Raw genomic sequence first — 449,738 nt, forward strand, 5'->3', positions numbered from 1 at the left:
GCCTTCGCCGAACCACGACCCGCCCAGCGCCAGCTTGCGGCCTTCGGCCAGGCTGCCCGAGCGCTCGCCCAGGCCGACCGTGGCGCCATAGGTGAAGCCGCCGCTCTTGCCGGTGTACTTGACCAGGTTGTCGAACTGGGTCGTCATGCCATATTTCGACGGCCCGGTGGCGCTGGCGCCGGTGGCCCAGGAATAATTGGGGGCGAAGCCCAGCGGATCGAACTTGATCACCAGTTCATAGGTGGTGGTGAACGAGCGGCCGATGACGAGGCGGCCGAGCGAGCCGTCCAGGCCGACCCAGGCCTGGCGCTTGAACACGGCGCCATCGCTTTCACCGGTATCCATCAGGAGGCCGCCTTCGAGCTGCCAGATCGCTTTCAGGCCGCCGCCGAGGTCTTCGCTGCCGCGAAAGCCCCAGCGCGAGGTGTTCTTGCCTCCCGAGATCACGCGCACCATGTTTCCGCCATCCTCGGCGGCATGGTTGACGTATTCGACGCCGGCGTCGATCAGGCCGTAGACCTGGACGTTGCTCTGGGCGTGGACGGAATGGTTCAGGGAAAGCGCTGCCAGGACGGCGAGCGCGAGGGCCGACTGCTTCATGATGTCTCCGAATCTTATATGTTTGTATTGCTTTATTCGACCGACTATATGCGCGGCTACCTTTCAGTTCGCTTTCAGTCCCGGCTCCGCTTTCGTACCGGATGAACCAGCTGCCAACCATCACCGCGTGGACGGCGGAGCCGACTCGGCGTCCCCGTCCCCCCTACCGCCGCCGGGCCTTTGCGCTTACACTGGCGCGATGAGAATCCTGCTAGTTGAAGACCACGTCGAGCTGTCGCACTGGGTGTCGAAGGCGCTGCGCGACGCCCACCTCACCGTCGAATGCGCCAGCACCGGCGCCGATGCCGACGCCCTGCTGCACACCCAGGACTATGCGCTGGTGATCCTGGACCTGACCCTGCCACGCATGGACGGCCTGGACGTGCTGCGCCGCCTGCGCGCCCGCGGCGGCGCGCGCGCAAACACGCCGGTGCTGATCCTGACCGCGCGCGGCGGCCTGGAAGACAAGGTGCAGGGGCTGAACCTGGGCGCCGACGACTACCTGGCCAAACCGTTCGAGCTGGCCGAACTCGAAGCGCGCGTGAAGGCGCTGCTGCGCCGGCGCAGCGGCAACGAGGCGCTGGTGCACCGCTGCGGCCAGCTCGCCTTCGACACCGTGTCGCGCATGTTTTCCTACTGCGGCGAGCCGCTGGCGCTGACGCCGCGCGAGCACGCGGTGCTCGAAGCGCTGATCGCCAGGCCGGGCCGCGCGCTATCGAAGGAAAAACTGTTCCAGGAAGTGTTCGCCCTGAGCGACGACGCCAATCTCGACGCCATCGAGCTGTACATCCACCGCATCCGCAAGAAGCTCGAGCGGCCCGGGGGCGACGCCGCCATCGTCACCCTGCGCGGCATCGGCTACCTGATGCAAGAAAAACCCGCCTGAGGCCATGGGCCAGCGCATCTCCCTGCTGCAACGCGCCGCGGCCCGGCCGCTCGGCAGCCTGCGCCAGCAGCTGCTGCGCTGGCTGATCCTGCCGCTGGTGGCGCTGGTCGCGCTCAATGCGGTGTCGCTGTACCGCGACGCGCTGGAAGCGGCCGACGTGGCCTACGACCGCTCGCTGCTGTCGTCCACCCGCGCGCTGGCCGAGCGCGTGACGGTCAAGGACGGCAAGGTGGTGGCCAACGTTCCCTATGTGGCGCTGGACAGCTTCGAGACCGACACCCTGGGCCGCATCTACTACAAGGTCACCGGCCTGGATGGCGAGACCGTCAGCGGCTACGACGACCTGCCGCCGGTGCCGGCGGGCGTGCCGCGCAGCGACCTGTATCCGGCCCTGGTGCGCTTCTACCACGCCAGCTACAACGGCGAACCGGTGCGCATCGCGGCCCTGCTGCAGCCGGTCTACGACGATTCGATGCGCGGCATCGCTTTGATCCAGGTCGGCGAGACCCTCGACGCGCGCAACGCCCTGTCGCGCGACATCCTCCTGAATACCCTGCTGCGCCAGGCCGTGCTGGTGCTGGCGGTGGCGGCGCTGGTGTGGTTCGCGGTGCGGCTGGTGCTGCGGCCCCTGATGCGGCTCAAGAACGAGGTCGAGACGCGCCCGCTGTCCGACCTGTCGACCATCGACCAGGCCCTGGTGCACAAGGAGGTGCGGCCGCTGGTGGCGGCCATGAACGGCACCATGGCGCGCATGCAGGACCTGATCGCCAGCCAGCGCCGCTTCATCGCCGACGCCTCGCACCAGCTGCGCACCCCGCTCGCGGTGCTCAAGACCCAGGCCGCGCTGGCCCTGCGCGAAAACGATCCGGCCGCGATGCGCGCCATCGTCGCTTCGATCGCCGGCACCACCGACTCGGCGATCCACCTGGCCAACCGCCTCCTGGTGCTGGCGCGCATCGAGCATGGCGGCGGCGGAGAACAGGCGCAGCCGGTGACGCTGGCGCTCGTGGCGCGCCAGGTGGGACTGGAGCTGGCCCTGCCGGCGGTGCAGAAGGACATCGACCTGGCGCTCGACGTCGAGGCCAACGCCGACACCACGGTCGTCGGACGGGAATTGCTGCTGCACGAACTGGTGGCGAACCTGGTCGACAACGCGATCCGCTACACGCCCGCCGGCGGCAGCGTGCTGCTGTGGATGGGACGGCGCGACGAACGTGTCGTGCTGGCGGTGAGCGACAGCGGTCCCGGCATTCCTGACGCCGAATACGACAAGGTCCTGATGCCGTTCTACCGCGCCCAGTCCACGCTGGAAGCCAATCCCGGCGGCACCGGGCTGGGCCTGGCGATCGTGCGCGACGTCGCCAGCCTGCACGGCGCCGCCCTGAAGCTCGGGCGCGCGGATGCCGGCGGCTTGAAAGTCGAGGTGATCTTCGATGCGCCGCGCGCTGAAAGCTGATTGAAAGCTTGCGCGGCCTATAGTTGGCGAAAACGGGGCACTACCCCATTCACGACAACGATCGGAGACATCATGAAGCAGCCGGCTTTCGCGCGCGCCGCGCATCCACGCCATCCCGTGGCGCTATCCCCTACCCTCCGCGGAGCATGACATGCTGACCATCCTCGCCTATTCGATGGTCGTCGTCTTCATGTTCCTGATCATGACCAAGCGCCTGCCGGCGTTGGTCGCGCTGATCGTCGTGCCGATCGCCTTCGGCCTGATCGGCGGCTTCGGCGCCGGCCTCGGCCCGATGATGCTGGAAGGGATCCGCTCGCTGGCCCCCACCGGCGTCATGCTGATGTTCGCCATCCTGTATTTCGGCATCATGATCGACGCCGGCCTGTTCGACCCGATCGTACGCATCATCCTCAAGCTGGTGCAGGGCGACCCGATGAAGATCGTGGTCGGCACCGCGGCGCTGGCGATGTTCATCTCGCTCGACGGCGACGGCGCCACCACCTACATGATCACGGTGTCGGCCATGCTGCCGCTGTACATGCGCCTGGGGATGAGCCGCCTGACGATGGCCTGCGTGATCATGCTGGCCGGCGGCGTGATGAACATCCTGCCCTGGGGCGGCCCGACGGCGCGCGCCGCCACCGCGCTGGGCGTGGACGTGAGCGACATCTTCGTGCCGATGATCCTGCCGATGGCGGTCACCGCCGTGTGGGTGATGTTCGTGGCCTGGGTGCTGGGCATGCGCGAACGCAAGCGCCTGGGCACCGTGAGCCTGCCGGGCCAGGCCAGCGTCAAGAAGCCGGCGACCGTCCTGCAACCGGCCTTCCCCGAACTCGCGGTGGCCGGCGCCATGAACGGCACCACCGGCCAGTGGAGCGCCGCACCGGGCGCCGCTGCGCACGGAGGCAATGTGCACGCCTTCTCCACCGGCCGCATCGAAGCGCAGCCCGGCGCGGCCGTCGGCCCGGACGGCTCGGGCGGCTCGGGCGGTGGCGACGAACCGCCGGTCGGCGTGTCCTCGCCCGACACCGCGCGCCCCAGGCTGATCTGGTGAACTTCCTGCTGACCGTGGCGCTGCTGGTGCTGCTGGTGCTGGGCGCCCTGCCGCTGCCGGTGCTGTTCATGATCTTCTTCGCGATCGCCATCACCGTGAACTATCCGAGCCTGGAAGCGCAAAAGGCGCGCATCGAGGCGCATGCGGCGAACGTGCTGCCGGTGGTGTCGCTGATCTTCGCGGCCGGCATCTTCGTCGGCATCCTGCAGGGCACCAAGATGGTCGACGCCATCGCCCTGAGCGTGATCGCGGCGGTGCCGGAGTGGATGGGGCCGTATCTCGCCATCGTCACCGGCATCCTGAGCATTCCGTTCACCTTCTTCATCTCGAACGACGCCTTCTATTTCGGCGTGGTGCCGGTGCTGGCCAAGGCCGCCGAGGTGTATGGCATCACGGCGGCGGAAATCGGCCGCGCCTCGGTCATCGGCCAGCCGGTGCACCTGCTCAGCCCCCTGGTCGCCTCCACCTACCTGCTGGTCGGCATGTGCAAGGTCGAATTCGGCGACCACCAGCGCTATACCCTGATCTGGTCGATCTCGGCCTCGCTGGTGATGCTGGTCGCCGCCGTCATCTTCGGCGTCGTGCCGCTGATGGGGTCGAGCGCCTGATGTCATTTTCCGAAATGGATGCGATGGCGACTGCGCCCGGCCTGGCGACGGCTTGTGCATCCTCGAAATAGGGGCGACGCTTTTGCCTGTTGTTAGTTGCGCTCAGCAACGAGCCGATCAAGGCAAGGCCGCCCCCGAAAGACCGCCTCGTTAGTCCGCCGACGGCAGACACGTCCAACTTCTTCTCGAGCACCTTCAATCCGGTCGATGTTTGATCGTTCGCGTCCCTCGCCTCGGCGTTCGCTGCTGCAATCGCTTGGAATGCTCAATACTGAGCATATCAGCGTCGAGGACGACCATGACAGAAGGAATCCGGATTGATGCCCGTGACGCGGCGCCAACGATTCGCGGCGAACAAGGCCATCTCCTTGCTGCACTGTTAGCCTACTTTGCCGCACACCTGTTGATCCAGATGACGGTCACTGGCTCGCTGGAGCGGGACGAGGCCGAGATCGTGTACCTTGCGCAGCAACTGCAGCTTGGTTACGGAACCCAGCCGCCGTTGTACGCATGGTTGCAGTGGCTGGCATTCTCGATGTTCGGTCTGAACCTCTTTGCGCTGGCACTGCCCAAGGTGCTGATCCTCCTTGCCCTGTACCTCGGCATGTACCGGGCGGCGCGGCCGCTGATCGGCGTCCATGGCGCGCTGGCCGCCGCCGCCTCGCTCGTGCTTTTCCCGCAGATAGGCTGGGAATCGCTGCGCGACCTGACCCACTCCGTGCTCCTGACCAGCGTCGCCTGCGCCACGCTGTGGTGTTATTTCGCCGTGCTGCGTAAACCTGATGCAAGGGGCTACGCCTTGTTCGGCCTGCTCGTCGGACTCGGCCTGCAGACGAAATACAACTTCGGCATTTTCTTGGCCGGACTTGTCTGTGCCAGCCTCCTCGTGCGCGAGCATCGGCACGTCCTCTGGAACCGCAAAGTCGTGATCGCGGCGGGAACGGCGTTCCTGGTGTTCCTGCCGCATGGCGCGTGGCTGATGCAGAACCTGGACGCCGCGGCCGCCGGCACGGTGCGCAAGCTGGCGGAAGGCGCTGGAGAAGCCGGCTACCTGGACAACGTTGGCGCCGGGCTGGCAAGCCTGTTGTCGGCAACCCTGGCATTTGCAGTGCTGCCGGTGCTCGTCTACCTATTCGCCTTGCGCCGCCTGCGCAAGCAGATCGCATTCGATCTCCGCGCGCCGGAAAGTCGCTTTTTCCTCTGCCTGTACGCCAGCTTTCTCGCGCTGCTGGTCGCGATTGTCCTCACAGGCGAGGTCGGGAAGATCAAGGATCGATGGATGATGCCGCTGCTGTTCTCGCTGCCGCTGGCGCTGTTTGCCGTCGCGCCCAGGTTGCCGCGACGGGCCGCGTTCGAACGCCTGCGCCCGGTCGTCGTCGCGGTCGGCTTGCTCGTTCTGATACTGCTGCCGATGCGCACCTGGTTCGGACCGGCGCTTGGCAAGATCGCCCCGCCGCACCATCCCTATCCGGAACTGGCCTCGGAACTCGTGCGCCGTTTCCCGGCGACGACCACGGTGGTGACCGAAGGAACGCTCATCGCCGGGAATCTTCATTTTGAACAGCCCCGCCTGCGGACCCTGCTGCTGGAGCACGCCATCCGTAGCGAAGAGCGACTTGCCGGGCAGGTGCTGCTGGTCATGGACGAGGACGCCACACCTGGCTGGCTTGACCGTTTCCGCCAGGCCTGCCCGCAAGCCCAGGTCACGGAGCAGGGCCGGATCCGTCTCGGCTACCGTTTCGGGGGCAAGGGAAGCATGACCTTCGACTATGTCCATCTCAACGTGGAGGACACAACATGCTGCTGTCAGTCGTGATTCCGGTAATGAACGAACAGGGTAACATCGCGCCGCTCGTGGATTGCATTGCCGCCGCCCTGTCCGGCATCGAGCATGAGGTGATTTTCGTCGACGACGGCTCGCACGACGACACGATCGGTGAAATCGAGCGTGTCGCGCGGCCCAACACCCGGATCCTGGTGTTCAACCGCAATTACGGGCAGACGACAGCGATGGCTGCCGGCATCGATGCAGCGCGCGGCGAATTGATTGTCATGCTCGACGGCGATCTGCAGAATGATCCCTGCGACATACCGCTGATGATGGAAAAATTGGCGCTGGAAAACTGGGACGTGGTGGCCGGTATCCGCGCCAGGCGCAAGGATGGCCTGTTGCTTCGCAAGGTCCCGAGCAAGATTGCGAATTGGCTCATCCGCCACTCGACAGGTGTGTTCATCCGCGACTATGGCTGCACGCTGAAACTGTTGAAGGCGGACGTCGCCAGGGGCCTGAGCCTGTACGGTGAGCTGCACCGCTACATGCCGGTGTTGGCGAGCATGTACGGCGCCCGCATGACCGAGATGGAGGTGCGCCATCACGCGCGGCACGCGGGTGTGTCGAAATATGGCATCGGTCGCACCCTCAAGGTCGCCAGCGATCTGCTGCTGATGCTGTTCCTCAAGAAGTATGGCCAGCGCCCGATGCATTTTTTTGGCGGCGCCGGCCTGTTCCTGTTGTTGGCGGGCTGCCTGGTCAACCTCTGGCTGCTGCTGCAGAAGCTGATGGGGGAATCCATCGGCGGCCGGCCACTGCTGATATTGGGCGTGCTGCTCACGGTGGCCGGCATCCAGCTGATCACGACCGGCTTTGTTGCCGACCTGGTGATGCGGACTTATTACGAATCGCAGAAGAAAAAGCCCTATACGATCAAGAAAGAGATTTGTGTTTAGCGGCCGCAAAAAGCTCGCGCTGCAGCTCATGATCACTGCGTTCCTGGGAGGATTGGTATTGCGGCAGCTTGACATGAGCCAGTACCGGGATCTATCGCTGACAGGGCCGGTCCTGGCCGGACTGCTGCTTGGCGTCCTGTTGTTCAACCTGTCAAAGATCGCCGGCGCTGTGCGGCTCAACATCTACCAGCGCCACGTGGGACTGAGCATCGGCGAGATCGATAACCTGAAGCTGTATTACGCCGGCATGTACCTGAACCTTGCGCTGCCTGGCGGCATCGGCGGCGACGGGTACAAGATACTGGTATTGCGCCGTCAGGGCGCGGCGTCAGGAAAAGTGCTGGTCGGGATCACCTTGTTCGACCGTTTCAGCGGCCTGCTGGCCCTTCTGCTCCTTGGCTGTGCTTTGGTGCCATTCCTTGGCCTCACCTGGCTGAGTCACACGGTTCACGCCTGGGTGGCGGGCTGCCTGACGATCGTCGTGGCCCTGGTCCTGGCGCACCGTTGCTGGTTGAAGATGCGGTGGCCCGCGATTTTCTGCGCCTGCTGCTGCGCTCTCGTCGTCCAGGCCCTCCAACTTGCCTGCATGGCTGCCATTATTGCCGGATTAGGCGTGCCGCTCGGCCAGTATCCGCAGTATCTGGCTGTGTTCCTCGCATCTTCGATCGCCGCAGTCCTGCCCGTCACCATTGGCGGCCTTGGCATGCGCGAGCTGACGTTTGTTTATGGGCTGCGCCTGCTCGGCCTGGGATCGGAGGTCGGGGTGCTGGCCGCAATCGTGTTCTTTCTGATTACCGCAGGATCGTCGCTGATCGGGGCTGCGTTGCTTCCAGGGAGTTGGGAAACCTACGCGCGCAGCTGACACCTCACACTGCGCCGGCGAGTCGCACCGCTCGCATATACTGCTTCCATGCCCGAACCGCTCCCCCACCCCGCCGCTGACGCCACCCGCCCGCCCCTGGTGCGCACCGAGGGCGACCGTCGCACCCTCGAGTTCACCCCCGGCGACGTCCAGAGCGAGATGCTGGTCTCGCGGCCCGACGCGCTGGTGCTGGAATACACGCGCGCCATGATGTGCTTCGCGCTGTTCGTGCCCGACCCGCGCCACATCGTGATGGTCGGCCTGGGCGGCGGCTCGCTGGCCAAGTTTTGCCACCGCCATTTTCCGCGCGCCCGCATCACTGTGCTCGAGATCCGGGATGACGTGATCGCCCTGCGCGACCAGTTCTGCCTGCCGCCCGACGACGCGCGCCTGCATGTCTTGCATTGCGACGCGGCCGACTACCTGGCGCGCATGCCGCTCTGCTGCGACGTGCTGCTGGTCGACGGCTTCGACAGCCAGGGCCTGCCGTCCGACCTGGCAAGCAGCGCCTTCTATGGCGCCTGCCGGCGCGCCCTGCATCCGGGCGGCGTGCTGGTGGCGAACATCTTTACCTACGATCCCCAGTACGCGGGCGCGCTGCAGCGGCTGCGCGCCGCCTTCGACGGCCGCCTGGCCTGGTTCGCGCGCATCGCCGGCAACAACCGGATCCTGTTCGCGCTCCGCCCCGCCCATCCGGGCGCGGCGCCTGGCCGCGGCGAACGCCTGCTCACCCGGATGGCATGCAAGGAAGGCCGTGGCCTGGGCTGGAGCAACCGCTTGCTGGCGCGCCTGCTGGTGGGCTGGCTGGCGCGGCGCCGGGCGTGAACGTGTGGACGAATTGTCTCGCACGATAGGATTTGTTTGCGAGCCCATCGCGTTTATGACACACTTGCGCGGATTAATGCCTACCAGCAAGCAGTTTTCCTTCAACCTACCTACATCGTCAGACCATAGTCCAGGAACACGACCCGATGCCGCGCCGACCGATCCGTTCACTGACACTCGCGGCGGCCCTCACCCTGGGGGGCGGCCTGGCGGCTTCCTTCGGCCTGTTCATGGGCGTCAGCCACCTCGAATACGACAATATGGCGCTCGCCTTCGCCCAGCGCGCCGATGAGCGGGTGGCGGCGGTGCGCCAGGGGATGAATGGGGCGATCGAAGTGCTGGCGGTGACCAACCAGCTGTTTTCGAACGGCGAGCCGGTCAGCCGCGAACGCTTCGCCGACTTCACCGCGCGCCTGCTGGAGCGACACCAGTTCATTCAGGCCTTCCATTACCACCGGGTGGTGCGGGCCGACGAGCGCGCGGCGGTCGAGGCCGAGCTGCAGCACGTGCGGCCGGGCGCCGTCCTGACCGAAAAGACACCGGGCGGCCTGGCGCCGGCGGCGCCGCGCGGCCGCTACCACGTGATCGAGTACGTCGAGCCGATGCAGGGCAACGAAGGCGCCTTCGGCCTGGACCTGGGCCGCGACGCATCCCTCATGACCGCGCTCGACGGGGCGAAGAGCAGCGGCCAGCCCACCGCGACCAGCCTGTTCACGCTGGTGCGGACCGGGACCGTCGCCTTCGATCTGGTCATGCCGGTGTTCGGCAAGCGCGGCGAGCTGCTCGGCAATACCGCGGCCGTTGTCCGGGGCAAGCAGCTGGTGCACGAGTCGCTGCTCGGGGCCGGCCTGCTGGACCGCGACGACATCTTCGTGTCGGTGTATGCCGGCGAACAGGCCGATCCAGCGGCGCTGCTGCTGTCGACCGGACCCACCGCGCCCCGCGCGCGCCCGGCGCTGGCCGGCTGGCTGCGGCCGGACCATGGCATCCGCGCCACCGTGCTGCAGGCCGGCGGGCGCCCATGGCGGGTCGAGGTCGCCGCCGCGCCGCGCCCCTTCCTGGCCGACCACATGGCCTCGGTGGCGCTGCTGGTGGGCGGCATCCTGGTGACCCTGCTCGGCACCGCCTTCGTCCAGTCGGCGGGGATGCGCGCGCGCAAGGTCCAGCAACTGGTGCGCCAGCGCACCTCGGACCTGCGCCGCAGCAATCGCCGCCTGATCGAGGACATGGCCGCGCGCGAGCGCGCCGAAAAGGCGCTGCTGCAAAGCGAGCAGCGCTTCCGCCAGCTGGTCGCGATGTCGTCCGACTGGTACTGGGAGCAGGACAAGGATTTCCGCTTCACGATGATCACCGGCGGCTTCACCGAGAAATCGGGCGTTGCGGTCGAGGGCCTGCTCGGCAAGACGCGCTGGGAATACGTGCCGGGCCTGCTCGACAGCGAGGGCGGGCGCGAGCACCTGGTCAGGATGCAGGCCCACGAGGCATTCACGAATCTCGAATACCAGATCGTCGACGACCGTGGCGACACGCGCTGGTTCCTGGTCAACGGCCAGCCGATTTTCGACGACCAGGGCGCGCTGCAGGGCTACCGCGGCACCGGCAGCGACATCACCGAACGCAAGCTCACCGAGCAGCGCGTGCACCACGTGGCCCAGCACGACGTGCTGACCGGCCTGCCCAACCGCTCGCTGCTGCAGGACCGCCTGGGCCAGGCGCTCGCCTACGCCAACCGCAGCGGGCGTCCGGTATGGGTGATGCTGATCGACCTGGACCGCTTCAAGTTCGTCAACGACAGCATGGGCCACAAGGCCGGCGACGTGCTGCTGGTGACGGTGGCGGCGCGCCTGCGCTCGTCGCTGCGCGATGCCGACACCGTGGCGCGCCTGTCGGGCGACGAGTTCGTGGCGATCCTGGGCGAACATGCCGACGAGCCGCTCAATCCGGCCATCGTGCAGCGGGTGATGGATGCGGTGGCGCAGCCGGTCATGCTCGGCAACAAGGAATTCTTCGTCACCTGCTCGATCGGCGTGGCGGTGTATCCGAGCGAAGGCACGTCGAGCGAGAGCCTGATCGAACATGCCGACATCGCCATGTACCGCGCCAAGAAGCTGGGCCGCAACAACTTCCAGTTCTATACCCCGGCCATGAACGAGGAATCGCAGGAGCGGGTGCGCATCGAAAGCGCGCTGAGGAATGCCCTCGAGCGCAACGAGTTCGTGCTGCACTACCAGCCGCAGGTCGACCTCAAGAGCGGCCAGATCGTGGGCATGGAGGCGCTGATCCGCTGGAACCATCCGGAGCTGGGCATGGTGCCGCCGGGCCGCTTCGTCGGCGTGGCCGAGGAGACCGGCCTGATCGTCCAGATCGGGGCCTGGGTGATGCGCACCGCCTGCGCCCAGAACAAGGCCTGGCAGGATGCGGGCTTGCCGCGCCTGCGGGTGGCGGTGAACCTGTCGGCGCGCCAGTTCGGCGCCCCCGACCTGCTGGAAAGCCTGGAGTCGGCCCTGTACGACACCGGGCTGGACCCGGCCTGCCTCGAGATCGAGCTGACCGAAAGCCTGTTCATGAGCGACGTCACGCCGGCGGTGGAGCTGCTGCACCGGATGAAGGCGCTCGGGGTGAACCTGTCGATCGACGACTTCGGCACCGGCTACTCGAGCTTCTCCTACCTGTCGCGCTTCCCGATCGACGTGCTCAAGATCGACCGCTCGTTCGTGGCGGACATCACGCATGACGCCAACGACGCCGCGATCGTCACCTCGATCATCGCCCTGGCCCACAACCTGAAGCTGGCGGTGATCGCCGAGGGCGTGGAAACGGCGGAACAGCTCGACTACCTGCGCAGCCACGGCTGCGACGAGATGCAGGGCTATTACTTCAGCAAGCCGCTGCCAGCCGATGACTTCGAGCAGTTGCTGCGCCAGCGCCGTGCGCTGCCGGCGCCGCAGCTCGAGCAGGAAGCATCATTGCCCGTTTAAATCGACGCTGAGGCGGCGCCGCAACGCCCCTATCCGGCAAGCATGAGAATTGTCTTCTCGAAAACATTTCCATAGCCATTTGATGATCGGTAGACGTACAATCACCGTGCTTATATCGCATTGACGGAGTACGACCATGATGATCAACGAAACGCCTGACGCGGCAAGCGCGTCCGGCGTGCAGGCGGGCCGCAGACAGCGCGTGGACGATCGCACGCGCGACCTGGTGAACCAGGCGGTGGCGTCGATCCCGACGCTCGGCCTGGCGCGCGCGGCGGAATTCCTGGCCACGATGAACGTGCCGGCCGAGGTGGCGGTGCGGGCGCTGGTCTATCCGAAGCTGCGCCGCGCCAGCTAGCCGCCGGCGCCACCGCTGGGTATCAGCGGCGTTCTTCCTGCTGGTCGATGTCGGCCAGCGATTCGCGGCCGCGCTCGCTGAGCGCATGGCCGCCCGCCTCGAGCGGCAGGATGTGCGATTTGCGGCCCAGGAAGCGCAGCACGTCTTCGTCGACCGCCGCCATCGGGTCGGCGGCGAGCGCGCGCAGGCCCAGCACGCAGCGGCGCAGGAACAGCACTTCTTCGCCTTTTTCGGTGAGCGCCAGCCGCTTGTCGCGGCCGAAGGACATCAGCTTGATGCCGCACAGGCGCTTGGTGTTGCGCCCGACGCAGGCCGTCGCCAGGTTCTGCTTGCCACCACGGCGCACCAGTTCCAGCGCATCGTATTCGTCCGTCGTCAGCTTTTCGTTTTTCATTACCGCATTCAATTAAGCAAAGGGCGCATGGTACGCGCCTCGGCCCATGGCGGCAACCTTCAGCGCAGCGAACGCAGCGCGTACCAGCCGATCCCGGCGCCGGCAATCACCCCGAGCAGCAGCGCCAGCCGGGCGTGGGTGGAATCCAGCAGCGGGCGGCGGCCCAGGTAAATCTTGTTGTACAAGGTCGAACCCATCATCTCCTCCTGCTTTTTATTGTTACAAGCTCATTATAGAAACCGCATTGTTGCCGCTATGTGACAGCGAGCACACCCGCGTCATGGACGACGAAAAAGCAACACCGCATGCGCCGTCCTGCCGCGCGCCGGGACTGCTGGCGGCCTGTTAGGATCGTACGACATTGACAACTTTAGCGGAGCACAGCATGAACGACCCGACGCCCAGTATCGATCCCAAGAACAAGGGCCGCGCGATGTACGACGAAGCGGACATCGGTAGCGGCGAACGTTCTCCGGGACAGCACGAAACCGATGAAATGATTCGCGGAATTCCTCCATTGCCATCGAACCGGCAGGCCGACGAAGGCGCGCAGCACGGCGGCAAGGAAGACAAAGAAGGCGGCGGTGCGCCGGAAGGCAACCGCCAGGGAACGCCCGGAGTCTGAGCTCCAGGCCGACTAGTGTGCCCGGATCGGCGGTTCGGGCAGGCGCGGTTCCTCGACCGGGGCATTGACCGGGTCGGGAACGTCGTCCGGCACCGGCGGCGGCGCGGGCGGCGCCGGCGGTTCGCCGGGAAATTCCGGGTCGGGCGTGGAATGGAAGTGCTGGCTGACGCGCTCGCGCCAGGATTCAAACGATTGCAGTTCGCTCATATGGGCCTCTCAGGTTGGACGCGCGCCGGACTTGCCTGGATGCTGGCGCGCGAGGACATGGAAGGCAACGTTGTTGCCTGCTGTTGCCTGTTACCGCGGCGGGCAGGCACCCGCCGCGCCGGTGGCGCACCACCGGCAAAACCACTCATCACTTCTCTCAGCGCCTGGCCTTCTGCTTGGCGCCGCCGCCGGCGCCTTCGCCGGTGCCGGCCTTGATGCGCGACTTGGCATTGTGGCTGCTCTTGTCCGACTTGCCGGCGCGCTGTTTGGCCTGGTCTTCCTCGGACAGGTTGCCCGGTGCGCCCGACTGCTTGTTCTGGGCGCCGCTCGACTTGGAGTTGCTCATGTTTCCCCTCCCGATCAGTGGATGAAGTCGACACCAGCCTAGCACGTATCCCGGCGCCGGGATTTTCGATTGGGCGGCCCATGCCGCCATGTTCCACGCGCTGCAACTCGGCTATAGTGGCGGCTGTCCTGTCATTGTCATCCTGCCCATGCGCCTGTCCAGCCTGCTTCCTGCCCTCCTGTTCGGCGCGCTTCTGAACGCCCACGCCGCCCCGACGCATCCCAGTCCCATGAAACTCGATGAATACCTGGCCCTGACCGGCCCCGCCCCCACCGCCAGGCTCGCCTATGGCCCCGCCCCCTCGCAATATGCCGAACTGTTCGTGCCGCAGGGCGCGGGGCCGTTCCCGGTGGCGGTGCTGGTGCATGGCGGCTGCTGGACCAGCAAGTTCGGCGGCATCCGCCAGTTCCGCAATATGGCCGGCGCCCTGGCCGCGCGCGGCATCGCCGTCTGGAACGTCGAATACCGGCGCGTGGACGAGGAAGGCGGCGGCTATCCCGGCATGTACCTCGACATGCATGCGGCGCTCGACCTGCTCGCGGCCAATGCGGCGGCGCGCAAGCTCGACCTGGAACGCATCGTCGCGGTCGGCCATTCGGCCGGCGGCCAGCTGGTGCAGTGGATCGCGGGCCGGGCGCGCATCCCGGCCGGCAGCCCCCTCTACCACCCGGATGGCCTGAAGGTCGACCGCATCGTCAGCCTGGGCGGCCTGGCCGACCTGCGCCATGAAGCGGCGCTGATCAAGTCCAGCTGCGATCGCGACATCGCGCAACTGGCCGGCACGCCGAGTCCCGAACGGCCGGACGTGCTGGTCGACACCAACGCCGCCGACCTGATGCCCAACGGCAGCCGCACCTGGCTCGTGACCGGGGCGCTCGACACGATCTCGCCGCCACGGGTGGCCCACGACTACTCGGCGCGCGCAAAGGCCGCCGGCGACGCGGCCGAGGTCGTGATCCTGCCGGACGCCAGCCACTACGACGAAGTGGCCGCGACCTCGCCCGCCTGGCCGCAAGTGCTGCGGGTGATCGAACAGGCGCTGGACATTCAATGAAACACGAAGGAGTCTCCATCTTGAAACCGATCGCGCCGGCGCTGCTGGCGATGAGCTTGCTCGCCACTTCTGCTGCTGCGCTGGCGCAGTCCTGGTCGCGCGTGGCCGACGCCTCGCTGGCGCGCCAGGAAATCTATCCGACCGTGCTGGACGACAAGGTCTACGTGGCCGGCGGCATCCTGAGCGCGGCGCCGGGCTTCACCGATCTGTTCGAAGCCTATGACGCGGGAGCGGACCGCTGGACCAGGCTGGCGCCGCTGCCCGAAGGCCGCCACCACATCGCCCTGGCCGCGGCCGGCGGCAAGATCTACGGCATCGGCGGCTTCTCCGGCGCGATTCCCGACTGGCGCGCCCACGCCTCGGTCTTCATCTACGACCCGAAGTCCGACCGCTGGTCGAACGGCCCCGCCCTACCGCAGCCCCGGGCCGAAGGCGTGGTGGCAACGAGCGGCGGCAAGATCTACTTCATCGGCGGACGCATGCCGACCAACGCCGATGCGAAGCACATCAGCGAACACGCCGACACCAACCGCGCCGAGGTCCTGGACCCACGCTCGGGCCGCTGGTCGCGCATCGCGGACGCCCCCAGCGCGCGCAACAGCGCGGCCGGCGCCGCGATCGGCGACAAGATCTACGTCGTGGGCGGACGGCAGATGGTCAAGCAGGCCGACGGCAGGTCGCGTCCGGTCAATGTGGCGACCCTGGAAGTGTATGACCCGGCCCGCGATCGCTGGGAGACCCGCGCGCCGATGCCGCTGGCCCAGGGCGGCCTGGCGGCGGCCGCCCATGATGGAAAGCTGTATGTGTTCGGCGGCGAGCAGTTCGTCCCGCAAGCCAAGGTGTTCGCCGAATCCTGGGTGTACGACCCGGCACTGGACCGCTGGTCGGCGCTGCCGGCCATGCCGACGCCGCGCCATGGACATGGCGCCGCGGTGGTCGGCAACCGCGTCTACCTGATGGGCGGCGGCGAGAAGGTCGGGGTCGCGGCCAGCGCCGCGCACGAAGCGCTCGCGCTGCCGGCCCGGTAAGCCGGGGCGCTATTCGGCCATTCGTCAGTAGAGCACCACCGAGCGGATCGATTCGCCGCTCTTCATCAGGTCGAAGCCTTCGTTGATGCGTTCGAGCGGCAGGCGGTGCGTGATCAGGTCGTCGATATTGAGCTTGCCCTCCATGTACCAGTCGACGATCTTCGGCACGTCGGTGCGTCCGCGCGCGCCGCCGAAGGCCGAGCCCTTCCACTCGCGTCCGGTCACCAGCTGGAACGGCCGGGTCGCGATTTCCTGGCCGGCGGCGGCCACGCCGATGATGAAGGACTGGCCCCAGCCCTTATGGGTGCATTCGAGCGCCTGGCGCATCAGCGTGGTGTTGCCGACGCACTCGAAGCTATAGTCGGCGCCGCCGTCGGTCAGTTGCACGATGTGGTCGACCACGTTCGCGACCTCGTTCGGATTGATGAAATCGGTCATGCCGAACTTGCGGGCCATGGCTTCGCGCGCCGGGTTGATGTCGACGCCGATGATCTTGTCGGCGCCAACCATCTTCGCGGCCTGGATCACGTTCAGGCCGATGCCGCCGAGCCCGAACACGACCACGTTGGCCCCGGCCTCCACCTTGGCCGAGAACAGCACCGCGCCGACGCCGGTGGTGACGCCGCAGCCGATGTAGCAGACCTTGTCGAACGGCGCGTCGCTGCGGATCTTCGCCAGCGCGATCTCGGGCACCACGATGTAGTTCGAGAAGGTCGACGTGCCCATGTAGTGGAACAGCGGCTTGCCGTCCAGCGAAAAGCGCGAGGTGGCATCGGGCATCAGGCCGCGCCCCTGGGTCGAGCGGATCGCCTGGCACAGATTGGTCTTGCGCGACAGGCAGAATTTGCACTGGCGGCACTCCGGCGTGTACAGCGGGATGACGTGGTCGTCCTTCCTGAGGGTGGTCACGCCCGGGCCGACGTCGACCACGACGCCGGCGCCCTCGTGGCCCAGGATCGCCGGGAACAGGCCTTCCGGATCGGCGCCCGACAGCGTGTAGTAATCGGTGTGGCAGATGCCGGTAGCCTTCAGCTCGACCAGCACTTCGCCTGCGCGCGGGCCTTGCAGGTCCACTTCCTCGATCGTCAGCGGCTGGCCCGCCTGCCATGCGACGGCTGCTTTGGTTTTCATGGTGATCCCTCGTTTGATATGATTGGCCGGCAGTATGCGCGCCCGGCCCCGCGCCCTGGACCGCAGGACGCGAGAATGGCAGGATTTTGCCGCATGAAGACTGGATTTTGCCGCTGGCTGCGGCGACAATGGCGCATGACCAGCACGCCCCCACCCGCCACCGACGCCATCGCGGAGCGCACCCGGACCGTCGACATCGTGGTCTACCCCGGCTTCAAGGCCGTCGAGGCGATCGGGCCGATGTCGGTGTTCGAGTACGCCAACCTGCATCTCGCGCGCCGTCAGCGGCCGCCCGGCTACGACGTGCGCATCGCCTCATACCGTCTCGGCCCGGTGCCGTCGGACACCCTGATGTCGCTCGAGGCGACCAAGGTATTGAACACGCTGTCCCTGCCCCACAGCGCGATCGTGGTCGGCGCCCGCCACATCGAGGCGGCCCTGGCGGACGGCGCCGCGATCGTCGACTGGGTGGCGGCGGCCTGCCCCCGCATCGAACGCCTGGCGTCGCTCTGTTCGGGCGCTTTCTTTCTCGCCGCCGCCGGAGTACTCGACGGCAAGCGCGCCACCACCCACTGGAGCGTGGCCGAGCGCCTGCAGGCGTTTCACCCCGCCATCGCGGTCGAGGCCGACGCGATCTTCATCCGCGACGGCAAGCTGTGGACCTCGGCCGGCGTCACCGCCGGCATGGACCTGGCGCTGGCCCTGGTCGAGGAAGATTTCGGGCGCGACCTGGCGCTCGAGGTGGCCACCGAAATGGTGGTCTACCTGAAGCGTCCCGGCGGCCAGTCGCAATTCAGCTCCTACCTCAAGAGCGAACGCACCGCGCGCCCGAACATCCGCGAATTGCAGAACTGGATCCTGCACAATCTGCACGAACGCTTCACGACGGCGCAGCTGGCCGCCAAGGCGATGATGAGCGAGCGCCACTTCGCCCGCGTGTTCCAGCAAGAGGTGGGCCTGAGCGCCCAGGAATTCATCGAGGCCAGCCGCTTCGAACGGGCCACGCACCTGCTGGCCGACATTGCGCTGCCCTTGAAGACGGTGGCGGCGCGCGCCTGTTTCAGCGACGAGGCGCATATGCGGCGGGTGTTCATGAAGAAGCTGGGCATTACCCCGAAGCTGTACCGCGAACGCTTCGCCACGACCGGGCTCGACAGCGCCGCCTGATCACGTCAGTCGAACCGCACCCGCCGCGCCAGCGGCAGATCGACCACCAAATCGCTGCGCGCCAGCGCCACACAAGGCAAAATATAGCCTTCCCGCTTCTCGTCGAACGACAGGCCGGGCCACGCGATGGTGTAGGCCACCGTGCCTTGCCGCAGGCGGCAGATGCAGGTGCGGCAGGTGCCGTTGCGGCAAGAACTGGGCGCATCGAAGCCGGCCGCCTCGAGCGCCTGCAGCAGGGTCGTGTCTTCCTGCGCGGAAAAGCCGGCGCCGAAGGGTTCGAGGATGACGGTATGACGGATCGGCATGGTGCATGGATTGTAGCGCCTGGTGGAACAAACCGGACAAGATTGAAGAGTTCGTTCACGCACAGACCCGGTTGATTCATGTCATTACGCTAAGGTTTCCAGAAGCATATTGCAGGAGACCGTATGAAGAAAGCCACCGCACTGACCCTGATCGCCGCCCTTGGAGGCGTCTTCCCTCATGCCTTCGCGCAGCAGCCGGTTGGCCAGCCAGCTCCTGTCCAGCAGCCGCTGCAGCAGCAAGCCGCACCGGGCACGCCCATGCAGGCCGCGCCTGCGCCGGCCGGCGCGGTCCAGGATCCCGCCATCGCCGAACAGGCCGAGTTCGAACGCCTGCTGCGGGCCCAGGTGCTGCTCGAGCGCCAGTACCTGTCGCCGGGCGAGATCGACGGCGCCTATGGCTCGAACATGCGCCAGGCTCTGAACACCTTCCAGGCCCAGCGCAATCTCCCGGTCACCGGCAAGCTCGACGAAGCCACCTGGAATGCGCTGAACGCCGACACCAGCCCGACCCTGGCCGAATACACGATCGCCGCGGAAGACGTCGCCGGCCCCTTCCAGCCGATCCCGGACACCATGATGGGCAAGGCCAAGCTGCCGGCGCTCGGCTACGCCACGGCGCTCGAAGGCCTGGGCGAAAAATTCCATGCCAGCCCGGCCCTGCTGCAACGCCTGAATCCAGGCAAGTCCCTGTCGCAGGCCGGCGAACGCATCATGGTGCCGCATGTGAGCGGCAAGCAGCCGCTGCCGCCGGCAGCCAGGGTCGTGGTGCGCGATTCGACCAAGACCCTGCAGTTGTATGACGCCGGCGGCCAGTTGCTGGCCCAGTATCCGGTGTCGACCGGCAGCAAGCGCGATCCACTGCCGATCGGCAATTGGAAGATCAATGGCGTGCATGCCAATCCGGTCTACAACTACAACCCGAAACTGTTCTGGGACGCCAAGCCCGGCGACAGCAAGACCCAGATCAAGCCTGGCCCGAACAACCCGGTCGGCGTGATGTGGATCGACCTGTCGAAGCCGCACTACGGCATCCACGGCACCCCGGTGCCCGGCCACGTGGGCAAGACCGAGTCGCATGGCTGCATCCGCCTGACCAACTGGAGCGCCGCCGAAGTGGGCGCCGTGGTCAGCGAAGACACCGACGTCGAACTCGTCAAATAATCTTCATATCAACAAACCAGCGGCGCGGGAGGCGCCGGACGGAGAACGCGATGAAATGGCTGATGACCTTGATCGTTGGTGCGCTGTTGGGCGCCGGGGTGTTGTTCGTGCTGCTGAGCGACGATTCGGGCTCGCCGGCGCCGGAGGTCGTCGCCACCGCGCCCCCAAGCTCGAACCCGGGCGGCGTACCCGCGGCGCAGATCGAGGGCCAGCTGCCGCCCGCGCCGGTGGTCGAACCGAACCTGCTTGACGCCGACCTGCCGCTGCGTCCGGAACACGCCGGCGGCGCCGCGCCCATGGCCCCGGCCACCGTTCCCGGCAAGCTGCTGGTGCCGGTCCAGGGCATCGCGTCGAACCAGCTGACCGACACGTATTACCAGCCGCGTGGCGAGCAGCGCCAGCACGAAGCGCTCGACATCATGGCGCCGACCGGCACGCCGGTGCGCGCGGCGGCCGACGGCAAGGTGGTCAAGCTGTTCCAGAGCAAACCGGGCGGCCTGACGGTCTACCAGTTCGATCCGAGCGAGCAGTATGCCTATTACTATGCCCACCTCGACCGCTACGCCGACAATATCAAGGAAGGCATGGACGTCAAGCGCGGCGACATCGTGGGCTATGTCGGCGCGACCGGCAATGCCGATCCAGCCGCGCCGCACCTGCACTTCGCCGTCGTCGCGCTGACGCCCGAGAAGCAGTGGTGGAAAGGCACGCCGCTCAATCCGTTTCCACTAATGTCCGACCAGTAGCCGGGGCTCTCGACGGCTCGGGCACCGGCTCGTCGACGTCCGCCCCCACATTGATCGCGGCATAGGCGCGCTGCACCGCGATCGCCTCGCGTCCGCCTGCGCCATACAGCTCGCCGGCCGCCTCGATCATCTTGGCGCGCGCGTCGGCGTAGTTGGTGCTGGACGTGAACTTGGTCGTGTTGGCGCGGAACCAGATACGGAAGGCCTTGTCGATGCCGATGCCCGTCATCGCCAGCGGCTGCCTGACCAGGAAGCGGCTCCAGGCATCGTTAGCGTTGTCCGCGCTCGAACCCTTCGCCAGGAAATAGAACATGCGGTTGTTCGGGCCGCTGCTGTAATGGACGTCCAGCCGGCGCAGGCCCGTGCTCCAGGCGTCGTGACTATTGCCGTCCTTGCTCGGCTTGATCATCCAGCGCAGTGGCGTGCCGGTGCGGCTGATCTCGCTGCCCAGCATCCAGTCATTGCCGGTGTCGGGGATCACGTCGCCGGCGCCGCCGCCGCGCGCATAGGCTTCGACCACCTCGCCCGCGATGTCCGAACTCGATTCGTTCAGGCCACCCGGCTCGCCCGAGTACACCAGGTTCGAGGTGGCGGCCGTGATGCCGTGGCCCATCTCGTGGCCGACCACGTCGATCGACCCCAGGTTCGTGAAGAACGTGCCGTCGCCGATGAACATGCAGCGGCAGGTATCGCTGTAATAGGCGTTGTCGTAGCCGCGGTTGACGTGCACCGCGATGTGGGTGGCCGTGTCCTGGCCGTCCAGCGCCAGCCAGCCCAGCACGTTCTTGTGCATGTCATAGGTGTTCTTCAGGCCCCACATGGCGTTGACGGCGGCGGTCTGGCCGTTTGGTCCCGTGGTGCTGCCGCCCTCGACGAACTGCTTGCCGTCGCCCCAGGTGTTGACGGTGTTGGTATACACCCGGCCGCTCGAGGTGCCGTGGTTGGCGTTGGTGATCGCCATCGCGCCGAACGACCCGCCCTTGCCGCGTTCGGGGTCGAGCATCTGGTAGACGTTGTTGGCGAAGGTGGTGCTGAGCGGGACCTGGCCGTTGTACTGGCTGTTGCCGATGCCCTCGACGGTCTGCAGCATGTTCCAGCGGTCGATGATCTCGCCGTCGCGCGCGTTCACGACCACGTCGTAGTACAAGGGTTGTTCACCGCTGCGCATGCGCAGCCGCACCAGCCAGGCCAGCTCGTAGCGATCGACCGTCTCGACCAGGTCGACCGCGTTCAGCTCGGACTCGAGCTTGCCCTCGGCGCCGGGCGCGCGTTCGTCGCGCATCATCGGATAGATCAGCAGTTCGGCGGTCGGCGCCACCACGTTGACGACGCCGTCCGGCATGTCGCGCAGCGCGACGGCGATCGCGGCCTTGCGGTTGATGGTGGGCTTGATATTGAAGCCGCCGGTGGCGCCCTGCATGCGGTTGGCGGCGCCGCGGCCCAGGTGCAGGCGCCGCGGCGAGGCGCTCTCGGACACGATCTGGCGGCGCGCGTCGAGCACCACCACGGATTCCGAGCCGAAAATCCTGAGACCCTTGTACAGGTGGGCGGCGCGCACCACATGGGTGCCCTGCACGCCCGGGTGCTGGGCCATCACCTTGTAGCCGTGGTCGGCGTCGAGGCCGACCGCAGGCCGGCGCGCCACCAGCTGGTTGACGACCTGGGCCTGGGCCTTGCTGTCCAGCTTGAGCGGCGGCCCCATCATCGGCGCGGCCAGCGCTGCGGGCACAAGCGCGGGCACGAACGCGGGCGCGAACAGGACGGCAGCCGCCAGCAGGGCTGCCTTGAGAAGCGGTTGCGGGATCATCTCGTCTCCATCCGGTAAGCCGGGCCGGGGGGCGCCGGTCATCGACCATGATGGACGAGCTCGTAAAGGTTGGTTTGCTCAAAAACAATGACCGCGTTGTCAATTTTGACAACGCGGTCATGGCGTGCGGCCAGACAGGCCGGGTCAGCGATAGCGGCCGTCGCGCCGTTTCATCAGGTAGCAGGCGGCGCCGATCACGGCCGCGCCGATCGCCACTTTCTTCACCAGCCCGGCCGGATTGTGCTTGAGCTCGGACTTGATGCCCATCTCGGCCAGGATGTTCGGCACCTTGCCCTTGGCCAGGTCGTCGCCGATGCCCTCGACCACGTTGACGCGGTCGGCCAGCAGCAGCAACAGCCAGTGGCGCAGGTCGTTCTCGGTGCTCTTGAAGGCCAGGCGCCGGATCGCGCCCGACAGTCCGGATGGCGGTTGCGCCGAACCGAACAGCGGCGTACGGCCGGGACGCTCGGTCGAGACCAGCACCTCCACATGCTGCTCCTGCGGCACCGGGTCGCCGTCGGGGATGTTGATGAAGCGCGGCGGGGTGCGCTCCATCGGCACGGCGGGACGGTTCTTGCGGTCGAGGTCGGCGCCCCAGCCCTGGATGTGCTGCAGTTGCTCGCGGGTGGGACGGCGCGGCGCGATGGCGCCGTGCACATGGCCCACATGGGCTTCGCCGTCATGCTCGCCCGGGGCGTGGTGGCCGTCATGCTGGTCGTTGGCGGCAACGATGTCGTGTCGTGTTTCCATGGTTTCTCCTATGATCGGTGGCCGCGCTCAATGGCCGGCGCTGGCCTTGACGGCGCGCACTTCGTTGGCGCGCGGCGGGATCAGGACAGTCTTGATGCACTCGTCCAGCTTGCTCGAGAAGATGTGATAGGCATCCGATACTTCTTCCAGCGGAATGCGGTGGGTGATGATCTGTTTCGGATCGATGCGGCCGGCGCGGATGTGCTCGATCAGGCGCGGCAGGTGGCGCCGCACGCTGGCCTGGTTCATGCGCAGGGTCAAGCCCTTGTTCAGCGCATTGCCGATCGGGACCGCGTTGAAGGTGGGGCCATACACGCCGACGATCGAGACGTTGCCGCCCTTGCGCACCGAATTGATGCACCAGTGCAGCACGGTGGCGGCGCCCGCCTGCATCATCGTGTAGACGCCGGTGATGGTCTGCAGGGCGTCGCCCGCCGCTTCGCAGCCGACGGCGTCGATGCAGACGTCGGCGCCCATCCAGTCGGTCATCTTCTTGATGTGCAGCGCCATGTCCTTCACTTCCCTGAAGTTCACGACCTCGCACTGGGCGTAGCGCTTGACGAATTCGAGGCGGTACTCCACGTGGTCGACCACGATCACCCGTCCGGCCCCCATCAGCCAGGCCGACTTGGCGGCGAAGATGCCGACCGGCCCGGCGCCGAACACGACCACGGTGTCGCCCTCCTTGATGTCGCCCATCTCGGCCGCCTGGTAGCCGGTGGGCAGCGCGTCGGTCATGAGGACGGCGTCGTCGTCATGGATATCGTCGGGAATCACCATCGGGCCGACGTCGGCCATCGGCACCCGCACGTATTCGGCCTGGCCGCCGTCGTAGCCGCCCGCCGTGTGCGAGTAGCCGTAGATGCCGCCCACCGCCGTGGCTTGCGCATTCGTGTTGTGGCAATTGCCGAACAATTCGTGCTGGCAAAAGAAGCAGGAACCGCAGAACAGGTTGAACGGCACCAGCACCTTGTCGCCGACCTTCAGGTGCTGCACGCTCGACCCGACCTCTTCGACCACGCCGATGAACTCATGGCCGAAGGTGTGGCCGACGCGGGTGTCGGGCACCAGGCCGTGGTACAGGTGCAGGTCCGAGCCGCAGATGCAGGCCCGGGTGACGCGTACGATGGCGTCGCCGGGATGCTCGATGACGGGATCGGGCTTGTGATCGGCGCGGACCCGGTATGGCCCGCGGTAGTTCATTGCCAGCATGAGTACTCCTTCACAATTTGGTTGGTCACGGCTCGTATACGGTACGAGTTGATGTGACACAAACTTATGGCAAAACTTTACAAATTGCGATAGGCGCACGGAAACGAACGCGACTTTTCAGCGCTTTTATCGAATAATATGAGGTAGTTATGTATCGCAGGCAATGACTTGTTGCCGTTTATAGCTTTTTGGCATCAAATGTATTGCAAGCCTCGACCTGCCCGCTGTCCAGTCCGCGCTGGAACCAGCGGACCCGCTGGGCCGAGCTGCCGTGCGTGAACGAATCGGGCACCGCGACGCCGCGCGCCTGTTTCTGCAAGGCGTCGTCGCCGATGGCGCTGGCCGCGTTCAGGGCCGTCTCGACGTCGCCCTGCTCCAGGATTTTCTCGCGCTGGTTGGTGCGGTTGGCCCACACGCCTGCGAAGCAGTCGGCCTGCAGTTCCAGGCGCACCGACAGGGCATTGCCCTGGGTTTCGCTGGCGCGCTGCTGGGCCGCGTGCACCTTATTGGAAATGCCCAGCAGGTTCTGCACGTGGTGGCCGACTTCGTGCGCGATCACATAAGCCTGGGCGAATTCGCCCTCGACATTGAAGCGCTGCTGCATGGTGCGGAAGAAGCCCAGGTCGATATACACCTTGCCGTCGGCCGGGCAATAGAAGGGGCCGGTCGCGCTCTCGCCGGTGCCGCAGGCGGTGGCGGTGCGACCCTCGAACAGCACCAGCCGCGCCGGCGTGTACTGCGCGCCCTGCTCGCTGAACAGCTGGGCCCAGGCATCCTCGGTATAGGCCAGCGTGGTGCGCACGAAGCGCGTCTCGCGATCGTCGGCGCGCTCGGCGCGCGGCTGCTCGACTTGCGCCTGCTGCTGCGGCGGCGCGCCGCCCGACAGCAGGCCGAGGATGGTGGCCGGCGAGACGCCCAGGAAATACGAGGCGACCAGGGCGACGACGATGGTGCCGATGCCGATCGAGCGGCCGCCGAAGCCGAAACCGCCGCCCCCGCCGCCGCCATCGCCACGCCGGTCTTCTACATTGTCGCTTTCACGGTCGCCTTCCCAACGCATCTGTTCTCCTTGTGTTCAGTTTTCGTTTTCAGTTGCCGCCGCGCTTGAGGTTGCAGGTATCGGCGCGCTCGCGCGCGTCCTTGCCGCGCAGGTCGTCCAGCGCGCCCAGGCCGGCGCGCAATTCGTCGTGCAGCGCGCGCTCGCGGCGCTCGCGTGCGATCTCGCGCGCCATGCGGCTGCGCGGCACTTCGTCCAGTTCCATGCTCGTCATGATTTCTCTCTCGCTCTCGATTTTCCGGTCGATTTTTTTGGCTGTCCCGGTTGATCACATAATGCACCAAATCGAGCCCGCGCACGAACACATGCTGCGTGCGTGCGCGCACGGAGCGACCGTGGCGCACGTGCCACGCTGGCGCAATGAACCCATCCAACGCCAACGCCCTCCTCGCCCTCGGCACGGCCCTGCGCCAGGCCGGTTACCGCTTCATGACGGTCACGCCCTCGACCCATCGCCGCATCAACAACCGGCCCGGCAACGAACGCGCGCACGACCTGCGCGGCGTGTTCGGCTGGAGCCGGCCGTTCGGCCGTGAGCTGCTGCCGGCCAGCGTGCTGCAGTTGATGGTGGATGCCGGCGTGCTGGAAGAAACAGAGGATGGGTTGCGTTCGCTGGTCCGGGCGTCGACCCTGGACGACATGCTGCTGTTCCACTCGGCGTGGCCGACGCGCGACGACGACGCCGTGTTCTTCGGCCCCGACACCTACCGCTTCGTGAACGCCATGCGGCGCGGCTTCGCCTTCGTCGGCGCCGGGCCGGAGCGCGCAGTGGACATCGGCTGCGGCGGCGGCGCCGGCGCGCTCACCATCGCGCGCACATTTCCGCACGCCGAAGTGATCGGCGCCGACATCAACCCGAAGGCGCTCGAGCTGGCGATGGTCAACGCCCGCCTGAACGGAGCGTCCAACCTGGCGCTGGCCCAGAGCGACCTGTTCGACGGCCTGCAGGGCGACTTCGACCTGGTGGTGTCGAACCCGCCCTTCGTGGTCGATCCGGATGCGCGCCGCTACCGCCATGGCGGCGGCGAACTCGGCGCCGAACTGTCGCGCCGCATCGTCGAACAGGGCCTGGGACGCCTGCGCCGCGGCGGCAGCCTGATGCTCTACACCGGCGTGGCCCTGTGCGGCCAGCGCGACCACTTCCTGGAAAGCCTGCGCCCGACCCTGGAAACGCAATGCGACACCTGGACCTATCAGGAGCTCGATCCCGACATCTTCGGCGGCCAGCTGGGCGAACCGGGCTACGAGGACGTGGAACGGATCGCGGCGGTGTGGCTGCACGCGGTCAAGCGCTGAGCGGCGCGGGATGCTGGACCGATGATTCAGGTATCGGGAGGAATCTGGTTCAGAATTTCTGCTCATACTGCACACGCCAGCCGAGATAGCCTTCGACGAAGATCCGGCTTTCGAGCGCGCGTCCAGGGTCGGCATAGGCGTCGGCGCGCTCGCTATCGTTCCTGAGAACATTGAAGAGCGAGAATCGCACCTGGCGTCCAGCGTCGAGCTGGTACAAGGCATACGCTTGCAGATCGCGTCGTTGCGAGACGAAGCTGGATTCTTCGTGCGACAGCCGGGTCCAGCCGCCCGCCACCATCGACAAGCTTGCGCCGACGGTGATGGCGTCGCGTTTGTAGTCGGCGCCGAGATTGGCGGACCATCTCGGTTGGCGGTCGAGGCGGTTGTCCGGCCCTGGCACGGCATCGACCCGTGACCAGTTGCGTGCGATATTGGCGCGCAGGTCGATTCGCGGCGCCGCGGCGAACAGCGCGGTGAGCGGCACTTTGGCTTCGAGCTCCAGCGTGCGCACCGTGGCCTCGCCGGAATTCTCCGGATATGCGAGCCAGCGCTCGCCGTCATACCTGATCGCATTTCTGATCAAGCCTGTTACCTTGCGCAGGCCGGCGCTCACCGATGCCATCGCCTTGTTCGTCCAGTAATGCTCGAAGGCCGCATCGACGCCGGTGGCGAGTTCCGGTTCCAGCTGCGGATTGCCGGTCTGGTCCGGCGACACGGCGGAATTGTACGAGGTATAAAAATGGCGTGGGATCAGCTGCCGCAGTTCCGGGGCCTTATAGGTCCGCGTCAGCGCAAGCCGGATCTGATCGTTGTGACTGCCCGGGATCTTCCATACGGTCTGGACCAATGGACTGAACACGCTGGAACGGCGCTCGACGCCTTCGGCGTCGCCACCGGTCCGGGTTTCCAGCGCTTCCCAGCGCATGCCCAGGTAAATCGACCAACCGGGAGCGACATCCCACTCGTCCTGCACGTACAAGGCCAGCCGGGAAATCCTGGCGTGATAGGTATTGTCAAAATTGACCGGGGCAGACGCGGTCGACGCGAGGGCTTCGCGCTGGACTTCGTGTTCCTGGAACTGGCTGTACCCCGCGTCCCAGCCGAAGGCGATCGCGTGCTTGTCGGCCCAGGCGGCCGACACCGTTCCCGTCCATGTGCCGCCCTGGTCCGCGACGTCGGTATCGTAACGCCGGTCCAGCGCGCTCAGCGCGCTGTCGGTCAGCCCCAGCCGGAACATCCCGCGCTCCGTACGGGAGCGATACAGCCCCAGCTTGCTGTCGAGCTTGCCCCGCTCGCCCAGATCCCTGGCCCAGTTCAGGTCGGACCGGATACTGGCATTCTTTCCATCATAGTCCAGCAGCAATAAAGGATAGGGATAAAGCGGACCCGATTCGACGACCGTCGTCTGGTCGCTCGTGCCGGCGGAGCGCGAAGCGTTGACGAACGTTTGCCATGCCAACTTGTCGCCGCGCTCGGAGTCCCACTGGATGCGTGCATTCGCGTTCAGGCCGGTAAAGCGGTTATCGTTGCGGCTAGCGGTGGCGCGCACCTGGTCGGCGCCCGCGCCGTGGTGACGCTCGCGGACCCGTTCATGCATGCCCTGGCCCACGTCGCTGTGGTTGATGCCGGCCCCGTCGCTGTACGCATACTCTTCCAGCTTGTCGGACGCATTCAGGGTCAAGCCGGGATACCGGGCACTGGCCGCGCCGCCGAAACCGGCGATGAGCTCGCGACTGGCTTTCGAGGCATCCCTCCTGAGGATCACGTTGATCGTCCCCGCGATGGCCTGCGTGCTGAATTCCGCCGTTGCCGCGCGCAGGATTTCGATCCTGGCAATCGATCCCGGCGCCAGGCTGTCCAACGAAAATCCGGCGGGAGGCCGATCGCCGTTGACCAGCACCTGGGTATAGCCGCTGCCCAGGCCACGCATCCGTATCTCGTTGTTCACGACCGTCACGCCAGGCTGGCGCCTCAACACATCGAGCACGGTGCGATCCCCATATTTGAGCAGGTCGTCGCGGTCCACGACGATGCGCGTTGTCGTTTCATTGCGACGCTCCGAATCGGCATTGCCACGAACCGCAACCGTTGCCACCTGATTGGTCGGCGAATCGCCTTGTCCCGCATGTGCTTCAAATGCCGACAGAATAACCAGGGAAAAAACGGCGCTCCGACATCTCATTACAGATACCTCGCTTATCTTTCCAACGTAGACTAAATGATCTAGATCAGATTGTCTACAACTTCCCGTGGCTCGACACCATCGATGCGCGACGCATGCGCGGGCCAGAAACGGAAAAGCCACCTTGCGGTGGCTGTTTTCATGCTACTTGGCGGAGAGGGTGGGATTCGCCTACATCCCGCAGGCCGCGGCATCGCGAGTACGCGATGCCCTTCGAATCTCCCCCCTTGGGGACACACGTAGGGCGCGCAGGCGCCCTACTCCTCTGTGACGCCCCGGAATGAAAAAAGCCACCTTGCGGTGGCTGTTTTCATGCTACTTGGCGGAGAGGGTGGGATTCGAACCCACGGTACGGTCACCCGTACGCCTGATTTCGAGTCAGGTACATTCGACCACTCTGCCACCTCTCCTGAATCGGTGCTGCGTGGTCGCGTAAGCGAGGCCGCATTATAGCGGACGCCTGGCGAAAGTTGCAAGGCATGCGCGCCAGGTAAATTTTCATGCCAGCGGACCGTTCAGCCGCAGGCATCAGTTCTCGATCTGCCCGCTCGCCAGGCGTCGCTCGGAGGTCGTGCGCCGGCGCCTCGACCGGGCGCGCCTGGAATGGCTCCATATGGGCGCCGTTCAGGCGAAGATGGCCCAGTTGCGCTGCTGCGTGACAGGGTCGGTCGGCTCATGCTCCGCGCAATCGATGCGCAGGAAGGAGATCGGCAGCGGCGCACCGACCAGCTCGCAATGGTGCGGCACCTCGGCGCGCGGATATTTGTTGGCCTCGAAGTGGCGGCACGACAGGCAGGCGCGCAGCTGGAGAACTAGCGGATGTCGACCCGCTGGTGCGGCTCGAACTCGTGGTAGATGTCGGGTTGGTGCAGCGGAATGTACATGTGCAGGCGTTTGCCGCGGTGGAAGACGCCGCGCAGCGTATTGCACGCCTCCCAGGCGCGCTCGTAGGAATCGGCGATGTGCAGCACGGCCCATGGGCTGTCGGGCGAGCCTTCGCGGATCATCTCGACGCGGCGGATGTGGAAGAACGGCGCGAAGCTCTCGACGATGGCGCTCTCGCAGGCGTCGCCATGCAGGCCGGACAGGATGACTTTCATGGTTGCTCCAGGGTTCAGGCGATGATGTTCAGGCCGCCGTCGACGTAAACGGTGCTGCCCGTCAGGCGGTGCGCGAAGTCCGAGGCGAGATAGGCGCACACCTGGCCGACGTCGTCGATGTCGACCAGCTCTCCCAGCGGCGAGCGCGCCACCGCATCGCTCAGCAGCAGGTCGAAATCCTTCAGCCCCGAGGCGGCGCGCGTCTTGAGCGGCCCGGGCGAGATGGCGTGCACGCGGATGTCGCGCGGCCCGAGTTCGTAGGCCAGGTAGCGGCAGCACGATTCCAGCGCCGCCTTCACCGGCCCCATCACGTTATAGTTGGGCACCACCTTGCCGGCGCCGTGGTAGCTCATCGCGAACATGCTGCCGCCCTGCGTCATGAGCGGCGCGGCCAGCTTCGCCATGCGCACGAAGGAGTGGCACGACACGTCCATCGCCTGCAGGAAGCCGTCCAGCGAGCAGTCGAGCAGGCCGCCCTGCAGGTCGGCCTTCGGCGCGAAGGCGATCGAATGCACCAGGATGTCGAGGCGGCCGGATTGCTGCAGTTCGGCGAACAGCGCCTCCAGCTGCCCCGGTTCGCGCACGTCGAGCGGCAGCAATCGCGCCCCGAGTTGCGCGGCCAGCGGTTCGACGTGCGGGCGCGCCTTGTCGTTCAGGTAGGTCAGCACCAGCTCGGCGCCGAGCGCATGAAAGGCCTTGGCGCAGCCCCAGGCGATCGAGTGCTCGTTGGCGACGCCGACCACCAGCGCGCGCTTGCCTTCCAGGATGGGATGATGGTTCATGCTTCCTCCAGCAGATCGCGGGTATGGCGCGCGATCATGAGTTCTTCGTTGGCCGGCACCAGCCATATCGACATCCGGCTGGCGGGCGCGCTGATGCGGGCGACGCCGGGCGGCGGCGCGGCGTTCAGCCCTGGATCGAGTTCGGCGCCGAGCCAGGCGGCATCGCGGCAGACGGCGGCGCGCAGGCGCGCGCTGTTCTCGCCGATCCCGCCCGAGAACACCAGCGCATCCAGGCCGCCCAGCGAGGCCGCCAGCGAACCGAGCTCGCGGCCGATCCGGTAGACCAGCAAGTCGATCGCCAGCTGCGCGCGCGGATCGCTGCTGGCCTCCAGCGTGCGCATGTCGGACGACAGGCCTGAGACGCCCAGCAACCCCGACTCCTGGTACATCAGGCGCTGCACGGCGGGCACCTCCATGCCCAGTTCCTCGATCAGGTAGATCACCACGCCCGGATCGAGCGCGCCGCAGCGCGTGCCCATCGGCAGGCCGTCGACGGCGGTGAAGCCCATGGTGCTGGCCACGCTGCGCCCGCCGCGCATGGCGCACATGCTGGCGCCGTTGCCCAGGTGGGCCGCGACCACCCGCGCGCCGGCCAGCGCCGGCTCATGCTGCGGCAAGGTGGCCGCGATGTATTCGTAGGACAGGCCATGGAAACCGTAGCGGCGGATGCCGAGGTCGGTGATCGCCGGCGGCAGTGCGAAAGCCTGGGCCAGCGCCGGCTGCGCCGTATGGAAGGCAGTGTCGAAGCAGCCGACCTGCGGCAGCCCGGGCGCCAGGGCCATCAGGGCGCGCACCGGCGCCAGGTTGTGCGGCAGGTGCAGCGGCGCGAGCGGCACCAGCCGCTCCAGGCGTTCGAGCACGGGCTCGATCAGGCGTTGCGGACCGCTGTAATCGACGCCGCCGTGCACGATGCGGTGGCCCACCGCGCGCACCCGGTAGCCAGCGAGTTCACGCTCGGCGAAGTCGATCAGGAAGGCCATGCCGGCGTGGTGGTCGAGCGCGTCGGGCCAGCTTCGTTCGCCGACCGTGGCCCCGTCGGCGTCCTGCGCGATAAAGCGCGTCGCGCCGCGGTACAGGTTCTCGATCCGGCCCTTGAAGGCCAGCGCCAGGTCGGGCAGGCGGTGCACCGAGAACTTGATGCTGGACGAGCCGGCGTTGATGACGGCGACGCAGTCCGTGGCGTGCGGCTGCATCTCAGCGCCCCGCCAGCTGGGCGCTGGCCAACTGGTGGCGCGCCAGCAGCACCGCCACCGCGCACGAGGCCAGGCGCGCCGCGACCGTGTCGGCGCGGCTGGTCAGGATCAGCGGCACGCGCGCGCCGAGCACGATGCCGGCCGCCGCCGCGCCGGCCATGAAGCTCAGGCTCTTGGCCAGCATATTGCCGGCTTCCAGGTCCGGCGCCACCAGCACGTTGGCGCGGCCCGCGACCGGCGACACCAGGCCCTTGACGGCGGCGGCCTGCAGGTCGATCGCATTGTCCATCGCCAGCGGGCCGTCCAGGATGCCGCCCGTGATCTGGCCGCGGTCGGCCATCTTGCACAGGGCCGCGGCGTCGATCGTCGACGGCATCTTGTCGCTCACGGTTTCCACCGCCGCCAGGATCGCCACCCGCACGCCCTCGAAGCCGAGCACCCGGGCCAGGTCGATGGCGTTCTGCACGATGTCGCGCTTGGCCGCCAGGTCGGGAATGATGTTGATGGCGGCGTCGGTGATGATCAGGGGTTCGCTGCGGCCCGGCACGTCCATCACGAAGCAGTGGGAGAGGCGCCGCGCCGTGCGCAGGCCGGTGGCGCCGGACACCACCGCGCCCATCAACTCGTCGGTGTGCAGGCTTCCTTTCATCAGGGCCGCTGCCCTGCCCTCGCGCACCAGCTCCACCGCGCGCGCGGCCGACGCGTGGCTGTGCTCCGTGTCGACCAGGGTCAGCGCGCCGATATCGAGGCCGGCCGCGTCGGCCGCGCCGTGGATGCGCGCCACGGGTCCGACCAGCAGCGGCGCGATCAGGCCGATGCGGGCAGCGTCGAGCGCCGCCTCGATCGCGTAGCGGTCGCAGGCATGGGCCACCGCCACCGTGACCGGCCCCTGCTCGCGCGCGGCGGCGATCAGGTGATCATAATAGGGATGCGTGGTGTTCATCGGCTCCATGGCCTCCTCCTCATAGCACGACCGGTAGATGGTAGCATCACTTGACTGCAAAGCAATCATTTTATGCTGCAACGCAACATAACTTAATCTGGTTTAAGAGAATCGACGAGGACGAGATGAATGCAATCGATGCGCGGGCGAGCAGTGTGGTGCTGGTCGACTACCAGGCGCGGATGATGCCGGCGATCCACGGCGCGGACGATGTCGTCGCCATGGCGCTGCTGTTGGCGCGCGCCGCCGCGCTGCTGGAGGTGCCGGTGCTGGGGACCGAGCAGAACCCCGAACGTCTCGGCCCGAACGCCGAGGCGCTGGCGCGCTGGTGCGTGCAGACGGTGCCGAAGACGCATTTCGATGCCTGCGAGGATGGCCTGCTGGCGGCGCTCGACGCGCACGGCCCTGGGCGCCGGCAAGTGGTGCTCGCCGGTTGCGAAGCCCACGTCTGCCTGCTGCAGACGGCGCTCGGCCTGCTGCGCGCCGGCCGCGAAGTAGTTGTGGTGGAGAACGCGAGCGGCTCGCGCCGGCCGTCCGACCACGCCGCCGCCATGCGCCGCCTGCGGCAGGCCGGCGCGACGATCGTGACGCACGAGATGGTGCTGTTCGAGTGGCTGCGCGATTGCCGCCATCCGCGCTTTCGCGAGGTGCTGGCGCTGGTCAAGCAAGACGCCCCAAAGCCTGTTTAGGACAAGGGCTCTTGAACGTCACTGACGCGGCGAAAAATGGATCTCGACCTGCACCACATGCTTCGGTCGTAGTCCTGAATTGCCGTCAATAAACGTCATGATCGCATCGGATGCATTGCCGGTCCACTGCCCTATCAACAGATCGACCAGGTATTGATCAAGCGGGATGGCTGCCGACCGAATTTCGTTGTACCCCACCGTGCGCGATTTGGCTCCTTTCTTCGAACTTCCGGCTACGTAACCCAGTAGATGGCGTGCCGGCACGACAAGTACTTCACCGTGTCCGCAGATGAGAAAATACACCGCGCTAGCGCACTTTCCAATCAATGTCTTCAACTGGGCGATTTCGATTTTCCAGCTATCTGCGATCGCGGCGTTCTCATTGCCTGCCAATGTCTTTTTCACCTGTACGAGCCCGGCCCAGTCAAGCGCGTAGATTCCCTGCGCTCTAGCCCTTACCACGAAGGCGAGATCACAACCATACGTCGGCTCTTCCGCGGATTTGGATATCTCACGCTGCGACAATCTCAAGGTAGGAATGCCAAAAGCCTCAGAACGAGCATAGGTTGACAGCTTCCGGCTCTCGCCGAATTGTTCGACAAGCAAAGTCATCAGAGTAGCGGTGAGCGCCTCTTCCTGGCTCTTCCACTGATTGGGAACATCGACAGCAAACTTGTGACAAGCCCGCGCTACCCCGTCGCGCAAATATTTTTCCAGCCGATCAGAGCCTACCCAGGTCGAAGACCGTAGTGCCAAAGGCGAAGGAAACTTCGGCGTCCCGTCGAAGTAATGCGCCAGTGAATCGGCCAATGCCAATGAATGCTTGTCCGCCGGATCCACGATGCCTTCGGCCAGTGCACGGATTCCCATGGCAAGCGTTGACACGGCAGGATCTGCCTGCAACACCCGTAACCCGTTCCTGACTTCTTCGTTGGTCTGGGCGAGTTCGCAGCTAATGAGGGTCACGTCCTGTTTGATCGCTTCTGCGTGCAGCAATATCCACCGTAATGCTTTTACCCACAACTCCGGATCACGCTTTACCAGCGCTAAAAGCCCTGCACGCACACCGCTGCGCTCAGTATCGTTGTCGCTCCCGCGCAGTACACTCAGTTGTTTCAGGAAATACCACAGTGTCCCCATTGGTGCGAATTCGGGATGCCGGCTTCCACCATGCAAACGGTCCAATACATCCTGAACATCTCCAATCGTGGAAGCGCGGATACCTGCTGAATAGCCTGCCCCGAGCATGGTCATGCCTGGACAATGCGAACCGACCAGCTTGATGGCTGGCGGGAGCACACGCAGATAGCCCCAATCGATATTATCAGTCCACAGACCAGAGGTTTTCGTTCCTGTCCTGTTAAAGCTGTCCTCCCAGAAATATGCAATCGCATGCGCGAGCCGGGGATCACCATCGCGTGCAAAAGCGACGATCGGGTTGGTACGGCCATCGGCCAGCGTTATTCCTGCGATCAGGTTCAGAAACTTGAACTTGGTGTCGATACATTTGAGGTCCAGCACAGCGTTCACCAACTTGCACGCTTCATCGTGAACTGCGGTGGCGACCAGCAATGGAAGCACCTCGTCCAGCAACTCTATCACTGCGTCATTTCCGGTGTGGCTAATATCGATGGATTCGATACGGGCCAGGCACCATTCGATGTAGCGTGCAGAAGACAGCTGAATTAACGCCGAATGAAATTTTTTCCAGGCGCCCGGGTGCCGTGACGCTGTCAGTTGGGCCAACCGATGGATCAGGCAGTCTGGCCCGGAATAAAACTGAATACCAAAATCGTTTGCGGCTGCCCAAATCGAATCAGCTTCGGACTGATCCAGCTTGGCGGCGAAGTCGATAAGCATGTCGTCGGTGAGTTGCAGCAAGAGTTCATCTGCATCATCCTGCCCAACGATTTCGGAGAATTTCGCTAACTGAATAGCCGGTGAATCACCTGTCTCGCTCATGATGTTTACCCTGAAATCCGATTAGTGTATAGAACGCAAGAAAGACCGCACCTAGCAGGGTTATCAGGATTTTTCACATGACAATATGTGGCGCCTTCGCTGCCACACTCGCGCTCCGACATCGTTCCGTAACTGGCTGATGCTGGCGCTCCCGAATTCCCGAGGTGCCAGTGCTGATCCAGGCCAGATATGTTCTCCGGTATGTTCTCTTCACCAGTAACCGAGGACCTTCCACCACGCGCCACCCACCACGGCGAACACCGCCAGCTCGAACACGCACATGATGAAGCCGATGCGCCACCACACCCCCATCGTCACGTAACCGCTGCCGAAGATGATCGGCGAGGTGCCGGTGGCGTAGTGGGTCAGGGTCATCATGATGGCCGAGGCGGCGGTCATCATGAGCAGGAACAGGATCAGGTATTCCCCCGGCACCAGCGCGGCCCCGACCGAAAGAAAAGCGAACATCATGGCGCTGATGTGGGCCGTGGTGCTGGCGAACAGGTAGTGCGAGAACACGAAGGCCAGCACCAGCACGGTCGCCGCCGCCTCCCACCCCATGCCGCTGGCGACGATCGCGTCGCGCATGCCGTCCGAGGCCCAGGCGATGACGCCCAGTTTATTGAGCTGCTCGGCCAGCATCACCAGCGCGCCGAACCAGATCAGGGTATCCCAGGCGCTTTTCTCGGACAGCACATCATCCCAGTCGAGGGTGCCGGTGATGATCAGGGTGAACAGGCCGAGGAAGGCGACCACGGTGGGGTCGAGCGTAAACGCCGGCCCGAACAGCATGGCCGGCACGTTCGCCCACAACACCAGCAGCAGCCCAAAGGTGCCGAGCATGACTTTTTCGCTGGCCGACAACGGCCCCATGCGCGCCAGCTCGCTGCGCGCGAACTGCACCGCATCCGGCGTCTGCTTGAGCTCGGGCGGCGCCAGCAGGTAGACGACGAGCGGCATCAGGAACAGGCAGACCAGGCCCGGCAGCACCATGCACAGGGCCCAGGTGGTCCAGCTCAAGTGAAAGCCCTGGCCGCTGGCGCGGGCGACGAAGTCGACCACCAGCGGATTGGGCGCGGTGGCCGTCAGGAACATCGCCGAGGTAATCGGATTGGCGTGGTAGTTGACCAGCGCCAGGTAGGTGCCCACCTTGCCCTGCGTGCCCTTGGCCGGATCGGAATCGAAGGCGCTGGCGATCGACTTCATGATCGGGTGCACGATGCCGCCGCCGCGCGCGGTATTACTGGGCGTAAACGGCGCCAGCACCAGTTCGCACACGGCCAGCCCGTAGCCGATGCCGACCGTGCGCTTGCCCAGCAGTGCGATGAACTGCAGGCCGATGCGGGCGCCTAGCCCCGTCTTCTTGAGGCCGCGCGAGATCAGCACGGCGACCACGATCAGCCAGATGAGCGGGCTCGAAAAGCTGCCCAGGGCGTCGGCCATCGCGCCCTTGGACGAACCGGAAGTCACTTGCGACAGCGAGACGATGACGATGGCCATCAGGGCCATGACGCCGATCGGCATCACCTTCAGGATGATGGCGACGATGGTGGTGAGGAAGATGGCGACCAGGCCCCAGGAATCGGGGTTCAGCCCCTCGGGATGGGGCAGCGCCAGTAGCGTGAAGAGGACGGAGGTGGTGACGAGGGCGGGAACCAGGCGGAACGGCACGGCCTGGCTAAAGTAACGAAACATGGCCTGCAATTGCGACAGCATGACGATTCCTTCCTGACGGTGTAACCAGATAACAACTACTGGTTAACATGTTAGCAGAGGAATGTTGCAATGCATCAATTGTTGACCATGGCGGTCGGGAACCGCGAAGGTATTCAGCGATTGCCTGCCGCGGGCAGGCACGCCCCGCCCGGCGCATCGATCCCGCAGGGAACGCCGGCGCAGCAATTCTCGGTGAGGAAGCCGACCAGCTCGCTCATGGTGTCGAACTGCGCTGTGTAGATGACGAATCTCCCTTCCTGGCGCGCCGTCACCAGACCGGCATGGCTCAGCTCCTTCAGGTGGAAGGACAGCGCCGACGAGGCAATGCCCAGTTCCTCGCCGATCTTCCCGGCCGGCAGTCCCGATGGGCCAGCCTGGATCAGCAGGCGGAAGATCGCCAGCCGCGACTCTTGGGCCAGGGCGGCGAGCGCCGCCAGTACCTGTTTCGTTTCCATCCTCGATATTCCAGTTGAAGAATTTCAGTGCCTCGATTATAGTCGGCCCATCGTCTCAATATCTATTGAAATGTTGAGATTAACCCGACACCTTCTTACCCATGAACTTCCTGTTCCTCTGCACCGGTAACTCCTGCCGTTCGATCCTGAGCGAAGCCGTGTTCAACCATCTCGCGCCGGCGGGCTTCAAGGCCATCAGCGCCGGCAGCCATCCGACCGGCCGGATCAATCCGGACGCGATCGCGCTGCTGCGTCGCCATGGCATTGCAGTGGACGGCCATGCCAGCAAGTCGTGGCACCACCTGCCGCTCACGCCGGACGTGGTGGTGACCGTGTGCGGAAATGCCGCCGGCGAGACCTGCCCGGCCTACCTGGGCGACGTCGTGCGCACGCACTGGGGACTGGCCGACCCGAGCGAGGTGCAGGGAACGCCCGCGGACATCGCGGCCGCCTTCGAAGCGACCTACGCGATCGTGCTGGCCCGCATCCAGGCGCTGTTCGCCTTGCCGCTGGCCGAGCTGGCCGGCGAGCGCGCAGCGCTCGAGGAAGCGCTGGACCGCATCGGCGCATGCTGACCGCCGCGCTCATCTTCGTCGCCACGCTGGCGCTGGTGATCTGGCAGCCGCGCGGCCTGGGCATCGGCTGGAGCGCGGCTGCAGGCGCCCTCGCCGCCCTGCTCACCGGCGTCATCGGGCTGTCCGACGTCCCCGTGGTGTGGAACATCGTCTGGAACGCCACCGGCGCCTTCATCGCCGTGATCGTCATCAGCCTGCTGCTCGACCGCGCCGGTTCGTTCGAGTGGGCCGCGCTGCACGTGGCGCGCTGGGGCAAGGGCGACGGCCGGCGCCTGTTCGTGCTGCTGGTGCTGCTCGGCGCCGCGGTGGCGGCGCTGTTCGCCAACGACGGCGCGGCGCTGATCCTGACGCCGATCGTGATCGCCATGCTGGCCGCGCTGCGCTTCCCGCCGCGCGCGACGCTGGCCTTCGTGATGGCGGCCGGCTTCGTCGCCGACACCGCCAGCCTGCCGCTGGTGGTGTCGAACCTGGTCAACATCGTCTCGGCCGACTACTTCGGCATCGGTTTCGCGCGCTTCGCCGCGGTCATGGTCCCGGTCAACCTGGTCTCGGTGGCGGCGACGCTGGCGGTCCTGTACCTGTTCTTTCGCAAGGACATCCCGCGCGACTACGACCTCGCCCAGCTGCGCGCGCCGGGCGAGGCGATCGTCGATCGCGCCACCTTCCATGCCGGCTGGTGGGTGCTGGCGCTGCTGCTGGCCGGCTTCTTCTGGCTGGACGACGCCGGCGTGCCGATCAGCGCCGTCGCCGCCGGCGGCGCCGCCATCCTGCTCGCCGTCGCCGCGCGCGGCCACCGCATCCCGACGCGCGAAGTGCTGCGCGGCGCGCCGTGGCAGGTCGTGGTGTTCTCGCTCGGGATGTACCTGGTGGTGTACGGCCTGCGCAACGCCGGCCTGACCGACGGCCTGGCCGCCCTGCTCGATCGCTGCGCCGCCTACGGCGTCTGGGGCGCGGCGCTGGGCGCCGGCTTCATCGCCGCGGGCCTGTCGTCCATCATGAACAATATGCCGACGGTGCTGGTCGGCGCGCTGGCGATCGACGCCAGCGCCACGGGCGGCGCCGTGCGCGAGGCGATGATCTATGCGAACGCGATCGGCAGCGACCTCGGTCCAAAGATCACCCCGATCGGCAGCCTCGCCACCCTGCTCTGGCTGCACGTCCTGTCAAGCAAGGGCATCCGCATCTCGTGGGGCTACTACCTGCGCGTCGGCGTGGTGCTGACCTTGCCGATCCTCCTGCTTACGCTGTGCGCGCTCGCGCTGCGCCTGGGCTGAACACTGAAAGCGAACATGGACAAGATTTCCGACCTTCCCAATATCGATCCGGCGCGCCTCGACCTGCCGGCCGCCAAGCGGCTCGCTCCCGCGGACGGCGTCGACCATCCGCCGCGCATCCTGATGCTGTACGGCTCGCTGCGCGAGCGCTCGTTCAGCCGCCTGCTGACGGAAGAAGCGGCGCGCATCCTGCGCCACTTCGGCGCCGAAGTGAAGATCTTCGATCCGGCCGGGCTACCGATGGTGGGCAGCGCGCCCGATACCCACCCGAAGGTGGCCGAGCTGCGTGAACTATGCATCTGGTCCGAGGGCCAGGTGTGGTGCAGCCCCGAACGCCACGGCGCGGTGACGGCGGTCTTCAAGAACCAGATCGACTGGATCCCGCTCGAACAGGGCTCGGTGCGCCCCAGCCAGGGCAAGACGCTGGCCGTGATGCAGGTCTGCGGCGGCTCGCAGTCATTCAACGTGGTCAACACCCTGCGCCTGCTGGGCCGCTGGATGCGCATGTTCACGATCCCGAACCAGTCGTCGGTGCCGATGGCCTACAAGGAATTCGGCGACGACGACCGCATGCGCCCGTCCGCCTACTACGAGCGCGTGGTCGACGTCATGGAGGAGCTCTACAAGATCACGCTGCTGATGCGCGGCAGCAGCGATTACCTGACGGACCGCTACAGCGAACGCAGCGAGCGGGCGAACCGGGCGATCGACCGCCAGATCGCGCGCTTGTAATCTGCTGCTCCTTGAGCTGCTACCATGAAGCCATGACCGACATCCGCACCGCCTCCAGCCTGGACGCCGCGCGCATCTGCGCCATCTACAACCACTACGTCGCCACCACCACGATCTCGTTCGAGGAGGCGCCGGTGCTTGAAGCCGAGATGGTCGGGCGCATCGCGGACGTCACGAACGGCGCCTTGCCGTGGCTGGTGCTGGAGGTCGACGGCGTGGTGGCCGGCTATGCATACGCCACCAAATGGCGCGCCCGGCCGGCCTATCGCCATGCGGTGGAAAGCAGCGTCTACCTGGATCCCGCGCTGGCGGGCCGCGGACACGGGCGGCGCCTCTACGAACGGCTGCTCGCCGAGCTGCGCACCCGCGGACTGCATACGGTCATCGCAGGCATCGCCCAGCCCAACGAGCGCAGCGTCGTGCTGCACGAACGCCTGGGATTTCGCAAGGTCGCCCATTTCGCCGAGGTAGGCCTGAAGTTCGGGCGCCGGCTGGACGTCGGCTATTGGCAGCTGCTGCTCCACTGCGACGTTCCAGAATGAAAAAAGCCACCTTGCGGTGGCTTTTCTCATGATACTTGGCGGAGAGGGTGGGATTCGAACCCACGGTACGGTCACCCGTACGCCTGATTTCGAGTCAGGTACATTCGACCACTCTGCCACCTCTCCGGCTTTGGTCGATCCTTGCAGTGGGCTGCAAGAGACCGCCATTATAGACACATTCGAGAAAAATGGAAGGGGAAAATGTGCATGCAAGCACGATTCCCCTACGCCACCACTCAGGCAGCCGGCGCCAGACGCTCCAGCCCGCCCATGTACGGACGCAGCACTTCAGGAATGACGACGCTGCCGTCGGCCTGCTGGTAGTTCTCCAGCACCGCCACCAGGGTGCGGCCCACGGCCAGGCCCGAGCCGTTCAGGGTATGCACCAGTTCCGGCTTGCCGGCGGCATTGCGGAAGCGGGCCTGCATGCGGCGCGCCTGGAAGGCTTCGCAGTTCGACAGCGACGAGATCTCGCGGTAGGTGTTCTGCGCCGGCAGCCATACCTCGAGGTCGTAGGTCTTGGCGGCCGAGAAGCCCATGTCGCCGGTGCACAGCTGCATCACGCGGTATGGCAGGCCGAGCGAGGTCAGGATGAACTCGGCCTGGCCGACCATCTCTTCCAGCGCCGCGTACGACTGCTCCGGATGCACCACCTGGACCAACTCGACCTTGTCGAACTGGTGCTGGCGGATCATGCCGCGGGTGTCGCGGCCATAGCTGCCGGCTTCGGAGCGGAAGCACGGGGTGTGCGCGGTCATCTTGATCGGCAGCTCGTCCAGCGCCACGATCTCGTCGCGCACGACGTTGGTCAGCGAGACTTCCGAGGTCGGGATCAGGTAGAAGTTCTCGCCCTCGCCTTCCGCGCCGCCCTTCTTCACCGAGAACAGGTCGGCCTCGAACTTCGGCAGCTGGCCGGTGCCGCGCAGCGAATCGGCGTTGACCATGTACGGGGTGTAGCACTCGATATAGCCGTGCTGGCCGGTATGGGTGTCGAGCATGAACTGCGCCAGCGCGCGGTGCAGGCGCGCCATGCCGCCCTTCATCATCGAGAAGCGCGAGCCGGTGACCTTGGTCGCGGTTTCGAAGTCCAGGCCCAGGCGCTCGCCGATGTCGACGTGGTCGCGCACCTCGAAGTCGAACGCCGTTGGCGTGCCGACCTTGCGCACTTCGAGGTTAGCGCTTTCATCCTTGCCTTCCGGCGTGCTCTCGTGCGGCAGGTTGGGCAATGCGGCGATGAAGCTCGCCAGCTTGGCCTGGACCTCGCCCAGCGCCACTTCGTTGGCCTTGAGTTCGTCGCCCAGTCCGGCGACCTCGGCCATCACGGCCGTCGTGTCTTCGCCTTTGCCCTTCAGCATGCCGATCTGCTTCGACAGCGAATTGCGCTTGCCCTGCAGTTCTTCGGTGCGCGTCTGGATCGCCTTGCGTTCGGCCTCCAGTGCATTGAAACTGGCCACATCGAGCTGGTACTTGCGGGTCGCCAGGCGGGCGGCGACGTTGTCGATGTCTTTGCGGAGAAGTTGGATGTCAATCATGTCTGGTTGGACTGGGCTGTGTATCGAAAACACAATTGTACCAAGCCGACCAACATTATTTGCGAGATTCGGCAACCATGCTGCCGGGGCCTCGTCAAGCCGCCCCTGAAACCGGCTTGCGCCGGTTTCAGCGGACTGCCAGGCGCGGCGCGCTGACGATCACGGTCTGGATGCTGGCCATGTCGATGGCAGGCACGGTGCTTTCGGCGATCTCGACCGGACGCTCGTTGGCGGTGGCGAAGCTGACGACCAGGCCCAGGGCGGCGACGGCGAGGAACAGGGCTTCGAAGTTTTTACGGATGTTCATGATGGCTCCTTCAGGGGTTGGGTGATTCGCGAATTGCTTTGCGATGGTGGTACTTTAGCCACCAGCCCCTGGAATCGCCATCGACTTGCGACGAAGCGCATGAAACGCGGCGCAGAATGCAGCAATGCGGGACCAGGCGCGCAATGCCGGCGCGTTGCGCGCCGTTGAAGGAAGAAGGACAGGCGCCGTACCCAGCGGCGCCATGAACAAGGCTACGAACCGTCCCCGTTCGCGCGCGCCTCGTCGTCGAGGCTGCGCAGCCATGCCAGCTTTTCGGCGATCTTCGATTCGATCCCGCGCGGCACCGGCTGGTACCAGCCGGGCTCCGGCATCCCGTCCGGCAGATAGGTTTCGCCGGCCGCATACGCGTTCGGCTCGTCATGCGCATAGCGGTACTCGTGGCCGTAGCCCAGCTCTTTCATGAGCTTGGTCGGCGCATTGCGCAGGTGGACCGGCACCTCGCGCGACTTGTCCTTGCGCACGAAGGCCATCGCCGCATTGAAGGCGTTGTAGCCGGCATTGCTCTTGGATGCGACCGCCAGGTAGACCACGGCCTGGCCCAGCGCCAGCTCGCCTTCGGGCGAACCGAGCCGCTCATAGGTGGCGGCGGCGTCGTTGGCCAGCTGGATCGCGCGCGGATCGGCGATGCCGATATCTTCCCAGGCCATGCGCACGATGCGGCGCGACAGGTACTTGGCGTCGGCCCCGCCGTCGAGCATCCGGCACAGCCAGTACAGGGCGGCATCAGGGTGCGAGCCGCGCACCGATTTGTGCAGGGCCGAGATCTGGTCGTAGAAATTGTCGCCGCCCTTGTCGAAGCGGCGCGCGTTGAGCGTCAGCGCGTTCTCGACGAACTCGGCGGTGATGCGGTTGGTGCCGGCGGTATTGGCCGAGGTGCTGGTCTGCTCGAGCAGGTTCAGGAAGCGGCGCGCATCGCCGTCGGCATAGCCGACCAGCGTGTCGATCGCCAGTTCGTCGAATTCCAGGTGCTGCAGGGCCTGTTCGCGGGCGCGCGCCAGCAGCTGGCGCATCTCGGCGTCGGTCAATGCCTTCAGCACATAGACCTGCGAGCGCGACAGCAGCGCCGAATTGACTTCGAACGACGGGTTCTCGGTGGTGGCGCCGATCAGGGTCACCAGGCCGCTTTCGACGAACGGCAGCAAGGCGTCCTGCTGCGATTTATTGAAGCGGTGGATCTCGTCGATGAACAGGATCGTGTGCTTGCCGCGGGCCAGGTACTGCTCGGCCTGCTCGATCGCCGCGCGGATGTCCTTGACGCCCGACAAGACCGCCGACAGCGCGATGAACTCGCAGTCGAAGGCGTAGGCGGTCAGGCGCGCCAGCGTGGTCTTGCCCACGCCCGGTGGGCCCCACAGGATCATCGAATGCGGCTTGCCGGACTTGAAGACCAGGTTCAGCGGCTTGCCCGGGCCCAGCAGGTGGCTCTGGCCGACCACCTCGTCGATGGTGCGCGGACGCAGGGCTTCGGCCAGCGGCGCGGCCGGCTCGGTCTTGAACAGGTCATCCGTGGCCATGGATGCGGATAGGCGAATGGTTGTGCATGGGGCGTAGTGTATCCGATGCACGACGGGGCCGCGCGGCGCGCACGCCCCGTTGATGGCTTACTGGTTCACGACGTCGGCGCCCTGCGGCGTCGTGAATTTGAACTGCTGCGCACCCAGTTGCGGGTTGCGCTGGAAGTTGGTGAAGGTCAGGCGCGAGGTCTGGCCGAAGGTGTCCTTCAATTCCATCGCCATCGGCACGCCGCCCTTGAGGCCGATGCTGATCTGCTCGAACGAAGTGTCCTTGGCCTTCGGCGTGGCGTTCAGCCATTCCATGCCGTCGCGCGCGCCGGCTTCGCTCAGCGTGAAGTTCTCTTCCAGCTTATTGCTGCCGAACAGGATCGCGGCCGGCGAGCTGCCCAGCGCATTGCCGAGCTTGCGGGTGGTGACCTGGTTCAGGTCCTTGTCGTAGATGTACAGGGTTTCGCCGTCGGCCTGCAGCACTTGCTCGTAGGGCTTCTGGTAGGTCCAGATGAACTTGCCGGGGCGGGCGAACACGAAGCTGCCGCTCGAGGCGGGCGTGGCCTTGCCACTCTTCGATTTGCCCAGTTGCTGCTGGGTGAATTCGCCCTTGGCCGACTGGGTCGAGGCGACGAAGGATTTGAACTGGTCGAGGGCGGCGGCGCTCGCCAGGCCCGGGAAAGCGAAGGCGCTCGCAGCCACCAGCGCGGCAAAGGTGAATTTGGTCATTGATTGCATTCAGCGTTCCTTTATTGTTATTCGGCGCTTGCCGTCGGCACCAGGATGTCGCGATTGCCGTTCGACTGCATCGGCGACACCATGCCGTTCTGCTCCATTTGCTCGATCAGGCGGGCGGCCCGGTTGTAGCCGATGCGCAGGTGACGCTGCACCAGCGAGATCGAGGCCTTGCGGTTCTTGAGCACGACCTGCACCGCCTGGTCGTACATGGCGTCGGATTCGCCGCCGCCCTCGCCCGCCACCGCGCCGTCAGCGCCCCCTTCTTCCAGGGTGCCGCCTTCGAGGATGCCTTCAATATAATTGGGTTCGCCCTGCTCCTGCAGATGTTTTACAACTCGATGCACTTCGTCGTCCGACACGAAGGCGCCGTGCACGCGGATCGGCAGGCCGGTGCCGGGCGGCATGTAGAGCATGTCGCCCATGCCCAGCAAGGTCTCGGCGCCCATCTGGTCGAGAATCGTGCGCGAGTCGATCTTGGACGAGACCTGGAACGCGATGCGGGTCGGGATGTTGGCCTTGATCAGGCCGGTGATCACGTCGACCGACGGGCGCTGGGTCGCGAGAATCAGGTGGATGCCGGCCGCGCGCGCCTTCTGGGCGATACGGGCGATCAGCTCTTCCACCTTCTTGCCCACGACCATCATCAGGTCGGCCAGCTCGTCGATGATGATGACGATGGTCGGCAGTTTTTCCAGCGGCTCGGGCGCGTCCGGCGTGATCGAGAACGGGTTCGGGATGTGTTCCTCGCGCTTGGCCGCGTCGAGGATCTTGCCGTTGTAGCCGGCCAGATTACGCACGCCGAGTTTACTCATGAGCTTGTAGCGGCGCTCCATCTCGTTGACCGCCCAGTTCAGCGCGTGCCCAGCCTGGCGCATATCGGTCACCACCGGCGCCAGCAGGTGCGGAATGCCTTCGTAGACCGACATCTCCAGCATCTTCGGGTCGATCAGGATCAGGCGCACATCGGCCGGATCGGCTTTATACAGCAGCGACAGGATGGTGGCATTGATGCCGACCGATTTACCCGAACCGGTGGTGCCCGCCACCAGCAGGTGCGGCATCTTGGCCAGGTCGGCCACCACCGGCTTGCCGGCGATGTCCTTGCCCAGGGCCACGGTCAGGCTCGAGGCGCTGTCGCCATACACCTTGGAACCGAGGATCTCGGTCAGGCGCACGATCTGCCGCTTCGGATTCGGCAATTCGAGGGCCATGTAGTTCTTGCCGGGGATGGTCTCGACCACGCGGATCGAAGTCAGCGACAGCGAACGCGCCAGGTCGCGCGCCAGGTTGACAATCTGGCTGCCCTTGACGCCGGTGGCCGGCTCGATTTCGTAGCGGGTGACGACCGGGCCCGGATAGGCGGCCACGACCTTGGCTTCGACGCCGAAGTCGGACAGCTTCTTCTCGATCAGGCGGCTGGTGAACTCCAGCGTCTCGACCGCCACCGTCTCTTGCGCAGCCGGCGCATCGTCCAGCAGGGCCAGCGGCGGCAGGCCGGTGTCGCCGTTGATGTCCTGGAACAGCGGCGACTGGCGCTCCTTCTCGGCGCGCTCGGATTTCGGCACGCTGACCATCTGCGGCTCGATCTTGATGGTGGGCGCCACCGCCTGGGCCGATGCCAGCGGCGCTGGCACAGCGGCCGGCTTCGGCGCCGGCGGCGCGATCTCCAGCGACGGTTCGGTCTTCACGACCGGGATCGGCTTGTCCGCATGCTTTTCGGTGAACTTGGCGCGCTCGTTGACCACCACTTCGTCGCGCTTGACGGCGGCGGCTTCGCCATGGCGGCGGTCCTCGATGTCTTCCATGCGCAGGCGGAACCAGTCGATGGTGCCATCGAACACGGCGCCGATGCGCTCGGCCACGTTCAGCCACGACACCTGGAAGAACAGCGAAAAGCCCAGGAAGAACAGCAGCAGCAGGAGCAGGGTCGCGCCGGTCGAGCCGAAGGCGACGTGGCTGGCGTGGCCGATCAGCTGGCCCAGCACTCCGCCCGGCGCGCGCGGCAGCTCGACGTCCCACGACCACATGCGCAGGTATTCCAGGCCGACGCTGCCGGCGAACATCAGGGCGAAGCCGATCCAGCGCACGTACATCTCGCCGTGGTGCGGTTCCTCCACCTTGGTGCCGAGCTTGTCGGTGAGCCGGCGCCAGCCGCGCCAGACCTGGCGCAGGAAGATCACACCCCACCACCAGGCCGAGAAGCCGAATATGAACAGCAACAGGTCGGACAGCCAGGCGCCCGCGCGCCCGCCCAGGTTGGCGATGCGCGGCACGACGTTGGCGTGCGACCAGCCGGGATCGAGCTTGCTATAGCTGAGCAGGATCAGGACGAAATACAGGAAGGCGACGGCGCCGGCGATCCAGCGCGCCTCGGACAGCAGGCGCGCGAGGCGGCCCGGCAGCGGGCGGCGGGCGGTGGCGCTGGCCTGGGTGCGGGTGTATCCGGAGGTGCTGGCTTGGCTATTCTTGCTCATTACAGGTACTGCGGAAGTAAGTACTATCGACGATCCGCCCATTCTAAGCGATATACGGCCGCGTTGCCCCTACGATTCATGCACATCTGCATCATCGACTATAATCGGCGCTCTTCGGACACCCTCTGGCAGACCCTGGTGGCCCTTGATTCCTGTCAGGCCGCCCCCAATTGCCGTGTGTCCATATAACAACCACGTGAAGCAAAGAGCGCCGCCATGACTACTACCAAACACGCCAAAGTCCTCATCCTCGGTTCCGGGCCAGCCGGCTACAGCGCCGCGGTGTACGCCGCCCGCGCCAACCTGAAGCCGATGCTGGTGACCGGCGTCGAACAGGGCGGCCAGCTGATGACCACCACCGACGTCGAGAACTGGCCGGGCGATCCGCTGGGCGTGCAAGGTCCGGAACTGATGCAGCGCCTGCTGCAGCATGCCGAGCGCTTCAACACCGAGATCGTGTTCGACCATATCCACACGACGTATTTGAACGAAAAGCCGATTCGCCTGGTCGGCGACAGCCATACCTTCACCTGCGACGCCCTGATCATCGCCACCGGCGCCTCGGCCCAGTACCTGGGCCTGCCGTCGGAACAGGCCTTCATGGGCCGCGGCGTGTCGGCCTGCGCCACCTGCGACGGCTTCTTCTACCGCAACCAGGAAGTCGCGGTCATCGGCGGCGGCAATACCGCGGTCGAGGAAGCCCTGTACCTGGCCGGCATCGCCTCGAAAGTCACCCTGATCCACCGCCGCGACAAGTTCCGCGCCGAGCCGATCCTGGTCGACCGCCTGATGCACAAAGTCAGCGAAGGCAAGATCGTGCTGGAGCTGAACCAGACCCTGGACGAAGTCCTGGGCGACCAGAGCGGCGTGACCTCGCTGCGCCTGAAGTCGGCGGTCGACGGCGCCACCAAGGAACTGAACGTGCACGGCCTGTTCGTGGCGATCGGCCACAAGCCGAACACCGGCATCTTCGAAGGCCAGCTCGAGATGCACAGCGGCGGCTACCTGGTGACCAAGTCGGGCCTGGAAGGCATGGCGACGGCGACCAGCGTGCCGGGCGTGTTCGCCGCGGGCGACGTGCAGGATCACATCTATCGCCAGGCGATCACCAGCTCGGGCACCGGCTGCATGGCCGCGCTCGATGCCCAGCGCTACCTGGAAGCGCTGGAGGACGATCCCAAATAAGCGACTTCAAGTAATCAACGCAACAAGAAGGTAGCAAAGCGATGGCGGGCATGAAGGATTTCGGCGAGCTGAAAGGCTTGCGCGACCGGCTCAAGGAAGAAGAGCGCGTGCGCGCCATCGAGCAGGCCGAGCGCGAGAAGCGCGAGCGCATCGCGCGCGAGCGGGCGGTCGAATTCCGCACCTCGATGGAAGGCGTGCACAAGCTGCCCGAATCCGACCGCTACGTGCACCGCCCGGTGTACGTGGCGCCCAGCGCCGCTCGGGCGCGTGCGCAACTCTCCCCCGAGGAAGAAACGGCGGACGTGCTGCGCGCCTCGATGTCGGATGAACTGTCGGACCTGTTCGACGTCGAGGGCATGCTCGACGAAGACCCGTCCATGAGCTATGCGCGCGACGGCGTCGGCCCCGACGTCGTGAAAAAGCTGCGCAAGCGCCACTGGCCGATCCAGGACGAGCTCGACCTGCACGGCCTGACCCGCGACGGCGCGCGCGACGCCCTCACCGATTTCCTGCACCGCGCCAACCGGCGCGGGGTGCGCTGCGTGCGCATCATCCACGGCATCGGCTACGGTTCGCCCAAGGGCGAGCCGGTGCTGCGCAGCATCGTGCACAGCTGGCTGGTGCAAAAAAACGAAGTCATCGCCTTCTGCGCCGCCGGCCGCACCGACGGCGGCCATGGCGCCCTGATCGCCCTGCTGCGCCCTGCCCTGCACGATTGATGTTGCGCCAGATAGACGCTGGCGACCGGGTCGTGTGACAATCAGCCGTTTCACAGTTGCAATTTGTCCAGAACTCGTCCGTTAATTGTAGAATGCCTCGACGCCGGACATGCCGGCCGATCGACAAAGGGGATGTGTATTGAAGGCAACGCAAGCAGTTCCAATGGAACATGGACGGCAGGTCGACCTGTCATCCTGTGCTGACGAGCCTATCCATATTCCCGGCTCGATCCAGCCGCACGGCGCGCTGCTGTTCTTCCAGGATGATGGTCAGCTCGAAGGCTGGAGCGGGAACGTTCCGGCCTTGCTCGGTGTCGTCCCCCAGTTGGGCTCGTCGTATGCCGCGCTGGCGCTGCCGCAGGCGGCGGTGGAAGCGATCGCCGACTGCATCGCCGCGCGCGACGACGAAGACGCCGCGCCGCTGGCCGCCGGCCTCACCATCGGCGACGCCGAATACGACTGCGTGGTGCATGCGCAGCATGGGCGCATCCTCGCCGAATTCGAGCTGCGCGAGACGTCGAGCGAGGAAGTGTCGCGCTTCGCCATCAAGGCGCACGGCCTGATCGACCGCCTGCGCCGCCAGAAGACCATCGACGCCCTGCTCGCATCCGCCGTCCAGCAGGTGCGCGAATTCACCGGTTTCGACCGCGTGATGGCCTACCGTTTCCGTGCCGACGACAGCGGCGACGTGGTGGCCGAGAGCCGGCGCGACGACCTGGTGCCGTATCTCGGCCAACGATACCCTGCCGGGGATATTCCCGCCCAGGCGCGCCGCCTGTACACGCTCAACACCCTGCGCGTGATCGCCGACATGGACTACAACGCGGTGCCGCTGCACGGCGCGCCGGGCGCCGCGCCGCTCGACATGAGTTTCGCGGTGCTGCGCAGCGTGTCGCCGGTGCACGTCGAGTACCTCAAGAACATGCATGTGCGCGCGTCGATGAGCGTGTCGATCGTGATCAACGGCCGCCTGTGGGGCCTGATCGCCTGCCATCACATGTCGCCCAAGCTGGTGCCCTATGCGGTGCGCATGGCGGCCGACGTGCTGGCCCAGGTGATGGCCTCGACCATCCACAGCATCGAAGCGCGCGAGGATGCGACGCTGGCCGAGCAGTCGGCCCGGGTGCGCACCGCCCTGGTCGAATCGCTGCTGCTCGACGACGATCCGCTCGACGCTCTGGGCCAGCACGCCGGCGCGCTGATGGCGGCGTCCGGATCGCAGGCGATGATCGCCACCCAGCACGGCAAGGTCGCCGCCTACGGCGAGCTGCCGGAGGAGCTGGCGCGGGCCATCGTCGATTCGCTGCCCGAGAACGAGCACGACCTGGTGGTGCGCGAAATGGTGGCCGATTGGGCGCCGGCGCTGCGGGAGCGGCTCGGCAAATGGGCCGGCATGCTGGCCCTGCCCTTCGATCCGCTGGGCCAGGGTTGGTGCATCATGCTGCGCGTCGAACAGATCGACACCGTGGCCTGGGGCGGCCGCCCCGACAAGATCGTGGCGCTCGGCCCGCTGGGCGAGCGCCTGACGCCGCGCGGCTCGTTCGACGCCTGGCACGAGACCGTGCGCGGCTGCGCCCATCCATGGGAGACGAACGTGCTGGCCAATGCGCGCCTGACACTGGCCGAACTGGTGCGCGCGGTGAACGCGCACCGCTCGCAGACCGAGGCCACGCGCGCGCAGCTGCTGGCCATGCTCGGCCACGACCTGCGCGACCCGCTCCATTCGATCAATATGGCCGGCATGGTGCTCGAACGCACCGGCTCGGCCGGCAGCGGCAACCAGCCCACGCTGGCCAAGCGCATCCAGTCGTCGACCAACCGCATGCAGCGCATGATCAGCCAGGTGCTGGACATGAGCCGCATCGACCGCGGCATGGGCCTGGGCGTGACGCTCGAACCGGTCGACCTCAAGGCCTTGCTGGTCGACCTGATGGACGAGGCGCGTCTGGCCTATCCATCGATCCCGCTCGACCTGATCTGCGACGACGCCGCGACGGTGAACGCCGACAGCAGCCGTCTGGCGCAGGTGCTGTCCAACCTGCTGAGCAATGCACGCCACCATGGCGAGCCGGGCAAACCGGTGACCGTCTGCCTGAAGGCGCACGACGGCGAAGCCTCGGTCGCGGTAAGCAACGCGGGTGCGCCGATCGCGCCGGAGACGGTGGCGACGCTGTTCAATCCCTTCAAGCGCGCCTCGCTGAACAATCCGCGCAACCGCACCGGCATGGGCCTGGGACTGTACATCGCGCAGCAGATCGTGCGCGAGCACAGCGGCGAGATCGCCTACCGCCACGAGGACGGGCGGGTGGTGTTCACCCTGCGCCTGCCGCTGGCCGGCGCCTGATCAGCGCCGGACCTCCTTGACCAGCGTCGGCAAGGTCCAGCCGCCACCAGCGGCGATGCCGCGGCACATGCCGGTCGTGCTTGACGCCGTGTGCACGAAGCGCCGCCCATCCCACACCCATTCGTCGTGGCCCCAGCAGTCGCCGATGCCGCGCCCCTTGTGCGCCGCGCCGATGACGCCCTTGTCGTAGTCGGTGCCCGATTGCGTCACCAGTTGCGGGGAGAACGGTGGCTTGCGATTGGCGACCCAGTAGCCGTGCCCTTCGTTGTAGGCGCCGCGCCAGCAGCGCGCCGAGACCAGCATCGTCGTCGACGTGAGCGGCGCGTAAGCGAACTTGCTCACGCCGGTGGCGATTGCCTCGAGGTCGCCACAGTCCTCATTGCCGGCGGTCTTGCGCAACGTCGCCAGCAGGATCCGTTCGTCTTCCTTGCCTGGCGGCGCCAGTTCGCCAGCCGGGACCGGCGCCGCCGTGACGACCGGCGCCGGCAGCGGCGGCAATACATCGCGTTCCGGCCTGCCGCCCTTGCGCATGGCCGCGCCCGGCGTGCCCAGACGCCCCTGGAATTCATCCATCTTGAGCAGGACCGCCGACGCGCCCTTGCCCGACAAGCTCCAGGTGCGTCCGCCCGCGCGCCAGGCGACCTTGCCGCTGCCAGCCACCGCGCGCAGCAGCGCCTCGGTCTGGGAGGCGCTCAGGCTGCCGATCGACTCGTCGCCTTTGAGCTCGACCGTGCCGAGCGCGCGGCCGTCGACCTGCATCGCCAGCGTCGCGGGCAGGTCGATGCCGTCATCGGCCTCGCCGAGCCGCAACCTGCCGACGAATGGCGCGCCCGGGCCGGACCTGCGTTCGAGCAGGACGGACAGCGGAGGATGGCGGCCGTCCTCCGCGTGGTAACCGGCGGCGCGGCAGGTGCGGGTATTGTCGCAGACGAGTTCCCAGTCGTGGTGCTGGAAGGACAGTTGCGGCAGGCCGGCCGCATGCAGCGGCATGGCGCAGTTGGCGGCGGCCAGGGCCGCCATCGGGATCAAGGCGAGGCGCATGCGCGAAGCGTCTTTCTGTCGTCGTTGGCAGGGGCGCAGATTTACCTTACGTAACTCTGCGGGCGCATGGTAGTCTAACAACACTTCCCGCTTCCTGCTGCTGCATGACCCTCATCAAGTTCATCGAAATCATGGCGATCCTGGTCGGCGCGTTTTCCGGCTTCATCGAGGCGCGACGCAAGCGCATGGACCTGGTCGGGGTATTCACGGTCGCCTTCATCACCGCTTTCGGCGGCGGCACCTTGCGCGACATCCTGCTCGACAAGCGTCCCCTGTTCTGGGTCACCCACCAGGAGTATGCGATCGCGATCTTCGTGCTGGCGCTGGTGGCCTCGCCGCTGATCCGCACGCTGCGCCAGATCGTGTCCGAACGCCTGATCGTGGTGGCCGACGCGGTGGGACTGGGACTGTTCTCGATCGCCGGGACCTCGGCGGCGCTGGCGGCCGAGATGCCGATCTTCATCGCCTCGATGATGGGCGTGATCACCGGGATCTTCGGCGGCGTGCTGCGCGACATCGTCTGCAACGAAGTGCCGATGGTGTTCCGCGACGGCAAACCGTATGCGATCTGCGCCTTCCTCGGCAACTGGCTGTTCCTGCTGATGGGTAAATACGGCGTGTCGCACGACTTCGCGCTGTGGTCGAGCTGCCTGTTCATCAGCGGGCTCAGGCTGCTGACGTGGAAGTTCGATATGCGGATGGGGCGTTGACGACACTGCCGCCCGGGTAGTTACGTGAGTTAATTCAGCTCAATCACTACCAATACCACAGTGCTATATTCGCGCTCTGCCAATGAGGAGGAGCGCGCGCCCCGTTCCGCACGGAAGAAACTCGTGCGACGAGCAAACAAAGGCTCGACACCGATCATGAGTCGCTCTTTCACCCTACGGCACCTCCATCGGATCTTGCTCGTCTTCATCAATCTGCTGTCCACGATTCCGGCTGTGGCAAGCGACATTCGCGAACCAGGAAGAGACACCAGCATCATCGGAGAGTGGGAAATAAAATCCGTGCTGGATTATGCGACTATCTCCGTCGGCGAAGATCAGGCAAGGTCCTTGATCGGCAAGGACCTGATTATCAGTAGGGAAAAGATCGAACTCGGCAGTCGGGTTTGCTCCGAATCGAGCTTCCTTGCCGAGAGCGTGGAAACGAATATCGAGCTCCGGGAAAATGCGCGTACAAACAACGATAGACTGCGCTTGCCCAATCCCGTTACCGTCGTGGAGCTGAGTTGCGCCTACGCCTACATCAGGAACAAGAACAGGATCGTCCTGGCCTGGAACGGTGTCTTCTTCGACGCCATTCGTAAAAAGTGGCCGGGACCAACTACCCTCCCCCGCCAACCCTCGACCGGCACCAGATAGACAAGCGACACCCTGCACCGCTTGTCCGTCCGCGGCCGACCAGCCAGCTTACACCGCGTCCGCGCCCGTCTCGCCGGTACGAATACGAATCACCTGCTCCACGTTCTGCACGAAAATCTTGCCGTCGCCGATCTTGCCGGTGCGCGCGGCCTTGATGATGGCGTCGACCACCTGCTCTGCCATCGGATCGTCCACCACCACCTCGATCTTCACCTTCGGCAGGAAGTCGACCACGTATTCGGCGCCGCGATACAGCTCGGTATGGCCCTTCTGGCGGCCGAAACCCTTCACTTCGGTCACGGTCAGGCCGGTCACGTTCACCTCGGCCAGCGCTTCGCGCACTTCGTCGAGCTTGAACGGCTTGATCACGCAGGTAATCTGTTTCATGGTGTTGGTCCTTTCAAATACCAGGGTTAATCGGGGATGTTCGCCAGGTCGTCCAGCCACACGGTGGCCTCGGAATCGGATGGCGCACGCCAGTCGCCGCGCGGCGACAGCGAGCCGCCGTTGCCGACCTTCGGTCCGTTCGGCACGCAGGAACGCTTGAACTGGCTGGTCTTGAAGAAGCGGAACAGGAATATCCCCAGGTTCCGCTTGATGGCGCCCAGGTCATACTGGTTGCGCGTGCCAAGTTCCTCGGGCCAGCGGCCGGTTTCCCTGTCCTGCCAAGCCGAATACGCCAGGAAGGCCGTCTTGCTCGGCTTGTACCCGTAGCGCAGCGTGTAGAACAGGTTGAAGTCCTGCAGCTCGTAGGGGCCGATCCGGTCCTGCGTGCTTTGCGCGGGCTTGTCGTCGTTGTCACCGCCCGGCACCAGCTCGGGGCTGATCTCGGTGTCGAGGATGTCGAGCAGCACCTGCGCCCGGTCGCCGACCACACTGCCGGTGTCGGCCACCCAGCGCACCAGGTAAGAGATCAGGGTCTTGGGCACGCTGGCGTTGACGTTGTAGTGCGACATATGGTCGCCCACGCCATAGGTGCACCAGCCCAGCGCCAACTCGGACAGGTCGCCGGTGCCGATCACGATTCCGTTGTGGAAGTTCGCCAGGCGGAACAGGTGATTGGTGCGCTCGCCCGCCTGCACGTTCTCGAAGGTGATGTCGTACTCCGCCTTGCCCTCCACATAAGGGTGGCCGAGGTCCTTCAGCATCTGGATGCAGCTCGGGCGGATGTCGATCTCTTGCGCGCTGCAGCCCACCGCCGCCATCAGGTCGCGCGCCTGCCTGAGCGTGCGGCCGCTTGTCGCGAAGCCCGGCATCGTATAGGCCAGGATGTTGGTGCGCGGCAGGCCGAGGCGGTCCATGGCTTTCGCGCACACCAGCAGCGCATGGGTCGAGTCCAGCCCGCCCGAGACGCCGATCACCACTTTCTGGATGCCGCTCGAGGACAGGCGCTGGATCAGGGCCTGCACCTGGATGTTGTAGACCTCCGTGCAGCGCTCGTCGCGCCGCGCGCGGTCGGCCGGCACGTAAGGGAAGCGCTCGATCGTGCGCGCCAACGGCAGGGTGCTCGCCAACGGAAGGTCGAGCTCGAAGCCAATGACGCGGAAGTTCGCGACCTCGGCGGCATGGCGCCGCACCGACTGGGCGAAGGTGGTCGCCTTCATGCGCTCGGTCGACAGGCGGTCCAGGTCCACGTCGGCATAGATGATGTGCGAATCGTCGGCGAAGCGCTCGGACTCGGCCAGCAGCTCGCCTTTCTCGTAGATCAGCGACTGGCCGTCCCAGGCCATGTCGGTGGTCGATTCGCCGCGCCCGGCCGAGGTGTACAGATAGGCCGCCATGCAGCGCGCCGACTGCTGGCCGACCAGCTGGTGACGGTAGCCGCTCTTGCCCACCACGACGTTCGAGGCCGACAGGTTGACCAGCACCGTGGCGCCGGCCATCGCCGCGAACGAGGATGGCGGCACCGGCACCCAGACGTCCTCGCAGATCTCGACGTGGAAGCGCAGCAGTGGCAGGTTGGCCACTTCGAACAGCAGGTTCGGGCCGAACGGCACCAGCGCGCCGAACAGGTCGATCTGGTCCACCGCCGCGCAATCCGCGGGGGTGAACTGCCGGGATTCGTAAAACTCGCCATAATTAGGCAAGAAACTCTTTGGCACCACGCCTTGCACCTTGCCATTGGCGACCACCACGCCGCAGTTGAACAGCATGTGGTTGACCCGCAGCGGCATGCCGATGACCATGGCCAGCGGCAGCGTCCTTGACTCCTCGACGATGGCCGCCAGGCCCTCGAGGCAGGCGCCCTGCAGCGCTTGCTGGTGGAACAGGTCGTCGCAGGTATAGGCGGACAGGCCGAGCTCGGGGAAGGCGACCAGCGCCGCCCCCTGGCTTGCTGCCTGGCGCGCGAGCAGGATGGTCTGCTCGGCGTTGTACGCCGGGTCGGCGATTTGCACGCGCGGGATGGCCACCGCGACGCGGGCGAAATGGTGCGAATAGAGATTGAAGAATGGGCTGTTCATAAAATGATCTTCGCAGTGAGACAGGTCGAGGCTGCATCAGTGCCTGTCGTCACTCACCTCGTCAATGGAAGCAATTTTGAATTATCGCACGCATATCGTTTCCGATCTGTCCGAAGTAGGCCAGGCCTCCTGGGACGCACTGGTCCAGGCCCAGGCCGCGCCGACGCCGTTTCTCTCCTACGCCTTCCTGCATGCGCTGCACGCCTCCGGCAGCGCCTCGCCCGAGACCGGCTGGCAGCCGCAATTCCTGCTGCTGTTCGACGAGCAGGATGCGCTGGCCGCCGCCCTGCCCCTGTACGTCAAGGGCCACTCGTATGGCGAATACGTGTTCGACTGGGCCTGGGCCGACGCTTATCAGCGCCATGGGCTCGACTATTACCCCAAGCTCCTGAGCGCGATCCCGTTCACGCCGGTGGCGGGCGCACGCCTGATGGCGCGCGATGCCGATGCGCGCGCGGCCCTGGTCGACGTGTTGTGCGCCACCCAGCAGGCGACCGAAGTCTCGTCGACCCATGTGCTGTTCCCTCCCGAGGATGAGGCGCAACAGTTGCGCGACGCCGGCTTCCTGCTGCGCAGCGGCGTGCAGTTCCATTGGCTCAACAGGGGCTACCGCAGCTTCGACGATTTTCTCGCCACCCTCGAGCAGAAGAAGCGCAAGAACATCCGCGCCGAGCGGCGCAAGGTGGCCGAAGCCGGCGTGACGCTGCGCCGGGTGCGCGGCGTCGACGCCACGCGCGAGGATTGGGTGCTGTTCAACCGCTGCTACCGCAACACCTACCGCGAACACCATTCGACGCCCTACCTCAACCTGGATTTCTTCCTGCGCATCGGGGAAACGATGCCCGACAATATCCTGCTCGTGATCGCGCAGAAGGAAGGCCGGGCGATCGCGGCCTCGCTGGTGATCCACGACGCGGACACGCTGTATGGACGCTACTGGGGCGCGCTCGAGCACGTGCCCTGCCTGCACTTCGAGACGGCCTACTATCAACCGCTGGAATTCTGCATCGAGCAGGGCATCGCCACCTTCGAGGGCGGCGCCCAGGGCGAGCACAAGATGGCGCGCGGCTTCCTGCCCACCCGCACCTGGTCGGCGCACTGGCTGGCGCATCCGTCGTTCGCGGATGCGGTCGAGCGCTTCCTGGAGCGCGAGGCGGGCGGGATCGACGACTACATGGATGAGCTGAACGAGCGTAATCCGTTCCGGGCGCGCTGACGAGCGAGCGCGCTGGCCGCGTGCGGCAAAGGTCCAATGGCGGCGCGCGCGCTGCCCGCCTAGAATCCAAAAGAACGCCTGGACCTGTCGAGGAGCTTCCAATGAACCTGCACGCCGCCGTCGCACCGCAAGCACCCGACCATGCCGCCGGCTACCAGCTGCGAGGCGGCTTCCCGACACCGGACACGATAGCGCGCGCCTACCTGGATGCCGACCTGAATCGCGCGGTCCAGGCCTACCGCTTCTTCTACCCGACGGTATCGGGCGCCGCGATCGTTCATGGGAACCGGGAGGTCGGCGTAGTCGACAATTGCGTCTTCGGCATCCTCGACGGCAAGCCCCGTCACGTCGGTTTCACCTATAACTCGGACACGCCCTATGCCCCCATCCTGCTCGACCTGCGCGAGGGGCCATTCGTGATCGAACTGGAGCCCGGGCCGCTGATCGTGGTGGCGATCGACGTCAATCAGCGCTGGGTCGCCGACATGGGGGTTCCCGGACCCGACGCCGGGAAAGGCGGACGACACCTGCTGCTGCCGCCGGAGTACCAGGGCGACATCCCTGAGGGCTACCACGTCTGGCGTTCGACCACGAACCGCCTGATCGTGGGGGTGCGGTCGCTGCCGGTCGGCGGCGACCTGGAAGCCGCGTTCGCGCGCATCCGCGCAATCAAGGTCCATCCCCTGCATCCACCAGCCGACTGGCGCGAGCCAAGCTGGCCGGACCAGACCGTACACCCCGAGGACACCACACCATTGAAGTGGGAAGACAATCTCGGCTTCTGGGAAGTGCTGCACCAGGTAATCGACGAGGAGCCTGCCTATCCAGGCTATTACGGCCACTACGGCGAACTGGCGGCGCTCGGGATCGCCAAGGGCCGGCCCTTCGCGCCGGACGCGCGCATGCGCGCGATCCTGGAACAGGCGGCCCGCATCGGCCACGTCCAGATGTGCGTGCAATCGTTCGCCGACCGCCGGCCCGATCGGATCGTCTGGCCCGATCGCCGCTGGGAATGGGTAGGATTGCGACCCGAGAGCGGCGACTTCGCCACCCCGTCCTATCCCGACCTCGACGCGCGCGAGGTGTGGTTCTACCAGGCGATCGGCGCCTCGCCCGCGATGTTCCGGCGCGCTGCGGGGAGCGGTTCGGTGTACTGGCTCGGCCTGCGCGACGGCGACGACGCCTACCTCGACGGCGCTCGCCGGTATCGGCTGCGAATCCCCCTGCCGGTGCCTGGCTCGCTGTTCTGGTCGGTGACGGTCTACGACGCGATCACCCGCAGCCAGGTCAGCACCGATCAGGGCAAGGCGGCATTGCGTTCCCTGTTCGAGCTCAAGGACCAGGACGGCGCAGCAATGGAATTGTTCTTCGGGCCAGCCGCCCCGGCCGGATCCGAGGACCGCTGGATCAAGACCATTCCTGAGCGTGGGTGGTTCGCCTATTTCCGGGTCTACGGCCCCGAGCCGGCGGCCTTTGACGGCAGTTGGAAGCCGGGTGACTTCGAGCGACTGGATTGAACGGGCGGCCTGGCTGCGGCGCGGAATCGAAAGGAACGGACATGAACCCCGATTTCAAAGGCGTGATCGAACTCGACGTGCGCGACTCCACGCCGGACTGGGAACCGTTCCTGGCCCGGCGCGCGCCGCAGGACGCGCCCAACGTGCTGGTCATCCTGTACGACGACACCGGCCTGGCGGCATGGGAGCCCTTCGGCGGGCGCATCGAGATGCCGACGCTCAAGCGCCTTGCCGACGCCGGGTTGACGTACTCGCAATGGCATACCACGGCGCTGTGTTCGCCGACGCGCTCGTGCTTCCTGACCGGACGCAACCACCACCAGAACGGCTTCGCCACGATTTCCGAGGCCGCCAGCGGCTTCCCCGGCTATAACTCGCACGTGCCGCCGGAGTGCGCCACCATGGCCACGGTGCTACGCGAAGCCGGCTGGAGCACCTTCTGGGTCGGCAAGAACCACAACGTGCCGGTCGACGAATGGACCATGGGCGCGTCCAAGAAGCGCTGGCCGCTGGCGATGGGCTATGACCGCTACTACGGCTTCATCGGCGGCGAAACCAACCAGTGGTATCCCGACCTGGCCGAGGACAACCACTACGTCGAGCCGCCGTACTCGCCGGAAGAAGGCTACCACCTGTCGAAGGACCTGGCCGACAAGGCGCTCGAATTCATCCGCGACTCGCGCCAGACCGAGCCGGACAAGCCCTGGTACCTGTGGTTCTGCCCGGGCGCCAACCACGCGCCGCACCACGCGCCCAGGGAATACATCGACAAGTACAAGGGCCGGTTCGACGACGGCTACGAAGCCTATCGCGAATGGGCGCTCGCGCGCATGATCGACAAGGGCATCCTGCCGCAGGGCACCGCACTCACGCCCCTCAACCCGATGCGCGAAGACACCTTCAGCCCGCTCGACGCGGTGCGCCCGTGGGATACGCTGAATACCGAGGAGAAGGCCTTGTTCAGCCGCATGGCCGAAGTGTACGCCGCCATGTCCGAGTACACCGACGTGCAGATCGGCCGCATCGTCGACTACCTCGAGGAATCGGGACAGCTCGACAATACCCTGGTCATGTATTGCGCGGACAACGGGGCCTCCGGCGAGGGATCGCCGAACGGCTCGATCAACGAGGGCAAGTTCGCCAACGGCTTCCCCGACGACATCGGCCAGAACCTGGCGATGCTGGACCAGCTGGGCACCCCGGCGACCTACAACCATTACCCGACCGGCTGGGCGGCGGCATTCTCGACCCCGTTCCGGATGTTCAAGCGCTACTCGTACCAGGGCGGCGTCGCCGATCCGCTCGTCATCTGCTGGCACAAGGGCATCAAGGCGCGCGGCGAGGTGCGTCACCAGTACCACCACTGTACCGACATCGTGCCGACCATCCTCGAATGCTGCGGCGTGGCGATGCCGGACACGGTCGACGGCGTGCCGCAGACGCCGCTGCCGGGCGTCTCGATGCGCTACTCCTTCGATGACGTCGATGCGCCCACGCACAAGGAAACCCAGTATTACGAGATGCTCGGCACCCGCGGCATCTGGCACCAGGGCTGGAAAGCGGTCACCGAACACGGTCCGTTCACCGACATCGGCAAGTTTGACCAGGATCGCTGGCAGCTGTTCCACACGGACGAAGACCGCTCCGAAGCGCACGACCTGGCCGACCAGCACCCGGAAAAAGTCGGGGAGATGGCCGCGCTCTGGATGAGCGAGGCGAAGAAATACCATGTGCTGCCGCTGTCCGACCTGGGCGTCATGGGCATCCTCAAGATGGAATTCAAGCCGCCCGTGCCGCCCAGCCGGCAGTATGCCTATTACCCGGGCACCAGCACCGTGCCGGAACATTCCGCCGCCAATACCCACGGCGTCTCGTTCAAGGTGCTGGCGGATGTCGAGTTCACCGCCGACAGCCAGGGCATCCTGTTCGCCCACGGCTCGCGCTTCGGCGGCCATGCGCTGTACGTCAAGAACGGTAAGCTCATCTATGTCTACAACTTCCTCGGCATCCCTCCCGAGCAGCGCCTGGTCGGCGATGCGCCCCGCTCCGGCAAGCACGTGGTCGGCGTCGAGTTCATCAAGGAGAGGATGGGCGAATACAAGGAATCGCATGGCCCGGCGCGCCTGTACGTCGACGAACGGATCGTGGCCGAAGCGCAGATCCGCACGATGACGGGCCACTTTGCCATCACCGGCGAGGGCCTGTGCATCGGCTACGATTCGGGCGACGGCGTGTCGAACGATTACCGGCCCAAGTTCGCATTCTCGGGCGGCAAGATCAACAAGGTCGTGTTCGACGTCGGCGCCGACCTGTACGTCGACGTCGAGACGCACCTGGCCGCCGCCATGGCGCGCGATTGATCCCGTTCGCCGGACCGGGAAGCCCGGCTTAGCGCTGCTTGCTGGTGACGTTGATGAAGTCCGACTTGCGGATCATTCCGTGCACGCCCTTGGTGCCGTCGACGACCTGGCTCACCTGGAAGTCCGAGGCGGCGCTCAGGTAGGCGAAGGCGGTGGCGCGGTCCATGCCCAGCACCTCGGTCAGGAAGCGGATCGATTCGCGCACCGCGTCCTTCATCGCTTCGTCGAGGTCGGGATTCAGGCCGATGGTCACCCAGTGGTCCGGCGTCTCGCCCATCGGACGGGTCAGGCTGCCCGAGCTCGACGGAATGTCGGCGTCGCCCTTCTTGAGCAGGGTGATGCGGAAGGTCGGACGCAGCGAGTGCTCGAGCGCGGTCAGCGCGACTTCGCCGTCGCCCTGCACCATGTGCGGGTCGCCCGTATAGAAATTGGCGCCCTTGACCAGCACCGGGAAGTACACGGTGGTGCCGACGCCCAGGTCATTGATGTCCATATTGCCGCCGTGCAGACCCGGCGGAACCGAATGCACCTTGGCGGTGGTCGCCGCGGCCACGCCCATCGTGCCCATGAACGGCGCGGTCGGGAACGTTACCTCGGTGCCGTCCTTCGTCTTCATCACGCCCTCCCATTTGCCGTCCTTGTCGCGGCGGATCGGGGTGAACACCGACACGTTGTGGTACGCGGACGGGTTGGCCGCCGAGGCGTTCGCCAGCGGCTTCGGGGTTTCGGGGAACTCGCCCGGCAGCGCGCCCTTGCCGTGGCGGTTCGACACGACGCCATATGGCACGCGCGGCACCGCCGACAGCAGTTCCACCTTCAGCACGTCGCCCGGTTCGGCGCCCTGGATCTCGACCGGTCCGGTCACGATGTGCGGGCCGTCCTTGTAGAAATCATGGGCCATGTTCGAGCCGGTGATGGCGACCGCGTCCTTGAGCACCAGATTCGCCGGGATGCCCTTGCTGCCGAAATACTTGACCGGATCGCGGCCCTGGTCTTCCACCAGGCCTTCGTGCGACAGCGTGTCGAACACGATCGTGGCGCCCGATGGAATCGACAGCACCGGCTTGGTCGCCGCATTCGGCAGATAGCCCCACTGGATCGTTTCCACGGTCGACGGCACGTAATAGACCTCATGCTGCGTGCCGGGCAGGACGATGCGGCCGGGCTTGTCGGCCAGCGGTTGCAAGGGGAAGCCCGCATCGGCCGCTTGTGCGGATGCGGCAAGCGGGGCCATGCCTGCGATGGCGAGTGCGGTCAGGAGGAAGGTGGCGCGAAACTTCATGGTGGCTCCAATGTAGAACTGTTTAGCAAGAACCTGCTAAACAGCAACAATCATGCCAAACCATTACAGAGCTTTCTTGCGAAAAAACGCACTATGGCAGTGCACTACCTGTGTCATCAAACGGCGAAGTATTCCAATACGATGCACATTCGTCTATACAAATACGTCGGGGTTGCGATAAATGATACCGATGAAAAAAAGCTGGTCCGCGGTACGGATCCAGCTTTTCATTCATGCCGCCGACGATCTGGCGGCAGTCGAGCTTAGTTCCAGCCTCCAGCATTGCTGCGGAAATTTTCCTGGAACGGCTTGCCGGCCTCAGCCTGCTTGCGAATGATGCTCCTGGCGCGGCTGCCGGCGGCAGCGACGAGGGCATGGACGATCTTCTTCACGTGCGACTCCTTGATTGCACCACCGACAACGGCGGCGCCTACGATAACGATTGCTATGCAAGGGTTATATAGGCGACCCGGACGAACTTCCAATTCCGAGTAGCAATATCAGACATCAGCTCCGTGAATGTTAATCGAGCTGCCTCTGTAGCCAGCTATGGATCCCATCGAGGGAACGGAATTCGGACACCGAGCGGCAGGCGATGTGCGGGTGGCGCGCTTGCAACATGCGCGCCAGCGCGGCGCCCGGCCCCAGTTCGAGCGCGACCGTCACGCCCGCCTCCTGGCAGGCATCCATGCAGTCCTTCCAACGGATCGGCTCGGCGATCTGGCGAGGCAGCTCACGCTTGGCCTTCTGCGCATCGGTGACCGGCTCGGCCGAGATGCCGGACAGGACCGGGAAGGCCGGCGCCGCCCAGCGCTGCCTCTCCAGCAGCGCCGCGAACGGCGCCACGGCGCCCTGCAGCAACGGCGTGTGCGAGGCCACGGCCACCGGCAGCACGGTGGCGCGCCCGCCGGCCGCCAGTGCAGCCCCCGCCAGCGCCTCGCCCAGGGCGGCGGGGCCGCCGGCCACCAGCGCATCGTCACCGGTCACGATCGCGGGATAAAAGCCGAAACGGGCCAGCAGGTCCTCGACGCTCCCATCCGGCATGCCGGACAGCGCAACCATCGCCTGCGCCGCCCCGCCTTCCAGGCAGGCGTCCATCACGCGCGCGCGTTCGATCGCCAGCGTCACCGCCTCAATCGGATCGAGCGCGCCGGCGACGCCATAGGCCGACAATTCGCCGATGCTGTAGCCGGCCACCAGCACCGGTTCCGGCAGCCGGGCGCGCAAGGCGGTCCACATCGCCAGGGTCGCCGCGACGATGGACGGCTGCGCGACGCGGTTGGTAAACCGTTCTTCGCTCTCCACCGAAGCGCGCAGCAGCGGCGCCAGCCGCGGGTCGCCGAACCATGCGTCCAGCAGGCGGCTGGCGCCAGGGTCCAGGCGCGCCAGCTCGAACATGCCGGCATGCTGGGCGCCCTGCCCCGGGCACAGGATGGCGAGCCGTCCCGCCATGCTAGTTCACCGTCACGGCCTGCAGCAGGCAGGCGGCGCCCAGCAGGTCGGCCGCGCCGCCCGGCGACAGGCGACTGGCGACGAAGGCGCGGTGACAGGCCAGCGCCCGCGCTTCCCAGTCGCGGCTCGCCGTGCCGCCGCATGCGACGAAGGCGCGCGCCCGGCGCCGCACGCTCAGGGCGCCTTCGATCCCGCCGCGGTGATAGACATTGGTGTCGCTGATATGGGCCATCAGGGCGAACAGCGCATCGATGCGCGCCGCGCGCATGCCGCGGCCCTCGGCCAGGGTGCGGCGCAGCGCCGGCAGGCCGACGGCGAACACCGAGGGAAAGCCGCGCGCGCCCTCCTCGCGCGCGCCGCTGGCGGCGTAGGCCAGCCGCGCCTGGGCGCCGTTCGAGGCGGCGCCGGCGTCGATGCTGTGGGCGCCGAGCTCACGGCCCCAGCATTGCAGCAGCATGGCCTGCACCGCGCCCGCCGTCAGCGGGACGCCGCGCGCGCGGCAGCGCCCGATCGCGGCGCACAGCATGCCGAGGCAGAAGATGGCGCCGCGGTGGGTGTTGATGCCGGCGGTGGCGCGCAGCATGCGCGCTTCGGCGTCGATGCCGAGCCGCTTGAGCGCGTGGAACGGCGCGTCATCCACGCCGGCCTGGGTGATGTCCAGAAAATACCGCCGCAGCGCGAACATGCTGCGCATGAAGGTCGCGGCCGTCATGTCGGCGTGGCTGCCGTTGTCGACGAGAGAGACCAGGCCTGGTTTCGGATACAGGACCAGTTCGGCGTACAGGCTGCGCACGGCCAGGCGCGCCAGGCCTTGGGCAAAGGTGCGCGCGCCGGCGGCAACCGGCAGGCGCGGCGTCGGCGTGGGGTGCAGGGCGATCAGTTCGGGCACGTCTCTTCCTCCAGCGTCACGATCAGTTCTTCGGGCAGCACCAGCGCGATCCGGTGCAGTCCCTTGGTCAGCACGCGCGTGCCCGGGGCGCCGGCAAACGCCGCGCGCAGCTCCTTCCAGGCCACCGCGCGGCCGTCGGGAAACACCACTTCGCCGTCGAGCGGCAGGATGCCCGCGTGCCAGGCCAGCAGGTCCAGCCCCTTCATCAGCTGGCGCCGGCTGGTGGGCTGCAGCAGCACGTCGATGTCGGAATGCGGCGTCAGGTAGTACTGGCCAGTCAGCGCCGCCAGCGCCACCGAGCCATACACCGCCAGGCCCACGCCGGCGTCCGCGGCCTGGCTTTCGAGCAGGGCCAGGCTGTCGCGCCACTGCTCCGGCACCGCATCCAGGGCCGCGACCAGCGGCAAGGCGCGCGTGCGGCGCTTGACGTCGGACAGCTCGACCCGGCAGCCGAACTTCAGCTTGCCGCCCTCCTCGAGCCGCGGCGGCAGCGGAAAGCCGATCGCCACCTCGTTCGCCGCCATCCCGGCCTCGGCGCGCCGCACCACGGCCGGCCAGCCGCCGTCGCGCCAGCGGTCGAGCGCGGCCAGCGCCGCCTCCGGCGCGCCGGCGCGCACGCGCTGCCAGCCGCGGGGCGTCAGCCACACCAGGTCATGCCGCGCGAACATGGCCGCCACTCCTGACCGCCTCGGCCACCGGCTGCGCCATCAGGCGTCCGCCGCGCTCGCGTCCCAGCGCCATGCGCCGGTCTTCGTCCGTGGCGTCGCGCAGCGCGCGCACCAGCTGCGCGGCGAGATCGTCTTCCCAGATGCCGTGCAGGCCGCCCATGCGCAGGTAGTTTTCGGGGCCCGGCGCGAACACCGGATTGTCCCTGGCCAGCTCGGTCAGGCGTTCTTCTGGCACCTTGGTGATACGCGCCATCGCCGGCAGGCCCATCACGCGGATGGTCGACTGCGGCAGCGCATAGCAGGCGCTCGCGATCAGGCCGCTGGTGATGAAACCGCCCGACAGCGCCTGGTCGTACACCAGGCCGATCACGGTATGGCCCTGGCGGCGCGCCAGGTCGACGCACTTGCCCAGGTGGGCCATGTAGCTGTTAATGCCCAACATCTCGTCGCGATGGCGCAGGCGCTGGCCCTGCGTGTCGACCAGGATCAGGATCGGCCGTCCCGGATGCTCCTTCACGGTCTGGAGGATGGCCTGCGCCTGGGCCAGCGCGATCTCGATGCCGATCGGCGTGTGGCCAGTGGTGCCGATCACGGCGACCGGCTGGCCGTCGACCTGCGCCGTGCCCGATAAAAAGTTGTCGCGTTCGACGATCTCATGACCGCCCGGGAAAAGCTGGGTTGTAAGTAGTTGCCAATCCATCGTCAGTCTCCGCTTGTGGCGCGATATTGCGCCGCCATGTCGAGGAAGGCCTCGGCTTCCAGCATCGGCACCTTGGCGGGTTCCGGCACGCCGAGCCGCCGCCACACTTCCATCGGTTCTTTCAGCCCGTCGGCATCGCGCAGGCGCCGCGCCAGCATGGCCTGCTCGGCCAGCAGGCCTTCGAGGGTCAGGCGCACTTCGCCGCCACGCAGCTCGTCGATCGCCGCGATGGCGGCCTTGCGGAAGGCGCTTGAATCGTCCGCAACCAGCACCTGGCAATCGCCCAGCAGGTAGCGGTGCTTGCCGCCCGTGGTGCGCCAGACCAGCGCGCGGTCGCGCGAATCGAATTCCTCAACGCCGTTGGCGGTCTCGATCACCTCGGGGCCGGACATCGCCAGCCGCCCTTCCTCGGACATGATGACGGTGTTGGCGCAGCGCGCCGCGATGCCCATGCCGCCGAAGCAGCCGTTGGCGCCGCCCACCACCGCCACCACCGGGATGCCGGCCGCGCGCACATCCAGCATGGCGCGCATCACTTCCGACACCGCGATCAGGCCGGCATTGGCCTCGTGCAGGCGCACCCCGCCCGATTCCAGCAGCAGCAGCACGGCGTGCGCATGCTCGTCGATCGCGCGGCGCAGCATGCCCACCAGCTTGGCGCCGTGGACCTCGCCCACCGCGCCGCCCATGAAGCCGCCCTCTTGCGCGGCCCCGAACACCAGCTTGCCATCGAGCTTGCCGCGGCCGACGACGACGCCGTCGTCGAACGACACCGGCGCATCGAGCTGGGCCAGGTGCGGACTCGCCACCCGTTCGCCCGGCGGCAGGAATTCCTCGAAGCTGCCGGCGTCGAAGACCGCCGGAATGCGCTGGCGCGCCGTCAATTCCTGGTAGCTGCTCATGCTGCGCCTCCGGTCAGGGATTCCACCGCCTGGTCGAGCCGCAGGCTGACCACGGCCGGCGTGGCGCCCATGTCATTGATGCTGATGCGCGCGTCGGCGAGACTCCAGCGATCGTGAAAATCGGCCATCACGGCCTGCCAGGTGGCGCCGAAGCCGACGGCCGCGGTGCGCACCTCGATCTCGCACGCGCCCTGCAAGGGCGACGGCTCGATCAGTACCTCGAGATTGCCCGAGCCGACCACGCCCACCAGCTGCGGCATGCCGGCCAGGGAACGCCGGCCCTGCTCGAAACGGTATTTCAACGTTTCCATGCTTGTTTCCTCACCAGTTCCTGAAGCGCTTCGGCGGGTCGTACAGGCCGCCGGATGCGCGCACCAGGCCCTTCATGTTCTTGGCGGCCAGCAGGTCGCGGGTCGCCATCCGTTTGTCGATGCCAAGGTCTTCAGGGCGGCGAATAATGCCGCGGTCGCGCAGGTTCTCGACCATGCGCTTGTCGCGGCCCATGCCCACCGGCGTATAGCCGGCCACGCCGCGGATCGCCTGCTCGCGTTCTTCCTCGGTGCGGCACAGCAGCAGGTTGGCGATGCCCTCTTCGGTCAGTATGTGGGTCACGTCGTCGCCATAGATCATCACCGGCGGGATCGCCATGTTCGCCTGCTCGGCCAGCTGCCAGGCGTCGAGTTTTTCGACGAACGCCGGCGCCATGTGCTCGCGGAAGGTCTCGACCATCTGCACCACCAGCTTCTGCCCGCGCGGGATCACGTTGCGCCCCTGCCGCGCCTGTTCGCCGGCCTTGAGCCAGGCCTTGCTCGGGTGGCGCCGGCCGCGCGCATCGGCGCCCATGTTCGGGGCGCCGCCGAAGCCGGCGATACGGCCCAGGGTCGCGGTCGACGAATTGCCCTGCAAGTCGATCTGCAGGGTCGAGCCGATGAACATGTCGCAGGCGTAGTGGCCGGCCGCCTGGGAGAACGCGCGGTTGCTGCGCATCGAGCCGTCCGGCCCGACGAAGAACACGTCCGGCCGCGCGCCGATGTATTTTTCCATGCCCAGTTCGGAACCGAAGGAATGCACCGACTCCACGAAGCCGGCCTCGATCGCGGGGATCAGCGCCGGGTGCGGGTTCAGGGCCCAGTGGCGCGCGATCTTCCCCTTCAAGCCAAGATCGGCGGCATACGTCGGCAGCAGCAGCTCGATGGCGGCGGTGTCGAAGCCGATGCCGTGGTTCAGGCGCTCGATCTCGTACTCGGCATAGATGCCCTTGATCGCCATCATCGCCATCAAGACCTGGATCTCGGAGATCAGGGCCGGATCGCGCGTGAACAGCGGCTCGATATAGTACGGGGTCGGCGACTGCACCACGTAGCCGACCCAGTCGCCCGGGATGTCGACGCGCGGCAGCTTGTCGACGACCTGGTTGACCTGGGCAATCACGATGCCGCTCTTGAAGGCGGTCGCTTCGACGATGGCCGGCGTGTCCTCGGTGTTCGGGCCGGTGTACAGATTGCCCTCGCGGTCGGCCATCTCGGCCGCCACCAGCGCCACGCGCGGCGTAAGGTCGATGAAGTAGCGCGCGAACAGCTCCAGGTAGGTGTGGATCGCGCCGATATTCAGCTTACCGGTCTGCGCCAGCTTGGCCAGGCGGCCGGCCTGCGGGCCGGAGAACGAAAAGTCCAGCTTCGAGGCGATCCCCTTGTCGAACACGTCGAGGTGCTCCGGCAGCGACAGCACCGACAGCAGCATGTGCAGGTCATGCACGCGGCCGGTGTCGACTTTCGTCAATGCCTTGCCCAGGAAATCGGCCTGCTTCTGGTTGTTCCCCTCCAGGCAGACCCGGTCGCCCGGCTCCAGCACGGCATTGAGCAGGTCGACGATGTGCGCGGCCTGGACGATCTTGCCGTCCAGCGCCCCGCCGAGCGCCGCCTGGACCCGAGCCAGGCGATCGCCGCGGTTGCGTTGCTGGGTAGTCCAGCGAAGGTCAGCCTGTGATTCACTCTGATTCATGTGATTTCCCGTTGTTGCAAAAATATGTGTGCCTTTTTAGAACACCACGAACAGCACCCACAGCACGAGCGGCGCCACCAGGGTGACGATGCCGCCATAGATCATCAGCTGCCGTAGAAAGACGTCGCGGTCGATGTGCTGGGCGCTGGCCAGGACCAGCGCGCCGTTGGTCGAGAACGGGCTGACGTCGACGATGGTCGAGGCGACCGCCATGGCGGCGATGAAGCCGATCGGATCGACGCCGGTGCCCGAGGCCAGGAACGGCACGGCCAGCGGAATCAGGGAGCCCAGCACCGCGGTCGAGGAAGCGAAGGCCGAGACGATCGCGCCGACGAACAGCAGCAGCAGAGCCACGGTCAGCGGCGAAGCCAGGCTGGCGGCGCTGTCGCCGACCCAGGTGATGGTGCCCATCTTCTGCATCACGCCGACATAGGTGGAAACGCCGACGATCAGCATGATCTCGGGCCACGACACCTGGCCGATGGCGCGCTTCTGCACCTGCGGCGACAGGATCGAGATGAGCAGGCCGATGGTGATGGCCACGAAACCGATGTCGAGCTTGTACAGCAGGGTCAGCACGGCCAGCGCGATCAGGCCGACCACGGTGAACATCTGGTGGAAGGTCGGGCCTTCGTTCAGGTCGACACCGGCATGGCCGGCGGCGCTGCCCGAGCCGGTGGCGCCCACGGCGCCGACGGCCGCGCTCGAACGTTCCTTGGTCAGGCGTTCCTCGCTGGCCGATTCATTCTCGGCGTCGCCATAGATCTGCGGGCCCTGGGCCGCCACCGCCACCGGCGGACCGAACGGCGAGACCGGCAGGCCCTTGCCCGAGCGTTCGGCCTTCGGCACCTGCTGGCGCATGAGCTTGGCGCCGCCGAAGGCGAAGAACAGCAGCACCGACACCGCCAGGTTGACGCCCAGGCTGGTGAAGGCGGTGGTCAGCGGCGAGATCGGCAGCCCGGCTTCCATCACGACCTTGTTGGTGATACCCCCGTAGATGCTGATCGGCGAGAAGCCGCCGCCCTGGGCGCCGTGGATCACCAGCAGGCCCATCATGAGGGGATTGATCTTGTACTTGGCCGCGAAGCCGAGCGCGATCGGCGCGATGATCGCCACCGCCGCCGGGCTGACCGCGCCCACCGAAGTGAGCAAGGCGGTGATCGCGAACATGACCCAGGGGATGGCCGCGATGCGCCCGCCGACGGCGCGCACCGCGAGCCGCACCAGCCAGTCGATGGTGCCGTTGTTCTGGGCCTGGGCGAACAGGAAGGTGATGCCGACCAGGGTCAGGAACAGTTCGGCCGGGTAGCCGGACATGATGGCCTTGGTTTCCATGCCGGCGATCAGGGTGCCGACCAGGAAGGCGCCGACGAAGGCGATGACGCCCATATTGATGGGCATGGCGGTGGCGACGATGAACATCAGCGCCAGGACGCAGATTGCAATGACATGAGAGGACACGGCGAGGCTCCTTCGAGGTGCGGCGCCGGCTCCAACCGGTGTGGCCGCGGGTGGTACGTCTCCAATACATGATCCCGTGCGGGCCATGCTCTTAGTTATGCTCTTGAGTCGGGCTCTTGGTAAGCTATTTGTGCTGCCAAGTTAACCGCGATTGGACTGGAGATCAATTACGCCCGGTCGGAAACGTTTACTGTCAGCGAAACTGTCGACCTAAAAGTTGGCCCGGATGCTGCGCTGCGGTATCAGGCGCTCCTGTGCTTGAGCATGCGGCACACGGCCGCCAGCGCCAGCAGATTGGGGTCGCGTTCCCGCACCCGCAAAAAGCTCAGGCCGATGGTCTGCTGCATGTGGTAATCGGCTTTCAGGGGGATCAGCTGCACCTTGTCGCCGAAGGCATTGCGCACCCGGCCTGGCAGCAGGGTGTAGCCGATGCCGGCCGCCACCAGGTTCATCAGCGAGAAGATGTCGCCCACGCGGGTGACGATGGTCGGCGCATAGCCGGCGATGCGGAAGGCTTCCTGGAAGCCGGTGAGGGTCACGAAGCCATCCTTCAGGCACACGAATTTCTCGGTCGCGCAGGCGCGCAGGTCGACTTCCTTCATCTTCGCGTAGGGCGAACCGGCCGGCGCGGCGAAGAACACGTCGTCCTCGAACAGCGGGATCGATTCGATCTCGGGGTCGGGGTCGGGCATCCCCATCAGCGCCGCGTCGATCGCGTTCTGCTTCAGCTTGTGCAGCAGCTCGGCGTTCGAGCCCAGCACCAGTTCGGTCTCGATTTCCTGCTTGCGCAGCTTGATGCCGATGATGACCTCGGGGATGGCGCCCGTCGTCAACGAATACAGCGAGCCGATCCTGAGATGGTCGGCCGAATAGCCGGCCGCCGAGCGCGTGGCGGCGATCCCGTCCGCCATCAGCTTGACCACTTCGCGGCTGACATCGGCCAGCACCTGCGCCGCCTCGTTCGGGATCAGGTTGCGGCCCTGCAGGCTGAACAGCTGGCAGCTCATGCCTTCCTCGAGCGAATGCAGCGCGCGGTGCACGCTCACCGCGCTGATGTCGAGCATGCGCGCGGCGGCGTTCAGGTTGCCGCCTTCCATATAGGCCAGCAGGATCTCGAGTTTGCGGAAGGTGATGTCGTCGCTGATCTGGCTGCGCATGGGGGCCCTTATGAAGATGAACCTTGAATGTGAATCCTGCGAGGATACCGCGCTCTTCAATCCGGCGCCAATGCAGGCTGCATGCCGCCCTGGACGAACAGGCTCGGCGAGCTGTCGGCATATTCGCGCAGCACGTCCCACACCACCTTCACGCGGCGCAGGCGATACAGGTCGGTCGGCGCCGCCAGCCAGAACGAGCGCTCGGCCGAAAAGCCCGGCAGCACCGGCACCAGCCGGCCATCGTCCGGCACCGCATAGGGCGGCGCCATCATGAGGCCCATGCCCAGCGAGGCCGCCTCGATCTGCGCCGTCATGCCCGAGCAGCACATGCGCCGGCGCGGCGTGAAACCCAGCTCGTTCAGGTACGACAGTTCGCGGCTGGCCAGGCGGTCCTGCACGTAGTCGACGAAGTCGTGGCGCGCCAGGTCGGCCTGGGTGCGGATGGCCGGATGGCGCGCCAGGTAGCCCGGGGCCGCATACAGGTAGAAGTGGAACGAGGCCAGGCGCGTGACCACGTAGCGGCCGGTGGTGGGCGGATCGAGCATCACGCCGAGATCGGCCTCGCGGTTGGCCAGGTTGGCGAAGCGCGGCAACGCCAGCAAATCGATCTGCAGGTCCGGGTGCTGGTCCAGCAGGCCGACCAATAGCGGCGCCACGACCTTCACCCCGAATACTTCCGGCACCCCGAGCCGCACCACGCCGTGGGCCGCCACCTCGGCCCCGCCGATCTGCTCGGCCGCCGCCAGCGCCGCCCCTTCCATCGCCTCGGCGTGCGGCAGCAGGGCCAGGCCGACCTCGGTCAGCTCATAACCCTCGCGCGAGCGGTCGAACAGGGTCGCGCCGAGCTGGGTCTCGAGCCGGTCGATGCGGCGCGCGACGGTCGTGTGCTCGACGTCGAGGCGGCGCGAGGCGCCCGACAGGGTGCCGGCACGGGCCAGCTCGAGGAAAAAGCGTAGGTCGGTCCACTCCGGCAGCGTATTCATGAGATCGCTTGTCAGATATCAAGATGACACATTGTGCGCTCGTGCACATTCCCTCTGCAAGCAATTTACCGACGATGTCTGCAGTGGCACAGAAATGGTGCGCTGCGGCATCTGTCCCTAGGAAAGCTCACAACGCGGGCCGGCAAGCGGGCTGTGCATTCATGCACAACGGGGTGGGCGATTGTTGACTATTCAACCAAACCCGACCTTGGCACACTGCCTGGCATGCGCTCGATCGCACGCATGCTCGATTGCATGCCATACCAAAAATGAGGAGACTAGAATGCGTCTGACCAGGAACAAGATGAAGCTGCTGAATCAGTCCGCCGCCGCCCTGCTGGTGCTGTCCGGCGGATCGATGGGCGTGGCCCAGGCCCAGGACGCGGCCGGCACGCCGGCCGCTTCGCCAACCGAGGAAAACGTCTCGAAAGTGGTGGTCACCGCGCGCCGGCGCGAGGAGACCCTGCAGGACGTCCCGGTCTCGGTCACCGCATTCAGCGCCGACCAGCTGTCCAAGCAGGCCGTGCCCGACGTGACCGCCCTGGCCCTGGCGCTGCCGAACACCACCCTCAAGGCGTCGCGCGCCACCAACACCACGCTCACCGCCTTCATCCGCGGCGTCGGCCAGGCCGATCCGCTGGCCGGCTTCGAATCCGGCGTCGGCATCTATATCGACGACATCTACCTGGCCCGCCCGCAGGCCGCGGTGGCCGACATCTACGACGTCGAGCGCATCGAGGTGCTGCGCGGCCCGCAGGGCACGCTATACGGCCGCAACACCATCGGCGGCGCCGTCAAGTACGTGACCCGCAAGCTCGGGCCGCAGCGCGACGTGCGCGTGCGCGCCACCGTCGGCGAGTACGGCCAGAAAGAAGCCGTGGTCACCGCCAGCACCCCGCTCACCGACACCGCCCGCCTGGGCGCCACCGTCGCCCGCTTCAAGCGCGACGGCTTCGGCGACAACCTGTTTACCGGCAAGGGCAACTACGACAAGGACGTCACCGCCGGCCGCGTCTCGGCCGAGTTCACGCCCAGCCAGGACCTGTTCATCCGCCTGGCCGGCGACTTCACGCAGGACGACTCCAATCCCAAGAACGGCCATCGCCTGATCGTGGGCCGCACCAGCGGGGCGCCGATCCTGCCGGACGTGTTCGACACGCGCGCCAACCTCACCAAGGCGCTGGGCCGCGACCAGGAAGTGCGCGCCTACGGCGGCTCGGCCACCATCGAATACCACGTCAACGACGAATGGAGCGTGAAGTCGATCACCGCCGCGCGCGAAGACAAGTCGTGGGCGCCGATCGACTTCGACGCCCTGCCCGTGGTCGACATGGAAGTGCCGGCGCTGTACACCAACCGCCAGTTCAGCCAGGAGCTGCAGGTGACCTACAACGGCCCGCGCCTGCAGGGCGTGGCCGGCGTCTACTACATGGACGCCAATGCCTTCAACGAGTTCGACACCATCCTGGCCGGCGCCGTGCCGACGTCCACCTATACCATGGGCGACATCGACACCAAGGCCTGGGCCGCCTACTTCGACGGCAGCTACAACCTCACCGACACCCTGAGCCTGTCGCTGGGCGGGCGCTACACGGTCGACAAGCGTGAAGCCGACGTGCTGCGCCAGATCTACTTCGGCCTGGCCGGCTCGCCCCAGATGGGCAACCCGGGCGCGCTCCTGTTCCGCACCGACACCGACCTGCGCAATGGCCTGCTGGAGCGCGAAGACAAGAAGTTCACCCCGCGCGTGGCCGTCAACTGGAAGATGAACCCCGACCACAACGTCTACGCCTCGTATTCCGAAGGCTTCAAGGGCGGCGGCTTCGATCCGCGCCTGAACGTGGTCGGCACCCGCATTCCGCTCGACGTCGCCCGCGCCGGCTATGCGCCCGAAACCATCGAGACCTATGAGCTGGGTCTCAAGTCGGCCTTCAACGGCGGACGCATCACCACCAACGCCGCGCTGTTCTACAGCGACTACCAGGACGTGCAGATTCCCGGCTCGATCGCGGTCGACACCAACGGCGACGGCCGCGACGACAGCTTCGCCGGCGTGACGACCAATGCTGGCAAGGCCGAGATCAAGGGCGCCGAGCTGGAAGCGATCGCCAACATCACGCCCAACTTCATGATCGCCGGCATGTACAGCTACATCGACGCCAAGTACAAGGAATACATCGTGGCGGGCGTGAACGTGGCCGGCCAGCGCATCTTCCAGAACACGCCGAAGAACTCGGCCAACCTGCGCGCCAACTACGACATTCCGCTGCCGCTCATGGGCCACAACGGCCGCATCTCGCTGATCGGCAGCTATTCGTACAAGGGCGCCACCGCCCAGTTCGAGACGCCGTCGATCCTCGACCAGGAATCGTACAAGATCTGGGACGCGTCGATCGTGTGGACCCGTCTAGATGGCAGGGTGCGCGCCGGCCTGCATGGCAAGAACCTGGGCGACGAGCACTACAAGACCGCCGGCTACCTGTTCCCGACCCTGGGCAACGAAGGCACGGTCACCGCCTTCTACGGCAACCCGCGCACGGTGTCGGCGACGCTGGAGCTGCGCTTCTGACGAAGGAAAAGGCACGGGCGGGAACGCCCGTGCCACGAACCACCTGAAGGATCCATCGAGCGTGTCAATCTTTTCTCCCATCCGCTACACCAGCAGCGACGGCCTCGCCCTCTACGCACGCGATTACCACGGCGCAGGCGGCCCGGCCCGCCTGCCCGTGATCTGCATCCACGGCCTCACCCGCAACTCGCTCGACTTCGACGAACTGGCCCCGCAGGTGGCCGGACTCGGACGCCGCGTGCTGGCGGTCGACGTGCGCGGCCGCGGCCACTCGGCGCGCGACCCGAACCCGGCCAACTACACGCCGCTGGTGTACGCCGCCGACGTGGTGGCCCTGATGCATGCGCTGGGCATCGCGCGCGCCGTCTTCATCGGCACCTCGATGGGCGGCCTGATCACGATGACCCTGGCCGCGCAGCGCCTCGACCTGGTGGCCGGCGCGGTGCTGAACGACATCGGCCCGGTGCTGTCCCCGCGCGGCCTGGAGCGCATCGCCGGCTACGTCGGCAAGCCGGCCACGTTCGCCAACTGGGACGAGGCCACCTGCTACGTCCGCGACATCAATGCCTGCGCCTTCCCCGCCAATCCGGACACCGAATGGAGCAAGTGGGCACAGCGCGCCTTCGAGCAGCGCGACGATGGCCTGTTGTGCGCCCGCTACGATCCCGGTATCGCCCACAGCCTGCAAAACGGTAGACTTCCTCCAACCTCGCTGGCCTTGCGCATGGCCTTCCGGCGCCTGACGCGGCATCGCCCCACCCTGATGATCCGGGGCGAATTGTCCGACCTGGTCGAGCTCGAGCAGGCGGCCTGGATGCGCAAGGCGGCCCCCAGCCTGGCCTATACCGAAGTGCCGAACGTCGGCCATGCGCCGATGCTCACCGAACCGGAAGCCTTCGAGGCGATCGGCGCTTTCCTGGCGCGGGTCCCTTAATTAAAACAAGGAGACACACGATGCAGCACCTGATCAAACCCCTCGCACTATCCCTCGCCCTCGCCTTCGCGGCCGGCGCCGCCCCTGGCGCGCTGGCCCAGGACAAGGAATTCAAGGTCGCCCTCATCGCCGGCAAGACCGGCATCATGGAATCCTATGCGCGCGAGACCGAGGCCGGCTTCATGCTCGGTCTCGAATACCTGACCGGCGGCACCATGACGATCAATGGCCGCAAGATCAAGGTGATCGTCAAGGACGATCAAAGCAAGCCCGATCTGGGACGCACCCTGCTGGCCGAGGCCTATGGCGACGACCGGGTCGACATCGCCGTCGGCACCACTTCGTCCGGCTCGGCGCTGGCGATGCTGCCGGTGGCCAGGGAATACAAGAAAGTCCTGATCATCGAACCGGCGGTGGCCGACGCCATCACCGGCGACAAGTGGAACAAGTACATCTTCCGCACCGCGCGCAGCTCGATGCAGGATGCATTGGCGGCCGCCAGCACCCTCAAGGCCGGCAGCGTCGGCTTCCTGACCCAGGATTACGCCTTCGGGCGCGATGCGATCAAGGCCGGCAAGGAAGCGCTGGCCGCCACCGGCAGCAAGGCCAGGGTGATCCACGAAGAATATGCGCCGCTGGCGACGACCGACTTCACCGCAGCCTCTACGCGTCTGTTCGACGCCTTGAAGGACAAGCCGCAGCCACGCATCCTGCAGATCGTCTGGGCCGGCCCCAATCCGATGAACAAGATCGCCGACCTCAAGCCGGAACGCCATGGCATCGTGCTTTCCCCCGGCGGCAACATCCTGCCGGTGATGAAGACCTGGAAGAACTTCGCCGGCACCGAAGGCACGATCTATTACTACTACGGCTTCCCGAAGAACAAGATGAACGACTGGTTCGTCGCTGAGCACCTGAAGCGCTTCAAGGCGCCGCCCGACATGTTCACCGCCGGCGGCATGGCGGCGGCGGGCGCGGTGGTGGCGGCGCTGACCAAGGTCCCGGACGGCAATGGCGACAAGATGGTAGCGGCGATGGAGGGCATGAGCTTCGAGACCCCGAAAGGCACGATGACCTTCCGCAAGGAAGACCACCAGGCGATCCAGCCGATGTACCACTTCCGCATCAAGAAGGACCAGAAGAACGAATGGGACTTGCTGGAACTGGTGCGCGAAATCCCGGCCAGCGAGCTGCCGCTGCCGGTGAAGAACAAGCGCTGACATGACGGCGCCCCCTGTTCCTGACCCGCGCCGGCCGGCGCTGTCGACGCGCGACCTGACCGTCCGCTTCGGCGGCCACGTCGCGGTGAACGCGGTGACGGCGGACTTCTACCCCGGCACCCTGACCGTGATCGTCGGCCCCAACGGCGCCGGCAAGACCACGTATTTCAACCTGGTCTCGGGCCAGCTGGCGGCCACCGGCGGCACGGTCGCGCTGCACGGCCGCGACGTCACGCGCGATGGCGCGGCGCGCCGCACCCGGCTGGGCATCGGCCGCGCCTTCCAGCTGACCAACCTGTTCCCGCACCTGACCGTGGTCGAGAACGTGCGCCTGGCGGTGCAGAGCCGCGCCGGCATGGGCCTGAACTTCTTCTCGATCTGGTCGAGCCACAAGGAGCTGATCGCGCGCGCCGAACACTACCTGGAGCGCGTCGCCCTCATGCCCCGGCGCGACATGTTCGTCGGCGCCCTGTCGCATGGCGACCAGCGCAAGCTCGAAGTGGCGATCCTGCTGGCGCTCGAACCCTCGGTGATGATGTTCGACGAACCCACGGCCGGCATGAGCGTGGACGAGGTGCCCGTCGTGCTCGACCTGATCCGGCAGGTGAAGCAGGAACGCGACAAGACCGTGCTGCTGGTCGAGCACAAGATGGACGTGGTGCGCCAGCTGGCCGACCGCATCGTCGTGCTGCACAACGGCGCGCTGGTGGCGGACGGCGATCCGCGCGAAGTGATGGAATCGAAGATCGTACAGGAAGCCTATCTTGGAACACCCGAACCCGAACATGCTCACGCCTGATCCGGCGCCTGATTTGACACGTAATGCTCCGCTGCTGCGGCTGTCCGGCGTGCACACCCACATCGGCCAGTACCACATCCTGCAGGGCGTCGACCTGGCGGTGCCGCGCGGCGAACTGGCCGTCCTGCTGGGCCGCAATGGCGCCGGCAAGACCACCACCCTGCGCACCATCATGGGCCTGTGGAAGGCCAGCGCCGGCAGCATCCACTTCGACGGCCGCGACATCACGAAGATGGCCACGCCCGACATCGCCCGCGCCGGCATCGCCTACGTGCCCGAGAACATGGCCGTGTTCTCGGAACTGACGGTGCGCGAAAACATGGTGCTGGCCGCCCGCAACGGCCCGCTGGACGCGGCCCGCGTGGACTGGATCTGCGGCTTCTTCCCGGCCCTGCGCAAGTTCTGGAACCAGCCGGCCGGCAACCTGTCGGGCGGCCAGAAGCAGATGGTGGCGATCGCGCGCGCGATCGCCGAACCACGCAAGCTGCTGCTGGTCGACGAACCGACCAAGGGCCTGGCGCCGAGCATCGTGCAAAGCCTGATCGCCGCCTTTCGTGAGCTCAAGGAGCGCGAGACCACGATCCTGCTGGTCGAGCAGAACTTCAACTTCGTGCGCTCGCTGGGCGACAGCGTCAGCGTGATGGACGACGGGCGCGTGGCCCATGCCGGCAAGATGGCGGCGCTGGCCGGCGACACCGCGCTGCAGCAGCGCCTGCTCGGGCTGTCGCTCGACTCCCACCAATAGGACCCGACATGAGTGCAATCCTCCCTGTTTCCAACACCGAGACGCAAGCCGATGCGCCGCTGCCGGCGGCCAGGCGCGACATCGCGCCGCTGCTGCTGGTGCCGGCCCTGATGCTGGCCATGCTGCCGCTGGTCGGCAGCTTCCCCACCTGGCTCACCCTCACCGTCGCCGGCCTGGCGATGGGCATGATGATCTTCATCATGGCCAGCGGCCTGACCCTCGTGTTCGGCCTGATGAGCGTGCTGAACTTCGGCCACGGCGCCTTCGTCGCCGTCGGGGCGTTCTCCGCCACGCTGGTCCTGCTGCCCATGCGCGGCTGGCTCGAGATGGACTCGCTGTTGATCAACCTGGGCGTGCTGGCCCTGGCCGTGACCCTCGCGATGGTCGTCACGGGCCTGTTGGGCTGGGCCTTCGAGCGCATCATCGTCAAGCCGGTCTATGGCCAGCACCTCAAGCAGATCCTGATCACGATGGGCGGCATGATCGTGGCCGAACAGCTGATCCACGTGATCTGGGGCGCCGAGACGATCGCGCTGCCGCTGCCGACCGCGCTGCGCGGCGCCATCCTGCTGGGCGACGCGGCAGTGGAAAAATACCGCCTGGTGGCGGTGGTGGTCGGGCTGGTGGTGTTCATCGCCATGTTCCTGGTGCTCAATCGGACCAAGGTCGGCCTGCTGGTGCGCGCCGGGGTCGAGAACGGCGAGATGGTCGAGGCCCTCGGCTACCGCATCCGGCGCCTGTTCGTGACCGTGTTCGCGGCTGGCTCGGCGCTGGCCGGCCTGGGCGGCGTGATGTGGGGCCTGTACAAGGAAACGCTCACCGCCGCGATGGGCAGCGAGATCATGGTGATGATCTTCATCGTCATCATCATCGGCGGCCTGGGTTCGGTGGGCGGCTGCTTCATCGGCGCCCTCCTGATGGCGCTGGTGGCCAACTACGCCGGCTTCCTGGCGCCGAAGATCGCCCTGGTGTCGAGCATCATCCTGATGATCTCGGTCCTGCTGTGGCGCCCGGCCGGCCTGTATTCGACGTCGCGGAGCTGACCTTATGCTGCACAAACTTCTCTCCGGCGACCTGCCGCGCAGCCGCATCCTGACCGCGCTGCTGCTCGTGATCCTGCTGGGACTGCTGCTCGCGCCTTTCCTGTTTTCCGGCGCGCGTCCGCTCAACACGGCGGCCACGATCTGCGTCTACATCGTGCTGGTGGCGTCCTACGACCTGCTGCTGGGGTATACCGGCATCGTCTCGTTTGCCCACACCATGTTCTACGGCATCGGCGCCTATGGCATCGGCCTGGCCCTGGCCCGCGTCGACGAACCCACCTGGGGCGTCATGGTCACGGGCTTGATCCTGGCGCTGCTGCTGGCCCTGGCCCTGGCCCTGGTGGTCGGCCTGTTCGCGCTGCGCGTGCGCGCCATCTTCTATGCCATGATCACGCTGGCCGTTGCATCTTCGTTTGCGGTGCTGGCCTCGCAGCTGTCCGACCTGACGGGCGGCGAGGATGGCGTGACCTTCAGCGTGCCGGAGCTGCTGTCGCCCAGCTACCTGCTGTTCGAGAACGAAGTCTTCGGCCGCTACGTCGACGGCAAGGTGATCACCTATTACCTGGTGTTCGTGGGCTGCCTGCTGCTGTTCCTGTTCCTGCTGCGGCTGGTGAACTCGCCGTTCGGCCGCGTGCTGCAGGCGATCCGCGAGAACGAGTTCCGCGCCGAGGCGCTCGGCTACCGCACCATGGTCTACCGCATCTGGGCCAACTGTCTGGCGGCGCTGGTGGCGGCGCTGGCCGGCGCGCTGATGGCGCTGTGGCTGCGCTACGTGGGCCCCAAGACTTCGCTCGGCTTCGAAGTGATGACCGACATCCTGCTGATCGTCGTCATCGGCGGCATGGGCACCATGTATGGCGCGGTGATCGGCGCCACCCTGTTCATCCTGGCCCAGAACTACCTGAAGGAACTGATGGCGCACGGCGCGACCGCGCTCGAAGGCGTGCCCATTCTGGCGGCCGCACTGCATCCGGACCGCTGGCTGCTCTGGCTGGGCGTGCTGTTCATCCTGTCGATCTACTTCTTCCCGATCGGGATCGTCGGCAAGCTGCGCGTGCGGGCGTGGCTGGCGCGGCGCCGCGCGCCTGCCGCCTGAAGCGGCCAGTCACCTGCTGTCGAGGACGTGAGCACAGGTGCTCAGCGTCCTCTTCCTGTCCCGAGCCGTCCTGTTGACCGTGTTCGTCTCTGACAGGCGTGATTTTCCTGCCACATTCGCCATGGGTAGCGCCGCTCTCGCCGCAAGGGCGACGGCGGCGGGCGGTGTTTCATATGCCGACGCGTTACTGGCCGCATGCCACACACATGCAACGTCTTCGATCCCTGGCGCCTGGTTGTCGCGGCAAAGATGAGTCAGGCGATAGCGTGCTTCCTTGCCGCTATTCACGGCATCAGCCACCGGGGGTGGGGCTAGCCTTTTCCTCCTGCTTTCCCTGCCGCGCTTGCCTCCCAGCATAGACTTGCGCGAGTGCAAGCGATTGCGTCAAGTTCCCGTGCTGCGTTTGAGGGACACGGCACGTCCCGCTCGTCACCCTGAATGCATATCAACAACGCCGAGGTTGCCATTTTTATCATGAATAGGCAAATGGCCTCGTCGTCAGCCAGCGCGAGGAATCCCATCCTTCTGGCACAAGCACACATACCACATGAAACGACTCAACATCCTGATTGCGACAGCGGCGGTCACCGCCGCCGCATCCTCGTCCCTGGCCGCTCAGGCCGAGGTCGAAGTGCTCAATGAGGGCTTCGGCAACCTGGCCGGCCTGTCCGGCTGGGACCGCCTCAACCGCAGCTTCCCGCCCGGCGCCGGCTGGTTCCAGGGCGATCCCGACGTCTTCCGCGCCCACTCCGGCGCCCCCGATTCCTATGCCGCCGCCAGCGCCCTCGGCGCCGCCAACGGCATGGGCAGTGTCGACGACTGGCTGATCACGCCCACGCTCACGCTCAGCGGCCTGACCACGCTGTCGTTCTTCACCAGCCGCGAGCTGGTCGACGACTTCGCCGACCGGATCGAAGTGCGCTTCGGCGCCGGCCGCGGCACCGCCGCATCCGGCTTCGACACCTTGCTCGCCACCATCGGCGGCGACGCCTTTCCCGCCGAATGGCGGCAATGGGACGCCGGCCTGACGGTCGAAGGAGAAGGACGCTTCGCCTTCCGCTACCTGGGCGACCCCGCCACGCCCGGCTATGTCGGCCTGGACACCGTGCGCGTCGTCACCGCCGTGCCCGAGCCGGCCAGCCTGCTGGTACTGGCCAGCGGGCTGGGCGTGATTGGCCTGATGCAGCGCCGCGAGCGCTATTGAAACCCGGAGAATTCCATGCGAACCACACTTTCCTTCCTCGCTCCCACTGCGCTCATTGCGCTGTGCGGCGCCGCCGGCGCTGCTCCCCAGGCGCCGGCTGCCCAGGGCCTGAGCGTCGTACGCGACGCCGAGACCGGTGAACTGCGGGCGCCGACCGCGGCCGAACTGCGCGCCCTGCGCGCCTCTTCCGCCACCACCACGCGCGCGGCGCCGGCGCAGCCGCAGGCGGTGACCGGCACCCGCGGCGAAAGCAGCGCCGTACTGGGCGAGCGCGGCCTCGTCTACGCCGTCGTCAAGCGCGGCGCCGATGGCAAGCTCGACCACCACTGCGTCGACGGCGCCCACGCCGCCGCCCGCGTCCTCGACCAGTCCGCGCCGGCCGCGCAGGGAGCATCCCGTCATGACCATCGCTGAACGCCAGGCCGGCCTCGCTGCCGGCACCCATCCACGCCGCCTTGCCCATCTCGCCCGATTCGCCGCCATCGCCCTGCTGGCCGTGGCCGGCCTTGCCGCCGTCGGCGGCGCGCGCGCGGCCACCATCGAGATCATCAATCAGAACGCACCCGGCGTCGGTTTCAACGATCCGACCCCGGTCGCGCCGGTCGGCGACAACCCCGGCACCACCCTGGGCCAGCAGCGCCTGAACGCCTTTCGCTACGCCGCCGACATCTGGGCCGCGCACCTGGTCAGCAACGTGCCGATCCGCATCGGCGCCGCCTTCCTGCCGCTCGACTGCAACGCCACCGGCGCCGTGCTCGGCGCGGCCGGCGCCTACCAGGTAGTCGCCAACTTCCCGTCCGCCCCGATCAACGGCACCTGGTATCCGACCGCCCTGGCCGGCAAGCTGGCCGGCATGGATTTCGCCGCGCCCGGCGACCCGCACATCATCGCGCGCTTCAATTCGCGGCTCGGCCTGTTCCCCGATTGCGTTCCCGGCCTCACCTTCTACCTCGGGCTCGACCGCAAGGCCGGCAGCCAGATCGACCTGGTGGCCACCCTGCTGCACGAGATCGCCCACGGTCTCGGTTTCCAGACCTTTACCGACAACGAGACCGGCGCCTTCATGCTCGGCCGGCCCTCGGCCTGGGATTTCCACCTGATCGACAACCGCCGGGAGCGCCTGTGGGTGCAGATGACGAACGCCGAGCGGGTCGCCAGCGCCACCACCTGGCGTGGCCTGTCCTGGAACGGCTGGCATGTCACCGGGTCCACGCCGGCCGTGCTGAGCCCGGCGTCGGTGCTGACGATCAGCGGCGAGAATGCCGCTGCCGCCGCGGGTCAATATGCGGTGGGCGACGCCAGCTTCGGCCCGCGGATCCGCAACGCGCCGGTCAGGGGGCAACTGATGCCGGTGGTCGACCAGTCGAACGGCAACGGCCTGGCCTGCTCTGCGTTGAGCGCCACCAATGCGCTGGCGGTGCGCGGCAATATCGCCCTGGTCGACCGCGGCGGCTGCGACTACGTGGTCAAGGCGCGCAATGTGCAGGTCGCGGGTGCGATCGGCATGATCGTGGCCGACAACGCGGCGGGCGAAGTGGCCGGCATGCCGGGGGTCGATGCGAACATCGCGATTCCGTCGGCCCGCATCACGCGCGCCGATGGACGGGCGCTCAAGCTGGCCCTCCAGAAGCGCTCGGCCACCCGCTCCGGCGTGGTGGCGCGGCTGCAATCCGATCCGGTGCGCCTGGCCGGCACCGACACCCGCCGGCGCATGCTCATGTATACGCCGGGCGTGAACGCGCCCGGCTCCTCGGTCTCGCACTTCACGACCGAGGCCACGCGCAACCTGCTGATGGAGCCGTCGATCAACAGTGACCTGCGCTACGTGCTCATGCCGCCGCTCGACCTGACGCTGCCGCTGCTGCGCGACCTCGGCTGGTAAGCGGAGCCTACAGAGCGGCGGCATGCCGCCGCCGCAGCCGGCAAAAAGAAAGCCGGCGCCCTCGCGGGCGCCGGCTCGTTCAGCGACAAAGTCGAGCCTGGCGATTACGCCTGGGCGCCCTTCTTGTACGCTTCCACGCCATTGACCAGCTCGGCCTTGGCTTCCTCGATGCCGGCCCAGCCTTCGATCTTGACCCACTTGCCCGGTTCCAGATCCTTGTAGTGCTCGAAGAAGTGCTGGATCTGCTTCAGGCGCAGCTCTTCCAGGTCTTCCAGCGACTGGATTTTCTTGTACATCGGCAGCACTTTCTCGACCGGCACCGCGATCACCTTGGCGTCGCCGCCGCCGTCATCGGTCATCTTCAGCACGCCCAGCGCGCGGCAGCGCACCACGACGCCCGGCGGCAGCGGGAACGGGGTAATGACCAGCACGTCGCATGGGTCGCCGTCGTCGGCGATGGTCTGCGGCACGTAGCCGTAGTTGCACGGATAGTGCATGGCCGTCCCCATGAAACGGTCGACGAAGATCGCGCCGCTGTCCTTGTCTACCTCGTACTTGACCGGATCGGCGTTCATCGGGATTTCGATGATGACGTTGAAGTCGTTCGGCACGTCTTTGCCGGCTGGGACGTTATTCAGGCTCATGGATGGTCCTTGGTTGCTGGAGAGTCAATAATAGACCGTCATTATAGCGAATCGGATCTGGCCTGTGCGGCCCGGCGGTGGTCAACCGTGTCGTCATCGCTCGGAGCGCGCACCTGCACGCCGGCCCTCCCGATCTTGTCCCACCAACCCTCTTTCACTTCGGATTGTTGCACCAGGGAAACGAACTCATGCTTTCCGTTTTTTCTGGTATGGAAATATCCCAATTAACCACACTCCTTCGCAAAAAAAGCTTACTTTTGAGCATTTTTCTTTGCATCATCTAACGGTCCGTGAGAGAGTTTCTTGCTATTGAAATCCGGCAAATTTCCCGAGCTACTTTTGGTAAATGCGGGCTTGCCGATTTCGCATCTTTCTCAATAATATCGGAGCGTCTTATGACTACAACAACAAACGTCCAGCCTGGCACCGGCAGTGGTGAAATCGCCTTCATCGATACGTCCATCGCCGGCTACCAGACGCTCCTGGATGGCTTGCGAGAGGGTGTGGAGGCGGTGCTGATCGACGGCGCCCGCGACGGCGTGGCGCAGATCGCCGCGGCACTGGCCGGCCGCAGCGGAATCGAGGCGGTCCATGTGTTTACGCACGGCGCTCCCGGCATGCTGCAACTTGGCGCGACGCGCCTGACCGAGTCCAGCCTGGCCGATCATGCAGCCGACCTGGGCGTGCTGCGCAGCGCACTGGCGGAAGGCGCCGACCTGCTGCTCTATGGCTGCGACGTGGCGGCAGGCGATGTGGGCGAAAGCTTCCTGCAAGCCCTGTCGGCGGCGACCGGCGCGGACGTGGCCGCGTCCGTCGATCCGAGTGGCAGCGCGCTGCTGGGCGGCGATTGGGAGCTGGAAGCGGCTACCGGCAATATCGAGGCAAGCTCGGCACTAACACCTGCAATCCAAGCAAGTTTCAGCGGCCTGCTTGCGGTCGGCGATCACGGTTTCGACAACGTCTCAACCATACCATTCGACTTTACTAATGTAGCCATTCATGGTGGCTGGAGGTTCACCTCCACGGAAAAAGTCGAAATGGCTGTCGCTGACGCGGACGCAGGGCTCTACTCATCGATGATGTTAGATGATGGCTCCGGTGACGGCATCATGTGGCTTAACTACAATGGTATCAACGAGAATGGGGAAACAGGCGATTCGCGCAACTACACGATGGGATCGGCCGATGGTAGCGAATTCAAGCTGGAGTCTTTCGCAATCGGTCAGCGTTTGGGATCTAGCGAGGTACCAACTGCACCGACGCTGACCATTACCGCATACCGGAACAACATAGCCGTTGCGCCAGGCGAGGTTGTGGACCTGCGTGCGGACAAGACGACAGGAAATATCAGATATACGTTCGCTGGCGGAACGCCTGGAGAAGATCGATACGGAGTCTTGAGCTTCAACGCAACTTCCAACTTCGACAATCTCGATGAGATTCGTTTCGCGTTCAGTGGAGTATCCGACCTTCAGATCGACAATATCGATGTAAGCACCGCCGTGGCAGATACGCGCGAGCCACTCATCCTTTCTGTCACACCGCCACTAAACGATACCTATGCCATCGGCGAAACGCTTCGTTTCACGGTAACCTTTGATGAAGACATCATCGTCACCGGCACCGACAGCAGACTGGAGCTGAACATCGGGGGCTCAACGCAATACGCTACCTTCGTATCAGCGCCAACCTCCAAGACCATCATCTACAGCTATACGGTCAAGAGCGGCGACCTCGACGCGGACGGCATCACGGTCGGCGCATTGTCAGCCGGCACCGGCACCATCCGCGATGCCGCCGGCAACCCCGCCGACCTCACGCTCAACAACGTGGGAGCCACCGCCGGCGTGCGCGTCGACGGCGTGGCTCCCGCGATCACCGGCACGATCACGCCGCCGGCCAACGGCACCTACGTGGCAGGCAGCAACCTGGACTTTACGGTCACGTTCGACGAGAACGTGACCATCACCGGGACCAGCAGCACACTCGGGCTGACGATCGGCAACACAGCGGTCTTTGCCACCCATCTCTCCCAGACAGCGAACAGCATCACCTATCGCTACGTCGTCCAGTCGGGCAACCTCGACGCCGATGGCATCACCATCGGAGGCTTGACGCTACCTGACGGCAACACCATCAGGGATGCCGCCGGCAACAATGCCGATGTGAGCCTGGACGGTCACCTGCCGCCACTGGCCGGCGTGCGGGTCGATGCTGTCGCGCCGGCCGTGCTCGGCTACATCAGCGCGCCGATCGCCGACAGCTACCGCGCCGGCGACGTCCTGACGTTCAACGTGACGTTCAACGAGAACATCGCCGTCACCCTCGGCGGCGCCCCCAGCACGCTCGGTCTGACCATCGGCAGCACCGCGCGCAGCGCCAGCTACGTCACGAGCGACACCAACTCGGTCACCTACAGCTACACCGTGCAGGCCGGCGACAACGATGCCGACGGCATCGGCATCGGCAGCATCGCCCTGGGCGGCATGACGATCCGCGACGCGGCCGGCAACAACGCCGTGCTGTCGCTGACCGGGCACCTGCCATCGACCACCGGGATCCTGGTCGACACCACGGCGCCTGCCGTCTCCGGCAATATATCTGTACCGGGCAACGGTTCCTACAGGGTCGGCCAGCACCTCGACTTCACGGTGAGCTTCGACGAGAACGTCACCGTCGATGGCACCGACAGCACGCTCGGCCTGACCATCGGTGGAGAACTGCGCAGCGCAATCTGGCTGTCCGACGGCGGCAATACGGTGACCTACCGTTATACGGTGCAGGCAGGCGACCTGGATGCCGACGGCATCCAGGTCCATGCCATCGTCCCGGGCTCGAGCACCTTCCGCGATGCCGCCGGCAATGATGCCAACCTGTCGCTGGTCGACCACCTGCCCTCCACCAGCGCTGTGCTGGTAGATGGCGTCGCGCCCACGATTTCCGGCACGATCTCCGCGCCGACCGACCGCTGGTACAGCGTGGGCGACGAGCTGCTGTTCACGGTGACCTTCGACGAAGACATCGCGATCACGGGCACCGCCAGCACGCTCACTCTGGACGTCGGCGGCGTCGCCCGCCAGGCGGTTCATGACACCTCGAACGGCAACAGCATCATCTACCGCTACGTCGTGCAGAGCGGCGACAACGATGGCAACGGCATCGACATCACCAGCCTGGCACTGAACGGCTCCTCCATCCGCGATCAAGCCGGCAACAACGCCAATCTGACGCTGACCGGCCACCTGCCGGTGCTGACCGGCGTGCTGGTCGACGGCAGCGCTCCCTCCATCAGCGCCGTCGACGTGCCGCAAGATGGCTACTACCGCGCGGGCGACGTCCTGAGCTTCACCGTGACGTTCGACGAGGACGTGATCGTCGACGGCGACGACAGCATGCTGAACCTGACCATCGGCGCGACCGCGCGCAACGCCACCTTCGACTCGAGCACCGCCAATTCGATCACCTATACCTACACGGTGCAGACCGGCGACAACGACGCCAACGGCATCGCAATCGACGGCATTACGCCAGGCTCGACGACGATCCGCGACGCGGCCGGCAACCATGCTTCGCTGTCGATGGCCGGCGGCCTGCCGCCGACTACGGGCGTCATCGTCGACACGATGCCGCCGTCGGTGTCGGGCAATATGTCGGTGCCGGCCAACGCCACCTATGTGGCCGGCCAGATCCTCGAGTTCAAGATCACCTTCAATGAAGACATCACCGTCAGCGGCAACGACAGCACGCTCGGCCTGACCATCGGCGGCGCCGCGCGCAGCGCCAGTTTCCACTCCGCCGACGGCGGCACGGTGACCTACCGCTATACGGTGCAGGCAGGCGACGTGGACGCCGACGGCATCGACGTCGGCGCCATCGATCCGGGCCTCGGCAGCTTCCGCGATGCGGCAGGCAATGACGCCGACCTGTCGCTGAGCGGCCACGTTCCGCCTACCAGCCAGGTGCTGGTGGACGGCACCGTCCCCTCGGTCACCGGCATCGACGTGCCGGGAGACCGCTGGTACTCGCTCGGCCAGGTGCTGGAGTTCACGGTCAACTTCGACGAAAACGTCACCGTCTTCGGCAGCGCCAGCACGCTCGAGCTCGACATCGGCGGCACGTCCCGCAGCGCGACCTATTCCTCGTCGATCGGACACAGCGTCACCTATCGCTACACGGTGCAGGCCAGCGACAATGACGCCGATGGCATCAACGTCGCCGGCCTGGCCCTGAACGGCAGCACCATTCGCGACGCCGCCGGCAACGATGCCAACCTGATGCTGACCGGACACGTGCCGCCCTTGACGGACGTGCTGGTCGACGGCGGCCCACCCGCCGTGTCCGGCAATATCGAGGTGCCCGAGGCCGGCAGCTACCGCGCGGGCCAGGTCCTGAACTTCACGCTGAAGTTCAGCGAGAACGTGACCGTCGTCGGCCAGGGCAGCGAGCTCGCACTGGACATCGGCGGCGCCGTGCGCCACGCCGGGTTCGTCTCGAGCGCCGGCGATTCGGTCACTTATTCCTATACCGTCCAGGCGGGCGACACCGACGCGAATGGCATCGAGGTCGGCGCCATCGTCCTGAACGGAGCGACGATCCGCGACGCCGCCGGCAATGACGCGAACCTGGCGCTGGACGGCCACCTGCCTTCCACCGCCGACGTGCTGATCGACACCACCGCGCCGGCCGTCGCGGGCGCGGTGACGGTGCCGCTTCCCGGCACCTATGTGGCCGGCCAGACTCTCGACTTCGTGGTCAGTTTCGACGAGAACGTTACCGTCGACGGCGACAGCAGCACGCTCGGCCTGACCATCGGCGCCGCCGCCCGCAGCGCCGCCTTCCTGTCCGCCGCCGGCAACACGGTGACCTACCGCTACATCGTGCAGGCGGGCGATCTGGACGCCAACGGCATCGACGTCGGCGCCATTGTCCTGGGCAGCAGCACGATCCGCGATGCCGCCGGCAACGACGCGGTCATCGCCCTCGCCGGCCACCTGCCACCGACCACCGGCATCCTGGTGGACGGCACCGTGCCTGTCGTGAGCGGCACGATCGGGGCGCCTGGCGACAAGACGTATACGGTCGGGGAAACGCTGACGTTCACGGTGACGTTCAGCGAGAACGTGACCGTCACCGGCGCCAACAGCACGCTCGGCCTCGACATCGGCGGCGCAGCGCGCAGCGCCGTCTACGAGTCGAAGAGCGCCAACAGCGTCACGTACAGCTACACCGTGCAGGCCGGCGACAACGATGCCGACGGCATCGAGATCACCGGACTGGCGCTGAACGGCGGCGCCATTCGCGATGCCGCAGGCAACAATGCCGACCTGGCGCTGGCCGGACACCTGCCGTCGCTGACGGACGTGCTGGTCGACGGCGACCCTCCGGCCGTATCCGGCAATATCGAGGTGCCCGAGGCCGGCAGCTACCGCGTGGGCCAGGTCCTGAACTTCACGCTGAAGTTCAGCGAGAACGTGACCGTCGTCGGCCAGGGCAGCGAACTCGCACTGGACATCGGCGGCGCCGTGCGCCACGCCGGGTTCGTCGCGAGCGCCGGCGATTCGGTCACTTATTCCTATACCGTCCAGGCGGGCGACACCGACGCCAATGGCATCGAGGTCGGCGGCATCGTCCTGAACGGAGCGACGATCCGCGACGCCGCCGGCAATGACGCCAACCTGGCGCTGGACGGCCACCTGCCTTCCACCGCCAACGTGCTGATCGACACCACCGCGCCGGCCGTCGCGGGCGCGGTGACAGCGCCGCTTCCCGGCACCTATGTGGCCGGCCAGAGCCTCGACTTCGTGGTCAGTTTCGACGAGAACGTTACCGTCGACGGCGACAGCAGCACGCTCGGCCTGACCATCGGCGCCGCCGCCCGCAGCGCCGCCTTCCTGTCCGCCGCCGGCAACACGGTGACCTACCGCTACATCGTGCAGGCGGGCGACCTGGACGCCGACGGCATCGACGTCGGCGCCATTACCCTGGGCAGCAGCACGATCCGCGATGCCGCCGGCAACGACGCGGTCATCGAGCTCGCCGGCCACCTGCCATCGACCACCGGCATCCTGGTGGACGGCACCGTGCCTGTCGTGAGCGGCACGATCGCGGCGCCTGGCGACAAGACGTACACGGTCGGCGAAACGCTGACGTTCACGGTGACGTTCAGCGAGAACGTGACCGTCACCGGCGCCAGCAGCACGCTCGGCCTCGACATCGGCGGCGCAGCGCGCAGCGCCGTCTACGAATCGAAGACCGCCAACAGCATCACCTACAGCTACACCGTGCAGGCCGGCGACAACGATGCCGACGGCATCGAGATCACCGGACTGGCGCTGAACGGCGGCGCCATTCGCGATGCCGCCGGCAACAATGCCGACCTGGCGCTGGCCGGGCACCTGCCCCCGCTGGACGCCGTGCGTGTCGATACCGCGGGTCCGATCCTGACCACCGCCACGGTCGACGGCAACAGCATGGTGCTGAGTTTCGCCGACGCCGGCGCACTGGACGCGACGCATCCTCCCGCCCTGGGGGACTTCACGGTAACGGTCGCGGGTGAAACCGTCACGGTGACTGGCGTGACGGTCGACGCAAGCGCCAAGACCGTCACCCTGACCCTGTCGACCGCCGTGCGCAATGGGCAGGCGGTGACGGTGGCCTACGATGACCTGACCCCGAACGACGCCAATGCCATCCAGGATGCGGTCGGCAACGATGCCGCCAGCTTCGGCGTCACGCCGGTCGTCAACAACACGCCCGCGCCGCCAACCAATCCACCAACCAATCCGCCAGCGACGGGCAACACGGTCGATGGCGTGACCCTGCAGATCGGCACCGTCGTGCGCAGCGACGGCACCGTGGCCCAGGTCGTCACGGTGCCGATCGTGACCCCGTCGCGCCAGGAACAGGTGGGCAACAACAACGTGGCCGACATCCCGCTCGTGAAAGCGGCGGACGGCAGCAGCCTGCTGGCCGTCCAAGTGCCGACCGGCGCCGGCCTGCAGTCGATCGGCAACGGCGCCCCCAAGCGGGCCGGCGATTCGCTCACCGACCTGATCCGCGAAATCCAGGCGCATACCGCCAGCGGCTCGCATGACCAGAACCAGCTGACCGGCGGCGGCGGCGGCTTCCTCGACATCCTCGACGCCGATACGCAGCTGCTGGTGCAGACCATCGTCCTGGGCGGCACTGGCGGCACCGCCGACGTCCCGCTGGGCATCATCGGCCAGCCGCAGCAAGCCGGCGCCGTGCAGTCGGCGCTGGTGATCGACGCGCGTTCGCTGTCGTCCGCCGCGACCATCGAACTGCAGCACGTGAATTTCGCTGCGATCATCGGCGCGGCGACCGTGACCGGCGGCGCCGGCAACCAGCACGTCTGGGGCGACGGCTCCAGCCAGACCATCATCCTCGGCGAAGGCGACGACGTGCTGCATGGCGGTGCAGGCGACGACATCATCGGCAGCGGCGCCGGCGACGACATGATCTATGGCGACGAAGGCGACGATCTCGTCTTCGGCGGAGAAGGCAACGACTACCTGGACGGCGGCACCGGGCACGACACAGCGCGCTTCTCCGGCGCCGTCGACGGCTACTCGCTGCGCCTCAAGGATGGCCTCCTGGTGATGACGGACCGCGCGGGCAACGATGGCGTCGACACGGTGGCGGCAGTGGAAGTCCTGCGCTTCACCGGCGGCCAGAGCATGGCGGACGATGCCGTGCTGGCGCGCCTGTATGAAGGCGTGCTGGGCCGCCAGGCCTCGGCCGCCGAAGTCGCCTGGTGGCAGGACGTGCACGTGCGCGGCGCGTCGCTGCAGCAGATCGCCGCCGCCATCATCGATTCGCCCGAAGCCGCCCAGGCGATGGGCCGTGCCGATGACGACGCCTTCGTCGCCGGCCTGTACCAGTCCGTGCTGGGCCGCACGGCGCCGTCGGCGGAAAGCGCTTTCTGGACCGACCTCCTGGCGGACGGTGTCGACCGGGCCACGGTCGCGCTGGGCTTCGTGAACTCGGCCGAGAAGCTGGCTTCCTCGCTCGACGTCGACTTCAACCACAGCGACGTCGCGGTGCTGACGCGAATGTACCATGCCATGTTCGGCCGCGCGCCGGATGAGGGCGGCCTGAACTTCTGGCTCGAGCGCCACGAGGACGGCGTGTCCCTGGGCGCCATCGCCGACGAGTTCATCGTGTCGGCCGAAGCCCAGGGACTGGCCGGCCACGGCAGCGACGCCGCCTTTATCGACCAGCTGTTTGCGACGGCGCTCAACCGCGCGCCTTCGTCGGAAGAGAAGACGCTGTTGCTGGAACATCTGCAGAACGGCGTCTACGACCGTGGCCAGGTGCTGCTGGACGTATCGGAATCGGAAGAGAGCATCGTCATCGTCGGCGCCATCAACACGAGCATCGACCTGTTGTGATGTACCTTGGCCCGCGCCTCGGACAGCGCGGGCCGATCGATGAACTGTCCAATCAATGAGGAGAAACCATGGCGGAAGCCTATGTTGGTGAAGTGCGTCTGTTTGCTGCAACCTTTGTGCCCGCTGGCTGGCTGGCGTGCGTAGGGCAGCAACTGCCGATCAACCAGTACAACGCCCTGTTTGCGCTGATCGGCACCTATTACGGCGGCGACGGCCGCACCACGTTCAACCTGCCCGACCTGCGCGGCCGGGTGCCGATGCAGGTCGGCGAGTCGCAGTTCGGCACCTTCAATCTGGGGACCAAGGGCGGCGACATGCCAACCCCGATCACCGCCGCCGGCTCGGTGCAGATCACCAAAGTGACTCAGCTGCCTGCCCACAACCATACTGCGACCCTGACGGTGAGCAAGGATGGGGGCTCCAGCGCGGCGCCGCTGGATGGCGGTTATCTCGGCACGGTAAAAGTATCCGGCCTGGGCGCGGCGCCGAGCGTGTATGCTTCCACGACCACGACGGGCACGACCACGCTGAACGCCACTGCGGTCACAACGGCAAACACCGGTTCGGACAACCCCGAGGCCATTCCGGTGACGGTCACTACCCAGATCCCGGCATCGGTGCCCCCGGCCCTGGGAATGTATTACGCGATCTGCTGGTCGGGCATCTTCCCACCGCGTCCGTAACCGGCCGCACGAGTCGCTGCAGCAGCCCGGGATCGCCCTCGGCCTGCTGCAAGACGGCCTTTTCAAGGCTGTCTCGATATCGAAGGGCATGAGCGCTTCTGCGACCTTCACCGGCAGCGGCGGCGGTCAGCCGGCTCAGCCGGCGGTTCGCTCGAGGAACTACCCGCCGAAACCCAGGTAATCCTTACAGCAGGACCAGGCCGGGCTGCTGCCCGATACGATAGGCGAACTGCAGGGTTTCCCCGCCCTGCAATGCCAGGCGGCCGGGCAAATGCTGCGGCTGGTTCAAGCTGGACTCCCAATCCAGCAGCACATGGCTCCCGAAGCTGACGATCTTCGTCAGCAACCGGGGTTCCATACCGGTGGGCACCGTTGCGGGCACCCGCACTACACCTGCTGGCAACTCGCCATCCATCCCGCTCCAGGCGCGAATGGCATCCGCATCGAGACGGAACACCGGCCCCAGTTCGACACGCTCGCGCTGCGGCGGTTGCGGCGCGACGCCATCGTCCAGGGGCGGTGACAGCTCCTTGCTCAAGCGCAGCAGGCAGGCTTCCACCGTCACCGATTCAGGCACCAGCAGCGCTTGCGGGGCCTGCATGGCCAGGTGGCGCATGATGGCCACTTGCGGCTCGCTGCGCAGCGCCGCATTCATCGTCTCCGACACGATCACGTCGGGCAGCGCGGCCGGATCGAGCCGCAGGCTGCAGGCATCGGCCAGCACGTAGCCGGCGACATGGGTCTCCAAGCCGAGGCGGCGCACCAGTGCGCGTGCGCTATCGAGCGAGGCGGCGTGGATGTCGACCAGGGTGAACGATGCCTGTCCGGGATCGAGCAGCGTCATCAGAGGCAGTGCCAGCGTGGCAAGCGGGCCGCAGCCGGCATACAGGACGCGTACCGGCCGCTCCGGCCGCCGCGCCTGTTCGATGGCTGCGGCGAGCCCGCGGATGAAGACGATGGTGCGCAGCGGTTCGCGCGCGCACAGCGCCGCCTTGACCGGGGAAATCGCCAGGCCGGCGGCGGTGACGGTCTCGTTGGCGCCGAGGGAAACGTGCACGTCCGGCGTCACGCCGGACAGCCGTTCCAGCAACCGGCTCAGGTCGACCACTTCGCGGAACAGGCTGTCGCGCTCCCTTGCGGGGCTGACGATGTCGCGCGCCAGCGCCTGCAAGCCGGCGCGATCGTCGCTACCGGCGCTACCGGCGCTCATGCGATTGGATGTAGGATTCATCATTGCATTATGCTCAATGATGCCGTCAACCTCAATCATTCTTGCCGATCCATGCTGAACCTCGAATTCGCCCACCTGCGCTTGCGCCCCGCACTGCCCGACGACGAAGACTTCCTGAAGATGCTGTACGCATCGACCCGTGACGACCTGCGCCTGGCGGCCGAACCGCCCTTGCTGGACATGCTGCTCGACATGCAATGGCGCGCCCAGCGCGCCGGCTACCGCCAGGGCTTCCCTGGCGCCGACGACACGATCATCGAGACTGGCGGCGCGCCGCTGGGCCGCTTGCTGGTCGACCGCGGCACGCGGCCGTGGCGCATCGTCGATATCGCGCTGTTGCCGGCTGCGCGCGGCCTGGGTCATGGTGCCGCCGTGCTCGGGGCGCTGCAAGAACACGCGGCGGCGCAAGGCGCCGCATTGGCGCTCACGGTGCGACTCGACAATCCCGGCGCGCGCCGGCTCTATCGCGCATGCGGCTTCGTCCCGGCGGGGGCGGACGCGCTGTCCGAGCAGATGATCTGGCCCGGCTGAGCCACGCCGAAGCGCGGCTGGCCGGACGCTACAGAATGCTGGCCAGTGCGCACTGCCGGTAGTGGCTCGCCGCCTCCTGCTCCTGCCCCAGCGCCTCGTGCATTTGCGCCAGCTTGAGGTGCGCCTCGCGCACCATCGACGCATCAAGGGCGTCCGACAGCGCCTGCTCCAGGTAGCGCTGGGCCTTGCCCCACAATTTCTGCTTCAGGCACAGCGAGCCGAGGGTCAGGGCCAGCTCGGCGTCCGTCGGGCGCTCGCGGCGCCAGGATTCGCAGGCCTCGATCTGGGCCAGCAGTGAAGGCGATCCGAACGGGCTAGCGGCGTCGCGGTAGGCGCGCACCACGCGCTCGTCCCAGCCGGCCTTGAGCGACTCTTCGGCGATCGCGCGCGCCTCGTCGTGCAGGCCGCGCGCATTGAAGGCGCTGGCTGCGCGCGCCGCGATATAAGGCACGGTGCGGTCTGGCGCCGGCACCGTGGCCCAGATGCGGCGCAACGATTCGGCGTCGTGCCCGTCGCCGCCCAGCAGCGCCTCGTAGGACAGCTCGCGCAGGCGGCTCGACAGGGCCGGATGCAGCGCGCGGCGCTTATCGAGGATGCGCACCAGGCGCAGCACCTCGGGCCAGTTGCGCGCCTGCTGGTTGGCCTTCATCGCCCACTGCAGCGCGTGGATGTGGCGCTGGCCGCTGGCGTTGAGTTCGGCCACCGCTTCGAGCGCGGCTTCGGGCTGGTGGTCGTCGACCAGCAGTTCGGTGACCGTCATCAGGCGCGCGGTCTTGAGGGTGTTGTCGTGGGCGATCCCGGCCAGCCAGGCGTCGCGCCGCGCCGGCTCGCGCATGCGGTGCGCGGCGCGCGCGCCGATCAGGGCCGCCAGGCCCGCGTTCTCGGGCAGCTCGGCGGCGCGCATCGCGGCTTTTTCGGCGTGGCCGAAGCGGCCTTCGAACAGGGCCTTGAGCGCGTCGCGCATGCCCTTGTTGCCTTCGCGTTCGGCGCGGCGCTGACGATAGGCGGCCACGCGCTGCGGCATCCTGAGGGTGGCGTTGATGGCGCGCACCAGGCCGTACAGCGCCAGGAAGGACGCCACCAGCAGCACCACGAACAGGTTGAGCGACATGTCGATCCGGTGCGGCGGGTAGAACAGCACCACATTGCCCGGATTGAAGCGCGCCGTCACGGCGATGCCGATGGCGGCGGCCATCAGCGCGACTAACCAGAGAAGTAAACGCATAGCTTATTGTTTCGCCTTGTAGTTGCGCACGGCGTTCAGGCTGTCTGCCAGCGTCGGCATCTCGATCGTCAGGTTGTTGGCCTGGACCTGGCGCAGCGCGGCCTGGCTCGATTGCGTCACGCGCGCGCGCGTGTCGAAATACTTGAGCAGCATGGCCTGGGCCGTGGCCAGGTCGTCGCGGAAGGTCGCCTCGTTGCGCGACAACAGCGCCAGGCGCGCGTTCAGCAGGCGCAGCTTGAGGTTCTCGCGCACGAAGAACGATTCGCTCGGCGACAGCATCAGCGCCTCGGGCGACTCGACGCTGCGCACCCGGATCAGCTGGCGCACGTCGTCCCACATCTCCTGGCTCCACAAGGTCCAGGTCTGGAGCATGCGCTGGCCCACGCCCAGCGGCTGCGCCGCATCGGCGCCCGCCGCATTCGCTCCAGCGCCGGCCGCGGAGGCAGCGGCCTCGCCCTTGCGCGCGGCGCGCACCGGCGCCACCGGCAGCAGCGGCTTTTCGTTCGACAGCATCGGCAGCGAATCGACCTGCCCGATCACGTGGTCGAGGCGCACGGCGACGCCGGCCAGGTCCACCGCCGGCAAGGCCTTGAGCTTCTCGATGTCGCCCGCGATGGCGCGCCGGATGGTGAGGAACTGCGGGGTGTCGGAGCGCGACACCGCGCGGTCGGCGTTCTGCAGCGCGATCAGGGCGCCCTGCACGTTGCCGGCCAGTTGCAGCTGCTGGCTGGCGGTCGACAGCACCTGCTCGATCTCGGTCAGCGCCCACTCGTCGCGGTTCTGCGACAGGTCTTTATACAGCTGCTCGAGCGCCACCTGCTGGCTCTGGGCCTCGCTCTGGCGGCTTTCGAGCACGCCGACCTTGATCTGGAGCTCCTTCGACTGGTCCGCCACGTCGCGCGCCAGCGCCGCCGTCTCGGCATTGACCGCATTGCCCTTCTGGAGGCTGCGCGCCATGTCCTGGCGCAGCGCGTTGATGCGGTTGTGCGACGAATACGTCTGCAGCGCCAGCAGCACGGCCAGCGCGATCACGGCCAGCGGCAGCGGGCGCGCCAGGCGGTCGAACAAAGCGGGGCCGCCCGGCTCGCCCATGCGCGGCAGGACGGGACCCCCTCCGGCCGGGGGCACGCCACCCGCCGGTGGCGTGCCGCCCGGAGGGGGCATGCCGCCTGGAGGAACGCCCCCGGCGGCCGCGCCGCCCTGGACGCCCTCGGGCTTGTGGAGACTCGGTGCGGGCACATTGGCCTGCGGCTGATCTGGATTGTTCGGCAATTCGTTCATTATTGTGATTGTAACGCTGCTAGTATGCGGGCATCTCCGGATCCCGTCAGGGTCACCTGGCGCAGGCCCAGCGCATGCGCCGTCTCGGCAATCCGCGCATGGGGCACCACCAGGCGCTGCCGCTCGAACCGTTCCTGGTACTGTGCCTGCCCCAGCGCCGCCACCAGGCCGGCCAGGCCGCGCAAGGCTTCCGAGCTCGTGATTATCCAGTCGTTTGGCTGCGCCAGCAAGGCGCGCAATCGTGCGCCCAGCTCGTCCGTCAATACAGGGGTCGCGCGGCGGTAGGCCGCCACCGCCTCGACCGTGGCGCCGGCCGCGCGCAGGGCGTCGGCCAGCAGCTCGCGCCCGCCGTCGCCGCGCACGATCAGCACGCGCCGGCCGGCAAACAGGGCCAGGTCCAGGCTCTGGAGCAGGTGTTCCGAATCGGCGTGGGCGGGGTCGAGCGGACTGTGGATCGTATGGGCGGGCGCGGCCACGCCATGACGCGCCAGCGCGGCGCGGCTGCCCTCGCCCACCACTGCCAGTGGCACGGCCGGCGGCCAGGCGTCGAGGTGGGCGAACGCCGCATCGACCGCATTCGGCGAGACGAACACCGCCAGCGCATACTCATGCAGGCCGGCCAGCGCCGCGCGCAGCGGCGCCGGATCGTCGACCGGGGCGATCTCGAGCAGCGGCAAGACCTCGGCCGTGCGGCCGAGCGCCCGCACCGCCTGCGCCAGGCCATCGGCCTGGGCGCGCGGCCGGGTGACCACGACCACGCGGTCGCTCGGCGCCGGGTCCAGTTCAGGCATCCTCGGCCGCATCGACGCGGCAGGCGGCCAGGATCGCGCTGGCGTCCTGCTGCGCCAGCAGCTCGGACACCTGCTCTCCCAGGTATTCCGGCTGCCCGGCGGCGCCCGCCACCTCGGCGTGCGCGCTGCGCTTGCCGTCCGGGGTCGCGACCATGGCGCGAAGGCGCATCTGGCCGTCCTGCACGGTGGCATAGGCCGCCAGCGGGATCTGGCAGCTGCCGCCGAAGATGCGCGACACCTTGCGCTCGGCCAGCACCGCCTGGGCGGTCTCGACGTGGTTGAGCGGGGCCAGCACGGCGCGCAGGTCGACGCCGTCGCTGCGCGCGCCGCTCAGGATCTCGATCGCCATCGCGCCCTGGCCGGCCGCCGGCAGGCTCAGCTCGGGCTCGAGCAAGGCCTTGATGCGCTGCGGCAGCCCCAGGCGTTTGAGGCCCGCGGCGGCCAGGATGATCGCTGCATAATCGCCGCGATCGAGTTTACCCAGGCGCGTGTCGAGATTGCCGCGCAGCGGCTGGATCACCAGGTGCGGGTAGCGCGCCGCGATCAGCGACTGGCGGCGCAGGCTGCTGGTGCCGACCACGGCGCCGGGCGGCAGCTCATCCAGGCTGGCGTAGTCGTTCGAGACGAAGGCGTCGCGCGGGTCTTCGCGCTCGAGCACGGCAGCCAGCTCGAAGCCTTCGGGCAGCTCCATCGGCACGTCCTTGAGCGAGTGCACGGCCAGGTCGGCGCGGCCTTCGGCCATCGCGACCTCGAGTTCCTTGACGAACAAGCCCTTGCCGCCGACCTTGGACAGGGTACGGTCGAGGATCTGGTCGCCGCGTGTTGTCATTCCGAGAATTTCGACGCTACATTCTGGATATAATGCGGCGAGCCGGTCGCGCACGTGCTCCGCCTGCCACATGGCGAGGCGGCTCTCGCGGGATGCGATAATCAATTTGGCTGGCGCCTGGGGCGTCACGTTGGATTCCTGCTGTATAGCGTTTAACACTCGAGTTCTTTCACTGTCATTGGGCCGACCCGGACGATGCCAGTAGCCGCTCCCTGCATAAGATCATAAATTTTATCATGGGGGCATCTTGCAGATCGTGGCCCACCGCCATCGCACAATCTATTACTTGTGGTCGACATGGACAATCCTGCTGCACCCGTAGTACAAGCCGGCGCCGACAAGGACGCGCCGCTCAAAGAAGACATCCGCCTGCTCGGACGCCTGCTGGGCGACGTGCTGCGCGACCAGGAAGGCGACGCGGTGTTCGACATCGTGGAAACCATCCGCCAAACCGCGGTGCGCTTCCGCCGCGACGACGATCCGGACGCTGGCGAAGAGCTGGCCACCCTGCTGCACAAGCTCACCCGCGACCAGACGATTTCGGTGGTGCGCGCCTTCTCGTACTTCTCGCACCTGGCCAATATCGCCGAAGACCAGCACCACAACCGGCGCCGCCGCGCGCACCTGCTAGGCGGTTCGGCGCCGCGTTCGGGCAGCATCGGCTACGCGCTGGGCAAGCTGGCCGAGGCCGGCATCGGGCGCGACACCGTCGACGCGTTCTTCCGCGACGCCCTGATCTCGCCGGTGCTGACCGCGCACCCGACCGAAGTCCAGCGCAAGAGCATCCTCGACGCCGAGCACGACATCGCGCGCCTGCTGGCCGAGCGCGACGCGCCGCAGACGCCGAAGGAACGCCGCCGCAACGAGCAACTGCTGCACGCCCGCATCGCCACCCTGTGGCAGACGCGCATGCTGCGCTACTCCAAGCTGACCGTGGCCGACGAGATCGAGAACGCTCTGTCCTACTACCGCATCACCTTCCTGCGCGAAGTCCCGGCCCTGTACGACGACATCGAACTCGAGCTCGCCGAACAGTATGGCAGCGACGGGTCGGCCGCCGCCGCCCACGCCTCGTTCCTGCAGATGGGCAGCTGGATCGGCGGCGACCGCGACGGCAACCCGAACGTCAACGCCGACACCATGCGCCACGCGCTGACGCGCCAGTCGACCACCATCCTCGACTTCTACCTCGACGAGGTGCATGCGCTGGGCGCCGAGCTGTCGGCCTCCACCCTGCTGGTCAAGGTGTCGCCGGCGCTGGAACAGCTGGCCGACGCCTCGCCCGACGCCTCGCCGCACCGCAGCGACGAACCCTACCGCCGCGCCCTGATCGGCATCTATGCGCGCCTGGCCGCCACCGCGCGCGAGCTGGGCGTGGGCCACATCCTGCGCAAGGAAGTCGGCCATGCCGCGCCCTATCTCGACCCGGAACTGTTCGCGGCCGACCTCGAGGTGCTGGCCGACTCGCTGCGCCAGAACCACGGCGCCATGCTGATCCAGCCGCGCCTGGCCGGCCTGCTGCGCGCCGCGCGCATCTTCGGCTTCCATCTGGCCTCGCTCGACATGCGCCAGAGCTCGGACATCCACGAGCGCGTGCTGGCCGAGCTGTTCGCGCGCGCCGGCGTTGAAGCCGACTATGCGGCGCTGAGCGAAGAGGACAAGCGCGCGCTGATCCTGCGCGAGCTGGCGCAATCGCGCCCGCTGTTCTCGCCCTACGAAAGCTATGGCGACGAGACCAATTCCGAGCTGGCGATTTTGCGCTGCGCGCGCGAGATCCGCCTGCGCTACGGCCCGCGCGCGATCCGCAACTACATCATCTCGCACACCGAGACTGTGTCCGACCTGCTCGAAGTGCTGCTGCTGCAGAAGGAGACGGGGCTGATGCGCGTGAGCGCGGGGCTCAGTGACGTGATGGTGATCCCGCTGTTCGAAACCATCCCCGACCTGCAGCGCGCCGCCGGCATCATGGACGAGTGGATGGCGATTCCGCTGGTGGCCGGCATCATCGAGAAACAGGGCCGCCTGCAGGAAGTCATGCTCGGCTACTCCGACTCGAACAAGGACGGCGGCTTCCTGACCTCGAACTGGGAGCTGTACCAGGCCGAGCTCAAGCTGGTCGAAGTGTTCGAACAGCGCCAGGTCAAGCTGCGCCTGTTCCACGGCCGCGGCGGCACCGTCGGCCGCGGCGGCGGCCCGAGCTACGACGCGATCCGCGCCCAGCCGCCCGGCACCGTCAACGGCCAGATCCGCCTGACCGAACAGGGCGAGATCATCGCCTCGAAATTCTCGAACCCCGAGATCGGCCGCCGCAACCTGGAGCTGCTGGTGGCGGCGACGCTGGAAGCGAGCCTGACGCCGCACGGTGTGAAAGACGGCGCCAGCGGCGTCGACGCCGGGCGCCTGCAGCGTTTCGAGTCGGTCATGGCCGAACTGTCGAACCGCGCCTACAAGGCCTACCGCAACCTCGTGTACGAAACGCCGGGCTTCACCGACTACTTCTTCGAAGGCACGCCGATCGCCGAGATCGCCGAACTGAACCTCGGTTCGCGTCCCGCCTCGCGCAAGTCGACCCGCCGCATCGAAGACCTGCGCGCGATTCCCTGGGGCTTCTCGTGGGGCCAGTGCCGCCTGCTGCTGCCGGGCTGGTTCGGGTTCGCGTCGAGCGTGACGAGCTGGCTCGACGATGCCAACGTCGGCGGCGACCGCGACGCGAAACTGGAAGAGCTGCGCGCGATGTACCGCGACTGGCCGTTCTTCGCCACCCTGCTGTCGAACATGGACATGGTGCTGGCCAAGACCGACCTGGCGATCGCCTCGCGCTACGCCGGCCTGGTGAGCGACGCCGGCCTGCGCGAGCGCATCTTCCGCCGCATCGCGGCCGAGCATGGCGAGACGATCCGCACCCTGGAAGCGATCACCGGCGCCAGCGAACGGCTGGCCGGCAACCCGCTCCTTGCCCGCTCGATCCAGAACCGCTTCGCCTATCTCGATCCGCTGAACCACTTGCAGGTGGAGCTGATCCATCGCCGCCGCAAGCTGGCCGACAATGCCGATCCGCGCGTGCATCGCGGGATTCACCTGTCGATCAATGGGGTGGCGGCGGGGTTGCGCAACACTGGTTGAGCGCGTAACGCTCTAAAAAACAAAAGCCGCCCGGCGCAAACCGGGCGGCTTTTTTACATCCACACCACCGATGAATTACTGGTTGTGCAGGAAGGTCTTGAGCTTGTCCGAACGCGACGGCTGGCGCAGCTTGCTCATCGCCTTGGCTTCGATCTGGCGGATACGCTCGCGGGTCACGTCGAACTGCTTGCCCACTTCTTCCAGCGTGTGGTCGTTCGACATCTCGACGCCGTAGCGCATGCGCAGCACCTTCGCTTCGCGCGGGGTCAGCGAGTCCAGCACTTCCTTGATCACGTTGCGCATCGAGGCGTGCAGCGCGGCGTCCAGCGGGGCCAGGGTCGCGTTGTCCTCGATGAAGTCGCCCAGCTGCGAATCGCCGTCCTCGCCCATCGGGGTTTCCATCGAAATCGGTTCCTTCGCGATCTTCATGATCTCGCGAACCTTATTCTCCGGCATTTCCATCTTGGCGGCCAGGGTCGGCAGGTCCGGCTCGCTGCCGGTTTCCTGCATGATCTGGCGCGAGATGCGGTTCATCTTGTTGATCGTCTCGATCATGTGCACCGGCACGCGGATCGTGCGCGCCATGTCGGCGATCGAGCGCGTGATCGCCTGGCGGATCCACCAGGTCGCATAGGTCGAGAATTTGTAACCGCGGCGGTATTCGAACTTGTCGACCGCCTTCAGCAGGCCGATATTGCCTTCCTGGATCAGGTCCAGGAATTGCAGGCCGCGGTTGATGTATTTCTTCGCGATCGAGATCACCAGGCGCAGGTTGGCCACCGTCATTTCGCGCTTGGCCTGGCGGGCGCGCTTCTCGCCGGCCGCCATCTGCTTGTTGATCTTGCGCAGGTCGGCCAGCGGCAGCGCCACGCGCGCCTGCAGGTCGATCATGCGCTGCTGCAGCTCTTTAATGGCCGGCAGATTCCGGCTCAGCACCGCGCTGTACGGATAGGCGCAGTCGACTTCGCGGTCGCCCCATTGCAGGTCGGTCTCGTTGCCCGGGAAGACCTTGATGAAGTGGGCGCGCGGCATGCCGCAGCGGTTCACGCAGATGTCCAGCACGGCGCGCTCGATCGAACGCACTTCGTCCATCTGGCCGCGCAGCGTGTCGCACAGCTTCTCGACCACCTTGGCGGTGAAGCGGATGCCCAGCAGCTCGTACGAGATCACGGCCTGCGCTTCTTCGTAGGCCGGCGAACCATAGCCCTCGTTCTTGAAGGCGTGGCCCATCAGGTCGAACTGCTGCTCGATCAGCGCGAACTTCTCCAGCGCGCCCTTGCGCAGCTGGGCCAGTTGCTCGGCCGAGTAGCCGGCCGCGGCGCCGCCGGCGCTGCCGCCTTCGCCCTCTTCTTCTTCGTCCTCGACCTCGTCTTCTTCCTCTTCGTCCTCTTCCGCGGCAGCGGCGGCGTGGGCCACCGAGGCGGCCGGCGCCGGGGTGTCTTCGAGGTCGACGAAGCCATCGACCACGTCGTCGATCTTCAGCTCGTCGCTGGCGATCTTGTGCGACAGCGCGATGATTTCCGAGATCGTGGTCGGGCACGCCGAGATGGCCTGCACCATGTCCTTCAAGCCCTGCTCGATGCGCTTGGCGATCTCGATCTCGCCTTCGCGCGTCAGCAGCGACACCGCGCCCATTTCACGCATGTACATGCGGACCGGGTCGGTGGTGCGGCCGAAGTCGGAGTCGACGGTCGACAGCGCGGTCGCGGCGGCGGCCTCGACTTCGTCTTCGCTGGTCGGGGTCACGGCCTGGTCCGACAGCAGCATCATTTCGGCTTCAGGGGCGCGCTCGTAGACGGCGATGCCCATGTCGTTGAAGGTCGCGATGATGCCTTCGATCGCTTCCGGATCGATGATGTTTTCCGGCAGGTGGTCGTTGATCTCGGCATGGGTCAGGTAGCCGCGCTCCTTGCCCATATTGATCAGGTTCTTCAGCTGCTGGCGGCGCTTTTCGAGTTCGGCTTCCGAGAAACCGGCTTCATTCAGCATGCCGAGGCCCTTGGCCTTGCGCTCGCGCGCCTTCGAGGCCGCCTTCAGTTCGGCGCGCTCGACGGCGTTCAGCGCCGCGACTTCATCGTTCTCCGGCACGAACTCGCTCGGCTTGCGGCCGCGGCGGCCCGGGACCTTCACCTGCGGCAGCAGGTAGCCCGAGGTGTCGATCGCGGCCAGCGCGGCGGCGTCGGTGGTCTTGCTGACGGCGCCGACGGCGCTCACGGGGGCTGCCGGGCTGGTCTCGACGCGGCGCACGGCGCGGGTGCGCACGACTTTGGGCGCTTCCTCGGCGGCCTGGGCCACCGGCGCCACGGTCGGAGCAGCGGTCGGAGCAGAAGCTGCGGCCGGGACTTCCGGCTCGGCTGCCTTCAGCGCGGCCAGCTTGCCGCGCTTGCGCACGATGACCGGCGCCACGGCCGGCTTGGCCTGCGCCTGCATGTATTCGGCGGCCAGGTCGATGCCGGCGTCCACGTCGGCTTCGGCAGCGGCAGGAGCGGATTCGGCCAGCACCGGTGCGGCGGCTTCGGCCACCACCTCTTCGACCGCGGCGGCGATCGGGGCCGCGGCAGGCGTCTCTTCCACGACTGGCGCAGCGACCGGCTCGGCCGCCACCGGGCCGCCGGCGGCCAGGATGGCGTCGGCCTGCGCCTTGAGCGTGGCCAGGCGCGAACGGGTCTTGACCACCGTCACCTTGGCCGCCGCTTCCGTTTCGAGGAAGTAGGAGGTCGCGGTTTTCGGCACTGCCAGCGGCGCCGAAGCCTTGGCCGGCGCTTTTTTCGCTGTCAGTGTCAATGTCTTGGCGGTGTTTTTCATACTTAAAACTCTCCAGTCGAGGCGAGGTGCGCGCCTGCGAAGTCAATAATCCAGCGGGACCCGCGTACGGATCCTGGGAAAGGGGGAACGGAAGTGGCCCTACCTAGGGGCGGACATGCCAGGTTTCAAGCACGACTTACCGGGTTTTGCGCGCGCCAACTCGATTCTGGGCTGCGGACAGATAGGCGATGGTCGATGTTCAAAATCGTGCTGTGCATGTCGGAACGAAAAAAAGCCCGCTAACACGGGCTTGCATCTATTTTTCTAGAAGAATAGGGGAAGGGGTTATTATGCCCCAATGCAAGTTTTGGTGATAATTGATAGATCCGATAAGGGATATACACAATTCACATAGCGCCACCCTGACATGCCGTCCGTGCAAGCTGCTGGGCGTGTCTGCGCCGGCGCAAGCCGGACTCAAGGCAAGAGGCGGATGATACACGATTTCATGCGCCGGCGCTTCCCCCTGCTATAAGTTTCCCAACATTTATAATGAGAACTAGTACAATGCGCGCCCGAGCGCCGTGCTATCCTTCGCAATCCTGTTCTTACCATGAAGTCAATGAATACCAATACCCCTGCAGAGTCCGTCGACACGAACGCCAATCCGGCCACCACTTCGGAGGCGCAGCAGCCGCAAGCGCCAGCTACCGCAGCGCCGGCCGCCGCGCCGGCGCAGGGCCTGTCGGCGCGCGCGCTGCTCAAGCAACTCCAGCAGGAGTATCCAGCCTTCCGCGACTGCCTGCCGCTGTCGATCGGCATCGACAAGCAGCTGCTGGCCCGCATGCCCGGCCTGGACAAGAAGGTGATGCGCGCCGCCCTGGGCATCCATACCGGTTCGATGCGCTACCTGCGTGCGATGGAAAAGGCGAAAGTGCGCCACGACCTGGACGGCACCGCGGGCGCCGAAGTGCCCGAAGCGCACCGCCTGCACGCCAAGGAACAGCTGCAGCAGCGCTTCAAGAAGGAAGCCGAGCGCAAGAAGGCCGAACGCGAAGCCGCACAAGAAGAAGAAAACAACCGCAAGCGCCAGGAAAAACTGCAGGCGCTGGCGTCCAAATTCTCGAAGAATTGAGCGCGGAGCCCGGGATCCTCGACGACGACCTGCCGCCCGATCTGCCGCCCTACGTCGGCATCGATCTGGCCCGGGTGCGCCTGGTGCGCAGCGAGCAGGACGCGCGCGAGGCGCTGGCCGACCTGCTGGCCAGCGAAGCGATCGGCTTCGACACCGAATCCAAGCCGACCTTCGCCAAGGGAGAAGTCTCGACCGGGCCGCACCTGGTGCAGCTCGCGACCCTGGACACGGCCTGGCTGTTCCAGACCGCGACCCCGGCCGGCATGGCGCTGGCGGTCACCGTGCTCAAGCCCGTGCTCGAGGACGAGCGCGTGCTGAAGGTGGGTTTCGGCCTGGGCGACGACGTCAAGCGCCTGAAGTCCAAGTTCGGCATCGGGCTGCGCAATGTGCTCGACCTGTCGACGGCCCTGCGCCGGCGCGGTGAAAAGAATCCGCTCGGCGCGCGGAGCGCCGTCGAGCGCTTCTTCGGCCAGCGCCTGCAAAAATCCAAGCGCATCACCACCACCAACTGGGCCCTGCCCCGGCTGTCGGACAAGCAGTTGCAGTATGCGGCCGACGATGCGCATGCGGCGCTGAAGATCTACCGCCAATGGAAGGCGAATCCGCCGGCCTGAGGCGCATCGAAGGCCGCGCACCAAAAGAGGGAGTCAGGCTCGGCAATTCGCGATATCATTCTCACCATCTTCGATGCCGGTGGGAGCCCATGAGATCACGAAGCCTGCGCCTCTTCTTCGCCTCCCTGTTCGGCGCGCTGGCCTGCACGGCCAGGGCGGCGCCGCACACCGTCCCCGACACCCTCGACCAGCGCCTGCTGGCCTGCGCGACCTGTCATGCGCGGGTCGATGGGCGCGGCAACCCGGTCAACGACAGCTTCTATCCGCGCCTGCAGGGCAAGCCGGCCGGCTACCTGTATCACCAGCTGCTCAACTTTCGCGACGGTCGGCGCCAGTATCCCCTGATGACCTACCTGGTCGACCACCTGCCCGACGCCTATCTGCGCGAGATCGCCCAGCACTTCGCGGCCCTGCCGCCGACCGTGCTGCCCCCACAACCATCCGGTTTGTCGGCCGCTGCGCTCGAACGCGGACGCCGGCTCGTGGTCGACGGTGACGCCGCGCGCAAGATCCCGGCCTGCGTCGCCTGCCATGGCGCGCGCCTGACCGGCGTGCAGCCGAACATCCCGGGCCTGCTCGGCCTGCCGCGCGACTACGTGAACGCGCAGTTCGGCGCCTGGCGCAACAAGGTGCGGCGCGCGCATGCGCCCGATTGCATGGCCGACATCACGGCCCGCCTGTCGCTGGAGGATGTCTCTGCCATTTCGGGCTGGCTGGCGGCGCAACCGATGCCGCGCGACGCGCGCCCGGCCGACGCCATCGCGCGTCCCTTGCCGCTGGCCTGCGGCAGCGATCCGGAGGCGCGATGAAGACCGTGCGGATCGCCCTCGTCCTTATCGTCGTTCTCGTCGTGGCCGCGGTGGCGCTGGCCTGGCCGCGCGCCGAGCATATTCCATCGAGTTCTCCGGCCGCCTATGCTTTGAACACGGCCAATGTCGAACGTGGCGCCTACCTGGCGCGGGCCGGCGACTGCATCGCCTGCCACACGGCGCGCGGCGGCGTGGCCTACGCCGGCGGCCGCGCGCTCGATACCCCGTTCGGCCGCTTCTATGGGCCGAACCTCACGCCGGACAAGGAAACCGGCATCGGCGACTGGAGCGCGGACGACTTCTGGAACGCGCTGCACAACGGCATCGCCAGGGATGGCCGCCTGCTCTACCCGGCCTTCCCCTACACGAACTACACGAAGGTCACGCGCGCCGATTCGGATGCCCTGTTCGCCTACTTCCGCAGCCTGGCGCCGCAGCGCCAGCCGAACCGGCCGCACGAACTCGGCTTCCCCTACGACAGCCAGGGGCTGCTGGCCGGCTGGCGCCTGCTGTACTTCCGGCCCGGCGTGCATGAGGCGCAGCCGGCGCGCGGCGTGGAGTGGAATCGCGGCGCCTACCTGGTCGAGGGCCTGGGACATTGCAGCGCCTGCCACAGCACGCGCAACCGGTTTGGCGCGAACACGGAAGGGCTCGATGGCGGCCTGATTCCGACGCTGGGGTGGTATGCGCCGTCGCTCACGTCCGGCAGCGAGGCTGGGCTGGGCGATTGGGACAGGGAACACATCGTGGCGCTGCTCGGCGCCGGCATCTCGCCGCGCGGTTCGGCCACCGGGCCGATGGCCGAAGTGGTGGCGCGCAGCTTGCAGCACCTGACGCCGGACGATCTGGGGGCGATGGCGAGCTATCTGCAATCCTTGCCGGCGACGCCTGCGCAGCGGCCGGATCGCGCGCCGCCGGCGGACGAACAGGTGCTGCTCGAGGGCCGCCGCATCTACGAAGCCAGTTGCGCGCAATGCCATGGCGACGATGGGCGGGGCAAGCTGCCGGCTTATCCGCCGCTGGCGGGAAACCGCGCCGTGACCTTGAGCCCGGCAGTGAACGCGATCCGCATGACGGTCAATGGCGGGTTCCCGCCCGGGACGAAGGGCAATCCGCGCCCTTACGGCATGCCGCCGTTCGGCCACGAGCTGGACGATGCCCAGGTGGCGGCGGTGCTCAGTTGGATCCGGGCCAGCTGGGGCAATGCGGCGCCGCCCGTGACTGCGGTCGAAGTCAACCGGTATCGGGCGATCACCGGCGACTGAAGCGTGTAGCGACGTCCTCCACCGTTGCCTGCCAGAACCGAACGGCTGTGCACGTATGGGCGTGCTATCGTCCTGACCACATTTCCGTGAACTGATCAGGCTCACTTCGGCGGCCTGCGCGCAATCGCGCCCCCGTGAGCCGGCCCGAAAGGACAAGGATGAACCGTTTCAACGAAAAAACCGTGCTGGTCACCGGTGCGGCCTCCGGCATCGGCCTGGCGGCTGCCCGCCGCTTCCTCGACGAAGGCGCCCGCGTCGTGATGCTCGACATCGATGGCGACACGCTGAAGAAGGCCGTTTCCAGCCTGCCCCAGGACCGCGTGCTCGTGCAGGTCGGCGATACCGCCGACAAGGACACCGCGAGCGCCGCCGTCAAGGCGGCGGTCGACCGCTTCGGCGGGCTGCATATCCTCATCAACAACGCCGGCATGGCGACCGAAGGCGACATCACGCAGACCAGCGAGGAAGACTTCGAGCGCGTCATGGCGGTCAATGTCGGCGGCTACTATCACATGGCCAAGGCGGCGATGCCCGAGCTGGTGAAGGTGCACGGGTCGATCGTCATGACCTCGTCGGTGTCCGGCCTTGGCGGCGACTGGAATCTGTTTGCCTACAACACCTCGAAGGGCGCCGTCAGCAATATGGTGCGCGCGATGGCGATGGATGCGGCGAAGGATGGCGTGCGGGTGAACGCGGTCAATCCGAGCTTCACGGTGAGCAGGATGACCGAGGACATGCTGGCCGATCCGGAGCTGGTCGCCAAGTTCAAGGAACGCATGCCGCTCGGCGCGCCGGAAGATCCGGAGGGTGTGGCGGCGGCGATGGCGTTCCTGGCGAGCGAGGACGCGCGCCTGATTACCGGGGTGAATCTGCCGGTGGATGCGGGGTTGATGGCGTCGAACGGGCAGCCGCCGCAGTAAGCATCGGTCCAGAAATCCCGCTCTCGCCGGACGATATGCGGTGGGCGCCAGCCATCCGATGGCGCACGCCACTCAAGGCCTTACCTGGCCTGATCAAGGCAGGCGTCGTCGTCGACACGATAGCGCAAGGCCACCGCATAACCCTCTGCCGAATAACGCGTGACCAACAGCGCTGACGATGCGTGATAGGTTCCGCCATTCATGGCGCGATCGATAAAACACACTTCCAGATCCTCGATCCCGTCCTTGTTGACATCCCGTCGAGACAGGATTTTCAGTTCGTAATACCAATCCCCCGCAGTATCGAACACAAGCGTGTCGTCCGTCGCCTTGCTCGGCCTCATGCCAAAATCGGCGAACGTACGTAATCCGGGAGTGCGGCGCGGTCCGAATGAGCTTCGAATGGTGGCAAGGTCAAATTTCTCGGCCAGGAACTGCCCCAGGTTCTCACGCGGGAAAAAGCTGACCAACGGCGAAGCTTGCACGGTCCCCGCCAGCGCGAGGCTGGCCAGGGTACTGGACACGAAGCGGGAGTATCTCACCGGGCGCCCGTGGTCGCGAATGACATTTCCGCTCGTCGATCAGACCATGTCGGCGAACGCCACGCGGTCGGTGGTCGCATTGCGCGCATCCTCGACCCGCACCTTGTGCGCAGCCAACAGCCCCTCGAGCGACGCATTCATCGTGTGGCACCCGGCATCGATCCCCTTGTTCATCTGCGCCCGAATGCCGCCCAGGTCCCCCGCCTCCAGCATGCGCACGACCGCCGGGCTCGGCGTCAGGCATTCGGTCGCCAGATAGTAGCGATTGCCCTCGACCGACGGCAGCAAGGCCTGGCACAAGATGCCGCGCAAGGCATGCGCCAATGCCTGCGCCTGCGCCTCCGAATTACCCAGCAGGCGCAACATCTTTTGCAGCCCGAGCTCGGTCGAGCGCGCATGCAGGGTCGCCAGCACCAGCGGCCCCGACTCGGCCAGCGCCAGCGCCTCCTGCGCCGTCTGCGCATCGCGGATTTCTCCGATCACGATGACGTCCGGCCGCTCGCGCAGCGCATCGAGCGCCCCCAGGTAATAGCTCTCGACGTCGCCATCCTCCCCCACCTCGCGCTGCGTGATGATGCACTTGCGCTGAGGGATCAGGGTCTCGACCGGATCTTCGATGGTGATGATGTGTCCGGAGCGCTGGCGATTGATCTCGTCCAGGAGCGAAGCAATGGTGGTCGACTTGCCCTGGCAGGTGTCGCCGATGATCAGCACCAGCCCGCTGGTCAGCCGCGCAAACTCGCGCTCGTCGTCCCACAGGCCCAGCTCGCTCAATGCGATCGGCTCCTTCGGAAAGCGCCGGATCACGCAGCCGATGCGCTTGCCGCCCTGGAACCGGAAGCAGTTGGCGCGTATGCGCGCCGTATGCAGGTCGATCGAGCGGTCGAAGGCGCGCGAGGCGATGCGCTGCGGCCAGTTCGGCTCGATCACGTCGAAGAATTCTTCCAGCTCTTCCTTCGTGATCGGCGAATCGGTCACCGCCACCAGGCCTTTCGGCTGGCGCAGCATCAACGGGCTGTTTTGGTGGATGATGATGTCGGAAAACACCAGCTTCGAGTTCAGCAGGTGCAGGATCTGCTGCACCAGGGTCTCGAACACCGGGTGGTCTTCGTTTTCGATGTACGAAAGGGTCGGGATCTGCGAGGACTGGTGGTATTCCATCTGGTGTTAGAGAGAAAACGATTTCCAGTCATTATAGAACTGGAATGTTGCACCAAAGTAAAAATATCGTCAGCGTGACAAACTCGCAACAATGCGGTCGCCAAACACCGTGATCGTCACCCCCAGGGCCACGACCAGCGCACCGGTCAAGCGCACCGGCGACACCTCGCGCCTGGCCATATTGATCAGGCCAAAATGGTCGATCGCCATCGAACTGAGCAGCTGACCGGCGATCACCAGCACCACCAGGGTCAAGAGGCCGATGCGCGGCGCCAGGAACACAGTGCCGAGCACGAAGGCCGCGCCCATGAAGCCGCCCAGGAATTTCCAGGCCGGCTGGGACGGCAAGGCCGTCAAGGTCGTCCCCAGGCCTGCCACGCCGCCCTTGGCCAGCGCCATCACCAGCAGCGCCACCGTGCCGCAGCTGAATGAGATCAACGCCGCCATGATCGAATTGGTCCCGATCGAGTGGGCCAACTGGCTGTTCACCGCGGCCTGCGCCGACATCGCGACGCCGATGCAGAATGCCGCCGCCAATAAAATCAGGTTCATCTCCGTACGTCCTGGCAAAAAAACGCACGATTTTAGTGCATTCCGGGCCGGCGCGTCGGCACGCCCCGTCGCGTGTTCATGCATTTCATCCCCGGCAAGCTGCAATTCGTCGCAAACGGCTCTTCCGGATGCGCCCGGCTGGCTAGGATGGCTGCCATACCAACGAATCACGGAGTCCACCCATGCCAGCCTTCACACCCTCCTTTGCCGCGCGCGCCCTGCTGCTGGCCGCCACCCTCGCCTGCGTCGCCGCGCCGACGCCCGTCATGGCCTGGCCCTTCGGCGGCGAAAAAGTCGAAGGCAGCGGCAGCGTGACGCGCCAGGCGCGCCAGGTCGAGCGCTTCACCGGCATCGCGCTCGAACTGCCGGCCCAGCTCGAACTGCGCATGGGCAATACCGAAGGCATCACGATCGAGACCGACGACAACCTGCAGCGCCTGATCGAGACCGAGGTCGACGACGGCGTGCTGCGCATCCGCCCGACCAAGCGCAATATGAACCTGCGCGCGCGCACGATGAAGATCGTCGTCAACGCGCGCCAGATCGAGCGCCTGTCTCTGGGCGGCTCGGGCACCATCGATGCCGAGGCGCTGCGCGCCCAGACCCTGCGCGTGAACCTGGGCGGCTCGGGCAAGATCCGGGTCGCGAGCATCGACGCCGAAAAAGTGTCGGTCAGCGTCGGCGGCAGCGGCGACTTCCGCGCCAATGGCGGCAAGGCGCGCGACGTGTCGGTGTCGATCGGGGGTTCCGGCAATGTCGACCTGGGCAAGGTTGCCGCCGACAGCGCCAGCATCAGCGTCGCCGGTTCGGGCGACGTGACGGTCTGGGCCCGGCGCGAACTGAGCATGTCGATCGCCGGCTCGGGCGACGTCAAGTACTATGGCGACCCGCAGCTGCGCAGCTCGGTCGCCGGCTCGGGCAAGTCGCGCCGACTGGGCGACGCCCCGAACTGATCCGGCAGCGGCGCTTACAGGGCGCCGCGCAGCACTTCGCGCTCGACCTGCACCGTGTCCGTGCCGTCGGTCAGCCACACCTGGCCGTCCTGGATCGTGCACTGCAGCTGCATCGAGCGCTGCGCCATCTTTTCCAGTTGCGCGCTCGTCGAAGAGGGGATGTTGATCACGCTGACATTCCTGGCGCGCTCGATCTTGTTGGCCAGGCCCTTGAACCAGATGCTGCTGGTCGCGCTATAGCTGTACACCACCACCTTCTCGGCGCGGCCGGCCGCCTTCAGCAGGCGCTTCTCGTCCGGCTGGCCGACCTCGATCCACGTCTGGATGGCGCCGGTCAGGTCCTTCAGCCACAGCGCCGGCTCCTCGACGTCGAACAAATCCTTGCCATAGGCGAGCGCCGGATCGGCGTGCAGGGCGAAGGCCAGCAGGCGGATCATCACGCGTTCATCGGTTTCGGACGGATGCCGGGCGATGGTCAGGCTGTGTTCCTGATAGTAGTTCCGGTCCATGTCGGCGATCGACAGGTCGGCCTTGTAGATGGTCGCTTTGAGAGCCATTGTTGCGTGCGCTTGTGTGTGCTGGAGGATGAAAACCCGCTATTGTCGCATGCGCGGCGACTGCCGGGTTCCCTGCCGGGCTAGACTGGCCGTCTTGTTGAACATGGAGCGGAACTCTAGTCACAATTCCGGTGTCTGAATCTACGTAAGCGTACATGAGAGAACACCATGGAAATGATGCTAAAGACCGGAGCGGCGGCGCGCCGGCTTGGCGTGACACCCAAGACGTTGCAACGCTGGGATCGCTGTGGCACGTTCTCTCCATTGACGCGTAGCCCAACTGGCCTGCGCCTCTATAGCGAAACGCAGATCGCTGAGCGGATCGGATTGCAGTCACGCCCGCTTCCACACCGGATCATCGCTTACTGCAGGGTGTCGAGCGCCACGCAAAAGCCTGACTTACGCAATCAGCGCCGGGTTCTGGAAGAATTCTGCACAGCCCGTGGGTTGGCGAACGTCGAGTTCATCGAAGAGATCGGCGGCGGGCTCAATTTCAAGCGTCCCCGCTTGCTGGACCTGACCGACGCGCTCGGGCGAGGCGAGGTGCGCACCCTGGTGCTCGCGCACCGGGATCGCCTGACGCGCTTCGGGTACGAATGGTTTGAGCACATAGCGCACGAACATGGCTGCGAGCTGCTTGTACTGAATCAGGAGCGCTTGTCCCCTGAACAGGAGATAGTGCAAGACATGATGACCATCGTGCATTGCTTCTCAAGTCGATTGTACGGACTACGCAACTATCGCCGCCAGTTGGATGTTGCATTGAACAAGGACGCGCGCAATGCTGCTGTCACATCGCATCCGGCTTGAAGCCACATCCGAGCAGCGCGACTATTTCGCACGTGCGGCAGGGACCGCGCGCAAGGTCTGGAACTGGGCGCTGGCCGAGTGGCAGCGGCAAACCGCGCTGGGCCAGCGGCCAGATGCCATGAAACTCAAGAAGCAGTTCAATGGCATCAAGTATACCCACCCGGACTGGCTCGATGCCGAAAGCAAACCGTGGTTGCGAACAATCCACCGCGATGCGCATGCACAGCCTTTCGCGCATCTTCAGCGAGCTTGGCGTCGCTACGTCGAGCAACAGCAAGCCGGCAAGAAAGCCTATCCACCGACGTTTAAACGAAAAGGCCGCTGCCGGGATTCGTTTTATATTGCCAACGACAAGATTCGTTTTGAGGGCAAGTGCGCCGTGCTGCCAAAAATCGGCGAGGTTTTGCTGGCCGAGGTTCTGCGGCTCCCCGGCAAGATCATGGGCGCCTGCGTATCACGCGAAGCCGACCATTGGTATCTGGCCGTGCAGGTCAAACTACCGGAACAACTGGTCCGCTTGCAGCGCCAGGGCGATGGCGTGGTTGGGGTCGATCTTGGCGTGAGCGCCGCGGCCGTTCTGTCCAACGGCGAGAAGATAGCGGCCCCACGGCCGCTACGCGCAAGCCAGCGGCGCCTGCGCATCCGCTCGCGCCGCCACGCGCGCAAGCTGAAGGCTGAGAAGGCCAGTGCCGGGATCACGGGCACGATCCCGAAAGGTGTGCGCCTGCCGGTGTCGCGCAACCGAAAAAAAGATGCCCATGCACTGGCGCGCCTGCATGCGCACATCACCCACGTACGCACCGATTTCATCCATAAGCTCACGACTCGACTGTGCCGCGAAAACCAAGCGATAGCGATCGAGGACTTGAACGTGAGCGGCATGCTGGCCAACCATCGGCTGGCGCGTGCGATCGCCGACGTTGGGTTTTACGAGATCCGGCGTCAGCTCCAGTACAAGGCACAACGCTACAACACGTTATTGGTGCTGGCGGATCGCTGGTATCCGTCCAGCAAATTGTGCTCGATATGCGGCGCGCACTACACCGGGTTGAAACTCGGTGAGCGTCACTGGACTTGCATCTGCGGCGCCCGTCACGACCGTGACGTGAACGCCGCAATCAATCTGCAACGGCTCGCCACCGGCGCCCTTGTGGCGAGAACGGCGCTACCCGAGGCGAGTCATGCGGCAACGTATGGCACTGCCGCTGGATTGGTTCCGGCGGCAGGCGGGAAAGTCACGCCTGTCAGGTACGAGTACGGTCAACAGGACGGCTCGGGGCAGGAAGAGAACGGTGTACACTTGTGTGCACCTTTTCGATAGCAGACCGCGATGACCAATGCTTTCCCTCCGAACCAGCAGTTCCTGCTCGCCGCCCGCCCGGTCGGGCTGCCCAGGCGCGAAGACTGGCAGTTCCACGAACAGGCCGTGCTTGACCCGGGCGAAGGCGAGGTCGTGGTCAAGGTCCTGTACCTGTCGCTCGACCCCGCCATGCGCGGCTGGATGAACGAAGGCAAATCGTATATCCGTCCGGTGGCGATCGGCGAAGTCATGCGCGCCGGCGGCGTCGGCGTGGTGGTAGCATCGCGCTCGGCCCGCTTCAAGGTGGGCGATTACGTGATGGGCGGTACCGGCGTGCAGCGCTACTGGTCCGGCCCGGCCGACGACAAGACCGCCAACCTGGCCAGGATCGATCCGCACGTGGGACCCCTGACGGCCTGGCTGAACCTGCTGGGCATGCCCGGCATGACGGCGTACTTCGGCCTGCGCGAAGTCGGCCAGGCCAAGGCCGGCGAGACGGTGGTGGTGTCGGGCGCGGCCGGCGCGGTCGGCATGACCGTGGGCCAGGTTGCGAAGCAGATGGGCTGCCGCGTGGTCGGCATCGCCGGCGGGTTTGATAAATGCGCCTTCGTCGTCGACCGCCTCGGCTTCGACGCCTGCATCGACTACAAGGCCGGCCAGGTCGGCGCCGCGCTCAAGCAGCATTGCCCGCAGGGCGTCGACGTCTATTTCGACAATGTCGGCGGCGACATCCTCGACACCGTCCTCACCCGCATCAACATGAAGGCGCGCATCGTGATCTGCGGCGCGATCTCGCAGTACAACGTGACGGAGCCGGTCAAGGGTCCGGCCAACTACCTGGCGCTGCTGGTCAACCGCGCGCGCATGGAAGGCATGATCGTGTTCGACTACGCGGCGCGCTATCCCGAGGCCGTGGCCCAGCTCGGCGAATGGCTCAAGACGGGCGCGATCCAGAGCCATGAACACGTGGTCGATGGCTTCGAGCAGTTCCCGCAAGCGCTCCTGATGCTGTTCGAAGGCCGCAACCTCGGCAAGCTGGTGCTGAAAGTGGCGGACGCCTAGCTTCGAACTTTGTTGCCGGTTTCATGGTCGTACAGGTCCGGGCGCTCAGCCCTTCCTCCATGGAGCCGGCCATGCTGTCACCTTTCGAAAGTTTCTTCGCCAACCCGGCGCTGCAGGACCAGTTCGGCACGCAGGCGGGCACGCCGCTGAATACGCAACTGGCCGCGCAGCTGGGCGCGCAGGCAAGCCTGCTGGCCACGCTGTCGCAGCGCAGCCATGAAATGCTGGCGCGCCTGACCGACCTGAACCTGCAGATGGCGCGCCACTTCGTCGAGACCGCGCTCGACACCGGCCGCCAGCTCGCCGCCTGCACCGATCCCCTGCAACTCGCCCCCACCGCGATGCGCGGCTGGCAGCCGCTGGGCGAACACGTGCGCGCGTGGCAGCAGGGCCTGATGGGCGTGATGGCCGAGGCCCAGACCGGCCTCGGCCACGCGGCCGCGCTGGCCCCGGCGCCCGCGAAACGCGCCGCCTGAGCGGGCCGGCACGCCGTATGGCGACGGGGCGGAACTAACGCTCACCACGTTTCTCTAAACGCACGAGCGCAGCCTGAGATGGCTCCAAGTGCGTTCATGCATAACGTACGGCCTCTACAACTGACAGCCCCACGGGCACAAGGAGATCGACATGGCGACCAGCAAGGAGAACGGAGGAAAGAGCAGCAGCAGTCAGGGCAGTGCCCAGAAGAGCGGGCCGCCCGCCAAGCGCGGCTTCGCGGCGATGGACCAGAACCAGCAGCGCGAGATCGCCAGCAAGGGGGGCCAGGCGGCCCACCAGAAAGGCACGGCGCACGAATTCGATTCCGAAGAAGCGCGCCGCGCCGGCCAGAAGGGCGGCGAGGCCGTGAGCCGCAACCGGGCCCATATGGCCGACATCGGCCGCAAGGGCGGCGAAAGCCGGCAATCGGCCCAGCGCGCGGCGGCCGCCGCGGCGGCCGCGGCTGCCGCGTCGCAAAAGGGCAATCGCCAGGGAGAAGAAAGCTAGCGCGGCTGGCAGTCGACTACGGGGCGGTCCCGGCGCGGCCCAAGCGACGGGCCTGCCCCTGTGGTACATTGCCGGGCTTATGCCTACCCTGAAATACCTGACCGCCTACCCGGACACCCTGCAAGCCCAGGTCAGCGGGCTGATCGAACAGAACCGCCTTGGCGACACCTTGCGCAGGCGCTATCCCGAGCCGCACGGCATCCGCACCGACCGCGCCCTGTACGACTATGTGCAAGATCTCAAGGACGATTACCTGCGCCAGGCCGCGCCGGTCTCGAAAGTCGCTTTCGACAGCAAGATCCAGGTGATCCAGCACGCGCTGGGCCTGCACACCGCCATTTCGCGGGTCCAGGGTTCGCGCCTGAAGGCCAAGCACGAGATCCGCATCGCCAGCCTGTTCCGCGACGCGCCGCTGCCTTTCCTGCGCATGATCGCCGTGCACGAACTGGCGCACCTGAAAGAAAAAGAACACGACAAGGCGTTCTACAAATTGTGCTGCTGGATGGAGCCGGACTACCACCAGCTCGAGTTCGACGTGCGCCTGTACCTGACCTGGCTCGACCTGTCCGGCGAGCGCTTGTGGAGCGGCGACTAGCTCGACTGCGCTGGCGACACCGGCGGCTGCCGCAGCGGCGACCTCTGCGCGCCATCCGGCTGCGCGGCGCAACTGCGCGTGCAGCGCTGGAGCGCCGTGTCGCAGGCGCCAAGGCGCGCCATCCGGCGCCCGTTGTCGCCGGCGGCATCGAGCGCGCGGGTCGCCTGGCCCGGCACCGCGCCCTGAGCGGTGCGCGCCAACGGGTTGCGGTAGTCCGCAGTCGACCCGGTCAGCCGCTGCTCCAGCGGCAACGCCTGGGCGCTGGCGCGGCATTCGCGCTGCTCGGAGGCGCACATCGAGGTGCAGAACGCCTCGTCCGCGGCCAGCGCCGGTGTCGCCGCGGATGCGGTCACGACCAGGGTTGCGAGGATGATCGATAGACGTTTCATACCAACCTTCAGGAAAGCGTGGCGACATGCCATCCTGTCATCGTAGCTCGTTTTTAGACAGCATGCATTCCTGATGACCCCAGCGAACGCAGCCGATCGCCATCGTTGCCTTGCAACAACGAACGTTTCGTCCAAGCACATTTCTAACCGCCGGTCACTCGACTTCGCGAACCGGCTCCGATACAGTCATCACACTCGGAAATGCCGCATCCCGAGGCCTTCCCCCGCCTCCGGTCACTCATATCACATGGTTCAGCAACATACCAAGCGCCTGTCCGCCGCGTTCGCTACGTGCGCGCTCGCTTTCCTGTCCTCCCCTGCCTGCGGCGCCGACGCGCCGGGCGAGCCGGCCGCGCCCGTATGGAGGCTGTCCGGCTTCGGCACGCTGGGCGCGGTGTATTCAAACTCGCGCAGCGCCGACTTCACCGCCTCGGTGCTGCGCGCCCATGGCGCCGGTCATACGCGGGCCTGGAGTCCGGACGTCGACAGCCGCCTCGGCGCCCAGCTCGACGTCAATCGTGGCGCCTGGTCGGGCGTGCTGCAGGTGATCAGCGAGCAGCGGCTGGACGGCAGCTATACGCCCCAGCTCGAATGGGCGAATGTGAAATACCAGCTCACGCCCGACCTGGCCGTGCGCGCCGGCCGCATCGCCCTGCCCGTCTTCCTCGGCGCCGAGTCGCGCAAGGTCGGCTACACGATCCCCTGGGTGCGCACCCCGGTCGAAGTCTACGGCTCCCTGCCGATCTCCAGCAGCGACGGCCTCGACGCCACCTGGCGCTGGAGCACCGGCCCGGTGCTGCACGCCACCCAGGTATTCGCCGGCCGCACCGGCCATGACCTGCGCAATGGGCTGCGCATCAAGGCCGAGGACATCGTCGGCCTGTCGCACAGCATCGAACGCGGCGCCCTCAGCGCGCGCCTGTCGGCCGCCAGCGGGCGCCTGAACACCGCCATCGGAGAAGACCTGTTCGCGGTGCTGCGCGGCTTCGGGCCGGCCGGCGACGCGCTGGCCGACCGCTACGAGATCAGGAACAAGCGCGTCTCCATGGTCAGCATCGGCATGAGCGTCGATCCGGGCGCCTGGTTCGTGACGGCCGAGTGCGGGCGCACCCGCACCGATTCGCTGCTGGGCGGCGGCACCTCGATGTATGTCGGCGCGGGCCTGCGCCGCGGGACGCTGACGCCCTACGCCGGTTACGCCCAGGTGCGCGCCGACGTCCCGACCCGCGACCCCGGCCTGCCGCTGGATGGCCTGCCGCCTTCACTGGCCGCCGCAGCCGACCAGATCAACGCCGGCCTGAACGGCTTCCTGGCGACGATCCCGGTGCAGTCCACCTGGAGCGCCGGCCTGCGCTGGGATGCGGCGACCAATATCGCGCTCAAGCTGCAGCTCGACCGGGTGCGTCCGCGCGAAGGCTCGCGCGGCACCCTGATCAACAACCAGCCCGACCTGCGTCCCGACCGCGCGCTGCACGTCGGCAGCGTGGCCATGGACTTCGTGTTCTGATGCGCGCGCTTTCCCGCTCCCTGCCGTCCTGGCGGCGCCTGCCCGCCACCCTCGGCCTCGTCCTCGGCCTGGCCTGCGCCAACGCGTCGGCCGAACTGGTCGTGGTGGTCTCCAGCCGCAGCCAGGTGGCGGCCATCAATGCCGACCAGGTGGCCGCGATCTTCCTCGGCCATGCCAGCCGCTTCCCGGACGGCACCCAGGCGGTCGCCGTCGACCAGCAGCTGGGCGCGTCGCAGCGCGACAGCTTCTACCGCGAACTCACCGGCAAGACGCCGGCCCTGCTCAAGGCGCACTGGTCGAAGATGGTGTTCACCGGCCGCGGCCAGCCCCCGCGCGAAGCCACCGGCGACGCCGGCGTGCGCCGCCTGGTGGCCGAGAATCCGGCGATGATCGGCTATATCGGGCGCGATGCGCTCGACGCCTCGGTGCGCGCCGTGCTGGTGCTGCCGTGAGGTTGCGATGAACACGCTCGCCTCCACCACGCCGGCCGCGCCGGCTGCATCTGCCGCTCCGCGCGCGCAGGCGCGGCGCGGCGCGCCCGCGCGCTGGCTCGCCCTCGCGCTCGAGACCCACATCTCGCTGCCGCTGTTCGCCCTGTGCCTGCTCGGCGCCATGTGGTTCGGCACCCTGCACGTGATCGAGGCCGAGCGCCGCGCCGCCGCCGCCGCCGCGCGCGACGCCACCCACGAGCTGCTCGACACCTACGAGGCGCAGATGGCGCGCAGCCTGAGCAATATCGACCAGACCCTGCGCGTGCTGAAATACGCGGTCGAGCAGAACGGCCCGGCCGGCGCGCTGCCGGCGCTGGCGGCCAAGGGCCTGCTGCCGCCCGGCCTGGTGTTCCAGGTCGAGATCACCGACAGCCACGGGCGCGTGGTGGCCAGCAATCCGGTCGTCGGACCGCACGACCTGGCCGGCGCCAGCTACTTCGAATTCCACCGCCACAACCGGCACGACCAGCCCTATGTGAGCCAGGCCATCACCCATCCCGGCGCCGCCGAGCCGCACCTGCATTTCACGCGCCGCATCGACGACGCCGCCGGCCGCTTCGCCGGCGTGGCCGTGGTCGCGGTCGACCCGGCCTATTTCACCAGCTCGTACGAACGCTCGCGCCAGGGCGAACGCGGCCTGCTCGGCCTGGTCGGCAACGATGGCGTGGTGCGCGCGCTGCGCGTCGGCGAACAGGTCTCCTGGGGCCAGTCCTATTCTCACGGCCCCACCGACATGGTCGGCCTGCGCGCCAGCCGCATCGATGGCGAGACGCGCTACACCAGCAGCCGGCCGCTGGGCGGCTTTCCGCTGCTGGCGGTGGCCGGCCTGTCGGAAAGCGAACAGATGGCGCGCTTTCGCCAGCAGCGGCGCGCCTGGCTGCTGGGCGCCGGCGCCGGCAGCGCCCTGCTGGTGGCCGTGGTGATCCTGGTCAGCGCCTGGTCCTGGCAGCTGGCCAAGGCGCGCCGGCGCGAGCGCCAGGCCCACGAAACCTATGCCGCCGCGTCCGAGGCCAGCCCGGACGCCTTCTTCGTCCTGCGCAGCATCATGGATCCGCGCGGACGCGTGGCCGACTTCACCATCGTCACCACCAACAGCCGCGCCGAGCAGCTCACCGGCCTCGGCAAGGAGCAACTCGCCGGCCAGCGCATGTCGGTGATGCTGCCCGGGGCCTTCAGCGCCGGCATCTTCGTCGACCTGGCCGCGGTGGCGCTGAGCGGCGTCACGCACGAAACCGAATGGCTGGCGCGCGCGCTGCCGCAAGGAGAGCGCTGGCTGTACCGCCAGGCGGTCGCGGTCGAGGGCGGCGTGGTGGTGATCGTGCGCGACATCACCGAACGCAAGCTGGCCGAGGGACGCATCCGCCACCTGGCCCACCATGACGACCTGACCGGCCTGCCCAACCGCAGCCTGCTGCGCGAGCGCCTGGACCAGGCGATCGGCGCCGCCGCCAGCGACGGCGGCGCGGTGGGCCTGGCCTTCATCGACCTCGACGGCTTCAAGCTGGTCAACGACGCCCTCGGCCACAACGCCGGCGACGCCCTGCTGAAGGTGGTCGGCGCGCGCATGGCGCGCTGCCTGGGCGCGGGCGACACGCTGGCGCGCTTCGGCGGCGACGAGTTCGTGATCCTGCTGCCGGCCCTGGCGGGCGAGCCGGCGTCCATCGCGCCGCTGCTGGAACGGGTGCGCCAGGCGGTCACCGAGCCGGTGCTGGTCGAGGGCCAGGAAGTGCAGGTCAGCTGCAGCATCGGCGTGACCTTCTATCCGCGCGACGGCGCCGACGCCAACGCCCTCATGATGCACGCCGACGTCGCCATGTACCGCGCCAAGGAGCTGGGCAACGACAACGTCCAGTTCTACGCCAGCGAGATGAACGCCAGCATCGACGAGAAGCTGGTGCTGCTGGAAGGCTTGCGCGACGCGCTCGACACCTGCGCCGACGATCACGCCGGCCCCTGCCAGTTCGAGCTGCTGTACCAGCCCAAGGTCGACCTGCGCACGGGACGCCTGTTCGGCGTCGAGGCGCTGATCCGCTGGCGCCATCCGGAACAGGGCCAGGTCTCGCCCGAGCGCTTCATCGGCCTGGCCGAAGAGAGCGGCCTGATCGTCCCGATCGGCGAATGGGTGCTGCGCACCGCCTGCGCCCAGAGCGTCGCCTGGCGCGCCGCCGGCCTGCCGCCGGTCAGCATGTCGGTCAACGTCTCGGCGCGCCAGTTCGAGGACAAGCGCCTGGTCGAGCGCATCGCCGACGCCCTGCGCGCGAGCGGCCTGCCGCCCGAAGGCCTCGAGGTCGAGGTGACCGAAAGCCTGATCATGCGCGACCTGGGCCGCTCGGTGGACAAGATGCGCGAGCTGAAGGCCATGGGCGTGTCGCTCTCGATCGACGATTTCGGCACCGGTTACTCGAGCCTGTCGGCGCTGAAATCGTTCCCGATCAGCCGCCTCAAGATCGACAAGTCGTTCGTGGCCGACCTGGCCGAGCGCGCCGACGACCAGGCGATCGCGCTGGCCGTGATCTCGCTCGGCCACAAACTGAACCTGCGCGTGATCGCCGAGGGCGTCGAGACCGAGCAGCAGCGCGACTTCCTGCGCGCCAACGACTGCGACGAGATGCAGGGCTATCTGTTCAGCCGCCCGCTGCCCGCGCCAGCGCTGGCGCGCCTGCTGGCCGACGGCCACGGGAGCGCGCCATGAAGCCGGTGCGCGACACCACCAGCGTCCTGCTCGGGGCCGAGCCCACGCTGCGGCGCATGCTCAACTACTGGATCGCCACCAGCTTGCTGTACCTGGCCGGGATCCTGCTGCTGGCCTGCCAGGTGGCGGCCGGCCACACGCCGCAGGCGCCGGCCCTGGCGCTGGCCAGCGCCGCCGCCGGCGGCACGCTGGTCTTCTATGCGCTGATCCGCTTCAGCGCGGCGCTGCGCCTGGCGCCCGGGATGCTGGCGATGCTGCAGTCGCTGTTCGCGATCGGCTGCGGCATGGGCTCGTATGCGATCGCGGGCCCGATGCGCGCCGCGCTGCTGTGCATGACGGTGGTGATCATCGCCTTCTGCGCCATCGCCCTGCGCCCGCGCCAGACCATGTTCCTGTCCGCCGTCGCGCTGGCCGGCATGGGCGCCGTCATGTGGTGGCTGCAGGCCGCCGACCCGCTGCGCCATCCGCCCGCGGTGGAAGCGATGAGCTTCGGCTACCTGGCGGCGGCGCTGCTGTCCACCGCCCTGCTGTCGAGCGAGATGACCAAGCTGCGCCGGCGCATGAAGCGCAAGAAGCAGGAACTCGAAAAAGCCCTGGAAACCATCCGCACCCTGGCCACGATCGACGAGCTGACCGCCCTGGCCAACCGCCGCCACATGAACGAACTCCTGAGCGCCGAGGAACGGCGCCAGCCGCCCGGCGCGCGCAGCTGCGTGGCCCTGCTCGACATCGATTTCTTCAAGCAGGTCAACGACCGCCACGGCCACGCGCTGGGCGACGCCGTGCTGCGCGAGTTCGCCAGCGCCGCGCGCAGCGCGCTGCGCGCGAACGACACGCTGGCGCGCTGGGGCGGTGAGGAATTCCTGCTGTTGCTGCCGGACGCCGCGCCGCACGACGCGCGCCAGGTGCTCGAGCGCATGGCCGACCACGTGCACGCGCTGCAGGTCGATGGGCTCGATCCGGCGCGCCGCATCAGTTTTTCGGCGGGCCTGGCCGAGCGGCGCGCCGGCGAGCCGTTCACCGACGCGATCAGCCGCGCCGACAAGGCGCTGTACCGGGCCAAGGCCGCGGGACGCGACCGGATCGAGGCGGCCTGAATTGCGCGCAAAGGACGGGCTGAAGTCGGGGTAGAATCGGGGCATGCACCCCGACCTGTCCGCCATCGCCGCCTACGTCATGCCCGAGCTGCCGCTGCGCGCCTGCGACGTCGGCTTCCTGTTCGGCACCCGCCATGGCGTGGAAGAATTCTGCCTCGCCGCCCACGACCTGTGGCAGCGCGGCATGTTCCGCGTGCTGCTGGTGTCGGGCGGCGTCACGCGCGGCGACGCCCGGCCAGAGGCCGAGGTGATCGGCGCGCGCCTGGTCGAACTGGGGATGCCACGGGCGGCCCTGGTGCTGGAAACGGCCGCCACCAATACGGGACAGAACGTGCTCCTCGGCCGCGCCGCGCTGGCCGCGCAGCTGGACCTGGCGAGCGTGCGCAGCGTGCTGGCGATCGGCAAGGCTTGCGCCATGCGGCGCTACCTGATGACGCTGGAGCGCCATTGGCCTGGCCTGGCGCTGTCGGGCTGCCCGGTCAATCATTTCGGCGTCGAGGCAGAGCGCTGGCATGAACACCCCGAGTTCCGCGCCCGCGTGCTGGCCGAGTACGACAAGATTCCCGGCTATCTCGAGCGCGGCTTCCTGAGCGAACTGGCCGGCTACGGCGCCTACCCGCGCAATCCCCTGGCCTCGGCGTCGGCCTCGACCGCCGCCTGAACGGCGGGCGCCGGCGCCGCCGCGCGCAGGCGCCGGATCAGCTCATCGGGATCGCTCTCGGCCACCATCAGGCCCTCGTGCTCGGGCCGCACGAAGCCTTCTTGCACCTGGTGGCGCACGAAGGCGCGCAGGCCGTCGTAGAAGCCGTTCACGTTCAGCAGGCCGATCGGCTTGGCATGGATGCCCAGCTGGGCCCAGGTCACCATCTCGAACAGCTCTTCCAGGGTGCCCATCCCGCCCGGCATGGCGATGAAGCCTTCCGACAGGTCCGACATCATCGCCTTGCGCTCGTGCATGTCCTTGACCACGAACAGGCGGGTCAGGCCGGCGTGGCCGACCTCGCGCTCGACCAGCGCGCGCGGGATCACGCCGGTGGCTTCGCCGCCCAGGCGCAGCACCTCGTCGGCGATCACGCCCATCAGGCCGACCTTGCCGCCGCCGTAGACCAGGGCGATATTGTGCTCGACCATGGCGCGCGCGAGGGCGCGCGCGGCGTCGGCGTAAATTGGGTTGGCGCCATGCGCGGCGCCGCAATACACGGCCAGGGTTTTCATCGTGTCAGTCTCAGAAGAAGTCGGCGCCCGGCTTGGCGTCGGCCGACAGTTTTTGGAGATAGTCGTCGGACAGCTTTTCGAACAGCACCCGGGTCTCGCCGCGCAGGTAGGGGCCGACCATCGACAGCACCTGGTAGCAGCCGCGCGCCAGCGCGTCGGCGATCGCCTGCTGCTCGCTGTACTTGCGCGGATTGCGCACGTACTCGAACGACAGCCAGTAGGTCGCCACCACCACCATATTGGTCGCCATCGCGCCGATCTGCTGGTCGGACGCCTCGAGCGAGCCTTCGCTGCGCAGGTCTTCGCACAGCTGGCGCGCGACCTTGATCTTGTGGGCGTGGATGGCCTTGAAGTGCAGTTCGAGCTTGCGGTTGCGCGACAGCAGGTCGTTCAGGTCGCGGTAGAAGAAGCGGTAGCGCCAGATCAGCTTGAACATATGGTGCAGGTACAGCCACACGTCTTCCATGTTCGAGCGACGCCCGGCCGGCACCGCGAGCACGCGCTCGATCTCCGCTTCGAACTGGACGAAGATCGAATTGACGATGTCGTCCTTGTTGCGGAAATGGTAATACAGATTGCCGGGCGAGATATTCATCTCCTCGGCAATGACGGTCGTCGTGATATTGGGCTCGCCGAACTCGTTGAACAGCTTGAGCGAGAGCTCGAGGATGCGTTCACGGGTGCGGCGCGGGGCTTTTTGTTGCATGTAGGCCGGAGTTAATAGTGCATTCCCGCAAGGATAACATCGAACGGTCGTTCGATGAATCTTTCGATCGGCCCGATCGCCTCGCCCCGTTCAGGCGGCGCCGCGCTGGCTCTGCAGGCGGAAGGCCTCGTCGATCCGTTCGCGCAGGGTGCGCGCGCCCAGCGGCTTGACGTAGTGGTCGTCGGCCACGCCGCTGGCGATCGCCGCCTCGATCTCGGTGAGGTCGGGCTGGCCGGACAGCATCAGGCGCACGGTCTTGGGATAACGCTCGGCGGCGCGCGCCAGCACTTCGGTGCCGCGCATGCCGGGCATGGCCTGGTCGCACAGGATCACCTCGACCGCTTCGTGGTCGAGCACCTCGAGCGCTTCTTCGCCCGAACAGGCGCTCAGCACGCGGTAGGGCTGGCCGGCCAGCATGTCGTTCAGCACGCCCAGCATGAAGCGGTCGTCGTCGACCAGCAGCAGCGTGCGCTCCGCCGGCGCGGCGCCGGGCTTGGGCGCGGGCGCGGACTGGGCCGCCGCCGCGGGCTGCGATGTGGGCTGCGATGTGGGCTGCGATGCGGGCTGCAATGCGGGCGCGCTCGCGGCGGCCGGCGCGGCAGCCAGGAAGGCTTCGAGCTCGGCGACGAAGCTCTCCGGTTCGATCGGCTTGCTGATGTAGCCGTCGAAGCCGGCGGCCAGCACCTTTTCGCGGTCGCCCGCCATCGCCAGCGCGGTCACGGCCAGGATCGGCACGCCGGACAGCGAAGGCTCGGTCTTGAGCGCGGCGAGCACGGCGAAGCCATCCATGCCGGGCAGGTTGACATCGCAGGCGATCAGGTCGGGGCGCTCGCTGCGCGCGGCGGCCACGCCACGCGGGCCGTCGGCGGCGGAAAGCGGCGTGTGTCCATAGGCGCCGAGCAGGAACGACATCAGCTCGATATTCGCTGGGTTGTCTTCGATGATGAGGATACGGGCCACGATGGCGCTCCGGGAATGCGATGTTGCGATCACTTTACCACGCGGCGACGACGCCGTGAGCCAGTCGTGAGCCAGCTAAGGGATGCCATGCCGATGGTGCGTCGCGGCAGGCGCCACGCGGTCGCTGCGCAAGGCCTCGATTTCGCGCATGACCATGGCCAGCACGCGCGGGTTGCGGCCGAGCGCCACGTGGCCCACGCCACCCAGCGCCAGGTTGCGCGCGCCCGGCAGTTCGCTCGAGGCCTGCGGCGCGATGATGTTGTCGTGGTGGCTGTAGATCGAGACGATCCGCGCGCGCACCTCGGGCGCTTCGCCAGCCGCGAGCGCGGCGAGCCACGCGCATTCGGGCCCGGCCACGCCCATGCGCCGCATCTGGCCCGCATTGATGCCCAGGCCAAAGGCGGCCAGGCAGGTGCCGTGGTGCGGCGTGCCGATCGTGACCAGGCGCGCCACCCGCTGCGCGCCATGGGTGCGCATCCAGGCGCGCGCCGCCAGCCCGCCCATGCTGTGCGCGACCACGACCAGTTGCGCCGCGCCGGCCTGCGCGCACAGCCGCTGCGCCGCCTCTTCGATGCGCGCGGCATAGCCGTCGATGTCGCCGGTCAGCGGCTCCAGGTCGAGCGTGGTGTGGCTGATGCGCGCCGCATCCAGCAGCGGCGCCAGATGGTCCCAGTAGCCGCTGTTGCAGCCGTAGCCGTGCACCAGCAGCACCGGCGGCGCCGCACCGCCGGGATGGATGCGGGTGTACGCCCGCGCGCGCGGCATGTGCCAGGAGGTCATCAGCATGCTGGTGCTGAACTCTTCCCAAAACATGCGCAAGGCGGCGCCCGGCGCGACCCTGAACGCGGGCGGCGTCGGGCTGGCGGCGCGCGCCGCCAGCAGGAAGTTGTTGGCATTGATCAGCAGGCGCACCAGCGCCACGCTGCCCAGCCCCAGCGCGGCGGCCTGCCAGCCGCCAAGCCCGAGCCAACGCATGCCGGCCGCGCCGATGGCGAGCGCCGCCAGCGCCTGCGCCAGCAGGATCAGCCGCAGCAGGGTGCGCGAGCTCATGCCAGCGCCGCCGCCGGGCGGCCCGTCAGGCTGGCCGCCAGGCCGCTCGCCAGGCGCGCCGTGATGGCGTAGATGGTCAGTTGCGGATTGGCGCCGAGCGAGGTCGGGAACAGCGAGCCGTCGTGCACCGACACGTTCGTCAATCCACGGTAACGGCCGGCGGGATCGACCGCGCCGCGGCGCTCGTCGCCGCTCATGGCGCAGCCGCCCATCGCATGGGCCGAGACCACGCGCGTGACGTGGGCGCGCTGCGGCAGGGCCGCGATCTCGCGCCGCGCCTCGGCCCAGGAACGGTAGCGCTGGGCCTTCTCGTGCGCCGGCTGCACGGCGCGGGCGCCGGCCGCGAACTGGATCTCGGCCATCGACAACAGCGCGCGGCGCGCGCCATCCCACAGGTAGTCGTTCAAGCCGTAATCGAGCTCGCCGCTGCCGTCCGCGCGCAGGCGCACCACGCCGCCCGGCGACTCGTCATGGAAGCCGTCGCGCAGCAGCGCCAGCATGCCTCCCAGGTGGGCGAAGTCGCGCATCGTCGCCGCGTGCTGCTCGCCGAAACCGCTCATCATGGTGGCCACCAGCAGCGGGTGCAACGGCGGCGTCTCGAGCTTGTAGCCGATCGGGCCGTCGATCGGGCCCTGCGACAGGAAGTGGTCGGAGTACACGCTCTGCGGCGCCCCGGCCCAGCCCTCGACCCGCTTCTCGTGGAAGGCGGCCGAGATCAAGGTCGGGTGCAGGAAGGTGCGCTTGCCCAGCTGGCCGCTGGGATCGGGCGCCTGCGAGCGCAGCAGCAGCGCCGGGGTGTTGATGGCGCCGCCCGCGACCACGAAGTGGCGCGCGCGCAGGCGCAGCTGGCGCCCGTTCGGCAGCACGCCGTCCGCGCCGAGCGCGGCGCAGACCAGTTCCTCGGCCTGCTCGCCGCGCAGGCGCAGGCGCTCGGCGCGGGCGCGCGTGACCAGGGTGGCGCCGTGGTCGAGCGCCGCCGGGATGCTGGTGACCAGCATCGACTGCTTGGCATTGGTCGGACAGCCCATGCCGCAGTAGCCCAGGTTCCAGCAGCCCTGCACGTTGCGGCGGATGGCGGCGCTCGCAATCCCGAGCTTTGCCGCGCCGCGGCGCAGGATGTCGTTGTTCTCGTTCGGACCGACCAGCCAGTCGACCACGCCGGTGCGGCGCTCGGCCATGGCGAACCATGGCGCCAGCTCGTCCGGCGTGGCGTGGTCCAGGGCGTAGTGGCGGCGCCACCAGGCCAGGGTCGGTTCGGGCGTGCGAAAGCTCGAGGTCCAGTTGACCGTGGTCGAGCCGCCGACGGCGCGGCCCTGCAGGATGTTGATGGCCTTGTCGGCCGTCTTGCGCGCAGCCGATTCCTGGTACAGGTCGGGATAGGCGTCGGCTTCGCGCATCCGGAAATCGCGCGAGGATTTGAGGGGCCCCTCTTCCACCACGATCACCGACAGGCCCGATCTGGCCAGGATCTCGGCGCTGATGGCGCCGCCGGCGCCGCTGCCGACGATGACCACGTCGGCTTCCAGCGTGCGGTCGTGCTCGAGCGTCGAGGCGTCGAGCGTGCGCCAGCCGCGCTTGACGCCAGCCTCGATCGGGTCGGGAATGCGCGCCGTCATGCCGGCACCCCTGGCGGACCGGGATAGCCGATGGCGTCCCAGCTGGCCGGCTGGGCGTACCAGGCGCCCAGCACCAGGTCGTGCAGCGCGCCGTAGGCGCTGCGCATCATGCCAAGGCGGTGCACGCGCCAGTCTTGCAGGAAGGCGCTGACATGGGCAATGTCGGCGCTCTCCCAGCCGGTCGGCACGCCGGTGAGCAGGCGCCGCGCCGGGCGCAGGGCCAGCAAGCCGAACAAATCCTGCACTTCTTCTTGCGTGGCTTGCGGCAGGCCGCGGATGGCGGCTTCGACGGCGTCGATGGCGCGCGTCAGCTGCTGCGCGCGGCGGCCGGGATCGTGGGCCAGCGCGCCGTCGAGGATGGCCGGCGCGATCGCGTGCAGCGCGGCGCGCGCCTCGCCGTCGAGGGCGAAGCGGTGCGCTGCCGGTGTGTGCGTGGCGCGGTACCAGGCGCCGCCGGCGCCCAGCGCCAGCGCGGCCAGGCCACCCACGGCCAGGAAGGTCCTGCGAGAGGTGCGGGGGAGATTCGCCATGGCCCTAGTGTACGACATGCGCCGGACGGGGACCGGGACGATACGGCTCAGCGAGGCGGCCTAGCCTTCAGGATCGCGCTGGCGATACCGCGCAGGATGTTGACTTCTTCGGTCTCGAGGCCGGTGCGCGCGAACAGGCGCTTCAGGCGCGGCATCAGTTTCTTCGGGTTGTCGGCGTCGAGGAAGTCGATCGCCACCAGGGCCTGTTCCAGGTGCGCGTACATGCCGTCCACCTGCGTGACGCTGGCGCTCTCGCCATGAAAGCCCACGCCGCGCGCCTCGACGCCGTCGCCCACCGCGGCCAGCCGCGCTTCATAGGCCAGCACCTGGGCGGCCTGCGACAGGTTGAGCGACGAGTAATCGGGATTGGCCGGGATGTTGATCAGGACGTTGCAGCCTTCGACGATCCCGTTCGGCAGACCGACCCGCTCGTTGCCGAACACGATGGCCGGGCGCAGGTCCGGCTGGCTGCCCGCGTGGGCGGCGAAGGCGCGCGGGGCCCAGACCGGCGGCGAGAATTCACGCAGGCGGGCCGAGACGGCGGCGGCGAAGTTGCAGCCGTCCAGCGCCTGCTGGACGTCGGCGACGATGCGCGCCCGGCCCAGGACGTCGATGGCGCCGCTGGCGAAGGCCACCGCTTCCGGGTCGGTCAGCGGGTTCTCGCACTTGGGGGCGACCAGCACCAGGTCGCTGAACCCCATCGTCTTCATGGCGCGCGCCACCGAGCCGACGTTGCCGGCGCGGCTGGTCTCGACCAGGACGAAGCGAAGGCGATTGAAAAGAGAAGTGTCGGTTTGGGTCGGGTTCATTTACAATAGCGACCATCGCGCAGTGCGGACGGTTTTTTGTGATAACGGGAACAAGCCCGCGATTGTAGCCGTTTCGGCACTGCCCTGCTCTTTAATCACTCTTCAATAGCTGATCGTTCACGACGCCCCAAGGTGCGTGAGTGGGCGTTCGCGTTTTTCACGGAAAAGCCTCCATGCACCCAATGCTCAACACGGCCATCAAGGCCGCCCGCCGCGCCGCCACCGTCATCAACCGCGCGTCCTTCGATATCGATCGCATCGTCGTCTCCGAGAAGCAACACAACGATTTCGTCACCGACGTCGACCAGGCGGCGGAACAAGCGATCGTTGAGACCCTGCTCAAGGCTTATCCGACCCACGCCATCCTGGCGGAAGAAAGCGGCGCATCCGGCAACCTGAACGACGAGAGTGAATTCGTGTGGATCATCGACCCGATCGATGGCACCACCAACTTCCTGCACGGCTATCCCAACTACTGCATCTCGATCGCGCTCAAGCAGCGCGGCGTGATCACCAACGGCCTGGTCTACGACCCGGTCCGCAACGACCTGTTCACCGCGACCAAGGGCGCCGGCGCCTACCTGAACGACAAGCGCATCCGCGTGCGCGGCACCGAGCGCATCGGCCGCGCCCTGCTGTCGGCCGGCCACGGTCCCGACCCACGCGCGCTGGCCGAATACCTGCGCATGTACGAAGTGGTCGCCTCGCGCAGCCACGGCGTGCGCAGCGGCGGTTCGGCGGCGCTGGAACTGGCGAACGTCGCGGCCGGCCGCATCGACGGTTATTTCGAGAAAGGCCTCAAGGTCTGGGATATCGCGGCCGGCGCCCTGCTGGTGACCGAGGCCGGCGGCATCGTCGGCGAATTCAATGGCGAGTCCGAATACCTGAACAAGGGCGACGTGATCGCCGCCGGTCCGAAGGTTTTCGGCGCGCTGGTCCCGCTGCTTTCGCCTTTCGCGTAAAATAACGGCCGTACTAGTCGGGCCACTGGCAGGCTGCGCTTGCCAGTGGCCCGTTTGCTTTTCCAGGCGTCTTACAAAACATTACATAGTAATGGCGTAAAAACTTTCTATGGTGAAACTAATTTCACTATAATCCTTGCTGACCGCTTGCGCGGCAGCGTCCGGGCGAGCGCTTGATTGCGCGCCCGCATCAACCCGATTTCCAGGACTTGCCGCCACTGTGGCGACGGGCCGTTTTTTACTGAAAAAATCTATGTCATTCTCTTCACTTGGTCTCTCTGACGCGATCGTGCGCGCGGTGACCGAACAAGGTTATACCGCCCCGACGCCGATCCAGAGCCAGGCCATTCCCGCCGTCCTGAACGGCGGCGACCTGCTGGCCGGCGCACAGACCGGCACCGGCAAGACCGCCGGCTTCACCCTGCCGATCCTGCACCGCCTGTCGAACGACGCGGTGGGCGCCGCCCAGCGCAACAAGACCGCGCCGCGCGCCATCCGCGCCCTGGTGCTGACCCCGACCCGCGAACTCGCGGCCCAGGTCGAGGAAAGCGTGCGCCTGTACGGCAAGTACACGAACCTGAATTCGGCCGTGATCTTCGGCGGCGTCGGCATCAATCCGCAGATCAAGCTGCTCAAGCACGGCGTCGACATCCTGGTCGCCACCCCGGGCCGCCTGCTGGACCATGCGGGCCAGGGCACGGTCGACCTGTCGAAGATCGAAATCCTGATCCTGGACGAAGCCGACCGCATGCTGGACATGGGCTTCATCCACGACATTCGCAAGGTGCTGGCCCTGCTGCCGCCGAAGCGCCAGAACCTGCTGTTCTCGGCCACCTTCTCGGACGACATCAAGGCGCTTGCCGACCGCCTGCTGAACAATCCGCAATCGATCGAGGTCGCACGCCGCAACTCGACCGTGGAAGTGATCGCGCAGAAAATCCACCCGGTGGACCGCGACAAGAAGCACCCGATGCTGGCGCACCTGATCAAGTCGAACAACTGGCACCAGGTGCTGGTGTTTACGCGCACCAAGCATGGCGCCAACAAGCTGGTGGAACAGTTGGGCAAGGACGGCATCGGCGCGATGGCGATCCACGGCAACAAGAGCCAGTCGGCGCGCACCAAGGCGCTGTCGGAATTCAAGGATGGCAGCCTGCAAGTGCTGGTGGCCACCGACATCGCGGCGCGCGGCATCGACATCGACCAGCTGCCGCACGTGGTGAACTATGACCTGCCGAACGTGCCGGAAGACTATGTGCACCGTATCGGCCGTACCGGCCGTGCGGGCGCGACGGGCGAGGCGGTGTCGCTGGTCTGCGTGGACGAGCACCAGATGCTGAAGGACATCGAGAAGCTGATCAAGCAGACCCTGCCGCGCGCAGTGATCCCTGGCTTCGAGCCCGACCTGAACGCCAAGCCGCAACCGATCCAGCTGCGCAGCGGCGCCCCGGGCCACGCGAACCGCGGCGGCCGTCCTGGCGGCGGCCGTGGCCACGGTGGTGGTGGCGGCGGCAGTGGTGGCGGCAAACCGCGCACTCCCGGCACCGGCGCCCCCGCCGCCGCCGCAAAGCGCCACAGCGGTCCCCGCCCCGCCTCCGCCGTCCGCCGCGACCGCTAATCCCACCGAGGGTCAGAGTCGAATTATTGGGAAAGATTGTCACACCACCCAATTCGCCGACTTAACCCTCAACTTGTTTCATCCAAGTTATTACCCAATAATTAGGGTCAGAGTCGAATTAAGTGACAACTTTCGAATGTTGTCATTTAATTCGACTCTGACCCTCTTTAATTTATTCTCCAGAATCTATTGAATTGCCCGCTTTTCCGAAATATCGCTTCACCCCGCCAATTTTTCTCTCAGTTTTCATTAAAAGCTTATCCCCACATCATTTTCATCCTTCGCATTAATGAGGGTCAGAGTCGAATTATTGACCAATAGCCCTGATCAAATTTACTAGTGGAGAAGTGTCGGGGCAGGCATTCCATCGGTAACTTACTCAACAATGAGGGTCAGAGTTGAATTGTTTGATAACTTTAGAAGTTGTCATTTAATTCGACTCTGACCCTCATTGTGCGCGGTGATGGTGGGATTACGAGGGGGAATTGATAATTGGCAATGTGAGAAGGTGCGGGTTTGGAAGAATGGGGTTTTCGGGCTGGCGGGCGGGGAGGATGCGCGATGCTGCGTCGACTTGCGGTAGGGCTGGTGTTGGGGCTTGGCGTGCTGCTCGGCGGCTGCGCTTCGCATGGGTCGGTCAGCTTGCAGGAGGTGCGCGAATTCGCGGACGCCTCGGCCAAGCTGGGTGGATATGCGGAATTGTCGCGGCGGTATCGCGATACCTACGAGCGTGAGCAGCCCTATCTGTCGCCGCAGGCCGAACGCATCGCGCGCGAGAACGATGTGCGGCGGCGCGCCGTCTATGACGACTTCGTCGCCATCCAGAAGACGCTGGTCCTGTACATGCAAACGCTCAGCCTGCTCGCGGGCGAAGGGCGCTACGACTTGTCGGAGCGGATCGATGACCTGGGCAATGGACTGAAGGCGAATGCCGAATCCGGCTTGCAGCAACGGCATGTGGCGGCGTATACGGGGATGACCCGGTTGCTCACGCGCGTGATCGCCTCGGGTTACCAGAACCGCAGCGTCGAGACCATGGTGCGCGACGGCGATGCGGATGTGCAGGTGCTGCTCGATGCCATGATCTCGCTCACCCGCCTCTATTACAAGACCAACGAGAATGAAAAGAAGACCGTGCTCGGCATCTTCGATGTGGAGCTGCCGTTTTCGAACCGCAATACCGATCGCATGCTCGTCACCCTGGCCAAGGTGCATTACCTGAACAAGTCCACCGAGTACAAGCTGATCGACCGCCGCTATGAACTGGCGCTGCAGGGACTCACCAAGGTGGCGCTCGGCCACCAGAAGATGCGCGAGAACATGAACAGGCTGACAGGCGACGAGACGCGGCGCATGCTCGCCAACTATGCGCGCGACCTGCGCGCGATCCGCGACGGGCTGAACGGGGATTGAGGAGGACGTCATGCAGGATCCATCACACGACAAGACCGGCCCGTCGGATGCGGGCGCCGCGCACGACGGCGCGACGCCGCCCCAGGCCTCCAACGCCGCCAGCGCCCAGGCCGCCCCGCCCGCCAAGGCCAGGAACGACGCCGTCAAGACTGCCCCCGGTGCTGGCGGCGGCGGCCTGTCCAGCATGCAGCAGGTGGTCGAACTGGCCGATGGCCTGTCGACCATCGCCGACCGCCTGCACGAACGCATCCTGCGCGAAATCCGCAGCTATGACGACCGCGGCGTCCCCGCCCCGGTGCAGGACGCCATGCGCCGCTTATTGGACGATGAAATGGTGCTGCGCCAACGCGCCAACACCTTGTATGCCGACGCCGCCGCCTTCGTCATCCAGGGCCTGGACCAGCCGCAAAGCCGGCTCAATGCCCTCACCGCCGCGGCCGCCGAAAAGATCCGGCGCATCGGCGTGATCGGCGAAGTCACCGGCCTCGTCGGCGGCCTGCTGTCCCTGGCCGGCGCCGTCACCACCGGGCACCCGACGCCGATCGTGCTGGCCCTCGAGAAAATCCAGTTGCACAGCACCACCCTCGATGCGCTCACGCCGCCGACGGCCGCGGCCTGATCCGCAGCAGCCGGCCAAGGTGGCCGCCACGAGCGGCCACCCTGACTTCAATACATATGCTGCCCACCATTGATGGCAATATTGGCGCCGGTCAGATACCCCGCCAGGTCCGACGCCAGATAAGCCACCAGCCCCGCCACTTCCGCCGGCTTGCCGAGCCTGCCGACGGGAATCTGCGGCAGGATGCGCTCGCGCAGCACATCCTGCGGCACTTTCTCGACCATGGCGGTGTCCAGGTAGCCGGGTGAGACCGTGTTGACCGTGATGCCGTGGCGCGCCATTTCCAGCGCCAGTGACTTGGTGAAGCCATGCATGCCAGCCTTGGCCGCAGCGTAATTGGCCTGGCCGAAAGCACCTTGCTGGCCATTGACCGAAGAGATATTGATGATGCGTCCCCAGCGCTGCGCGATCATCGCCTCGAGCACCGGCCGGGTCATATTGAACACGCTGTCGAGATTGGTGCCCATCACCGTATGCCAGTCTTCCTGGCTCATCTTGCGCATGCTGCGGTCGCGCGTGATGCCGGCGTTGTTCACCAGGACGTCGATGCGGCCGAGGTCGCCCAGCACCCGGTGCACGACGTTCTCGCAGGCATTGCCGTTGGAGACATCGAGCTCATAGGCCCGCACCTTGACGCCGTCCGCTTCCTGGCCGGCCAGCCAGGCGTCGCGGCGCACGTTCTGCGGCGAATGGGTCGCCGCCACCAGGAAGCCATCTGCATGCAGGCGCCGACACAGCGCCGTGCCCAGCCCGCCCATCGCCCCCGTCACCAGGGCTACCCGCTTGTCATGTACTACCGTGTCTCCTGCCATGTCGTCCTCCTCTTCTCGTTGGCGCCGATGGCGCGACTGCGAGCATCCGAGTGTAGGGATATGACAACAGTAGGTTGTTGATTAGGATCAAGTGTGAATGGGGCAAAGCCCCTGTGCAACGAGCAGCACGGCAAACGCCGTGCGCCGCTCCGCAAGGTTCAGGCGATGACGTCGGGCCTGCTGCTGGGATCGAAATCGGCCCAATCGCCGCCGACGATATTGCCCTGGGCGCGCTCGATGTGGTGGGCGCCCAGCTGGCGCAGCAGGTCGACGGCGCGCGCCTGCAGCGCGGCATCGTCGAAGGCGACCGCCACCAGCATGCCCGCCGGGCGCGGCGGCACGGCGTTCTCGCCGCCCTCTTCGGGTTCGCCCCGTTCTTTCATCTTGCTGAAGCTAAACAGCGAGCCGACGTGGCCGCCCACCAGCCCGCCGACGACCGGACCCAGCGGCCCGGTGACGGGCGAGGTGGCGGCGCCCACGGCCATACCGACGGCGCCCCCGGTGGCCACGCCCTTCACTACGCCCTCGGGCGCTTCCTTGGCGCCGGGCGACTGGATGTGGTCGCCGCCGATCGGCGTCATATCGTGCTGGCCAGGCTGGGTCAGGTAGAACCCGCTGATGCGGTCGGCATCGAATCCGGCGTCGACCAGGGCGTCGCGCGCACGGTCGACCTCGTCCTGAAGCTGGAAACGTCCTGCGATGATGGTGGACATCGGCGATTCCTCCCCATTAACGTGGCAAGTAAGTGGCAAGTAAGTGGCGACCAAGCGGCAAATACAGTAGCTCAAGCGTACGCGGGCCGCGCCCGCCGATCTGTACGCGATCGCACGCTGCTCATTGCCACCGACACAGCACTCCCGCAGCCACGGCTAGCGCCACTGCCCATAGACCACCCCATAGCTCGGCGGTTCCGGCGCCGGCGGCGGCGGAGCGCTCTGCCATTGACGTGGATCGATCCGGTAATACTTGAGGAATTCCTGGTACAGGGCCGGATGCTGCGCCGCCAGCTGGTGCGGCTGCTCGAAGAAGCTCTCGGTGGCCACGGCGAAGAACTCGGCCGGATTGGTCGCGCCATAATGGTCGAGCACGCCCTGCGTGCCCCACATCGCCTCCTGGCGCAGGTTGGCATAGTCGCGCGACAGCACTTCGGACCAGCTGCGGTAGCGCTCGCTGCTACCCAGGTAGGGGGCGCCATTCGTATTGCCCGACTCGCTGTCGAGCTGGTGGGCGAATTCGTGCAGCACGACGTTGTGGCCGGCCGATTCGGCATGGCCGGCGCGCCGCACATGGTCCCAGGACAGGATCACGCGGCCATCGCCCCAGGATTCGCCCAGCAAGTCCTGGCGCTCCTCGGTCACCACGCCGGACACGTCGACCTGCTTGCGCGGCACCAGGAAGGCGCCGGGATAGACCAGGATCAGGTCCAGCGTGGGATAGATGGCGGGCTTGCCCGTATCCCCGACCCGCCCCAGCAACAGCAGGCAGGCCTGGCCCGCGATCGTCACCCGCATATCGTCGGTGACGTCCAGGCCGGCGCAGCCGACGAATTTCTTCTCGTAGAGAAATTGCTGGACCATGCGCTGCAGGCGCCGGCGCTGCCCCTCGTCCATCGCCCCATACTGGGCGAGGTTGCGCGCCAGGATGGCCGCATGCGAGGCCGGCAAGGGCCGCGCCAGCGCCTGCCGCAGGCGCCACTTCGGCCACAGCCAGGCGGCCAGCACGGCCAGGCCCAGCGCGCCGGCTGCGATGGCTTCCATGGTCAAGCCTTGCCGGCCAGCCAGGCCTGCACCTCGTCGGCGCCGCCGATCAGCTCGCCGCCGACGAAGACTTGCGGCCAGGTCATGCGGCCGGTGACGCCGCGCAGGACGATGGTGTTGATCTTCTGGTCTTCGGAGATATCGGTGTAGTGGATGTCGTTGTCGCGCAGCGCCTGCTTGGCGCGGGCGCAATGGGGGCAGCCGGGACGCGAGAACATGACGACCGGTTCCGGCACTTCGGCATCCGGCGCCAGATAGGCCAGCATCGTATCGGCGTCCGATACCTCGAACGGGTCGCCGTCACGCTCCGGCTCGATGAAGATTTTGTCGATCACGCCGTCGCGCACCAGCATCGAATAACGCCACGAACGGCGGCCGAAGCCCAGTTCGCGCTTGTCGACCAGCATGCCCATGCCTTCGGTGAAGTCGCCGTTGCCATCCGGGATGACGGTGATGTTGGCCGCGTCCTGGCCAGCCTTCCACTGGTTCATCACGAAGGCATCGTTGACCGAGACGCACAGGATGTCGTCCACGCCATGCGAACGCAGCACCGGCGCCAGTTCGTTATAGCGCGGCAAATGGGTCGAGGAACAGGTTGGCGTGAAGGCGCCCGGCAGGGAAAACACGACGACCGTGCGCCCCTTGAACAGCTCGTCGGAACTGAGGTCACGCCATTGGTCGTCGGGCCTGGCCTTGAAGACCACGTTCGGGACTGCTTTGCCTTCCAGCGATTCGGCACTCGGTAACATCGTCACTCCTATCTGGTTGATCCTGCCGGCTGAGCGGCGGCATGGCAGACAAGTGAGGATTATTGACCGGTTTTCAACACGGGAGTTGCAATAAGTTGGTCACCCGGATCGCCCTGCGCGGCAGCCCGTGTGAAAAGCGGGCGCAGAAAAAACAAAGCCGCGCATGAAGCGCGGCAAAAATGACGACAGCGATCGTCGAACCGAAGCCGTTGCGGGTCTCTACCGCAGCGGCCCCGGGCGCGCACTCAGGCGCGTTCCTTGGCGGCGGGGGCGTTCTGGCCTGGCGCCGGGCCGAACAGGGCCGCCACCAGCGGGTCGCGGGCGACCGGGCTGCGGTTTACGCGGATCGCGTAGTGGGTGTCATCGGCCAGGATGTGGAAATGGCGGCCGCTGCCGGCCATATTCTGTTCGCGCAGGCCTGGACGCTCCTTGCGTGGGGCGGCGCCTTCGCGCTTCGGCTGGCAGATGGCGGCCAGGAAGGCCTTGACGCGCTCCGGATCTGGCGAGATCTGGTACACGGCCTTGCCCAGGTAGGTGGCGGTGCCTTCGATATAGCGCGCCAGTTCGATCACGCCGGCTTCGCGCAGGTCGCGGATGTACTTGCGGGCGCCCGATGGCGAGAATTTGAGGAACCATGCGATCTCGTCGGCCAGCATTTCGTGGTTCGACAACTCGTTGATCAGCTTTTGCATGTTTTCGATGCGACGCTGGGTGGCCGAGGTCGAACGCACACGCTCGATCGGGGCCAGCGAAATCGGGGCGCGCTCGGTCGGTTGTGGTGGGACGCGCTCGATCAGCGCCGAATTGCTGGAAGTGTGCACTGCGCCGGTTTCGCCTGGGACCGCGTTGTGCTGAGTCGTTGCATGCATATCGATGAGCTCCAATATAGAGAGTGAGACTGTGTGGTCCGGGTCGCTGTGTGTCGTATGACACCCTGACAACATCTCGGTTCCGCTTAACTGGACTCAAGATTGCCTGCATCAGACACCATGGTCTGTGCGCCATCCAACATTCGACAACATTCCTGAAAGCATTTTTTGTCGCCCCCTTCCAGCGCGGACCACCACGGAAACCGCAAGCGCTCTTTTGGCATTACATGCGCGCACGTCGCGGCATGTCAGGACGTCATGTCACACCCCTAATATAAATATGTCGGCATGACAGCCGGATGACAGTGCGCGCGCGCCGCACGTACGCTCTGTACATGACAGTGTCGTTACAGTTCGTTTCATCTTGGAAATGTGGAGTTTTTACTACTGTTGTAAAATCGCACAGCCTTTCCACGTTGGGTGCGCTACCGCACCGAGCTGACGGAACTTGCACTGTTATGCTTTATCCAACATCGCTGCTGACGTATGCGTTGTCATCAACTTTAACCTACGGGAGTTACCTGTGAACAATACCAAGAAGATCGCCCTGGCTGCCGCACTGCTGTGCGCATCCGGCGCCACCCTCGCCCAAGAGATCAACCCGTCGTGGTACATCCAGCCAAGCGTCAACCACGTGAAGCCGGATGCAGACTTCGGCGTGGACGATCGCGACACCGGTGGCGGCCTGAAGTTCGGTAAGGCGGTGCACCAGAACTGGGACATCCAGATCGGCGCCAGCCAGACCCGCTTCGAGCAAGGCCAAAGCGAGTATCGTCAGACCCTGCTGGGCGTCGACGCCCTGCTGATGCTGAGCCGCGATCGCTTCCGTCCGTTCGTCCTGTTCGGCCTGGGCGCCGAGCGTGACAAGGTGAACAACCCACTGCGCAACGTCGAGAAAAACTCGCCGTACGCTACCGTCGGTATCGGTTTCCAGGCCAGCCTGACCCCGCAATGGTCGCTGCAAGCCGACCTGCGCACCGTGCGCGGCTTCCTGCGTGATGACGAAGAATTCGGCTTCAAGCGCAGCAACAACAAGATGCTGACCGTCGGCCTGAACTACGCGTTCAACCCGCCACCAGCGCCACCGGCGCCGGCTCCAGCTCCAGTGGTCGAGGCTCCGCCTCCAGCACCGGCGCCAGTCGAACCGCCACCACCACCAGCACCGCGCTTCCAGAAAGTGACCCTGGAAGCCACCAAGCTGTTCGCCTTCGACAAGGCTGAAGTGATCACCCCGGCGCCGAAGCTGGACGAGATCGCCGCTGCCCTGCAAGCCGACACCTCGGTCACCAACGTCGAAATCACCGGCTACACCGACCGCCTGGGTTCGGAATCGTACAACCAGAAGCTGTCGGAGCGCCGCGCCAACGCCGTGCGTGAATACCTGGTCGGCAAGGGCATCGACGGCAACCGCCTGCGCGCCATCGGCAAGGGCGAAGCCAACCCGCTGGTCGAGTGCAACCAGAAGAACCGCGCTCAGCTGATCGCTTGCCTGGAGCCAAACCGCCGCGTTGAAGTCGACCAGATCACGGTCGAAGTGCCAGTGCAGCAGTAATACCGTAGGCGACACCGCCCCGACGCACTCGCCTTCCCGCCCGCCGTCCCGTACGGCGGCAGGGAAAAGCGGCTGGTCGCGGCGACGCTGAATCAGGGGGCTTCGGCCCCCTTTTCATTTGGAGGATGGGATATGGCAGTTAAGAAATGGTTCCCTTACACGCACCAGATTCTGAAAGTCCTGCGCTGCGCGGTAACGGAATGGCTGGACCACCGTGCCTCCAGCAAGGGCGCAGCCTTGGCCTTCTACACCCTGTTTTCGCTGGCGCCGATCCTGGTGCTGGTGATCGCCGTCGCCGGCTTCTTCTATGGCGAGGAAGCCGCGCAAGGCCAGTTGCTGGCCGAGCTGCGCGGGCTGCTGGGGGCGCAGGGGGCGGACACGATCCAGGCCATCCTGGCCGGCGCCCAGAACAAGGAGACGGGCCGCTTCGCCACGATCGTCGCCACCGTGCTGCTGATCGTCGGCGCCACCACCGTGTTTTCCGAGCTGAAGGACAGCCTGGACGAGATCTGGGGCCTCCCGGCGCCGGCCGACGCCGGCATCTGGAACACGATCCGCACCCGCCTGCTGTCGTTCGGCATGGTCCTGGTGCTGGGTTTCCTGCTGATGGTGTCCCTGGTCGTCAGCGCCGCCACCACGGTGGCCGAGAAGTTCATCACCGGTGTGTGGCAGGAAGCCGCCATCATCATGGGCTGGATCGCCTCGGGCATCGGCTTCCTGGTCATCGCCACCCTGTTCGGCGTGATCTACAAGCTGCTGCCGCGCGTGCGGCTGTCGTGGAAGGACGTCACCATCGGTGCGCTCGGCACGGCGGCGATGTTCACGCTGGGTAAGTTCGGGATCGGGCTGTACATCGGCAACAGCGGCACCACCGACAGCTTCGGCGCCGCCGGTTCGCTGATCGCGCTGCTGCTGTGGGTGTATTACTCGGCGCAGATCTTCTTCCTGGGCGCCGAGTTCGCGCGCCAGTACGCCCTGCAGATGGGTAGCTTGCACAACAAGCCGAAGGAAGTGACGGGCGTGGAACCGAAAGCCAATACCGCGTAAAAAACCATGCCGGGCCGGCCGGCCCGGCATGCCCGCGCGGCGACTGCGGCGCTTATTCGCCCAGCAGCTCCGACACCACTTCCATCCCCTCGACCCGCTCGGCCACCACCTTCAGCACCATCACCACCGGCACACCGAGCAGCAAACCCCAGACGCCCCACAACCAGCCCCAGAACAGCAGGCTGACGAAGACCGCCGCCGGGTTCATGCGCGCGATCTTGCCGGTCATCCAGGTGGCGACGACCATGCCGACCAGGGTCGCGATCGCCATCGAGGCGCCGCCCACCAGCATCACCATGCTCAGGGTCTCGAACTGCAGGAAAGCCGCCAGCCCGGTCGCGACCGTGATGACGAGCGGGCCGAAATACGGCATCAGGTGGGCCACGCCGGCGAAGGCGGCCCAGGCGCCGGCGTTCTCGAGGCCGATCAGGCGCAGCGCGCCCCACATCAAGAGGGCGAGCAGGATATTGGTCACCAGGAGCATGAACATATAGCTCTGGATCGAGGTATTGATGTCGTCCAGGATATGGACCGTGACTTTCTTGCGTGTGAGCGAGGGGCCGGTGAGCTTGACCAGCTTGCGCTTGAAGGTGTCGCCCGCCAGCAGCAGGAAGAACACCAGGAATACCACCATGGTCGCCTGCGACATGAAGGCGGCCAGGCTCATCGAGCCGGCCAGCACCCAGTCCATCACGCGGATCGGCGAACTGGCCGCGGCGGCCGGCGGCGGATACTGGCGCCGCTGCTGCGCCAGGCGCTTGGCGTCGGCGCCGACGTTGCTCGCGGCGCGCTCGATCTCGGCCGCCGCCGCCTGCATCTGCTGCAGGGTCGAGCGCTGGCCGCTGGTATTGGTGAGGATGCGCGTGACCTTGTGGGTCAGCGTCGGCAATTCATCGAGGATGTTGAAGAATTCGCCCTGCAGCCGGTACAGGGTGCCCGCCATCGCGCCCACGATCACGGCCGTGACCAGGGTGGCGCCGATGATGCGCTTGACGTGCCAGCGCTCGAGCCAGCGCACGACGGGATTGAGGGTGTAGGCGATCAGGATGCCGAGCAGCAGCGGCACGAAGAATTTCTGCGCCCACTGGAGCGCGAACACGAAGGCGATGGTGGCAAGGATGCCGAGCGACAGCCCGCGCGCATTGACGTGCAGCGGCACGCGCATGCCGCCGATGTGCAAGGCGATGTCGTCGCCGGCCGCGCGCGTGTCCGCGCGCGCGGCGTCGGGGGCGGCTGGTTCAGGCGAAGGGTTGGATGCTGCCGGCGTGGCCGGATCGGTTGGTGCTAGCTGCATGGTATGCCTGAACGAGATGCCGGGCCGCCCCGGTTATCCGCATATTATTTCACACGGATGTCGTTCTTGACCGAAGTCACGCCTTTGACGCCACGGGCGATCTCGACCGCGCGCTGCGCGTCGCGTGGATCGGCCACGAAGCCCGACAGCTGGACGTCGCCCTTGAAGGTTTCGACGTTGACTTCGCGTGCCTTCACGTTCGGGTCATTGACCAGGGCGGCCTTGACCTTGGTGGTGATCACGGCGTCGTCGATGTACTCGCCGGTGCTGGCTTGCTGGTTGGTCGACGAGCAGCCGACGGCGGTGATGGCGACGGTGGCGACGAATGCGGCGGAGATGAGGTTCTTGGCGATTTTCATGATGGCTCCTTATTGATAGTCATGGTGGTGCAATACCCTTGCGGGCGGGTTGGGCGGCGCCGGCAATCCGGCCCGCAGGTTCTTTCATTTGCCGTAGGCCGTCCGGGTGGTGCTGATGCACCCTTCCTTGACGTCACCGGCGAAGGCATCGCACTTCTGCAGTGCGACGCGGTATTCGGCGTCGATCTTGGCGCCCTGCGCTTCGAGGCGCGCCTCGATCGCCTTGCGGTCGGCCCGGGCGTCGGCCTGGCTGGCCACCAGGGTCGCCTTGGCCTGGCGCTGGCACACGTCGCGGTCGTTGCCGACCGCGGCGCCGCAGCGCGTCTTGTCGCGCTCGTAATAGGCCGAGGCGATGCGCATGCGCGCCTGGGTATAGGCCGCCAGCGTGTTCTTGTAGGCGGCGCCCGCTTCTTCCTCGACGCGCACACGGGCGGCGCGGGCGTCGGCGACGCAGATCTCGTGCGGGATGCCGGCCATCACGTCGCAGCGCGCCTTGGCGGCGTCGTAAGCGGCTTCGGCGGCGTCCATCGCCTGTTGGTAGACGGTCTTCGCTTCCGGCTGCTGGGCGGCAGCCTGGCCAGCCCAGCCGAGAGCTGCACCGATCAGAAGGAGCGCATGCGACGTCTTCATTGTTTTTGTTCTCCATTTGTCAACATTGGAGACATCTTTACATGCCGTGCAGCGGGTTTCTGTTCGATGCCGAACACAACTAACAGACTCTTGGCGCACGCCTATAGATGGGTAGACATAGAACAAGCCAAACGCTGGAAGCGGGATTGCGCGAGCCGATCGGCCACCTCCAGCATAGTGATAGCGGCAGGCTCTACCCTCGGAACAAGGTGGGTGCGGCAACGCACAGACCCTCTCTGGTCACCTGACTATTCTGGATTCATACTTTTGTCAGGAGAACAACATGAATGCTAACCGCAAATTTATCGTCGCCCTGCTCGCGACCGGCGCGCTTCTCACTGGCTGCGCCAGCAACAGCTCCCAGCCTTACGGCTACAACAATGGATACGGCTCGGGCAGCAGCACCGCCTCTGCCGGCTATGGCGTGATCGAATCGATCCAGGTGGTCCAGGGCGAGAACCGCACCAGCGGCGCCGGCGGCGTGCTGGGCGGCGTGGTCGGCGCACTGGCCGGCAGCCAGATCGGCAGCGGCAGCGGCCGTACGGCGGCAACGGTGGCCGGCGGCCTGGCTGGCGCCGTCGTCGGCAACAACGTCGAGAAGAACCGCAATGCCGCGGGTCCGGAGATGTACCAGATCAATATGCGCATGGATAACGGCGAATACCGCGCCGTGACCCAGGACAGCGCCTACGATCTGCGCGTGGGCAACCGCGTGCGCATCGTCGACGGCCGCGTCTACCGCTACTGATCCACCGGCACGAGGCGGACGGGAGCATGCCTCCCGCCCTCCTCACGCACATCCGGCCGGCGCACCGGCCATCGAACAGCTGGAGGCAACCATGACCATTCTCACCCGCATCGCGCGTGGCGCCTGCGCCTGCGCCCTGGGCGGCGTCGCCTTCGCGGCGTCGGCCCAGGATACCTTGCAGGCCGGCACCGACGCGACCGTCAACCCGACCGTCGCCCGCCAGCAGGCGCGGGAGATCGCGCAAGGCGACCCGCAGCGCTGGTATCGCAACGATCCCCAGCAGCAGACGCTGCGCAAGGAACTCGGCGCGGCGCTGCAGGAGGCGCAGAACGCCTGCCGCAAGGCGCCGGCGGCCGAACGCAAGTCGTGCATGGACGAAGCGCGCGCCACCTGGCAGCGCGAAACCGCCCAGCTCGGCAAGCCGATGCCACGGCAATAGGGGCAATCGGCGCCTCGATGAAGCGGCCACCCCGGTGGCCGCTTTTTTTTCGCCTACTTCTTCTTGCGCCGCGGCGGCAGCGGATACACGTCCGCCACCAGGGTGCTGTCGCCGATCTGGCGGCTGGGCGACGCCGAGTCGTGCACCACCAGCAGTCCCTCTTCGCGCCCGTCCTGGCTCGAAAACAGCGAGATGCCTTCGGGGTGGTCGACGCCCTGCCCGAACGGCAGCGCCAGCACGTGTTCCAGCGTGTCCTGACCCACCACCGAGGCCTTGTCCGGCCGCGCCCCGCCCGGCCAGCGCAGCAGCGCCACGGGCCCGTCGAGATCCATCGTCGGCCCGGCCAGGATCAGGAGATCCTTGCCTTGCACACACAGGTCGCGGATGCCCAGGCCGTTCAGGTCGAGGAAATGCTTGCGGTACAGGGCGCCCTCGTCGTCGAGCGGCGCCAGCCGCAGCCAGCCCTCCTCGCCATCGTCGACCGGCGCCACCTCGACGATCGCGGCCCAGCCGCGCAGCACCGGGCCACGCAAGCCCAGCAGCACGCGCTCGCCGGCCAGGGCGATGCCCTCGATATCGAAACCGTTGTCCTTGCCCGGAATGGCCAGAAAGGGACCGAAGTGCTCGTCCTGGCGCAGCAGCCCCGTCAATTCGTTGCCGTGCTCGTCGCCGCGCAGCAGCGCCGCGGTGCGCCGCTTGCCCTTGTGCGCGGCTTCCTTCTGCAGCGTGAAGCCGCCGTCCTGCCTGACGAGGGGAATGCGCGCCAGCAGGTAGCGGTTGCCATCGGCGCTGACGCTGGCCAGGCGCTTGTGCGTGCGCCGCACGCCATCGCCCGCGTCCGGCTGCTTGCGACGCAGGCTGTGCGAGCCGGTCAGCCACAGATAGTCACCGTCGCTGGCCAGGCCCTCGATATCGGCTTCGTTGATGCGCTTGCCTTCCTCGTCATGCGGTGGCAAGGGCAGCTGCAGGAAGTCGTGCAGCGCGAACTGGTGGTGCGCGCGCGCAAAACTGGTCTTGCCGCGGCTGTCCTCGGCCGCCAGGGTCAGGCGCTCGATGGTGAGCGACTCGTCGTTGGCCACCCATAAGGTGTCACCCATGCGCAGGGCCACCGACAGGCCGTTGCGCAGCTCCTTGCCGGGGCTGAGGTCATCGCGTTCAGGATGGAATTCGAGCAGGACGATATTGGACGGATGCATGCTGCGCCTCGGGGATCGCTGTTGACCCCAGCATACCGTATGAGCCTGCTTCTGAGCGTCCACCGAGCGCAAGTCGTGCAGCCCTGGAACAGGTCCCTGCGCAGGGAAAGATGTCGAAGAAGAGGCACGCCACACGTCAACCGCCGGCCGTGGCGTGCGTTATATGCCCAGTGCGATGCCCAGTGCGACAAGCGGGAAATGATCTGCAAAGGACAAAAAAAGACGGCGTCCAATCCCCGATTGCGACGCCGCTCAAGCCCCACCATATTCTGTAGAACACGATCCGCCCTGTCGTTCTTGATGGCGGCGCGATCGCTCATGTTTCAACTGCACGTTTCAACCACACGTTTCAACCGCACGTTCCAACCGGCGTTCCGGCTGGCGGTTGCCGCAAAACTCCTCGCGGCAACGTTTCGAAGACAGCTTACCCTTATTCTGGTATTTGCTGCGCCCGTTTGCGATTGACGTACCAGCCCAGTGCGCCCAGCACCAGGGCGGCGCCCGCTGCTTGCTTGCCCAGCCGGCGCTGGCGCACGAAATTGACCACGCCCAGCGCATAGGGCAACAGCACCGACACATTGGTTCCGGTTGGCTTCAGCAAGGCATCGGCCCGGGCACGCAAGGCCCAGGTCGCGTGATCCATCGCCGAGTGCAGCATGACTTCGGGCTTGATGCCGTACTGGATGCTGGCCTTGGCGTGCGCCACGCCTGCACGGAAGAACTCGCCTTCACGCAATAGCTCCGCCTTGCGCACCGCCGGATCGAGGCTGTGCTGGTGACCGGCCAATCCTGTCGTTCCGTTTTGATTCTGCATACTTTCTCCCTTGGTGACACCGCTTGTATTCGCCGCTTGCGATCGCCCGTCGAGGCAGGCGCTCGTCAAAGCCGTTTACAACAGCATTTCGCGGTCGTTCTTGAGTTCTTTCATCGTCGCCGGGAAGGCCAGCTTGTTCTGCTTGAGCAGCGCCAGTCCCTTCGTCACCAGCACCGCCGTGATCAGGGCGAAGACCGCAAACATGATCAGCAGGATGGTCCAGCCCATCGAGTCCCACGCCAGCGCCACCACCGTCATGGCGCCGAAGGCGATGGCGAACCAGACCGCCAGCACCGCCGCTGCGAAGATGGCCAGCAGCTCGATCACGTGGTTGCGGATCTCGGACAGCTCGAGCGCCGCCAGTTCGACGCGCGAGACCGCCAGCCCGAACAGGCTCTTGAACAGGCTGGAAATGCCGCTGATGACACCAGGGTTATGTACGATCGCGTCTTGTTTATCCACGTCAGTCCCCCGGCCTTATTGCTTGCGGCTCAGCAGGACGCCGAGCAGCACACCGACGCCGGCCGCGATCGCCATCGTGCGCCACGGATTGTCCTTAACGTAGACATCGGCCGTGTGGGCCAGTTCCTTGCCTTTCTCTACGGCCTGGGTCGGCAGCAGGCTGGCGCCACCCAGGGCGCGGTCGAGCAGCTCCATGCCGCGTGCGCGCAGCTCCTCGGCCTTTTCGCCGGTCAGCGAAGCGGCCGCGGTCAGCATCGACTGGGCATCGCGCACCAGCGCCTTCATGTCGGACTGGGTGGCGTAGGTGCTGCCGCTGATCGGGTGCATGCTGCCGTTGGTATTGCGGGAAGTTTCTAGCATGTTCTACTCCTGTCACTGAAAATCATTGAAAAAACCGGACGCGAACAACCCGGCACGGGCCCGGGCCATGGCCAGGGCCTGGCCGGGGTCCGCACCAGCCTGACGACTCAGGCCAGCAAGTCGCGCAGATCGTCGGCATGCTCTTCTTCGACCGCCATGATGTCGATGAGCATATTGCGCGTGGTCGGATCCTTGTCGCCGATCGCCACGATCATCTGGCGATAGGACTCGATCGCCACCCGCTCGGCGATCAGGTCGGCCCGCACCATCGCCTGCACGTCGTCGGACTCGTCGTACTCGGCGTGGCTGCGCGCGGTGAACGTGGCCGGGTTGAAGTTCGGCGAGCCGTTGAGCTGCACGATGCGTTCGGCGATGCGGTCGGCGTGGTCCTGCTCTTGCTGGGCGTGCTCGAGGAACTCGGCCTTGATGTGACCCGTGTTGGGGCCGGCCACCGTGTAGTAATGGCGCTTGTAGCGCATCACGCACAGCAGTTCGGTGGCCAGGGCGTCGTTGAGCATTGCGATGACCGCTTCGCGGTCGGCCTGGTAACCCTCGGTGACGGCGCCGTCATCGAGGTTGGCCGCCGCGCGGCGGATCGCCGCGATGTCGAAGCCGTGTGCCAGGTTGTTCGTCTGTTCCATGGTGTTTCCTCAATCAGTGTTCGGCGTGGATTCAACGCATTGCGGCGCGTGGCGGAATCTGCGCGCCATCGTTGGACAGCACGATCTCGACGCGGCGGTTCTGCTGGCGGCCGGATGCGTTGTCGTTCGACGCCACCGGGAATGCCTGGCCGTAAGCCTTCATCGAAATGCGGTCGCGCGGCACGCCCATCTCGCCCAGGGCGCTGGCGACCGCGTTGGCGCGGCGCTGCGACAGGTCCTGGTTGTAGCTCGCGCTGCCGGTACTATCCGTAAACCCTTCGACCAGCACCGTACGGTCCGGGTTCTCGCGCATCACGTCGGCCAGCTTGCGCAGGGTCGACATTCCGTTCGGATTCAGGGTCGCCTGATTGGTGGCGAACAGCACGTCGCCGATCGTCACCACATAGCCGCGTTCGGTCTTGACGGCCTGGATGTCGTTCAGCAAGGCTTCCAGGTGGGCGGCGCGCTCGGACAGCGCGGCGTTCTGCTGCTGGGCGGCCTGGGCCTGGGCCTGCGCCTGCTGGGCCGCGGCGGTGGCGGCTTCGGCCTCGCGCTTGGCGCGTTCGGCTTCGGCGGTGCGCGCTTCGAGGCGGACCTGGTCGCGCTGGCGTGCGGCGTCGGCGATGTCGGCTTCGGCGGCCTTGGCCTTGGCGACTTCCTGCGCGGTGGCGATGCGCTGCTTGGCGACGTAGGCCAGGCGGTCGATGTCTTCCAGGCTTTCGCGGCGATGCGCGGCCTGGTTGGCCTGGTCGAGCGCTTCGCTGGCCTGCTTGAACTCCATCGGCGCATAGGTCGACACCTGCGGATTGTTGTTGGCGCTGACGAAGTCGGCGCGTGCCTGGTCCAGGGTCGCGGTGGTCATCGGGGCGCTGGCGCAGGCGGCGGCCAGCACGGCGGCGGCCAGGATCGAAACGGCGGATTTACGGTTTTTCATGTTCTTGTTCCTCTTCTTGTTGAAGCGCCGTTCGACGGCGCGGACTCATGCGTTCAATGCGGACGTCAAGGGTTCATCTCACTGGCTGTTGGCGCGATCGACTTCCTCGCGCAGCACGCGCAGGTCTTCGTTCAGCTGGGTCGAGGCGGCGGTCGCCTTGGCCGACACGGCCTTGCTCTGGGCCAGCTTGGCGTCGGCCTGGGCCTGGATCGCCAGCTCGCGCGCCAGCTTGTAGTCGCGCGCGGCCAGGGCCTGGTTGGCGCGGCCCATCTTGTCGCGCGCGGCGCTGATCTCGGCCGGCGCCAGTTCGGCGGCGCCCGCCGACACGGCGTTCTCGACCGCGTGGCGCGAGACCGCCACGTCGGCCGTCGCCGGGGCCTGGTCGGGGCTCGCGCACGCGGTCAGTGTCAGCACAACAGCGGCGCAGCTGAGGCGAAGCCCGGTCATCGTTTGATGTTTATTCATCGCATATTCTCCTGGGGAAGTGTTGTAGAGAACGTTATAAAACTTTTATGCCCGGCACTCAGTTCGTTGACGCACATTGATGCCGGCGCTGTCATCGTTTCGCGTGGAATTGCCCGAACTGCCGAGTGTGCCGATGGTCTGAGCAGTATCGTGACTGGCACGGCGCGGGCGCTGAGAGCGGCAGCGTCCACGTAGAAAACATCGATGGATACCACCGACGCCTTGCGCAATAACCGGGGAGATTCAACCGAGCGCGGCGCGCGGGATCTTCGACAGCGCCCCCATTTCACGGCGGCCGAACAGCGCATCTATAGAGGCGGCGACACGCGCCGCTGAAACACCCTGTAACAACACGGCATGCCGATTGTGTGTTGCCGAACAGATCAAATTTGCAACGGACTCTAGTCTTGGACCAAGTCACCGAGAAACGATATACCCGAATGAACGGATCAAGCATCAAGCGTTACGCAAGCATTCCAGTCCTGCTGGCCTTCCTGGCTTGCGGACCGCTGGCAGGTTGTGCCTCAGTCATTCCCGGTTTCGGCAGCGTCGAAACCGTCGATGACGATGCCATCACTGCCGGCGTGCGCAGCGCCATCAAGCTCGATCCCGAACTGACGGTTTCCGATCTCGATGTCGACACGTACCAAGGCATTGTCCGGCTTAGCGGCTTCGTGAGCTCGGCCGACAGCGTAGCCGCGGCGGCCTCGGTCGCGCGAACCGTCAAGGGCGTCAAATCGGTCAGGAATGACTTGCGCCTGAAGTAACCCCATCAAAGGAGATCATCATGAAAAACATCAAATCGCTGGTAGTGACCGCAACCCTGGCAACCGCCGCCTTCGGCATGGTCGGCTGCTCGAACATGTCGAAGCAAGACCGTAACACCGCCATCGGCGCCGGCGCCGGCGCCGTGCTGGGTGGCGCCGTGACCGGCGGTAGCGCGCTCGGCACCGTAGGCGGCGCGGCCGTCGGCGGCGTGATCGGCAACCAGGTCAAGACCACCAACTGATCGACGTCCTCGTCCGACAGCAAACGCCCGGCTTGCCGGGCGTTTGTGTTTTTAACGTGTCCTCGAGGAAGAACCGCGCAGGGTTGATTACAGGAACGCAGCATCGCCGCCGGCTCAACCGGCGTGACCGTCCGGTACCGGCATGTCCGCGACCGGCATGTCCGCGACCGGCATGGCGCCGGCTTCCCTGACGATCGCATAACAGCTGCAGGCCGCCGCGGCCAGGCCTTCGGGATCGAGGATCTCGATATTGCCGCGGCTGTAGTCGATCAGGCCTTGCTGCTGCAGCGCGCTGGCGGCTTTGGTGACGCCGACGCGGCGCACGCCGAGCGAGTGCGCAAGGAATTCATGGGTCAGGTGGAATTTGTTGGATTGCAGGCGGTCACGTGTGACCAGCAGCGAACGCGCCAGGCGCGCCTCGAGCACGTGGAAGCGGCTGCAGACGGCGATCTGGATCGCCTGCGCCAGCAGCGCGTCGGTATACCGGTACAGCACCTTCTGCAGCGCCGGATTGCGCTCGACCTCGCTGCGAAAGCGCGCGCCCTCCATGCGGCTGGCGTTGCCGGCGCGCTGGACCACGGCGCGCACCTGGGTCGTGTCGTGGCCCAGCGCGCTGGTCACGCCCAGCATGCCTTCGCGTCCCACCTGGCCGACCTCGAGCGTCATGCGTCCCTCGGCCACGCCCAGCAGGGATACCAGGCAATCGTGCGGAAAATAAATGTGCTCGATCGGATCGCCGGCTTCGCACAGCACCTGCCCCGCCTCCACCCTGACCTGGTCCAGCATCGGCAACATGCGCGCGATTTCGTGCGACGGCAACGCCGCCAGCAGCAGGTTGCTGTGGCACTCGGCGACGGGCGGGTGGACGGCAGAGTTCATTCTTTCCTCAGGATAAATTGTAAGGATCAGTACGCAGCGCAAGCCGGATACGCCCCGTTCCAGATACATTTGCAAACAATTTCAGTCAGCGTAACCGCCGCCCCATGAGCGAGTATGTACGGTGACGCACGGAACCTTGGGTTGTTCCTGAAGACAATCATCGTACCGAGGCGTCAACGCCATACGAAAGGAATAAAGATGAATACGCCCCCACACAATCCCGTCAAGAACCGTACCCATCCCTTGCTGCTGCTGGCAGCGGCCGCGGTCGTGCTGTTTTGCCTGGTCGGCACCGCCGCCATCATGGGCTGGCTGCCCTCGTCGGTCGGCGGCACCGCCAACCGCCAGCTGACCGAAGCCGACCGCCAGGCGCTGGCGTCCACCCTGCCGCAGGATGTCCCCGAGCAGCCGGGCTATGCCGCCTATCCGGGCGCGCCGCTCGCGCCGGCACAGCAGGCGCAGCAGCAGGCCTATGCGCCGGCGCCGGCGCAGGCCGTACCCGCGGCCCCGGTGCAGCAGCTCGCGCCGGCCGTCGCCCCGGTCGCGGCAACGCCGGTCAAGGAAAGCAAGCCGACCCAGGTCGCCGCCAATGAGCGCGACTGGTGCTCGAACTGCGGCAACGTGGAATCGGTCCGCACCATCACCCAGCGCGCCGAAGGCAGCGGCCTGGGCGCGGCCGGCGGCGCCGTCATCGGCGGCCTGCTGGGCAACCAGGTCGGCGGCGGCACTGGCCGCACCCTGGCCACCGCGGCCGGCGCGATCGGCGGCGCCGTGGTCGGCAACCAGGTCGAAGGCAATATGAAGGCCACCACCAGCTACGAGATCCGGGTGCGCCTGGACGACGGCACCCTGCGCACCTTCCGCCAGAACAGCCAGCCGCAATGGCGCAGCGGCGACCGCGTGCGCATCGTCAAGGGACGGCTGCGCTCGGTGGCATAAACAGGATGGCCTGATCTCAGGCAGGCTGCATGGCTAGCACATGGCCGGGATTGCGCAAGCATCCCGGCCAAACTTTTTCCTGAATGCAATGTGCGCCAACGCACGGAATTATGGATGAGCTGACCCGACAATCGAATCACGCTGCAATGAAAAGCGGGACACCATCAATCGTGGGAGAAGCGCATGAACAGCATGGCATGGATCGGCATCATCGTCTGGGGAGTCGTACTCACTCTGTTCGGCCTGTTGTCGGCCGGGCCGGCGCCCGATGGCAACGGGCACCTGCAGCCGCAGGACATCGTGTTCCTGATCGCGGGCGGCCTGCTCACCTGCCTGATCGGCTGCACCGGCCTGGTGGGCATGATGGGCTGGATTCCCGGCTTGCGAAAGCGAAAAAGTTGCGCATAATGTACGCCATCGAACGGTACGCAACAGTGGGCAAGTACATACTGGAATCACAGCGCAACCAGCGCAAACAGTAGAGGAGAATCCACCATGTTATATACCATCGCTGTCGTTCTCGTTATCCTGTGGCTGCTCGGCCTGGTGACCTCGTACACCATCGGCGGCTTCATCCACATCCTGCTCGTCGTCGCCGTCATCATGATCCTGGTTCGCCTGATCAGCGGACGCGGCATATAGCAGTAAAATGACAAGTGACGCTTGTCGCAAGACCCAATCCGTTTCGCGGTCGCGCCTGATTCGGGCGTGACGACGAAACGGATTTTTTACTTAAGGAGTTCCATGATGCAGAAAAACTTCATTAAAACCACCGCCGCCATCGCCATGGTGGCCCTGACCGCCACCGGTTGCGCCGACATGAGCGCCACCCAGCGCGGCACCGCGACCGGCGCCGGCATCGGCGCCGGCCTGGGCGGCCTGATCGGCGGCACCACCAGCGGCGGCGGCGGCGGCCGCGTTGCCGGCGGCGCCGCCATCGGCGCGGCCGCGGGCGCCGTGATCGGCAACATCTGGTCCAAGCGCATGGAAGCGCAGAAGCAGCAGATGGAACAAGCCACGCAAGGCACCGGCGTGCAAGTGACCCAGACCCAGGACAACCGCCTGAAACTGGAAATCCCGAGCGACATCTCGTTCGACACGGGCCGCTCCGACATCAAGGGCAACTTCCAGCCGATCCTGCAGCGCTTCGCGCAAACCCTGCAGGAGAACCCGAACACCAACGTCGTCATCATCGGCCACACCGACAGCACCGGCAGCGATGCGATCAACCAGCCGCTGTCGGTCGACCGCGCCTCGCGCACCCGCGACTACCTGGCCGGCCGCGGCGTGAACCCGAACCGCATCACCATCGAAGGCCGCGGCTCGCGCGAACCGATCGCCTCGAACAACGACAACGCGGGCAAGGCGCGCAACCGCCGCGTCGAGATCTACGTCGCCGAACCTGCGCGCGGCTGATCGCCCCCATCAACGACAAAGGCCGGCAATGCCGGCCTTTGTCATTTCCGATGCGGCGATATCACGCCGCTTCGGTGAACGCCAGGTACAGCTCGCGCGCCTGGCGCGCGACCGGGCCGGCTTCGAGCGTGCGCTCCTCATAACGGGTGCACGGCGTGACCTTGCCGTAGTTACCGGTGCTGAAGATCTCGCGCGCGGTATTCAGTTCGGTGGCCTTGACGCTGCGCTCTTCGACCTGCACGCCGGCCTCGGCCAGCAGCGCCATCACGCGCGCACGGGTGATCCCCGCCAGGAAGGTGCCGTTCAACGCCGGCGTCACCACCTTGCCCTCCTCCGTCACCAGGAACAGGTTCGACGCCGCGAATTCGGCCACGTGGCCTTCGGCGTCGAGCATGATGGCCTGGTCGAAGCCGCGCTCTTTCGCTTCGCGCATGGCGCGGGTCGAATTGGCGTACAGGGCCGAGGCCTTGGCGTCGGTCGGCGCCATGTTCGGCTGCGGACGGCGCAGGGTCGACAGGCAGGCCGAGAAACCGGTGAACGGCGGCAGCGGCGCATCGAACAGGGTCAGCGCGAACTGGCTTTTTTCAGCGACCGGGATCAGGAAGCCCTCCGAGCCGAACACCAGCGGACGAATATAGAGTTCGGCATCATGCGGGAATTTGGCCACGCCTTCGCGCACCAGGGCTTCCATTTCTTCGACCGTCAGCGGGCAGCGCAGGCCCAGTTTTTCGGCGGACGCGATGACGCGCTCGAGGTGCGGACGCAGGTCGGGCAGCTTGCCGCGGATCGCGCGCGCGCCGTCGAACACGGACGAACCGAGCCACAGGCTATGGTCCATCGCGCCATACAGGGGGGTGTTACCTTCAGCCCATTGGCCGTTGTAATAAGTGAGGTACATGGTTTCCTTCCATTGCAGAGCACTCCAGTGTATCGGCACTGGCGTGCCTGCGTCCAGTAGACCACATGGAGCGGCCGAGCGAAAAGACCGGGGTTGATTACAGTTAGTTCGAAAGCTACTTGAAACTTCTCAAACTTGCCCACTTTGAGAAAGTTTGGCTCGACAATAGTCGGACGGACATGAATGCGGGAGTGCGCTGGTCGTTATGGGAGGAATACATGCCCGCAGCGCGAGTGCGATGGTTCGCATCTGCTAAAGATGGGCTGGAAATCTGGAATGCGGCTGTAGGGTGCGCTTTTGGGAACTATCAGGTGCCTCACCAGCTCTGACAAGACCGGCTGATTTGCTCTTGCCGGTTTCATAGCCAACGCAGGCCACGCCTCTGGGGAACCATTATGTTCCGCGGTCATCGCATTCGTCTCGACCCCAACAACGTCCAGGCGACCTACCTTGCCCGCGCGGCAGGCACTGCCCGGTTCGCCTACAACTGGGCACTGGCCGAGTGGCAGCGACAGTATGAGGCGTGCAAGGCCGCTCCATGCTTGCAAAAACCGAACGAGACAGCGCTGAGGCGCCAGCTCAATGCGATCAAGCGCGAGCAGTACCCCTGGATGCTGGAGGTGACGAAGAATGCGCCGCAGATGGCAATCATGCAGTTAGGGCGCGCCTTCACAAACTTCTTTAAAGGACGAGCACGCTACCCGACCTTTCGGCGTAAAGGTCGTGACGACCGCTTTACGTTAACGAACGACCAGTTTCGCGTCGAGGAAAAACGCATCTGGATCCCGCACCTTGGATGGGTCAGGATGTGGGAATCGCTGCGGTTTGCCGGCAGGCGCGTTTCCGCATCGATCTCACGCGTTGCCGATCGTTGGTATGCCAGCATCACTGTCGATATCACAGAGCCTCTCTTGCCTCCCGTTGAAAACCAAGACGTGGTCGGAGTCGATCTGGGTGTCACGGCGCTTGCGAAATTGTCAACCGGCGAGACCTTTGTTGGACCAAAAGCGCTGGCCATGCTCCTGGATCGGTTGCGGCGGCTATCGCGCGGCTTGTCCCGGAAGGTGAAGGGTTCACGCAACCGTGGCAAAGCGAAAATAAAACTGGCCAAGTTGCATGCCCGGATTGCCAGCCTGCGACGTGACAGCCTCCACAAGCTCAGCACGAATATCACGCGCCGATTCCACACCATCGGGATCGAGGATTTGCATGTCAGGGGCATGCTTGCCAACCGGTGCTTGTCACGTGCCATTGCCGACATGGGCTTTGGTGAGTTGCGCCGGCAACTGGAGTACAAGGCGGCGCAACGTGGTGGGCGGGTGGTGGTGGTCGACCGTTGGTATCCGAGCAGTAAAACGTGTTCATGCTGCGGTTACTTGCTTGCTGAACTCGACTTGGGCACTCGTCGCTGGGTATGTCCGGATTGTGGAACAAGCCACGACCGCGACCTGAACGCGGCGATTAACCTGAAAAATCTAGCGGCGAGTTCCGCCGTAGCTGCCTGTGGAGGGGAAGGCGCTGGCCTCGCACATCAAGTGTGAGGCGAAACCGGCCCTTATGAAGCAGGAATTCAACAGCGAAGTTAACTATGAATAGCTTTGCGTAAGTTTGAAGGAACGGTCACTCACCCAATGCCGAGCGCGAGACGGGTGCGCCGCCAATAGGCCCTGCGCTCATCCAAGCCACTGCTTCCGCCATTAACGCGCCGACTTATCTCGTCGAACGGCCTGAACCCATCGGGCCCGGCAGTGTTATCGGCAAGCTGGTTGAGCCCATGCTCACGCCAGAACCATGCCGCCGCCCGGGCGGCGCCTTCAGGCGCCAACAACAGGTCTGGCTGCGCCAGCGCATCCAGACCCGCCGTCCGCGAAAATGCGGAATAGTTGGCGCGTCCGGTTATCTCGATCAGGCCACGGCCTCGGTAGCGCCAACCGTCTCCACTGGCTTCGTCGCCATTGCCCAGGCGATCGGCGTAGACCCTGTTGGCGAGCGCCTGGGGGTTGTGACCATAGGCGGCGGCCGTCTGCTCGTCGGGAAAATACCGTGGCCAGACTTGACGAAGGCGATCGGGGCGATAGTTCAGTGATTCTTCGACGTGTCGCAATTCGTTCGACTCGGCCAGGACCTGGGCAAGAAAAGCCGACCGGCGCACAGGGCTGTTGACGTCGCCGGCCTGCATCGCCGCATTCAACGGTTCCAGCCACTGCCTGGCGCGTGCATCGCTGTCATCGCCCGTCAAGATCGTCTTTAACTGCTCGAGCGTGATGCCGTTGACGGTTATCTCTGTGTGTGTGTCATGCACCCGCTGCATCGTGGCTTCGTTCGCCGTCGTGGGTTGTCTGACCGGCTCAGTAGGCTTGGCCGGCTGGGCAGTCGGTTGGGACACAGCTGGAGGCTGAGCGACGGACGCATGCGCCGTCGGCGCCACGCCGGCGCGAGCCGGGTGAGCCAGCTCGTCCATGAACCACGGCTTACGTACAAAACCAATGTGATACACGCAATACTGCAACACCACCTGCTGCTCGCCGATCGTATGCGAGACGCCGCCCCTTTCCATGCCAATGATATGGCCGCGCGGCGTTTCGCTCAGACACCGATTGACCTGCTCCATCTGCTGCCGAATTTCTTCTTCGGTAAGCATATTCCGCGGATCGTCATTGCCCACCACGATGCGGGCGATGAAACCGACATCGCTCATCTCAAACTGTCCAGTCATACCGATCTGTCTCCATGTCAGCGTTACGGCCCATGTCATTACGCCGGCAAGCACTACGCTATGCGCGGCACGCCGATACATGCTCCAAGGAAATCCCCGAAAGAGCAAGACTTTTATTGCAAGGGCGCCTCGGTGGCGGCTTCATCGACTATCTCACTGTTCGCTGCCACACCATATTTGCCGGCCTCGTCGCGTACACTATGGCTTTCCGGTAAAAATTGTTTTCATGCTTGCTACTCTCGAACGGATCGATCCTTACAGTGACGACATCGACCTGCTGGTCGAGTTGGTCTGCCACCTGCGCCCGCGCCAGCGCTGGGTGTGGCAGGACGGCGACGATCCGGCCCAGGCGGTGCGCACGCTGACCCAGCTCCTGAAGGGCAATCCGGCCCAGGCCTGGGCGCTGCGCCGCTACCTCACGACCCTGCTCGAGAAGCGGCGGCACACCAGTCTTTACAGCGATATCGGCATCCTGTCGAACGACGGCTTCGTCACCGAACTCAAGAGCCGCATCACCTACCGCTTCCTGCCGCCCGCGCTCGACAACCTGTATTTATCGGACGCGCTCGACCAGGTGCTGTACCGCGAGGACGACTTCGAATGGATCCGCGCGGTGCCCGACGGCGACTGGATGCAGCTGTTCGACGTGATCGCCAATGCCCCGCCGCCGGACGACAGCGCGCCCGGCCGCGCGCGCGTGGTCACGCTCAAGGGCCTGCTGGACGCGATCCGCACCCTGTCCTGCCGCATCTGCGCGCTCGGCCTCGAGCCGCGCCTGGTGCACAGCTACAGCCAGATCGAGAATTTCGATTCGCCCTTCCTGATGCAGAACATCGAGGCCAACCGCTACCTCGACGAATACGCGCGCTATCTGGCCGGCGAGCGCGAGCATCCCGACGACGCGCGCCATCTCCTGGTGATGCTCGACCAGTGCGAGGACGTGGTGCTCAAGATCCGGCGCCTGGCGCTGTCGAACGGCACCAGCATCGCCCTCACCTACTTGCTGGTGGCGGTGCAGCAGAGCATCGACCGCCTGCAAAAGCTGCTGTTCCTGGTCGACGTCGACGAGAAGGGTTCGACACCGGCGCCGGTGCTGGAAGTGATGGACGAACTGGTGGTCGACGGCGAGGTGCTGCTGCCGGTGGCGCCGCAACCTGACAAGCCGGGCCAGCTGGCGGTCCCCGACGCGGCGCTGCTCAGCCCGCGCCAGCGCGCCGCGATCTCGCTGGCCGAGGAGTTGATCGAGGCCCACAACACCAAGTACCAGGTCAGCGGCCTGGTGCGCGACAACGTGCACCTGCTGGCGCGCAACGTCACCGAGAACGCCAGCCGCACCGGCGAGCACTACATCGCCGAAGACCGCAAGGACTTGCGCAAGATGCTGTGGTCCTCGTCCGGCGCCGGCTTCATCGTCGGCTTCATGGCGCTGTTCAAGATTTTGCTGGGCTACCTGAGGACGCCGCCGCTGGTCGAGGCTTTCCTGTTCAGCATGAACTACTCGCTCGGCTTCGTGCTGATCCACATGCTGCACTTCACGGTGGCCACCAAGCAGCCGGCCATGACGGCGCAGCGCATCGCGGCCTCGCTGCACCGCTCCGCCAGCGGACGCGGCATCGACGTCGACAAGCTGGCCGAACTGGTCAACAAGGTGTTCCGCACCCAGATGGTGGCCGTGCTCGGCAACGTGCTGGTGGCCTTTCCGGTGGCCCTGGGCATCGCCGAGCTCGTGCGCTGGCACACCGGCCACCACCTGGTCGACCCGATCAAGGCGCTGCACCTGCTGAACGACATCGACCCGCTGCACAGCCCGGCCCTGGCCTACGCCGCCGTCGCCGGCGTCTGGCTGTTCGTGGCCGGCCTGATCTCGGGCTACTACGACAACAAGGCGCTGTACACGCGCATGGGCCAGCGCGTGCAGCAGATCCGCGGCCTGCGCCGCCTGCTGGGCGCCGAGCGCGTGGCGCGCCTGGGCCGCTATGTCGAGGACAATCTCGGCGGCCTGATGGGTAACTTCTTCTTCGGCATCCTGCTCGGCACCACCGGCACGGTCGGCTTCCTGCTCGGCCTGCCGATCGACATCCGCCACATCACCTTCTCGGCCGCCAATTTCGCGACCGCCCTGGTGGCCCTGGACTACGGCATGAGCTGGGCCCAGATCGCCAACGCCACCGCCGGCGTGCTGCTGATCGGCACCGTCAACCTGCTGGTGAGCTTCGGGCTGGCGCTGTGGGTGGCGCTGCGCGCACGCAAGATCGTCTTCAAGCGCTGGATCCTGCTGGTGCAGGCGCTGGGCCGGCGCTTCGCCTATTCGCCGGTCGAATTCTTCCTGGGCCCGCGGCACCGCCAGTTGCCGCCGCCCGATACCGAGTCCTCGAGGGGAACAAAATGAACAAGAAGCGCTTCGCCGCCTGGTTCGGCTTCATTGCTTTCGTCTGCGTGGTGGCCTCATGCAAGGCCCTGCCCGACCGCAGCACCATCGCCGGAGCGCCCGACAAGGCCGTGCCCACCGTCGCCACGCAACGCGGCGAACTGAAGGACGGGCAGGCAGCGGCGCTGCTCAAGCGGCGCTGGGCGCGCGCCTCGCCCGACCTCAAGCAGCTGGCGGTGCTCGAAGAGCAGGCCACCGGGGTGCCGCTCATCGCCGGCAACCAGGTCTCGCTGCTGTTCGACGGCCCGGCCACCATGCGCGCCATGATGGAGGCGGCCAGGAACGCGAAGAGTTCGATCAACCTCGAGACCTATATCTTCGACCATGACGAGATCGGCGCCCAGTTCGCCGAAATCCTCATGCAGAAGCGCGCCGAGGGCGTGACCGTCAACATCATCGTCGACGGCGTCGGCACGCTGGCCACGCCGAAGGAATTCTTCGAGCGCCTGCAACAGGCCGGCATCAACGTGCTGGTGTTCAATCCGGTGAACCCGACCAAGCGGCCCGGCAAATGGGCGTTGAACAACCGCGACCACCGCAAGATCATGATCGTCGACGGCAAGGTCGCCTTCACCGGCGGCATCAATATCAGCAGCACCTATGCCAACAGCTCGCTGTTCCGCTCGAACAAGCGCGCCAGCAAGGTCAACGAGGAAGACGTCGGCTGGCGCGACACCCACATCAAGATCGAGGGACCGGCGGTCGGCGCCCTGCAATGGGCCTTCATCGACAACTGGGTGCACCAGGACGCGGGCGAACTGCCCCAGGTCGAGTACTTCCCCAAGCTCGCCCCGGTGGGCGAGAAAGTGGTGCGGGTGCTGGCGACCTCGCCCGACCGCGATTCGGAAATCTACAAGTCGCTGGTGCTGGCGATCGGCGAAGCGAAGAAATCGATCCACCTGACGGCCGCCTATTTCGTGCCGGACCGGCAGATCGTCGACGGCCTGATCGCGGCGGCCAAGCGCGGGGTCGACGTGCAGCTGGTGCTGCCGGGCGTGTCGGACCACGACTTCATCAAGTATGCGGGCGAATCGTTCTACCACGAGCTGCTGGAGGGCGGCGTGCGCATCTTCCAGCTGCAGGTGGCGGTATTGCACGCCAAGACCACGGTCATCGACGGCATGTGGTCGTCGATCGGCTCGGCCAATATCGACCGCCGCAGCTTCATCCACAACTACGAGGTCAATGTGGTGGTGCTCGATCCGCACTTCGGACGCGACATGGAAGCGGCGTTTAGGGAAGACTTGCGCCACTCGAAGGAGATCAAGCTCGAAGACTGGAAGCGGCGGCCCTGGGGTGACCGGCTGCGCGAGATGATGTCGCGCCTGACCGAATACTGGATCTAGCTGCGGAATCCGACATACCGCGGCCGGTTCAGAGACCGGCCGCCAGCATCCCGTCGCTGTGCGGCGACCAGATGCTCCCGGCGCGCACGAACTTCTCGGTCGTGACCAGTGCGAAACGTCCCCCCACCACGTCCCAGCCATAGCGGTCGATCTCGACCCGCTGCGGCTCGACCCGCACCACGTTGAACGAATTGACCTCGCCGCGCCCGCGGGTGGAGGTGGCTGTGCCGGCCTGCACCACGAGCGCCGCGTATTCGTCGATCTGGTAGCGCGCCGCCGTGCTGCCGGCGTGGCTGGCGTGCATGTGGCCGGCCATCAGGATGTCGACGCTGGTCTCGGCGAACACCTCCATCGCCATCGGCGCGCGCACCACGAGGTCGCGCTTCTCGAAGTGTTCCGGCAAGTCGAAGGGGTGATGGGTGACGACGATGCGCGTGACCTGCGGCGGCAAGCCCGCCAGGCGCGCGCGCAGCCCGGCCACCTGCTCGTGGCTGATGCGGCCGTCCTTGATGGTCAGCGAGCGCGCGGTGTTGACGCCCACCACGGCGATCTCGTCGTCGATGAACACCGGCTCGAGCTCGTCGGTGATGTAGCGCTTGTAGCGCGCCAGCGGCCGCATGAAACGGCGGAACACGTTGTACAGCGAGATGTCGTGGTTGCCGGGCACGATGATCTGCGGGCCGGGCAGCGAATCGAGGAAGGCGCGCGCCTCTTCGAATTCCTCGACCTTGGCGCGCTGGGTCAGGTCGCCCGAGATCACGACCACGTCGGCCGCGATGCGCTCGACCAGTTCGCGCAAGGGGCCGAGCAGCGCCTGGTCGACGCGGCCGAAATGCAGGTCGGACAGGTGAACGAGGGTGCGCATGCGGGAATCTCCTTTTTTTTTATGACGCTTATATCTCTTGGCGCGGCGCCCCGCCGGACGCGCGCCGCTCGCGCGCGGCCCGGCGCCGGTTGAGGGTGGCGGCGCCGCCGATGCAGATCGCCAGCCAGCCGCAGCCCTCGGCCAGCGCGGCCAGGATGTCGGTCAGGTAGTGCGCGCCGAGGTACATGCGCGAGAACGCGACCAGGCCGATCATCAGCCCTGCCAGCACGAAGGGCAGCACCCGCCCGATCCATGACCCGGCATGGCGCGCGAAGTAGCAGGCCAGCAGGCCGTACAGCACGGTGGCGGCCATCGTGTGCCCGCTCGGAAAACTGTAGGTGGTGAGGGTGAGGATGGGTTCCGCGAAATGGGGACGCGCGCGTTCGAAGGTATGCTTGAGCGCCACATTGAGCAGCATCCCGCCCGGCACGCTCGAGACCAGCGCCACGATCCAGTAGCGATGCCCGCGCCGGTAGAACCAGACGCCGACGCCGAAGGCGATCGCGAGCACGCCGGGCGTGCTGTGGAGGTGGGTCAGCACCAGCAGCGCATCGCGCAGCAGGCCGCCCTGGCTCGCATGGGCGTGCAGCCAGTCGGCCACCACCAGGTCGAGGCGGGTGATCGGGGCGCTGGCGACGACGGCGCCCGCGAGGTGGGCGAAGCCCGCCATCGCCAGCAGCAGGAACACGATGCCGACGGTGAGATGAAGGCCATATTCACCTTCCGGCGAGAAGCGGGCGGCGGCGAAACGGTGAAGACGGGGCAGGACATTGCTCATGACATTGATTATGACTGACTTGGCGAAAAAACCACACACGCGAAAAATTACTGTATATCTGAACAGTAGCTGTGGATTTGTACAGTAGTTGTGTTATTCTTTCCTTACTGCACAACCACTTCGATTAAAGGAAACGAACATGACCACTCTGAACAGCTCCTTCGGCCTGGAACACGCACCCGTCCCTTTCCTGGCGCGCATCGGCCGCCGCGAAATCCTCGTCACCCGTGATTTCCGCAAGCGCTTCTATGCGGTCAATCCGGTCATCGAGTGCGATACCGGCGTCGAGGCCGGCCACGTCGAGATCCTGTTGTTCCGCCGCTGGCTGCTCATTCTTTCCAAGGCACACTGATCCACTCTGGATCTACGTCCGAAAAATGCATATGGTTGCGTGAATTTATTCGTTTTCTTTCTGTGGGTCGAGACCGTACGCTACGGTTTCCCACCCTCCAGAAAGATAATAAATGCTTCGCAAAACCTTCATCCGTTCGCTGGCAGCACTGACCCTGCTGGTGCAGACCTCGGCCTTTGCCGCCGACGTCAACCTGCTCAACGTGTCGTACGACCCAACCCGCGAGCTGTACCATGAGTTCGACGCGGCCTTCGCCAAGCACTGGAAGGCCAGGACGGGCGACAACGTCAACGTGAAGCAATCGCACGGCGGTTCTGGCAAGCAGGCGCGTTCGGTGATCGACGGCCTGCAGGCCGACGTCGTCACCCTGGCGCTGGCCTACGACATCGACGCCATCCGCGACAAGGGCCTGATCAATCCGGGCTGGGAACAGAAGCTGCAATACCGCAGTTCGCCCTACACTTCGACCATCGTGTTCCTGGTGCGCAAGGGCAATCCGAAGAAGATCAAGGACTGGAACGATCTGGTCAAGCCGGGCGTCTCGGTGATCACGCCGAATCCGAAGACCTCGGGCGGCGCGCGCTGGAACCACCTGGCTGCCTATGGCTACGCGCTGCGCCAGCCGGGCGGCAATCCGCAAAAGGCGGCCGAGTTCCTGGGCGCCCTGTACAAGAACGTGCCGGTGCTCGATTCGGGCGCGCGCGGTTCGACCACCACCTTCGTCGAGCGCGGCATCGGCGACGTGCTGCTGGCCTGGGAAAACGAGGCGCTGCTGGCGCTGCGCGAACTCGGTCCCGATAAATTCGAGATCGTCGCGCCGTCGCTGAGCATCCTGGCCGAACCGCCGGTCGCCGTGGTCGACAAGAACGTCGACAAGAAAGGCACCCGCAAGGTGGCCCAGGCCTACCTGGAATACCTGTACAGCGACGAAGGCCAGGACATTATCGCCAAGAACTACTATCGCCCGGCGGTCGACAAGTTCGCCAAGAAGTACGCCTCGCAGTTCCCGCAGATCAAGCTGTTCCAGATCAGCGAGCTGGGCGGTTGGACCGTGGCCCAGAAGGCCCACTTCGCCGACGGCGGCATCTTCGACCAGATCTACACCAGGAAGTAAGCCTTACCGCGCACTGTCCCCTGCGCCGTTCCCGCCGCTGGTGGGGCGGCGTTTTTTTGTCCGGCGCCTCGCCGGCGCGCGCGGATCTCACCCGCGCGCCAAAAAATCCCTTGAAATAGCAAACTCGGTCACGAAGTGAACAATTCCCTAACTCGTGGCTGCCGCGCATCGCGATCGCGAACGCGGCGGTCCTTCCCCGCACAACACGAACACGGAAAGGATCACGCAATGTCAGTCAAACTCCGCAAGATCAACGAGCAAGTCATGGTCATCACCGGCGCCACCAGCGGCATCGGCCTGTCGACCGCGCGCATGGCCGCCGAGCGCGGCGCCCGCCTGGTGCTGGCGGCGCGCGCCGACGACGCGCTGGACGAACTCGTCCACGAACTGCGCGCGCGCGGCACCGACGTCATCGCCGTTACCGCCGACGTCGGCAAGATCGAGGACGTCGAGCGCATCGGCGAGGCCGCCATCCACGCATTCGGCCGCATCGACACCTGGGTCAACAATGCCGGCATCTCGATCTTCGGCCGCATCGAGGACATCTCGCCCGAAGACCATCACCGCCTGTTCCAGACCAATTTCTGGGGCGTCGTGAACGGCTCGCTGGAAGCGGTCAAGCGCATGAAGCAGCGCGGCGGCGGCGCCCTGATCAACCTGGGCAGCGAACTGTCCGACCACGGCATCCCGCTGCAGGGCATGTACGCGGCGTCCAAGCATGCGGTGAAAGGCTTCACCGACTCGCTGCGCATGGAACTCGAGAAGGAAGGCGCGCCGATGTCGATCACCCTGGTCAAGCCGTCGGGCATCGACACCATGTTCGCGGTGCACGCCAAGAACTATATGGAAAAGGAACCGAAGCTGCCGTCGCCGGTGTATGCGCCGGAACTCGTGGCCGACGCCATCCTGTATGCGGCCCAGCATCCGAAGCGCGATGTGTTCGTCGGCGGCGCGGCCAAGATGAATTCGTCGGGCGCCCGCTTCCTGCCGCGCGCCTTCGACAAGTACGTGACGGCGACCATGTTCCGGAACCAGAAATCGGACGCGCCGACCGATCCGGGCCGCCGCGACGCCCTGCACAAGCCCGATCACACGCGCGAGCTGCGCGAACGCCAGGGCATCTATCAAACCCATGAGCGCAGCCCGTACACTGCGGCCCAGCTGCGCTCGAAGCAGATCACCACCGCCCTGCTGGGCGGCGGCGCCCTGTTAGCGGCCTTCGCCCTGAGTCGGCGGACGGCTCGTTAAGAACTCGGTGTCCTCCTCGGTCAGCGGCAGGTCGGGGATGGACTCGATGCGGTCGGTATCGATGTCGGCGCCGTCCTTGGCCACCGCATCGCGGCCGGCCGCGGCGCGTTCGCCGGTGCCGCCCATGTCGCTGTCGCCCGAGAAATCGGCGTCGCCGACGTCGGGTCCGGCGGTGTCGCCGGCGTGGCTGGCTTCGAGGTCGGAAGTCGTGCCTTCGTCGAAATCGAGCACCTGGTCGGGATCGAGATTGCTGGCGAAGCCGGGGCCGCCGACGACGTCGCTGCCGGTGTCCGAGATGTCGCTCGGGCCGAGCGCGTCGATGCCGTGGCCCTTGCCCAGGTTGCGGTCAGGGCGCTCCGGGAAGTTGTCCGGGTCGAGTGTGCTGGTGCCAGTCATATTGCCTCCATATGTGTTGATGAACCATGGAGACAGGGTACTGAATTTCGCCGTACGGTGTCGCAGCGCAGGCCCGCACGCGCGCGCTCAGAACGCGCGCCGCATGCCCACGTTGAGCGAGGAACCGTTGCCGGGCTTGACGCCCAGGTGCACGCCGGCCAGGTGCTGGATGTGCGAGTAGGCGGCATAGAAGTCCATGCGGCGCGACATCGCATAGGTGGCGCCGACGGCGAGCTGGCGCGCATCGTTGTTGGCCGGATCGCGGTCGTTGCGGCGCACGAAGGACGCCAGCAGCGTGGTCTGGCGCGATACCGGCACCGCCACGCCCATCAGCACGTCGCGGCTGTCGGTCGAGCGCGTGGCGGCGACGCTGGCGCCATAGGGATTGTCGGGGTTGAACAGCGGCGAATTGCCCCAGCCGCGGTTGGCGCTGTAGGCAGTATAGGCCGTGCCCCAGTCGAAGCGCATATTGGCGGCGACGATGGAATTGCGGGCCGCCATCGTGATGTCGACCTCGTTGTAGCGGGTGACCTTGGCCACGTTGCGGTTCTGGTGGGCGGCGCGGATGTTCAGCGGACCCAGGTTGACGCCGACCGTCATGCCCCAGGCGCGTCCCGACGGCGAGCCGTCGACGTCGCCCTTGCGCCACTTGGCGCCGGCGCTGACGCCGGCGAAGCGGCCCTCGAAGCCCTCGCTGTCGTCGGCGCGCATCCCGCGCGGGGCCGACTGCGCGGCCAGGCCGCCCTGGAAGGGATCGCCGACTTCGTTCAGGGCGGTGTAGTCGACGTTGTACTGGCGCCCGGCGATCACATTGCTGCGCCACTCGCGTTCGGACGAACGCGCAATGGCGGATTCGGTCTCCAGCATGAAGATGGATGACTCGGCCGGCACCGTCTCGGCGCGCGCGGCCAGTTGCAGCTCGCTCAGGCAGTCTGGCCCGCAGACGGCTTCCTGGATCGCCCCGGCGCCGGCGCCCTCCGCGTACGGACGGGCCGGTTCGTTCTGCGCCGAAGCGCACGCCGCGCTCCCTCCGAGCACGGCCAATGCGACGATGGACATTCTCATGGCGTCAATCTCTCCCTGACACCTACTATCCGCCTATTATGGCAACCTGATCTGTCTAATACCTCACATAACCGAGAGTTTCGGCCCGCGTTTCAGCTCGTCCATGAGCCAGCGCATGGCCTGATGGCCGTCATTGATCCGGCGCACGGTTCATGTATTGCCGTCTACCGTACACCGAACCGTAAACCGGAGCAACCTTTACGACGATTCCGGAAGTATCGCCGTCAGCGGCGCAGGGCGGCGAAGGCCGCCGGTTCCCATTCGCGCAGCGCCAGCAGCAGGCCGCTGCCGCGCCGCTGCGCCAACGGCGCGGCCAGGCTTTCCTCGTGCAGCTGGGCGAAGCGGGCGCGCAGCAGGCGCAGCTCGTGCTGCAGCTTGGCGCGCGCGCTGTCGGTGAGCATGCCGTGCGCGAAGTCGAGCGTCTCCCCGCTGCCGTCGAAGCCGCCAGCCACGAACTCGGGCATGCCCTGGTCATTGAAATAGCGCCGGATCGGGCCGTCGGCCAGCCAGTCGAAGTCGCGCGCCACGTTGACCCGGATGCGGTTGCCGGGCAGCAGCGTGATCAGTTGCAGGCGGTCCAGGCGCAGCAGGTATTGCAGGCATTCGGCCTCGCTCAGCCGGTAGACATTGAGCATGTCGAGCATGCGCCAGTGGTTCAGCGCGCACACCGCCACCAGCAACAGCTTGTCGTCCTGGACCAGCTCGCCCTCCTGCTCGGCGCTCAGGGTGCGCAGGCGGCGCTGGCCGTTCTGGGCTTCCTGCGCGATCTCGGCCAGGGTGAAGCCGAGCAGGCTGCAGATTTCCACGATGCGCTCGAGCGTAAACTGCTCGCTGGCGAACAGGCGCTTGATGCTCGGCTCGGACAGGTCGAGCGCGACGGCGACGTCGCGGTAGGTCAAGCCTTGCAGCTTCAGCTGGCGCTTGATGGTGGCGATGATCTGGCTGATTTGGGTCATGATGGGAACTCGGGGAACGATCAGGAAACGGCGCCGCTCGCCGCGGCATGCCAGACCGGCACCGCGGCCAGCCTGACGGCGTTCTTGCCGCCGCGCTTGGCGGCGTACATGGCATGGTCGGCGCGCGCCAGCCAGGCGTCCAGGTCGGGCTTGTCGTCGGGCGCGAACAGCGCCACGCCGATGCTGGCGCCCACCGTGACGGTTGTGGTGCGCAAGGTGTAGGGCTCGCGAATGCAGGCAAGCAACTTGTGCGCGGTATCCTCGGCGTCGCCAGGGCTGGCCAGCATCTCGAGCACTACCACGAATTCGTCGCCCGCCAGACGCGCCACCAGGTCGGTCATGCGCACGCCGGCAGCCAGGCGCGCGCCGAACTGGCGCAGCAGCTCGTCGCCCTCCTCGTGGCCGTGGGTGTCGTTGACCGCCTTGAATCCATCCATGTCGATGAACAGCAGCGCCGCCGGCATCGCGCTGCGCGAGGCCCGCGCCATGGCCTCGGGCAGGCTTTCCATCAGGGCGCGCCGGTTCGGCAAGCCGGTCAGCACGTCGCGAAGCAGCAGCGCATTGAGCTCGGCGGTGCGCTCGGCCACCTTCGATTCGAGATGCTCGTTCATCTGCTGCAGCGCGCGCCGCACCTGCGCTTCGCTGCTGACCAGGTCGCGCATCGTGCCCGACAACATATTTGCTTCATGAAAACCGCTGATCTGCGGGATCGCCGGCAAGTCTTTTCCGCTGGCAGTGGCCTCGGTCACCCGTTCGATCGCCTGGCCCAGCTGGGCCATCGGCTGCGCCAGGCGGCGCGCGAGCAACGCGGCCACGAGCGCCAGCAACAGGCCCAACAAGGTGCTCCAGGCCAGCATGCGGCGCTTCAGCTCGCCGGCGCCCTGAAGGGCTTTTTCTTCATCCTGCCGCACCAGCACCGACCATTGCAGCGTCGCCGGGTTGGCGGCGTGGCCGGTCTGGCTGAAACCGGTGAGATAGGTGCGCCCGTCCGGCCACGCTTCGCGCAGCGCGCCGGTGTCGCCCAGCCTGGCGCGACGCAGGCTGGCGGTGTCGATCTTTTGCTCGAGCAACTCCTGTGGCCCGAGCATGACGGCGCCGTCGGCGCGCACGACCAGGATCTCGGCGCCATACGCGCGCAGCGCCGGCGTCAGCAGCATGCGCGCCTGGCTGCGCGCCCATTCCCAGCTCAGGTGCAGGCCCAGCACGGCGAACAGCTCGCCCTCCTGGCTGAACACGGGCGTCGACACGTCGACGAAACGCCAGGGGTCGGGGCGTTGCGGCATCAGTTTTTCCAGCAGCAGCGCCGGATGGTAGTCGGTGGCGCGCACGCCGTCGCGACCGACCTGGAACCAGGGACGCATGCTGACGTCGTTCCCCTCCAGCAGCCCCATGGTCGAGGCGACCACCCTGCCGCTGGTGTCGGCCATGCCGATCCAGGCGTAGTCGGGGAAGGTCTGCTGCAGGCTCTCGAGCGTGACGCGCGCCGCCGCCGGATTGCGCGCCTGGCGCACCGACGGCAACGCCGCCAGCAGGCGGGCATCGCCGACGGCCTGCTCCACGACGCGATTGAGCGCATCGCGCATCTGCCACGATAGCTGCTGCAGGCGCAACTCGGCTTCGGCATTCGCCTGGCGTACGGCGAAATGGTTCACCACCGTCAGTTGCAACGCCACGGTCAATGCCACGGTGACGCACACTGCCAGCGTCATCAGGGTGGACAGGCGGAATTTGCAGAGCAGGCCTTGCATAGAGGATTTGCGGAAACGTAATAACCCGTCATGATAGCGCTGAAACCACCAGTGAGTTCACCACTGGAAAGAATGCAGAAGGGAAATTTATTAATCGCCGAAGATTTTGAACAGAACGCAACACTTTAACGCAAGCTGCAGGCGCTGTAGCATTTCTTTCAGCAAAAAATTGTATTCATTTTTCGCCATTCTAGTACAAGCATTTTCGGAAAAATCGAATATGAGAATAAGACATTCTCCCATGTCACTTATTCGGTTTTATCGACTGGCACAAGGACGATATCGATGACCACGCATATGGACCGCTTCCAGGAGATGCAGATTTTCACCCGCATCGTCGAGCGGCGCAGCTTTACGCTGGCGGCCGAGGAGCTGTCGCTGCCGCGCGCGACCGTGACGAATGCGATCAAGCGCCTCGAGGCGCGGCTTGCCACCCGCCTGCTGGAGCGCACCACACGCGTGGTCGCGCCGACGCTCGACGGCGCAGCGTACTACGAGCGCTGCGTGCGCCTGCTGGCCGACCTCGGCGAGATGGAAAGCGTCTTCACCCGCTCCACCCCGACCGGCTTGCTGCGCGTAAACCTGCAAGCGACGCTGGCGCGCCGGGTCGTGGCGCCGCGCCTGCCCGCCTTCCTGGCGCGTTATCCCGGTATCGAACTGCAGATCGGCGAAGGCGACCGGCTGGTCGACCTGGTGCGCGAAGGCATCGATTGCGTGCTGCGCGTCGGCAATCTGCAGGATTCATCGATGGTGGCCCAGCAAATCACGCAGATCGCGCAGGTCACCTGCGCCAGCCCGGCCTACCTGGCGCGCCATGGCCGGCCCGCCACGCTCGATGAACTGGACCGGCATCAGGCCGTCAACTTCATCTCGTCCGCCACCGGTCGGCCGTATCCGCTCGAATTCCTGGTCGACGGCGCGCTGCGGCAACTGACCCTGCCCGGCCCGGTCTCGGTCAGCGGCGCCGATATGTACACCGCGGGCGCGCTCGCCGGCCTTGGCATCGTGCAGGTGCCGCGCTACCGCGTCGAGCACGAATTGACCCGGGGCGAACTCGAGGTCCTGCTGCCCGAGCTCGCGCCGCCGCCCCTGCCCGTGTATGTACTGTATCCGCAGAGCCGCCAGCTGTCGCCGCGGGTGCGGGTCTTCGTCGATTTTCTGAAAGAAGCGTTCGCCGGCTTCGGCTGAGCGATTCGGTTACCATGGAGACAAGATAATATATTCGCTACTTCACAGGAGACCCCGATGCCGCGTTCCGCCTTCTATCCCCTGCTCGCCGCCGCACTGGCCATGACCGCACCATTGTCGCTCGCAGGTCCGGTGGCGACGACCGACAGCGGCAAGGTGGAAGGCAAGGTCGACGCCGGCATCGCCAGCTGGAAAGGCATCCCCTTCGCCGCCCCGCCGGTGGGCAAGCTGCGCTGGCGCGCGCCGCAACCGGTGCAGCCCTGGGCCGGAGTGCGCCAGGCAAGCAGCTACGCAGCCGACTGCATGCAACTGCCCTTCCCCAGCGACGCCGCGCCGCTCGGCACCAAACCCGACGAAGATTGCCTGTACCTGAACGTCTGGAAGCCGGCCGAGGACAAGGGTAACAGCGAGAACAAACTGCCGGTGCTGGTCTGGATCTATGGCGGCGGCTTCGTCAACGGCGGCTCGTCGCCGCCGACCTATTCCGGCGCGGAGCTGGCGAAACAGGACGTGGTGGTGGTCAGCTTCAATTACCGCATCGGCCGCTTCGGCTTCTTCGCCCATCCGCAACTGACGCAGGAAGCCGGTCAAGAGGCCGCGCTCGGCAACTATGGCTTCATGGACCAGATCGCGGCGCTGCAGTGGGTCAAGCGCAACGTGGCGGCCTTCGGCGGCGATCCCGACAACGTCACCATCAGCGGCGAATCGGCCGGCGGCATGTCGGTCAATTTCCTGCTCACGTCGCCACAGAGCCGGGGGCTGTTTGCCAAGGCGGTGGTGATGTCGGGCGGCGACGGCGGCACCGCGCCGACGCCGCTGGCGGGCGCCGAAAAGACGGGCGTGAACTTCGCTACCGGCAAGGGCATCGCCGCCGACGATCCGAAGGCGCTCGAGAAACTGCGCGCGCTGCCGGCCGAACAGGTGGTGGATGGGATGAACCTGGCCAACTTCAGGATGCAGGGCATGCCGACCTATGCCGGGCCGTTCGCCGACGGCAGGCTGGCGATCGACTCCGGCGCCGCCTTCGGCGCCGGCCGCATGCACGAGGTGCCGGTGATGATCGGCGCCACCAGCGCCGACATCGGCGGCAAGACCGGTTATATGGTCGCCGGCGCGCGCAGCCTGGCGGCGACCCTGGCCGACCACGGCGTGCCGGTGTACGCCTACCGCTTCTCGTACGTGGCCGACGCGATCGCCAAGCCCGGCGCCGGCGCCGGCCATGCGACCGACATCCCCTTCTTCTTCGATACCGTGGCGATCAAGTACGGCGCGCAGGCGACCGGCAAGGACATCGCCGTCGGCAAGGCGATGAGCACATATATGGTGAACTTCGCCAGGCGCGGCGATCCGAATGGCGCGGGCTTGCCGGCATGGCCGCGCTACGCGCGTTCGAGCGATCGGATCATGGACTTCTCGGCATCGGGCAAGCCGGTGGCGCTCAAGGATCCATGGGGCGCCGAAATCGACGCGGCGGCCGCGACCCGTCGTTGAACCTGCGCCCGGCGGAGACAGGAGTCTCCAGGGCGCCGCAGCGGCGGCGCCATCGTCTATAATATTGCCTGGGTGATCATACCGCTCAGGTATGACAGGATTTGCGCTGGTCGGGCCGCCACGCGGCTCGGTTACGCACGTCATCATGTCACCTGTCACGCATCCTCTCACCATTTCGGCCATATCGTGGCCGCATCGCTTTCCACCTTCACTCACCGCAGGCCATGCCGGCCCGTGGGCCGCCAATTCATGAGACATACCGGACGGCATGCACGCCGTCGCGGCTGGAAAACATTTATGCGCATAGAACGACGACTCTCCAATACATTCCAAGAATTCATTGCATCGGGCAAGGCCGGCGGCGCCATCCTGATCCTGTGCACCCTCGTGTCCCTGGCCATCGCCAATTCAACCTGGGGCGCTTCCTACCTGGGCTTCTGGCACATTCCGCTCGGCGGCCTGACGGTCGAACTGTGGATCAACGACGCCCTGATGGCGATCTTCTTCCTGCTGGTCGGCCTGGAACTCAAGCGCGAGCTGTATAACGGCGAACTGTCCGACCTGCGCAACGCCATGCTGCCGATCCTGGCGGCGGCCGGCGGCATCGCGGTGCCGGCCGGGATCCACTTCGCCCTCAACGGCGGCACGCCGACGCAAGCCGGCGTGGGCATCCCGATGGCCACCGACATCGCCTTCGCGCTCGGCGTGCTGGCCCTGCTGGGCAAGCGCGTGCCGGCCTCGCTCAAGGTGTTCCTGACCGCGCTGGCCGTGATGGACGACCTGGGCGCGATCATCGTCATCGCCGTGTTCTACACCGCCCAGCTGTCGGTCGCCTACCTGGTGGGCGCGCTCGCGGTGTTCGTGGCGCTGCGCCTGATGAACAAGCGCCTGCGCGTCCTGGCGCTGTGGCCCTATCTGCTGGGCGGCGCGCTGATGTGGTTCCTGATGCTCAAGTCGGGCGTGCACGCCACCATCGCCGGGGTGCTGCTGGCCTTCACCATCCCCTATTCCGCCCAGGAGGACGACGCCGCTTCGCCGTCGCACCAACTGGAACACGTGCTGCACAAACCGGTGGCCTTTCTGATCCTGCCGATCTTTGCACTGGCCAATACCGGCATCGTCATCGGCGCCGACTGGGCCGGCGAACTGAGTTCCCTGAACAGCCTCGGCATCCTGGTCGGCCTGGTGCTGGGCAAGCCGGTCGGCATCCTGCTGTTCAGCTTCGCGGCGGTCGCGATCGGCGTGTGCCGCCTGCCGCTCGACCTGGCCTGGCGCCACGTACTGGGCGCCGGCATGCTGGGCGGCATCGGCTTCACGATGTCGATCTTCATCACGAACCTCGCCTTCGTGGGACATGCGGATATCATCAACGCCTCGAAGATGTCGATCCTGGCCGCGTCGGTGATCGCCGGCACGATCGGCTTCATCTGGCTCAAGTTCATGGGCGCGCCGCTGGCGTCCGACCCCGACCTCGACACCATGGACTTCGACCAGGATCCGCCCGCGCAAACGCAATAAACGACACTGCCGATGAACAAGGTCATCCATCCCGCGCGCGCCGTCGCGCTGGGCTTCCTGCTGGCGATCCTCGCGGGCACCGCCATGCTGATGCTGCCGCTGGCGCGCCCCGACGGCAGCGCCGCGCCGCTGATGGTCGCCTTCTTCACGGCGGTGTCGGCGGTGTGCGTGACCGGGCTGGTGCTGGTCGACACCGGCACCTACTGGTCCGGCTTCGGCCAGGCGACCATCATGGTGCTGTTCCTGCTGGGCGGCCTGGGCATGATGACCGCCGCCACGCTGCTCGGCCTGATGGTGAACCGCTCGCCCAAGCTGCGCACGCGCCTGATGACCCAGACCGAAACGCGCTCGATCGGCATGGGCGACATCTCGAGCGTTGCGCGGGTGGTGCTGGTGGTGTCGGTGCTGTTCCAGCTGGCGATCGCGGCGATCCTGACGCTCAGGCTGCGCGCCGACTACGGCCTGGCCTGGAACGACGCCGGCTGGGTAGGCCTGTTCCACGCGGTGTCGGCCTTCAACAACGCCGGCTTCTCGATCCACCCCGACAGCATGGTGCGCTACGCGGGCGACGCCGGCATCCTGCTGCCGGTGATGCTGGCCGCCATCATCGGCGGCGTGGGCTTTCCGGTGCTGCACGACCTGCGCCACCGCTTCCGCGATCCGCGCCACTGGTCGCTGCACACCAAGCTGACCCTGTCCGGCACCCTGATCCTGCTGTTGCTGGGCTACGTCGCCATCCTGCTGTTCGAATGGAAGAATCCCCAGACCCTGGGCGCCTTCGGCCTGTTCGACAAGCTCATGAACGGCATGTTCATGTCGGCGGCGGCGCGCACCTCGGGCTTCAACACCGTCGACGTGGCGGCGCTGACCCGCGAAACCTGGGCCCTGCATTATTTTTTGATGTTCATCGGCGGCGGCAGCGCGGGCACCGCGGGCGGGGTCAAGGTGGGCACCGTGGCGGTGCTGGTGCTGCTGGTGATCGCCGAGGCGAAGGGCCACACCGACACCGAGGCGTTCGGGCGCCGCGTCGGCACGTCCGCCCAGCGCCAGGCGATCACGGTGCTGGTGCTGGGCAGCGTCATCGTTGCCTTCGGCACGGTGGCCCTGCTGCGCATCTCGCACTTCCCGACCGACCAGGTCATTTTCGAGGTCATCGCGGCCTTCGGCAGCGCCGGCCTGTCGACCGGCATCACCGCCGACCTGCCCGTCACCGGCCAGCTGGTGCTGGCCCTGCTGATGTTCGTGGGCCGGGTGGGCACGATCACCTTCGCGACCTCGCTGGTGCTGGGCGAGCGGCGCATGCCTTACCGTTATCCTGAGGAGCATCCAATTGTTGGGTAGAATTTTCACAGAGCAGTTCGCGTTTTCCGCCGGCGACAGCGTAGTCGTCATCGGCTTGGGGCGCTTCGGGGGCGCGGTGGCGCAGTCGCTGATGCGCCTGGGCCACGACGTGATGGGCATCGACACGCGCGAAGACCTGGTGCAGATCTGGGGCGACCGCCTGACCCACGCCGTGCAGGCCGACTCGACCAACGAGAACGTGATGCTGCAGCTGGGCGTGGCCGATTTTTCGCACGCGATCGTCGGCATCGGCTCGGACCTGGCGGCCAGCCTGATGACCCTGATGGTCTTGACCGAACTGGGGATCAAGGACATCTGGGTCAAGGCGATGACGCCGGAGCACGGCCAGATCGCCCAGCGCATCGGCGCCCACCACGTGATCTACCCCGAGGCCGACATGGGCGCGCGCGTGGCGCACCTGATCACGGGGCGCATGATGGACTTCATCGAGTTCGAGGACGGCTTTGCGATCGCGAAGATCCATGCGCCAGCGGAGACGCATAACCGGACGCTGGCCGAAGCCCATGTGCGCAGCCGCTTCGGCGTGACCGTGGTGGGCGTCAAGCGCGCCAACGAGGATTTCCAGCATGCGCTGGCGGATACGACGATCCGCTCGGCCGACCTGTTGATCGTGTCGGGGCCGACCAAGAAGATCGAGATGTTCGCGGCGGGAGGCAAGAAGCGCAAGTCGGCCTAGGGCCCGACCGCGATCGCCGGAGCACGGTCTAGCCGCGAGGCAGGCAGATCAAGGTCGATGCGGGTGCGATCAGCCGCATGGCCGACAGCAGCATCGCATAGTCGGCTTCCTCTATCTTGTCATCAGGAATGACGACCGTGTCGACCATCACCGCCTGCAGGATGGCGACCGCGCGCGCCGGGGTGGCGCTATGAAGAACGATGCGGGCGTGACCGAATTGCTTCGACAACGCTTGAGTACTGAACAGCTGTGGCTCGACGACCAGAACGACCGACATCTGCCTTCCTTGAAAAGCCCGGTTGCCGCGGCCCGGCAACGCAAAAGCGACGGCGCATTCTAGGCGCCATCGGCCTTGCCTGCACATTATTTCCGTTGAAAATCGGAAATTACCGGGTCACCGCATATACGCTGAACCGTTTGAGGTAGGAGCACGCCCATGTCTTGCCGTCCGGGCGGGGAAGGCGGGTTCGCGTGCGACCCCGTATGGATGCCCATGTAACAATACGTTCAAGGAAATCCGACAGCCTGGGCCAGTCGCGGCGCACTGGACCGGCCTGTCGCCATGTCCTCGGTAATACGGTGAAACTCCAACGCATCGCCCTGCAGTTCGGCGGCGCCTTCCAGCAGCAGACCACACGATACAGCGGATATGACGACTAGCGACCCAGGCAACGCGGATATCCCGATGTCCGAACTGGCATCCACTTTCCTCGAACTGCGCGACGTCGTCCTGGAACAATGGAGCGCGCGGGTCACGGCGGAAATCCCCTCGGCGACCCGTCTGGGCGAACCGATCCTGGTCAACACCCTGCCCTCGCTCTACGACAACATCGCACAATCCCTGGTGGCGGGCGCGCCGCGCCCGTTCGCCACGGCAGGCACGAATCTCGCCATCGCCCATGGACGGGAACGGGCCAACATGACCGATTACGGCCCGCACGAGCTCATCCACGAACTGCAGATCTTTCGCGAGGTGTTGTTCGGCGTCGCGGCGGCACGGCGGCTGCCGCTGAGCAAGCACGATGCGGAGGTGATCGGACACTCGATCGAGGAAGCGGCGCGCGAGTCGATCAGCGGGTACAACGCATTCAACCGCGAGGTCAGTGAAACGTTCATCGCGACGCTGTCCCACGACCTGCGCAATCCGCTGCACGTCGCGAACGCTTCCGCCCAGCTGATCCAGCTCAAGACCAGCGACCCCGGCATCACGGGCCTGGCGCAACGCATCTGCGCCAAGATCGCGGAGACCGACGCGATGATCCAGACGCTGCTCGACGCGGCCGTGTTGAAGGGCAAGGCGAAACTGAAGCTCGACATCGCGCGCTTCGACATCATGAGCATGGTCGAGGAGGTCTGCGCAGATCTTCCCCTGTCCGGCCAGCAGGTGAAAGTCGAGGGCGAGCGGATCGAGGGCTACTGGTGCCGCGTGTCGCTCAGGCGCGTCCTCGAGAACCTGGTGTCGAACGCAAGGAAATACGGCGACGCGTCGCGCCCGATCACGGTGCGTGTCGCCCGCAGCGAGTCCCAGGTATTACTGGCGGTGCATAACGAGGGCACGCCCATTCCCGGACCAGAGCTGGAACGGCTGTTCCAGGCCTTTCACCGTATCGAAGACGTGAACGTCACGGGATGGGGCCTGGGCTTGCCCTATGTCCGGCACGTCGCCGAAAGCCATGGCGGCTCGGTCGTCGTCGACAGCGCCGAGCGACGCGGGACGACGTTCACCGTGAGCCTGCCGATCGATGCCCGTCCTTATGTCGGACAATAGGATGGCGGCCATGCCGACGGCCCCGGCCGCGCGTCACCGGACCCTGAGCTCGTAGCGCGCCTCCGCTCCCTTGCGGGCGGCACTACGCATCTGATATACCTTGACGCGGTATGTCCCCTGCTCCGGAAGCGTCGCATCGAACACGCTGCCGCCGAGCGAACCGACGAACAGCGCTTCGTCCTTGCCGTCCTGGACGATGTTGAAATACGTCGACCTGCTCGCGGTCTCGAGCTCGACGCGCAGCATGCGCCCCGCGGGCGCCTTGAACACGTAGTCGGCGCCGCCGTATCCGCGAATCGTCCCCTTGAACGACGCGGTCTTGCCATCGCCCGGCAGCGCGATCGGCGTTTCCTTCGCCTGGTCCCGCGCCAGCGCCGGCTGGGCGACCGCAGCGGCCGTGACAAGCACGACACCGCTCATGATTGCTGCGTTCATCACTCCCCCTCTTTTCGATCTAGCACCCTTCAGCCACCGTCGGCGGGACACGATGCCCTCCCTCCTGGTGACGATTCATCATACACTTGAGATAACGAACAAGGAGGCGCTCTCAATGCCCTACATCTGGTCAATCTCTGGACAGCAGCTTCGATCGGCAGGGCTGCTGCTCGTCGCCTGCCTGTGGTCGCCGGCTATCCTGGCGCAGGGAGCCAGCGCTTCGTCGCCGGTCGAACTGGCGCGCGAGGCGGCCCGGCTCAAGGCCGGACAATGGGTGTGGGCGCCGCAGATCGCGCCGCGCGGTCCGATGCTGGTCTTCGTCGACCTGTCGCGCCAGACCGCCACGGTCTACCGCAACGGCGTGCGGATTGGCGTCAGTACGGTATCGACCGGCAAACCCGGCCACGAGACGCCCACCGGCGTCTTCACCATCCTGCAAAAGGATGCCCGGCACCGTTCCAGCACCTACAACAACGCGCCCATGCCCTTCCAGCAGCGCCTGACCTGGGACGGCGTCGCCCTGCACGCCGGCGGCCTGCCCGGCTATCCGGAAAGCCATGGTTGCGTGCATCTTCCTTATGCCTTCGCCAAGGCGTTGTTCACGGCGACCGACTTCTCGACCACCGTCGTCATCGCCGGCAACGCCAGCCATCCGATACAGACCGGGAGCGGCCAGGTGCTGGCCCCGACGACGATCGCGGCGCCGACGGGCGAATTCTGGGCGCCCGAGCGCGCGCCCGCCGGCCCGATCACCATCGTGATGTCGCGCAGCGACCAGGCGGTGTCGGTCTTGCGCAATGGGATCGAGATCGGGCGCTCGGCGGCGGTCAATACCTCGTCCGACGAGGCGACCCACGTCCTGACGCTGGGCACGGGCGCGGACGGCAAGCCGGTGTGGATCTATGCGGGAGTGGCCGGCCACGCCGACGAGGACGGCCGCACGGTCGACGAAGCCACACGCAACCGCGTGCAGCTGCCGCAAGCCTTCCACGACAAGCTGGCGGCCCTGCTGGCCCCGGGCGCGACGCTGCTGGTCACGCAATCGCCGCTGAGCGAGGGCGCGACCGGCACGCCGCTGACCGTGCTCAGCGGCGCCGAGTAATGCGCCGGCGCGGCGCTCAGAACCGTCGATGTCCGCTGTCGGGATCGCACCGGCCATTGAACTTGATCATGCCATCGACGGTGATGGTGCCGTTGCGGCGGTCGATCGACACCGTCGGCCGGTTCAGCGCATTCAGGCGGAAACGTCCGCGGATGTCGTTGTGACCGACGATCAGGTCTTCGAGATCCCACCAGCCATCGCGGCCGCCGGAATGCATGGGCGGGATCAGCTGCTTGGGGATCCGGATCCGGCCCTGGTCGTCATGGATGGAGACGTTGAGTGCGCTGTCGAAGTCCTGCTTGCCGGTCGTTACTTCGGACTTCGGCTCGTATTTGTGCGTCTCCTGATTCCATTGGTAGCCGGAGTGGGTTTCGGCCACCGTCCGTTCCGCCTGGCCGAAGCAGACCAACTGGATGTCTTCATCCCAGTTGCGCTCGTCGGGACCGCCACGCGGTGCATTGCGATCGTACTGTTGGGCATATGCCGCGGTGGAGAACAAGGCGGCGATCAGGATGGCAAATTTCATGGTGACTTCCTCGGCTCCAGGGAACGCGTTCCAGCATCTGGTCGACGCGTCCAACATTCATGTGTTGATCGGATGACTCAACTGTGCACCTGTGATCGACTCTAGCATGGGATGATGATAAGAATACACATCCCGAAAATAAACCGGGACGCTCCCCGGACACGCATGAGGAAACCAGCCATGTTAAAACCATCGCGCATCGCCATCGCGCTCGCGACCGTCTTGTGCGCCGCCTGCAGCACCGGCACGACGCCGACGACCGCTCCCGCCGCACGGGACACCCAGGCCATCGGCTTGACCGCCACGACCTGGCGCCTGCATGAAATCCAGTCAATGGACGATGCCCAGGGCACGACCCGCCCGCAGCCGGACCGGGTCTATACCATGCGGCTGACGCCGGACGGCCGCGCCGCGTTCCAGCTGGACTGCAACCGGGGCTCGACCTCGTACACCGTTGGGGCAGGCGAGCCGGGCCGCGGCGCAATTACTTTTGGCAACGTGGCAATGACCCGGGCGATGTGCCCGCCAGGATCGCTCGACAGCCGCATCGCCAGGGACATGGGGTATGTCCGCTCATACACGATGCAGGGCGACACGCTGTCCTTGAGCTTGATGGCCGATGGCGGCATCTATGTCTGGAAACCGGACACCGCCATGCAGTCCGCGCAGTAAGCGCACCAGCTTCCTCGCATCGAATCGGACGGCGCCGGTCTACCGGGTCGGCCCCCTGCCGGACAGCACGGCGCCAACGAGCGCGGTGAAGTCACCGCAGGCGGCATCCGCGCCCACCTGGCGCGCCGCGTCCCTCATGGCGCCTTGCAGGATCATATTCTGGTCGTGCAGCAGTCCGATCTGCATCGCCATCAGTCGCTCGGCATTGCCCGGCGCATGGATTCCCGCCGCCTTGCAAATGGCGTCGATGCGCCGGCCGAGCAGTTCCGCCGCATCCGGCGGCGAAGTCTCGCCTGTCGACGCGTCGCTCGTCCGGGCAGCATCGCCGGGCATTGCTTCCTTCTGCAGGATCTTGCCCGCGACCGCGCCGGGCTGCGCCTGCGCCGCATCCTGAGAGACGGCGCCGGGTTCTCCAATGGCACCCAGTTGCAGCAATACGCGCTCGACCGCGCGCAGCGTCTCGCGCAGCCTCGACATGTCCGGCGCATCCTCACCCAGGCGCGCTTCGGTCACGCTGGCGATCGACAGCACGGCGCCGACGCAATGGCGAACCTGCTGAAGGCTGCGCTCGGCGTCCGCGCCCCGACGGGCCTTGACATGGTCGATGACGTCGGCACGCGCCTGCAGCGGCTGGCCGCTTTCGTCCGCTGCCCTGCGCGCCCTCTCTTGCACGGCCGGCGACGAAGCGTCGCCCGACATACGTTCCCAGTCCGTCAGGGTGAATCGGCCGGGCTGCTCGCCGGATTGGCCCAGCACTGGAGCGTGAATCCTGACCGTCGTCGCCAACGCGCTGTTCAGCCACTCCAGCGGCGCCACGCGCAACCCGGGGTCGCCATCCTCGTCCACCTGCGGATGCACGGTCTCCCAGAAGCGCACGAGCAGGCCCTCTACCAGCAGCAGACCGCGCAAGAGCCCTTCGAAGCCATGCTGGCGCGTCCAGGCTTCGGTGAGCCAGGCGGCGATCTGCAGATCTTTGGCGTATCCGCTCAATGTCACCTTGCAGCGCACCTCGATTCGGGCCCAATCGGCGCGCTTCAGGGGCTGCTCCCATACGCCCATCGGCAGACTCGGATCGTCTTCCCGGCGCGCCTCGCGTAATTGGTCAAAGATGGGATCGAAGCGAATTGGCGGGCCGGTAGGCAGGTCCTCCCTGATCGGCTGGAGAAGCGACTCCAGTTCGCTGCGGTGCTCGGCGCTGAGCGGCGGGCCTGGCTGGGTAACGTCGATGTCGGTCATGTAGCAGAGAAAAGATGGATGGTCCGACACGATTATTGCGCTCGTGACGGGATTGGTCCATGTGTTTTCTTGTCGTTCGGAGTCATTGCTACTTGCGCGGAGTGTGGAGCTTCCTCGCTGTTCGGGCAGGAATGCACGATGCATGATGAAAAAAGCCCCAACGTGTGGGGCTCTTGTTCAGTATGCTTGGCGGAAGCGGTGAGATTCGAACTCACGAACGGTTTCACCCGTCGGCAGTTTTCAAGACTGCTGCCTTCAACCACTCGGCCACGCTTCCCTAGGGAACCGGCATTATACATAAATCATCAGAGGCGGTGAGGCTGTTCACCAAGGTTCACGCGATCAACAACCAGTTATCCCGCAAACACCTCTCAAAGTCGTAAGCCGGCAACGGCGCCGCATACAAATACCCCTGCACCTCATCGCACCCCGCCTCGCGCAGGAATTCCAGCTGATCCAGCGTCTCCACCCCTTCCGCGATCACGCGCAGGCAGAGCTGCCGCGCCATGCTGACAATCGTCCCCGCGATCGCGCAATCGCTCGCATCCCGCGGAATCCCGGTCGTGAACGAGCGGTCGATCTTGAGGGTCTGGATCGGGAAGCGCTTCAGATACGACAAGCTCGAATACCCGGTCCCGAAATCATCCAGCGACAACGACACCCCCAGCGCCGTGATCCGGTCCATGATGGCCGTCACGCGCTCGAAGTCGTGCATCAGCGTGCTCTCGGTGATCTCCAGCTCCAGCCACGACGGATCGAGCTGGTAGCGCCGCAAGGTATCGGCCACCCGCGATGGCAGCGACGGCGTGAACTCCCGCGCCGACACGTTCACCGCCAGCCTGAACGGCGCGATCCCCGAGCGCTGCCAGATCGCCGCCTGCGCGCAGGCCTGCTCCAGCACCCACTCGCCCACCTGCACGATCAGGCCCGTGGTCTCGGCCAGCGGGATGAATTCCGACGGCGGCACGATGCCGCGCTGCGGATGCACCCAGCGCACCAGGGCCTCCGCGCCGACGATGCGCCCGCTGGCGATCTCGAATTTGGGCTGGTAATACAGGATCAGTTCACCGTTGCCCAGCGCATGGCGCAGGCCCGATTCGATGCGCATGCGCTCCTGCATGCCCTTGTTCATGTCCTGGCTGTAGAACGCCACGCTGCGGTCCGGATTGGCCTCGGCGCGCTTGGCGCGTTCCATCGCGATATCGGCCAGCCCGAGCAGGGTCTCGGCATCGTTGCCGTCCTGCGGATACACGCTGATGCCGATGCTGGCGCCCACGCGCAGGTCGTGCCCGCCGATGAAGAACGGCGCATCGAGCGAAGCCTGCAGCTTTTGCGCCACCGTGGTGGCCTCGAAGTGCTGGCGGATGTCCGACAGCCCCACGGCGAATTCGTCGCCCGAGAGGCGCGCCACCACGTCTTCGTCGCGCAGAGCGTCCTTGAAGCGCTGCGCCACCTGGCGCAGCAGCTCGTCGCCGATGCGGCGCCCGAGCGTGTCGTTGATGCGCTTGAAGCGGTTCAGGTCCACGAACAGCACGCCGCCCGCCGTCTCGTTGCGCTGCGACACCGCCAGCGCCTGGTCGACCAGGCGCGCGAACAGCGTGCGGTTGGGCAGGCCGGTCAGCTCGTCGTAATAGGCCAGGTGGTGCAGCTGTTCCTCGGCCTGCTTGCGCTCGGTGATGTCGGTGAGATAGGCGATCAGGCCCGTCGGCCGGTCGGCCAGGTCGCGCAGCGGCGACAGCGACAGGCTGGCCCAGAACACCTCGCCCGATTTTTTCCGGCGCCGCACTTCCATCATGCGTCCGCCCTGCTCCGCGAACAAGTCGGGTTGCATGTCGTTGCCGTCGCCGCCGTCGTCCTCGTCGGCATACAAGAACAGGATGTTGCGCCCGATCGCTTCCAGCGCGGTGTAGCCGAACAGCTGCTCGGCGCCGCGGTTCCAGCTGGTGATGTAGCCCATCTGGTCCATCGTCAGCACCGATTCGTGGATCTGGTCCAGGATCTGCGACTGGTGCGCCAGCTGCGCTTCCATCTGCGCATAGGCGTGGGTGGAGCGCTGCGCCAGCGTGTGCATCTGCATCAGGCTCGCCGTCAGGTGCGACAGCGCCACCAGCTTGCGCTCGGTCTCGGGACAATAACCTTCGCCGCCGCTCACTTCGTACCAGCCGAACTGCTCTATGCCCGCCGCCACCGCGTGGCGCAGGATGCGCGCGCCCGCCTCGTTCGGGTCGATCAGGCCGGCGCCCGGCACGAAACGCCCTTCCGGACTGCCCGTCAGCCGGGCCGCCAGGCGTCCCAGCTCCAGGTGCAGGGCCTCGCCGCGCAGGCGGAGGATGGCGTCGCAGACGGCGGTCGTGCCGCCGACGAAGTCGAAGTCCAATTCGCGCAGGTCAGACATTCCGGCCCACCTGGATCGCCCAGTGATAGGCGTGCAGCTGGCTGTTCCACCAGGCCCCGGGGCTCACCCCCGCCGCCTCCAGCGCCGCTTCGGTCGGATGCGCCTCGGTCAGCCGCAGCCAGGCGCCCAGCCGGCCGCGCCGTTCGACCAGGGCGGCGGCGACGTGCTCCGGCAGGTACAGCTCGTCCGCGATCGCCGCCATCGGCATGTGCAGCAGACGGTCGAGCAGCGAGAACACGCCGGTCATGAAGGCCAGGTCTTGCGCGTCGCGCTCGCCCCCCGCCTGGCGGCTCAAGGATTCCAGTTGCGCGCCGCGGCGCGCCGCCAGCGGCAGCAGCAGGTTCGGCAAGCCGTCCGGCTGCTGGCGCGCGTACAGCAGCAGTTGCAGCCAGCGCTGCAGCTGGCGCCGGCCGAGCACCGTGATCGCCTGGGCGAAGCTCGTGACCTGGGTGCTCACCGCGAAGGCGGCCGAGTTCACCAGCTTGAGCAGGTGGTAGGCGAGCGCCGGGTCTTGCCGGATCTGGTCTTCGAGCTCGCGCGAGTCGGCGTCGCGCGCCAACAGGCCCAGCAAGGTCAATATGCGGCGGCGCGAGCTGCCGTCGTCGTCCGGCGCCGGCGCGGCATCCGGGTCCAGGGAATAATCGCCGCTGAACCAGTCGAAGCCCGCGTTCTCGCAGTCGGAAAAGCGGCGCGCGTCATCGACGCCGTGCGCCAGGTGCGGTCCGAACAACGAGACCAGGCGGCCCGGCGGCTGCGCGGCATCGTGATGCGCGCGGCAATCGCGCGCCGCGGAGCGCAGCGCCGCCGGCGCCTTGGCGCCTTCCGGGACGTCGCCGTCGAGCCAGATGCGGTAACCGGCGGCGTGCAACTCGGCCAGCTGGCGCGCGGCGCCGCCGGACGCCAGCGCTTCGGACTTGATCACCAGGCCGATGCGATTGGGCGGCAGCAGCGTCAGCACCGGCACCGTCAGGGCCTCCGGGCCATCCAGGTGCAGCAGGCAGTCGAGCGGCGCGATCGCCGTGAGCAGGTCGGCGCCGGCGAATACCGCTTGCAGCCGTTGCGGCAGGTCGGCCCCAGGCGCCAGCCGCAAGCTCAGCGCCACCCATTCGTTCTGGGCATTGGCGACCGGATCGATTGCTACCAGCGGAAAATGTCCCTGCTCGGCCATATGATATTTCTCAATATTATTCAGGCAATCTTATTGCACCGAATACTATAAAGCAACCGTAATGTTTCCCGGTGGATATCGAGAAAATACTCTCGGCTACCCGATCAGTTGCTGCCGGCGCGCTGGACCGCAAAACGGATCAGTTCCGCCTGCCCTTCGATGCCGAGTTTGCGCTTGATGTTCAGGCGGTGGGTCTCCACCGTGCGCACGGACAGATCGAGGTCGCGCGCGATCTGCTTGTTCGACTGGCCGGCCGCGATATGCTTGAGCACTTCCTGTTCGCGCGCCGTCAGCTGGTCGCCCGGCGTGGCCGGATTGGCCAGCTGGCGCGCCAGCGCGGCGCTGTAGTAGATGCCGCCGCCCATCACGGTTTCGATGGCCAGCACGATGTCCTTGCCCGGCGCGTCCTTCAGCACGTAGCCGCGCGCGCCGGCCGCCATGGCCTGGCTCACGTATTCGGGTTTGTCGTGCATCGACAACATGAGCACCGCGATGCCGGGGTAGCGCGCGGTGAGCTGGTAGGTCGCCTCGATGCCGCTCCCGCCGCGCATGTTCACGTCCATCAGCACCAGGTCGGGGTGGAATTCGCCGGCGCGCGCCAGGGCTTCCTCGCCCGAGCCGGCTTCGGCCACCACCACCAGGCGCGGCGCCGACTCGAGCCGCGCGCGCAGGCCGTCGCGCACCAGCGGGTGATCGTCGACCAACAGGATTTTCACCTCATTTACTTCATCGTTTACTTCACCAGTCACTGCCTTGCTCCTTCAAATCGATGCTGGCCACCACCCGGGTGCCGGTGGAGGACGACACGATCTCGAACCGGCCGCCGATCGCCTCCATGCGCTCCATCATATTCCTTAGCCCGATGCCGCGCTTGGGATGCACGGCCACGCCGTCGGTATCGAAGCCCACGCCGTCGTCGGCGATGCTCAGGCTCACCAGGTCGCCCACGCGTTCGAGCACCATGTCGATATGCCGCGCCTGGGCGTGGCGCTCGACGTTGGTCAGCGCTTCCTGGGCGATCCTGAACAACACCGTGCCCACGATCTCGGGCAGCGCGTCCACCGCGCCGGCCGCGCGAAAGCGCACCGGCGCGCCCGCGTGCTCGCCGAATTCGCTCGCCAGGTGGTCCAGCGCCGGCGCCAGGCCCATATCGTCCAGCAATGTCGGCCGCAGGTCGTGCGAGATGCGGCGCACCTCGCCCAGCAGCGTTTTTACCTGCTCGACGGTGCGCTCGAGACCCGCGCGCCCCTGCTCGCGGCGCGCCTCGTCGCCGTCGATGCGGATGATGCCGGCTTCCAGCTGCAGCTTGACCGAGACCAGGGCCTGGCTGATCCCGTCGTGCAGGTCGCGCGACAGGCGCGCCCGTTCTTCTTCCTGCGATTCCACCACGCGCTGGGCCAGCGCCTTCAGTTTGGCGTCGGCCACGCGCCCCTCGCTGATGTTCAGGGCCAGGCCGCCGCCGGCCACGCCCACCGCCGCCACCGTGGCCAGCACCGCCATCCACAACAGCGTCTCTTCGATATTGCGCGACTGCTGGGCGTCGACCAGCGCCAGCGCCGATTCGACGTCGTCGAGATAGATCCCGGTGCCCATCACCCAGTTCCAGTGCGCGACCGGCACCACGTAGCCCAGCTTGGGCGCCGGCCGGTTGCTCGAGGGCTTGGCCCAGGTATAGCGCAGGAAGCCGCCGCCCTCGCCGGCCAGCGCGATCAGGCGCTGGATGGTCGGCGCGCCGGTCGAGTCGCGCCAGTCCCACATATCGGTGCCGACCAGCTCCGGCTGGCGCGGGTGCATCAGGTTGTTGCCCCGGGTGTCGTAGACGAAGAAGTAGCCGTCCTCGCCGTAGCTCAGGCTCGACAGGATGCGGATCGCTTCGCGCTGGGTGGCCGGGCCGCTGTCCCCGGTGCGTGTGAGGTGGGCGATCGAGCGCGTCGCCAGCTCGACGTAGTGGCGCAGCTCGGCCTCCTTGCTCGCCAGGTAGGCGTGCTGGATGGTGGCGCGCTGCTCGGCCGCCAGGGTCACGCCCTGCTGGCGCACGTAGAGCGCGATCGCGCACAGCGCCACCACCAGTGGCACGACTGCCAGCACGATCACTTTTTGCCTTAGCCGCATAGGCTTGTTCCGCATGGTTTCATTCGAAGGCCTGCATTCTACGTCCGCCGGCTGGGGTCGATCTACGTAGCATTACGTAGATACTGCGTAATCTTGCGCTTGCGGTACTGACAATAGTGCAAGATACTCATTAGCATGCTGCAAATAATTGGCGTCGGCACGTACTGACGCACAAGCATCAATCCACATCGGAGGAGTCACCCAATGAAACGTATCACGAGCATGCTCGGATGGATCGTCCTGTCCATCGTGGGCGCGTTTGCGCTCGGCTACATCGCGCTCAAGCGCGGTGAAACCATCAACGCCATCTGGATCGTCGCGGCCGCCGGCTGCGTCTACCTGATCGCCTACCGCTTCTATTCGCTGTACATCGCCACCAAGGTGATGGGCCTCGACCCCACGCGCCAGACCCCGGCCTGGAAATACAACGACGGCCTCGACTACGTCCCCACCAACAAGAACGTCCTGTTCGGCCACCACTTCGCCGCGATCGCCGGCGCCGGCCCGCTAGTCGGCCCCGTGCTGGCGGCGCAGATGGGCTACCTGCCCGGCATGATGTGGATCCTGGCCGGCGTCGTGTTCGCCGGCGCGGTGCAGGATTTCATGGTGCTGTTCATGTCCACCCGCCGCGACGGCCGCTCGCTCGGCGACCTGATCAAGTCCGAGATGGGCGAGATCCCCGGCATGATCGCGCTGCTGGGCACCTTCATGATCATGGTGATCATCCTGGCGGTGCTGGCGCTGATCGTCGTGAAGGCCCTCACCGGTTCGCCGTGGGGCACCTTCACCGTGATGGCGACGATCCCGATCGCGCTGTTCATGGGGATCTACTCGCGCTACGTGCGCGTGGGCCGCATCGGCGAGATCTCGGCCATCGGCTTCGTGCTGCTGATGCTGGCCATCATCGGCGGCCAGTGGGTGCACGATTCGCCGACCTGGGGCCCGATGTTCACCTTCACCGGCACCGAACTGACCTGGATGCTGATCGGGTATGGCTTTGTAGCGGCAGTGATCCCCGTGTGGCTGCTGCTGGCGCCGCGCGACTACCTGTCCACCTTCCTCAAGATCGGCACCATCCTGGCGCTGGCCATCGGCATCATCGTGGTCGCTCCCGACCTGCAGATGCCGGCCGTGACCAAGTTCATCGACGGCACCGGCCCGGTGTGGTCGGGCAATGTGTTCCCCTTCCTGTTCATCACCATCGCCTGCGGCGCCGTCTCGGGCTTCCACGCGCTGATCTCGTCGGGCACCACGCCCAAGATGCTCGAGAACGAAACCCAGGCCCGTTTCATCGGTTACGGCGGCATGCTGATGGAGTCCTTCGTCGCCATCATGGCGCTGATCGCCGCGTCGACCATCGACCCGGGCATCTACTTCGCCATGAACAGCCCGGCCGCGCTGCTCGGCACCACCGCGCAATCGGCGGCGCACGCCGTGTCGCAGATGGGCTTCGTGATCACGCCGGCCGAACTCGAACAGATGGCCCGGGACGTCGGCGAGCACACCATCATCTCGCGCGCCGGCGGCGCCCCGACCCTGGCGGTCGGCATGGCGCACATCCTGTCCAACGTCGTGGGCGGCCCGGCCATGATGGCCTTCTGGTACCACTTCGCGATCCTGTTCGAGGCGCTGTTCATCCTGACCGCGGTGGACGCGGGCACCCGCGCCGGCCGCTTCATGCTGCAAGACCTGCTGGGCGCCTTCGCCCCGTCGCTCAAGCGCACCGATTCCCTCCCGGCCAACCTGCTGGCCACCGGCCTGTGCGTCGCCGCCTGGGGCTACTTCCTGTACCAGGGCGTGGTCGATCCGCTGGGCGGGATCAACACCCTGTGGCCGCTGTTCGGCATCGCCAACCAGATGCTGGCCGGCATCGCGCTGATGCTGGGCACCTGCGTGCTGTTCAAGATGAAGCGCGCCAAATACGCCTGGGTCACCGCGCTGCCCACCTTGTGGCTGCTGGCCTGCACCCTCACCGCCGGCTGGCAGAAGATCTTCCACGACGATCCGCGCATCGGCTTCGTCGCGCACGCCAACAAGTACCAGGCGGCGCACGACGCGGGCGAGATCCTGGCGCCGGCCAAGTCGATCCTCGACATGGAGCGCATCATCTTCAACGACTACGTCAACGCCAGCCTGGCCGGCTTCTTCATCTTCGTGGTGCTGGCGGTGCTGTTCTACGGCGTGCGCACCGTGATGGCGGCGCGCGCATCGAACGCGCCGACCGCGAAGGAGTCCGCGTACGTCGCCATGCCGGCCGCGCAGGTGCAGTGATGTTCGGCGCCCTGAAACAGGCCGGCAACTACCTCGGGCAGAGCCTGCGGTTGATGGTCGGCCTGCCCGAATACGACACCTACCTGGCGCATATGGAGCGTACCCATCCGGACCAGCCGCCGATGACGTACGAGGAATTCTTCCGCGAGCGCCAGGATGCGCGGTATGGGGGAAGCCGGGCGTCGTGCTGCTGACGGGCGGCGCGTGCGCTTGAACGAAGGGACGCCGCGGCGTCCCTTTTTTTTGTCGCCGACGATTTTGCGCATTTGAATTGCGACACGGAATTGTTCCGTTTGCCACATTTGCGGATTCGCAAAACTACCCCCTCACCTAACCCGTATATTTTTTTCCTGCGGGCTCTTGCTCGCTAGGAGGATCTGCACCGTTGCCGGATCCGCTGCGCTGTGCCGTTTGCGGGAACCACGATGCAGAATTTCGAGCGCTCGAGCCTGAACCGGAAGTTGAACATCCTCTCGCTGCTCTCGACGGCGACCGCGCTGCTGTTCGTGTTCTGCGCCTTCGCCGTCACTTCCATCATCAATCACCGCCAGGCCGAGAGCCTGCAACTGGCCGCCTTCGCGCGCGTGATCGGCGCCGCCACCTCCGGCGACCTGATGCTGGTCGACCGGCGCCAGGCCGGCGCCACCCTGGCGGCGCTGGAAGCGCAGCAGGACATCTCGGCGGCGGTGCTGTACGACCGTGTCGGCCGCCCGCTGGCCGAGTACCGCGCGCCGTCGCGCCTGGGCGCCGAACTGCCCTCGCTCGACGACCTCGAGCTCGACACGCTGAACGACGCCAACCGCGCCGGCCGCTTCCTGCTGTCGCGCCACATGCGCGTGGTGCAGGAGGTGCGCCATGGCGAGCTGGCGGTCGGCGCGATCATGATCGAGGCCGACCTGCTGCCGATGTGGCTCGACATCCTGGCCAGCCTGGTCGTGATCGGGCTGGCGATGGGCGCCGCGCTGCTGGTCTCGCTGGGACTGGCGCGACCGCTCAAGCGCAGCATCGCCGAGCCGATCGCCAAGCTGATCCAGGCCGCGCAAAAGGTCTCGGCCAGCCAGAACTACGGACTGCGCGTGCAGCACAAGCGCAACGACGAACTGGGCGTGCTGATCGACAGCTTCAACACCATGCTGGCCCAGATCGAGGACCGCGGCGCCGCCCTGCTGCACCACCGCGACGAACTGGAACGCCAGGTCGGCGTGCGCACCGAGCAGCTGGAAAAGGCCAAGAACGCGGCCGAAGCGGCCAGCCGCGCCAAGAGCGGTTTCCTGGCCACCATGAGCCACGAGATCCGCACCCCGATGAACGGGGTGCTGGGCATGACCGAGATGCTGCTGGCCACCGAGCTGACCGAGGCGCAGCGCAGCTACACGCAGCTGGTCAAGCGCTCGGGCGAGCACCTCCTGGTGATCATCAACGACATCCTCGATTTCTCGAAGATCGAGGCCGGCAAGCTGACCATCGAATACATCAACTTCAACCTGTGGGATCTGCTGGACGACATCCACAACGTCTACACCCCGCAGGCGGCGGCCAAGGGCCTGGGCTGCGACTTCGACATCGCCAACGACATCCCGGTGGCGATCTGCGGCGACCCGAACCGGCTGCGCCAGATCATGGCCAACCTGATCGGCAATGCGATCAAGTTCACCACCGAGGGCCGCATCATGGCGCGGGTGCGGGTGGCCGGCGAGGACGCGCAGCGGGTGGCGCTGCGCTTCGAGGTGCACGACACCGGCATCGGCATCTCGCGCGAGGCGCGCGCACGCATCTTCAACGCCTTCTCGCAGGCCGACGATTCCACCACCCGCAAGTACGGCGGCACCGGCCTGGGGCTGGCCATCTCGAAGCAGCTGGTCGAACTCATGAAGGGCACGATCGGCGTCGAGAACGCGCCGCGGCAGGGCTCGATCTTCTGGTTCACGCTCGGCTTCGACAAGCGCCGCGTCGATCCCGACGCGCCCGGCCACCGCCAGCACACGCTGGACAGCCTGCGGGTGCTGGTGGTGGACGAACAGGAGGCCAGCCGCAATGAACTGGTGCAGCAGCTGGAAGCCTGGCGCGCGACCTGCGAGGGCGTGGGCAGCGCCGCAGCCGCCTTCGAGCACCTGGTGAGCGCGGCGCGCGCCGGCCGGCCCTATGACGCGGCGGTGCTCGACATGGAGCTGACCCAGACCAGCGGCCTGGCGCTGGCGGCCTCGGTGCGCGCCGAGCCGGTGGCCCGCTCGACCCACATCGTTTTGCTCAGCCCCGAAAAGCTGGCCGCCGATCCGGTCCAGCGGCGCGAGGCCGGCGTGGCCTACCAGCTGGTCAAGCCGGCGCGCGCGGCCGACCTGTATGCCTGCCTGACGGCGCGCGCGGCGCGGCTGCATCATCCGGCCGCCGCCGCTGCAGCAGCGGCAGCGGCGCCGTTCGACGCTCCCCGTCAGGCGCCGATGGCGCGCACGCAGCCGGCGCGGCGCGCGCGGCGCGTGCTGCTGGCCGAGGACAATCCGGTCAACGTCGAAGTGGCCAGGGCCATGCTGGAGAGCCTGGGCCTGGAAACCCACTGCGCCACCAATGGCCAGGAAGCGCTGCATGCGGTGCACGAAGGCGGCTGGGACGCGGTGCTGATGGATTGCCAGATGCCGGTGATGGACGGCTTCGCGGCGACCGGCGAAATCCGGCGCCACGAGCGCGAGATGGGCCGCGCGCGCGCCTTGCCCGTGATCGCGATCACCGCCAACGCGCTGCAGGGCGACCGCGAAGCCTGCCTCGCGGCCGGCATGGACGACTACCTGTCCAAGCCCTTCACCCAGCAGCAGCTGGCGGCCGTGATCGGGCGCTGGGTGGCGCTGCCGGTGCTGGCCGAGCGCCACCACGACGACGAAGCCGAGCTGGCGCTGGACTTTGCGCCCGCGCCACCTCCACCTCCTCCCCTTCCGCCGCCGCAGAATGACCCGGTCGACCGCGCCGCCCTCGAGAATATCCGCGCGCTGAGCCGCGACGCCGGCGACGTCCTGGTGCAGAAGGTGATCAACGCCTACGTGGGCGACACCCCGCGCCACCTGCAGGCGCTCCGCCAGGCATTGACCACGCGCGACGCCGAAAGCCTGCGCCGCATCGCCCACGGCCTCAAGTCGGCCAGCGCCAACATCGGGGCGGCGCGCCTGGCCGCGGCCTGCCGCGACCTCGAACAGCTCGGCCGCGGCGGCAGCGTCGACGGCGCCGCGCCCCTGCTGGCCGAGATGGAGCGCGAATTCCACTCGGTGCGCCAGTCGCTCCACGCCATGCTTGAAAAGGAATCCTGACATGCCAGCCTTTGCCTCCACCCAGCGCGGGACGGTGCTCGTCGCCGACGACGATCCCGTCATGCGCCTCCTGATGCTCGAGATGCTGGCCCAGGTCGGAATGGAAGGCATCGAGGCCGGCGACGGCCAGGAAGCGGTCGAACTGGCGCGCGAACGCCTGCCCGACCTGATCCTGATGGACGTCGACATGCCGCGCATGGACGGCTTCACGGCCTGCCGCGCGATCCGCGCCGCCGAGAAGGACGGCGCCTGCGTCCCGATCGTCATGGTCACCGGCAGCGACGACGTCGAGGCCGTGACCCAGGCCTACGAGGTCGGCGCCACCGACTTCGTGTCCAAGCCGATCAACTGGCCGATCCTCGGCCACCGCGTGCTGTACGTGCTGCGCGCCAGCGACGCCATCGCCCGCCTGCGCATCGCCGACGCCCAGAACCGCGCCGTGCTCGAAGCCATTCCCGACACCTTCTTTCGCCTGAACGCGGACGGCTTCTATCTCGACTATGAGCCCGGCCAGGAGCGGCCAGGCCAGGCGTGTCCGGGACGGCCGACCGGCGCGCCCCCGACCAGCGCGCGCTTCATCGGCAAGCACCTGTCCGACACGCTGCCGCCCGAGATCGCGGCGCGCATGCTGGAGCAGATGAGGACCGTGCTCGCCTCCCAGCAGGTGCGCTCGGTCGAATACGAACTAATCGAATGCGGCGAGGTGCTGCACTTCGAGGCGCGCCTGGTGGCGACCAGCCCGTCCGAGGTGCTGGGCCTGGTGCGCGACATCAGCGAACGCAAGCGCGCCGAGGAACAGATCCGGCGCCTGGCCTATTGCGACGGCCTGACCGGCATCCCCAACCGGCAAGCCTTCCTCGAGACGCTGGAGCGCGAGCTGCAGCGCGCCAAGATCGGCAACAAGAAGTTCGCGGTGCTGTTCATGGACCTCGACGCCTTCAAGCGCATCAACGACACGCTGGGCCACAACGCCGGCGACCAGCTGCTCAAGATGGTCTCGGAACGGCTGCGCGAGACCACCCGGCCCAGCGACCTGGTGTCGCGCGGGGAAGGCGTCGAGCGCGATGCTGCCAGCCTGGCGCGCCTGGGCGGCGACGAATTCACCATCCTGTTGCCCGACCTGGAGCGGGTCGAGCATGCGCTGAACGTCGCCACCCGCGTCAAGGAAGCGATGCGGCGCCCCTTCCTCATCGAGGGCAACGAGATCTTCGTCACCGCCAGCATCGGCATCTCTTTGTTCCCCGAGGATGGCGATGATTGTGGATCACTGCTCAAGTTCGCCGACACCGCGATGTATCATGCCAAGAACTGCGGCAAGAACAACGCCAAGCTGTACAGCTCTTCGCTGACGATGCAGATCATGAGCCACGTGAAGCTCGAGGTGGGCCTGCGGCGCGCGCTGCAGAACGACGAGCTGTACCTGGTCTACCAGCCGCAGCGCGACGTGCGCACGTCCGAGATCGTCGGGGTCGAGGCCCTGGTGCGCTGGCGCCATCCCGAACGCGGACTGGTGCCGCCGACCGAATTCATCCCGCTGGCCGAAGAGACCGGCCTGATCGTCCCGATCGGCGAATGGGTGCTGCGCACCGCCTGCCGCCAGGCGCGCGCCTGGCAGCGCCTGACGCGGCGCCTGCTGCGCATCGCGGTCAACCTGTCGGCCAAGCAGTTCAAGGACGAGAACCTGTCGCAGATCGTGCTGTCGGCCCTGAACGAGACCGGGTTAGAGCCGCGCCTGCTGGAACTGGAGCTGACCGAAGGCACCCTGATGGACGATGCCCGCGCCACGCTGGTCACGCTCGAGCAGCTGCGCGGCATCGGCGTGCACCTGTCGATCGACGACTTCGGCACCGGCTATTCATCGATGAACTACCTGAAGCGCTTCGACGTGCGGGCCCTCAAGATCGACCGCAGCTTCATCGCCGGCCTGCCCCAGGATTCGGAAAACGCGGCCATCACGCGCGCCATCATCGCCATGGCCCACGGCCTCAAGATGGTGGTGGTGGCCGAGGGCGTCGAGACCGGCGAGCAGCTGCTGCTGCTCGAGGAGCTGGGCTGCGACATGGTGCAGGGCTACTACCTCGGCCACCCTTCCAGCGCCGAGAAGATCACCGAGATGCTGCAGCATGCGCAGCAGGCCCTGGCCAAGTAGGACGCGGCCTCAGGGCACGAAGCGCAGGGTGTGCTTCACCGCCCCCGGCAGCAACGGCGCCGGCTTGCCCTCGATCCAGGCCGCGTGGTCCAGCAGGAAGAATGGCGACAGCGGATGGCCGCTCTGCCCGCCCGGCATATTGTACAGGCCCTCCTCTTCGCGCCCCGGCGACACGGTCAGCCGCTCCGACTGGCCGAACTTCGGGCCGGCCACGCGCGGCATGTGGGCGTCGCCCGCCAGCGGCTGGCCCGGCGCGGCGAGCCAGGGGCGCAGCGCGGGCACGGCCATGCTGATCGGATGGGCGATGTCGGCGGTGTTGCGCCGGCCCCAGGTGGCCTCGGCCAGCGGCGTGCCGGCATCGACCAGGGCCGCGATGGCGCGGTCCACCGCCGCCAATTGCAGGTCGCGCCACGAAGCATGGCCGGCCGGCAGCCAGCCCTGCGGCCGTTCGTCCAGCAGGCGCGCCGCCACCGCCGGCCAGCGCGCGCTGGCCGCGGCCGCGCTGGCCTTCGGATCGATCTCCTTCAGCGCCGCATTGACGCCGCCGTACAGCAGGTCGTGCACGGACCACATGAAGTCGCGCGCCAGGCGATAACCGATCGACTCCACGCTGGCGCGCCCGCTCCAGCTGGTCTCGAGCAGGCGCCGGAACTCGGCGCGCTGCGGGTGACCGGCGAGCGCCTGCGCGTCGAGCGCGGCCAGCGCGCGCTGGCGCCACTGGCCGACCAGGATCGCGCGGTCGTCCAGCGCCCCGTCGAAGGCGCGGCGCACGTCGACCTGGTCGCCCATGGCCTGCAGGCCTTCGTGCAGCTGGCGGTTGCGCTGGCCCAGGTCGTAGCCGCCGTCGCCCAGCAGCGCGTAGCCGGCGCCGGATAGCTGGCGGCTGTTGGCGGTCGTGATCTGGCCAGCGGCGGGGTTCACGATGCGCGGGTAGTCCGCGTACGGCAGCGCCTCGCTCCAGGTCTGCGCCGCGCTGCCGGCGGCGAGCGGAAAGCCGGCCGCAATGCCTGCTGCAATGCCGGCCGCCTGGCCTTCGGCGGCGCGCCGCGGCAGCAGGCCGGCGACCGTCCAGCCGATGTTTCCGTGCACGTCGCCGGCGACGAAGTTCTGGGCCGGGATGCCGTTGCTGGCGGCGGCGGCCAGCGCTTCCCCGACGTTGGCCACGCTCTCGAGCTTCAGGTGGTTCATATTGAGCGCGGCCGGATCGTGGGCGATCCAGTGCAGCGCATAGCTGCGCCCCGCCACCTCGCGGATCGGGCCGAGCGACGTCTCGCGCACGACCATGCGATCCACCTCGGCGCCTTTCACGGCAATCTCCTCGACGTGCTCGCGCGGCGTCTCCCAGCCGCCCGGCAGGCCGACCTGGTTCGGACGCGCCGGGTCGACCCGCAGCTCGACCAGGTCGAGCGAATCGGCATAGCTGTTGGTGAAGGCCCAGGCCACCTGGCCGTTGCTGCCGACGATGACGGACGGCGGCGCCCCGGGCAGGCTGACCCCGGCCAGGCGGCGCTGGCCGCCGGGGGCGCCCGGATCGGGAAAGCGCAGCGCGAGGCGATACCAGATGTTCGGCAGCCGCAGGCCCAGGTGCATGTCGTCGGCCACGATCGCCGCGCCGGTGCTGCTGCGGCTGCCGGCCAGCGCATAGTTGTTGCTGCCGACCGAATCGGTGACCTCCAGGCCGGCCAGCCTGACCGGCGCGCCCGGTTCCTTTGGCGCCGCGCCCCACCAGGCCGGCGCCCGCGGCGGCAAGGGGCCGGCCGCCTTTGGCGCGCCCTGGTCCGGCGTGGCGTCGAGGGTCGCGTCGTAAGGCGTGTCTTCGGGCAACAGGAAGGCCAGCTGCGCCGCGTCGCTGTGCGCGCGCAGCCAGCCGCGCGCCAGTTCGCGCGCCTGCTGGGCGCCTTGCAGGTCGATGTACATGGCCCACACCACCAGCAGCGAATCGGGCGCCGTCCACGGCCGCGGCGCCGCGCCGGTCAGCGCGTATTCGAAGGGCCGCGTGCGGAGCGCGCCGAGTCCCTCGTTGACGCCTTGCGCATAGCGCTCCAGCAGCGCACGTTCCGGCGCCGGCAGGCGCGCCAGCGTGTCCAGCGCGCGGGCGCGAAAGCGGTGCAGGCGGTGCGTGCGGTCAGTGGGCAACGCCGCCGCGCCGAACAGCTCGGCCAGCTCGCCGGCCGCCGTGCGGCGCAGCAAGTCCATCTGGAAGAAGCGCTCCTGGCCATGCACGAAGCCGGTCGCATAGGCGACGTCGAGCCGGCTGGCGCCGCTGATCAGGGGCACCCCGGCGGCGTCGCGCTCGACCTTGACCTGGCCCACCAGGCCGGCCACCCTATGCTCGCCGTCGAGCTGGGCCAGGCTGGCGCGCAGGAACAGCCAGGCCGCGAGCAAGGCCAGCAGCACGAGCGCCAGCAGCGCCCCGACTGTGCGCAGGGTCCAGGTCTTCCATCGGGACTTGCCCAGGGAACCGCTCATACGTCTCCTCCTTGTTGGGGGCGTATCTTGCCAGAAAACTCACGGTCGATGCGGCTTGACGCGAGAAAATACCCGGGCGCACGCGGCAGGACGAACACCTCCGCCATGCCTGCGACGCGTACCTGCTGCTGTCGTTGAAGGCGGACACATCCGTCCCCATATCCGAACCTGGGGCAGCTGAAGAAATCTCACACTTCGTTGGCCATCGCACACGCTGCGCGTGCCGGCGATGCTATTCTGGAATCATGCCGCGCGACGCGGCGGGAGGAACTGTCATGCAAAACGTCATCAAAGGCACAAGGATGCCTGCCATCGTGCGCACATCCGCCGCCATCGGCCTGGCCCTGCTGGCCGCGGCCTGTTCGACGCCGCAAGAAAAAGCGGCGCGCGCGCAGGCCGACATGGCGCAACTCATGAGTATCTACGGTCCGGCGTGCAGCCAGCTCGGCTATAGCGCGAACACCGATCCCTGGCGCGAATGCGTGCTGCACCTGGGCACGCGCGAAGAACTGCAGCGCGTGGGCACGGGCGTCGGCGCATATGGCGCCTGGGGTCCGCGCTATCGCGGCGGTTACTGGGGTCCCTACTGGTAGTATCCAGCCCGCGCATAGGACTGCACGCCCTGCGCCTGGCTCCAGGGCGCGCAGTCCGGTGCGTCTTGCGGTAGTAAATTGCAGTAATGCATCTGCAGCTGGGAGAACACCGCTTCCCAGTCGAATGACGATTCGACCTTGCGCCGCGCGTTGGCGCCGAGCGCCGCCAGGTCACGGGTCGCCACCTGCCTGATCGCCTCGGCCAGGCTGTCGGGGCAATTGGGCCGCGCCAGCACGCCGGTGTCGTCGTCGACCAGTTCGGCAAGCCCGCCGGCGCCGGCCGCCACCACCGGCAGTCCGCACCCCATGGCCTCGAGCACGATCAATCCAAAGGTTTCGCAATCGCCCGGATGCACGAGCAGGTCGCAGCCGGCCAGGATGCGCGCCAGCGCGCGCTGGTCGCGCTGGAACGGCAGGCGGCTGATACGCGCGCCCGGCGCGGCGTCCAGCGCGGCCTCGCCGGGCCCCACCATCAGCAAGTGGAACCCGGGGCCGAGCCGCTGCATCGCCGCCAGCAGCACATCCAGTTTCTTGTCCGCCGTGAAGCGCCCGGCATAGACCAGCAGGCGCACCCCGGGCGCCAGCCCCAGTTGCTCGCGCAAGGCGCCATCGCGCAGGCCCGGATGGAAGACGCCGCAATCGATGCCGAGCGGCTGGTGCAGCGCTCCCGCCACCCCCATCGCCCGCAGTTGCCCGACCATCAGCCGGCTCGGCGCCAGCACCAGGTCGAACTGGCTGTAGAGGCGGGCAAGATAGCGCCGCACGAGCTGGGCCGCCTGCGGGCCGAAGCGGTTCTCGACCAGGCGCGGCAGGTCGGAGTGATAGAAGGCGATGGCCGGGATGCCCAGCCGGTCGCGCGCGCGCAGCGCGGCCCAGGCGCAGTGCCCGGCATCGCCGACCTCGACCAGGTCGGGCCGCAGCCGGCACAGGCGGCGTTCGATCGCGGCCACCGACACCGGCATGCGGTAGCCGTGAAAGCCGGGCAAGGCCAGGCCGGGCACGCGCAAGCGCGTGGGCGAGGCCTCGGCGGCGATATTGGGACTGAGGATGGTATGCCGCGCCCGCGCACGGCGCCGCAGCCAGCGCGACTTGGCGTTCAGGTAGGTGCTGACGCCGCCGCCTTCCGCGGCATAGAACATCGTGAGGTCGACGAGGTGCATGGCCGGCTCGCAGAAAAATCCACGATAGCAGCGGCCCACCTAGCAGGCTTGCGCGCACGCAGCACGCGCGCCCAGCGACCGCGCTACCGGATCGGGATTGCGAACATTATGCGCTGCGGCGGTCGAGCATGGCGCGCGCGATCGTGCCGGCGTCGACGTACTCGAGTTCACCACCTACCGGCACGCCGCGCGCCAGGCGGCTGACCTTCAGGCCGCGCGCCTTGAGCATCTCGCTGATGTAGTGGGCGGTGGCTTCGCCTTCGTTGGTGAAATTAGTCGCGAGCACCACTTCGCCGACGACGCCATCGGTGGCGCGGTTGACGAGCTTGTCCAGGGCGAGGTCGCGCGGGCCGATGCCGTCCAGCGGCGACAGCCGGCCCATCAGCACGAAGTACAGGCCGCGCCAGGTGAGCGTCTGCTCGATCATGATCTGGTCGGCCGGGGTCTCGACCACGCACAGCAGGGTGTGGTCGCGCTCCGGGTCGGCGCACAGCTCGCAAATGTCGATGTCGGAGAAGGTATTGCACTTGGCGCAGTGGTGCACCGTGTCGACCGCCTGGTAGAGCGCGCGCGACAGTTGCGCGGCGCCCTCGCGGTCGTGCTGCAGCAGGTGGAATGCCATGCGCTGGGCCGACTTGGGGCCCACGCCCGGCAGGCGGCGCAGCGATTCGATGAGAAATTCGAGCGAGGTCGACATGTGGGGCGTCCCGCCGGCAGGCGCCGGCCAGGACTGGCGTCAGTGAGTGATTGCGTGGATCAGAAAGGCATCTTGAAGCCAGGCGGCAGGCCCGGCATGCCGGCGGTCAGGCCGCTCATCTTCTCGGCGGCGGTCGCCTCGGCCTTGCGCACGGCGTCGTTGAACGCGGCCGCGACCAGGTCTTCCAGCATGTCGCGGTCATCGCCCAGCAGCGACGGGTCGATGGTGACGCGCTTGACGTCGTTCTTGCAGGTCATGACGACCTTCACCAGGCCGGCGCCCGACTGGCCTTCGACTTCGATCTGAGCCAGCTGCTCCTGCGCCTTCTTCATATTGTCCTGCATGGCTTGCGCCTGTTTCATCAAGCCTGCGAGCTGGTTTTTCATCATGGTGGGTTTCTCCAAAAGTCGGATGGGTGATTGATCGGCAGCGAAACGCTCAGGCGACCTTGACCGAGCCGGGCACGACGAACGCGTCGAAGCGTCGCTCGAGCTCCTGCACGAAAGGATCGGCGGCGACGATGGATTCGGCCAGGCGCTGGCGCTCTTCGCGCGCCGCTTTCTGTTCGGCCCCGGCTGTATACCACACCGGGCCGATCTCGGACTCCACGTTCACGCGGAAGTCGGGGAAATGTTCTTGCAGCGCAGCCGCCAGCTTCTCGCTATTGCCGCTGGCGCGCAGCGTATCGACCGGCACGCGCAGCTTGAAGGTAACCGAGCGGTCGTGCACGACGCAGGCGACCAGTTCGGTCTGCAGCGCCAGCTGCTGGGCCACGCCGCGCAGCGGCAGGCTGCCGGCCAGCGCCGGCCAGTTGCCGTCCCAATCGATCTCTGGCACGGGCGTGACGACGTAGGCGTGCGGCGGCGCGGCCGGGGCCCGCACCTGGGGCGCGGGCGCGACCACGGCCGGCGCCTCGGCGGCGACGGCGGTGTCATCGGAAAAATCGGTGACCCAGGACGGCACGTCGTCGTCCAGTTGCGCCGCTGGCTGGCGCGCCTGCATGGCCGGCTGCTGCTGGGCCATGGCTTGCGGCTGAGCGCCATCCCATGGCGGCGGTGCGGAAGCGGCCCGTGCCTGCATGGCGGCGCCATGGGAGGGCAACGCGGCCGACGGTCCGGGCGCCGATGGTGGCGCCGCCGGCGCCGGCGCCGGAGCCGGCGTCACCGGTTCGGCCGCCGGACGCTTGGGCGGGGTACGGATGCCCGACGCGGCGCGCGCCGCCTCCAGCGCCGCATTGATCGCGGCGCGCGCCGACGTCATGGCCGGCGCGCCGGGGCCGCCGCCGGGGCACTGGGCTGCGCAGGCGCAGGCGCCGCGGGTGCGGAAGGCGGTGCGGCCGAACGCGGCGTCACTGCCGCATGGCTGGCCGCAGCCGCCGCGGCGGCGCGCGCTGGCGACGCGCCTACCGGCGCGGCGGCGGGCGGCGCGGCCGATGCTTCGGCTCCGCCCTGTCCGGGGCGAAAGGCCAGCATGCGCAGCAGGGTCATGGTGAAGCCCGCATATTCGTCCGGCGCCAGGCCGATCTCGTTGCGGCCATGCACGGCGATCTGGTAATACAGCTGCACTTCCTGCGGCTCGAAGACTCCGGCCAGGCGCATGATGTCGGCCAGCTCGGGCAAGTCTTGCGGCACGGCGCCGGGCACCGACTGCGCCAGTGCGACGCGGTGCAGCAAGGTGCCCAGGTCTTGCAGCGCGCCGTTGTACGACAGGCTGCGGCTGGCCATCTCGTCGGCCACCGCCATCAGGTCGGCGCCATCTTGCGCCGCCAGGGCGTCGAGCAGGCGCACCAGATAGGATTGGTCGAGCGCGCCGAGCATGCCCTGCACCGCATCGAGCGTGACCTGGCCGGCCGCATAGGCGATCGCCTGGTCGGTGAGCGACAGCGCGTCGCGCATCGAGCCGTGCGCGCCTTGCGCCAGCAGGCGCAGCGCGGGCTGCTCGAAGCTCACGCCTTCCTGGCCCAGGATGTTTTCGAGGTGGCCGACGATATGGCCCGGCGGCATTTGCTTGAGATTGAACTGGAGGCAGCGCGACAGCACCGTCACCGGAATCTTTTGCGGATCGGTGGTCGCCAGGATGAACTTGACGTGCGGCGGCGGTTCCTCGAGCGTCTTGAGCATCGCGTTGAACGCGTGGTTGGTGAGCATGTGCACCTCGTCGATCATATAGACCTTGAAGCGCGCATTGCTCGGCGCATAGACCGCCTGTTCCAGCAGCTGGGCCATCTCGTCCACGCCGCGGTTGGACGCCGCGTCCATCTCGATGTAGTCGACGAAGCGGCCGGCGTCGATCGCGCGGCAAGCCTCGCACTGCCCGCACGGCTCGGCGGTGATCCCGCCCTGCCCGTCCGGCCCGGTGCAATTGAGCGACTTGGCCAGGATGCGCGACAGGGTGGTCTTGCCGACCCCGCGCGTGCCCGTGAACAGATAGGCGTGGTGCAGCCGCTCCGTGCGCAAGGCATGGGTCAGCGCACGGACGACGTGCTCCTGGCCAACCAGCGTTTCGAAGTTCTTGGGACGGTATTTGCGGGCGAGGACTTGATAGGACATGCCACGATTTTACCGCAGATGGCGGTCGTCGCGAACAATCCGCGGGCAGGCTCTTGTGTAACTGGAATGAAAAACGGCGGCGATGGGCAAGCGAACGCCAATGCGGCACGCAAACAGAAAGAGAACTGCAGAAAGAGAATTACAGAAAGGGAATTACAGACAGGGAACTGCTGCGGAAGAGAGAAGATAAGAGGCGAGCCTGATCTGCGGCACTTGCGGTGAACGGCTTTGGCTGCTTCGTTCCCGACCTGACCAGGTAAACCATGCCACAATGCGCAGGGGCCCGCCAGCACCCATTATACCTGACCGCGAACGATTGGGGAAATATGGCCGGCGCCGCAGCGCCGGCCTTCTCGTGTCAGAGCCCCAACTGCCCCCACATCTCATCCACCTTCTGCTTGACCGCAGGCGCCATCACGATCGGCGTGCCCCACTCGCGATTGGTCTCGCCCGGCCATTTATTAGTGGCATCGATACCCATCTTGCTGCCCAGGCCGCTGATCGGCGAAGCGAAGTCGAGGTAATCGATCGGGGTGTTGTCGACCATGACCGTGTCGCGGGCCGGATCGACGCGGGTCGTGATGGCCCAGATCACCTCTTTCCAGTCGCGCACATTGACGTCCTCGTCGACCACGACGATGAACTTGGTATACATGAACTGGCGCAGGAAACTCCAGACGCCGAACATCACCCGCTTGGCGTGGCCCGCGTACTGCTTCTTCATCTGCACCACCGCCATGCGGTAGCTGCAGCCTTCCGGCGGCAGGTAGAAGTCGGTGATTTCGGTGAACTGCTTCTGCAGCAGCGGGATGAAGACTTCGTTCAGCGCCACGCCCAGCACGGCCGGCTCGTCCGGCGGCTTGCCGGTATAGGTCGAGTGATAGATCGGATCGCGCCGCATCGTGATGCGGTCGATGGTAAACACCGGGAAACTGTCCTGTTCATTATAGTAGCCGGTGTGGTCGCCATACGGCCCCTCGAGCGCATGCTCGAAGCCGGACGGGTGGTTCGCATCCGGGTAGACATGCCCTTCGAGCACGATCTCGGCTGACGCCGGCACCATCAGTTCGCTGCCGATCGCCTTGGTGAGCGAGGTGCGGCTGCCGCGCAGCAGGCCGGCGAACTGGTATTCGGACAGCGTGTCCGGCACCGGCGTCACGGCGCCCAGGATGGTGGCCGGGTCGGCGCCCAGCGCCACCGCGATCGGATACGGCTTGCCCGGATTGGCCAGCGCGTGCTCGCGGAAATCGAGCGCGCCGCCGCGGTGCGCCAGCCAGCGCATGATCACCTTGTTGGGCCCCAGCACCTGCTGGCGATAGATGCCCAGGTTCTGGCGCTTCTTGTTCGGGCCCTTGGTGATCACCAGACCCCAGGTGATCAGGGGCGCGACGTCGCCCGGCCAGCAGTGCTGGATCGGCAGGCGGCCGAGGTCGACGTCCTTGCCCTCCCACACGATTTCCTGGCAGGGAGCGCCTTTTACTTCTTTCGGCGCCATGTCCCATACGGCCTTGACGAGCGAGCCCATGCCCATGATGTCCTTGAAACCCTTGGGCGGCTCGGGTTCTTTCAGGCGCGCCAGCACGTGGCCAATCTGGCGCAGCTCGCTTAAGTCTTCCGCCCCCATGCCCAGCGCCACCCGCTTCGGGGTGCCGAACAGGTTGCCGAGGACGGGGATCGTGTGCCCGGTCGGTTGCCGGAACAGCAGCGCCGGACCTTCGGCGCGCAGCGTGCGATCGCAGATCTCGGTCATTTCGAGGTTGGGCGATACCGGAATGTCAATATGTTTGAGCTCGCCCATGCGGTCGAGCTGGGCCAAAAAATCTCGCAAGTCTGTATATTTCATCAAGTTTTGTGCATTTCTTCGATTGCAGAACGTAAGTGAGAGGGTGGTGCCAAGTGATTGATTCGTCAAGTCTTTCCATTTGGAAGGCCACCTCATCAGAACCAAAAGTTATAAGGGGCGAACGTGCTAGGGTTGACTTGATATAAGCTCCGCCCCTACAATCCGTCCTACTTGATGAGACGGCCTTACTTTTTTTGCCACAATTTTAGCCGTTCTCATGCATTCACGGGGTCGGGGCCCCATATGACATTTTAAGGAGTGTTTTCTCTTGGGCGTCTGCCCAAACCCCCGAGACAGTTGTTGAGCCACTGGTCCCTGCCCTACGGGTTAGCAGCCAGCTGAAGCAAAGCAATGACGGCGTTAGTCGGCCGCGTCGCGGCGACAAACGATTTTCTGATGCACGGCAAAACACATTCTGCGTTTCGCTTAGAGCGACACGACGGGATCTCTTTTGCCGCGACAAGGGGAAAATTCGATGTTTCATCGTTTTATCACGAGCGCAAGGCTCGTGCAATCCATGGCCAGCCAGCCAATCACGTGGTCTTCCGTGAGCAAAACGGCAAGCGGACTATTGAAAACCGCACGCACTACCCTGACCGTATTCGGTCTGACCGCAGTCGCCATGCTGGCGCTGCTGTACACCAATGACAGTTTCGCCAAACGCGTCTCTGAGATGCTGCATCCGCAGCCAGTCGTCGTTGCCGTGGCCGCACCGGTTGCGCCAGTCGCGCCGACGCCCAAGGCGGTGGTCGAGGCAGTGGCCGTCGAAACGACGCACCTGCGCGATTCGCACACGATGCTGGGCAACAGCAAGCAGCAGCAATACGTCACCAACTGGCTGTCCAAGCGTTATCGCGTGGCCGGCGACGCCGCCAATATGCTGGTCTCGACCGCCTACCTGACGGCGCACGAGCTGAAACTCGATCCGCTCCTGATCCTGGCGGTGATGGCGATCGAATCGGGCCTGAACCCGTTCGCCGAAAGCCCGATGGGCGCCAAGGGCCTGATGCAGGTCATGGCCAAGGTCCACCACGACAAGTTCGAGGATGTGGGCGGCCCGCAGGCGGCCCTGAACCCGGTGGCCAACATCCGTGTCGGCGCCCTGATCCTGAAGGATTACGTCAAGCGCACCGGCTCGATCGAAGGCGGCCTGAAGACCTATGTCGGCGCGGCCGACCTGGAAACCGATTCGGGCTATGGCAACAAGGTGCTGGCCGAGTACAAGCTGCTGAAGAAGGTCTCGAAAGGCCAGAACGTCCCGGTGCGCACCCCGCGCATCTCGCCGGCGCCGGTGACCATCGTCGCCGCCAAGCAGCCTGAATCGGATACGGCCAAGCCGGAAGCCAAGCCGCTGCAGGAAACCACCACCGCCTCCACCACCGGCGCGCAGGTGCCGCACGTCGAGCCGCTGGCCGGCCTGTAAGATCACGAGGGAAGTCCCTCGATGCCACCGCTGCGGCGGTGGCTTTTTTGCGTCTGTTCTATATATATGTTGTTTCGGCTGCTCGGACGAATTGGGTTCCCGCCTGCGCGGGAACGACGTGTAATCTCTCCGCCCGAACACCACCAACGCGGCTTTGCACACGTACCCAAGCACGTCATTCCCGCGCAGGCGGGAATCCAATTCGCTGGCGGACCACCTACCAACGAAAAAGCCACCGGCTCGCGCACGGTGGCTTTTTCTCGTCAGGAAGCGGAACGATCAACGACGCTCGTTCGCCGCCACTTCGTCCGGCCGCATGCGCGACGCCAGTTTGTCCAGCACGCCGTTGACGTACTTGTGCCCATCGATGCCGCCGAACGACTTGGTCAGCTCGACCGCTTCGTTGATCACGACGCGGTAGGGAATCTCGGGATGGTTCTTCAGCTCGTAGGCGCCCAGCAGCAGCACCGCGTGCTCGATCGGCGACAGCTCGGTGATCGCGCGGTCGATCAGCGGAGCGATCGACTCGCGCAGCTCGACCGAGGTGCTGATCGCGCCATTGAGCAGCGCCGAGAAGAACTCGCTGTCGGCCTTGTCGAAGCCGTGGGCGCCGCGGATATTGGTCGAGACCACTCGCGCCGATTCATTATTCAGCAGCCATTGGTACAGACCCTGGAGCGCGAACTCGCGCGCGCGGTGGCGCGGCGTGCGGTTCTTGCTCGGGTTGGCGTGCGTACTCTTGTCAGTCATTGTTTTCTTGCCTTTACTGTTATTCGTCCTCTGGCACCAGCTCGTCCAGCGCCATCAGGAGATTGGCCATCTCGACCGCGACGCGTGCGGCGTCGCCGCCCTTCTCGGCCATGCGGACCTCGGCCTGCTCGTCGGTCTCGGTGGTCAGGATCGCGTTGGCGATCGGGATGCCGTAGTCGAGGCCGATGCGGGTGATGCCGGCGCCCGATTCGTTCGACACCAGCTCGAAGTGGTAGGTTTCGCCGCGGATCACCGCGCCCAGGGCGATCAGCGCGTCGAACTGTTCGGTCACGGCCATGCGCTGCAGCGCCAGCGGCACTTCGAGCGCGCCCGGCACGGTCACGTGCAGGATGTCTTCGTCGGCCACGCCCAGGCGCTTGAGTTCGGCCAGGCAGGACGACAGCAGGCCGTGGCCGACGTCGGCGTTGAAACGGGCCTGCACGATACCGATACGCAGGTCTTCGCCCTGCAGATTGCTTTCAAAAGTTCCTACCGTCATGGCTGACCTCTTCTTGTTGATTGGTTGATTGTTCAGGCGTCAAGGCGCGGCACGTAGCCGGTGACTTCCAGGTCGAAACCGGTCATCGACGGCATCTTGCGCGGATTGGCCAGCAGCTGCATCTTGCCCACGCCCAGGGCGCGCAGGATCTGGGCGCCGATGCCGTAGGTGCGCAAGTCCATCGACGCGGCGCGGGCGCCGGCGCGGCTGGCCTTGCCGTCCTGCGGCGCCAGCTGGGCGAACAATTGCTCTGCGCTTTCGCCGCAATTGAGCAGCACGATCACGCCGGCGTCGCTGGCCTTGATCGTCTTCATGGCCGAGGCCATGTCCCAGGAGTGGGTGGTGGCGCGGTTCTCGAGCAGGTCGAGGATCGACACCGGCTGGTGCACGCGCACCAGCGCCTCTTTCTCGGGCGACAGCTCGCCGTGGACCAGGGCCAGGTGGGCCGAGCCGCTCGGGGCATCGCGGAAGGCGACCAGCTGGAATTCACCGGCCTCGGTCGACAGCGTGCGCTCGGCCACGCGCTCGACCAGGCATTCGTTCTGGCTGCGGTAGTGGATCAGGTCGGCGATGGTGCCGATCTTGAGATTGTGCTCTTTGGCGAACTCGATCAGGTCGGGCAGGCGCGCCATGGTGCCGTCTTCCTTGATGATCTCGCAGATCACCGAGGCCGGGGTCAGGCCCGCCATCTGCGTCAGGTCGCACCCCGCTTCGGTATGCCCGGCGCGCATCAGGACGCCGCCCTTCTGGGCGCGCAGCGGGAAGATGTGGCCCGGCTGCACCAGGTCGTCCGGCGTCGTGCCCTTGTTCACCGCCACCTGGATGGTGCGCGCGCGGTCGGCCGCCGAGATGCCGGTGGTGACGCCTTCGGCCGCTTCGATCGACACGGTGAAATTGGTGCCGAACGAGGTGCCGTTACGCGAGGTCATCATTGGCAGGGCCAGGCGGTCGCAGATTTCCTCGGACAGGGTCAGGCAGACCAGGCCGCGTGCATGACGGATCATGAAGTTGATCGCCTCGGGCGTGACGAAGTCGGCTGCAAGCACGAGGTCGCCTTCGTTCTCGCGATCTTCCTCGTCGACCAGGATGACCATGCGGCCGGCGCGCAGTTCGGCAACGATGTCCTCGGTGCTGGAAATAGACATACGGGATTCCTTGAAACGGGGGTGTTATGCGTAATCCGCTATTTTAATGGATTTACAGGCTTTCAACCGCATTGTCGGTCCCTGCCTATCCCCAAATCGCCAGCGCGACATCCCAACCACGCCGGCTGATGTTACTTTTAAGCAACAGCTAGTGATTTTGCGGATTTAAATTGTTAAGCTCGATGTTTTTACGTGCAACATCGTACTGTGCCCACGCCCAACTGGATTATTATTAAGACATCTTTGCCGTACCCATCCAGAGGGTGCGTCCCATTTTTCGGAGTTGCCATGCCGGTAGTCCTCCCCGTCAGCCATCCCGGCGCCGCTCCATGCGGAGGGCGGCGCTGATGGCCACGATCCTGATCGTCGACGACCGGCCGAGCAACCGCAGCTATCTCGCGGCCCTCCTCGGGTACACCGAACACCGGATCCTCGAAGCCGAGGACGGCGCCCGGGCGCTCGCCATCACGCGCGCCGAGCGCCCCGACCTGATCATCACCGACATCCTGATGCCGACCATGGACGGCTACGAATTCGTCCAGCAGCTGCGCGCCGATACCGCCTTGCGCGCGACCCGCGTCATCTTCTTCTCGGCCGTCTATTCGGAGCGCGAGACGATGGCCATGGCGGCGCGCTGCGGCGTGACCACGGTGTTGGGCAAGCCTTCCGAGCCGCAGCGCATCCTCGCGGCGGTGGCGGCCGAGCTGGGCGTGGCGCTCGGCGCGCCGGCGCCGGCGCTGCCGTCAAAGCACGATCGCGACCTGCCGTTCGACCTGTGCGCGCGCCTGTCGGAACTGGAGCGCATGTGCATGATGCTGGTGGGCGAGCGCCGCGTCGAGGCCCTGGCCGATGCCTTCGTCGACGCCGCGCGGCGCGTGCTGGACGCCGATTGCGTCGCCCTGTGCCTGCTGGCCAGCACCGAACGCACCGTGCGCCACCTGGCCACCCATGGCGTCGAAGGCGGCCTGCTCGAGGCCTACGCGCTGAACGAGCAAGACCTGCCCGGCGTGCTGCTGCGCGCGCGCGCCCCGCTGCGGCTTGACGGCGACGACGCCCTGCTGACCACCCTGCCCCAGCACCACCCCGAAGTCGGCCACCTGCTCGGCCTGCAAGTGCACGACCTGCAGCATCCGCTCGGCTGGCTGTATTGCACCCGCCGGGTCGGCGCGGCGCCGTTCTCGGACGAAGAGGAGCGCTGGGCCACGGCCCTGGCGGCCCAGCTGGCGGTGGCCTACGAAAACCTGAACCTGTACGAGGTCGTGCAGCGCCACGCCGCCCAGCTGCAACTCGAGGCGCTGGCGCGCGCCGACGCCGACGCCGCGCTGCGCGACAGCGAGCACCGGCTGGAACTGGCGCGCCAGGTGTTCGACAGCACGCAAGAGGCGATCCTGATGACCGACGCCGACGCCAACATCGTCGCCGCCAACCCGGCCTTCGAAGAGATCACCGGCTACCGCGAGGCCGAGGTGATGGGCCAGAACCCCAGGCTCATGAAATCGGGACGCCACGACGACGCCTTCTACGCCGGCATGTGGAACTGCCTGGAGCACGACGGCCAATGGCGCGGCGAGATCTGGAACCGGCGCAAGAACGGCGAGATCTACCCCGCCAGCATGAGCATCAGCGCGGTCCATGACGAGCAGGGCCGGCGCACCGCCTACGTCTCGGTGTCGACCGACCTGTCGGCGCTGAAGGCCGCCCATCACCAGCTCGATTTCCTGTCGAACCACGATGCGCTCACCCTGCTGCCGAACCGCTCGCTGTTCAACGACCGCATGCAGCAGGCGCTGGCCGCCGCGCGCCAGGATGCCAGCCAAGTAGCGCTGCTGCTGTTCAACGTCGACCGCCTGTCGCGCATCAATGACAGCCTGGGCCACGCGGCCGGCGACGCCGTGCTGCGCGAAGTGGCGCGCCGCGCCGGCGAGGTGGCCGGCCCGACCGAGACCGTGGCGCGCCTGTCGGGCGACGAATTCGTGCTGCTGCTGACCAGCTTCGACGACACCGACGACGTGATCTATTGCGCCCGGCGCCTGATGGAAGCCGTGTCCCAGCCGCTGCTGGTCGGCGAACACGACGTGGTGGTCACCGGCAGCATCGGGATCAGCGTCTATCCGCGCGACGGCGACGTCCCGGGCGACCTCCTCAAGGCGGCCGACGCCGCGCTGGCCCACGTGAAGGAGTCGGGCCGCAACGGCTTCCGGTTCTTCAAGGGCGAAATGAACGCCGAGGCGCTGCGCTGGCTGGCGCTGGAGACGCGCCTGCGGCGCGCGATCGAGCGCGACGAATTGTCGCTGCACTATCAGCCGCAGGTCTCGCGTCTGGATGGCCGCGTGGTCGGCATGGAAGCGCTGCTGCGCTGGCGCAGCGAAGAGATCGGGCCGGTGTCGCCGGCCGACTTCATTCCGCTGGCCGAAGACACCGGCCTGATCCACCCGATCGGCGAATGGGTGATCCGCCAGGCCTGTTTCCAGAACAAGGCCTGGCAAAACGCCGGCCTGGCGCCGGTGCGGGTGGCGGTCAACGTCTCGGCCAGCCAGTTCAAGGCCGGCAGCGTGGCCCAGGTGGTGCGCACCGCCCTGCACGACAGCGGTCTCGAAGCGCAATGGCTCGAGGTCGAGCTGACCGAAAGCGTGATGCTGGGCGACAGCGCGGCGGCCGAGGCCCAGATGGCCGAGCTGCGCGCGCTGGGGGTCTCGCTGTCGCTGGACGACTTCGGGACCGGCTACTCGTCGCTCGGCTACCTGTCGCGCTTCCCGCTCGACAAACTCAAGATCGACCAGACGTTCGTGCGCAACATCGCCACCGAACAGCGCAGCGCCGCCATCGCCCAGGCCACGATCGCCCTGGCCCAGGGCCTGTCGCTGGCGGTGGTGGCCGAAGGCGTGGAAACGGTCGGCCAGCGCGATTTCCTCGGCTCCCTCGGCTGTGACGTCCTGCAGGGCTACCTGTACGGGCGGCCGGTGCCGGCCTTCGAGATGGCCGAGCTGCTGGCCAAAGGACGGGTCGTGCTGTGAACCGGCGACGATGTTTAGGGCAGTCTTAAGCCCATCCGTGCCTGCCTGTGCGCCATGTAGAATGCAATAAACAAGTCACCCAGGAACCATTGAATGAGCAACAACTTCGTACGCGGCCTGCCGTCGATGGCGCTGGCCGCGGTCCTGGGCCTGTCCCCGCTGGCGCATGGCGCGCCGCAGGCAGGCCAGGCGCCGGCGCCGCAGGCAGCGCAGGCGCCTGCGCTGCAGATGGAATCGCCCATCCCGGTCGGCCCGCAAGTCAAGGTCGGAAAGCTGGACAATGGCCTCACCTACTACATCCAGCGCAATGCGCGCCCTGAACGCAAGCTCGAACTGCGCCTGGTGGTCAAGGCCGGTTCCATCCTCGAGGATGAAGACCAGCGCGGCCTGGCCCACTTCGTCGAGCACATGGCCTTCAACGGCACCACCAATTTCCGCAAGCACGAGCTGGTGTCCTATCTGCAGTCGATCGGCGTGGGCTTCGGCGCCGACCTGAACGCGTACACCTCGTTCGACGAAACCGTCTACATCCTCCCGATCCCGACCGACAAGCCGGAACACGTGAGCAAGGCGTTCCAGGTGCTGGAAGACTGGGCCCATGGCGTGCGCTTCGATGCCGACGCCATCGAAAAGGAGCGCGGCATCGTGCTCGAAGAGCTGCGCCTCGGCAAAGGCGCCTCGGACCGCATGGGCAAGCAGATCTATCCGCGCCTGTTCAACGGCTCGAAATATGCCGAACGGCTGCCGATCGGGCGCGAAGACGTATTAAGAAATTTTAAACCCGATGCCTTGACCCGCTTCTACCGCGACTGGTACCGCCCCGACCTGATGGCGGTGGTGGTGGTCGGCGACGTCGACCCGGCGCGCGCCGAAAAGCTCGTCAAACAGCATTTCGCGCGCCTGAAGAACCCGGCCAATCCGCGGCCACGCGACTACGCCGCGATTCCAGCGCGCGCCGACACCGAGGCGCTGGTCGTCACCGACCCGGAAGCCAATGGCAACGCGGTGCTGATCCGCTACCCGGTGCAGCCGGTGCGCGAGCTGGGCACCATCGGCGCCTACCGCGACGAACTGGTGCAATCGCTGTTCGGCACCATGCTCAACCAGCGCCTGGCCGAACTGGCGCAGCTGCCCGACGCGCCCTACCTGGGCGCGAGCAGCTCGCTCGGCAAGCTGACGCCGCGCTATCACTCCTATAATTCGTCGGCCGCCATCGGCCCGCGCGGCGCCCTGCCGGCCATCACCGCCCTGGTCCAGGAAAACGAGCGCGCGCGCCAGCACGGCTTCGGCGAGCAGGAGCTGGAGCGCGCCAAGAAGAACCTGATGCGCACCTACGAGCAGGCATGGAACGAGCGCGCCAAGAGCGACTCAGCGACCTACGCCGCCGAATACATCCGCAACTTCCTGCAGGACGAGGCGATCCCCGGCATCGACACCGAGTGGCGCTACGTTCAGCAGCTGGTGCCCGGCATTTCGCTCGCCGAGATGAACGACTACGCGCGGCGCACCATTCCGGCGGATTCCGGCAAGCTGGTGCTGTACACGGGCGTGAGCAAAGGGGACAATCAACCCGACGCGCCGACCGGTGCGCAGCTGCTGGCCGCCGTCAGCGAGGCCGCGCGCACGCCGGTTGAACGGCACGACGAGAAACTGCTGGCGACGCGCCTGATGGAGCGCCCGGCGCAGCCTGGAAAGATCACCGCCGAGGAACACGACAAGGCGCTGGGCCTGACCCGCCTGACCCTGTCCAACGGCGTGAAAGTCATCCTCAAGCCGACCGACTTCCGCAACGACCAGGTGATGCTGAGCGCCGCCCGTCCCGGCGGCCAGAGCCTGTTCCCCGACGGCGACATCCTCAATGCGCGCTTCTCGAACGCGATCGTGGCCAGCATGGGCGTGAAGGACTTTACGCCGCTCGACATGCGCAAGATCCTGGCCGGCAAGGCGGCCGGCGTGACCGTGGGGCTGGGGAGTTACACCGACGTGATCGCGGGCGCTTCGGGCGCCACCGACATCGAGACCATGCTGCAGCTCTTGTGGCTGAAGTTCGCCGGCGTGCGCCGCGACGAAGGCCTGTTCCACGCCTATATCGACAAGCAGGCCGAGATCGCGCGCAACCAGAGCGGCCTGCCGGGACGCTACTTCAACGACGCGCTGGTCGCGGCCCTGTACAACAATCACCCGCGTGCGCCGCGCACGCTCGATGCCGAGGAATACGCCAAGATCGACCTGGACCGCAGCATCGACATCTTCCGCCAGCGCTTCTCGAGCGCCAAGGACCTGACCTTCATCCTGGTCGGCAGCTTCGACGAGCGCCAGATCCGGCCGCTGCTGGCGACCTATCTAGGCACCCTGCCGACGCCGGACATCCCGGTCGCCTACCGCGACGTCGGCCTGCGTCCGGCCACCGGCATCGTGAAACGCGAGGTGCGCAGCGGATCGGAGCCGAAGAGCAGCATCGCGCTCAACTTCACGGGCCCGGCCGAATTCACCGAAGCCGAGCAGCTGCGCCTGTCGGCGCTGATCGAAGTGACCAATCTGCGCATCATCGAGGTGCTGCGCGAAAAGATGGCGATGATCTACGGCGGCGGCGCCAGCGGCACCTTGAGCAAGATCCCTTACGGGAACTACTCGGTCGGCATCAGCTTGCCGACCGGACCGGAAAACGTGGACAAGGTGATCGCCGCGACCTTCGCCGAGATCGCGCGCCTGCAGCAGGACGGTCCGGACGCGGCGGAGCTGGACAAGGTCAAGACCGGCTGGATCCAGAATCACCGCCGCTCGCTGCGCGAGAACGGCTACTGGGTGGCGAACCTGCAATCGGCGCTGACCGAGGGCACCGACCCGGCGTCGATCCTCTCCGTGGAAAAACAGGTGCAGGCCTTGACCGCGAACGACATCAAGATGGCCGCGCGGCGCTATTTCGACACCAGGAACTATGTGCAGGTGGTGCTCAATCCGGAGACGCAGGCGGCGGCCAAGGTCGCCAAGGCAGGAACAACGCGCGCTGCGGGAAGCTGACGACGCGCCATCCCATCCACCGATTGCCAGTGGCGATTTGACATCGACCTCCGATCTACTTGATAATAATTCTCATTATCAAGTAGATCGGAGCCGTTCGTGCAGTTCTCGCAGACCTTCCCTTTCCCGCGTCATCCACTCGCAGCGTCCATTCCACTCGCCTTGCTGGCGTTCGCCGCCCAGGCCCAGCCGGCCGATGGCGACGGCGCCGTGGTCGTCATCGCCGCCTCCCGCTCCAACGTCGAAGTCGACAAGGCGCCGCAGACGGTGGTCGTGATCCGCAAGGAAGACATCGCGCGCCAGCTGACCATCTCCACCAACACGTCCGACGTCCTCAGCAACCTGCTGCCCTCGTACACGCCCAGCCGCGGCAAGATGAACGGCTCGGGCGAGACGCTGCGCGGGCGCACCCCACTGATCCTGGTCGACGGCGTGCCGCAATCGAATCCGGTGCGACCTACCGGACGCGAGGCCCACACCATCGACTATGCGATGGTCGACCGCATCGAGATCGTCCAGGGCCCGAACGCCATCAACGGCCTCGGCGCGACCGGCGGCACCATCAACATCATCACGCGCCGCCCTGCTCCGGGCAGCTTCAACCAGCACGTCGACGTGCAGGTGACGACGCCAACGTCTGACGTGAACGGCGACCTGCTCGGCTACAAGACCACCTACCGGCTCGACGGCCGAGGGGACAAGCTCGAATACCTGTTCTCGGTCGGCTACGAGGACCAGGGGCTGTACCTGGACGGCGCCGGCCGTTCGATCGGCGTCGACGTGACCCAGGGCGACCTGATGGATTCGCGCAGCTACGACGTGCTGGCCAAGATCGGCTACCGGCCGGACGAACACCAGCGCCTGCAGTTCTCGGTCAACCGCTACCGGATCAAGTCGAAGGCCAGCTACCTCGGCGTGCCGGGCGACCGCGCGCGCAGCATTCCATCCACTTCGATCGAAGGCACGCCGCCGGGCACGCCGGCCTGGAACGACGTCTGGACCACCAGCGCCAGCTACACCCACACCAGCCTGGCCGGCATGGAACTGTCGGCGATGGCCTACAGCCAGGAATTCGTCGGCCTGTTCGGCGCCGACAACTCGGCCACCTTCCAGGACGTGACGATCGCGCCGCGCGGCACCCTGTACGACCAGTCGCGTTCGGTCGCCTCGAAGTACGGTAGCAAGGTCGGCCTGACGAGAGAGGGACTGCTGGACGGACGCCTGAAGCTCACCTTCGGCTTCGACACCCTGGTCGACGAGGGCAAGCAGGACATGTACGGCACCAAGCGCACCTTCGTTCCTGAGTCAAAGTACCGCAACCTGTCGCTGTTCACCCAGGGCGAATTCAAGCTGCTCGATAACCTGACGCTGCACGCCGGCGCGCGGCGCGAGAACGCCGACCTCGAAGTGGACAGCTACCGCACGCTGGCCGCCTACAACAACACCTTCGTCGAAGGCGGCAAGATCAAGTTCAACGAAACGCTGCTCAATGCGGGCCTGGTGCTGGAGCCGCTCAAGGACGTCACCCTGTATGCCAATTACTCGGAAGGCTTCGGCCTGCCGGACATCGGTCGCACGCTCCGCTCGATCAACACGCCGGGCCAGAGCATCGGCAGCCTGCGCAACCTGGAGCCGATCCTGACCGACGGCGTGGAAGCCGGCACCCGCGTGCGCAAGGGCGACTGGGAATTCGACGCCAGTTATTATCGTTCCGATTCCGACTTCGGCGCCCGCGTCGTCTCGGTCGGCGGCGTGTTCATGATGGCGCGCGAAAAGACGCGGCTGGAAGGCGTCGAGGCCAAGATCGCGCACCGCTTCAACGCCATCCACCGCGCCAGCCTGTCGTATGCGCGCACCAAGGGCCGCTACGACAGCGATAACGACGGCAGCCTGGACGCGAAGCTCGATGGCCTGAACGTGGCGCCGGACCGCGTGCTGGCCAGCTGGAGCGCGAACTGGACCGACCGCCTGTCGTCGCTGGTGCAGGCCCAGCATGCGTTCTCGCAGGACTTCGACGAGCCGGCGAAGCGCTTCTCGGGATACACGCTGGTCGATGCGGCCCTGAGCTACAAGCTCGCCAAGGGCGACCTGCGCTTCGGCGTCGCCAACCTGCTCGACAAGGACTACATCACGTATTACTCGCAGAGCGCGCTGGTCGAGCCGTCGCGCTACTTCGCCGGCCGTGGACGCACCGTGACCGTCGGTTATGCGCTCGGCTTCTGAACGCGGACTCAGGATCGCCGGCGCGGTGGCGGGTGGCTACCTGCTCACCGCCCTGACGGTGATCGCGGCCGGCGCCGTGCTGGCGCGCTTCGGGATGGCGCGCTCGGAAGCCGTCGCGCTGTCGTCGATGCTGGGTTTCGTGTTCTATCTCGCGCTGCTGGTGTGGGCCTTCACCGTGCGCAGCATCGCGCGGCAACTGGCCGTTCTGGCGGCGGGTGCGGTCATGATGGCCGCCGTGATCCACCTGGCGGGCTAGGAAGCCAATATGAAAGACACCTTCCGCAAATCGATGGCGTGGCTGCATACCTGGGCCGGCGTCGTTCTGGGCAGCGTGCTGTTCGCCGTGTTCTGGATGGGCACCCTGAGCGTGTTCGACCGCGAGATCGACCGCTGGATGATGCCGGCCACGCGGCTCGCGCCCGCAACCGCGCCCATATCGCTCGACGCCGTCGCGCGCGCCGTGCTGCCGCAGGTTCCCGCCGGCGCCAGCCAGTGGCGGGTCGACCTGCCGACCCAGCGCACGCCGGTGCTGCGCTTCACCTACAAGGCGGCGGATGAGGAACCGGCGCCGCGCCAGCTGGACCCGCAGCGGCTCGCCTTCCTCCCTGAGCAAGGCACGCTGGGCGGCAGTGGCTTCTTTTTCCCCTTCCACTACGGCCTGCACCTGCAGTGGCTGGAGATCGGCAAGTGGATCGTCGGCGTGGCGGCGATGGGCATGCTGCTGTTGCTGGTATCGGGGGTGATCATCCATCGCAAGATCTTCAGCCAGTTCTTCACCTTCCGGCCGCGCAAATCCCTGCAGCGCAGCAGCCTCGATCTGCACAACCTGGTCGGCGTGCTGGGCCTGCCCTTCCACTTCATCATCACACTGTCCGGCATGGTCATCTTCATGATGATTTATTTTCCCCAGGCGTACACCGGCGCCTATGGCGAAGGCAAGGCGGCCAAGGCCGCGTTCTTTGCCGATGCCTACGGCAAGTACAGCCGGCCCAGGGCCAACGCGCCCGGCCCCCTGGCCTCGCTCGATACGATGGCCGACGTCGCGCGGCGCGAATGGGGCGGCGCGCAGCCCGAATCTCAGCCATATTTCGTGCGGGTCTGGCACCCGGGCGACGCCAACAGCTACGTCGAACTGCGCCGCTCCTACGCGCGCGAGGTCACGATGAACGTGGACCAGATGTTCTTCGACGCGGCCAGCGGCGAGGTGCTGCACCGCTTCCAGGCGGCGCCCGTGATGTCGGCCCAGCGCTTCATCTCGGGCATCCACTTCATCCAGTTCGAGCACTGGACCTTGCGCTGGCTGTACTTCCTGGCCGGGCTGGCGGGCTGCGTGCTGATCGCCACCGGCTTCCTGTTCTGGCTCGAGGCGCGCCGCGCGCGCCATGCCGCGAAGGGACTGGCCGGGGCGCGCGTGGTGGAAGGTTTGACGGTCGGCAGCGTGACCGGGATCGTCATCGCGACACTCGCCTTCCTGGCGGCGAATCGCCTGCTGCCGGATGGGCAGCAGCGCGCCGCGCTGGAGGTCTGGACGTTTTATCTCGCCTGGCTGGCCAGCTTCGCCCACGCCTGGTGGCGCGGCAAGGCGGCGTGGCGCGAACAGGCCTGGACTGCCTGCCTGCTCGCCGTGGCCTGCGTGCTGCTCAACGCGGCGACGACGGGCGACCATGTCGCCAGGGCGCTCGCGGACGGGAAATGGTCAGTGGTCGGCGTGGACCTGATGTTGCTGGCGCTGGCACTGCTGGCGGCATGGAGCGCGCGCCGGCTGGCCGGCAAGCCGGCCCAGGCCCGCGCGCCGCGGGCGGAGGCGCGGTCATGAGCATGGCCTTCAGCGCGACGCTGCTGCTGTCCGCCTGCCTGGCGAGCTACGCCGGTTTCGCCTGCCTGGCGCTGGCGATGCACGAACACTGGGAACGGATGGGATGGCGGCGCGACGGCTCTGCGGCGCCGCGCTGGCTGCGCCCCGCCGGCCCGTGCCTGCTGCTGCTGGCCTACGGCCTGTGCGTCTGGCGTGACGGCGCCAGCTTCGGCAGCCTGTTGTGGATCGTGCTGATCTCGGCGGCGTCGATCGCCGTCGCCTTCACCATCACCTGGCGCACTGCAGGCCGCTAGTGCGTCAGCGCGCGGCCGACAGCATGCGCTCGACGTAGCGCGCGATCAGGTCGATCTCGAGGTTGACCTGCGAACCGGCCTTCAGGTGCTTGAGGGTGGTGACCTCGATCGTGTGCGGGATCAGGTTGATCGAGAAGCGGCAGACCTTGTTGCCGTCGGCTTCGAGATCCTCGACCCGGTTGACGGTCAGCGACACGCCGTTGACCACGACCGAGCCCTTGTAGGCCAAAAACTTGCCCAGCTCGTGGGGCGCATCGACGATCAGCTCGAAAGACTCGCCGACCGGCGCGAAGCTGTGCACCACGCCCAGGCCGTCGACGTGGCCCGACACCAGGTGGCCGCCCAGGCGCTCGGCCAGGGTCAGCGCTTTTTCAAGATTGACTTCGCCAGTTGCTTCCAGGCCCACGGTCTTGTTCAGGCTCTCGCGCGAGACGTCGACGGTAAAGGCCTTGTCGGTCTTTTCGACCACGGTCATGCAGGCGCCGTTGATGGCGATCGAGTCGCCCAGGGCGACGTCGGCCAGCGGCAGCGGGCCGGCATCGACGACCAGGCGCACGCCCGCGTCCAGGCCGCCCGCCAGGGGCGAGACGGAAGTGATGTTGCCGACGGCGGCGACGATTCCAGTAAACATGTGATTCCTTCGTGTTGGTTCTAGTTCAGTGTCAGGCGGCCGGCTCGACGAAGCGGGCCAGGATGCGCAGGTCGTCGCCCACGCGCGCCACGTCGTGGAAGCGCAGCTGGCGACGATCCGCCAGGCGCTCGAGCGCGGGCAGGTCGAACATGCCCTGCCCCGGCCCGATGAGGCTCGGCGCCAGGTAGGCCAGCAGCTCGTCGACGCAGCCTTCGCGCACCATCGAGGCGTTCAGCTTGGAACCGGCCTCGACGTGCACTTCGTTGATCTCGCGCCGGCCCAGCTCGCGCATCAGGGCCGGCAGGTCGACCTTGCCGCGGGCGTTCGGCAGCATGAGCACTTCGTGGCCGGCCGCTTGCAGGGCCGCGGCCTTGTCATGGTTCTCGACAGCGGCCACGATCCAGCATGGCTCGCCCTGCAGGATGCGGGCGTCCAGGTCGATCTCGAGGCGGCTGTCGACGATCACGCGGCGCGGCTGCAACGGCGTGTCGACGCCGCGTACCGTCAGCTGCGGATTGTCGGCCTTGACGGTGCCGATGCCGGTGACGATCGCGCTGGCGCGCGCGCGCCAGGCATGGCCGTCGGCGCGCGCCTGCTCGCCCGTGATCCACTGGCTTTCGCCGCCGGCCAGGGCGGTGGCGCCATCCAGGCTGGCCGCCACCTTCAGGCGCACCCACGGCAGGCCGCGCACCATGCGCGAGAAGAAGCCGACATTCAGTTCTTGCGCCGCCTCGGCCAGCACGCCGGCCTTGACCTCGATGCCGGCGGCCTCCAGCTGGGCCAGGCCGCGGCCGGCCACCAGCGGATTCGGGTCGACCATGGCCGCCACCACCCGCCCGAGGCCGGCCTGGACCAGGGCGTTCGAGCAGGGCGGCGTGCGGCCGTGGTGGCTGCATGGTTCCAGCGTGACGTAGGCGGTGGCGCCGCGCACGTCGTTGCCGCGCGCCGCGGCGTCGCGCAGCGCCTGGATCTCGGCGTGCGCCTGGCCGGCGGGCTGCGTGTGGCCAGCGCCGATCACGACGCCGTCCTTGACGATCACGCAGCCGATGCGCGGATTCGGCGCGGTGATGTACATGCCGCGCGCCGCCCAGTCCAGGGCCAGGGCCATGCCGTCGGTATCGTTCAGGATCAGTTCGCTGTAGCTTGTCGCCATATCCTTGGTCGCCATCTTTTTCCTTCAGGGCGGCGCCGCGGCGCCGTCGCACCCGTCCTCGCGGGCCGGATTGCACAGGCGCGCACGCCCGAGCATATTGATTTTAATACGGCGCACCCCGCCGCCATGGAACAGCGACAGCGTGCCGAGGCGCGATGTGGCGCTGTTCGTGTCGCTGCAACTGCGTCCCGCGCCATTGTAGGCGATGTATTGCGGCGGCGCAGGGCTGGTGAAGGAATAGCTGACCTGCATGCCTTGCGGCAAAGGCGAGCGCACGGCCAGGATCTCGTCGCCTTCGCCCGGCCGGCGGTCGTCGTCGCGGTCGACGTAGACGGTCCAGCCGCGCGACCAGTCGCGCCCAGCGGCGTCGTTGGGCGTGAGCTTGACCCGCTCGTTGCGCGCGATCGCCTGCGAACGGGTGAGCTGGATCGCGCCATGCAGGTCGCCCGACGCAGCGCGCAACTGCTGGCTGCGTACCAGGTCGTGCAGACTGGGGGCCGCCACCGCCGCCGTCACCGCGACCATGCCGAGCACCACCACCAGCTCGGCCAGGGACAGGCCGGCGCAGTAGCGCTGCCGCATCGTCCGCATCATGACGAGCCTCATGGCCGACCTCATGGCCAACAGCGCGCCGACGGACCGCTGGCCGTTTGCCGGCCGGTGCTGTCGAGCGTCAGGACGCCGCAATCGGGGTCGGCGAATCCGGCGTCGACATTGGCGGTGCCCGGCCGGGCGCGCAGCTCGATGCAGTGGGCGATCTCCTGGCCGGGGCAGGCGTAGCCGTCCAGCTCATGGGCGCTGGCGGCGGCGCTGTTGCCGGTCCAGGTCGGGAACTGGCCGGTGTCGGCGTCTTCGGCGTCGAGCGAGAACGCCAGGTAGGCATGATGCAGCGCGCGGTATTGCTCCTGGCGCTGCATGATGTCCAGCAGCGCCAGCTGGGCCTCGATGCGGCGCGCCTTCACCATCTGCTGCGTATACGAGGGATAGACCAGCGCGGCCAGGATGGCGAGGATGGCCAGCACGGCCATCAGTTCGACCAAGGTGAATCCCTTGCTGCCGTTCGTCATCGTCTGTCCTTTCCAGTAGGATGGCCAGCCGCGCTGGCGGCCGGCAGCGCGATCGTCTCGCTCCAGTTGCCCAGCTCACGCCAGCCCACGCGCCGCCCGCGCGCACCGTCGGGCGGCTTGCGGTAGTAGGCCTGCAGCGCGGCATGGGTGCCGGGCATGCTGCCGGCGCCGCGCGCCGTGATGCGGTACAGCTGGCCGTCGGGCGTCGCCGGCATCAGTTCGATCAGGTAACGTGGCGCCGCGAGCGCCAGCGCGCCCTCGCCGTCCGGCATGCGCAGCCCCGTAACGCTGCCGAACAGGATCGCCGGGCCTTCGTCCTCGGCCAGCAGTTCGGCTAGCTGGTCGGGATCGGCCGTGTAGGCGCACAAGCCGTTATAGGGTCGCCCGCCAGCGCAGCCGGCGACGAAGGCGTCCGCGCTGCCGCCGGCGATGGCGTTGGCGCGCGCCGAACCGGGTTCGGCGCCGCCTTCGATGTCGCGCTCGGCATCGAGCAGCGCGGCGTCGGCCATCTGCAGCGCCAGCAGGCGGTCGCGTTCGTGCGCGGCGGCGCGCGCGCCCTGCAAGGCGCCGCGGGTGGAAGCGATGCCGGTCATGAGCACCGCCAGCATCAGTACCAGGGCGGTCAGGAGCGCAATGCCGCCTTCCCGCCGTGCGTAGAAGGTGCGCATACGACATTCAATCCGGCGCCACCGGCAAGGCAATGGTCGCGCCATAGACCTTGCGCATGCGTGGTTCACGTCCATCGTCGAGCGCCGTTCCCGCCAGCCGCGTGCCCTGGTCACCCGCGGAAAAAGCGGCGCCGTGGTCTGGCCCGAACAAGTCGTAGACGATGCCGGCATCCGCGCCCGGATCGAGGCGCGCGCCGTGCAGCAGCAGCGCGACACGCACCAGCGCCACCCGCTTCCAGTGCGTGCGCTTGCGCAAGTCGGCCGCGCGTTCGTCGGGCGTGGCCCCGACCGGCACCAGCGCCGCATCGAGCGCGCCCAGCTCGGTCGCATTGACGTAGCGCTCCGGCACGCGGTCGCCATCGGCATCCAGGCCATACAGCACCTGGAAGCCGTCGACCCGGCCCGCCACCGCATCGGACGACCAGCTGCTGGCGCCCCGGTACTTGCAACGCAACTCGGCATCGCCCTGGGCATTGCGCGCGACGTAGAAGATGCTCCAGCCCTCCTCGTCGCGGTGCACGGGAAAGCCCGCGCAATCGAGGGTGGCGCCGTCGCCATTGGGCGGCGCGCCGCTGCCGGGAAAGCGCAGGGCCAGCACGTCGCTGCCATTGGCTTCGTCCGGCAAGGTCGCATCGATGCCGGCGCCGGTGCGCTCCAGTGAACTGGCATCCAGGCCGGCCAGCCGTGCCGGCGCCGCCGGATCGGAGGCCGGATGCGCCGCCCAGTCGACGTGCGCCGCGAGGCGGATGGCGCGCGCCAGCGCATCCACGGCGTAGCGGCCGCTGTCGTCCATCTCGGACGCTTCCATGACGGCGGCATGCGACCGCACGCTGGTGATCAGCAGCGAGCCGCTGGCCAGCAGCACCGCCAGGCCGAGCGCCATCGCCACCATCAGCTCGGCAATGGTCAAGCCGGCCTGGCGCCGGCGCGGGTCGAAGAACGTCATCGCGCCACCAGCAGCACGTAGCCCGGCCCGTCCTGCGTGCCATGCCAGCCGATCTTGATCGCCACCGGCGCAGTTGCTTCCCCGCTGCACGCCCAGCGGTAGCGGCCGTGCTCGTCATCCCATGGCGCGTCGTCGCGGCAGACCGCGATGCGGCCCGATGGAAAGCCGCGGTGCAGCGCCAGGCGCGTCTCGCGCAGGTCGAAGGCGGCCAGCGCCAGCGGATCGCAGGCGCCCGCGCCGAAGCACGGAGCGCCGCCCGCCGGCGGGCCGGCGCCGAGCGCCTTGTAATCGAGCGGAACATAGGGATTGGCGCCGTCCGGCAGGCTCGCCACCTGGGCGTTGGCCTGCATGCGCGCGGCCAATGACGTGGCCAGCAGCGCCGCTTCGGAGGTCAATGCGGCCTGCTGGCGCGTGCGCTGAGCGGCCAGCTGCGCCGCGCTGGCGCCGACCACGCCGACCGCGAGCACGAACAAGGCCACCAGGACTTCGATCATGGTGAAACCGCCCGGGCTGCCGGGGAGACGCGCCTGCATGAAGTCCTCCGCTAACGATGTGTGAGCAGAGACGTTATCAGGCGGGGTTCAAGCGCCCATGCGTCGACGCAAGCATGCGTCCGGCAATAAACGGAACTTGGAAACGACGTCAGTTGTCGAGCTTGCGCTGATGCCCGACTTCGGCCAGCGCCGCCTGGAAGGAATCCAGGTCCTCGAAATTCTTGTAGACGGAAGCGAAGCGAATATAGGCGATCTTGTCGAGGCGCTTGAGCTCTTCCATCACCAGTTCGCCGACGTAGACGCTCTCGACTTCGCGCCGGCCGCTGGTGAGCAGCTTTTCCTCGATCGACGCGACGGCGCGGTCGATCGCCTCGGCCGCCACCGGACGCTTGCGCAATGCCAGCATCAGACTGCCGCGCAGCTTGTTTGACGCGAACTCGGTGCGGCTACCGTTCTTCTTGACGATGATCGGCATCGACAGCTCGATGCGCTCATAGGTGGTGAAGCGCTTGTCGCACTTGCCGCAGCGGCGCCGGCGCCGGATGGCGTCCCCTTCCTCGGATACGCGGGTATCGAGGACTTGTGTTTCTTCATGCTGGCAAAAGGGACATTTCATGGCGCCGGGGCTGCAGGTACTACATGGATACTGAGCGGGCCGGCGAACCGGCCCTTACATCGCGATGATCAGCGCGCGCTTATCGGGCGTACACCGGGTACTTGTCGGTCAGCTTCTTGACTTCGCCCTTCACGCGCTCGATGGTCGCGGCGTCGTGCGGGTTGTCCAGCACGTCGGCGATCAGATTGCCCACGGTGACCGCGTCTTCTTCCTTGAAGCCGCGGGTGGTGAAGGCCGGGCTGCCCAGGCGGATGCCCGAGGTGACGAACGGCTTCTGCGGGTCGTTCGGGATGCCGTTCTTGTTGCAGGTCATGTGAGCCTGGCCCAGGATGGCTTCCGCTTCCTTGCCGGTGAGGCCCTTGGCGCGCAGGTCGACCAGCATCACGTGCGATTCGGTACGGCCCGACACGATGCGCAGGCCGCGTGCGATCAGCGTCTCAGCAAGTGCTTTGGCGTTCTTGACGACCTGCTTCTGGTATTCCTTGAACTCCGGCGACAGCGCTTCCTTGAACGCGACGGCCTTACCGGCGATCACGTGCATCAGCGGACCGCCCTGGATGCCCGGGAAGATCGCCGAGTTGATGGCCTTTTCGTGCTCGGCCTTCATCAGGATGATGCCGCCGCGCGGGCCGCGCAGCGATTTGTGGGTGGTCGAGGTGACGAAGTCGGCGTGCGGCACCGGGTTCGGGTATTCACCGGCGGCGATCAGGCCGGCGTAGTGCGCCATGTCGACCATGAAGTAGGCGCCGACGTCCTTGGCCACCTTGGCGATACGCTCGAAATCGATGCGCAGGGCGAATGCCGACGCGCCGGCGATGATCATCTTCGGCTTGTGCTCGTGCGCCTGCTTCTCGAGCGCGTCGTAGTCGATGTCTTCTTCAGGGGTCAGGCCGTACGAGACGACGTTGAACCATTTGCCCGACATGTTCAGCGCCATGCCATGGGTCAGGTGGCCGCCTTCGGCCAGCGACATGCCCATGATGGTGTCGCCCGGCTTGAGCATGGCGAAGAACACGCCCTGGTTGGCCTGCGAACCCGAATTCGGCTGGACGTTGGCGGCTTCGGCGCCGAACAGTTCCTTCAGGCGGTCGATCGCCAGCTGCTCGGCGACGTCGACATATTCGCAGCCGCCATAGTAGCGCTTGCCCGGATAGCCTTCGGCATACTTGTTGGTCAGCTGCGAGCCCTGCGCTTCCATCACGGCCGGCGAGGTGTAGTTCTCGGAGGCGATCAGCTCGATGTGGTCTTGCTGGCGAGCGTTTTCTTTTTGAATTGCATCCCACAGTTCCGGGTCGATATTGGCGAGCGTATGGTCTTTGGCAAACATGTAAAACTCCAATCGATAGTAATCCAGGCAACTGGTGGCATTGACAGGCGGGAGCCGGGGCGGGCCGTAGGCACGGGCGCAGGCAGCCGCGATCGAACGCGTACCGGTTGATGGCTGCCCAGGCGAACGGCGTATGGCGTCTCACGTTCCCCGGTGGGTGCCCACCTTTGCCGCGCCGCGCATCCGAATGGTGCGCGCACGCGGTGTTTCGCCAGTTACGTGAGACGTAAGGACTCCAAATTGTACTGAACTCCCCATCGTAGGGCAAGGAAACCGCTGTGCCGGCCGGGAATGCACGGTGCCCAGCGGACCCGTGGTCGTTTCGGCTACAATTTTACGGTTAGGCAGCGCGCCTTGCCTTTCTCGCCTGTCATCCTGTTGCCATCCAAGGACCCATCATGATCGTCTTCATCACCGGCGCATCGGCCGGCTTCGGCGCCGAAATGGCGCGCACCTTTGTCTCCCACGGCCACCGCGTCGTCCTGGCCGCCCGCCGCACCGACCGCATCGCCGAGCTGGCGCGCGAACTGGGCGACAGCGCCCTGGCCGTGACGCTGGACGTCACCAGCCGCGCCTCGATCGAGGCCGCCCTGTCCGGCCTGCCGCCGGAATGGAAACCGATCGACGTGCTGGTGAACAATGCCGGCCTGGCGCTGAACACGGCGCCGGCCCACCAAGTGCCGCTGGAAGACTGGGAAACCATGATCGCGACCAACTGCCAGGGCCTGGTGACCATGACCCGCGCCGTGCTGCCGGACATGGTGGCGCGCGGCAGCGGCCTGGTGATCAATATCGGCTCGGTGGCCGGCCACTATCCTTACCCGGGTGGCAATGTGTATGGCGCAACCAAAGCCTTCGTCGAGCAGTTCACGCTGAACCTGCGCGCCGACCTGGTCGGCACCGGCGTGCGCGCCACCAATATCGCGCCGGGCCTGTGCGGCGGCACCGAATTCTCGAACGTGCGCTTCAAGGGCGACGACGCGGCCGCGGCCAAGGTCTACGAGGGCACGCAACCGCTGACCGCGAAGGACATCGCCGACACCGCTTTCTGGATCGCGACGCTGCCGCCGCACGTCAACGTCAACAGCATCGAGCTGATGCCGACCTGCCAGGGGTTCTCGCCGTTCAACGTGCGCCGCGGCTGAAAAGGCGCGCGATATCGGTAGCGTCGGCGGCGTAGCCGCCAACCCTACGCATTCATCACCCTGCCCAGCAAGACCAATCACGCACCTATCATTTGTGAGAAAGTGTTACAGTGATTGGTCTTTTAACCACGTTTCAAGTCTACTACTGCTCAAAAGCACGCCCCCGTGCTATCAGACCGCAAAACTTTTCCGCTTTCAACGTACGTCAGCGTACATATTAAAGTGGAAAGTCGCGTAAAATATTTCCCGTTTTCATTAATTCGGCAACAAAGAATGCCTTCAGTGTATAACTGGCCAGTCAGGGTTTATTACGAGGATACCGACGCCGGAGGCATTGTCTATCATGCCAACTACCTGAAGTTCTTCGAGCGCGGCCGTACCGAGTTCCTGCGCGCGCTCGGCATCGAACAACAAACGCTGATCGACGCCGAGCATACGGCCTTCGTCGTCAGGAGCATGACCCTCGATTACCGCTTCGCCGCCCGTCTCGACGATGAACTGAGCATCCGCACCAGCGTGACGAAAGTGGGCGGCGCCTCGGTTCAGTTTCTCCAGGAAGCATGGTGCGGCGAGGTGCTGCTCAATTCGGCCAACGTGAAGATCGGCTGCGTTGACGTACGAACCACGCGTCCCCGTTCCCTGCCCGACGACGTGGCTGCTAAAATGCGTGCCGCCTGAAAAATCATATAAGTTAAGCCATGACCGCAACCCACGACCTTTCGTTTGTATCCCTGATCGCCAATGCCCACGTGCTGGTGCAGCTGATCATGGCCTTGCTCTTGCTGCTGTCGATCGTGAGCTGGACTTATATCTTCCGCAAGGTGTTCGCGATCCGCGCCGCGCGCGCGCAGACCGAGCAGTTCGAGCGCAGCTTCTGGGCCGGCGGCAACCTGCACACCCTGCACCAGAGCGCCAGCAGCCAGCGCGACCAGAGCGGCCCCCTGGCCCGCATCTTCGAGGCCGGCATGGGCGAATTCATCAAGGGCAAGCAGGCCTCGCGCGAAGCCCTGGACATGAACTCGGTGCTCGACGGCGCCCGCCGCGCCATGCGCGCCTCGTTCCAGCGCGAACTCGATTCGCTCGACACCCACCTGAACTTCCTGGCGTCGGTCGGTTCGGTCTCGCCGTACATCGGCCTGCTGGGCACCGTGTGGGGCATCATGAACTCGTTCCGCGGCCTGGCCAGCGTCGAGCAAGCCACCCTGGCGGTGGTCGCTCCCGGCATCGCCGAAGCGCTGATCGCGACCGCGATCGGCCTGTTCGCCGCAATCCCTGCCGTGGTCGCGTACAACCGCTTCACCCACGACATCGACCGCCTGGCGAACCGCTTCGAGAGCTTCGTCGAAGAATTCTCGAACATCCTCCAGCGCCAGTCGCGCTGATCCGCCCACGAGAACCGGGAGAGCATCGGGATGGCATTTTCCAGCAGCATGCGCGGCGGACGTCGCCGCAAATTCAAGTCCGAGATCAACGTCGTGCCGTATATCGACGTGATGCTGGTGCTGCTCATCATTTTCATGGCGGTGCCTGCGAATGAGGCGCCGAGTGTTGTCAATCTGCCACGCGCCGAGAAATCCGCGCTGCCGCCGGACACGTATATCCAGATCTCCATCGAGCCGGGCAACAAGCTCTCGATCGGCGTGCACGGAAAAGTAAAAGTCGCCCAGGACGAAGTGGCCGACCGCTCCGCCCTGCTGCAGCGCCTGCAGGCATTGCACGACGAGAATCCGGACTTTCCGGTCCTGATCGCGGGCGACCGCGACAGCAAGTACGACGACGTGATCCAGCTGATTTCGGAAGCCAAGAAGATGGGCATCAACCGGGTCGGCCTGGCCACCCAGTGACGCCGACGCCATGACCGCACCGAAGTCCGCCAACCACGGCACGCCCTACCACGTGCCGCCTGAACCGAAACCGCTGCCATCGTTCCTGCTGGCGGTGGCGGTGCACGCGGCGTTGCTGGCCTTCCTGGCGATCGGCGTGAGCTGGCAGAAGGTCAATCCGGTCTCGGTCGAGGCCGAGGTGTGGGACATGTCGGTGCAGACCGCCGCGGCGCCCGAATTGCCGCCCGAGCCCGCGCCGGAACCAGAACCCGAACCGGAACCCGCGCCCGCGCCGGAACCGCCGCCACCTCCACCACCGGAGCCGGCGGTGGAACGTCCTGCGCCGACGCCCGATCCCGAGATCGCGCTGCGCGAAGAAAAGAAACGCAAGGAAGAAGAAGCGAAGAAGGCTGCCGCCGAAGAGAAGAAGCGCAAGGAAGCCGAGGAGCGCAAGCGCGAAGAGGCCGAGCAGAAGAAGCGCGAGGAAGCGGAACAGAAAAAGCGCGACGAAGCGGAGCAGAAGAAGCGCGACGAAGCCGAGAAGAAGAAACTCGAGGAAGCCGAACGCAAGAAGAAGGAAGCCGCGGAGAAGAAGAAAGCCGACGCTGCTGCTGAAAAGAAGAAAAAGGAAGCCGCTGCCGCCAAGGCCGAGGCCGCGAAGCTGGAGAAATTCCGCCAGGAAGAGCTCAAGCGCATGGCCGGCGCCATGGGCAGCACCGGCACCGCCGTGAAATCGACTGGTCCGCGCAGCGATGGTGGCTATATCGCCGCGATCACGGCCGCGATCAAGAGCGCGACCGCCTATCCGGGCAATACCGACGTGGCCGGCAATCCGCGCGCCACGTTCCGTGTGGAGCAGTTGCCAACCGGCGAAATCATGTCGGTGCGCCTTGTGAAAAGCAGCGGTGTGCCAGAATTTGACAGGGCAGTGGAAAATGGTATCAAGAAAGCATCTCCGCTTCCCAAGAAGAAGGACGGGACCGTGGAGCGTACGCTTGACGTGAATTTCTCGATGAAAGATTACGATTGATTCGGTTCGAACCAGTTTTACTAGAGACACCATGAAAAAACTTCACATTTTGCTGTTCAGCGTTTCCCTCGCAATCGGGACAACAGCCAATGCGCAGATCCAGATCGAAATCGCCGGCGTCGGCAGCAACCAGATTCCGGTCGCCATCGCCGCCTTTGCGGACGAATCCGTCGCGCCGGATAAAGTCTCGGCCGTCATCCGCGCCGACCTGGAGCGCAGCGGCGTGTTCAAGGTCATCGACGCCGGCCAGGTGATCAGCGATGCCGACGCCGGCCAGGTGAACCTGGGCGCCTTCAAGGCCAGCGGCGCCGACGCGCTGGTGGTCGGCAGCGTGGCGCGCCAGCCGGACGGCCGCTTCGCGATCCGCTACAAGCTGCTCGACACCGTCAAGGGCGGCGAAATCTCGCAACTGGGCGGCGAAGTCCAGCCGCGCTACACCCGCCTGCAGGCGCACCGCATCGCCGACGACGTCTATGAAAAGCTGACCGGCGTGCGCGGCATCTTCTCGACCCGCATCGCGTACGTGAAGGAAGACCGCGCAGCCAACCGCTTCGCGCTGGCCGTGGCCGACGCCGATGGCGAGAACGAGATCATCGCCACCCAGGGCAAGGAGCCGATCATCTCGCCGGCCTGGTCGCCGGACGGCATGAAGGTCGCCTACGTTTCGATGGAAAACCGCAAGCCGGTGGTCTACCTGCAAGACCTGATGACCGGCCGCCGCAACGTCATCTCCAACCAGAAGGGCAACAACTCTGCGCCTTCCTGGTCGCCGGACGGCTCCACCCTGGCCGTCGCCCTGTCGCAGGACGGCAATACGGAAATCTATACCGTCAATTCGAGCGGCAGCGGCCACCGTCGCCTGACCAACAACCCTGGCATCGATACCGAGCCGCAATTCTCGGCCGACGGCCAGACCATTTACTTCACGAGCGACCGCAGCGGCGGTCCTCAGATCTACAAGATGAGCGTCTCGGGCGGCAATGCCACCCGCGTGACCTTCAATGGCAATTACAATATCAGCCCACGCGTCTCGTCGGACGGCAAGACGCTGGCCTGGATTTCGCAGCGCGGCGGCGCTTTCTCCTTATACGCGATGGACCTGGCAAGCGGCCGGGAACTTCGCCTGGCCGATGGGGCCACCGAACCGAGTTTTTCGCCTAACGGCAAGTACATCATGTATGCAACCAAGGGCGGCGGGCGCGTCTCGCTTGCAGTGGTGTCAGTGGATGGACGGGTCAAGCAACGCTTGACGACCAAAGCGGGAAACATTCGGGAGCCCAGCTGGGGTCCTTTCATGAAGTAAGAAGTAAAACCTTAACCAGAACAGGAGAAAATCCATGCGCAACTTCAAGAGTCTCGCTTTCATCGCTTCCGCTGCCGCCCTGCTGGCCGCTTGCTCGTCGCCAACCAAACTGGAAGAAACCCCAGTCGTTGAAAAGTCGCCAGAGCCAGCAGCACCAGTGGCTGACAGCCGTGACATCCGTCCAGTGGAAACCGGCACCGTCGATCCACTGAACGATCCAAAAGGCGTCCTGGCCAACCGTAGCGTCTACTTCGACTACGACAGCTTCGTGGTCCGCGCCGACGGCCAGCCAGTGGTGCAGAACCACTCGGGCTACCTGACCAAGAACACCTCGCGTAAAGTCCTGATCCAGGGCAACACCGACGAACGCGGCGGCACCGAGTACAACCTGGCCCTGGGCCAGAAGCGTGCCGAAGCCGTCCGTCGCTCGATGGCGTCGCTGGGCGTGTCGGAAGGCCAGATGGAAGCCGTCTCGCTGGGCGAAGAAAAGCCAAAAGCAACCGGCAGCAACGAAGAAGCCTGGGCTGAAAACCGCCGCGCTGACATCGTTTATCAGTAATCAATCCGGCTGATCGGGCCGATCAGCGTTGATTGACAGGGGGCGGGACGCAGTGCAGACTGCTACCCGCCCCGTTTTATCTCAGCAACCGGTTTAGAAAGAGCAACGCTTATGATCAAACTGTCTCCGTCCCGCCTCGCCTGCCTCGTCCTGGCCCTGTGGATGCCGCTGCATGCCGCGGCCGGCCCGTTCGATGACGACGAAGCGCGCAAGGCCATCCTGGACCTGCGCACCAAGGTCGACAACATCACGCGCGACCTGACCGCGCGCATCGACGGCAAGTCGGACAAGACGGTCCAGATCGAGATGCTGAACCAGCACGAGCAGACCATGCGCGAGATCGCCCGCCTGCGGGGCCAGATCGAAGTGCTGCAGAACGAATTGTCGAAGGCCCAGGAAAGCCAGAAGCAGTTGTACGCCGACCTCGACGCGCGCATGAAGCGCTTCGAGCCGCGCCAGGAAGTCATCGACGGCCAGACCGCCGAAGTGATGCCGACCGAGAAGACCGCCTACGAGGCCGCCACCGCGCTGTTCCAGTCGGGCGATTACAAGGGGGCCTCGGTCGCGCTGCAGGAATTCGTCAAGCAGTATCCGCAATCGGCGTATGCGTCGAACGCGCAGTACTGGCTGGGCAACACCTATTACGCACTGGGCGACTACAAGAAGGCCATCGCGGCCCAGCAGGTCGTGACCACCACCTACGCCGACAGCGCCAAGGTGCCGGACGCCATGCTGAACATCGCCAGCAGCTACGCCCTGCTGAAGGACAACAAGAACGCGAAGAAGTCGCTGCAGACGCTGGTGTCCAAGTATCCGGACTCGAGCGCGGCGCAGACGGCGCGGGATCGGTTGGCTTCGCTGAAGTAAGCAGGGGCTTCAAGCGCGGCTTGATCGGGCTCGGCAATTGACAGGTTCATGACCTGGCCCTATAATCTTGCTTCTTCGGGTCGTTAGCTCAGTTGGTAGAGCAGCGGACTTTTAATCCGTTGGTCGCGTGTTCGAGCCACGCACGGCCTACCAGAGATTCAGCAGAAACGCCAGCCTTCGGGCTGGCGTTTTTTGTTTTTCGTATATCCAACATATTCCCAAGCTCGTCGCTCAGTGCTGAACAGCAGAAGAATTGACGTTCCTACAAAGTAGGATGAATTGCGCAAAGACAATGACAATCTTATACCGCGCGCACCGCAGAGATGAAGTGCATGAAACCCAAGGAATTCTAGTCAACCCATATCTACAGATGGCCAGACGCCCTAGAGATTCTTCTCGAGAACTCCATGAATTGGCTGACGAGTGGTTTGAACAGCAATTTCGCCTGCGTTTTCGAAGCCGGACCCTATTTTGCAGCGGCAGTCGTGCCGAGGCTGAAACTTACTGCGACGAAGGTCATGTACTGATATCAATCGAGCCCCTCGGCGATTACGAGTTCTGCTACTCTCCCGAATGCATCGATATGTATCGACACTTCAAAAGAATTGGCAGCCATCCTTGGCAGCGAACTCAAGTGTGGAACGAATTGACCTCCTTGCAATATCAACGGTTCAACAACAAAGAATGGAATCACGCAGCAGCTAGTGGCTGTGAGATTATGGTATATGCACGGGAATTTAAGTATCGAAGAGAGTAGTGATCAATTTTAAAGCATAGGGGCTCATAGTTAAATAAATAAAGACACATGCGCGGATATTAAACATCTTTTAGCTTATTCCCTGATGGCAATATTGATTACCTCCGTTGCAAAATCATATTTCTTTCAGTCATAAAACGCCAAAACAGGCAAATATCTTCAAAAATAAAAATGGAAATCGGGATGACTTCCTTACGAAATCCAGCTGATTTAATAAATCGCGCTTTGGCAGATGCTCGACCTGCACCGAAAATTGACCTTTCAGCGTTCCTACAAAAAATCGGGCTTTTTGAGATACACGGCTACACATATAATCAGGTTCTCGCCGGAGGCGGCACGAATCTTACCGCCTTATACTCCAAGGATGGGGAAAACGTAGTCGCAAAGATTTTCTTTACAGGTCCGACCGGTGCGGGTGACGCACGTTGCGATCGTGAGCTGAAGATGCTATGCATGGCACATTCCATAGAGAGTGCGCTTGAAATTAAAGTAGTCCCGCGAGTGATCAGCGAATTTTCTTCCTCTGACGGCATGATAGTCGGCTTCTTAATGGAGCACATCAAAGGAAAACCGCTGACAGATATAATTACCAGCATCACTCCTGGCGACTTTGATGAGTCGATCACAACATTTACTAGGGTTGGCTGGGCCCGCCATAATGCCTTTCGAGCGTCTATCTCTCACAAAGACCTGCATCCAGGAAATATTATCTTTGAGATGGAAAATACTGAGTGGGAGCAATGGATTAAAAACCCTGAGAATGAATATGATGCACGTGTAAGAATATTAGACTTAGGATCCGCTGTAATGCCGCTGCAGTTTTCGTACTCCGACGGTTTTGATGAAAGCTGGTACCAAGACTTAATTCGTTACTTCGATGGCGCGTTCACTTGCGTAGCTCCAGAGTTTTTTAGAAAAGATTTTCTCAGATCGCTACAAGGCACGCAGAGCTTCGATTGCTGGGCTCTTGGACACATCCTATATAAAATATATACCGGCCAGACCCTTAACCTCGCCAATTCAGTCGGAGACTATTGTGATCTAATTTACAGCAATAAACTAGAGCGCGAATTAAGAATTCAGATCGATAGTCACGTTCAAGAACCGCGTATGCACTTCCTAATTAGTTCAATGTTAGTGCCGGATCACAACAAACGAGTTGGCTTGTTCTCAGCAATCGAGTACGCAAATCTGTTGCGCAAGAAGAATACAAAGGTACTGAACCTACGAGGCCATGATTTATATCGCTTCGTTTATCTCGAATGCTCTGATCTCGAACATAATTTACCTCCGCATGCACGTAGCAATAGCCCTTACTAACAATTCTCGCAGCGTAAAATAGACCTGTGGTCGATCAGATGTCCTGTCGTCGGCCAAGCCTTACGGTCTATGCCTGAGGGACTGATATCAGGTTGCGATCAGCCAGTGTCCAGGTGCGGCTTAACTCCAGCCAATTTATTATTTTCTTATCTATATTTCATCTCTCTAGGACGCCCGCATAATGACTTATGAAGATTTTCTTGATGAAGTAACGACCCTCCTCACCGAGATCTACAACCTCGACGATGAGGCCGCGATCAAACTGGTGGTCGACGCTCAAGCCAGCGATTACTTCATTACCCACGACGACAAGGAAGAACTGCGCACGGTCGCCCAGGCCAAGCGCGACGCCGTGACGCTGTACGAAGCCAAGCAGAACCGCAACCAGACGCAGCGTAAGCAGCAGCAGCGCCAGGTGCAGAAAAAGAAAGCCCCTTAGCCCGCCCTAAGCTGGAGGAGCGCCTATGACGATGGACTTCGCCGAACGCATGACCGTCGATGGCACCTTCTATTTGATCGGCACCTTTGTGATCGAGCGGTATCGCAAGTCACTGCCATCACCGCCCCGCTTCAAGCCTCGGCCCGACTGCTCAAACGGCTATTACAGCACTTGGGAGATTCGGGAATGCGGCAACGAGCGCATCTTGTTCCCGACCAGATCCACCCGCAAATCGGTCTATCCCTGCTCTTCCCGGACACCGCGTTACCACTGGCCGCTACCTGGTTCAGCGGCATCATCCGCCGCTGGCACGGCGAGGGCCGCTGAACCGGCTACCCGCCTCGGGAGATCTACCCGGACGAGATCTATGTCGAGATCGCTGCCGGCAAGGTCGTGCGCGAATGGCTGCTAGACCTGCGCGGTTCCGGGCCAGACAGAGAAAGAATGGCGCCAGTCGGTACCATGCTTCCTGTGGAAGTTCTATCCGCGACCGGCGCCTGGCTAGCTACGCCGCCTCCGCCGCCGGATGCGCCTGCTTCCGATACAAAAACTCCAGCACCGCCTTGCGATGCTCGGTATAGCGCGCATCCTGCGCCAGCGCGACCCGATCGCGCGGCCGCTCCAGCCCCACCTCGACGATCTCGCCGATGGTTGCCGCCGGCCCATTGGTCAGCATCACGATCCGATCCGACAGCAGCACCGCCTCATCCACATCGTGCGTCACCATCACCACGGTCGACTTGGTGGCCGCCACGATCTTGAGCAACTCATCCTGCAAATGTGCCCGCGTGAGCGCATCGAGCGCGCCGAACGGTTCATCCATCAACAACACCTTCGGCTCCATCGCCAGCGCCCGCGCGATGCCGACCCGCTGCTTCATGCCGCCCGAGATCTCGTGCGGCCGTTTGCCCTCCGCGCTCGACAGCCCCACCAGCGCCAGCGCATCCAGCGTCCGTTCGCGCAGCTGGGCGCGGGTCTCACCGGCGCCAAACACCCGCTCGACCCCGAGATGAATGTTCTCGTAACACGTCAACCACGGCAGCAGCGAATGATTCTGGAACACCACCGCCCGCTCCGGCGACGGTCCTGCGATCTCGCGATTGGCACACAACAGCACGCCCGCCGTCGGTTTCAACAAGCCGGCAATCAGGTTCAGCAAGGTCGACTTGCCGCAGCCCGAGTGCCCGATCAGCGTGATGAACTCCCCCTTGCGCACCGCCAGGTCAATCCCCTGCAACGCCTGGAACACGCCCTTCTTCGTATGAAACGCCATCTCCACGCCGGTGATGTCGATGAACCTGGTTTGAAGGTCTTCCATGATCGCGCTCCTTAATCAGTTAGCCACTTGTTCGTGCGTCAGCGCCCGCGCCAGCGCCACCAGCGCCTGTTCGAGCAGCAGCCCCACCACGCCGATGACGACGATGGCGATGATGATGTTCGCCACGTTCAGGTTGTTCCACTCGTCCCACACCCAGAAGCCGATGCCCACGCCGCCGGTCAGCATCTCGGCCGCCACGATCACCAGCCACGCGGTGCCGATGGCCAGGCGCACGCCGGTCAGGATGTAGGGCAGCGCCGACGGCAGCAGGATCTTGGTCAGGATCTTCCACTCCGACAGGTTCAGCACGCGCGCCACGTTCATGTAATCCTGCGGCACGCGCTGCACGCCGACCGCCGTGTTGATGATCATCGGCCAGATCGAGCAGATGAAGATCGACCAGATCGCCGCCGGGTCGGCCGACTTGAATACCAGCAGGCCGATCGGCAGCCAGGCCAGCGGCGACACGGGTTTCAACAGGCTGATGATCGGACCGAACATGCCGCTCACGAAACGAACCCGCCCGATGATGAAACCCAGCGGAATGCCCACCAGCGCCGCCAATCCAAAACCCACCGCCACGCGCTTGAGCGAGGCCAGCACATTCCAGCCAATGCCCTGGTCGTTCGGGCTGTTGTGATAGAACGGATCGGCAAACAGCTTGAGCGCCTCCTGCAAGGTCGCGAAAGGTGACGGGAAGGTCTCGTTGCGGGTTGCGATCAGCTGCCACACCAGCACCACGAAGGCGATGCCCACCAGCGGCGGCAGGACCGCCTTCACCGCCCTGGCGAACGGTTGCGCGCCGCGCACGATGGGCGCCGGCTTGCGCGCGGCAGGCGCGGGACTGGCGACAGGCGCCTCCGCCGCAAGCGGCAACGTCACGACGGTCGCGCCGCCACCGGCCGGCGCATGGTGTTCGGATTTCAGGATAGCGTTCATGGCATTCCCCTATTCAAACAAGATGAAAATCAGACCCTGACCTTGAACGAAGCGGCATAGGCTTTCGGGTCCTTGCCGTCCCAGACGCTGCCGTCCATCAGCTTCGAGCTGCGCATCGGGCTGGATGGCACCGGCGCCTTGGCAAGGGTCGCCGCGTCCTTGTACAGCGCGATCTGGTTGACCGCGCTGGCCACGGCCAGGTAGTCGGGGTCCTGCTTGAGCAGGCCCCAGCGGCGATGCTGGGTCATGAACCACATGCCGTCCGACAGATACGGGAAGTTGACCGCGCCGTCGTTGTAGAACTTCATGTAGTTCTGGTCGTCCCAGGTCTTGCCCAGGCCGTTCTGGTAGCGGCCCAGGATGCGCTGGTCGATCGCGTCCTTGCTGGTGTTGACGTACGATTTGGCGGCGATGACCTCGGCCATCTTGTTCTTGTTGGCCATCGAGGCGTCGATCCAGCGGCTGGCCTCGATGATCGCGGCCATCATGGCGCGGCAGGTATTCGGGTGCTTCTTCGCGAACTCCAGCGTCGAGCCCAGCACCTTTTCCGGGTGGTCGCGCCAGATGTCCTGGGTCGTGATGGCGGTGATGCCGATGCCGTCCATGATGGCGCGGTGCCCCCAGGGTTCGCCCACGCAGAAGCCGTCCATGTTCCCGACCCGCATATTGGCCACCATCTGCGGCGGCGGCACCGTGATCACCTTGGCTTCCTTCATCGGGTTGATGCCGTTGGCCGCCAGCCAGTAATACAGCCACATCGCATGGGTGCCGGTCGGGAAGGTCTGGGCGAAGGTGAAGTCGCGTTTTTCGGCGCGCATCAGCCTGGCCAGCGACTGGCCGTCGACCGCGCCCTTGTTCGCCAGCTGCTTGGAGAGCGTGATCGCCTGGCCGTTGTTGTTCAGGCCCATCAGCACCGCCATGTCCTTGCGCTGCCCTCCGATGCCCATCTGGACGCCATACAGCAAGCCGTACAGCACGTGCGCCGCGTCCAGGTCGCCATTGGCCAGCTTGTCGCGCACGCCGGCCCACGACGCTTCCTTGCTCAGCACGAATTTCACGCCGTACTTCTTGTCGAAGCCCAGCACTGACGCCATGACCACCGAGGCGCAATCGGTCAGTGGAATGAAGCCGATCCTGATCTCGGTCTTTTCGGGCTTGTCCGAACCCGCCGCCCACACGCCGCCTGTTGCCAGCCCCATCAAGCTTCCTCCCGCTACCAGACCTGCGCCATGAATGACTTTCCTGCGCGTGACATCGACTTCGCCGACGCCCGTCGTCGCTACGCTCTTCGCTTCAAGCTTCTGATTTTTCATCGCAATCCCAATGTGGTCAGGCAAAAAAAAAGACGCGTACCGACATGAACGCATTCATGTTCCGGTAGACGTCATTGTCTTGTGGGTGCTGCCTTCGTTGGCGGCACACGCAGCGCTCCGTTGCGCTGATGCTGATTACGCAATCTTCATGCCAGGAAGCGCGCAGAGGGACGCGCCCAAAACTGCACCGCCAGCGCACCGTACGATGGCGAGAATGGCGCACTGCGATTGCGCATCGCATCATTTTGGACGAGCTGTTGCGTCCGCTCAGCGAAGCTGCAAATACACCCTTCAACTCGCTGGCACGGCATGCTAGGATGGACTGTTTCTATAAGAAAACACCAGTTGTCAATCGTGCGGCCCTTGTCTATACGTGGCATGCATGTAAAATAAATAACGTCCCGAACGGAGCCCGACTTGAAGGTCTTGCTCCCGTCCCGGGTCCCGAATTCGACGCTTTGTACTGGCATCCGCATGTCACGCATTCACTGTCCGCCCTACCCCAGCCCGCGTTATCCCAACGACGTGGCGGTGCGGCCCAGTTGCCACAGTTGCCAGACAGCCCTTCTTCCTGCCCAGCGCGCCCCGCGCGCCTGAACGGCACACCATCTTCGTATTACGCCCGGCTCACGCCGGCCATTCATCATCTACTTGCCAGTCTTCATTCGAGACGGCGCTGGAGTCAACCATGAACACCGAACATACCGAACGCCACCATTCTTCCATCCATGCCGCGACCGCGGTCGACCGCAGCAACCCACAGGCGCCGAAACGCGGCATCGCCAAGGACATCGTCTCCAACGGCCGCCGCCTGCGCACCCGCATCGGCGTCATCGCCGCCGCCTGCATCGGCCTGACCGCGCTGCTGATCGCCTTCGAGTAAGCCTCGATTGGTGCGACCCGGTTGTCGGCTCGATGTCCGCTGGGCTATACTGCCCCGCATCAACGTCAATCGGGATCGCATGCAGTTCCAGGCCGCCAGCTTTCAGCAGATGAGCGCACCCCTGCGCCGGGTGCTGGCCTGCCTGTGCGCGCTGATCCTTGCACTGCAACTCGTGGGCGCCTCGTTCCACGACCATGACCTGTCCGAACAGCTGTCCGACTGCGTCAGCTGCCAGCTCGCTTCCCATTCCACGGCCGACCTTCCCGCGGCATCGCCACAACTGCTGGCGATCTTCCTCGTCATCGCCTACGTCCTCGCACGCCTGCCGCGCCCCGCGCCGGTCGTCCTGCGCCGCTACCTGATTCCTTCCCGCCAGGCGCCTCCGCGCCACTGATCCGCCTCCAGTACCCGTGCAGGCCGGCCCGCGCCGGCTTGCGGGCGCGCATGCGCTTTCGCGCACTGCGTGCATCCCGCGCGCGCCGCCGCCGGCTTTCACGCCGCGACGCGCGTGTCGCCTGTCGCTCCCGCTTCACCACAAAGGACCACGATGACCATGAATACCCCTGCCCTGGAGGCGAACGGCGTGACCGTCGCCTACCAGTCCGCGCCCGTGCTGCGCGACCTGTCCCTGCGCGTCGCGCGCGGCGAGATCTATGCCCTCCTGGGCGGCAACGGCGCCGGCAAGTCGACCACCATGAACACCTTCCTCGGCTTCACGGCGCCCCGCTCCGGCAGCGTGCGCGTGTGCGGCGTCGACGTCGCCGCCGACCCGCTGGCCGCGCGCGGCCAACTGGCCTATGTGCCCGAGAACGTGGCCTTGTACGAGCATCTGGACGCCCGCGAGAACATCGAATACTTCCTGCGCCTGGCCGGCAGCAGTTGGAGCGACGCCGGCATCGACGCGGCCCTGGACGCCGTGCGCCTGGACGCCTCGGCCTGGAAACGCCGCCTGGGCGGCTATTCGAAAGGCATGCGCCAGAAGGTCGCGATCGCGCTGGCCGTGGCGCGCCAGGTGCCGGTGCTGCTGCTGGACGAACCCACCACCGGCCTCGATCCGCAGGCCACCAGCGAGTTCAACGCCCTGCTGCAGGGCCTGCGCGGGCGCGGCAGCGCGATCTTCATGATCACCCACGACCTGCTGGGGGCGGCCGAGGTGGCCGACCGCATCGGCTTCCTGGAGCGCGGCCACATCAGCCATGAAGTCGCGGCCGGCGGGGACGAACGCTATGACGTGCGCGACCTGTACCGGCGCTATGCCGGAACGACGCAGGCAAAGGAACCGGCATGAGCGCCACCATCAGGCAAGCGCTGCCCGCCATCGCCCGCAGCGAATGGCGCGCCATGCTGCGCAACCGGGTGGCGGTGGCCGCCGGCATCCTCATGCTGGCGCTGACCCTGGCCGCGATCCTGGTCAGCCACGAACGCGTGCAAGCCGTCGACGCCGAGCGCGCGCGCTTTCAAGGCACGGCCGACGCACAGTGGCACAACCAGCCGGATCGTCATCCGCACCGCGTGGTGCACTACGGGCACTACGTGTTCCGTCCGCTGAGTCCCCTCGCCTTCTTCGACTTCGGCGTCGATCCGTTCACCGGCAACACGCTGTTCCTCGAAGGCCACCGCCAGAACAGCGCCAACTTCAGCGATGCGGGCCAGTCCTCGGTGCTGCTGCGCTTCGGCCAGCTCACCCCGGCCTTCGTGCTGCAGGTGCTGACGCCCCTGCTGATCGTGTTCCTGGCCTTCGGCAGCGTCGCGCGCGAGCGCGAGCGCGGCCAGCTGCGCCTGCAGATCGTGCAGGGCATCCCCGGCGCGACCCTGTTGCTCGGCAAGCTGGCCGCGCATGCCGGCGTGGCGCTGCTGCTCGGCGCTCCCGCCTTCATCGCGCTTGCCGCGATCGCGCTGCTGCATCCGGCGGCGGCGCCGCAGGCGCTGACGATGCTGCTCGGGTACGCGCTCTACCTGCTGCTGTGGGTGGCGGCGGCGGTGCTGGTGTCGGCGACGCTGCCGCGCGCGCGCGACGCGCTGCTGGCCCTGGTGGCCGGCTGGATCGTCACCGCAATCCTGCTGCCGCGCGTGATGCCCGACTTCGCCGCCGGCGACGTCGGCCGGCCGAGCCGCATCGAAACCGAAGTCGCGATCCACGAGCGGCTGGCCGCGATCGGCGACAGCCACAATCCCGACGACCCCTATTTCAACGCCTTCCACGCGCGCACCCTGGAGAAATACGGCGTGCAGCGGGTCGAAGACCTGCCGGTGAACTACGGCGGCCTGTTGATGGCCGAAGGCGAACGCCTGACGAGCGAACTGTTCGACGAATTCATGCGCGCCGACTTCGCGCGCCAACGCGAAGAGAACGCGATCGTGCATTCGGCCAGCCTGTTCAGCCCCGTGATCGCGCTGCGGCGCATGTCGACCGCACTGGCCGGCACCAACCTCGACAGCCACGCGCGCTTCCTGGGCGAGGGAGAAAAATACCGCTACGCCTTCGTCCAGGCGCTCAACGGCCTGCACGCCAACGTCGTCTCGCCGCAGGGCGCGGGCGACGAACGCATCGACAAGCACCACTGGGACGACACGCCGCGCTTCGGCTATCCGCCCGCGCCCTACGCCGAGGTGGCGGCGCGCCATGCCTGGCCGGCCTTCGCCCTGCTGGGCGGCTGGTTGCTGGCCCTGCTGGGCGCCGCTTATCCCATCGCGAAACGCCTGGAAAGGAAGGCCAAATGAAAACGCTGACATTTGAACTGCGCCAGGTCGCGCATTCGCGACTGGCCGTCGGCGCCGTCGTGCTGCTGGCACTGTTGTGCGCGCTGTCGGTCTGGACCGGCCTGCAGGCCGTGAGCCAGCAGCGCGCCGCGCTCGAGCGCATCGCCGCCAACCACGCGCAGGACCATGCCGCCATCGCCGCCAAGCAGCTCAAGGGTGGCGTGGCCGAAGCCGGCTCGGTCGGCTACTACCTGCCGCACCTGACGCTGAACCCGCCATCGCCGCTGGCCTTCGCGGCGATCGGCCAGCGCGACCTGCAGCCGCAGGCCCTGCGCGTGCGCCTGCTCGGCCTGCACTCGCAGCTGTACGAGTCCGAGGCCATCAACCCCGAGCTGGCCATGCCGGGCCGCTTCGACTTCGCCTTCGTGCTGGTGTTCCTGGCGCCGCTGTTCGTGATCGCGCTGATGCACGACCTGGTCTCGAGCGAGCGCGAAGCCGGCCGCCTGCGGCTGCTGGCGTCGCTACCTGCCGCCGCCGACACCTGGCGCCGCCGGGTCGGCCTGCGCTATGGCCTGGTGTGGCTGGCCACCCTGCTGCCGCTGGCCTGTGGCGCGCTGGTGGCCGGCGCCGCTGTGGCGGACTTCGCGGCGATCGCGCTGGTGGCCACGCTCTATCTGGCCTTCTGGTTCGGCCTGGCGAGCTGGGTCGCGGCGCGCGCCCGCACCTCGAGCAGCAGCGCCGCGATCCTGCTGGCCTGCCTGGTCGGCTTGACGATGATCCTGCCGACCCTGGCCGACGCCGCGATCGCGCGCCTGTCGCCGGTGTCGAAAGGCGTCGAGCTGGCGCTGGCCCAGCGCCAGGCCGTGCACTCGGGCTGGGACATCCCCAAGCCGGAGACCTTCGAAAAATTCTTCCGCACCCACCCCGAGTGGAAGGACACGCCGCCGGTTGAAGGACGCTTTCACTGGAAGTGGTACTACGCGATGCACCAGGCGGGCGACGATGCCGTCGCCGCCGACGTCGCCGAATACCGCGCCAGCATGCAGGCAAGAGAAAGCTGGACGGCGCGCGTCGGCCTGGTGCTGGCCTCGGTGAACGTGCAGGTGCTGCTGCACCGGCTGGCCGATACCGACCTGGCGGCGCAGCTGGCCTACCAGGACCGTATCGCGGCGTATCACGCGCAGTTGCGGCGCTTCTTCTATCCGTATCTGTTCGAGGAGCGGGCAATGACGCGGGCCGACCTGGCGCGGCTGCCGCGCTATAAGCATGTGGCGGCGCCCGGCCGCCTGCCGACAGGCCAGTTGCTGGCGCTGGGCGTGCTGGCGCTCGCGCTGCTCGCGATTGGACTACGCAAGCTGCGCACGTAATGTGGTGTAAACGACAGAAGCCAACCCTCGGGTTGGCTTCTTCGTGCCGTTTGGCTTCAAGCTGGAATCAGAACTCTTCCCAACCGTCGCCGACGTCCGCGGTTTCGGCTTTCTTCGGCTTCGCAGCGGCAGCCGGCGCGGCTTGCGCCTTGGGCTTGGCCGGCGCCGCGGCCTTGCCTGGCTTGGCGGGCGCCTTCACCGGCGCCTTCGCCACCACCGCCGGCAAGGTCGTGGTCACGCGCGGCGCCGCCGCGCTGACGCGGCTGGTGCCGGCCTGATTCAGCTTGAATGCGCCCACGGTCTGCGCCAGCGCGGTCGCTTCTTCCTGCAGCGAGGCCGCTGCGGCCGACGCTTCTTCCACCAGCGCCGCGTTCTGCGTGGTCACCTGGTCCATCTGGGCCACGGCGCCGTTGATCTGTTCGATGCCGGCGGTCTGTTCCTGGCTGGCGGCGGTGATCTCGGACATGATGTCGGTCACGCGGTTCACGCTCTGCACGATTTCCTGCATCGTGGCGCCGGCGCGCTCGACCAGCTCGGAGCCGTGGTGCACCTTGTCGACCGAGTCGTCGATCAAGAGCTTGATTTCCTTGGCCGCCGCCGCGGAACGTTGCGCCAGGCTGCGCACCTCGCCCGCCACGACCGCGAAGCCGCGGCCCTGCTCGCCCGCGCGCGCCGCTTCCACGGCCGCGTTCAGCGCCAGGATATTGGTCTGGAAGGCGATGCCGTCGATGACGGCGATGATGTCCACGATGCGGGTCGACGAGGCATTGATCGCGCCCATGGTCTGCACCACCTGCTCGACCACCGCGCCGCCCTTGCCCGCCACTTCCGAGGCCGAGGTGGCCAGGGCGTTGGCCTGGCGCGCGTTGTCGGCGTTCTGCTTCACGGTCGAGGTCAGTTCTTCCATCGACGAAGCGGTTTCTTCCAGCGAACCGGCCTGCTGCTCGGTGCGCGACGACAGATCCAGGTTGCCGGCCGCGATCTGGCTCGAGGCGGTGGCGATGTTGTCGGTGCCGGTGCGGACCTGGCTCACGATCTTCACCAGCGAATCGTTCATGTCCTTCAGCGCCTGCAGCAGGCGGCCGGTCTCGTCCTTCGAAGTCACTTCGATGGTCTGGGTCAGGTCGCCCTGGGCCACCGCGCCGGCGATCGCGACCGCCTGCTCCAGCGGACGCACGATGGCGCGCACCAGCACCCAGCCGACGAAGACGGCCATGATCAGGCCGAACACCAGGCCGGCCAGGCAGACCGCGCGCACGATCTCGAAGGTCGATTGCGAGGCCTGGTATTCCTTCAGCGCCGCGTCCTGCTGCTCCTTGACCAGCCTGGCGCCGAGATCGGCCACCGGCAGGTACAGCGTGGTCATCTTGCCGTTGAGCTGGGCCACGGCGCCGGCGTTGTCGCCGGCACGGATCGCGGCCATGGCCGGGCGGATGCCCTGCTCGACGAATACCTTGCGCGCCTCGGTGAACTGTTCGTACAGGGCCTTCTCGCCGGCAGTCATCGGCAGCTGGCGGTAGCTGTCGAGGATCTTGCTGATCACCGCGATGTTCGCGTCGACCGACTCGAGCGCGGCATTGCGCTGGCCGCTGTCTTCCAGGTTGACGGCCTTGGCGACGGCGAGCTGGTTGGTGGTGATCAGCTGGGTGACCTGGCCCACCTGGCTCAGGCCCACCAGGCGGTGGTCGTACATCTGCTTGAGTTCGGTGTTGGCGACGCCGAGGTTGTAGATGCCGATGACCGCGCCGGCGACCAGTTCGACGGCCAGGAAGGCGATGACGAAGATGAGGCGCGACTTGATGCTGAGATGTTTGAACATGATTCGCTGGCCTAAGCCCATGGATAAAAAAATGTGGTATCCATTGGATTATAGAAACATTGTTCCCTTTATGGGAAGCATTGAGTATTTCCTTGCGTTATGACTTATCTTCCGTCGCAGTGCAGCAACAGATACACACAGCTAGCGCGACCGCACGATATTCCTCCGTCAATATGCTCTGAGCGCATAAGCAAAGGTGACATTAACACTACGTCAAGGCAACTTTGCCGATAGAATGGCGCGATTCCTTGCTTCAACCCGAGTGTTATGACCTTCCCCGTCCTCCTGAACCTGGCCCTCGCCCTGGCCATTTGCGCACTCCTGTATGGCATGCAGGCCCGCCACGCCTCGTTCACCAAGCGCGTGTTCGCCGGCCTCGGGCTGGGCGTCGTGTTCGGCGCCGGCCTGCAGGCCGTGTACGGCGCCGGCGCGAGCGACATCGTGGCCACCAATGCCTGGCTCGACGTCATCGGCAGCGGCTACGTCAAGTTGCTGCAGATGATCGTCATCCCACTGATCATGGTCTCGATCGTGCAGGCCATCCTCAAGCTGCGCGACGCGGCGTCGCTCGGCAAGATCAGCACCCTGACCATCGGCATCCTGCTCGTCACGACCGTGGTCGCGGCCTGCATCGGCATCGCGATGGCCAAGCTGTTCGGCCTGTCGGCCGTGGGCCTGACCGCGTCGAGCGCCGAAGTCGCGCGCGGCGAATACCTGCAGGGCAACCTGGCCACGGCGCAGCAACTGTCGCTGCCGTCGCTGCTGCTGTCCTTCATCCCGGCCAATCCCTTCCTCGACATGACGGGCGCGCGCAAGACCTCGACCATCGCGGTGGTGGTGTTCGCGGTCTTCATCGGCATCTCGGCCGTCGGCATCGCCGGCAAGAAGCCGGAAGTGTTCCAGTCCTTCAGCGGCTTCGTGCACGTGGCCCACGTGATCGTGATGCGGATGGTGACCCTGGTGCTGCGCCTGACCCCGTTCGGCGTGTTCGCGCTGATGGCCAAGATGGTGGCCGGTTCGAGCCTGCAGGACATCCTGGGCCTGCTCAACTTCGTGGTCGCCTCGTATGCGGCGCTGGCGTTGATGTTCTGCGTGCACCTGGCGATGGTGGCCGGCGTCGGACTCAATCCGCTGCGCTACCTGAAGAAGATCTTCCCGGTGCTGGTGTTCGCCTTCACCTCGCGCACCAGCGCCGGCTCGATCCCGATGAGCGTGGCGACCCAGACCGCGCGCCTGGGCACGCCGGAAGGCACGGCCAATTTCGCCGCCTCGTTCGGCGCCACCATCGGCCAGAATGGCTGCGCCGGCATCTATCCGGCGATGCTGGCGGTGATGATCGCGCCGACGGTCGGCATCGATCCGTTCACCGTTGCTTTCCTTTTACCTCTGCTGGCGATCGTCGCCTTCGGCTCGATCGGCGTGGCCGGCGTCGGCGGCGGCGCCACCTTCGCGGCCCTGATCGTGCTGTCGGCGATGGACTTGCCGGTGGCGCTGGCGGGCCTCCTGATCTCGGTGGAGCCGCTGATCGACATGGGCCGCACGGCGCTGAACGTCAGCGGTTCGATCGCGGCCGGCAGCGTCACCAGCCGGGTGCTGGGCCAGACCGATATGCGCGTGTTCCAGGACGATGCCGACGTCAACCTCGACGGCGAGGAACAAGCCGTGTAAGCACGCGTAAACATCGCCGCGGGCGCCAGCAATCGTGCGCTGACGCCTTGCCGAATCCGTCATGATGACGCCATGTTAACTTTTCGGCGGACGGCGATGGAGCAGAAATGGCCACAGGAGATCTGGCTGGTCAGGCATGGACAAAGCGCGGGCAATGTTGCGCGTGACCTGGCCGAAGCCGCCGCCGGGCACCGCATCGACATCGCCGACCGCGACGTCGACGTGCCGCTGTCCGACCTCGGCGAGCGCCAGTCCGAAGCCCTGGGCGCCTGGTTCGCCGCCCTGCCGCCGCACCAGCGTCCCAGCCCTACGTTCGCGCGACCGAGACCGCCAACATCCTGATGCAGCGCCTGGAGCGCGACGAGCTGTTGTGCGTGCGGTCCGACGAGCGCCTGCGCGAGAAAGAATTCGGTGTGCTCGACCGTCTCACCACGCACGGCATCGCCCACCACTTCCCCGATCTGTACGAACAACGCCACCACGTCGGCAAGTTCTATTTCCGCCCGCCGGGCGGCGAAAGCTGGTGCGACGTCATCCTGCGCCTGCGCAGCGTGATGGACACGCTCGAGCGCGACTTCTGCGGCGAGCGCGTGCTGATCGTCGCGCACCAGGTCACCGTGAATTGCTTCCGCTACCTGTTCGAGCACCTGAACGAGGCGCAGATCCTGGATTTCGACCGCGCCGGCGACGTGCCCAACTGCTCGGTCACGTCCTACGAGTTCGATCCCGACAAGGGCAAGCGCGGCGACCTGGCGCTGCGCCTGGTGAACTTCGTGGCGCCGCTGGAAGCGACCGGCACCCCGGTTACCGTCGCCAAGGACTTGCCCACCTCGCCCAAGGCCTGAGGCCGCACCATGGATTCCACCAATCACACCGTGCACGACGTCGATGCCGACTATCTGGCGGCATGGCCGCTGCCGCAACCACAGGCCGAGGGCGACAAGGAATTGCGCGGCCACGTCCTGGTGCTGGGCGGCTCGCGCGAGATGCCGGGCGCCATCATCCTGGCCGCCACCGCGGCCCTGCGCGCCGGCGCCGGCAAGCTGACCATCGCCACCGGGGCCAGCGTGGCCCAGCTGGTGGCGCTGGCGATGCCCGAGGCGCGCGTGATCGGCCTGCTCGAGAACGAAACGGACGGTTTCCACCTGGACGCACTAGGGAGCCTCGATCCGCTGGCCGACAAGGTCGACGCGGTGCTGATCGGCCCCGGCATGCGCGACGCCCCCTGCACCGCGCGCCTGGTGCACGCGCTGCTGCCGCGCCTGGACGCAGCCGGCGTCGGCCTGGTGCTCGATGCCTGCGCCATGGACGTCATGCTGCACATGCCGCACGACTGGCCCGAGGGCAAGCCGATGCGCTTCGAGCGGCCCGTGATCATGACCCCGCATTGCGGCGAGATGGCCCACCTGACCGGCCTCGAGAAAGAATGCCTCGTCGGCGCGCCGGACGCGCCGGCGTTGCAGGCGGCGCGCGACTGGAATGCGGTGATCGCGCTCAAGGGCGCACGCACGGTGATCGCGGCGCCGGACGGCACGCTGTGGCAACACGAAGGCGCAGGCAATATTGGCCTGGCCATTTCTGGGTCCGGCGACGTACTGGCCGGCATCATCGCCGGCCTGCTGGCGCGCGGCGCGGCGCCGGAACAGGCGGCCTGCTGGGGCGTGGCATTGCACGCACGCGCCGGCGACCGCCTGGCGCAACGATTGGGCACCTTAGGATATTTGGCGCGAGAAATTTCTATGGAAGTGCCCGCGCTGCTGGAACAGCTTGCTCACACCGACCATATCAAGCGCAGCGCCGATGACCGGAACATCCGGCCCGTGCCGGGAGACGAACAGCTGGGTGCTTGACTTTTGCCCGGCGAAAGAAAACTCTGTAAAAAATGTTACGGAGTTTCGCAAGAGTGCGGTATCTAACGAACCGGCAGCCGGGCATCCGGTCTAATGGGCACAGTTGGATTGAAGTACGCACCGGGGCCGCGTATTGCGTCGGTTCCCTGAGTGTTCCTCCCTTGAATTGCAAAGGGGTGGAACTAACTGGCGCCGTTGTTCTTCCAGCGCCTCACCAATGAGCTGGAAGCTGCGGCACAAAGATAGACGTAAACGAGGAGTTTAAAAATGAATGCAATGACCAAAGCACCAAAAATCCTGCTGACCGCCGCGGTTCTGGCCACCCTGCTGGGCGCCTGCAAGAAGGACGACGCAGCGACCACCACCACCCCGGCCGACACCTCGGCGACCATGCCAAGCAGCACCTCGGGCGCCACCGGCACCACGGGTGACGTGGGCACCGGCGCAACCGGCACCGGCACCACCGGCACCGGCACCACCGACATGGGCACCAGCGGCACCACCGGCGCGACCGGCACCGCCGGCGACACCAGCGGCGCGGCAGGCACCACCGGCGCGACCGGCACCACCGGCACCGGCACCGCGGAAGGCGCCACCGGCACCACCACCACCGATCCGGCAACCACCACCACGCCGCCGACCGGCACCACCGGCCAGTAATCGATTGGCCAACGCACCGAACGACGCCCTGCACGCGGGGCGCGCTCGGGGCAGCGCTCGGGGTAGCGCTCTACCTCATACCAGCACCCGGCCCCTCACGGCCGGGTTGTTTTTTTCCGGGCCCGCACCTGCCGCAGTCGGCTAGTCCGTCGTGCGCTGCTTTGCCGCGACGTCGCGGATCAGATTCTCCACCATCGTGAAATCGGCCGGCTTGGTCAGGTGATGATCGAACCCCGCCTCGCTCGAACGTCGCCGGTCCTGCTCCGCTCCCCATCCCGTCAGCGCCACCAGCGTCGCGTCTTCCATGCCCGGAATGCGGCGCATCGCCTCGGCCGCCTCGTGGCCGCTCATGTCGGGCAGGCCGATGTCCAGGAACACCACCTGCGGCAGGTCTTCGCCGGCGAGGCGCAATGCCGCGGCGCCGTCGTTGGCGACGCTGACGGTGTGGTCGTTCATTTCGAGCAGGGCTTGCAAGGTCTCGGCCGCGTCGACATTGTCGTCCACCACGAGGATGCGCAGCATGCCGCCCGGTGTGGCGGAGACCGGCGCGGTCACCGGTTCGGGCGCGACTGCGCAGGGCAGCCCAGCCAGCGCACCCTGCGGCAACGGTAGCCACACCGTGAACCGGCTGCCCATGCCGGCGCCGGCGCTGCTGGCGGCCACGCGGCCGCCGTGCAGCTTGACCAGGCGCTGGACCAGGTTCAGGCCCACGCCCAGGCCGCCCTGCGCCATCCCGCTGCCGAGATGGGCCTGGGCATACATGTCGAATATCGTCTCCAGCGCCGGCGCGGCGATGCCGATGCCGTTGTCCGACACCGTGAGCGCCACCTCGTTCGCCTCGACGCGCACCACCAGCTCGATCGCGCCGCCCTGCGGCGTGTACTTGGCCGCGTTGTTGAGCAGGTTGCTCAGCACCTGGGCCACGCGGTGGCGGTCGGCGTGCAGCGCCAGCGGTTCCTGCGGCAGGCGCACGGACAACGCGTGCCTGCCCGCTTCCACCAGCGGCATGCTCATGTCGACCGCCTCGCGCACCACGTCGTCCAGCCGCACCCGTTCCAGGCGCAGGGTCACCTTGCCCTCGGCCAGGCGCGCCATGTCGAGCAGGTCGTCGACCAGGTGCACCATGTGGTCGACCTGGCGCCGCATGATGGCCTGCACGTCGCCGCCGGCGGCGCCGATGCGCATCAGCTCCAGGCCGGAACGGATCGGGGCCAGCGGGTTGCGCAGCTCGTGCGCCAGCGTGAACAGGAAGTCGCTCTGCGCGCGGTTCTTCTGTCCCAGCTCGTTGGCCAGGCGCTGCAACTCCTGCTCGGCGTACTTCTGGCTGTCGATGTCGAGGGTCACGCCGTCGAAGCGCTCCGGCTGGCCGTGCTTGTCCAGGCCGCACCAGCCGATCGCCCGCAGCCAGCGCGGCGCGTCGCCCGCCACGGTGCGAAACTCCAGGTCGAGCGGCGCGCCGGCGCGCACCGCGTGCGCCACGCTGCCGGCCAGCCGCTCGCGGTCTTCCGGGTCGACCGCCGCCAGCAGCGTGTCGACCGAGGCCGCGCGCGCGCCGTCCAGGCCGAAGTGCAAGGCCATCTCGGCATTGAGCTGGAACTCGGTGAACGGCGCGTCGGCATACCAGACGCCGATGTCGCCCGCCTCGGACACCCGCTCGAAGCGCTCCTGCAGCATCTTGCGCGCATGAACGTCGATCACCGTGCCGACGTAGCCGTCCGGCTCGCCCGCCGCGTTCGCGCGCGGCAGGCCGGCGTCGATGAACCAACGATAGCTGCCGTCGTGGCAGCGCAGGCGGTAGTCGATCGAGAACGGCTCGCGCGCCGCGCTCGCGGCCAGGAAGATCTCGCCCGCGCGCTGGCGGTCGTCGGGGTGGGTATTGTCGAGCCAGCCCAGGCCCAGGTCCTGTTCCGGCGTGCGGCCGGTGTAGTCGTACCAGCGCCGGCTGAGATAGGTGCACTGGCCCTCGTTGTCGGTGGTCCACAGCATGGCCGGCGAGGCGTCGACCAGCGCCCGCACATGGGCTTCGCGCGCCCGCGCATCGCGCTCCATCTGGCTGCGCTCGCGGCCCAGCGCCACCTGGGTGCGCACCCGCGCCAGCAGCTCGTTGGCCGAGAACGGCTTGACCAGGTAGTCGTCGGCGCCGGCCTGCAGGCCCTCGACCTTGGCTTCCTCGCCGGCGCGCGCCGACAGCAGCATCACCGGCAGCAGGCGCAGCTCCTCGCTGGCGCGGATCTGCGCGATCAGGCCGAAGCCGTCGAGCTTCGGCATCATCACGTCGCTCAGCAGCAGGTCGGGCGGGTCGGCCAGCGCGAGTTCGAAGGCGGCCTGGCCGTCGGCGCAGGCGCGCACCTCGGCGTGCGGCTCGAGCAGTGCCTTGAGGTAGGCCCGCATATCGTTGTTGTCGTCGGCGATCAGGATGCGCGGGCGTGCCTGGCCGGCCATGTCGACCGGCGCCGCCTGCCCCTCCTCGTGGGGTTCGGCTTCGGCGTCCGGCAGCCAGCGCAGCGCTTCCTCGACGAAGGCGGAACCCATGCGCTGGCGGTCTTCCATCGCGTCCGGCGCGTGCAGGATGCGGTCTTGCGGCAGGTGGGCCTGGCCGAACGGCAGGTCGACGTCGAAGCGCGTGCCTTCGCCGAACACGCTCGAGACGGCGATCGTGCCGCCGTGCAGGCGCACCAGTTCCTGGATCAGGGCCAGGCCGATGCCGGTGCCTTCATAGGTGCGGCCCGGCGCGCCCTCGATGCGGTGGAAGCGTTCGAACATGCGCGGCAGCTCGTGCTCGGGAATGCCGGTGCCGGTGTCCTGCACCGACAGCCGCGCCATGCCGGCGTGCTCGCGCAGGCTGATCGTGACGCTGCCGTGCAGGGTGAACTTGAAGGCGTTCGACAGCAGGTTGAAGACGATTTTTTCCCACATGTCGCGGTCGACATAGACCGGCCGCCCCAGGTCCTGCAACGCGATCCGGTATGCCAGGCCGCCCTTGACCATGGCCGACTCGAACACGCCGGCCAGGTCGAGCGTCAGGTGCGCCAGGTCCACCGGCACGTAGCTGGCCTGCACCCGGCCGGCCTCGATGCGCGAGAAGTCGAGCAGCGAATTGACCAGCTTGAGCAGGCGCAGCGCATTGCGGTGGGTGACCTCGACGCGCTTCCTCTGGGCCGCGCTCATGCTGTCCGCGGCGTCCGCCAGGGCGTCGTCGAGCGGGCCCAGGATCAGGGTCAGCGGGGTGCGGAATTCATGCGATACGTTCGAGAAGAAGGCGGTCTTGGCGCGGTCGATCTTGGCCAGTTCTTCGGCGCGGCGCTGTTCCTGCTCGTAGGCGATGACGTTGCCGACCGCGGTGTTCACCGCCGCGCGCAGCAATTCGTAGAAGTTGCGGTAGTCGGCGTCGAGCGCGCGGCGCACGCTCACGCCGGCGACCACGAAGCCGAACAGCTCTTGCTGGCCCGGCAGGGAAAGCGGCAGCACCAGGGCCGAGCGCGGCGGATCGTCGTAGGGTCCGCAGCGCCCGCCCGCCAGGCGTTGCGCCACGTCGTCGACCTGGGCCGCCGCGCCGCTGGCGGCGCAGCGCGCGAATGGCCAGCACGCGTCGTCCAGCCGCGCCGTCGTTGGCGCCAGCGCGCAGCCCGGCGGCAGGCCGCCGCCGCCGCACAGCTGCACTTGCCCGCTTTCCTGGTCGATCTGGTAGAACAGCAGGAAGGGCACGTCGGCCTGCATCCGCTCGACGTGCAGCGTCAACTGCTGGCCGATCTCGGCCATCGAGCGGGTCGCGGCCAGGCCCGCGGTCAGGTCGCGCAAGCCCTGGGTGCGGCGCGCGCCCAGCACCTGGGGCGTGGTCTCGGTGATCGGGTGGAAGATGCCGCCCACCGCTCCCGACTCGTCGCGGATCGGCGAGAACGAGAAGGTCATGTTCGCTTCTTCGAGGTAGCCGCTGCGGTCCAGCTCCATGTGCTGGTCCTTGATGTAGGCGCCCTCGCCCTGGTGCGCGCGCTCGAAGGCCGCGCCCACCATCGGCAGGGCCGAGGCCCACACCACCTTGAACGGCGCCCCCATCGAGGCCGGATGCAGGTCGCCGCAGATCGGGCGGTAGGCGTCGTTGTAGATCTGGATGTCGTCCGGCCCCCAGCACACCAGGATCGGGAAGGTCGACGACAGGCACAGGCTGACCGAGGTGCGCAGGCTCTGCGGCCATTCGGACAGCGGCCCGAGCGGCGTCTTCGACCAGTCCATGCTGCGGATCAGTTCGCCCATCTCGCCGCCGCCGGCGAGCCAGTTCATATCGGAACCGGCAGGTGTGGAGGATGATGGGATTGCTGACATGGGCACGGAACCTAACGGCGGGAAGGATGGAAGACGGGATTCTTGAAATACTGTCCACTGTGGCGCAAGCAGTTCAGTATCGAATTATCCACAAGGCATCCGCTATTAGACCATAACAAGAAGAAATGCTGTCGCAATATGGTAAAGCGTTGCGTGGCAATTCCCTGGCAGGCTCATGCGGCCCGTCGTCGAAAAGACACGGCCAGCGCATGGCTGGCCATGTCGGGGCAAGGGCGGCTGGCGCCGCCCGCAGGTAAGGATCAGGCCGGCACGGCCTTGCCGCGGCCGGTCACCAGGCGGCCGATGCGAACGATCACGCGATAGACCAGGCGCACGAAGGTCAGGGTCAGGATCGCTTCCACGAAGGTCATCAGGAAGGCCGGCAGCGCGTTCCAGCGCTCGGCGCGGCGGCCATACTTGGCCAGCATGCGGTCGCGGGCGATCTCGATGCTGTCGTAGAAGGTCGGCACCACCAGCAGGGTCAGCACGGTCGAGGTGATCGTGCCGCCGATGATGGCGATCGCCAGCGGCTGGTAGAACTCGCCCGCGTCGCCGAAGGCCAGCGCCACCGGCAGCATGCCGGCGATCAGCGCGAAGGTGGTCATCAGGATCGGACGCAGGCGCTTGCGGCCGGCCGCCATCAGCGCTTCTTCGCGGTCCATGCCTTCGTGCTCCAGGGCGCGGGCGGCGTCCAGCAGCAGGATCGCATTCTTGGCCACCAGGCCCATCAGCATGATGATGCCGATCATGCTCATCAGGTTGAGCGTGTGCCCCGTGATGATCAGCGCCACGACCACGCCGATCAGCGACAGCGGCAGCGACATCATCACGCCGATCGGCGCGGTGAAGGAACCGAACTGCATCACCAGGATCAGGTACATCAGGGCGATGCCCGACAGCAGCGCGATGATCATCTCGGTAAACAGTTCCTGCTGGTCTTCGCCCGAGCCGCCCAGCGCCAGGCCATAGCCCGGCGGGAAGTCGAAGGTGCGCGCCAGGCGCATGGCGTCGGCCGTGACCTCGCCCGGCGAGCGGCCCTGGGCATTGGCCGAGACCGTGATCATGCGCTCGCCGTTCTTGTGGCGGATGCCCGACGGGCCCTTGCCCATGGTGATCGAGGCGATCTGCTCGAGCGGCACCATCATGCCGGTGCCGCCGACCGAGATCGGCAGGCGCTCGATGCTCTCGGTATTGACGCGGTCGTCCGGGTGCAGGCGCACGGCGACGTCGCGGGTCTCGCTGGTCGGGTCGACCCAGTCGCCCACCTCTATGCCGGCGAAGGCCACGCGCAGCGACTGGGCGGCGTCGCCCACCGAAATACCCATCATGTTCGCCAGGCCGCGGTCGAGCACGATCTGCAGCTCGTTTTTCGGATCCTGCTCGGACAGGGTGACGTCGACCGCGCCCGGCACTTCGCGCAGCTTGGCCATGTAGGCATTGGTCAGCTCCATCAGGCGGCGCGAATCGGGGCCGCTGAATTCGATCTGCACCGGCTTGCCGTTGCCGCTCAGGTCATCCATGACCGTGTACTCGGCGCCGACCAGGCGACTGACCTTCTCGCGCAGCTCGACCGCGACCTCGGAGGCGCTGCGGTCGCGCTGGCGGCGCTTGCCGATGTCGACGTAGACCCGGCCGCCATTTAGATTGGCGTTGCTGTTGGTGTCCTCGGTCTCGGGCAGGGTGCGCGCCAGCTCGGCCGCCGCTTCCACCTTGCGGCGGGCATATTCGATGCTCGACGATGCCGGCACGCGCACGTCGATCATGATCGTGCCCGAGTCCATCTTCGGCAGGAAGCTCGAGCCGCCAAAGCTCGAATGCAGGGCGATCGCGCCGACGAAGCTTGCCAGGGCGATGAAACCCATCCAGCGGCGGTGGTGCAACGCCCAGGCGATCACGCGGCCGTAGCGGTCGGCCTGGTGGTCGAACCAGTGGTTGAAGCGGTCCAGCACGCGGCCGATGCCCTTCTTGGGGGCGTTGTGGTGGTCCGGCGGGTCGCCCCAGTAGGCCGACAGCATCGGGTCGAGCGTGAACGAGATGAACAGCGAGACGATCACCGAGCAGGTCACGGTGAGCGCGAACGGGCGGAACCACTCGCCGGACACGCCCGGCATGAAGGCCACCGGCACGAACACGGCCATGATCGAGAAGGTCGTGGCGGCCACGGCCATGCCGATCTCGGCCGTGCCCTCGAGCGCCGCGGTGCGGCGGTCGGAACCCATTTCCATATGGCGCACGATGTTTTCGCGCACCACGATCGCATCGTCGATCAGCACGCCGATCGCCAGCGACAGGCCCAGCAGGGTCATGAAGTTCAGCGTGAAGCCGCACAGCCAGACCGCGATGAAGGCCGCCAGCACCGAGGTCGGCAGGGCCAGCGCGGTGATCAGGGTCGAGCGCCAGGAATTGAGGAAGGCATAGACCACGAACACGGTCAGCACGGCGCCCAGCACCAGCGCCTCGATCACGTTGTTCAGGCTCGATTGCGCATCCTCGCCGCCGTCGCGGGTCACTTCCAGCTTGGTGCCTTCCGGCAGGTGCTTGCTCGCTTCCTTGACGACTTCGTGGACCTTCTTGGCCAGCGCCACGGTCGAGGCGTCACGCGAGCGGGAAATCTGCAGGCCGACGTTCGGCTTGCCGCTGCGCATGGAAAGGCTGTTGATGTCGGCGAAGCCATCCTGGATCTCGGCCACCTGGTTCAGGCGCACGATGGTGTCGCCGTTGCGCTTGACCACGATCTGCGAAAAGTCTTCGGGACGCTCGATGCGGCCGATCAGGCGGATGCCCTTCTCGTCCAGCTCGTCGCGCAGCTTGCCGACCGGCGCATTGGTATTGCCGCTGCGCAGGGCATTGGTTACCTCCGTCACCGACACGTTGAATTCACGCAGCTTCTCGGCGCGCAGCAGCACCGACAGCTCGCGCCGCAGGGCGCCGTTGACGGCCACCGTCGAGACGCCGTCGATGGCGCGGAACTGGTCGGCCAGCACGTCCTCGGCATAGCGCGAGATCTCGGCATGGCTCTGGGTGCTCGACGACAGCGCCAGCGACATCACCGGCTCGGCGGCCGGGTCGATGCGGCGCAGCACCGGCTCGCGCATCTCGATCGGCAGCTTGTAGCGCACCGCGGCGATGGCGTTGCGCACGTCGTCCGAGGCTTCGATCAGGTTGCGGTCGAAGTCGAACTCCATCCAGATCGTGGCGCCGCCCTCATAGGAGTTGGAATTGACTTCGGTGACGCCCTGGATCGCCTGCATCTGCTTCTCGAGGCGGTTGGTGATCTCGCGTTCCGAGGTCTCGGGCGAGGCGCCCGGATACGGGATGTCGACCACGATGACGGGGATGTCGACGTCGGGGTTCTGGTTGACCCGCAGCTTGGACAGCGCGAGCAGGCCGATGGCCATCATCGCGACGATGATCACCACCGTCGCGACCGGTTTTTTGACACTGAAATTGGACAGGAACATCGTTGTTTTCCTTTTATTTTTCCCGTATTACTTGCCCTGGACCGGCGCCGCGCCGGCGGCCGAGCCGGCGGCGCTGGCGACGCGCGCGGCCGGCATGTCGACCTTCTGGCCATCCTTCAGGTTCGAGGTCGGGGCGCGCAGCACGACGTCGCCGGCGGCCAGGCCCTGCTTGACTTCGAAGTTGCCGGTGCGCGGGTCGCGCGCGCCGACCACCAGGTTGACCTTGGACAGGGTCTTGTCCTTGATGCGCCAGGTATGGCTGTTGTCGCCGACCCGCACCAGGGCCGACTCGGGCAGCATCAGGGCGTCGGTGGCGGAAGCGTCGACGCGGCCTTCGGCGTACAGGCCGGCCACGCGCGGCTGGGCCTTGTCGGCGAAGCCCACCAGCACCTCGACCTGGCGCGTGACCGGGTTGGCCGCCGGATCGATCCTCCTGACGATGCCGGCGAACTGCTGCTCGCCATAGCCGTTGACGCGGAAATTGACTTTCTGGCCGACCTTGACGGTGCTGACCGAATCGGCCGACACCGCGCCCTCGAAGCGCATGCTGGTCGGATCGATGACTTTCACGAGTTCCTTGCCGATGGTGGCGGTGTCGCCATTGGAAACCTTGCGCTCGGAGACGATGCCGTCGAACGGCGCGCGCACCGTGGTGCGGGCCAGCTGCTGGCGCGCGGTGGCGACGCGGCTCCTGGCGCCCGACAGCTCGCTCATGGCGTTGTTGCGCGCCATCTCGGCGTCGTCCAGGGCCTTGGCCGAGGTCATGCCGGAGGCGCTCAGGGTTTTCAGGCGTTCGAGCTGGCGGTTGGCCTGCTCCAGCGCCAGGCTGGCGGCGCGCTGCGCATCCTCGGCCGACATCAGGCTGTCGCGGATCGAGGTTTCATCGAGGCGCACCAGCACGTCGCCGCGCTTGACCGGTTCGCCGTTCTCCTTGAGCACCTGCAGCACGATGGCCGAGACTTCGGCGCGCAGGTCGGCCTTGCGCTCGGGCTGGATCGAGCCGGTGATGACCGGGCCGGACGAAATGGCGTCGCTCTGGATCGTCAATACATCCTCGGGCGCCACCGTCAGCTGCGTCGGCTTGTTGTCCTTGGCCTGGCCGGGGGCCGTGGCGGAATCCTTGCCGCAGGCGACGAGGCTTGAAGCGATGGCTAGAACGAGGAGGGTTTTGCGCAGCATTGTGGTTCTCCAGAGAAGGACTTGGTCTTTTTTATAAAAATGAGAATAGATACAGCCAGCGCGAAGTATTCAGGAGGGCCCTGATGGCGTCAATTGACGAACCTGTATAACGCCGAATTCGATGGATGAACTGCGTTTTTTGGCGATGAGCTGCATTCCAGCCCGGACGAGATGCGGGGTAAAACGGACAGGCGGACGTCCGGGGGATGGACGCCGCCATATGGACACGATCAGAAACCGCCGAGGACGGCGTTGATCAGGAAGCCCATGCCGATGCCGGTCAGGACCCCGCCGGCGATCTCGATCTTGGTATGGCCCATGCGTTCGCGCAGGATCACGTAGTCGGCCTTGCCGTCGTGCAGGCGGTTGAGCGACACCGCATGGCGGCCGACGTGCTGGCGCAGGCTGTTGGCGTCGATCATGACGATGAAGGCGAGCGTGCAGGCCACGCCGAAGGCCGGATGGCCCATGCCTTCGCGCAGGGCGATCAGGGTGGCCATGCTGGACACGACCGCGCTATGGTTGCTGGGGAAGCCGCCATTGCCGACCAGGTCGAAGGCCCAGCGCCGCAGGCGGACGCTGGAAATGAGAAACTTGATCGGACCGACCACCATCCAGGTCAGTATGGGCGTCGCGAGGTAGATAATTTCCATGATGTCTTATAGGTGAAAATGCTGGGCGGAATTATCTCAGAAGCAAGGCGCGGTGGGCGACTTTTGGAACGGACGCAGCAACCCGGGAAACGGTAATATTGACCCAGGCAGTCAATACAAACAAGGGGTATGTATGCGGCATTTCCGCTGGTCCTTCATCGTCACGGCAGTCCTGATGGCCCTCGCCGGCTGGTGGGGCTACGAGCACCGGGGCCTGCCCGGCCTGCTGCAGGCCTTGTGGATCACCGCCATCCTCGGCGTGCTGGAAGTGTCGCTTTCTTTCGACAATGCCGTCGTCAACGCCTCGGTGCTCAAGCACTGGAACGAATTCTGGCGCAAGCTGTTCCTGACCGTCGGCATCCTGGTGGCCGTGTTCGGCATGCGCCTGCTGTTCCCGCTGGTCATCGTCGCCGCCGCCACCGGCCTCGGCCTGTTCGACGTCTGGCATATGGCGATCGACAATCCCAACGAATATTCGCGCCACCTGACCGAACACCACGCCGAGGTCGCGGCCTTCGGCGGCGCCTTCCTGCTGCTGGTGTTCCTGAACTTCCTGTTCGATGAAGAAAAGGAATTGCACTGGTTCGGCTGGTTCGAGAGCAAGGTCGGCAAATACGGCACCGAGGGACTGGCCGTCCTGATCACCCTGCTGGGCGTCCTGGGCGCCATGAGCCTGATGCCGGTCGAGCGCAAGCTGGCGGTGCTGATCGCCGGCGTGACCGGGGTGCTGATCTATATCGGCGTCAAGTGGCTGAGCGGCCTGCTCGAAGAAAAGGAAGAAGACCCGTCGGTCGGCGCCATGATCTCGCAGGGCAGCATCGGCGGCTTTCTCTACCTGGAAGTGCTGGACGCCTCGTTCAGCTTCGACGGCGTGATCGGGGCCTTCGCCATCACCAACGACGTCGTCATCATCATGCTGGGCCTGGCCATCGGCGCCATGTTCGTGCGCTCGATGACCGTGTTCCTGGTCTACAAGGGCACGTTGCAAGAATTTGTCTTTCTCGAGCACGGCGCCCATTATGCGATCGGCATCCTAGCCCTGATCATGTTCGCCAGCGTGCACTATCACATCCCGGAATGGTTCACCGGGCTGTCCGGGCTGGCCTTCATCCTGGTGTCGCTGTGGTCGTCCATACGCTACCGCAGGAGGATTGCGGCCCGGGAGGCCGAGGTGGCGGCGCGGACCGGTTGAAGCAAGGGGCAACGAGCGACCGCTGAGAATTGCGGTTTGCGATTACGGCAAGGCATGGCAGAATGAGCGCGCATCGCGTTTGCGCTGCCATATTGACAACCCGTGCCAACTTTTTTCGATCGCCCTGCCCGACCATGCCCAAAGCCCGCGCCACCGCCATCCTGCTGTCCGTCATCGCCGCCGTCGCCGTGCTCGGTTCCCTGTACACCTGGTTCACCCTGACCTGGGCGTATTCCGAGGGCGACCGCGCCGGCTATCTGCAGACGTTCTCCAAGAAAGGCTGGCTGTGCAAGACCTGGGAAGGCGAGATCCTGCTGTCGAGCATGCCGGGCGCGATTCCCGAGCGCTTCGCCTTCACCGTGCGCGATGAGGCCGTGGTGCAGCAGCTGAATAATAATATCGGCCGCCGCGTGCAGATCAGCTACGAGCAGCACAAGGGCGTGCCGACCAGCTGCTTTGGCGATACCGAGTATTTCGTCAAGCGTGCGGTGACGGGGCCGGTCGATCCGGTGTCGCCGAGCCAGGCGCAGGGGGCGCCGGCGCCAGCAGCGCCCGCGCAATAAGCACCTGGGCGCAGCCGGCTCGGCCGTCCGCCCTACTCCTTGTCGCGGTCCAGTTCGCGCTGGGCCGCGATCACTTCCGCCAACCGCGCCGCCGCCTGCGCGGCCGAGGTGTCGCCGGCCCGGGCCTGCGACTGCTTGAACCGCCCCAATACCTCGCGCGTCAGGTCGGCCGACACCGAGCGCTGGCCGGCCTCGACCTTGCGTTCGCCGATGACCCGCTCGGTGGCCGCCAGTTCGGCGGCCTGCTCGTCCTGGCGCTTGCTTTCCAGGTTCACCAGGTGCTTGCGCGCATCGGCCATCTGCAGGGTCGCCTGCGCCGCCTTGCGCTGCATCTCGGCGTGCGCCTGGGCGTGTTCCAGCAACGCGCGCTGGGCTTCGCGTTTCTCGACCGCCGACTGCACGGCGGCCTGCTCGACCAGCTCGCGCTCGCGCGCCAGCCGGGCTTGCGTTTCCTCGGCCTCGGCGCGCGCCTCGGCGGCCTGGGCGGCGGCATGTTCCGACGCCAGCCGCGCCGCCTGCGCCTCGTTGGCGCGGGCGTCGGCCGCGGCCTGGGCGCGCTGGGCGGCCAGCTTGCGCTCGACCAGGGCCAGCGACTCGCGCGCGGCTTGCGTGGCTTCGCGCTCGGCGCCGATCGCCTGCTCGGTCAGCGCCACCTGCTGGCGCTCGACCTCGGTGCGTTCGTGCTGGGCCTGGGCCAGCTCTTGCGCCCGGCGCGCATGCGCCTGCTGGGCGTCGCGCGTCGCCTCGGCTTGCGCCGCTTCTTCCGCTACCGCGTCCGCCTGGGCCTGCTGCGCTTCGAAGGTCGCGCGCTGGGCTTCTTCCAGGCGGCGCTCGGCCTGCGCCCTGGCGGCCAGCGCCGCCGCCGCCGCAGCCTCGGCTTCGCTGCGTGCCTGGGCCGCCAGCATCAATTCCTGCTCGGCCGCCACTTTCCGCTCGAGGTCCGCCAGGGCCTGGGTCTCGGCCGCCACCCGCTCGCGCTCGAGCTGGGCCAGGCGCTCGGCTTCTTCGCGTTTTTGCGCAGCCAGTTGCGCGGCCTGGCGCTGCAGTTCGACCAGTTCGGCCTCGAACGCGACCGCCTCCGCTTCGTCGGCGTTACGCTTGGCCTGGACCTCGGCCGCGGCCTGGGCCAGCGCCGCTTTTTCGTCCGCCAGGGCTTGCTCGCGCCGGTGCTCCTCGGCCTCGCGCTGGGCCGCCGCCAACGCCGCCTCGTCGGCCGCGCGGCGCGCGCGCGCGTCCAGCGCCGCCTCGGCCTCGGCCTCGAGCCGGGCTTGCACCTGCTCGTCCGCTTCTTCCTCGGCGCGGACGCGGTCTTCGGCCACCAGCTGCAGCTTGCGGTCGGTTTCGATCCGGGCCTCGGTCGCGGCCAGGATGCGGGCCTCTGCCTCGCGCCGCGCCTCGGCGCTGGCGGCGGCCATCTGTTCCAGCCGCTCGCGGTGGGTGGCGGCGTCGCGCAATTCCTTTTCGGTCTGCAAGCGCAGGCGCAGCGACTGGGCCGCGACGCGCTCGGACTCGGCCTGGGCCAGCGCGATCGCCTCGCGTTCCTGTTCGATGTGGGCCAGGGCGCGCGCTTCTTCCAGCGCACGCGCCTCGGCCGCCGCGCGCGCGAACGCCGAGGCCAGGGCCACCTGGTCGGCGCGTTCGCGCTGCTGGGTCAGGTCGAGCGCCTCGGCTTCGGCCTCGGCCAGCTTCTCGGCGGTCTGGCGCGCGGCTTTTTCGGCGCGCTCGCGCTCGCGCGCCAAGATGGCGATGCGGGCGTCGGCGCTGGCGTTATGCAGCACTTCTTCCTTGGCCGCCTCCACCGCCGCCATGCGCTCGGCGGCCTGCAGCCTGGCCTGTTCGGTATGCGCCACCAGCTCGTCGGCGGCGCGGGCGGCCTTGGCCGCCAGCTCGGCCTCGGCTTCCATCTGGACGGCAGCGCGGCGCCGCGCTTCTTCTTCGGAGCGCGCACGGGCTTCCAGCGCCAGGCGGATTTCGGTATCGCTCTTGACCCGCGCACGCAGCTCGGCGGTCTCTTGCCGGATCGCGTCCAGGCGCTCGGCGGACGCCTTGGCGGCGGCGCGCAGGGATTCGAGGCGGTCGCGGTTGGCCGCGATCGCGTCTTCGGATGCCTGCGAATTGGCCAGCGCGGCGGCGGCGGCGGCGGCATCGATGGCGGCGCGCTCGTCGGCCAGCGCGCGTGCGCGCGATTCGGCGGTCTGGCGGCTTTCCGCGGCGACGTTGGCCTTGGCCTCGGCTTCCACGCGCGCGATCGCCTCCTGGATTTCACGCATCTCGAGGGGCTTGCGCGCGGCCGGCGCCGGGGCGGCCGCAGGGACCTCAGGCGCGGCGGCAGCCGCTTCAGGCCCCGAGTCGGGCGGAGCCTCGGCCGGCGCCATGCCGGCGGCCTGCGACAGGTCGATCGAGAAGTCGGCGTCGTCTTGCTTGGCTGGGTTTGGTTCCATGCGAGGTCTCAATAGCGGCGGTCGTTTCGATTATCCGGTAAATCCGTTCAGTACGCTACGCGGAACTGGGCGGCAATATTGGCTCAGCTCATCCATTCGGCCATCACACCGGCCACAAGGGCGGTTCGTCCATCAGCGCCACCTGCTCGCGCAGCTCCAGGATACGGTTTTGCCAGTAGCGCTGGGTATTGAACCAGGGGAAGGCGGCGGGAAAGGCCGGATCGTCCCAGCGCATCGCCAGCCACGCTGCATAATGGATCAGGCGCAGGGTGCGCAAGGCTTCGACCAGGTACAGCTGGCGCGGATGGAACTCGCAAAAATCCTCGTAGCCGGCCAGCACGTCGCTCATCTGGCGCACCATCTCGTGGCGCTCGCCCGACAGCAGCATCCACAGGTCCTGCACCGCCGGGCCCATGCGGCTGTCGTCGAAGTCGACGAAATGGGGGCCGTCGGGCGTCCACAGCACGTTGCCGCCGTGGCAGTCGCCGTGCAGGCGCAGCAGCGGCAGCTCGCCGGCCCGCTCGTAGCAGCGCGCGACGCCATCCAGGGCCTGCTCGACCACGCTCGACCACGCGGCCATCAGCTCGGGCGGGACGAAATCATGGCTGCGCAGCCAGTCATAAGGCTGGCGGCCGAAAGTGACCGGATCGAGCGCCGGCCGCTGCGCATAGGCCTTGACCGCGCCCTGGGCGTGGATGCGGCCGATGAAGCGGCCGGTCCATTCCAGCACCGCCGGGTCGCCCAGCTCGGGCGCGCGCCCGCCGCGGCGCGGGAACACGGCGAAGCGGAAGCCCTCGAAATCGTGCAGGGTCTTGCCGCCGATGGCCAGGGCCGGCACCACCGGAATCTCCTGCTCCACCAGCTCGGCGACAAAAGCATGCTCTTCGAGGATGGCGGCATCGCTCCAGCGCTGCGGCCGATAGAACTTGACCACCACCGGCGCACCCTCCTCGCGCCCTGCCTGGTAGACCCGGTTCTCGTAGCTGTTCAGCGCCAGCAGGCGGCCATCGCCGTGCAGGCCGACGCTATCGAGCGCATCGAGCACCATGGCGGGATCGAGGCGGGCAAAGGGGTGTTCGGGAGTATCGAGGTTCGGCTTTTCCATGTGCCCATTGTACGGCGGCGCACGGGGAAGCGGAAATCGTCCCGCTTTTGGATGGCTGGGTTCGTTCGCGTACTGAGCGGCGGTGTTGTTCCGGGGTTCCATGTAACAAACGCATCCAGACGCAGCCCGCGTCGGAGCGCCAACCTGATTGGAACACCATGAAGAAGATGACCCTGACCCTCGTCGCTCTCGCCGCCGGCATGGCTGCAGGCGCCGCCATCGCCCAGAACGCCCAGCCGCCGAAGGCCGAGCCGAATATGCAAAAGGTGCTCGACGCCATGGCGTCGCTCAAACCGAAGCCGATCGAGAACCTGAGCCCGGAAGAAGCGCGCAAGCAGCCGAGCGCCGCCGACGCGGTCAAGAAAGTGCTGTCGGATGCCGGCCAGAGCACGGCGCCGGAACCCGGCGTGACAATGAAGACGCAGACGGTGCAGGGCAAGGGCGGCAGCTTCCCGGTCCACATCTTCACCCCTGAGGGCAAGGGTCCGTTCCCGGTCATCGTCTACTACCACGGCGGCGGCTTCGTGATCGCCGACACCAAGGTCTATGAAGCGTCGGTGCGCGCGCTGGCCAAGGGGGCCAAGGCCATCGTCGTCTCGGCCGATTACCGCCGGGCGCCTGAACACAAGTTCCCGACCCAGCCCGAGGACGCCTTCGCCGCCTATAAATGGGCAATCGACAACGCCAGCCAGTTCAATGGCGACCCGACCCGCGTGGCGGTGGCCGGCGAATCGGCCGGCGGCAACCTGGCGACCGTGGTCTCGATGATGGCGCGCGACCAGAAAGCCCAGCTGCCGGTGCACCAGCTGCTGGTGTATCCGGTGGTCGACAACGACATGAACAATGCGTCGTACAAGAAGAATGCCAACGCCAAGCCGCTCAACAAGGCGATGATGGGCTGGTTCTTCAAGCACTACGGCGCCGATCCGAAGAGCCCGTACGCCCTGCCGCTGAAGGCGACCTCGCTCAAGGGCCTGCCGCCGGCGACCGTGATCACGGCCGAGATCGACCCCCTGATGACCGAGGGCAAGGCCTACGCCGACCGCCTCAAGAAAGAAGGCGTGGCCGTCAACTACCGTCACTACACGGGCGTGACCCACGAATTCTTCGGCATGGGCGCGGTGGTGCCCAAAGCCAAGGAAGCGCAGCAGTTCGCGGCCGACGAGCTGACCAAGGCGTTCAACGCCAAGCGTTGATGCCGTCCCGGCGCCGCGGCCGTTGCGTCGCGGCGCCATCTCCCCGCCGTTTGCCATACCCGATCGAGGTTTTTGCTGCCGCCCGGCGGCGCAGGCGTTACACTGGCGCCTTTACGCAAAACCGGCGCCCGGGCGCCGTCACCAGACACTCCCATGCATCTCGAACAGCCCCTCTCCGAAAAAGAATTCGACGAACTCGACCAGTTCCTCTTGTCCGACCGTTGCTCCGACGACGCGATGACGATGGACACCCTGCACGGCTACCTGACCGCGATCGCGATCGGTCCGGAAACCATCATGCCGGCCGAATGGCTGCCGCTGGTCTGGGGCCAGGACGAGGCGGCCGCCCCGAAATGGAAGAACAAGCGCGAAGAAGAAAAGATCATCAACCTGATCATGCGCTTCATGAACGAAGTGCTGATCACCTTCGAAGTCTCGCCGAAGGAGTTCGAGCCGCTGTTCGTCGAACATGAATTCGAAGGCAAGACCCTGATCGATCCGGAAGCCTGGTGCTGGGGCTTCTGGGAAGGCGTCGAACTGCGCGCCGACTCCTGGGAACCGATCTGGACCTCCGACGTGGCCGAACTCATTCGCCCGATCTACCTGCTCGGCGCCGACGAGATCGAAGAGGAGGAACTGGCCCTGGTCGACAATCCGCACAAGATCCACGCCCTGGCGCTGGAGATCGAAGCGAATGTGCCGGCCCTGTACCGCTACTGGCTGCCACTGCGCAAGGCCGCGGTCGAGACCGTGGTGCGCGAGGAGCCGAAGGTCGGTCGCAACGACGATTGCCCCTGCGGCAGCGGCAAGAAGTACAAGAAGTGCTGCGGGGCGGAATCGGCCTGATTCACCCGTAGGGTCGGCGGCCAGGCCGCCGACGCGGTGATCGTTGGCAGCGAGATCATCGCAGACGACACCGGCGCCGAAACAAGCATCAATCGTCGCGCCGGCGCCGCAACCGCCACCCCTGCGTCGCCAAGGCCACCCCATGCAGGGCGTCGAGCACTTCGACCGGCCCTGCCATCCCCACCAGCATGCCCGCCGCATCGACCACCGGCACCCGCGCCAGGCCATGGCGACCCGCCAGCGCGGCCACGGCGCTCGCCGGCTGCGCCGCCTGCACCGCGATCCCGGTCATCATCAGCTCGGCCACCCGCTCGGCTTGCCTGCGGCCGCGCAGCACGATCAGCGCCCGCGCCTTGATGTTCCACGCTTCGGCCTCGGCCGCCGCCCGCAGCAGGGATTTCAGGGTCAGCACGCCAAGCAGCCGCCCTTCCCCATCCACCACCGGCAGCGACGGCAAGCCATGTTCGAGCAGGATGGCGCGCGCCGTCGCCAGCGGCATGTCGGGTTCGAGCCGCGCCAGCGGCGGCACCACGACGTCGCCGGCATGCAGGTGACGCACGCGCCGCTCGGCCGCATGGTGCTCGGCATCGTTGACGATGACGGCCAGGTCTTCGCGCGAGACGTCGACCGCCTCGCCAAAATGCTCCAGCGCGGCGTCGATGTCCTCGACCGCCACGGCGGTCGGCGCCGGAACAGGTTTGTGTGCATGATGGGCGCCTGTCACCCGGTTGTACAGCAGCGCCGCCAGCACCAGCAGCACGGTGTTCAGGCCCACCGGCGCCAGCGCGAACGACAGGCCGGCTTCATGCACCGCCGGCCCGCCCAGCACCGCCGTCATCGCCACCGCCCCGCCCGGCGGATGCAGGCAGCGCAGCAGGAACATCATGGCGATCGACAATCCGCCGGCCAGCGGCGCGGCGAACATCGGATCGGGCAGCAGCTGGGCGCAGGCAGCGCCGACCAGGGCCGAGACGACATTGCCGCCGATGACGGGCCAGGGCTGGGCCAGGGGGCTGGCGGGGACGCAGAACAGCAATACGGCGGAGGCCGCCATCGGGGCAACGAGCCAGGCGACGTGGGCGCCGGGGGCGGTCCAGGCCAGCACGACCTGGCTCAGGATGCCGGACAGGGCCAGGCCGAACAATGCGCCGAACGCGGCCCGCGCCTGGCCGATCGGTGGCAAGGCGACCGGGTGCGGCCGCCGGAGGATGGATAGAAGAAAGGATGGCATTGCACCAAGGTTAAGCGCAGAGAGCGTCATTACAGCACATTTGCACGAAATCGGTGCAGATCCATTCAAAAACAGTGCAAGTGATCTACGAGAGACTCAAGGTTGCTTTGACAGCAACGATCTCGTACTCTCCTGGAACGTCTGCTATTTGGCCAAGAACAAGCCCTGGCATATGGCAATAAGTTAGGCAACCATGAGCCTTTCAGTATCATGCTCGAGAGGCCAACGCCACCCAGAAATGCAGCCTGCCAAATACTTCGTATCTTAACGCTGCTTGCTATGCCTGTTGGAGATCGCTCTACTACTGGAATAAATACAATGGATCATTTTGAGAATATCGCCAAGACCCTGTTAGAACGAGACGGCTACTGGGTTTTTCAGTCGTTCAAAGTGCAGCTATCGCCAGAGCAAAAGCGCCGTATTGATAATTCGAAGTGGTCAATCCCCCGGCCTGAAATTGACCTTTTAGCTCTGAACGTGCCAAAGTCGACGGTAATTGCGTTCGAGGTAAAATCGTTCTTCGACTCAGCCGGAGTCGCACTTGCTGACCTGGCAGCAGATCATGCAGTGCCAACCGGACGTTACAAGCTCTTTACGTGTAAGCGATATCGCGATATCGTTTTCGAACAACTACATGAGGATCTGCTTAGACTCGGCATGATTACTCCAGCTTTTCAAATTCGATTAGGCCTTATTGCCGGCAATGGGCGCAAGGGAGACATCGATAAGTTACGAGAGCACTTCATCCAACGCCAATGGGAATTCTGGACCCCGGAAGATGTGAAGCTACGTGTGCAAAAATTTTCTAGCGAAGGCTACTCTAACGACCCCGCGGTAATCACAGCCAAAATCCTGCAGAGGTAAAGAGATACCTTTTCTCAATCCTCTTTTTTCGAGCAATAATAAGAGACCTCCTCCTCACCTTCGTCCAAAGCGCCGAGCGGTCTCGTCAGCCGTTCGACATCTTCATCTGCCGGGACGAATCTGCCGCGGCTCCACGCCCTTGGTAGTCATCACCACCGGCTTGATTGTGCCATCCGCATTGAAGTACAAATGCTCAATGGCCATCTCACGATGATGCCCATCCTTGTCGTTCAACGGCCGCCGGTGATAGACAATAACCCAGTCGTCGGTGCCAGGAATATTGGCCACCGAATGATGCCCCGCCCCATTAGCAATGGTCGTATCCTGCTGCAGGATGGTCCCAATGCGCTTGAACGGCCCAAACGGCGACTTGCTCATGGCATACGCAACGCGATAATCCGGCCCCGTCCACCCTCCTTCCGACCACATGAAGTAGTACACGCCATTACGCTTTGCCATGAACGAACCCTCCACATAGGCCGGGTCGGGCGTGATTTCCTTGTAGGTGGTCCCGTCCGGGAACGGCAAAACGCTCAGCAGGTCCGGCGCCAGCTTGACGACGTTGGCGTGCTTCCAGCCGCCGTAATACATATACACCTGGCCGTCGTCGTCCTTGAACACCATCTGGTCGATCGGCTGGGCGCCGTTGTGGATCTTGTCGATCAGCGGGCGGCCGAGCGCATCCTTGAACGGGCCTTCGGGACGGTCGCTGACCGCGACGCCGATGCCGCCCAGCTGGCCATTGGCCTTGATGTCGTTGGCGCCGAAGAACAGGTAGTACTTGCCGTTGTGCTCGATGGCGGATGGCGCCCACACCGCATACGCCGCCCACGCGACGTTCTCGACGTCGAGCACGTGAGTGTGCTTGGTCCAGTTGACCAGGTCGGTCGACGAGAAGGCGTCGAGGAAGGTCTGCTTCAGGTAGGGTTCCCAGATCAGGTCGGACTTGGCGCGCATGGCTTGCTGCTCGGGGGTGAATCCGCGCGAGGTGCGCGGCGTGCCGTCGTGGTCCGAATAGGTGGGGTAGATCCAGTACTTGTTGCCGTAGATGCGGATTTCGGGGTCGGCGTACCAGCCGGGGACGATCGGGTTGGCGGCATGAGCGGACAGGCTGATGGCGCCGAGGACTGCAAGTGCCAGCGTTCTTGCGATGAAGCGTGGTTTTCTCTGCATCGGGTCTCCTCCGTGAAAACGGGTTTATTTTTGTAGCCACTCCATGAACTTGGGCACCCGCCTACGCGGGTGCGACGGTTTGCTGGTCCGGGTCCTGGGTGACTCCTGCCCCTGCTTCCGCCTCCCCTGCGCCGCCGCGTGCACCATCGAGCACGCGCAACAACACGTCGACATTGACCGGCTTGACCAGGTGATGCGCGAAGCCCGCGGCCAGCGCGGCATCGCGATCCTGCTGCTGGCCATAGCCGGTGACGGCGATCAGGACCGCGCCGCCCGTCGCCGGATCGGCCTTCAGCCGCCGCGCCAGTTCGCGCCCATCCATCTCCGGCAAGCCGATGTCGAGCAGGCAGACGTCGGGCCGCATGCCGCGCGCACGCTCGAGCGCCGGCAGCGAGCCGTGCTCGATCGCCACCTCGTGGCCCTGGGCCGACAGCAGCAGGCCCAGCGTCTCGGCAGCGTCGTGGTTGTCGTCCACCACCAGGATGCGCAAGGGCGCGGCGCCGGCCGGACAAGCAGCGTCCGGCGCGGGAACCAGCGTTTCTTCTTCCTGCAGCAGCGGCAGGCTGATCACGAAGGTGCTGCCCTTGCCCAGGCCCGGGCTGGAACAGCCCACCGTGCCGCCGTGCAGCTCGACCAGGTGCTTGACCAGGGCCAGGCCCAACCCAAGGCCGCCCTGGGAGCGGTCGGACGAGCGCTCGGCCTGGGTGAACAGGTCGAACACGCGGCCGGTGAGCTCGCGGTCCATGCCGATGCCCTCGTCGCGCACGCTCAGCACCAGGCGCGTGCCCAGCACTTCGGCGCGCAGGTCGACGCCGCGCCCCGGCGGCGTGTACTTGGCGGCGTTGCCCAGCACATTTGCCACCACCTGCACCAGGCGCGCCTTGTCGCCGCGCACCGCCGCGTGTTCGGGCGGCAGGCGCACGCCGAGCTGCTGCGAGCGCGCGTCGATCGTCGGCCGCACCTGCTCCACCGCCTCTTCGACGACGGCGCGCGCCGCCACCCGCGCCTGGCCCAGGGTGATCAGGCCGCGCGTGACGCGCGACACGTCGAGCAGGTCGTCCACCAGGCGCGTCATGTGGCGCACCTGGCGTCCGATGATGGTGCTGCTCTGGTGCACCCGGCGCTCGTCCATATTGCCCAGCCGGAGCAGCTCGGCGGCGGCGCTGATCGGCGCCAGCGGGTTGCGCAGCTCGTGCGCCAGCATGGCCAGGAATTCGTCCTTGCGGCGGTCGGCGTCCATCAGTTTTTCTTCGGCCAGCTTGCGGTCGGTGATGTCGCGGAAGAAGCTGGCGATGCCGCCGTCCTGGGTCGGATAGGCGCGGATGTCGGTCCAGATGCGGCGCCCGTCGGGGAACACGTGGCACTGCTCGGCGGCGCCGGCGCGGCGCGTGTCCATCACGCGGTGGTACATGCGGCCGGCCTCGCTGTCGGTCATGGCGGTGAACACTTCCCAGTGGTTGCGGCCGATGACTTCCTCGCGCGTGACGGCGCAGATGCGCAGGCCTTCGGCGTTCATGCGCTGCATGATCCAGTTGCGGTCGAACAGGGCGAAGCCTTCGGAGATATTGTCGAAGATGTCGCGGCTGCGGTCGCGCTCTTCGCGCAGCAGCGCCTGGGCGCGCGCGGTCTCGGCCGCGGCCCAGGTGCGCTCGGCCACGTCGCGCGCGAGCTGGACGTCGTACTCGCTCCAGGAGCGCGGCGTCGGCGTATCGACGCCAAGACAGGCAGTCAGACGGCCCGATTTCACGATCGGCACCACCAGCACGGCGCCGATCCGCTCGTCGATGCCGCTGGCGCGCAAGTCCGCAGTGCGTGGATCGTTGGCGGCATCGTGGATCCGTACCACCGCTCCGCCGCCCAGCTCGGCAACGATGGCGGGGCTGAAGTCGGAGAGCGGCAACCCCGACGCCGGCCGCACCGCACCCGCAGCCGTCCACAATCGTGGCACCTCGAGGCGTCCACTGAGCGGATCGATCTCGGCATACAGCACGCGGCCGGCGCCGAGCTCCACGCCCAGCAAGGCGCTTGCGGTCGCGATGACTTCGCCCGGGTCGTCCAGCGGCGCGAGCGCGTCCGATACTTTCAGCTGGAACGCCGCCCGTCGCGCGGCCAGCACATGGCCGGTGGTTTCCATGACGGTGCAGGTCAGCCCTGCGACCTCGCCACGGGCGTCGTGCAGCGGCGCATACGAAAACGTGAACCAGGCGCGCTCAGGGTAGCCGTTACGCAGGAGATTGAGCTCCATGTCCTGGAGAAAGACCGAATTGCCCGCCAGCGTGCGCTCGATCAGGTGCGACAGTTCGGGCATGACTTCGGCCCACAGCTGCGCAAACGGCACGGCTGGCACGGCTGGATGGCGCTCGCCGAGGATCGGAATATAGGCGTCGTTGTGCAGGAAGGCCAGCTGCGGTCCCCAGGCGATAAACGTGGGGAACGATGAGTGCAGCATCATGTCGACCGCCATCCGCAGGGACGGCGGCCAGCCCTCTGGCGGGCCGAGCGGTGAAGCAGTCCAGTCGTGGTCGCGCAAGCGCGCGGCCGTCTGGCTGTCACCAAGGAAGGCGGTATGCGTGAACGGAACCATACCGGCCATTCTCGCATACCTTCTTGTCAATACTGAGCGTTTTTTGTACTGCTTTTACCGGATCATTTCTGGATGAAATGCTCGCGGTAATAGCGCAGTTCTTCGATCGACTCGGTGATGTCGGCCAGGGCCGTGTGCTTCTGGTGCTTCTTGAAGCCGGTGGCAACCTCGGGCTTCCAGCGGCGGCACAGTTCCTTCAGGGTCGACACGTCCAGGTTACGGTAGTGGAAGAAGGCTTCGAGCTTCGGCATGCCGCGCGCCATGAAGCGCCGATCCTGGCAGATCGAGTTGCCGCACATCGGCGACTTGTTCGACGGCACATATTGCTTGAGGAAGGCGATCAGTTCCTGCTCGGCCTGGGCTTCGCTGACGGTCGATGCCTTCACGCGGTCGATCAGGCCCGACTTGCCGTGGGTGCCCTTGTTCCAGTTGTCCATCTTGTCCAGCGTCTCGTCCGACTGGTGGATGGCGAACACCGGGCCCTCGGCGATGATGTTCAGCTCGGGGTCGGTGACGATCACCGCCACTTCGATGATGCGGTCATTGTCCGGGTCCAGGCCGGTCATTTCCATGTCCACCCAGACCAGGTTGAACTCGTTTTGACGCGGCACTGCGGCGGACTCGGTGGTTGGTGTAGCTTGTGACATAATTCTCTCTTTGCCTAGTCGTGTTTTACCTAATCCTGCATTTTCTCACAGGCACAGAATGTCTTCATTCGGGTTTTCAGTTTTGTTCGTCGTTTTCTTCGTGCTGACCATGGTGCTGCGCACCTGGCTGGCCGCGCGCCATATCCGGCACATCGCGCGCCATCGCGCCAGCGTGCCGGCCGAGTTTGCACCAAAGGTGCCGCTGGCGGCGCACCAGAAAGCGGCCGACTATACCGTCGCCAAGACCCGCCTCGGCCTGGTGGGCATGCTGTGGGGCGGCGCGGTCCTGATCGGCTTCACCCTGCTGGGCGGCCTGCAGCTGCTGTCGCTGGCCCTGTTGCCCCTCACCGGGCCTGGACTGTGGCATCAGCTGGCGCTGGTGGTGGCCTTCGGCGTCATCTCCAGTCTGCTCGACCTGCCGCTGGACTGGTACCGCCAGTTCGTGCTCGAGCAGCGCTTCGGCTTCAACAAGATGACGCCCGGCCTGTGGTTCAGCGACCTGATCAAGAGCTCGATCGTCGGCGCCGTCATCGGCCTGCCGCTGCTGTGGGTCGTGCTCACCCTGATGGACAAGTCGGGCGACCTGTGGTGGTTCTATACCTGGCTGGTGTGGAGCGGGTTCCAGCTGCTCATGATTGCGATCTACCCGAGCGTGATCGCGCCGATGTTCAACAAGTTCACCCCGCTCGAAGACGCCAGCCTCAAGCAGCGCATCGAAGGCCTGATGGCGCGCGTCGGCTTCGCGTCGCGCGGCCTGTTCGTGATGGACGGCAGCAAGCGCAGCGCCCACGGCAACGCCTATTTCTCGGGCTTCGGCCGCGCCAAGCGCATCGTGTTCTTCGACACCCTGCTATCGCGTCTCGAGCCGCAAGAGATCGAGGCCGTGCTGGCGCACGAACTGGGCCACTTCAAGCTGCGCCACATCGTCAAGCGCGTCGCCGTGATGTTCGCCATGTCGCTGGCCTTCCTGGCCCTGCTCGGCTACCTGAAAGGCCAGGCCTGGTTCTATACGGGCCTGGGCGTGCTGCCCTTCATGAACGCCTCCAACGACGGCATGGCCCTGATCCTGTTCATATTGGTGCTGCCGGTGTTCACCTTCCCGCTGGCGCCGCTGTCCTCGATCACCTCGCGCAAGCACGAGTTCGAAGCCGACGCCTTCGCGGCCCGGCATACCGACGGTCGCCACCTGGTGTCGGCCCTGGTCAAGATGTACGAGGACAACGCCTCCACGCTTACCCCGGACCCGCTGCACTCGGCCTTCTACGATTCGCATCCGCCGGCCTCGGTGCGCGTGAAACACCTGACGCTGGCGGGCGCATGAAGCTGGAGCATCGCGACTGCATCCGCAACGCCAGGGCGCTCGATCCGTGGGTGATCGACGCCTTGCTGAACGACGTGCCCGGCTGGACCGCGATCGACGGCATCCTGTCGCGCGAATTCCGCTTGCCGGACTACCGCGCCACCATCGCCTTCGTGAACGCGGTGGCGCTGGTCGCCGAAACGCAGGACCACCATCCGGAGCTGACGGTCGGCCATGCGACCTGCCGCGTCACCTGGAGCACCCACTCGGCCGGCGGCGCCCTGACCGAAAACGATTTTATCTGCGCCGCGAAAGTGAATGCGCTTTACCCTGAAATGACCAGCGCATGAGCGACTTAGTTACCCCTCTGACAGGCACCATCATCGCGGCCCACGGCCGCCACTACCTGGCCGACGTGGACGGCGAAAAGCTGCAATGCGTCACGCGCGGCAAGAAGACCAACGTCGCCGTGGGCGACGTGGTGCACCTGAAGCGCACCTCCGCCGACCAGGCCGTGATCGAAAAGATCGCCGAGCGCACCACCCTGCTCTACCGCTCCGACCAATACAAATCGAAGCTGCTGGCGGCGAACATCTCGCGCCTGTTCATCGTCGTCGCCACCGAGCCGGGCTTCACCGACGACCTGGTCTCGCGCGCGCTGGTCGCCTGCGAGGCGGCCGGCATCGAGGCCCACCTCATCCTGAACAAGACCGACGTCGAAGACCTGCTGCCGCGCGCACGCGAGCGCGTCGCGCCGTATGCCGCGCTGGGCTATCCGGTGCACGAGGTATCGGCCACCGGGCAGCCCGAACAGACCGTGGCGACCCTGGCGCCGCTGCTCGAAGGCCACTCGTCGATCTTCATCGGCCAGTCCGGCATGGGCAAGTCGTCGATGATCAACCTCTTGGTGCCGGACGCCGATATCGCGGTGCGCGAAATCTCGGCCGCGCTCGACACCGGCAAGCACACCACCACCTTCACGCGCCTGTACCGGCTGCCCGGCGCGGATGGGAAGGCGTCCACGATCATCGATTCGCCCGGCTTCCAGGAATTCGGCCTGTACCACCTGACCGAAGGCATGCTGGAACGCGCCTTCGTCGAGTTCAAGCCTTATCTGGGCGGCTGCAAGTACTATAACTGCCGCCACCTGGCCGAACCGCAGTGCGCCGTGCTGGATGCGGTCGCCGACGGCAAGATCGCGCGCATGCGCCACGAGCTGTATGCGCAGCTGTTACACGAATCGGCACAGACCCTGTATTAAAGACCAGGTACTGAAGACTATACTTTCCCTAACGGAAAGAAAAACCCCTTATAATTCAAGGGACAACATTCGAGTAGACCCCACTATGCCAGGCACCACTCCGATCAAGCACTTCCTGCAATTCTCCGACTTCACGCGCGACGAGTTCGAATACGTCATCAAGCGCGCGGCGATCATCAAGCGCAAGTTCAAGGCCTACGAGGTCTATCATCCGCTGGTCGACCGCACCCTGGTGATGGTGTTCGAAAAGAGCTCGACCCGCACCCGCCTCTCGTTCGAGGCCGGCATGCACCAGCTGGGCGGCGCCGCCATCTACCTGAACACCCGCGACAGCCAGCTGGGCCGCGGCGAGCCGGTCGAAGACGCCGGCCAGGTGATGAGCCGCATGTGCGACATCATCATGGTGCGCACCTTCGGCCAGGACATCATCGAACGCTTCGCCGCCAATTCGCGGGTCCCGGTCATCAATGGTCTCACCAACGAACACCATCCCTGCCAGGTGCTGGCCGACGTGTTCACCTTCTGGGAACACCGCGGCTCGATCGCCGGAAAGACCGTGGCCTGGATCGGCGACGCCAACAATATGCTGTACTCGTGGCTGCAGGCGGCCGAGGTGTTCGGCTTCCACCTGAACGTCTCGACGCCGAAGGGTTACGAGCTGGATCCGAGCCTGGTGTCGACCAAGCGTTACACCCTGTTCGACAACCCTTCCGACGCCTGCGAAGGCGCGCATCTGGTGACGACCGACGTCTGGACCAGCATGGGTTACGAGAAGGAAAACGCAGAACGACTGAAGGCGTTCGACGGCTTTATCGTCGACGAGGCCAAGATGGCGCGCGCGACCGACGACGCCCTGTTCATGCACTGCCTGCCCGCGCACCGCGGCGAGGAAGTCTCGGCCGGCGTTATCGACGGCCCGCAGTCGGTGGTCTGGGACGAAGCCGAGAACCGCCTGCACGTGCAAAAAGCCCTGATCGAGTACCTGCTGCTCGGTCGTATCGAAGATAATTGATTTTTTCACCCACTGAAGCTTGATCGTTGGCCATTCATCGCCCTCCCGGGCGGTGAACCTGTGCGCCAGCTGACCATCTCTCCTCTACCATCCCTCCATCACTGGAACTCCCATGAGCGACATCAAGAAAGTAGTCCTTGCCTACTCCGGCGGTCTCGATACCTCCGTCATCCTGAAATGGCTGCAGGACAATTACAACTGCGAAATCGTCACCTTTACCGCCGACCTCGGCCAAGGTGAGGAACTGGAACCGGCGCGCGCCAAGGCGCTGAAGTTCGGCATCAAGCCAGAAAACATCTACATCGACGATGTGCGCGAGGAGTTCGTGCGCGACTTCGTGTTCCCGATGTTCCGCGCCAACACCGTGTACGAAGGCGAATACCTGCTGGGCACCTCGATCGCGCGTCCGCTGATCGCCAAGCGCCTGATCGAGATCGCCAACGAGACCGGCGCCGACGCCGTCTCGCACGGCGCGACCGGCAAGGGCAACGACCAGGTGCGCTTCGAGCTGGGCGCCTATGCGCTGAAACCCGACGTCAAGATCATCGCCCCATGGCGCGAATGGGACCTGCTGTCGCGCGAAAAGCTGCTGAAGTACGCGGAAGACGCCGGCATCGCGGTCGACATGAAGCACAAGAACGGCGGCGCGCCGTACTCGATGGACGCCAACCTGCTGCACATCTCGTTCGAAGGCCGCCACCTGGAAAACCCGAGCGCCGAAGCCGAGGAATCGATGTGGCGCTGGACCGTGTCGCCCGAGCAGGCGCCGGACGAAGCCGAGTACCTGGACATCGAATACGAAAAGGGCGACATCGTCGGCCTGAACGGCAAGCGCCTGTCGCCGGCCGCCGTCCTGACCGAGCTGAACCGCCTGGGCGGCAAGCACGGCATCGGCCGCCTCGACCTGGTGGAAAACCGTTACGTCGGCATGAAGTCGCGCGGCTGCTACGAAACCCCGGGCGGCACCATCATGCTGCGCGCGCACCGCGCGATCGAATCGATCACGCTGGACCGCGAAGTGGCGCACCTGAAGGACGACCTGATGCCGCGCTACGCTTCGCTGATCTATAACGGCTACTGGTGGGCGCCGGAGCGCGTCGCGCTGCAGACCCTGATCGACCACACCCAGCAGACCGTCAACGGCTGGGTGCGCATCAAGCTGTACAAGGGCAATGTGATCGTCGTGTCGCGCGATTCGAAGACCGACTCGCTGTTCGACATGAACATCGCCACCTTCGACGAAGACGGCGGCGCCTACAACCAGGCGGATGCGGGCGGTTTCATCAAGCTGAACGCACTGCGCATGCGGATCGCGGCCAAGGCGCGCGCGAAACGCGGGCAATAAAGGTCGACCGAACCGGCTTCACAGCCGGCTTCGCAGCCGGTTTCAAACCAATCGGGAAGCCGCCTTCGGGCGGCTTTTTTTCGTCCCGCGTCCGCGCTAGAATTGGCCACCATGAGCGCCGACGACGTCCTTCCCTGCCTGAGCTGCGGAGCGTGTTGCAAGAGCTACCGCGTGTCCTTCTACTGGGCCGAAGCCCTCGACCTCGGCCTGCCCGACGCCATGACCGAACAGGTCACGCCGCATATCGCATGCATGAAAGGCACGAATGCGGCGCGCCCGTACTGCGTCGCACTGGGGACCGGCGATGCCGGGCCGATGGCCTGCGGGGTGTATGCGCAGCGGCCGTCCGCGTGCCGGGAGGTGCAGATCGGGGATGGCAAGTGCAATGGGGCGCGGGAGCGGCACGGGTTCGGGATGATCGGGCGCGTGGCGTGATGGCTTGGGTGGTCGTTGGCGGGAGGTGGTGGTGTGCGGGCTGACTTGGGTTCCCGCCTTCGCGGGAACGACGTTGGTGCTGATCGCAATGCATCAACAGCACGACTTCGGCAACGTCCCCAAACACGTCGTTCCCGCGAAGGCGGGAACCCAAGCTCATTTGACCCACCACAAACGCACACCAAGGCCAGACACCCAAACTGGCCGGCATGGACAAATCCTCCTACGTCTATATCCTGGCCAGCCGCCCTTACGGCACTCTCTACATCGGCGTCACCTCCGACTTGATCAAGCGCGTCTGGCAACACAAGGAAGCTGTCGTCCCGAGCTTCACCAGCAAACACGGCGTCAAACGCCTCGTCTGGTACGAAACCCACACCGACATCACCCAAGCGATCGTTCGCGAAAAACAGCTCAAGCGCTGGAACCGGGCCTGGAAGATCAATCTGATCCAGTCCACCAACCCAACATGGCACGACATGTACGCCGCGATATGTGTGTAAGAAGGTCTATAACAATCCCAACGACTGCAAAGCCGCCTTCCCGAGCGGCGCCCGCTTGGCGCCAACCGTATCGTCGGTGATGTCGACGTTCAGCGCGAACGCATACACCTTGCCGTCCTTCTCGACCCAGCCCACCCACCAGCCGATCTGGTTCTTGCGGTCGTCCGGCATGTACCATCCGGTCTTGGCGTACAGATTGGCGTGATCGTCCTGGCGCACGATCTCGCGCACCGCCGCCATCGCGGCTTTCGGGAACGGCAGCTTGCCTTGCGCCAGCCGGCCCAGAAAGCGGGTCTGTTCGAGCGCGCTGATCTTCAACGGCCCATCCAGCCAGAAGGCATCGATGACGGACCCGGCATCCATATTGCCGTAATCGAGCCGGCGCAGGCCTTCGCGCATGCGCGGCATGCCGATGCGGCGCGCCAGCTCCTTGTACACCGGGACGTTCGATATCCTGATCGCCTCGCGCAGCGGCATGTCCCTGGCCCATTGCGGCAGATAGGTCGGCCCGCCGCCGTACGGCAGCACTTCGTCGACGCTGGAGACGGCGCCGGTGGCCAGGCCGATCAGCGAATTGGGGATCTTGTAGGTCGACGCCGGGACGTAGCGGATGGCGGCGCGCTGGCGGTCGTGGCCCACGTATTCGCCAGTGGCGACGTCGTGCACGACGAAGGTGCCGGTCACGCCCGCCTTGTCGAACATCTCGGCGATCTTCGCATCGTCACGCCAGACGATGGCCGGCATCCTGGCTTCCTCTGCCAGCGTTTTTTGCAGCCGCGCGCGGCCCTTGTCGGCATAGGCGCGACAGGCGCCCTTGTCGACGAAGGCCGCGTTGCCGAGCATGGCGCGGCGCGCGTGGCGCTGCCACAAGTCGCTGCCTTCCGGGTGGCTTGACACCAGCACGTCGCAAGGCAGCGCCGCGACCTTGGCGATCGAGCGCTCGATGTCGCCGCGTGCGTTCGGATAGGCCGGATCGCCGCTGTAGCGGAACGCCCCGGCGCCGATGGCGTTCAGGCTGTCGGCGTACACCATGTTCACCCGCTTGCCGCCATCGCCCGAGGTCCAGGTCCAGGTCGAGCCGCCCTGCGTGTGGCCGGGCGTCGCATGCAGGGTGACGGCCAGCGCGCCGACCTTGAACGTCTCGCCGTCGCGCACGATGCCGACCCTGGCCACCGGCGCCATCTCCGGCAGATCGGCATATTGCGGATCGCCGCGACTGGCCTTGCCGGTGCGCAGGACCGGCGCGGCGGCGGGCGTGGCCCTGACCTCGGCGCCGGACAGCCGCTGCAGCTCGGCGATCCCGCCGGCGTGGTCGACGTGCTCGTGCGAATTGAGGATGATGCGGATGTCCTCGACCTTGAAACCGAGCTTGCGGACATTGGCCGCGATCTGGCTTGCCGCCTCCGGACTGGCGCCGTCGATCAGGATGTGGCCCGCGTTCGACGTGATCAGGACCGAACTCAGGCCTCGAGTGCCGACGTAATAGCTGTCGCCGGACAGGGCGAACGGTTCCTGCGGCGTGTTCCAGTCGCTGGCGGATGCGAAGGGCATGCACGTGACGAGTCCAGCCGCGGCCAATGCCAGGCTTGTGATCTTCATGAAGGGTTCCTCAGGGTGGGTTTAGAGCGCGTCCAGCCTTGACGGCAGCTCGCGCAGGAAGGCTTCTTTCAATCGCGGTCCGGCCGCGCGATCGGGGTGCTGGCGGTCGAGGGTCAAGCGCGCGAAGACGATCGTGCGGCCATCCCTGCGCGCCCAGCCGACGAACCAACCGTAGGAGCGCGGCGGATCTTGCGCGCCCTTGGGCTGCTCCAGCACCGCGGTGCCGGTCTTGGCGTACACGTCCCAGCCGTTCGGCAGCGCGGGCAGGCGCAACAGTGTCTCCGTCATGTCGTACGCGTGCGGATTCAGACCCAGTTCGCGGTTGACGACCTTGCGCAGGAAGGCCGCCTGCTCCCGCGCCGAGATCTGCAGCGAGGAACCGATCCAGGCATCGGTCACGCCGCCCGACAGGTCCTGGTTGCCGTAGTCGAAGCGCTGCACATACCATTGCAAGCCATCGAGCCCGAGGCGCGCCGTGACCTGCTGCGCGTACCACACGGTCGAGTTGCGGATCCAGCTCGTCGGGTCGGTGGTGGCGCGCCAGGCCGGCAGCCAGTCGGTATAGCCCGGCTTGAACGGCAGCGCCGGCGTGTGGGCGTCGACCAGGATGCCGGCGTCATAGCCGAGCAGGCTGACGGCGATATTGAAAGTGGAGGCCGGGGTGGCGCGCACGTCGCAATCGCCCTCTTCGACCAGGCGCGCGCCGCTCGCGGCGTCGAGCATCAGGGTGCAATCGAGCCTGACCGGCGGATTGCTCCAGGCCAGCGCGGGCTGCAGCGCCAGGTTGCCGCCGAAAGCCAGCGCCAGGATCGCGAGTCCCGCGCCGCGCGCCCAGGCCGCGTGCCGCGCGGCGCCGGGAGCACGGATCAGTTCAACGCGGGCCGCCAGCGTATCGGGACTCACGCCGCCGAATGCCAGCGCCCCATGCACGACATGGTGCTGCATGCGCAGCTGTGCGAGCAGCGCGGCTGCGTAAGCGCGACGTTCAGACTGCGGCCGGCCGCGCAGCACGTCGCGATCGCAGCCGAGTTCCTGCGCCCAGGCGAGTTTGTCGCGCAGCAGGCGCATGGCGGGATTGAACCAGCACAGCGCCTGCAGCGCGGCGCCCACCGCCAGCCACCACAGGTCGCCGCGGCGCCAGTGCGTCAGTTCGTGGGCCACGATCAGCTCGCGCTGCAGCGGGTCGATGTCGCGCAGCCCACGCGGCAGCAGCAGGCGCGGCTTGAAGGGGCCGACCAGCATGGGCGGAATCGGGGCGTCGACTTCGATGACGGCGGGGTGCGCCGGATGCGCCTGGGGCGCGCCGCATCGCAGCAGGCGCTGCACGATCCGCTGGCCGCGCCACAGCCGGCCGAGCATCCAGGCGAGGCCGCAGGCATAGACCGCCACCCAGGCCCAGGCCAGCCATGCCAGCCAGGAACGTTCACCTGCGATGGAGGCCGGCACGCCGACGGCGAGGCCGGGCGGCGCCAGCGCGGCGGGCAGGCTTGCCGCCGCGGCGCCCACGTCGACTTCGAACACCGGATGCATCGGCGCCTGCTGCGCCGGAGGCGCGAGCAGCAGCAGGAAGGTGGCCGCGATCGCGACTTGACCCAGCAGCCAGGGCGAGCGCTGCATGGCGAGCGCCGGCAGCGCGCGCCGCGCCAGCCATGTCGCGCCCCATACCGCCAGTCCCGCCGCCAGGCAGCCGGCGCCGGCGAACAGGAAGCGGATGGCGAGCTGGTCGAGCGCGTTCATGGGGCGCCATCCTTGTCATCGGGCCAGTCGTTGAGAAGCTGCTCCAGGCGGGCCAGCTCCGCATTGTCGACCAGCTTGCTGCCGGTGAACATATTGACCGGCAGCGGCGTATCGATTTCCATCACGCGCCGGCCGAAGTCGTGGGCGAAGGCGGCCAGGGTGTCGACCTTGTCGCTCACCGCCTCGTACACCTGCACGCCATGGCGCAGTTCCTGGCGCACCATGTTCTTCTCGAGCATGCGCTCGAGCGTCTTGCGGGTCGACGAATACGACCACGCCAGCTCCTCGACCACGGCGTCATGGATTTCGCGGGCGCTCAGGGGCTGCCGGCGCCACAGGGCCTTCAGCAGGCTCAGTTCGGAAATCGAGGGGACGGCCATGGACAACACTCCGGAATGCGACGATAGCCGCAATCATGCGACAAGTGTCGCATGACTGTCAACCATGCTGTCGACTACGTGCGCAAGTCGTCCACCGGTTCGCTGCCGAAACCGGGCGCCAGCAGGTAGTCGACCAGTTTCCTGGCGCACGCCTCGGGCGAATCGAGCGCGCCGCCCTCCTTCAGCGCGACGAAGCGTTCGCGCATCGGGAAATCGGCATCCGGCGTGGCGCGGATCGCGGCCTGCATATCGGTATCGATCACGCCCGGCGCCAGGCTGCAGGCGCGCACGCGCACGTCGCCGTCGAGGAGCACGGCGCGCGCATGCTGGTCTAGCGCGGCCTTGGTCGCGCAATACACGGCCCAGCCGGGATAGGCATTGCGCGCCGCCCCGCTCGACACGTGCAGGATGCGCCGCTGGGCGGTCGGCGCGGCCCGCACGAAGGCGGCAGCCAGCGCCAGCGGCGCGCCGACGTTGAGCGCGACGGCACGCAGCACTTCCGTCGGGTCTTGCGCGGCAAGCGGGCCGACCGGCGTGACGACGCCGGCGTTGTTCACCAATAGCGCATCATCCGCGTCCTGGAGAAAGTCGCGCAGCATGTCGCCCGCGAGCCAGGCCGCCAGGGCGCTGGAGTCGGCCATGTCGACTTCGACCTGTTCGATCCCGGCCAGTCGCGCGCGTCCGCGCGCCAGGCCCAGCACGGCGATGCCGCGCCCATGCAGTTCGGCCGCGATCGCGGCCCCGAGGCCGCGGGTGTGGCCGGTGACGATTGCCTTCTTCATGCTGTAGTCCTCAAATGAATACGGGTTCGGGTTCCAGCGCCACGCCATAGCGGGCCGCCACGTCGGACTGGATGGCCTGGGCCAGGCGCACCACGTCGGCACCCAGCGCGCCACCCAGATTCACCAGCACCAGCGCCTGCTTGGGGTAGACACCGGCCGGACCGATGTTCTTCCCCTTCCAGCCGCACTGGTCGATCAGCCAGCCCGCCGCCAGCTTTTCGCTGCCGTCCGGCTGGGCGTGGTGGACGAGGTTCGGATACGTCTCCAGCAGGCGCCGGCATTCTTCGTTCGACACCACCGGGTTCTTGAAGAAGCTGCCGGCATTGCCGATCTCGCGCGGATCGGGCAGCTTGCGGCGGCGGATCGCTTCCACGATGGCGCCGATATCGCGCGGCGTCGGCGCCGCCAGCGCCGCTTCCTGCACCGCGTTGGCCAGTTCGGCATAGCGCAGGTTTGGCTGCCAGGCCGCCGGCAGGGCGAAGGTGACGTCCAGCACGATGAGATCGCGGCCAATGGCGTGCTTGAAGATGCTGTCGCGGTAGCCGAAGCGGCAAGCGGCGGCGTCCAGGGTGCGCAGCTCGCCGCTGGCCATGTCGAAGGCGGTCAGGCTGTGGAACACATCCTTGGTTTCGACGCCATACGCCCCCACGTTCTGGATGGGCGCGGCGCCGACCGTGCCGGGGATCAGCGACAGGTTTTCCAAGCCCCCCAGGCCCTGGTCCAGCGTGAAGCCGACGAAGGCGTGCCAGTTTTCTCCGGCCTGGGCGCGCACGAGGATCTTGTCGCCCTGCTGGCCGAGGATCTCCCTCCCCTGGCCGGCCATGTGCAGCACCAGACCGTCGAAGTCCTGGGTGAACAGCAGGTTGCTGCCGCCGCCCAGCACCAGGCGCGGCAGACTGGCGAGCGCAGGATCGGCGCGCACCGCAGTCAATTGCTCGGCGCCGGTGACGCGCAGGTAGCGGCGCGCCGAGGCGGGAATGCGGAAGGTATTCAGGCCGGCGAGCGGCTGGTCGTGGACGATGGGCAGGTCTGGATGCATGACGGTCGGGATGGAAAATGTCGTTTCATTATAGTGGTTCATGCATTCCCGACTTTCCAGCCTGGCAAAACGGTCGCGATCCGGGCCGTTGTCCGCTAAAATAGAGGGATTCATCTAAAGCAATATTCGAAAAGGACACTCCATGCCATCGTTTGATGTGGTCTGCGAAGCAGACATGGTCGAAGTCAAGAACGCGGTCGAGCAATCGAACAAGGAAATCACGACCCGCTTCGACTTCAAGGGCAGCTCGGCCAATGTCGAACAAAAAGAACGCGAACTGACCCTGCTCGCCGATTCCGATTTCCAGCTCGGCCAGGTCAAGGACGTGCTCATCAACAAGATGTCGAAACGCAAGGTCGACGTGCGCTTCCTGGACGAAGGCAAGGTCGAGAAGATCGGCGGCGACAAGGTCAAGCAGGTGATCAAGGTGCGCAACGGCATCGAGACCGAAGACGCGAAGAAGATCACCAAGCTGATCAAGGAAAGCAAGATGAAGGTGCAGGCCAGCATCCAGGGCGAGTCGGTGCGCATCACCGGCGCCAAGCGCGATGACCTGCAAACGGCGATGGCGATGCTGCGCAAGGACGTGCAAGACCTGCCGCTGGCCTTCAATAATTTCCGCGACTGATTGCCGTAGCACAGAGTCGCTTGTGGCCGGCATGACCGGCTTGAGACAAGGCGCGCGCGGACATGTTCTGCGGCGCCTTGCCCCGCTTGGAGTAGAATGGCGCCGTGCGAAATTCGCGCGCGTTTTCCACGACGTTGCGCGTCGCCGCAACCCCGGGCAGATTAGGTAGTCTAAGGATAGCAATGAAACGTGTTGATGATTTCCGCCTACGTATGGGCAACAAGGAATATGTGCCCATCATGATCGGCGGAATGGGTGTGGACATTTCGACGTCCGAGCTGGCCCTCGAAGCGGCCCGCCTCGGTGGTATCGGTCATATCTCCGACGCCATGTCCCAGGACGTGTCCGACCGCAAGTTCGACACCACCTTCGTTAAAGACAAGACCAAGACCTACAAGTTCAACATCAACAATATGAACAAGGCAGTGGTCCAGTTCGACCTGGATCACCTGGCCGAGGCGACCCGTCGCCACGTCGGCGCGACCATGGAAGCGAAGAAAGGCGATGGCCTTATCTACGTCAACTGCATGGAAAAGCTGACGATGAACGCGCCGAAGGAAACCCTGCGCGTGCGCCTGGCCTCGGCGCTGGACGCCGGCATCGACGGCATCACCCTGTCGGCCGGCCTGCACCTGGGTTCGTTCGAACTGATCAAGGACCACCCGCGCTTCCGCGACGCCCACCTGGGCATCATCGTGTCCTCGGTGCGCGCGCTGCAGCTGTTCCTCAAGAAGGTGTCGCGCCTGGACCGCAAGCCCGACTTCGTGATCGTCGAAGGCCCGCTGGCCGGCGGCCACCTGGGCTTCGGCATCGATGACTGGAAGCAGTACGACCTGCACACCATCATGGACGAGGTGCTCGCCTTCATGCAGGCCGAGCAGCTGGGCATCCCGGTGATCGCGGCCGGCGGCGTGTTTACGGGCTCGGACGCGGCCGGCTTCCTGGAAAAAGGCGCCGGCGGCGTGCAGGTCGCGACCCGCTTCACCGTCACCCACGAATGCGGCCTGCCGGACAACGTCAAGCAGGAATACTTCCGCGCCAGCGAAGAAGACATCGAAGTCAACGGCGTGTCGCCGACCGGCTATCCGATGCGCATGCTCAAGAACACCCCGGCGATCGGCTCCGGCATCCGCCCGGGTTGCGAATCCTACGGCTACCTGCTGGACGCCACCGGCAACTGCGCCTACATCAACTCGTACAACCGCGAGGTGCAGGCCCATCCCGACCAGAAGAAAGTGGTCGTGATGGACAAGACCTGCCTGTGCACGCACATGCGCAACTTCAATTGCTGGACCTGCGGCCACTACACCTACCGCCTGAAGGACACCACCCACCTGCTGGCGGACGGCAATTACCAGATCCTGAGCGCGGAACACGTGTTCAAGGATTACCAGTTCAGCGTGAACAACGAGATCGCGCTGCCGGTGAAGCAGGAAGTGGCGGCGGCGTAAGCGCCCTGCCTTTCCCATGAAAGCCACGACCCGGGTCGTGGCTTTTTTTCGCCCTCCGTTGGTTCAGCTCGCGTCGAACCAGCGCATGATCGCGCCATACTCCCCCATCACCTGCTCGGCGCCGCCCCCTTCCGTCACCAGGTCGTGATTGGCGCCAGGCAGGCGCCGTATCGTCACGTCCCTGCCTTGCGCGCGCAACTGCGCATACATCACTTCGGTCGACAGGATCGGCACGCTGGCATCGCGCATCCCGCTCACGATGTACACCCGGGCCTTCGATTGCAGCAGGTTGTCACCCGGCGACTGAGCAAGGAAACTGCTCCAGCGCCGGTATGGATGGCCCCAGGCTTGCTTGCTGCCGCTGGCCGGATCGGCCTGGATGTCCTTGACCGTGGCGTCGAGCGACGCCAGCTCGCGCAGCTTGTCTTCATCGCTGCCGCCGCCCTGGTGGATGTGCGCGATGGCATCGAACAGCTGCGTGGTGCCGGAAACACCAGCCAGCGCCACCGCGCCCACGTCGGGCACGGCGCGCGCCAGTCCCGCCGCCATGACGCCGCCCTCGGAAATCCCGACCACGAGGACGCGCGTGGCATCGATCTCGGGCCGCGCCAGGGCGTGGCGCAGCGCCGCGCGCAAGGCGGCCAGCCAGGCATCGTAAGAAAACTGCTTGTTGAAGACGTCGCCGCAGCCATTGGCGCTGCCGCCCTGTCCGTCCTGCTGCGCGGGCTGATAAGGCTTGTCTACCGACATCACTGCATAGCGGCCGCTTTGCGCCAGCGGCACCCATGGCAGGATCGAAGCGCTGCGTTCCTGCGTGCCGAGCCCGCTGAACGGCGGCGTGCAGCCCGACCCTTGCACGAACAGCACCAGCGGCGCCTTCGCCTTGGGTTTCGACAGGTAATAGCTGACCGCAGGCCCTGCATCGGCGGGCAGCGTGACGCGGTCGAGGCTCCAGCCGTTGAACTGGAAAGTCTCCTGCCGCTGCGCGCCGGCGGCGGGCAGGCTGACGGCCAGCGCCGTCGTCAGAGAGCAGGCAAGAATGAAGCGATGGGCGGAAGTGCTCACGAAGGTCCTTTGCAGTATGCGGACCTTCGATATTGCCTTTCCGCCCATCACGATGCAATGCGATGCGGGTAGGTCGCGCTTATTCTTTCAGCGCCGCGACACGCGCCGCGATCTTCGCCGGATCGGCGCCCACCGCCTTCACCAGGCGCTTGCCGTAGTCGGCATCGGCCTTCGAGAAGTGCGCCAGCATGGTCTCGCGGGTCTCGACGTTCTGCACGCGCTTCAGGTCGCCCGACAGGTTGGCGATCAGGTCGTCCTTGTCCTGGCTGCTCAGCGAGCGGTAGAACTCACCGGCCTGGCGGAAGTTCAGCGTCTTGGCGATGCGCTGCTGCTGGGTGGTGCCGGTCAGCGGCAGGTTGCTCGAACGTGCATTCGGGTCTTCGACCAGCGGCGCCAGGCGGCTCGGCTGGTAGTTCACGCTGCCCTTGCGACCGTCGATATTGCCCTGGCCATCTTGCTGGTGATTACGCACCGGCACCAGCGGCTTGTTGATCGGCAGCGACTGGAAGTTCGCGCCCAGGCGGTGGTGCTGGGTATCGATGTACGAGAACAGGCGGCCTTGCAGCATGCGGTCTTCCGACGGTTCGATGCCCGGCACCAGGTTGCCCGGCGCCAGTGCGACTTGCTCGGTCGCTTCGAAGAAGTTGTCAGGCACGCGGTCCAGGGTCATGGTGCCGACCTTGCGCTCCGGGATGCCGGGCCAGATCTTGGTCGCATCCAGCGGGTCGAAGTCGAACTTGTCCAGCTCTTGCGGCTTGAGCACCTGCACGGTCAGGTCCCAACGCGGGAACTTGCCAGCCTTGATCGATTCGTACAGGTCGACCGTGGCGTGGGCGGTGCTCTTGCCCTGGATCAGCGGGATCTCTTGCGGACGCAGGTTGCGCTCGCCCTGGCGCGATTTCCACGCGAACTTGGCGTACACATATTCACCCTTGGCATTGACCAGCTTGAGGGCGTGCACGCTGCTGCCATCCATCTGGCGGTAGTTGGCCGGCGTGCCGTAGTTCGAATACACGCGGGTCAGCATGGCGGTCGCTTCCGGTACGTGCGAGAAGAAGTCGAACACGCGCTCCGGCTCCTGCACGTTGGTGACCGGGTCCGGCTTCAGCGCGTGGATCATGTCCGGGAACTTGATCGCGTCGCGGATGAAGAAGATCGGCAGGTTATTGCCGACCAGGTCCCAGTTGCCTTCCTGGGTGTAGAACTTGGTGGCGAAGCCGCGCGGGTCGCGCACGGTTTCCGCGCCCGAGCGGCTCGGGATCACGGTCGAGAAGCGCACGAACACCGGGGTCACGGTATCGCGCTTGAACATCTTGGCCTTGGTCAGGTCCGACAAGTCATCGGTGACGACGAAGCTGCCGTGGGCGCCGGTGCCGGTCGCGTGCACCACGCGTTCCGGAATGCGCTCGCGGTCGAAGCGCTGCAGCTTCTGGATCAGGTGCACGTCCTGCAGCAGGGTCGGACCGCCGGGACCGGCGGTCTGGCTGTTCTGGTTGTCGCCAACCGGAGCGCCATTATCCTTGGTCAGGGTCTGGGCATAGGCGCCCTGGGCCAGCGCCATGGCGCCGGCGGTCAGGGTCAGCGCGCACAGGGCCAGGCGCCCGGCGGAAGGTAAAGCATAGCTCATAGTCAAAACCTATTTAAGTTCAAGTCGAGATAGCTATCTTATAGATGAGTGTGTTATTTATGAAATCAATTATCTTTATAGAAACGATAGGTATTTGGCTATAATCGCACTTCCGGTTACCCACCCTGAAGCTTGTCGCCCTCGAAATGACCCGCCATTTGTTCAAGATGCGCGTCAACGTGCGCGGACGCACCGAGAGTCGGCTCCGGTGGCGGCTACGGTAGCCCTTCCACCAGCAGGGAGAGCCCATGAGCAATCAACAGAAAACCGTCCGCGTCGAATCCGCCACCATGCCTGCCGGCGGCTGGGGCTCGGTGGACGACGTCAAGAACGCCCTGACCGGCCAGAACGTGGTGCTGAAGGACACGCGCCTGCTGCTCAAGCAGAACAAGCCGGACGGCTATGCCTGCGTCAGCTGCGCCTGGGCCAAGCCGGCCGACCCGCATCCTTTCGAGTTCTGTTCCAGCGGCGCCAAGGCCACCGCCTGGGAAACCACGAGCAAGGTGATCGGACCCGATTTCTTCGACCGCCATACGCTCACCGAACTGGAAGGCTGGAGCGACCACGCGCTGGAAGACCACGGCCGCCTGACGGCGCCGCTGCGCTACGATCCCGCCAGCGACAAGTACCGCCCGGTCGAGTGGGAAGTCGCGTTCGCCGAGATTGGCGCCCACTTGCGCGCCTGCGATCGCAAGCAGGTGGTGTTCTATGCCTCTGGCCGCGCCTCGCTGGAAACGTCGTACATGTACCAGCTGCTGGCGCGCATGTACGGCAACAACAACCTGCCGGACAGCTCGAATATGTGCCACGAAAGCACCTCGGTCGGCCTGCAAAAGACCATCGGGGTCGGCGTCGGCACGGTGGGGCTGAACGATTTCAAGCACACCGACTGCATCCTGTTCTTCGGCCAGAACGTGGGCGTGAACAGCCCGCGCATGCTGCACCAGCTGCAGGAAGCGCGCGGGCGCGACGTGCCGATCATTACCTTCAACCCCTTGCGCGAGCGCGGCCTGGTGAGCTTCACCAACCCGCAATCGCCGCTCGAGATGCTCACCGGGCACGAGACCGTGATCAGCACCCAGTACCACCAGATCAGGCCGGGCGGCGACACGGCCGCCATCATGGGCATGTGCAAGGTCATCTTCGCGCTGGACGACGCTGCCCGGGAAAGCGGCGCGCAGCGCGTGATCGACGTCGCCTTCATCCAGGAACACACCCACGGCTTCGACGCATTCGAGCGCGCCGTGCGCGCCTGCGGCTGGGACGCGATCGAGCGCGAAGCGGGCTTGCCGCGCACCGCGCTCGAAGGGGCGGCCGAAGTGTATTGCAAGGCCGGCGCCGCGATGGGCGTGTACGGCATGGGCCTGACCCAGCACCGCAACGGCGTGCAGAACGTGACCATGCTGGTCAACCTGCTGCTCTTGCGCGGCAATATCGGCAAGCCCGGGGCCGGCATCTGCCCGGTGCGCGGCCACTCCAACGTGCAGGGCCAGCGTACGGTCGGCATCACCGAGAAGCCCGAACTCGCCCCGCTCGACAAGCTCAAGGAGCAGTACGGTTTCGAGCCGCCGCGCGACGAGGGATTGACCACCGTCGATGCCTGCGAAGCGATCCTCAAGCACGAGCTGCAAGCCTTCATTGGCCTGGGCGGCAACTTCCTGCGCGCGGTGCCGGAAACCCGCCTGATGGAAGCGGCCTGGCGCGCGCTGCCGCTGACGGTGCAGGTCGCCACCAAGCTCAATCGCAATCACGTCATCCACGGCAAGGCCGCCTACCTGCTGCCCTGCCTGGGACGGATCGAGATCGACCGCCAGCGTTCTGGAGCGCAGGCGGTGACGGTCGAGGACAGCACCTCGTGCATGCACGGTTCGCGCGGCATGGCCGAGCCGGTTGCGGCGACCCTGCTGTCCGAGCCCGCCATCGTGGCCGGCATCGCCAAGGCCACGCTCGATCCGAACCCGCGCGTCGACTGGGATGCCTGGGTGGCCGACTACGGCAAGGTGCGCGACGCCATGGGCGTCACCTTCCCCGAGATCTTCCACGATTTCAATGAACGCATGTGGACGCCGGGCGGTTTCCGCAAGCCGCTCGCCGCCGCCGAACGGATCTGGAAGACCCCGAGCGGCAAGGCCGAGTTCACGACGCCGGACGAACTACCGGGCAACCCCGACATGGATGGCGGCGCGGGTGTGCTGCGCCTGTTCACGATCCGCAGCGATGGCCAGTTCAACACCACGATCTACAGCAATGACGACCGCTTCCGCGGCGTGCACGGCAGCCGCATGGTGCTGTTCATGAGCGAGGCCGACATGGCGCGCCATGGCTTGCGACAAGGCGACGTGGTGGCGCTGCGCACCAGCAGCGACGACGGCGTCGAGCGCCGCGTCGACGGCCTGCAGATCGTCCCCTACGACGTGCCGGCCGGCTGCATCGCCGGCTACTACCCGGAGTGCAACCCCTTGATTCCGCTGTGGCACCACGCCAAGGAAAGCAAGGTGCCGGCGGCCAAGTCGATCGATGTGCTGCTCGAACGCAGCGTCGCCGCGGCGGCGCCATGAACGCGCGCGCGCCTTTTGCCGGGGCCGACGATGCCGCGTTCGCGCTGGCCAGCAGCGTGCCGGCGGCAAGCTGGCACGACGGCGTGATCGACGAGCGCAGCGAGCTGCTGGCCGAGGAAGTGCCGGTGGCCCTGGTCTACAACGGCATCAGCCACGCCGTGATGCTGGCCTCGCCGCAAGACCTGGAAGACTTCGCCGTCGGCTTCTCGCTGTCCGAACGCATCGTCCGCGCGCCGCGCGACGTGCGTGCGGTCGAGGTCGAGGCCGGCCCGCACGGCATCGCACTGGCCATCGACATCGCGCCCGGCGCCATGGCGCGCCTGAAGGCAACGCGGCGCGCACGGCTCGGCAAGACCGGCTGCGGCCTGTGCGGCATCGACAGCCTGGCCTGGTTCGAGCGCGAGATGGCGCCGCACGACCCGCGCGACGGCGCCATCCGCCAGACGACCGGCCCGTTCGCGCCGCAGGTGCTGCAGTGCGCCATGGCGGCCATGTCCGGCCAGCAGCGCCTGCACCAGGCCACCGGCGCCATGCATGCGGCCGGCTGGGCCGACCGCGACGGCCGCCTGCTGCTGGTGCGCGAAGACGTGGGCCGCCACAACGCCCTGGATAAACTGGTGGGGGCGCTGGCGCGCGCGGACATCGATGTCGGCGCCGGCTTTGCGCTCGTCACCAGCCGCGCCAGCTTCGAGATGGTGCAGAAAGCGGCGCGCGCCGGCATTGGCTTGCTGGCCGCCATCTCGGCCCCGACCGCGATGGCGGTGCGGCTGGCGGACCGCGCCGGACTGACTCTGGCCGGCTTCGTGCGCGGCGGCCGCCACGTGGTGTACACGCATCCATGGCGCCTGGCGCCCGCCCCTGTTGCGCACGGCACGTAACGCTTGCCAAGTGAATTCGGAACAGGTGTAAGCTGGCTTCACGCAAGCGCGGGCCGCAGCGGCACGCGCTCCGTTGCGAGAAAGGCGGCCCGACATGTCAGCGTTCGACCCCTCCGAGCAGGCCAGTTTCCTGGCCGACGACGCAGGTACGATCATCACCTGGAACCCCCAATGCGCCGCACTGTTCGGCCTGGCGGCGGCGGATGCCCTCGGCCGGGACGCCGCGCAGTTGCTGGGCGCGCCGCCCTGGCCCGAGCTGCTCGAGGCCGGCGCCGCCCGGCTCGCGTTGCCGGCGGGGCGCGCGGCCAGCGTCACGCTCGCGGCCCAGCTCGATGCAAGCGGCGCGGCGCGCGGCTACAGCGTCACCGTGATTCCGGCAAGCGCTCCCCTGTCCGAGGCCGAGCGCCTCGGCGCCACCGCGCTGAAGGACGTGGTCGACCTGTTGCCGGGCACCTTCTACATCCTGGACCGCGAAGGCCGCATCCTGATGTGGAACCACAACCTCGAACGCGTCTGTGAAATGATGCCGGAAGAACTGGCGACGGCCAACGCGTTCGAGATGCTCGGCCCGCGCGACCGCGGCGCATTCGCCGACAAGGTCCGTCGCATGTTCGACGACAATGTCGAACTCGAGATGGAAGTCGATTACGTCTCGCGCAGCGGACGCGAAACCCCCGTCCTGCTGCGCGGCGCCCGCATCGACTGCAAGGGCGGCCAATACCTGTTCGGCATGGGCATGGATATCTCCAAGCGCCGCGCGCACGAGCGTCAGCTGCACCTGTACAAGCGGGCCCTGGGCGCTGCCAGCAACGGCGTGATCATCGCGCATAACGGCGGCCCCGACCATCCGACCGAATACGTCAACCCGGCCTTCGAACGCATCACCGGCTACGCGGCCGACGAGATCATCGGCCGCGACCCGCGCTTCATGGCCGCGCCCGGGCTGGATGCGGACGAGCGCAACCGGATGCGCCAGGCGCTGCACGAGCAGCGCTCGGTCCACGTGGTGCTGCGCAACCTGCGCAAGAACGGCGAACTGTTCTGGAACGACCTGAACATCACGCCGGTGCACGACGACAATGGCCAGGTGACCCACTTCGTCGGCATCCTGGTCGACGTCACCGCCAGCAAGCAGCGCGCCGACCGCCTCGAACACGAGGTCAACCACGACAGCCTGACGGGCCTGGCCAACCGCACGCTGCTATGGGACCGGCTCGATCACGCGCTGCACCTGGCCCAGCGCCACCAGACGCTGGTGGCGGCCGTTCTGATCGACCTCGACAACTTCAAGACCATCAACGACACCTTCGGCCACGACGCCGGCGACGCGGTGCTGAAGGTGGTGGCGCGGCGCCTGCAGGCCACCGTGCGCGACAGCGACACGGTGGCGCGCCTGTCGGGCGACGAGTTCGTGATGGTGCTGGTCGACCAGCCCAGCCTGCGCTACACCTTGCGCATGGTCGAGCGCGTGCGCCGTGCGCTGACCATGCCGGTGGCCTTCGGCGGCAGCGAGATCCCGGTCGGCGCCAGCCTGGGCGTGGCGGCCTTCCCGCACGACGGCCGCACCTCGGCCGACCTGGTGCGGGCGGCCGACATGGCCATGTACCGGGCCAAGAACAATGGCGGCGGCGTGCATTTCTATTCCACCGAAATGCGCTCGGCCAGCGAAGCGCGCGCGATCCTGGCCGGCAATATGAAGAGCGCGCTCGACGACGACGAACTGTTCCTGCTGTTCCAGCCGCGCATGGACGCGCGCAGCGGCAAGGTGCGCGGCTTCGAGGCGCTGCTGCGCTGGCGCCATCCCGAACACGGGGTGATGCTGCCGGCGGCGTTCCTGGCCGAGGCCGAGGAAAGCGGACTGATCGTCGATATCGGCAACCGGGTGCTGGACCGGGCCTGCGCCTTCGCGCGCGAGCTGCGCCATGCCGGCTATACCGCGCTGCCGGTGGCGGTCAACGTCTCGCACCGCGAATACAGCCGGCCCACCTTCATCGCCGGCATCGCCGAACGCATGTCGCGCTACGGCCTGCCGCCCGGCGCCCTCGAGATCGAGATCCCCGAGGCCGACCTGATCAGGAATCCGGGCCTCGGACGCGACCTGGCGGCCCAGTTGCGCGACGTCGGCGCCATGCTGTCGATCGACCAGTTCGGGCGCGGCATCTCCGACCTGAACTTCCTGCAGCAGCTGTCGGTGCGCCAGGTCAAGCTGTCGAAGGCGGCGGTGCACAATATCGCCGACCACGGCCGCGGCGGCTCGCTGGCCAAGGCCCTGATCGACATCGGCCGCAACCTCGACATCACGGTGGTCGGCGAAGCGGTCGAGACCGAGGCGCAGGTGGAGTTCCTGCGCAGCCATGGCTGCGACCAGATGCAGGGCCAGTGGTTCAGCGAGCCCTTATCCGCCGAGGCCGCGTGCCGGATGCTGGCGCAGCGGTGACTTCGCGCGGCGGCGTCAGCCTTCGCTGGTGATGCGCTTGATGAGCGCCCCCAGCACCTCTTCGGCCAATTCATTGTCCACCTGGCAGGTGCCGGCGTTCTCGTGCCCGCCCCCGCCGTATTCCAGCATCAGCGCGCCGATATTCGTCTTCGAGCTGCGGTTGAGGATCGACTTGCCGGTGGCGAACACCGTGTTCTGCTGCTTCACGCCCCACAGCACGTGGATCGAGATGTTCGTCTCGGGGAACAGCGCATAGATGATGAAGCGGTTGCCGGCGTAGATCACGGATTCGCCCCGCAGGTCGAGCACCACCAGGTTGCCTTCGACCCTGGCGCAGCGCCGGATCTGTTCCTTGCAGCGCGCGCTGTGCTCGTGGTACAGGGTGCTGCGTTCGACGACGTCCGGCAGCGCCATCAATTGTTCGATGTCCTGGGTGGCGCAGTGGCCGATCAGGTCCATCATGAGCTGGTAGTTGGAGATGCGGAAATCGTGGAAGCGTCCGAGGCCGGTGCGCGCATCCATCAGGAAGTTCAGCAGGTCCCAGCCTTGCGGATCGAGCACCTCCTCGCGCGTGAAGCGCGCCGAGTCGCCCTTGTCGACCGCCGCCATCATGGTGTTCCAGGCGGCCGGGAAGGTGCGCGCGCCGCCATAGTGGTCATACACCACGCGCGCCGCCGACGGCGCGTCGGGGTGGATGATGTGGTTCTCACGGCGGCCGGTATTGCGGATGGTTTCCGACAGGTGGTGGTCGAACACCAGGTGGGCGCCGGCGACGTAAGGCAGGTTGGTCGTGATGTCGCGGGCGGTGATCACGATTTTGCCGTCCTGCATGTCCTTGGGATGGACGAACAGGATGTCGTCGATCAGGTCGAGATGCCTGAGCAGCACGGCGCACACGAGACCGTCGAAGTCGCTGCGGGTCACGAGGCGGAATTTGTGGGGAATAGCGGACATCTAGCACACCCTTTCATCGTCGGTTGTGATTGGTCCCAGAACGTAGCCAAAAGGCCCGGCCATCGGAGAGGAACATCTTACCTTGCAATGTTTCTAATTAATAGCTGTTGAGTTCGATCATTTGCTGCGCATGCGCACCGTCCATTCCCCGAATCCTGCAGGCTGTCGCAGGGGGCTGGCCCTGACGCGCCCGGCGCGTTAAAGTTGCATCATTCCAACGCTCCATCGGCGGCCACCCCGGCGATGGGCAGACAAGATTGACGACCATGCAAGCACGCAGTTCGACACAACAGTATTTGACGGGCATCCTGTCGTGGCTCTACCGGGCCTTCGACGCGGTGGCGACCTGGGTTACCCAGCTCTCGTGGTGGAAATTCCTTCTGTTCGCCTGCCTGACCCTGACCGCCGCCGGCATCCTGCAAGAAGAATTGTTCAACGGCCCGGCCCAGGAAGAAATCGCGCGCGCCGAGCGCGAGGCGGGGCGGCGCAGCGAAGCCAGCATCCTGATCGACGAAAGCGGCATCCGCTTCAATCCGCGCACCCGTGCGCGCAGCGGCGCGGCCGAGCCGGCGGACCCTGCCGAGCCGGCGGCGCCGGCGGACCCGGCCGACCCGGATGCGCCCGAGGCGCCCCGTCCGCAGCTGCCGCCCAAGCCGCCCGCCATCGGCGCCGGCGGCGTCAATATCCACCCTGGCGACGATTCGGTCCACATCGAGCTGCCGCCGCAGATCGGCGAAGAACTTTCCAACGCCATCGAAGCGGCGGTCGAGGACGCCGCCGAGCAGAAGGTGTCGCGCTACCACAAGCAGGCCTCGACCTGGTTCATGAACTTCGTGCTGCTGCTCCTGCTCGCCCTGTTCGGCACCAAGGCCCTGGTGGGCGGCAAGAAGCGCGCCGATGCCGTGGCCCAGGTCGCCAACGCCGCCGCCGAGCGCGAAGCCATGCAGCGCCAGCTGTCGGAAACCAAGATGCAGATGATGCAGGCCCAGGTCGAACCGCATTTCCTGTTCAACACGCTGGCCTCGGTCGAGCACCTGATCCGGGTCGACCCGCCGCGCGCTTCGGCCATGCAGCGCAGCCTGATCCAGTACCTGCGCGCGGTGCTGCCGCAGATGCGCGACAACGCCGTGCTCACCGGCCTCGGACGCGAGGTCGACATGGTCAGCGCCTACCTGGCCCTGCTCAAGATGCGGATGGAAGAACGCCTGACGGTCGACCTGCAGATCCCGGACGGCCTGCGCAGCGCGGCCTTCCCACCGATGATGCTGCAATCGATGGTCGAGAACGCGATCAAGCACGGCCTGGAATGCAAGCCCGAAGGCGGCACCCTCCGGATCGTGGCCGAGGTGGCCGACAGCAAGCTGCGCGTGACCGTGACCGACGACGGCGTGGGTTTCGGCGTGGTGCCGAGCGACGGCACCGGCCTGGGCCTGCAGACGATCCGCGACCGTCTCAAGCTGCTGCACGGCGACAGCGCCCGCCTGCACATCGGCGCCAACAGCCCGAGCGGCGTGATCGCGACGATCGAAGTGCCTTATCAGTTGTCGAAACAAGCTTGAAACCGCCAGTCGGCCGCCCGGCTTGCCTGACGCCCGGTTTCATTGAATAATCATTGCATAATAAACCTGAGAAGAGACCCACCATGCCTACCGCGATTATTGCCGATGACGAAAGACTGATGCGCGACCAGCTGCGCATGCGCCTGCAGGAAGCCTGGCCCGAACTGCAGATCGTCGGCGAAGCGAAGAATGGCGAAGAAGCCGTGCAGCTGGTCGGCGAACTGAGGCCCGACCTGACCTTCCTCGACATCCGCATGCCGGGCAAGACCGGCATGGAAGCGGCGCGCGAGATCGGCGACGCCAGCCAGATCGTGTTCGTCACCGCCTACGACCAGTACGCGGTGGAAGCCTTCGAGCGCGGCGCGATCGACTACGTGCTCAAGCCGACCGAGCCGGATCGCCTGAAGATCACGGTCGACCGCCTCAAGGAACGCCTGGAAAAACCGCAGGCCGCAGGCAGCGTCAACGACAGCGTGTCGGCCATGCTGAGCCAGCTGGCCGAGAAGATCGCCGCGCCGAAGCAAAAGCACCTGCAATGGATCCAGGCCAGCATCGGCCAGGACTTGCGCATGATCCCGGTCGAGGACATCCTGTTCTTCCGTTCGGACGAGAAATACACGGCCGTGCAGACGAGCAGCTTCGAGGCGCTGATCCGCAAGCCGGTGCGCGACCTGGCCGAAGAGCTCGACCCTTCGCTGTTCTGGCAGATCCACCGCGCAACGCTCGTCAACGTGAACGCGATCGAGGGCGTGACGCGCGACATCCGCGGCCGTCACCTTGTGCTGGTCAAGGGCCGCCCGGAAAAGCTCGAGGTCAGCCGCAGCTTCCTGCACCTGTTCAAGCAGATGTGATCGCCGAGGCGCTCCGGCGCCTTGTCTGCCCTCAACGCCCCGCCCTGCTCTTGCGCGTAATGTAGAGATCCCGGCCCGCGTCCGCGGCCGTCTTCGCTAACTATCTTTCCCGCATGAGACCTCAGCGCAGGACACGCAGTCGCCGCACCGGTCCGGCCGTGCTGGTGGCCGGCTTCCTGGGCGGCTATTGCGCCGGCAATATGGCGGCCGCCCTGCGCCGGGCCCGCAGTCCGCAGCGCGCCGCGCGCAGCGTCGACAGTCGCCGCATCGTCCACAGCGCCAGCGACGCCATCCTGTCGGTCGACGAGCACGCCACCATCCTGCTGGCCAACCCGGCCGCGGCCCAGATGTTCAATTCCAGCGTGAGCGCGATGCAGGGAGCCCGGCTGTCGCGCTTCATCCAGCCGCCCTCGCCAGAGGCGCACACCCCGCTCGACTATTTCCCGGCCGGCGGCGGGCGTGCCGGACGGCGCGCCACCGACTACGCCGTCACCGGCATCCGCGCCGGCGGCCAGCTGTTTCCCGTCGAGGGCTCGATCTCGGGCGTGGAACACGAGGGCCGCCCCGTGTTCACGGTGATCCTGCGCGACGTCTCCGAGCGCCACCTGGTGCAGCAAAAGCTGGCGCGCTCGCACGACCAGCTGCGCCAGCTGTCATCGGCCCTGCAGAGCATCCGCGAAGAAGAACGCACCCACATCGCGCGCGAACTGCACGACGACCTGGGCCAGCTGCTGGCCTCGCTGCGCATGGACCTGACCCTGCTGACGCGGGTCGACCACCTGCCCGACGCCAGCGTGCGCCTGATCGCCGGCATGGAAAACAACCTGCTCACCGCCATCACTTCGCTGCGCCGCATCGCCACCAACCTGCGTCCGCGCGCGCTCGACGAAGGCGGCCTGTATTTCGCGCTGCAGGGCTTGCGCGACGAATTCGTCGAGCGCCACGGCATCGCCTGCACGCTGCTGGCCGACGAGGCCGAGCTGCGCCTGGACGACGCCGCCAGCACGGCCGTGTTTCGCATCGTGCAAGAAGCGCTGACCAATATCGCGCGCCATGCGGGGGCGCAAAACGTGCTGCTCAATCTGTATCGCACCAATGGCGAGCTGCTGGTGACGATCCAGGACGACGGCCGCGGCATCCGCGCCGAGGACATGGAAAAGGCCCAGTCGCTGGGCCTGGTCGGCATGCGCGAGCGGGTCTGGGCCATGCACGGCGACATCACCATCGCCGGCGACGAACCGCCCGGCACCCGCATCGACATCGTGCTGCCGCTGAGCGGACACGTCGTCTGACACGTTCTACGGATGCCGAAAGTAAAGAATATTATTCGGTTATTGCGTAAAAACAACATAGTCAGGATGTCATGAACTCGACATATTGGCTCGATAAGATCGCTGTCGATCTGAGTTGATTGATAACTCAACATCTTGTCGAAACCAAACTGGAGATCTTCATGAAGTATAAGTTCCTGGCCGCCGCTGTGCTGTCGTCCCTGCCACTGTTCGCCCAAGCCCAGACCAACGTCCAGATCTACGGCGTGATGGACGCGGCCATCGCCCTGGAAGACACCGATGCGCCGGGCCAAGACCGCCGTACCACCGTCAGCTCGGGCAACCAGTCGAGCAGCCGCCTGGGCTTCCGCGGTACCGAAGATCTCGGCAATGGCCTGAAAGCCCTGTTCAACATCGAAGCCGGCGTGTCGCTCGACACCGGCGCCACCGACTCGCAGACCTTCGGCCGCCGCGCCGTGGTCGGCCTGCAAGGCGAGTTCGGCACCCTGACCGTCGGTCGCGAATACTCGCCGATCGCCGCCGTCGCCGCCGCATCGGACATCAACGGCCAGGGCCTGTACGGCTCGAACCTGTCGGCCTTCGGCACCAGCCGCCTGACCCGTCGCCTGGCGAACTCGGTCAACTACAAATCGAACTCGCTGTCGGGCTTCGTCGTCAACGCCGCCTACTCGACCGGCGAAACGACCGTCGACCCATCGGGCGACCTGCTGGGCGCATCGCTGGAATACAAGAACGGCGGCCTGTACCTGGGCGCCGGCTACCACACCATCGAGCGCCTGACCGAAGGCGACGACAAGGAAATGGCGTTCGGCGCCGGCTACAACTTCGGCGCGTTTGAAATCAAGGGCAACTGGATGAAGGCCGAGCTGGAAGGCGCCGGCAACGCTGTCAACCCGGAATACACCAACGCCAACATCGGCGCTTCGTACGCCGTCGGCGCGAACAAGTTCTTCCTGAACTTCCAGCAACAGAAGCTGGACAACACCGATGCCAAGGGCAACACCGTGTCGGTGTCGTACACCTACTCGCTGTCGAAGCGCACCAACATCTACACCACCTACGCCCAGCTGCGCAACAACAGCCGCGGCGTGTTCGGCATCAACGCCTCGTCGAACAACGTGACCCCGCCAGCCACCGCGCTGGGCGCCGATCCGTCGGTGTTCACCGTCGGCCTGCGTCACTCGTTCTAATCACGGATCGCTGCGCGTACTGCCAACGGCGATTCGCGACGGTATCCTCCAGGTCCTTGCATCCGCGGGGACATTTAACGCCGGCTCAGCCGGCGTTTTCTATTGCCGACGCAACGCAATCACGCCTTGTCCTGTCGCCAGTACCTGCTGCTTCCAGCATTCACACCCCCTAAAGCGGTATGATTCGGGTACTGATCCGAAGCGTACGGATTAAACTCGAGCCAGATCGCAGTAGAGCACCTGCGTTAATGGCAACGGCAGGTTGATAAGACAGGACAAGTATGAGAATTGAGCAGTTAGAGCTGGAAAATATTGGACCATTTCGCTCTCTATCGATGCCGCTCGCACCGACTGCCGACGTTCGATCTAATGTAACTGTTCTCATTGGAGACAACGGTGCGGGAAAGACGACCGTATTGAAGTCCCTCGCTACGTCGCTGAGCTGGTTCGTAGGCCGCTTGCGCAGCGGGAAAAGTACCGGAAACAGTATTTTGGAAGAACAGATCAGGAATGGCGCCAATTCCGCTGCTATCAAGATCTCTACCACGGACGAAACTGACCGGTTCGAATGGACACTCGTCAAAACCCGCGCGGGACGCAAGGGCGAGCATTCATCTCAATTATCGCAGGTCGTCCACCTAGCCGACGTCTATCGAACTGCCCTGACGATCTACGATCAGTCCAACCTACCCTTGATTGCATTCTACCCCGTAGAACGTGTAGTCTTGGATATTCCACTCAAGATTCGTGAAAAGCACACCTTCCAACAACTTGATGGCTATGACAATTCGCTCAACCAGGGCGTCGATTTTCGTCGTTTTTTTGAATGGTTTCGAGAGCGGGAAGACAGTGAAAACGAGCAAAGCATTCCTCCAGAGAAGCTCGATCAAATTGACCTGATATTTGGAGCTCGACCTGAATTGCGGGCAGCATTGCAGAAGTTGGAAGATGCGTCCAGGGATCGGCAGCTAAGTGCGGTGCGAACGGCCATTGCAGCTTTCATGCCAGGGTTTGGCAATCTAAGAGTGCGCAGGAAACCGAAGCTGTACATGTCAATTGACAAGGGTGAGCAATCCCTCAACGTTTCGCAACTGTCGCAGGGAGAAAAGTCGTTGATGGCCTTGGTGGGCGACATTGCAAGACGTCTCGCAATGATGAATCCCGACCTGCCGGATCCGCTGAAGGGCCGTGGACTGATATTGATCGATGAAGTCGATATGCACTTGCATCCGCGCTGGGCTCGCGACATCATCGCTCGCCTGACGACGACCTTCCCCAACTGTCAGTTTGTGCTGTCCACCCACTCGCCGTTGGTCATCAGTGACAGTAAGGATGTTCTTGTCTATGCTTTGGATGACGGGCATCTCACACGCGTGCCGTCTCTATATGGGCAGGATGCGAACACGGTTCTGCTTGAAGTGATGGATACGCACATCCGTAACGCTTCTGTGGCAACACGGCTGAACGACCTCCTTGACCTTATTCAGGACAATCGATTGGAGGAAGCCAGACAGGTAATCGGCACGCTCGAATCGGAACTTCCGCCTCAACATCTGGATTTAGCAAGGGCAAGAGTGCTGCTTCGCAAGCAGGAGATGCGCGTTGCGAAAGATTGATAAAGGTGCAGAGCCACCGCAACTGACAAGCTGGAAACGTAAAAATCCGAATGGGAAGTACGGCGACCTGAGTCACGTCGAACGCGACGCCATCCGCCGTGCGTGCGCCGCCGAGCAGTTCTACCTATGCGGCTATTGTTGCGATGTCGTTTCAGGCAGATCGGAGGACACGACGAATGAACATGTTGAAGCGCAGCATCTCGCCGGTGGACGAACTGTCGATTTCAGCAACATCATCGCAAGCTGCAGAGGTGTGAATCACTGCGATGCAGCGCATCGTGCCCAGCACTTGCCTTTGACGCCGTTCATGATCGAATGCGAGTCAGAATTTCGATTCAAGCTCAGCGGCCGGATCGAGGGCTTGACCGACAGGGCCAGCGAGACCATCCGCGTCCTGAACCTGGGCGATTGCGAATCGGCCAATAAGGCGTTAGTAGAAAAACGCAAACGCCTGTGCGACGCCCTGCTATGGAAAAGTGGAGTCAATCCATCCGATGAGCTGGACGACGAAGAACTTATCAAGCTGGTCGTCGCTGACTTACTGAATCCTCAAGACAATCGTCTCGAAGCCTTTTCACCGGTTCTTGCAAACATGCTGAATGAATGGCTGGTGCGCTGATTGGACCACGTCGTCGGGTAACCCCTACCCGCATGGGAAAACTTTGCATGATTTATGCGGACATCACCATTTACCGGTCCGTCGCCTCGGCCTGCAGCAGGCGAGTCGCAATGCCGTGTTCTTCCTCAGGCGAAAAGAAATAGGGATAAAAGGAGCGCTCTCCGGTCACGACGCCCCGGCTGAACGCGCCGCCTACCGCCTCGACCTGTTGCGCCACATAGGCCAGGCTGACGTGCAGCAGGTAAGAAGGCGCGTTCACGCGTGGGTTCGTCCTGAGGTCCCCCACCTGGCGGAACCCGAGCATCCGCTGGTAGAAGCGGCGGTGGCGCGGATTGACTTCGATGACGGCGTCGGTGCAGCCGTGCATCTCGCGGGCGTAGATGAAGGCCAGGTGGAACACGCTGGCCAGCGCATGCTTGGACTGGACCGAATGGTCGAACGCCAGCTTGGTGACCTCGGCCAGGCGCGCGCCGTCGCGCCGGAAAGCATCCAGTTCCTGCTTGTACATATGGTCGGCCATCAGCCCGTGACCGGCATCGATCCCGATGGTCAGGGTGCCCACCACCTCGTCCCGGTCGGACGCGGTCAGGGTGATGCGGTACGGGTCGTCGGCGTCGAGCCTTGCTGCCTGGTAGCCGCGCCAGGCGTACATACGCTCGATCAGCAGGCTGGCGCCGCTGCGGCCATCGGGGCTATCGGGCGAACGCAGTCCGTAGCGGGCGCGCGTCATGCGGTCACCTTCGGGAATGCTGACAGTGGTTCGATGCGGCGAGTGCGTGTGACGTTGGCGTGCATGGCAAGCTCTCAACGTTCACGCTTGCGTCCGGTTGACATGGGCGTGAACTGTTACGCGTGGCGGCCCGACCATCGCGCATCCTGCCACACTCCGCAATGGAGCGCGCACCCTTGGCCCATTATAACAAGAACAACATTATTATCAACGACACAACAGCATCGTGCGCGGGTCAATATGTATTGCCATCCGACGCTAGGCGCCGGTCTGGCGATCCGGTGCGCGCGACCTGGAACGCGCCAGCTGGCGGTCCAGCGCATTCGCAAAGTTCTGGCGGTCGGCCTGGCTGAAGGCGGCCGGCCCGCCGGTGTCGACGCCGCTGCCGCGCAACTCTTCCATGAAGGCGCGCATCGTCAATTGCTGGGCGATCGTGTCCTTGGTATACCACTCGCCGCGCGGGTTGAGCGGCAGGCCGCCCTTGTCCAGCACCAGCGCCGCCAGCGGAATGTCGCCGGTCACGACGATGTCGCCGGCGTTCACCCGCGCGACGATCTCGGCATCGGCCACGTCGGGCCCGGCCGGCACCTGCAGTGCGCGGATGAAGCGCGAGCCCGGCACCCGGATCAGCTGGTTCGCCACCAGCGTGACGTTCAGCTGCAGGCGCTCGGCCACCCGGAACAGGATGTCCTTGACGACGCCCGGACAGGCGTCGGCGTCGACCCAGATGTGCAGGTCCTGCGGTGCTTCCCGATCCATCACTTCAGGCGGCAGGTCAGCACCCAGTAGAATTCCCAGCGCGCGATCTTGATCTCGCGGCCGACCTTGTCCAGGCGCTTGCGCAGATAGCTGTCGGTCGGGTAGTTCTTGACCAGCTCGTGGCGGTTGCCGTCGGCGTCGAGCTGGAATTCGTGCGTATTGCCCTGCAGGTCGGTGCGGGCGATGGTGGCGCTCTCGGTTTCGACATAGGCGTCGTCGAAAACCACCAGCAGCACGTCCTTGCCCAGGCGCTTCTTGAGCGACAGCAGCAGCGCTTCCTGCTGGTCGCGCGTCAGGCGCGACCACAGGCCGGCCATGAACACGGCGCTGAACTTGTCGTCGCCGCTGCCGAGATCGTCCGGCAGCGCCAGTGCGTCGACCAAGCGGTAGTCGACATTGTCCAGGTCTTCGCCATGCATGCGCGCGAGGTCGAGCATGGCTGCGCTGGCGTCGGTTGCGAGGACAAAGTCGGCGCTCTCGGCCAGCACCTCGGTCCAGGCGCCGGTGCCGCAACCCAGTTCCAGGATGCGGTGGCCGGCCAGCAGGGTGGCGAGCTGCTCGCGCGCCTCGTCCAGGTCTTCCAGCTGCTCTTCCGAATACTCGGCGCTAGCGTTGTCGTAGTGGGCGGCAATGCCGTCGTAGTAGGCAATCACCGGGTTTACGGCACAATTATTGTCCATCGTCATTCCATCACAGTTCGTAGTTTTCCCCACCGCGCATCGCCGACTCGACCATCTTGCGGTTGAGCGTCGGCGTCAAGAGCTCGATGAAGGTATAGATATAGCTGCGCAGGTAGGCGCCCTGCTTGATCGCCACGCGCGAAGTATTCATGCCGAACAGGTGACCAACCGGCAGCGCGCGCAGGTTGCGGTCGCGCTCGGGGTCGAAGGCCATGCCGGCGATGATCCCGACGCCCATGCCCAGCTCGACATAGGTCTTGATCACATCGGCGTCGATCGCTTCCAGCAGCACATCCGGCTTCAGGTTGCGCAGGCCGAAGGCGTGGTCGATCTTGCTGCGGCCGGCGAAGGCGGCATCATACGTGATCACGGGGTAGCTGGCGATTTCTTCGAGCGAAATGGCGCGCGACTTGAACAGCGGGTGGTCCGGCGGCGCCACCACCACGTGTTCCCACTGGTAGGCGGGCAAGGTGATCAGGCCATCGACGGCGGTGATCGATTCGGTGGCGATGGCCAGGTCGGCCTGGTCGTTCTTGACCATGTCGGCGATCTGCTTCGGATTGCCCTGCAGCAGCGACAGGCGCACCTTCGGATACTTCTGCATGAAGCCCTGCACCACCTTCGGCAGCATGTAGCGCGCCTGGGTATGGGTGGTGGCGATGGTGAAGCTGCCGCTGTCGTGGGCGGCGTACTCCTTGCCGATGCGTTTCAGGCTGTCGATCTCCTGCATGATCAGCTCGACCGATTGCAGCACCAGCCGTCCCGGCTCGGTCAGGCCGCGGATGCGCTTGCCATGGCGGGTGAAGATGTCGACGCCCAGCTCTTCTTCCAGCTCGATGATGGCTTTCGAGACTCCGGGCTGGGAGGTGAACAATGCCTTGGCGGCATCGGTCAGATTGTAGTTCTGGCGTACGGCCTCGCGCACGAAGCGCAGTTGGTGGAGATTCATTTGATAATTATTGTTGTGTAAAGGACATCAGGCTGCTGCGAACGACATTCTAAGATGCTTATTCGGGTTACGTATATAAGCAAATAAATTATCCGTAGTTTGGAATATAAGCTTAGCTCCGTATCATCGGGACATTATTTAATGGGCGAACACCATCCGCCTCTCCATACGGACCCCGCTAATGTACCGCTACGACCATTACGACCACCTCATCGTGCGCGAGCGCATCGCACAGTATCGCGACCAGGTCGCCCGGCGCCTCTCCGGCGAGCTGCTGGAAGAAGAATTCCTGCCCCTGCGCCTGCAGAATGGCCTGTACATGCAGCGCCACGCCTACATGCTGCGCGTGGCCGTGCCGTACGGTCTGCTGTCGGCGGACCAGGTGCGCATGTTCGCCCATATCGCCCGCAAGTACGACCGCGGCTATGGCCACTTCACCACCCGCCAGAACATCCAGTACAACTGGATCGAGCTGGAGCAGACGCCGGACATCCTGACCGACCTGGCCTCGGTCGAAATGCACGCGATCCAAACCTCGGGCAATTGCATCCGCAACATTACCACTGACGAGTACGCCGGTGTGGCGGCCGACGAGATCATCGATCCGCGTCCGTTCGCCGAGATCCTGCGCCAGTGGAGCACCTTCCACCCCGAATTCCTGGCCTTGCCGCGCAAGTTCAAGGTCGCCATCAACGGCGCCCTGGAAGACCGCGCCGCGATCGCCGTGCACGACATCGGCCTGACCGTCGTGCGCAGCGAATCCGGCGAAGTCGGCTTCAAGTTCATGGCCGGCGGCGGCATGGGCCGCACCCCGATCCTGGGCAGCGTGATCCGCGAATTCCTGCCGTGGCAGCACCTGCTGACCTATACCGAAGCCGTGATGCGCGTGTATAACACCCACGGCCGCCGCGACAACAAGTACAAGGCCCGCATCAAGATCCTGCTCAAGGCCCTCGGCGTCGAGGAATTCACGCGCCAGGTCGAGGAAGAATGGGCCGACCTCAAGGATGGCCCCGAAACCCTGACCCAGGAAGAATTCGACCGCGTGGCCAAGTGGTTCCAGCCGCACGCCTACCGCGAGCTGGCGGATAGCGACGTCGCTGCATCGCAACCTGATAACCGCGCCTTCGCTAATTGGCTCAACCGCAACGTCAAGCCGCACAAGGTGCCGGGCTATGCCGCCGTCGTGCTGTCGCTCAAAAAGACCGGCGTGCCGCCAGGCGACGCCACTGCCGAGCAGATGGACTTCGTGGCCGAACTGGCCGACCGCTTCAGCTTCGGCCAGGTGCGCGTGACCCACGAGCAGAACCTGGTGCTGGCCGACGTCGAGCAAAGCAAGCTGTTCGAGGTCTGGCAGCTGGCCAAGTCGAAAGGCATGGCCACGCCGAACATCGGCCTGCTGACCGACATCATCGCCTGCCCCGGCGGCGACTATTGCTCGCTGGCGAACGCGAAATCGATCCCGATCGCCGCCGCCATCGCCGAGCGCTTCGACGACCTGGACTTCCAGCACGATATCGGCGACATCGAACTGAACATCTCGGGCTGCATCAACGCCTGCGGCCACCACCACGTCGGCAATATCGGCGTGCTGGGCGTCGACAAGGACGGCAGCGAGTGGTACCAGGTGTCGATCGGCGGGGCCCAGGGCAACGAGTCCGCCATCGGCAAGATCATCGGCCCGTCGTTCTCGGCGGTGCAGATGCCTGAAGTCATCGGACGCCTGCTTGAAGTCTATGTCCGCTGTCGCGTCGAGGGTGAGCGCTTCGTCGACACCGTGCAACGCCTGGGGATCGCCCCATTCAAGGAACACGTCTATGCCACGCCGATCGCGGCGGGCGAACTGGTTGGAGAGGACCACTATGCTTGACCGACACCCACAGATCATCAAGGGTCGCGAAGTGGTCGATGACGACTGGAGCGTACTGAAGCTCGACGAGGGACAAACCGCCGACAGCGTCGACGTCCCGGCCGGCAAGATCATCGTGCCGCTGACCGTGTGGCAAGCCCAGCGTGAAGCGCTCGCACAGCGTGCACAACTGGGCGTGTGGCTGGCGCCTGACGAAAGCGCGGCCGTGCTGAAGGACGACCTGCAGCGCTTCCAGGTGATCGCCATCGACTTCCCGAAATTTACCGATGGCCGCGGCTATTCGATCGCCTACAACCTGCGCAAGCGCCTGGGCTGGACCGGCGAATTGCGCGCGATCGGCGACGTGCTGCGCGACCAGCTGTTCCAGATGGCGCGCTGCGGCTTCGACGCCTACGCCACCCGGCAAGACCGCAGCATCCACGACGCGCTCAAGGGCCTGTCGGTGTTTTCGGAAACCTACCAGGCGACGGTCGACAATCCGATCCCGCTGTTCCGCCGGGTCCCTCGCGATACCCCGGCGGAGCACCGCGACGTCGGCGCCGGCATCTAGGAGCTTCCAGCATGAGCGACCTGCATCATCGCGTGGAAGAAACCCACGCGATACTGACCCGTATTGCCCGCGACTTCACGCCGGCCGTGTTCGCATCGAGCCTGGCGGCCGAAGACATGGTGCTGACCGACCTGATCCTGAAAGCGAAATTGCCGATCGCGATCTTCTCGCTCGAGACCGGCCGCCTGCATGCCGAGACGCTGTCGATGGTCGAGCGCGTCAAGGAAGCGTACGACTACGATATCGCCCTGTACCGCCCGCAACCCGAGGCGGTGGAGCGCTACGTCGCGGACCACGGCCTGAACGCCTTCTACGACAGCGTCGAGATGCGCAAGGAATGCTGCCGCATCCGCAAGGTCGAGCCGCTGGGCCGCGCCCTGGCCGGCAAGCGCGCCTGGATCACCGGCCAGCGCCGCGCCCAGTCGAGCACGCGCGCCGAGCTGGCGGTGCAGGAAGACGATGCTGCGCACGGCATGCAGAAGTTCAATCCGCTGGCCGACTGGAGCGAGCAGAACGTCTGGGACTACCTGCGCAGCAACGACGTGCCCTACAACGCCCTGCACGAGCGCGGCTATCCGTCGATCGGCTGCGAGCCCTGCACCCGAGCCATCCAGCCGGGCGAGGACGTGCGCGCCGGACGCTGGTGGTGGGAAAACCCGGAATCGAAGGAATGCGGCTTGCACGTGGTGGACGGCAAACTTATTCGCATCAAATCCGTGGCTGCTTGAGCCACGACCGAGAAAAGAACAGGCACAGCAATGACAACTATCAGCGACAACGTAATACTGAGCGACGTGAACGCCGCCCACCTGGACGCGCTGGAATCGGAAGCGATCCACATCCTGCGCGAAGTGGCGGCCGAATGCAGCAACCCTGCCCTGCTGTTCTCGGGCGGCAAGGACTCGGTGGTCCTGCTGCGCCTGGCCGAGAAGGCTTTCCGCCCGGGCAAATTCCCCTTCCCGCTGGTGCACATCGACACCGGCCACAACTTCGACGAAGTGATCGCCTTCCGCGACGCGCGTGCGGCTGAACTGGGCGAACGCCTGATCGTCGGCAGCGTCGAAGACTCGATCAAGCGCGGCACCGTGCGCCTGCGCAATCCGCAGACGGATTCGCGCAACGCGGCCCAGGCGGTCACGCTGCTGGAGACCATCGCCGAGCACGGCTTCGACGCCTGCATCGGCGGCGCCCGCCGCGACGAAGAAAAAGCGCGCGCCAAGGAACGCATCTTCTCGTTCCGCGACGAGTTCGGCCAGTGGGACCCGAAAGCCCAGCGCCCCGAGCTGTGGGACCTGTATAACACCCGCGTGCACCCGGGCGAGAACATGCGCGTGTTCCCGATCTCGAACTGGACCGAGCTGGACGTGTGGCAGTACATCGCCCGCGAACAGCTGGCGCTGCCGTCGATTTATTTCGCCCACCAGCGCGACGTCATCCCGCGCAACGGCCTGCTGGTGCCGCTGACCCCGCTCACCCCGGCGCGCGAAGGCGAAACCGTCGAAAACCGCACCGTGCGCTTCCGGACCGTCGGCGACATCTCCTGCACCTGCCCGGTGGCATCAAGTGCGGATACGGTGGCCGGCATCATCGCCGAGACCGCCGTCACCGAAGTGACGGAACGCGGCGCGACCCGGATGGACGACCAGACTTCCGAAGCCTCGATGGAGAAACGCAAGAAAGCAGGATACTTCTGATGAACGCCATGACTGAACAACTCAAGCAACAAGCCGGTTCGACCCTGCTGCGCTTCATCACCGCCGGCTCGGTGGACGACGGCAAGAGCACCCTGATCGGCCGCCTGCTGTACGACAGCAAGGGCATCTTCGCCGACCAGCTGGCCGCCGTCTCGCGCGCCAAGCACAAGCGCACCGTGGGCGACACCATCGACCTGTCGCTGCTGACCGACGGCCTCGAAGCCGAGCGCGAACAGGGCATCACGATCGACGTGGCCTACCGTTATTTCGCCACGCCCAAGCGCAAGTTCATCATCGCCGACACCCCGGGCCACGAGCAGTACACCCGCAACATGGTCACCGGCGCCTCGACCGCCGACGCCGTCATCATCCTGATCGACGTGTCGAAGGTGAAGCTGGGCGACGACGGCAGCGTCCAGCTGCTGACGCAGACCAAGCGCCATTCGACCATCGCCAAGCTGCTGCAGATCGAGCACGTGGTGGTGGCCGTCAACAAGATGGACCTGGTCGACTACGATCGCGGCGTCTACGAGCGCATCGTTGCCGAATACGAGAAATTCGCCGCTTCGCTGGGCCTGAAGGACATCACCGCGATCCCGCTGTCGGCGCTGGCCGGCGACAACGTCGTGGACCGTTCGGACAAGCTGGCCTGGTACGAAGGCCCGACCCTGATCGAGCTGCTCGAATCGTTGTCGGTCTATGACCAGTCGCACGCCGCGCCACTGCGCTTCCCGGTGCAGCTGGTGGCGCGTCACAACGGCCACGAGGCGAACGACTTCCGCGGCTATATGGGCCGCATCGAATCGGGCGTGGTCAAGGTCGGCGACAGGCTGGTGGTCCAGCCCTCGAACCAGAGCGCGACGGTGAAAGAGATCGTCACCTTCGACGGTTCGCTGGAGTCGGCCGTGGCCGGCCAGTCGGTGACCCTGGTGCTGAACGAATACGTGGACGTCTCGCGCGGCGACATGCTGGCCGGCAGCGAGCAGCCGGCGACCCTGCTCAAGCAAGTGACGGCCGACGTGTGCTGGATGGCCGACGAGCCGCTCGACCTGCGCCGCAAATACTGGATCAAGCACGGCACCCGCCAGACCGCGGCCAAGGTGGCGCGCCTGGACACCATCCTGGACGTGAACACGCAACAGCGTCATCCGGCCGAAGGCCTGAAGCTGAACGACATCGCGCGCGTGCAGCTGACGGTCCAGCAGCCGCTGGCGGCCGACGCCTATGCCGACATCCGCGCCACCGGCGCCTTCATCCTGATCGACGAAGTCACCCACCAGACCGTCGCAGCGGGTATGATCCGCATCGAAGAGTAATCGTTACAAGAGGACTGTATGGCGGCGCTGGGCAAGGTATATCTCGTGGGAGCCGGTCCCGGCGCGGCTGACCTCATCACGGTGCGCGGCGCGCGCCTGCTGGCCGAGGCCGACGTGGTGCTGTACGACGCCCTCGTCACGCCCGAGATGCTGGCGTTGTGCGCACGCGCAGAAAAGATCTCGGTCGGCAAGCGCTCCGGCCAGCGCTCGACGGCGCAGACCCTGATCAACGAACAACTGGTCGAGTGCGCGAAAAAACATGCGCTGGTGGTGCGCTTGAAGGGTGGCGATCCGATGCTGTTCGGGCGCGCCGACGAGGAATTGCGCGCGCTGGAGCTTGAAGGCATCGAGGTCGAGGTCGTCCCCGGCATCACCACCGCCGTCGCCGCGGCTGCAGCGACCAAGCAGCCTTTGACCAAGCGCGGCCTGGCGCGCAGCGTCGCCTTCTTCACCTCGAGCACGGCGCCGGACGAACCCGATCATCCTGCATTGCCCGAAACCGACACCCTGGTCCAGTACATGGGCGGGCGCGAAGCCGCCGCCACCGCCGAGCGCCTGCTGGCCGAGGGCCGGCGTCCCGACCTGCCGGTGGTGGTGGTGGAAAACTGCAGCCGCGCCGACGAGCGCATCCTGCGCCTGACGCTCACCGACCTTGCGCGCGGCCTGGAGCCGGGCCACGGGCCGGTGCTGGTGATGATGGGCGAGGCGCTCGCCAAACGCGAACACCAGGCCTGACGCCCAACCTTATCCGCCCCACGGCGTGAACGCGATCCCGTCCTGGATCGACCCGATCACCTGCGCCTGGTTTTCCGGGCTCTCGCTGAACTGCGCCAGCAATTCCTCGCGCGGCGCGTGATGCGCCTGCATCGCATCGACCCAGAACTGGCGTCCCGCCGCATCCGGCGCGCGGTGCAGCGTGTTCTGGTACAGCAGGTCGACGAATTGCGCATCGCTCGTGTGGGCGCCATACAGGTCGGTGAATTCCTGGCTGCCCGTGAATCCGGCGGCGACCGCCTGCAGGCTCACGCCCCGGTCCATCGCGGCGATCCAGTAGCCCAGCCCCGCCGGGTCGGGCGTGCGGTCGAAGGCCGCCGCGTACAGCCGGTAGGCTTGTCCGGCGGCGCCGTCGATGTCGAGCCTGAGCGCCTGCGGCTGCTCCTGCGCCTCCGGCACGGCGCCGGCCAGCACCCGCATCTCGATCCGGGTCTCTATCCGTCCAGCGCCATCGGCCTGGGCGTCGACCCAGGCCGCGGCGAAGCCGCCGTCCGCCAGCGCGCCCAGCGCCGGGCCGGCCTGGTCGCCCTGGCGCAGCTCGTTGATCGCGAACTCGCGCGCATCGAGCGCCTCGCCCCGGGCGTCGAAGCGGCGTCCGACAATCCCGTTGCCATCGAAGTCGCCCGCCTGCCAGGCCACGACGAAGCCGCCGTCGGCGAGCGCCGTCACCTGGGCGTCGAACCGACCGCCGATGCTGAAGTCGGTGTTGACCTGGGTGATGCCGCCCGCCGGCTGGCCGGCGGCGTCGTAGCGCTGGAAAAAAATGTCGCTGCTGGCGAAGCCGAAGGGGTTGTTGGCATAGCTGTCCCAGGCGACCACGAAGCCGCCGTCCGCCAGCGCGGTCATGCCGGGCAGCGGCGCGCCGGTGCCGGCACTGGCCGCCATGCCGTCGCCATTCACGGCGACCGGGGCTGCGCCGGCGCGCGCCAGGTAGACGTTGCCGTCGCCGATCTCGCCCCAGGACACGGCATAGCCGTCGCCGTGCGCCACGACCTGGGGACTGTAGGCCGTGCCGAGCGCGCCGAAGGTCTCGACGGCGCCGCGCGGCGTGCCATCGGGCTCGAACTGGCGCACCGCGACCTGCCCGCCTTCGCGCCAGGCCAGGGCGAAGGAACCGTCCTGCAAACACGCCAGGTCGGGCATGGCGGCGTCCGCATGCGCGCCGGTGTCAAGCCTGTGCGCTTCTCCGATGCCGCCGTCGGCGCCCACGATGCGGTAGGCGATGCCGCCATCCACGCCGTAGGCGAGCACGAAGCCGCCGTCCGCGAGCGCCGCCACCGCCGGCTCGCGCGCGGCGCCGCCGATCCCGGACACGGCATCGCCGATCCGGACCGTCAAGCCTGCGCTGCCCGCCTGCCATACGGCGACCAGGCGGCCATCGGCCAGCGTGGTCATGGCCGGATCGCTCGCGGCGCCGTTCGCGCCCGCCGCATACTCGGCGCCGAAGCCGGCCAGGTCTTGCGTGCGTCCCGCCTCCACCGCATACACCAGCGTCTCGGCGATGCCGAGGCCGGGCAAGGGATTGCCGCGCGCGTCGAGCTGATTGTGGTCGTAGTAGTGCACGGTCACCGAGGTCGAGCGGCCTTCCTCGAGCAAGGCCGCATTCGCCACGATCAGCCGCGCCGACATGTCGAGCGCCGGATCGTAGGCGATGCGGAACAGGCCGGGCTGCGTCTGGCCGTCGATGACCCAACGGCCGCCGGTCAGCGGACCGGTGTCGATGGCGCGCAAGGTGGCGGCGATGTCGCCGTCGTGCAGGGTGGTCAGCAGCGTGTCGCGGTCGTCGACGATGCCGACCGGTGCGTAGTCGAGTTCGATGCTCATGCGGATATCCTGAAGAAGACTTCAGGCGATCATGCACCAGGCAAGCTGTTCCTGATAGGGTGACGCTAAATATTATGCGGCTTTATGACGGAAAACCAACATATTATTTGAACATAAAGCCGGCAAGGCAAATATTAAATGCCGACCGCTGCCAGGCAATAATCGGTCATGGCGCGTTGCACACCCGGGTCTTCGCCGATCGCGCCGACCACGTTCAGGTTCAAGCCGGGATGCGCGGCGCGGATGGTGTCGCACAGGGCCGGCAGGTCGCGCAGCAGGTGGCCGCCCTGCCCCAGGAATACCGGCACCACGGTGACGTGCCCGATGCCGCGCGCGACCATCGCCGCCACCGTGTCCGGCAGGTTCGGCGTCATCAGCTCCAGGAAAGCCAGCGTCACCGCGCAATCGGGCGCCTGCGCCTGCGTGGCGTCGCGCAGGCGCTCGAACGGCGCCGCCCAGCTGGCGGCGCGCGCGCCGTGAGCGAACAGGACCAGGCCGCGCTGGGTCGAATGCGTCATCAGTGCCTTTCCACCCACCACAGCGCCCCGAGCGCCATCAGCAGGAACAGCAGGCTGGGCGCCACCGCCGTCAGGAAGGCCGGCAGGATGGTCAGCACGCCCAGGTGCGAGAACAGTGAATTGATGAGCAGGAAGCTCACCCCGATCATGATGCCGATGAAGATCTTGAGGCTGACGCCGCCGCTGCGCGTGTGCAGGTAGGCGAACGGCAGCGCCAGCGCCATCAGCACGAAGATCGAGAACGGATCGATGACCTTCTTCCAGAACGCGACCTTGAAGCGTTCGGTCTCTTGCCGGTTCTCGGCCAGGTGGCGCGTGTACACGGCGAGTTCGGCGGCCGACATGCGTTCGGGGTCGGAGCGCGACACCGACAGGATCTTGGGCGTGATCTCGGAAACGAGCACATAGCTGTCGAGCTTGCGGGTCGAGACCGAGGCCGTTTCCTGGCCATAGGTGCTCTGGATGGTCTGTCCGGCCGGGACCTTTGATCCGGGCGCCGGCAGCTCGCGGCTATTGGCGAACATGGTCTCGGTGACATCGGAAAGGCGCCAGGTATTGTTGCCGCCATAGGTGCCGCGCGCCGCCGTGACCACCGAGCGCATGCGCATATTGTTGTCGAACTCGTAGAGGCGCACGTCTTCGAGCTGGCCGTCGGCCGCGATGCGGCGCACGTTGAAGAAGCGCGAGCCGGTGATGTTGCCGCGCACGCCGTCCGCGTGCACGCTGTCCTTGGTCCACATGCCCGAGCGGAACTCGGCCGACACCGAACCGCCCTTGGCGGTCAGGCGCATGCGTTCGGCGATCGGCGCCGTGCGCGGCGTGATCAGTTCGCCGAACACGAAGGCGACCAGGACGAATACCGCGCCGATCTTGAACAGCATCATGGCGGCCTGGCGGGTCGACATCGACGAGGCGCGCATGATGGTGAATTCCGAGCTCGAGGCGAATTGCGCCATCGTATAGATGGTGCCGATCAGGGCGGCCACCGGCATCACCTGATAGACATTGCCCGGCACCAGCAGCAGCACGTACAACAAGGCGTGCTGCATGCCGAAGTCGTTCTTGCCGACCGACGGCAGGATGCTGGTCAGGTCCATGAAGGCGACCAGGGCCAGGAAGGCGGCCAGCACGAAGGCCACCGCCTGGAAAATATTGACGGCGAAATAGCGTTGGAGGATTTTCATTCCGCGCGCGCCTCCTCGCGCTTGGCGACCGGCGATTTCTTCAGATGGCGGCGGCGCTTGAAGGCGCTGATCAGGACCAGCGGATGATAACGGTGGTTCACGTTCAGGCGCCATGCGAACAGCCCCACCACCACCAGCAGCGCAGTCAGGTGCAATGGCCACCAGCCCATGGCGAAGGCGAGCTTGCCCTGCTTGACGCTGGCCTCCGACAGGCGCACCAGGTTGTTATAGGTGAAGAAGATCAGCAGCGCGACGATCAGGTTGGCCGACGACCCCGCGCGCGGATTGACGAAGCCAAGCGGAATCGCGAGCAGCATCAGGACGAGGCAGGTGATCGGCGCCGCGATGCGGGCCAGCAGCTCGGCCTGGGTAAAGCGGTTGGGCGCGACCAGCAGCGCCGGCGTGGACAGCGCCGATACCGGCACGTCGGCGCCGATCATCGGCGCCTGGGTCGCCACGCGCATGCTGTAGCGCTCGAATTCCATGGTCTGGAAATCGGCCTGGCCCGGCACGCCCTCATAGCGGCGCCCGTTGCTGAGCACCAGGAACTGGCCGCCCTTGCCGTCCGATTCGATCACGCCCTGCTTGGCCACCACCACCGAGTGGCTGTCGCCGTCGACGCCGCCGACGAACACGTTCTGCACCACGGTCGAGCCCTCGGCGCTGCGTTCGACGAAGAACACGCGGTCGCTCGAGCTGGATTCGCGGAACTGGCCCGGCGCCACCCGCTGCAGGTCTTCGCGCTTCTGGAAGCGCTCGACGAATTCGGCGCTCTTCATCTTGGCCCACGGCGTGACGACGAAGGACAGCGCGCCGACCAGCGCCACCATCGGCAGGCCGAGCGTGAGCACCGGTCGGATCCAGCCAATGAGGGATTGGCCCGAGGCGAACCAGACCACCATCTCGGAATCGCGGTAGCTGCGCGTGATGGTCGCGACCACCGCGATGAAGGACGTCAGGATAAGGATGATCGGCAAGAGCTCGGCGCTGCGGAAGACGATCAACGCCAGCACGTCGCCGGATGCCACCTTGCCGCCCGCGGCCCGGCCGAGGATGGCGATCAGGGTCCAGGTGACGAGGATGGAAAACAGCACCGTGAAAGTGGCGCCCGCGGCGCTCGCCAGTTCACGTTGCAGGGAACGTCGGAAAATCATTCAATAGAGTAGTTATAATTGCAGATTAGGCAGTCCGCCGCCAAACATCGAAACGGAGAACCAAATGGACTTTAGCATAAAAGCATTCGACACAAAAAACACCCTGGCCGCTGCGAAATCCGGCTGCATCGCGGTTGCGGTGTACGAAAACAAGAAACTGTCGGCTGCGGCAAAAGCACTCGATGTGAACGGCGACATCAGCGCGGCGCTCAAGTCGGGCGACATCAGCGGCAAGCCGGGTTCGACCCTGCTGCTGCGCGGCGTGGCCGGCGTGGCAGCTAGCCGCGTGCTGCTGGTCGGCCTCGGCGCCGATGAAGTCGTCAGCGAGAAAAGCTTTGCCACTGGCGTCACCGCCGCACTGAAGGTGTTCTCCACCCTGGGCGCGGCGGACGCCATTATCGCATTCCCGCTCGACAGCGTGAAAGAGCGCGACGCAAACTGGGCGCTGCGCGCCCTGGTGATCGGCGCCAGCGATGCGGAATTCCGTACCGACGGCCAGAAGAGCAAGAAGGATCCGGCCATTGCCGGCGTGCGCAAGATCGTCGTTGCCGCACCAAGCGCCGGCCTGGACAAGGCTGCCCTGACCCAGGCCGCGGCCATCGCCAACGGCATGAACCTGACGAAGGAACTGGGCAACCTGTCGCCGAACGTGTGCACCCCGACCTTCCTCGCCACCACCGCGCGCAAGCTGGCCGACGACTATGGCTTCGACATCGAGGTCCTGGAACGCAAGCAGCTCGAAGCGCTCAAGATGGGCAGCTTCCTGTCGGTGGCCAAGGGCAGCGACGAAGCGCCGAAGTTTATCGTCCTCAAGCACAACGGCGGCAAGGCGAAGGACGCGCCGGTGGTCCTGGTCGGCAAGGGCATCACCTTCGACACCGGCGGCATCTCGCTCAAGCCCGGCCCGGGCATGGACGAGATGAAATACGATATGTGCGGCGCCGGCTCGGTGCTGGGCACCTTCCGCGCCATCGGCGAGATGGGCCTGAAGCTCAACGTGGTCGGCATCGTCGCCGCCTGCGAGAACATGCCGTCCGGCCGCGCCAGCAAGCCAGGCGACATCGTCACCGCGATGAACGGCACCACCATCGAGATCCTGAATACCGATGCCGAAGGCCGCCTGATCCTGTGCGACGCCCTGACCTACGCCGAGCGCTTCAAGCCGGCCGCCGTGGTCGACATCGCGACCCTGACCGGCGCCTGCATCGTGGCCCTGGGCCACCACACCAGCGGCCTGTTTACCCGCGACGACGCCGCGCATGACGGCCTCGCGAACGAACTGCTGGACGCCGGCAAGCAGGCCGGCGACGTCGCCTGGCGCTTCCCGCTGGGCGAGATCTACAACGACCAGCTCAAGTCGAACTTCGCCGACCTGGCCAATATCGGCACCCCGGGCGCGGCCTCGATCACCGCGGCCTGCTTCCTGGAGAACTTCACCCGCAAGTACACCTGGGCCCACCTGGACATCGCCGGCACCGCCTGGAAATCGGGCGCCAACAAGGGCGCGACCGGCCGTCCGGTGCCGCTCTTGACCACGTTCCTGATGAACAGGGTGTAAAGCGAGGGTGCAAGCGCCGCCCGAGGCGCTGCAACGAGAACGGCCCCGCATGCGGGGCCGTTGTACTTGGTGGGTCAGAATACCCGCGTCTCGAGCGGATTCGCGCCCGCCGCCTCGGGTGGCGGCGCGGACGGCTGCATCACGACGGTCAGGATGGCCGGATAGCCATAGCCGGCCCCCGAATGGCGGTCGACGAAATACCCGAGACCCGCGCTGATGACCAGGTTGCCCATCAGGTTGCCGGTATCGAGCCTGGCCTGGACGACTTCGGCGGCGGTGGCCGCCGAACCCTTCTTGCAGCTGATCGACAGCGGCTGGCTGCTGCGGGTGACGGTCACGCGCCCGGGCGCGATCATGTACCAGCGGCCGACGTCATTGCTGAGGATGCAACCGACCCCGCCGATCTCGCGGTAATCGAGCACGGCGCGCACCTCGAGCTGCTGCACGGGGGAGTCGGACATGGTGGCGCATCCGCCCAGGGCAAGCGAGGCGAAGGCGGCAACGGCGAACGGGCGGAATGGAAACGACATGGCGGGCTTCAAGAGGCAGATGCCTGATTAACGGCAGCAAGGCGCCGCAACTGAAGCCCCGCCCGCTGCATTCACGCGGGCGTAGCGTCGAGCAGGGTGAAGCGCGGCAGGGTCTTGCCGTCGACCGCTACCCTCTCGAAGAAGGCGTCACGGGGCCTTACCCACACGACACCATCCTGGCCGCGATAGACGATCACGGGTGTGTGATCGGCTTCCAGCACTGCTTCGCACACCAGCTCGTAGATGCCGCCCTTGTAATGACGGTAACGCGTCGGCATGCGGACGGGGTCAAGCCTTCTCGGTCTCGGCCTTCTGCTTCTTCTTCAGGCCCTGGATGACCTTGAGCACGCCTTCCATGCCGGCGGTTTCGTCCAGTTCGCTGAAGGCATCCAGCACTTCGTTCAGCACGCGGTTGCGCACGGCTGCTTCGTCCTGGGCGATCGCCGGCTTCTGCTCGCCATCCTTGGCGAACTTCGACGGGGCATCGGCGGCGGCCTTGGCGCCATGTGCCAGCGCTGCCTGCCAGATCACCCAACGGCGCTGGGTTTCAAAAACGAGGTATTCCTCGGGCTTGTCTTCGCGGCGGCGAACAATATGACCCTCACGCTGGGCCCACGCTTCAAATGCACTGCGCATTTCTGTCCTTTTTCAAATCTGCGTTCGGATTATTAACTCGTGAAACCGAATATTTCACAATAGTACCACTACCGCGTGTCGATGGCCCTGGACAACTGTGCGGTCCGACCGAACCTGCTTCACGACCCGCTAATGGTACAATGGAAGTTGCCCTCACGCAATTTTATTATTACCGAAAAGCAACAAACTCACACTGCCGAGTTCGTTTACATCAACTCCACTGATCTGGTTTATAGCGCCGACCCGGCAATGGAGCAAGACTCTTTGGCAATCTGTTAATCAATTTTATTATCACCTGTTGCGATTTCACCAAGGGACCACCCTGCATCTCTCTCCTTGGAGAGAGCGGTCGCCCGATGGAACACCGCAAACTCGGTGATAATAGCTCGTTGGCAAGCAACTTGGCCGCACGACAGTATGTTACAGCCAACACTCTACCATGACACACATAGAACAATGAAAATAGTTACCTGGAATTTTCAGGGGTGTGTGCGGGCGTCTCTTGCTGTCTCTCAAAGACTCATTCTCATCCTTGGCATGACCTCGTGATGTATCCTGTTGTCTCATCTCGGCGCTGACTTGCGCAGTCCCGATTTGTAGCTACGTTTGTAGCTACGAAACTGACCACAAATTGGATGTATAGAATGGCACGACGAGGTATTCACCTGCTGAGCGACATGCAGATCAGGCGATGGGTTGCCGCTGGCGAGTCAATCGCAAAATCAGATGGCGGCGGATTAACCTTTACGCTATCTAAAGCTGGGACTGCAACCTGGGTGCTGCGCTATATGTTAGCAGCAAAGGCGCGCGAGCTGACGCTGGGCAATTACCCCGACCTGAGCCTGTCCGCGGCCAGGAAGATGGCGGCGGAGCGCCGGGTGGAGATCGATAAGGGGAATGATCCGGCGGCGCAGAAGCGCCAGGAGAAGCTGGCCGCACGAACGGCGTGGACCGTCCGGGAACTGGCAAGCGACTATATCGAGAAGGTACTGGAGGCCGGGCACCTGGCTGAAGGGACAGTGTACTACCGCAAGCAGGACCTGAACAACGTGATCGTGCCCGCGCTGGGTGTGGATGAAGTGCGCGCGACGAGCCCGGAAGCGATCGTCGATATGCTTGAGAGGTCTGGCAAGACTTGGACCGTGCAGAATAGGATCTTGACCACGGTCACCCAGCTTTTCGACCACGCCATCGGGCGCAAGCTCATACGAGTGAACCCGGCGGCCGGCATCAAACTGACTGCCCTGCTCGGCCCCCGCCCTCCGATCCGCCGACGCATCATGCTGTCCGAAGCTGACTTGCGGAAGCTGCTGGCGGGGGTCGAGGATATTGGAGTCGAGAATGCACTGGCGTTCCGCATCATGCTGGCGACCTGCGTCCGGACTGTTGAGCTGGTCAAGGCGCGCTGGGAGCATGTGGACTTTGACAATGGAACCTGGCTCGTGCCCGACGAATCTGTAAAGACGCGGACCGGCTTTCTCGTACCGCTGACGCCGACGGTGCTGGGCTGGTTCCGAAAGCTGCACGCATTGGCCGAAGGGTCTGAATGGGTGCTCCCCGCCCGCCGCGCCGATCGCGTCGGCAAGCCAGTCGGCCGCACCACCCTATGGGCAGCCATCGAGCGCGCGTTCAACCGAGGCGATATCGACATTCAGCGCTTCACGCCGCACGACACGCGAAGCACGGCTAAAGGCCATATGCGCAACATGGGCGTGTCCAGGGAAATATCCGAGATCGCCCTCAATCACGCGCTGAAGGGAATGGACGCGATCTACGACGTGCGCGAAGAAATTCCAGAACGGCGGAGCGCTCTGGAGCTGTGGGCAAACTTCCTGGTTGCCTGCGAATCTGGACAGCCCTGGAACGTCGTGCCCATCAGAGGGCAAATCAAGGCAGCGTGACGGGTGCGCTATTGGTGCATCGCCGGCTCTGCGACGGGCTGCGCCGGGACGGTTTGGGGCTGCGGCTGAAGGCGATGCGCCGGGTTGATCTGCATCGGCAGGAACAGCGGCTCGTCGCGCTGCGGCCCTCGCCTTTTCACGAATCCGACCTCCAGGCCGCCGGCGCGCGGGCGCAGCGCCAGGCGCAACGGCGCCGGGGATGCGTCCTGCGCTGAGGCGAGCAGCCGGATCATGAAGAACAGCGTCTCGCCCTCCTGCGCCGCCAGGGTCAGGCGCCGCTGACTCTCGGCCCGGATCTGGTGCTGCCAGAACAGCAGCGCGCCGCAGCTCCCGCTGCGCAGCACCTGCTCGGCCGCCCACAGCGCATCGGCAGTGCGGTCGGCGCGCAGCCATAGCGCCGACTCGGGCGGAATGTCCATGGCGGCCAGGGCCAGCGCCTGGGGCGGGTGCGGCGGCTGCAGGAACGCGATCTGCCGCTTCGCCACCTTGGACAGCGCCGGCGCCAACAGGCGCAGCTCGCCGATTCCGGGCTGCTGCGTGTGCAGGTCCGTCATCGATCCAGTTGGCCAGCCGCCGCCCGGCAGCTGGTTGTCGAGCGACGGGTGGCCGGTGCTGATACAGCGCGACGTGCTGCGCGCCAGCTGCGAAGCACGCCAGAGGGATGGGTGCAGGTCTTCGGGGTTGATCTTCGCGGCTGAGGTGAGCATAGTCGACTCGCTGGAATACTGTGCGTTTATACAGTATAGCACCATGCCAGATTGATACCGCTCGCGGCGAACGTCGGCCGTTCCGCTACGCTGTCTCGATGCATACTCGAACCGACCTCGCGACTGCCGCCCAGATCGACCTGGCCATCAACCTCGCCGCCACGCACGGCGCGCACGCCGCGGCCGCCGGACTGCGCCAGCAAGGTATCGCGCTCGAGCTTGCCGTGCGCGTGCTGCTCAAACCTTGGTTGCGCCGTAATGCCACTTCGACCATGCCCGTAGGAGCTACAATTGGGCATGGCGACCAACAATGGAACCGGAATGAGCATCGATCGTGAACTGCTAGAACTGGCAGCGCAGGCCTATTTCGGCGCTGATGGCTTTGAATGGAATGCCTGCGCCGGCTCTGCCGGCTGCATTCAGTTCATCCCACCTGGCCGACGTGGCTACGTGAACTGGGAGCCGCTCACCGATGACGGCGACGCGCTGCGCCTGGCGGTGAAACTGCAGCTTACGGTTTGCAATGAGCACGTTTCCGCTGGCGTGGCCTACTGCACCCAGGACGACATCACGCTGGCGGAAGAGCGCTCGGGCAGCAATGAGACCAAGGTGATCGACGCCGACTTCGCCGCCACCCGCCGCGCCATCACGCTTGCTGCGGCCGAGATCGGGCGCATGGAGTCTCGATAGCTACTTCGGCCAGGCCTGAACCGTCTTCGCGTGCCGCGCCGCACATTCCGCGTACTGGCGCAGCAGGTCGATAGCCCAGGCTTGCCAGACGTCGTAGTCGTCGGCGGCCGGGCGCTCGACCTTCGGGCACGGCGCCGCCAGCTCGCTATCGAGGGATGCTTTTGTTGGCGGCGTCGATTGCGGCGTCGAGGTTGCGCACCCGGACAGGATCAGGGCGGCAATCAGCGGGAAGAGGCTTCGCATTGCGCAGCTCCTTGGTGAGCGCCGTCATGCGCGGCGCCAGGGTGGATTGGATGGTGGCGAACTCGGTCGCGGCCTGGCGAATCGTCGCGGCGTCGGCCTGGACGTCGGCGAGCGCGGTCTCGGACAGCGTGGCTCGGAACTCGGCGTGCGCGCGCTGCAGGTCGGCCAGCTCGGCGCCGTGCCGCCAGCCGTTGGCGACCCAGCCGGCGGCGCCGGCCAGCAGCAGGCTGACCAGCACCAGGATGCCGGCCGCCAGCGCGCGGTACGATGCCGCGGCCACGGCCGGCGCCGCGACTGCGGTTGCGAGCGGGATCACGGCAGACCTCGCAGGCAGATCTCGCGCTCGGCCTGGCGCCGCAGCGTCAGCCCCCGCACGACCTTGCCGCCGACCTTGTTCCACATGAGCAGCGCGTCGCACGCGCCCGCCATGTCGCCGGCGTTCGCCCGGCGGGCCATGCTCGAGCCACAGAAGGCGCTCACGCCGATGTTGTAGGCCGCGTCGACGAAGGCCACCTTCTGGCCATCCGTCAGGCGGTCCATCGGCACGCAGCGCGCGATGCCTGCGGAGTGCCGCTCCAGGTCGCGGTCGAGCTGCGCGCGGCACTGTTCCGGCGTGTAGGTCTTGCCCCACTGCGCGTTCTCGGTGGCGCCGGTGCAGTAGGACAGCACGCCGCCCAGGTCGCGGTAGGTCGTGAGCTCGGTTCCCTCGAACCGCGGCGTCAGGTCGTGCAGCGCGCCGGCGGCGACGGCGCCGACGATGGCGACCAGGCCAGCCAAGCCGGCTACACGGCGGCTCACGACTTCACCTCGCATGCCTGGGCCTGCAGCTGCGCCAGCCGCACTTCGCGCTCACGCTGCTCGAGGTCGGCCAGGCGCTTCTCGCGCGCGTTCTTCTGGCTCGTGTACCAGGCATTCAGGCCGAACGTCAGCAGCGCGGTCACGATGCCGACGATGATGCCGACCTGGGTCAGCGTGAGGGACGTGCCGATCGCAACGGCGCCGCCGGCGTAGCTGCCCATTTCTGGCGGGGTGATCTTCATTTTTGCCTTTCTTCGGGCGTAAAAAAACCCGCCGTAGCGGGCTGTTGCAGGAGGGTGAGCGCGCTGGCCAGCGTGCCGGGCGAGTATCGCCAGGGGTCCGGGATGCCGAGCGCAGCGGCCACCGCCTCGGAGCAGAACCAGCGGCGCTGGCTGTGCGGGATCGGCGCCAGCACGAACTGCAGGTTGCCGACCAGGTCGTACGGCGCGCCGTCGTGCTCACGGAACCACTGCCACGCGTGCTCGGCCAGTTCGTCGGGCAGGTCGATGAAGTCCCAGCGCGCCGGGTCGAAGTCGATCACCTTGGTGCGCACGCCGCCGTCGATGTTCGAGGCGGAGGCGGCCAGCCCGCCAGCGCACTTCTCGCCGTCGTAGAAGATCAGCTCAACGTGCGAATACGGCGATCGGGTCCACCACCGCACTAGGCGGTTGTAGATGCCGGCCAGGCCCGGGCGCGTGCCCTTGTAGAACGCTGCTTTCATCAGGATTCCTTTCGGTGGAGGTCAGCCGTAGTAGCGCTCGTGCGCCTGGATCTCGTCGTCCAGGATCGCCAGCGCGCGGCCTGGGGCGTCGAGCAGGCCCATGGTCTCGAATGCCTGGACGTCCTCGCGCGTGTCGGCGCGGTCGACGTCCACATACGTGGCGGCGGCCAGATCGGCCTGGCCGACGCGGACGACTGCGGCGCGCTCGCGCTGCGCGAGGTCTGCCGCTGGATTATCGATTGCGGCCAGCTCGACGCGGACCTTCTCCGACTTGGTGAAACGGTTGCGGAAGGCTAGAACCGTCATGTGGCGCGGTGCCACCGGCGCGGGCTCTGCAGCGCGCTCCTCGATTTCCAGCGTCTCTTCGGGGGTGGCGGCGCGCAGGACGCCGTTGTCCAATATCTGATGGCTCATGAAGTTCCTTTTAAGGATTGTTCTTGACGCCGTACACACGCACCGTGCCGGCCGTGATGTTTCCGGACGAGAAATAAAGACTGAAGCCGGTTATGGGAGCCGTTCCGCGATACACCCCTTCTTTCGTAACTGAAAGAGGGGTGCTCGTTTGCGTATAGGCCCCTCGTACGCCAATAGTTGTCAGGCCAGAGCTATTGGTGTTGCGCACCTCTACTGTCATGGTCGCAACAAGAGCAGACAGCTCATAGAATTCCAGCGTGTTTGCGGCATTGCCGCCGCCACTATTGGCGCTCATGGGGTTGTACAGGCTGGATGAGTCAATCGCGCCCCCCACCGCCAGACGCATGCGCAGAATGGCCGCTGCAGCTGGGGTAAGACCCTGGATCTCGATGATGTATTTATCGTAGACCGAGGTGAACAGGCTCAGGAAGTTGATCTGCGCCACCGCCGCGCCTACCGTCACGGATGACAGTAGCTGCAGCGCACCAACGGCGTCCTCGCCCTTGTCACCGTTGCGCTCGATAAACACCAGCAGCGCATCGCCGTTGGCAAACGGATTCCCACCGCTACCGCTGCGATATACAACGGGCAGCCCGCGGAATCCTGAACCAGGCACCGCCCCAGTCACGTCGTACAGCACCCAGCGAGATGGATCGGTCTGCTTTACGATGCGGATCGACCCTTTGACTGCGCTGGTCACGGCGGCAAGAACGGCATAGATGCTATCGACGTTCACGCCGCCAACGATCTGGTGGTCGATATAGATCACCCCTGCAGCGCTTTGATTCGTTACATTGAAGCGCAACTTTCCAACACCAGGGTCTGCATTTGCGGTCGAACTGTCGAAAATGTACGGGAACGAGTAGGCGCCGCCGGCGGCCGTGGCGCTCATCGTTGCGAACAGCTCTTCCATGTCGTCGGCGAGCGCGTTCTCCTGCTCGCCACGCAACACGAACCCATCAATCAGGCCCGCCATGTTCGTGTCGAACGTCTCCTGGTCCTGCAGCTGGTTTGGATTCTGGCTCGGGTCCATCAGGGCCGTGATCTTCCTCATTGGGACAATACTCCTTCAATTTGCAATGCCATTTTCGAGCGCGGGTATGAGTCGATCACCTTGCGGAAGCTGCTGACCTTCCCGACCAGCATTGCGTCGCCGCGCTGCGTCGAGCCGAAGATGACCAGGGTTTTCTGCCGGCGCTTGGTGAAGTAATCCTCGAGACTTTCGGCCCGGTCGCGCTCGACCGAGACGTCGACGCTCATGCGCTTCGAGAAGCCGCGCGGTATCGTCTCGCTCGAGCCGTCCGCGAAGAACGTCGTAGTCGAGTAGTCCTTGAGTTCCGTCGACAGGCCCATCAGCGTCGAGCCGCCGTCCTCGACCGGGCCGAGCAAGGCCATGCCGCATTTCGGTACGCCGCCCGGCCTCAGGATCGTGATGGTGACCAGCGCGTTAGCGAAGACCGGCAGCTTGAGCGTCCGAAACCAGGTGCGCATGCGCAGGCGGTTGAAGCACCAGCCGTAGAAGCTGCTGCCTGAGCGCGGCAGCACCAGGCTGCGCGTCTCGCTATACACGACACCGCGGGTCGGATGCGTCATCGAAATGCGCACCTCGCTCGCGTCCAGGGCGCCGGCGAAGAAACCTTGCGTGATCGCCCTGGCGGACACCACCGCGATGATCTCCTCCGGGTTGCTGGTCACCGTGCTGTTGCGGTCGTCGAACATCGCCCAGCGGTTGATCGCCGTGCGCTTGTTCCACCAGGCGGGGTCGCTGAGCGGCTTGCCCACATTCGCGGCCTGCATCGACCAGTAGACGATCTTCGTCGCCGGGTCGTACACTGCCGCGTCCTTCGCATACGTTGTGGCCGCGTCGTACGGCGGCTCGACCATCGGGACGTTCGAATAGATCAGGCCAGCGGTCGGGCCGATCACGTCAGCAGCGCGGGTGACGGCGCCGTTGCTGGTCTTGATGGGGAAACGCGGCAGTTTGTCGCGACACAGGTGGGGTAGCGCCACGCGCAAGGTGAAATCGTAAGCCTGCCCCGCATTGAAGTAGACAGCCAGCCCGAAATAAATCGACGACGTAGCCTGACCAACAGTGTCATATTCTGCAGAGTGGGCATCAAGCTTGCTTGAGATACTTGACAATGCGTAATATTGAATGCCTGTGCTACCTGCGGCGACATCACGCTCAGTTACAAACATTTGAATCGTGCTGGGGTCACCGGCTACGGCTTTCAAAAGCACCGAGCCAACCCACTTCTGACCCGCCTTCGCTGGCACGGGGCCGGACTGTTCAAATCGGAGAAAAAGAGTGGCTGCGGATGTCGCCGTCCCTGAATACCTTAGGTCTAAAAATTCAATTCCGTTCTCGACGCCAGCGCCGACTGGGTCACATGCGATCCCTAAAGATGTTCTATCACTAGGCCCCCACAAATTGGGCATGACGCCTGGACCTGCCCCCTGCATCGTGTTGTTGCGGATGTAATTAGTCTCCGGCTCAAGGTCGACCACGGCAAATGGCGCCGCGCTCAGGTCTGACGGGTCATAGCTGACGGCCAGGGTATTGACCGGCACCTCTACCAGCGTGCCGGTTCGGTCGTACACCCACTTGGGGGACGGGCGCGTGCACGCCGCATCCCCCAGCGCTACTGGATCAACGATGATCACTGAGTGGCCTCCTCTTCAATTACTTTCACTGCAACAGGCTTCAGGCCGTTGATCGCATCGTCCAGGTGGCTGGCCGTGTCCATCGCATGCTTGGCGATCGAATAGTTCTCGTCGCTGTTGGTCCGGCGCAGCAGAGCGACTTCCTCACGCAGCGCGCGGATTTCGGCGACCAGCACTTCGTTGCCCTGCTCTGGGCTGGCCAGGCGGCGCATCATGTTCGCCGTATCGCTGGTGTTGAAGATGCGGGCCGGGCCCGTTGCCTCCAGCTCTGGCCCGTTCTCGCCAACGATCCGCCATCCACCCGAGTGGAGGCCGCCGCCCGCGAAGCCGGGAATGCGCTTCTTCTTGGCCTCGTCGCTGCTCTCGAACGTGTCTTTGATCGCACCCAGGCTGATCCCGCCCTGGAGCCGGTCGATCCAGTAGCTCAGTCCGGCCGCGTCAGCCGGGCGGCCGAACACGTCCTTGTAGAGCGCCTGAATCTGGGCCTCGGGCGAGTTCTTGATCGAATCGACGATCGCGCCGGTTGAGATTCCGCCGGCGGCCCGGTCCTTCCAGTAGTCGAGGCCGGCCTGGTCCGGCGCCCGGCCCAGCGCCGACTTGTAGGCGTCGCTGATTGCCGAGGTGGCCGAGTTGACCGGGTTCGCGCTGGCGGCCTGCATTGCGCCGTGCAGCGCCTGGATGGCCTGCTCGATCGACAGTCCGGTGATGCTCAGGCCCTTCAAGACGTCGATCTGCTCCTGCTCGCGCTCGAGCATCAGGTCGTACTGCTTGACCTGGTCCTCCAGCTGCTTCAGGCTGCGCTCCTCCACTGACAGTGCGTTGTCCGTCAGGCCGGCCAGATCCTCGATGCCGATCCGGGTGGCGTAGAAGTCGCGCAGGTAGTCCTCTTGCGTGGCGAACAGCGCGGACGAATCCTTGCTGACCACCGACAGCGCGCTGCGCAGGTCCTCGGCGCTCGGCAGCTTGCCCGAGGCCTTGGCGATCGCCAGCGCCGCTTCGATCTGCGCCTGGGCGGCCCGGCGATCCTCAGCCTCGCGGCCGGAAACCGTCATGCCGTCCAGGGTGGACCGCAGCGACTGCGACAGCGCTTCGATCTTCTGGATCGAGGCGGTGCGCACGGAGATTTCCTCCTGCAGCGCCTTTTTCTGGCGGTCGACCACGCGCTGCAGCACCGAGAAGGCGCTGTCGACGCCCGAGACCAGGCTGGCCGCCTGCTCGAGCGCCGCCTGGCGCGCGGCATCCGCCGCCCGCTTCGCAGCTTCCTCGGCTTCCTTCGCCGCCTCGGCAGCCTGGCGCGCGGTTTCCGCCGCCGCGTCGCCCACTGATTTCAGGTAGTCGGACACGGTCTTGAACTGCGGGCCCAGGGCCAGCAGGCCGGCGTACTGCTTCGCGCCCTGCTCCGTGGCCAGCGCGCCGGACGACACCAGCTGCTGCACCGCTTCCTTGTACTGGTCGGCGGTGGTCAGGCTAGCGTAGCCCAGGGCCGCCAGCCCTTCCTGCAACGGCTTCTGGATGATCGCCACCCGTTCGGCTTCGGTCAGGAAGTTGTCGTTGAAGAAGGTCGTCGCCGAGGCGAGCGCGTCGATGCCGCCGGCGAACGCCAGTAGCCGCTCGCGCGCCTCGATCGATGCAGCGCCGACAGCGCGGAATGCGACTTCCGAGCTGGTGCCCATCGCCACCAAGATCTGGTCGACGGCACTGAAATTGACCGCCAGGCGCTGGAGCGTGGCCGAGGCCTGCTCGCCCTGCGCCTGGAACTTGCCGATCTCCGGCAGCAGCTCGGCCGCCACCGTGTTGGCCACGCCGGCGAAGAACTCAGCGATCGCCGCCTGATTGGCGGCCTCATCCTTGCCGAGCGCAACCTTGATGGCCTGCGAGCGGGTCGCGATGCTGTCGGCGTTAATGCCCAGCACGCGCGCGAAGTCGGCCGACGATGCCTTGATCGCGCCATAAGCCGACGTCAGGCCGGCTGCAAGCTCTGCGCCGACTGGGTTGCTATCAATGCCACTCTTGTCACTGCGGAACCAGCCCCCCTTTTGCTTCCAAGAGCTGTCGATCGACCCTGCGAATCCGGCAGCGCCAAGCGAGCCGTTCAAAGTCGTGTCGAGGATCTCCTTTTCCTTCATCCCAAAGGCTCGGTTGACCAGGCCACCAACCGCGCCAGCAATCGCTCCGCCGATCGGGCCGGCGAAGTAACTTGCCACTGCGGTGCCAATCTTCTGGGCGGTCATAAAACCGCTGCCAGTTTCGTACCCGGCCGAGATACCGGCATTGATCGAAGATCCGATCATGTAGCCGGAGACGGTGCCCCCAGCGCGTCCGGCCCATTGTGCTGCCTGGCCCGGCGCGCCAGATCCCGATGACAGGCCGATCTTGTCGAACCCCCTCTGCACGCCCTCAGCTACCGACTTTTCAAAGCCGCCACCAGACTTGAAGATGTTGTAGAAGTTCGACAGGCTTTGACCTGCGGTCGGGCTGCCGCTGATTTGCGATGCACCTGAAGCTTGACCGCCACCCGAGAGCATGCTGGCCACGTCGCCGCTGATCGGCGCCAATGCTGCCTGGATCACCGGGCGCAGCACCAGCGTGTTGAACATGTTCTTGAGCGTGTCGACTAAATTCTGGCCGAAATCCTTCCCGCTCTCGAATCCGCGCAGCAGCGCATCGGTGAGCGACTGCTCGATTGAGTCGGCCGCGCGCTTCCATTCGTCCGCTGCCTTCTTCGCGGCGTCGACCTGCTCCATCGCCGAAACGGCCGCAGCGTTGCGCTTCTTCGCCTCGATCAGCTTCTCGATGTTCTCGATCTCGGTCAGGGTCAGGCCCAGGGTCGAGCGCTGCGCCAACTGTTCTTCGAGGCGCGCGATCTCGAGCTGCTCGATCGCGGATTTGGTCATGCCGTACGTCCGCGCCAATTCTTCGTTGCGCGTCGCCTCCGTCTCGGCGTCCTGCAGGCGCTTATCCAGCACGGCAGTGTATGCCGCCTGCGACTTGGCGTAGCCTTCCTGGAAGTCGCTCAGGTCCTTTGCGGCCTGCAGCGCGCGCGGCTGCTGGGCGTTGTATTTCTCCAGCGTCTCGGTGTACTCGGCCAGCGTCTGCTTGCCCGCCTTATAGCCGGCGGCCAGCTTCGCCAGATTCTCTTCGTAGTCCGAATCGACGCCCAGACTCTTGCCGTTGATCCGGTTGAGCAGGTCGGCATACTCCTTAGCCGCCTTCGCCTGGTCGGTGATCGCCTTGGTAGCGGCCGGGTCGACGTACTTGGCGCGCACCAGCTTCTCCATTTCAGGAGGGATGGTACCGAACTGTTTTTTCAGCTCGGCCAGCTCCGCAGCGAGTCGCTGTGCTGGCGTACCGTTTTTCTCATACCACTGGTCAATGCGCTCATTGCGAGTACGCGCAGCCGCAATAGCGACCTCGCGCTGTTGGGTGGCGACCCGCTCGAGCACTGCCTCATATTCATTCGACAGAACGATCTCCTGCCTGCGCAGGTCGATGTTGAGGTGGTACTGCTTGTTGTCGCGGTTTGCCTGCTGATCGAGCCTGTTCTTTGCAAGGGCTTCGCGCGCTCGCTCGAGCCCATCCTGGTCCACCTGGCTGATACTGCCAAGCGCCTTGATGCGCGGCTCCTCTGCGGCAAGCGCATTGCGCTCACGCAGCTTCGCGATTTGTTCGTCCAGCCGCTTGATCATGTCGGCGGTTGACTCTTCGGTCGACTGTGCAACCTTGTCGTTTGCGTCCTTGGCCGAGATCGACCATGCGCCCCAGATCGTCGCGGCGATGCCGAGAAGGCCAATAATTGCCCCGACGGGGCCGCCCGCCAATGCCATCACGCCGCTGAACGCACGGCCAGCCAAAGATGCCGCACTGGCCGCGCCGGCTTGGGCCGTCAGCGCCGCAGCATGTGCGGCAGCGGCTGTCGTGGCCTTCGCCTGCGCAGGAATGAGTGCATTGGTCGTGATCGCAAGCGCCACGTTGCCCTCGGCAGCCAAAACCGCGGCGCGCAGCTCCGCCACCCGCGCGGCTGCCAGCGCCGCTGCACTGCCAGTGGCCGCCACATCCGACCGAGCGGCAGCCAGATTCGATGCCAGGCGCGCATTGTTTGCCACGACACTGGCATAAGCCGCCGCGGTGGCCGACGAAAGCGCCGACCCGAGCTTCACTGCGGCGACGGTCGCCATTGCGCCGCCGACGAGAACAAGGTTATCGGTCAGGAGCTTGAGCCCGCCGGAGAGCGCCGCGACCACACCGCTCGACTGGGAGGTAGCGCCGACGAGAAGCATGATCTTGTCCTTGAGGACAGTCACAGCACCACCAACGGTCTCCACTGACCTCGCTTCGTCCTGTAGCTTTTGCAGGGCGCGCGGAAGCGCGTTCGCCAGAACCTCGGTCGTCAGCATGCCCTGCTCGGCCATTGCGCGGAGCGCGCCGACTGGCACACCAATGCCGTCCGCGAGCGCCTCCATCAAACGCGGCGCCGCGTCGTTCACTGAGTTGAATTCCTCGCCGCGCAGCACGCCCGACGCGAACGCCTGCGACAGCTGAAGGATTGCCGAGGACGCGCTTTGCGAGTTGGCGCCCGACACTTTCAGGGCCAGGCTGACCACTTCGGTGATATTCGCAACCTGCTGCTGCGCAATGCCGAGATCGCGCGTGCTTTTCGTGATGCTCGCGTAGAGCGAGGCCGTGCTTGCCAGGTCAGATTGAGCGGAGGTTGCGATACTTTGGACCGATGCCTGCGCCCGCGCAAATTCAGTCTGTCCCGTCGTCGCTAGCCGGAGCTGCGCGACGTAGCTGCTGTACGCGTCAGAAAGCTGGACGACGCTCGCAATGCCCGCGCTTGCCCCAGCTGCCGCTAGAGCGGCGGCGAAGCCGCTGATCGAGTTACCAGCATTCCCGGCCGCCTCTTCGGCTGCCTGCAGTTGCTCAATCAGCGGGCGCGCATCATCCGCGACACCCAACTGCTCGGCGCGCAGGGCGGCAAGCTGCGAAGCCGTCTTGCCGATGCCCTCCGCCTGAGCGCGCAAGCCCGCCAGGAAATTATTGCCGGCGTCGAGCTGCCGCTGGGCGGCGGCAGCTTGCTGGGTCTTGCGGGTCACGGCGTCCAGCTGGTCGAGGTATGGGCGCAGCGCGGTGATGTTCAGCCCACGCGTGTTGGCCAGCGCCTCGTAATAGGCTGCGCTGCCCTTCGCGCCGGCACTCATCGTCGCGGTCGCACGCTGGATGGACTCGGCCATGCTCTTCGTCGCGCGGTCGACCTGGCCGGCGGCTGCGCCGGCACCTTCGCCGACGTTGCGCAGCCCTGGCGCGGAGCCGAGGGTTTCGAGCGACTTCCCGGTCTTCTGGGCGGTGGCGCCGAGGTTTTCGAGGTTCTTTCCGGTACGTGCGGCCGAAGCGTCGATGCGGCGGTTGCCTTCCTCCACGCCGGTGGCGTCGGTAGAGACCTTGATGATTGCTTCGTTGACGATATTGCTCATGCGCCGCCCATAAAAAAAGCCGCCCGAAGGCGGCTATTTGCCGATTGTTGCTCGCCCTAGAAAACGAGCGCCTGCATTTTTGTGAAGGTTTTTGAATCAGTAGTGGCGAGCATCTTCTTCCCGTCATTGAACTGCGCGACGAATGTCACGTCTTTACCCTTTCCGCCCAAAAGTGCTCCGGCGAGCAATCCTACGGGCCCGAGGATCGCCGCTCCGGCGATGCCCCAGCCGATCGTGCCGCCAACACGGCGCACCTCCTCTTCCGTGGCTATCGACACAGATGTCAAGTAACCGGTCAGGACAATGTTCTTGCCGACCAAGCCGTCGCCGGGCTGCCAATTCAAAGTAATAACGTTAAAGCCGATGGAGTGACTGCCTTTCGGAAAGTCCCCAGCGTGCACCTCCAGTTTTGCCATGCTGCCTCCTGTGTAGAGCGGCAATGTTACACCAGTACAAAAGGATGCTATCGTTTACAAACAGGCAACGGATTTTGTTACCACCATGATTGACCATTTCACCATTCACGAAGTCTTCCATGACCAACTGGACGAATGCGAGGAAGGCGATGAGTTCACGCTGTGGACCAGGCCGGAAGCGCCCCTAATCTATGCGTACCGCGACGGGACCATTGGGGGCCATGGCAAAGTGGTCACAATTAGCAAGCTCGATAATCCGAAGCTGGTCGATATGATGGACGCGGGCTGGCAGGTCGATCTGACTCTTTTGCAGAAGGGGGAGCGACTCCGCTTCCAACTCACGGCGGAGCCGCCTGATCCGCCCGAGCTCGCGGCCGAGAAAGCCGCCGCTTATGAAGCCTCTCTGCGGGAGGAAGTGCGCGCGCTATTGACACGCCCGTATCGGCCCGTCAAACGCGAGCTGAGCGTTCAAGTACGATCACGTGAGGGCCGGCAATTTCGGATTGGCGAATCGATGTCATTGCCACTTCGCACACTGGATCAGCGCCTAGAGAAACAACCCTATGACGTACGGTTCGTGGGCGAGAGCGGCACGGTGGGCTGGGTGATCGGCAACACCGAACTTCGGCAGCGCATCCTTCGAGCGCAGTTTAGCGGCTATGAAATCAATGCCATTGTCACCTCCCTGTCGGGAGGGCCCGTCTATACCGGCGATCGTGAGAAGTACTGGGCGGAGGAGCAGTGCACGGCTACGGTCTTCTTCAACAAGAAGGTCTGACCTTGCCCCTTCCGATCAATCTTTTCTGCGCATCGCCTCGAGCGCTGCGTCTTCCATCACCTGCAGGTCTTCGTCCAGCTGGTTGTATTCCTCCGGCGTCAGCCCCATTCGATCCATCCGATGGAATGCGATCGCGAAGTCGAGCCCAAGTGGGCCGCCCATCGGCGCGATCCGCCACTGCCTGCGCAGGCTATGGAACAGGCAGTAGGCCCGGTAGTTCTCAGGCCAGATTTCGACGGGCTCCGCCGCCAAGTCCCCCAGGGTCAGGCCCGCCACTGCTAGATCGGCTTCGGAGGGCTCAGGCTCATAGAGGGCCGAGGCGACGGCCCTTAGTTTTTTGCGCGGGCGCCGGTGATCTCGGCGATGAACTTGTCCAGGACCGCGCGAGCCGCGCCGATGTATTTCTGGGTCAGCTTCTCGACTGCAGCCTTGCCGAAATCGTCGTCCAGATCCCAGCCGCGGCTGATGTCCATCAGCGCGTCGACGTCCTCGGCGCCTTCCAGGTTCTTGATAAATTCCTTGAACTGGTCGCGCGGCATCCACGCGAACACCCAATCAACCTCGGCGGTCTTGCCGCCCGGGACTGGAATCAAGACGGTTGCGGTGAAGGTGTTTTCGCCGGCCAGGGAGAGTTTTGCTTTTGCCATGATGATTTTCTTTCAGGAAAGGTAAAAAGACCCGCGAGCCGCTACCCCGAGGGCTTGGAAGGCCAGCGCCGACCATTCGGCGCCAGCTGGCAACAGGTTTAGTAGCGGACGACCTTGTTCTGCAGGGAGAACACGGCGCGCACGGCCATGACGCTGCCCTTGGCCAGGCTTGGCGACTCGTTGAACGAGCAGTAGCCGGCATACAGCAGCACGCCACCGCCCGGCAGGATGCCGCGCAGGCAGGTCAGCTTCACGCCGTCCGAGACCAGCTTCAGGGCAGCGTGGTGCTGCAGCGACTTGTCGTCGGCGATGGTCACGGTGACAGTGGTCGCCGTGAAGCCGTCGGGCAGCATGACCGGCATGTCGCTGTCCAGGAGCGGCACCTCGACAGTCTTGCCGTCGCCGCCCGAGACCTCGGCGCTGACCACGCCGGTGATCGGAACCCAGGTGGTGACCTTGCGCACGGTGCCGACGCCGGCGCCGGCTGGGAACAGGCTGGTGTCGGTGGTGTCCAGGCCTTCGAGGGTGAAGGTGGTGCCGGAGGCGAGCTTGATGCGGAACACGCGGCCGTTGGCCTTGCTCCAGCCGCCCGTGTACTCGACGAAGTCGCCAACGGCGAAGGTGTTGGTCGCGGAGGCCACGGCCTCGGTGGCATTGGTGATCGCGGTGATGCTGACAGCGGCAGCGAATGCGGTCGCCACGGCGAACGCGATGTTGTTGGGCAGTTGCATAGGTGCCTTTCAAGGATAAGCGCCCGGCGGCCGGGCAAAGAAAAAGCCGCTCCGGATTTCTCGGGAGCGGCTCGGTGTGAAACTAGGGGTGGATCAGCAGAATATCTGGAAGTCCTGCATCGTCCCGCAGAGGTCGGTTTCTTCGTCATAGGTAGCGACCCGACCGGTCAGCACCTCTGTTTGCAGCGCATCGCCAGCGGAGCGCAGGGCATCCTCGACCAGCATGCCGAGTTCGGACGCCTCGGGGCGGTGCGCGGCCCAGCAGTTGATCTGCATACGGTGCGGCTGCCTCGCCGGCTTCTCGCCAGTGAGAAGGTTGATCGGCGCGCCGCCCACCGCCTGGTAGGTGATGTACGGCCGCTCGGTGTTCAGCGGCGCCACGTCGGGGAAGACGCGCCCGCCGGCTAGGTGCTGCAGCACGGCGTCAATATGGTCTTCAGGGGTCATCGGGCATTCCTTGCAATCTGTTCGGCCAGGGTGCGCGTCATGACGTCGACGGCCTCCTGCTTCTTGCTTTCGTAGGCGGGGCGCATGAACGGGTACGCCGGCGCGCTGGCCGTGCCGTACTCGAGCTCGGCTGCTTGTCGATGCGCTTTCCAGCCGATCGTTCGGCCGGTCTTGCTGCGCTTCTTGTTCCGCGGGACGAACTTGTGACCGAACTCGACAAACCGCCAGTAAAAGGCTCCCGGGCTGCTCGCTGTGCCGTTCCTGACGGTGATCATGTAGACCTGGCGACGCCCGCCATCCGAGTCCTCCTCGAGCCGTTTGACGATGATGTTGTCGAACAGCATCCCGGTCTTCTTGTGCTTTAGCGAGTTCTGCTTCACCTGATCTCGGAAAACCTCGGCGCCGGCGAAACCAACTGTGCGCAGCGTGGACTCGCCCATCGCCTCGGTGATCGTGTTCTTTGTGGCGGTCATCGCAGCCCCGAACGCCGAGGCGTCGAAGCCGATCACGACACCTCCTCGCACGCCAGGAACATAAACTGGCTGTCCTTCGTATCTGGCAGCGCCGACTCAACGTCGTAGGCTTTTCCCTTAAACATGACGCGCCAGGAAGTGTCGATGTCGCGACGGGCGCGGATCCTGATCGAGCACTTGACGATCGAGACCGTCGCGCCAGCGCGTACCACCTCAATCCCGGACGGGAACAGCACATGTGCCCAGACCTCGGCGATCTTCGACCAAGCATCCGGCGCCCGGAGCTTGCCAGCGCCTGGCCCGGGCCGCTGCAAGGTGATTCGGTCGTTCATCATCAGTACACCACCTCCGGCCACAGCAGCCGCCTCACGTGCTTGTTTTCCGCTTTACCGCCGGACTGGAAATGCTCCGACAGGCGCGCGATGATGAAGCCGGAGATCGAATCCGGCACGGAGGTGTGATCCGGGCCGTAGCCGCATCGAATCTGCACCTCGACCGCGTTGATGCGGCTCGCCGTCGCTGGCCAGCCCTTGCCATCCGCCGGCACGATGTACCCTGGCTCGCTCTCGCCGTCGACCTGGTAGTCCTGCGGGTCGAGCGTGCGCTGCACGTTCTCGGTGTCGTAGAACTTCACGTGCACCACCTGCAACAGCGGCGGCCGGCGAAGCTCGATCGCGCCGTTGAAGCGATCCAGCGTCAGGCGCCAGGTCTGATCCATGATGGCGCGGTTGGTTTCGGCTTCTGCTTCTGTGGTGTACGTCCGGATCGCGCGCTGGATCTCGCCGTCCAGCGGCGAGACGCCGTTCTCGTCGGGATCCGCGCGCGCGGCGGTTTGCGCCTCGACCATCGAGACCGCCAGCCCGGTGGGTGGCGTGATCAGTTTCCAGCTCATCGGATGGTTTCCTGTATTGCTGGCGGCCGGCTGGAACCGACTGGCACGCCAGATGCTTGCGGCGCCCGCGCGTACTCGACCGGCTGCTGCTGTTGCTTCTGCAGCACCTCATTCGGCACGCGCGGCAATTTCGATGCGTCGATCATCAGTTGTCCACCCTGTTGAAGTGAATAGTCCGGAAGAACTTCTCGCCGTTCGCGCAGAGGAACGGCAGCGTGCAGTGGTTGACCGGGTCCGCTGAGACGTCCAGGCCGCCCAGCTTCACCAAGATCAGCGTGCCCTGGGCGACCGGCTGCTCGAGCACCGTGACGCCGGCCGGAATTGCTGGCAGCGCCGAAGCGATCTGCGTGCCGCTGTCCGCCAGGATATTCCCGACGTCCGCCACGAAGTACCGTTTGTCGTCGGGGTCCTTCTGCACCGTCCATGTGCCCTGGAGCTTGGCGAACTGGATCGTGCGGTCGATCTGCTCGCCGTTCGCGAGCGTGATGCGCAAGGTGCAGAAGTTGGCCGGGTCCGACAGCTCGTCCAGGCCGCCGATCTTCACCGCGATCAACGCCCCCTGCACGGCCGGCTGCTCGAGCACGGTTATCCCGCCGGCGACCGCGACGACAGCCGCCGCCGCCGTCTGGCTCTCGGCCAGATCAAACGAGATGTCAGCAACGCAGTAGATTTCGTCCAGCGGGTGTTTATCGATCGTCCACTGATTACCCTTTTGGTACGGCCCACCTGGGTAGGTCACCACCGGGCCGCCAAACACAACCACCCGCGTCCCACCTGGGAACACAACCCGTCGCGACGCCGCGACCTTCGACGCGTCGAAACCGTCTTGGTTTGGCGGCGCTTCGACCTCGGTGGTGAAGCTGCGCGCTAGCGGCGCCGACCGGTTCCCTGCTGCGTCGTAAGCGCGCACGCGCACAGCGTAGCCGGTGCCCGCCGCCAATCCTGACAACGAGGCGGTGCGCGCGGTGCCGGCATTCGTATAGCTGGCGCCGCCGTTGATGCTGTATTCGTAGCCGGCAACCGCCATATCGTCGGTGCCCGCCGGCCAGGACAACATCGCTCCGGTGGCGGTGATCCCTGCAACCGCGATCGATCCCGCCATGACCGGGGCCGTGGTGTCTTCGGCCGGCGCGCCCACAGCTACAGCGCGGCCAATGTCCACGTCCATCGGCAGCGCGACCGCGCCGTTGTCGAATGTGAACGCGGAGACATCGGGATTGGCCCCGCTCATATATGACAAGCGTGGATTGCTGCCGATGGTGCGGTCTACGGCCACCTCGATTGCCGTCGCGTTCAATCGGGCGACAGACAGGATGGTCAGTGCTCCGGCGTCATCAGCGGCCACGAAGCCGCTGTTGCCGCTGGTCGGGGCAAAATCAGTGCCGTTGCGGTGCTGCAGCGCGACGCGGAACTTGTCGCCCGAGGCGGTGATCGACATGATCGCCGGCCCGCGGCGATAGGCCGCATCGCCGGCCAGGACCGGGTTGAAGATACCGACGACACGGTCGCCACTTTCTGTATAGCTGGCCAGGTGGATGCCATCACCACTGAGCGCCATATCGACGGTCGGAAAGTGATAGACATTCGGGTCCTCGCCGACGTCCAGCTCAGCCTGGCGTACATAGTTGGCCTGCGTGTCGTTCGTATCAAGCCGACGGTTGAAGCCGCTGATCAGCACCTTGAGGTCAGGCTGGCCAGTCAACGCACGCACGTCCGCGATGAACTTGCGCAGCATCGCAGCATGCGCGGCCCGGCTGACGACGATGTTGTTCGCCGCATCGTTCGAGCCCATGGAAATCATGAGCGCGCCGATCTTGCCGCCCTGCTCAATGATTGCCGACCGCAGCTTGCCGAAATAGGTGCTGTTGGCGTCGGTCCAGCTTTTCAGCAGCGTGCCGGATTCGCCGGTGCCGAGCATGCCGACCGGGACGCCCAGGCGGGTGGCCAGATCGTTGGCAATCTTTCGTGCGATCCCGTTCGAGACGGAGGGAAACGCCTTCCAGGTCCAGCCATCCGTCGTCCGGTAGGTGCTGATATACGTGTTTGCCGTATAACTGCCGCTGGTCCACCATCCATGGATGGTGCTCGAGCCGGCGCCGACGATGATCTCGCCCACGCCCCACGAGTTGCTATCGATTGGTGACGTGTAAATGACGGCGCCGTTCGCATCCTTGAAGCGAACTTGCGCGCGGTAGCCGCCACCCTGATTGGCCTTGAGCATGCCCTCCCAGGCGTCGGCCGCAATCGTCGTGGCAGTCAGCTGCGTCCACGGCTGCAACACGGTCGCGCCGTCCGCCGAGGCGATCAGCTGCGCCTCGATCGTCGCTGGCAAAGCACTGTACGTGCCGGACAACTTAACGTCGGCCGAGTTGCCGATACGCTGAAAAATTCGACGCGCCTTCATGGCCGCCAAGCTGTCGACGCCCTGCTGGGACTCCTCGCCTGCGACGACTACGACGCCAGCACTGGTCGACGTGGCAGAGCCGCTGCTACTGGTGGCAGTCTCACGGATCGCCAGAACTTTTCCGGTATCACCTGCAACAGGGGTATACGTGGCCGCAGTTGCGCCGCTGATGGCAACCCCATCCAGCAACCAGTTCCTCGTTACCGCCGGCGTTGGTGATCCGGTCACGGTGCCGGGGGTGTAACTTACTGGCACGCCGACAGCGGGCTCGCCCACAAGAACCGGCGGCGCCGTGAATGCCGGCGCCGCAGGCGCAACAGGGACGTATCCCCAGCCGGGCGCGGCGCCGTCGACGAGCGTGCCGGTGACGGTCGTGACGTTGGCCTCGGTGCCGAGGTCTTCGGTATCCGTGGCGTTGTCCAGCCTGCGATAGATCACCGGCGTGCGGCCCAGATCCTGCAGCGTTTCGCCGTAGGCCAGGCGCGCCAATTCCATCATCGACAGCGTGCCGTGAACCAGGCCCAGCCGGGCGATGGTTTGCTCAAGCCCTCGCAGTCCGTCGGCCCGCTGACCTACGACGAATGTGCGTTTGGTCAGGCCGCTCACGGTTCCCGCGTGCGATATCAGGTCATTGGCGCTTTTAACGGACGATGCGTCGATGGGTGCGGTTGCCAACACAGGACACCAGTGCAACGAAATCGAAGCGCCGATGCGTTGCATCAGCACGACACCTTTCCAGCCGGGCGGAAAAGCGTTGTGCGGCGTTTTATACGGGGTGGTCCCGGCGTTCAGGCCGAAGCCAATACTTTCCGGATATGGCGAGCCGGGCCCATAGTAGGCGAGATTGAGCGATCCGGAAACTAACTCGCCCGTCGACAAAATCATTTGCGGTTCGGTGAGCGTGTTCCCTGACGAGATTTCGATGTAGAACGCCAGTGTCCATTCAGTGATGGATCCGAACGAGTCGACCGGTCGGACAAGCCTGAGCTGTTGCGTTCGATTGAACTTGACCGTCATATCCCAGCCTACGTGCAGTTATTCGAAAGCTGATGACTTTTGCCCAGCTCGAGGATTTTCATTTGCCCGCGGCGCTCGTACTGCACCGTGGTCACTCCGCGCTCGCGGAGCATGGCCAGGGCCGCCCGGTGGGTGGCGCGGTCGATCTTGCCGACGGCGCCGTGCAGGTAGACGACCGTGTCCGAGAGGTGGCTGACCGTCATGATCCCCAGGTACGCCCGGCGCGCCTCGTAGCCGCCAGGTGCGTCGTACACGCGGATGGTCGAGACTTCGGGGGTCATATGCAGGTGGGTCATGACAGTCCTTTCGCGGGTTTACTTCGCGGCCGGCTTGGCTTTCTCGTCAGCGTGCGGCTCGGCAGCCTTGGCTTTAATCAGGGCTTCAGCCTGGTCTTCTTCGAAGCCAGCCACGTCGCCGGGGCTATAAATCTTCCACGGCTTGAGAAATTTGACGACTTTCATGAGGTTCTCGCTTATAGATGATGAGCGGCGCCGGACGGCGCCGCTTTCAGCCCTGGGTCAGGGCCTCGCGCCGATCAGGCGCCCCAGGTTACGCCGGTCAGGATCGAGACCGATTCCACGTGGCGTGGGCCGAAGTCGTGCTTCGCGATCACGCGCACCAGGGTCTGGTCACGCTGGAAGGCGCTGACCATGTCACCGTTGCCGTCCTTGTAGGCCGCTTCCTTGGAATAGTCGATCAGCAGGCTTTCGTCTTCGCCGATGAAGCAGTCGTTGAAGTCGACGAAATACAGCTCGGAAGCGTTCGAACCGGCGCCCAGGTTGTTCGGCACCTGGGTGGTCTTGCCGACCGGGTAGCCTTTCAGCATGCCATCCTTCATTTCCGGGAAGACCTTGTTGCCGATACCGTCGCGCATACCTTCCAGGAAGCGGAAGGTGCGCGGGGACATGATCCAGCCAGGGCGGCCCAGATTCGCATCGACACCTTCGAGCGCCAGAATCAGCTTGTTCAGATCGGTTTCGATCTTCTGGATGGTGTCGCCAGCGGAAGCGACGAACTTGAATCCGGCCAGTGCCCAGTGCAGCAGGCCCTTCGGGGTGTTGTTGTTGCCGTCGTCACGGATGAAGCCCTTGTCTTCGCGGGCGCCCATCGCGGTTGCCAGGTCGTCCACGACGATCTTGTCAACGTTCTGGTTCGTGCCGGTGTACGACAGCAGGTCGTTCGAGATCGGAACCAGGCCAGCGAGCTTTTTGCTCGTCAGCTTCAGGTCATCGAACTGCGGACCAGTGGTCGGGATATCGGTTTCGGTGCCGACGTAGCCGACAACAGCGCCGCCCTTCAGGCGAGGCATAGTCAGGTTGCCGTTGACCAGCGGCATCGGGCGCGCGCCGAGGGTGCGCACGACCGACTTTGGACGCCACAGCTCGATGACTTCGCGAGCCATATTCGTCGGGACCAGGACGCCGCCGGCGCCAGGGGTCAGGGTGCTCAGAGCCATCGCGACGTCATCGCCGAAGTGATTGTCTGCGGCAAATTTGGCAGCGGCCTGCTGATTGCCTTGAGCCGCGACCAGGGCGCGGACCATGCGCGACATGCCGAGACCCGGGATCTCTGGCTCACGCGGACGCGCGGCCATGCTGCCAGCCGGTGGTGCGTTCGGCTGGTGTGCGGCGCCGAGCGCGCGGTCGACCGGTACCGCGGCGGCGGCGGCGATGCTTTCGGCCGCTTCCATACGGGTGATTTGGGCGGTCAGGTTGCCGAAGGTCGCCTGCAGATCCGTGAATTCCTGCAGCTGCTCGGCAGTCAGTTGGCCGCCGCCGGCTTCGATCAGGGCCAGCGCTTGGACGCTGGCGTTGACCTTGGCGCGTTCGCTGCGGAGCTCATTGATGGTTGGCATAAGTGCCTCTCCTAGAATAGAAAAAGCCGCCTCGAGGGCGGCTTGGTTGCTTGCCCGCGAACGCGGTCAAATTTGGGACTGGAGCGCCATTGCTTTCGCGCGGGCGCCGATGGATTGTTTGGTGCTGCGGGCGACGCGCGCCTCCCGGGCCTGGGCGACGATGCGGTCGATGGCCACTTGAGGGGTCTCGATTCGATCAGCGAAGCCGATATCGACGCCCTGCTGCCCCATGAACACGCCAGCCTCGGTGCCGCGCACGGCGTCAGCACTGACACCGCGGTATCGCGCAACGGCGTCGACGAACTGGCCGTAGTAGCCCTGCACCATGTCGTTGAGGAACTTCAGCGACTGGCCGGACAGCGGCTCGTGCGGACTCAGGTCATTCTTGTGCGCGCCGGCGTAGACGGTCGTCACCTTGACGCCCATCTGCTCGTTGCGAGCCGACACATCCAGGTGCTTGGCGATCACGCCGACCGAGCCGACCCCAGACGTGCGGGACATCGAGACGTTGCCGATCGCCGAGGCAATCAGATAGCCGGCCGAGTAGGCGCTGTAATGGGTGATCGCGCTCATCGGCTTGACGCTGCGCGCTTCGAAGAGGAAGTCCGCGAGCTCGAAGGCGCCGAGGGTGCTGCCGCCCGGGCTGTCGATGTCGAAAGCGATCTGCTCGACGGCAGGATCCGCGAGCGCGGCATTCACCTGGGCGCGCACCTGCTCGTAGCTGGTCATCGTCTCGCAGGGATTCATCTGCATGCTGCGACTCACCAGCACGCCGTGCACCGGGATGATCGCCACGCCGGTGTCGGCGATCTGCTGGCGCCGGGCCGACTCGGCGCGCATCGCGGCGGTCTCGTACGGGCGATCATCGTCGTCTTCCGTCATCTGCGGCTGCGCGCCGTTGACGCTCAGGTTGACGATGTTGAGGCTCATTTGCTGATTCGCCCAGGCTGCGGCCTGGTCCAGCATTGCCTCGGTCACCATCAGCGGCTGATTGAAAATCATGCCGGCGATTCGGAAACGGTTCTTCATGCGAGGATTCCTTCGATTTCTTTGACCTGCTCAGGCTTGGCCTTGGTGTCAGGCGGCGGCACTTGGGTGCGGGGCTCGGCGCCCGGGTTTGCGGCATCCACCATGTTCAGCGGCTGCAGGTAGACGTCGCCGCCGGCGATCGGTGGCAGATTTTCCAGGCGCCGGATGTCATTGACCGACAGCCAACCCCAGTTTCGCGCCACCGCATATGCTTCGTAGCGCGACTTCTGGTCGCCGCGCAGCAGGCCGGAGACGTTAAATTCGATGTAATACTCGGCCCGCTCGCTCGGGAGCAGCAGGTCGCGCATCATGGCCTGCTCGTGCCGCTTGATCCAGGGAAGCAGCGTATAGATGACGAACTGGATTGCCTGGTGCTCGATGTTCGCGAACGTCGCCTTGTCCAGCTCGCCGATCATGTGCGGCGGCACCTTGTAGATGCGAGCGATGTCCAGGACGGTCAGCTTGAGCGCCGGGATTAGCTCCGCGTCGAGGTTGGTCATCGACAACGGCTTGAAGGTCATCCCCTCTTGCAGCATCGCGACGCGCTTCGCGTTGCTGCTGCCGCCATACATCTGCTGCCACCTGTCGGTGATGCGATCGATGACGCTCTGGTCTTTGATCGGCGACGATTCGCGCGGCCGTTCGATCACCCCGGACAGCGCCGTGCCATTCATGAATGACTTGCCGGCGTACTGCTGGATCGCCTGCGCATGCCCGATCGCGTTCGCATGGAGCATGACCGGCGACAGGCCGACATAGCTATTCAGCCCGACCCACCGCACATGGTGGATCATCCGCTGCGGCAGAAGCGGGCCGCCGTCGATGCTGTAATACGGGCGCAGGTCGCTGCCCTTGTAGACAGCGACCACCCCGTCGATGGGATGAAGTGCGATCGGCGTGCCGTCGGTATCCCGGACGATTTCGCTGAACGAATTTCCCTTCAAACCAGCCTTGAGCTGGCTTTGCTCCCTGTACTCGATTGGCGTCTGCCACGAATTAGGCTCCCACGCGATCACGCGATAGAGCTTGTGGTTGCGCGCCGGCTCGCGCTCGCCCTCGCCCTTCCGGCGGAAAAGCTCGCACGGCAATTGGCCAACGCTCTCGCCGAGCAGCGTGACGCAAGCCTGCAGCGCGGTGAGCGAGAGCGCGCTTTCGGGCGTCACGATCGGGCCGGCCTCCGAGCGGGCACCACCAAGTCCGGACGACCATCCGCCGCCAGCGCTGGCGCCCTGGCCGGAGAAAAACTGTCGAAGGAACATCTGTTATCCTTTGGCGCCCGCACGCGCCATGGCGCGCGAAATGATGTAAGACCAGGTCAGCAGACCCGAGCCGGCAATGATGAAGCCGGCTGGCGGGTAGATCATCCAGGCGCCGATCGTGATCAGCGCGAGGCCAAGAATGCCGGCGACGAGGGTCGCCCAGTCGATGAAGCTCATATCGTTACGCCCTCGTCGTAGATTGAAGTGGTTTGCGCCGGCTCGGGATTCAGCGCCATCAGCTGGACGGCGTTGAACAGCGCCATGAGCGGGTCGATCTTGCCGGTGCCGGAGGCCTGCTTTGTGATCAAGGCTGCATTACCGCGCGGCTCGATCTTGGCGTTGCTCACGCACCAGTTCATGAGCGGCTGGCCGCCGTGCAGCAGCACGCCCTCGGCCAACTTCCGCTCGGTAACGCTGATCGCTCCGATTAGCTTCCAGCCCTGCGAGACGCCGAAGCATTTCGCTTCGTCGATCTCCGCGTCGACCAGCGCCTGGAACATGACCTTGTGGGTCTTCTCCGGATCCAGGCCGACGGAGGCGAGCAGGCCCGACTCGTTGACTTCCTTGACCACGGACGCCACCTCGGCGACGTCGCCTGGCAGTTCCTCAATGATCACGAGGTCGCCCTGCTCCTGGAAGTCGTCGTATTTGCTTTCCTCGCTCTTGCGGCGCTCCATCGCAATCGGGTGCGCCCAGGCGCGTGTCCATGCGAGCCACTTGCCGGTACCGCGCTCGCGGCCGACGAACGCCAGACCAAGCAAGTCATCCAGGCCGCCGCCGTCAATGCCGGCGGTGACTACTTCGCAGCGAGCCAGCAGCTCGTGGAGCGTGATCCCCGGCACCTTGGCCTGTCGCTCCCAGAAGTCGGCGCCGGTCCAGCGGTCGGCGCGCAAGTTCATCCCGATCTGCACATTAAGGTGCTTTGCCAGGAAAATCTGGAGCGTCCCATCCGTCTTGTGCAGCAGCTTCTTCAGCTGGTCGGCAAGCCACTCTGCGCTGACGGACCGATCGATGTTCGGGTTGGTGAGGTAGTAGGTCGAAGGGTCAAGGTAGGCTTTTGCCTTCACCATGGCCGCCGGATATTCGTACAGGACGCCCAGGGATTTCGGATCGTCGATCTTGCCGTCGCGGACGTCGCGGTAATAGTTGAGCTTTTCCTTGAACACGCCCGCCGGCGGCTCATCGCTCTGGGTGGTCAGGAAAATGACCCACCCTTCATCTCGCGACACTTGGCCGCCAAGCGCCTCCATGAACATCGCCTCGGCGTTCGCGCGCTTGCCGAACAACCAGTGTTCGTCGACGAGGACCTTTCCGGACTTTTTGCCGGAAACCGTGTCGGTGTCCGCGGCGACTACCTTCAGCGACGCCTTCGACACCAGATGGGTGATGGTGCGCACGTGATCCTGCACGTGGAACAGCGCCATGAGCTCGTCGTCAGCCCGCACCATGGCGGCGGCTGGCTTGAAGCTGTTGTCGGCCACCTCCTTGGTCGGTGCCAGGATCAGGTGCTCCTCTTCGCTCCGCCAGCACAGGATGACGGCCGTCAGCATGATTCCGGCGGCGATCGTCGATTTCGTATTCTTTTTACTAATGAGCAGGTAGTATTCGCGAATCAGCTGCTGCCCGGTCTCCGCGTCGTACCCGCCGAAGATCGCAGCAACGAAGTCGAACACCCACTGTTCGCTGCACTCGCCGAAGTTCGGGCTCCGGTAGTCGCCCTCCTCGCCCAGGCTCTCGTCCCAGATCGATTTCGGCAGGTCGCAGACCCGCAACTGTTTGAAAATCCGGAGCGCCTGCTCGGCCTGGTCAGGAAAAATCGGCGGCGGGATAATCGACAGCTTAGCCTTCAGCCTGTCTTCCCAATCTGGACAGGCGGTAGACCATTTCATGTTGTCGTCCTTACTTCACTGCCTTGAGCTGGGGCGGGGCCGCCGCCGCGAAGCGGTTGGCCACCTTCTTGGCGTTCTCGTTCTTCTGATCCTTCTTTCCACCCTCGCCCAGCTTCTGGTGCTTGAACGGCAACATCGCCTTGGCCACATCCGCACGGATGCGGATGTCGGCCGACGGTTCGTTCATCAGCTTGGTCAGGAACTCCATCGGATCGTCTGTCGACGGGATATCGACCAGATTGTCAGCCGGGGGTGGTGGCAAGGCGACTTTTGCGACCTCCCCGCCACCGCCGGCACGCCGCTGCTCGAGGTAGGCTTTAACATCCGGGTCTTTAACATTTCTCGACCCGGCCGCTGATGCCGTTTTTTCACTGAAGCCGGCGCGAATCGCCGCTTCCTTATTGGAGAACCCGGCCAAAACGGCATCGGCGAAGGCTCGCTTTTTGCCTGTTAAAGCCATTAACAATTTCCTCCAGGGGGACTTTTTTCTGCGCGTGAGGGACTGGTGGGTGTCCGAGGTCGGCGCGTTGTAGACTTACAACACCCCCTCCCCCATCGCCACCGACAGACCGTCAGCCGCGCGCCCGCTCCGCTGCCTCGCGCGCCGTCTTGGCGTCGTGACACGGAACGCAGAGCACTTCCTTATTGGCGTCGTCGTCGCTGCCGCCCTTCCAGAGTGGGACGATGTGGTCGACCGGCCCGCCGAGGGTCGTCTTGCCCTGACGCTTGCACTCCTGGCACAGGCCACAGTCACGCGCGCGAATGCGCTCGCGGTCGCGCACGCCGGCCGACCCGCGCTTGCGCTCGACAATGTCGGGCCGCTGGGCGGGTAGCATGTTCACGCGACTCGCCGCCGGCGCCAGGGTGGTTCGCAGCTGCTGCAGCTTCACATCGGCTCCATGACCACGCCTCGATCCACGATCACGTCGATCATGTGGTCGACGTGATTCGGGAACACTCGGCCTAGCAGGAACACGGCGGCGAGCGCAGGCTTGAACCACCAGGCAAAGCGCGGCTTGAATGTGAGCGAGATGGTCGCCATCAGCTGGCCTTCCATGGTTCGTGCGCCTCGGAGATGTCGGGCGCAACCGGTGCCGGCTTCGTCCTAAAAATGTCGCGCAGGATCTGCTTGACGTTCTCCGGCACGCTGCGAGCCATGTCGACGAACGACATGCCGGCGCGTCCGTGACCCTTGGCGCGCAGAATGGTCCGCGCCTCTTCGCATTCAGCCAGGTGCTCGGCGATTTGGTTCAGACGCGTCAGGTCATGCGCTTTGGCCGGCGGCGGGTTACCGCCCAGGACTGCGCGCAGGATCTCGGCGCGGTAGATGCGGGCGATGTCGTTCATACAGCGCCTCGAGCCTGGTCAATGACCGCCTGCTCGCGCAGCACCTGGACAACGAGTCGCAGCCAGATCAATTCAGCCTCGACGCTCATCACCGATCCTTCAGGCTCTTGACCTCGCTGGCCAGGTCCTGAGCGACCTCGGCAACGGGCTTGACAACTGCGCCTGCGAGATCGACGGCGACCGCGACTGGCGCAACGACCAGGGTCGTCACATCCGCAGCAAAGTTAGTGACGGACTTGAACAAACCGACCATGCGGCACCTCGAAAAAGAAAAGCCGCCTGGCGCATTGCTGCGAGGGGCGGCGAAAGACCAGCGCTGACGCTGATCGAGGAGACTGGTAGTGGTGGCCGGTGCTATTGGTCCGGCAACGCCATCCTGCTGAGCGATCACTCCATCGCAAGATCAACGTCAACTCTAGGCACATCAGCTAATGCGCATTCACCACACACCCGCCAGCAGGAGTTGAACCTGCGGCCTCTCCTTTCCACCCGACTGTTGTTCAATCCGGACTGCGGGAGCGCTCTAACCATCTGAGCTATGGCGTGTGTGTGGTGACTCGTTCTCGGGAGTCAGGCGGCCAGCCCCAGGGCTATCTGCCAAGTGGGCGGCGGGCCGGTTACAGCGTCCGGCGTCGGTGCGCGCTGGGTGCGCTCGACTGTTCTGGCCGATGCCAGTTCGCATTCTCGTAATCGCGGGCGCCGTCTTCGAAGTCTCGCCGGGCGGGCGCTCCGGCACTTCTCGGGCAGATCAGATCCCGTGCGCGTTTCGTCGCGCTTCTACGTGATGATCAGGCTGGCGGGTGTCTAGCGCTTCATGACTCACCTCCGTGGCGCGTAAACGACAAAGCCCGCCGAAGTGGCGGGCCAAGATCGAGGTATGAGGCACATATTTCAGGACGAGCGCCGGCTTTACTGCTGGCCGGACTGCTCGACTGCCTCGGGTGACGTTGGCGCCGAAGCGCGCATTACGTGGATCGAGGGATATGTGAAGGCTGTAGTTTACGCCCGGTTTCGATGCTTTGCAACACCATCGTGCATCAGAACCAGAAGCCGATGCGACCCCGCAAGAAGTGCACAGCGAAGCCTCCGCCCGACGTACGGTTGCGCCACACTTGAATGCACGGGGTCAGCGCCCAGTTATGCATTCCCCACTGGAGGATTGGATGGAGCTTGGTCATGCGCGCACCTTGAGTCCGATACGGCCGCGCCAGAACATGATGTAGAACCACCAGGCGCCGCCACTTGGCGACCTGCCGAAGAACAGCGACGGGAGCAAGGTTACTCCACCGCCTCCAACATCGCGACCACAGATGACGTCGATCGTCATGCCGCCTTCCGCATCCTGGCTGCGGCGCGCGCGCTGTGCGCCTGGAACAACCCCTCCAGCTCGCTGACCATGTCGAGCACCTTCTCGCGCTCGAGCGCGCCGCCCAGGACTGGCTCGCGGCCGGTGCCGTTGCAGTGCGTGCATGCGCGGCTCTCGACGATCTTCGTGCCGTTGCAGCACGAGCACTCGCCGCCCAGCCAGTGCGCCAAGCTGACGCGGGCGATCTTGGCATACATGGCATAGGCTGCCTTGATGTCCCATTCGGCCTTGATGTTCATCCACTTGCGGTCGAATCCCTTATGCGCCACCGCGCTGGTCCACACGCGCAGCAACACGGCCAACTCGCGGGCCGCGCTTTCGACCGGCTGACGCGGCACGCCGGCGATGTGCGCGCGCAACAGCATCGAGCCGAACAGTTCGCCCGATCCGCCGGACAGGTCGGCTAGCGCCGCAGCGACGAGTGGCTCGGTCTGATGGTGCTGGTCGTCGTCCTGAAGGTTGGAAGTGCTCAGTGCGTTAAGGTAGCGCTCGGCGAACATAGGTTTCTCCGTGGAATTTCCACGAGATTACCAGCAGCAACGAAAGCTTGCCTCGCGCCCGAGATTTTCCAAATTACAATAAAATGGTGATAACATCACCGCTTCCTATTTCACGGCTCATCTATGAAGAAGCTACAGATATTTTTTGAGATTGTCTTCGCCGTACTCGCTGTAGCAGTTATTAGTATCTCCTGCACCTATGCTTGGCCTGAGCCTGAATATGGCCTTACCGCCTGGGTTCAGGCGATTGGCTCTATTGCGGCAATTCTCGTTGCGATCCTGGTCATGCACTGGCAGAACCGTGCTAATGAGAACCGCGACGAGATTAACAGTAAAAGGATGCTAAGAGGCGCCTTGAGATGCCTCGGGGTAGAATTGTTTCAATATGAGAATATGATTAAAGACAGGATGACCAGGAAGGAGATGATCTGGGCACCTGTGCAGGCCGACTTTGCAATCTTCAACGCGTACGCCACCTTGCTTGGCTCTCTCGAGGATGATACAACTCTGCAATACGTTACCGGCTCACGCCTGAAGATCCAGAATTTTTTTACCAACGTAAATGAGCTAAGCAGGACAGTCGAGATACTTAGATTCGAAGACGGCAACCCCGATCTTGAAAAAAAGGTGGATGAACTTTGGGCTGGACTCGTCGAGCACTCCCCTATAACGCTAAACTGGATCGAGGGGGCTCGCCAAGGAATCGACAAAGCTATCAAAGCTATCGATAAATCGGGTGGACCCGAAGTTTCCTAGAATTCCTCGATTTTCCATCCACCACCGTCTTTTTTCGCTTTAGCCTGCACGGCAATAAATCGCAGAGGATATAAATCAGCAGCGATCTTAATTTTGGTCCGCGCATCGTCTTGCCAAAACCCTTTTACCTCGTGCAGCTCTAATTCGCCGTCGGCCAGCATGACGGCAAAGTCTGGAGTGTAGAAGGTGCTGTCGGCCAACCGAAGCTTGATCCCCTCGAACTTGAACCAGGCCACCTCGCCAGCATGGCGCCGGGCGTCAAGAGTGGCAGCATAGGCGGCCTCGGTCTTGTTCATGGTGCCGGTCTTGAGCCGGCCCAGCGCCTGGAGCGCGCGCTTCGCGGTCATTGGCGCGCCTCGATCGACGTCGCGACGGCGCTGGCCAGCCGCTGCAGCCTGGCGTTGAACCAGCGGCGCACGGCATACGAACGCACCACGCTGATCACGGTGTAGATCAGGCCCAGGGCGAAATTGGCGCCGGGCGTGATGTGGAAGCCGAACAGCGGGAAGATCAGCATGTTGGCCGTGAAGTTGATGCCGAAGCCGATCAGAACGTTGATGATGGCCTCGATGAGCGAGCCGAGTCGGGTCTGGGTCATTTGGCCAGGTCTCCATAGGTGATGGTGTAGTGGACCGGGTTGCGATCGGCGTAGCGGTCGATGATGTCGGCGGCGCCGGAGTTTAAGGCCGGATAGAACGGCAGCGCGCGCGGCGGCCGGTCGTCGGTGAACTTCCCCTGCATCATGGCGTCGCGCAGCACCACGAGCGAGGTGATCGCCTTCGTCACATGCGACATGCCCGAATCTGGATCGATGTCCTCCCCTTCCCACCAGGCCATCAGGTGCCGCATCACGCCGTCGTAGTAGACGGAGCCGCGCACGCCCACAGCGCGGTAGTTGTGGCGGCCGTACTTGCTCGCGCCCTCCAGCATGGCCACGCCGATCTCGGCCAGCACCGTGGCCGGCACCGTCGACATGGGCGCCTTGCGCACGCCGACCATGTCCTTCGGGTTCGTCGGCTTGTCGCCCTCCAGCGCGCGCAAGGTCAGCATTTCATGCGAATCGTTCATCTCATCCTTTCGTTGTGGTCTGTGCTGCATTGGTGTTCTGCTCGAGCACTTGGCGCTTCTCGATCCAGGCTTGGCGGTCACCTACGTTGGGCGCCGGCGTGTATCGCCCGCACGCCAGCGATTTCCAGGGCAGGAAAGGGGCGATCACATCGACGCGGGCGGCGCGGGCGGCGCAGCGCCCGAGCCCGACCTTCGCGTGCTCGGGGTATTCCTTCATCTTGAAGTGGCCGCACCAGGCGCAGACGTTCATACTCTGCTGCGTCATGCGGCACGTCGACCAAGGTCCTGAAGCATCTTCGACAGCCCCTCGGGTCGGCCGGTGCGCCGCGGCAGATCGGCATCGTCACTCGGCGGCGGCGCGACGGGCAGCGGCGGCGAGACGATCTGCGCCAGACGCGGCGGAGGCGGTGGCTTGCCTCCGTTGTCGATCGCAGCACGGATCCGCGCCTCCCAGCTGGCGGTCGACTCACCGTAGTGCGCCTGACCGACGCCGACTTCCATCGCCTTCGCGAGCCTGGTTGCGTCGCTCAGCCACCAGGCGCCGCCGCCGGTGGATTTGGGCTGGACGGCCGGGACGGTCCAGTCCGCCGCATAGTGCTCGCCCGGGCCGAAGAATGTCGCCGCCTGCTTGATGAACTGCGGCTCCGTCCTCATCGCCTTGACGTAGGCGGCATAGGTCTGCGCGCCAGCGAGCATCTCGGCGACCTTGGCGCCGGCGCTGAGCCGAGCGGCCCAGGCTTTGTGCGCCGCCTTCTTGCTGTCGCCTGGGCGAGTTGGATAGACCTCCCAGACGGCTTCGAAGTCCGCCGGGTAGTCATTGCGCTTTACCCTGGCCGGTGCGGCGCCGCCGGCGCGCAGGCGGTCCAGCTCATCCAGCAGCTCGACCACCGTCGACGACTTCAGATGCACGGTCGGGTTAGCGGCGGCCAGGCCGCGCAATGGAGAGTAGTCACGCATGGGCAGCCTCCCCATGGCGCTGGCGCAGCGCTACCTGATGCTTCGCCCACTCGCCTGCGATCCAGGTCACGCCTTTCGGGGTGAAGCGCGCGGCGTTGAACGCGTGATTGTTCTGGGCAGTGCCCGCCTTCACGCAGAAACGGCCGGCGTCCATGTGCTGGGCATGGGGCGTCAGCGCGCCGCCGAGGCGGTACATGATCTTCTGGTCGAGCAAGAACTCGCGGAACGCACTCTCGTTCGCGCCCAGCAGCTTGGCCACCTCGCGGAATCCCTTCGTGCCGGTCGAGTCGGCATAGCGCTCGACGAACTCCACGGCCGGCGCCGCGGCGGCGAGCTGGGCGGCCTGAGCCTCGATCACATCCTGCTGCTCGGCCGCCAGGCGCAGCGCCGCGGCGAACGACTGAGGCACGGCCGGCGCTGGCGCGGCGGACTCCAGCTCCTGCCAGCGGTCGACCAGGCGTGCGGTGAACTCGGGCGACAGCTGCGCCACGATCACATACGAGTCGCGCTTGCCGACGCGGTATTGACGGATCATCTTCGGGCCGGGGCCGTCGTTCGGCACTTCCTCAAGTTGAGGGAGTGCGATCGTGCCGCGCGCCAGCAGGCTTTCGATCGTGCGCAGCACATTGTCGTGCCGCTTCTCGACCAGGTCAGCGATCTCGCGGCTCGACATCGTGACGTCGGCGCCACCGGTGGTTTGCAGTGTCAGCATGCTTCCCATGTCGTTTCCTTTCTAGTAACGGAGCCGCGTCAAGCGGCCTCCCTGTAGACGTGCCCCTCATCGATCCGGCCGCTGGGCTGCGCCACCGGGCGCGGGCGGTATTTCTTGTTGCGCGGCTTCTTCATGCCACCTCCTCGAATAGACTGAGCTGCGGCTCAGGCGCTGCGGTCACCCCGACTGCCGCGGCGACCACGCGCGCTTCGTGTTCAATCCTCGCTCTTGCGATCTCCACATACTCCGAGGTCATATCGATGCCGACGAAGCGGAAGCCCTCACGCATGCACGCCTTACCGGTCGACCCGCTGCCCATGAATGGGTCCAGCACCAGGCCGCGTGCTGGCGTCACCAGGCGCACCAAGTAGGCCATGAGGTCGGTCGGCTTCACCGTCGGGTGATGGTTGCCGTTGCGAGTACTCCAGTCGGCCGTCTTGCAGGCGCGCATGGTGGCGTCCTTTTCGACGACCGGTGTGTCCGAGCTGGCGCATCCCTCATTGCGATCGGCGCGGCTGGCCTTGGCGCAGTAGAAAAAGCGCGCTGCGCTACCGGCGCTGCTGGCGATCGCCGGCCCCCCGTCTCCGTCGGCGCCGTGGAATCCCATCCCCTTGCGAACGCCGGCAGCGCGAGAACCGCTCTCCTGCTGCGGGAACAGCGCCACTACCTCGGCGCTGCCGTCGTGGATCAGGTTCGCAGGCCAGCGGCCGGCATCGCTGCCGGTCGGGTAGCTCGACGAACGATCGGCATAGCGGTGGTCCTGGTTGGCGTACGAGTCGCCCGGCGCGCCGCGGGAAGTCATGACCTTCAGCGTGGCGCGGCGCGTGCTCTCTTCGCCGACACGGCACCCGTCTACATTGATCGCCCCGGTCCCGAACTGCAGCACGTTCGCCGCCACCGTCAGGCCCTTGGCCAGCGGCTTGCGCGCAACGCAGATCGGCTCGTGTGCGGGCTTGAGAGCGGTGCCCCAGCCCTCCCACTGCTTGGCCTCCGGCGTAGCCGCGCGCGTCACCTGCGGCACATACTCGCGGCCGTTGTCCTTGATCCAACTCCCGGTCTTGTCCTGGTCTGCGCCCGGGATCATGCGCTTGACAACTTTGCCCTCGCTGACAACCTCGCGCTCGGCGCCAGCCTGCTTGTCGATCGCCTTGCTGATGTTCTGCGATTTCGGGAAGCCCGACCCGTAGACCCACAGAGCCTGGTCGCGTATTTCGAAGCCAGCCAGGCGGATCGCCAGCGTGCCCATGTCATAGGTGCGTGAGCCGAAGAACGCCAACAAGTGGCCGCCCGGCTTCAGCACGCGCAGCGCCTCGCGCCACACGGCCGGGCCCGGGACGAAGCTGTCCCACGTCTTACCCATGAAGCCGCCGCCCTTGTGCTGGTAGTCGTCACCGGCAAGCCAGTGGCGCAGGACCTCGGCCATGTCTGGCTCGGAGCTCAGGCCATAGGGTGGATCGGTGACGATTGCGTCGACGCTGTTGTCCGGAAGGGTGCGCATCACCTCAATGCAGTCGCCAAGGTGCAGTGTGAATGGCGCCGCCTCACCCGCGCCGCCTGCAGTCATTGCATCTCGCATAAAAACATTCCTTTCTCTTTGATCATCTCCAGGCACTCGGCCAGCAGCGCGCGCTGGGCGCCGTAGCGCTCCTCGAAGCGCGCCTTGTACGGGTGGACCGCGATGAGGGCCGGGTTCGGGCCGGTGCCGTCCTGGTGGTGGCCAGCGCACAGCGGGAGCACCAGCAGGTGCGCGCCCGGCTTCGTACGCCCGTCGATGTGGTGCACGCTGACGTCCGGGTTGTGCCAGCCGTCCTTCCGGCAGGCGATGCAGCCTAGGGCGGCGATCGCGCTCATGAACCGCGCTTCGTCGGCGGTCGGCGGGCGGCCCTTCATGCCGCGCGAGGCGATCGGCTTGCGTGGCTTCGGCTCTCGGGCCCGGACCTGTGATTGAACCGCGGCGACGCGCAACAGGCCGGCACCGGCGGCGGGCGACTTGAAGCCGGTGCCGCGCGCCATCGGCGTCTTGCGCTCGAGCGGCTTGCCCTGCTTGAGGGGTGAGCGGCGCATCATGCTACGATCCTCCGTCCGCACCCATAGGAGAGACCATGCAGCAGATGCCCGAACACGAATACCGGGGATACACCATCGTCGCGAGAGTCTGGCCCACGCCCGGCAATCGCTACCAGAGCGCCGTCACGGTTCTCAGCCGAAGCCCGTCGGCACCTCCCGGGCAGCTCGCGATTCGATACCACGAGCCCAAGGAACGAGGGATGAGCTGCGAGACCGCGCATGAAGCTGATCAGGATGCGCTGGAGCGGGCGCGTTTCTGGATCGACGCCCAGCCCGACTGAAAACGTGCTCATGGCATCGCCCGCTTGAACTCGACCACCCACACCCAGGGGTCGGCGTCCCAACTTCCGACGCCATTGATGGATTCCCACAGCGCCTGGTAGGCCTGCACTGGCGATGGGCCGACTGGCGGCTTTTCGCCGGCCGCGACAGCTTCATCGAACAGGTAACGCCACACAGGGAAGTGCTCGCGATCCCATTCTTTGCTTCGGATGCTTACCGCGCCCTCGGAAATGGCGTCAGACTGGCTGCATGCATTCAGCCGCTCGACGCGCACCGACACGACCTCGAGCAGGATGCGGCTGGCGGCGCGCGGCATGTGGATGGACGGATGCCAGGCAGAGCGAGGTTCGCCGCCGCCGTCATCGTCGCCCGCCCACTCGTAGCCGCCGTCGGCCGCGTAGATGGCATGGCCGCTGTAGTAGCCGCCGCCAAACCGCATCTCGTGAACCGCCGTCGCTGGCCGGTCAGGAACCCAGTCGACCAGGTTGCCGTCTTCGCCCCATGCATTGCTGACGACACCCCACGTCTCGCGCACCCACAGCCGATGGCCGGGCTGGCCGTAGGGGCACTTGCGGCCATGATGCTCATCCGACGCGCCGTAGATTTCCGGGCCGGGCGCCTCGTAGCCGCCATTTGCAATCACGACCGGGTTGTACAGTCCGACGCGCGGCATCCAGTACGGGCCCGGGTCGTCCTTCACGATCCTGCGCGTCTGTGTCTTGCTGCCGTCGAGCAGCGCGCGCACCATGGCGCCGCTGAACAGAATCGGCCGCTCTTTGATCTGGGTGCTCATGGTCAGGCTTTCGTATGGAAGGATTGACCGGTACGCCTCGACCACGCCGGGATGTCCTGGCGGGTGCCGCGCGGGTTCGGGATGTACTTTTTGCTCAGCGGCGGGCGCGCGAAGACGTCGGCCGGCTGGCGCAGCGCCGCGATCTGGCCGACCGGGCGTGCCTTCTCGCCCTCCAGGCGGTCGTAGTGCGCGCGTGCGAATGGGCTGATGTTGATCTTGCCGTCGATCTGCTCGAGCAGCCAGCCGCTGCTGATCGCGCGCTGCAGGGTGTCTTCCTGGTGACCGGTCTTGTGACCCATGTCGACCACGGCGAGCAGCGCGTGCTGGCTCATCGGGCCGTGCTTGTGCAGGTATGCGCCAGCGGCGTAGGAGGCCGTGCCTCGCATCGCGGTCCGGGTTCCTTTATTGGTGGCCATGGTAGGCCCTCCGAATAGTGAATTTTGCAAGATGGCAATCAGAGGCGTGGGCGCGGCCCTGCGGCCGGCCGCAGGCGATGCAGCGTGGCGCGGAGTGGCGGATGTAGGTCACGTGGCCTCCATCACGGCTTCGATGAAGACGCGCGCCGCTTCGGCGTTGATCGCGTTGCCATAGGCGCGCAGGCGTCCCACTCGGGCGGCAGCCCCATGAGCCAGCGGGAATGTGCCGGGTTCAACTGGCCGCCACTTTCCATCCCGGCATCCGAGCCAGTCAGCAGCTCGCCAGTAGCCGTTAGTCGGGCCGGGCTCTCCATGCGCGCCAGCTTCACATCGTTCCGCAGTCCGAACCCCGCCGAGCTGCCCCTCGCCCCACCCCCGTCCGCTGCTCGTGGCGTCGGCCAACCGCACAGGTTCGCTTGACGAGGCAACTGATCGAATCGATCCTTCCCGTTGTCCCCGCGCGGCTTGATGTCCGCTCCCGAGTCCTTCCAGTCGCGCGTGGTCGGCGTGGTCCAGCCCGTCAAGCACGCGACCGCCGCTAAGTCCGGCCCGTGGTTGCGCATGGCCTCGATCAGCCCGCCCTCGAACGTGCGCACGCCCTTTTCCGCCAGTGCCGCCGTCGGCGGCGGCCACCCAGTAGAGCCGGTCTCGGATGTGCGGAGCACCGACGCCCGCAGACGGGAACGGGATCGCCCCGAACCGGTATCCCACGCCTTCCATGTCATCTTGTACAAGGTCGATCCAAGGATCTGCGTCTTTACTCGCAACCTGCTCTCCAAGGACGACTGCAGGGCGGTGCTGGCGGATGAGGTGGTGGAATGCCGGCCATAGGTGCCGCTCGTCAGCAAATCCAGCTCCTTGGCCTGCCGCGCTGAAAGGTTGGCAGGGACAGGAACCAGTCCAAACAGGTCGGTCATCTGGCCAGCCGGCGCGGCGAAGTGCCAGGGACCAGACGCCGATGCCGGCGAAGAAATGGCACTGGGTGAAGTCCTTGAGGTCGGCGGGGTGTACATCCTCGATGCTCCTGGTGTCGACCACGCCCGGCGCTATGTGGCCGGCCGCGATCAGTTCGACCAGCCAGTCGGCAGCGTACTTGTCGAACTCGTTGTAGTAGACGGTCGTCATCGCTGCCTCACCCGCGCGGTCCAAAAAATGCCGCAACCAGCGGGTCGCGCACGGCCGGCGCCGAGTGCAGACGCACCGCGTAGTGGCTGTCGTCCTTCATGATGTGGATGTGGCGGCTCGAGTCGAGTGCGCGCTCTGCGATCGGCTTCGGGCGGCCGGTCGGGCGCGAGACAGGTACCGCGGCGAGCTGCTCCAGGTAGGCCTGGGCGTGCTCCAGCGTCATCGCAATGAAATAGACTGGGCCATCGGGCGTGCGCACCGTCGTGACACGGTCGCCCAGCTCCTTGATGTACTTGCGAACGCCAGACGGGCCCATTTCGAGGAGGTCGCCCACCTCGTCGCGGCGCATCGAGCGCACCAGCAGCTCTGCAACCAGGCGGCGCAAATTCTCGATGCGCGCGGCGGTCTGGCCAGGGGTGACGTAGCTGGCGCGCGTCATGCTGGCACCTCTTCGCCCTCGGCCGCGCCTGCCGCCGCCTTCGATTCGTCGTATTGCTTGATACCCCAGGCCAGCGCGTAGCAGCACCACTGGAAGCGGTGCGTGAATTCGTCGTGATTGACCTCCCAGAAGTCCGTGAATTCGAAGGTCGTCTCGGCGCCGAAGTATGCGCTCCAGGCCTCGCTGTCTTCCGCGCCGAAGACGAATTCGTTGGCGGCGTCGAAGCAGCGGATATCGTTGTCGTCCGCGCCGATCACGTCGCGCTCGACGGCAGCGCGCAGGTCGCCCAGTGCGGAGGTGAACAGCTCGGTCTCGCCGAGGTCTGTGGCCTCGCCGGCCTCACCCGCCCCGAAGTCCTCGACCCACTGCCGCACAGCGGCGTCGAACTTGGCTTTGCTGAACTGGGTCACACCGTTGCCGCGGCCCGCGCGGCCGCCGGCTTCGACCTTCTCGGCCCAGTAGTAATGGTCGACGGCGAAGAGGTCTTTCGACTTCGAGCGGCGGAAAAAATCGAACATGTCGCGGAGGCGGGTGAATACGTAGGTGCCCATATCTCCGGCGTAGCAGAGATGACCGGGCCACGTGATCAGGTCGAAATGCATGCAGCCGGTATCGGGGCGGCTGAAGCGCAGATGGCGGTAGACGCCATCGTCGCGCAGGATGGCCAGCTTGTGGCCGGCGACGTCGCGCAGAAAGCGGTCCGGGGTGAGCGCGGTCATGCCGCACCGCCGATCACGGCGCGCGCGGCCGCATTCAGGTCTGCATCGGTCAGGGTGTGCCGGCGGGTCTCGGTGATGTAGACGACGTCGCCAGCGCGCAACCAGTCGTTGCCGATCACCAGCTGGCTCAGGGTTTCCGCCTCGCTCTCAGCGCGCTCGCGCGGCTCTGTCCCGTAGGACATGACCGGCAGGCAACCTGGTGGCGAAGACTGATCTTCACCGGCGTGCACCGCCGGCGGATTCGATTGTGCTAACATTTGGTTTCCTTCCAAGGAATTTGCTTTATGGGACCTCGGCTGCAACCGAGGTCTTTTCACTTCTGCTGCTCTGCGAGCATTTGCTCGAACTTCTTGTGGCTCATCACGTGGCCCGGCTCGACCAGGCACTCCGCAGGAACACGAAACGCTTTCTCTACTGCTTCCTGGGCCATCGCTCGGGCTTGCTCGAAGCTGGCCGGCACAGGCGCCGCCGTCGACTCCTTCGATTGATCCATCCCTCCTCCTTCTGTGATCCGGCGCAGGCCTGCGGACTGGCGCCGGGGTATCGTGGTATCGGTGGGGAGCGGGCTTTACGCCGCCAGCTCGCGTATTTCCTTGACCGGCATGCCCAGGTGCTCATGGATCCGCAGGATTACGCTCGGACCCAGCGTCGCGCCGCCGCGCAGCTTGCTGATCTGCGCCGGCACGATGTCCAGCTCGCGCGCCAGCGCCGCGTCGCTCTTGATCTGGAAGCGCTCGCGCAGCGTGTCCAGCAGCTTCGGTACGTTTTTCAAGTTCACTCCTCGGTATTGGTGGCGGCGCCATCCCGCCGCCTGGGTGCTGCCTACGTCGACTAGGCGCTCGCGCGGGCCAGCGCCCGGCGTGCGTGGATTTCGGCGGTCACGTCGTCCGCGGCTGCCTGGTATGCCTCGGCCGCCTCGGTGAGTTCGACGCGGGCCTGGAGCAGCTGCTCCTCGGATGCCTCGGCGCCGACCTGAATCAGCGCGAGCTTCCCTTCGGCGCTTTCCTTAGCGATGTTCTTCAGGTGCTTGAGCGGGTCGAAGCCGATCGCCGGCACCTGGTCGACCGCGCGGACCTCCACGCCCAACGAGCAAAAGATCTGGTTCAGGACGGCGACGCGGTGGTCGATCGGCAGCGCCGCCAGGATCGAGGGGACCATATTCGCCGGCAGCTTTGCCTCCTGCTCGTCGTCGCCACCGAACCAGCGGTACAGCTTCTGGGCGGCGCTCTTCGCACGGGTGTAGGCGTCTTTGCTGGTCGATTCGAAGGTGATACCGGTTGCGGCGTCCGCGCCAATGCGCTCGTGGGCCTCGGTCACGTGAATTGCAACCGTCTCGCGGCTCATCTGGCCAGGCGCGCTGCGGCGCCATGCCTCGACCGCATTGCGAAGCAACTCAACCATCGACTGATTTTGAAGAACCTTCTTCATGACTTTTTCCGTTTAGAAAGCTACTCTGACAACACTCATCAACAACACAACACAGCAAAATGCCGAATCCCTCCGCCGCATCGCTCTACCGGATCATCCGGCCCACATCGGCCTATTCAGGAGCCGGACGAAGATCGGTGGCCCGGCGATTCGTATGTGCCAACTCGGGCCAGATCGTTGCCCAGTCGCTCGGGAATAGCTCCTTCCGGGTGACGGCCCCATCGGTTGCCCTTTCAATAGGCGCGCCGAAGTGAACAGGAACCGGCCGAGTGCCATCGGCCCAACGACTTACATCAGGTGGATGAGCGCCGATGGCTTTCGCTAGAGCAGCGCCACGACCGCGGCCTTGAGTGAGGTAGGTTTTGAGGTCCATGCGCACAAGTATAGCGAATCGCTAAAGTTTTGCAATAGCGAATCGCACATTCCTAACTTTAGCGTTTTGCTATTTAATCTCGCCTATGAGAACCAATGACGAAATACGGCGGTTGAACCTGCTGGTAGCCATCAGTAGGATCGGTAGCGCAGCCAGACTGGCCGACCTTGCCGCTACCTCCCCCGCCTACCTGAGCCAGATCAAGAATCGGGTGGCCGACAGCAAAAGCGGCACCCCGAAGGCGATGGGCGATGAATTGGCTCGACGCATCGAGACAGCGATCCATGTGCCACTCGGCTGGATGGATTCGTCACACCATATGGACTGGGTGAATGCTGGCCTCGTTGAGAGTGTGGCCACGGGAAGTGGCGCCGCGCCGCCTGCGCCGCCAGAGGCTGGGGCGAAACCCGCTGATTTGCTTGAGCCGGTCGCGCCTCTCTCGACCGAAGATGCCGGGCGTCTGCTTGGGGGCGGAATCGGAGTCCAAGCACGCGACGACGATGACCCCGCGTTCACCCACATTCCTAAAGTGAAACTGCGCCTGTCCGCAGGTATTAGCGGATTCGAGACTGAACCAGAACGCTTCGACGGAACCACCACCACTGTTCCCACCAGTTGGATCGAGCGTCATGGCTACAGCCGGAGGCATCTGATTGCTACCCTGGTGAAGGGCGAGAGCATGGAGACGACGTTGTATGACGGAGATCTTGTCATAATCAACTTAGCCGACACCCGCCTCGTCGACGGCGGCCTCTACGCCATTAACTATGGAGGCGAGCCCGTGATCAAACGCATGACGCGCGACGCCGGCCAATGGTGGCTGACGTCAGACCACCGGGACCAACAGAGATACTACCGCCGGGTGTGCAGTGGGACAGACTGCATCATCGTGGGGCGTGTTGTGAAGCGCGAAAGCGAAAGGCTGTAATGCAGTATGCGGTTTTGCGCGTGCGTGGCGAGCGCACTGTGGTGGCACTTGTCGAGCGGTGGCAGTTGGGAGGGCGCCATGCGCCAGACTTGGTGGAGGTGCTGCAGCGTCAGTTCGCACTGCCTGCCGTGCTGGTCGCGAATGATGATTCTTGTTGGCGCACGGCGCGGGCCTACGCGGCGAACGATTCCGATCGGCAGCTGTTCGACCTGCTTGCTGGTGCAGCGGACATCGACTGGCAAGACCTTCCAGCAACAGGCCGCCAGCGAATGGGCGAGTGAGTATTGGGTAGATTCTTGCTCGAGGTGCTCAGCTATACTCGCGCGAGCGAAACGGCACGCTTAGATGCCGACTATCGATCTTAGCCAAATGCATAAGAATTTTCCGCTCGCAGTTTTCGCTTTGCTAGGCGCGAGCCTCGTCGCCTGCAGTAAGCAGGAGCCATCGACGGCGGCGCCGCCATCTGCAGAGGCGCCGAATGCGGCCCCCGCCAGCCAGCCTCAGAAGGCACCTCCCGCTGCGGCGAAGATATACGACGGCCCGTTCGGACTGGCTGCAGGCATTTCCGCTGCCGAGCTAAAAGCGATCGGCTTCGAAGAAGTTGACTCTGCGCCGGGAATCTACAGGGGCAAGCCTCCAAAGCCATTTTCCGATCCTGGTGAGTATGTTGTGTTGGCTGCGCCAAAAGCTGGACTATGCCGCATTCGTGCCACATTCGACGTGAATAACGTCAATGGCGCTGGAGATCAAATTAGATCCAAAGTCGATCAGCTGGCTGAAACGATGCAGATTAAGTATGGGAAGCATTCGGATAAGGTGAATTACATATCCCGCGATGTGTACCGCCGAAACCCGGAATTCTGGATGATGGGCCTGAAGGAAGAGTCTGTGATGTACGGGTTCGACTGGACGGCGGGGAAAACCCAGCAGCCAATGCCCCAGGGCCTCTCCAATATCGAGATCGTTGCAGTCGCGCTGGATGGGAGCAGCGGAATGGCCGCGATTCACTACAATTTCGACAACCGTGATGAGTGCATGAAGGAACTGAAGGAGCAGAAGTCATCTGCCCTGTAAGCACTGCCGACCATGCCGCTCCGAACCCGGGTCTGGTCAACACCACCAGGACGGCCACCGCATCACCTGGTGAACTGAGGTGCGGTGGGCATTGAAGCATGGATGGATCGCAAAGACATCGTCACCTGCAGGGTCCAGCACGTGACGCCGAGTGGCCGGGATCTTGTGACCGACGTCGGTGCCGCGAGGCGGCGAAGTGCAAGGACTGTCAGTCTGAATTGCAGGTAGGATAGCGGCGCTACGGCACGCCTGGATGCCGATTTTGAGGGGAAGTTATGAAGCGTGACATGGACTTGGTGCGGAAAATTCTCATGGTGATGAGTGAGAATGAGCAGGGGCCGAACGTTAAATGGACCGAACTGCTTCCCGACTATACTAAAGAACAGATTTACCATCACGCGCACTTAATGGCCCAAGGAGATCTCATCGATGCCGCAGATGCGACAAGCCTCAGCGATAGGCTTCCGATGGGAATTCCAACATCAATAACTTGGAAGGGCCACGAGTTTATTGACTCAATCCGCGACCCTAGCCTTTGGGCCTCAGCCAAGAAAACCGTTATCGGACCTGCCGGAGGCGTGGCATTCACCGTCCTTCTTGAATGGGCGAAGGCAGAGACACTGCGGCGTCTAGGTGCCGCCTGACAGCCTGGGCGCAGTTGAAGTAGCACATGGCGCCGTGCTGCACTAGGCGCTTTCCCATCGGATCTTTTGTTCGCTCGGCGCATTGCAGTTGACTGCGCGCGTTCTGCTCCCATTCAAGGACAAGGGACATCAAGACGGCGCGGCCGGCGCCCCCCGCGATCGCTGCTGCCATTGTTCCCAGCGACTCCCCAATCGCGAGTAGGCGCTGACACTCCTCGCGCTCGATGGCATCGACCTCTTTCCTGGCAGCCTGAAGTACCTCGACTGCAGCTCGCCAAGGTAGCGCACCCGCGGCTACCTCGAGCAGCTTGTCAGCACATTCCAAGTTTTTCCTCATTCCGATCTCCTCACCCGCATAGCGCGGGTATGTTATGCCCAAGGGGCAGGCCGCCTTCCCCGGTGCCGTCGTGCTTTGCGCAGCACGAACCCTGACACCACTCTCGATACTGCAGGCTCAATCGCCGTCGGCGGCTGGAGCGGGCGCGGCGAGGTCTCGCCCGCGCGCTTGACTCCGGCCCGCTGCGCCTTCTCTTCAGCCGCGCGGCGCGCCACCTCGGCGCAGGCAGTCAACTTCTCGAGCATGACCTCGTTGATCTCGACGGCGCCGTATCGCCGGGGCCAGCCAGCCTGCAGCGGGTATGGAATGCCCAGCAGTGTGGCCTCGCCCCGCGTCAGCGCCTTTGCTTTCTTTCCCCTCTGCGCCAGGTAGCCCGATAGGGTCATTTTTTTCGCCATTCGCGGCCTTTTTTGTCCTGCACCTTGTATAGGTACTAACAACACCGAATAGAGGTACTTCTTAGCTACAGTATCTGATCATCCTCTAACTTCAACCCCTGTCTGGGTTTCGTACTATCGGGGGCTGGGACGAAGACTCAGCTTTCCTATAGCGCTGGGTCTTTACGTGGATATCGGTACGCCGTATCTACGACTCGTCAGCCTTTCCGGTCCGCAGGTGCTAACTTCGCTGCCCGCGTGCGTATCTCAGACCATTCCCACAGTACGCCTATCCCCTCACCCCTGCCGGCGGTTCCCGACGAGTGAAGCGGCTGATGCCGTCAGCTCGGTTCTTGCTCCTGGGCGTCGGCGGTTTCCCCTCCCTGCTCCAGGCTTGCAACCAGCCAGACTCGGCTGATGGACGAAGTATAGCGAAGAAATTAGCGCGTCGCTATATTTTTCACTTTACATACTTTAGCGATTCGCTATAATCGATCTTGTACCAAGCGAGCTCAAGACGTCCTATGCGATTCCGCAATGTCTTGGGCAGTGAACTGGAGATCGAAATGACCAAGCAGTGGGATGACGAATACCTGAAGGGCGCCTTCGCCGACGAGATCGCGCTGGCGAAGCTACACCCGAAGTGGCGCCGCACATTCAAGGCGCCGACGACGCTGACGCTCGACGCGCCACTCGTTCACGTGCAGCGCACTAGCACCTTCGGCAGCAGCGCCACCTCGCCGCGGCTGACCTTCTCGACCGTGGCGCCGCAGGTGCCGCCGCACTGGCGCCGCAGTTGGATGGCGGCCGGCCCGCTCAGCACCGAGCTGGGCCTGAGCGTTCGCCACGACCAGGACGACGGCACCGTGTCCGTTGGCGTGGGTGGCGGCCGGCGCAACGTGACCGAGGCCTATGCCGACCATCCGAACGCTGATGCTGCAGCTATGGCCGCGATCGTGCGCGCCGCAATCCAGCGCCTGACGGAACTGCGCGACGCGCATTGAACCTTTTTCGCTCAGTCGAGCCGCCGGCACGGCGCCAGTGCATAACTTGAACGACCAGGAGATCGAAGATGCTTCCCAACCAAAGCCAACAGATGCAGCGCGCCCACTCATTGGATCTGGCGCTTCGCACGCCGGGCGTCTGCAACGGCAGCGACGTGCTGAAACTGGCTGCCGCGTACCAAGCCTACATCATCGGCGGGACGCCGGAATCTGCCGGCGCCGGTGAGGTCAGTGCCAAGCCTGTCGAAGCGACCGACAAGGCGTAATCCGAGAACTGGCCGAAGCACCTTTGCCCGGCACGACCGGGCTTTGACAGTGAAAGCACCTCAACAACATCTTGGAGATCGACATGATCCGCTTCCTGCTCTTCTACCGCCTCGACTGGTGCGAGCGCCACCCTAGCCTGATGCTGGCCCTTCTGGCTGGCCTGATCTGCCTGGGCGGCGCCATCGACCCGAGCGCCCCGCTTTAACCACGACCTCAACGACAAGGATCCGCAAATGTTCTTCCGCAACCTGCAGGTGTATCGCCTGCCAGCCCCCTGGGCCATGACGGCCGAGCGCCTGGCCGAATATCTCGCGCCACAGGCCTTCGTGCCGGCGTCGAGCAACGAGCTGCTGCGTCAGGGCTGGGCCGCGCCGCGCGGGGCCGGCGAGCCTCTGGTGCACGCCGTAGGCGGCCAGTTCCTGCTGCAGCTGGTCACCGAGAAGAAGGTGCTGCCGGCGAAGGTGATCAACCAGGTGGCCGCTGCACGCGCCGATGAACTGGAGGAGCAGCAAGGATTCCGGCCGGGCAAGAAGGCGATGAAGGAGTTGAAGGAGCGCGCCGCCGACGAGCTCCTGCCGCGCGCTTTCCCGATCCGCTCTGCCGTGCTGGTCTGGATCGATCCGAAAAACGGCTGGCTGGTGGTCGATGCCGCAGGGCCTGCGAAAGCCGACGACGTCGTCAAGCTCCTGCTCAAGGCGGTCGACAAGATGCCGCTGGAATCGCTGCGCGTTCAGCGCTCGCCGGTGGCCGTGATGACCGGCTGGCTGGAAGCCGACGAGGCGCCGCACGGCTTCACGATCGACCAGGATGCGACGCTGCGCGCCACCGGCGAGAGCCGCGCCCAGGTCGGCTACAAGTCCCACACGCTCGAGCCGGACGACGTACGCCGCCACATCGCCGCCGGCAAGCAGTGCACCCGCCTGGCCATGACTTGGAACGACCGCATCAGCTTCGTGCTGACCGACTCGCTGGCGATCAAGGGGGTAAAGCCGCTCGACGTCTTGAAGGAAGCGGAGACGCCGGCCTATACCCAGGACGAGCGCTTCGATAGCGACTTCGCCCTGATGTCGGGCGAGCTGGCCAAGATGCTGGCCGATCTGGTCGAGGCTCTGGGCGGGGAGGCAAAGGCATGAAGACGAAACGCACCCGCCGCGCGCCCAGCGCCGACTGGCTGGCCATGACGCAGGCCGACCGTGAAGCGGTCCGCCAGGCGCGCCTGAACGCACAGTCGCCGCGCCGCCAGCGCGAAAACGCCGCCGAGAAGGCATACGCGAACGCCAGCCCAAGGAGCTCCACGAAATGACCCTGACCAGCACGCCAGCACCAGCCCCCGACGCGCTGCAGCGCCGCGTCGACGACCTGCCCTTGCCCGGCCAGCCGCTCTACTGGGGCGAGGACGGCACGCCGCTGCCTCCCTCGAGCGTCGTCTACCAGTACCGCCCGCAGGCCGACGAGCGCCACCGCCTCTGGTCGGACATCACGACCCAGGAGCTGCTGGCGTACGTCAAGGCGGCGCCGGAGCGCTTCGAACTGCGCACGCTCTTCACGGTGTCGGTCGAAGACCTGGCCCGCGCGCCGCTGGCCACGATCTTGGAGGCCCGGCTGCAACTGGACCGCATCAAGGCGGCCACCGAGAAGGCGATCAGCGGCATGCGCGAAGTGGCGCGCGAAACGGCGGTGAAGCCATGAACCGCCCGTACAGCGAGCACGACCTCGCCGCCGCCAAGCGCTTCACGATCAAGGTGCTGGCCGTGGTTGTCGTCTGCACCGCGGCGATCGTGAACGGGTGGCCGCTGTGAAGCGCCGCCTCGGCCAGGCCCTGGCCTTCGTGATGGCCTTCCTGATCATCGTCGGCGAGGTCCAGCGCAGCGAGGCCGCCGCCGACGAGCGCGCCGCCCGCGCCATGTACGGAGCCGGCAAGTGAGCTTCGAAGCCCTGCGCGTCACCTACCAGTGCCCCGAGCAGCTGGCGCGCCACCTGTACGACGAGCTGGGCGCCGCGCGCGCAGAGATCGCCCGGTTCGAAGCCGCGCTATCGCTGGCCGAGGCCCAGCGCGACAAGCTCAAAAACAAACTGGCGCCGCCGCCCGCGCGCCGCACATATCGAGGAGAGAACTGATGAACCAAGCAATCACCACCACCGCGAGCGACGACCTGATGACCGGGACCGGCGCGCCGCGCCCGATCGGCAGCCCAGTGTACGAAGCCCAGGCACGCGCAGCCGCGGCGTGGGCCACCGGCCGCTCCTGGTCGATCCTGCTCACCAGCGCGAACCATGGTGTCGTCGGCCCGCTGGGTCATGTCTTCAAGCACGCCGGCGAGCACCACGAGCGCGTGGTCGTGGTCGAGGTGCCGACCGGCGCCGGCGCGCCATCCGACGAGGTCAACCTGGTACTGCGCGCTGCCCCGGCCGCCGAATCCGGGGCTTGCGCTTTACTGACGGATGAGCGGGCAGCATTCGAGCGCCACGAACGTGGATCGAACCTGCGGCGCGTGGGCGTCGATCGCGACGGTAGCGGCGGGTGGTACGAGAACCCCTGCGTGCAGAGCGCGTGGGAAGGCTGGCGGGCGCGGGCTGAGGTCGCGGCACAAGCTGGTCAGGTAGCGCCGGCCGATGGCGATCTGCTCGACGTGGCGCGCACCCTGTGCACTATCGCAGCGCGCCGCACGGAACTACCGGCCGAGAAGCGAAAGCACTACCCGCACGCCGACGAAGAAGGTTCGCCGTTGCTCGCCGTCGCCCGCGCCGCTTGCTTGGCGCGCGGCTATACGGAGGATGGCTTAGCGGCTCCAGGCGTCATTTATCCTGTGCCGCCGGTAGCCGGTCAGGTAGCGGTGCCGGAGATGACCGATGCGCAGATTGTCGCGGTGTGGCAGGCCATGCCCGGCGGCCCTGATGGCTGGCTGAAGCAGTTCGGCTACCTGCAATTCGCTCGCGCTCTGCTGGCCGTCGCGCCTGTGCCGTGCGCAGCAGGCCTTCTCGAAGAGATCGCGCAGTCCTGGGACGGTTGCGAGTACGACGGCGCCGGCGCCGAGACGATGGACATCGGCGCTGCGCTGCGTCAGCAGTTCGCGCGCTTTACCGCTGCTCCCTCTGCGCCAGCAGTAGCACAGCAGGCGCCAGCCTGCTCTGTCGAAGGTGCCGAAGAGCTGCCGCTGTGCGTCGGCACCTGCACCAAAAACGGCGCGTGCATCGAGCGCGCAGCAAGCCAGCCGCTGATCGGCAAGCTGCTCGACCAACTCTCCGGGATGCCGGTGCTGTGGGGCCTGGGCGAGCCCGGCGCGCTGGTGCGCCACGGCGATGTGTTCAAGATGCTGATCGACGCTGGCAAGGCTGAGCGCGCCCAGGAATCTGCGCATGGCGTGCGCAGCCAGGAAGGCGGTGCAGCGTGAGCATCACCGAACGGCAGCTGGAACTGCTGCACCACACACTGGGCGTGCATCCAGAGCGCAGGGAGTCGCACCGAAATTACTTCGTGGCCGGTCCGGGGCACCATGACCAGCAGGATCTGGAAGCCCTGGAGGCCGTCGGCCTGATGGAGCGCGGCCGTACGCCAGCATTCCTCGACAAGGGCGATGTGGTTTTCCAGTGCACCGAAGCTGGCCGGGCTTACGCGATTGATAACCTGCCGCCACCTCCGAAGTACAGCCGCTACGAGGAATACCTGCGGTCGGAGTGCAGCGAAGGATTCGCGTGGTGGCTCGGCATTCGGGTGCCAAGACTCGAGATGGACTTCCAATGGGGCAAGCCGACGCAGTACCGATACACCCGGCGTGATGGATACGAGTGGGTAGACGTTCGCGGCGAATGGAAGTCGACGAAAAAGGAAGCGAAGGCCAGCTACAAGGCTGCCTTGAAGAAGCATCAGGATGAACAACGCGCGTGGCGCAAACTGAACACGGAGCCAGCATGACCACCACCCCATCCCCTGAACTGCCGGACCTCGACAGAGGGTATTTCAAAGGAAAGCTGGCCATCATCGTCCGTGACCTGTCGCATTACACCGCGCCAGAAATGGCACGCGAATTGGTCCGACTGGCAAAGGCGGCTGACGAGAGCGAAGCCGTAAAGGAAGCTCGCCGCGCCCAGCCAGAGGGCGAAGCGCCGCAAGCCGCACCGCTGCGAGCCGACCACCGCGCCACCATCGAGGAGGCCGCCCAGGTGCTGGAGTCGGCCGCCGCGCACAACCGCTTCAAAGGCCGCACCGTGCTGGAGCACCAGCAGCAGGACCGCGCCGATCGCCTGCGCGCCATCCTTTCCGTCCAGCATGCGACGCCATCCACCGCAAGCCGCGACGCGCACCAGCTGGCCAGCCTAATCCTGCAAGATCCCGACGGCGGCCGAATGGTCATCAGCAGCCCGCTCGAATCCGGAGCCGACGGCGCAATGTGGTTCACGGCGACCAACCCGGAGACCCGCGCATCCGCGCGCATCACGATCTCGATCGAGCATGACTACGACCCGGCGACCGCTCAGCACGCAGAGATCGGCGCTCCAGCACCAAATGCCGAGCGCGTCGACGCCATCGTCACCGGCCTGTATCGCCGCTTCAAGGACTGGAGCAAGCGCGGATTCGGCCCGGACGATGTGACGTGGTGTGAGGTCAAGGCCGACGTTATCGCGCTTATCGCGACCGGTGCGGCAGAGAGCGGCGCTCAGGCTGGCGAACTGCCGCCCCTGCCTCAAGGCGTGGAGTTGGGCTGGAGTACGCGCAATGTGCGGATCATGGGCTATACCTATTCCATGATGCAAGACTACGCCCGCCAAGCCCTCGCCGCTCAGTCCCAAGGCGCACAGGCGCTGCCAGCCGCACGCGCTGGCGATCCTGACTTGGACGCCGCTCGCTGGGCCGAGGTCTTCTACCGCAACGCCGAAACGTTCACCGTGCGCGACCTGGGCATCGTGCGGGCCGCATGGAAGGAGGCAACCCGCCGCGCTTCTCTTGCTGCGAAGGCCGAAGCGCCGGCCGAGGATGTGCTGGGCCAGCAGCGCTGGTCGAAGGAAGCCGAGATGCTGGAATCGTGGTCGAAGCCGGCCGCCCAGCAAGCCGCAGCACCTGGCGCGCCAACGGATCAGGAGCGGGCCGACTTCGAGTACTGGTATGTCACGCACATCGATGGTGCCGAGATTGGCAGCGCCGATTGCGCCGCGCGGTGGTCGACATGGCTGGCACGCAGCGGCGGCTTCTACAAGGCGCCGAGCGACTGGTTGATCGCGCCTATGCCGTGGGCTGCCCCTGCCGCTGACATCGTGGCCGAGTTCGGCGCAGCACCTGGCGCGCTGCCTGATCGCTGGAGCTGGAGCAAGCGGGGCATGGAGCTGGACCCGAACGGCTACTACGTCGCGTACAGCGCCCCCGGCACACCGGAAGCGCCGAGCGATACCGAACGCATGGACTGGCTCGACCAGAACATATTCCATCGCGGAATGGACGATCTGGATGCGATGCGTCGGAAGGAGACGTGGATGTGGGTGACGTTCGCACCGAAGGGTGTTCAGGGGACGGCCCGGAGCATCATCGACGCAGCGCGCGCCGCCCAGATCGACGGCGGCCAGGGAGAGGGGAAATGAGCGGCCCGGCAGGATTCATGGCTGGGCCGAAGGCGGCTCCCACCCAGGAAGATTTTAACGAGATCATGGCCGGCATGGAAACCGTCTATGCAGACTGGGCCAAACACATCGAAGACAGCGCGCCGACCTGTCACTTCACCAAGATGCAATGGCACATGGGCGAGGACGAGAGCTGGTACGAATGCCGCCACTGCGGCCACACGAAAGGAACCGACCATGGCTAACCCCTCCCATGACCTGCTGCCATGCCCGTTCTGCGGCGGCGCGGCGCGCATCGAGAGCAACCGCGACTGGCATCGGATTTACGCCGCCCACGACGACGAATGCGTGTTCGACGCTGACGACCATGCACTGATGTATCCGGCCCAGCCAGGCTACCTGATCCAAATCGCAGAGGACTGGAACCGCCGCGCCACCCCGCCATCGCCCAGCACCGCGCCCGAGGCATGGGTGTACGAATGCAAGCAGCCGCACACCGATCCGGTGATCTGGGCCGAGTTCTTCAGCCGCGAGAAACCGAGCGACGCGCCGTACATTCGCAACGCTCGACCGCTCTTCGGGAGCGCCCTTGCTTCTCGCCCTGCTGAGGTGGACGACGAAGGGCTGCCGGCTTTGCCAACGGCGTTCGTGCGTATCGACATGGATGACGGCTCGATATGGGGCCAGATTCAGGACGAATATTGGGAAAACGAGCAGCAAATTTCGCTCGGGATAGACGATCCCTTGTTCACCGCCGAGCAGTACCGCCAGGGCCAGCGCGATGCGGTGGCGGCGGATCGGGCGCGGCGCGAGGTGGACGGCAAGATTCCTCGCGAGAGCAACGACGCCCTGATCAAGCTGGCCAAGTATTGGAAGCTCGACGGCGACTGGATGACCTGCAGGGGTTGCCGACGCAGCCTGATCGCCTCGCGCGACGGCGAGGAACTGAACCACGGCGACGGCTGCAAGTTCTGGGATCAGCACCATCCCTGGGCACAGCTGCGCGAGCTGATCGCGCGGCGGCCGCCGGCGGAGAACACGCCGTGAACCTGGACCAGATCACACACCTGGCGCGCCGCCAGCACCAGTGCGCATTCTGCGGCCGGACCGTGCAGGCCGGCGAGCGGTATGTGCGGACCCAGGTGCCGGGCGGCGGGCGACTGCAGAAGCGCGCGTTTCACCAGGGCTGCTATCGCGGCCTGGTGGACAGCGCCAGCAAAACGAATTCAGCGAAGGAGTAAATACAAATGGAACAAGCCCTGTATCGAGTCAGCAACGCAATGAAACTTCTCGACGTCTGCCGCGCCACGATCTACCGGATGGTCAGCCGCGGCGAGCTCGAGCTCGTCAAGGTCGGGCGCAGTACGCGCATCACCAGCGTCAGCATCGAGCGGATCATTAACGGCGGGAAAGCAAAAGGCTGATCGGGTATCATGCGGCGAAACTGTCTCTTGCTGTTGCTTTTCGGCTCATCTGATATTTGTAGCTAGACTTGTAGCTAATTCAGAAATCAAGCAGCAAGAGGACCGCAAACCCGCATGGATACTGCATCGCACCGCCCAATGAAAATAGTTACCTGGAATGTTAACTCCCTGAAAGTCCGACTCTCGCATCTTCTGCAATGGCTTCAGGCCAATCCGGTCGACGTGCTCTGCATCCAGGAGACCAAGCTCACGGATGACAAATTCCCCCTGGCCGAACTGAACGCCGCCGGCTACCAGGTCGCGTTTTCCGGCCAGAAGACCTATAACGGCGTGGCCATCCTGTCCAGGCACCCGATCGAGGACGTGGTCAGGAACAACCCGCATTATGAAGACGCCCAGCAGCGCCTGCTGGCGGCCACGATCCGGGGCGTGCGCTTCATTTGCGCGTACGTGCCTAACGGGCAGGAAGTCGGTTCCGACAAATATACGTACAAGCTGGCCTGGCTGGACGCGCTGCGCACCTGGGTGGCGGCCGAAATGGCGGCGCACGAGCGGTTCGCGATCCTGGGCGACTACAATATCGCGCCCGAAGCGCGCGACGTGCACGACCCGGCCGAATGGGAAGGCCGCATCCACTTCTCGCTGCCCGAGCGCGCCGCGCTGCAGGAACTGATGGCGCTCGGCCTGTCGGACGCATTCCGCCTGTTCGAACAGCCCGAGAAGCAATACAGCTGGTGGGACTACCGCCAGATGGCGTTCCGCCGCAACCGCGGCCTGCGCATCGACCACATCCTGCTGTCGAAGGCGCTGGCCGAGCGCTGCACCGCCTGCCATATCGACCGCGAGACGCGCAAGTGGGAGCAGCCGTCGGATCACGCGCCGGTGGTGGCGACGCTCACGGATTAAGTGCCTATCCCGGTAGCGCGTAGGGTTGGCGGGTTCCCCGCCGACGCGCCCGGCGTGCGCTGGAATCACCCCGCCAGCAACCTGGCCACCTGCTCCGCCGGCAACGGCCGCGCAAACAGATAGCCCTGCGCATACTGGCAGCCGAAGGAGCGCAGCAAGGCATACTGCCCTTCGGTCTCCACCCCTTCGGCCACCACCGACAATTGCAGGCTGCCCGCCAGCGCCATCACCGCCGCCACGATGGCGCGGTCCTCGGTGCTGGCCTCCAGCTCGCGCACGAAGGCGCGGTCGATCTTGATCTTGCGTACCGGGAAGCGCTTCAGGTAGGCCAGGCTCGAATACCCGGTGCCGAAATCGTCGATCGACAGGCGCATCCCCATCGCGTTGATCTGGCGCAGGATCTCCAGCGTCTGGCCGCCGTGCTGCATCAGCGCGGTCTCGGTGATCTCGAATTCCACCAGGCTCGGCGCGATCCCGGTGTCGGCGACGATGGCGCGGATCGAGTCGACCAGGCCCTGGTGCATGAACTGGCGCGCCGACAGGTTGATCGCCAGCGGCACCACGTCCAGCCCCTCGCGCTGCCACTGCACGGCCTGGGCGCAGGCGCTGCGGATCACCCACTCGCCGACTTCCATGATCATGCCGCTCTCTTCCAGGATCGGGATGAACTCGTCCGGCCCCACCAGCGCGCCGCCGCGGCGCCAGCGCAGCAGCACTTCCAGCGCGCTCGGACGGCGCGTTTCGGTGCACATGATCGGCTGGAAATACAGCGCGAACTCCTCGCGCGCCAGCGCGCCGCGCAGGCTCGATTCGAGCTCGAAATGGCGCGCCGCCGCCAGGTTCATGCGTTCGGTGAAGAACTGGTAATTGTTGCGGCCGGCCGCCTTGGCCTGGTACATCGCGGCGTCGGCGTGGCGCATCAGGGTCTCGACGTCGACCCCGTCGTCCGGATACAGGCAGATCCCGATCGAGGGCGAGATGTGCAGGCAGTGGCCGTCGATCTGGCAAGCCATCGACAGCGCGGCGATGATCCGCCCCGCCACCTCGGCGGCATCGTCGCCGCCGGCGATCCCCGGCATCAGCACCACGAACTCGTCGCCGCCGAGACGCGCCACCAGGTCGCTGGGCCGCACCGCCGTCACCAGGCGCAGGGCGACGTCGCGCAGCAGCTGGTCGCCGACCATGTGGCCAAGGGTGTCGTTGATGTTCTTGAAGCGGTCGAGGTCGATGAACATCAGGGCGAGCTTCGCGCCCGCGTGCGGCGCGTCGCCCGCGGCCACGGCGCGCATCGCCGCCTCGAGCCGCTCGGACAGCATGGCCCGGTTGGGCAGCCCGGTCAGGCTGTCGTGGTAGGCCATGTGGTGCACGCGCGCCTCGGCCTGGCGCCGCTCGTTGATCTCTTCCTGCAGCAGGGCGTTGGCGCCGGCCAGTTCGGCGGTGCGCTCGGCCACCCGCACCTCGAGTTCGTCGCGCGCGCGCAGGATGGCGTCGGCCGCCTCGCGCTGGGCGGTGACGTCGTCCACCAGCCACACGCTCCTGCCGCCCGCCTGCGCCAGGTCGAACAGGCGGCCCGACAGGCGCGCCCAGAAGCGGCTGCCGTCGCGCCGCACCATCTCGTGCTCGGCCATGTGGGCCTGGCCCTGGGCGAACTGGCGTCCGGACAGCTCGCGCGCCTCCTTCCAGCTGGCGTGGTCGGGATACAGCGCGCGCACCGCGATGCCGTCCATGCCGCCCGGCGGCGCGCCGAACAGCTCTTCCATCTTGCGGTTGCAGTGCAGGGTGCGCCCCGCCTCGACCACGGCGATGCCCAGCACCGCGTTGTCGAGGATGGCGCGGTTTTCCATCAGCGCCTCGCGCAGCGATTGCTCGTCGCTGCGCTCGCGGGTGCGGTCCTCGAGCATCCAGATCGTGCCCTTGTCGGGGTCTTTCGCGTTGACCTGGTAGCCGATCATCTGGACCCAGGCCGGCGTGCCGTCCTTGCGCACCAGGGTGCGCGAGGTGGTGAACGGCCGGCCCTGGGCCAGCTGCGGATAGGCCTCGGCGCCGAGCTGGCGATAGGCGGCTTCGTCCGGGTAGATCACGCGCGTGGACACCCCGATCGGCTCGCCCTCGCCGTAGCCGAACATCTGGCAGAAGGCGGGATTGGCGCGCCGGATCACGCGGTTGCGGGTGAACATGATGCCGATCGAGGCGTTGGTCATAATCGCCTGCACCTCGCCCGTCGCCTGGCGCGCCTCGGTCACGTCCTCGACGATCCAGATGGTGCCGGCGCTGCGGTTGCCCGGTTCGACCGCGCAGCCGCGCAGCCGCGCCCAGAAGGTGCTGCCGTCGCGGCGCCGGAACTGCTGCTCGGTTCTCTCGAACAGGCCGCCCCGGGCCAGCACCGCGAACGCTTCGCGGATCAGGTCCTGGTAATCGTCGGGCGAGATGCACACGTCCATCGGCGAAATCCGGCCGACTTCTTCCGGCGCGAAGCCGAACATCTCGCCCGCGCGCGGGTTGAAGGAGCGGATCTGGTCGGGCTGGGTGACGGCGATGCCGACCGGCGCGTTCTCGAACACGGCGCGCTGCTCGCGCACCATGCGCCGCAAGGCGGCCAGGTCCGCCAGCTGCGCCGGGTCCGCATCGTAGCCACGGGGCTGCGCAACGTCAGCTAATTGCAGGTTCGAAAATCCATCCATCGGTGGTTGCTGTCGCGGCTAAAGCTCATGGTTGCCTTTGGTTGCCGAGCGGCAACAAGGGCGATCATCATACCGCGAAATGGGCCTGCAACTGAACTGCTTGCGGCAAGAAAGCGACACCGCGTCGATGCCGCCCCGGGGCTTCAGAACGCGTCACCCGGCACGCATACCCGCCCTTCCATCAAGACCCGCGCGCTGCGGCTCATGATGGCCTTGCCGACGCGCCAGGCGCCGCCCTCGTGAACCGCTTCGGCGCCCACGCGCAGGGTGCCGGACGGATGGCCGAAGCGCACCGCGCTGCGCTCGCCGCCGCCGGCCGCGAGGTTGACCAGGGTGCCGGGAATCGCCGCCGCGGTGCCGATCGCCACCGCCGCCGTTCCCATCATTGCATGGTGCAGCTTGCCCATCGAGAGCGCGCGCACCAGCAGATCGACGTCGCCCTGCGCCACCTGCCTGCCGCTGGACGACAGGTAGCCGGCCGGTTTCGCGACGAAAGCGACCTTCGGGGTATGCTGGCGCTTGCCGGCGTCCTCGATGCTCGCGATCAGGCCCATGCGCAGCGCGCCATGGGCGCGGATGGTCTCGAACATGGCCAGCGCGCGCGCGTCGCCATTGATCGCGTCCTGCAGCTCGGTGCCGTCGTAGCCGACCGCACCCGCTTCGATGAAGATGGTCGGGATGCCGGCATTGATCATGGTCGCGCGCAGGACGCCGACGCCGGGCACGTCCAGTTCGTCGACCAGGTTCCCGGTCGGGAACATCGCACCGGCACTGCCCTCTTCCTCGGCCGCCGGATCCATGAACTCGAGCTGCACCTCGGCCGCCGGGAAGGTCACGCCATCGAGTTCGAAGTCGCCCGTTTCCTGGACCTGTCCATCGGTCATCGGCACATGGGCGATGATGGACTTGCCGATATTGGCCTGCCAGATGCGCACGACCGCGACGCCGTCGCGTGGCACGCGCGCCGGGTCGACCAGGCCGTTCGCGATGGCGAAGGGGCCGACCGCGGCCGACAGGTTGCCGCAGTTGCCGCTCCAGTCGACGAAGGGCTTGTCGATCGCCACCTGGCCGAACAGGTAGTCGACGTCGTGGTCGGGACGGGCGCTGCGCGCGACGATCACGGCCTTGCTGGTGCTGGACGTGGCGCCGCCCATGCCGTCGATCTGCTTGCCGTAGGGGTCGGGGCTGCCGATCACGCGCTGCAGCAAGGCGTCGCGCGCGGCGCCGGGCTCGCGCGCCGCTTCGGGCAGGTCTTGCAGCGTGAAGAACACGCCTTTGCTGGTGCCGCCGCGCATATAGGTGGCGGGAATCCTGATCTGGGGAACGTGGGACATCGTGCGCTTCTCCATCAAGCCGCCGCCTTCGGCGCCGACGATTCAAGGAAGTCCTGGGCAAAGCGCTGCAGCACCCCGCCCGCTTCATAGATGGCGACTTCCTCGGCCGTATCGAGGCGGCAGGTCACCGCCACCGCGAGCTGTTCTCCGGTCTTGCGATGGATCACCAGCGTCAGGTCGGCGCGCGGCGTGCGTTCGCCCACCACGTCGAAGGTCTCGGTGCCGTCGATGCCGAGCGTGATGCGATTCACGCCGGGCTTGAACTCCAGCGGCAGCACGCCCATGCCCACCAGGTTCGTCCTGTGGATGCGCTCGAAGCCTTCGGCCACGATCGCCTCCACGCCTGCAAGGCGCACGCCCTTGGCCGCCCAGTCGCGCGACGAGCCCTGGCCATAATCGGCGCCGGCCACCACGATCAGCGGCTGCTTGCGTTCCATGTAATGCTCGATCGCTTCCCACATGCGGGTCACCTCGCCCGTCGGCTCGATGCGCGCCAGCGAGCCGGCAATCACATTGCCCAGGCCGTCCTTCACCATCTCGTTCTTCAGGGTCGGATTGGCGAAGGTGGCGCGCTGCGCCGTGAGGTGGTCGCCACGGTGGGTGGCGTAGGAATTGAAGTCTTCTTCCGGCAAGCCCATCTTCGCCAGGTACTCTCCGGCGGCCGAATCGAGCAGGATCGCGTTCGACGGCGACAGGTGGTCGGTGGTGATGTTGTCGCCCAGGACCGCCAGCGGGCGCATGCCGCGCAGGCTGCGCTCGCCCGCCAGCGCGCCTTCCCAGTACGGCGGCCGACGAATGTACGTGCTCTGTGGACGCCAGTCGTACAGCGGGCTGACCCTGGCGCCATCGTCGACGACGCGCGCGAACATCGGCGTGTACACCTTGCGGAACTGCTCGGGCTTGACGCTGGCGGCAACCACCGCGTCGACCTCTTCGTCCGACGGCCACAGGTCGGCCAGGCGGATCTCCCTGCCCGCGGCGTCCAGTCCCAGCACGTCCTTCTCGATGTCGAAGCGGATGGTGCCGGCGATCGCATACGCGACCACCAGCGCCGGCGAGGCCAGGAAGGCCTGCTTGGCATAAGGGTGGATGCGGCCGTCGAAGTTGCGGTTGCCCGACAGGACGGCGGTCGCATACAGGTCGCGCTCGATGATCTCTTGCTGGATGGTCGGGTCGAGCGCGCCGCTCATGCCATTGCAGGTGGTGCAGGCGAACGCCACGACGCCAAAGCCCAGCTTGTCCAGCTCGGGCGTGAGGCCGGCTTCGTCCAGATAGAGGGCGACAGCCTTCGAGCCTGGCGCCAGCGAACTTTTCACCCAGGGTTTGCGCAGCAGGCCCGCGCGGTTGGCGTTGCGCGCCAGCAGGCCGGCGGCGATCATGTTGCGCGGGTTGTTGGTGTTGGTGCAGCTGGTAATCGCCGCGATGATCACGGCGCCGTCGGGCATCAGGCCCGGTTCGTCTTCTACTTTGCCGGCGATGCCGCGCGCCGCCAGTTCCGAGGTCGGCACGCGCTTGTGCGGATTCGACGGCCCGGCGATATTGCGCACCACGCTCGACAGGTCGAACGACAGGGTGCGTTCGTACTCGGCGTTCTTCAGGCTGTCGGCCCACAGGCCGGCCTCTTTGGCATAGGTCTCGACCAGGTGCACGGTGTCGTCCTCGCGCCCGGTCAGGCGCAGGTACTTGATGGTCTGCTCGTCGATGTAGAACATCGCGGCGGTGGCGCCGAATTCGGGCGCCATGTTCGAGATCGTGGCGCGGTCGCCCAGCGTGAGCGCGGCTGCGCCCTCTCCGTAGAACTCGAGGTAGCTCGATACGACCTTCGACTTGCGCAGGAATTCGGTCAGCGCCAGCACGGTGTCGGTGGCGGTGATGCCGGGGCCGGGCTTGCCGGTCAGTTCGACGCCGACGATGTCGGGCAGGCGCATGTACGACGCGCGGCCCAGCATCACGCTTTCGGCTTCCAGCCCGCCGACGCCGATCGCGATCACGCCCAGCGCATCGACCATCGGCGTGTGCGAATCGGTGCCGACCAGCGTGTCCGGATACGCCACGCCGTTTTCCACCTGGATCACGGGCGACATGCGCTCCAGGTTGATCTGGTGCAGGATGCCGTTGCCGGGCGGGATCACGTCGACGTTCTGGAAGGCCTTCTTGGTCCAGTCGATGAAGTGGAAGCGGTCTTCGTTGCGGCGATCCTCGATCGCGCGGTTCTTGCTGAACGCGTCCGGGTCGAAGCCGCCGCATTCGACGGCCAGCGAGTGGTCGACCACCAGCTGGGTCGGTACCACCGGATTGACCAGCGCCGGGTCGCCGCCTTGCGCCGCGATGGCGTCGCGCAGGCCGGCCAGGTCGACCAGGGCGGTCTGGCCCAGGATGTCGTGGCAGACCACGCGCGCCGGGAACCAGGGGAAGTCGAGCTCGCGCTTGCGTTCGATGATCTGCTTGAGCGCATCGGTCATGCAGGCCGGCTCGCAGCGGCGCACGAGGTTCTCGGCCAGCACGCGCGAGGTGTACGGCAAGGTGTCGTAGGCGCCGGGCTGGATGGCGTCGACCGCGGCGCGCGTGTCGAAATACTCCAGGTCGGTGCCCGGCAGGGGTTTCAGGTGATTCGAATTCATGGCGATGCTCTTTATTTGCGCTCGGCCAGCGGCACGAACGCCAGGTCTTCCGGACCGACGTAGTTCGCGCTCGGGCGGATGATCTTGTTGTCGATGCGCTGCTCGATGACGTGGGCGGCCCAGCCCGAGGTGCGCGAGATGACGAACAGCGGCGTGAACATGGCGGTCGGCACGCCCATCATGTGGTACGACACGGCCGAGAACCAGTCGAGGTTCGGGAACATCTTTTTCACCTCCCACATGACCGACTCGAGGCGCTCGGCGATGTCGAACATCTTCATCGAGCCAGCCTCGGAAGACAGCGCGCGCGCCACTTCCTTGATCACCTTGTTGCGCGGGTCCGAGATCGTGTATACCGGGTGGCCGAAGCCGATCACGACTTCCTTGTTGGCCACGCGGTTGCGGATGTCGGCCTCGGCTTCGTCGGCGTTTTCATAACGCTTCTGGATGTCGAGCGCCACTTCGTTGGCGCCGCCATGCTTCGGCCCGCGCAGCGCGCCGATGGCGCCGGTGATGGCGGAGTGCATGTCGGAACCGGTGCCGGCGATCACGCGCGCGGTGAAGGTCGAGGCATTGAATTCGTGCTCGGCGTACAGGATCAGCGAGGTGTGCATCGCCTGCACCCAGGATGCGCTCGGCTTGAAGCCGTGCAGCAGGTGCAGGAAGTGGCCGCCGATCGAATCGTCGTCGGTTTCCACGTCGATGCGCTTGCCATTGTGGCTGTAGTGGTACCAGTACAGCAGCATCGAGCCGAACGAGGCCATCAGGCGGTCTGCGATGTCGCGTGCGCCGGCGATATTGTGGTCGTCCTTCTCCGGCAAGGTGCAGCCCAGCACCGACACGCCGGTGCGCATCACGTCCATCGGATGCGCGCCGGCCGGCACTGCCTCCAGCGCGCTCTTGACGGCGGCAGGCAGCCCGCGCAACGAACGCAGCTTGGCTTTATAACCGCGCAGCTCGGCCTCGTTCGGCAGCTTGCCGTGCACCAGCAGGTAGGCGATTTCCTCGAATTCGCAGGCGTCGGCCACGTCCAGGATGTCGTAGCCGCGGTAGTGCAGGTCGTTGCCCGATTTGCCGACCGAGCACAGCGCGGTATTGCCGGCGGCGACGCCGGACAGGGCCACGGATTTCTTCGGTTTGAAGGTCGGGGTCTCGTTATTGTGGGTCGTCATCCTCTGTTCTCCTTATTTCGCTTTGTTCTGGGCGAACAGCGCGTCGAGCTTCTGTTCATAGCTATGGTAGTCGATGCGGTCATACAGTTCGGCGCGCGTCTGCATGGTGTCGAGCACGTTCTGCTGGGTGCCGTCGCGGCGGATCGCGGTATACACGTTTTCGGCCGCCTTGTTCATCGCGCGGAAGGCCGACAGCGGATACAGCACCAGGCCGACGCCGGCACTTTTGAGCTCATCAACGCTGAACAGCGGGGTCGCGCCGAACTCGGTGATATTGGCCAGCACCGGCACCTTGACCGCATCGGCGAACCGTTTATACATCTCGAGGCTCGTCATCGCCTCGGGGAAGATCATGTCGGCGCCGGCTTCCACGCAAGCCACGGCGCGTTCGATGGCGGCGTCCAGTCCTTCCACCGCCAGCGCATCGGTGCGCGCCATGATCACGAACTCGTCGTACGGACGGGCGTCGGCGGCGGCCTTGATGCGGTCGACCATCTCGTCCTTGCTGACGATTTCCTTGCCCGGACGGTGGCCGCAGCGCTTGGCGCCGACCTGGTCTTCGATGTGGCAGGCGGCGGCGCCGGCCTTGGCCAGCGTGCGCACGGTGCGCGCGACGTTGAAGGCCGATGCGCCGAAGCCGGTGTCGACATCGACCAGCAGCGGCAGGTCGCACACGTCGGTGATGCGGCGCACGTCGATCAGGACGTCGTCCAGGTTCGAGATGCCGAGGTCGGGCAAGCCCAGCGAACCCGCCGCCACGCCGCCGCCCGACAGGTAGATCGCCTTGAAGCCGGCGCGCTTGGCCAGCAGGGCGTGGTTGGCGTTGATTGCGCCGACCACTTGCAATGGGGATTCTTCCTGCATTGCCTTGCGGAATGCGGCGCCGGCGGAGAGCTTGGTCATGCGGTGTCCTTTCAGATGCGGTGGATGTCGATGCTGATATTGCAAAGTGCGTGCCAGCCCGATGCCTATCCCCGTTTTGCAGGCAGTTTCCATTTTTTTCAAACACTTAGCGCCAAGTCACGCGCGCGGGCCCGGCATGTCCATCGTACGCCGGCCTCCATTTCGTTTCATATTGAAACGATGAGATGCAACATTTGAAACCGTCGGGTCCAGCTTGACAATGCCGCCAGCGTCTTGACATATCGGGATATCCCGATATACTGGCCTCATGGAACTGCTCGACATCTTCAAAGCCCTCTCCAACCGTACCCGTCTCGACATCCTGAAAGGATTGAAGGACCCGGAAAAGCATTTCCCTCCGCAAGACGAGGGCGACGTGCACACGGTCGGCGTGTGCGTGAGCAGTATCCAGGAAGGCGTCGGCCTGTCGCAGTCGACCGTGTCCGACTACCTTGCAACGCTGCAGCGCGCTGGCCTGGTCGAGGTGCGGCGTATCGGGCAGTGGACGTACTACAAGAGGAACGAGGCCACCATCAGCGCCCTCGCCGAGATCATCGGAAAAGAGCTGTAAATTTTTTTGCCAGTGCATATCGATAATTCCCGATATCCCTTTTTAACGAAACGAGGAACAATCATGAAAGCTCAAGTGCTCACTTCTTTTGGCGGCCCGGAATCGTTTGAACTGCGCGACGTGCCGAAACCGATACCGCAAGCCGGCCAGGTGCTGGTGCGGGTGCAGGCCACCTCCATCAATCCGCTGGATTACCAGGTGCGCCGCGGCGACTATGCCGACCTGGTGCCGCTGCCGGGCATCACCGGCCACGATGTCTCGGGCGTGGTCGAGGCAGTCGGACCGGGCGTGACCGCGTTCGCACCAGGCGACGAAGTCTGGTACACCCCGCAAATCTTCGACGGCCCCGGGAGCTATGCCGAATACCACGTTGCCTCGGAAAACATCGTCGGCAGGAAGCCCGCATCGCTGACCCATCTCGAAGCTGCCAGCCTGACCCTCGTTGGCGGCACCGCCTGGGAAGCGCTCGCCGTCCGTGCACAACTGAAAGCCGGTGAAAGCATCCTGATCCACGGCGGCGCGGGAGGCGTGGGCCACGTCGTGATCCAGGTCGCCAAGGCCATAGGCGCGCGGGTGTTCACCACGGTGAAGGAAGAGAATTTCGAGTTCGCACGTTCCCTCGGCGCCGATGTGGTCATCGACTACACGAAAGAAGATTACGTCGAGGCCATCGGGCGCGAGACCGGCGGCCATGGCGTCGACGTGGTGTTCGACACCATCGGCGGCGACACCCTGACGCGCAGCCCGGACGTGCTGGCGCAACTCGGTCGCGTGGTCTCGATCGTGGACATCGCGCAGCCGCAGAACCTGATCCAGGCCTGGGGCAAGAACGCGAGCTACCACTTCGTCTTCACCCGCCAGAACCGCGGCAAGCTCGACGAACTGAGCGCCCTGATCGAACGCGGCCAGCTGAAACCCCACGTCGGCGCCGTCTATTCGCTGGCCGACATCCCGCTTGCCCATGCGCGGCTGGAAAGCCGTGACAACGGCCTCAGGGGCAAGATCGCGATCGCGGTGGGGCCACTGGCCGATCGCACGAGCGCGCAAGTCTGAGTCGTTTGATTCACTTCGAAAGGAATATCATGGTTTACGAAATCGCCACCCTGCTCGTTCGGCCTGAACACACCGACGGCTTCAGACATGCATTCGCCGAGGTCGCTCATCTGCTCACCCGCGCCAAGGGTTATCGAGGCCATTTGCTGGCGCCCGGGATCGAGCTGCCGCAACAATTCACACTGATCGTGCGCTGGCAGACGCTGGAAGATCACACTCCGAACTTCGAAACCAGCGACGACCACCAGGCATTCATGGCGGGCTTGCAGGGCTACCTCGCCGGCGAACCCGCTGTCCGCCACATCGAAGGTGCGGCCTTCAGCATCGGGCCGTGGGATGCGACGTCGGGTAAATAACAAAGGGGGCGGCCCTCACAGGCCGCCCCCTTTTTTTACATACTCGACTGCGGTTTAGTGCGCCGAAGCACCTGCCGCACCGATGCCGGTCTCGGCGCGCACTTCCTGCGCCTCGAAGCCGGCGCGGTCGATGCGGGCGCGCGGGCCCTTGTCGGTGATCGAGAAGATCCAGATGCCGAAGAAGCCGACCGCCATCGAGAAGATCGCCGGCGAGGCATATGGGAAGATCGCGGCGCTGTTGCCCAGCACGTCGACCCAGACCGACTTCGACAGCAGGGTCAGCACGACCGCGGTCGCCAGGCCCAGGAAGCCGCCCACGGTGGCGCCGCGGGTGGTGCAGTCTTTCCACAGCACCGACATGAACAGCACAGGGAAGTTGGCCGACGCGGCGATCGCGAAGGCCAGCGACACCATGAAGGCGACGTTCTGCTTTTCGAAGGCGATGCCCAGCAGCACGGCGATGATGCCGAGGCAGATGGTGGTGATCTTCGACACCTTCAGCTCGTTGGCGCTGGTGGCCTGGCCCTTCTTGATGACGGTGGCGTACAGGTCATGCGAGACCGCCGAGGCGCCCGACAGGGTCAGGCCGGCCACCACCGCCAGGATGGTGGCGAAGGCCACGGCCGAGATGAAGCCCAGGAAGACGTCGCCGCCCACGGCTTGCGCCAGGTGGACCGCCGCCATATTGTTACCGCCCAGCAGTGCGCCGGCAGCATCCTTGAAGGCCGGGTTGGTGCCGACCAGCACGATCGCGCCGAAGCCAATGATGAAGGTCAGGATGTAGAAGTAACCGATCCAGGTGGTCGCCCACAGCACCGACTTGCGCGCTTCCTTGGCACTCGGGACGGTGAAGAAGCGCATCAGGATGTGCGGCAGGCCGGCGGTGCCGAACATCAGCGCCATGCCGAAGGAAATCGCGGAAATCGGATCCTTGATGAAACTGCCCGGGCCCATGATCGCTTCGCCCTTGGCGTGCAGCTCGGTGGCGCTCTGGAACAGTTGGGTCGGGCTGAAGTTGTATTGCGCCAGCACCGAGAACGCCATGAAAGAGGCGCCCGACAGCAGCAGCACGGCCTTGATGATCTGCACCCAGGTGGTGGCGGTCATGCCGCCGAACAGCACATAGACCATCATCAGGATGCCGACCAGCACCACCGCGATCCAGTAGTCCAGGCCGAACAGCAGCTTGATCAGCTGGCCGGCGCCGACCATCTGCGCGATCAGGTAGAAGGCCACCACGACCAGGGTGCCGGAAGCCGCGAACACGCGGATCGGCTTCTGGGCGAAGCGGTAGGAGGCCACGTCGGCGAAGGTGAAGCGGCCCAGGTTGCGCAGGCGCTCGGCCATCAGGAAGGTGATGACGGGCCAGCCGACCAGGAAGCCGATCGCATAGATCAGGCCATCGAAGCCGTCCAGGAACACAGCGGCGGAAATGCCCAGGAAGGACGCGGCCGACATGAAGTCGCCCGCGATCGCGAGGCCGTTCTGGAAGCCGGTGATGCCGCCGCCGGCGGTATAGAAGTCGGATGCCGAACGGGTCTTGGCGGCAGCCCATTTGGTGATGTACAGGGTGCCCAGCACGAACACGCCGAACATGATGATGGCGGTCCAGTTGGTGGCTTGCTTGACGCCCTGGCCGAGGTCGGGGGCGGCCTGGGCGATGCCCGCGGCGGCCAGCAGGGCAATTGCGGCTGCGGTGTGGAAGCGCTTCATCATGCCCCCACTTTCGCTTTGATGGCGTCGCTCAGTTCGTCGTAGTCGCGGTTGGCGCGGCGCACGTAGATGCCGGTGATGACCACGGTGAACACGATGACGAACAGGCCCAGAGGAATACCCCAGGTCATGACGCCTTCACCGATGCGGGAACCCATGAACTCCTTGTTGAAGGCGACCAGCAGCGTGAAGCCGTAGTACACGATCATCATGGCCCAGGTCAGCGTCCAGCCGAACTTGGAACGGGTCTCTTTGAGCTTGAGGTAATTCGGGTCGCTCTTGACCCTTTGTACGACGTCTTGATCCAATTTTGTCTCCTGATTTTTCTGGTATTGCCTTTGCGGCTGAGACCCATCCTACGGCCGGCCCCTTACCGGATTCTTACGGCATGGAAGTAATTGACCGCTCGTTCGCTTAGGTCATGGCGTTTCAAATTGAAACTTGGCGCTGAAAAATGCACTAGACTTGAAACATGAATGCATCTCGCTCCCCTTTGGAGGCTGGCGACAAGCCGGTCATCTGGACCGTCTCCGTCTCGCGCCTGTCCGACCTGTTCCGCGACATCACCGTCGAATACGACCACTTAGCTTTGATCGAACCGCTGCATCTTGGTTTTGACGAGGCTGCGAAACATATCCGCGAGCGCCTGGCTCTTGAACACTGTGACGTGGTCATCGCGGCCGGCTCGAATGCCGCCTGGCTCAAGGGCCGCGTGTCGGTGCCGGTGGTGGCGGCCAAGGCCAGCGGCTTCGACGTGCTGAAGGCGCTGGCGCGCGCGCGCCGCGTGTCGCACCGGATCGGCGTCATCAGCTACCAGGCGCCGCTGCCGGAACTGGCCGACTTCGCCGCCACCTTCGGCCTCGACCTGGCCCAGCGCACCTACGTCACGCGCGAGGATGCGCGCGCCGCGGTGCACGAGCTCAAGGCCGAGGGCATCGCCGTGATCGTCGGCGCCGGATTGATCACCGACCTGTCCGAGGAAGCCGGGCTGACCGGCGTGTTCCTGTATTCGGCGGCCTCGATCCGCCAGGCCTTCGACGACGCGCTCGAGCTGGCGCGCCTGACCCGGCTCGAGGCCGGCCGCGGACGGCGCAAGGGAGCCGAACAACGCGCGCGGCGCGGCATGAACGACCTGCGCGGCGACTCGCCCGCGATGGAGCGCCTGCGCCAGACCGTGGTGCTGTACGCGCGCTCGCCCAGCACCGTCCTGATCGAGGGCGAGACCGGCAGCGGCAAGGAACTGGTGGCCCAGGCGATCCACCGCGAAAGCCCGCGCCGCGGCGCCAACCGCCCCTTTGTGGCGGTCAACTGCGGGGCGATCGCCGAGTCCTTGCTGGAGTCGGAACTGTTCGGCCACGAGGAAGGCGCGTTCACCGGCGCGCGCCGCGGCGGCCACGCCGGCCTGTTCGAGGCCGCCAACGGCGGCACCCTGTTCCTGGACGAGATCGGCGAAATGCCGCTGGCCCTGCAGACCCGCCTGCTGCGCGTGCTGGAAGAACGCGAGGTGATGCGGGTCGGCGGCACGCGCCCGGTGCCGATCGACGTGCGCGTGATCAGCGCCACCCACTGCGACCTCGAAGCGCGGGTGCGCGAGGGACGTTTTCGGGCCGACCTGTTCTATCGGCTGGCGGTGCTGCGCCTGGCCCTGCCGCCGCTGCGCGCGCGGGCGCAGGACATCGCGCCGCTGGCCGAATGGTCATTGAAGCAGGCGCTGGCCGCGCTCGATGCGCGCCCGCATCCGAACCTGGCGGCCGAGGTCAAGGCGTGCGCGCCCCTGCTCGCTTCCTATGCCTGGCCGGGCAATGTGCGCGAGCTGCGCAACCTGATGGAAAGGGTCGCATTGTTCCTGGCGGCCGAGCCGCTGCAGGCGCTCACGCCGGCCTTCATGCTGTCGGTGGCGCCGGAACTGGGGCGGCAAGCGGCGCCGGCCGTCGACGCATTGCCCGCGCCCGGTGCGGCGCGCGAATCGACGGCGGCGGTGCTGGCCCGCTTCGGCGGACAGCGCGATCTTGCCGCGCAGCACCTAGGCATCAGCCGCACCACCCTGTGGCGCCGTCTCAAGGCCGAGGGCTCTTAACAAAACTTTAAGCTGATCCAAAGCAGCGCTCGACAAAAACTCGTATCATGAATCTTTCAAGCGCTGGCGCCTACCCGCGCCAGTTCGTCGTAGCACGCCGGCCTGCCGCGGTCTCTTGCGCTACCCGCGCCGGCTGGTCGGCTTAACGGAGGCAATATGCAACATGCGTCGCAAGCTGCACTGTTTTCGCTGATCGGCGATACCCCGCTGGTGGAAGTCACCCGGATCGACACCGGTCCCTGCCAGCTGTTCCTCAAGCTCGAATCGCAGAACCCGGGCGGCTCCATCAAGGACCGCATCGGCAAGACCATGATCGAGCAGGCCGAGCACGACGGCCTGCTGCAGCCCGGCGGCACCGTGATCGAGGCCACGGCCGGCAATACCGGCCTGGGCCTGGCGCTGGTGGCGCGCATCAAGGGCTACCGCGTGGTGCTGGTCGTGCCCGACAAAATGGCGGCCGAAAAAGTCCTGCACCTGAAGGCGCTCGGCGCCGAGATCCACCTGACCCGCTCCGACGTCGGCAAGGGCCATCCCGAGTACTACCAGGACTACGCGGCGCGCCTGGCCAAGGAGATTCCCGGCGCCTGGTTCGCCGACCAGTTCAACAATCCGGCCAATCCGCGCGCCCACGAAACCACCACCGGCCCCGAGATCTGGGACCAGACCAACCACAAGCTCGACGCCATCGTGGTCGGCGTCGGATCCTCCGGCACCCTCACCGGCCTGTCGCGCTATTTTAAAAAGACCCAGCCCCTGCTCGAATTCGTCCTGGCCGACCCCAAGGGTTCGATCCTGGCCGAGTACGTCGAAACCGGCCACGTCTCGCAGCACGCGGGCTCATGGGCGGTCGAGGGCATCGGCGAGGATTTCATCCCCGGCATCGCCGACCTGTCGCGCGTCAAAACCGCCTACACCATCAGCGACGAAGAGAGTTTCTCGACCGCGCGCCTGCTGCTGCAGCAAGAAGGCATCCTGGCGGGTTCTTCCACCGGCACCCTGCTGGCGGCCGCGCTGCGCTATTGCCGCGCGCAGACCCGCCCCAAGCGCGTGGTCACCTTCGTCTGCGACACGGGCACCCGCTACCTCTCCAAGGTGTACAGCGACGGCTGGATGGTCGACCAGGGCCTGATCACGCGGCCGAAAACGGGCGACCTGCGCGACCTGATCGGCCGCCGCCACGACGCCGGCGAAGTCATCACGCTGTCGCCCGACGACACCCTGCTCACCGCCTTCAACCGCATGCGCTCGAGCGACCTGCAGCAGCTGCCGGTGGTCGACGCCGGCGGCCGGCTGCTGGGCCTGATCGACGAATCCGACCTGCTGCACCAGGTGACGCAAGATACCGCGCGCTTCAATGCGCCGGTGTCCGGCACCATGACGTCCGAACTGCAAACCCTGCATCCGGCGGCGAGCATGGGCCAGCTGCGCGAGATCCTCGACCGCGGCCTGACCGCCGTCATCGCCGACGGGCCGACCTTCTACGGCCTGATCACGCGCTACGACCTGCTCAACCATCTGCGAAGGACCTTGTCTTGACTACTCCGTTGACTCCTCCAATCGAATTCAAACGGCACCTCGCCACCCGCGTCATCCACGGCGGCCAGGCGCCCGAACCGGCCACCGGCGCCGTGATGCCGCCCATCTTCGCCACCTCGACCTTCCGGCAAGAAAGCCCCGGCGTGCACAAGGGCCTCGACTACGGCCGCTCGCACAATCCGACGCGCTGGGCGCTCGAGCGCTGCGTGGCCGACATCGAGGGCGGCCGCGCCGCCTTTGCCTTCGCCTCGGGCCTGGCCGCGATCGCGGCGGTGCTCGAGCTGCTGCCCGCCGGTTCGCACATCGTGGCCGGCGACGATATGTATGGCGGCACCTACCGCCTGTTCGAGCGCGTGCGCCGCGACAGCGCCGGGCTGTCGTTCAGCTACGTCGACCTGTCCGACCCCGACGCGCTGGCCGCCGCCATCAAGCCCGAGACGCGCATGGTGTGGGTCGAGACCCCGACCAACCCGATGCTCAAGCTGGCCGACCTGACGGCGATCGCCGGCGTCTGCCACGCGCGCGGCATCGTCAGCGTGTGCGACAACACCTTCGCCAGTCCGATCAACCAGCGTCCACTGGAACACGGCTTCGACATCGTGGTGCACTCGACCACCAAGTACATGAACGGGCACTCGGACGTGATCGGCGGCGTGGCCGTGGTCGGCGCCGGCGATGCCCAGACCGGGCTGGCCGAGAAGCTCGGCTTCATCCAGAACGCCGTGGGCGCCATCCAGGGCCCGTTCGACAGCTTCCTGGTGCTACGCGGGATCAAGACGCTGGCCCTGCGTGTCGAGCGCAGCAACGCCAACGCCCTGCTGCTGGCCAGCTGGCTCGAGCAGCAGCCGCAAGTGCGCAAAGTGTATTACCCGGGGCTGGAATCGCATCCCCAGCACGCGCTGGCGCGCCACCAGATGCACGGCTACGGCGGCATCGTGTCGATCGACCTCGACACCGACATCGCCGGCGCGCGGCGCTTCCTGGAGGCCTGCGAAGTGTTTACCCTGGCCGAGAGCCTGGGCGGCGTGGAAAGCCTGATCGAGCATCCTGCCCTGATGACCCACGCCACGATTCCGCCGGAGCAGCGAGCCGAACTCGGCATCGGCGACGGGCTGATTCGCCTGTCAGTGGGCATCGAGCACATCGACGACCAGCGCGAGGATCTGCGCCGCGCATTGGCCGCGATCTGAACGTCGATCAAGCCGCTTCGAGCAGGCGCTGATGCGGCTGCTCCGACGCGGCCAGCGCGCTGCGCAACTTGAACGTCGCCACCAGCGCCGACAACTCCGCCGCCTGCTGGCGCATCGAGGCCGCCGCTGCGGCGGCTTCTTCCACCATCGCCGCGTTCTGCTGGGTCGACATGTCGATCTCCGCGATCGACTTGCTGACCTGGGTGACACCCATGGCCTGGCCCGCGCTGGCGGTGTGGATCTGGCCGAGGATGCCGGCCACCTCGTGCACGTGCTGGAGCATGGCGCGCATGGTCGAGCCGGCCGATTCGGCCATGCCGGTGCCGGCCTCGATCTCGCTCGACGACTCGCCTATCAGCTTCTTGATTTCCTTGGCCGCGCCGGCCGAGTGCTGGGCCAGGTTGCGCACCTCGCTCGCCACCACCGCGAAGCCGCGACCTTCGCTGCCGGCGCGCGCCGCTTCCACCGCCGCGTTCAGCGCCAGGATATTGGTCTGGAAGGCGATGCTGTCGATCATGCCCGTGATGTCCACGATGCGCGCGGCGGATGCCTTGATCGCTCCCATGCGCGCCACCAGTTGCTCGACCGCCCTCGCGCCTTCGGTGGCCACGCCGGACGCGGTCTGGGCCAGGGCATTGGCCTGGCGCGCATTGGCGTTGTTGCTGGCGATCGCCTCGCTCAACTCGTCCATCGCGCTCACGGTCTGGCGCAGCGCGTCGGCCTGGCGCTCGGTGCGGGTCGACAGGTCCTGGTTGCCTTCGGCGATCTCGCTCGAGGCCGAATCGATCGCCTGGGCGCCGACCAGCACCTGCGACACGGTGTTCGAGACGCCATGGGTCATGCCATTGAGGGCGTCGAACAGGCGGCCTATCTCGTCGCTGCGCCCGTGCTGGATGGTTGGACGCAGGTCGCCTTTCGCCACCTGCTCGGCCAGCATGGCGGCCCGCTGCAGCGGCGCCACCAGGTTGCGGCTCAAGGCCCAGGCCAGGCCGACGCCGACCAGCAGCGCCGCGCCGCCCAGCCCCAGCAGCAGGATCTTGCTGAAGCTCGACGCGGCGCTCGTTTCGTCGGCCAGGCGGTGCGCCTCGCTGCTCTCGTAGGCGAGCAAGGCTTCGAACGCGCCGACCTTGGCCTTGTAGCCCGGCTCCCATTGCCTGGTCAGGATTTCCTCGACCAGGCTGGTCTGCCCCAGGTCCTTGGCCTTGAACAGCGCTTCCTGCACCGTGCCCAGCGCGGCCTTGTGACGGGCCGCATCCTGCAGCAGCGCGCGTTCGCGTTCCGACACCGGCAGCTTGGCCAGTTTCTCCTCGATGGCGGCGATGTTCTTGCGGCCTTCGGCCAGCTGGGCCTGGAAGTAGTCGGCCAGTTCCAGGCTGTCGCTGCGCGCGATCGAGACGGTGCGCGAACCGTTCAGGCGTTCGATGCCGAGCAGGTCGGACACCAGCTGCTGCTTGGCCAGCTTGTCGTCGACCAGATTGGAGGTGATGACATCCGCCGCGTGCATGCGCCATACCGCGACGGCGGCAATGATCACGATGACGAGGGAAAGGATGCCGAAGGCGCCGATGAGCTTGGCGGAGGTGTTGAGCTGTGCAAGTCGCATTGGTGGTCCGTGAGAAGGTGGGACAACGATGCGAGGAGTGTAGAAATGTTATATGACACCGTCATGAACTCACATTTCAAGAATTACCATAATTCTTTATAAATCTTATTGCATAAAAATCCAGTAAGTTTTTAAAACGACCACATCTCATCAAAGTGCTGCAATGTCGTCGATCAGGCTGGGGTTTCGATCGATCAGGCTGAGGAGAATGGCGGCTTGAGCATTCGGCTTTGCCGTACCCTGCTCCCAATTCTTGATCGTCTGGGGATTGGTGCGCAGTTTGCGTGCGAATACCGGTTGCGATACGCGAAGCTTTTCCCGCACTGCACGCACGCCGGCCGCGGTCATGACAGGCGGCGCCTTCAGTTCCACCTCGGTTGTGCGTAGGGTGACTTTCCCTTGCCGAGCATCTTCCAACGCATCGAAACCTTCCATCAGCTCAGTAAAAATATTTCGCTTGGTCATTTTTCGGTACTCCTTGCCGTGATTTCCAACTCAAGCCGCTGTTTCAGCAATCTGCGTTCGCTTGCCGTGAGATCGTCGGCCTGATCCTTGTCGTAGACGGTGAATAGCCAGAACTGGTCGTTGGCATCTTTCCAGAAATAGATGACGCGCAGGCCGCCGCGCTTTCCCTTGCCACGCCGTTCATCGCCATACCGGATTTTCCGAAGTCCTCCCGTGCCCTTGATGACAGCCCCGGCAACCGGGTCCTTCATCATCTCGCTCTGCAGATCCTTGAACGATTCGTCGTCGAAGTATGCGTTGCGCAGCCGCTCGAACGGGGGAAGTTCGATGAAGGTGGCTTTCATATAGTGTACCCAAGTTGGGGATATTTTGTCTGGTTTTTACACTTTAACTGCGCCACTCCCGATCATGATTGCGTTACACCTCCCCATGACGATTCATGCGACACAAAAAAAGCCCGCGACACTTTCGTGTGCGGGCTTGCTTGGACAAGGCGGCATGCCGCCCCGTTCCGGCTCAGTCGAGGGCAATCACTCGATCTCGACCGTCTCTGCCGGCGCCGGTGGCGGCAGTGCGTCGCCTTCCGGGAACTCGAGGACCACGTCGTCCTTCTCGTTCAGGTCGACCGTCACGCGGCCGCCGTTGACCAGGCGGCCGAACAGCAGCTCGTCGGCCAGCGCCTTGCGGATCATGTCCTGGATCAGGCGTGACATCGGACGCGCGCCCATCGCCGGATCGAAGCCTTTCTGGCCGAGGAACTTGCGCAGCTTCTCGGTGAAGACGGCTTCGACCTTCTTCTCGTGCAGCTGCTCTTCGAGCTGCATCAGGAACTTGTCGACGACGCGCAGAATGATGTCCTCGTCCAGCGCGCGGAAGCTGATGATCGCGTCCAGGCGGTTACGGAACTCCGGCGTGAACATGCGCTTGATGTCGGCCATCTCGTCGCCGGTCGCACGCGAATCCACGAAGCCCAGCGAACGCTTGGTCAGGCTTTCGGCGCCCGCATTGGTGGTCATGATGATGATCACGTTGCGGAAGTCCGCCTTGCGGCCGTTGTTGTCGGTCAGGGTGCCATGGTCCATCACCTGCAACAGGATGTTGAAGATGTCGGGATGGGCCTTCTCGATCTCGTCCAGCAGCAGCACGGTGTGCGGCTTCTTGGTGATCGCCTCGGTCAGCAGGCCACCCTGGTCGAAGCCGACGTAGCCCGGCGGCGCGCCGATCAGGCGCGACACCGCGTGACGCTCCATGTACTCGGACATGTCGAAGCGCACCAGCTCGATGCCCAGGATGAAGGCCAGCTGTTTCGCCACCTCGGTCTTGCCGACGCCGGTCGGACCGGAGAACAGGAAGGAGCCGATCGGCTTGTCGGTCTTGCCGAGGCCCGCGCGCGCCATCTTGATCGCGGCCGACAGCGCCTCGATCGCCGGGTCTTGCCCGAACACGACGTTGCGCAGGTCGCGGTCGATCGTCTGCAGCTTGCTGCGGTCGTCCTGGTTGACCGTTTGCGGGGGAATCCGTGCGATCTTCGCGATGATGTCCTCGATCTCGGTCTTGCCGATGGTTTTCTTCTGCTTCGACTTCGGCAGGATGCGCTGGGCCGCGCCGGCTTCGTCGATCACGTCGATCGCCTTGTCCGGCAAATGACGGTCGTTGATGAAGCGCGCCGCCAGTTCGGCCGCGGTCGACAGCGCCGACGCCGAGTATTTCACGCCATGGTGCTCTTCGAAGCGCGACTTGAGGCCGCGCAGGATCGCCACGGTCTGCTCGACCGACGGTTCATTGACGTCGACTTTCTGGAACCGGCGCGACAGCGCATGGTCTTTCTCGAACACGCCGCGGAATTCGGTGAACGTGGTCGCGCCGATGCACTTGAGCTGGCCATTGGCCAGTGCCGGTTTCAGCAGGTTCGAGGCGTCGAGCGTGCCGCCCGAGGCCGAGCCGGCGCCGATGATCGTGTGGATCTCGTCGATGAACAGGATGCCGTTCGGGGTGTCCTTGATCTGCTTGAGCACGGCCTTCAGGCGCTGCTCGAAATCGCCGCGGTACTTGGTGCCGGCCAGCAGCGCGCCCATGTCGAGCGAGAACACGACGGCGTTCTGCAGGATCTCGGGCACGTCCTCTTGCACGATGCGCCAGGCGAGGCCTTCGGCGATCGCGGTCTTGCCCACGCCGGCCTCGCCCACCAGCAGCGGGTTGTTCTTGCGGCGGCGGCACAGGATCTGGATCACGCGGTCGACTTCTTCCTCGCGGCCGATCAGCGGATCGATCTTGCCGTCGGCAGCCGCCTTGTTCAGGTTCTGGGTGAACTGGTCCAGCGGCGACTCTTTCGCCTGGCCTTCGACCTGCGCTTCTTCCACGCCTTCGGACGCCTTCTGGGTGTCCATCTGCTGGTCCTTGCGCACGCCGTGCGAGATGAAGTTGACGACGTCGAGACGGGTCACGCCCTGCTGGTGCAGGTAGTAGACGGCGTGCGAATCCTTCTCGCCGAAGATCGCGACCAGCACATTGGCGCCGGTCACTTCTTTCTTGCCGTTCGAGGCCGACTGCACGTGCATGATCGCGCGCTGGATCACGCGCTGGAAGCCGAGCGTCGGCTGGGTGTCGACCTCGCCCGTGCCTGGCACGGTCGGGGTGTTATCACCGATAAAATTAGTCAAGGTCTTGCGCAGGTCTTCGATATTGACCGCGCACGCACGCAGGACTTCGGCGGCCGATGGATTATCGAGTAGCGCGAGCAGCAGGTGTTCCACGGTGATGAACTCGTGGCGTGCCTGTCGTGCCTCGACAAAGGCCATGTGTAGGGATACTTCAAGTTCCTGCGCAATCATACTTCCTCCATCACGCACTGCAGGGGGTGCCCGGCCTTGCGCGCATGCGTTAAGACAAACTCCACTTTGGTACACGCTATATCTTTGGAAAACACCCCACACACACCCTTACCATGACGGTGAACAGAGAGCATGATCTGGGTTGCGGTTTCGCGATCCTTGTTGAAGTACTCCTGGATCACGGCCACCACGAACTCCATCGGCGTGTAGTCATCGTTCAGTAGCGCCACCTGGTACAGCGGAGGCGGTTTGATGGTCTGCCGCTCAAGCAGTTGTTCAGTATCGTGCTTCGTTGCCATGGGGTTATTCTAATACTTCCGAGGTTGGTGCCAAGCGTAAACATCAGCTCGTTTTCTGGTGCTTCCATCTTACGCGTTTTCGGATATTTGCGCAGATGGCGTTCCGATTGCGGAAATCAAGACCGTGGATGGGTTGGTCCGGAAATATTTGGCAATGGGCACGCAAAAGCGCTTGACTTCAGTGATTATTCCACCAACAATGCAGTTATTGACATTGTACTTATGTACTTGTTGATAAGAAGTGAGCAGGCTGAGGAGGGGGCAAGAAGCTTCTTGCTTTTATGGCTCGTGTGATTTGTTAAATTTGAAAGTTCTTTTATGGCAACTGGTACTGTTAAGTGGTTCAATGATTCCAAAGGCTTTGGCTTCATCACTCCTGATGACGGCGGCGAGGATCTGTTTGCTCACTTCTCCGCGATCAACATGAACGGTTTTAAGACCCTCAAAGAAGGTCAAAAAGTCCAATTCGAAGTCACGCAAGGCCCTAAAGGCAAGCAAGCTTCCAACATCCAGGGTCTGTAATCTCTCCCCTCCCGGAAGCAAGGAACCCCGCGCATGCGGGGTTTTTTTTCGCCTACCGGTCGTGCCCTTGTTCATGCGTCCAGCCGCTCTCGCGCACGAAGGCTTGCGCGTCGGCGAGAATCGCCTGCAATTGCTCGTTGCTCACCGCATCCAGCGTGCCCGCGAGGCTGTTGCGCTGGATCGCGTCCAGCGCCTCGTCGTAGCGGCGCACCAGCGCCGCCGCACGCCCGGCCTGGTCGGGCGGGAGCACACCGGTCGCGGCCGCCGCGCGCAAGCGCTCCGGATCGGCATGCCTCTGAAACGCATAAATAAAACGTCCGATTCTCTCGTATTTGGCTTGGGTGATCGATGCTTCGCTCACGGCCTCTCCTCATGCGAATTAAATGACGGCTACATGTTTTCGATCATGACCTCGCCGAAGCCGGAACACGACACCTGGGTCGCCCCTTCCATCAGGCGCGCGAAATCGTAGGTCACCTTTTTCGAGACGATGGCCTTGCCCATCGCGGCGATCATCAGGTCGGCCGCCTCGCTCCAGCCCATGTGCCGCAACATCATCTCGGCCGACAGGATCAGCGAACCGGGATTCACGTAGTCCTTGCCCGCGTATTTCGGCGCCGTGCCGTGGGTCGCTTCGAACATCGCCACCGAATCGGACATATTCGCGCCCGGGGCGATGCCGATGCCGCCCACCTGGGCCGCCAGCGCGTCCGAGATATAGTCGCCATTCAGGTTCAGCGTGGCGATCACGCTGTATTCCGCCGGACGCAGCAGGATCTGCTGCAGGAAGGCGTCGGCGATCGAATCCTTGATCATGATGTCGCGCCCGGTCTTCGGGTTTTTCACCTTGCACCACGGACCGCCGTCGAACAGCTCGGCGCCGAATTCCTTCTGCGCCAGCGCGTAACCCCAGTCGCGGAACGCGCCTTCGGTGTACTTCATGATATTGCCTTTGTGGACCAGGGTCACCGAAGGCTTGTCATGGTCGATGGCGTACTGGATCGCCTTGCGCACCAGGCGCTCGGTACCTTCGCGCGAGACCGGCTTGATGCCCAGCCCCGAGGTGTCCGGGAAGCGGATCTTGTTGACGCCCATTTCTTCGGCCAGGTAAGCGATCAGTTTCCGCGCGCCTTCGGAGCCGGCTTCCCATTCGATGCCTGCGTAGATATCTTCGGAGTTCTCGCGGAAGATGACCATATCGGTCTTTTCCGGCTGCTTGAGCGGCGACGGCACGCCGGCGAAGTAACGCACCGGACGCAGGCAGACATACAGGTCGAGTTCCTGGCGCAGCGCGACGTTGAGCGAGCGGATGCCGCCGCCCACCGGCGTCGTCAGCGGGCCCTTGATCGAGACCACATAGTCCTTCAGCACGGCGAGCGTCTCGTCCGGCAGCCAGGTGTCCGCACCGTAGCGCTGCGTCGCCTTCTCTCCGGCAAAGATTTCCATCCAGCTGATCTTGCGCGCGCCGCCGTAGGCCTTGTCCACCGCCGCGTCGACCACCTTGATCATGACCGGCGTGATGTCCACGCCGGTGCCGTCGCCCTCGATATAGGGAATGACCGGATTGTCCGGGACGTTCAGGGTGAAGTCGGCGTTGACGGTGATCTTCCGGCCAGCGGCCGGGACGGTGATATGCTGGACCATCCATTCCTCCAGTTAAGGCGGCGGCCGGCGGTGCGAACTGGCTTACAATGACGCCCGGCATGCCGCCACGAGACATCGGCGTGCCCTGCATTATGCCTCAGCTATCCTCATCCGTTCACACGCTTTCCCATGCCCCTGATTCTCTTTAACAAGCCATTCCAGGTCCTGTGCCAATTCTCGCCGCAGGAGGGCCGCGAATCGCTGGCCGATTATCTCGATATTCCAGGCATTTATCCGGCCGGCCGGCTGGACGCCGACAGCGAAGGCCTGATGCTGCTGACCGACGACGGCAAGCTGCAGCACAAGATCGCCCACCCCGACCACAAGGAAGCCAAGACCTATCTGGTGCAGGTCGATGGCGTGCCGGACGCCGCCGCGCTGGCGCGCCTGCAGGCCCCGCTCGACCTGGGCGACTTCGTCACCCAACCCTGCCGCGCGGTGCGCATCGCCGAGCCCGAGTGGCTGTGGCCGCGCAATCCGCCGATCCGCGCGCGCCAGGACAAGCCGACCGCGTGGATCGCGATCACGCTCGAAGAAGGCAAGAACCGGCAGGTGCGGCGGATGACGGCGGCGGTGGGCTTCCCTACCCTGCGCCTGGTGCGCAGCAGTATCGGGCCGTTTTCGCTGGCGACGCATCCATTGATGCCGGGTGAATATACCGAGGTAACGATGTAAAAAAACCCGCCGACCTCACGGTACGGCGGGTTTCTTCATTGGCGCTTCGGATTACGCCAGCGATTGCAGCGCGGCGTTGAAGGTCGCGCTCGGACGCATCACCGCGCCCACCTTGGCTTCGTCCAGCTTGTAGTAGCCGCCGATGTCGGCAGGTTTACCCTGCACTTCCAGCAGTTCGGCAACGATCTTGGCTTCGCTCTCGCCCAGCTGCTTGGCCAGCGGCGCGAACTTGGCGGCCAGTTCGGCATCCTCGGTCTGCGCGGCCAGCTCCTGCGCCCAGTACATCGACAGGTAGAACTGGCTGCCGCGGTTGTCGAGCTCGCCGGTCTTCGGCGATGGCGACTTGCGGTTGTCCAGCAGCTTGCCGGTGGCCGAATCGAGGGTCTTGGCCAGCACCTTGGCCTTGTTGTTGCCGGTCTTGATGCCGAGGTCTTCCAGCGAGACGGCCAGGGCCAGGAACTCGCCCAGCGAATCCCAGCGCAGGTGGTTTTCTTCGACCAGCTGCTGCACGTGCTTCGGCGCGGAGCCGCCGGCGCCGGTTTCGTACATGCCGCCACCGGCCATCAGCGGCACGATCGACAGCATCTTGGCGGACGTGCCCAGTTCCATGATCGGGAACAGGTCGGTCAGGTAGTCGCGCAGGATGTTGCCGGTCACCGAGATGGTGTCCAGGCCGCGCTTGACGCGCTCGAGCGTGTAGCGCATCGCGCGCACCTGCGACATGATCTGGATGTCCAGGCCGCTGGTATCGTGCTCCTTCAGGTAGACCTTGACCTTCTTGATCAGCTCATTTTCGTGCGGACGGTACGGGTCGAGCCAGAACACGGCCGGCATGCCCGAGTTGCGGGCGCGGGTCACGGCCAGCTTGACCCAGTCGCGGATCGGCGCGTCCTTGACCTGGCACATGCGCCAGATGTCGCCCTGCTCGACGTTTTGGCTCATCAGGACTTCGCCGGTGGCGAGGTCGGTGATGTTGGCCACGCCGGCTTCGGGAATCTCGAAGGTCTTGTCGTGCGAGCCGTACTCTTCGGCTTGCTGGGCCATCAGGCCGACGTTCGGCACGGTGCCCATGGTCTTCGGATCGAAGGCGCCATGCCATTTGCAGAAGTTGATGATCTCCTGGTAGATGCGGGCGAAGGTGCTTTCCGGGATGACGGCCTTGACTTCCTTCAGGCGGCCATCGGCGCCGTACATCTTGCCGCCGGCGCGGATCATGGCCGGCATCGACGCGTCGACGATCACGTCGTTCGGCGAGTGGAAGTTGGTGATGCCCTTGGCCGAGTCGACCATGGCAAGTTCAGGACGGTGTTCCTGGCAGGCGTGCAGGTCGCGGATGATCTCTTCGCGCTGCGACGACGGCAGGTCGGCGATCTTGTTGTACAGGTCGGCCATGCCGTTGTTGACGTTGATGCCGAGGCTGTCGAACAGGGCGCCGTGCTTTTCGAAGGCTTCCTTGTAGAACATGCGCACGCAGTGGCCGAACACGATCGGGTGCGAGACCTTCATCATGGTCGCCTTGACGTGCAGCGAGAACAGCATGCCGGTCTGGTGCGCGTCTTCGATCTGGGCTTCGTAGAAGTCCAGCAGGGCCTTGCGGCTCATGAACATCGAATCGATGATCTCGCCGGCCTGCAGGGCGACCTTCGGCTTCAGGACGATGGTCTGGCCGCTCTTGGTGACCAGTTCCATCTTGACTTCGCGCGCCGCGTCGAGGGTCATCGACTTTTCGCCGTGGTAGAAGTCGCCATGGGTCATGTGCGAGACGTGGGTGCGCGACGCCTGCGACCATGGCTGCATCGAGTGCGGATTCTTGCGCGCGTATTCCTTGACGGCGCGCGGTGCGCGGCGGTCCGAGTTACCTTCGCGCAGGACCGGGTTCACCGCCGAGCCGATGCACTTGCCGTACTTGGCCTTGATGGTTTTTTCTTCGTCGGTCTTCGGATCGGCCGGGTAATCGGGGATGTTGTAGCCCTTCTCTTGCAGTTCCTTGATCGCGACCGTCAGCTGGGTGACCGAGGCGCTGATGTTCGGCAGCTTGATGATGTTGGCTTCCGGCGTGAGCGTCTTCTTGCCCAGCTCGGCCAGCGCGTCGGGCACGCGCTGTTCCGGAGTCAGCTTCTCCGGGAAGGCGGCCAGGATGCGGGCCGCGACCGAGATATCGCTGGCCTCGACCGTGATGCCGGCCGGCTTGGTGAAGGTGCTGACCACAGGCAGGAAGGCGTGGGTCGCCAGCAGCGGCGCCTCGTCGGTCAGGGTGTAGATGATGGTCTGATCACTGCTCATGCACATTTTCCTCGGTAGTCGCGAACGCTGTCGCGAGTATAAAACTGACAATTGGCCACAGGCCAAGACCTTGGCGCTCCGCCTTGGCGCTCCGCGCTGATGCCGGACATTCTACCCCTCCGGACTCCGGGATGGCAGATCGCAAAGGAGTGATCACATCCACCCTGCGGCGTCGCGGTCGGCGCCGAAGTCTTCTATAAGACATAAGACGCGCCATATTATGCCCGAGCTTTGCACGGGTTACCAGTTTTTAAGCGTTCGACAACCGGGACGTGAAAAATGAAGCGCCAAGCAAAAAAACCCGCCAGGACCGAAGTCGGGCGGGTCTTTCCAACTGCACAGAACTTTGCCGTCGCGGCCCATCGGGCCGCGTCGCAAACGGGCTATTAAGCCGACAGTGCTTTCAGGGCTGCAGCCAGGCGGCTCTTGTGGCGCGCTGCCTTGTTCTTGTGGATGATCTTCTTGTCAGCGATGCTGTCGATCTTCGACACGGATTGCTGGAAGATGGTGGTCGCGGCAGCCTTGTCGCCAGCCTGGATGGCTTTGCGGACGGCCTTGATTGCGGTGCGCAGGGTCGAACGCTGCGACGAGTTGTGTGCGTTTTGCTTAACTGCTTGACGAGCGCGTTTGCGCGCTTGTGCGGTATTTGCCATGGAATTTCCTAAATCGGGGTCAAGTTGCGTTTGCAAACATTAGCGACTGTCAAACTGGCGCCGGGGTTGGCTATGCGGTGCCTGCCCAACGATTAGTGTCTGCTAACAGAATTCAGTACAGCCCACGATTATAGCGAAGGTTTCAATTCGGAGCAATTCATAATTCAAAGATTGTCGGTTTACTGTGCCTTTCGGAGCACCGTCCGATACCTGTCATTCGTGTCCGTACGGACGAGTTGCCCAAGTATAATCTTGCGCCATGAACCTGCTCAGAACCCTCGCCGCCATCTCCAGCATGACCATGCTGTCGCGCGTCACCGGCCTGCTGCGCGAAAGCCTGTTCGCGCGCGCCTTCGGCGCCTCGGCCTATACCGATGCCTTCATCATCGCCTTCCGCCTGCCGAACCTGCTGCGCCGCCTGTTCGCCGAAGGCGCGTTCTCGCAGGCCTTCGTGCCGATCTTGTCGGAATATAAAACCCAGCATGGCGAAGGGGCCACCAAGACCCTGGTCGACCACGTCGCCACCGCCCTGATCTGGGCCACGGTGCTGACCAGCATCGTCGGCATCATCGGCGCCCCGCTCCTGATCACGCTGCTCGCCGGCGATCTGCGCGAGACGCCCGGCGCCTACGACGCCTCGGTGATCATGACGCAGATGATGTTTCCGTACATCGCCTGCATGTCCTTCGTGGCCCTGGCCGGCGGCATCCTGAATACCTGGCGCCAGTTCAAGGTGCCTGCTTTTACCCCTGTGTTGCTGAACCTGTCCTTCATCTTCGCCTCGCTGGTGCTGGTCAACTACCTGGAGCAGCCGATCTATGCGATGGCGATCGCGGTCTGCGTCGGCGGCCTGTTGCAGGTGGCGATCCAGATTCCTTCGCTGGTCAAGATCGGCATGTTGCCGCGCATCTCGCTCAACCCGATGCACGGCCTGCGCGACGCCGGCGTGCGGCGCATGCTCAGAAAGATGGGCCCGGCCGTGTTCGCGGTGTCGGCGGCCCAGATCAGCCTGCTGATCAATACCGGCATCGCCGCCAGCCTGGCGGCCGGCGCCGTCTCGGCCCTGCAATATGCCGACCGCCTGATGGAATTCCCGACCGCGATGCTGGGCGTGGCCCTGGGCACCATCCTGCTGCCGTCGCTGTCGAAAGCCAATAGCGAAGGCAATACCGAAGAGTATGCGGCCCTGCTCAACTGGGGCCTGCGCCTGACCTTCCTGCTGGCGTTGCCGGCGGCGGTGGGCCTGGCGACGCTGGCCGAGCCGATGATCGCCACCCTCTTCCACTACGGCAAATTCGACGATGCGGCGCTGGCCAACTCGGCCATGCCCCTGATGGCCTACAGCGCCGGCCTGCTCGGCATCATCCTCGTGAAGATCCTGGCGCCGGCCTTCTATGCGCGCCAGGACGTCAAGACGCCGGTGCGCATCGCGATCATGGTGCTGTTCGCGACCCAGCTGATGAACCTGCTGTTCGTGTACCTGCTCGACCTGGGGGTGGCGGGCCTGGCCCTGTCGATCGGCCTGGGCGCCTGCATCAACGCCACCTGCCTGTACGTGGGCCTGCGCCGGCGCGGCATCTATTCGCCGCAGCCGGGCTGGCTGAAATTCTTCATCAAGCTGGCCGTCGCGGTCAGCGTGATGGGGCTTCTCGCCTGGTTCGGCCAGGCGCAGTTCGACTGGGCGGCGATGAAGGCGACGCCGGCCCTGCGCATCGGCGCCCTGCTCGCCATCATCGGCGCCTGCGCCTTCGCCTATTTCGCCGTGCTGGCCGTGCTGGGCTTCCGGCCGCGCGACTTCCGGCGCCGCGCCAATTGATCAGGACTTGTACTTGACGTTGCAGCCGTAAGGACGGGTGGTGGCCTGGGCCACGTTCCCGCCCTTCACGACCGCTTCCAGCGCGGTCTTGAACAGCGGGCTGGCCTTCTCGATGTCTTCCAGCTTGGCCGACGCGATACTGTCGATGCCGCCCGCGTAGCGCAGCACGCCTTTCGCATCGATCACGTACATATGCGGCGTGGTGCGCGCATCGTACGCCTTGCCGACCGTGCCTTGCGGGTCGAGCAGCACGGCTGTCGGTGCGGCATTGCGGCTGGCGGTCAGTTCATCGGCCTTCTTGCCGTCCACATGGCCCTGCTCGCCCGGCGCCGACGAAATCACGCTCAGCCACACCACGCCCGCATCCTGCGCCTGCTTCTGCAGGGCCGGCATGTTCGCCTGGTAGTGCTTCTTCACGTACGGGCAATCGTGGTTGGTCCATTCCAGCACCACGACCTTGCCCTTGTAGTCGGCCAGGCTGTGCTGCTTGCCCTTGCTGTCGACGGCCGTGAAGGCGGGGGCCGGCTGGCCGATGGCGGGCGCGGCGAACGCCGGCGCCGCAGCGGCGCCCAGCAGCAGGGCGGCCATCGATACCGTGGTGCGCAGCATGGCGCGACGTGGGGAAGCTTTCATGATCTCTCCTTGTGAGTAAATGATTACTGCTCGAACGACTCGGTGACGATGGACTGGGTCAGCACCGGCGGCAGGACCACCGGCGCCGATCCGGCTGGATAGAAGGCATAGAACGGCAGGCCGTCGCGCTGGAACGATTGTAAAAACGCCGTGATGGCGGGATCGCGGTTGGTCCAGTCGCCCTTCATGTAGACCACGCCGCGCTCGCGCATGGCCTGCTGGACGGCGGCCGTCGACAAGGTCGTGCGCTCGTTCACCAGGCAGGTGATGCACCAGGCGGCGGTCATGTTGACGAACACCGGTTTACCTTCGGCGCGTAGGGCGGCCAGGCGCTCGGCGCTGTAGGGTTCGGCCTGCATGGATTGCGCAGGGGCCGCGGCCACCGGCCCGGCGCCATGCAGCGCGGCCATCAGGCCGACGATGCCGACGACACCCGCCAGCGCCGCGCCGCGCGGCCACCATGTCTTGCCCGCACGCTGCTGGCCAAGGCCGACCAGCCAGGCCACCAGGCCCACCAGCACCAGCCCGGCGAGCGCCATGCGCAGGCCTGCCTCGCCCGCCTGCTGGGCCAGCACCCACAGCAGCCAGGCGGCGGTCGCATACATCGGGAAGGCCATCGCCTGGCGCAGGGTCACCATCCACGCGCCGGGCCGCGGCAGGCGCCGGGCGAGCGCCGGGAAGATGCCAAGCAACAGGAACGGCAGGGCCAGGCCGAGGCCCATCGTCGCGAACACCGCCAGGCTGACATAAGCGGGCGCCACCAGCGCCGAGCCGATCGCGGCGCCCATGAACGGCGCGGTGCAGGGCGTGGCCACCACCACCGCCAGCAGGCCGGTGAAGAAGCTGCCGGCATGGCCCTTGCGCTCGGCGAGGCCCTGGCCCGCGCCGGCAAGTGCGCCGCCCACCTCGAACACGCCGGACAAATTCAGGCCGATCGTCAGCATCAGCCAGGACATCGCCGCCACGAACAGCGGCGACTGGAACTGGAAGCCCCAGCCGACCGCGCTGCCCCCCAGACGCACGGCCAGCAAGGCCAGGGCCAGCGCCATGAAGGCGGCCAGCACGCCGAGGGTGTAGAACAGGCCGGACAGGCGCACCGCGCGCCGGTCGCCGCCCGACATGCCGGCCACCGCCGTGGCCTTGATCGCCAGCACCGGGAACACGCAGGGCATCAGGTTCAGGATCAGGCCGCCCAGGAAGGCGAACAGCGCCATCTGCCACAGCGGCAACGTGGCCGGCGCCTCGGTGGCGGGCGCGGGAGCGGCGGCTGCCGGCGTGAGTTCGAGCGCGAACCAGCGTTTCTGTCCGCCGCCGTCCGTGATCGCCAGCAGGCCGGCGGACGGCCCCGGCGTGTAGCCCTGGCCCTTGGTCGTCGCCAGCGTGAGCCTGCCCTCTTCCACCGTCAAGGCCTGATCGGCCACGTGGTCGACGACGCCCCAGCTGTCCGGGAAGTACAGCGCCGATCGCACCGAGGCCGGCGAAATGCCTTCGCCCTCGACCGCCAGTTGCAAGGTCGATTCGCCGGCGCTCATCGAGGCGCGCCAGGCAGATGGCTGCGGCTGGCGCGCGTCGGCGCTCTTGAAGGCGGCCAGGATCCCGGCGCTGGCCGGACGGGCGCTCGCCTCGACCGGCAAGGCCAGGCGGAACTTGCCCTCCTCGGGAATGCACTCCTTCTCGCACACCACCCAGTCGGCATCGGCCTCGAGAACCAGCTGGCTGCCGGGCCGCGCATCCCGCGGCACCGTCAGGGCCATCGGAAACACGATCTCGTTCTCGTAGCCGTAGCTGGCGACCGGACCGATGATGAAGCGGTCGGGGCCCGGCCAGGCAATCTCGCCGACCGTGGCGCCTGGCGGCGCATTGAATGTGATGCTCGGCGGCGAACCGGCGTCGCCGGGATTCTTCCAGTAAGTGTGCCAGTGCGGCGCCAGGCGCTGGCGCAGGCCGATGCGCAACGCCTGGCCCGGACTCACGGCGGCGTATTCGCTCACCAGCGACACCGTGGCGCGCGGGCTTTGCTGCACATTGCTCTCTGCCGCCACGGCCAGCGCCGGGGTCAATACGAGAGACAGTGCAGCGATCAAGGTGCGCCAGGAAGACCGGGCGGCGGTTAGAAAAGATCCGGGCATCAGTTGATAATGCGTTGGTCAATCAATGGGTTCGACGGTCGGTGACAAAACTAACACGTTCCCGCGTCGCCCGGCAATCATCCCGACACTGTAAAGACACCGATTCGCATCCTGACTTTCGGCACATGCGGACCTTCGCGCGGCTTCGGATAATCGCCCCACTCGCAGCGCCTTGGGGGCGCCGCGATTCAACCAGAACCGGAAAAACAACCATGCAAAAAATCGTCCATGCCGCCGTCCTCATCGCCATTCTCGCCGTCACGGGCGCCGCACGCGCGCAGGAACGCGGCTACATCGGCCTCGCCGTCGGGCCTTCTAAAGCCAGCGTCACCAACGGCGATGGCCAGCGTGTCGACCGTGACAACGACGTCGTCGCGTTCAAGGGCTATGCCGGCTACGACTTGAACCGGCACCTCGCCATCGAGGGTGGTTACGCGGGAACGACGGGCAAGCTCCGCTTCGACGGCGCGCGCTTCGGCGTGGCCACCGATCCGCGCGCCGACATGAGCGCCTTCTATGCGACGCTGCGCGGCAGGGTCGCCGTCGGGGCATCGGTCGACCTGTTCGCCAGGCTTGGCGTCGCGCGCAACCGGTTCGAGCTCACCGGCGCCGGCGCGCAGGACTTCCACGTGACCGCCGTCAAGCCGATGGTGGGGGCCGGCGTCGCCTGGCGCGTGTCCGACCAGGTGGCGCTGACGGCCGAGCTGGAACACTACGGCCGCGTGCGCGAAGGGAACCGCCGCTTCGTCCAGAACCGCGCGCAGGTCGGCGTCCAGTTCGGCTTCTGACGGCGCCGCCAGGAACGAGCAGACTTTCCTCAGTGCATCTGCGAAAATACTGCTCCCTTTCCCCATGCGAACAATGATGCCCGCGCCCACCGCCCCCAGCATGCCGCATATTCCACCCTGGGCGTTCGCCGGCGTCGCCGCGCTGCTGTTCGCGGTCCTGGACATCGCCGCCGTCCTGGCCGCCGGCGTGGAGCGGGCGCCGCTGCACAACCCGATCGGCCTGGCCGCGCTGGCGGCTGTCGTCGGGACGCAGGACTGGCTGGCCTGGACTGGCGGCGCGCAGCGGCCGGCCGTGTTCCAGTGCTATGCGATCGCGAAGACGGCGGTGGCCGTGCTTGCCGTGGCGGCGGCCGCCGCCGCCTGCGCGGCCCGCCTGCCACGGCGGCGTGCGGCGCTGCTGGCGCTGCAGATGGCGTGCGCGCTGGCGCTCGATTCCACGCCCTTCCACCTGCTGGTGGCCGTTCAGATCGGCATGCTGCTGCCGCTGCGCACGGCGCTGGCGTGGCTGGCCACCCAGTACCTGCTGGGCGCCGGCGTCGATCTGCTGCTGGTGCTCGACCTCGCGCAGCGCCAGGCGCAGCCGGCGCAGTGGTCGCTGCTGGGTTACCTGTGCGCCGAGCGCGCCGTCGTCGTCGCCGGCTTCGCCGCCGTCGGCCGCCTGGTCCTGTACGAACGCCGCACGCGCCAGGCACTGGCTGCCGCCCATGCCCAGGTGCTGGCCACCCAGTCGCTGCTGGCCGACACCGTCCGCGGCAGCGAGCGCCTGCGCATCGCACGCGACCTGCACGACATGGTCGGCCACCACCTGACGGCCCTGAACCTGCATCTCGACCTGGCGCTGCGCCAGGCCGGCAGCGCCGCCCCGCCTGCCCTGCCGACGGCGCGCGCCGTCAGCCAGGATCTGCTGGCCCAGGTGCGCGGCGTCGTCACCAGCACGCGCGACGACCGCCCGATCGACCTGGCGCAGGCCTTGCGGATGCTGTGCGCGGGGCTTCCGGCCTTGAAGGTCGACCTGCGCGTCGACGCCGCAGCCGCATGCCAGCCGACGCCGGTGGCGCACGCGCTGTTTTGCTGCATCCAGGAAGCCATCACGAACACGCTGCGCCACGCGCAGGCAAGGCGTCTGGACATCGTCCTCGAGAACCGCAACGGCATGACGGTTGCCCGCGTCGTCGATGACGGCTGCGGCAAGCCCGGCGCCGCCGAAGGCAACGGCCTGCGCGGCATGCGCGAGCGCCTGGCCGAACTGGGCGGCACGCTGAGCTGCGGGCCCGATGAGGGCAAGGGATTCAGGCTGGAGATGCGCGTGCCGCAGGCCGGGAGCGCGGCATGATCCGCGTCGGCCTGGTCGACGACCAGACCCTGGTGCGCAGCGGCATCCGCGGGCTGCTGGACCTGACCGACGACATCCGCGTGGTGGCGGAAGCGGCCGACGTCGACGCGGCGCGCGCGATGCTGGCCACGCACGCGCTGGACGTGCTCCTGCTCGACGTGCGCATGCCGGGCTGTGACGGGGTCGACCTGTTGCGCCGCCAGAGCGCCGCGCTGCCGCCGACGATCATGTTGACCACGTTCGACGACGACGCGGTCTTGTTCGAGGCGATGCGCCTTGGTGCGCGCGGCTTCCTGCTGAAGGACATTTCGCTGGAACGGCTCGCGGAGGGCCTGCGCGCCGTGGCCGGCGGCGCCACCCTGTTCCGGCCCGGCATGACGGAACGCGTGCGGGCATCCTACCAGCGCACGCATGGCGCAACAGCAGCCGCCGGCGCGGCCGGACTGACGCGCCGCGAAATCGAGATCCTCGCCCTGATGGCCGGCGGACTCAGTAACGCCGAGATCGGCGCCGCCCTCGGCGTGAGCGAGGGCACGGTCAAGAACCATGTGTCGAGCATCCTGTCCAAGCTCGGCGTACGCGACCGCGTGCGCGCGGTCCTGCGCGGCATCGAGCTCGAACTCGTCTGACGCCGGCTAGGCTGGCGACGCGGCTTGTTCCGCCGGCTCGGGCTCGGGTTCGGGTTCGGGCTCGGGTTCGGGTTCGGGCACGGGTTTGGGTTCCGGCTCGGCTTCCGGTGCGGGTGCGGGCGGCGGCGGCGCCACGGCCGGCGCCGGTTCCTGGACCGGTGGCGCCGGCGGCACGCCCGGCCCGCCCGACTGCGTCGTCGGGACGGCCGGCGCCAGGCTGCGCTCGCCCGCGCTGAAGCGCCACTCCGAGATCATCTCCTTGTTGTCCAGGCCCTTGAAGCGGCTGTCGAAGTTCGCGATCTTCAGCGGCCTGGCGGTCGACAGGCTGTGGAAGGCGACCACGCCGGTCTCGCCGCCGCCCAGGTAGACGATGCCCCACTCGGCCTTGCCGGTCAGCGGATCGACATAGACCTTGCGCAGGTGGCGCCGCACGGCGGGCGAGCGCGGGTCTTTCAGCAGTTCGGCCAGCGACGGCGGATACGGCGAGCCGCCGCGCGGGGTGGCGGCGGCGTAGCTGTCGAGCGCGGCGCTGAAGGCGGCGCCGATCTCCAGCAATTCTTCCTCGGCGGCGGCGCGCTGCAGGAGCGAACCGATCTTGAGCGTGGCCGCCCCCACCAGGCCGATGATGGCCACGAAGATGATCAGGCCGAGATAGGTGAAACCGGCCTGGCGCCGCGCTTTCACTACCACTCCAGGTAGGGACGCCCGCGCCGGTCGTTGCCGGGCGCGCCGCTGCGCAGGTTGGAAAAGCCCCCCTGCTCGCCGTCCTGCGGCGCCTCGAGTATCCAGGTCTCGCGGCTTTCGGTGACCGGGTCGAGCGGGATCTCGCGCAGGTATTTTTCGTCGACCAGCTGCTCGAGCGATTCCGGATAGCGCCCGGTGTCGGAGCGGTACTGGTCGACCACGGCGCGCGTATTGCGCAGGTTGTCGGCCAGGATGGTCTCTTTCGCGCCGTCGATGCTGGGGAAGAAGCGCGGCACGGCCAGCGTCAGCAGCAGGGCCACGATGCCCAGCACCACCAGCAGTTCGATCAGCGTGAAGCCGCGGCGTGGTCTCATCGGGTTCACCATTTGTTGTAGGGGATGCCGTTCAGGCCAATGTGCTGCGAGGTCGAATACACGTCGTAGACGTCGTCGCCCTCCTTCGGCTCGTCGGGCTCGCTGGCGTAGCTGCGCTTGCCCCAGGTGGCGGCGTCCGACAGCTCGGCATCGGGATTGAAGGGGTCGCGCGGCAGGCGCCGCAAAAAGTAGATGTTGGCCTGCTTCGGGCTGCGCAGGTCAGGCACGCCTTCGACCAGCAGCTCCAGGCGTTCCGGGTAGCCGCTGGCGTCCGCCGCCTTGCTCACGCGGCCTTCGTCGCCGGCCTTCTTGTAGGCGTCGAGGCCAGCGCGGATCTCGCGCAGCGCGCGCCGCAGTTCCTGTTCGTCGCGGCGCTGCACGGTGACCTCGGCCACCGGCAGCACCAGGGTGCCCAGCAGCGCGAGGATGGCCAGCGTGACCAGCAGTTCGATCAGCGTGAATCCAGTGGCTGCGCGCCGCGCCTGCACGTTCATCGCTGCGGAATCGGCGGATTGACGCCCGGCGGATAGGCGGCCGGCACGACCTCGGGTTCGGGCGCCGGCGCCGGCTCAGGCGGCGGCGCCGGCGCGCCCGGCGGCGCCGATGGCGGCGAGCCCAGTTGCGGCGTGGCCGGCAAGGCGGATGGCGGCACCGAGAAGCTTGGGGTAGCGTCCGGCGGCGGCGCGACCGGGGTCGTTTCGACCGCCGGCGCCGGGGCTGGCGCGCGGATCGGCGAACCTGTGACCTGCACCCGCACCACGTTGTCGGGCCGGCGCCGGAAGCTGGCCTCGGTGCCGGCGCCGAATTCCGACGCCGACGCCGGCGGGCGCTGCACGGCGCGCACGATGCGCGGGGTGATCGACAGCACGATCTCGGTGCGGTCGCGCTGGTCGCGCTGGCTGCCGAACAGGCGGCCGACCACCGGCAGCTCGCCGATGCCAGGCACCTTGCTGCCGCTGCTGCGGTCTTCATTGCTGATCAGGCCCGCCAGCACCTGGTTCTCGCCATCCTTCAGTTGCAGGAGCGTGTTGGCCGAGCGGGTGCCGATGCGGTAGGCCACGGTGCCGCTGGTGGTGCGCACCGATTCGCCCAGGCTGCTGACCTCGAGCCCGATGCGGATCGCCACCTCGTTGTTGAGGTAGATGGTCGGCTCCACGTTCAGCGTCAGGCCGACGTCGATGTAGTTGATGTTTTCGGATGCGAAGCCGCCGATGCCGGACGACACCGTGGCCGAGATGTTCGGGATCTTGTCGCCGATGACGACCTTGGCTTTCTCCTTGTTGCGCACGCGGATGCGCGGATTGGCCAGGGTATTGGTGTCGCCGTCGGTCTTGTTGGCGTTGAGCGACGCGCCGATGCCGCTCACTTCGATATTGCTGCTGTTGAAGTTGCGCAGGTCGTCGATCGTCAGCGGGGCGCCGTTCAGCGTCTGCAGCGGCGTGAACGAGAGCCCCGCCGGCCAGGCGATGCCGAGGTCCATCACGCTGCTGCGGCGGATCTCGAGCACCTCGACGTCGAGCATGACCTCGGGCTCGGGCACGTCCTGCAGGGCCACCAGCTGGGTGGCGATGCGGATCGCTTCCGGGTTGTCGCGCAGGATCACCAGGTTCAGCTTCTCGTCCACCACCACGTCGCGCGCCTTGAGGATGGTCTTGAACGTGTTGGCGATGCTCTTGGCTTCGGCATTGGCCAGGAAGAAGGTCTTGACCGTCATCTCCTGGTATTCGCGGACCTTGGCCGCCACGTTCGGGTAGATCAGGACCGTGTTGCCGTCCATGACCTGGCGCTCGAGCTGGTTAGTCATCAACAGGTAATACACCGCCGCCTCGACCGTGCTGTTCTTGAGGAAGATCGAGGTGCGGGTATCGGCCTTGACGTCCTTGTCGAAGATGAAGTTCAGGCCCGAATGGCGCGCGATGACCTCGAACACCTGCTTGAGCGGCGCCTCGCGGAACTCCAGGCTGATCGGTTTGCGGTAGCTGGCCGCCAGCGCCGCCTGGCCCTTCGGCGCGGCGGCGGCCTTGGCGTCGACTTCCTGCATCAGCTGGCGCGCCGCCTCGTGCGCGGGGCGTTCGGTGAGCACCGCCGCCAATAGTTGCCGCGCGGTCTCGAGTTCGTCCTTGTCGAGGGCGGCGCGCGCTTCGACGATGGCGGCCGCATGGCGGCGCTCGGCCTCGACCTGGCGCAGGCCGGCGCGGGCGCGGTCGTTGACGGGATCGATCGCCAGCACGCGGCGGAAATCCTGGGTCGCCAGGTCCACCTGGCCGGCCGCCAGCGCGCGCTCGGCCTGGTCCACCAGGCGCGCGGTGGCGTTGTCGCGCGCGCGCAGGAAGGCCGCCCGGTAGACCGGGTTGTCCGGCTCGGACGCCAGCGCTTCCTGGTACTTGGCCAGGCCGGCGCCCACCTGGTCCCGGGCCACCAGCTCGTTGCCTTCCTGGTAGGCGCGCTGGGCCGCGCAGCCTGCCAGCAGCAGTGGAAGCAGCAGCAGGCCAAGACCTTGAATCCGGGTTCGCACCATCAGTCGAATACTCCAATATTGAGCTGCTGTCGTTGCTCCAGCGGCAGGTAAGTCAGGGTCAGCACCGGTGGACGGATCGCGTCCACGCGGTAGGTGCCATCGATGGTTTCGCCATCCTGGACGAGATAGGTGCGTTCGCCGCGCGCCAGGTAGATTTGCCACACGCCGTCCTGCAGCGACTTGCCGAGATAGGTGAACGGCAGCGGCGGCGCGCTCGGCGGCGGTGGCGGGGGCGGCGGCTCGTTCGATGGCGGCGGTGGCGGCGGCGTCCAGTCATGGCGCGCGAACAGGCTGTTTTCTCCCTCCCCGAAACGGTCGCCGCTGGCGCCGATCAAGGTCTCGCGCGGGATCAGGCGCGCGATGGCCACGTCGTCGCCGGTTTTCCTGATGGCCGGCGCGGTGCTACGCAAGGGGGGCGTAACAGCCGCGCGTTCGACCGGCTCGGCCAGTTCCGCCTCCGGCGCGTTGTCGCCAAAGACGACCAGGCCGGCGGCCAGCGCCAGCGCCACGCCCATGGCAATGTGGCGCGGCTTCAAGACTTGCTTCCTTCCGTGAGATAGAAGGTCAGGCGCAGGCGCGCCTCGACCCCGGCCTCGCCCACGCTGTCGCGGCGGAAGGCCACGTCGTCCAGCGAGGCATGCGGAATCGCGCGCAGCACGTCCATCGCGAATTCCCAGATCGCGCCATAACTGCCCTTCACCGGCAGGTTGACCTGGTAGGCCACCAGCTTCGCGTTGCGGTCGTTCGTGGCCCGGTATTCGCCCTGGCGCAGCGCCAGGCCGTGGCGCTCGGCCAGCGCGAACACTTCCTTCAACTGACGCTCCACGCCGCGGCGCTCGCCCAGGGTCGCATAGAAGTGCCGCAGGTTCTGGTCGCTGCTGGGCGGCGCCGCCGCAGGAACAGGCTGCGGCGGCAGCGGCGTGCGCGCCGCCCGGCGCGCCGCCTCGTATTCCGCGTCCAGTCGCGCGCGCGCCGGCACCAGCGCCGCCTGGACCGCGGCGCCGGCCAGCATCAGCGCCAGCACCAGGGCCACCAGCGGATCGACGCGCGCCAGCAGCAGGCGCGCGCGCAGCAGCAATGCGCCCGTCTTCACGCGCTCTCCCACTGCACGCTGACCTGGAACCGCAGCGGGCGGTTCGGGTCCTGCTCCATCACCTCATGGCGCAGCAGCACCACACTGCTGAACCATTCCTCGGCCTGCAGGCGCGTGATATAGGCCAGCATCTCGTCGCTCGAGCGCGCCTCGGCGCTGATGCGCACCGTGCGCCGCTTCGCGTCCGGTTCCAGCGCCAGCAGCGCGATCGTGTTCGGCGTGGCTTCGCCCAGCGCCGCCGCCAGGTCGCGCCACGGCAGGTTCAGTTGCAGGATGGCGGCATTGACGGCCCCGGCCTGGGTCGGAGACACGGCGATCGGCGCGGCCGGCAGCGCGGCAACTGGCGCCGGCGCGCTGCGCGCGGCCAGCGCCGCCTGCAGATCGCGAACTTCTTCCTGCTGTTCAAAATAGCGCTGGGTCATGAACAGCGCCGGGATGCACAGCGCCAGCACGCCCGGCAGCGTATAGGCCAGGGTCGGCGGCGTGCGAAACAGCGTGCGGCGCAGGCTCGGGGGCGCGAAATCGATGCGGGTGCGCTTCATGCCGGCACCCCGGTGCGGGCCAGGCGCGCCAGTTCCGACCAGTCATCAAGCTGCTCGAGCAGGCTGCAGGCGAATTTCAGCCGTCCCGGACTGCTGGCCCAGGCGGCGGGAGCCGCGCCGGAGAGCTGCAGGCGCTCGGGCCGCGCGATCCCGACCCGCAGCGCTTCGCGCGCAATATGGGATTCGAGCCAGTCGCGGTCGGCCCCCGCCGGGATCGGGGCGCTCCTCACCGCCGCCAGCTTGCGGCCCTCGTAGGCCGCGAGCGACAGCACGCCGCCATGGACCAGGCCGAACCAGGCGCCGGGCCGGCGTTCGCGGCGCCAGGCGTTCATGGCGGCGACGAATTGCGGGCTCACCTCGACCAGGTGGAAACCGTGCTCCCGGGCGGCCGCCGCCAGCGCGTCGAGCAGCGCCACGGGCGCCGCCGCGGCCAGGAAGGGATCGACCGCATCCCAGTCGGCGCTGATCTTCCAGTCGGCGCCGGACGCCCCGAACAGGTGCTGGAAGCGCAGCGCGGCGGCCGCCTCCAGGTCGCCCATGCGGGTGGCGCCCGGCGGCGGCGGCACTTGCCACAGGCGCACCAGCTCGTCGGCCAGCACCACGCTCACAGGCCAGCCCTTGACCGGCAGGTCGGCAAACAGCATCGGGAGGCCACGCGCCAGCGCGTCGGGCGCGAACAGGTCGAGCGGCTGCTCCGACAAGGCCAGCGGCGCGCCGCCGAACAGGCGGCTGGTCTTGACCAGGGCCAGGCCGCCCGCGGCCACGCCCAGGCGCAAGGCTTGTCCGATGGGAGGAAAGTTCAATCTACGCATGCAGGGTCACCCGCTTGATCTCGTCGATCGTGGTGGCGCCGCGCCGCACCAGGTCGAGCGCCGCCAGGCGCAGGCTGCGGGTGCCGTTGGCGTGGGCCGCGGCCTTGATGCGGCGGATCGGCTGCTTGTCGACGATCAGCTCGCGGATCTCGTCGTTCAGGGTCAGGATTTCGGCGATCGAGCGGCGGCCCTTGTAGCCGGTGCCGCGGCAGTCGCCGCAGCCCTTGCCGCGCATGAAGACATAGTCCGCCACTTCTTCGCGCGCCAGGTGCACCGAGGCCAGCTCGTGCGCGTCCGGCTCGTAGCGCTCGGCGCAGCGCGGGCAGCACATGCGGATCAGGCGCTGGGCCCAGATGCCGTTCAGGGCCGAGACGAAGGCATACGGATCGATGCCCATGTGGGTGAAGCGGCCGAACACGTCGAACACATTGTTGGCGTGGACGGTGGTGAGCACCAGGTGGCCGGTCAGGGCCGACTGCACCGCGATCTCGGCGGTCTCGCGGTCGCGGATCTCGCCCACCATGATCTTGTCGGGGTCGTGGCGCAGGATCGAACGCAGTCCCTTGGCGAAGGTCAGGCCCTTCTTTTCATTCACCGGAATCTGCAGGATGCCCGGCAGCTGGTATTCGACCGGGTCCTCGATGGTGATGATTTTCTCGCGCCCGTTGTGGATCTCGGTCAGCGCCGCGTACAGGGTGGTGGTCTTGCCCGAACCGGTGGGGCCGGTCACCAGCAGCATCCCGTACGCCTCCTGGGCCAGCTGGCGCAAGCTCACCAGGGACGGCGCGTCGAAGCCCAGCGCCTCGAGCGTGAGCGCGCCATAGGCCTCGATCATGGCGCGCTTGTCGAGGATACGGATCACCGCGTCCTCGCCGTGGATGCTGGGCATGATCGAGACCCGCAGGTCGATGTCGCGCCCGCCCGCCTCGACCCGGAAGCTGCCGTCCTGCGGCACGCGGCGCTCGGCGATGTCGAGTTCGGCCAGCACCTTCAGGCGCGAGATGATGTGCTCGGCCAGCTCGATGCCGCCCACGGTGGCGGCGTGATCGAGCACGCCGTCGACCCGGTACTTGACGGCCAGCCCGCCGGCGGTGCTCTCCAGGTGGATGTCCGAGGCGCCGGCCTTCAATGCGTCGTACAGCGTCGAGTTGACCAGCTTGACGGCCGGGCTGCCCGCTTCCGACACCGAGGCGAACGACAGCACGGTGCCGGACTTGCCGTCGCGCCGCGCATCCTGGGCGCCGCCCACCAGCGAGTCGACGGCGCGCGCCGACTCTTCCTGTTTCGACAGATAGGCCTGGATGTCGGACTGCAGCGCCAGGCATACATCCAACGGGTTCCTGGCGCTGGCGCGCGCCTGGGCCCCGAGCCAGGTCTGCAGGTCGAGGTCGAAGGGATCGGCCAGCACGCCGGTCAGGCGCCCGTCCGGGTGGCGCAGCAGCGCGCAGTGGCGCGACAGCGCCTGGGCCAGCGGCAAGAGTTCGAAGGCCGGGGCCAGCGCCAGCATGGCGCCGGTCTCCATCACCGCGAGGCCGAACGGCGCGGCCAGTTCCTTCACCAGTTCGCGCGGATCGCGCCCGGTCAGGGCTTCGAGCTCGAGCACCAGGCCGCGCCGCGAGACGGCGGCCGCGGCCCGGGCGCGCGCCAGCAGCGCCGTGTCGAAGGGTTCCGCGTTCACGACATGTCTCCCGCCAGGTCGAAGATCGGCATGTACAGCAGCACCACGATGGCGCCCACCACCAGGCCGATGGCCGCCATCAGCAGCGGCTCGAAGGTGCGCGTGAAGCGGTCGATCCAGCGGCCGATCTCGCCATCGTAGAAGGCGGCGGATTGGGTCAGCATCGGCCCCATGTCGCCGGTGCGCTCGCCCACGCGCAGCATGCGCAGCGAGATCGGCGTGGTCAGGCCGTGGGCCTCGAAGGCGTTCGACAGCGGCTGGCCGGCCTCGATCGCGGCGCGCGCCGCGGCCAGGTTGCGCGCCAGGTGGCCTGACACCATCGGCTGCACCGTCTCGATCGCGCCGACGATGGTGATGCCGCCCTCGGTCAGCATGCCCAGGGTCAGGTACAGGCGCGACAGCTCGTAGACGCGGGCGCGCTCGCCGATGCCGGGCAGGCGCGCCAGCAGGCGCGCCATGCCGCCGCTGCGCAGCAAGTGGCGCACGGCGCCGACCAGGCCGGCCACCAGCAGCGCCGCGACGACCAGGATCGCGCCGCCGTGGCCGGCCGCGAACTGGCCCCAGTCCAGCAGCAGTTGGGACATCCACGGCAAGTCGCGCCCGGCGCCGTGGTAGACCTCGGCGAACTTCGGCACCACGTAGCCGATCAGGAAGGCGCTGACGCCGCCGCCGACCATCAACAGGATCACCGGATAGATCGAGGCGCTGACGATCTTGGAACGCACGGTGTCGATGCGCTGCTGGTAGTCGATGTAGCGCGCCAGCGCGCGCGGCAGGTCGCTGGTGCCTTCGGCGGCGCGCACGATGCCGACGTACAGCGGCGGGAACAGCGCCGGCTGCGCCGCCAGCACGCTGGAAAAGCGCTTGCCCTCGCGCAGGCCGGCCAGCAGGCGCTCGAGCACGGCGCGCGTGGACGGCGCGGCTTCCTTCTCGAGCAGGGCCTCCAGGCTTTCGACGATGCCCAGGCCGGCGTTGAGCAGCGCCAGCAGCTCCTGGCTGAACAGCACGAGGGAGAGCTTGCCGCCCTTGGGGCGCGCCAGCGCCGCGCCGCGCGCCGGCTCGACGGCGCTGACGAACAGGCCGCGCGCCTCGACCTGGCGGCGCGCGTCCTGGGCGTCGGGCGCGTCGACGACGATGTTCGAGATCGACATGTCGGGCGCGAGGGTGCGAACGGCGAACTGCATGGGATGCCCGGCGAGGTTGCGGTGAAGCGAAATAGGAACGTTCAGTTCGTGCTCAGTTGGTGATGTCGGCGTTGTCGCCGGCGCCGCCAGGTTGCCCATCCTTGCCGAGGGACAGCACCTCGTACTCGCCGCGGGCGCCCGGCGCCCGGTACTGGTAGGGATTGCCCCAGGGGTCGAGCGGAATCGCCTTCTTCAGATAGGGGCCGTTCCACTTGGCGCCGGCGCTCGGCGGCGCCGTCATGAGGGCGGCCAGGCCTTCTTCGGTGGTTGGATAGCGGCCGACGTCGAGCCGGTAGGTGTCGAGGGTCTTGTCGAAGGCGTCGATCTGGGCGCGGGCGGCGGTGACTTCGGATTTGCCGAGCTGCGAGAAGTACTTGGGTCCGACATAGGCGGCAAGCAGGCCGATGATGACGATCACCACCAGCAGCTCCAGCAGCGTGAAGCCCGCGCTGCGTCCGCGACGGACGTCGGCGCCCTGTTTCATAGCAAAAACCATCAAGCGACTCCTAGATTGCTTCTTTGAAATCCTGCCCGTGAAAGGTAACACGCTGCCGAGCGCGACGACAACTGTTCTTTTCAAAAAAACACCATCGTGATGCAAGACGTACGGCGCTTGATCTTGTGTAATAAAACTTTCTTATTTACAACGATGCATATTTCAAACAGGTGACAGACAGGTGGAAATAATGATTGCCCATAGGAGAAACCAAATTTAATCAGTGCAAGTTGTGGAAAGTCAAAATATTTCTCGTTAAACTTTTTTACACTTTTCTTAGTTCAATTGATATATTTCTTGGCAACCTGAACCTCAGGTGCGAAACGCAGTGCCCCGCCGTATCCAGGCGAGAGAAATCCCAACCACAAAGGCAAATCATGACTCGGAAATCGCATATGGCATTACCCTCCCTGACCAGCCCGCTGGCCAAGTTCGCCGCCGCGGCCCTTGGCGCCGCGGCCATCGCCGCTCCGGCCCAAGGCGCGACCATCAATTTCGATGCCGGCGCAGGCATGGTGTTCGGCAGTGGCGACAGCTGGCAGGAACAAGGGTACAAGCTGAGCTTCGAAGCCTACAATCCGGCGGACGTGGGCAGCCTGGTCGGCGCCATCGTCGACACCAGCGATCCGAGTTATTGCATCGGCATGGCGTGCCCGGTCAACGGCGAAGGCGGCTATTACGGCGCCTTCAACGACAGCATCGTGTGGGTCGAGTCCGAGACTGCCGCTTCCTTCATGGTGAAATCGATCGACGCCAGCTTCATCGGCCTGGATGCGGCCTTGGGCGGCTATCCGATCTATTCCGGCCTGCTGCGGATGCAGGGTTTCCTGGCCGACGGCAGCTATCTGCTGCAAGACCTGCTGCTCGACGGCCCAAGCTCGCAAGGCTTCCTGTTCGGCCAATACTCGCCGTTCGAGACCTTCGCCAACACCGCCTTCGTCAGCGTGGCCATGTTCGGCTTCACTTGCAACAGCAGCGGCAATTGCTCGGCATTCAACAGCAACCGCGGCCAGTTTGCCATCGACAACCTGGTGCTCGAAAACGCCCTGGCCGAGGTGCCGGAGCCGGCCAGTCTCGCGCTGTTCGGCCTCGGCCTGCTCGGCTTCGCCGCCCGCGCCCGCCGCCGCAATGCCTGAGCACGCCGTCACATCACAGCCGAACCCCGCAGAATCCAAGGACACGCATCCATGAAACTCCGCCCAATTTCCGCAGCCATCCTGTTCGCACTGACCAGCCTGTCGCTGTCAGCCCAGGCCGACGACGCGCGCCGCCCCTATGTCGTGCAACTGGCCGACAAGCCGATCGCCTCCTATGACGGCAGCGTCAACGGCCTGGCCGCCACCCAGCCGCGCGCCGGTCAGCGCCTCGACCTGAACAGCGCCAGCGTCCAGCTCTACAGCGGCTACCTGGCCCAGAAGAAAGCCGCCGTGCGCGCCGCCATCGGCAACGCTCCCGTCGTGCACGACTACAAGGTGGTGCTCAACGGCTTCTCCGCCATGCTGACCGACGCCGAAGTGCGCGCCCTGGTCGGCCGCGGCGACGTGCTGGCGGTCACGCCCGACGTGCCGCGCGAACTGACCACCGTCTCGACCCGCGACTTCCTCAAGCTGACCGGTCCGAACGGCGCCTGGTCCAAGCTCGGCGGCCTGGCCGAGGCCGGCGAAGACATCATCATCGGCATCGTCGACGGCGGCGTCTGGCCAGAGCACACATCCTACGCCGATCGCGTGGACGCCAACGGCAAGCCGACCCACGACACCAGCGGCAGCCTGGCCTATTCGGCGCCGCCATCGCGCTGGCAGGGCGATTGCCAGACCGGCGAAGGCTTCACCACGGCCCACTGCAACAACAAGCTGATCGGCGCGCAGTACTTCGACGACATCTACCTGAGCACCGGCCGCACCACCCACTGGAGCGAATTCCGCTCCTCGCCGCGCGATTCGCTGGGCGGCGACATTGGCGAAGGCAGCCATGGCACCCACACCTCGACCACCGCCGGCGGCAACTACGGCGTGGACGTGACCATGGCCGGCGTCAACATCGGCGAGATGTCGGGCGTCGCCCCGCGCGCACGCCTCGCTTCCTACAAGGTGTGCTGGACCTATGTCGACCCCAGCGTGACCATCGGCCGGCGCAACAGCTGCTACGTTGGCGACAGCGTGGCGGCCATTGAGAAGGCCGTCGCTGACGGCGTCCACGTGATCAACTTCTCGATCAGCGGCGGCACCACCCTCACCGATCCGGTCGAGCAGGCTTTCTTCGGCGCCGCCAATGCCGGCGTCATTGCAGTGGCTTCGGCCGGCAACGACGGCCCGGGCAACCAGGTGGCCCACATCAGCCCGTGGCACACCACGGTCGGCGCCTCGACCCATAACCGCGAGTTCCAGGCCACCGTCACCCTGGGCAACGGCCAGAAATACACCGGCGCCTCGATGAATACCGAACCGCTGCCGGCCGAGCCGGTGGTCGACGCCTCCACTGTCGGCCTGCCGGGCGCCAACGCCTCCCGCCTCGCCCTGTGCTACAGCGCCTCGTTCAACGGCGGCCAGCCCGTGCTCGATCCGGCCAAGGTGGCCGGCAAGGTCGTGATCTGCAACCGCGGCGAGAACGACCGCGTCGACAAGAGCCGCGCGGTGCGCGAAGCCGGCGGCGTCGGCATGATCCAGGTCGACAACGGCAGCGGCCTGGTCGCCGACATGCACTCGGTGCCCTCGGTCCACGTCACCCAGGCCGACGGCCAGGCGATCCGCAGCTATGCTGCCGCCACCGCGGCCAACGCCACCGCCGCGATCAGCAAGTTCGTGGTCGGCGTGTCGAAACTGAACGCCCCGATCATGGCCAGCTTCTCGTCGCGCGGCCCGAACCGCGCCGACGCCAACGTGCTCAAGCCGGACGTGACCGCGCCGGGCGTGGACATCATCGCCGGCGGCACACCGGGCCTGACCCAGGAACAGCATGACGACATCGTCAACGGCACCCTGGTGCCGCCGGTCGAGTTCGTGTCGATGCAGGGCACCTCGATGTCGGCGCCGCACGTGGCCGGCCTCTCCGCCCTGCTGCGCCAGAAACACCCGACCTGGTCGCCGGCGATGATCAAGTCAGCGCTGATGACCACCGCGACCGACACCTTCCCGGACACGCTGACCGGCGACATCCGCGGCCAGCTGCCGTTCGCCCAGGGCGCGGGCCACGTCAACCCGACCGCCGCGCTCGACCCGGGCCTGGTGTACGACATCGGCGAAGCCGACTACCGCAAATACCTGTGCGGCGCCGGCGTCACCACCCAGTGCGCGGGCGGCCAGATCCCCGGCTATGACCTGAACCTGCCGTCGATCGCCGTCGGCAACGTGCTCGGCTCGGTGACCATCAACCGCTCGGTGACCAACGTCAGCGCAAGCACCTCGAGCTTCACCTCGCAGATCTCGGTGCCGGGCTATGACGCCGTGGTGACCCCGGCCACGCTGGCGATCGAACCAGGTCAGACCAGGTCGTTCACGGTGACGCTGACCCGCAACAGCGCGCCCGAAAACGCCTGGCAGTACGGCACGCTGACCTGGACCGGCGGCGGCCACACCGTGCGCAGCCCGGTCGTGGCCCGCTCTGGCAAGCTGATCATCGCGCCTGCGTTCATCTCGAGCGACCGCGCCAGCGGCAGCAAGGCGCTGAGCATCACCACTGGCTTCTCCGGCAAGATGGGCTCGACTGTAGGTGGCCTGAAGGAAATCGTGCGCAGCGCGAACACGGTGGCGCCGGCGCCCGCAGGGGCGATCGACACGCTGGCCCAGATGGCCGACGCCTGCCACCGCGGCCTGTACGGCGTGCGCGTGACGCCGGTGACCTTTACCGCCAACACGATGGCAGCGCAGTTCGAACTGTTCGACCGTGACACCAGCGGCAATGGCGGCGACGACCTCGACCTGGTGCTGGTGGACGCTGCCGGCAACCTGGCCGCCTACTCGGCCACCTACGGTTCGGACGAGACGATCGCGCTGGCGGCCCCGCCGGCAGGCAGCTACCGCCTGTGCACGCTGGGCTACAGCACGGCGTCGGGTGGCAGCACCTCGTATGGCCTGCATTCGGTGATCGTCAACACCACCGACAAGGGCGGCAACCTGCGCGCCCTGGTGCCGGCCAACGTCTATGCCGGCGGCAAGGCGACGGTGGCGGTCAGCTGGTCCGGCCTGCCGACCGGCAAGCGCTTCCTGGGCGGCGTGCGCCTGCTCGACGCCAGCGGCGCGATCGGCTCGACCACCGTGCTGCAGGTCGAGACCAACCAGCCGGTGCCGAAGGCCGAGCGTCCGCAACGCGTCAAGGCGAAGGACGTCGGCGTGTAAGCGAAAGGTCCGGGGCCCCTGGCCCCGGTTGAAAAGACAAAGCGCGCCACGGCGCGCTTTGTCTTTTTGAAGGAACGGAAAGACTCAGGCTGCGGGCGAACCCAGCTGGCAGGCGCCGGCGACGCAGACGGCGCCCGGGTCGGGGCGATGGATGCAGATCGACATTTCGCCGGTGCGCTGGATCTCGGCCTGGCGCTCGGTCTTCGAACGCTCGGCCAGGGCCAGCAGCGCCTTTTCGTCGGTCTTCGCGGTCGAATACGGCAGGTATTCCTGCGGGCCGCCGCAAGCCAGCGCGCCGACCGGGAGCGAGCGGCATTGCGCGCTGTCGCTGCAGGTGGGCGTGCCGATCAGGCGCTTGATCTCGGACACGGTGGCGCCAGGCTGGAGCGCGACGACCGGGGGGCGCCGTCCTTCGCCGGCGGCTGGACCGGATCGTGGGCCTGGGTGGTGCAGGCGGCGCTGGCGCCGAACAGGAGGATGAGGATGAGTTTTTTCATGCCGCCATCTTCGCGCGCACGATACAGCTGGTCAAGCGGATCACCTTGACTGACTGTTACCAAATGTATCATCCAAATTTGTTGCGTGGCCCTTACGGAACAGCACAAGGCCCAAAGGCTTACCTCATAACACTTTAAGTTTCCGTGTGGATATATTTCTCATTTGCAGGCAAAAGACATGAACGTCGCGCATCCTGTTTTCATCAAATCCGAACTTGGGTGTTCGCAAATGTAAAAAATTGTGTGCAGGAAAAATTTACTGACTACAATAGATTCGTTAAAGACGAGCTTGTTCGAGTTCACACATGACCTTCCTGCGCACCATCCTCGCCCTCTCCCTGACGTCCGCCCTGGCTGCCTGCGGCGGCCAGTACGACCTCGACACGACCGTCCAGACCGCGTCGGCCAGCACGACCGCCAGTGCGCCCATCCTCGCGGGAACGCCGGAAACCGGCCCGAACGCGGTCCCGGCCCCGGCGCCGGGCGCCCCAGTTGTTGCCACCATCGCCACCATCGCCTCTGCGACAATGCCGGCGCCCGACTGCGCCGCCGAAGGCTGCGCCAGCCTGCGCATCATCGACGGCAATGCCGAAGCCTGGCGCATCGATGCGCAGCGCCGCGCCGCGCTCGAGGCCAGCCTGCCCCGATCCTGAGCGCGCGACGCCGGCGTCAGCGGCGCTGGCGCAGACGGCCCGTCGCGGCCAGCAACACCAGGCCGCTCGCGACCAGCAGCCAGGCGGCCGGCTCCGGCACCTCGGCCACGCTGGCGAAGGCGGCATCCACCAGTTGCAGCTCGACACTCTGGCCCGCGACCAGGTTCATCTCGAGCACATTGCCGGCAGCGCCCAGGTAATTGAGGGCGTCGTCGACGAAGGCGACGCTGAACAGGCTGCCATTGGCGCCCTCGCCCAGGTCGAACTCGACGTCAAAGCTGAACAGGCCGCCGAACGTGACCAGCTGGTCGAAGAAATTCCACTCCGGACCATTGCGCAACACGACGCCATTCACGACGTCGCCGCCGACGTCGCCCGACGTCATGCCGCCTTCCAGGAAGGCGCCGCTGAAGTTGCCGAGGCGGGCCACCGTCGGCGCCGCATCCAGCGGGCCGTTCAGGCCCAGGTCGAGGTAGCCGACGGTGCCGGCCAGGGCCGAGGTATCGAGCGAGACCCGGTACAACGGACCGGCCAGGGCCGCCGGGGCGCCGGCCGCGATCGACAGCACCAGCAAGACACGGAACAACAGGGATACGAGGTTCGACATGGTGTTTTCCTTTAAAACGCGCCGGAGACCAGCTGCGGGGTATAAGTGAAGTTACGCTTGGCGCCATTGCTGAATGCGGTGGCGATGGTGACCGTGGCGCCCGGCGCGATGCCGGCCTGCGGCAGCGTGATGTAGGGCGCGCCCTCGTGGACGCCGGCCGGATTGTCGAGCGTGACGCCGGACGGCAGGCCCCGCAGCACCAGGTGCAGCGGACCGTTCAGGGTCTGGCCGCTGGTATTGGTGATGGTGACGTTGCCGGTGGTCTTGCCCGTCGCCCGGTTGATGCTGAAGCCGCCGATGACGATCTTGCTGGACGCCGTGACGTCGGCATGGGAGCCGGCCAGGTTCAGGCTCACCACCAGCGGATCGTGGTCCGAGGCGCGCCAGGCGTTCTTGCGGTACGGGTCTTGCGCCGTATCGCCGAGGTTGTAGTCGATGGTTTCGGGCTCGTCGGCGTTGCTGTGCCATTCGGCCGCGCCCGCCACCTGCGGCGCCAGCGAGCCGCTTGCCAGCGCATGGTCGAGGTAGCCGGACAGGCCGTCGAACACATACGAATACGGCATGCCGTGCGGACGCACGAAGCGCTCGAGCAGGTTGACCATGCCGGCCTGCTGGGTCAGGTGATTGATCGGGCTCTCGAAGGCATACGCGTTCAGGTCGCCGATCACCAGCACGTCCGGGTCCCCGGCCGCCTTGACCACCTGCGGGATGAAATAGTCGCTCAGGCGCCGGGCCTGCTCGGTACGGGTGCGGTCCCAGCAGCCTTCGCCATTGCCCGGGTCGGTGTCCCCGGCGCCAGCGCCACTGCAACCGCCCTTCGATTTCAGGTGGTTCACGATCACCGAGAACGTGCCGCCGCCCTGCTTCGCCTTGAAGGCCTGGGCCATCGGCGGACGGTTGTTGATCTCGTGGCCGTCCGACAGCGCGCTGCCGGCCAGGCTCAGCTTGGCGGGCTTGTAGATCATCGCCACCCGGATCGCGTCGGTGCCCAGCGCCGCCGGCTTCGGCACCACCGCATAGGTGCCGGCCGCGGTGGCGGCATTCAGTTGCTCGACCAGGTAGCCGACCGCGACGTCGCCATTGTTCTGGATTTCCATCAAGCCCACCACGTCGGCATCGAGTTGGGCCAGCGAAGCGACGATCTTGTCGCGCTGGCGCACGAACTCGGCCGTGTTGTCGGCGCCGCGGCACTCTCCCGCCGAGGTGCGGTTGCCGATGGTGCAGCCCTGGCCGCTGCGGCCCCAAGCGTCGCGGCCGTCGGTGAAGGTGGTAAAGAAATTGAGCACGTTGGCGCTGGCCACCTTGATCGCGCCGGGCAAGGCCGGGGCCGGGGTGCGCTCGTTGGTGCGCGCGAAGGTCGGCGTGACGGTCGGCTGCAGCTTGAAGCCGGCGCCGCCGCCGCCCAGCGCGCCGTAGTCGACCACGCCGGTCAGGTCGTGCACGGTGTCGCCCACGCGCACGGTGCCGTCCTCCGCCAGGTAGGGGATGGTGGCCGGGGCCACGAAGATGCCGTCGTCCAGCACGATCTGGTTGCTCGCATGCTCGCGGGCGAGCGCAAGCGCCTCGGGCGAGCCGAGCGGATAACGGTTGGTCGGGTTCTCACGGCGGCCGTTGGCGAGGATCAGTTCGCCGCGGTCGCCGAGGTTGCGGTTGCCGTTGACGGTCAGCGGCGTGGTGAAACGCACCAGCATGCCTTCCACGTCGGCCAGGTTGGCGTTCGGCAGCGCGATATTGGTCGGCACGATGGCCGGGCCGGCGCCCAGCGACACGATGCTGCCGACATCCTTGAACTCGGTGTAGCTGCGGGTCGCGCCACTCGGCCGGTATTCCTCGACCGTGCCCGTCACGCGCACCAGGGTGCCGACCGGCAAGTCCGTGGTCTTGCCGTAGATGTACAGGCCATCCGACGTCGACGGATCGCCGTCGCCCTGCGGGTCCTGGATGAAGAAGCCGGCGCCGACCTTGGCGGTGATCACGCCCTGCGTGGTTTGCACGGTGCCGACATAGGCGCTGGTCGGGCCCGAACCCTGGATCGCCGGGATGCTCAACTGGCCGGCGACGTCGACGATGACGGTGCAGCGCTCGGTGTCGCCCTCGGTGTTGGCGAACTCGACCTGGACCGGATACCGGCCGCCGGCCAGCGTGTCGCCGATGAGCAGGCGCGCCGTCGCCGTGCCGCCGATGGCGTTCGCAGGCGCGAAGTCGGCGAGGCTGACGCCGGGCACGGCGCCGGCCACGATGGCGGCCCGCGTCACCATGCTGTCGGCGTCGACCGCCGACAGCTGCGCCGAGGACGCGCTGCCCTGGGCGACCTGGACCGCCGCCGGGCAGCTCGGGACGATCGGCTTGACGACCGGGCCGCCGCTGCCGTCGCAGGGCGCCAGCGGGGAACGGGTGCTGCGCGGACCGTCGACCGGGCCGGCGACGAAGTCGTCGCGGTTATTGTCGGTATCCTGACAGCCCTGGGCCAGGCGCGCGATCGCATTGACGGTCGACGGCGCCGGCGCGGCCGCGCCTTCGTAGCGGTTGGCGGTGCCGAAACCGACCAGGTCGACCAGGTTGGCGCCTTCCGGCGTGGACATTTGAGTGCGTCCATTGACCAACGCCACCTTGCCGGCGGCGCCCGCCATATCGAGGCCGTTATTGAAGTGATCGCCCTCGCCCACCGCATTCGGGCCACCGCCATTGCGGCCCAGCACCAGGAAATACTGGCCCGGCGCCAGGGTCACATCCGGCAAGACCGTGACCGAACCCCAGTTACTGCCGGTCGCCGACTGGTATTGCAGGCTCAGGCCGTCGAGCCGCACCGGGGCATCGCTGCGGTTGAACAGCTCCACGAAGTCGTGGCTCCACTGGCCGCCGGCGTTGTTCGATGCGCCATACAGCTGGCTGATGACCACGTCGCCAGGGGCGGCATGGGCGCTGGCGGCAAGGCCTGCCAGCAAGGTCGCCAGCAGCGTGCGCCGCGGTGCGAAGGATGCAAAAGTCGTCATGGGTTCCCCATTGGTTATCGCACAAGATGTGCCTGCTACATTCATTAGCAGAATGATAGTAAATGCGGAGATTGACAACATGATGACCAGAAATTAGCCACGGTGGATAATTTCTAGCTTAGCGGCACATCAACACACGAGGGTCGAGTTTCCGCAGGGAATCGGTAGAGAGCTTGGCGCGGGTATCAGCGGTGACGGCGGCGTGCGGTCCAGGCGGCCACCGCGAGGCCGCCGAGCAGCAGCGCATAGGCGGGCGGCTCGGGCACGAGCGAAATGGCGTAGGTTTCGAGCGCTTCGACCCGCCTGAATTGTCCGCCATAGGTGCCGTCGATGATGCTGCGGCCTTCGAAGGCGGGGTCGCCATAGCTCAGTTGCCAGGAAATGGAAGTGGTCAGCCGGTCGTCGACGAAGAGGTCGGGCCCGGCGCCGAAGGTGGGGCCGTGATCGGGCCAGTTATAGGTCTGGCGCGAGCCCTGGCTGGGCAGGATGTTATCGAGCAGCAGCTGGCGGTACACGGCCGGGTCGGTGTAGTTGAACAGGAAGGCGGTGCGTTGCCAGTCGCGCTCGGAAACGTGCCAGCCGGCCGTGGAAGACCAGCTACGCGGGTTGTAGCCGCCCACCACCCAGCTGTCGCCGGCGTCGTTGGCGACACGCATCAAGGTGAAATTGCTGCCGCGCCCGTCTGCAGCGGCATGGAAGTCGAGCGAGTCGTCGCCCGGCTGCCGCGTGTAGATGTTGTCGAGATAAAGGGGGCCGGCGCCGAGCCAGCGTTCGAGCTGGCCCTGCAGGCCGGGGTCGAGCAAGGGAGGTTCGTCTTGTGCCACAGCCGGCGATGCCGCCATGCCAATGGCTGCAACGAGGATGGCGGCCGCACCGCCCCGTGCCAGGATCTTGTTCATGCAACGTCAGACTGCACGTTGCTGGACAAGTTCCAGGCGCGCGGCCGGAGGACTCAGGCGCGCTTGTAGATGTCCTCGAAGCGGACGATGTCGTCCTCGCCCAGGTAGCTGCCCGACTGCACTTCGATGATGTGCAGCGGCAGTTTGCCCGGGTTTTCCAGACGGTGATTCATGCCGATCGGGATATAGGTCGATTCGTTCTCGGACAGCAGGCTGACGGTATCGCCGCAGGTGACGCGAGCGGTGCCCGACACCACGACCCAGTGCTCGGCGCGGTGGTGGTGCATCTGCAGCGAGAGCTTCTCGCCCGGCTTGACCGTGATGCGCTTGACCTGGAAACGGTCGCCCGCATCGATGCCCTCGTAGTGGCCCCATGGACGATAGACGCGGGTGTGGTGCAGGTGCTCGGTGCGCTCCTTGGAAGCCAGGTGTTCGACCACCTGCTTGACGCGCTGCACCTTGCTCTTGCAGGTGACCAGCACCGCGTCCTGGGTCTCGACCACGACCACGTCTTCCAGGCCCACCACCGCCACGATGCGGCTTTCGGCGCGCACCAGCGAATTCTTGACGCCGTCCAGGTAGACGTCGCCGCGCTGGGCGTTGCCGTTGGCATCCTTGGCCTGGGTTTCCCACAGCGCCGACCACGAACCGACGTCGTTCCAGCCGATATCGGCCGGCACCACGGCGGCGTCGCGGGTGTGTTCCATCACCGCGTAGTCGATCGAATCGGACGGGCAAGCCGAGAACGCGCTCTCGTCGAGGCGGCAGAAATCGAGGTCGCGGTAGGCCGCGTGCATGGCCTGGCTGGCGGCGCTGGCGATGGCCGGCGCGTGCTGCTCCAGCTCTTGCAGGTAGCGCGCGGCGGCGAACATGAACATGCCGCTGTTCCAGTAGTAGCTGCCCTCGGCCAGGAAGCCTTCGGCCGTGGCGGCGTCGGGCTTCTCGACGAAGCGCGCCACCTTGTAGCATTCGCCGCACTCGTCCACCTGCTCGCCGCGGCGGATGTAGCCGTAACCGGTTTCCGGCGCATTGGGCACGATGCCGAAGGTCGCCAGCGCGCCCTTGGCCACCAGGCGGGTGGCGCGGTCGACCGCTTCACGGAAGGCTTCGCCGTTCTGGATCACGTGGTCGGCCGGCAGCACCAGCATGACGGCCTCGGGGTCGATCGCCTGCAGGTGGTGGGCGGCGGCGGCCACGGCCGGCGCCGTGTTGCGGCCGACCGGCTCGAGCAGGATGCCCAGCGGCGTGATGCCCACTTCACGCAATTGCTCGGCCACCATGAAGCGGTGGTCATTGCCGCACACAACGAGCGGCGCCATCATCTCCGGCCAACCGGCCACGCGCAAGGCGGTTTCCTGCAGCATGGTCTTGTCGGCAACCAGCGGCAGCAACTGCTTCGGCAAAACCTTGCGCGACAGAGGCCACAGGCGGGTGCCGGCGCCGCCGGAAAGGATGACTGGATAGATCTTCATGCGCTGACTTTCTCTTTCTCTAACTCGTTGGTGTCGTGGTCCGCGACTTCCTTGCGCCGGGAGCGGCGACGGTCGCGTGCATTGAGCCATTCCTCCGAAGAATACTCGGAAGCGTGTTTCATTTCGCCTTTTCGGTCGACACTATATTCCTTAAAGACAATCATTTCATTCAATGTTACATCATGCAACACGCGGGTGTACTCGAACAGCACGCTGCGCACGATCTCGGCGCCTTCGCAGATATGGCTGCCGTGGCCGATCCAGGTCGGACCCACGATGCGGGCGCCGGCTTCCACTTTCACCCCGGAGCCGATGTAGACGGGACCCTCGATGGTCGTGCCTTCCCAGTCGATGCTGGTGTTCAGGCCCACCCAGACGCCTGGCTTGATCTGGATGCCGGGCACGTCCATATTGTTGACCTCGCCGGTGATCACCGACTGCAGCACTTCCCAGTAATCGCCCATGGTGCCGATGTCGAGCCAGTTGAACGGGCGGCCCTGGGCATAGAACGGCAGGCCGCGCTCGGCCAGCAGCGGGAACAGCTCGGAACCGATGTCGAACGGCACGCCCGACGGGATCAGGTCGATGACTTCTGGCTCGAAGATATAGATGCCGGTGGAAATGAAGTTGGACTTCGCCTCTTGCTGGCTCGGCTTTTCCTGGAATTCCAGGATGCGGCCCTGCTCGTCCGAGACCACCACGCCATACGACGAAACTTTGTCCCATGGCACTTCTTTGGTGATGACAGTGGCCATCGCGCCCTTGCGGCGGTGCTCCAGCAGCGCGGCCTTGAGATCGAGGTCGATCAGGGCGTCGCCGCACAGCACCACGGTGGTGTCGTCGAAGAAGCCGCCGAATTCCTGGATTTTCTTCATGCCACCGGCCGAGCCGATCGGTTCGGGGACGACTTCGCCGTCGTCCTTCGTATAGCCTTCGAAGGAGTAGCCGATCTGGACGCCGAACTGCTCGCCTTCGCCGAAATACTCTTCGATTTTTTCATGCAGCCAGCTGACGTTGACCATGATTTCGGACACGCCATTTTTCTTGAGGTGTTCGATCAGGTAAGCCATCACGGGTTTGCCCAGAATCGGGATCATGGGTTTTGGCAGGTCGTAGGTGAGCGGACGGACGCGTGTGCCTTTGCCTGCGGCGAGAATCATGGCTTTCATTAGACTATCCTTTGCATTATTTGGCTGTGGTTTGGTAGCGCCATACGTCAGCGCACATTTGAGCGACATCACGTTCGGCACTCCAGCCCAGCTCCTCGCGGGCCAGGGCCGGATCGGCGTAGCACTTGGCCACGTCGCCGGGACGGCGGTCGACGATCTGGTAGGCGACCGGACGCCCGCTGGCCGCTTCGAAGGCGCGCACCATTTCCAAGACACTATTGCCCCGGCCAGTGCCGAGGTTGTAGGTGACGATGCCCGCGCCCTTGTTCAGGCGATCCAGGGTCTTGACGTGGCCGATGGCGAGATCCACCACGTGGATGTAGTCGCGCAGGCCGGTGCCGTCCGGGGTATCGTAGTCGCCGCCGAACACCGACAGCTTGTCGCGCTGGCCGTTGGCGACCTGGGCGATGTAGGGGACGAGGTTGTTCGGGATGCCGCTCGGCTCTTCGCCGATCAGGCCGCTTTCATGGGCGCCGACCGGATTGAAATAGCGCAGCAGTGCGATGCGCCAGTCGGGCTCGGCCTTTGCCAGGTCGCGCAGGATGTCTTCGATCATCAGTTTGCTGCGGCCATACGGGTTGGTGGCCGACAGCGGGAAATCCTCGCGGATCGGCACCGACGCCGGATCGCCGTACACGGTGGCCGAGGACGAGAACACCAGCGATTTACAGCCGAACTTGGCCATGGTCTCGAACAGCACCACGCTGCCGTTGACGTTGTTGTCGTAATAGCGCAGCGGCTGCGCCACCGATTCACCGACCGCCTTCAGGCCGGCGAAGTGGATCACCGCCTCGGGCTTGTGCTCGGCGAACGCGGCCTCCATGGCCGAGCGGTCGCGGATGTCGGCCTGGACAAAGGCGAACGGCTTGCCGGTGATGCGCCGGACGCGCTCGCAGACCGACTGCTGAGCGTTCGACAGGTTGTCGACCACGACCACGTCGTGACCGGCGTTCTGCAGTTCGACGACAGTATGCGACCCGATATAGCCCACACCGCCAGTAACCAGAATCTTCATGTCTTTCGCTCTCTGTTAATAAATAATCTGATGCCCCATGGACCGGTTGCGGCCCTTTGTTCTTGTCGGCGCAGCGACGTGCTGCTGCGCCGTGATCCCAGTTTTAGTCGTTTGTTCTGGCCGCTTCCTTGATCAGGAGCCAGAGAAACGCCATGTCGTCGATAAAGTAACGCCGAAACATCCGGCGCGGTTCCTGCAGGAATCGGAAGAACCACTCGAGCCCGGCCATCTGCATCCAGGCCGGCGCCCGCTTGACCCGGCCGATCGCCACGTCGAAGCTCCCACCTACACCCATCGCGAACGGTATCCGCATCTCGGCCTGGTACAGACCGAGAAACTGTTCTTTCTTGGGCGAGGAAATCGCCACGAACAGCAGGTCGGCCCGGCTCTCGCGCACCTGGCGCACCACCTGCGCTTCGGCGCCCTCGCCCTGCCAGTAGCCGTCATGCACGCCGGCCAGCACCAGGCCAGGATAGCGCCGGGCATAGGTCGCGGCCACCTCGCGCACCACGTCGGCGCGCGCACCCAGCAGGAACACCCGCCAGCCTCTCTGCGCCGCGCGCCGCATCAGGGCCTCGAACAGGTCGATGCCGGCGACCCTTTCCTTGAGCGGCTTGCCCAGCAGGCGCGAGGCCCACACCACCGGCATGCCGTCCACATTCACCAGGTCGCATTCATTGATGATGCGGCGCAGGTCCTCGTCGCGGCTGGCCTTGACCAGCTTGTCGACATTGACCACCACATGCTGGTGTGGCCGCCCGCTGCGCACGAAACCCTCGACCCGCTCCAGGGTCTCTTCCATTGAAACATTATCTATATTACAACCAAACAACGTGACGCGCTCGTTCATGCGTGCCTCCGGTCCGGTGCGTGACGTTTCCTGATGTTAATTATTTATCATCGATAAAGGTGATTGTAAACCTGCATTCGATGGGAACGGCGGACGATACGGTCGTGATACGCAGCACTTCGCACGGCGTTTTCGATTCATAGGCGGCCGAATACCAGCCCAGCGGCGGATTCTCGGCGCCGCGCACCAGCTCGAGATGCAGGTCTTCGCCGCTGGCCTGCATCTGCAGCACGAAACGCTTGCCGCGCACCGACAGGCCGTGGCTGGTCAGGCGCACGTCCAGGCCGGGTGCGAAGTGCCAGAAGGCCTCGACCTTGTGGTGCTTCCTTGCGGCGACCTCGTCGCGCACGGTCAGGGTATTGCTGGCGCCGTCGAAGCGCACGCTGCGCAGGTGCAGCACCGGGTCCGGCAGGCGCGCATAGCCGTCGTGCGAACCGCGGAAGTCGAATTCCTGGGGCGAGGCCGGCATGCGCTCGATGCTGGCGCGCGCCTTGCGCAGCCACATGAAGCGCCCGCCCGACGCCGACTGGTCGAGGCCGTCGACGCGCACGGTGTTGTGGCTCGAGGTGCCGCGGAAGTAATCGCGCCATTTCTGGTCTTGCCAGTACGAGTAGGTGCCGGAATCGACCAGGCAGGCTTCGCCCGCCACCGACAGGCTCAGGGCCAGCGCATCGGCGTGCCCATGGGCGGCGATGCCGAGATAGCCCAGCGGGCCGCAGTCGAGCACGCCCTTGATCTCGTTGGCCTCGCCGAAGTGGTTGCCGAACAGCAGGTAACCGCCGTCGGGGAAGGACCATCCGGACTCGACCTCGTGCGGATCGCAGTCGGGCCGCCCGCCCGGCAGCGCGTGCAGCAGCCAGCGCACGCCCGGGTGGTGGTCGGGCTGGCCGCCGAACACGGTGTCGCCCAGCGCCAGCAGTTGCGCGGCGCGGTCCGGGCCCGGCCGCCCGGTGCCGGCGTGCAGGCGGAACACGCAGCCGTCGTCGGCATCGCCGACCATCGGCAGGCCGCCCTCGACGTCGCGCACCGAGCGCAGGAAGCGCAGCGCGCGCTGCAGCACGGTCCAGTAGGCGCGCGAGAAGGGGCGGCTGCGCGCCTGACCGCGCGCCTGGCCGTGCGCCTGGCCCAGCAGTCCGGCCACGAACAGGCATTCGCAGGAAAACATATGATAGGCAAACGCCTGCTCGCGGTTGACGCCGTCGCGCGAGAACTGGGCCTGGGCCTCGTGCTCCAGTTCGCGATGCGCCTGGGCTTCCCAGTCCCTCGATTCCTTCCAGCACGGCCAGGTGACGGCGCCGGCGTACAGGCCGGCCATTTCGGCGATCAGGTGGTTGTTGGCCGAGGAATGGCGCGACGGGTGGCGCGCAATGGTGCGGCAGTGGGCGTGGATGCTGTCCAGCCAGTCGGCACGCAGGCGTTGCCCGCCATCGCCCTCGAACAGGGCGCTGTGTTCGCCGCCCACCAGCTGCCAGATCAGGCTCCAGTTGACGAGGCGGATGCCGAGTTCCATCGAGCTGGTCCAGTTGGGTCCCGTGAGCGGCGGACAGGCTTCGAACCAGCTGCGCAGGTTGTGCGCCAGCGCGTCCAGCCAGCGCGCCTCGCCCGTCAGGGCCCAGGCCTGGGCCAGCGTCACCAGGTGCAGGTGGCGGTTCAGTTCCCACACGTGCTTGATGTCGCCCACCAGTTCGCGGTCGCCGATGGCGATGTCGCCGCGGTACAGCGGCGGCGCGACGACGCCGGTCTCGGGATCGCGGTTCCAGGCGGTCGGCACGCCGACGTCGAAGCGGCGTTCGGCGAACAGCACCACGTGGCCCGCCTCGATACGCTCGGCGTCGAGCAGCAGCGCCTCGACCTCGGTCCGCGCCAACGCCGGCGCGCCGCGCACGCCCAGGCTCAGGGTGCGCGGCAGCGGCGGCGGCGCGGCGCGGCCGACCGAGCGGCGCGCCAGGCGGATCGTCGCCGCCTGGCGCAGCCGGTAAGCCAGTTCCGGCACCGACATGCAGCGCAGCCGGTTGACCAGCCACGCCATGCGTACTGTTGCGTTCATCGATTTTCCCTCACCGTTTTTTCATCGCCCCTCATTGCGCGCTTATCGCGTTCTCTTCAAGCAATTGCGCGTACAGCGCGGACAGTCTGGCGCACACCACGCCGGCCGCGTAGTGTCGCTCGACGGCGGCGCGCGCCGCGCACGCCAGCCGCGCGCGCAATCGTGCGTCGTCCAGCAGGCGTCCGATGGCGCAGGCCAGCGCCGCCGCGTCGCGCGGCGCGACCAGCAGGCCGCGCGCGCCGTCGGCCAGCGCTTCGGGGATGCCGCCGACCCGGGTGGCCACCACCGGCGCCCCCGCCGCCATCGCCTCGAGCACCGACATCGGCAAGCCTTCGGCATGGGACGGCAGGCAGAACAGCCAGGCGCGCGCCAGCTGCGCATCGCGCGCGGCGGCGTCCAGCCAGCCCGGCGTCTCGACCCGGTTGGCGACGCCGAGTTCGGCGGCGCGGCGCCGCACCCAGTCCAGGTCGCCGCTGCCGCCCAGCACCAGATGCAGCCCCGGGTGGCGCGCGGCCAGGGCGGCGCAGGCTTGCAGCAGCTCGTCCACGCCCTTGGCCGGGTCGAGGCGGCCCAGGAACAGGATGCGGCCGGCTTCGGCCTGTCCAGGCGCCGCCGGCGCCGTCAGGCGCACCGGATTGGCAAGCACCTCGACCCGCGCGCGCGGCGCGCATTCGCGCACGCAGGCGGCCCAGGCGGGCGACAGCGCGATCACGCGCGAGCTTGCCTCCAGGGTGTGCCGGATCCAGCGCCGCAGCAACGGCCCGGCCTCCACCAGCGCGTAGTGCCGAAAGCCGCCGCCATGCAGGTGGAACACGGTGCGCGCGCCGCCCCTGCGCGCCATGAGCAGCACCAGCGACTTGCGCAGGAAACTGGCATGCGATCCGGCGTGTACATGGACGATGCCAGGCTTGCGCCCGGCGCCGAGGCAGGCCTGCCCGGTGCGCCACAGGCCGCGCAGTGCGCTGCCGAGTTTATGCAGGCGGCGGCCCTCGGCGTGGGTCGCGACATAGGCGATGCGCTCACGCTCGAACAGGCCGTCGATGCGCAGCACCTCGACCATGCTTGCGATGCCTCCCCTGCCCCCCAGCGCGGTTCCAACCATCAACACGCGAGGGGACGCCGCGTTCATGCAGGCGCCCTTGAGAAATGTGTCGCAATCCTGATCATGGGGTTCATGCACTTATGAAAGGGACAATATTTACGATCATACATGGCAAATTGTCGAATCTCGCGCACGATTCAACCGTCGACGGCGATGAACTCGAACTTGCCGTTGGCGCCGCGCGGAATGGCCTCGACCCGTTCCACCGCCACCTGCGCACCGGGCACCCGCCGCAGGAATTGTTCGCGCAGGGCGGCCTCGTCGCCGCTGCCGAAACCGTCGGCCGCGACGACCCGCAAGGTGAAGCGGGCCTGGCCGTGGTAGCGCACCTGGCCCTCGAGCAGGCGCAGGCCGCTGCCCTGGAACACGCGGTCGAGGCGCGCCACCATGCGGCCATCGGGCAAGGTGAGGATGCGCTCCTGGCGTCCGATCACGGCATCGAGCGTCGGAAACACGCGCCCGCAGGGGCAAGGATCCGCCTTGCCCACGCGCACGGTGTCGCCGGTGCGGTAGCGCGCGAGCGGCATCGCGGCGTTATTCAGGCTGGTGCCCACGAGTTCGCTGCTGCCGTCGGGCAGCGCCAGCAACTCCACGCCGCCGTAGTCGCTCAGCAGGTGGTAGCGGCCGTGCTCGCAGGTGCCGATGGCGGCGACCCGCTCGGCCTGGCCATACCAGTCGTACACGACGACGCCGAAGACGCGCATGACGGCCGCGCGCACGTCCGGCTCCAGGGTCTCGGACGAGGTCATCACGCCGCGCAGGGCCCGGCCCGCATAGCGGCGCCCGGCCGCCTCCAGCCAGTGGGCGATGGCGCCGACCGAGGATGGATAGGCGTGGATCACCACCGGATCGAAGGCTTCCAGCGCCGCCACATAGGCGCCGATGGTCGCGTTGGACAAGTGATAGGACGACATCACGAGCAGCCTGCCGACCGGGTCGCGCCGCCAGTAACGCCCGTCATGGGGACGCTCGTCGCACACGAGGTCGCCGCGGATCCAGGCGCGGCGCTGCCCCGGGCGCCAGCCGATCCAGCGCAGCTGGCGCTGGATGAAAGCTTCTTCGCGGATCACGGCGCCGAGCGACTGCACCAGGGTGAGCGGTGAACCGGAGGTGCCGCTGGTGCGGATCGTGTTGCGCAGCAGCGAGCCGAAGCGGCGCGGCCGCAGGTGGCGCGCGGGGTCCTGGCGCAGGGCCGGCTTGGCGAGCAGGAAGGCGCCGGGCGGCACCGCGTGCAGCCGGGTCGCGTCCGGCGGCACTTGCACGCCGAGGCGGCGCGCGCGCCGCGCCACGTAGGCGTTGAGAACGGCCCCGGACCGCTCGTTGCGCGTGAGAGAAGGCAGCACCAGCAGCCGCGCCGGCAGGCCGCGCGCCAGCAGGCGGCCGAGCGACCTGAGCGCCAGCGCGAGCGTGCGCGCATCCATCAGGCGCCCCGCCCGGCCAGGATGCCGGCATAGGCCTCGGCTACCACCCGCCCCAGGATCGCGTAGCTGCGGTGTGCCCTGACCCAGGCCGGCCCGCGCGCGCCACAGGCGGCGGCCAGGCCGGGTTCGTGCAGCAAGCGGCGCACGGCGGCGGCGAAGGCCGGCGCCTCCATCGGCACGCACAGCCCGGCCCCGCTCTCGGCCAGCACCCGGGCCTGGTCCGGGATGTCGTTGGCCACGCCGGGGATGCCCAGCGCCAGGTACTCGACCAGCTTGGTCGGCGAAGAAACGTCGTACAGGACGCCGCGCGGGATCGGCGACAGGCCGACCTCGGCCCGCACCGCATAGCCGAGCGCCGCCTGGCGCGGCAGCCAGCCGGTCAGCAGCACGAGCCCTTCGAGTTGGCGGCGCGCGATCTCGGCGCGCATCCAGGCCATTTCGTCGCCCGAGGGGGCGTCGCCGGCGATCACCAGCAGGACATCGGGCACGTCGCCGGCGAGCTGCTCGACGACGTCGAGCAGGAAGCCGGAGCCGCGCGCCTGCGCGACCCGGCCCAGGTAGAGCAGCACGCGCCGTCCATCCAGGCGCGGATCGAGGCTGGGCGCGATGCGCCCGCGCGCGCATAGCGCGAGGTCGACGCCCATCGGCACCGCCGTCATGCGCGCGCGCGCGAATCCCTTGCCTGCCAGCCAGTCGGCCATCGCCTCGCTCTGCACGAACACATGGCGCGCGCCCGGCAGCACCAGGCGATACAGCAGCCAGCGCGAGGCGGCGGCGCGCGCCGCATGCGCCAGCCAGCGCGGCCCGCGACCTCGGCGCGCGATCTCGTCGCGCCGCGCCTCGAAGCCTTCGACGATCGGGAACGACATCCAGTACAGGAAGGGCACGCCGAGCGCGGCGGCGGCCAGGCGGCCCAGCAGCCCGGACGCGATCTTGTCGCGCACCTGGATGCCGTCCGGCCGGCGGCGGCGCCAGGCGCGCGCCAGGCCCAGCAGGTCCCAGGCGGGCGCCAGCACGCTGGCGTAACGGCTGCCCAGGCTGCCGACGGCGTGCATGCCGCCGCCGCCCCACTCCGGCGGGCCGGCGCCGCCAGACTGGCCGACCAGCTCGCTATCGACGCCATGGCGCGGCATCTCGGCGCCGAACAGGGTCAGCAGGTCGGCGCGCACCGGCGGCAAGGGGTCGCGCACGATGAAAGCGATGGAACACGGCTTGCGCATGGCGCCTCGTATCGATGGGTGGGACCTACGATACTAGACCGGCGCCCGGCGCAAACGTTTCAGCTATCGCAGACTTGCGCGCTAGCGTCCGGCGTCGCGGTCGTCCTGGCCGTATTCGCCCGCCTTCTTGGCCGGCGCGCGCAGGATGGACAGGATCACCAGGCCAAACAGCGCGCTGAGGATGGCCGTGGCTTCGCGGCCCATGCCGGCGGCCACGCCGATGGCGGCCGTCATCCAGACGCTGGCGGCGGTGGTCAGGCCGCGGATGTCGTTCTGTTCCTTCTGCTTGAGGATGGCGCCGGCGCCCAGGAAGCCGATGCCGGCGGTGACGCCCTGCAGCACGCGCGACAGGTCCGACACCTCCATCCCGGCCTGCAGCGGGATCAGCACGAACAAGGCCGAGCCGACCGAGACCAGCATATGCGTGCGCAGGCCGGCCGAGGCGCCGACCGTCTCGCGCTCGTAACCCAACATCCCACCCACCAGGGCGGCCACCAGCAGCCGCACCACGATGACGGTCACATCCTCGGCATTGCCCAGGTCGGAAAATTCACGCTGTATCGTCAGCCAGCTTTGTGTCCACCACACTTGCATTCCTCCATCCTTTGTCCGGTTCGATTTCGAGCAAATCATGCCATCCATGCAAGATCCGTGTCGCCACGCTCGGCCGTTCGCGCCTGCGTAAAGACGCGGCATGCCGTTGCGCTTTTCGTATAATCGGCAGCGCAGCCAACCTTCACGAGGAGAGCCTGATGGAAACGATGGAGATCTACCGCGGACGCCTGATCGACCACATCCAGCTGGTGGTGCGCGACCTGCCCGCTTCACGCAGGTTTTATACGGCCGTGTTCGAGGTGCTGGGCATCCCGCTGGCCGGCTCGGGCATTGATTATTTCTGGGCCGACGAGCTGTTCGTCTCGACGGCGGACAGCGAAGCGGCCCAGGGCCAATTGACCGGCCGCCATCACCTGGCTTTCCAGGCGCGCGACCGCGCCATGGTCGACGCCTTCTACCGTGCGGCGCTGGCGGCCGGCGGCAAGGACAATGGCGCGCCGGGCGAACGGCCGTATCACCCGGGCTATTACGGCGCCTTCGTGATCGATCCCGACGGTAACAATATCGAAGCCGTGTACCACGGCGAAGCGACCTTCAGCGCGCGCGAGATCAAGATCACTTTCTGACCAACAGCGTCACGCCAGCCGGCCTTGCTTCCATGCCAGCAGGCGTGGGAACAAGGCGGCGCTGGCGTGACTGTCCAGTTTGCGGCAGAAGTGGGCGCCGGAGGCCTTGACGCGCTCGAAGTCGCCTTCGTCGAGCACCTTCGGATGGCAGGCGCCGCCTTCCGGCCACGCGATGTAGCGAAAATTATGCGGCAACACACGATCGGCGAACTCCGAACGCATCACCAGCGTCTGGAAGAACAGCTCGTCGGGCGACTGCACGCTGCGGCAAAAACGCAGCAGGCGAGGATGTGCGTCGGCAAGGCGCAGCAGCGCGCGCACGCAGTCGCGTGACAGGCTCCACCAGCACGAGCCGCCATAGGGGACAAAGCCGTCTGGCAGATGCCGGGTGCGCCGCAGCAGGCGCAGGCCGCGGTTGGCGGCGGCGCAGGCCAGTCGTTCGGCCAGCATGCCGCCGTCGCGATGGAAATAGGCATAACGATGCATCACGCGCCAGCCATGGGCCGCAATCGGCGCGGTCTCGATCAGCTCGTAACCGCGCATCCTTGCCAGCTCGGCTTTCAACAATGGATTCGGCAACAGCGGGAAGTCCTGGGCCGACAGGAGGATGAGCTTGTCGAAATCCGGGGCTTCAGGCAGGATCTGGCGCATCGATGCCAGCGTGGACTCGACCTGGGACACGTCGCCCCAGCGCACGGCGACCCGCTCGCGCACGAGGCGGGCATGCGGATGCAGTCGCGCCGGGTCGAGCGCGCTCTTGCGGTCCAGGTGCACATAGACCAGGAAATCGGGATCGCACAATTGCCCGATCAGCCTGTTGAGCTGGTCCATGTCCTTGTGCGCACAGATCAGGAACACCTGTTTCATCGGCGAGCGCGGCTCCACTCATGCGCGCCAGACTAGCATCGCGCATGAATCGAGCGCGCCACCTAGGCGCCAGGCTATTAGTTCAAGGTCACGCTCTGGCCGGCGACGGTCACGGTGCGCACGGTGCCCGAGGTGGCGATGCTGACCGGCGGCTTCTTGCAGCCGACGTCGAGCAGCACCAGGAACTCGGCGCTCGACTTGCCATCGTTCTTGAGGTAGAAGGCGCCGTGGTCCTCGATCACGTTCACCTTGGCGCCCGGCCCGATCCACTTGGCGAAGCTGGCGTCCGCGTTCAGCGAGCGCAGGCACAGCGACTGGCCGCCGGCCGACACCTTGACGTTCTGCGCGTTCTCCACCGTCATGATGACCGGGGTGTGGATATTCCACTCGTAGGTGCGGGCGATCGTGCTGGCCAGGCGGTCGCGCACCAGGATCGCATTGCCGGCATTGCGCAGGTGCCAGACCTGGCGCTTGGCCATGGTCAGCTGGCCGCCATAAGAGGCGGTGGCGTCGCCCTCGGCGAAGTCGTAGGCGGGCTGGGCGGCGAAGCCGGTGATCTTGCCGTTGCGCTGCAGCTGTTCGCGGTAGCCCGTCACCAGCTGGCCCTTGCCGCCGTCGAAGGTGATCGCATTCTGCGAACGGGTCTGGTGATACCAGTCGCTCCAGTAAGGCGAACCGTACCAGTCATACCAGCCGGCCTTGACCAGCAGCGGCTGCCCCGCGCTGGACAGCAGGATGCCGTTCTGGTCGCCATGGCTGTGGTTGAACGAACCGTAGGGGCTGGACTTGAAGTACAGCGAGGTGCGGCTGCTGGAGCCGATGTCGGTGTGCATCGAGGCCCAGCCGATGCTCGGATAATAGGCCGAGTTGGTCGGCGGCGTCTTGGTCATGGTGCCCTTGATCGGCATCGGGTACGGCGCTTGCAGCAGGCTCAGCGTATCCTCGGTGCCGCCCAGGCTGGCCACGTACCAGGCCGCGCGCGGCGACACCATGCGCGAGCCGAAGGCGTGCCAGACACGGGTGTCGGGCTTGGTCTCGGAGCCGTCGCCGAAGGCGTGCACGCGCGAGCCCGGCGGCGTGAACTGGGTGGCGAAGTCGAGCAGGCCCTGGGCCCAGGGCTTGGCATAGAAATTCACGCCCGACGCCTGCGACATCGGATCCCACAGCGCGACCAGGTAGCCGGCCGCATATTCGGCATAGGCGGTGCCGTTGGCGTAGCCGCCCTCCTCGCCGCTCCAGGGCGACGGCGAGTTGGCATAGGCGCGGAACGAGAAGTCGAACCACTTCTGCGCCTCGGGAATGTCGCCCAGCGCCAGCGTCGAGATCAGCGACAGGAAGATCAGGCTCGTGTTGCCGTGCGAATCGAAGGGATACTGGTCGAGGCGGCCGTTGTCGCCGGCCAGGTTGCCGTAGATTTCCTCGGCGCGGATCCTGACCGTGTTCAGCCAGCGCGCGCGGCGCGGCGCGTCCAGGTCGGCGGCCAGGATGTCGATCGCCTTGATCAGCGAAACCGAGATCTGGCGCGTGGCCTGGTCCTGGTTGGCGTAGCTGGTCGGCCCTTTCGGGTCGAGCGCGGCCATCTGGTCGCCGCGGCGCAGCGCTTCGTCGAGGAACAGGCGGTCGCCCTTCATGCGCCACATCACGGCCGCGGCCTCGAGCTGGCGGCTGGCTTCGTTGATGCGCTGGCGAATGTCGGTCTGCTGGCTGGCCATGGCGGCCGTCAGCGGCGAGCTGATCACGATCGGCCAGCGCGCATCGCTCAGCGCCGGCACCGCGTTAATCTGCAGCTTGATCTCGTTCATCATGCGGCTGACGTAGGGGTCGAGTTCGGCGCGCTTGGCGCTGTTCCAGCTCGCATACGGTGTAAACGACGACGGCAGCGCGCGCGGACGCGCCTTGGCCGTGATGCGCGCGCGCAGCGTGGCATTGTCCGGCACCTCGAACAGGTTCGACCTGCTGGTGATCGAGAAGGCGCGCGGCGTCGACCAGTCGTCGCTGCCGACCGGACGCACGCGCCAGGTGTACTTGCCCAGGGCCAGGGCCTTCGGCGGCAGGTACCAGTTGCGCTCGGTGACGACCTTGCTCGGCGCACCGCCGCTCGGCGTGATCTCGAGCTCGTAGGCGGCGGGGCCGTTGGCGTGGCGAGCCCAGGTGAATCCGGGCGGATTCTGGGCCTGGACCTGGTTCAAATCCGGGCTGGGTTGGACGACCAGGGGATCGGGGGACTGGGCCCAGTCCGCGCGCGCGCTCATGCATACGAAGAGCGACGCCAGCGCCAACGCGTGGACCAGACCTTTCCGGTGAAAATTCATGCTGAAGCTCCGAGAGAACGAGAATTGTTCAGGGATCGCGCCGCGATCGGGCGCTGGATCGATACCTGCTGCAGGCGTCGGGCGACGCTTGCTTGACGGGAACAATGTTACCGCAGGTTTTTTTGAACAAAATCAACTTCCCCAAGGAAACAAGAGGTTTATTTGCTTTCGCGCCCTGCATTCGCACGAATCCAACACGACAGATTTAACATTTGGTGAACAGGATGTTCTGTCCAGTAACTGTCGTGCTCGATGTGGAAAGACTGTGCGATAACTGGGAGCATGCGCTAGCTTTGCGCCTGGCCATCCGCGCTGCGTTGCAGACGGCGCAAGGCATGCATGCGCTTCAGGTAGCGCAGGCAATAGATGCCGAACGACAGCGGCGCCTTGCCCGCATGGCGCCGGCGCACGGCGAATTCCTCGCGCCGCGCCGCGATCCGGTTGCGCGACGAGACGCTGCCGGCATGGTCGCGAAATACGGCCAGCACCGCATCGACCAGCGCCGGCCGGCTGAGCGCCCCCAGCCGCAGCCACAGGTCGACGTCCATCGCATAGCGCAGGCGCTCGTCGAAGCCGCCGACCATGGCGAACACGTCGCGCCGCACGAACACGGCCGGGTGCGGCACCCAGGCGCGGCCGGCGGCGTAGGAGCGGTAGGAGAACGGCGGCATCGCGTTCGGCGGCAGCAGGCGGCCCTCCTTGAGCACCTGGATGTTGCCGACCACCCAGGCCGGCGGACAGCCGCCGTCGCCATCGCCGTCGCCATGTATGCCGACAAACTCTTCGATGCGCCGCCCGACCGTGGCCAGCACCGCAGGGCCGGCATAGTAATCGTCCGAGTGCAGGTGGGCGACGTAGCGGCCGCCCGCCGCGGCGATGCCCTGGTTCATGGCGTGGCCGATGCCGCCCCGCACGTCGCGCAGCACGCGCTTGGCGCCGGGATAGGCGGCGATCATGTCCAGGGTGGCGTCGCTCGAGCCGGCGTCGACGAAGATGTGCTCGAGGTCGCGGCAGGTCTGGGCCTGGACCGAGTCCAGCGTGTCAGCCAGCGTAGCCGCGCTGTTCCAGGTGCAGGTGACGATCGAGAAGGTCGGTTGGTTCGGCATACAGCTCCAGTAAGGTGGGCAGCAGGCGGGCGGCGTCGGTTCCGAAGTCGGCCGGCGGCGCAATGCGTGGCGGCGGCGCCGCGAGCAGGCGCGCCAGCCGCCCGACCAGCGCCGGCATGGTGCGGGCCAGCGCCAGCTGGCCCGGATACTGGGCGTACTGGGCCAGCTCGGGCGTGCCGCCGCGCGCCAGCGCCAGGCAACCGCGGCCCAGCGCCAGCGCTTCGAGCACCGTGGTGCTGCAGGCTTCCTCGCACAACGACGGCACCACGCACAGGTGGGCGCGCGCGGCCAGGGCCAGGGTGGCGGCATGGTCTTGCCAGCCGAGGAAGCGCACCTGCGGACCGGCATGGCGCCGCTCGAGCGCCGCGCGCTGCGGACCGTCGCCGACGACGGTCAAGTGGGTATGGGCCGGCAGGCGGCCGGCGGCGGCGTCGAGAAATTCCGCGAACCCCTTGCCGGTGTCGATCCTGCCGGCCAGCACCACCTCTCCTGCCTGCGGCGCCGGGGCGGCCAGGGCCAGCGCGCGCAGCGAGGAATAGTCGACCAGGTTGTGGATCACGCGGCTGCGCGCCAGGTCGGCATCGGGCACCGCGCGCAGGAAACGGCGACGCAGGAAGTGGGACACGAACACCGTCTTGTGGCGGGCGAAGGCGCGCGCGGCCTGGCTGCGGTAGCCGCTGACGGCGAGCGCCGTCAGCGCCGTGCGCACCAGGCCGGGACTCGGGGCGGCGTGGCGCGCGCTGCACGCCGTGCAGGCGCCCGGCGCCAGCCGCTCGCACACGGCGTCGCCGACGAAGCGCAGGTGGGTCAGGCATTCGCTGCCCTGGTCGTGGCGGGTCTGCACGAAGTTGATGCCGTCCCGGACGTACAGGCCCGTCATCGGCAGGTGGCCGTGGTAGTGGACCACGTCGAAGCCGGCGGCGTGGGCATCGATGGCGCGCGCGATGCGGCGCGCAAACCAGGGCCGCTTGAGCGGATTGAAGATGCCCAGCTGCGCCTCTTTCCAGCCGGGACGCACGATGGCGAAACCGGGCCGGAAGCGTCCGGAGAAGCCGATCTGGCGCGCGGGGTCGGCCGAGGGCCGGTCGGCGCGGCCCAGGATCTCGACCGCATGGCCCTCGTGCAGCAGGCGGTTGGCCAGGGTCACCACGTGCTTGCCCAGGCCGCCCACTTGTTCGCCTGGCAGATCCTCGGACACCATCAGGATGCGCATGCCTCACCCCCGCTATCAAAGACGTGAGCTCTCGGGCAGGACGACTGCCGTGCCCTCGAGGCGAATGTACCGTGGCGACATGCAAGGCGTCCTGACAGCACCCTTTCGCTCGAAACGCGGGAGATACGCCCGTGCGCTGGCGCGGTGCATGGCCCGACCGTCACGCTGCCGCCGAAGGTGCCGAATCGGTGATGTCGACTGTCCGCCATCGCACATGATTGGACATGCATGGCGCTACTTGAGTTCAGCGCCCCGGCCATCCTCAACCGGCCCTGGCGCGCGCCGGCTGGCAGCGCGTCTTGAGGCGGGCCCAGGCCAGGTTGCGGTCGCCGCGCTCGATCACGAACAGCGCTCCATGCAGGGCCAGCAGGAGCACGGTGGCGGCCAGGATCGCGAGGAAGGCGCCCAGGCTATCGTCGAGCAGGGCCTCGGCCGCGCCGGCGGCGATGGCGACGGGCGCGATCCCGGCCAGCCCCGGTACATAGCCATGGACCAGCAGGCGCCGCAGCGGGGTCGGGACGGTGCGGCCATGGACATAGGCCAGGAATGCCGTGGCGAACAGCAGCGAGGTGGCCAGGTGGCCCCAGGCGGCCCCAAGGATCCCCCACCCGGCCACGCCGGCGTAGACCATGCCCAGCCCGGCCAGCGCGCGCACCACGGCGAACAGCCCCGAAACGCGCGGGTGGCCCATGCCGTCGTTGACCAGCGACGGCAGGCTGGTCAGGGAATCGACGAATTGCGACAAGGCCATCAGCGCCAGGATGGCGGCGCCGTGGCGCGCGAAGGCGGCGTCCATCCAGTAGCCCAGGATGCGATGGGCGAACACGGTCAGCAGCACCAGGATTGCCGCGTTCAGGTAGGCCACGTAGCGCGTCGCCTTGAGGTAGACCGCGTCCAGGCGCGCCAGCTCGCCCCTGGCCGCGAGCGCGCTGGCGGCCGGGAAGGCCACGGCCGACAGGCGAAAGCTCAGTCCCAGCACGCGGTTGGCCAGGGTGGCGGCGACCGTGAAATACGCGAGGCCGGCGACGCCGACCAGGGCCCCGATCACCAGCTTGTCGGCGTGGGCGTACGACAGCGCGGCGAAGCGCGACAGGAAAGTCCAGCCCGAGAAGCGCAGCAGGGCCGCGCGCACGCCGGCGCCCGGCCAGCGCCAGCGCCAGTCCGGCAGCAGGCGCCGGACGGCGCGCCACAGCACCAGGGCGTGGATGGCGCTCGCGACCACGCGCAGCAGGACCACCTCGAACAGGCCGCCGCCCAGGGCCAGCACGCCGACCGTGGCCAGCGGCACCAGCGTCCCGAACGCCATCTCGAGCCGGCCTGAAATATCGTAGCGCATGAGCGACTGCGGCACGCTGTTCAGGTAGATCTGCAACTGGCCGCACAAGAACGCCAGCGCGGCCAGTTCCAGGGTCGCGCCCGCCTCGAGGCGCAAGGCCGCCGGCACCGCGAACACGGCCTCGACCAGCCAGGCCGCGCTCAGCCAGATGCCCAGTGCGCCGAG

General features: G+C 66.0%; 435 protein-coding genes, 5 tRNA genes, 1 other RNA gene, 5 pseudogenes and 1 riboswitch (2 of these 447 running past the window's edge). Of the genes and pseudogenes, 196 read left to right on the top strand and 250 right to left on the bottom strand.

Annotation, left to right across the window (positions count from 1 at the left end):
* On the bottom strand, positions 1–600 hold the 5' portion of the coding sequence (locus tag LO55_RS23245) for a porin (RefSeq protein ID WP_071363281.1). The gene continues 462 nt to the left of window position 1, outside the view; the window shows 600 of its 1,062 coding nt (coding positions 1–600); it begins with the start codon at positions 598–600; the stop codon falls past the left edge of the window.
* A 199-nt stretch (positions 601–799) separates the two neighbouring features.
* On the opposite strand from LO55_RS23245, the gene LO55_RS23250 reads away from it, so the two are divergent.
* From LO55_RS23250 to LO55_RS23290, 10 genes and pseudogenes are all read left to right on the top strand, one after another.
* A complete protein-coding gene (locus tag LO55_RS23250) occupies positions 800–1,486 on the top strand; it encodes a response regulator (RefSeq protein WP_071363282.1) in 687 nt (228 codons plus the stop codon).
* Between the two features lie 4 nt (positions 1,487–1,490).
* A complete protein-coding gene (locus tag LO55_RS23255; protein WP_071363283.1) occupies positions 1,491–2,942 on the top strand; it encodes a sensor histidine kinase in 1,452 nt (483 codons plus the stop codon).
* A gap of 151 nt (positions 2,943–3,093) precedes the next feature.
* Positions 3,094–3,727: pseudogene (locus tag LO55_RS27435) on the top strand (citrate:proton symporter); the annotation flags it as partial.
* A gap of 85 nt (positions 3,728–3,812) precedes the next feature.
* Entirely contained in the window at positions 3,813–4,604 is a 792-nt protein-coding gene (locus LO55_RS27440; protein ID WP_441293281.1) for a citrate:proton symporter, read from the top strand.
* Positions 4,605–4,902: 298 nt separating this feature from the next.
* Positions 4,903–6,420 carry a glycosyltransferase family 39 protein gene (locus LO55_RS23265; protein ID WP_083415529.1) on the top strand — a complete coding sequence of 506 codons (1,518 nt, stop codon included), beginning with the start codon at positions 4,903–4,905 and terminating at the stop codon, positions 6,418–6,420.
* The gene (locus tag LO55_RS23270; protein ID WP_071363285.1) at positions 6,402–7,331 is read left to right on the top strand and encodes a glycosyltransferase family 2 protein; all 930 of its coding nucleotides are present in this window, start codon (positions 6,402–6,404) and stop codon (positions 7,329–7,331) included. Before LO55_RS23265 ends, LO55_RS23270 begins: the two co-directional genes overlap by 19 nt.
* On the top strand, positions 7,324–8,193 hold the full coding sequence (locus tag LO55_RS23275; protein ID WP_083415530.1) for a lysylphosphatidylglycerol synthase transmembrane domain-containing protein: 870 nt from the start codon (positions 7,324–7,326) through the stop codon (positions 8,191–8,193). Before LO55_RS23270 ends, LO55_RS23275 begins: the two co-directional genes overlap by 8 nt.
* Positions 8,194–8,241: 48 nt before the next feature.
* Positions 8,242–9,018, top strand: a complete 777-nt coding sequence (locus tag LO55_RS23280) for a spermine/spermidine synthase domain-containing protein (RefSeq protein WP_071363286.1) — start codon at positions 8,242–8,244, stop codon at positions 9,016–9,018.
* 146 nt (positions 9,019–9,164) lie between these two features.
* Positions 9,165–11,996, top strand: coding sequence for a bifunctional diguanylate cyclase/phosphodiesterase (locus LO55_RS23285; protein ID WP_071363287.1), 2,832 nt, complete (start codon positions 9,165–9,167; stop codon positions 11,994–11,996).
* Positions 11,997–12,132: 136 nt separating this feature from the next.
* Complete coding sequence (locus LO55_RS23290; protein ID WP_005669630.1) at positions 12,133–12,354, top strand: hypothetical protein; 222 nt, start codon at positions 12,133–12,135, stop codon at positions 12,352–12,354.
* Between the two features lie 22 nt (positions 12,355–12,376).
* On the opposite strand, the gene LO55_RS23295 is transcribed toward LO55_RS23290, so the two are convergent.
* Both LO55_RS23295 and LO55_RS26785 read right to left on the bottom strand, forming a co-directional pair.
* Positions 12,377–12,748 carry a hypothetical protein gene (locus LO55_RS23295; RefSeq protein WP_071363288.1) on the bottom strand — a complete coding sequence of 124 codons (372 nt, stop codon included), beginning with the start codon at positions 12,746–12,748 and terminating at the stop codon, positions 12,377–12,379.
* Positions 12,749–12,807: 59 nt separating this feature from the next.
* Positions 12,808–12,948: a hypothetical protein gene (locus LO55_RS26785; RefSeq protein WP_218146021.1), complete on the bottom strand. Its 141-nt coding sequence runs from the start codon at positions 12,946–12,948 to the stop codon at positions 12,808–12,810.
* A gap of 185 nt (positions 12,949–13,133) precedes the next feature.
* Here LO55_RS26785 and LO55_RS23300 point away from each other — a divergent pair, with 185 nt between their 5' ends.
* Positions 13,134–13,373 (top strand): hypothetical protein, encoded by a 240-nt coding sequence (locus LO55_RS23300; protein ID WP_071363289.1) that lies wholly within the window; start codon positions 13,134–13,136, stop codon positions 13,371–13,373.
* A 12-nt stretch (positions 13,374–13,385) separates the two neighbouring features.
* Here the strand turns inward: LO55_RS23300 and LO55_RS23305 are convergent, their stop codons facing one another.
* Both LO55_RS23305 and LO55_RS23310 read right to left on the bottom strand, forming a co-directional pair.
* Positions 13,386–13,580, bottom strand: a complete 195-nt coding sequence (locus LO55_RS23305; RefSeq protein WP_005669623.1) for a hypothetical protein — start codon at positions 13,578–13,580, stop codon at positions 13,386–13,388.
* A gap of 157 nt (positions 13,581–13,737) precedes the next feature.
* The gene (locus tag LO55_RS23310; RefSeq protein ID WP_071363290.1) at positions 13,738–13,926 is read right to left on the bottom strand and encodes a hypothetical protein; all 189 of its coding nucleotides are present in this window, start codon (positions 13,924–13,926) and stop codon (positions 13,738–13,740) included.
* 88 nt (positions 13,927–14,014) lie between these two features.
* Between LO55_RS23310 and LO55_RS23315 the strand changes: the two genes are divergently transcribed.
* Both LO55_RS23315 and LO55_RS23320 read left to right on the top strand, forming a co-directional pair.
* A complete protein-coding gene (locus tag LO55_RS23315) occupies positions 14,015–14,980 on the top strand; it encodes an alpha/beta hydrolase family protein (protein WP_083415531.1) in 966 nt (321 codons plus the stop codon).
* Between the two features lie 20 nt (positions 14,981–15,000).
* Positions 15,001–16,008: a Kelch repeat-containing protein gene (locus tag LO55_RS23320; protein WP_083415532.1), complete on the top strand. Its 1,008-nt coding sequence runs from the start codon at positions 15,001–15,003 to the stop codon at positions 16,006–16,008.
* A 24-nt stretch (positions 16,009–16,032) separates the two neighbouring features.
* Here the strand turns inward: LO55_RS23320 and LO55_RS23325 are convergent, their stop codons facing one another.
* Positions 16,033–17,139 carry an S-(hydroxymethyl)glutathione dehydrogenase/class III alcohol dehydrogenase gene (locus tag LO55_RS23325; protein ID WP_005669617.1) on the bottom strand — a complete coding sequence of 369 codons (1,107 nt, stop codon included), beginning with the start codon at positions 17,137–17,139 and terminating at the stop codon, positions 16,033–16,035.
* Between the two features lie 135 nt (positions 17,140–17,274).
* Between LO55_RS23325 and LO55_RS23330 the strand changes: the two genes are divergently transcribed.
* Positions 17,275–18,306 (top strand): GlxA family transcriptional regulator, encoded by a 1,032-nt coding sequence (locus LO55_RS23330; protein ID WP_071363292.1) that lies wholly within the window; start codon positions 17,275–17,277, stop codon positions 18,304–18,306.
* Between the two features lie 5 nt (positions 18,307–18,311).
* Here the strand turns inward: LO55_RS23330 and LO55_RS23335 are convergent, their stop codons facing one another.
* The gene (locus LO55_RS23335) at positions 18,312–18,611 is read right to left on the bottom strand and encodes a 2Fe-2S iron-sulfur cluster-binding protein (protein ID WP_071363293.1); all 300 of its coding nucleotides are present in this window, start codon (positions 18,609–18,611) and stop codon (positions 18,312–18,314) included.
* Between the two features lie 123 nt (positions 18,612–18,734).
* Between LO55_RS23335 and LO55_RS23340 the strand changes: the two genes are divergently transcribed.
* Positions 18,735–19,772, top strand: a complete 1,038-nt coding sequence (locus tag LO55_RS23340) for a L,D-transpeptidase family protein (RefSeq protein WP_071363294.1) — start codon at positions 18,735–18,737, stop codon at positions 19,770–19,772.
* Positions 19,773–19,834: 62 nt separating this feature from the next.
* Positions 19,835–20,518, top strand: coding sequence for a M23 family metallopeptidase (locus LO55_RS23345; protein ID WP_229410221.1), 684 nt, complete (start codon positions 19,835–19,837; stop codon positions 20,516–20,518).
* Here the strand turns inward: LO55_RS23345 and LO55_RS23350 are convergent.
* The 5 genes from LO55_RS23350 to LO55_RS23370 all read right to left on the bottom strand — a co-directional run bounded on the left by LO55_RS23350 (position 20,487) and on the right by LO55_RS23370 (position 25,558).
* The gene (locus LO55_RS23350) at positions 20,487–22,325 is read right to left on the bottom strand and encodes a M4 family metallopeptidase (protein WP_071363296.1); all 1,839 of its coding nucleotides are present in this window, start codon (positions 22,323–22,325) and stop codon (positions 20,487–20,489) included. The two genes, LO55_RS23345 and LO55_RS23350, sit on opposite strands and share 32 nt — an antisense overlap.
* Positions 22,326–22,469: 144 nt before the next feature.
* Positions 22,470–23,075, bottom strand: coding sequence for a hypothetical protein (locus tag LO55_RS23355; protein WP_071363297.1), 606 nt, complete (start codon positions 23,073–23,075; stop codon positions 22,470–22,472).
* 27 nt (positions 23,076–23,102) lie between these two features.
* On the bottom strand, positions 23,103–24,287 hold the full coding sequence (locus LO55_RS23360) for a zinc-dependent alcohol dehydrogenase (RefSeq protein ID WP_071363298.1): 1,185 nt from the start codon (positions 24,285–24,287) through the stop codon (positions 23,103–23,105).
* 178 nt (positions 24,288–24,465) lie between these two features.
* On the bottom strand, positions 24,466–25,347 hold the full coding sequence (gene ypfJ, locus LO55_RS23365; protein WP_071363299.1) for a KPN_02809 family neutral zinc metallopeptidase: 882 nt from the start codon (positions 25,345–25,347) through the stop codon (positions 24,466–24,468).
* Positions 25,348–25,375: 28 nt separating this feature from the next.
* Entirely contained in the window at positions 25,376–25,558 is a 183-nt protein-coding gene (locus LO55_RS23370) for a hypothetical protein (protein ID WP_071363300.1), read from the bottom strand.
* 146 nt (positions 25,559–25,704) lie between these two features.
* Here LO55_RS23370 and LO55_RS23375 point away from each other — a divergent pair, with 146 nt between their 5' ends.
* Positions 25,705–26,640 (top strand): methyltransferase, encoded by a 936-nt coding sequence (locus LO55_RS23375; protein WP_071363301.1) that lies wholly within the window; start codon positions 25,705–25,707, stop codon positions 26,638–26,640.
* A 49-nt stretch (positions 26,641–26,689) separates the two neighbouring features.
* Here LO55_RS23375 and LO55_RS23380 read toward each other — a convergent pair whose 3' ends face one another.
* The 7 genes from LO55_RS23380 to LO55_RS23405 all read right to left on the bottom strand — a co-directional run bounded on the left by LO55_RS23380 (position 26,690) and on the right by LO55_RS23405 (position 32,849).
* Positions 26,690–28,822: a TonB-dependent receptor plug domain-containing protein gene (locus LO55_RS23380; protein WP_083415533.1), complete on the bottom strand. Its 2,133-nt coding sequence runs from the start codon at positions 28,820–28,822 to the stop codon at positions 26,690–26,692.
* Positions 28,823–29,142: 320 nt separating this feature from the next.
* Positions 29,143–29,232: transfer RNA gene (locus LO55_RS23385), tRNA-Ser, on the bottom strand.
* A 214-nt stretch (positions 29,233–29,446) separates the two neighbouring features.
* On the bottom strand, positions 29,447–29,569 hold the full coding sequence (locus tag LO55_RS27210) for a hypothetical protein (protein ID WP_267873247.1): 123 nt from the start codon (positions 29,567–29,569) through the stop codon (positions 29,447–29,449).
* A 65-nt stretch (positions 29,570–29,634) separates the two neighbouring features.
* A complete protein-coding gene (locus LO55_RS23390; RefSeq protein ID WP_071363303.1) occupies positions 29,635–29,922 on the bottom strand; it encodes an RNA-binding protein in 288 nt (95 codons plus the stop codon).
* A gap of 14 nt (positions 29,923–29,936) precedes the next feature.
* A complete protein-coding gene (fabI, locus tag LO55_RS23395; protein WP_071363304.1) occupies positions 29,937–30,704 on the bottom strand; it encodes an enoyl-ACP reductase FabI in 768 nt (255 codons plus the stop codon).
* Positions 30,701–31,897 (bottom strand): acetate/propionate family kinase, encoded by a 1,197-nt coding sequence (locus LO55_RS23400; protein ID WP_071363305.1) that lies wholly within the window; start codon positions 31,895–31,897, stop codon positions 30,701–30,703. Before LO55_RS23400 ends, fabI begins: the two co-directional genes overlap by 4 nt.
* A gap of 1 nt (position 31,898) precedes the next feature.
* A complete protein-coding gene (locus tag LO55_RS23405) occupies positions 31,899–32,849 on the bottom strand; it encodes a phosphate acetyltransferase (RefSeq protein ID WP_005669593.1) in 951 nt (316 codons plus the stop codon).
* A 116-nt stretch (positions 32,850–32,965) separates the two neighbouring features.
* Between LO55_RS23405 and LO55_RS23410 the strand changes: the two genes are divergently transcribed.
* The gene (locus LO55_RS23410) at positions 32,966–33,529 is read left to right on the top strand and encodes an isochorismatase family protein (RefSeq protein ID WP_005669592.1); all 564 of its coding nucleotides are present in this window, start codon (positions 32,966–32,968) and stop codon (positions 33,527–33,529) included.
* Positions 33,530–33,547: 18 nt separating this feature from the next.
* Here LO55_RS23410 and LO55_RS23415 read toward each other — a convergent pair whose 3' ends face one another.
* The 3 genes from LO55_RS23415 to LO55_RS23425 all read right to left on the bottom strand — a co-directional run bounded on the left by LO55_RS23415 (position 33,548) and on the right by LO55_RS23425 (position 37,662).
* Positions 33,548–35,491, bottom strand: a complete 1,944-nt coding sequence (locus tag LO55_RS23415) for a hypothetical protein (RefSeq protein WP_071363306.1) — start codon at positions 35,489–35,491, stop codon at positions 33,548–33,550.
* Positions 35,492–35,701: 210 nt separating this feature from the next.
* Entirely contained in the window at positions 35,702–37,207 is a 1,506-nt protein-coding gene (locus LO55_RS23420; protein ID WP_071363307.1) for a DASS family sodium-coupled anion symporter, read from the bottom strand.
* A 113-nt stretch (positions 37,208–37,320) separates the two neighbouring features.
* Positions 37,321–37,662, bottom strand: a complete 342-nt coding sequence (locus LO55_RS23425) for an ArsR/SmtB family transcription factor (protein ID WP_005669588.1) — start codon at positions 37,660–37,662, stop codon at positions 37,321–37,323.
* Between the two features lie 101 nt (positions 37,663–37,763).
* On the opposite strand from LO55_RS23425, the gene LO55_RS23430 reads away from it, so the two are divergent.
* The 4 genes from LO55_RS23430 to LO55_RS23445 are packed head-to-tail and all read left to right on the top strand — an operon-like array spanning position 37,764 to position 40,785.
* Entirely contained in the window at positions 37,764–38,237 is a 474-nt protein-coding gene (locus LO55_RS23430) for an arsenate reductase ArsC (RefSeq protein ID WP_071363308.1), read from the top strand.
* Positions 38,231–39,511, top strand: coding sequence for an arsenic transporter (locus LO55_RS23435; RefSeq protein WP_071363309.1), 1,281 nt, complete (start codon positions 38,231–38,233; stop codon positions 39,509–39,511). Before LO55_RS23430 ends, LO55_RS23435 begins: the two co-directional genes overlap by 7 nt.
* Positions 39,512–39,526: 15 nt before the next feature.
* Positions 39,527–40,243 carry an arsenical resistance protein ArsH gene (gene arsH, locus LO55_RS23440; protein ID WP_071363310.1) on the top strand — a complete coding sequence of 239 codons (717 nt, stop codon included), beginning with the start codon at positions 39,527–39,529 and terminating at the stop codon, positions 40,241–40,243.
* Positions 40,244–40,275: 32 nt separating this feature from the next.
* Positions 40,276–40,785, top strand: coding sequence for an arsinothricin resistance N-acetyltransferase ArsN1 family B (locus LO55_RS23445; RefSeq protein ID WP_071363311.1), 510 nt, complete (start codon positions 40,276–40,278; stop codon positions 40,783–40,785).
* 36 nt (positions 40,786–40,821) lie between these two features.
* On the opposite strand, the gene LO55_RS23450 is transcribed toward LO55_RS23445, so the two are convergent.
* The 6 genes from LO55_RS23450 to LO55_RS27310 form a co-directional block, all read right to left on the bottom strand.
* Positions 40,822–40,911: transfer RNA gene (locus tag LO55_RS23450), tRNA-Ser, on the bottom strand.
* A 110-nt stretch (positions 40,912–41,021) separates the two neighbouring features.
* A complete protein-coding gene (gene serS, locus LO55_RS23455; RefSeq protein ID WP_071363312.1) occupies positions 41,022–42,317 on the bottom strand; it encodes a serine--tRNA ligase in 1,296 nt (431 codons plus the stop codon).
* A gap of 127 nt (positions 42,318–42,444) precedes the next feature.
* Positions 42,445–42,624, bottom strand: a complete 180-nt coding sequence (locus LO55_RS23460; RefSeq protein ID WP_071363313.1) for a hypothetical protein — start codon at positions 42,622–42,624, stop codon at positions 42,445–42,447.
* 212 nt (positions 42,625–42,836) lie between these two features.
* Positions 42,837–44,159 carry a replication-associated recombination protein A gene (locus LO55_RS23465; RefSeq protein WP_005669579.1) on the bottom strand — a complete coding sequence of 441 codons (1,323 nt, stop codon included), beginning with the start codon at positions 44,157–44,159 and terminating at the stop codon, positions 42,837–42,839.
* An 87-nt stretch (positions 44,160–44,246) separates the two neighbouring features.
* Entirely contained in the window at positions 44,247–44,885 is a 639-nt protein-coding gene (gene lolA / locus LO55_RS23470) for an outer membrane lipoprotein chaperone LolA (protein WP_071363314.1), read from the bottom strand.
* Positions 44,886–44,902: 17 nt separating this feature from the next.
* Positions 44,903–47,359, bottom strand: coding sequence for a DNA translocase FtsK (locus tag LO55_RS27310; RefSeq protein WP_071363315.1), 2,457 nt, complete (start codon positions 47,357–47,359; stop codon positions 44,903–44,905).
* A 216-nt stretch (positions 47,360–47,575) separates the two neighbouring features.
* Here LO55_RS27310 and trxB point away from each other — a divergent pair, with 216 nt between their 5' ends.
* The 3 genes from trxB to LO55_RS23490 all read left to right on the top strand — a co-directional run bounded on the left by trxB (position 47,576) and on the right by LO55_RS23490 (position 51,607).
* A complete protein-coding gene (gene trxB / locus LO55_RS23480; protein WP_005669574.1) occupies positions 47,576–48,544 on the top strand; it encodes a thioredoxin-disulfide reductase in 969 nt (322 codons plus the stop codon).
* Between the two features lie 41 nt (positions 48,545–48,585).
* Positions 48,586–49,263 carry a Smr/MutS family protein gene (locus tag LO55_RS23485; RefSeq protein WP_005669573.1) on the top strand — a complete coding sequence of 226 codons (678 nt, stop codon included), beginning with the start codon at positions 48,586–48,588 and terminating at the stop codon, positions 49,261–49,263.
* A 163-nt stretch (positions 49,264–49,426) separates the two neighbouring features.
* On the top strand, positions 49,427–51,607 hold the full coding sequence (locus LO55_RS23490) for an ATP-binding protein (protein WP_071363316.1): 2,181 nt from the start codon (positions 49,427–49,429) through the stop codon (positions 51,605–51,607).
* Here the strand turns inward: LO55_RS23490 and LO55_RS23495 are convergent, their stop codons facing one another.
* Entirely contained in the window at positions 51,608–52,648 is a 1,041-nt protein-coding gene (locus LO55_RS23495; protein ID WP_071363317.1) for a DUF1176 domain-containing protein, read from the bottom strand.
* Between the two features lie 104 nt (positions 52,649–52,752).
* Between LO55_RS23495 and LO55_RS23500 the strand changes: the two genes are divergently transcribed.
* Together LO55_RS23500 and LO55_RS23505 are read left to right on the top strand one after the other, a co-directional pair.
* Positions 52,753–53,358 carry a trimeric intracellular cation channel family protein gene (locus LO55_RS23500; protein WP_005669569.1) on the top strand — a complete coding sequence of 202 codons (606 nt, stop codon included), beginning with the start codon at positions 52,753–52,755 and terminating at the stop codon, positions 53,356–53,358.
* Positions 53,359–53,553: 195 nt separating this feature from the next.
* Positions 53,554–54,015, top strand: a complete 462-nt coding sequence (locus LO55_RS23505; RefSeq protein ID WP_143054610.1) for a hypothetical protein — start codon at positions 53,554–53,556, stop codon at positions 54,013–54,015.
* A 48-nt stretch (positions 54,016–54,063) separates the two neighbouring features.
* Here the strand turns inward: LO55_RS23505 and LO55_RS23510 are convergent, their stop codons facing one another.
* Together LO55_RS23510 and LO55_RS23515 are read right to left on the bottom strand one after the other, a co-directional pair.
* Positions 54,064–54,402, bottom strand: a complete 339-nt coding sequence (locus LO55_RS23510; RefSeq protein WP_005669566.1) for a P-II family nitrogen regulator — start codon at positions 54,400–54,402, stop codon at positions 54,064–54,066.
* A gap of 26 nt (positions 54,403–54,428) precedes the next feature.
* A complete protein-coding gene (locus LO55_RS23515) occupies positions 54,429–56,477 on the bottom strand; it encodes an NAD(+) synthase (RefSeq protein ID WP_071363318.1) in 2,049 nt (682 codons plus the stop codon).
* A 64-nt stretch (positions 56,478–56,541) separates the two neighbouring features.
* Between LO55_RS23515 and LO55_RS23520 the strand changes: the two genes are divergently transcribed.
* From LO55_RS23520 to LO55_RS23530, 3 genes are all read left to right on the top strand, one after another.
* Entirely contained in the window at positions 56,542–57,693 is a 1,152-nt protein-coding gene (locus LO55_RS23520; RefSeq protein WP_071363319.1) for a GNAT family N-acetyltransferase, read from the top strand.
* Between the two features lie 101 nt (positions 57,694–57,794).
* Complete coding sequence (locus LO55_RS23525) at positions 57,795–59,210, top strand: DUF1254 domain-containing protein (protein WP_071363320.1); 1,416 nt, start codon at positions 57,795–57,797, stop codon at positions 59,208–59,210.
* A 41-nt stretch (positions 59,211–59,251) separates the two neighbouring features.
* On the top strand, positions 59,252–61,570 hold the full coding sequence (locus LO55_RS23530) for an arylsulfatase (RefSeq protein WP_071363321.1): 2,319 nt from the start codon (positions 59,252–59,254) through the stop codon (positions 61,568–61,570).
* A 28-nt stretch (positions 61,571–61,598) separates the two neighbouring features.
* Here LO55_RS23530 and LO55_RS23535 read toward each other — a convergent pair whose 3' ends face one another.
* The 12 genes from LO55_RS23535 to LO55_RS23585 all read right to left on the bottom strand — a co-directional run bounded on the left by LO55_RS23535 (position 61,599) and on the right by LO55_RS23585 (position 73,065).
* Positions 61,599–62,852: an acetamidase/formamidase family protein gene (locus LO55_RS23535; RefSeq protein WP_071363322.1), complete on the bottom strand. Its 1,254-nt coding sequence runs from the start codon at positions 62,850–62,852 to the stop codon at positions 61,599–61,601.
* 263 nt (positions 62,853–63,115) lie between these two features.
* The gene (locus tag LO55_RS27215; RefSeq protein ID WP_267871922.1) at positions 63,116–63,244 is read right to left on the bottom strand and encodes a hypothetical protein; all 129 of its coding nucleotides are present in this window, start codon (positions 63,242–63,244) and stop codon (positions 63,116–63,118) included.
* 130 nt (positions 63,245–63,374) lie between these two features.
* Entirely contained in the window at positions 63,375–64,304 is a 930-nt protein-coding gene (locus LO55_RS23540) for an ACP S-malonyltransferase (RefSeq protein ID WP_071363323.1), read from the bottom strand.
* Between the two features lies 1 nt (position 64,305).
* Positions 64,306–65,193, bottom strand: a complete 888-nt coding sequence (gene mdcB / locus LO55_RS23545; RefSeq protein WP_071363324.1) for a triphosphoribosyl-dephospho-CoA synthase MdcB — start codon at positions 65,191–65,193, stop codon at positions 64,306–64,308.
* Positions 65,181–65,861 carry a malonate decarboxylase holo-[acyl-carrier-protein] synthase gene (gene mdcG, locus LO55_RS23550; protein WP_071363325.1) on the bottom strand — a complete coding sequence of 227 codons (681 nt, stop codon included), beginning with the start codon at positions 65,859–65,861 and terminating at the stop codon, positions 65,181–65,183. Before mdcG ends, mdcB begins: the two co-directional genes overlap by 13 nt.
* Positions 65,845–66,561 (bottom strand): biotin-independent malonate decarboxylase subunit gamma, encoded by a 717-nt coding sequence (gene mdcE / locus LO55_RS23555; protein ID WP_071363326.1) that lies wholly within the window; start codon positions 66,559–66,561, stop codon positions 65,845–65,847. Before mdcE ends, mdcG begins: the two co-directional genes overlap by 17 nt.
* A gap of 2 nt (positions 66,562–66,563) precedes the next feature.
* Complete coding sequence (locus tag LO55_RS23560; RefSeq protein WP_071363327.1) at positions 66,564–67,463, bottom strand: biotin-independent malonate decarboxylase subunit beta; 900 nt, start codon at positions 67,461–67,463, stop codon at positions 66,564–66,566.
* The gene (gene mdcC, locus LO55_RS23565) at positions 67,460–67,774 is read right to left on the bottom strand and encodes a malonate decarboxylase acyl carrier protein (protein ID WP_071363328.1); all 315 of its coding nucleotides are present in this window, start codon (positions 67,772–67,774) and stop codon (positions 67,460–67,462) included. Before mdcC ends, LO55_RS23560 begins: the two co-directional genes overlap by 4 nt.
* A 10-nt stretch (positions 67,775–67,784) precedes the next feature.
* The gene (mdcA, locus tag LO55_RS23570) at positions 67,785–69,464 is read right to left on the bottom strand and encodes a malonate decarboxylase subunit alpha (RefSeq protein WP_071363329.1); all 1,680 of its coding nucleotides are present in this window, start codon (positions 69,462–69,464) and stop codon (positions 67,785–67,787) included.
* 36 nt (positions 69,465–69,500) lie between these two features.
* The gene (locus LO55_RS23575; RefSeq protein ID WP_071363330.1) at positions 69,501–70,925 is read right to left on the bottom strand and encodes an SLC13 family permease; all 1,425 of its coding nucleotides are present in this window, start codon (positions 70,923–70,925) and stop codon (positions 69,501–69,503) included.
* A 242-nt stretch (positions 70,926–71,167) separates the two neighbouring features.
* Positions 71,168–72,082: a LysR family transcriptional regulator gene (locus LO55_RS23580; protein WP_071363331.1), complete on the bottom strand. Its 915-nt coding sequence runs from the start codon at positions 72,080–72,082 to the stop codon at positions 71,168–71,170.
* A 56-nt stretch (positions 72,083–72,138) separates the two neighbouring features.
* Complete coding sequence (locus tag LO55_RS23585) at positions 72,139–73,065, bottom strand: LysR family transcriptional regulator (RefSeq protein WP_071363332.1); 927 nt, start codon at positions 73,063–73,065, stop codon at positions 72,139–72,141.
* Between the two features lie 283 nt (positions 73,066–73,348).
* Between LO55_RS23585 and LO55_RS23590 the strand changes: the two genes are divergently transcribed.
* From LO55_RS23590 to LO55_RS23635, 10 genes are all read left to right on the top strand, one after another.
* Positions 73,349–75,634 carry a TonB-dependent receptor gene (locus LO55_RS23590; RefSeq protein ID WP_071363333.1) on the top strand — a complete coding sequence of 762 codons (2,286 nt, stop codon included), beginning with the start codon at positions 73,349–73,351 and terminating at the stop codon, positions 75,632–75,634.
* 61 nt (positions 75,635–75,695) lie between these two features.
* Positions 75,696–76,568, top strand: a complete 873-nt coding sequence (locus LO55_RS23595; RefSeq protein ID WP_071363334.1) for an alpha/beta fold hydrolase — start codon at positions 75,696–75,698, stop codon at positions 76,566–76,568.
* A gap of 20 nt (positions 76,569–76,588) precedes the next feature.
* Positions 76,589–77,788: a substrate-binding domain-containing protein gene (locus tag LO55_RS23600; RefSeq protein WP_177185567.1), complete on the top strand. Its 1,200-nt coding sequence runs from the start codon at positions 76,589–76,591 to the stop codon at positions 77,786–77,788.
* 1 nt (position 77,789) lies between these two features.
* Entirely contained in the window at positions 77,790–78,587 is a 798-nt protein-coding gene (locus LO55_RS23605; RefSeq protein WP_071363335.1) for an ABC transporter ATP-binding protein, read from the top strand.
* Positions 78,574–79,332, top strand: a complete 759-nt coding sequence (locus LO55_RS23610; RefSeq protein WP_071363336.1) for an ABC transporter ATP-binding protein — start codon at positions 78,574–78,576, stop codon at positions 79,330–79,332. The genes LO55_RS23605 and LO55_RS23610 overlap by 14 nt, the downstream gene beginning before the upstream one ends.
* A gap of 8 nt (positions 79,333–79,340) precedes the next feature.
* Positions 79,341–80,375, top strand: a complete 1,035-nt coding sequence (locus tag LO55_RS23615) for a branched-chain amino acid ABC transporter permease (RefSeq protein WP_071363337.1) — start codon at positions 79,341–79,343, stop codon at positions 80,373–80,375.
* A gap of 4 nt (positions 80,376–80,379) precedes the next feature.
* Entirely contained in the window at positions 80,380–81,471 is a 1,092-nt protein-coding gene (locus tag LO55_RS23620) for a branched-chain amino acid ABC transporter permease (protein WP_083415534.1), read from the top strand.
* Between the two features lie 547 nt (positions 81,472–82,018).
* Positions 82,019–82,675 carry a choice-of-anchor J family PEP-CTERM protein gene (locus LO55_RS23625; protein ID WP_071363338.1) on the top strand — a complete coding sequence of 219 codons (657 nt, stop codon included), beginning with the start codon at positions 82,019–82,021 and terminating at the stop codon, positions 82,673–82,675.
* Between the two features lie 15 nt (positions 82,676–82,690).
* Positions 82,691–83,089, top strand: a complete 399-nt coding sequence (locus LO55_RS23630; RefSeq protein WP_071363339.1) for a post-PEP-CTERM-1 domain-containing protein — start codon at positions 82,691–82,693, stop codon at positions 83,087–83,089.
* Complete coding sequence (locus tag LO55_RS23635) at positions 83,076–84,557, top strand: PA domain-containing protein (RefSeq protein ID WP_083415535.1); 1,482 nt, start codon at positions 83,076–83,078, stop codon at positions 84,555–84,557. Before LO55_RS23630 ends, LO55_RS23635 begins: the two co-directional genes overlap by 14 nt.
* Positions 84,558–84,661: 104 nt before the next feature.
* On the opposite strand, the gene ppa is transcribed toward LO55_RS23635, so the two are convergent.
* Complete coding sequence (ppa, locus tag LO55_RS23640) at positions 84,662–85,201, bottom strand: inorganic diphosphatase (RefSeq protein ID WP_071363340.1); 540 nt, start codon at positions 85,199–85,201, stop codon at positions 84,662–84,664.
* A gap of 395 nt (positions 85,202–85,596) precedes the next feature.
* On the opposite strand from ppa, the pseudogene LO55_RS27405 reads away from it, so the two are divergent.
* The 3 genes and pseudogenes from LO55_RS27405 to LO55_RS23655 form a co-directional block, all read left to right on the top strand.
* Positions 85,597–86,073: pseudogene (locus tag LO55_RS27405) on the top strand (DUF4347 domain-containing protein); the annotation flags it as partial.
* A gap of 630 nt (positions 86,074–86,703) precedes the next feature.
* Complete coding sequence (locus tag LO55_RS23650) at positions 86,704–93,612, top strand: DUF4214 domain-containing protein (protein WP_229410222.1); 6,909 nt, start codon at positions 86,704–86,706, stop codon at positions 93,610–93,612.
* A 68-nt stretch (positions 93,613–93,680) separates the two neighbouring features.
* Complete coding sequence (locus tag LO55_RS23655; RefSeq protein ID WP_071363343.1) at positions 93,681–94,295, top strand: phage tail protein; 615 nt, start codon at positions 93,681–93,683, stop codon at positions 94,293–94,295.
* Between the two features lie 184 nt (positions 94,296–94,479).
* Here the strand turns inward: LO55_RS23655 and LO55_RS26790 are convergent, their stop codons facing one another.
* Entirely contained in the window at positions 94,480–95,529 is a 1,050-nt protein-coding gene (locus tag LO55_RS26790; protein ID WP_177185568.1) for an SAM-dependent methyltransferase, read from the bottom strand.
* Between the two features lie 48 nt (positions 95,530–95,577).
* Here LO55_RS26790 and LO55_RS26795 point away from each other — a divergent pair, with 48 nt between their 5' ends.
* Positions 95,578–96,057 carry a GNAT family N-acetyltransferase gene (locus tag LO55_RS26795; protein WP_071363345.1) on the top strand — a complete coding sequence of 160 codons (480 nt, stop codon included), beginning with the start codon at positions 95,578–95,580 and terminating at the stop codon, positions 96,055–96,057.
* Between the two features lie 28 nt (positions 96,058–96,085).
* On the opposite strand, the gene LO55_RS23670 is transcribed toward LO55_RS26795, so the two are convergent.
* Genes LO55_RS23670 through hemC form a run of 4 tightly spaced genes read right to left on the bottom strand, consistent with a single transcriptional unit; the run spans position 96,086 to position 100,312 of the window.
* Positions 96,086–97,282, bottom strand: coding sequence for a heme biosynthesis protein HemY (locus LO55_RS23670; protein WP_071363346.1), 1,197 nt, complete (start codon positions 97,280–97,282; stop codon positions 96,086–96,088).
* 3 nt (positions 97,283–97,285) lie between these two features.
* The gene (locus tag LO55_RS23675) at positions 97,286–98,563 is read right to left on the bottom strand and encodes a uroporphyrinogen-III C-methyltransferase (RefSeq protein WP_071363347.1); all 1,278 of its coding nucleotides are present in this window, start codon (positions 98,561–98,563) and stop codon (positions 97,286–97,288) included.
* On the bottom strand, positions 98,563–99,354 hold the full coding sequence (locus LO55_RS23680) for a uroporphyrinogen-III synthase (protein WP_071363348.1): 792 nt from the start codon (positions 99,352–99,354) through the stop codon (positions 98,563–98,565). Before LO55_RS23680 ends, LO55_RS23675 begins: the two co-directional genes overlap by 1 nt.
* Entirely contained in the window at positions 99,347–100,312 is a 966-nt protein-coding gene (gene hemC / locus LO55_RS23685) for a hydroxymethylbilane synthase (RefSeq protein ID WP_083415539.1), read from the bottom strand. The genes LO55_RS23680 and hemC overlap by 8 nt, the downstream gene beginning before the upstream one ends.
* A 168-nt stretch (positions 100,313–100,480) precedes the next feature.
* On the opposite strand from hemC, the gene ppc reads away from it, so the two are divergent.
* Positions 100,481–103,306 (top strand): phosphoenolpyruvate carboxylase, encoded by a 2,826-nt coding sequence (gene ppc, locus LO55_RS23690; RefSeq protein ID WP_071363350.1) that lies wholly within the window; start codon positions 100,481–100,483, stop codon positions 103,304–103,306.
* 75 nt (positions 103,307–103,381) lie between these two features.
* On the opposite strand, the gene rpoD is transcribed toward ppc, so the two are convergent.
* Positions 103,382–106,111: an RNA polymerase sigma factor RpoD gene (gene rpoD / locus LO55_RS23695; protein WP_071363351.1), complete on the bottom strand. Its 2,730-nt coding sequence runs from the start codon at positions 106,109–106,111 to the stop codon at positions 103,382–103,384.
* A gap of 562 nt (positions 106,112–106,673) precedes the next feature.
* Between rpoD and LO55_RS23700 the strand changes: the two genes are divergently transcribed.
* The 5 genes from LO55_RS23700 (at position 106,674) to budC (ending at position 110,794) form a co-directional block, all read left to right on the top strand.
* Positions 106,674–107,186 (top strand): ProQ/FINO family protein, encoded by a 513-nt coding sequence (locus LO55_RS23700; protein WP_071363352.1) that lies wholly within the window; start codon positions 106,674–106,676, stop codon positions 107,184–107,186.
* Entirely contained in the window at positions 107,183–107,800 is a 618-nt protein-coding gene (locus LO55_RS23705) for a 3'-5' exonuclease (protein ID WP_071363353.1), read from the top strand. The genes LO55_RS23700 and LO55_RS23705 overlap by 4 nt, the downstream gene beginning before the upstream one ends.
* Before the next feature lie 89 nt (positions 107,801–107,889).
* Positions 107,890–108,609, top strand: coding sequence for a c-type cytochrome (locus tag LO55_RS23710; protein ID WP_071363354.1), 720 nt, complete (start codon positions 107,890–107,892; stop codon positions 108,607–108,609).
* Positions 108,606–109,874: a c-type cytochrome gene (locus LO55_RS23715; RefSeq protein ID WP_071363355.1), complete on the top strand. Its 1,269-nt coding sequence runs from the start codon at positions 108,606–108,608 to the stop codon at positions 109,872–109,874. Before LO55_RS23710 ends, LO55_RS23715 begins: the two co-directional genes overlap by 4 nt.
* A 158-nt stretch (positions 109,875–110,032) precedes the next feature.
* Complete coding sequence (gene budC, locus LO55_RS23720; protein WP_071363356.1) at positions 110,033–110,794, top strand: meso-2,3-butanediol dehydrogenase; 762 nt, start codon at positions 110,033–110,035, stop codon at positions 110,792–110,794.
* A gap of 80 nt (positions 110,795–110,874) precedes the next feature.
* Here budC and LO55_RS23725 read toward each other — a convergent pair whose 3' ends face one another.
* The 3 genes from LO55_RS23725 to LO55_RS23735 form a co-directional block, all read right to left on the bottom strand.
* Entirely contained in the window at positions 110,875–111,318 is a 444-nt protein-coding gene (locus LO55_RS23725; RefSeq protein ID WP_143054611.1) for a hypothetical protein, read from the bottom strand.
* A gap of 57 nt (positions 111,319–111,375) precedes the next feature.
* Positions 111,376–112,497, bottom strand: coding sequence for a type IV pilus twitching motility protein PilT (locus tag LO55_RS23730; protein WP_071363358.1), 1,122 nt, complete (start codon positions 112,495–112,497; stop codon positions 111,376–111,378).
* A gap of 69 nt (positions 112,498–112,566) precedes the next feature.
* Positions 112,567–113,049, bottom strand: coding sequence for a DMT family transporter (locus tag LO55_RS23735; protein ID WP_005669514.1), 483 nt, complete (start codon positions 113,047–113,049; stop codon positions 112,567–112,569).
* A 182-nt stretch (positions 113,050–113,231) separates the two neighbouring features.
* Here LO55_RS23735 and LO55_RS23740 point away from each other — a divergent pair, with 182 nt between their 5' ends.
* Positions 113,232–114,002, top strand: a complete 771-nt coding sequence (locus LO55_RS23740; protein ID WP_071363359.1) for a head GIN domain-containing protein — start codon at positions 113,232–113,234, stop codon at positions 114,000–114,002.
* 14 nt (positions 114,003–114,016) lie between these two features.
* Here LO55_RS23740 and LO55_RS23745 read toward each other — a convergent pair whose 3' ends face one another.
* A complete protein-coding gene (locus LO55_RS23745) occupies positions 114,017–114,559 on the bottom strand; it encodes a YaeQ family protein (protein WP_071363360.1) in 543 nt (180 codons plus the stop codon).
* Positions 114,560–114,727: 168 nt separating this feature from the next.
* Between LO55_RS23745 and LO55_RS26100 the strand changes: the two genes are divergently transcribed.
* From LO55_RS26100 to LO55_RS23775, 6 genes are all read left to right on the top strand, one after another.
* A complete protein-coding gene (locus LO55_RS26100) occupies positions 114,728–115,369 on the top strand; it encodes an IS607 family transposase (RefSeq protein ID WP_083415540.1) in 642 nt (213 codons plus the stop codon).
* Entirely contained in the window at positions 115,341–116,690 is a 1,350-nt protein-coding gene (locus LO55_RS23755) for an RNA-guided endonuclease InsQ/TnpB family protein (protein ID WP_071363362.1), read from the top strand. The genes LO55_RS26100 and LO55_RS23755 overlap by 29 nt, the downstream gene beginning before the upstream one ends.
* A gap of 9 nt (positions 116,691–116,699) precedes the next feature.
* On the top strand, positions 116,700–117,731 hold the full coding sequence (locus LO55_RS23760; RefSeq protein ID WP_071363363.1) for an NADP-dependent oxidoreductase: 1,032 nt from the start codon (positions 116,700–116,702) through the stop codon (positions 117,729–117,731).
* 71 nt (positions 117,732–117,802) lie between these two features.
* A complete protein-coding gene (locus LO55_RS23765) occupies positions 117,803–118,207 on the top strand; it encodes a phasin family protein (RefSeq protein ID WP_005669506.1) in 405 nt (134 codons plus the stop codon).
* Between the two features lie 151 nt (positions 118,208–118,358).
* The gene (locus LO55_RS23770; RefSeq protein ID WP_218145995.1) at positions 118,359–118,715 is read left to right on the top strand and encodes a KGG domain-containing protein; all 357 of its coding nucleotides are present in this window, start codon (positions 118,359–118,361) and stop codon (positions 118,713–118,715) included.
* A gap of 79 nt (positions 118,716–118,794) precedes the next feature.
* The gene (locus LO55_RS23775; protein WP_005669502.1) at positions 118,795–119,310 is read left to right on the top strand and encodes a M48 family metallopeptidase; all 516 of its coding nucleotides are present in this window, start codon (positions 118,795–118,797) and stop codon (positions 119,308–119,310) included.
* On the opposite strand, the gene LO55_RS23780 is transcribed toward LO55_RS23775, so the two are convergent.
* Entirely contained in the window at positions 119,307–119,699 is a 393-nt protein-coding gene (locus tag LO55_RS23780) for a hypothetical protein (protein WP_071363364.1), read from the bottom strand. The genes LO55_RS23775 and LO55_RS23780 overlap by 4 nt on opposite strands.
* A gap of 247 nt (positions 119,700–119,946) precedes the next feature.
* Here LO55_RS23780 and LO55_RS23785 point away from each other — a divergent pair, with 247 nt between their 5' ends.
* The 5 genes from LO55_RS23785 to LO55_RS23805 are packed head-to-tail and all read left to right on the top strand — an operon-like array spanning position 119,947 to position 126,147.
* Entirely contained in the window at positions 119,947–121,206 is a 1,260-nt protein-coding gene (locus LO55_RS23785) for a hypothetical protein (RefSeq protein WP_071363365.1), read from the top strand.
* Entirely contained in the window at positions 121,206–121,658 is a 453-nt protein-coding gene (locus LO55_RS23790; RefSeq protein WP_071363366.1) for a phosphate ABC transporter substrate-binding protein, read from the top strand. The genes LO55_RS23785 and LO55_RS23790 overlap by 1 nt, the downstream gene beginning before the upstream one ends.
* A 7-nt stretch (positions 121,659–121,665) precedes the next feature.
* On the top strand, positions 121,666–124,389 hold the full coding sequence (locus LO55_RS23795) for a bifunctional diguanylate cyclase/phosphodiesterase (protein WP_071363367.1): 2,724 nt from the start codon (positions 121,666–121,668) through the stop codon (positions 124,387–124,389).
* Positions 124,386–125,486, top strand: coding sequence for a diguanylate cyclase (locus tag LO55_RS23800; protein WP_071363368.1), 1,101 nt, complete (start codon positions 124,386–124,388; stop codon positions 125,484–125,486). Before LO55_RS23795 ends, LO55_RS23800 begins: the two co-directional genes overlap by 4 nt.
* A 43-nt stretch (positions 125,487–125,529) precedes the next feature.
* A complete protein-coding gene (locus LO55_RS23805; protein WP_071363369.1) occupies positions 125,530–126,147 on the top strand; it encodes a YdcF family protein in 618 nt (205 codons plus the stop codon).
* On the opposite strand, the gene LO55_RS23810 is transcribed toward LO55_RS23805, so the two are convergent.
* The 7 genes from LO55_RS23810 to LO55_RS23840 form a co-directional block, all read right to left on the bottom strand.
* Positions 126,099–126,701 carry an LOG family protein gene (locus LO55_RS23810; RefSeq protein ID WP_071363370.1) on the bottom strand — a complete coding sequence of 201 codons (603 nt, stop codon included), beginning with the start codon at positions 126,699–126,701 and terminating at the stop codon, positions 126,099–126,101. The two genes, LO55_RS23805 and LO55_RS23810, sit on opposite strands and share 49 nt — an antisense overlap.
* A gap of 10 nt (positions 126,702–126,711) precedes the next feature.
* Entirely contained in the window at positions 126,712–127,407 is a 696-nt protein-coding gene (locus LO55_RS23815) for a TetR/AcrR family transcriptional regulator (RefSeq protein WP_005669491.1), read from the bottom strand.
* A gap of 90 nt (positions 127,408–127,497) precedes the next feature.
* Positions 127,498–128,367, bottom strand: a complete 870-nt coding sequence (locus LO55_RS23820) for a response regulator (RefSeq protein ID WP_071363371.1) — start codon at positions 128,365–128,367, stop codon at positions 127,498–127,500.
* Positions 128,368–128,442: 75 nt separating this feature from the next.
* Complete coding sequence (locus LO55_RS23825; protein ID WP_071363372.1) at positions 128,443–129,417, bottom strand: esterase/lipase family protein; 975 nt, start codon at positions 129,415–129,417, stop codon at positions 128,443–128,445.
* Positions 129,414–131,033, bottom strand: coding sequence for a GMC family oxidoreductase (locus LO55_RS23830; RefSeq protein WP_071363373.1), 1,620 nt, complete (start codon positions 131,031–131,033; stop codon positions 129,414–129,416). Before LO55_RS23830 ends, LO55_RS23825 begins: the two co-directional genes overlap by 4 nt.
* Positions 131,030–131,563, bottom strand: coding sequence for a hypothetical protein (locus LO55_RS23835; protein WP_071363374.1), 534 nt, complete (start codon positions 131,561–131,563; stop codon positions 131,030–131,032). The genes LO55_RS23830 and LO55_RS23835 overlap by 4 nt, the downstream gene beginning before the upstream one ends.
* Positions 131,564–131,610: 47 nt before the next feature.
* The gene (locus LO55_RS23840) at positions 131,611–132,372 is read right to left on the bottom strand and encodes an RNA methyltransferase (RefSeq protein WP_005669481.1); all 762 of its coding nucleotides are present in this window, start codon (positions 132,370–132,372) and stop codon (positions 131,611–131,613) included.
* 182 nt (positions 132,373–132,554) lie between these two features.
* Between LO55_RS23840 and LO55_RS23845 the strand changes: the two genes are divergently transcribed.
* The 4 genes from LO55_RS23845 to LO55_RS23860 all read left to right on the top strand — a co-directional run bounded on the left by LO55_RS23845 (position 132,555) and on the right by LO55_RS23860 (position 136,984).
* Complete coding sequence (locus LO55_RS23845) at positions 132,555–133,334, top strand: inositol monophosphatase family protein (RefSeq protein WP_040777633.1); 780 nt, start codon at positions 132,555–132,557, stop codon at positions 133,332–133,334.
* 253 nt (positions 133,335–133,587) lie between these two features.
* Positions 133,588–134,952, top strand: a complete 1,365-nt coding sequence (locus LO55_RS23850; protein WP_071363375.1) for a DEAD/DEAH box helicase — start codon at positions 133,588–133,590, stop codon at positions 134,950–134,952.
* Between the two features lie 561 nt (positions 134,953–135,513).
* Complete coding sequence (locus LO55_RS23855) at positions 135,514–136,365, top strand: hypothetical protein (protein WP_005671312.1); 852 nt, start codon at positions 135,514–135,516, stop codon at positions 136,363–136,365.
* A 10-nt stretch (positions 136,366–136,375) separates the two neighbouring features.
* Positions 136,376–136,984, top strand: a complete 609-nt coding sequence (locus LO55_RS23860) for a hypothetical protein (protein ID WP_071363376.1) — start codon at positions 136,376–136,378, stop codon at positions 136,982–136,984.
* A gap of 47 nt (positions 136,985–137,031) precedes the next feature.
* Here the strand turns inward: LO55_RS23860 and phbB are convergent, their stop codons facing one another.
* The 5 genes from phbB to LO55_RS23885 all read right to left on the bottom strand — a co-directional run bounded on the left by phbB (position 137,032) and on the right by LO55_RS23885 (position 141,171).
* Positions 137,032–137,796: an acetoacetyl-CoA reductase gene (gene phbB / locus LO55_RS23865; protein WP_071363377.1), complete on the bottom strand. Its 765-nt coding sequence runs from the start codon at positions 137,794–137,796 to the stop codon at positions 137,032–137,034.
* Between the two features lie 158 nt (positions 137,797–137,954).
* Positions 137,955–138,509: a hypothetical protein gene (locus LO55_RS23870; RefSeq protein ID WP_071363378.1), complete on the bottom strand. Its 555-nt coding sequence runs from the start codon at positions 138,507–138,509 to the stop codon at positions 137,955–137,957.
* A 156-nt stretch (positions 138,510–138,665) separates the two neighbouring features.
* Entirely contained in the window at positions 138,666–139,553 is an 888-nt protein-coding gene (locus LO55_RS23875) for a M90 family metallopeptidase (RefSeq protein ID WP_071363379.1), read from the bottom strand.
* A gap of 2 nt (positions 139,554–139,555) precedes the next feature.
* Entirely contained in the window at positions 139,556–140,302 is a 747-nt protein-coding gene (locus LO55_RS23880; protein WP_005671320.1) for a glutathione peroxidase, read from the bottom strand.
* Between the two features lie 245 nt (positions 140,303–140,547).
* A complete protein-coding gene (locus LO55_RS23885; protein ID WP_005671321.1) occupies positions 140,548–141,171 on the bottom strand; it encodes a winged helix-turn-helix domain-containing protein in 624 nt (207 codons plus the stop codon).
* A gap of 523 nt (positions 141,172–141,694) precedes the next feature.
* Between LO55_RS23885 and LO55_RS23890 the strand changes: the two genes are divergently transcribed.
* Together LO55_RS23890 and LO55_RS23895 are read left to right on the top strand one after the other, a co-directional pair.
* On the top strand, positions 141,695–142,723 hold the full coding sequence (locus LO55_RS23890) for an OmpA family protein (RefSeq protein WP_005671323.1): 1,029 nt from the start codon (positions 141,695–141,697) through the stop codon (positions 142,721–142,723).
* Positions 142,724–142,855: 132 nt separating this feature from the next.
* Positions 142,856–143,770 carry a YihY/virulence factor BrkB family protein gene (locus LO55_RS23895; protein WP_005671326.1) on the top strand — a complete coding sequence of 305 codons (915 nt, stop codon included), beginning with the start codon at positions 142,856–142,858 and terminating at the stop codon, positions 143,768–143,770.
* Between the two features lie 52 nt (positions 143,771–143,822).
* Here the strand turns inward: LO55_RS23895 and LO55_RS23900 are convergent, their stop codons facing one another.
* The 3 genes from LO55_RS23900 to LO55_RS23910 form a co-directional block, all read right to left on the bottom strand.
* A complete protein-coding gene (locus LO55_RS23900; protein WP_005671328.1) occupies positions 143,823–145,064 on the bottom strand; it encodes an AI-2E family transporter in 1,242 nt (413 codons plus the stop codon).
* Between the two features lie 44 nt (positions 145,065–145,108).
* Positions 145,109–145,423, bottom strand: a complete 315-nt coding sequence (locus tag LO55_RS23905; protein WP_005671329.1) for a BON domain-containing protein — start codon at positions 145,421–145,423, stop codon at positions 145,109–145,111.
* A gap of 84 nt (positions 145,424–145,507) precedes the next feature.
* On the bottom strand, positions 145,508–146,053 hold the full coding sequence (locus tag LO55_RS23910) for a hypothetical protein (protein WP_071363380.1): 546 nt from the start codon (positions 146,051–146,053) through the stop codon (positions 145,508–145,510).
* Positions 146,054–146,336: 283 nt separating this feature from the next.
* Here LO55_RS23910 and LO55_RS23915 point away from each other — a divergent pair, with 283 nt between their 5' ends.
* Together LO55_RS23915 and LO55_RS23920 are read left to right on the top strand one after the other, a co-directional pair.
* Positions 146,337–146,801, top strand: coding sequence for an outer membrane lipoprotein (locus LO55_RS23915; RefSeq protein WP_005671333.1), 465 nt, complete (start codon positions 146,337–146,339; stop codon positions 146,799–146,801).
* Between the two features lie 91 nt (positions 146,802–146,892).
* On the top strand, positions 146,893–147,240 hold the full coding sequence (locus tag LO55_RS23920; RefSeq protein ID WP_071363381.1) for a hypothetical protein: 348 nt from the start codon (positions 146,893–146,895) through the stop codon (positions 147,238–147,240).
* A 53-nt stretch (positions 147,241–147,293) separates the two neighbouring features.
* Here the strand turns inward: LO55_RS23920 and LO55_RS23925 are convergent, their stop codons facing one another.
* From LO55_RS23925 to LO55_RS23955, 7 genes are all read right to left on the bottom strand, one after another.
* Positions 147,294–148,436, bottom strand: a complete 1,143-nt coding sequence (locus LO55_RS23925) for a DUF3616 domain-containing protein (protein ID WP_083415542.1) — start codon at positions 148,434–148,436, stop codon at positions 147,294–147,296.
* 430 nt (positions 148,437–148,866) lie between these two features.
* Positions 148,867–149,250, bottom strand: coding sequence for a hypothetical protein (locus LO55_RS23930; RefSeq protein WP_005671339.1), 384 nt, complete (start codon positions 149,248–149,250; stop codon positions 148,867–148,869).
* Between the two features lie 75 nt (positions 149,251–149,325).
* On the bottom strand, positions 149,326–149,712 hold the full coding sequence (locus tag LO55_RS23935; RefSeq protein WP_005671341.1) for a phage holin family protein: 387 nt from the start codon (positions 149,710–149,712) through the stop codon (positions 149,326–149,328).
* A 15-nt stretch (positions 149,713–149,727) separates the two neighbouring features.
* Positions 149,728–150,072, bottom strand: coding sequence for an ElaB/YgaM/YqjD family protein (locus LO55_RS23940; protein WP_005671343.1), 345 nt, complete (start codon positions 150,070–150,072; stop codon positions 149,728–149,730).
* 107 nt (positions 150,073–150,179) lie between these two features.
* Positions 150,180–150,713 (bottom strand): ferritin-like domain-containing protein, encoded by a 534-nt coding sequence (locus LO55_RS23945; RefSeq protein WP_071363382.1) that lies wholly within the window; start codon positions 150,711–150,713, stop codon positions 150,180–150,182.
* Between the two features lie 31 nt (positions 150,714–150,744).
* Complete coding sequence (locus tag LO55_RS23950) at positions 150,745–151,647, bottom strand: OmpA family protein (RefSeq protein ID WP_005671347.1); 903 nt, start codon at positions 151,645–151,647, stop codon at positions 150,745–150,747.
* A gap of 78 nt (positions 151,648–151,725) precedes the next feature.
* Complete coding sequence (locus LO55_RS23955; RefSeq protein WP_005671349.1) at positions 151,726–152,112, bottom strand: DUF4398 domain-containing protein; 387 nt, start codon at positions 152,110–152,112, stop codon at positions 151,726–151,728.
* A 204-nt stretch (positions 152,113–152,316) separates the two neighbouring features.
* On the opposite strand from LO55_RS23955, the gene LO55_RS27220 reads away from it, so the two are divergent.
* The 3 genes from LO55_RS27220 (at position 152,317) to LO55_RS23965 (ending at position 153,121) form a co-directional block, all read left to right on the top strand.
* Entirely contained in the window at positions 152,317–152,448 is a 132-nt protein-coding gene (locus tag LO55_RS27220) for a hypothetical protein (RefSeq protein WP_267873249.1), read from the top strand.
* A gap of 71 nt (positions 152,449–152,519) precedes the next feature.
* Positions 152,520–152,879: a BON domain-containing protein gene (locus tag LO55_RS23960; RefSeq protein ID WP_229410223.1), complete on the top strand. Its 360-nt coding sequence runs from the start codon at positions 152,520–152,522 to the stop codon at positions 152,877–152,879.
* A gap of 20 nt (positions 152,880–152,899) precedes the next feature.
* The gene (locus LO55_RS23965; protein WP_005671353.1) at positions 152,900–153,121 is read left to right on the top strand and encodes a YMGG-like glycine zipper-containing protein; all 222 of its coding nucleotides are present in this window, start codon (positions 152,900–152,902) and stop codon (positions 153,119–153,121) included.
* 114 nt (positions 153,122–153,235) lie between these two features.
* Here LO55_RS23965 and LO55_RS23970 read toward each other — a convergent pair whose 3' ends face one another.
* Positions 153,236–154,000 (bottom strand): Crp/Fnr family transcriptional regulator, encoded by a 765-nt coding sequence (locus LO55_RS23970; protein WP_071363384.1) that lies wholly within the window; start codon positions 153,998–154,000, stop codon positions 153,236–153,238.
* A gap of 198 nt (positions 154,001–154,198) precedes the next feature.
* On the opposite strand from LO55_RS23970, the gene LO55_RS23975 reads away from it, so the two are divergent.
* The 4 genes from LO55_RS23975 (at position 154,199) to LO55_RS23985 (ending at position 156,355) form a co-directional block, all read left to right on the top strand.
* Positions 154,199–154,939 carry an outer membrane lipoprotein gene (locus LO55_RS23975; RefSeq protein WP_071363385.1) on the top strand — a complete coding sequence of 247 codons (741 nt, stop codon included), beginning with the start codon at positions 154,199–154,201 and terminating at the stop codon, positions 154,937–154,939.
* A 183-nt stretch (positions 154,940–155,122) separates the two neighbouring features.
* Positions 155,123–155,347, top strand: coding sequence for a hypothetical protein (locus tag LO55_RS23980; protein ID WP_071363386.1), 225 nt, complete (start codon positions 155,123–155,125; stop codon positions 155,345–155,347).
* Between the two features lie 87 nt (positions 155,348–155,434).
* A complete protein-coding gene (locus LO55_RS26545; RefSeq protein ID WP_005671362.1) occupies positions 155,435–155,581 on the top strand; it encodes a lmo0937 family membrane protein in 147 nt (48 codons plus the stop codon).
* Positions 155,582–155,686: 105 nt separating this feature from the next.
* Complete coding sequence (locus LO55_RS23985; RefSeq protein ID WP_071363952.1) at positions 155,687–156,355, top strand: YiaD family glycine zipper/OmpA-like lipoprotein; 669 nt, start codon at positions 155,687–155,689, stop codon at positions 156,353–156,355.
* A 61-nt stretch (positions 156,356–156,416) separates the two neighbouring features.
* On the opposite strand, the gene LO55_RS23990 is transcribed toward LO55_RS23985, so the two are convergent.
* On the bottom strand, positions 156,417–157,253 hold the full coding sequence (locus LO55_RS23990) for a branched-chain amino acid aminotransferase (protein ID WP_071363387.1): 837 nt from the start codon (positions 157,251–157,253) through the stop codon (positions 156,417–156,419).
* A gap of 395 nt (positions 157,254–157,648) precedes the next feature.
* Here LO55_RS23990 and LO55_RS23995 point away from each other — a divergent pair, with 395 nt between their 5' ends.
* Positions 157,649–158,794, top strand: coding sequence for an RNA-guided endonuclease InsQ/TnpB family protein (locus LO55_RS23995; RefSeq protein ID WP_071363388.1), 1,146 nt, complete (start codon positions 157,649–157,651; stop codon positions 158,792–158,794).
* An 83-nt stretch (positions 158,795–158,877) separates the two neighbouring features.
* Here LO55_RS23995 and LO55_RS27135 read toward each other — a convergent pair whose 3' ends face one another.
* Positions 158,878–159,951: a glycoside hydrolase family 19 protein gene (locus tag LO55_RS27135; protein ID WP_229410224.1), complete on the bottom strand. Its 1,074-nt coding sequence runs from the start codon at positions 159,949–159,951 to the stop codon at positions 158,878–158,880.
* 244 nt (positions 159,952–160,195) lie between these two features.
* Here LO55_RS27135 and LO55_RS24005 point away from each other — a divergent pair, with 244 nt between their 5' ends.
* Together LO55_RS24005 and cls are read left to right on the top strand one after the other, a co-directional pair.
* Positions 160,196–162,358, top strand: a complete 2,163-nt coding sequence (locus tag LO55_RS24005; protein ID WP_071363389.1) for a site-specific recombinase — start codon at positions 160,196–160,198, stop codon at positions 162,356–162,358.
* Positions 162,355–163,743, top strand: coding sequence for a cardiolipin synthase (gene cls, locus LO55_RS24010; protein WP_071363390.1), 1,389 nt, complete (start codon positions 162,355–162,357; stop codon positions 163,741–163,743). Before LO55_RS24005 ends, cls begins: the two co-directional genes overlap by 4 nt.
* A gap of 28 nt (positions 163,744–163,771) precedes the next feature.
* On the opposite strand, the gene LO55_RS24015 is transcribed toward cls, so the two are convergent.
* Positions 163,772–164,608: a metallophosphoesterase family protein gene (locus tag LO55_RS24015; RefSeq protein ID WP_071363391.1), complete on the bottom strand. Its 837-nt coding sequence runs from the start codon at positions 164,606–164,608 to the stop codon at positions 163,772–163,774.
* Positions 164,609–164,636: 28 nt separating this feature from the next.
* Positions 164,637–165,386 carry a phosphatase PAP2 family protein gene (locus tag LO55_RS24020; RefSeq protein ID WP_071363392.1) on the bottom strand — a complete coding sequence of 250 codons (750 nt, stop codon included), beginning with the start codon at positions 165,384–165,386 and terminating at the stop codon, positions 164,637–164,639.
* Between the two features lie 139 nt (positions 165,387–165,525).
* Between LO55_RS24020 and LO55_RS24025 the strand changes: the two genes are divergently transcribed.
* The 3 genes from LO55_RS24025 to LO55_RS24035 all read left to right on the top strand — a co-directional run bounded on the left by LO55_RS24025 (position 165,526) and on the right by LO55_RS24035 (position 168,100).
* The gene (locus tag LO55_RS24025; protein ID WP_005671379.1) at positions 165,526–165,738 is read left to right on the top strand and encodes a hypothetical protein; all 213 of its coding nucleotides are present in this window, start codon (positions 165,526–165,528) and stop codon (positions 165,736–165,738) included.
* A gap of 112 nt (positions 165,739–165,850) precedes the next feature.
* Positions 165,851–166,852 carry a sulfate ABC transporter substrate-binding protein gene (locus tag LO55_RS24030; protein ID WP_071363393.1) on the top strand — a complete coding sequence of 334 codons (1,002 nt, stop codon included), beginning with the start codon at positions 165,851–165,853 and terminating at the stop codon, positions 166,850–166,852.
* A gap of 228 nt (positions 166,853–167,080) precedes the next feature.
* Complete coding sequence (locus LO55_RS24035; protein WP_071363394.1) at positions 167,081–168,100, top strand: SDR family oxidoreductase; 1,020 nt, start codon at positions 167,081–167,083, stop codon at positions 168,098–168,100.
* On the opposite strand, the gene LO55_RS24040 is transcribed toward LO55_RS24035, so the two are convergent.
* The 4 genes from LO55_RS24040 to LO55_RS24055 all read right to left on the bottom strand — a co-directional run bounded on the left by LO55_RS24040 (position 168,062) and on the right by LO55_RS24055 (position 172,265).
* Entirely contained in the window at positions 168,062–168,496 is a 435-nt protein-coding gene (locus LO55_RS24040; RefSeq protein ID WP_071363395.1) for a hypothetical protein, read from the bottom strand. The genes LO55_RS24035 and LO55_RS24040 overlap by 39 nt on opposite strands.
* Before the next feature lie 87 nt (positions 168,497–168,583).
* The gene (locus LO55_RS24045; protein ID WP_071363396.1) at positions 168,584–169,561 is read right to left on the bottom strand and encodes a porin; all 978 of its coding nucleotides are present in this window, start codon (positions 169,559–169,561) and stop codon (positions 168,584–168,586) included.
* Positions 169,562–169,785: 224 nt separating this feature from the next.
* Positions 169,786–170,517 (bottom strand): helix-turn-helix domain-containing protein, encoded by a 732-nt coding sequence (locus tag LO55_RS24050; RefSeq protein WP_071363397.1) that lies wholly within the window; start codon positions 170,515–170,517, stop codon positions 169,786–169,788.
* 20 nt (positions 170,518–170,537) lie between these two features.
* Positions 170,538–172,265, bottom strand: coding sequence for a diguanylate cyclase domain-containing protein (locus LO55_RS24055; protein WP_071363398.1), 1,728 nt, complete (start codon positions 172,263–172,265; stop codon positions 170,538–170,540).
* A gap of 297 nt (positions 172,266–172,562) precedes the next feature.
* Here LO55_RS24055 and LO55_RS24060 point away from each other — a divergent pair, with 297 nt between their 5' ends.
* The 5 genes from LO55_RS24060 to LO55_RS24080 all read left to right on the top strand — a co-directional run bounded on the left by LO55_RS24060 (position 172,563) and on the right by LO55_RS24080 (position 178,500).
* A complete protein-coding gene (locus LO55_RS24060; protein WP_071363954.1) occupies positions 172,563–173,453 on the top strand; it encodes a LysR family transcriptional regulator in 891 nt (296 codons plus the stop codon).
* Between the two features lie 57 nt (positions 173,454–173,510).
* Entirely contained in the window at positions 173,511–174,944 is a 1,434-nt protein-coding gene (locus LO55_RS24065) for a carboxylesterase/lipase family protein (protein ID WP_071363399.1), read from the top strand.
* A 297-nt stretch (positions 174,945–175,241) separates the two neighbouring features.
* Positions 175,242–176,462: a Na+/H+ antiporter NhaA gene (nhaA, locus tag LO55_RS24070; protein ID WP_071363400.1), complete on the top strand. Its 1,221-nt coding sequence runs from the start codon at positions 175,242–175,244 to the stop codon at positions 176,460–176,462.
* 12 nt (positions 176,463–176,474) lie between these two features.
* A complete protein-coding gene (locus LO55_RS24075) occupies positions 176,475–177,803 on the top strand; it encodes a TrkH family potassium uptake protein (protein WP_071363401.1) in 1,329 nt (442 codons plus the stop codon).
* Positions 177,796–178,500, top strand: coding sequence for a potassium channel family protein (locus tag LO55_RS24080; protein WP_005671401.1), 705 nt, complete (start codon positions 177,796–177,798; stop codon positions 178,498–178,500). The genes LO55_RS24075 and LO55_RS24080 overlap by 8 nt, the downstream gene beginning before the upstream one ends.
* Positions 178,501–178,528: 28 nt before the next feature.
* Here LO55_RS24080 and LO55_RS24085 read toward each other — a convergent pair whose 3' ends face one another.
* Complete coding sequence (locus LO55_RS24085) at positions 178,529–178,777, bottom strand: hypothetical protein (protein WP_071363402.1); 249 nt, start codon at positions 178,775–178,777, stop codon at positions 178,529–178,531.
* A 408-nt stretch (positions 178,778–179,185) separates the two neighbouring features.
* Between LO55_RS24085 and LO55_RS24090 the strand changes: the two genes are divergently transcribed.
* Positions 179,186–180,268 (top strand): sensor histidine kinase, encoded by a 1,083-nt coding sequence (locus LO55_RS24090; protein WP_177185569.1) that lies wholly within the window; start codon positions 179,186–179,188, stop codon positions 180,266–180,268.
* Between the two features lie 33 nt (positions 180,269–180,301).
* Here LO55_RS24090 and LO55_RS24095 read toward each other — a convergent pair whose 3' ends face one another.
* Positions 180,302–180,703: a hypothetical protein gene (locus tag LO55_RS24095; protein WP_143054612.1), complete on the bottom strand. Its 402-nt coding sequence runs from the start codon at positions 180,701–180,703 to the stop codon at positions 180,302–180,304.
* A 115-nt stretch (positions 180,704–180,818) separates the two neighbouring features.
* Here LO55_RS24095 and LO55_RS24100 point away from each other — a divergent pair, with 115 nt between their 5' ends.
* Positions 180,819–181,805, top strand: a complete 987-nt coding sequence (locus LO55_RS24100) for a L,D-transpeptidase (protein ID WP_071363405.1) — start codon at positions 180,819–180,821, stop codon at positions 181,803–181,805.
* Between the two features lie 16 nt (positions 181,806–181,821).
* Here the strand turns inward: LO55_RS24100 and LO55_RS24105 are convergent, their stop codons facing one another.
* Positions 181,822–182,331, bottom strand: a complete 510-nt coding sequence (locus LO55_RS24105; RefSeq protein ID WP_071363406.1) for a hypothetical protein — start codon at positions 182,329–182,331, stop codon at positions 181,822–181,824.
* Positions 182,332–182,511: 180 nt separating this feature from the next.
* Between LO55_RS24105 and LO55_RS24110 the strand changes: the two genes are divergently transcribed.
* Positions 182,512–183,003 (top strand): META domain-containing protein, encoded by a 492-nt coding sequence (locus LO55_RS24110; protein WP_071363407.1) that lies wholly within the window; start codon positions 182,512–182,514, stop codon positions 183,001–183,003.
* Between the two features lie 39 nt (positions 183,004–183,042).
* On the opposite strand, the gene tssA is transcribed toward LO55_RS24110, so the two are convergent.
* The 6 genes from tssA to LO55_RS24140 form a co-directional block, all read right to left on the bottom strand.
* Complete coding sequence (gene tssA / locus LO55_RS24115; RefSeq protein WP_071363408.1) at positions 183,043–184,239, bottom strand: type VI secretion system protein TssA; 1,197 nt, start codon at positions 184,237–184,239, stop codon at positions 183,043–183,045.
* 187 nt (positions 184,240–184,426) lie between these two features.
* Positions 184,427–184,516, bottom strand: a tRNA-Ser gene (locus LO55_RS24120).
* 57 nt (positions 184,517–184,573) lie between these two features.
* Complete coding sequence (locus tag LO55_RS24125) at positions 184,574–186,634, bottom strand: putative bifunctional diguanylate cyclase/phosphodiesterase (protein ID WP_071363409.1); 2,061 nt, start codon at positions 186,632–186,634, stop codon at positions 184,574–184,576.
* Positions 186,627–187,802: an HDOD domain-containing protein gene (locus tag LO55_RS24130; protein ID WP_071363410.1), complete on the bottom strand. Its 1,176-nt coding sequence runs from the start codon at positions 187,800–187,802 to the stop codon at positions 186,627–186,629. The genes LO55_RS24125 and LO55_RS24130 overlap by 8 nt, the downstream gene beginning before the upstream one ends.
* Before the next feature lie 104 nt (positions 187,803–187,906).
* Entirely contained in the window at positions 187,907–188,518 is a 612-nt protein-coding gene (locus tag LO55_RS24135) for a response regulator (protein ID WP_229410225.1), read from the bottom strand.
* Between the two features lie 22 nt (positions 188,519–188,540).
* Positions 188,541–189,914, bottom strand: a complete 1,374-nt coding sequence (locus LO55_RS24140; RefSeq protein WP_005671301.1) for a cache domain-containing protein — start codon at positions 189,912–189,914, stop codon at positions 188,541–188,543.
* 204 nt (positions 189,915–190,118) lie between these two features.
* Between LO55_RS24140 and LO55_RS24145 the strand changes: the two genes are divergently transcribed.
* From LO55_RS24145 to LO55_RS24160, 4 genes are all read left to right on the top strand, one after another.
* Complete coding sequence (locus LO55_RS24145; protein WP_071363412.1) at positions 190,119–192,185, top strand: carbon starvation CstA family protein; 2,067 nt, start codon at positions 190,119–190,121, stop codon at positions 192,183–192,185.
* Entirely contained in the window at positions 192,185–192,379 is a 195-nt protein-coding gene (locus tag LO55_RS24150; RefSeq protein ID WP_005671296.1) for a YbdD/YjiX family protein, read from the top strand. Before LO55_RS24145 ends, LO55_RS24150 begins: the two co-directional genes overlap by 1 nt.
* A 231-nt stretch (positions 192,380–192,610) precedes the next feature.
* On the top strand, positions 192,611–195,478 hold the full coding sequence (locus LO55_RS24155; RefSeq protein WP_071363413.1) for a hybrid sensor histidine kinase/response regulator: 2,868 nt from the start codon (positions 192,611–192,613) through the stop codon (positions 195,476–195,478).
* Position 195,479: 1 nt separating this feature from the next.
* Entirely contained in the window at positions 195,480–197,627 is a 2,148-nt protein-coding gene (locus tag LO55_RS24160; RefSeq protein WP_071363414.1) for a putative bifunctional diguanylate cyclase/phosphodiesterase, read from the top strand.
* A gap of 9 nt (positions 197,628–197,636) precedes the next feature.
* On the opposite strand, the gene LO55_RS24165 is transcribed toward LO55_RS24160, so the two are convergent.
* Entirely contained in the window at positions 197,637–200,096 is a 2,460-nt protein-coding gene (locus LO55_RS24165) for a penicillin acylase family protein (RefSeq protein WP_071363415.1), read from the bottom strand.
* 275 nt (positions 200,097–200,371) lie between these two features.
* Between LO55_RS24165 and LO55_RS24170 the strand changes: the two genes are divergently transcribed.
* Complete coding sequence (locus tag LO55_RS24170) at positions 200,372–200,689, top strand: hypothetical protein (protein WP_071363416.1); 318 nt, start codon at positions 200,372–200,374, stop codon at positions 200,687–200,689.
* Here LO55_RS24170 and LO55_RS24175 read toward each other — a convergent pair.
* The 6 genes and pseudogenes from LO55_RS24175 to ubiD form a co-directional block, all read right to left on the bottom strand.
* The gene (locus LO55_RS24175) at positions 200,680–201,849 is read right to left on the bottom strand and encodes a glycosyltransferase (RefSeq protein WP_071363417.1); all 1,170 of its coding nucleotides are present in this window, start codon (positions 201,847–201,849) and stop codon (positions 200,680–200,682) included. The genes LO55_RS24170 and LO55_RS24175 overlap by 10 nt on opposite strands.
* A 106-nt stretch (positions 201,850–201,955) precedes the next feature.
* Positions 201,956–202,546, bottom strand: coding sequence for a recombination mediator RecR (recR, locus tag LO55_RS24180; RefSeq protein WP_071363418.1), 591 nt, complete (start codon positions 202,544–202,546; stop codon positions 201,956–201,958).
* Between the two features lie 59 nt (positions 202,547–202,605).
* Entirely contained in the window at positions 202,606–202,935 is a 330-nt protein-coding gene (locus LO55_RS24185) for a YbaB/EbfC family nucleoid-associated protein (RefSeq protein ID WP_005671283.1), read from the bottom strand.
* A gap of 49 nt (positions 202,936–202,984) precedes the next feature.
* Positions 202,985–205,095, bottom strand: a pseudogene (locus tag LO55_RS24190) (DNA polymerase III subunit gamma/tau).
* A gap of 189 nt (positions 205,096–205,284) precedes the next feature.
* An RNA gene (ffs, locus tag LO55_RS24195) (signal recognition particle sRNA small type) lies at positions 205,285–205,383 on the bottom strand.
* A 70-nt stretch (positions 205,384–205,453) separates the two neighbouring features.
* Positions 205,454–206,938 carry a 4-hydroxy-3-polyprenylbenzoate decarboxylase gene (gene ubiD, locus LO55_RS24200; RefSeq protein WP_071363419.1) on the bottom strand — a complete coding sequence of 495 codons (1,485 nt, stop codon included), beginning with the start codon at positions 206,936–206,938 and terminating at the stop codon, positions 205,454–205,456.
* Between the two features lie 351 nt (positions 206,939–207,289).
* Between ubiD and LO55_RS27140 the strand changes: the two genes are divergently transcribed.
* Entirely contained in the window at positions 207,290–207,586 is a 297-nt protein-coding gene (locus LO55_RS27140) for a hypothetical protein (RefSeq protein ID WP_229410226.1), read from the top strand.
* Positions 207,561–208,361 carry a transglycosylase SLT domain-containing protein gene (locus LO55_RS24205; protein ID WP_229410227.1) on the top strand — a complete coding sequence of 267 codons (801 nt, stop codon included), beginning with the start codon at positions 207,561–207,563 and terminating at the stop codon, positions 208,359–208,361. Before LO55_RS27140 ends, LO55_RS24205 begins: the two co-directional genes overlap by 26 nt.
* Positions 208,362–208,640: 279 nt before the next feature.
* Here the strand turns inward: LO55_RS24205 and nusB are convergent, their stop codons facing one another.
* Genes nusB through ribBA form a run of 3 tightly spaced genes read right to left on the bottom strand, consistent with a single transcriptional unit; the run spans position 208,641 to position 210,755 of the window.
* The gene (gene nusB, locus LO55_RS24210; protein WP_005671275.1) at positions 208,641–209,111 is read right to left on the bottom strand and encodes a transcription antitermination factor NusB; all 471 of its coding nucleotides are present in this window, start codon (positions 209,109–209,111) and stop codon (positions 208,641–208,643) included.
* 19 nt (positions 209,112–209,130) lie between these two features.
* Entirely contained in the window at positions 209,131–209,610 is a 480-nt protein-coding gene (gene ribH / locus LO55_RS24215; RefSeq protein ID WP_005671273.1) for a 6,7-dimethyl-8-ribityllumazine synthase, read from the bottom strand.
* Between the two features lie 32 nt (positions 209,611–209,642).
* Positions 209,643–210,755: a bifunctional 3,4-dihydroxy-2-butanone-4-phosphate synthase/GTP cyclohydrolase II gene (gene ribBA, locus LO55_RS24220; RefSeq protein WP_071363421.1), complete on the bottom strand. Its 1,113-nt coding sequence runs from the start codon at positions 210,753–210,755 to the stop codon at positions 209,643–209,645.
* Between the two features lie 347 nt (positions 210,756–211,102).
* Here ribBA and LO55_RS24225 point away from each other — a divergent pair, with 347 nt between their 5' ends.
* From LO55_RS24225 to LO55_RS24250, 6 genes are all read left to right on the top strand, one after another.
* On the top strand, positions 211,103–213,769 hold the full coding sequence (locus tag LO55_RS24225; RefSeq protein ID WP_071363422.1) for a two-component system response regulator: 2,667 nt from the start codon (positions 211,103–211,105) through the stop codon (positions 213,767–213,769).
* Positions 213,770–213,862: 93 nt separating this feature from the next.
* Positions 213,863–216,790, top strand: coding sequence for a M16 family metallopeptidase (locus tag LO55_RS24230; protein ID WP_071363423.1), 2,928 nt, complete (start codon positions 213,863–213,865; stop codon positions 216,788–216,790).
* A 99-nt stretch (positions 216,791–216,889) separates the two neighbouring features.
* The gene (locus LO55_RS24235; RefSeq protein ID WP_071363424.1) at positions 216,890–219,013 is read left to right on the top strand and encodes a TonB-dependent receptor; all 2,124 of its coding nucleotides are present in this window, start codon (positions 216,890–216,892) and stop codon (positions 219,011–219,013) included.
* A complete protein-coding gene (locus LO55_RS24240) occupies positions 218,997–219,269 on the top strand; it encodes a hypothetical protein (RefSeq protein ID WP_005671268.1) in 273 nt (90 codons plus the stop codon). Before LO55_RS24235 ends, LO55_RS24240 begins: the two co-directional genes overlap by 17 nt.
* A gap of 9 nt (positions 219,270–219,278) precedes the next feature.
* Positions 219,279–220,829, top strand: coding sequence for a PepSY-associated TM helix domain-containing protein (locus tag LO55_RS24245; protein WP_071363425.1), 1,551 nt, complete (start codon positions 219,279–219,281; stop codon positions 220,827–220,829).
* Positions 220,826–221,122, top strand: coding sequence for a DUF3325 domain-containing protein (locus LO55_RS24250; RefSeq protein WP_071363955.1), 297 nt, complete (start codon positions 220,826–220,828; stop codon positions 221,120–221,122). The genes LO55_RS24245 and LO55_RS24250 overlap by 4 nt, the downstream gene beginning before the upstream one ends.
* 4 nt (positions 221,123–221,126) lie before the next feature.
* Here LO55_RS24250 and LO55_RS24255 read toward each other — a convergent pair whose 3' ends face one another.
* The 9 genes from LO55_RS24255 to glyA form a co-directional block, all read right to left on the bottom strand.
* Positions 221,127–221,753 (bottom strand): riboflavin synthase, encoded by a 627-nt coding sequence (locus tag LO55_RS24255; protein ID WP_071363426.1) that lies wholly within the window; start codon positions 221,751–221,753, stop codon positions 221,127–221,129.
* Between the two features lie 31 nt (positions 221,754–221,784).
* Entirely contained in the window at positions 221,785–222,921 is a 1,137-nt protein-coding gene (gene ribD / locus LO55_RS24260; RefSeq protein ID WP_083415546.1) for a bifunctional diaminohydroxyphosphoribosylaminopyrimidine deaminase/5-amino-6-(5-phosphoribosylamino)uracil reductase RibD, read from the bottom strand.
* Positions 222,922–222,930: 9 nt separating this feature from the next.
* Positions 222,931–223,500 carry a GspH/FimT family pseudopilin gene (locus tag LO55_RS24265; protein WP_229410228.1) on the bottom strand — a complete coding sequence of 190 codons (570 nt, stop codon included), beginning with the start codon at positions 223,498–223,500 and terminating at the stop codon, positions 222,931–222,933.
* 20 nt (positions 223,501–223,520) lie between these two features.
* Positions 223,521–223,973 (bottom strand): type IV pilin protein, encoded by a 453-nt coding sequence (locus tag LO55_RS24270; protein ID WP_071363428.1) that lies wholly within the window; start codon positions 223,971–223,973, stop codon positions 223,521–223,523.
* Positions 223,970–224,641 carry a pilus assembly PilX family protein gene (locus tag LO55_RS24275; protein ID WP_229410229.1) on the bottom strand — a complete coding sequence of 224 codons (672 nt, stop codon included), beginning with the start codon at positions 224,639–224,641 and terminating at the stop codon, positions 223,970–223,972. Before LO55_RS24275 ends, LO55_RS24270 begins: the two co-directional genes overlap by 4 nt.
* A gap of 7 nt (positions 224,642–224,648) precedes the next feature.
* The gene (locus LO55_RS24280) at positions 224,649–225,587 is read right to left on the bottom strand and encodes a PilW family protein (protein ID WP_071363429.1); all 939 of its coding nucleotides are present in this window, start codon (positions 225,585–225,587) and stop codon (positions 224,649–224,651) included.
* Positions 225,584–226,120 (bottom strand): type IV pilus modification protein PilV, encoded by a 537-nt coding sequence (gene pilV, locus LO55_RS24285; RefSeq protein WP_071363430.1) that lies wholly within the window; start codon positions 226,118–226,120, stop codon positions 225,584–225,586. Before pilV ends, LO55_RS24280 begins: the two co-directional genes overlap by 4 nt.
* Before the next feature lie 109 nt (positions 226,121–226,229).
* Entirely contained in the window at positions 226,230–226,697 is a 468-nt protein-coding gene (gene nrdR / locus LO55_RS24290) for a transcriptional regulator NrdR (RefSeq protein WP_005671257.1), read from the bottom strand.
* 79 nt (positions 226,698–226,776) lie between these two features.
* A complete protein-coding gene (gene glyA, locus LO55_RS24295; RefSeq protein WP_005671256.1) occupies positions 226,777–228,024 on the bottom strand; it encodes a serine hydroxymethyltransferase in 1,248 nt (415 codons plus the stop codon).
* Positions 228,025–228,133: 109 nt separating this feature from the next.
* Positions 228,134–228,253: riboswitch (ZMP/ZTP riboswitch) on the bottom strand.
* Positions 228,254–228,422: 169 nt separating this feature from the next.
* Between glyA and LO55_RS24300 the strand changes: the two genes are divergently transcribed.
* The 11 genes from LO55_RS24300 to LO55_RS24345 all read left to right on the top strand — a co-directional run bounded on the left by LO55_RS24300 (position 228,423) and on the right by LO55_RS24345 (position 237,267).
* Positions 228,423–229,169, top strand: coding sequence for an SDR family oxidoreductase (locus LO55_RS24300; RefSeq protein WP_071363431.1), 747 nt, complete (start codon positions 228,423–228,425; stop codon positions 229,167–229,169).
* A gap of 273 nt (positions 229,170–229,442) precedes the next feature.
* A complete protein-coding gene (gene ybgC, locus LO55_RS24305) occupies positions 229,443–229,847 on the top strand; it encodes a tol-pal system-associated acyl-CoA thioesterase (protein WP_071363432.1) in 405 nt (134 codons plus the stop codon).
* Between the two features lie 20 nt (positions 229,848–229,867).
* A complete protein-coding gene (gene tolQ / locus LO55_RS24310) occupies positions 229,868–230,551 on the top strand; it encodes a protein TolQ (RefSeq protein ID WP_005671250.1) in 684 nt (227 codons plus the stop codon).
* A gap of 30 nt (positions 230,552–230,581) precedes the next feature.
* Entirely contained in the window at positions 230,582–231,013 is a 432-nt protein-coding gene (locus LO55_RS24315) for a biopolymer transporter ExbD (protein ID WP_005671249.1), read from the top strand.
* A 10-nt stretch (positions 231,014–231,023) separates the two neighbouring features.
* Positions 231,024–232,022: a cell envelope integrity protein TolA gene (gene tolA, locus LO55_RS24320; protein WP_083415547.1), complete on the top strand. Its 999-nt coding sequence runs from the start codon at positions 231,024–231,026 to the stop codon at positions 232,020–232,022.
* Positions 232,023–232,053: 31 nt separating this feature from the next.
* Positions 232,054–233,325, top strand: a complete 1,272-nt coding sequence (gene tolB / locus LO55_RS24325) for a Tol-Pal system beta propeller repeat protein TolB (RefSeq protein ID WP_071363433.1) — start codon at positions 232,054–232,056, stop codon at positions 233,323–233,325.
* Between the two features lie 34 nt (positions 233,326–233,359).
* The gene (gene pal, locus LO55_RS24330; RefSeq protein WP_005671244.1) at positions 233,360–233,884 is read left to right on the top strand and encodes a peptidoglycan-associated lipoprotein Pal; all 525 of its coding nucleotides are present in this window, start codon (positions 233,360–233,362) and stop codon (positions 233,882–233,884) included.
* Positions 233,885–233,995: 111 nt separating this feature from the next.
* Positions 233,996–234,751, top strand: coding sequence for a tol-pal system protein YbgF (gene ybgF, locus LO55_RS24335; RefSeq protein ID WP_071363434.1), 756 nt, complete (start codon positions 233,996–233,998; stop codon positions 234,749–234,751).
* Positions 234,752–234,828: 77 nt separating this feature from the next.
* Positions 234,829–234,904, top strand: a tRNA-Lys gene (locus LO55_RS24340).
* A gap of 787 nt (positions 234,905–235,691) precedes the next feature.
* Positions 235,692–236,828, top strand: a complete 1,137-nt coding sequence (locus tag LO55_RS26105) for a protein kinase domain-containing protein (RefSeq protein WP_177185570.1) — start codon at positions 235,692–235,694, stop codon at positions 236,826–236,828.
* Between the two features lie 181 nt (positions 236,829–237,009).
* Complete coding sequence (locus tag LO55_RS24345) at positions 237,010–237,267, top strand: hypothetical protein (protein ID WP_071363435.1); 258 nt, start codon at positions 237,010–237,012, stop codon at positions 237,265–237,267.
* 505 nt (positions 237,268–237,772) lie between these two features.
* Here the strand turns inward: LO55_RS24345 and LO55_RS24350 are convergent.
* Genes LO55_RS24350 through LO55_RS24360 form a run of 3 tightly spaced genes read right to left on the bottom strand, consistent with a single transcriptional unit; the run spans position 237,773 to position 240,723 of the window.
* Positions 237,773–238,585 carry an ABC transporter ATP-binding protein gene (locus tag LO55_RS24350; RefSeq protein WP_071363436.1) on the bottom strand — a complete coding sequence of 271 codons (813 nt, stop codon included), beginning with the start codon at positions 238,583–238,585 and terminating at the stop codon, positions 237,773–237,775.
* Positions 238,586–238,600: 15 nt separating this feature from the next.
* Positions 238,601–239,524 (bottom strand): nitrate ABC transporter permease, encoded by a 924-nt coding sequence (ntrB, locus tag LO55_RS24355; protein WP_071363437.1) that lies wholly within the window; start codon positions 239,522–239,524, stop codon positions 238,601–238,603.
* A 29-nt stretch (positions 239,525–239,553) separates the two neighbouring features.
* Complete coding sequence (locus tag LO55_RS24360; protein ID WP_071363438.1) at positions 239,554–240,723, bottom strand: CmpA/NrtA family ABC transporter substrate-binding protein; 1,170 nt, start codon at positions 240,721–240,723, stop codon at positions 239,554–239,556.
* Positions 240,724–241,525: 802 nt separating this feature from the next.
* Here LO55_RS24360 and LO55_RS24365 point away from each other — a divergent pair.
* From LO55_RS24365 to LO55_RS24385, 5 genes are all read left to right on the top strand, one after another.
* Complete coding sequence (locus tag LO55_RS24365) at positions 241,526–241,720, top strand: hypothetical protein (protein ID WP_005669451.1); 195 nt, start codon at positions 241,526–241,528, stop codon at positions 241,718–241,720.
* A gap of 79 nt (positions 241,721–241,799) precedes the next feature.
* Positions 241,800–242,114: a hypothetical protein gene (locus tag LO55_RS24370; protein ID WP_071363439.1), complete on the top strand. Its 315-nt coding sequence runs from the start codon at positions 241,800–241,802 to the stop codon at positions 242,112–242,114.
* A gap of 159 nt (positions 242,115–242,273) precedes the next feature.
* Positions 242,274–243,008: an ABC transporter ATP-binding protein gene (locus LO55_RS24375; RefSeq protein WP_307188259.1), complete on the top strand. Its 735-nt coding sequence runs from the start codon at positions 242,274–242,276 to the stop codon at positions 243,006–243,008.
* On the top strand, positions 243,005–244,441 hold the full coding sequence (locus LO55_RS24380; protein WP_071363441.1) for a DUF3526 domain-containing protein: 1,437 nt from the start codon (positions 243,005–243,007) through the stop codon (positions 244,439–244,441). Before LO55_RS24375 ends, LO55_RS24380 begins: the two co-directional genes overlap by 4 nt.
* Positions 244,438–245,787: an ABC transporter permease gene (locus LO55_RS24385; protein WP_071363442.1), complete on the top strand. Its 1,350-nt coding sequence runs from the start codon at positions 244,438–244,440 to the stop codon at positions 245,785–245,787. Before LO55_RS24380 ends, LO55_RS24385 begins: the two co-directional genes overlap by 4 nt.
* A 67-nt stretch (positions 245,788–245,854) precedes the next feature.
* Here LO55_RS24385 and LO55_RS24390 read toward each other — a convergent pair whose 3' ends face one another.
* Positions 245,855–247,606 carry a methyl-accepting chemotaxis protein gene (locus tag LO55_RS24390; protein ID WP_071363443.1) on the bottom strand — a complete coding sequence of 584 codons (1,752 nt, stop codon included), beginning with the start codon at positions 247,604–247,606 and terminating at the stop codon, positions 245,855–245,857.
* Positions 247,607–247,873: 267 nt separating this feature from the next.
* Between LO55_RS24390 and LO55_RS24395 the strand changes: the two genes are divergently transcribed.
* The 4 genes and pseudogenes from LO55_RS24395 to LO55_RS24410 all read left to right on the top strand — a co-directional run bounded on the left by LO55_RS24395 (position 247,874) and on the right by LO55_RS24410 (position 251,784).
* Entirely contained in the window at positions 247,874–249,274 is a 1,401-nt protein-coding gene (locus tag LO55_RS24395) for an L-cystine transporter (RefSeq protein WP_005669437.1), read from the top strand.
* A gap of 96 nt (positions 249,275–249,370) precedes the next feature.
* Positions 249,371–250,119: pseudogene (locus LO55_RS24400) on the top strand (histidine phosphatase family protein).
* Between the two features lie 9 nt (positions 250,120–250,128).
* Entirely contained in the window at positions 250,129–251,124 is a 996-nt protein-coding gene (locus LO55_RS24405) for an NAD(P)H-hydrate dehydratase (protein ID WP_071363444.1), read from the top strand.
* Between the two features lie 267 nt (positions 251,125–251,391).
* Positions 251,392–251,784 carry a hypothetical protein gene (locus tag LO55_RS24410; RefSeq protein ID WP_071363445.1) on the top strand — a complete coding sequence of 131 codons (393 nt, stop codon included), beginning with the start codon at positions 251,392–251,394 and terminating at the stop codon, positions 251,782–251,784.
* A 141-nt stretch (positions 251,785–251,925) separates the two neighbouring features.
* Here LO55_RS24410 and LO55_RS24415 read toward each other — a convergent pair whose 3' ends face one another.
* The 4 genes from LO55_RS24415 to LO55_RS24430 form a co-directional block, all read right to left on the bottom strand.
* Positions 251,926–256,062 carry an ATP-binding protein gene (locus LO55_RS24415; RefSeq protein WP_071363446.1) on the bottom strand — a complete coding sequence of 1,379 codons (4,137 nt, stop codon included), beginning with the start codon at positions 256,060–256,062 and terminating at the stop codon, positions 251,926–251,928.
* Positions 256,063–256,364: 302 nt separating this feature from the next.
* Positions 256,365–259,565 carry an efflux RND transporter permease subunit gene (locus tag LO55_RS24420; protein WP_071363447.1) on the bottom strand — a complete coding sequence of 1,067 codons (3,201 nt, stop codon included), beginning with the start codon at positions 259,563–259,565 and terminating at the stop codon, positions 256,365–256,367.
* A gap of 27 nt (positions 259,566–259,592) precedes the next feature.
* Entirely contained in the window at positions 259,593–260,744 is a 1,152-nt protein-coding gene (locus LO55_RS24425) for an efflux RND transporter periplasmic adaptor subunit (RefSeq protein WP_071363448.1), read from the bottom strand.
* Between the two features lie 230 nt (positions 260,745–260,974).
* A complete protein-coding gene (locus tag LO55_RS24430) occupies positions 260,975–261,397 on the bottom strand; it encodes a divergent PAP2 family protein (RefSeq protein ID WP_071363449.1) in 423 nt (140 codons plus the stop codon).
* A gap of 133 nt (positions 261,398–261,530) precedes the next feature.
* Between LO55_RS24430 and LO55_RS24435 the strand changes: the two genes are divergently transcribed.
* Together LO55_RS24435 and LO55_RS24440 are read left to right on the top strand one after the other, a co-directional pair.
* Positions 261,531–262,589: a DUF475 domain-containing protein gene (locus LO55_RS24435; protein WP_071363450.1), complete on the top strand. Its 1,059-nt coding sequence runs from the start codon at positions 261,531–261,533 to the stop codon at positions 262,587–262,589.
* Between the two features lie 134 nt (positions 262,590–262,723).
* The gene (locus tag LO55_RS24440; RefSeq protein ID WP_005669411.1) at positions 262,724–263,152 is read left to right on the top strand and encodes a DUF8785 domain-containing protein; all 429 of its coding nucleotides are present in this window, start codon (positions 262,724–262,726) and stop codon (positions 263,150–263,152) included.
* Between the two features lie 32 nt (positions 263,153–263,184).
* On the opposite strand, the gene LO55_RS24445 is transcribed toward LO55_RS24440, so the two are convergent.
* Both LO55_RS24445 and LO55_RS24450 read right to left on the bottom strand, forming a co-directional pair.
* The gene (locus LO55_RS24445) at positions 263,185–265,593 is read right to left on the bottom strand and encodes a coiled-coil domain-containing protein (protein ID WP_071363451.1); all 2,409 of its coding nucleotides are present in this window, start codon (positions 265,591–265,593) and stop codon (positions 263,185–263,187) included.
* Between the two features lie 103 nt (positions 265,594–265,696).
* Positions 265,697–266,698, bottom strand: a complete 1,002-nt coding sequence (locus LO55_RS24450) for a serine/threonine protein kinase (protein WP_071363452.1) — start codon at positions 266,696–266,698, stop codon at positions 265,697–265,699.
* A 158-nt stretch (positions 266,699–266,856) separates the two neighbouring features.
* Here LO55_RS24450 and LO55_RS24455 point away from each other — a divergent pair, with 158 nt between their 5' ends.
* On the top strand, positions 266,857–267,894 hold the full coding sequence (locus LO55_RS24455) for an alpha/beta hydrolase (RefSeq protein ID WP_218145996.1): 1,038 nt from the start codon (positions 266,857–266,859) through the stop codon (positions 267,892–267,894).
* 153 nt (positions 267,895–268,047) lie between these two features.
* Positions 268,048–268,740, top strand: coding sequence for a UPF0149 family protein (locus LO55_RS24460; RefSeq protein ID WP_005669404.1), 693 nt, complete (start codon positions 268,048–268,050; stop codon positions 268,738–268,740).
* 88 nt (positions 268,741–268,828) lie between these two features.
* Here LO55_RS24460 and LO55_RS24465 read toward each other — a convergent pair whose 3' ends face one another.
* Positions 268,829–269,923 carry an HPP family protein gene (locus LO55_RS24465; protein WP_229410230.1) on the bottom strand — a complete coding sequence of 365 codons (1,095 nt, stop codon included), beginning with the start codon at positions 269,921–269,923 and terminating at the stop codon, positions 268,829–268,831.
* Positions 269,924–270,289: 366 nt separating this feature from the next.
* On the opposite strand from LO55_RS24465, the gene LO55_RS24470 reads away from it, so the two are divergent.
* Complete coding sequence (locus LO55_RS24470; RefSeq protein ID WP_071363454.1) at positions 270,290–270,835, top strand: hypothetical protein; 546 nt, start codon at positions 270,290–270,292, stop codon at positions 270,833–270,835.
* Positions 270,836–270,937: 102 nt separating this feature from the next.
* Here the strand turns inward: LO55_RS24470 and LO55_RS24475 are convergent, their stop codons facing one another.
* The 3 genes from LO55_RS24475 to orn form a co-directional block, all read right to left on the bottom strand.
* The gene (locus LO55_RS24475) at positions 270,938–272,008 is read right to left on the bottom strand and encodes a glycoside hydrolase family 43 protein (RefSeq protein WP_071363455.1); all 1,071 of its coding nucleotides are present in this window, start codon (positions 272,006–272,008) and stop codon (positions 270,938–270,940) included.
* Positions 272,009–272,069: 61 nt separating this feature from the next.
* Complete coding sequence (locus LO55_RS24480; RefSeq protein WP_229410231.1) at positions 272,070–274,601, bottom strand: hybrid sensor histidine kinase/response regulator; 2,532 nt, start codon at positions 274,599–274,601, stop codon at positions 272,070–272,072.
* Positions 274,602–274,654: 53 nt separating this feature from the next.
* Positions 274,655–275,239 carry an oligoribonuclease gene (gene orn, locus LO55_RS24485; protein ID WP_005669391.1) on the bottom strand — a complete coding sequence of 195 codons (585 nt, stop codon included), beginning with the start codon at positions 275,237–275,239 and terminating at the stop codon, positions 274,655–274,657.
* A gap of 58 nt (positions 275,240–275,297) precedes the next feature.
* Between orn and LO55_RS24490 the strand changes: the two genes are divergently transcribed.
* From LO55_RS24490 to LO55_RS24520, 7 genes are all read left to right on the top strand, one after another.
* Positions 275,298–276,560 carry a M48 family metallopeptidase gene (locus tag LO55_RS24490; RefSeq protein ID WP_071363457.1) on the top strand — a complete coding sequence of 421 codons (1,263 nt, stop codon included), beginning with the start codon at positions 275,298–275,300 and terminating at the stop codon, positions 276,558–276,560.
* On the top strand, positions 276,557–276,889 hold the full coding sequence (locus LO55_RS24495; protein WP_071363458.1) for a 4a-hydroxytetrahydrobiopterin dehydratase: 333 nt from the start codon (positions 276,557–276,559) through the stop codon (positions 276,887–276,889). The genes LO55_RS24490 and LO55_RS24495 overlap by 4 nt, the downstream gene beginning before the upstream one ends.
* Positions 276,886–277,800, top strand: coding sequence for a ribosome small subunit-dependent GTPase A (rsgA, locus tag LO55_RS24500; RefSeq protein ID WP_071363459.1), 915 nt, complete (start codon positions 276,886–276,888; stop codon positions 277,798–277,800). The genes LO55_RS24495 and rsgA overlap by 4 nt, the downstream gene beginning before the upstream one ends.
* 85 nt (positions 277,801–277,885) lie before the next feature.
* Positions 277,886–278,812 carry an ornithine carbamoyltransferase gene (argF, locus tag LO55_RS24505; protein WP_071363460.1) on the top strand — a complete coding sequence of 309 codons (927 nt, stop codon included), beginning with the start codon at positions 277,886–277,888 and terminating at the stop codon, positions 278,810–278,812.
* Positions 278,813–278,924: 112 nt separating this feature from the next.
* Positions 278,925–280,157 carry an argininosuccinate synthase gene (locus LO55_RS24510; protein ID WP_005669383.1) on the top strand — a complete coding sequence of 411 codons (1,233 nt, stop codon included), beginning with the start codon at positions 278,925–278,927 and terminating at the stop codon, positions 280,155–280,157.
* A 111-nt stretch (positions 280,158–280,268) separates the two neighbouring features.
* Positions 280,269–280,592 (top strand): YkgJ family cysteine cluster protein, encoded by a 324-nt coding sequence (locus LO55_RS24515; protein WP_071363461.1) that lies wholly within the window; start codon positions 280,269–280,271, stop codon positions 280,590–280,592.
* A 209-nt stretch (positions 280,593–280,801) separates the two neighbouring features.
* The gene (locus tag LO55_RS24520; protein ID WP_071363462.1) at positions 280,802–281,095 is read left to right on the top strand and encodes a GIY-YIG nuclease family protein; all 294 of its coding nucleotides are present in this window, start codon (positions 280,802–280,804) and stop codon (positions 281,093–281,095) included.
* A 6-nt stretch (positions 281,096–281,101) separates the two neighbouring features.
* Here LO55_RS24520 and blaOXA (LO55_RS27410) read toward each other — a convergent pair whose 3' ends face one another.
* The 6 genes and pseudogenes from blaOXA (LO55_RS27410) to murB form a co-directional block, all read right to left on the bottom strand.
* On the bottom strand, positions 281,102–281,839 hold the full coding sequence (gene blaOXA / locus LO55_RS27410; protein ID WP_071363960.1) for a class D beta-lactamase: 738 nt from the start codon (positions 281,837–281,839) through the stop codon (positions 281,102–281,104).
* A gap of 18 nt (positions 281,840–281,857) precedes the next feature.
* Positions 281,858–282,694 (bottom strand): annotated as a pseudogene (bla, locus tag LO55_RS27415) (subclass B3 metallo-beta-lactamase); the annotation flags it as partial.
* 21 nt (positions 282,695–282,715) lie between these two features.
* Positions 282,716–284,431: a class D beta-lactamase gene (gene blaOXA, locus LO55_RS26115; protein WP_083415551.1), complete on the bottom strand. Its 1,716-nt coding sequence runs from the start codon at positions 284,429–284,431 to the stop codon at positions 282,716–282,718.
* The gene (locus tag LO55_RS24535) at positions 284,428–284,811 is read right to left on the bottom strand and encodes a BlaI/MecI/CopY family transcriptional regulator (RefSeq protein ID WP_071363463.1); all 384 of its coding nucleotides are present in this window, start codon (positions 284,809–284,811) and stop codon (positions 284,428–284,430) included. Before LO55_RS24535 ends, blaOXA (LO55_RS26115) begins: the two co-directional genes overlap by 4 nt.
* A 74-nt stretch (positions 284,812–284,885) precedes the next feature.
* On the bottom strand, positions 284,886–285,593 hold the full coding sequence (locus LO55_RS24540; protein WP_071363464.1) for an SDR family oxidoreductase: 708 nt from the start codon (positions 285,591–285,593) through the stop codon (positions 284,886–284,888).
* A 10-nt stretch (positions 285,594–285,603) separates the two neighbouring features.
* A complete protein-coding gene (murB, locus tag LO55_RS24545) occupies positions 285,604–286,632 on the bottom strand; it encodes a UDP-N-acetylmuramate dehydrogenase (protein WP_071363962.1) in 1,029 nt (342 codons plus the stop codon).
* A gap of 142 nt (positions 286,633–286,774) precedes the next feature.
* Here murB and LO55_RS24550 point away from each other — a divergent pair, with 142 nt between their 5' ends.
* A complete protein-coding gene (locus LO55_RS24550) occupies positions 286,775–287,260 on the top strand; it encodes a YajQ family cyclic di-GMP-binding protein (protein WP_005669348.1) in 486 nt (161 codons plus the stop codon).
* Between the two features lie 182 nt (positions 287,261–287,442).
* Positions 287,443–288,711: a nitronate monooxygenase gene (locus tag LO55_RS24555; RefSeq protein ID WP_071363465.1), complete on the top strand. Its 1,269-nt coding sequence runs from the start codon at positions 287,443–287,445 to the stop codon at positions 288,709–288,711.
* 63 nt (positions 288,712–288,774) lie between these two features.
* On the opposite strand, the gene LO55_RS24560 is transcribed toward LO55_RS24555, so the two are convergent.
* On the bottom strand, positions 288,775–289,776 hold the full coding sequence (locus LO55_RS24560) for an alpha/beta hydrolase family protein (protein ID WP_071363963.1): 1,002 nt from the start codon (positions 289,774–289,776) through the stop codon (positions 288,775–288,777).
* 79 nt (positions 289,777–289,855) lie between these two features.
* The gene (locus LO55_RS24565; RefSeq protein ID WP_071363466.1) at positions 289,856–291,403 is read right to left on the bottom strand and encodes a catalase; all 1,548 of its coding nucleotides are present in this window, start codon (positions 291,401–291,403) and stop codon (positions 289,856–289,858) included.
* Between the two features lie 248 nt (positions 291,404–291,651).
* Between LO55_RS24565 and LO55_RS24570 the strand changes: the two genes are divergently transcribed.
* The 3 genes from LO55_RS24570 to LO55_RS24580 all read left to right on the top strand — a co-directional run bounded on the left by LO55_RS24570 (position 291,652) and on the right by LO55_RS24580 (position 297,276).
* On the top strand, positions 291,652–293,961 hold the full coding sequence (locus LO55_RS24570; RefSeq protein ID WP_071363467.1) for an FdhF/YdeP family oxidoreductase: 2,310 nt from the start codon (positions 291,652–291,654) through the stop codon (positions 293,959–293,961).
* Positions 293,958–294,839 (top strand): formate dehydrogenase accessory sulfurtransferase FdhD, encoded by an 882-nt coding sequence (gene fdhD, locus LO55_RS24575; protein WP_071363468.1) that lies wholly within the window; start codon positions 293,958–293,960, stop codon positions 294,837–294,839. The genes LO55_RS24570 and fdhD overlap by 4 nt, the downstream gene beginning before the upstream one ends.
* Positions 294,840–294,933: 94 nt before the next feature.
* Complete coding sequence (locus LO55_RS24580; RefSeq protein ID WP_071363469.1) at positions 294,934–297,276, top strand: sensor domain-containing protein; 2,343 nt, start codon at positions 294,934–294,936, stop codon at positions 297,274–297,276.
* Between the two features lie 15 nt (positions 297,277–297,291).
* On the opposite strand, the gene LO55_RS24585 is transcribed toward LO55_RS24580, so the two are convergent.
* Positions 297,292–298,230, bottom strand: coding sequence for an exopolyphosphatase (locus tag LO55_RS24585; protein WP_071363470.1), 939 nt, complete (start codon positions 298,228–298,230; stop codon positions 297,292–297,294).
* 266 nt (positions 298,231–298,496) lie between these two features.
* Between LO55_RS24585 and LO55_RS24590 the strand changes: the two genes are divergently transcribed.
* From LO55_RS24590 to LO55_RS24615, 6 genes are all read left to right on the top strand, one after another.
* Positions 298,497–299,789 (top strand): sensor histidine kinase, encoded by a 1,293-nt coding sequence (locus LO55_RS24590; RefSeq protein ID WP_071363471.1) that lies wholly within the window; start codon positions 298,497–298,499, stop codon positions 299,787–299,789.
* 83 nt (positions 299,790–299,872) lie between these two features.
* Entirely contained in the window at positions 299,873–300,640 is a 768-nt protein-coding gene (locus LO55_RS24595) for a LytR/AlgR family response regulator transcription factor (RefSeq protein WP_005669330.1), read from the top strand.
* A 113-nt stretch (positions 300,641–300,753) separates the two neighbouring features.
* Positions 300,754–301,932, top strand: a complete 1,179-nt coding sequence (locus LO55_RS24600) for a PAS domain-containing sensor histidine kinase (protein WP_071363472.1) — start codon at positions 300,754–300,756, stop codon at positions 301,930–301,932.
* Positions 301,933–302,093: 161 nt separating this feature from the next.
* Positions 302,094–303,122, top strand: a complete 1,029-nt coding sequence (locus LO55_RS24605) for a porin (RefSeq protein ID WP_005669326.1) — start codon at positions 302,094–302,096, stop codon at positions 303,120–303,122.
* A 281-nt stretch (positions 303,123–303,403) separates the two neighbouring features.
* Positions 303,404–304,738 (top strand): AAA family ATPase, encoded by a 1,335-nt coding sequence (locus tag LO55_RS24610; RefSeq protein ID WP_071363473.1) that lies wholly within the window; start codon positions 303,404–303,406, stop codon positions 304,736–304,738.
* Positions 304,725–305,357, top strand: coding sequence for an HNH endonuclease family protein (locus tag LO55_RS24615; RefSeq protein WP_071363474.1), 633 nt, complete (start codon positions 304,725–304,727; stop codon positions 305,355–305,357). Before LO55_RS24610 ends, LO55_RS24615 begins: the two co-directional genes overlap by 14 nt.
* A 70-nt stretch (positions 305,358–305,427) precedes the next feature.
* Here the strand turns inward: LO55_RS24615 and LO55_RS24620 are convergent, their stop codons facing one another.
* From LO55_RS24620 to LO55_RS24635, 4 genes are all read right to left on the bottom strand, one after another.
* Positions 305,428–306,087 carry an N-acyl amino acid synthase FeeM domain-containing protein gene (locus LO55_RS24620; RefSeq protein ID WP_071363475.1) on the bottom strand — a complete coding sequence of 220 codons (660 nt, stop codon included), beginning with the start codon at positions 306,085–306,087 and terminating at the stop codon, positions 305,428–305,430.
* A 258-nt stretch (positions 306,088–306,345) separates the two neighbouring features.
* Positions 306,346–306,822: a YaiI/YqxD family protein gene (locus tag LO55_RS24625; protein WP_071363964.1), complete on the bottom strand. Its 477-nt coding sequence runs from the start codon at positions 306,820–306,822 to the stop codon at positions 306,346–306,348.
* A 23-nt stretch (positions 306,823–306,845) separates the two neighbouring features.
* Positions 306,846–307,526 carry a class I SAM-dependent methyltransferase gene (locus LO55_RS24630; RefSeq protein ID WP_071363476.1) on the bottom strand — a complete coding sequence of 227 codons (681 nt, stop codon included), beginning with the start codon at positions 307,524–307,526 and terminating at the stop codon, positions 306,846–306,848.
* 10 nt (positions 307,527–307,536) lie between these two features.
* A complete protein-coding gene (locus LO55_RS24635; protein WP_071363477.1) occupies positions 307,537–308,475 on the bottom strand; it encodes a CysB family HTH-type transcriptional regulator in 939 nt (312 codons plus the stop codon).
* A 181-nt stretch (positions 308,476–308,656) separates the two neighbouring features.
* Between LO55_RS24635 and LO55_RS24640 the strand changes: the two genes are divergently transcribed.
* The 6 genes from LO55_RS24640 to cobA are packed head-to-tail and all read left to right on the top strand — an operon-like array spanning position 308,657 to position 314,640.
* Positions 308,657–310,345 (top strand): nitrite/sulfite reductase, encoded by a 1,689-nt coding sequence (locus tag LO55_RS24640; protein WP_071363478.1) that lies wholly within the window; start codon positions 308,657–308,659, stop codon positions 310,343–310,345.
* Positions 310,338–310,895 (top strand): DUF934 domain-containing protein, encoded by a 558-nt coding sequence (locus LO55_RS24645; protein ID WP_071363479.1) that lies wholly within the window; start codon positions 310,338–310,340, stop codon positions 310,893–310,895. The genes LO55_RS24640 and LO55_RS24645 overlap by 8 nt, the downstream gene beginning before the upstream one ends.
* A gap of 11 nt (positions 310,896–310,906) precedes the next feature.
* A complete protein-coding gene (locus LO55_RS24650; protein WP_071363480.1) occupies positions 310,907–311,623 on the top strand; it encodes a phosphoadenylyl-sulfate reductase in 717 nt (238 codons plus the stop codon).
* Between the two features lie 30 nt (positions 311,624–311,653).
* Complete coding sequence (gene cysD / locus LO55_RS24655) at positions 311,654–312,589, top strand: sulfate adenylyltransferase subunit CysD (RefSeq protein WP_005669306.1); 936 nt, start codon at positions 311,654–311,656, stop codon at positions 312,587–312,589.
* The gene (locus tag LO55_RS24660) at positions 312,589–313,905 is read left to right on the top strand and encodes a sulfate adenylyltransferase subunit 1 (protein ID WP_071363481.1); all 1,317 of its coding nucleotides are present in this window, start codon (positions 312,589–312,591) and stop codon (positions 313,903–313,905) included. Before cysD ends, LO55_RS24660 begins: the two co-directional genes overlap by 1 nt.
* An 18-nt stretch (positions 313,906–313,923) precedes the next feature.
* The gene (gene cobA / locus LO55_RS24665; RefSeq protein ID WP_071363482.1) at positions 313,924–314,640 is read left to right on the top strand and encodes a uroporphyrinogen-III C-methyltransferase; all 717 of its coding nucleotides are present in this window, start codon (positions 313,924–313,926) and stop codon (positions 314,638–314,640) included.
* A gap of 9 nt (positions 314,641–314,649) precedes the next feature.
* Here cobA and LO55_RS24670 read toward each other — a convergent pair whose 3' ends face one another.
* The 4 genes from LO55_RS24670 to lptF form a co-directional block, all read right to left on the bottom strand.
* Entirely contained in the window at positions 314,650–316,503 is a 1,854-nt protein-coding gene (locus tag LO55_RS24670; RefSeq protein ID WP_071363483.1) for a DUF4214 domain-containing protein, read from the bottom strand.
* 134 nt (positions 316,504–316,637) lie between these two features.
* Complete coding sequence (locus LO55_RS24675) at positions 316,638–317,021, bottom strand: sirohydrochlorin chelatase (protein WP_071363484.1); 384 nt, start codon at positions 317,019–317,021, stop codon at positions 316,638–316,640.
* Positions 317,021–318,205, bottom strand: coding sequence for an LPS export ABC transporter permease LptG (lptG, locus tag LO55_RS24680; RefSeq protein WP_005669296.1), 1,185 nt, complete (start codon positions 318,203–318,205; stop codon positions 317,021–317,023). The genes LO55_RS24675 and lptG overlap by 1 nt, the downstream gene beginning before the upstream one ends.
* The gene (gene lptF, locus LO55_RS24685; protein ID WP_071363485.1) at positions 318,202–319,359 is read right to left on the bottom strand and encodes an LPS export ABC transporter permease LptF; all 1,158 of its coding nucleotides are present in this window, start codon (positions 319,357–319,359) and stop codon (positions 318,202–318,204) included. Before lptF ends, lptG begins: the two co-directional genes overlap by 4 nt.
* 64 nt (positions 319,360–319,423) lie before the next feature.
* Here lptF and LO55_RS24690 point away from each other — a divergent pair, with 64 nt between their 5' ends.
* Positions 319,424–320,917, top strand: coding sequence for a leucyl aminopeptidase (locus tag LO55_RS24690; RefSeq protein ID WP_071363486.1), 1,494 nt, complete (start codon positions 319,424–319,426; stop codon positions 320,915–320,917).
* Positions 320,918–320,991: 74 nt separating this feature from the next.
* On the opposite strand, the gene LO55_RS24695 is transcribed toward LO55_RS24690, so the two are convergent.
* The 3 genes from LO55_RS24695 to LO55_RS24705 all read right to left on the bottom strand — a co-directional run bounded on the left by LO55_RS24695 (position 320,992) and on the right by LO55_RS24705 (position 322,083).
* Complete coding sequence (locus LO55_RS24695) at positions 320,992–321,447, bottom strand: hypothetical protein (RefSeq protein WP_071363487.1); 456 nt, start codon at positions 321,445–321,447, stop codon at positions 320,992–320,994.
* A 71-nt stretch (positions 321,448–321,518) separates the two neighbouring features.
* Positions 321,519–321,725 carry a DUF1653 domain-containing protein gene (locus LO55_RS24700; protein ID WP_071363488.1) on the bottom strand — a complete coding sequence of 69 codons (207 nt, stop codon included), beginning with the start codon at positions 321,723–321,725 and terminating at the stop codon, positions 321,519–321,521.
* 10 nt (positions 321,726–321,735) lie between these two features.
* Complete coding sequence (locus LO55_RS24705; protein ID WP_005669287.1) at positions 321,736–322,083, bottom strand: phiTE_015 family protein; 348 nt, start codon at positions 322,081–322,083, stop codon at positions 321,736–321,738.
* A gap of 644 nt (positions 322,084–322,727) precedes the next feature.
* Between LO55_RS24705 and LO55_RS24710 the strand changes: the two genes are divergently transcribed.
* Entirely contained in the window at positions 322,728–323,984 is a 1,257-nt protein-coding gene (locus tag LO55_RS24710; RefSeq protein WP_071363489.1) for a tyrosine-type recombinase/integrase, read from the top strand.
* An 8-nt stretch (positions 323,985–323,992) separates the two neighbouring features.
* Here the strand turns inward: LO55_RS24710 and imuA are convergent, their stop codons facing one another.
* Positions 323,993–324,691, bottom strand: coding sequence for a translesion DNA synthesis-associated protein ImuA (imuA, locus tag LO55_RS24715; protein WP_071363490.1), 699 nt, complete (start codon positions 324,689–324,691; stop codon positions 323,993–323,995).
* 98 nt (positions 324,692–324,789) lie between these two features.
* On the opposite strand from imuA, the gene LO55_RS26550 reads away from it, so the two are divergent.
* Together LO55_RS26550 and LO55_RS24720 are read left to right on the top strand one after the other, a co-directional pair.
* Entirely contained in the window at positions 324,790–325,029 is a 240-nt protein-coding gene (locus LO55_RS26550; RefSeq protein ID WP_143054614.1) for a hypothetical protein, read from the top strand.
* Positions 325,013–325,381, top strand: coding sequence for a hypothetical protein (locus tag LO55_RS24720; RefSeq protein WP_071363491.1), 369 nt, complete (start codon positions 325,013–325,015; stop codon positions 325,379–325,381). Before LO55_RS26550 ends, LO55_RS24720 begins: the two co-directional genes overlap by 17 nt.
* Here LO55_RS24720 and lysC read toward each other — a convergent pair whose 3' ends face one another.
* Genes lysC through LO55_RS24765 form a run of 10 tightly spaced genes read right to left on the bottom strand, consistent with a single transcriptional unit; the run spans position 325,382 to position 336,108 of the window.
* Positions 325,382–325,624, bottom strand: a complete 243-nt coding sequence (lysC, locus tag LO55_RS27445; protein WP_143054615.1) for an Rz1-like lysis system protein LysC — start codon at positions 325,622–325,624, stop codon at positions 325,382–325,384.
* A complete protein-coding gene (locus LO55_RS24725; RefSeq protein WP_071363492.1) occupies positions 325,527–325,940 on the bottom strand; it encodes a hypothetical protein in 414 nt (137 codons plus the stop codon). The genes lysC and LO55_RS24725 overlap by 98 nt, the downstream gene beginning before the upstream one ends.
* The gene (locus tag LO55_RS24730) at positions 325,937–326,422 is read right to left on the bottom strand and encodes a lysozyme (RefSeq protein ID WP_143054616.1); all 486 of its coding nucleotides are present in this window, start codon (positions 326,420–326,422) and stop codon (positions 325,937–325,939) included. The genes LO55_RS24725 and LO55_RS24730 overlap by 4 nt, the downstream gene beginning before the upstream one ends.
* Positions 326,419–326,664 (bottom strand): phage holin family protein, encoded by a 246-nt coding sequence (locus LO55_RS26120; RefSeq protein ID WP_071363494.1) that lies wholly within the window; start codon positions 326,662–326,664, stop codon positions 326,419–326,421. The genes LO55_RS24730 and LO55_RS26120 overlap by 4 nt, the downstream gene beginning before the upstream one ends.
* Entirely contained in the window at positions 326,661–327,143 is a 483-nt protein-coding gene (locus LO55_RS24740; protein WP_071363495.1) for a hypothetical protein, read from the bottom strand. Before LO55_RS24740 ends, LO55_RS26120 begins: the two co-directional genes overlap by 4 nt.
* Positions 327,144–327,164: 21 nt before the next feature.
* Complete coding sequence (locus LO55_RS24745; protein ID WP_071363496.1) at positions 327,165–327,557, bottom strand: hypothetical protein; 393 nt, start codon at positions 327,555–327,557, stop codon at positions 327,165–327,167.
* 10 nt (positions 327,558–327,567) lie between these two features.
* Positions 327,568–328,611 (bottom strand): hypothetical protein, encoded by a 1,044-nt coding sequence (locus tag LO55_RS24750; protein ID WP_071363497.1) that lies wholly within the window; start codon positions 328,609–328,611, stop codon positions 327,568–327,570.
* Positions 328,608–330,221, bottom strand: a complete 1,614-nt coding sequence (locus LO55_RS26560) for a hypothetical protein (RefSeq protein WP_143054617.1) — start codon at positions 330,219–330,221, stop codon at positions 328,608–328,610. Before LO55_RS26560 ends, LO55_RS24750 begins: the two co-directional genes overlap by 4 nt.
* A complete protein-coding gene (locus LO55_RS24760; RefSeq protein ID WP_071363499.1) occupies positions 330,218–335,692 on the bottom strand; it encodes a tape measure protein in 5,475 nt (1,824 codons plus the stop codon). Before LO55_RS24760 ends, LO55_RS26560 begins: the two co-directional genes overlap by 4 nt.
* A gap of 56 nt (positions 335,693–335,748) precedes the next feature.
* Positions 335,749–336,108: a hypothetical protein gene (locus LO55_RS24765; protein ID WP_071363500.1), complete on the bottom strand. Its 360-nt coding sequence runs from the start codon at positions 336,106–336,108 to the stop codon at positions 335,749–335,751.
* 85 nt (positions 336,109–336,193) lie between these two features.
* Here LO55_RS24765 and LO55_RS24770 point away from each other — a divergent pair, with 85 nt between their 5' ends.
* Positions 336,194–336,886: a hypothetical protein gene (locus LO55_RS24770; protein ID WP_071363501.1), complete on the top strand. Its 693-nt coding sequence runs from the start codon at positions 336,194–336,196 to the stop codon at positions 336,884–336,886.
* A gap of 15 nt (positions 336,887–336,901) precedes the next feature.
* On the opposite strand, the gene LO55_RS24775 is transcribed toward LO55_RS24770, so the two are convergent.
* The 24 genes from LO55_RS24775 to LO55_RS24855 form a co-directional block, all read right to left on the bottom strand.
* A complete protein-coding gene (locus LO55_RS24775) occupies positions 336,902–337,162 on the bottom strand; it encodes a DUF1799 domain-containing protein (RefSeq protein WP_071363502.1) in 261 nt (86 codons plus the stop codon).
* 53 nt (positions 337,163–337,215) lie between these two features.
* On the bottom strand, positions 337,216–337,533 hold the full coding sequence (locus tag LO55_RS24780) for a phage tail assembly chaperone (protein WP_071363503.1): 318 nt from the start codon (positions 337,531–337,533) through the stop codon (positions 337,216–337,218).
* 98 nt (positions 337,534–337,631) lie between these two features.
* Positions 337,632–338,264 (bottom strand): phage tail tube protein, encoded by a 633-nt coding sequence (locus LO55_RS24785; protein WP_071363504.1) that lies wholly within the window; start codon positions 338,262–338,264, stop codon positions 337,632–337,634.
* A gap of 93 nt (positions 338,265–338,357) precedes the next feature.
* Positions 338,358–338,711 carry a DUF3168 domain-containing protein gene (locus LO55_RS24790; protein ID WP_071363505.1) on the bottom strand — a complete coding sequence of 118 codons (354 nt, stop codon included), beginning with the start codon at positions 338,709–338,711 and terminating at the stop codon, positions 338,358–338,360.
* A complete protein-coding gene (locus LO55_RS24795) occupies positions 338,708–339,220 on the bottom strand; it encodes an HK97 gp10 family phage protein (RefSeq protein WP_071363506.1) in 513 nt (170 codons plus the stop codon). The genes LO55_RS24790 and LO55_RS24795 overlap by 4 nt, the downstream gene beginning before the upstream one ends.
* Positions 339,217–339,519: a phage head closure protein gene (locus tag LO55_RS24800; RefSeq protein WP_071363507.1), complete on the bottom strand. Its 303-nt coding sequence runs from the start codon at positions 339,517–339,519 to the stop codon at positions 339,217–339,219. Before LO55_RS24800 ends, LO55_RS24795 begins: the two co-directional genes overlap by 4 nt.
* Positions 339,519–340,076 (bottom strand): head-tail connector protein, encoded by a 558-nt coding sequence (locus tag LO55_RS24805; RefSeq protein WP_071363508.1) that lies wholly within the window; start codon positions 340,074–340,076, stop codon positions 339,519–339,521. The genes LO55_RS24800 and LO55_RS24805 overlap by 1 nt, the downstream gene beginning before the upstream one ends.
* Positions 340,073–340,222, bottom strand: a complete 150-nt coding sequence (locus LO55_RS26800) for a hypothetical protein (protein ID WP_177185571.1) — start codon at positions 340,220–340,222, stop codon at positions 340,073–340,075. The genes LO55_RS24805 and LO55_RS26800 overlap by 4 nt, the downstream gene beginning before the upstream one ends.
* The gene (locus LO55_RS24810; RefSeq protein WP_071363509.1) at positions 340,222–343,497 is read right to left on the bottom strand and encodes a sialate O-acetylesterase; all 3,276 of its coding nucleotides are present in this window, start codon (positions 343,495–343,497) and stop codon (positions 340,222–340,224) included. The genes LO55_RS26800 and LO55_RS24810 overlap by 1 nt, the downstream gene beginning before the upstream one ends.
* Positions 343,498–343,505: 8 nt before the next feature.
* Positions 343,506–343,793, bottom strand: coding sequence for a hypothetical protein (locus tag LO55_RS24815; protein WP_071363510.1), 288 nt, complete (start codon positions 343,791–343,793; stop codon positions 343,506–343,508).
* An 18-nt stretch (positions 343,794–343,811) separates the two neighbouring features.
* Positions 343,812–343,958 (bottom strand): hypothetical protein, encoded by a 147-nt coding sequence (locus tag LO55_RS26805; protein WP_177185572.1) that lies wholly within the window; start codon positions 343,956–343,958, stop codon positions 343,812–343,814.
* A gap of 74 nt (positions 343,959–344,032) precedes the next feature.
* Entirely contained in the window at positions 344,033–345,352 is a 1,320-nt protein-coding gene (locus tag LO55_RS24820) for a phage major capsid protein (RefSeq protein WP_071363511.1), read from the bottom strand.
* A gap of 66 nt (positions 345,353–345,418) precedes the next feature.
* Positions 345,419–346,381: a S49 family peptidase gene (locus tag LO55_RS24825; protein WP_071363512.1), complete on the bottom strand. Its 963-nt coding sequence runs from the start codon at positions 346,379–346,381 to the stop codon at positions 345,419–345,421.
* Positions 346,378–347,640 carry a phage portal protein gene (locus tag LO55_RS24830; protein WP_071363513.1) on the bottom strand — a complete coding sequence of 421 codons (1,263 nt, stop codon included), beginning with the start codon at positions 347,638–347,640 and terminating at the stop codon, positions 346,378–346,380. Before LO55_RS24830 ends, LO55_RS24825 begins: the two co-directional genes overlap by 4 nt.
* A 3-nt stretch (positions 347,641–347,643) precedes the next feature.
* Positions 347,644–347,817, bottom strand: coding sequence for a hypothetical protein (locus LO55_RS26810; protein WP_177185573.1), 174 nt, complete (start codon positions 347,815–347,817; stop codon positions 347,644–347,646).
* On the bottom strand, positions 347,814–349,529 hold the full coding sequence (locus LO55_RS24835) for a terminase large subunit (RefSeq protein WP_071363514.1): 1,716 nt from the start codon (positions 349,527–349,529) through the stop codon (positions 347,814–347,816). The genes LO55_RS26810 and LO55_RS24835 overlap by 4 nt, the downstream gene beginning before the upstream one ends.
* Positions 349,530–349,539: 10 nt before the next feature.
* Positions 349,540–349,989 carry a terminase small subunit gene (locus tag LO55_RS24840; protein WP_071363515.1) on the bottom strand — a complete coding sequence of 150 codons (450 nt, stop codon included), beginning with the start codon at positions 349,987–349,989 and terminating at the stop codon, positions 349,540–349,542.
* 112 nt (positions 349,990–350,101) lie between these two features.
* Positions 350,102–350,419 (bottom strand): HNH endonuclease, encoded by a 318-nt coding sequence (locus LO55_RS24845; RefSeq protein ID WP_071363516.1) that lies wholly within the window; start codon positions 350,417–350,419, stop codon positions 350,102–350,104.
* The gene (locus tag LO55_RS26815; protein ID WP_177185574.1) at positions 350,416–350,586 is read right to left on the bottom strand and encodes a hypothetical protein; all 171 of its coding nucleotides are present in this window, start codon (positions 350,584–350,586) and stop codon (positions 350,416–350,418) included. Before LO55_RS26815 ends, LO55_RS24845 begins: the two co-directional genes overlap by 4 nt.
* A complete protein-coding gene (locus tag LO55_RS24850; protein WP_071363517.1) occupies positions 350,571–350,876 on the bottom strand; it encodes a hypothetical protein in 306 nt (101 codons plus the stop codon). Before LO55_RS24850 ends, LO55_RS26815 begins: the two co-directional genes overlap by 16 nt.
* An 88-nt stretch (positions 350,877–350,964) precedes the next feature.
* Complete coding sequence (locus LO55_RS26820; RefSeq protein WP_177185575.1) at positions 350,965–351,129, bottom strand: hypothetical protein; 165 nt, start codon at positions 351,127–351,129, stop codon at positions 350,965–350,967.
* A 196-nt stretch (positions 351,130–351,325) separates the two neighbouring features.
* Positions 351,326–351,422 (bottom strand) — tRNA-OTHER (locus LO55_RS26825).
* 628 nt (positions 351,423–352,050) lie between these two features.
* The gene (locus LO55_RS26830; RefSeq protein ID WP_177185576.1) at positions 352,051–352,203 is read right to left on the bottom strand and encodes a hypothetical protein; all 153 of its coding nucleotides are present in this window, start codon (positions 352,201–352,203) and stop codon (positions 352,051–352,053) included.
* Complete coding sequence (locus LO55_RS24855; RefSeq protein ID WP_071363518.1) at positions 352,200–352,742, bottom strand: hypothetical protein; 543 nt, start codon at positions 352,740–352,742, stop codon at positions 352,200–352,202. Before LO55_RS24855 ends, LO55_RS26830 begins: the two co-directional genes overlap by 4 nt.
* A 123-nt stretch (positions 352,743–352,865) precedes the next feature.
* Between LO55_RS24855 and LO55_RS24860 the strand changes: the two genes are divergently transcribed.
* Positions 352,866–353,498, top strand: coding sequence for a hypothetical protein (locus tag LO55_RS24860; RefSeq protein WP_071363519.1), 633 nt, complete (start codon positions 352,866–352,868; stop codon positions 353,496–353,498).
* On the opposite strand, the gene LO55_RS24865 is transcribed toward LO55_RS24860, so the two are convergent.
* From LO55_RS24865 to LO55_RS24900, 8 genes are all read right to left on the bottom strand, one after another.
* Entirely contained in the window at positions 353,495–353,845 is a 351-nt protein-coding gene (locus LO55_RS24865; RefSeq protein WP_071363520.1) for a PDDEXK family nuclease, read from the bottom strand. The two genes, LO55_RS24860 and LO55_RS24865, sit on opposite strands and share 4 nt — an antisense overlap.
* Complete coding sequence (locus tag LO55_RS24870) at positions 353,842–354,096, bottom strand: DUF7220 family protein (RefSeq protein WP_071363521.1); 255 nt, start codon at positions 354,094–354,096, stop codon at positions 353,842–353,844. The genes LO55_RS24865 and LO55_RS24870 overlap by 4 nt, the downstream gene beginning before the upstream one ends.
* Positions 354,093–354,566 (bottom strand): dATP/dGTP diphosphohydrolase domain-containing protein, encoded by a 474-nt coding sequence (locus tag LO55_RS24875; RefSeq protein WP_071363522.1) that lies wholly within the window; start codon positions 354,564–354,566, stop codon positions 354,093–354,095. The genes LO55_RS24870 and LO55_RS24875 overlap by 4 nt, the downstream gene beginning before the upstream one ends.
* A gap of 1 nt (position 354,567) precedes the next feature.
* The gene (locus LO55_RS24880) at positions 354,568–354,816 is read right to left on the bottom strand and encodes a hypothetical protein (protein ID WP_143054618.1); all 249 of its coding nucleotides are present in this window, start codon (positions 354,814–354,816) and stop codon (positions 354,568–354,570) included.
* An 11-nt stretch (positions 354,817–354,827) separates the two neighbouring features.
* Positions 354,828–355,523, bottom strand: a complete 696-nt coding sequence (locus LO55_RS24885; RefSeq protein ID WP_143054619.1) for an LvrA C-terminal domain-related protein — start codon at positions 355,521–355,523, stop codon at positions 354,828–354,830.
* Positions 355,516–356,235, bottom strand: a complete 720-nt coding sequence (locus tag LO55_RS24890; RefSeq protein ID WP_071363965.1) for a phage antirepressor KilAC domain-containing protein — start codon at positions 356,233–356,235, stop codon at positions 355,516–355,518. Before LO55_RS24890 ends, LO55_RS24885 begins: the two co-directional genes overlap by 8 nt.
* Before the next feature lie 130 nt (positions 356,236–356,365).
* Positions 356,366–357,799, bottom strand: a complete 1,434-nt coding sequence (locus LO55_RS24895) for a DNA-methyltransferase (protein WP_071363525.1) — start codon at positions 357,797–357,799, stop codon at positions 356,366–356,368.
* Complete coding sequence (locus LO55_RS24900) at positions 357,796–358,302, bottom strand: Ref family recombination enhancement nuclease (RefSeq protein WP_218145998.1); 507 nt, start codon at positions 358,300–358,302, stop codon at positions 357,796–357,798. The genes LO55_RS24895 and LO55_RS24900 overlap by 4 nt, the downstream gene beginning before the upstream one ends.
* Positions 358,303–358,337: 35 nt before the next feature.
* Here LO55_RS24900 and LO55_RS24905 point away from each other — a divergent pair, with 35 nt between their 5' ends.
* Complete coding sequence (locus LO55_RS24905) at positions 358,338–358,583, top strand: hypothetical protein (RefSeq protein ID WP_071363526.1); 246 nt, start codon at positions 358,338–358,340, stop codon at positions 358,581–358,583.
* 8 nt (positions 358,584–358,591) lie between these two features.
* Here LO55_RS24905 and LO55_RS24910 read toward each other — a convergent pair whose 3' ends face one another.
* The 10 genes from LO55_RS24910 to LO55_RS26125 form a co-directional block, all read right to left on the bottom strand.
* Entirely contained in the window at positions 358,592–359,377 is a 786-nt protein-coding gene (locus LO55_RS24910; RefSeq protein ID WP_071363527.1) for a hypothetical protein, read from the bottom strand.
* A 2-nt stretch (positions 359,378–359,379) separates the two neighbouring features.
* Positions 359,380–359,793, bottom strand: a complete 414-nt coding sequence (locus tag LO55_RS24915; RefSeq protein ID WP_143054620.1) for a hypothetical protein — start codon at positions 359,791–359,793, stop codon at positions 359,380–359,382.
* Between the two features lie 108 nt (positions 359,794–359,901).
* Entirely contained in the window at positions 359,902–360,918 is a 1,017-nt protein-coding gene (locus LO55_RS24920; RefSeq protein WP_071363967.1) for a DNA cytosine methyltransferase, read from the bottom strand.
* A 7-nt stretch (positions 360,919–360,925) separates the two neighbouring features.
* Positions 360,926–361,357, bottom strand: coding sequence for a mechanosensitive ion channel family protein (locus LO55_RS24925; RefSeq protein WP_071363529.1), 432 nt, complete (start codon positions 361,355–361,357; stop codon positions 360,926–360,928).
* On the bottom strand, positions 361,354–362,076 hold the full coding sequence (locus LO55_RS24930) for a hypothetical protein (RefSeq protein WP_071363530.1): 723 nt from the start codon (positions 362,074–362,076) through the stop codon (positions 361,354–361,356). The genes LO55_RS24925 and LO55_RS24930 overlap by 4 nt, the downstream gene beginning before the upstream one ends.
* Positions 362,073–362,333 carry a hypothetical protein gene (locus LO55_RS24935; RefSeq protein ID WP_071363531.1) on the bottom strand — a complete coding sequence of 87 codons (261 nt, stop codon included), beginning with the start codon at positions 362,331–362,333 and terminating at the stop codon, positions 362,073–362,075. Before LO55_RS24935 ends, LO55_RS24930 begins: the two co-directional genes overlap by 4 nt.
* Positions 362,334–362,389: 56 nt before the next feature.
* The gene (locus tag LO55_RS24940; protein WP_071363532.1) at positions 362,390–362,569 is read right to left on the bottom strand and encodes a hypothetical protein; all 180 of its coding nucleotides are present in this window, start codon (positions 362,567–362,569) and stop codon (positions 362,390–362,392) included.
* Between the two features lie 75 nt (positions 362,570–362,644).
* A complete protein-coding gene (locus LO55_RS24945; protein WP_083415552.1) occupies positions 362,645–362,848 on the bottom strand; it encodes a hypothetical protein in 204 nt (67 codons plus the stop codon).
* A gap of 59 nt (positions 362,849–362,907) precedes the next feature.
* Positions 362,908–363,504, bottom strand: coding sequence for a toxin YdaT family protein (locus LO55_RS24950; protein WP_083415553.1), 597 nt, complete (start codon positions 363,502–363,504; stop codon positions 362,908–362,910).
* 112 nt (positions 363,505–363,616) lie between these two features.
* On the bottom strand, positions 363,617–363,877 hold the full coding sequence (locus LO55_RS26125; RefSeq protein ID WP_083415554.1) for a transcriptional regulator: 261 nt from the start codon (positions 363,875–363,877) through the stop codon (positions 363,617–363,619).
* Positions 363,878–363,989: 112 nt separating this feature from the next.
* Between LO55_RS26125 and LO55_RS24955 the strand changes: the two genes are divergently transcribed.
* The 4 genes from LO55_RS24955 to LO55_RS26130 all read left to right on the top strand — a co-directional run bounded on the left by LO55_RS24955 (position 363,990) and on the right by LO55_RS26130 (position 366,523).
* The gene (locus tag LO55_RS24955; RefSeq protein WP_071363535.1) at positions 363,990–364,805 is read left to right on the top strand and encodes a S24 family peptidase; all 816 of its coding nucleotides are present in this window, start codon (positions 363,990–363,992) and stop codon (positions 364,803–364,805) included.
* Positions 364,805–365,086: a hypothetical protein gene (locus tag LO55_RS24960; RefSeq protein WP_071363536.1), complete on the top strand. Its 282-nt coding sequence runs from the start codon at positions 364,805–364,807 to the stop codon at positions 365,084–365,086. The genes LO55_RS24955 and LO55_RS24960 overlap by 1 nt, the downstream gene beginning before the upstream one ends.
* A gap of 64 nt (positions 365,087–365,150) precedes the next feature.
* Entirely contained in the window at positions 365,151–365,879 is a 729-nt protein-coding gene (locus LO55_RS26565; protein ID WP_143054621.1) for a hypothetical protein, read from the top strand.
* 275 nt (positions 365,880–366,154) lie between these two features.
* Positions 366,155–366,523 (top strand): DUF2513 domain-containing protein, encoded by a 369-nt coding sequence (locus LO55_RS26130; RefSeq protein ID WP_083415556.1) that lies wholly within the window; start codon positions 366,155–366,157, stop codon positions 366,521–366,523.
* A 369-nt stretch (positions 366,524–366,892) separates the two neighbouring features.
* Here LO55_RS26130 and LO55_RS24975 read toward each other — a convergent pair whose 3' ends face one another.
* The gene (locus tag LO55_RS24975; RefSeq protein WP_218145999.1) at positions 366,893–367,258 is read right to left on the bottom strand and encodes a hypothetical protein; all 366 of its coding nucleotides are present in this window, start codon (positions 367,256–367,258) and stop codon (positions 366,893–366,895) included.
* A gap of 545 nt (positions 367,259–367,803) precedes the next feature.
* Here LO55_RS24975 and LO55_RS24980 point away from each other — a divergent pair.
* The 16 genes from LO55_RS24980 to xth all read left to right on the top strand — a co-directional run bounded on the left by LO55_RS24980 (position 367,804) and on the right by xth (position 376,388).
* Positions 367,804–368,241, top strand: a complete 438-nt coding sequence (locus LO55_RS24980) for a hypothetical protein (RefSeq protein WP_071363540.1) — start codon at positions 367,804–367,806, stop codon at positions 368,239–368,241.
* Positions 368,242–368,309: 68 nt separating this feature from the next.
* Complete coding sequence (locus LO55_RS24985) at positions 368,310–368,507, top strand: hypothetical protein (protein ID WP_071363541.1); 198 nt, start codon at positions 368,310–368,312, stop codon at positions 368,505–368,507.
* A gap of 83 nt (positions 368,508–368,590) precedes the next feature.
* Positions 368,591–368,713, top strand: a complete 123-nt coding sequence (locus LO55_RS27225) for a hypothetical protein (RefSeq protein WP_267873250.1) — start codon at positions 368,591–368,593, stop codon at positions 368,711–368,713.
* A gap of 28 nt (positions 368,714–368,741) precedes the next feature.
* Positions 368,742–369,641 carry a recombination-associated protein RdgC gene (locus LO55_RS24990; protein WP_071363542.1) on the top strand — a complete coding sequence of 300 codons (900 nt, stop codon included), beginning with the start codon at positions 368,742–368,744 and terminating at the stop codon, positions 369,639–369,641.
* A complete protein-coding gene (locus LO55_RS26835) occupies positions 369,638–369,811 on the top strand; it encodes a hypothetical protein (protein ID WP_177185577.1) in 174 nt (57 codons plus the stop codon). The genes LO55_RS24990 and LO55_RS26835 overlap by 4 nt, the downstream gene beginning before the upstream one ends.
* On the top strand, positions 369,808–370,197 hold the full coding sequence (locus LO55_RS24995; protein ID WP_071363543.1) for a hypothetical protein: 390 nt from the start codon (positions 369,808–369,810) through the stop codon (positions 370,195–370,197). Before LO55_RS26835 ends, LO55_RS24995 begins: the two co-directional genes overlap by 4 nt.
* A 106-nt stretch (positions 370,198–370,303) precedes the next feature.
* Positions 370,304–370,432: a hypothetical protein gene (locus LO55_RS27230; protein WP_267873251.1), complete on the top strand. Its 129-nt coding sequence runs from the start codon at positions 370,304–370,306 to the stop codon at positions 370,430–370,432.
* Entirely contained in the window at positions 370,429–370,626 is a 198-nt protein-coding gene (locus tag LO55_RS25000) for a hypothetical protein (RefSeq protein ID WP_071363544.1), read from the top strand. Before LO55_RS27230 ends, LO55_RS25000 begins: the two co-directional genes overlap by 4 nt.
* Positions 370,626–371,900 (top strand): hypothetical protein, encoded by a 1,275-nt coding sequence (locus LO55_RS25005; protein ID WP_071363545.1) that lies wholly within the window; start codon positions 370,626–370,628, stop codon positions 371,898–371,900. Before LO55_RS25000 ends, LO55_RS25005 begins: the two co-directional genes overlap by 1 nt.
* Positions 371,897–372,421, top strand: a complete 525-nt coding sequence (locus LO55_RS25010; protein ID WP_071363546.1) for a hypothetical protein — start codon at positions 371,897–371,899, stop codon at positions 372,419–372,421. The genes LO55_RS25005 and LO55_RS25010 overlap by 4 nt, the downstream gene beginning before the upstream one ends.
* Positions 372,418–374,079, top strand: a complete 1,662-nt coding sequence (locus LO55_RS25015) for a hypothetical protein (RefSeq protein WP_071363547.1) — start codon at positions 372,418–372,420, stop codon at positions 374,077–374,079. The genes LO55_RS25010 and LO55_RS25015 overlap by 4 nt, the downstream gene beginning before the upstream one ends.
* Complete coding sequence (locus LO55_RS25020; protein ID WP_143054622.1) at positions 374,076–374,303, top strand: hypothetical protein; 228 nt, start codon at positions 374,076–374,078, stop codon at positions 374,301–374,303. Before LO55_RS25015 ends, LO55_RS25020 begins: the two co-directional genes overlap by 4 nt.
* Entirely contained in the window at positions 374,296–375,105 is an 810-nt protein-coding gene (locus LO55_RS25025; protein WP_071363549.1) for a Lar family restriction alleviation protein, read from the top strand. The genes LO55_RS25020 and LO55_RS25025 overlap by 8 nt, the downstream gene beginning before the upstream one ends.
* Positions 375,102–375,299, top strand: coding sequence for a hypothetical protein (locus LO55_RS25030; protein ID WP_071363550.1), 198 nt, complete (start codon positions 375,102–375,104; stop codon positions 375,297–375,299). The genes LO55_RS25025 and LO55_RS25030 overlap by 4 nt, the downstream gene beginning before the upstream one ends.
* A gap of 6 nt (positions 375,300–375,305) precedes the next feature.
* Positions 375,306–375,482: a helix-turn-helix domain-containing protein gene (locus LO55_RS26135; protein WP_083415557.1), complete on the top strand. Its 177-nt coding sequence runs from the start codon at positions 375,306–375,308 to the stop codon at positions 375,480–375,482.
* A 138-nt stretch (positions 375,483–375,620) separates the two neighbouring features.
* Positions 375,621–376,388 (top strand): exodeoxyribonuclease III, encoded by a 768-nt coding sequence (gene xth, locus LO55_RS25035; RefSeq protein ID WP_071363551.1) that lies wholly within the window; start codon positions 375,621–375,623, stop codon positions 376,386–376,388.
* A gap of 65 nt (positions 376,389–376,453) precedes the next feature.
* Here xth and LO55_RS25040 read toward each other — a convergent pair whose 3' ends face one another.
* The 5 genes from LO55_RS25040 to prpB form a co-directional block, all read right to left on the bottom strand.
* Positions 376,454–379,069 (bottom strand): sensor domain-containing protein, encoded by a 2,616-nt coding sequence (locus LO55_RS25040; RefSeq protein WP_071363552.1) that lies wholly within the window; start codon positions 379,067–379,069, stop codon positions 376,454–376,456.
* 143 nt (positions 379,070–379,212) lie between these two features.
* Complete coding sequence (gene prpF, locus LO55_RS25045; protein WP_071363968.1) at positions 379,213–380,403, bottom strand: 2-methylaconitate cis-trans isomerase PrpF; 1,191 nt, start codon at positions 380,401–380,403, stop codon at positions 379,213–379,215.
* Positions 380,404–380,417: 14 nt separating this feature from the next.
* A complete protein-coding gene (gene acnD, locus LO55_RS25050; RefSeq protein WP_071363553.1) occupies positions 380,418–383,024 on the bottom strand; it encodes a Fe/S-dependent 2-methylisocitrate dehydratase AcnD in 2,607 nt (868 codons plus the stop codon).
* A gap of 11 nt (positions 383,025–383,035) precedes the next feature.
* Positions 383,036–384,196 (bottom strand): bifunctional 2-methylcitrate synthase/citrate synthase, encoded by a 1,161-nt coding sequence (gene prpC / locus LO55_RS25055; protein WP_071363554.1) that lies wholly within the window; start codon positions 384,194–384,196, stop codon positions 383,036–383,038.
* A 12-nt stretch (positions 384,197–384,208) separates the two neighbouring features.
* Positions 384,209–385,099, bottom strand: a complete 891-nt coding sequence (gene prpB, locus LO55_RS25060; protein ID WP_005669275.1) for a methylisocitrate lyase — start codon at positions 385,097–385,099, stop codon at positions 384,209–384,211.
* A gap of 268 nt (positions 385,100–385,367) precedes the next feature.
* Here prpB and LO55_RS25065 point away from each other — a divergent pair, with 268 nt between their 5' ends.
* From LO55_RS25065 to LO55_RS25075, 3 genes are all read left to right on the top strand, one after another.
* Positions 385,368–385,670: an ArsR/SmtB family transcription factor gene (locus LO55_RS25065; protein ID WP_071363555.1), complete on the top strand. Its 303-nt coding sequence runs from the start codon at positions 385,368–385,370 to the stop codon at positions 385,668–385,670.
* A 63-nt stretch (positions 385,671–385,733) separates the two neighbouring features.
* Positions 385,734–386,723, top strand: a complete 990-nt coding sequence (locus LO55_RS25070) for a zinc-dependent alcohol dehydrogenase family protein (RefSeq protein WP_071363556.1) — start codon at positions 385,734–385,736, stop codon at positions 386,721–386,723.
* Between the two features lie 29 nt (positions 386,724–386,752).
* Positions 386,753–387,079: an antibiotic biosynthesis monooxygenase family protein gene (locus LO55_RS25075; protein ID WP_005669272.1), complete on the top strand. Its 327-nt coding sequence runs from the start codon at positions 386,753–386,755 to the stop codon at positions 387,077–387,079.
* Between the two features lie 54 nt (positions 387,080–387,133).
* Here the strand turns inward: LO55_RS25075 and LO55_RS25080 are convergent, their stop codons facing one another.
* The gene (locus LO55_RS25080; RefSeq protein WP_177185614.1) at positions 387,134–388,792 is read right to left on the bottom strand and encodes a cation acetate symporter; all 1,659 of its coding nucleotides are present in this window, start codon (positions 388,790–388,792) and stop codon (positions 387,134–387,136) included.
* Positions 388,792–389,100 carry a DUF485 domain-containing protein gene (locus LO55_RS25085; protein WP_071363558.1) on the bottom strand — a complete coding sequence of 103 codons (309 nt, stop codon included), beginning with the start codon at positions 389,098–389,100 and terminating at the stop codon, positions 388,792–388,794. Before LO55_RS25085 ends, LO55_RS25080 begins: the two co-directional genes overlap by 1 nt.
* 164 nt (positions 389,101–389,264) lie before the next feature.
* On the opposite strand from LO55_RS25085, the gene prpR reads away from it, so the two are divergent.
* The 3 genes from prpR (at position 389,265) to LO55_RS25100 (ending at position 393,595) form a co-directional block, all read left to right on the top strand.
* Positions 389,265–390,869 carry a propionate catabolism operon regulatory protein PrpR gene (gene prpR, locus LO55_RS25090; RefSeq protein WP_071363559.1) on the top strand — a complete coding sequence of 535 codons (1,605 nt, stop codon included), beginning with the start codon at positions 389,265–389,267 and terminating at the stop codon, positions 390,867–390,869.
* Between the two features lie 156 nt (positions 390,870–391,025).
* Positions 391,026–392,405 carry a pyridoxal-phosphate dependent enzyme gene (locus tag LO55_RS25095; protein WP_071363560.1) on the top strand — a complete coding sequence of 460 codons (1,380 nt, stop codon included), beginning with the start codon at positions 391,026–391,028 and terminating at the stop codon, positions 392,403–392,405.
* Entirely contained in the window at positions 392,402–393,595 is a 1,194-nt protein-coding gene (locus tag LO55_RS25100; protein WP_229410232.1) for a trans-sulfuration enzyme family protein, read from the top strand. The genes LO55_RS25095 and LO55_RS25100 overlap by 4 nt, the downstream gene beginning before the upstream one ends.
* Before the next feature lie 7 nt (positions 393,596–393,602).
* Here LO55_RS25100 and LO55_RS25105 read toward each other — a convergent pair whose 3' ends face one another.
* From LO55_RS25105 to clpS, 5 genes are all read right to left on the bottom strand, one after another.
* The gene (locus LO55_RS25105; RefSeq protein WP_071363561.1) at positions 393,603–395,198 is read right to left on the bottom strand and encodes a methyl-accepting chemotaxis protein; all 1,596 of its coding nucleotides are present in this window, start codon (positions 395,196–395,198) and stop codon (positions 393,603–393,605) included.
* Between the two features lie 150 nt (positions 395,199–395,348).
* A complete protein-coding gene (locus LO55_RS25110; RefSeq protein WP_071363562.1) occupies positions 395,349–395,663 on the bottom strand; it encodes a helix-turn-helix domain-containing protein in 315 nt (104 codons plus the stop codon).
* The gene (locus LO55_RS25115) at positions 395,660–396,007 is read right to left on the bottom strand and encodes a toxin (protein ID WP_071363563.1); all 348 of its coding nucleotides are present in this window, start codon (positions 396,005–396,007) and stop codon (positions 395,660–395,662) included. The genes LO55_RS25110 and LO55_RS25115 overlap by 4 nt, the downstream gene beginning before the upstream one ends.
* Positions 396,008–396,193: 186 nt before the next feature.
* Positions 396,194–398,494, bottom strand: a complete 2,301-nt coding sequence (gene clpA / locus LO55_RS25120) for an ATP-dependent Clp protease ATP-binding subunit ClpA (RefSeq protein ID WP_071363564.1) — start codon at positions 398,492–398,494, stop codon at positions 396,194–396,196.
* Positions 398,491–398,793, bottom strand: coding sequence for an ATP-dependent Clp protease adapter ClpS (gene clpS / locus LO55_RS25125; protein WP_005669260.1), 303 nt, complete (start codon positions 398,791–398,793; stop codon positions 398,491–398,493). The genes clpA and clpS overlap by 4 nt, the downstream gene beginning before the upstream one ends.
* 318 nt (positions 398,794–399,111) lie before the next feature.
* Between clpS and cspE the strand changes: the two genes are divergently transcribed.
* Entirely contained in the window at positions 399,112–399,315 is a 204-nt protein-coding gene (gene cspE, locus LO55_RS25130) for a transcription antiterminator/RNA stability regulator CspE (RefSeq protein WP_005669258.1), read from the top strand.
* A gap of 52 nt (positions 399,316–399,367) precedes the next feature.
* Here the strand turns inward: cspE and LO55_RS25135 are convergent, their stop codons facing one another.
* Both LO55_RS25135 and icd read right to left on the bottom strand, forming a co-directional pair.
* The gene (locus LO55_RS25135) at positions 399,368–399,676 is read right to left on the bottom strand and encodes a hypothetical protein (protein WP_071363565.1); all 309 of its coding nucleotides are present in this window, start codon (positions 399,674–399,676) and stop codon (positions 399,368–399,370) included.
* A gap of 29 nt (positions 399,677–399,705) precedes the next feature.
* On the bottom strand, positions 399,706–400,959 hold the full coding sequence (gene icd / locus LO55_RS25140) for an NADP-dependent isocitrate dehydrogenase (RefSeq protein ID WP_071363566.1): 1,254 nt from the start codon (positions 400,957–400,959) through the stop codon (positions 399,706–399,708).
* A 129-nt stretch (positions 400,960–401,088) separates the two neighbouring features.
* Between icd and LO55_RS25145 the strand changes: the two genes are divergently transcribed.
* Positions 401,089–401,634, top strand: a complete 546-nt coding sequence (locus tag LO55_RS25145) for a pseudouridine synthase (RefSeq protein ID WP_005669252.1) — start codon at positions 401,089–401,091, stop codon at positions 401,632–401,634.
* Between the two features lie 51 nt (positions 401,635–401,685).
* Here LO55_RS25145 and LO55_RS25150 read toward each other — a convergent pair whose 3' ends face one another.
* A complete protein-coding gene (locus tag LO55_RS25150; protein WP_071363567.1) occupies positions 401,686–403,917 on the bottom strand; it encodes an NADP-dependent isocitrate dehydrogenase in 2,232 nt (743 codons plus the stop codon).
* 386 nt (positions 403,918–404,303) lie between these two features.
* Positions 404,304–404,570 carry a 30S ribosomal protein S20 gene (gene rpsT, locus LO55_RS25155; protein WP_005669248.1) on the bottom strand — a complete coding sequence of 89 codons (267 nt, stop codon included), beginning with the start codon at positions 404,568–404,570 and terminating at the stop codon, positions 404,304–404,306.
* Positions 404,571–404,829: 259 nt separating this feature from the next.
* Between rpsT and murJ the strand changes: the two genes are divergently transcribed.
* Positions 404,830–406,386, top strand: a complete 1,557-nt coding sequence (gene murJ, locus LO55_RS25160; protein ID WP_071363568.1) for a murein biosynthesis integral membrane protein MurJ — start codon at positions 404,830–404,832, stop codon at positions 406,384–406,386.
* Here the strand turns inward: murJ and LO55_RS25165 are convergent, their stop codons facing one another.
* A complete protein-coding gene (locus LO55_RS25165) occupies positions 406,387–407,019 on the bottom strand; it encodes a redoxin domain-containing protein (protein WP_083415559.1) in 633 nt (210 codons plus the stop codon). It abuts the gene before it with no gap.
* A 23-nt stretch (positions 407,020–407,042) separates the two neighbouring features.
* Positions 407,043–409,103 (bottom strand): protein-disulfide reductase DsbD family protein, encoded by a 2,061-nt coding sequence (locus tag LO55_RS25170; RefSeq protein ID WP_229410233.1) that lies wholly within the window; start codon positions 409,101–409,103, stop codon positions 407,043–407,045.
* A gap of 257 nt (positions 409,104–409,360) precedes the next feature.
* On the opposite strand from LO55_RS25170, the gene LO55_RS25175 reads away from it, so the two are divergent.
* The 3 genes from LO55_RS25175 (at position 409,361) to LO55_RS25185 (ending at position 411,898) form a co-directional block, all read left to right on the top strand.
* Positions 409,361–409,936, top strand: a complete 576-nt coding sequence (locus LO55_RS25175; protein ID WP_071363571.1) for a porin family protein — start codon at positions 409,361–409,363, stop codon at positions 409,934–409,936.
* 100 nt (positions 409,937–410,036) lie between these two features.
* On the top strand, positions 410,037–411,269 hold the full coding sequence (locus tag LO55_RS25180; RefSeq protein WP_071363572.1) for a sensor histidine kinase: 1,233 nt from the start codon (positions 410,037–410,039) through the stop codon (positions 411,267–411,269).
* Positions 411,266–411,898, top strand: coding sequence for a response regulator (locus tag LO55_RS25185; protein ID WP_071363573.1), 633 nt, complete (start codon positions 411,266–411,268; stop codon positions 411,896–411,898). Before LO55_RS25180 ends, LO55_RS25185 begins: the two co-directional genes overlap by 4 nt.
* Before the next feature lie 6 nt (positions 411,899–411,904).
* Here LO55_RS25185 and LO55_RS26840 read toward each other — a convergent pair whose 3' ends face one another.
* From LO55_RS26840 to gspG, 11 genes are read right to left on the bottom strand one after another with little or no spacing between them, the layout of a single operon-like run.
* Entirely contained in the window at positions 411,905–412,582 is a 678-nt protein-coding gene (locus LO55_RS26840; RefSeq protein ID WP_071363574.1) for a type II secretion system protein, read from the bottom strand.
* Positions 412,582–412,956: a type II secretion system protein gene (locus LO55_RS25195; RefSeq protein WP_143054623.1), complete on the bottom strand. Its 375-nt coding sequence runs from the start codon at positions 412,954–412,956 to the stop codon at positions 412,582–412,584. The genes LO55_RS26840 and LO55_RS25195 overlap by 1 nt, the downstream gene beginning before the upstream one ends.
* A gap of 5 nt (positions 412,957–412,961) precedes the next feature.
* Positions 412,962–413,450 (bottom strand): type II secretion system protein, encoded by a 489-nt coding sequence (locus LO55_RS25200; protein ID WP_071363575.1) that lies wholly within the window; start codon positions 413,448–413,450, stop codon positions 412,962–412,964.
* A complete protein-coding gene (locus tag LO55_RS25205) occupies positions 413,447–415,474 on the bottom strand; it encodes a secretin GspD/PilQ domain-containing protein (protein ID WP_071363576.1) in 2,028 nt (675 codons plus the stop codon). The genes LO55_RS25200 and LO55_RS25205 overlap by 4 nt, the downstream gene beginning before the upstream one ends.
* A complete protein-coding gene (locus LO55_RS25210) occupies positions 415,474–416,010 on the bottom strand; it encodes a hypothetical protein (protein WP_071363577.1) in 537 nt (178 codons plus the stop codon). The genes LO55_RS25205 and LO55_RS25210 overlap by 1 nt, the downstream gene beginning before the upstream one ends.
* Positions 416,007–416,567, bottom strand: coding sequence for a hypothetical protein (locus LO55_RS25215; RefSeq protein ID WP_005669224.1), 561 nt, complete (start codon positions 416,565–416,567; stop codon positions 416,007–416,009). The genes LO55_RS25210 and LO55_RS25215 overlap by 4 nt, the downstream gene beginning before the upstream one ends.
* Positions 416,564–417,109, bottom strand: a complete 546-nt coding sequence (locus tag LO55_RS25220; protein ID WP_071363578.1) for a PilN domain-containing protein — start codon at positions 417,107–417,109, stop codon at positions 416,564–416,566. Before LO55_RS25220 ends, LO55_RS25215 begins: the two co-directional genes overlap by 4 nt.
* Entirely contained in the window at positions 417,106–417,921 is an 816-nt protein-coding gene (locus LO55_RS25225) for a hypothetical protein (RefSeq protein WP_071363579.1), read from the bottom strand. Before LO55_RS25225 ends, LO55_RS25220 begins: the two co-directional genes overlap by 4 nt.
* Positions 417,914–419,599, bottom strand: coding sequence for a GspE/PulE family protein (locus LO55_RS25230; protein ID WP_071363580.1), 1,686 nt, complete (start codon positions 419,597–419,599; stop codon positions 417,914–417,916). The genes LO55_RS25225 and LO55_RS25230 overlap by 8 nt, the downstream gene beginning before the upstream one ends.
* A complete protein-coding gene (locus tag LO55_RS25235; protein ID WP_071363581.1) occupies positions 419,596–420,783 on the bottom strand; it encodes a type II secretion system F family protein in 1,188 nt (395 codons plus the stop codon). Before LO55_RS25235 ends, LO55_RS25230 begins: the two co-directional genes overlap by 4 nt.
* Before the next feature lie 52 nt (positions 420,784–420,835).
* The gene (gene gspG / locus LO55_RS25240) at positions 420,836–421,279 is read right to left on the bottom strand and encodes a type II secretion system major pseudopilin GspG (RefSeq protein WP_005669214.1); all 444 of its coding nucleotides are present in this window, start codon (positions 421,277–421,279) and stop codon (positions 420,836–420,838) included.
* A gap of 395 nt (positions 421,280–421,674) precedes the next feature.
* Here gspG and LO55_RS26575 point away from each other — a divergent pair, with 395 nt between their 5' ends.
* Together LO55_RS26575 and LO55_RS25250 are read left to right on the top strand one after the other, a co-directional pair.
* Entirely contained in the window at positions 421,675–422,415 is a 741-nt protein-coding gene (locus LO55_RS26575; RefSeq protein ID WP_177185578.1) for an NF038120 family PEP-CTERM protein, read from the top strand.
* 51 nt (positions 422,416–422,466) lie between these two features.
* Positions 422,467–425,613, top strand: a complete 3,147-nt coding sequence (locus tag LO55_RS25250) for a S8 family peptidase (RefSeq protein WP_071363583.1) — start codon at positions 422,467–422,469, stop codon at positions 425,611–425,613.
* Between the two features lie 84 nt (positions 425,614–425,697).
* Here the strand turns inward: LO55_RS25250 and LO55_RS25255 are convergent, their stop codons facing one another.
* Positions 425,698–425,982, bottom strand: a complete 285-nt coding sequence (locus LO55_RS25255) for a hypothetical protein (RefSeq protein ID WP_071363584.1) — start codon at positions 425,980–425,982, stop codon at positions 425,698–425,700.
* Entirely contained in the window at positions 425,961–426,110 is a 150-nt protein-coding gene (locus LO55_RS26845) for a hypothetical protein (RefSeq protein ID WP_177185579.1), read from the bottom strand. Before LO55_RS26845 ends, LO55_RS25255 begins: the two co-directional genes overlap by 22 nt.
* A 305-nt stretch (positions 426,111–426,415) precedes the next feature.
* Between LO55_RS26845 and LO55_RS25260 the strand changes: the two genes are divergently transcribed.
* A complete protein-coding gene (locus LO55_RS25260; RefSeq protein WP_071363585.1) occupies positions 426,416–426,763 on the top strand; it encodes a hypothetical protein in 348 nt (115 codons plus the stop codon).
* Between the two features lie 16 nt (positions 426,764–426,779).
* Here the strand turns inward: LO55_RS25260 and LO55_RS25265 are convergent, their stop codons facing one another.
* The 12 genes from LO55_RS25265 to LO55_RS25320 form a co-directional block, all read right to left on the bottom strand.
* Entirely contained in the window at positions 426,780–427,370 is a 591-nt protein-coding gene (locus LO55_RS25265) for an NF038129 family PEP-CTERM protein (RefSeq protein WP_071363586.1), read from the bottom strand.
* Between the two features lie 11 nt (positions 427,371–427,381).
* Entirely contained in the window at positions 427,382–430,363 is a 2,982-nt protein-coding gene (locus tag LO55_RS25270) for an ExeM/NucH family extracellular endonuclease (RefSeq protein ID WP_071363587.1), read from the bottom strand.
* A 185-nt stretch (positions 430,364–430,548) separates the two neighbouring features.
* A complete protein-coding gene (locus LO55_RS25275; RefSeq protein ID WP_071363588.1) occupies positions 430,549–431,262 on the bottom strand; it encodes a PEP_CTERM-anchored TLD domain-containing protein in 714 nt (237 codons plus the stop codon).
* 53 nt (positions 431,263–431,315) lie between these two features.
* The gene (locus LO55_RS25280) at positions 431,316–432,734 is read right to left on the bottom strand and encodes a mannose-1-phosphate guanylyltransferase/mannose-6-phosphate isomerase (RefSeq protein WP_005669198.1); all 1,419 of its coding nucleotides are present in this window, start codon (positions 432,732–432,734) and stop codon (positions 431,316–431,318) included.
* Positions 432,731–433,903, bottom strand: coding sequence for a nucleotidyltransferase family protein (locus LO55_RS25285; protein ID WP_071363589.1), 1,173 nt, complete (start codon positions 433,901–433,903; stop codon positions 432,731–432,733). The genes LO55_RS25280 and LO55_RS25285 overlap by 4 nt, the downstream gene beginning before the upstream one ends.
* Before the next feature lie 16 nt (positions 433,904–433,919).
* Complete coding sequence (galE, locus tag LO55_RS25290) at positions 433,920–434,918, bottom strand: UDP-glucose 4-epimerase GalE (protein ID WP_071363590.1); 999 nt, start codon at positions 434,916–434,918, stop codon at positions 433,920–433,922.
* Between the two features lie 103 nt (positions 434,919–435,021).
* Positions 435,022–435,768 carry a WecB/TagA/CpsF family glycosyltransferase gene (locus tag LO55_RS25295; RefSeq protein WP_071363591.1) on the bottom strand — a complete coding sequence of 249 codons (747 nt, stop codon included), beginning with the start codon at positions 435,766–435,768 and terminating at the stop codon, positions 435,022–435,024.
* Positions 435,769–435,808: 40 nt separating this feature from the next.
* Positions 435,809–437,815: a heparinase II/III family protein gene (locus LO55_RS25300; RefSeq protein WP_071363592.1), complete on the bottom strand. Its 2,007-nt coding sequence runs from the start codon at positions 437,813–437,815 to the stop codon at positions 435,809–435,811.
* Positions 437,816–437,846: 31 nt separating this feature from the next.
* Complete coding sequence (locus LO55_RS25305) at positions 437,847–438,917, bottom strand: glycosyltransferase family 4 protein (RefSeq protein ID WP_229410235.1); 1,071 nt, start codon at positions 438,915–438,917, stop codon at positions 437,847–437,849.
* A 137-nt stretch (positions 438,918–439,054) separates the two neighbouring features.
* Positions 439,055–440,338 carry a phenylacetate--CoA ligase family protein gene (locus LO55_RS25310; protein ID WP_071363594.1) on the bottom strand — a complete coding sequence of 428 codons (1,284 nt, stop codon included), beginning with the start codon at positions 440,336–440,338 and terminating at the stop codon, positions 439,055–439,057.
* A complete protein-coding gene (locus LO55_RS25315) occupies positions 440,338–441,558 on the bottom strand; it encodes a glycosyltransferase (RefSeq protein ID WP_071363595.1) in 1,221 nt (406 codons plus the stop codon). Before LO55_RS25315 ends, LO55_RS25310 begins: the two co-directional genes overlap by 1 nt.
* 81 nt (positions 441,559–441,639) lie before the next feature.
* A complete protein-coding gene (locus LO55_RS25320) occupies positions 441,640–442,152 on the bottom strand; it encodes an MgtC/SapB family protein (protein WP_071363596.1) in 513 nt (170 codons plus the stop codon).
* 158 nt (positions 442,153–442,310) lie between these two features.
* Between LO55_RS25320 and LO55_RS25325 the strand changes: the two genes are divergently transcribed.
* On the top strand, positions 442,311–442,739 hold the full coding sequence (locus tag LO55_RS25325; RefSeq protein WP_071363597.1) for a VOC family protein: 429 nt from the start codon (positions 442,311–442,313) through the stop codon (positions 442,737–442,739).
* 9 nt (positions 442,740–442,748) lie between these two features.
* Here the strand turns inward: LO55_RS25325 and LO55_RS25330 are convergent, their stop codons facing one another.
* The 5 genes from LO55_RS25330 to LO55_RS25350 form a co-directional block, all read right to left on the bottom strand.
* Positions 442,749–443,606, bottom strand: a complete 858-nt coding sequence (locus LO55_RS25330) for a beta-1,6-N-acetylglucosaminyltransferase (RefSeq protein WP_071363970.1) — start codon at positions 443,604–443,606, stop codon at positions 442,749–442,751.
* Positions 443,607–443,683: 77 nt separating this feature from the next.
* A complete protein-coding gene (locus tag LO55_RS25335) occupies positions 443,684–445,918 on the bottom strand; it encodes a heparinase II/III domain-containing protein (protein WP_071363598.1) in 2,235 nt (744 codons plus the stop codon).
* A gap of 287 nt (positions 445,919–446,205) precedes the next feature.
* The gene (locus tag LO55_RS25340) at positions 446,206–447,024 is read right to left on the bottom strand and encodes a glycosyltransferase family 2 protein (protein ID WP_083415562.1); all 819 of its coding nucleotides are present in this window, start codon (positions 447,022–447,024) and stop codon (positions 446,206–446,208) included.
* The gene (locus LO55_RS25345; RefSeq protein WP_071363599.1) at positions 446,960–448,237 is read right to left on the bottom strand and encodes a glycosyltransferase family 4 protein; all 1,278 of its coding nucleotides are present in this window, start codon (positions 448,235–448,237) and stop codon (positions 446,960–446,962) included. The genes LO55_RS25340 and LO55_RS25345 overlap by 65 nt, the downstream gene beginning before the upstream one ends.
* A 262-nt stretch (positions 448,238–448,499) precedes the next feature.
* Positions 448,500–449,738, bottom strand: the 3' portion of a protein-coding gene (locus tag LO55_RS25350) for an oligosaccharide flippase family protein (protein WP_071363600.1). 285 nt of this gene lie beyond the right edge of the window; the window shows 1,239 of its 1,524 coding nt (coding positions 286–1,524); its start codon lies beyond the right edge, outside the window; the stop codon is at positions 448,500–448,502.

The sequence above is a fragment of the Massilia timonae genome (assembly GCF_001866515.1).
In the GTDB taxonomy this organism is placed as follows: Bacteria; Pseudomonadota; Gammaproteobacteria; order Burkholderiales; family Burkholderiaceae_D; genus Telluria; species Telluria timonae.

Bases quoted from the DNA above. Each gene is read 5' to 3' on its own strand.
- LO55_RS26815 (WP_177185574.1), bottom strand. From the start codon at position 350,586: ATGGAAGGCCAGCTGATGGCGACCATCTCGCTCACATTCAAGCCGCGC.
- LO55_RS23875 (WP_071363379.1), bottom strand. From the start codon at position 139,553: ATGGAAGCCATCGCAGCCGGCGCGCTGGGCCTGGCCGTGCTGGCCGCC.
- LO55_RS23990 (WP_071363387.1), bottom strand. From the start codon at position 157,253: ATGTACCTCACTTATTACAACGGCCAATGGGCTGAAGGTAACACCCCC.
- LO55_RS25335 (WP_071363598.1), bottom strand. From the start codon at position 445,918: ATGAATTTTCACCGGAAAGGTCTGGTCCACGCGTTGGCGCTGGCGTCG.
- LO55_RS24445 (WP_071363451.1), bottom strand. From the start codon at position 265,593: ATGGAACCAAACCCAGCCAAGCAAGACGACGCCGACTTCTCGATCGAC.
- imuA (WP_071363490.1), bottom strand. From the start codon at position 324,691: ATGCTCACCTCAGCCGCGAAGATCAACCCCGAAGACCTGCACCCATCC.
- LO55_RS23925 (WP_083415542.1), bottom strand. From the start codon at position 148,436: ATGCATCCGTCCAATATCGTCCTGCTCGAATTCCATCCTGAACGCGAT.
- LO55_RS27220 (WP_267873249.1), top strand. From the start codon at position 152,317: ATGGATACCACCGACGCCTTGCGCAATAACCGGGGAGATTCAACCGAG.
- LO55_RS24905 (WP_071363526.1), top strand. From the start codon at position 358,338: ATGCAGCAGATGCCCGAACACGAATACCGGGGATACACCATCGTCGCG.
- LO55_RS24600 (WP_071363472.1), top strand. From the start codon at position 300,754: ATGAGACCTCAGCGCAGGACACGCAGTCGCCGCACCGGTCCGGCCGTG.
- murB (WP_071363962.1), bottom strand. From the start codon at position 286,632: ATGCATCCAGACCTGCCCATCGTCCACGACCAGCCGCTCGCCGGCCTG.
- LO55_RS25040 (WP_071363552.1), bottom strand. From the start codon at position 379,069: ATGGATGGATTTTCGAACCTGCAATTAGCTGACGTTGCGCAGCCCCGT.
- LO55_RS23520 (WP_071363319.1), top strand. From the start codon at position 56,542: ATGGAAGCAATTTTGAATTATCGCACGCATATCGTTTCCGATCTGTCC.
- ribH (WP_005671273.1), bottom strand. From the start codon at position 209,610: ATGACGGTAGGAACTTTTGAAAGCAATCTGCAGGGCGAAGACCTGCGT.
- LO55_RS25310 (WP_071363594.1), bottom strand. From the start codon at position 440,338: ATGGATGCGCGCACGCTCGCGCTGGCGCTCAGGTCGCTCGGCCGCCTG.
- LO55_RS24030 (WP_071363393.1), top strand. From the start codon at position 165,851: ATGCTTCGCAAAACCTTCATCCGTTCGCTGGCAGCACTGACCCTGCTG.
- LO55_RS23445 (WP_071363311.1), top strand. From the start codon at position 40,276: ATGACCGACATCCGCACCGCCTCCAGCCTGGACGCCGCGCGCATCTGC.
- prpF (WP_071363968.1), bottom strand. From the start codon at position 380,403: ATGTCCCACGTTCCCCAGATCAGGATTCCCGCCACCTATATGCGCGGC.
- LO55_RS24980 (WP_071363540.1), top strand. From the start codon at position 367,804: ATGACCAAGCAGTGGGATGACGAATACCTGAAGGGCGCCTTCGCCGAC.
- LO55_RS24175 (WP_071363417.1), bottom strand. From the start codon at position 201,849: ATGCACCTCGTCGACCTCACGATGTTCTATGCCGCGGAAGGCGGCGGC.
- LO55_RS25275 (WP_071363588.1), bottom strand. From the start codon at position 431,262: ATGAACAAGATCCTGGCACGGGGCGGTGCGGCCGCCATCCTCGTTGCA.
- LO55_RS23945 (WP_071363382.1), bottom strand. From the start codon at position 150,713: ATGGAACAGACGAACAACCTGGCACACGGCTTCGACATCGCGGCGATC.
- LO55_RS24145 (WP_071363412.1), top strand. From the start codon at position 190,119: ATGAAACGTATCACGAGCATGCTCGGATGGATCGTCCTGTCCATCGTG.
- LO55_RS25020 (WP_143054622.1), top strand. From the start codon at position 374,076: ATGAGCGGCCCGGCAGGATTCATGGCTGGGCCGAAGGCGGCTCCCACC.
- LO55_RS24835 (WP_071363514.1), bottom strand. From the start codon at position 349,529: ATGAAATGGTCTACCGCCTGTCCAGATTGGGAAGACAGGCTGAAGGCT.
- nrdR (WP_005671257.1), bottom strand. From the start codon at position 226,697: ATGAAATGTCCCTTTTGCCAGCATGAAGAAACACAAGTCCTCGATACC.
- LO55_RS26795 (WP_071363345.1), top strand. From the start codon at position 95,578: ATGCTGAACCTCGAATTCGCCCACCTGCGCTTGCGCCCCGCACTGCCC.
- LO55_RS26545 (WP_005671362.1), top strand. From the start codon at position 155,435: ATGTTATATACCATCGCTGTCGTTCTCGTTATCCTGTGGCTGCTCGGC.
- LO55_RS23805 (WP_071363369.1), top strand. From the start codon at position 125,530: ATGCACCCCGACCTGTCCGCCATCGCCGCCTACGTCATGCCCGAGCTG.
- LO55_RS23985 (WP_071363952.1), top strand. From the start codon at position 155,687: ATGCAGAAAAACTTCATTAAAACCACCGCCGCCATCGCCATGGTGGCC.
- LO55_RS24370 (WP_071363439.1), top strand. From the start codon at position 241,800: ATGCAGTTCCAGGCCGCCAGCTTTCAGCAGATGAGCGCACCCCTGCGC.
- LO55_RS23700 (WP_071363352.1), top strand. From the start codon at position 106,674: ATGAATACCAATACCCCTGCAGAGTCCGTCGACACGAACGCCAATCCG.
- LO55_RS24880 (WP_143054618.1), bottom strand. From the start codon at position 354,816: ATGAACGTCTGCGCCTGGTGCGGCCACTTCAAGATGAAGGAATACCCC.
- ybgF (WP_071363434.1), top strand. From the start codon at position 233,996: ATGATCAAACTGTCTCCGTCCCGCCTCGCCTGCCTCGTCCTGGCCCTG.
- LO55_RS23255 (WP_071363283.1), top strand. From the start codon at position 1,491: ATGGGCCAGCGCATCTCCCTGCTGCAACGCGCCGCGGCCCGGCCGCTC.
- LO55_RS25205 (WP_071363576.1), bottom strand. From the start codon at position 415,474: ATGGTGCGAACCCGGATTCAAGGTCTTGGCCTGCTGCTGCTTCCACTG.
- LO55_RS25320 (WP_071363596.1), bottom strand. From the start codon at position 442,152: ATGCAAGTGTGGTGGACACAAAGCTGGCTGACGATACAGCGTGAATTT.
- LO55_RS24265 (WP_229410228.1), bottom strand. From the start codon at position 223,500: ATGATGCGGACGATGCGGCAGCGCTACTGCGCCGGCCTGTCCCTGGCC.
- LO55_RS24225 (WP_071363422.1), top strand. From the start codon at position 211,103: ATGGCCACGATCCTGATCGTCGACGACCGGCCGAGCAACCGCAGCTAT.
- LO55_RS26125 (WP_083415554.1), bottom strand. From the start codon at position 363,877: ATGGACCTCAAAACCTACCTCACTCAAGGCCGCGGTCGTGGCGCTGCT.
- recR (WP_071363418.1), bottom strand. From the start codon at position 202,546: ATGTCGACCTCGCTCGAATTTCTCATCGAATCGCTGCGCCGCCTGCCG.
- orn (WP_005669391.1), bottom strand. From the start codon at position 275,239: ATGTCACAAGCTACACCAACCACCGAGTCCGCCGCAGTGCCGCGTCAA.
- LO55_RS27310 (WP_071363315.1), bottom strand. From the start codon at position 47,359: ATGAGCAAGAATAGCCAAGCCAGCACCTCCGGATACACCCGCACCCAG.
- LO55_RS25015 (WP_071363547.1), top strand. From the start codon at position 372,418: ATGACCACCACCCCATCCCCTGAACTGCCGGACCTCGACAGAGGGTAT.
- LO55_RS24675 (WP_071363484.1), bottom strand. From the start codon at position 317,021: ATGACGCATTCGACCCAGCGCGGCCTGGTCCTGTTCGCTCACGGCGCG.
- LO55_RS23850 (WP_071363375.1), top strand. From the start codon at position 133,588: ATGTCATTCTCTTCACTTGGTCTCTCTGACGCGATCGTGCGCGCGGTG.
- LO55_RS23465 (WP_005669579.1), bottom strand. From the start codon at position 44,159: ATGGCCACGGATGACCTGTTCAAGACCGAGCCGGCCGCGCCGCTGGCC.
- LO55_RS23390 (WP_071363303.1), bottom strand. From the start codon at position 29,922: ATGAAAGTCATCCTGTCCGGCCTGCATGGCGACGCCTGCGAGAGCGCC.
- LO55_RS23980 (WP_071363386.1), top strand. From the start codon at position 155,123: ATGAACAGCATGGCATGGATCGGCATCATCGTCTGGGGAGTCGTACTC.
- LO55_RS23610 (WP_071363336.1), top strand. From the start codon at position 78,574: ATGCTCACGCCTGATCCGGCGCCTGATTTGACACGTAATGCTCCGCTG.
- LO55_RS25145 (WP_005669252.1), top strand. From the start codon at position 401,089: ATGCCCCTGATTCTCTTTAACAAGCCATTCCAGGTCCTGTGCCAATTC.
- LO55_RS23895 (WP_005671326.1), top strand. From the start codon at position 142,856: ATGGCAGTTAAGAAATGGTTCCCTTACACGCACCAGATTCTGAAAGTC.
- LO55_RS25295 (WP_071363591.1), bottom strand. From the start codon at position 435,768: ATGAACGAGCGCGTCACGTTGTTTGGTTGTAATATAGATAATGTTTCA.
- LO55_RS24075 (WP_071363401.1), top strand. From the start codon at position 176,475: ATGAACAAGGTCATCCATCCCGCGCGCGCCGTCGCGCTGGGCTTCCTG.
- LO55_RS24705 (WP_005669287.1), bottom strand. From the start codon at position 322,083: ATGCGCAGTGCATTTGAAGCGTGGGCCCAGCGTGAGGGTCATATTGTT.
- LO55_RS23435 (WP_071363309.1), top strand. From the start codon at position 38,231: ATGCTGACCGCCGCGCTCATCTTCGTCGCCACGCTGGCGCTGGTGATC.
- LO55_RS24055 (WP_071363398.1), bottom strand. From the start codon at position 172,265: ATGCAAGGCCTGCTCTGCAAATTCCGCCTGTCCACCCTGATGACGCTG.
- LO55_RS24780 (WP_071363503.1), bottom strand. From the start codon at position 337,533: ATGGCAAAAGCAAAACTCTCCCTGGCCGGCGAAAACACCTTCACCGCA.
- clpA (WP_071363564.1), bottom strand. From the start codon at position 398,494: ATGATTGCGCAGGAACTTGAAGTATCCCTACACATGGCCTTTGTCGAG.
- LO55_RS23340 (WP_071363294.1), top strand. From the start codon at position 18,735: ATGAAGAAAGCCACCGCACTGACCCTGATCGCCGCCCTTGGAGGCGTC.
- rsgA (WP_071363459.1), top strand. From the start codon at position 276,886: ATGAGCGACTTAGTTACCCCTCTGACAGGCACCATCATCGCGGCCCAC.
- LO55_RS27225 (WP_267873250.1), top strand. From the start codon at position 368,591: ATGATCCGCTTCCTGCTCTTCTACCGCCTCGACTGGTGCGAGCGCCAC.
- fabI (WP_071363304.1), bottom strand. From the start codon at position 30,704: ATGAACCATCATCCCATCCTGGAAGGCAAGCGCGCGCTGGTGGTCGGC.
- fdhD (WP_071363468.1), top strand. From the start codon at position 293,958: ATGAACGCGCGCGCGCCTTTTGCCGGGGCCGACGATGCCGCGTTCGCG.
- LO55_RS24860 (WP_071363519.1), top strand. From the start codon at position 352,866: ATGAAGAAGCTACAGATATTTTTTGAGATTGTCTTCGCCGTACTCGCT.
- lptG (WP_005669296.1), bottom strand. From the start codon at position 318,205: ATGAAAATCCTCCAACGCTATTTCGCCGTCAATATTTTCCAGGCGGTG.
- LO55_RS23315 (WP_083415531.1), top strand. From the start codon at position 14,015: ATGTTCCACGCGCTGCAACTCGGCTATAGTGGCGGCTGTCCTGTCATT.
- LO55_RS24770 (WP_071363501.1), top strand. From the start codon at position 336,194: ATGATTGACCATTTCACCATTCACGAAGTCTTCCATGACCAACTGGAC.
- LO55_RS24035 (WP_071363394.1), top strand. From the start codon at position 167,081: ATGTCAGTCAAACTCCGCAAGATCAACGAGCAAGTCATGGTCATCACC.
- LO55_RS23780 (WP_071363364.1), bottom strand. From the start codon at position 119,699: ATGAAACGTCTATCGATCATCCTCGCAACCCTGGTCGTGACCGCATCC.
- LO55_RS23800 (WP_071363368.1), top strand. From the start codon at position 124,386: ATGAAGCCGGTGCGCGACACCACCAGCGTCCTGCTCGGGGCCGAGCCC.
- ybgC (WP_071363432.1), top strand. From the start codon at position 229,443: ATGCCTTCAGTGTATAACTGGCCAGTCAGGGTTTATTACGAGGATACC.
- LO55_RS25305 (WP_229410235.1), bottom strand. From the start codon at position 438,917: ATGGTTGGAACCGCGCTGGGGGGCAGGGGAGGCATCGCAAGCATGGTC.
- LO55_RS24160 (WP_071363414.1), top strand. From the start codon at position 195,480: ATGCCAGCCTTTGCCTCCACCCAGCGCGGGACGGTGCTCGTCGCCGAC.
- LO55_RS25280 (WP_005669198.1), bottom strand. From the start codon at position 432,734: ATGAAGATCTATCCAGTCATCCTTTCCGGCGGCGCCGGCACCCGCCTG.
- LO55_RS23830 (WP_071363373.1), bottom strand. From the start codon at position 131,033: ATGACGGCGCGCATTCCCGACCCGATCGAGGCTGGCGTCAAGCGCGGC.
- cspE (WP_005669258.1), top strand. From the start codon at position 399,112: ATGGCAACTGGTACTGTTAAGTGGTTCAATGATTCCAAAGGCTTTGGC.
- lysC (WP_143054615.1), bottom strand. From the start codon at position 325,624: ATGCGAAGCCTCTTCCCGCTGATTGCCGCCCTGATCCTGTCCGGGTGC.
- LO55_RS24255 (WP_071363426.1), bottom strand. From the start codon at position 221,753: ATGTTTACTGGAATCGTCGCCGCCGTCGGCAACATCACTTCCGTCTCG.
- LO55_RS24315 (WP_005671249.1), top strand. From the start codon at position 230,582: ATGGCATTTTCCAGCAGCATGCGCGGCGGACGTCGCCGCAAATTCAAG.
- LO55_RS23530 (WP_071363321.1), top strand. From the start codon at position 59,252: ATGAACCCCGATTTCAAAGGCGTGATCGAACTCGACGTGCGCGACTCC.
- LO55_RS24840 (WP_071363515.1), bottom strand. From the start codon at position 349,989: ATGGCTTTAACAGGCAAAAAGCGAGCCTTCGCCGATGCCGTTTTGGCC.
- LO55_RS25150 (WP_071363567.1), bottom strand. From the start codon at position 403,917: ATGAGCAGTGATCAGACCATCATCTACACCCTGACCGACGAGGCGCCG.
- LO55_RS24900 (WP_218145998.1), bottom strand. From the start codon at position 358,302: ATGATGCGCCGCTCACCCCTCAAGCAGGGCAAGCCGCTCGAGCGCAAG.
- LO55_RS24565 (WP_071363466.1), bottom strand. From the start codon at position 291,403: ATGAGCTATGCTTTACCTTCCGCCGGGCGCCTGGCCCTGTGCGCGCTG.
- LO55_RS26830 (WP_177185576.1), bottom strand. From the start codon at position 352,203: ATGACGATCGACGTCATCTGTGGTCGCGATGTTGGAGGCGGTGGAGTA.
- LO55_RS25340 (WP_083415562.1), bottom strand. From the start codon at position 447,024: ATGCCGAACCAACCGACCTTCTCGATCGTCACCTGCACCTGGAACAGC.
- LO55_RS24830 (WP_071363513.1), bottom strand. From the start codon at position 347,640: ATGTTCCTTCGACAGTTTTTCTCCGGCCAGGGCGCCAGCGCTGGCGGC.
- LO55_RS26800 (WP_177185571.1), bottom strand. From the start codon at position 340,222: ATGATCGACGCATCGAAATTGCCGCGCGTGCCGAATGAGGTGCTGCAG.
- LO55_RS23845 (WP_040777633.1), top strand. From the start codon at position 132,555: ATGCTCAACACGGCCATCAAGGCCGCCCGCCGCGCCGCCACCGTCATC.
- LO55_RS23535 (WP_071363322.1), bottom strand. From the start codon at position 62,852: ATGAAGTTTCGCGCCACCTTCCTCCTGACCGCACTCGCCATCGCAGGC.
- LO55_RS26820 (WP_177185575.1), bottom strand. From the start codon at position 351,129: ATGGTCGGTTTGTTCAAGTCCGTCACTAACTTTGCTGCGGATGTGACG.
- LO55_RS26835 (WP_177185577.1), top strand. From the start codon at position 369,638: ATGAAGACGAAACGCACCCGCCGCGCGCCCAGCGCCGACTGGCTGGCC.
- LO55_RS23300 (WP_071363289.1), top strand. From the start codon at position 13,134: ATGAACGACCCGACGCCCAGTATCGATCCCAAGAACAAGGGCCGCGCG.
- prpC (WP_071363554.1), bottom strand. From the start codon at position 384,196: ATGACGACCCACAATAACGAGACCCCGACCTTCAAACCGAAGAAATCC.
- mdcC (WP_071363328.1), bottom strand. From the start codon at position 67,774: ATGGAAACGTTGAAATACCGTTTCGAGCAGGGCCGGCGTTCCCTGGCC.
- LO55_RS23785 (WP_071363365.1), top strand. From the start codon at position 119,947: ATGGTTCAGCAACATACCAAGCGCCTGTCCGCCGCGTTCGCTACGTGC.
- LO55_RS24490 (WP_071363457.1), top strand. From the start codon at position 275,298: ATGTCTTCATTCGGGTTTTCAGTTTTGTTCGTCGTTTTCTTCGTGCTG.
- LO55_RS24205 (WP_229410227.1), top strand. From the start codon at position 207,561: ATGCTGGCGCTGCTGTACACCAATGACAGTTTCGCCAAACGCGTCTCT.
- LO55_RS24700 (WP_071363488.1), bottom strand. From the start codon at position 321,725: ATGCCGACGCGTTACCGTCATTACAAGGGCGGCATCTACGAGCTGGTG.
- lptF (WP_071363485.1), bottom strand. From the start codon at position 319,359: ATGATTTTCCGACGTTCCCTGCAACGTGAACTGGCGAGCGCCGCGGGC.
- prpB (WP_005669275.1), bottom strand. From the start codon at position 385,099: ATGACCAAGCTCTCCGCCGGCGCCGCATTCCGCAAGGCAATGCAGGAA.
- LO55_RS24385 (WP_071363442.1), top strand. From the start codon at position 244,438: ATGAAAACGCTGACATTTGAACTGCGCCAGGTCGCGCATTCGCGACTG.
- LO55_RS23250 (WP_071363282.1), top strand. From the start codon at position 800: ATGAGAATCCTGCTAGTTGAAGACCACGTCGAGCTGTCGCACTGGGTG.
- LO55_RS23710 (WP_071363354.1), top strand. From the start codon at position 107,890: ATGAGATCACGAAGCCTGCGCCTCTTCTTCGCCTCCCTGTTCGGCGCG.
- LO55_RS23975 (WP_071363385.1), top strand. From the start codon at position 154,199: ATGAATACGCCCCCACACAATCCCGTCAAGAACCGTACCCATCCCTTG.
- cysD (WP_005669306.1), top strand. From the start codon at position 311,654: ATGACAACTATCAGCGACAACGTAATACTGAGCGACGTGAACGCCGCC.
- LO55_RS24520 (WP_071363462.1), top strand. From the start codon at position 280,802: ATGGACAAATCCTCCTACGTCTATATCCTGGCCAGCCGCCCTTACGGC.
- LO55_RS25105 (WP_071363561.1), bottom strand. From the start codon at position 395,198: ATGCGACTTGCACAGCTCAACACCTCCGCCAAGCTCATCGGCGCCTTC.
- lolA (WP_071363314.1), bottom strand. From the start codon at position 44,885: ATGCAATCAATGACCAAATTCACCTTTGCCGCGCTGGTGGCTGCGAGC.
- LO55_RS24095 (WP_143054612.1), bottom strand. From the start codon at position 180,703: ATGAACGCAGCAATCATGAGCGGTGTCGTGCTTGTCACGGCCGCTGCG.
- LO55_RS24185 (WP_005671283.1), bottom strand. From the start codon at position 202,935: ATGATGAAAAACCAGCTCGCAGGCTTGATGAAACAGGCGCAAGCCATG.
- cls (WP_071363390.1), top strand. From the start codon at position 162,355: ATGAACAAGAAGCGCTTCGCCGCCTGGTTCGGCTTCATTGCTTTCGTC.
- LO55_RS23360 (WP_071363298.1), bottom strand. From the start codon at position 24,287: ATGCTGGCAATGAACTACCGCGGGCCATACCGGGTCCGCGCCGATCAC.
- LO55_RS25300 (WP_071363592.1), bottom strand. From the start codon at position 437,815: ATGAACGCAACAGTACGCATGGCGTGGCTGGTCAACCGGCTGCGCTGC.
- LO55_RS23355 (WP_071363297.1), bottom strand. From the start codon at position 23,075: ATGGAAACACGACACGACATCGTTGCCGCCAACGACCAGCATGACGGC.
- LO55_RS24920 (WP_071363967.1), bottom strand. From the start codon at position 360,918: ATGACGACCGTCTACTACAACGAGTTCGACAAGTACGCTGCCGACTGG.
- LO55_RS23305 (WP_005669623.1), bottom strand. From the start codon at position 13,580: ATGAGCGAACTGCAATCGTTTGAATCCTGGCGCGAGCGCGTCAGCCAG.
- trxB (WP_005669574.1), top strand. From the start codon at position 47,576: ATGACTACTACCAAACACGCCAAAGTCCTCATCCTCGGTTCCGGGCCA.
- LO55_RS26550 (WP_143054614.1), top strand. From the start codon at position 324,790: ATGCATACTCGAACCGACCTCGCGACTGCCGCCCAGATCGACCTGGCC.
- mdcG (WP_071363325.1), bottom strand. From the start codon at position 65,861: ATGTTCGCGCGGCATGACCTGGTGTGGCTGACGCCCCGCGGCTGGCAG.
- LO55_RS24535 (WP_071363463.1), bottom strand. From the start codon at position 284,811: ATGGCCGTCCCCTCGATTTCCGAACTGAGCCTGCTGAAGGCCCTGTGG.
- LO55_RS23310 (WP_071363290.1), bottom strand. From the start codon at position 13,926: ATGAGCAACTCCAAGTCGAGCGGCGCCCAGAACAAGCAGTCGGGCGCA.
- LO55_RS24790 (WP_071363505.1), bottom strand. From the start codon at position 338,711: ATGACCCCTGAAGACCATATTGACGCCGTGCTGCAGCACCTAGCCGGC.
- LO55_RS24395 (WP_005669437.1), top strand. From the start codon at position 247,874: ATGACCTTCCCCGTCCTCCTGAACCTGGCCCTCGCCCTGGCCATTTGC.
- LO55_RS27135 (WP_229410224.1), bottom strand. From the start codon at position 159,951: ATGAGCGATGTCGGTTTCATCGCCCGCATCGTGGTGGGCAATGACGAT.
- LO55_RS26785 (WP_218146021.1), bottom strand. From the start codon at position 12,948: ATGATGGGTTCGACCTTGTACAACAAGATTTACCTGGGCCGCCGCCCG.
- LO55_RS23420 (WP_071363307.1), bottom strand. From the start codon at position 37,207: ATGCTGTCGCAATTGCAGGCCATGTTTCGTTACTTTAGCCAGGCCGTG.
- nhaA (WP_071363400.1), top strand. From the start codon at position 175,242: ATGCGCATAGAACGACGACTCTCCAATACATTCCAAGAATTCATTGCA.
- LO55_RS23330 (WP_071363292.1), top strand. From the start codon at position 17,275: ATGACCAGCACGCCCCCACCCGCCACCGACGCCATCGCGGAGCGCACC.
- pal (WP_005671244.1), top strand. From the start codon at position 233,360: ATGCGCAACTTCAAGAGTCTCGCTTTCATCGCTTCCGCTGCCGCCCTG.
- LO55_RS24105 (WP_071363406.1), bottom strand. From the start codon at position 182,331: ATGAAATTTGCCATCCTGATCGCCGCCTTGTTCTCCACCGCGGCATAT.
- LO55_RS23625 (WP_071363338.1), top strand. From the start codon at position 82,019: ATGAAACGACTCAACATCCTGATTGCGACAGCGGCGGTCACCGCCGCC.
- LO55_RS24470 (WP_071363454.1), top strand. From the start codon at position 270,290: ATGGATCATTTTGAGAATATCGCCAAGACCCTGTTAGAACGAGACGGC.
- LO55_RS24510 (WP_005669383.1), top strand. From the start codon at position 278,925: ATGAGCGACATCAAGAAAGTAGTCCTTGCCTACTCCGGCGGTCTCGAT.
- LO55_RS23905 (WP_005671329.1), bottom strand. From the start codon at position 145,423: ATGAAAATCGCCAAGAACCTCATCTCCGCCGCATTCGTCGCCACCGTC.
- LO55_RS23795 (WP_071363367.1), top strand. From the start codon at position 121,666: ATGAACACGCTCGCCTCCACCACGCCGGCCGCGCCGGCTGCATCTGCC.
- LO55_RS24015 (WP_071363391.1), bottom strand. From the start codon at position 164,608: ATGCGCACCCTCGTTCACCTGTCCGACCTGCATTTCGGCCGCGTCGAC.
- LO55_RS23615 (WP_071363337.1), top strand. From the start codon at position 79,341: ATGAGTGCAATCCTCCCTGTTTCCAACACCGAGACGCAAGCCGATGCG.
- LO55_RS23840 (WP_005669481.1), bottom strand. From the start codon at position 132,372: ATGAACCCGACCCAAACCGACACTTCTCTTTTCAATCGCCTTCGCTTC.
- LO55_RS24345 (WP_071363435.1), top strand. From the start codon at position 237,010: ATGACTTATGAAGATTTTCTTGATGAAGTAACGACCCTCCTCACCGAG.
- LO55_RS26100 (WP_083415540.1), top strand. From the start codon at position 114,728: ATGGAAATGATGCTAAAGACCGGAGCGGCGGCGCGCCGGCTTGGCGTG.
- rpoD (WP_071363351.1), bottom strand. From the start codon at position 106,111: ATGAAAAACACCGCCAAGACATTGACACTGACAGCGAAAAAAGCGCCG.
- LO55_RS24045 (WP_071363396.1), bottom strand. From the start codon at position 169,561: ATGAGAATGTCCATCGTCGCATTGGCCGTGCTCGGAGGGAGCGCGGCG.
- LO55_RS24855 (WP_071363518.1), bottom strand. From the start codon at position 352,742: ATGTTCGCCGAGCGCTACCTTAACGCACTGAGCACTTCCAACCTTCAG.
- nusB (WP_005671275.1), bottom strand. From the start codon at position 209,111: ATGACTGACAAGAGTACGCACGCCAACCCGAGCAAGAACCGCACGCCG.
- LO55_RS23290 (WP_005669630.1), top strand. From the start codon at position 12,133: ATGATGATCAACGAAACGCCTGACGCGGCAAGCGCGTCCGGCGTGCAG.
- LO55_RS24885 (WP_143054619.1), bottom strand. From the start codon at position 355,523: ATGCGTGACTACTCTCCATTGCGCGGCCTGGCCGCCGCTAACCCGACC.
- LO55_RS24975 (WP_218145999.1), bottom strand. From the start codon at position 367,258: ATGGCGAAAAAAATGACCCTATCGGGCTACCTGGCGCAGAGGGGAAAG.
- tolB (WP_071363433.1), top strand. From the start codon at position 232,054: ATGAAAAAACTTCACATTTTGCTGTTCAGCGTTTCCCTCGCAATCGGG.
- LO55_RS24605 (WP_005669326.1), top strand. From the start codon at position 302,094: ATGAAGTATAAGTTCCTGGCCGCCGCTGTGCTGTCGTCCCTGCCACTG.
- LO55_RS24875 (WP_071363522.1), bottom strand. From the start codon at position 354,566: ATGAACGATTCGCATGAAATGCTGACCTTGCGCGCGCTGGAGGGCGAC.
- LO55_RS24935 (WP_071363531.1), bottom strand. From the start codon at position 362,333: ATGTTAGCACAATCGAATCCGCCGGCGGTGCACGCCGGTGAAGATCAG.
- LO55_RS24745 (WP_071363496.1), bottom strand. From the start codon at position 327,557: ATGAGCCATCAGATATTGGACAACGGCGTCCTGCGCGCCGCCACCCCC.
- rpsT (WP_005669248.1), bottom strand. From the start codon at position 404,570: ATGGCAAATACCGCACAAGCGCGCAAACGCGCTCGTCAAGCAGTTAAG.
- LO55_RS24620 (WP_071363475.1), bottom strand. From the start codon at position 306,087: ATGACGCGCGCCCGCTACGGACTGCGTTCGCCCGATAGCCCCGATGGC.
- xth (WP_071363551.1), top strand. From the start codon at position 375,621: ATGAAAATAGTTACCTGGAATGTTAACTCCCTGAAAGTCCGACTCTCG.
- LO55_RS23810 (WP_071363370.1), bottom strand. From the start codon at position 126,701: ATGAAAACCCTGGCCGTGTATTGCGGCGCCGCGCATGGCGCCAACCCA.
- LO55_RS26105 (WP_177185570.1), top strand. From the start codon at position 235,692: ATGACTTCCTTACGAAATCCAGCTGATTTAATAAATCGCGCTTTGGCA.
- LO55_RS25285 (WP_071363589.1), bottom strand. From the start codon at position 433,903: ATGAAAGCCATGATTCTCGCCGCAGGCAAAGGCACACGCGTCCGTCCG.
- LO55_RS24350 (WP_071363436.1), bottom strand. From the start codon at position 238,585: ATGGAAGACCTTCAAACCAGGTTCATCGACATCACCGGCGTGGAGATG.
- LO55_RS24940 (WP_071363532.1), bottom strand. From the start codon at position 362,569: ATGGATCAATCGAAGGAGTCGACGGCGGCGCCTGTGCCGGCCAGCTTC.
- LO55_RS24785 (WP_071363504.1), bottom strand. From the start codon at position 338,264: ATGCAACTGCCCAACAACATCGCGTTCGCCGTGGCGACCGCATTCGCT.
- LO55_RS23375 (WP_071363301.1), top strand. From the start codon at position 25,705: ATGAACCCATCCAACGCCAACGCCCTCCTCGCCCTCGGCACGGCCCTG.
- LO55_RS23370 (WP_071363300.1), bottom strand. From the start codon at position 25,558: ATGACGAGCATGGAACTGGACGAAGTGCCGCGCAGCCGCATGGCGCGC.
- LO55_RS24815 (WP_071363510.1), bottom strand. From the start codon at position 343,793: ATGACCCACCTGCATATGACCCCCGAAGTCTCGACCATCCGCGTGTAC.
- LO55_RS23880 (WP_005671320.1), bottom strand. From the start codon at position 140,302: ATGTTACCGAGTGCCGAATCGCTGGAAGGCAAAGCAGTCCCGAACGTG.
- LO55_RS25005 (WP_071363545.1), top strand. From the start codon at position 370,626: ATGAACCAAGCAATCACCACCACCGCGAGCGACGACCTGATGACCGGG.
- LO55_RS26810 (WP_177185573.1), bottom strand. From the start codon at position 347,817: ATGAGCTTCATCGACTGGGCGACCCTCGTCGCCGGCATTCTTGGCCTC.
- LO55_RS23995 (WP_071363388.1), top strand. From the start codon at position 157,649: ATGTTCCGCGGTCATCGCATTCGTCTCGACCCCAACAACGTCCAGGCG.
- LO55_RS23970 (WP_071363384.1), bottom strand. From the start codon at position 154,000: ATGAACTCTGCCGTCCACCCGCCCGTCGCCGAGTGCCACAGCAACCTG.
- LO55_RS23950 (WP_005671347.1), bottom strand. From the start codon at position 151,647: ATGAAAAACCGTAAATCCGCCGTTTCGATCCTGGCCGCCGCCGTGCTG.
- LO55_RS23585 (WP_071363332.1), bottom strand. From the start codon at position 73,065: ATGAATACGCTGCCGGAGTGGACCGACCTACGCTTTTTCCTCGAGCTG.
- clpS (WP_005669260.1), bottom strand. From the start codon at position 398,793: ATGGCAACGAAGCACGATACTGAACAACTGCTTGAGCGGCAGACCATC.
- ubiD (WP_071363419.1), bottom strand. From the start codon at position 206,938: ATGAAATATACAGACTTGCGAGATTTTTTGGCCCAGCTCGACCGCATG.
- LO55_RS24890 (WP_071363965.1), bottom strand. From the start codon at position 356,235: ATGCTGACACTGCAAACCACCGGTGGCGCCGACGTCACGATGTCGAGC.
- LO55_RS24710 (WP_071363489.1), top strand. From the start codon at position 322,728: ATGGCACGACGAGGTATTCACCTGCTGAGCGACATGCAGATCAGGCGA.
- LO55_RS24065 (WP_071363399.1), top strand. From the start codon at position 173,511: ATGCCGCGTTCCGCCTTCTATCCCCTGCTCGCCGCCGCACTGGCCATG.
- LO55_RS24440 (WP_005669411.1), top strand. From the start codon at position 262,724: ATGCCCAAAGCCCGCGCCACCGCCATCCTGCTGTCCGTCATCGCCGCC.
- LO55_RS24415 (WP_071363446.1), bottom strand. From the start codon at position 256,062: ATGAACTGGCTCGCCGGCGGCGGCGAGATGGGCGAACTGATCCGCAGC.
- LO55_RS23755 (WP_071363362.1), top strand. From the start codon at position 115,341: ATGCTGCTGTCACATCGCATCCGGCTTGAAGCCACATCCGAGCAGCGC.
- LO55_RS23525 (WP_071363320.1), top strand. From the start codon at position 57,795: ATGAACCTGCACGCCGCCGTCGCACCGCAAGCACCCGACCATGCCGCC.
- pilV (WP_071363430.1), bottom strand. From the start codon at position 226,120: ATGCAGGCGCGTCTCCCCGGCAGCCCGGGCGGTTTCACCATGATCGAA.
- LO55_RS24425 (WP_071363448.1), bottom strand. From the start codon at position 260,744: ATGCTGCGCAAAACCCTCCTCGTTCTAGCCATCGCTTCAAGCCTCGTC.
- LO55_RS23600 (WP_177185567.1), top strand. From the start codon at position 76,589: ATGCAGCACCTGATCAAACCCCTCGCACTATCCCTCGCCCTCGCCTTC.
- LO55_RS24475 (WP_071363455.1), bottom strand. From the start codon at position 272,008: ATGCAGAGAAAACCACGCTTCATCGCAAGAACGCTGGCACTTGCAGTC.
- LO55_RS24895 (WP_071363525.1), bottom strand. From the start codon at position 357,799: ATGACTGCAGGCGGCGCGGGTGAGGCGGCGCCATTCACACTGCACCTT.
- LO55_RS24720 (WP_071363491.1), top strand. From the start codon at position 325,013: ATGAGCATCGATCGTGAACTGCTAGAACTGGCAGCGCAGGCCTATTTC.
- LO55_RS24805 (WP_071363508.1), bottom strand. From the start codon at position 340,076: ATGAGCTGGAAACTGATCACGCCACCCACCGGGCTGGCGGTCTCGATG.
- LO55_RS25225 (WP_071363579.1), bottom strand. From the start codon at position 417,921: ATGCGTAGATTGAACTTTCCTCCCATCGGACAAGCCTTGCGCCTGGGC.
- LO55_RS24645 (WP_071363479.1), top strand. From the start codon at position 310,338: ATGCTTGACCGACACCCACAGATCATCAAGGGTCGCGAAGTGGTCGAT.
- LO55_RS23955 (WP_005671349.1), bottom strand. From the start codon at position 152,112: ATGAATAAACATCAAACGATGACCGGGCTTCGCCTCAGCTGCGCCGCT.
- LO55_RS23430 (WP_071363308.1), top strand. From the start codon at position 37,764: ATGAACTTCCTGTTCCTCTGCACCGGTAACTCCTGCCGTTCGATCCTG.
- LO55_RS23765 (WP_005669506.1), top strand. From the start codon at position 117,803: ATGCTGTCACCTTTCGAAAGTTTCTTCGCCAACCCGGCGCTGCAGGAC.
- LO55_RS24410 (WP_071363445.1), top strand. From the start codon at position 251,392: ATGAATGCAATGACCAAAGCACCAAAAATCCTGCTGACCGCCGCGGTT.
- LO55_RS26790 (WP_177185568.1), bottom strand. From the start codon at position 95,529: ATGATGAATCCTACATCCAATCGCATGAGCGCCGGTAGCGCCGGTAGC.
- LO55_RS24635 (WP_071363477.1), bottom strand. From the start codon at position 308,475: ATGAATCTCCACCAACTGCGCTTCGTGCGCGAGGCCGTACGCCAGAAC.
- LO55_RS24865 (WP_071363520.1), bottom strand. From the start codon at position 353,845: ATGACCGCGAAGCGCGCGCTCCAGGCGCTGGGCCGGCTCAAGACCGGC.
- LO55_RS23855 (WP_005671312.1), top strand. From the start codon at position 135,514: ATGCTGCGTCGACTTGCGGTAGGGCTGGTGTTGGGGCTTGGCGTGCTG.
- LO55_RS24740 (WP_071363495.1), bottom strand. From the start codon at position 327,143: ATGAAAGCAGCGTTCTACAAGGGCACGCGCCCGGGCCTGGCCGGCATC.
- LO55_RS24610 (WP_071363473.1), top strand. From the start codon at position 303,404: ATGAGAATTGAGCAGTTAGAGCTGGAAAATATTGGACCATTTCGCTCT.
- mdcA (WP_071363329.1), bottom strand. From the start codon at position 69,464: ATGAATCAGAGTGAATCACAGGCTGACCTTCGCTGGACTACCCAGCAA.
- LO55_RS23835 (WP_071363374.1), bottom strand. From the start codon at position 131,563: ATGGCGAATCTCCCCCGCACCTCTCGCAGGACCTTCCTGGCCGTGGGT.
- LO55_RS23655 (WP_071363343.1), top strand. From the start codon at position 93,681: ATGGCGGAAGCCTATGTTGGTGAAGTGCGTCTGTTTGCTGCAACCTTT.
- LO55_RS24360 (WP_071363438.1), bottom strand. From the start codon at position 240,723: ATGGGGCTGGCAACAGGCGGCGTGTGGGCGGCGGGTTCGGACAAGCCC.
- icd (WP_071363566.1), bottom strand. From the start codon at position 400,959: ATGGTCCAGCATATCACCGTCCCGGCCGCTGGCCGGAAGATCACCGTC.
- LO55_RS23775 (WP_005669502.1), top strand. From the start codon at position 118,795: ATGCCTACCCTGAAATACCTGACCGCCTACCCGGACACCCTGCAAGCC.
- LO55_RS24960 (WP_071363536.1), top strand. From the start codon at position 364,805: ATGCAGTATGCGGTTTTGCGCGTGCGTGGCGAGCGCACTGTGGTGGCA.
- LO55_RS24985 (WP_071363541.1), top strand. From the start codon at position 368,310: ATGCTTCCCAACCAAAGCCAACAGATGCAGCGCGCCCACTCATTGGAT.
- LO55_RS24020 (WP_071363392.1), bottom strand. From the start codon at position 165,386: ATGAGCAATGTCCTGCCCCGTCTTCACCGTTTCGCCGCCGCCCGCTTC.
- LO55_RS26845 (WP_177185579.1), bottom strand. From the start codon at position 426,110: ATGAAAAAACTCATCCTCATCCTCCTGTTCGGCGCCAGCGCCGCCTGC.
- LO55_RS24375 (WP_307188259.1), top strand. From the start codon at position 242,274: ATGAATACCCCTGCCCTGGAGGCGAACGGCGTGACCGTCGCCTACCAG.
- LO55_RS25220 (WP_071363578.1), bottom strand. From the start codon at position 417,109: ATGAAGCGCACCCGCATCGATTTCGCGCCCCCGAGCCTGCGCCGCACG.
- LO55_RS24910 (WP_071363527.1), bottom strand. From the start codon at position 359,377: ATGAGCACCCAGATCAAAGAGCGGCCGATTCTGTTCAGCGGCGCCATG.
- LO55_RS24555 (WP_071363465.1), top strand. From the start codon at position 287,443: ATGAAACGTGTTGATGATTTCCGCCTACGTATGGGCAACAAGGAATAT.
- LO55_RS23635 (WP_083415535.1), top strand. From the start codon at position 83,076: ATGACCATCGCTGAACGCCAGGCCGGCCTCGCTGCCGGCACCCATCCA.
- LO55_RS24690 (WP_071363486.1), top strand. From the start codon at position 319,424: ATGGACTTTAGCATAAAAGCATTCGACACAAAAAACACCCTGGCCGCT.
- LO55_RS23760 (WP_071363363.1), top strand. From the start codon at position 116,700: ATGACCAATGCTTTCCCTCCGAACCAGCAGTTCCTGCTCGCCGCCCGC.
- LO55_RS24670 (WP_071363483.1), bottom strand. From the start codon at position 316,503: ATGAGCATCGAACTCGACTACGCACCGGTCGGCATCGTCGACGACCGC.
- LO55_RS25265 (WP_071363586.1), bottom strand. From the start codon at position 427,370: ATGTCGAACCTCGTATCCCTGTTGTTCCGTGTCTTGCTGGTGCTGTCG.
- LO55_RS23965 (WP_005671353.1), top strand. From the start codon at position 152,900: ATGAAAAACATCAAATCGCTGGTAGTGACCGCAACCCTGGCAACCGCC.
- LO55_RS24245 (WP_071363425.1), top strand. From the start codon at position 219,279: ATGAAAGACACCTTCCGCAAATCGATGGCGTGGCTGCATACCTGGGCC.
- LO55_RS24170 (WP_071363416.1), top strand. From the start codon at position 200,372: ATGCAAAACGTCATCAAAGGCACAAGGATGCCTGCCATCGTGCGCACA.
- LO55_RS23335 (WP_071363293.1), bottom strand. From the start codon at position 18,611: ATGCCGATCCGTCATACCGTCATCCTCGAACCCTTCGGCGCCGGCTTT.
- LO55_RS27140 (WP_229410226.1), top strand. From the start codon at position 207,290: ATGACGGCGTTAGTCGGCCGCGTCGCGGCGACAAACGATTTTCTGATG.
- LO55_RS23825 (WP_071363372.1), bottom strand. From the start codon at position 129,417: ATGAGCTCGCGCACCCTGCTGCGGCTGATCCTGCTGGCGCAGGCGCTG.
- LO55_RS23920 (WP_071363381.1), top strand. From the start codon at position 146,893: ATGACCATTCTCACCCGCATCGCGCGTGGCGCCTGCGCCTGCGCCCTG.
- LO55_RS23295 (WP_071363288.1), bottom strand. From the start codon at position 12,748: ATGAAAAACGAAAAGCTGACGACGGACGAATACGATGCGCTGGAACTG.
- LO55_RS24480 (WP_229410231.1), bottom strand. From the start codon at position 274,601: ATGGCCGGTATGGTTCCGTTCACGCATACCGCCTTCCTTGGTGACAGC.
- cobA (WP_071363482.1), top strand. From the start codon at position 313,924: ATGGCGGCGCTGGGCAAGGTATATCTCGTGGGAGCCGGTCCCGGCGCG.
- LO55_RS25070 (WP_071363556.1), top strand. From the start codon at position 385,734: ATGAAAGCTCAAGTGCTCACTTCTTTTGGCGGCCCGGAATCGTTTGAA.
- LO55_RS23590 (WP_071363333.1), top strand. From the start codon at position 73,349: ATGCGTCTGACCAGGAACAAGATGAAGCTGCTGAATCAGTCCGCCGCC.
- LO55_RS25075 (WP_005669272.1), top strand. From the start codon at position 386,753: ATGGTTTACGAAATCGCCACCCTGCTCGTTCGGCCTGAACACACCGAC.
- LO55_RS24810 (WP_071363509.1), bottom strand. From the start codon at position 343,497: ATGACGGTCAAGTTCAATCGAACGCAACAGCTCAGGCTTGTCCGACCG.
- tolQ (WP_005671250.1), top strand. From the start codon at position 229,868: ATGACCGCAACCCACGACCTTTCGTTTGTATCCCTGATCGCCAATGCC.
- LO55_RS25330 (WP_071363970.1), bottom strand. From the start codon at position 443,606: ATGAAACAGGTGTTCCTGATCTGTGCGCACAAGGACATGGACCAGCTC.
- LO55_RS25165 (WP_083415559.1), bottom strand. From the start codon at position 407,019: ATGAAAGCTTCCCCACGTCGCGCCATGCTGCGCACCACGGTATCGATG.
- gspG (WP_005669214.1), bottom strand. From the start codon at position 421,279: ATGGTTTTTGCTATGAAACAGGGCGCCGACGTCCGTCGCGGACGCAGC.
- LO55_RS24570 (WP_071363467.1), top strand. From the start codon at position 291,652: ATGAGCAATCAACAGAAAACCGTCCGCGTCGAATCCGCCACCATGCCT.
- LO55_RS23265 (WP_083415529.1), top strand. From the start codon at position 4,903: ATGACAGAAGGAATCCGGATTGATGCCCGTGACGCGGCGCCAACGATT.
- LO55_RS25025 (WP_071363549.1), top strand. From the start codon at position 374,296: ATGGCTAACCCCTCCCATGACCTGCTGCCATGCCCGTTCTGCGGCGGC.
- LO55_RS25200 (WP_071363575.1), bottom strand. From the start codon at position 413,450: ATGAACGTGCAGGCGCGGCGCGCAGCCACTGGATTCACGCTGATCGAA.
- LO55_RS24455 (WP_218145996.1), top strand. From the start codon at position 266,857: ATGAAGAAGATGACCCTGACCCTCGTCGCTCTCGCCGCCGGCATGGCT.
- LO55_RS24300 (WP_071363431.1), top strand. From the start codon at position 228,423: ATGATCGTCTTCATCACCGGCGCATCGGCCGGCTTCGGCGCCGAAATG.
- argF (WP_071363460.1), top strand. From the start codon at position 277,886: ATGCCAGGCACCACTCCGATCAAGCACTTCCTGCAATTCTCCGACTTC.
- blaOXA (WP_071363960.1), bottom strand. From the start codon at position 281,839: ATGCCGGCCATCGTCTGGCGTGACGATGCGAAGATCGCCGAGATGTTC.
- LO55_RS23940 (WP_005671343.1), bottom strand. From the start codon at position 150,072: ATGCTAGAAACTTCCCGCAATACCAACGGCAGCATGCACCCGATCAGC.
- LO55_RS25115 (WP_071363563.1), bottom strand. From the start codon at position 396,007: ATGAAAGCCACCTTCATCGAACTTCCCCCGTTCGAGCGGCTGCGCAAC.
- LO55_RS23740 (WP_071363359.1), top strand. From the start codon at position 113,232: ATGCCAGCCTTCACACCCTCCTTTGCCGCGCGCGCCCTGCTGCTGGCC.
- LO55_RS23400 (WP_071363305.1), bottom strand. From the start codon at position 31,897: ATGCAGCCGCACGCCACGGACTGCGTCGCCGTCATCAACGCCGGCTCG.
- LO55_RS24060 (WP_071363954.1), top strand. From the start codon at position 172,563: ATGGACCGCTTCCAGGAGATGCAGATTTTCACCCGCATCGTCGAGCGG.
- LO55_RS23380 (WP_083415533.1), bottom strand. From the start codon at position 28,822: ATGAGATGTCGGAGCGCCGTTTTTTCCCTGGTTATTCTGTCGGCATTT.
- serS (WP_071363312.1), bottom strand. From the start codon at position 42,317: ATGATTGACATCCAACTTCTCCGCAAAGACATCGACAACGTCGCCGCC.
- LO55_RS25080 (WP_177185614.1), bottom strand. From the start codon at position 388,792: ATGAAGCGCTTCCACACCGCAGCCGCAATTGCCCTGCTGGCCGCCGCG.
- LO55_RS24870 (WP_071363521.1), bottom strand. From the start codon at position 354,096: ATGACCCAGACCCGACTCGGCTCGCTCATCGAGGCCATCATCAACGTT.
- LO55_RS23745 (WP_071363360.1), bottom strand. From the start codon at position 114,559: ATGGCTCTCAAAGCGACCATCTACAAGGCCGACCTGTCGATCGCCGAC.
- ypfJ (WP_071363299.1), bottom strand. From the start codon at position 25,347: ATGCGTTGGGAAGGCGACCGTGAAAGCGACAATGTAGAAGACCGGCGT.
- LO55_RS24580 (WP_071363469.1), top strand. From the start codon at position 294,934: ATGTCAGCGTTCGACCCCTCCGAGCAGGCCAGTTTCCTGGCCGACGAC.
- LO55_RS26130 (WP_083415556.1), top strand. From the start codon at position 366,155: ATGAAGCGTGACATGGACTTGGTGCGGAAAATTCTCATGGTGATGAGT.
- LO55_RS24005 (WP_071363389.1), top strand. From the start codon at position 160,196: ATGCTTGCTACTCTCGAACGGATCGATCCTTACAGTGACGACATCGAC.
- LO55_RS23325 (WP_005669617.1), bottom strand. From the start codon at position 17,139: ATGAAAACCAAAGCAGCCGTCGCATGGCAGGCGGGCCAGCCGCTGACG.
- LO55_RS24100 (WP_071363405.1), top strand. From the start codon at position 180,819: ATGCCCTACATCTGGTCAATCTCTGGACAGCAGCTTCGATCGGCAGGG.
- tssA (WP_071363408.1), bottom strand. From the start codon at position 184,239: ATGACCGACATCGACGTTACCCAGCCAGGCCCGCCGCTCAGCGCCGAG.
- LO55_RS23715 (WP_071363355.1), top strand. From the start codon at position 108,606: ATGAAGACCGTGCGGATCGCCCTCGTCCTTATCGTCGTTCTCGTCGTG.
- LO55_RS24820 (WP_071363511.1), bottom strand. From the start codon at position 345,352: ATGCCAACCATCAATGAGCTCCGCAGCGAACGCGCCAAGGTCAACGCC.
- LO55_RS26565 (WP_143054621.1), top strand. From the start codon at position 365,151: ATGCCGACTATCGATCTTAGCCAAATGCATAAGAATTTTCCGCTCGCA.
- LO55_RS26135 (WP_083415557.1), top strand. From the start codon at position 375,306: ATGGAACAAGCCCTGTATCGAGTCAGCAACGCAATGAAACTTCTCGAC.
- LO55_RS25110 (WP_071363562.1), bottom strand. From the start codon at position 395,663: ATGACCAAGCGAAATATTTTTACTGAGCTGATGGAAGGTTTCGATGCG.
- LO55_RS24280 (WP_071363429.1), bottom strand. From the start codon at position 225,587: ATGACGTTCTTCGACCCGCGCCGGCGCCAGGCCGGCTTGACCATTGCC.
- LO55_RS23405 (WP_005669593.1), bottom strand. From the start codon at position 32,849: ATGGAGCCGATGAACACCACGCATCCCTATTATGATCACCTGATCGCC.
- LO55_RS24085 (WP_071363402.1), bottom strand. From the start codon at position 178,777: ATGTCGGTCGTTCTGGTCGTCGAGCCACAGCTGTTCAGTACTCAAGCG.
- LO55_RS23680 (WP_071363348.1), bottom strand. From the start codon at position 99,354: ATGCCTGAACTGGACCCGGCGCCGAGCGACCGCGTGGTCGTGGTCACC.
- ribBA (WP_071363421.1), bottom strand. From the start codon at position 210,755: ATGTCTATTTCCAGCACCGAGGACATCGTTGCCGAACTGCGCGCCGGC.
- prpR (WP_071363559.1), top strand. From the start codon at position 389,265: ATGAATGCATCTCGCTCCCCTTTGGAGGCTGGCGACAAGCCGGTCATC.
- LO55_RS26120 (WP_071363494.1), bottom strand. From the start codon at position 326,664: ATGAAGATCACCCCGCCAGAAATGGGCAGCTACGCCGGCGGCGCCGTT.
- LO55_RS23270 (WP_071363285.1), top strand. From the start codon at position 6,402: ATGCTGCTGTCAGTCGTGATTCCGGTAATGAACGAACAGGGTAACATC.
- ppc (WP_071363350.1), top strand. From the start codon at position 100,481: ATGGACAATCCTGCTGCACCCGTAGTACAAGCCGGCGCCGACAAGGAC.
- LO55_RS24050 (WP_071363397.1), bottom strand. From the start codon at position 170,517: ATGACCCAAATCAGCCAGATCATCGCCACCATCAAGCGCCAGCTGAAG.
- LO55_RS23580 (WP_071363331.1), bottom strand. From the start codon at position 72,082: ATGCGCAGCCAGATCAGCGACGACATCACCTTCCGCAAACTCGAGATC.
- LO55_RS24630 (WP_071363476.1), bottom strand. From the start codon at position 307,526: ATGGACAATAATTGTGCCGTAAACCCGGTGATTGCCTACTACGACGGC.
- LO55_RS24270 (WP_071363428.1), bottom strand. From the start codon at position 223,973: ATGACGAACGGCAGCAAGGGATTCACCTTGGTCGAACTGATGGCCGTG.
- LO55_RS24595 (WP_005669330.1), top strand. From the start codon at position 299,873: ATGCCTACCGCGATTATTGCCGATGACGAAAGACTGATGCGCGACCAG.
- LO55_RS25175 (WP_071363571.1), top strand. From the start codon at position 409,361: ATGCAAAAAATCGTCCATGCCGCCGTCCTCATCGCCATTCTCGCCGTC.
- LO55_RS24380 (WP_071363441.1), top strand. From the start codon at position 243,005: ATGAGCGCCACCATCAGGCAAGCGCTGCCCGCCATCGCCCGCAGCGAA.
- LO55_RS23815 (WP_005669491.1), bottom strand. From the start codon at position 127,407: ATGCAACAAAAAGCCCCGCGCCGCACCCGTGAACGCATCCTCGAGCTC.
- glyA (WP_005671256.1), bottom strand. From the start codon at position 228,024: ATGTTTGCCAAAGACCATACGCTCGCCAATATCGACCCGGAACTGTGG.
- LO55_RS24640 (WP_071363478.1), top strand. From the start codon at position 308,657: ATGTACCGCTACGACCATTACGACCACCTCATCGTGCGCGAGCGCATC.
- LO55_RS23860 (WP_071363376.1), top strand. From the start codon at position 136,376: ATGCAGGATCCATCACACGACAAGACCGGCCCGTCGGATGCGGGCGCC.
- LO55_RS23675 (WP_071363347.1), bottom strand. From the start codon at position 98,563: ATGAACGAATTGCCGAACAATCCAGATCAGCCGCAGGCCAATGTGCCC.
- LO55_RS24995 (WP_071363543.1), top strand. From the start codon at position 369,808: ATGACCCTGACCAGCACGCCAGCACCAGCCCCCGACGCGCTGCAGCGC.
- LO55_RS24275 (WP_229410229.1), bottom strand. From the start codon at position 224,641: ATGCGCACCTTCTACGCACGGCGGGAAGGCGGCATTGCGCTCCTGACC.
- LO55_RS24585 (WP_071363470.1), bottom strand. From the start codon at position 298,230: ATGTCCGCTATTCCCCACAAATTCCGCCTCGTGACCCGCAGCGACTTC.
- ppa (WP_071363340.1), bottom strand. From the start codon at position 85,201: ATGAGCCTGAATAACGTCCCAGCCGGCAAAGACGTGCCGAACGACTTC.
- LO55_RS24430 (WP_071363449.1), bottom strand. From the start codon at position 261,397: ATGGAAATTATCTACCTCGCGACGCCCATACTGACCTGGATGGTGGTC.
- LO55_RS23560 (WP_071363327.1), bottom strand. From the start codon at position 67,463: ATGAGCAGCTACCAGGAATTGACGGCGCGCCAGCGCATTCCGGCGGTC.
- LO55_RS25260 (WP_071363585.1), top strand. From the start codon at position 426,416: ATGACCTTCCTGCGCACCATCCTCGCCCTCTCCCTGACGTCCGCCCTG.
- LO55_RS25180 (WP_071363572.1), top strand. From the start codon at position 410,037: ATGCCGCATATTCCACCCTGGGCGTTCGCCGGCGTCGCCGCGCTGCTG.
- LO55_RS24130 (WP_071363410.1), bottom strand. From the start codon at position 187,802: ATGGCCGAGCAGGGACATTTTCCGCTGGTAGCAATCGATCCGGTCGCC.
- mdcE (WP_071363326.1), bottom strand. From the start codon at position 66,561: ATGGATTGGCAACTACTTACAACCCAGCTTTTCCCGGGCGGTCATGAG.
- LO55_RS24495 (WP_071363458.1), top strand. From the start codon at position 276,557: ATGAAGCTGGAGCATCGCGACTGCATCCGCAACGCCAGGGCGCTCGAT.
- phbB (WP_071363377.1), bottom strand. From the start codon at position 137,796: ATGGCAGGAGACACGGTAGTACATGACAAGCGGGTAGCCCTGGTGACG.
- LO55_RS24040 (WP_071363395.1), bottom strand. From the start codon at position 168,496: ATGACTGGCACCAGCACACTCGACCCGGACAACTTCCCGGAGCGCCCT.
- ntrB (WP_071363437.1), bottom strand. From the start codon at position 239,524: ATGAACGCTATCCTGAAATCCGAACACCATGCGCCGGCCGGTGGCGGC.
- LO55_RS25095 (WP_071363560.1), top strand. From the start codon at position 391,026: ATGCAACATGCGTCGCAAGCTGCACTGTTTTCGCTGATCGGCGATACC.
- LO55_RS23770 (WP_218145995.1), top strand. From the start codon at position 118,359: ATGGCGACCAGCAAGGAGAACGGAGGAAAGAGCAGCAGCAGTCAGGGC.
- LO55_RS25065 (WP_071363555.1), top strand. From the start codon at position 385,368: ATGGAACTGCTCGACATCTTCAAAGCCCTCTCCAACCGTACCCGTCTC.
- LO55_RS23670 (WP_071363346.1), bottom strand. From the start codon at position 97,282: ATGCGTTTACTTCTCTGGTTAGTCGCGCTGATGGCCGCCGCCATCGGC.
- LO55_RS24230 (WP_071363423.1), top strand. From the start codon at position 213,863: ATGAGCAACAACTTCGTACGCGGCCTGCCGTCGATGGCGCTGGCCGCG.
- LO55_RS26805 (WP_177185572.1), bottom strand. From the start codon at position 343,958: ATGAAAGTCGTCAAATTTCTCAAGCCGTGGAAGATTTATAGCCCCGGC.
- LO55_RS23415 (WP_071363306.1), bottom strand. From the start codon at position 35,491: ATGAGCGAGACAGGTGATTCACCGGCTATTCAGTTAGCGAAATTCTCC.
- LO55_RS24590 (WP_071363471.1), top strand. From the start codon at position 298,497: ATGCAAGCACGCAGTTCGACACAACAGTATTTGACGGGCATCCTGTCG.
- LO55_RS24090 (WP_177185569.1), top strand. From the start codon at position 179,186: ATGTCCGAACTGGCATCCACTTTCCTCGAACTGCGCGACGTCGTCCTG.
- LO55_RS23790 (WP_071363366.1), top strand. From the start codon at position 121,206: ATGCGCGCGCTTTCCCGCTCCCTGCCGTCCTGGCGGCGCCTGCCCGCC.
- tolA (WP_083415547.1), top strand. From the start codon at position 231,024: ATGACCGCACCGAAGTCCGCCAACCACGGCACGCCCTACCACGTGCCG.
- LO55_RS24925 (WP_071363529.1), bottom strand. From the start codon at position 361,357: ATGACGCGCGCCAGCTACGTCACCCCTGGCCAGACCGCCGCGCGCATC.
- LO55_RS24125 (WP_071363409.1), bottom strand. From the start codon at position 186,634: ATGTCTGACCTGCGCGAATTGGACTTCGACTTCGTCGGCGGCACGACC.
- LO55_RS23930 (WP_005671339.1), bottom strand. From the start codon at position 149,250: ATGCAGAATCAAAACGGAACGACAGGATTGGCCGGTCACCAGCACAGC.
- LO55_RS24450 (WP_071363452.1), bottom strand. From the start codon at position 266,698: ATGGAAAAGCCGAACCTCGATACTCCCGAACACCCCTTTGCCCGCCTC.
- LO55_RS23460 (WP_071363313.1), bottom strand. From the start codon at position 42,624: ATGAACATCCGTAAAAACTTCGAAGCCCTGTTCCTCGCCGTCGCCGCC.
- LO55_RS24540 (WP_071363464.1), bottom strand. From the start codon at position 285,593: ATGAAGAAGGCAATCGTCACCGGCCACACCCGCGGCCTCGGGGCCGCG.
- LO55_RS23495 (WP_071363317.1), bottom strand. From the start codon at position 52,648: ATGCGCCTCGCCTTGATCCCGATGGCGGCCCTGGCCGCCGCCAACTGC.
- LO55_RS23285 (WP_071363287.1), top strand. From the start codon at position 9,165: ATGCCGCGCCGACCGATCCGTTCACTGACACTCGCGGCGGCCCTCACC.
- LO55_RS25195 (WP_143054623.1), bottom strand. From the start codon at position 412,956: ATGAGACCACGCCGCGGCTTCACGCTGATCGAACTGCTGGTGGTGCTG.
- LO55_RS23910 (WP_071363380.1), bottom strand. From the start codon at position 146,053: ATGAAGACGTCGCATGCGCTCCTTCTGATCGGTGCAGCTCTCGGCTGG.
- LO55_RS24650 (WP_071363480.1), top strand. From the start codon at position 310,907: ATGAGCGACCTGCATCATCGCGTGGAAGAAACCCACGCGATACTGACC.
- LO55_RS24365 (WP_005669451.1), top strand. From the start codon at position 241,526: ATGAACACCGAACATACCGAACGCCACCATTCTTCCATCCATGCCGCG.
- LO55_RS24140 (WP_005671301.1), bottom strand. From the start codon at position 189,914: ATGCGGCTAAGGCAAAAAGTGATCGTGCTGGCAGTCGTGCCACTGGTG.
- LO55_RS24165 (WP_071363415.1), bottom strand. From the start codon at position 200,096: ATGAGCGGTTCCCTGGGCAAGTCCCGATGGAAGACCTGGACCCTGCGC.
- LO55_RS25185 (WP_071363573.1), top strand. From the start codon at position 411,266: ATGATCCGCGTCGGCCTGGTCGACGACCAGACCCTGGTGCGCAGCGGC.
- LO55_RS24405 (WP_071363444.1), top strand. From the start codon at position 250,129: ATGGATTCCACCAATCACACCGTGCACGACGTCGATGCCGACTATCTG.
- LO55_RS23350 (WP_071363296.1), bottom strand. From the start codon at position 22,325: ATGATCCCGCAACCGCTTCTCAAGGCAGCCCTGCTGGCGGCTGCCGTC.
- LO55_RS24460 (WP_005669404.1), top strand. From the start codon at position 268,048: ATGCATCTCGAACAGCCCCTCTCCGAAAAAGAATTCGACGAACTCGAC.
- LO55_RS23605 (WP_071363335.1), top strand. From the start codon at position 77,790: ATGACGGCGCCCCCTGTTCCTGACCCGCGCCGGCCGGCGCTGTCGACG.
- LO55_RS24250 (WP_071363955.1), top strand. From the start codon at position 220,826: ATGAGCATGGCCTTCAGCGCGACGCTGCTGCTGTCCGCCTGCCTGGCG.
- LO55_RS23500 (WP_005669569.1), top strand. From the start codon at position 52,753: ATGACCCTCATCAAGTTCATCGAAATCATGGCGATCCTGGTCGGCGCG.
- LO55_RS23515 (WP_071363318.1), bottom strand. From the start codon at position 56,477: ATGAACAGCCCATTCTTCAATCTCTATTCGCACCATTTCGCCCGCGTC.
- LO55_RS25270 (WP_071363587.1), bottom strand. From the start codon at position 430,363: ATGACGACTTTTGCATCCTTCGCACCGCGGCGCACGCTGCTGGCGACC.
- LO55_RS23540 (WP_071363323.1), bottom strand. From the start codon at position 64,304: ATGGCGGGACGGCTCGCCATCCTGTGCCCGGGGCAGGGCGCCCAGCAT.
- LO55_RS24150 (WP_005671296.1), top strand. From the start codon at position 192,185: ATGTTCGGCGCCCTGAAACAGGCCGGCAACTACCTCGGGCAGAGCCTG.
- LO55_RS25325 (WP_071363597.1), top strand. From the start codon at position 442,311: ATGGAAACGATGGAGATCTACCGCGGACGCCTGATCGACCACATCCAG.
- budC (WP_071363356.1), top strand. From the start codon at position 110,033: ATGAACCGTTTCAACGAAAAAACCGTGCTGGTCACCGGTGCGGCCTCC.
- LO55_RS24825 (WP_071363512.1), bottom strand. From the start codon at position 346,381: ATGAAGAACCGTTTCCGAATCGCCGGCATGATTTTCAATCAGCCGCTG.
- LO55_RS24390 (WP_071363443.1), bottom strand. From the start codon at position 247,606: ATGTTCAAACATCTCAGCATCAAGTCGCGCCTCATCTTCGTCATCGCC.
- LO55_RS23425 (WP_005669588.1), bottom strand. From the start codon at position 37,662: ATGGAAACGAAACAGGTACTGGCGGCGCTCGCCGCCCTGGCCCAAGAG.
- LO55_RS24240 (WP_005671268.1), top strand. From the start codon at position 218,997: ATGCGCTCGGCTTCTGAACGCGGACTCAGGATCGCCGGCGCGGTGGCG.
- LO55_RS23630 (WP_071363339.1), top strand. From the start codon at position 82,691: ATGCGAACCACACTTTCCTTCCTCGCTCCCACTGCGCTCATTGCGCTG.
- arsH (WP_071363310.1), top strand. From the start codon at position 39,527: ATGGACAAGATTTCCGACCTTCCCAATATCGATCCGGCGCGCCTCGAC.
- LO55_RS24660 (WP_071363481.1), top strand. From the start codon at position 312,589: ATGAACGCCATGACTGAACAACTCAAGCAACAAGCCGGTTCGACCCTG.
- LO55_RS24550 (WP_005669348.1), top strand. From the start codon at position 286,775: ATGCCATCGTTTGATGTGGTCTGCGAAGCAGACATGGTCGAAGTCAAG.
- LO55_RS24750 (WP_071363497.1), bottom strand. From the start codon at position 328,611: ATGAGGAAGATCACGGCCCTGATGGACCCGAGCCAGAATCCAAACCAG.
- LO55_RS24930 (WP_071363530.1), bottom strand. From the start codon at position 362,076: ATGACCGCGCTCACCCCGGACCGCTTTCTGCGCGACGTCGCCGGCCAC.
- LO55_RS24950 (WP_083415553.1), bottom strand. From the start codon at position 363,504: ATGAAGAAGGTTCTTCAAAATCAGTCGATGGTTGAGTTGCTTCGCAAT.
- ribD (WP_083415546.1), bottom strand. From the start codon at position 222,921: ATGGCGACCAAGGATATGGCGACAAGCTACAGCGAACTGATCCTGAAC.
- blaOXA (WP_083415551.1), bottom strand. From the start codon at position 284,431: ATGAACGCGCTCGACCAGCTCGCCATCCGCTTCCTGTTCGCCGGCGCC.
- LO55_RS24435 (WP_071363450.1), top strand. From the start codon at position 261,531: ATGCGGCATTTCCGCTGGTCCTTCATCGTCACGGCAGTCCTGATGGCC.
- LO55_RS23490 (WP_071363316.1), top strand. From the start codon at position 49,427: ATGGAACATGGACGGCAGGTCGACCTGTCATCCTGTGCTGACGAGCCT.
- LO55_RS23280 (WP_071363286.1), top strand. From the start codon at position 8,242: ATGCCCGAACCGCTCCCCCACCCCGCCGCTGACGCCACCCGCCCGCCC.
- LO55_RS23345 (WP_229410221.1), top strand. From the start codon at position 19,835: ATGACCTTGATCGTTGGTGCGCTGTTGGGCGCCGGGGTGTTGTTCGTG.
- LO55_RS24110 (WP_071363407.1), top strand. From the start codon at position 182,512: ATGTTAAAACCATCGCGCATCGCCATCGCGCTCGCGACCGTCTTGTGC.
- LO55_RS24915 (WP_143054620.1), bottom strand. From the start codon at position 359,793: ATGGCCACCAATAAAGGAACCCGGACCGCGATGCGAGGCACGGCCTCC.
- LO55_RS23735 (WP_005669514.1), bottom strand. From the start codon at position 113,049: ATGAACCTGATTTTATTGGCGGCGGCATTCTGCATCGGCGTCGCGATG.
- LO55_RS25250 (WP_071363583.1), top strand. From the start codon at position 422,467: ATGAAACTCCGCCCAATTTCCGCAGCCATCCTGTTCGCACTGACCAGC.
- LO55_RS24760 (WP_071363499.1), bottom strand. From the start codon at position 335,692: ATGAGCAATATCGTCAACGAAGCAATCATCAAGGTCTCTACCGACGCC.
- LO55_RS23870 (WP_071363378.1), bottom strand. From the start codon at position 138,509: ATGTCCACCATCATCGCAGGACGTTTCCAGCTTCAGGACGAGGTCGAC.
- LO55_RS23900 (WP_005671328.1), bottom strand. From the start codon at position 145,064: ATGCAGCTAGCACCAACCGATCCGGCCACGCCGGCAGCATCCAACCCT.
- LO55_RS26575 (WP_177185578.1), top strand. From the start codon at position 421,675: ATGGCATTACCCTCCCTGACCAGCCCGCTGGCCAAGTTCGCCGCCGCG.
- LO55_RS25345 (WP_071363599.1), bottom strand. From the start codon at position 448,237: ATGCGCATCCTGATGGTGTCCGAGGATCTGCCAGGCGAACAAGTGGGC.
- LO55_RS24765 (WP_071363500.1), bottom strand. From the start codon at position 336,108: ATGGCAAAACTGGAGGTGCACGCTGGGGACTTTCCGAAAGGCAGTCAC.
- LO55_RS25235 (WP_071363581.1), bottom strand. From the start codon at position 420,783: ATGCAGTTCGCCGTTCGCACCCTCGCGCCCGACATGTCGATCTCGAAC.
- LO55_RS23410 (WP_005669592.1), top strand. From the start codon at position 32,966: ATGAATGCAATCGATGCGCGGGCGAGCAGTGTGGTGCTGGTCGACTAC.
- LO55_RS23915 (WP_005671333.1), top strand. From the start codon at position 146,337: ATGAATGCTAACCGCAAATTTATCGTCGCCCTGCTCGCGACCGGCGCG.
- LO55_RS23510 (WP_005669566.1), bottom strand. From the start codon at position 54,402: ATGAAACAGATTACCTGCGTGATCAAGCCGTTCAAGCTCGACGAAGTG.
- LO55_RS24695 (WP_071363487.1), bottom strand. From the start codon at position 321,447: ATGTCGTTTCCATTCCGCCCGTTCGCCGTTGCCGCCTTCGCCTCGCTT.
- LO55_RS23485 (WP_005669573.1), top strand. From the start codon at position 48,586: ATGGCGGGCATGAAGGATTTCGGCGAGCTGAAAGGCTTGCGCGACCGG.
- murJ (WP_071363568.1), top strand. From the start codon at position 404,830: ATGAACCTGCTCAGAACCCTCGCCGCCATCTCCAGCATGACCATGCTG.
- LO55_RS23730 (WP_071363358.1), bottom strand. From the start codon at position 112,497: ATGGAATACCACCAGTCCTCGCAGATCCCGACCCTTTCGTACATCGAA.
- LO55_RS24515 (WP_071363461.1), top strand. From the start codon at position 280,269: ATGAGCGCCGACGACGTCCTTCCCTGCCTGAGCTGCGGAGCGTGTTGC.
- LO55_RS24420 (WP_071363447.1), bottom strand. From the start codon at position 259,565: ATGTTCCTGTCCAATTTCAGTGTCAAAAAACCGGTCGCGACGGTGGTG.
- LO55_RS23620 (WP_083415534.1), top strand. From the start codon at position 80,380: ATGCTGCACAAACTTCTCTCCGGCGACCTGCCGCGCAGCCGCATCCTG.
- galE (WP_071363590.1), bottom strand. From the start codon at position 434,918: ATGAAGATTCTGGTTACTGGCGGTGTGGGCTATATCGGGTCGCATACT.
- LO55_RS24025 (WP_005671379.1), top strand. From the start codon at position 165,526: ATGACCACTCTGAACAGCTCCTTCGGCCTGGAACACGCACCCGTCCCT.
- LO55_RS24850 (WP_071363517.1), bottom strand. From the start codon at position 350,876: ATGAACGACATCGCCCGCATCTACCGCGCCGAGATCCTGCGCGCAGTC.
- LO55_RS24155 (WP_071363413.1), top strand. From the start codon at position 192,611: ATGCAGAATTTCGAGCGCTCGAGCCTGAACCGGAAGTTGAACATCCTC.
- LO55_RS25315 (WP_071363595.1), bottom strand. From the start codon at position 441,558: ATGCGCAAGCCGTGTTCCATCGCTTTCATCGTGCGCGACCCCTTGCCG.
- LO55_RS23885 (WP_005671321.1), bottom strand. From the start codon at position 141,171: ATGCATGCAACGACTCAGCACAACGCGGTCCCAGGCGAAACCGGCGCA.
- LO55_RS24990 (WP_071363542.1), top strand. From the start codon at position 368,742: ATGTTCTTCCGCAACCTGCAGGTGTATCGCCTGCCAGCCCCCTGGGCC.
- LO55_RS24800 (WP_071363507.1), bottom strand. From the start codon at position 339,519: ATGATGAACGACCGAATCACCTTGCAGCGGCCCGGGCCAGGCGCTGGC.
- acnD (WP_071363553.1), bottom strand. From the start codon at position 383,024: ATGAATTCGAATCACCTGAAACCCCTGCCGGGCACCGACCTGGAGTAT.